At 36.6% G+C, this 461,373-nt stretch carries 454 protein-coding genes, 1 other RNA gene, 7 pseudogenes, 6 riboswitches and 1 other annotated feature (2 of these 469 running past the window's edge); of the genes and pseudogenes, 342 read left to right on the forward strand and 120 right to left on the reverse strand.

The window, feature by feature from the left end; translation table 11 throughout:
* Positions 1–564, forward strand: the 3' portion of a protein-coding gene (locus ACFSUL_RS13875) for a class I SAM-dependent methyltransferase (protein ID WP_071411961.1). Its footprint begins 33 nt before the window's first position; only the last 564 of its 597 coding nucleotides appear in the window; its start codon lies off the left edge, out of view; the stop codon is at positions 562–564.
* Positions 565–686: 122 nt separating this feature from the next.
* On the opposite strand, the gene ACFSUL_RS13880 is transcribed toward ACFSUL_RS13875, so the two are convergent.
* A complete protein-coding gene (locus tag ACFSUL_RS13880) occupies positions 687–1,502 on the reverse strand; it encodes a DUF6612 family protein (protein WP_377936357.1) in 816 nt (271 codons plus the stop codon).
* 263 nt (positions 1,503–1,765) lie between these two features.
* Here ACFSUL_RS13880 and ACFSUL_RS13885 point away from each other — a divergent pair, with 263 nt between their 5' ends.
* The 4 genes from ACFSUL_RS13885 (at position 1,766) to ACFSUL_RS13900 (ending at position 3,951) form a co-directional block, all read left to right on the forward strand.
* Positions 1,766–2,317, forward strand: coding sequence for a DUF3267 domain-containing protein (locus ACFSUL_RS13885; protein ID WP_377936359.1), 552 nt, complete (start codon positions 1,766–1,768; stop codon positions 2,315–2,317).
* A gap of 218 nt (positions 2,318–2,535) precedes the next feature.
* On the forward strand, positions 2,536–2,730 hold the full coding sequence (locus tag ACFSUL_RS13890) for a hypothetical protein (protein ID WP_071411968.1): 195 nt from the start codon (positions 2,536–2,538) through the stop codon (positions 2,728–2,730).
* 211 nt (positions 2,731–2,941) lie between these two features.
* Positions 2,942–3,523 carry a DUF4256 domain-containing protein gene (locus ACFSUL_RS13895; RefSeq protein ID WP_377936361.1) on the forward strand — a complete coding sequence of 194 codons (582 nt, stop codon included), beginning with the start codon at positions 2,942–2,944 and terminating at the stop codon, positions 3,521–3,523.
* Between the two features lie 167 nt (positions 3,524–3,690).
* Complete coding sequence (locus ACFSUL_RS13900; protein ID WP_377936363.1) at positions 3,691–3,951, forward strand: hypothetical protein; 261 nt, start codon at positions 3,691–3,693, stop codon at positions 3,949–3,951.
* Between the two features lie 365 nt (positions 3,952–4,316).
* Here ACFSUL_RS13900 and ACFSUL_RS13905 read toward each other — a convergent pair whose 3' ends face one another.
* Complete coding sequence (locus ACFSUL_RS13905; RefSeq protein WP_071411973.1) at positions 4,317–4,658, reverse strand: YqzG/YhdC family protein; 342 nt, start codon at positions 4,656–4,658, stop codon at positions 4,317–4,319.
* Positions 4,659–4,930: 272 nt separating this feature from the next.
* On the opposite strand from ACFSUL_RS13905, the gene ACFSUL_RS13910 reads away from it, so the two are divergent.
* From ACFSUL_RS13910 to ACFSUL_RS13925, 4 genes are all read left to right on the forward strand, one after another.
* A complete protein-coding gene (locus tag ACFSUL_RS13910) occupies positions 4,931–5,392 on the forward strand; it encodes a hypothetical protein (protein WP_377936366.1) in 462 nt (153 codons plus the stop codon).
* Between the two features lie 527 nt (positions 5,393–5,919).
* A complete protein-coding gene (locus tag ACFSUL_RS13915; RefSeq protein ID WP_377936368.1) occupies positions 5,920–8,673 on the forward strand; it encodes a hypothetical protein in 2,754 nt (917 codons plus the stop codon).
* 939 nt (positions 8,674–9,612) lie between these two features.
* Complete coding sequence (locus tag ACFSUL_RS13920) at positions 9,613–10,137, forward strand: GNAT family N-acetyltransferase (protein ID WP_377936370.1); 525 nt, start codon at positions 9,613–9,615, stop codon at positions 10,135–10,137.
* 312 nt (positions 10,138–10,449) lie between these two features.
* Complete coding sequence (locus tag ACFSUL_RS13925) at positions 10,450–10,965, forward strand: GrpB family protein (protein WP_071411977.1); 516 nt, start codon at positions 10,450–10,452, stop codon at positions 10,963–10,965.
* Positions 10,966–11,746: 781 nt separating this feature from the next.
* Here the strand turns inward: ACFSUL_RS13925 and ACFSUL_RS13930 are convergent.
* The 3 genes from ACFSUL_RS13930 to ACFSUL_RS13940 all read right to left on the reverse strand — a co-directional run bounded on the left by ACFSUL_RS13930 (position 11,747) and on the right by ACFSUL_RS13940 (position 16,454).
* A complete protein-coding gene (locus tag ACFSUL_RS13930; RefSeq protein ID WP_377936372.1) occupies positions 11,747–12,856 on the reverse strand; it encodes a flavin monoamine oxidase family protein in 1,110 nt (369 codons plus the stop codon).
* Positions 12,857–12,947: 91 nt separating this feature from the next.
* Positions 12,948–14,336 (reverse strand): aminotransferase-like domain-containing protein, encoded by a 1,389-nt coding sequence (locus ACFSUL_RS13935; protein WP_377936374.1) that lies wholly within the window; start codon positions 14,334–14,336, stop codon positions 12,948–12,950.
* Positions 14,337–14,744: 408 nt separating this feature from the next.
* The gene (locus ACFSUL_RS13940; protein ID WP_377936376.1) at positions 14,745–16,454 is read right to left on the reverse strand and encodes an ABC transporter ATP-binding protein; all 1,710 of its coding nucleotides are present in this window, start codon (positions 16,452–16,454) and stop codon (positions 14,745–14,747) included.
* Positions 16,455–16,791: 337 nt separating this feature from the next.
* Here ACFSUL_RS13940 and ACFSUL_RS13945 point away from each other — a divergent pair, with 337 nt between their 5' ends.
* A complete protein-coding gene (locus ACFSUL_RS13945; protein WP_071411981.1) occupies positions 16,792–17,208 on the forward strand; it encodes a DUF1284 domain-containing protein in 417 nt (138 codons plus the stop codon).
* 566 nt (positions 17,209–17,774) lie between these two features.
* Here the strand turns inward: ACFSUL_RS13945 and ACFSUL_RS13950 are convergent.
* A complete protein-coding gene (locus tag ACFSUL_RS13950) occupies positions 17,775–18,506 on the reverse strand; it encodes a YwaF family protein (RefSeq protein WP_377936378.1) in 732 nt (243 codons plus the stop codon).
* 381 nt (positions 18,507–18,887) lie between these two features.
* On the opposite strand from ACFSUL_RS13950, the gene ACFSUL_RS13955 reads away from it, so the two are divergent.
* Genes ACFSUL_RS13955 through ACFSUL_RS13970 form a run of 4 tightly spaced genes read left to right on the forward strand, consistent with a single transcriptional unit; the run spans position 18,888 to position 21,592 of the window.
* Positions 18,888–19,688, forward strand: a complete 801-nt coding sequence (locus tag ACFSUL_RS13955) for a hypothetical protein (protein ID WP_377936380.1) — start codon at positions 18,888–18,890, stop codon at positions 19,686–19,688.
* Complete coding sequence (locus ACFSUL_RS13960) at positions 19,685–20,011, forward strand: replicative helicase loader/inhibitor (protein ID WP_071411984.1); 327 nt, start codon at positions 19,685–19,687, stop codon at positions 20,009–20,011. Before ACFSUL_RS13955 ends, ACFSUL_RS13960 begins: the two co-directional genes overlap by 4 nt.
* Entirely contained in the window at positions 19,950–21,293 is a 1,344-nt protein-coding gene (locus ACFSUL_RS13965; protein WP_377936382.1) for a replicative DNA helicase, read from the forward strand. The genes ACFSUL_RS13960 and ACFSUL_RS13965 overlap by 62 nt, the downstream gene beginning before the upstream one ends.
* A gap of 2 nt (positions 21,294–21,295) precedes the next feature.
* Positions 21,296–21,592 (forward strand): hypothetical protein, encoded by a 297-nt coding sequence (locus ACFSUL_RS13970; protein WP_377936384.1) that lies wholly within the window; start codon positions 21,296–21,298, stop codon positions 21,590–21,592.
* Positions 21,593–21,671: 79 nt separating this feature from the next.
* On the opposite strand, the gene ACFSUL_RS13975 is transcribed toward ACFSUL_RS13970, so the two are convergent.
* Positions 21,672–23,159, reverse strand: a complete 1,488-nt coding sequence (locus ACFSUL_RS13975) for a glycine betaine uptake BCCT transporter (RefSeq protein ID WP_377936386.1) — start codon at positions 23,157–23,159, stop codon at positions 21,672–21,674.
* Positions 23,160–23,537: 378 nt separating this feature from the next.
* On the opposite strand from ACFSUL_RS13975, the gene ACFSUL_RS13980 reads away from it, so the two are divergent.
* The 17 genes from ACFSUL_RS13980 (at position 23,538) to ACFSUL_RS14060 (ending at position 37,656) form a co-directional block, all read left to right on the forward strand.
* Positions 23,538–24,092: a TetR/AcrR family transcriptional regulator gene (locus tag ACFSUL_RS13980; protein ID WP_377936388.1), complete on the forward strand. Its 555-nt coding sequence runs from the start codon at positions 23,538–23,540 to the stop codon at positions 24,090–24,092.
* 474 nt (positions 24,093–24,566) lie between these two features.
* Positions 24,567–25,160, forward strand: coding sequence for a TetR/AcrR family transcriptional regulator (locus ACFSUL_RS13985; RefSeq protein ID WP_377936390.1), 594 nt, complete (start codon positions 24,567–24,569; stop codon positions 25,158–25,160).
* Between the two features lie 2 nt (positions 25,161–25,162).
* Entirely contained in the window at positions 25,163–26,614 is a 1,452-nt protein-coding gene (locus tag ACFSUL_RS13990; RefSeq protein ID WP_377936392.1) for a DHA2 family efflux MFS transporter permease subunit, read from the forward strand.
* 789 nt (positions 26,615–27,403) lie between these two features.
* The gene (gene vanR, locus ACFSUL_RS13995) at positions 27,404–28,102 is read left to right on the forward strand and encodes a vancomycin resistance response regulator transcription factor, VanR-F/VanR-M family (RefSeq protein ID WP_377936394.1); all 699 of its coding nucleotides are present in this window, start codon (positions 27,404–27,406) and stop codon (positions 28,100–28,102) included.
* Between the two features lies 1 nt (position 28,103).
* Entirely contained in the window at positions 28,104–29,213 is a 1,110-nt protein-coding gene (locus tag ACFSUL_RS14000; RefSeq protein ID WP_377937713.1) for a HAMP domain-containing sensor histidine kinase, read from the forward strand.
* Positions 29,214–29,314: 101 nt separating this feature from the next.
* Positions 29,315–30,193, forward strand: coding sequence for a VanY-A/VanY-F/VanY-M family D-Ala-D-Ala carboxypeptidase (vanY, locus tag ACFSUL_RS14005; protein ID WP_377936395.1), 879 nt, complete (start codon positions 29,315–29,317; stop codon positions 30,191–30,193).
* A 201-nt stretch (positions 30,194–30,394) separates the two neighbouring features.
* Positions 30,395–30,781: a YidH family protein gene (locus ACFSUL_RS14010; protein WP_377936397.1), complete on the forward strand. Its 387-nt coding sequence runs from the start codon at positions 30,395–30,397 to the stop codon at positions 30,779–30,781.
* A 338-nt stretch (positions 30,782–31,119) separates the two neighbouring features.
* Positions 31,120–31,419 carry a rhodanese-like domain-containing protein gene (locus tag ACFSUL_RS14015; protein ID WP_377936399.1) on the forward strand — a complete coding sequence of 100 codons (300 nt, stop codon included), beginning with the start codon at positions 31,120–31,122 and terminating at the stop codon, positions 31,417–31,419.
* Between the two features lie 12 nt (positions 31,420–31,431).
* Positions 31,432–32,004, forward strand: a complete 573-nt coding sequence (locus tag ACFSUL_RS14020; protein ID WP_377936401.1) for a sulfurtransferase TusA family protein — start codon at positions 31,432–31,434, stop codon at positions 32,002–32,004.
* Between the two features lie 19 nt (positions 32,005–32,023).
* Positions 32,024–32,422 (forward strand): DsrE/DsrF/DrsH-like family protein, encoded by a 399-nt coding sequence (locus tag ACFSUL_RS14025; RefSeq protein WP_071411993.1) that lies wholly within the window; start codon positions 32,024–32,026, stop codon positions 32,420–32,422.
* Positions 32,423–32,493: 71 nt separating this feature from the next.
* Entirely contained in the window at positions 32,494–33,627 is a 1,134-nt protein-coding gene (locus ACFSUL_RS14030) for an MBL fold metallo-hydrolase (protein ID WP_377936403.1), read from the forward strand.
* Complete coding sequence (locus ACFSUL_RS14035) at positions 33,627–33,866, forward strand: hypothetical protein (RefSeq protein ID WP_377936405.1); 240 nt, start codon at positions 33,627–33,629, stop codon at positions 33,864–33,866. The genes ACFSUL_RS14030 and ACFSUL_RS14035 overlap by 1 nt, the downstream gene beginning before the upstream one ends.
* Positions 33,867–33,884: 18 nt before the next feature.
* Positions 33,885–34,544 (forward strand): hypothetical protein, encoded by a 660-nt coding sequence (locus ACFSUL_RS14040; protein ID WP_377936407.1) that lies wholly within the window; start codon positions 33,885–33,887, stop codon positions 34,542–34,544.
* Entirely contained in the window at positions 34,541–35,284 is a 744-nt protein-coding gene (locus ACFSUL_RS14045; protein ID WP_377936409.1) for a cytochrome c biogenesis CcdA family protein, read from the forward strand. Before ACFSUL_RS14040 ends, ACFSUL_RS14045 begins: the two co-directional genes overlap by 4 nt.
* Before the next feature lie 16 nt (positions 35,285–35,300).
* Entirely contained in the window at positions 35,301–35,891 is a 591-nt protein-coding gene (locus ACFSUL_RS14050; protein WP_377936411.1) for a redoxin domain-containing protein, read from the forward strand.
* A 15-nt stretch (positions 35,892–35,906) separates the two neighbouring features.
* Positions 35,907–36,587 carry a response regulator transcription factor gene (locus ACFSUL_RS14055; RefSeq protein WP_071411999.1) on the forward strand — a complete coding sequence of 227 codons (681 nt, stop codon included), beginning with the start codon at positions 35,907–35,909 and terminating at the stop codon, positions 36,585–36,587.
* On the forward strand, positions 36,577–37,656 hold the full coding sequence (locus tag ACFSUL_RS14060) for a sensor histidine kinase (protein WP_377936414.1): 1,080 nt from the start codon (positions 36,577–36,579) through the stop codon (positions 37,654–37,656). Before ACFSUL_RS14055 ends, ACFSUL_RS14060 begins: the two co-directional genes overlap by 11 nt.
* 549 nt (positions 37,657–38,205) lie before the next feature.
* Here ACFSUL_RS14060 and ACFSUL_RS14065 read toward each other — a convergent pair.
* On the reverse strand, positions 38,206–38,607 hold the full coding sequence (locus ACFSUL_RS14065; protein ID WP_377936416.1) for an OsmC family protein: 402 nt from the start codon (positions 38,605–38,607) through the stop codon (positions 38,206–38,208).
* Between the two features lie 268 nt (positions 38,608–38,875).
* On the opposite strand from ACFSUL_RS14065, the gene ACFSUL_RS14070 reads away from it, so the two are divergent.
* A complete protein-coding gene (locus tag ACFSUL_RS14070) occupies positions 38,876–39,472 on the forward strand; it encodes a cupin domain-containing protein (RefSeq protein WP_377936418.1) in 597 nt (198 codons plus the stop codon).
* Positions 39,473–39,592: 120 nt separating this feature from the next.
* Here the strand turns inward: ACFSUL_RS14070 and ACFSUL_RS14075 are convergent, their stop codons facing one another.
* Positions 39,593–40,537 (reverse strand): DMT family transporter, encoded by a 945-nt coding sequence (locus ACFSUL_RS14075; RefSeq protein ID WP_377936420.1) that lies wholly within the window; start codon positions 40,535–40,537, stop codon positions 39,593–39,595.
* Positions 40,538–40,662: 125 nt separating this feature from the next.
* Between ACFSUL_RS14075 and ACFSUL_RS14080 the strand changes: the two genes are divergently transcribed.
* Positions 40,663–41,562, forward strand: coding sequence for an AraC family transcriptional regulator (locus ACFSUL_RS14080; RefSeq protein WP_377936422.1), 900 nt, complete (start codon positions 40,663–40,665; stop codon positions 41,560–41,562).
* Between the two features lie 369 nt (positions 41,563–41,931).
* On the opposite strand, the gene ACFSUL_RS14085 is transcribed toward ACFSUL_RS14080, so the two are convergent.
* Positions 41,932–42,462, reverse strand: coding sequence for a GNAT family N-acetyltransferase (locus tag ACFSUL_RS14085; protein ID WP_377936424.1), 531 nt, complete (start codon positions 42,460–42,462; stop codon positions 41,932–41,934).
* A 330-nt stretch (positions 42,463–42,792) separates the two neighbouring features.
* Here ACFSUL_RS14085 and ACFSUL_RS14090 point away from each other — a divergent pair.
* From ACFSUL_RS14090 to ACFSUL_RS14105, 4 genes and pseudogenes are all read left to right on the forward strand, one after another.
* Positions 42,793–43,634: pseudogene (locus tag ACFSUL_RS14090) on the forward strand (tyrosine-type recombinase/integrase).
* Positions 43,635–43,827: 193 nt separating this feature from the next.
* Positions 43,828–44,442: a YdhK family protein gene (locus ACFSUL_RS14095; protein ID WP_377936426.1), complete on the forward strand. Its 615-nt coding sequence runs from the start codon at positions 43,828–43,830 to the stop codon at positions 44,440–44,442.
* 316 nt (positions 44,443–44,758) lie between these two features.
* Positions 44,759–45,586, forward strand: coding sequence for a glycerophosphodiester phosphodiesterase (locus tag ACFSUL_RS14100; RefSeq protein ID WP_377936428.1), 828 nt, complete (start codon positions 44,759–44,761; stop codon positions 45,584–45,586).
* Between the two features lie 888 nt (positions 45,587–46,474).
* A complete protein-coding gene (locus ACFSUL_RS14105) occupies positions 46,475–47,461 on the forward strand; it encodes a hypothetical protein (RefSeq protein ID WP_377936430.1) in 987 nt (328 codons plus the stop codon).
* 315 nt (positions 47,462–47,776) lie between these two features.
* Here the strand turns inward: ACFSUL_RS14105 and ACFSUL_RS14110 are convergent, their stop codons facing one another.
* From ACFSUL_RS14110 to ACFSUL_RS14120, 3 genes are read right to left on the reverse strand one after another with little or no spacing between them, the layout of a single operon-like run.
* Positions 47,777–48,058, reverse strand: a complete 282-nt coding sequence (locus ACFSUL_RS14110; RefSeq protein ID WP_377936432.1) for a hypothetical protein — start codon at positions 48,056–48,058, stop codon at positions 47,777–47,779.
* A 9-nt stretch (positions 48,059–48,067) separates the two neighbouring features.
* Entirely contained in the window at positions 48,068–48,460 is a 393-nt protein-coding gene (locus ACFSUL_RS14115) for an SHOCT-like domain-containing protein (RefSeq protein ID WP_377936434.1), read from the reverse strand.
* Between the two features lie 13 nt (positions 48,461–48,473).
* A complete protein-coding gene (locus tag ACFSUL_RS14120) occupies positions 48,474–48,839 on the reverse strand; it encodes a DUF2089 domain-containing protein (protein ID WP_377936436.1) in 366 nt (121 codons plus the stop codon).
* Between the two features lie 254 nt (positions 48,840–49,093).
* On the opposite strand from ACFSUL_RS14120, the gene ACFSUL_RS14125 reads away from it, so the two are divergent.
* From ACFSUL_RS14125 to ACFSUL_RS14140, 4 genes are all read left to right on the forward strand, one after another.
* Entirely contained in the window at positions 49,094–49,882 is a 789-nt protein-coding gene (locus ACFSUL_RS14125) for a DUF2935 domain-containing protein (protein WP_377936437.1), read from the forward strand.
* Between the two features lie 267 nt (positions 49,883–50,149).
* Positions 50,150–50,518 carry a hypothetical protein gene (locus ACFSUL_RS14130; RefSeq protein WP_377936439.1) on the forward strand — a complete coding sequence of 123 codons (369 nt, stop codon included), beginning with the start codon at positions 50,150–50,152 and terminating at the stop codon, positions 50,516–50,518.
* Positions 50,519–50,702: 184 nt separating this feature from the next.
* On the forward strand, positions 50,703–51,155 hold the full coding sequence (locus tag ACFSUL_RS14135) for an NUDIX hydrolase (protein ID WP_377936441.1): 453 nt from the start codon (positions 50,703–50,705) through the stop codon (positions 51,153–51,155).
* Between the two features lie 592 nt (positions 51,156–51,747).
* Positions 51,748–52,404 carry a lysozyme inhibitor LprI family protein gene (locus ACFSUL_RS14140; RefSeq protein WP_377936443.1) on the forward strand — a complete coding sequence of 219 codons (657 nt, stop codon included), beginning with the start codon at positions 51,748–51,750 and terminating at the stop codon, positions 52,402–52,404.
* A gap of 130 nt (positions 52,405–52,534) precedes the next feature.
* On the opposite strand, the gene ACFSUL_RS14145 is transcribed toward ACFSUL_RS14140, so the two are convergent.
* Positions 52,535–52,870, reverse strand: a complete 336-nt coding sequence (locus tag ACFSUL_RS14145; RefSeq protein WP_377936445.1) for a winged helix-turn-helix transcriptional regulator — start codon at positions 52,868–52,870, stop codon at positions 52,535–52,537.
* A 144-nt stretch (positions 52,871–53,014) separates the two neighbouring features.
* On the opposite strand from ACFSUL_RS14145, the gene ACFSUL_RS14150 reads away from it, so the two are divergent.
* The 4 genes from ACFSUL_RS14150 to ACFSUL_RS14165 all read left to right on the forward strand — a co-directional run bounded on the left by ACFSUL_RS14150 (position 53,015) and on the right by ACFSUL_RS14165 (position 56,023).
* Positions 53,015–53,410, forward strand: coding sequence for a DoxX family protein (locus ACFSUL_RS14150; RefSeq protein WP_377936447.1), 396 nt, complete (start codon positions 53,015–53,017; stop codon positions 53,408–53,410).
* 25 nt (positions 53,411–53,435) lie between these two features.
* Positions 53,436–54,287 carry a VOC family protein gene (locus tag ACFSUL_RS14155; RefSeq protein ID WP_377936449.1) on the forward strand — a complete coding sequence of 284 codons (852 nt, stop codon included), beginning with the start codon at positions 53,436–53,438 and terminating at the stop codon, positions 54,285–54,287.
* A 147-nt stretch (positions 54,288–54,434) separates the two neighbouring features.
* Positions 54,435–55,034 (forward strand): NADPH-dependent FMN reductase, encoded by a 600-nt coding sequence (locus ACFSUL_RS14160; RefSeq protein ID WP_377936451.1) that lies wholly within the window; start codon positions 54,435–54,437, stop codon positions 55,032–55,034.
* Between the two features lie 551 nt (positions 55,035–55,585).
* Positions 55,586–56,023, forward strand: coding sequence for a hypothetical protein (locus ACFSUL_RS14165; protein ID WP_377936453.1), 438 nt, complete (start codon positions 55,586–55,588; stop codon positions 56,021–56,023).
* A 285-nt stretch (positions 56,024–56,308) separates the two neighbouring features.
* Here ACFSUL_RS14165 and ACFSUL_RS14170 read toward each other — a convergent pair whose 3' ends face one another.
* Positions 56,309–56,455: a hypothetical protein gene (locus ACFSUL_RS14170; protein WP_377936455.1), complete on the reverse strand. Its 147-nt coding sequence runs from the start codon at positions 56,453–56,455 to the stop codon at positions 56,309–56,311.
* A gap of 324 nt (positions 56,456–56,779) precedes the next feature.
* On the opposite strand from ACFSUL_RS14170, the gene ACFSUL_RS14175 reads away from it, so the two are divergent.
* The gene (locus ACFSUL_RS14175) at positions 56,780–57,109 is read left to right on the forward strand and encodes a hypothetical protein (protein ID WP_377936457.1); all 330 of its coding nucleotides are present in this window, start codon (positions 56,780–56,782) and stop codon (positions 57,107–57,109) included.
* A 302-nt stretch (positions 57,110–57,411) separates the two neighbouring features.
* Here the strand turns inward: ACFSUL_RS14175 and ACFSUL_RS14180 are convergent, their stop codons facing one another.
* Positions 57,412–58,218 carry a DUF6612 family protein gene (locus ACFSUL_RS14180; RefSeq protein ID WP_377936459.1) on the reverse strand — a complete coding sequence of 269 codons (807 nt, stop codon included), beginning with the start codon at positions 58,216–58,218 and terminating at the stop codon, positions 57,412–57,414.
* Between the two features lie 489 nt (positions 58,219–58,707).
* Here ACFSUL_RS14180 and ACFSUL_RS14185 point away from each other — a divergent pair, with 489 nt between their 5' ends.
* From ACFSUL_RS14185 to ACFSUL_RS14240, 12 genes are all read left to right on the forward strand, one after another.
* The gene (locus ACFSUL_RS14185) at positions 58,708–58,902 is read left to right on the forward strand and encodes a DUF6440 family protein (RefSeq protein ID WP_377936461.1); all 195 of its coding nucleotides are present in this window, start codon (positions 58,708–58,710) and stop codon (positions 58,900–58,902) included.
* 177 nt (positions 58,903–59,079) lie between these two features.
* A complete protein-coding gene (locus ACFSUL_RS14190) occupies positions 59,080–59,589 on the forward strand; it encodes a DUF4367 domain-containing protein (protein WP_377936463.1) in 510 nt (169 codons plus the stop codon).
* A gap of 149 nt (positions 59,590–59,738) precedes the next feature.
* Positions 59,739–60,134, forward strand: coding sequence for a hypothetical protein (locus tag ACFSUL_RS14195; protein ID WP_377936465.1), 396 nt, complete (start codon positions 59,739–59,741; stop codon positions 60,132–60,134).
* Between the two features lie 136 nt (positions 60,135–60,270).
* On the forward strand, positions 60,271–60,852 hold the full coding sequence (locus ACFSUL_RS14200) for a GNAT family N-acetyltransferase (protein ID WP_377936467.1): 582 nt from the start codon (positions 60,271–60,273) through the stop codon (positions 60,850–60,852).
* Positions 60,853–61,066: 214 nt separating this feature from the next.
* On the forward strand, positions 61,067–62,320 hold the full coding sequence (locus tag ACFSUL_RS14205) for an aminopeptidase (protein ID WP_377936470.1): 1,254 nt from the start codon (positions 61,067–61,069) through the stop codon (positions 62,318–62,320).
* 467 nt (positions 62,321–62,787) lie between these two features.
* Positions 62,788–63,108, forward strand: coding sequence for an ArsR/SmtB family transcription factor (locus tag ACFSUL_RS14210; RefSeq protein WP_377936472.1), 321 nt, complete (start codon positions 62,788–62,790; stop codon positions 63,106–63,108).
* A gap of 112 nt (positions 63,109–63,220) precedes the next feature.
* Positions 63,221–63,811, forward strand: coding sequence for a YdeI/OmpD-associated family protein (locus tag ACFSUL_RS14215; RefSeq protein ID WP_377936474.1), 591 nt, complete (start codon positions 63,221–63,223; stop codon positions 63,809–63,811).
* A 29-nt stretch (positions 63,812–63,840) separates the two neighbouring features.
* The gene (locus ACFSUL_RS14220; protein ID WP_377936476.1) at positions 63,841–64,236 is read left to right on the forward strand and encodes an SRPBCC family protein; all 396 of its coding nucleotides are present in this window, start codon (positions 63,841–63,843) and stop codon (positions 64,234–64,236) included.
* A gap of 339 nt (positions 64,237–64,575) precedes the next feature.
* A complete protein-coding gene (locus tag ACFSUL_RS14225) occupies positions 64,576–65,430 on the forward strand; it encodes an MBL fold metallo-hydrolase (protein ID WP_377936478.1) in 855 nt (284 codons plus the stop codon).
* A 175-nt stretch (positions 65,431–65,605) separates the two neighbouring features.
* Positions 65,606–66,349: a GNAT family N-acetyltransferase gene (locus ACFSUL_RS14230; protein WP_071412028.1), complete on the forward strand. Its 744-nt coding sequence runs from the start codon at positions 65,606–65,608 to the stop codon at positions 66,347–66,349.
* 147 nt (positions 66,350–66,496) lie between these two features.
* Entirely contained in the window at positions 66,497–67,027 is a 531-nt protein-coding gene (locus ACFSUL_RS14235) for a GNAT family N-acetyltransferase (RefSeq protein WP_377936481.1), read from the forward strand.
* A 194-nt stretch (positions 67,028–67,221) separates the two neighbouring features.
* Positions 67,222–67,683, forward strand: coding sequence for a GNAT family N-acetyltransferase (locus ACFSUL_RS14240; protein WP_377936483.1), 462 nt, complete (start codon positions 67,222–67,224; stop codon positions 67,681–67,683).
* Positions 67,684–68,301: 618 nt separating this feature from the next.
* On the opposite strand, the gene ACFSUL_RS14245 is transcribed toward ACFSUL_RS14240, so the two are convergent.
* Both ACFSUL_RS14245 and ACFSUL_RS14250 read right to left on the reverse strand, forming a co-directional pair.
* Entirely contained in the window at positions 68,302–69,033 is a 732-nt protein-coding gene (locus tag ACFSUL_RS14245; protein WP_377936485.1) for an SDR family oxidoreductase, read from the reverse strand.
* Positions 69,033–69,302: an Atu4866 domain-containing protein gene (locus tag ACFSUL_RS14250; protein ID WP_071412032.1), complete on the reverse strand. Its 270-nt coding sequence runs from the start codon at positions 69,300–69,302 to the stop codon at positions 69,033–69,035. The genes ACFSUL_RS14245 and ACFSUL_RS14250 overlap by 1 nt, the downstream gene beginning before the upstream one ends.
* A 268-nt stretch (positions 69,303–69,570) precedes the next feature.
* Here ACFSUL_RS14250 and ACFSUL_RS14255 point away from each other — a divergent pair, with 268 nt between their 5' ends.
* Entirely contained in the window at positions 69,571–70,452 is an 882-nt protein-coding gene (locus ACFSUL_RS14255; protein ID WP_377936488.1) for an AraC family transcriptional regulator, read from the forward strand.
* A gap of 341 nt (positions 70,453–70,793) precedes the next feature.
* Here ACFSUL_RS14255 and ACFSUL_RS14260 read toward each other — a convergent pair whose 3' ends face one another.
* Positions 70,794–71,579 carry a TrmB family transcriptional regulator gene (locus ACFSUL_RS14260; protein ID WP_377936490.1) on the reverse strand — a complete coding sequence of 262 codons (786 nt, stop codon included), beginning with the start codon at positions 71,577–71,579 and terminating at the stop codon, positions 70,794–70,796.
* A 102-nt stretch (positions 71,580–71,681) separates the two neighbouring features.
* Between ACFSUL_RS14260 and ACFSUL_RS14265 the strand changes: the two genes are divergently transcribed.
* From ACFSUL_RS14265 to ACFSUL_RS14290, 6 genes are all read left to right on the forward strand, one after another.
* A complete protein-coding gene (locus ACFSUL_RS14265; RefSeq protein ID WP_377936492.1) occupies positions 71,682–72,176 on the forward strand; it encodes a GNAT family N-acetyltransferase in 495 nt (164 codons plus the stop codon).
* 1 nt (position 72,177) lies between these two features.
* Complete coding sequence (locus tag ACFSUL_RS14270) at positions 72,178–72,555, forward strand: RidA family protein (RefSeq protein WP_377936494.1); 378 nt, start codon at positions 72,178–72,180, stop codon at positions 72,553–72,555.
* A gap of 14 nt (positions 72,556–72,569) precedes the next feature.
* Positions 72,570–73,667, forward strand: a complete 1,098-nt coding sequence (gene thrC / locus ACFSUL_RS14275) for a threonine synthase (RefSeq protein ID WP_377936496.1) — start codon at positions 72,570–72,572, stop codon at positions 73,665–73,667.
* Positions 73,668–73,984: 317 nt separating this feature from the next.
* Positions 73,985–74,227 (forward strand) — a binding site (T-box leader).
* A gap of 40 nt (positions 74,228–74,267) precedes the next feature.
* Entirely contained in the window at positions 74,268–74,813 is a 546-nt protein-coding gene (locus ACFSUL_RS14280) for a GNAT family N-acetyltransferase (RefSeq protein WP_377936498.1), read from the forward strand.
* 563 nt (positions 74,814–75,376) lie between these two features.
* Positions 75,377–77,173, forward strand: coding sequence for a M3 family oligoendopeptidase (locus ACFSUL_RS14285; protein WP_377936500.1), 1,797 nt, complete (start codon positions 75,377–75,379; stop codon positions 77,171–77,173).
* Positions 77,174–77,195: 22 nt separating this feature from the next.
* A complete protein-coding gene (locus tag ACFSUL_RS14290) occupies positions 77,196–77,426 on the forward strand; it encodes a hypothetical protein (RefSeq protein ID WP_377936502.1) in 231 nt (76 codons plus the stop codon).
* Between the two features lie 564 nt (positions 77,427–77,990).
* Here ACFSUL_RS14290 and bla read toward each other — a convergent pair.
* Entirely contained in the window at positions 77,991–78,914 is a 924-nt protein-coding gene (gene bla / locus ACFSUL_RS14295; protein WP_377937715.1) for a class A beta-lactamase, read from the reverse strand.
* A 463-nt stretch (positions 78,915–79,377) separates the two neighbouring features.
* Here bla and ACFSUL_RS14300 point away from each other — a divergent pair, with 463 nt between their 5' ends.
* The 3 genes from ACFSUL_RS14300 to ACFSUL_RS14310 all read left to right on the forward strand — a co-directional run bounded on the left by ACFSUL_RS14300 (position 79,378) and on the right by ACFSUL_RS14310 (position 82,345).
* Complete coding sequence (locus ACFSUL_RS14300) at positions 79,378–81,141, forward strand: BlaR1 family beta-lactam sensor/signal transducer (protein ID WP_377936504.1); 1,764 nt, start codon at positions 79,378–79,380, stop codon at positions 81,139–81,141.
* A gap of 47 nt (positions 81,142–81,188) precedes the next feature.
* Entirely contained in the window at positions 81,189–81,578 is a 390-nt protein-coding gene (gene blaI / locus ACFSUL_RS14305) for a penicillinase repressor BlaI (protein WP_071412037.1), read from the forward strand.
* Positions 81,579–81,904: 326 nt separating this feature from the next.
* Entirely contained in the window at positions 81,905–82,345 is a 441-nt protein-coding gene (locus ACFSUL_RS14310) for an NUDIX domain-containing protein (RefSeq protein ID WP_071412038.1), read from the forward strand.
* 369 nt (positions 82,346–82,714) lie between these two features.
* Here ACFSUL_RS14310 and ACFSUL_RS14315 read toward each other — a convergent pair whose 3' ends face one another.
* Together ACFSUL_RS14315 and ACFSUL_RS14320 are read right to left on the reverse strand one after the other, a co-directional pair.
* The gene (locus ACFSUL_RS14315; RefSeq protein ID WP_377936507.1) at positions 82,715–83,632 is read right to left on the reverse strand and encodes a class I SAM-dependent methyltransferase; all 918 of its coding nucleotides are present in this window, start codon (positions 83,630–83,632) and stop codon (positions 82,715–82,717) included.
* Positions 83,633–83,791: 159 nt separating this feature from the next.
* On the reverse strand, positions 83,792–84,322 hold the full coding sequence (locus tag ACFSUL_RS14320; protein ID WP_377936509.1) for a GNAT family N-acetyltransferase: 531 nt from the start codon (positions 84,320–84,322) through the stop codon (positions 83,792–83,794).
* A 346-nt stretch (positions 84,323–84,668) separates the two neighbouring features.
* Here ACFSUL_RS14320 and ACFSUL_RS14325 point away from each other — a divergent pair, with 346 nt between their 5' ends.
* The 7 genes from ACFSUL_RS14325 (at position 84,669) to ACFSUL_RS14355 (ending at position 89,424) form a co-directional block, all read left to right on the forward strand.
* Entirely contained in the window at positions 84,669–85,247 is a 579-nt protein-coding gene (locus ACFSUL_RS14325) for a 2'-5' RNA ligase family protein (protein WP_377936511.1), read from the forward strand.
* 380 nt (positions 85,248–85,627) lie between these two features.
* Positions 85,628–86,110 carry an RNA polymerase sigma factor gene (locus tag ACFSUL_RS14330; protein ID WP_071412043.1) on the forward strand — a complete coding sequence of 161 codons (483 nt, stop codon included), beginning with the start codon at positions 85,628–85,630 and terminating at the stop codon, positions 86,108–86,110.
* Between the two features lie 4 nt (positions 86,111–86,114).
* Complete coding sequence (locus ACFSUL_RS14335) at positions 86,115–86,777, forward strand: zf-HC2 domain-containing protein (protein WP_071412044.1); 663 nt, start codon at positions 86,115–86,117, stop codon at positions 86,775–86,777.
* Between the two features lie 104 nt (positions 86,778–86,881).
* Positions 86,882–87,007, forward strand: a complete 126-nt coding sequence (locus tag ACFSUL_RS14340; protein WP_377936514.1) for a hypothetical protein — start codon at positions 86,882–86,884, stop codon at positions 87,005–87,007.
* A gap of 405 nt (positions 87,008–87,412) precedes the next feature.
* Positions 87,413–88,111 (forward strand): class I SAM-dependent methyltransferase, encoded by a 699-nt coding sequence (locus ACFSUL_RS14345; RefSeq protein ID WP_377936516.1) that lies wholly within the window; start codon positions 87,413–87,415, stop codon positions 88,109–88,111.
* A gap of 74 nt (positions 88,112–88,185) precedes the next feature.
* Entirely contained in the window at positions 88,186–88,947 is a 762-nt protein-coding gene (locus ACFSUL_RS14350; protein WP_377936518.1) for a class I SAM-dependent methyltransferase, read from the forward strand.
* Positions 88,948–89,079: 132 nt separating this feature from the next.
* Positions 89,080–89,424, forward strand: a complete 345-nt coding sequence (locus ACFSUL_RS14355; protein WP_071413917.1) for a DUF6176 family protein — start codon at positions 89,080–89,082, stop codon at positions 89,422–89,424.
* A 287-nt stretch (positions 89,425–89,711) separates the two neighbouring features.
* Here ACFSUL_RS14355 and ACFSUL_RS14360 read toward each other — a convergent pair whose 3' ends face one another.
* Positions 89,712–89,858, reverse strand: a complete 147-nt coding sequence (locus ACFSUL_RS14360) for a hypothetical protein (RefSeq protein ID WP_377936520.1) — start codon at positions 89,856–89,858, stop codon at positions 89,712–89,714.
* A gap of 365 nt (positions 89,859–90,223) precedes the next feature.
* Positions 90,224–90,370: a hypothetical protein gene (locus ACFSUL_RS14365; RefSeq protein WP_377936522.1), complete on the reverse strand. Its 147-nt coding sequence runs from the start codon at positions 90,368–90,370 to the stop codon at positions 90,224–90,226.
* A 245-nt stretch (positions 90,371–90,615) separates the two neighbouring features.
* Between ACFSUL_RS14365 and ACFSUL_RS14370 the strand changes: the two genes are divergently transcribed.
* Together ACFSUL_RS14370 and ACFSUL_RS14375 are read left to right on the forward strand one after the other, a co-directional pair.
* Positions 90,616–91,047 (forward strand): GNAT family N-acetyltransferase, encoded by a 432-nt coding sequence (locus ACFSUL_RS14370; RefSeq protein ID WP_071412048.1) that lies wholly within the window; start codon positions 90,616–90,618, stop codon positions 91,045–91,047.
* A 648-nt stretch (positions 91,048–91,695) separates the two neighbouring features.
* A complete protein-coding gene (locus ACFSUL_RS14375; protein ID WP_377936524.1) occupies positions 91,696–92,571 on the forward strand; it encodes a sialate O-acetylesterase in 876 nt (291 codons plus the stop codon).
* A gap of 92 nt (positions 92,572–92,663) precedes the next feature.
* Here ACFSUL_RS14375 and ACFSUL_RS14380 read toward each other — a convergent pair whose 3' ends face one another.
* Positions 92,664–93,530: an AraC family transcriptional regulator gene (locus ACFSUL_RS14380; protein ID WP_377936526.1), complete on the reverse strand. Its 867-nt coding sequence runs from the start codon at positions 93,528–93,530 to the stop codon at positions 92,664–92,666.
* Positions 93,531–94,105: 575 nt separating this feature from the next.
* Here ACFSUL_RS14380 and tnpA point away from each other — a divergent pair.
* The 9 genes from tnpA (at position 94,106) to ACFSUL_RS14425 (ending at position 103,308) form a co-directional block, all read left to right on the forward strand.
* On the forward strand, positions 94,106–94,504 hold the full coding sequence (gene tnpA, locus ACFSUL_RS14385; RefSeq protein WP_377936528.1) for an IS200/IS605 family transposase: 399 nt from the start codon (positions 94,106–94,108) through the stop codon (positions 94,502–94,504).
* A 16-nt stretch (positions 94,505–94,520) separates the two neighbouring features.
* Entirely contained in the window at positions 94,521–96,005 is a 1,485-nt protein-coding gene (locus ACFSUL_RS14390) for an RNA-guided endonuclease TnpB family protein (RefSeq protein ID WP_377936530.1), read from the forward strand.
* Positions 96,006–96,260: 255 nt separating this feature from the next.
* Positions 96,261–96,608, forward strand: a complete 348-nt coding sequence (locus ACFSUL_RS14395; RefSeq protein WP_377936532.1) for a hypothetical protein — start codon at positions 96,261–96,263, stop codon at positions 96,606–96,608.
* A 90-nt stretch (positions 96,609–96,698) separates the two neighbouring features.
* Positions 96,699–97,247 carry an NADPH-dependent FMN reductase gene (locus ACFSUL_RS14400; protein WP_377936534.1) on the forward strand — a complete coding sequence of 183 codons (549 nt, stop codon included), beginning with the start codon at positions 96,699–96,701 and terminating at the stop codon, positions 97,245–97,247.
* A gap of 699 nt (positions 97,248–97,946) precedes the next feature.
* On the forward strand, positions 97,947–98,483 hold the full coding sequence (locus ACFSUL_RS14405) for a sigma-70 family RNA polymerase sigma factor (RefSeq protein ID WP_377936536.1): 537 nt from the start codon (positions 97,947–97,949) through the stop codon (positions 98,481–98,483).
* Entirely contained in the window at positions 98,483–98,890 is a 408-nt protein-coding gene (locus ACFSUL_RS14410; protein ID WP_377936538.1) for a PadR family transcriptional regulator, read from the forward strand. Before ACFSUL_RS14405 ends, ACFSUL_RS14410 begins: the two co-directional genes overlap by 1 nt.
* Before the next feature lie 3 nt (positions 98,891–98,893).
* Positions 98,894–100,180 carry an FtsW/RodA/SpoVE family cell cycle protein gene (locus ACFSUL_RS14415; protein WP_377936540.1) on the forward strand — a complete coding sequence of 429 codons (1,287 nt, stop codon included), beginning with the start codon at positions 98,894–98,896 and terminating at the stop codon, positions 100,178–100,180.
* A gap of 384 nt (positions 100,181–100,564) precedes the next feature.
* Positions 100,565–101,131, forward strand: a complete 567-nt coding sequence (locus tag ACFSUL_RS14420; protein WP_377936542.1) for a DUF5067 domain-containing protein — start codon at positions 100,565–100,567, stop codon at positions 101,129–101,131.
* 434 nt (positions 101,132–101,565) lie between these two features.
* Positions 101,566–103,308, forward strand: a complete 1,743-nt coding sequence (locus tag ACFSUL_RS14425; RefSeq protein WP_377937718.1) for a cation:proton antiporter — start codon at positions 101,566–101,568, stop codon at positions 103,306–103,308.
* 228 nt (positions 103,309–103,536) lie between these two features.
* Here ACFSUL_RS14425 and ACFSUL_RS14430 read toward each other — a convergent pair whose 3' ends face one another.
* Positions 103,537–103,683, reverse strand: a complete 147-nt coding sequence (locus ACFSUL_RS14430) for a hypothetical protein (protein ID WP_377936544.1) — start codon at positions 103,681–103,683, stop codon at positions 103,537–103,539.
* A 641-nt stretch (positions 103,684–104,324) separates the two neighbouring features.
* Here ACFSUL_RS14430 and dptF point away from each other — a divergent pair.
* The 7 genes from dptF (at position 104,325) to ACFSUL_RS14465 (ending at position 118,335) form a co-directional block, all read left to right on the forward strand.
* Entirely contained in the window at positions 104,325–106,583 is a 2,259-nt protein-coding gene (gene dptF, locus ACFSUL_RS14435; protein ID WP_377936546.1) for a DNA phosphorothioation-dependent restriction protein DptF, read from the forward strand.
* 6 nt (positions 106,584–106,589) lie between these two features.
* Complete coding sequence (gene dptG, locus ACFSUL_RS14440; protein WP_377936548.1) at positions 106,590–107,957, forward strand: DNA phosphorothioation-dependent restriction protein DptG; 1,368 nt, start codon at positions 106,590–106,592, stop codon at positions 107,955–107,957.
* Positions 107,938–113,190: a DNA phosphorothioation-dependent restriction protein DptH gene (gene dptH / locus ACFSUL_RS14445; protein WP_377936551.1), complete on the forward strand. Its 5,253-nt coding sequence runs from the start codon at positions 107,938–107,940 to the stop codon at positions 113,188–113,190. The genes dptG and dptH overlap by 20 nt, the downstream gene beginning before the upstream one ends.
* A gap of 285 nt (positions 113,191–113,475) precedes the next feature.
* On the forward strand, positions 113,476–115,332 hold the full coding sequence (locus tag ACFSUL_RS14450; protein WP_377936553.1) for a PDDEXK-like family protein: 1,857 nt from the start codon (positions 113,476–113,478) through the stop codon (positions 115,330–115,332).
* A 294-nt stretch (positions 115,333–115,626) separates the two neighbouring features.
* On the forward strand, positions 115,627–116,772 hold the full coding sequence (locus tag ACFSUL_RS14455; protein WP_377936555.1) for an HNH endonuclease: 1,146 nt from the start codon (positions 115,627–115,629) through the stop codon (positions 116,770–116,772).
* Between the two features lie 204 nt (positions 116,773–116,976).
* Complete coding sequence (locus ACFSUL_RS14460; protein WP_377936557.1) at positions 116,977–117,300, forward strand: phosphoribosyl-ATP pyrophosphohydrolase; 324 nt, start codon at positions 116,977–116,979, stop codon at positions 117,298–117,300.
* Between the two features lie 33 nt (positions 117,301–117,333).
* Positions 117,334–118,335 (forward strand): HNH endonuclease, encoded by a 1,002-nt coding sequence (locus ACFSUL_RS14465; protein WP_377936559.1) that lies wholly within the window; start codon positions 117,334–117,336, stop codon positions 118,333–118,335.
* Positions 118,336–118,644: 309 nt separating this feature from the next.
* On the opposite strand, the gene ACFSUL_RS14470 is transcribed toward ACFSUL_RS14465, so the two are convergent.
* Positions 118,645–119,343, reverse strand: coding sequence for a hypothetical protein (locus ACFSUL_RS14470; RefSeq protein ID WP_377936561.1), 699 nt, complete (start codon positions 119,341–119,343; stop codon positions 118,645–118,647).
* A 792-nt stretch (positions 119,344–120,135) separates the two neighbouring features.
* Here ACFSUL_RS14470 and ACFSUL_RS14475 point away from each other — a divergent pair.
* Positions 120,136–122,439, forward strand: coding sequence for a HelD family protein (locus tag ACFSUL_RS14475; protein WP_377936563.1), 2,304 nt, complete (start codon positions 120,136–120,138; stop codon positions 122,437–122,439).
* Between the two features lie 349 nt (positions 122,440–122,788).
* On the opposite strand, the gene dcm is transcribed toward ACFSUL_RS14475, so the two are convergent.
* Positions 122,789–124,081 carry a DNA (cytosine-5-)-methyltransferase gene (dcm, locus tag ACFSUL_RS14480; protein ID WP_377936565.1) on the reverse strand — a complete coding sequence of 431 codons (1,293 nt, stop codon included), beginning with the start codon at positions 124,079–124,081 and terminating at the stop codon, positions 122,789–122,791.
* A gap of 118 nt (positions 124,082–124,199) precedes the next feature.
* Here dcm and ACFSUL_RS14485 point away from each other — a divergent pair.
* The 7 genes and pseudogenes from ACFSUL_RS14485 to ACFSUL_RS14515 form a co-directional block, all read left to right on the forward strand.
* Positions 124,200–124,292, forward strand: a pseudogene (locus ACFSUL_RS14485) (MutH/Sau3AI family endonuclease); the annotation flags it as partial.
* Between the two features lie 59 nt (positions 124,293–124,351).
* On the forward strand, positions 124,352–125,731 hold the full coding sequence (locus tag ACFSUL_RS14490; protein WP_377936567.1) for a Sau3AI family type II restriction endonuclease: 1,380 nt from the start codon (positions 124,352–124,354) through the stop codon (positions 125,729–125,731).
* Between the two features lie 607 nt (positions 125,732–126,338).
* A complete protein-coding gene (locus tag ACFSUL_RS14495) occupies positions 126,339–129,425 on the forward strand; it encodes a UvrD-helicase domain-containing protein (RefSeq protein ID WP_377936569.1) in 3,087 nt (1,028 codons plus the stop codon).
* Positions 129,415–132,105, forward strand: coding sequence for a hypothetical protein (locus ACFSUL_RS14500; RefSeq protein ID WP_377936571.1), 2,691 nt, complete (start codon positions 129,415–129,417; stop codon positions 132,103–132,105). The genes ACFSUL_RS14495 and ACFSUL_RS14500 overlap by 11 nt, the downstream gene beginning before the upstream one ends.
* 11 nt (positions 132,106–132,116) lie before the next feature.
* Positions 132,117–132,311 (forward strand): hypothetical protein, encoded by a 195-nt coding sequence (locus tag ACFSUL_RS14505; RefSeq protein ID WP_377936573.1) that lies wholly within the window; start codon positions 132,117–132,119, stop codon positions 132,309–132,311.
* 14 nt (positions 132,312–132,325) lie between these two features.
* Positions 132,326–133,738, forward strand: a complete 1,413-nt coding sequence (locus ACFSUL_RS14510; protein WP_377936575.1) for a UvrD-helicase domain-containing protein — start codon at positions 132,326–132,328, stop codon at positions 133,736–133,738.
* A 253-nt stretch (positions 133,739–133,991) separates the two neighbouring features.
* Complete coding sequence (locus tag ACFSUL_RS14515) at positions 133,992–135,125, forward strand: HNH endonuclease (protein WP_377936577.1); 1,134 nt, start codon at positions 133,992–133,994, stop codon at positions 135,123–135,125.
* Between the two features lie 226 nt (positions 135,126–135,351).
* Here ACFSUL_RS14515 and ACFSUL_RS14520 read toward each other — a convergent pair whose 3' ends face one another.
* The gene (locus tag ACFSUL_RS14520) at positions 135,352–135,501 is read right to left on the reverse strand and encodes a YvrJ family protein (protein ID WP_377937722.1); all 150 of its coding nucleotides are present in this window, start codon (positions 135,499–135,501) and stop codon (positions 135,352–135,354) included.
* 404 nt (positions 135,502–135,905) lie between these two features.
* On the opposite strand from ACFSUL_RS14520, the gene ACFSUL_RS14525 reads away from it, so the two are divergent.
* Positions 135,906–136,229: a hypothetical protein gene (locus ACFSUL_RS14525; RefSeq protein ID WP_377936579.1), complete on the forward strand. Its 324-nt coding sequence runs from the start codon at positions 135,906–135,908 to the stop codon at positions 136,227–136,229.
* Between the two features lie 111 nt (positions 136,230–136,340).
* Here the strand turns inward: ACFSUL_RS14525 and ACFSUL_RS14530 are convergent, their stop codons facing one another.
* The 3 genes from ACFSUL_RS14530 to ACFSUL_RS14540 form a co-directional block, all read right to left on the reverse strand.
* Positions 136,341–136,451, reverse strand: coding sequence for a YvrJ family protein (locus ACFSUL_RS14530; protein ID WP_377936581.1), 111 nt, complete (start codon positions 136,449–136,451; stop codon positions 136,341–136,343).
* A gap of 71 nt (positions 136,452–136,522) precedes the next feature.
* A complete protein-coding gene (locus ACFSUL_RS14535; protein WP_071412084.1) occupies positions 136,523–136,744 on the reverse strand; it encodes a DUF2922 domain-containing protein in 222 nt (73 codons plus the stop codon).
* Positions 136,745–136,779: 35 nt separating this feature from the next.
* A complete protein-coding gene (locus tag ACFSUL_RS14540) occupies positions 136,780–136,998 on the reverse strand; it encodes a DUF1659 domain-containing protein (RefSeq protein WP_377936584.1) in 219 nt (72 codons plus the stop codon).
* Between the two features lie 247 nt (positions 136,999–137,245).
* On the opposite strand from ACFSUL_RS14540, the gene ACFSUL_RS14545 reads away from it, so the two are divergent.
* Together ACFSUL_RS14545 and ACFSUL_RS14550 are read left to right on the forward strand one after the other, a co-directional pair.
* Positions 137,246–137,665, forward strand: a complete 420-nt coding sequence (locus ACFSUL_RS14545) for a VOC family protein (RefSeq protein ID WP_377936586.1) — start codon at positions 137,246–137,248, stop codon at positions 137,663–137,665.
* A gap of 1,211 nt (positions 137,666–138,876) precedes the next feature.
* Positions 138,877–139,800: an HNH endonuclease gene (locus tag ACFSUL_RS14550; RefSeq protein ID WP_377936588.1), complete on the forward strand. Its 924-nt coding sequence runs from the start codon at positions 138,877–138,879 to the stop codon at positions 139,798–139,800.
* Positions 139,801–139,819: 19 nt separating this feature from the next.
* Here the strand turns inward: ACFSUL_RS14550 and ACFSUL_RS14555 are convergent, their stop codons facing one another.
* Positions 139,820–140,215, reverse strand: a complete 396-nt coding sequence (locus ACFSUL_RS14555; RefSeq protein WP_377936590.1) for a (deoxy)nucleoside triphosphate pyrophosphohydrolase — start codon at positions 140,213–140,215, stop codon at positions 139,820–139,822.
* Positions 140,216–140,470: 255 nt separating this feature from the next.
* Between ACFSUL_RS14555 and ACFSUL_RS14560 the strand changes: the two genes are divergently transcribed.
* Positions 140,471–140,677 carry a hypothetical protein gene (locus tag ACFSUL_RS14560; protein WP_071412082.1) on the forward strand — a complete coding sequence of 69 codons (207 nt, stop codon included), beginning with the start codon at positions 140,471–140,473 and terminating at the stop codon, positions 140,675–140,677.
* Positions 140,678–140,743: 66 nt separating this feature from the next.
* On the opposite strand, the gene ACFSUL_RS14565 is transcribed toward ACFSUL_RS14560, so the two are convergent.
* The 4 genes from ACFSUL_RS14565 to ACFSUL_RS14580 form a co-directional block, all read right to left on the reverse strand.
* The gene (locus ACFSUL_RS14565) at positions 140,744–140,881 is read right to left on the reverse strand and encodes a YvrJ family protein (RefSeq protein WP_071412083.1); all 138 of its coding nucleotides are present in this window, start codon (positions 140,879–140,881) and stop codon (positions 140,744–140,746) included.
* Between the two features lie 167 nt (positions 140,882–141,048).
* Positions 141,049–141,270, reverse strand: a complete 222-nt coding sequence (locus tag ACFSUL_RS14570) for a DUF2922 domain-containing protein (RefSeq protein ID WP_071412084.1) — start codon at positions 141,268–141,270, stop codon at positions 141,049–141,051.
* 37 nt (positions 141,271–141,307) lie between these two features.
* Positions 141,308–141,526 carry a DUF1659 domain-containing protein gene (locus ACFSUL_RS14575; protein WP_071412085.1) on the reverse strand — a complete coding sequence of 73 codons (219 nt, stop codon included), beginning with the start codon at positions 141,524–141,526 and terminating at the stop codon, positions 141,308–141,310.
* A 208-nt stretch (positions 141,527–141,734) separates the two neighbouring features.
* Complete coding sequence (locus tag ACFSUL_RS14580) at positions 141,735–142,454, reverse strand: CBO0543 family protein (RefSeq protein ID WP_377936593.1); 720 nt, start codon at positions 142,452–142,454, stop codon at positions 141,735–141,737.
* On the opposite strand from ACFSUL_RS14580, the gene ACFSUL_RS14585 reads away from it, so the two are divergent.
* Positions 142,372–143,376 (forward strand): DUF3231 family protein, encoded by a 1,005-nt coding sequence (locus tag ACFSUL_RS14585; protein WP_377936595.1) that lies wholly within the window; start codon positions 142,372–142,374, stop codon positions 143,374–143,376. The genes ACFSUL_RS14580 and ACFSUL_RS14585 overlap by 83 nt on opposite strands.
* Positions 143,377–143,775: 399 nt before the next feature.
* Here the strand turns inward: ACFSUL_RS14585 and ACFSUL_RS14590 are convergent, their stop codons facing one another.
* The 4 genes from ACFSUL_RS14590 to ACFSUL_RS14605 all read right to left on the reverse strand — a co-directional run bounded on the left by ACFSUL_RS14590 (position 143,776) and on the right by ACFSUL_RS14605 (position 147,188).
* Positions 143,776–144,573 (reverse strand): LysM peptidoglycan-binding domain-containing protein, encoded by a 798-nt coding sequence (locus ACFSUL_RS14590; RefSeq protein ID WP_377936597.1) that lies wholly within the window; start codon positions 144,571–144,573, stop codon positions 143,776–143,778.
* A gap of 259 nt (positions 144,574–144,832) precedes the next feature.
* On the reverse strand, positions 144,833–145,477 hold the full coding sequence (locus ACFSUL_RS14595; RefSeq protein ID WP_071412088.1) for a cupin domain-containing protein: 645 nt from the start codon (positions 145,475–145,477) through the stop codon (positions 144,833–144,835).
* Positions 145,478–145,646: 169 nt separating this feature from the next.
* Positions 145,647–146,111 (reverse strand): hypothetical protein, encoded by a 465-nt coding sequence (locus ACFSUL_RS14600; protein ID WP_377936600.1) that lies wholly within the window; start codon positions 146,109–146,111, stop codon positions 145,647–145,649.
* Positions 146,112–146,129: 18 nt separating this feature from the next.
* On the reverse strand, positions 146,130–147,188 hold the full coding sequence (locus ACFSUL_RS14605; RefSeq protein ID WP_377936602.1) for a DUF3231 family protein: 1,059 nt from the start codon (positions 147,186–147,188) through the stop codon (positions 146,130–146,132).
* A gap of 398 nt (positions 147,189–147,586) precedes the next feature.
* On the opposite strand from ACFSUL_RS14605, the gene ACFSUL_RS14610 reads away from it, so the two are divergent.
* Positions 147,587–148,474, forward strand: coding sequence for an HAD family hydrolase (locus ACFSUL_RS14610; protein WP_377936604.1), 888 nt, complete (start codon positions 147,587–147,589; stop codon positions 148,472–148,474).
* 268 nt (positions 148,475–148,742) lie between these two features.
* On the opposite strand, the gene ACFSUL_RS14615 is transcribed toward ACFSUL_RS14610, so the two are convergent.
* Positions 148,743–149,642: an EamA family transporter gene (locus ACFSUL_RS14615; protein ID WP_071412091.1), complete on the reverse strand. Its 900-nt coding sequence runs from the start codon at positions 149,640–149,642 to the stop codon at positions 148,743–148,745.
* Between the two features lie 203 nt (positions 149,643–149,845).
* Positions 149,846–151,003, reverse strand: coding sequence for an MFS transporter (locus ACFSUL_RS14620; protein ID WP_071412092.1), 1,158 nt, complete (start codon positions 151,001–151,003; stop codon positions 149,846–149,848).
* A gap of 354 nt (positions 151,004–151,357) precedes the next feature.
* Here ACFSUL_RS14620 and ACFSUL_RS14625 point away from each other — a divergent pair, with 354 nt between their 5' ends.
* The 4 genes from ACFSUL_RS14625 to ACFSUL_RS14640 all read left to right on the forward strand — a co-directional run bounded on the left by ACFSUL_RS14625 (position 151,358) and on the right by ACFSUL_RS14640 (position 157,009).
* Entirely contained in the window at positions 151,358–152,878 is a 1,521-nt protein-coding gene (locus tag ACFSUL_RS14625; protein WP_377936607.1) for a glycine betaine uptake BCCT transporter, read from the forward strand.
* A 413-nt stretch (positions 152,879–153,291) separates the two neighbouring features.
* Positions 153,292–155,490, forward strand: coding sequence for a YhgE/Pip domain-containing protein (locus tag ACFSUL_RS14630; protein WP_377936609.1), 2,199 nt, complete (start codon positions 153,292–153,294; stop codon positions 155,488–155,490).
* A gap of 285 nt (positions 155,491–155,775) precedes the next feature.
* Positions 155,776–155,922: riboswitch (cyclic di-AMP (ydaO/yuaA leader) on the forward strand.
* A gap of 116 nt (positions 155,923–156,038) precedes the next feature.
* Positions 156,039–156,695 (forward strand): potassium channel family protein, encoded by a 657-nt coding sequence (locus ACFSUL_RS14635; RefSeq protein WP_071412094.1) that lies wholly within the window; start codon positions 156,039–156,041, stop codon positions 156,693–156,695.
* A gap of 155 nt (positions 156,696–156,850) precedes the next feature.
* Complete coding sequence (locus tag ACFSUL_RS14640; RefSeq protein WP_377936612.1) at positions 156,851–157,009, forward strand: hypothetical protein; 159 nt, start codon at positions 156,851–156,853, stop codon at positions 157,007–157,009.
* 130 nt (positions 157,010–157,139) lie between these two features.
* Here ACFSUL_RS14640 and ACFSUL_RS14645 read toward each other — a convergent pair whose 3' ends face one another.
* On the reverse strand, positions 157,140–157,325 hold the full coding sequence (locus ACFSUL_RS14645) for a hypothetical protein (RefSeq protein WP_377936614.1): 186 nt from the start codon (positions 157,323–157,325) through the stop codon (positions 157,140–157,142).
* A 57-nt stretch (positions 157,326–157,382) separates the two neighbouring features.
* Between ACFSUL_RS14645 and ACFSUL_RS14650 the strand changes: the two are divergent.
* The 10 genes and pseudogenes from ACFSUL_RS14650 to ACFSUL_RS14695 form a co-directional block, all read left to right on the forward strand.
* A pseudogene (locus ACFSUL_RS14650) lies at positions 157,383–157,523 on the forward strand (IS1595 family transposase); the annotation flags it as partial.
* 79 nt (positions 157,524–157,602) lie between these two features.
* The gene (locus ACFSUL_RS14655) at positions 157,603–157,887 is read left to right on the forward strand and encodes a hypothetical protein (protein WP_377936616.1); all 285 of its coding nucleotides are present in this window, start codon (positions 157,603–157,605) and stop codon (positions 157,885–157,887) included.
* A gap of 610 nt (positions 157,888–158,497) precedes the next feature.
* A complete protein-coding gene (locus ACFSUL_RS14660; protein WP_377936618.1) occupies positions 158,498–158,887 on the forward strand; it encodes a DoxX family membrane protein in 390 nt (129 codons plus the stop codon).
* A 208-nt stretch (positions 158,888–159,095) separates the two neighbouring features.
* Complete coding sequence (locus ACFSUL_RS14665) at positions 159,096–159,539, forward strand: cell wall hydrolase (RefSeq protein WP_377936620.1); 444 nt, start codon at positions 159,096–159,098, stop codon at positions 159,537–159,539.
* 255 nt (positions 159,540–159,794) lie between these two features.
* Entirely contained in the window at positions 159,795–160,673 is an 879-nt protein-coding gene (locus tag ACFSUL_RS14670) for an alpha/beta fold hydrolase (RefSeq protein ID WP_377936622.1), read from the forward strand.
* Between the two features lie 107 nt (positions 160,674–160,780).
* On the forward strand, positions 160,781–161,464 hold the full coding sequence (locus tag ACFSUL_RS14675) for a VOC family protein (protein WP_377936624.1): 684 nt from the start codon (positions 160,781–160,783) through the stop codon (positions 161,462–161,464).
* A 92-nt stretch (positions 161,465–161,556) separates the two neighbouring features.
* Positions 161,557–161,715 (forward strand): hypothetical protein, encoded by a 159-nt coding sequence (locus tag ACFSUL_RS14680; protein ID WP_377936626.1) that lies wholly within the window; start codon positions 161,557–161,559, stop codon positions 161,713–161,715.
* 411 nt (positions 161,716–162,126) lie between these two features.
* The gene (locus ACFSUL_RS14685) at positions 162,127–162,609 is read left to right on the forward strand and encodes a DUF2798 domain-containing protein (protein ID WP_071412100.1); all 483 of its coding nucleotides are present in this window, start codon (positions 162,127–162,129) and stop codon (positions 162,607–162,609) included.
* Positions 162,610–162,890: 281 nt separating this feature from the next.
* Complete coding sequence (locus ACFSUL_RS14690; RefSeq protein WP_071412101.1) at positions 162,891–163,802, forward strand: 1,4-dihydroxy-2-naphthoate polyprenyltransferase; 912 nt, start codon at positions 162,891–162,893, stop codon at positions 163,800–163,802.
* Between the two features lie 604 nt (positions 163,803–164,406).
* Positions 164,407–165,411: a DUF3231 family protein gene (locus tag ACFSUL_RS14695; protein WP_377936629.1), complete on the forward strand. Its 1,005-nt coding sequence runs from the start codon at positions 164,407–164,409 to the stop codon at positions 165,409–165,411.
* A gap of 284 nt (positions 165,412–165,695) precedes the next feature.
* Here the strand turns inward: ACFSUL_RS14695 and ACFSUL_RS14700 are convergent, their stop codons facing one another.
* The 3 genes from ACFSUL_RS14700 to ACFSUL_RS14710 form a co-directional block, all read right to left on the reverse strand.
* The gene (locus tag ACFSUL_RS14700) at positions 165,696–167,024 is read right to left on the reverse strand and encodes an IS3 family transposase (RefSeq protein WP_377936631.1); all 1,329 of its coding nucleotides are present in this window, start codon (positions 167,022–167,024) and stop codon (positions 165,696–165,698) included.
* 307 nt (positions 167,025–167,331) lie between these two features.
* The gene (locus tag ACFSUL_RS14705) at positions 167,332–167,595 is read right to left on the reverse strand and encodes a DUF3006 family protein (RefSeq protein ID WP_071412103.1); all 264 of its coding nucleotides are present in this window, start codon (positions 167,593–167,595) and stop codon (positions 167,332–167,334) included.
* A gap of 4 nt (positions 167,596–167,599) precedes the next feature.
* Positions 167,600–168,850: an MBL fold metallo-hydrolase gene (locus tag ACFSUL_RS14710; RefSeq protein WP_377936634.1), complete on the reverse strand. Its 1,251-nt coding sequence runs from the start codon at positions 168,848–168,850 to the stop codon at positions 167,600–167,602.
* A 237-nt stretch (positions 168,851–169,087) separates the two neighbouring features.
* On the opposite strand from ACFSUL_RS14710, the gene ACFSUL_RS14715 reads away from it, so the two are divergent.
* Positions 169,088–169,294, forward strand: coding sequence for a hypothetical protein (locus ACFSUL_RS14715; protein WP_377936636.1), 207 nt, complete (start codon positions 169,088–169,090; stop codon positions 169,292–169,294).
* Between the two features lie 269 nt (positions 169,295–169,563).
* On the opposite strand, the gene ACFSUL_RS14720 is transcribed toward ACFSUL_RS14715, so the two are convergent.
* Positions 169,564–170,013: a DUF5946 family protein gene (locus ACFSUL_RS14720; RefSeq protein ID WP_377936638.1), complete on the reverse strand. Its 450-nt coding sequence runs from the start codon at positions 170,011–170,013 to the stop codon at positions 169,564–169,566.
* Positions 170,014–170,918: 905 nt separating this feature from the next.
* On the opposite strand from ACFSUL_RS14720, the gene ACFSUL_RS14725 reads away from it, so the two are divergent.
* The 5 genes from ACFSUL_RS14725 (at position 170,919) to ACFSUL_RS14745 (ending at position 177,354) form a co-directional block, all read left to right on the forward strand.
* The gene (locus tag ACFSUL_RS14725; RefSeq protein ID WP_377936640.1) at positions 170,919–171,818 is read left to right on the forward strand and encodes a 3-hydroxyacyl-CoA dehydrogenase; all 900 of its coding nucleotides are present in this window, start codon (positions 170,919–170,921) and stop codon (positions 171,816–171,818) included.
* A 245-nt stretch (positions 171,819–172,063) separates the two neighbouring features.
* A complete protein-coding gene (locus tag ACFSUL_RS14730) occupies positions 172,064–172,747 on the forward strand; it encodes a response regulator transcription factor (protein WP_377936642.1) in 684 nt (227 codons plus the stop codon).
* Between the two features lies 1 nt (position 172,748).
* Positions 172,749–173,753 carry a HAMP domain-containing sensor histidine kinase gene (locus ACFSUL_RS14735; protein WP_377936644.1) on the forward strand — a complete coding sequence of 335 codons (1,005 nt, stop codon included), beginning with the start codon at positions 172,749–172,751 and terminating at the stop codon, positions 173,751–173,753.
* A gap of 335 nt (positions 173,754–174,088) precedes the next feature.
* Positions 174,089–174,772, forward strand: a complete 684-nt coding sequence (locus tag ACFSUL_RS14740; protein ID WP_071412109.1) for an ABC transporter ATP-binding protein — start codon at positions 174,089–174,091, stop codon at positions 174,770–174,772.
* The gene (locus ACFSUL_RS14745) at positions 174,769–177,354 is read left to right on the forward strand and encodes an ABC transporter permease (protein WP_377936646.1); all 2,586 of its coding nucleotides are present in this window, start codon (positions 174,769–174,771) and stop codon (positions 177,352–177,354) included. Before ACFSUL_RS14740 ends, ACFSUL_RS14745 begins: the two co-directional genes overlap by 4 nt.
* A 723-nt stretch (positions 177,355–178,077) precedes the next feature.
* On the opposite strand, the gene ACFSUL_RS14750 is transcribed toward ACFSUL_RS14745, so the two are convergent.
* Positions 178,078–178,518, reverse strand: coding sequence for a YaiI/YqxD family protein (locus ACFSUL_RS14750; protein WP_377936648.1), 441 nt, complete (start codon positions 178,516–178,518; stop codon positions 178,078–178,080).
* 332 nt (positions 178,519–178,850) lie between these two features.
* On the opposite strand from ACFSUL_RS14750, the gene ACFSUL_RS14755 reads away from it, so the two are divergent.
* Together ACFSUL_RS14755 and ACFSUL_RS14760 are read left to right on the forward strand one after the other, a co-directional pair.
* Positions 178,851–179,213, forward strand: coding sequence for a PadR family transcriptional regulator (locus ACFSUL_RS14755; protein WP_377936650.1), 363 nt, complete (start codon positions 178,851–178,853; stop codon positions 179,211–179,213).
* Positions 179,200–180,201 carry an HAAS signaling domain-containing protein gene (locus tag ACFSUL_RS14760; protein WP_377936652.1) on the forward strand — a complete coding sequence of 334 codons (1,002 nt, stop codon included), beginning with the start codon at positions 179,200–179,202 and terminating at the stop codon, positions 180,199–180,201. Before ACFSUL_RS14755 ends, ACFSUL_RS14760 begins: the two co-directional genes overlap by 14 nt.
* 1,278 nt (positions 180,202–181,479) lie before the next feature.
* On the opposite strand, the gene ACFSUL_RS14765 is transcribed toward ACFSUL_RS14760, so the two are convergent.
* The gene (locus tag ACFSUL_RS14765; protein WP_377936654.1) at positions 181,480–182,388 is read right to left on the reverse strand and encodes a DMT family transporter; all 909 of its coding nucleotides are present in this window, start codon (positions 182,386–182,388) and stop codon (positions 181,480–181,482) included.
* A gap of 448 nt (positions 182,389–182,836) precedes the next feature.
* On the opposite strand from ACFSUL_RS14765, the gene ACFSUL_RS14770 reads away from it, so the two are divergent.
* The 4 genes from ACFSUL_RS14770 to ACFSUL_RS14785 all read left to right on the forward strand — a co-directional run bounded on the left by ACFSUL_RS14770 (position 182,837) and on the right by ACFSUL_RS14785 (position 187,981).
* Positions 182,837–183,343 carry a competence protein ComK gene (locus tag ACFSUL_RS14770; RefSeq protein WP_377936656.1) on the forward strand — a complete coding sequence of 169 codons (507 nt, stop codon included), beginning with the start codon at positions 182,837–182,839 and terminating at the stop codon, positions 183,341–183,343.
* A 501-nt stretch (positions 183,344–183,844) separates the two neighbouring features.
* Entirely contained in the window at positions 183,845–184,264 is a 420-nt protein-coding gene (locus tag ACFSUL_RS14775) for a hypothetical protein (protein ID WP_377936658.1), read from the forward strand.
* A 346-nt stretch (positions 184,265–184,610) separates the two neighbouring features.
* Positions 184,611–187,412, forward strand: coding sequence for a bifunctional diguanylate cyclase/phosphodiesterase (locus tag ACFSUL_RS14780; RefSeq protein ID WP_377936660.1), 2,802 nt, complete (start codon positions 184,611–184,613; stop codon positions 187,410–187,412).
* Positions 187,413–187,795: 383 nt separating this feature from the next.
* The gene (locus ACFSUL_RS14785; protein WP_071412120.1) at positions 187,796–187,981 is read left to right on the forward strand and encodes a hypothetical protein; all 186 of its coding nucleotides are present in this window, start codon (positions 187,796–187,798) and stop codon (positions 187,979–187,981) included.
* Between the two features lie 132 nt (positions 187,982–188,113).
* On the opposite strand, the gene ACFSUL_RS14790 is transcribed toward ACFSUL_RS14785, so the two are convergent.
* The 3 genes from ACFSUL_RS14790 to ACFSUL_RS14800 form a co-directional block, all read right to left on the reverse strand.
* Complete coding sequence (locus tag ACFSUL_RS14790) at positions 188,114–188,251, reverse strand: hypothetical protein (protein ID WP_377936663.1); 138 nt, start codon at positions 188,249–188,251, stop codon at positions 188,114–188,116.
* 513 nt (positions 188,252–188,764) lie between these two features.
* Positions 188,765–189,712, reverse strand: a complete 948-nt coding sequence (locus ACFSUL_RS14795) for a superoxide dismutase (protein WP_071412122.1) — start codon at positions 189,710–189,712, stop codon at positions 188,765–188,767.
* A 337-nt stretch (positions 189,713–190,049) separates the two neighbouring features.
* Positions 190,050–191,651: an FMN-binding glutamate synthase family protein gene (locus ACFSUL_RS14800; protein ID WP_377936665.1), complete on the reverse strand. Its 1,602-nt coding sequence runs from the start codon at positions 191,649–191,651 to the stop codon at positions 190,050–190,052.
* 215 nt (positions 191,652–191,866) lie between these two features.
* On the opposite strand from ACFSUL_RS14800, the gene ACFSUL_RS14805 reads away from it, so the two are divergent.
* Complete coding sequence (locus ACFSUL_RS14805) at positions 191,867–192,889, forward strand: DUF3231 family protein (protein ID WP_377936667.1); 1,023 nt, start codon at positions 191,867–191,869, stop codon at positions 192,887–192,889.
* 217 nt (positions 192,890–193,106) lie between these two features.
* On the opposite strand, the gene ACFSUL_RS14810 is transcribed toward ACFSUL_RS14805, so the two are convergent.
* Together ACFSUL_RS14810 and ACFSUL_RS14815 are read right to left on the reverse strand one after the other, a co-directional pair.
* A complete protein-coding gene (locus tag ACFSUL_RS14810) occupies positions 193,107–193,415 on the reverse strand; it encodes a hypothetical protein (protein ID WP_377936669.1) in 309 nt (102 codons plus the stop codon).
* 98 nt (positions 193,416–193,513) lie between these two features.
* Positions 193,514–194,101, reverse strand: a complete 588-nt coding sequence (locus ACFSUL_RS14815; protein WP_377936671.1) for a helix-turn-helix domain-containing protein — start codon at positions 194,099–194,101, stop codon at positions 193,514–193,516.
* A gap of 292 nt (positions 194,102–194,393) precedes the next feature.
* Here ACFSUL_RS14815 and ACFSUL_RS14820 point away from each other — a divergent pair, with 292 nt between their 5' ends.
* Positions 194,394–194,948: a spore coat protein gene (locus tag ACFSUL_RS14820; RefSeq protein ID WP_377936673.1), complete on the forward strand. Its 555-nt coding sequence runs from the start codon at positions 194,394–194,396 to the stop codon at positions 194,946–194,948.
* A 49-nt stretch (positions 194,949–194,997) separates the two neighbouring features.
* On the opposite strand, the gene ACFSUL_RS14825 is transcribed toward ACFSUL_RS14820, so the two are convergent.
* The 3 genes from ACFSUL_RS14825 to ACFSUL_RS14835 form a co-directional block, all read right to left on the reverse strand.
* On the reverse strand, positions 194,998–195,123 hold the full coding sequence (locus tag ACFSUL_RS14825; protein WP_377936675.1) for a hypothetical protein: 126 nt from the start codon (positions 195,121–195,123) through the stop codon (positions 194,998–195,000).
* Positions 195,124–195,377: 254 nt separating this feature from the next.
* Positions 195,378–195,803 (reverse strand): SET domain-containing protein, encoded by a 426-nt coding sequence (locus ACFSUL_RS14830; protein ID WP_377937724.1) that lies wholly within the window; start codon positions 195,801–195,803, stop codon positions 195,378–195,380.
* 198 nt (positions 195,804–196,001) lie between these two features.
* Positions 196,002–196,373, reverse strand: a complete 372-nt coding sequence (locus ACFSUL_RS14835) for a winged helix-turn-helix transcriptional regulator (RefSeq protein WP_377936677.1) — start codon at positions 196,371–196,373, stop codon at positions 196,002–196,004.
* Positions 196,374–196,497: 124 nt separating this feature from the next.
* Here ACFSUL_RS14835 and ACFSUL_RS14840 point away from each other — a divergent pair, with 124 nt between their 5' ends.
* Positions 196,498–197,127: a nitroreductase family protein gene (locus tag ACFSUL_RS14840; protein WP_377936679.1), complete on the forward strand. Its 630-nt coding sequence runs from the start codon at positions 196,498–196,500 to the stop codon at positions 197,125–197,127.
* Positions 197,128–197,236: 109 nt separating this feature from the next.
* Here ACFSUL_RS14840 and ACFSUL_RS14845 read toward each other — a convergent pair whose 3' ends face one another.
* Entirely contained in the window at positions 197,237–197,407 is a 171-nt protein-coding gene (locus ACFSUL_RS14845) for a hypothetical protein (RefSeq protein ID WP_377936681.1), read from the reverse strand.
* Between the two features lie 181 nt (positions 197,408–197,588).
* On the opposite strand from ACFSUL_RS14845, the pseudogene ACFSUL_RS14850 reads away from it, so the two are divergent.
* Positions 197,589–197,786, forward strand: a pseudogene (locus tag ACFSUL_RS14850) (sugar phosphate isomerase/epimerase); the annotation flags it as partial.
* Positions 197,787–197,828: 42 nt separating this feature from the next.
* Here ACFSUL_RS14850 and ACFSUL_RS14855 read toward each other — a convergent pair.
* Both ACFSUL_RS14855 and mce read right to left on the reverse strand, forming a co-directional pair.
* Entirely contained in the window at positions 197,829–198,161 is a 333-nt protein-coding gene (locus ACFSUL_RS14855) for a thioredoxin family protein (RefSeq protein ID WP_377936683.1), read from the reverse strand.
* Positions 198,162–198,513: 352 nt separating this feature from the next.
* Complete coding sequence (gene mce / locus ACFSUL_RS14860) at positions 198,514–198,939, reverse strand: methylmalonyl-CoA epimerase (RefSeq protein WP_377936685.1); 426 nt, start codon at positions 198,937–198,939, stop codon at positions 198,514–198,516.
* A 681-nt stretch (positions 198,940–199,620) separates the two neighbouring features.
* On the opposite strand from mce, the gene hflX reads away from it, so the two are divergent.
* The 5 genes from hflX to ACFSUL_RS14885 all read left to right on the forward strand — a co-directional run bounded on the left by hflX (position 199,621) and on the right by ACFSUL_RS14885 (position 206,412).
* The gene (gene hflX / locus ACFSUL_RS14865) at positions 199,621–200,880 is read left to right on the forward strand and encodes a GTPase HflX (protein ID WP_377936687.1); all 1,260 of its coding nucleotides are present in this window, start codon (positions 199,621–199,623) and stop codon (positions 200,878–200,880) included.
* Between the two features lie 29 nt (positions 200,881–200,909).
* Positions 200,910–201,815, forward strand: a complete 906-nt coding sequence (locus ACFSUL_RS14870; protein WP_377936689.1) for a macrolide 2'-phosphotransferase — start codon at positions 200,910–200,912, stop codon at positions 201,813–201,815.
* Between the two features lie 378 nt (positions 201,816–202,193).
* Positions 202,194–204,617, forward strand: a complete 2,424-nt coding sequence (locus ACFSUL_RS14875; RefSeq protein WP_377936691.1) for a PAS domain S-box protein — start codon at positions 202,194–202,196, stop codon at positions 204,615–204,617.
* Positions 204,618–204,883: 266 nt separating this feature from the next.
* Complete coding sequence (locus tag ACFSUL_RS14880) at positions 204,884–205,159, forward strand: hypothetical protein (RefSeq protein WP_377936693.1); 276 nt, start codon at positions 204,884–204,886, stop codon at positions 205,157–205,159.
* A gap of 266 nt (positions 205,160–205,425) precedes the next feature.
* Positions 205,426–206,412 (forward strand): glycerophosphodiester phosphodiesterase family protein, encoded by a 987-nt coding sequence (locus ACFSUL_RS14885; RefSeq protein WP_377936695.1) that lies wholly within the window; start codon positions 205,426–205,428, stop codon positions 206,410–206,412.
* A gap of 167 nt (positions 206,413–206,579) precedes the next feature.
* Here ACFSUL_RS14885 and ACFSUL_RS14890 read toward each other — a convergent pair whose 3' ends face one another.
* Positions 206,580–207,791: a M14 family zinc carboxypeptidase gene (locus ACFSUL_RS14890; RefSeq protein WP_377936697.1), complete on the reverse strand. Its 1,212-nt coding sequence runs from the start codon at positions 207,789–207,791 to the stop codon at positions 206,580–206,582.
* A 54-nt stretch (positions 207,792–207,845) separates the two neighbouring features.
* Complete coding sequence (locus ACFSUL_RS14895) at positions 207,846–209,219, reverse strand: M28 family peptidase (RefSeq protein ID WP_377936699.1); 1,374 nt, start codon at positions 209,217–209,219, stop codon at positions 207,846–207,848.
* Between the two features lie 315 nt (positions 209,220–209,534).
* On the opposite strand from ACFSUL_RS14895, the gene ACFSUL_RS14900 reads away from it, so the two are divergent.
* Positions 209,535–209,915, forward strand: a complete 381-nt coding sequence (locus ACFSUL_RS14900; RefSeq protein WP_377936701.1) for a hypothetical protein — start codon at positions 209,535–209,537, stop codon at positions 209,913–209,915.
* Positions 209,916–209,944: 29 nt separating this feature from the next.
* On the opposite strand, the gene ACFSUL_RS14905 is transcribed toward ACFSUL_RS14900, so the two are convergent.
* The gene (locus ACFSUL_RS14905) at positions 209,945–210,517 is read right to left on the reverse strand and encodes a DUF6434 domain-containing protein (protein WP_377936703.1); all 573 of its coding nucleotides are present in this window, start codon (positions 210,515–210,517) and stop codon (positions 209,945–209,947) included.
* 894 nt (positions 210,518–211,411) lie between these two features.
* Between ACFSUL_RS14905 and ACFSUL_RS14910 the strand changes: the two genes are divergently transcribed.
* From ACFSUL_RS14910 to ACFSUL_RS14925, 4 genes are read left to right on the forward strand one after another with little or no spacing between them, the layout of a single operon-like run.
* Positions 211,412–212,257: an ATP-binding cassette domain-containing protein gene (locus ACFSUL_RS14910; protein WP_377936705.1), complete on the forward strand. Its 846-nt coding sequence runs from the start codon at positions 211,412–211,414 to the stop codon at positions 212,255–212,257.
* Between the two features lie 4 nt (positions 212,258–212,261).
* Positions 212,262–212,966, forward strand: a complete 705-nt coding sequence (locus tag ACFSUL_RS14915; protein WP_377936707.1) for a hypothetical protein — start codon at positions 212,262–212,264, stop codon at positions 212,964–212,966.
* A gap of 21 nt (positions 212,967–212,987) precedes the next feature.
* The gene (locus tag ACFSUL_RS14920; RefSeq protein ID WP_377936709.1) at positions 212,988–213,206 is read left to right on the forward strand and encodes a hypothetical protein; all 219 of its coding nucleotides are present in this window, start codon (positions 212,988–212,990) and stop codon (positions 213,204–213,206) included.
* A 41-nt stretch (positions 213,207–213,247) separates the two neighbouring features.
* Positions 213,248–213,910: an HAD hydrolase-like protein gene (locus tag ACFSUL_RS14925; RefSeq protein WP_377936711.1), complete on the forward strand. Its 663-nt coding sequence runs from the start codon at positions 213,248–213,250 to the stop codon at positions 213,908–213,910.
* A 72-nt stretch (positions 213,911–213,982) separates the two neighbouring features.
* On the opposite strand, the gene ACFSUL_RS14930 is transcribed toward ACFSUL_RS14925, so the two are convergent.
* Complete coding sequence (locus ACFSUL_RS14930) at positions 213,983–215,326, reverse strand: MATE family efflux transporter (protein WP_377936713.1); 1,344 nt, start codon at positions 215,324–215,326, stop codon at positions 213,983–213,985.
* A gap of 235 nt (positions 215,327–215,561) precedes the next feature.
* On the opposite strand from ACFSUL_RS14930, the gene ACFSUL_RS14935 reads away from it, so the two are divergent.
* The 17 genes and pseudogenes from ACFSUL_RS14935 to ACFSUL_RS15015 all read left to right on the forward strand — a co-directional run bounded on the left by ACFSUL_RS14935 (position 215,562) and on the right by ACFSUL_RS15015 (position 228,519).
* Positions 215,562–216,128, forward strand: coding sequence for a hypothetical protein (locus ACFSUL_RS14935; RefSeq protein ID WP_377936715.1), 567 nt, complete (start codon positions 215,562–215,564; stop codon positions 216,126–216,128).
* A gap of 145 nt (positions 216,129–216,273) precedes the next feature.
* Positions 216,274–216,579, forward strand: coding sequence for a hypothetical protein (locus ACFSUL_RS14940; RefSeq protein WP_377936717.1), 306 nt, complete (start codon positions 216,274–216,276; stop codon positions 216,577–216,579).
* Positions 216,551–217,000, forward strand: a complete 450-nt coding sequence (locus ACFSUL_RS14945) for a hypothetical protein (protein ID WP_377936719.1) — start codon at positions 216,551–216,553, stop codon at positions 216,998–217,000. The genes ACFSUL_RS14940 and ACFSUL_RS14945 overlap by 29 nt, the downstream gene beginning before the upstream one ends.
* 150 nt (positions 217,001–217,150) lie before the next feature.
* Complete coding sequence (locus ACFSUL_RS14950; protein WP_377936721.1) at positions 217,151–218,320, forward strand: TraB/GumN family protein; 1,170 nt, start codon at positions 217,151–217,153, stop codon at positions 218,318–218,320.
* 208 nt (positions 218,321–218,528) lie between these two features.
* Complete coding sequence (locus ACFSUL_RS14955; RefSeq protein WP_377936723.1) at positions 218,529–218,981, forward strand: DUF3888 domain-containing protein; 453 nt, start codon at positions 218,529–218,531, stop codon at positions 218,979–218,981.
* Between the two features lie 106 nt (positions 218,982–219,087).
* The gene (locus ACFSUL_RS14960) at positions 219,088–219,582 is read left to right on the forward strand and encodes a DinB family protein (protein WP_377936725.1); all 495 of its coding nucleotides are present in this window, start codon (positions 219,088–219,090) and stop codon (positions 219,580–219,582) included.
* A 170-nt stretch (positions 219,583–219,752) separates the two neighbouring features.
* Complete coding sequence (locus tag ACFSUL_RS14965) at positions 219,753–220,310, forward strand: GNAT family N-acetyltransferase (protein WP_377936727.1); 558 nt, start codon at positions 219,753–219,755, stop codon at positions 220,308–220,310.
* A 66-nt stretch (positions 220,311–220,376) separates the two neighbouring features.
* The gene (locus tag ACFSUL_RS14970) at positions 220,377–220,880 is read left to right on the forward strand and encodes a GNAT family N-acetyltransferase (protein WP_377936729.1); all 504 of its coding nucleotides are present in this window, start codon (positions 220,377–220,379) and stop codon (positions 220,878–220,880) included.
* Between the two features lie 29 nt (positions 220,881–220,909).
* Positions 220,910–221,562, forward strand: a pseudogene (locus ACFSUL_RS14975) (class I SAM-dependent methyltransferase).
* 325 nt (positions 221,563–221,887) lie between these two features.
* Positions 221,888–222,427 (forward strand): RNA polymerase sigma factor, encoded by a 540-nt coding sequence (locus tag ACFSUL_RS14980; RefSeq protein ID WP_377936731.1) that lies wholly within the window; start codon positions 221,888–221,890, stop codon positions 222,425–222,427.
* The gene (gene spoIIP / locus ACFSUL_RS14985) at positions 222,417–223,337 is read left to right on the forward strand and encodes a stage II sporulation protein P (protein ID WP_377936733.1); all 921 of its coding nucleotides are present in this window, start codon (positions 222,417–222,419) and stop codon (positions 223,335–223,337) included. Before ACFSUL_RS14980 ends, spoIIP begins: the two co-directional genes overlap by 11 nt.
* A 323-nt stretch (positions 223,338–223,660) precedes the next feature.
* Entirely contained in the window at positions 223,661–224,320 is a 660-nt protein-coding gene (locus tag ACFSUL_RS14990; RefSeq protein WP_377936735.1) for a DUF4937 domain-containing protein, read from the forward strand.
* Positions 224,317–225,387: a M50 family metallopeptidase gene (locus tag ACFSUL_RS14995; RefSeq protein ID WP_377936737.1), complete on the forward strand. Its 1,071-nt coding sequence runs from the start codon at positions 224,317–224,319 to the stop codon at positions 225,385–225,387. The genes ACFSUL_RS14990 and ACFSUL_RS14995 overlap by 4 nt, the downstream gene beginning before the upstream one ends.
* Positions 225,388–225,580: 193 nt before the next feature.
* The gene (locus ACFSUL_RS15000) at positions 225,581–226,114 is read left to right on the forward strand and encodes a histidine phosphatase family protein (protein ID WP_377936739.1); all 534 of its coding nucleotides are present in this window, start codon (positions 225,581–225,583) and stop codon (positions 226,112–226,114) included.
* A gap of 124 nt (positions 226,115–226,238) precedes the next feature.
* Positions 226,239–227,003 (forward strand): ABC transporter permease, encoded by a 765-nt coding sequence (locus ACFSUL_RS15005; RefSeq protein ID WP_377936741.1) that lies wholly within the window; start codon positions 226,239–226,241, stop codon positions 227,001–227,003.
* 32 nt (positions 227,004–227,035) lie between these two features.
* Positions 227,036–227,575: a DUF1648 domain-containing protein gene (locus tag ACFSUL_RS15010; protein ID WP_377936743.1), complete on the forward strand. Its 540-nt coding sequence runs from the start codon at positions 227,036–227,038 to the stop codon at positions 227,573–227,575.
* Between the two features lie 131 nt (positions 227,576–227,706).
* On the forward strand, positions 227,707–228,519 hold the full coding sequence (locus tag ACFSUL_RS15015; RefSeq protein WP_071412160.1) for an EcsC family protein: 813 nt from the start codon (positions 227,707–227,709) through the stop codon (positions 228,517–228,519).
* 303 nt (positions 228,520–228,822) lie between these two features.
* Here the strand turns inward: ACFSUL_RS15015 and ACFSUL_RS15020 are convergent, their stop codons facing one another.
* Complete coding sequence (locus ACFSUL_RS15020) at positions 228,823–229,269, reverse strand: DUF2512 family protein (RefSeq protein ID WP_377936745.1); 447 nt, start codon at positions 229,267–229,269, stop codon at positions 228,823–228,825.
* Between the two features lie 614 nt (positions 229,270–229,883).
* On the opposite strand from ACFSUL_RS15020, the gene ACFSUL_RS15025 reads away from it, so the two are divergent.
* The 3 genes from ACFSUL_RS15025 (at position 229,884) to ACFSUL_RS15035 (ending at position 233,034) form a co-directional block, all read left to right on the forward strand.
* Positions 229,884–230,813, forward strand: a complete 930-nt coding sequence (locus tag ACFSUL_RS15025) for a manganese-dependent inorganic pyrophosphatase (RefSeq protein ID WP_071412162.1) — start codon at positions 229,884–229,886, stop codon at positions 230,811–230,813.
* A 254-nt stretch (positions 230,814–231,067) separates the two neighbouring features.
* A complete protein-coding gene (gene cls, locus ACFSUL_RS15030; protein ID WP_377936748.1) occupies positions 231,068–232,573 on the forward strand; it encodes a cardiolipin synthase in 1,506 nt (501 codons plus the stop codon).
* 233 nt (positions 232,574–232,806) lie between these two features.
* Positions 232,807–233,034, forward strand: coding sequence for a hypothetical protein (locus ACFSUL_RS15035; protein WP_377936750.1), 228 nt, complete (start codon positions 232,807–232,809; stop codon positions 233,032–233,034).
* Positions 233,035–233,238: 204 nt separating this feature from the next.
* Here ACFSUL_RS15035 and ACFSUL_RS15040 read toward each other — a convergent pair whose 3' ends face one another.
* Positions 233,239–233,553 carry a DUF2178 domain-containing protein gene (locus ACFSUL_RS15040; RefSeq protein WP_377936752.1) on the reverse strand — a complete coding sequence of 105 codons (315 nt, stop codon included), beginning with the start codon at positions 233,551–233,553 and terminating at the stop codon, positions 233,239–233,241.
* Entirely contained in the window at positions 233,546–233,755 is a 210-nt protein-coding gene (locus ACFSUL_RS15045) for a helix-turn-helix transcriptional regulator (protein WP_377936754.1), read from the reverse strand. The genes ACFSUL_RS15040 and ACFSUL_RS15045 overlap by 8 nt, the downstream gene beginning before the upstream one ends.
* Positions 233,756–234,597: 842 nt before the next feature.
* Here ACFSUL_RS15045 and ACFSUL_RS15050 point away from each other — a divergent pair.
* The 11 genes from ACFSUL_RS15050 to ACFSUL_RS15100 all read left to right on the forward strand — a co-directional run bounded on the left by ACFSUL_RS15050 (position 234,598) and on the right by ACFSUL_RS15100 (position 245,315).
* A complete protein-coding gene (locus tag ACFSUL_RS15050) occupies positions 234,598–235,092 on the forward strand; it encodes a hypothetical protein (RefSeq protein WP_377936756.1) in 495 nt (164 codons plus the stop codon).
* A 74-nt stretch (positions 235,093–235,166) separates the two neighbouring features.
* A complete protein-coding gene (locus tag ACFSUL_RS15055; RefSeq protein ID WP_377936758.1) occupies positions 235,167–236,423 on the forward strand; it encodes a hypothetical protein in 1,257 nt (418 codons plus the stop codon).
* 37 nt (positions 236,424–236,460) lie between these two features.
* A complete protein-coding gene (locus ACFSUL_RS15060; RefSeq protein ID WP_377936760.1) occupies positions 236,461–236,625 on the forward strand; it encodes a hypothetical protein in 165 nt (54 codons plus the stop codon).
* A complete protein-coding gene (locus ACFSUL_RS15065) occupies positions 236,618–237,970 on the forward strand; it encodes an arsenic transporter (protein WP_377936762.1) in 1,353 nt (450 codons plus the stop codon). Before ACFSUL_RS15060 ends, ACFSUL_RS15065 begins: the two co-directional genes overlap by 8 nt.
* A gap of 15 nt (positions 237,971–237,985) precedes the next feature.
* A complete protein-coding gene (locus ACFSUL_RS15070; RefSeq protein ID WP_377936764.1) occupies positions 237,986–238,654 on the forward strand; it encodes a DUF2642 domain-containing protein in 669 nt (222 codons plus the stop codon).
* A gap of 131 nt (positions 238,655–238,785) precedes the next feature.
* A complete protein-coding gene (gene shc / locus ACFSUL_RS15075; RefSeq protein WP_377936766.1) occupies positions 238,786–240,663 on the forward strand; it encodes a squalene--hopene cyclase in 1,878 nt (625 codons plus the stop codon).
* Between the two features lie 340 nt (positions 240,664–241,003).
* Positions 241,004–241,555 carry a GNAT family N-acetyltransferase gene (locus ACFSUL_RS15080; RefSeq protein WP_377936768.1) on the forward strand — a complete coding sequence of 184 codons (552 nt, stop codon included), beginning with the start codon at positions 241,004–241,006 and terminating at the stop codon, positions 241,553–241,555.
* A gap of 39 nt (positions 241,556–241,594) precedes the next feature.
* Positions 241,595–242,173: a histidine phosphatase family protein gene (locus ACFSUL_RS15085; protein ID WP_377936770.1), complete on the forward strand. Its 579-nt coding sequence runs from the start codon at positions 241,595–241,597 to the stop codon at positions 242,171–242,173.
* A gap of 206 nt (positions 242,174–242,379) precedes the next feature.
* Positions 242,380–243,513 (forward strand): zinc-dependent alcohol dehydrogenase, encoded by a 1,134-nt coding sequence (locus ACFSUL_RS15090; protein WP_071412172.1) that lies wholly within the window; start codon positions 242,380–242,382, stop codon positions 243,511–243,513.
* Between the two features lie 536 nt (positions 243,514–244,049).
* A complete protein-coding gene (locus ACFSUL_RS15095; RefSeq protein ID WP_377936772.1) occupies positions 244,050–244,895 on the forward strand; it encodes an STAS domain-containing protein in 846 nt (281 codons plus the stop codon).
* 27 nt (positions 244,896–244,922) lie between these two features.
* Positions 244,923–245,315 carry a thiol-disulfide oxidoreductase DCC family protein gene (locus ACFSUL_RS15100; protein ID WP_377936774.1) on the forward strand — a complete coding sequence of 131 codons (393 nt, stop codon included), beginning with the start codon at positions 244,923–244,925 and terminating at the stop codon, positions 245,313–245,315.
* Positions 245,316–245,362: 47 nt separating this feature from the next.
* Here ACFSUL_RS15100 and ACFSUL_RS15105 read toward each other — a convergent pair whose 3' ends face one another.
* A complete protein-coding gene (locus tag ACFSUL_RS15105; protein ID WP_377936776.1) occupies positions 245,363–245,767 on the reverse strand; it encodes a secondary thiamine-phosphate synthase enzyme YjbQ in 405 nt (134 codons plus the stop codon).
* A gap of 109 nt (positions 245,768–245,876) precedes the next feature.
* Here ACFSUL_RS15105 and ACFSUL_RS15110 point away from each other — a divergent pair, with 109 nt between their 5' ends.
* Positions 245,877–246,302, forward strand: a complete 426-nt coding sequence (locus tag ACFSUL_RS15110) for a GNAT family N-acetyltransferase (RefSeq protein WP_071412177.1) — start codon at positions 245,877–245,879, stop codon at positions 246,300–246,302.
* Between the two features lie 79 nt (positions 246,303–246,381).
* Here ACFSUL_RS15110 and ACFSUL_RS15115 read toward each other — a convergent pair whose 3' ends face one another.
* From ACFSUL_RS15115 to ACFSUL_RS15125, 3 genes are all read right to left on the reverse strand, one after another.
* Positions 246,382–246,516, reverse strand: coding sequence for a hypothetical protein (locus ACFSUL_RS15115; RefSeq protein ID WP_377936779.1), 135 nt, complete (start codon positions 246,514–246,516; stop codon positions 246,382–246,384).
* 89 nt (positions 246,517–246,605) lie between these two features.
* Complete coding sequence (locus ACFSUL_RS15120; RefSeq protein ID WP_377936781.1) at positions 246,606–246,944, reverse strand: ArsR/SmtB family transcription factor; 339 nt, start codon at positions 246,942–246,944, stop codon at positions 246,606–246,608.
* A 29-nt stretch (positions 246,945–246,973) separates the two neighbouring features.
* On the reverse strand, positions 246,974–248,737 hold the full coding sequence (locus ACFSUL_RS15125; protein WP_377936783.1) for a SulP family inorganic anion transporter: 1,764 nt from the start codon (positions 248,735–248,737) through the stop codon (positions 246,974–246,976).
* Positions 248,738–249,018: 281 nt separating this feature from the next.
* Here ACFSUL_RS15125 and ACFSUL_RS15130 point away from each other — a divergent pair, with 281 nt between their 5' ends.
* From ACFSUL_RS15130 to ACFSUL_RS15140, 3 genes are all read left to right on the forward strand, one after another.
* The gene (locus tag ACFSUL_RS15130; protein WP_377936785.1) at positions 249,019–249,495 is read left to right on the forward strand and encodes a DNA mismatch repair protein; all 477 of its coding nucleotides are present in this window, start codon (positions 249,019–249,021) and stop codon (positions 249,493–249,495) included.
* Positions 249,496–249,640: 145 nt separating this feature from the next.
* Positions 249,641–250,894, forward strand: coding sequence for a DHH family phosphoesterase (locus tag ACFSUL_RS15135; RefSeq protein WP_377936786.1), 1,254 nt, complete (start codon positions 249,641–249,643; stop codon positions 250,892–250,894).
* 156 nt (positions 250,895–251,050) lie between these two features.
* Positions 251,051–251,443 carry an acyl-CoA thioesterase gene (locus ACFSUL_RS15140; RefSeq protein WP_377936788.1) on the forward strand — a complete coding sequence of 131 codons (393 nt, stop codon included), beginning with the start codon at positions 251,051–251,053 and terminating at the stop codon, positions 251,441–251,443.
* A gap of 73 nt (positions 251,444–251,516) precedes the next feature.
* On the opposite strand, the gene ACFSUL_RS15145 is transcribed toward ACFSUL_RS15140, so the two are convergent.
* Complete coding sequence (locus tag ACFSUL_RS15145) at positions 251,517–252,584, reverse strand: hypothetical protein (RefSeq protein ID WP_377936790.1); 1,068 nt, start codon at positions 252,582–252,584, stop codon at positions 251,517–251,519.
* A 522-nt stretch (positions 252,585–253,106) separates the two neighbouring features.
* Between ACFSUL_RS15145 and ACFSUL_RS15150 the strand changes: the two genes are divergently transcribed.
* On the forward strand, positions 253,107–253,601 hold the full coding sequence (locus ACFSUL_RS15150; protein ID WP_377936792.1) for an NUDIX hydrolase: 495 nt from the start codon (positions 253,107–253,109) through the stop codon (positions 253,599–253,601).
* Here the strand turns inward: ACFSUL_RS15150 and ACFSUL_RS15155 are convergent.
* Both ACFSUL_RS15155 and ACFSUL_RS15160 read right to left on the reverse strand, forming a co-directional pair.
* Complete coding sequence (locus ACFSUL_RS15155) at positions 253,591–253,788, reverse strand: hypothetical protein (protein WP_377936794.1); 198 nt, start codon at positions 253,786–253,788, stop codon at positions 253,591–253,593. The two genes, ACFSUL_RS15150 and ACFSUL_RS15155, sit on opposite strands and share 11 nt — an antisense overlap.
* 306 nt (positions 253,789–254,094) lie before the next feature.
* A complete protein-coding gene (locus tag ACFSUL_RS15160; protein WP_377936795.1) occupies positions 254,095–254,943 on the reverse strand; it encodes a GNAT family N-acetyltransferase in 849 nt (282 codons plus the stop codon).
* A 534-nt stretch (positions 254,944–255,477) separates the two neighbouring features.
* Here ACFSUL_RS15160 and ACFSUL_RS15165 point away from each other — a divergent pair.
* Both ACFSUL_RS15165 and ACFSUL_RS15170 read left to right on the forward strand, forming a co-directional pair.
* On the forward strand, positions 255,478–256,158 hold the full coding sequence (locus tag ACFSUL_RS15165; protein WP_377936796.1) for a response regulator transcription factor: 681 nt from the start codon (positions 255,478–255,480) through the stop codon (positions 256,156–256,158).
* Positions 256,155–257,564, forward strand: a complete 1,410-nt coding sequence (locus ACFSUL_RS15170) for a sensor histidine kinase (protein ID WP_377936797.1) — start codon at positions 256,155–256,157, stop codon at positions 257,562–257,564. Before ACFSUL_RS15165 ends, ACFSUL_RS15170 begins: the two co-directional genes overlap by 4 nt.
* 328 nt (positions 257,565–257,892) lie before the next feature.
* On the opposite strand, the gene ACFSUL_RS15175 is transcribed toward ACFSUL_RS15170, so the two are convergent.
* Complete coding sequence (locus ACFSUL_RS15175) at positions 257,893–258,414, reverse strand: Hsp20/alpha crystallin family protein (protein WP_377936798.1); 522 nt, start codon at positions 258,412–258,414, stop codon at positions 257,893–257,895.
* A gap of 542 nt (positions 258,415–258,956) precedes the next feature.
* On the opposite strand from ACFSUL_RS15175, the gene ACFSUL_RS15180 reads away from it, so the two are divergent.
* Complete coding sequence (locus tag ACFSUL_RS15180; protein WP_377936799.1) at positions 258,957–259,202, forward strand: hypothetical protein; 246 nt, start codon at positions 258,957–258,959, stop codon at positions 259,200–259,202.
* A 13-nt stretch (positions 259,203–259,215) separates the two neighbouring features.
* Positions 259,216–259,437 carry a hypothetical protein gene (locus ACFSUL_RS15185; protein ID WP_071412191.1) on the forward strand — a complete coding sequence of 74 codons (222 nt, stop codon included), beginning with the start codon at positions 259,216–259,218 and terminating at the stop codon, positions 259,435–259,437.
* Between the two features lie 28 nt (positions 259,438–259,465).
* On the opposite strand, the gene ACFSUL_RS15190 is transcribed toward ACFSUL_RS15185, so the two are convergent.
* The 4 genes from ACFSUL_RS15190 to ACFSUL_RS15205 are packed head-to-tail and all read right to left on the reverse strand — an operon-like array spanning position 259,466 to position 260,751.
* Positions 259,466–259,750: a hypothetical protein gene (locus ACFSUL_RS15190; RefSeq protein WP_071412192.1), complete on the reverse strand. Its 285-nt coding sequence runs from the start codon at positions 259,748–259,750 to the stop codon at positions 259,466–259,468.
* Position 259,751: 1 nt separating this feature from the next.
* A complete protein-coding gene (locus ACFSUL_RS15195) occupies positions 259,752–260,108 on the reverse strand; it encodes a hypothetical protein (RefSeq protein ID WP_377936800.1) in 357 nt (118 codons plus the stop codon).
* A 5-nt stretch (positions 260,109–260,113) separates the two neighbouring features.
* A complete protein-coding gene (locus tag ACFSUL_RS15200) occupies positions 260,114–260,323 on the reverse strand; it encodes a hypothetical protein (RefSeq protein WP_377936801.1) in 210 nt (69 codons plus the stop codon).
* A complete protein-coding gene (locus ACFSUL_RS15205; protein WP_377936802.1) occupies positions 260,320–260,751 on the reverse strand; it encodes an Hsp20/alpha crystallin family protein in 432 nt (143 codons plus the stop codon). The genes ACFSUL_RS15200 and ACFSUL_RS15205 overlap by 4 nt, the downstream gene beginning before the upstream one ends.
* Positions 260,752–261,280: 529 nt before the next feature.
* Here ACFSUL_RS15205 and ACFSUL_RS15210 point away from each other — a divergent pair.
* A complete protein-coding gene (locus tag ACFSUL_RS15210) occupies positions 261,281–264,124 on the forward strand; it encodes a 2-oxoglutarate dehydrogenase E1 component (RefSeq protein WP_377936803.1) in 2,844 nt (947 codons plus the stop codon).
* Positions 264,125–264,142: 18 nt separating this feature from the next.
* Positions 264,143–265,375: a 2-oxoglutarate dehydrogenase complex dihydrolipoyllysine-residue succinyltransferase gene (gene odhB, locus ACFSUL_RS15215; protein WP_071412197.1), complete on the forward strand. Its 1,233-nt coding sequence runs from the start codon at positions 264,143–264,145 to the stop codon at positions 265,373–265,375.
* Between the two features lie 570 nt (positions 265,376–265,945).
* On the opposite strand, the gene sda is transcribed toward odhB, so the two are convergent.
* A complete protein-coding gene (gene sda, locus ACFSUL_RS15220; RefSeq protein WP_071412198.1) occupies positions 265,946–266,080 on the reverse strand; it encodes a sporulation histidine kinase inhibitor Sda in 135 nt (44 codons plus the stop codon).
* A 273-nt stretch (positions 266,081–266,353) separates the two neighbouring features.
* Between sda and ACFSUL_RS15225 the strand changes: the two genes are divergently transcribed.
* The 5 genes from ACFSUL_RS15225 (at position 266,354) to ACFSUL_RS15245 (ending at position 271,577) form a co-directional block, all read left to right on the forward strand.
* Positions 266,354–267,175: an aminoglycoside N(3)-acetyltransferase gene (locus tag ACFSUL_RS15225; RefSeq protein ID WP_377936804.1), complete on the forward strand. Its 822-nt coding sequence runs from the start codon at positions 266,354–266,356 to the stop codon at positions 267,173–267,175.
* A 252-nt stretch (positions 267,176–267,427) separates the two neighbouring features.
* Positions 267,428–269,068, forward strand: a complete 1,641-nt coding sequence (locus tag ACFSUL_RS15230) for an AMP-binding protein (RefSeq protein WP_377937726.1) — start codon at positions 267,428–267,430, stop codon at positions 269,066–269,068.
* Between the two features lie 177 nt (positions 269,069–269,245).
* Entirely contained in the window at positions 269,246–270,118 is an 873-nt protein-coding gene (locus ACFSUL_RS15235; RefSeq protein WP_377936805.1) for a gamma-glutamylcyclotransferase, read from the forward strand.
* Positions 270,119–270,140: 22 nt separating this feature from the next.
* Entirely contained in the window at positions 270,141–270,923 is a 783-nt protein-coding gene (locus ACFSUL_RS15240; RefSeq protein WP_377936806.1) for a GNAT family N-acetyltransferase, read from the forward strand.
* A gap of 36 nt (positions 270,924–270,959) precedes the next feature.
* Positions 270,960–271,577 (forward strand): DedA family protein, encoded by a 618-nt coding sequence (locus ACFSUL_RS15245; protein ID WP_377936807.1) that lies wholly within the window; start codon positions 270,960–270,962, stop codon positions 271,575–271,577.
* 6 nt (positions 271,578–271,583) lie between these two features.
* On the opposite strand, the gene ACFSUL_RS15250 is transcribed toward ACFSUL_RS15245, so the two are convergent.
* Positions 271,584–271,937, reverse strand: coding sequence for a hypothetical protein (locus ACFSUL_RS15250; protein ID WP_377936808.1), 354 nt, complete (start codon positions 271,935–271,937; stop codon positions 271,584–271,586).
* 89 nt (positions 271,938–272,026) lie between these two features.
* Between ACFSUL_RS15250 and ACFSUL_RS15255 the strand changes: the two genes are divergently transcribed.
* The 6 genes from ACFSUL_RS15255 to ACFSUL_RS15280 all read left to right on the forward strand — a co-directional run bounded on the left by ACFSUL_RS15255 (position 272,027) and on the right by ACFSUL_RS15280 (position 279,750).
* Positions 272,027–272,482: a GNAT family N-acetyltransferase gene (locus ACFSUL_RS15255; RefSeq protein WP_377936809.1), complete on the forward strand. Its 456-nt coding sequence runs from the start codon at positions 272,027–272,029 to the stop codon at positions 272,480–272,482.
* A 98-nt stretch (positions 272,483–272,580) separates the two neighbouring features.
* Positions 272,581–272,790, forward strand: a complete 210-nt coding sequence (locus ACFSUL_RS15260) for a DUF6501 family protein (protein ID WP_071412203.1) — start codon at positions 272,581–272,583, stop codon at positions 272,788–272,790.
* Between the two features lie 244 nt (positions 272,791–273,034).
* Positions 273,035–273,916 (forward strand): ATP-binding protein, encoded by an 882-nt coding sequence (locus tag ACFSUL_RS15265; RefSeq protein WP_377936810.1) that lies wholly within the window; start codon positions 273,035–273,037, stop codon positions 273,914–273,916.
* 10 nt (positions 273,917–273,926) lie between these two features.
* On the forward strand, positions 273,927–275,852 hold the full coding sequence (locus ACFSUL_RS15270; RefSeq protein WP_377936811.1) for a vWA domain-containing protein: 1,926 nt from the start codon (positions 273,927–273,929) through the stop codon (positions 275,850–275,852).
* Positions 275,853–276,332: 480 nt separating this feature from the next.
* A complete protein-coding gene (locus ACFSUL_RS15275) occupies positions 276,333–278,030 on the forward strand; it encodes an ABC-ATPase domain-containing protein (protein WP_377936812.1) in 1,698 nt (565 codons plus the stop codon).
* Positions 278,031–278,175: 145 nt separating this feature from the next.
* Complete coding sequence (locus ACFSUL_RS15280) at positions 278,176–279,750, forward strand: cation:proton antiporter (protein ID WP_377936813.1); 1,575 nt, start codon at positions 278,176–278,178, stop codon at positions 279,748–279,750.
* A gap of 60 nt (positions 279,751–279,810) precedes the next feature.
* Here ACFSUL_RS15280 and ACFSUL_RS15285 read toward each other — a convergent pair whose 3' ends face one another.
* Together ACFSUL_RS15285 and ACFSUL_RS15290 are read right to left on the reverse strand one after the other, a co-directional pair.
* Complete coding sequence (locus ACFSUL_RS15285; protein ID WP_377936814.1) at positions 279,811–280,941, reverse strand: toxic anion resistance protein; 1,131 nt, start codon at positions 280,939–280,941, stop codon at positions 279,811–279,813.
* A gap of 16 nt (positions 280,942–280,957) precedes the next feature.
* The gene (locus ACFSUL_RS15290) at positions 280,958–281,578 is read right to left on the reverse strand and encodes a 5-bromo-4-chloroindolyl phosphate hydrolysis family protein (RefSeq protein WP_377936815.1); all 621 of its coding nucleotides are present in this window, start codon (positions 281,576–281,578) and stop codon (positions 280,958–280,960) included.
* A gap of 199 nt (positions 281,579–281,777) precedes the next feature.
* Between ACFSUL_RS15290 and ACFSUL_RS15295 the strand changes: the two genes are divergently transcribed.
* On the forward strand, positions 281,778–282,950 hold the full coding sequence (locus ACFSUL_RS15295; protein WP_377936816.1) for a D-alanyl-D-alanine carboxypeptidase family protein: 1,173 nt from the start codon (positions 281,778–281,780) through the stop codon (positions 282,948–282,950).
* 68 nt (positions 282,951–283,018) lie between these two features.
* Here ACFSUL_RS15295 and yidC read toward each other — a convergent pair whose 3' ends face one another.
* Both yidC and ACFSUL_RS15305 read right to left on the reverse strand, forming a co-directional pair.
* Positions 283,019–283,792 carry a membrane protein insertase YidC gene (gene yidC, locus ACFSUL_RS15300; protein WP_377936817.1) on the reverse strand — a complete coding sequence of 258 codons (774 nt, stop codon included), beginning with the start codon at positions 283,790–283,792 and terminating at the stop codon, positions 283,019–283,021.
* Positions 283,793–283,819: 27 nt separating this feature from the next.
* Positions 283,820–284,107: a hypothetical protein gene (locus tag ACFSUL_RS15305; RefSeq protein WP_377936818.1), complete on the reverse strand. Its 288-nt coding sequence runs from the start codon at positions 284,105–284,107 to the stop codon at positions 283,820–283,822.
* A 120-nt stretch (positions 284,108–284,227) separates the two neighbouring features.
* Between ACFSUL_RS15305 and ACFSUL_RS15310 the strand changes: the two genes are divergently transcribed.
* Both ACFSUL_RS15310 and ACFSUL_RS15315 read left to right on the forward strand, forming a co-directional pair.
* On the forward strand, positions 284,228–284,608 hold the full coding sequence (locus ACFSUL_RS15310) for a fluoride efflux transporter FluC (RefSeq protein ID WP_377936819.1): 381 nt from the start codon (positions 284,228–284,230) through the stop codon (positions 284,606–284,608).
* A complete protein-coding gene (locus ACFSUL_RS15315) occupies positions 284,602–284,958 on the forward strand; it encodes a fluoride efflux transporter FluC (protein WP_377936820.1) in 357 nt (118 codons plus the stop codon). The genes ACFSUL_RS15310 and ACFSUL_RS15315 overlap by 7 nt, the downstream gene beginning before the upstream one ends.
* Before the next feature lie 102 nt (positions 284,959–285,060).
* On the opposite strand, the gene ACFSUL_RS15320 is transcribed toward ACFSUL_RS15315, so the two are convergent.
* Positions 285,061–285,516 (reverse strand): cupredoxin domain-containing protein, encoded by a 456-nt coding sequence (locus ACFSUL_RS15320; RefSeq protein ID WP_377936821.1) that lies wholly within the window; start codon positions 285,514–285,516, stop codon positions 285,061–285,063.
* A gap of 197 nt (positions 285,517–285,713) precedes the next feature.
* Here ACFSUL_RS15320 and ACFSUL_RS15325 point away from each other — a divergent pair, with 197 nt between their 5' ends.
* From ACFSUL_RS15325 to recQ, 5 genes are all read left to right on the forward strand, one after another.
* Entirely contained in the window at positions 285,714–286,064 is a 351-nt protein-coding gene (locus ACFSUL_RS15325; protein WP_377936822.1) for a DUF1033 family protein, read from the forward strand.
* 141 nt (positions 286,065–286,205) lie between these two features.
* Positions 286,206–286,337 (forward strand): YuzL family protein, encoded by a 132-nt coding sequence (locus ACFSUL_RS15330; protein ID WP_084778333.1) that lies wholly within the window; start codon positions 286,206–286,208, stop codon positions 286,335–286,337.
* A gap of 286 nt (positions 286,338–286,623) precedes the next feature.
* Entirely contained in the window at positions 286,624–286,839 is a 216-nt protein-coding gene (locus tag ACFSUL_RS15335; protein ID WP_071412217.1) for a cold-inducible protein YdjO-related protein, read from the forward strand.
* Positions 286,840–287,042: 203 nt separating this feature from the next.
* On the forward strand, positions 287,043–287,201 hold the full coding sequence (locus ACFSUL_RS15340; RefSeq protein WP_377936823.1) for a hypothetical protein: 159 nt from the start codon (positions 287,043–287,045) through the stop codon (positions 287,199–287,201).
* 137 nt (positions 287,202–287,338) lie between these two features.
* Positions 287,339–289,486, forward strand: a complete 2,148-nt coding sequence (recQ, locus tag ACFSUL_RS15345; RefSeq protein ID WP_377936824.1) for a DNA helicase RecQ — start codon at positions 287,339–287,341, stop codon at positions 289,484–289,486.
* Positions 289,487–289,565: 79 nt separating this feature from the next.
* Here recQ and ACFSUL_RS15350 read toward each other — a convergent pair whose 3' ends face one another.
* Entirely contained in the window at positions 289,566–291,167 is a 1,602-nt protein-coding gene (locus tag ACFSUL_RS15350; RefSeq protein WP_377936825.1) for an ABC-F family ATP-binding cassette domain-containing protein, read from the reverse strand.
* A 182-nt stretch (positions 291,168–291,349) separates the two neighbouring features.
* On the opposite strand from ACFSUL_RS15350, the gene ACFSUL_RS15355 reads away from it, so the two are divergent.
* The 4 genes from ACFSUL_RS15355 to ACFSUL_RS15370 all read left to right on the forward strand — a co-directional run bounded on the left by ACFSUL_RS15355 (position 291,350) and on the right by ACFSUL_RS15370 (position 295,532).
* Positions 291,350–291,631 (forward strand): YkvA family protein, encoded by a 282-nt coding sequence (locus ACFSUL_RS15355; protein ID WP_377936826.1) that lies wholly within the window; start codon positions 291,350–291,352, stop codon positions 291,629–291,631.
* Between the two features lie 459 nt (positions 291,632–292,090).
* Complete coding sequence (locus ACFSUL_RS15360) at positions 292,091–292,729, forward strand: YhcN/YlaJ family sporulation lipoprotein (protein WP_377936827.1); 639 nt, start codon at positions 292,091–292,093, stop codon at positions 292,727–292,729.
* Positions 292,730–292,860: 131 nt separating this feature from the next.
* Positions 292,861–294,117 (forward strand): ATP-binding protein, encoded by a 1,257-nt coding sequence (locus ACFSUL_RS15365; protein ID WP_377936828.1) that lies wholly within the window; start codon positions 292,861–292,863, stop codon positions 294,115–294,117.
* 215 nt (positions 294,118–294,332) lie between these two features.
* Positions 294,333–295,532 carry an MFS transporter gene (locus ACFSUL_RS15370; protein WP_377937728.1) on the forward strand — a complete coding sequence of 400 codons (1,200 nt, stop codon included), beginning with the start codon at positions 294,333–294,335 and terminating at the stop codon, positions 295,530–295,532.
* A gap of 56 nt (positions 295,533–295,588) precedes the next feature.
* Here the strand turns inward: ACFSUL_RS15370 and ACFSUL_RS15375 are convergent, their stop codons facing one another.
* Positions 295,589–296,881 carry an NCS2 family permease gene (locus tag ACFSUL_RS15375; protein WP_377936829.1) on the reverse strand — a complete coding sequence of 431 codons (1,293 nt, stop codon included), beginning with the start codon at positions 296,879–296,881 and terminating at the stop codon, positions 295,589–295,591.
* A gap of 117 nt (positions 296,882–296,998) precedes the next feature.
* A riboswitch (purine riboswitch) is annotated at positions 296,999–297,099 on the reverse strand.
* 271 nt (positions 297,100–297,370) lie between these two features.
* Between ACFSUL_RS15375 and ACFSUL_RS15380 the strand changes: the two genes are divergently transcribed.
* The 6 genes and pseudogenes from ACFSUL_RS15380 to ACFSUL_RS15405 all read left to right on the forward strand — a co-directional run bounded on the left by ACFSUL_RS15380 (position 297,371) and on the right by ACFSUL_RS15405 (position 302,038).
* Positions 297,371–298,228 carry a CvfB family protein gene (locus ACFSUL_RS15380; protein WP_377936830.1) on the forward strand — a complete coding sequence of 286 codons (858 nt, stop codon included), beginning with the start codon at positions 297,371–297,373 and terminating at the stop codon, positions 298,226–298,228.
* Between the two features lie 623 nt (positions 298,229–298,851).
* Positions 298,852–298,923 (forward strand): annotated as a pseudogene (locus ACFSUL_RS15385) (YjcZ family sporulation protein); the annotation flags it as partial.
* Between the two features lie 263 nt (positions 298,924–299,186).
* Positions 299,187–299,717 carry a GNAT family N-acetyltransferase gene (locus ACFSUL_RS15390; protein ID WP_377936831.1) on the forward strand — a complete coding sequence of 177 codons (531 nt, stop codon included), beginning with the start codon at positions 299,187–299,189 and terminating at the stop codon, positions 299,715–299,717.
* A gap of 210 nt (positions 299,718–299,927) precedes the next feature.
* Positions 299,928–300,554, forward strand: coding sequence for an IS607 family transposase (locus ACFSUL_RS15395; RefSeq protein ID WP_377936832.1), 627 nt, complete (start codon positions 299,928–299,930; stop codon positions 300,552–300,554).
* Positions 300,532–301,642 (forward strand): annotated as a pseudogene (locus tag ACFSUL_RS15400) (RNA-guided endonuclease InsQ/TnpB family protein). Before ACFSUL_RS15395 ends, ACFSUL_RS15400 begins: the two are co-directional and overlap by 23 nt.
* Before the next feature lie 144 nt (positions 301,643–301,786).
* Positions 301,787–302,038, forward strand: a complete 252-nt coding sequence (locus ACFSUL_RS15405; RefSeq protein WP_377936833.1) for a hypothetical protein — start codon at positions 301,787–301,789, stop codon at positions 302,036–302,038.
* Between the two features lie 49 nt (positions 302,039–302,087).
* Here the strand turns inward: ACFSUL_RS15405 and ACFSUL_RS15410 are convergent, their stop codons facing one another.
* The 3 genes from ACFSUL_RS15410 to msrA form a co-directional block, all read right to left on the reverse strand.
* Positions 302,088–303,203, reverse strand: coding sequence for a glycosyltransferase family 2 protein (locus tag ACFSUL_RS15410; protein WP_377936834.1), 1,116 nt, complete (start codon positions 303,201–303,203; stop codon positions 302,088–302,090).
* 194 nt (positions 303,204–303,397) lie between these two features.
* Positions 303,398–303,592 (reverse strand): hypothetical protein, encoded by a 195-nt coding sequence (locus ACFSUL_RS15415; RefSeq protein WP_377936835.1) that lies wholly within the window; start codon positions 303,590–303,592, stop codon positions 303,398–303,400.
* Between the two features lie 120 nt (positions 303,593–303,712).
* The gene (gene msrA / locus ACFSUL_RS15420) at positions 303,713–304,243 is read right to left on the reverse strand and encodes a peptide-methionine (S)-S-oxide reductase MsrA (RefSeq protein ID WP_377936836.1); all 531 of its coding nucleotides are present in this window, start codon (positions 304,241–304,243) and stop codon (positions 303,713–303,715) included.
* A 171-nt stretch (positions 304,244–304,414) separates the two neighbouring features.
* Positions 304,415–304,516, forward strand: a riboswitch (guanidine-I (ykkC/yxkD leader).
* Between the two features lie 64 nt (positions 304,517–304,580).
* On the opposite strand from msrA, the gene ACFSUL_RS15425 reads away from it, so the two are divergent.
* The 18 genes from ACFSUL_RS15425 (at position 304,581) to ACFSUL_RS15510 (ending at position 320,558) form a co-directional block, all read left to right on the forward strand.
* Complete coding sequence (locus ACFSUL_RS15425; RefSeq protein ID WP_377936837.1) at positions 304,581–304,922, forward strand: DMT family transporter; 342 nt, start codon at positions 304,581–304,583, stop codon at positions 304,920–304,922.
* Positions 304,922–305,236 (forward strand): DMT family transporter, encoded by a 315-nt coding sequence (locus ACFSUL_RS15430; RefSeq protein ID WP_377936838.1) that lies wholly within the window; start codon positions 304,922–304,924, stop codon positions 305,234–305,236. The genes ACFSUL_RS15425 and ACFSUL_RS15430 overlap by 1 nt, the downstream gene beginning before the upstream one ends.
* Positions 305,237–305,302: 66 nt before the next feature.
* A riboswitch (cobalamin riboswitch) is annotated at positions 305,303–305,491 on the forward strand.
* Positions 305,492–305,622: 131 nt separating this feature from the next.
* On the forward strand, positions 305,623–306,603 hold the full coding sequence (locus ACFSUL_RS15435) for an ABC transporter substrate-binding protein (RefSeq protein ID WP_377936839.1): 981 nt from the start codon (positions 305,623–305,625) through the stop codon (positions 306,601–306,603).
* Positions 306,566–307,618, forward strand: coding sequence for a FecCD family ABC transporter permease (locus tag ACFSUL_RS15440; RefSeq protein ID WP_377936840.1), 1,053 nt, complete (start codon positions 306,566–306,568; stop codon positions 307,616–307,618). The genes ACFSUL_RS15435 and ACFSUL_RS15440 overlap by 38 nt, the downstream gene beginning before the upstream one ends.
* Complete coding sequence (locus ACFSUL_RS15445; protein WP_377936841.1) at positions 307,619–309,091, forward strand: adenosylcobinamide amidohydrolase; 1,473 nt, start codon at positions 307,619–307,621, stop codon at positions 309,089–309,091.
* Positions 309,088–310,050, forward strand: a complete 963-nt coding sequence (cbiB, locus tag ACFSUL_RS15450; protein ID WP_377936842.1) for an adenosylcobinamide-phosphate synthase CbiB — start codon at positions 309,088–309,090, stop codon at positions 310,048–310,050. Before ACFSUL_RS15445 ends, cbiB begins: the two co-directional genes overlap by 4 nt.
* Positions 310,025–311,092 carry a threonine-phosphate decarboxylase CobD gene (cobD, locus tag ACFSUL_RS15455; protein ID WP_377936843.1) on the forward strand — a complete coding sequence of 356 codons (1,068 nt, stop codon included), beginning with the start codon at positions 310,025–310,027 and terminating at the stop codon, positions 311,090–311,092. The genes cbiB and cobD overlap by 26 nt, the downstream gene beginning before the upstream one ends.
* Positions 311,074–311,619 carry a bifunctional adenosylcobinamide kinase/adenosylcobinamide-phosphate guanylyltransferase gene (locus tag ACFSUL_RS15460; protein ID WP_377936844.1) on the forward strand — a complete coding sequence of 182 codons (546 nt, stop codon included), beginning with the start codon at positions 311,074–311,076 and terminating at the stop codon, positions 311,617–311,619. The genes cobD and ACFSUL_RS15460 overlap by 19 nt, the downstream gene beginning before the upstream one ends.
* Positions 311,620–311,642: 23 nt before the next feature.
* The gene (gene cobS, locus ACFSUL_RS15465) at positions 311,643–312,437 is read left to right on the forward strand and encodes an adenosylcobinamide-GDP ribazoletransferase (protein ID WP_377936845.1); all 795 of its coding nucleotides are present in this window, start codon (positions 311,643–311,645) and stop codon (positions 312,435–312,437) included.
* A complete protein-coding gene (locus ACFSUL_RS15470) occupies positions 312,386–312,994 on the forward strand; it encodes a histidine phosphatase family protein (RefSeq protein ID WP_377936846.1) in 609 nt (202 codons plus the stop codon). Before cobS ends, ACFSUL_RS15470 begins: the two co-directional genes overlap by 52 nt.
* Positions 312,982–313,431, forward strand: coding sequence for a bifunctional adenosylcobinamide kinase/adenosylcobinamide-phosphate guanylyltransferase (locus tag ACFSUL_RS15475; protein WP_377936847.1), 450 nt, complete (start codon positions 312,982–312,984; stop codon positions 313,429–313,431). Before ACFSUL_RS15470 ends, ACFSUL_RS15475 begins: the two co-directional genes overlap by 13 nt.
* Positions 313,432–313,453: 22 nt before the next feature.
* Complete coding sequence (locus ACFSUL_RS15480) at positions 313,454–314,053, forward strand: cob(I)yrinic acid a,c-diamide adenosyltransferase (RefSeq protein WP_071412240.1); 600 nt, start codon at positions 313,454–313,456, stop codon at positions 314,051–314,053.
* Positions 314,043–314,528 (forward strand): ECF transporter S component, encoded by a 486-nt coding sequence (locus ACFSUL_RS15485; RefSeq protein ID WP_071412241.1) that lies wholly within the window; start codon positions 314,043–314,045, stop codon positions 314,526–314,528. The genes ACFSUL_RS15480 and ACFSUL_RS15485 overlap by 11 nt, the downstream gene beginning before the upstream one ends.
* Complete coding sequence (locus ACFSUL_RS15490) at positions 314,521–315,228, forward strand: ATP-binding protein (protein ID WP_377936848.1); 708 nt, start codon at positions 314,521–314,523, stop codon at positions 315,226–315,228. Before ACFSUL_RS15485 ends, ACFSUL_RS15490 begins: the two co-directional genes overlap by 8 nt.
* A 552-nt stretch (positions 315,229–315,780) precedes the next feature.
* Positions 315,781–316,734: an LCP family protein gene (locus ACFSUL_RS15495; protein ID WP_377936849.1), complete on the forward strand. Its 954-nt coding sequence runs from the start codon at positions 315,781–315,783 to the stop codon at positions 316,732–316,734.
* Between the two features lie 401 nt (positions 316,735–317,135).
* Positions 317,136–317,978, forward strand: coding sequence for a pyrroline-5-carboxylate reductase (gene proC, locus ACFSUL_RS15500; protein ID WP_071412244.1), 843 nt, complete (start codon positions 317,136–317,138; stop codon positions 317,976–317,978).
* 92 nt (positions 317,979–318,070) lie between these two features.
* Entirely contained in the window at positions 318,071–319,186 is a 1,116-nt protein-coding gene (gene proB, locus ACFSUL_RS15505; RefSeq protein ID WP_377936850.1) for a glutamate 5-kinase, read from the forward strand.
* A gap of 109 nt (positions 319,187–319,295) precedes the next feature.
* The gene (locus ACFSUL_RS15510; RefSeq protein ID WP_377936851.1) at positions 319,296–320,558 is read left to right on the forward strand and encodes a glutamate-5-semialdehyde dehydrogenase; all 1,263 of its coding nucleotides are present in this window, start codon (positions 319,296–319,298) and stop codon (positions 320,556–320,558) included.
* Between the two features lie 83 nt (positions 320,559–320,641).
* Here the strand turns inward: ACFSUL_RS15510 and ACFSUL_RS15515 are convergent, their stop codons facing one another.
* The 3 genes from ACFSUL_RS15515 to ACFSUL_RS15525 all read right to left on the reverse strand — a co-directional run bounded on the left by ACFSUL_RS15515 (position 320,642) and on the right by ACFSUL_RS15525 (position 323,963).
* Positions 320,642–321,376, reverse strand: coding sequence for a 3'-5' exonuclease (locus tag ACFSUL_RS15515; protein WP_377936852.1), 735 nt, complete (start codon positions 321,374–321,376; stop codon positions 320,642–320,644).
* 4 nt (positions 321,377–321,380) lie between these two features.
* A complete protein-coding gene (locus ACFSUL_RS15520) occupies positions 321,381–323,294 on the reverse strand; it encodes a DUF294 nucleotidyltransferase-like domain-containing protein (protein WP_377936853.1) in 1,914 nt (637 codons plus the stop codon).
* Between the two features lie 132 nt (positions 323,295–323,426).
* On the reverse strand, positions 323,427–323,963 hold the full coding sequence (locus ACFSUL_RS15525) for a D-glycero-alpha-D-manno-heptose-1,7-bisphosphate 7-phosphatase (RefSeq protein ID WP_071412249.1): 537 nt from the start codon (positions 323,961–323,963) through the stop codon (positions 323,427–323,429).
* Between the two features lie 490 nt (positions 323,964–324,453).
* Between ACFSUL_RS15525 and ACFSUL_RS15530 the strand changes: the two genes are divergently transcribed.
* The gene (locus ACFSUL_RS15530; protein WP_377936854.1) at positions 324,454–325,701 is read left to right on the forward strand and encodes an MFS transporter; all 1,248 of its coding nucleotides are present in this window, start codon (positions 324,454–324,456) and stop codon (positions 325,699–325,701) included.
* Complete coding sequence (locus tag ACFSUL_RS15535; protein ID WP_377936855.1) at positions 325,673–326,293, forward strand: TetR/AcrR family transcriptional regulator; 621 nt, start codon at positions 325,673–325,675, stop codon at positions 326,291–326,293. The genes ACFSUL_RS15530 and ACFSUL_RS15535 overlap by 29 nt, the downstream gene beginning before the upstream one ends.
* Before the next feature lie 65 nt (positions 326,294–326,358).
* Here ACFSUL_RS15535 and ACFSUL_RS15540 read toward each other — a convergent pair whose 3' ends face one another.
* Both ACFSUL_RS15540 and ACFSUL_RS15545 read right to left on the reverse strand, forming a co-directional pair.
* The gene (locus ACFSUL_RS15540) at positions 326,359–327,552 is read right to left on the reverse strand and encodes a class I SAM-dependent rRNA methyltransferase (protein WP_377936856.1); all 1,194 of its coding nucleotides are present in this window, start codon (positions 327,550–327,552) and stop codon (positions 326,359–326,361) included.
* Between the two features lie 132 nt (positions 327,553–327,684).
* Entirely contained in the window at positions 327,685–328,530 is an 846-nt protein-coding gene (locus tag ACFSUL_RS15545) for an alpha/beta hydrolase (RefSeq protein ID WP_377936857.1), read from the reverse strand.
* Positions 328,531–328,908: 378 nt separating this feature from the next.
* Between ACFSUL_RS15545 and ACFSUL_RS15550 the strand changes: the two genes are divergently transcribed.
* Positions 328,909–329,571 (forward strand): DUF421 domain-containing protein, encoded by a 663-nt coding sequence (locus ACFSUL_RS15550; RefSeq protein ID WP_377936858.1) that lies wholly within the window; start codon positions 328,909–328,911, stop codon positions 329,569–329,571.
* 188 nt (positions 329,572–329,759) lie between these two features.
* Positions 329,760–330,779, forward strand: coding sequence for a threonine aldolase family protein (locus ACFSUL_RS15555; protein ID WP_377936859.1), 1,020 nt, complete (start codon positions 329,760–329,762; stop codon positions 330,777–330,779).
* Positions 330,780–330,835: 56 nt separating this feature from the next.
* On the opposite strand, the gene ACFSUL_RS15560 is transcribed toward ACFSUL_RS15555, so the two are convergent.
* Entirely contained in the window at positions 330,836–331,168 is a 333-nt protein-coding gene (locus ACFSUL_RS15560) for a YckD family protein (RefSeq protein ID WP_377936860.1), read from the reverse strand.
* Positions 331,169–331,390: 222 nt separating this feature from the next.
* On the opposite strand from ACFSUL_RS15560, the gene ACFSUL_RS15565 reads away from it, so the two are divergent.
* From ACFSUL_RS15565 to metH, 11 genes are all read left to right on the forward strand, one after another.
* Positions 331,391–331,801 carry a sporulation protein gene (locus tag ACFSUL_RS15565; protein WP_071412257.1) on the forward strand — a complete coding sequence of 137 codons (411 nt, stop codon included), beginning with the start codon at positions 331,391–331,393 and terminating at the stop codon, positions 331,799–331,801.
* Positions 331,802–331,943: 142 nt separating this feature from the next.
* Positions 331,944–333,683: a carbon starvation CstA family protein gene (locus ACFSUL_RS15570; protein ID WP_377936861.1), complete on the forward strand. Its 1,740-nt coding sequence runs from the start codon at positions 331,944–331,946 to the stop codon at positions 333,681–333,683.
* A gap of 145 nt (positions 333,684–333,828) precedes the next feature.
* Positions 333,829–334,101: a cory-CC-star protein gene (locus tag ACFSUL_RS15575; RefSeq protein ID WP_377936862.1), complete on the forward strand. Its 273-nt coding sequence runs from the start codon at positions 333,829–333,831 to the stop codon at positions 334,099–334,101.
* Positions 334,102–334,126: 25 nt separating this feature from the next.
* Positions 334,127–335,083 (forward strand): ArsA family ATPase, encoded by a 957-nt coding sequence (locus ACFSUL_RS15580; RefSeq protein ID WP_377936863.1) that lies wholly within the window; start codon positions 334,127–334,129, stop codon positions 335,081–335,083.
* Positions 335,080–336,075, forward strand: coding sequence for a zinc-binding dehydrogenase (locus tag ACFSUL_RS15585; protein ID WP_377936864.1), 996 nt, complete (start codon positions 335,080–335,082; stop codon positions 336,073–336,075). The genes ACFSUL_RS15580 and ACFSUL_RS15585 overlap by 4 nt, the downstream gene beginning before the upstream one ends.
* 254 nt (positions 336,076–336,329) lie before the next feature.
* Complete coding sequence (locus tag ACFSUL_RS15590) at positions 336,330–337,265, forward strand: DUF1002 domain-containing protein (RefSeq protein ID WP_377936865.1); 936 nt, start codon at positions 336,330–336,332, stop codon at positions 337,263–337,265.
* A 291-nt stretch (positions 337,266–337,556) separates the two neighbouring features.
* Complete coding sequence (locus ACFSUL_RS15595) at positions 337,557–338,000, forward strand: hypothetical protein (protein ID WP_377936866.1); 444 nt, start codon at positions 337,557–337,559, stop codon at positions 337,998–338,000.
* A 244-nt stretch (positions 338,001–338,244) separates the two neighbouring features.
* Positions 338,245–338,356: riboswitch (SAM riboswitch) on the forward strand.
* A 93-nt stretch (positions 338,357–338,449) separates the two neighbouring features.
* Positions 338,450–339,571, forward strand: a complete 1,122-nt coding sequence (locus ACFSUL_RS15600) for a methionine biosynthesis PLP-dependent protein (protein ID WP_377936867.1) — start codon at positions 338,450–338,452, stop codon at positions 339,569–339,571.
* Positions 339,564–340,745, forward strand: coding sequence for a cystathionine beta-lyase (gene metC / locus ACFSUL_RS15605; RefSeq protein WP_377936868.1), 1,182 nt, complete (start codon positions 339,564–339,566; stop codon positions 340,743–340,745). Before ACFSUL_RS15600 ends, metC begins: the two co-directional genes overlap by 8 nt.
* A 13-nt stretch (positions 340,746–340,758) precedes the next feature.
* Positions 340,759–342,621 carry a bifunctional homocysteine S-methyltransferase/methylenetetrahydrofolate reductase gene (locus tag ACFSUL_RS15610; protein WP_377936869.1) on the forward strand — a complete coding sequence of 621 codons (1,863 nt, stop codon included), beginning with the start codon at positions 340,759–340,761 and terminating at the stop codon, positions 342,619–342,621.
* On the forward strand, positions 342,602–346,057 hold the full coding sequence (gene metH, locus ACFSUL_RS15615; protein ID WP_377936870.1) for a methionine synthase: 3,456 nt from the start codon (positions 342,602–342,604) through the stop codon (positions 346,055–346,057). Before ACFSUL_RS15610 ends, metH begins: the two co-directional genes overlap by 20 nt.
* A gap of 130 nt (positions 346,058–346,187) precedes the next feature.
* Here the strand turns inward: metH and ACFSUL_RS15620 are convergent, their stop codons facing one another.
* The 3 genes from ACFSUL_RS15620 to ACFSUL_RS15630 all read right to left on the reverse strand — a co-directional run bounded on the left by ACFSUL_RS15620 (position 346,188) and on the right by ACFSUL_RS15630 (position 347,582).
* The gene (locus ACFSUL_RS15620; protein WP_071412267.1) at positions 346,188–346,817 is read right to left on the reverse strand and encodes a LysE family transporter; all 630 of its coding nucleotides are present in this window, start codon (positions 346,815–346,817) and stop codon (positions 346,188–346,190) included.
* Positions 346,818–346,944: 127 nt separating this feature from the next.
* Positions 346,945–347,187 carry a hypothetical protein gene (locus tag ACFSUL_RS15625; protein WP_071412268.1) on the reverse strand — a complete coding sequence of 81 codons (243 nt, stop codon included), beginning with the start codon at positions 347,185–347,187 and terminating at the stop codon, positions 346,945–346,947.
* A 125-nt stretch (positions 347,188–347,312) separates the two neighbouring features.
* Entirely contained in the window at positions 347,313–347,582 is a 270-nt protein-coding gene (locus ACFSUL_RS15630; RefSeq protein WP_377936871.1) for a hypothetical protein, read from the reverse strand.
* A gap of 191 nt (positions 347,583–347,773) precedes the next feature.
* On the opposite strand from ACFSUL_RS15630, the gene ACFSUL_RS15635 reads away from it, so the two are divergent.
* The 7 genes from ACFSUL_RS15635 to ACFSUL_RS15665 all read left to right on the forward strand — a co-directional run bounded on the left by ACFSUL_RS15635 (position 347,774) and on the right by ACFSUL_RS15665 (position 353,631).
* On the forward strand, positions 347,774–347,917 hold the full coding sequence (locus ACFSUL_RS15635) for a hypothetical protein (RefSeq protein ID WP_377936872.1): 144 nt from the start codon (positions 347,774–347,776) through the stop codon (positions 347,915–347,917).
* Positions 347,918–348,028: 111 nt separating this feature from the next.
* Entirely contained in the window at positions 348,029–348,898 is an 870-nt protein-coding gene (locus ACFSUL_RS15640) for an NAD(P)-dependent oxidoreductase (protein WP_377936873.1), read from the forward strand.
* A gap of 109 nt (positions 348,899–349,007) precedes the next feature.
* Entirely contained in the window at positions 349,008–349,532 is a 525-nt protein-coding gene (locus ACFSUL_RS15645; protein ID WP_377936874.1) for a type 1 glutamine amidotransferase domain-containing protein, read from the forward strand.
* Positions 349,533–349,548: 16 nt separating this feature from the next.
* Positions 349,549–350,520 (forward strand): ring-cleaving dioxygenase, encoded by a 972-nt coding sequence (locus ACFSUL_RS15650; protein WP_377936875.1) that lies wholly within the window; start codon positions 349,549–349,551, stop codon positions 350,518–350,520.
* A 251-nt stretch (positions 350,521–350,771) separates the two neighbouring features.
* Positions 350,772–351,209: a peptidylprolyl isomerase gene (locus ACFSUL_RS15655; RefSeq protein WP_377936876.1), complete on the forward strand. Its 438-nt coding sequence runs from the start codon at positions 350,772–350,774 to the stop codon at positions 351,207–351,209.
* Between the two features lie 146 nt (positions 351,210–351,355).
* The gene (locus ACFSUL_RS15660; protein ID WP_377936877.1) at positions 351,356–352,132 is read left to right on the forward strand and encodes a DeoR/GlpR family DNA-binding transcription regulator; all 777 of its coding nucleotides are present in this window, start codon (positions 351,356–351,358) and stop codon (positions 352,130–352,132) included.
* Positions 352,133–352,362: 230 nt separating this feature from the next.
* The gene (locus ACFSUL_RS15665; RefSeq protein ID WP_377936878.1) at positions 352,363–353,631 is read left to right on the forward strand and encodes a glycoside hydrolase family 18 protein; all 1,269 of its coding nucleotides are present in this window, start codon (positions 352,363–352,365) and stop codon (positions 353,629–353,631) included.
* A 152-nt stretch (positions 353,632–353,783) separates the two neighbouring features.
* On the opposite strand, the gene ACFSUL_RS15670 is transcribed toward ACFSUL_RS15665, so the two are convergent.
* Positions 353,784–354,233 carry a S1 domain-containing RNA-binding protein gene (locus ACFSUL_RS15670; RefSeq protein ID WP_071412274.1) on the reverse strand — a complete coding sequence of 150 codons (450 nt, stop codon included), beginning with the start codon at positions 354,231–354,233 and terminating at the stop codon, positions 353,784–353,786.
* 182 nt (positions 354,234–354,415) lie between these two features.
* Positions 354,416–354,625: a heavy-metal-associated domain-containing protein gene (locus ACFSUL_RS15675; protein WP_377936879.1), complete on the reverse strand. Its 210-nt coding sequence runs from the start codon at positions 354,623–354,625 to the stop codon at positions 354,416–354,418.
* Between the two features lie 134 nt (positions 354,626–354,759).
* Here ACFSUL_RS15675 and ACFSUL_RS15680 point away from each other — a divergent pair, with 134 nt between their 5' ends.
* The 12 genes from ACFSUL_RS15680 (at position 354,760) to ACFSUL_RS15735 (ending at position 364,877) form a co-directional block, all read left to right on the forward strand.
* Positions 354,760–355,833 (forward strand): NAD(P)H-dependent flavin oxidoreductase, encoded by a 1,074-nt coding sequence (locus ACFSUL_RS15680; protein ID WP_377936880.1) that lies wholly within the window; start codon positions 354,760–354,762, stop codon positions 355,831–355,833.
* A 237-nt stretch (positions 355,834–356,070) separates the two neighbouring features.
* Positions 356,071–356,175: riboswitch (SAM riboswitch) on the forward strand.
* Positions 356,176–356,248: 73 nt separating this feature from the next.
* Positions 356,249–356,389: a YezD family protein gene (locus ACFSUL_RS15685; RefSeq protein ID WP_071412277.1), complete on the forward strand. Its 141-nt coding sequence runs from the start codon at positions 356,249–356,251 to the stop codon at positions 356,387–356,389.
* Between the two features lie 187 nt (positions 356,390–356,576).
* Complete coding sequence (locus ACFSUL_RS15690; protein ID WP_377936881.1) at positions 356,577–357,293, forward strand: phosphoadenylyl-sulfate reductase; 717 nt, start codon at positions 356,577–356,579, stop codon at positions 357,291–357,293.
* Positions 357,283–358,335 carry an inorganic phosphate transporter gene (locus ACFSUL_RS15695; RefSeq protein WP_377936882.1) on the forward strand — a complete coding sequence of 351 codons (1,053 nt, stop codon included), beginning with the start codon at positions 357,283–357,285 and terminating at the stop codon, positions 358,333–358,335. Before ACFSUL_RS15690 ends, ACFSUL_RS15695 begins: the two co-directional genes overlap by 11 nt.
* Positions 358,336–358,357: 22 nt before the next feature.
* On the forward strand, positions 358,358–359,506 hold the full coding sequence (gene sat / locus ACFSUL_RS15700) for a sulfate adenylyltransferase (protein WP_377936883.1): 1,149 nt from the start codon (positions 358,358–358,360) through the stop codon (positions 359,504–359,506).
* Positions 359,493–360,092 carry an adenylyl-sulfate kinase gene (gene cysC / locus ACFSUL_RS15705; RefSeq protein ID WP_377936884.1) on the forward strand — a complete coding sequence of 200 codons (600 nt, stop codon included), beginning with the start codon at positions 359,493–359,495 and terminating at the stop codon, positions 360,090–360,092. The genes sat and cysC overlap by 14 nt, the downstream gene beginning before the upstream one ends.
* Positions 360,093–360,468: 376 nt before the next feature.
* The gene (gene cobA / locus ACFSUL_RS15710) at positions 360,469–361,245 is read left to right on the forward strand and encodes a uroporphyrinogen-III C-methyltransferase (RefSeq protein ID WP_377936885.1); all 777 of its coding nucleotides are present in this window, start codon (positions 360,469–360,471) and stop codon (positions 361,243–361,245) included.
* A complete protein-coding gene (locus ACFSUL_RS15715) occupies positions 361,242–361,988 on the forward strand; it encodes a sirohydrochlorin chelatase (protein ID WP_377936886.1) in 747 nt (248 codons plus the stop codon). Before cobA ends, ACFSUL_RS15715 begins: the two co-directional genes overlap by 4 nt.
* Positions 361,985–362,488 carry an NAD(P)-dependent oxidoreductase gene (locus tag ACFSUL_RS15720; protein ID WP_377936887.1) on the forward strand — a complete coding sequence of 168 codons (504 nt, stop codon included), beginning with the start codon at positions 361,985–361,987 and terminating at the stop codon, positions 362,486–362,488. The genes ACFSUL_RS15715 and ACFSUL_RS15720 overlap by 4 nt, the downstream gene beginning before the upstream one ends.
* Positions 362,489–362,807: 319 nt before the next feature.
* Complete coding sequence (gene trhO, locus ACFSUL_RS15725) at positions 362,808–363,773, forward strand: oxygen-dependent tRNA uridine(34) hydroxylase TrhO (protein WP_377936888.1); 966 nt, start codon at positions 362,808–362,810, stop codon at positions 363,771–363,773.
* A gap of 174 nt (positions 363,774–363,947) precedes the next feature.
* Positions 363,948–364,181: a YbxH family protein gene (locus tag ACFSUL_RS15730; RefSeq protein WP_071412286.1), complete on the forward strand. Its 234-nt coding sequence runs from the start codon at positions 363,948–363,950 to the stop codon at positions 364,179–364,181.
* Positions 364,182–364,223: 42 nt separating this feature from the next.
* Complete coding sequence (locus ACFSUL_RS15735) at positions 364,224–364,877, forward strand: hypothetical protein (protein WP_377936889.1); 654 nt, start codon at positions 364,224–364,226, stop codon at positions 364,875–364,877.
* A gap of 84 nt (positions 364,878–364,961) precedes the next feature.
* Here the strand turns inward: ACFSUL_RS15735 and ACFSUL_RS15740 are convergent, their stop codons facing one another.
* Positions 364,962–365,117, reverse strand: coding sequence for a hypothetical protein (locus tag ACFSUL_RS15740; protein ID WP_377936890.1), 156 nt, complete (start codon positions 365,115–365,117; stop codon positions 364,962–364,964).
* Positions 365,118–365,260: 143 nt separating this feature from the next.
* On the opposite strand from ACFSUL_RS15740, the gene ACFSUL_RS15745 reads away from it, so the two are divergent.
* The 4 genes from ACFSUL_RS15745 (at position 365,261) to ssrS (ending at position 368,634) form a co-directional block, all read left to right on the forward strand.
* The gene (locus tag ACFSUL_RS15745; RefSeq protein ID WP_377936891.1) at positions 365,261–366,937 is read left to right on the forward strand and encodes a DUF6044 family protein; all 1,677 of its coding nucleotides are present in this window, start codon (positions 365,261–365,263) and stop codon (positions 366,935–366,937) included.
* A gap of 20 nt (positions 366,938–366,957) precedes the next feature.
* Entirely contained in the window at positions 366,958–367,995 is a 1,038-nt protein-coding gene (locus tag ACFSUL_RS15750) for a glycosyltransferase family 2 protein (protein WP_377936892.1), read from the forward strand.
* Positions 367,949–368,389 (forward strand): GtrA family protein, encoded by a 441-nt coding sequence (locus ACFSUL_RS15755; RefSeq protein ID WP_377936893.1) that lies wholly within the window; start codon positions 367,949–367,951, stop codon positions 368,387–368,389. The genes ACFSUL_RS15750 and ACFSUL_RS15755 overlap by 47 nt, the downstream gene beginning before the upstream one ends.
* Before the next feature lie 54 nt (positions 368,390–368,443).
* Positions 368,444–368,634: non-coding RNA, 6S RNA (gene ssrS / locus ACFSUL_RS15760), on the forward strand.
* A 103-nt stretch (positions 368,635–368,737) separates the two neighbouring features.
* On the opposite strand, the gene ACFSUL_RS15765 is transcribed toward ssrS, so the two are convergent.
* The gene (locus tag ACFSUL_RS15765) at positions 368,738–369,034 is read right to left on the reverse strand and encodes a DUF948 domain-containing protein (protein ID WP_377936894.1); all 297 of its coding nucleotides are present in this window, start codon (positions 369,032–369,034) and stop codon (positions 368,738–368,740) included.
* A gap of 190 nt (positions 369,035–369,224) precedes the next feature.
* On the opposite strand from ACFSUL_RS15765, the gene ACFSUL_RS15770 reads away from it, so the two are divergent.
* Entirely contained in the window at positions 369,225–370,007 is a 783-nt protein-coding gene (locus tag ACFSUL_RS15770) for an HAD family hydrolase (RefSeq protein ID WP_377936895.1), read from the forward strand.
* A gap of 87 nt (positions 370,008–370,094) precedes the next feature.
* Here the strand turns inward: ACFSUL_RS15770 and ACFSUL_RS15775 are convergent, their stop codons facing one another.
* Complete coding sequence (locus tag ACFSUL_RS15775) at positions 370,095–370,802, reverse strand: SGNH/GDSL hydrolase family protein (RefSeq protein ID WP_377936896.1); 708 nt, start codon at positions 370,800–370,802, stop codon at positions 370,095–370,097.
* Positions 370,803–371,216: 414 nt separating this feature from the next.
* Here ACFSUL_RS15775 and ACFSUL_RS15780 point away from each other — a divergent pair, with 414 nt between their 5' ends.
* From ACFSUL_RS15780 to ACFSUL_RS15830, 11 genes are all read left to right on the forward strand, one after another.
* Positions 371,217–372,107: a nitrilase-related carbon-nitrogen hydrolase gene (locus ACFSUL_RS15780; protein ID WP_377936897.1), complete on the forward strand. Its 891-nt coding sequence runs from the start codon at positions 371,217–371,219 to the stop codon at positions 372,105–372,107.
* Positions 372,108–372,772: 665 nt separating this feature from the next.
* Positions 372,773–374,119: an NAD(P)-dependent oxidoreductase gene (locus ACFSUL_RS15785; protein WP_377936898.1), complete on the forward strand. Its 1,347-nt coding sequence runs from the start codon at positions 372,773–372,775 to the stop codon at positions 374,117–374,119.
* Positions 374,120–374,522: 403 nt separating this feature from the next.
* The gene (preA, locus tag ACFSUL_RS15790) at positions 374,523–375,809 is read left to right on the forward strand and encodes an NAD-dependent dihydropyrimidine dehydrogenase subunit PreA (protein WP_377936899.1); all 1,287 of its coding nucleotides are present in this window, start codon (positions 374,523–374,525) and stop codon (positions 375,807–375,809) included.
* 16 nt (positions 375,810–375,825) lie between these two features.
* Positions 375,826–377,247: a dihydropyrimidinase gene (gene hydA, locus ACFSUL_RS15795; protein ID WP_377936900.1), complete on the forward strand. Its 1,422-nt coding sequence runs from the start codon at positions 375,826–375,828 to the stop codon at positions 377,245–377,247.
* Positions 377,248–377,430: 183 nt separating this feature from the next.
* Positions 377,431–378,903, forward strand: a complete 1,473-nt coding sequence (locus tag ACFSUL_RS15800; protein ID WP_377936901.1) for an NCS1 family transporter — start codon at positions 377,431–377,433, stop codon at positions 378,901–378,903.
* 21 nt (positions 378,904–378,924) lie between these two features.
* The gene (locus tag ACFSUL_RS15805) at positions 378,925–379,131 is read left to right on the forward strand and encodes a hypothetical protein (RefSeq protein ID WP_377936902.1); all 207 of its coding nucleotides are present in this window, start codon (positions 378,925–378,927) and stop codon (positions 379,129–379,131) included.
* 33 nt (positions 379,132–379,164) lie between these two features.
* Complete coding sequence (locus tag ACFSUL_RS15810; RefSeq protein WP_377936903.1) at positions 379,165–379,362, forward strand: hypothetical protein; 198 nt, start codon at positions 379,165–379,167, stop codon at positions 379,360–379,362.
* Positions 379,363–379,503: 141 nt separating this feature from the next.
* The gene (locus ACFSUL_RS15815; RefSeq protein WP_377936904.1) at positions 379,504–381,111 is read left to right on the forward strand and encodes a PucR family transcriptional regulator; all 1,608 of its coding nucleotides are present in this window, start codon (positions 379,504–379,506) and stop codon (positions 381,109–381,111) included.
* Positions 381,112–381,268: 157 nt separating this feature from the next.
* Positions 381,269–382,735 (forward strand): CoA-acylating methylmalonate-semialdehyde dehydrogenase, encoded by a 1,467-nt coding sequence (locus ACFSUL_RS15820; RefSeq protein WP_377936905.1) that lies wholly within the window; start codon positions 381,269–381,271, stop codon positions 382,733–382,735.
* Positions 382,736–382,782: 47 nt separating this feature from the next.
* The gene (locus ACFSUL_RS15825; RefSeq protein WP_377936906.1) at positions 382,783–384,135 is read left to right on the forward strand and encodes an aspartate aminotransferase family protein; all 1,353 of its coding nucleotides are present in this window, start codon (positions 382,783–382,785) and stop codon (positions 384,133–384,135) included.
* A gap of 133 nt (positions 384,136–384,268) precedes the next feature.
* Positions 384,269–384,409, forward strand: coding sequence for a hypothetical protein (locus ACFSUL_RS15830; protein WP_377936907.1), 141 nt, complete (start codon positions 384,269–384,271; stop codon positions 384,407–384,409).
* 80 nt (positions 384,410–384,489) lie between these two features.
* Here the strand turns inward: ACFSUL_RS15830 and ACFSUL_RS15835 are convergent, their stop codons facing one another.
* Positions 384,490–384,972, reverse strand: coding sequence for a DinB family protein (locus tag ACFSUL_RS15835; protein WP_377936908.1), 483 nt, complete (start codon positions 384,970–384,972; stop codon positions 384,490–384,492).
* Between the two features lie 285 nt (positions 384,973–385,257).
* On the opposite strand from ACFSUL_RS15835, the gene speD reads away from it, so the two are divergent.
* Entirely contained in the window at positions 385,258–386,064 is an 807-nt protein-coding gene (gene speD, locus ACFSUL_RS15840; RefSeq protein WP_377936909.1) for an adenosylmethionine decarboxylase, read from the forward strand.
* A 265-nt stretch (positions 386,065–386,329) separates the two neighbouring features.
* A complete protein-coding gene (locus tag ACFSUL_RS15845) occupies positions 386,330–388,906 on the forward strand; it encodes a helicase-related protein (RefSeq protein ID WP_377936910.1) in 2,577 nt (858 codons plus the stop codon).
* 79 nt (positions 388,907–388,985) lie between these two features.
* Here ACFSUL_RS15845 and ACFSUL_RS15850 read toward each other — a convergent pair whose 3' ends face one another.
* Positions 388,986–389,180, reverse strand: a complete 195-nt coding sequence (locus ACFSUL_RS15850; RefSeq protein ID WP_071412307.1) for a small, acid-soluble spore protein, alpha/beta type — start codon at positions 389,178–389,180, stop codon at positions 388,986–388,988.
* A 279-nt stretch (positions 389,181–389,459) separates the two neighbouring features.
* Between ACFSUL_RS15850 and ACFSUL_RS15855 the strand changes: the two genes are divergently transcribed.
* The 27 genes from ACFSUL_RS15855 (at position 389,460) to ACFSUL_RS15985 (ending at position 418,177) form a co-directional block, all read left to right on the forward strand.
* Positions 389,460–390,254 carry a TIGR00266 family protein gene (locus tag ACFSUL_RS15855; protein WP_377936911.1) on the forward strand — a complete coding sequence of 265 codons (795 nt, stop codon included), beginning with the start codon at positions 389,460–389,462 and terminating at the stop codon, positions 390,252–390,254.
* Between the two features lie 240 nt (positions 390,255–390,494).
* Positions 390,495–391,223 (forward strand): DsbA family oxidoreductase, encoded by a 729-nt coding sequence (locus ACFSUL_RS15860; protein WP_377936912.1) that lies wholly within the window; start codon positions 390,495–390,497, stop codon positions 391,221–391,223.
* A 238-nt stretch (positions 391,224–391,461) separates the two neighbouring features.
* Positions 391,462–392,667 carry an acyl-CoA dehydrogenase family protein gene (locus tag ACFSUL_RS15865; protein WP_377936913.1) on the forward strand — a complete coding sequence of 402 codons (1,206 nt, stop codon included), beginning with the start codon at positions 391,462–391,464 and terminating at the stop codon, positions 392,665–392,667.
* Between the two features lie 133 nt (positions 392,668–392,800).
* A complete protein-coding gene (locus tag ACFSUL_RS15870; RefSeq protein ID WP_377936914.1) occupies positions 392,801–393,718 on the forward strand; it encodes a ketopantoate reductase family protein in 918 nt (305 codons plus the stop codon).
* The gene (locus tag ACFSUL_RS15875) at positions 393,715–395,388 is read left to right on the forward strand and encodes a sigma-54 interaction domain-containing protein (protein ID WP_377936915.1); all 1,674 of its coding nucleotides are present in this window, start codon (positions 393,715–393,717) and stop codon (positions 395,386–395,388) included. The genes ACFSUL_RS15870 and ACFSUL_RS15875 overlap by 4 nt, the downstream gene beginning before the upstream one ends.
* Positions 395,389–395,699: 311 nt before the next feature.
* Positions 395,700–397,289 (forward strand): long-chain-fatty-acid--CoA ligase, encoded by a 1,590-nt coding sequence (locus ACFSUL_RS15880; protein ID WP_377936916.1) that lies wholly within the window; start codon positions 395,700–395,702, stop codon positions 397,287–397,289.
* Between the two features lie 98 nt (positions 397,290–397,387).
* Entirely contained in the window at positions 397,388–398,251 is an 864-nt protein-coding gene (locus tag ACFSUL_RS15885; protein WP_377936917.1) for a branched-chain amino acid ABC transporter permease, read from the forward strand.
* The gene (locus tag ACFSUL_RS15890; protein ID WP_377936918.1) at positions 398,251–399,255 is read left to right on the forward strand and encodes a branched-chain amino acid ABC transporter permease; all 1,005 of its coding nucleotides are present in this window, start codon (positions 398,251–398,253) and stop codon (positions 399,253–399,255) included. The genes ACFSUL_RS15885 and ACFSUL_RS15890 overlap by 1 nt, the downstream gene beginning before the upstream one ends.
* Positions 399,255–400,028, forward strand: coding sequence for an ABC transporter ATP-binding protein (locus ACFSUL_RS15895; protein WP_377936919.1), 774 nt, complete (start codon positions 399,255–399,257; stop codon positions 400,026–400,028). The genes ACFSUL_RS15890 and ACFSUL_RS15895 overlap by 1 nt, the downstream gene beginning before the upstream one ends.
* A complete protein-coding gene (locus ACFSUL_RS15900; RefSeq protein ID WP_377936920.1) occupies positions 400,012–400,719 on the forward strand; it encodes an ABC transporter ATP-binding protein in 708 nt (235 codons plus the stop codon). The genes ACFSUL_RS15895 and ACFSUL_RS15900 overlap by 17 nt, the downstream gene beginning before the upstream one ends.
* Positions 400,720–400,799: 80 nt before the next feature.
* Complete coding sequence (locus tag ACFSUL_RS15905; RefSeq protein ID WP_377936921.1) at positions 400,800–401,975, forward strand: ABC transporter substrate-binding protein; 1,176 nt, start codon at positions 400,800–400,802, stop codon at positions 401,973–401,975.
* Between the two features lie 214 nt (positions 401,976–402,189).
* Complete coding sequence (locus ACFSUL_RS15910) at positions 402,190–402,630, forward strand: PaaI family thioesterase (RefSeq protein ID WP_377936922.1); 441 nt, start codon at positions 402,190–402,192, stop codon at positions 402,628–402,630.
* 171 nt (positions 402,631–402,801) lie between these two features.
* Positions 402,802–403,965 (forward strand): thiolase family protein, encoded by a 1,164-nt coding sequence (locus ACFSUL_RS15915; RefSeq protein ID WP_377936923.1) that lies wholly within the window; start codon positions 402,802–402,804, stop codon positions 403,963–403,965.
* A gap of 36 nt (positions 403,966–404,001) precedes the next feature.
* Positions 404,002–405,150, forward strand: a complete 1,149-nt coding sequence (locus ACFSUL_RS15920; protein WP_377936924.1) for an acyl-CoA dehydrogenase family protein — start codon at positions 404,002–404,004, stop codon at positions 405,148–405,150.
* A gap of 33 nt (positions 405,151–405,183) precedes the next feature.
* The gene (locus ACFSUL_RS15925) at positions 405,184–406,368 is read left to right on the forward strand and encodes a thiolase family protein (protein ID WP_377936925.1); all 1,185 of its coding nucleotides are present in this window, start codon (positions 405,184–405,186) and stop codon (positions 406,366–406,368) included.
* Between the two features lie 311 nt (positions 406,369–406,679).
* Positions 406,680–407,855, forward strand: coding sequence for an acyl-CoA dehydrogenase family protein (locus tag ACFSUL_RS15930; protein WP_377936926.1), 1,176 nt, complete (start codon positions 406,680–406,682; stop codon positions 407,853–407,855).
* A gap of 144 nt (positions 407,856–407,999) precedes the next feature.
* The gene (gene fabG / locus ACFSUL_RS15935) at positions 408,000–408,764 is read left to right on the forward strand and encodes a 3-oxoacyl-ACP reductase FabG (RefSeq protein ID WP_377936927.1); all 765 of its coding nucleotides are present in this window, start codon (positions 408,000–408,002) and stop codon (positions 408,762–408,764) included.
* Positions 408,765–408,781: 17 nt separating this feature from the next.
* Positions 408,782–409,231 carry a MaoC family dehydratase N-terminal domain-containing protein gene (locus tag ACFSUL_RS15940; RefSeq protein WP_377936928.1) on the forward strand — a complete coding sequence of 150 codons (450 nt, stop codon included), beginning with the start codon at positions 408,782–408,784 and terminating at the stop codon, positions 409,229–409,231.
* Complete coding sequence (locus tag ACFSUL_RS15945; RefSeq protein ID WP_377936929.1) at positions 409,228–409,635, forward strand: MaoC/PaaZ C-terminal domain-containing protein; 408 nt, start codon at positions 409,228–409,230, stop codon at positions 409,633–409,635. The genes ACFSUL_RS15940 and ACFSUL_RS15945 overlap by 4 nt, the downstream gene beginning before the upstream one ends.
* 122 nt (positions 409,636–409,757) lie before the next feature.
* The gene (locus ACFSUL_RS15950; protein WP_377936930.1) at positions 409,758–410,711 is read left to right on the forward strand and encodes an alpha/beta hydrolase; all 954 of its coding nucleotides are present in this window, start codon (positions 409,758–409,760) and stop codon (positions 410,709–410,711) included.
* A 152-nt stretch (positions 410,712–410,863) separates the two neighbouring features.
* Entirely contained in the window at positions 410,864–411,259 is a 396-nt protein-coding gene (locus tag ACFSUL_RS15955; protein ID WP_377936931.1) for an acyl-CoA thioesterase, read from the forward strand.
* 204 nt (positions 411,260–411,463) lie between these two features.
* The gene (helD, locus tag ACFSUL_RS15960) at positions 411,464–413,818 is read left to right on the forward strand and encodes an RNA polymerase recycling motor HelD (protein ID WP_377936932.1); all 2,355 of its coding nucleotides are present in this window, start codon (positions 411,464–411,466) and stop codon (positions 413,816–413,818) included.
* 261 nt (positions 413,819–414,079) lie between these two features.
* Positions 414,080–415,489, forward strand: coding sequence for a DEAD/DEAH box helicase (locus tag ACFSUL_RS15965; RefSeq protein WP_377936933.1), 1,410 nt, complete (start codon positions 414,080–414,082; stop codon positions 415,487–415,489).
* Between the two features lie 149 nt (positions 415,490–415,638).
* Positions 415,639–416,394, forward strand: coding sequence for an exodeoxyribonuclease III (locus ACFSUL_RS15970; protein WP_377936934.1), 756 nt, complete (start codon positions 415,639–415,641; stop codon positions 416,392–416,394).
* 87 nt (positions 416,395–416,481) lie between these two features.
* Positions 416,482–417,087 (forward strand): branched-chain amino acid aminotransferase, encoded by a 606-nt coding sequence (locus ACFSUL_RS15975; RefSeq protein WP_377936935.1) that lies wholly within the window; start codon positions 416,482–416,484, stop codon positions 417,085–417,087.
* Positions 417,088–417,198: 111 nt separating this feature from the next.
* Complete coding sequence (locus tag ACFSUL_RS15980) at positions 417,199–417,699, forward strand: mismatch-specific DNA-glycosylase (RefSeq protein WP_377936936.1); 501 nt, start codon at positions 417,199–417,201, stop codon at positions 417,697–417,699.
* Positions 417,700–417,907: 208 nt separating this feature from the next.
* On the forward strand, positions 417,908–418,177 hold the full coding sequence (locus ACFSUL_RS15985; RefSeq protein ID WP_377936937.1) for a DUF1292 domain-containing protein: 270 nt from the start codon (positions 417,908–417,910) through the stop codon (positions 418,175–418,177).
* 47 nt (positions 418,178–418,224) lie between these two features.
* On the opposite strand, the gene ACFSUL_RS15990 is transcribed toward ACFSUL_RS15985, so the two are convergent.
* Positions 418,225–419,118, reverse strand: a complete 894-nt coding sequence (locus tag ACFSUL_RS15990; protein WP_377936938.1) for an MBL fold metallo-hydrolase — start codon at positions 419,116–419,118, stop codon at positions 418,225–418,227.
* 208 nt (positions 419,119–419,326) lie between these two features.
* Between ACFSUL_RS15990 and ACFSUL_RS15995 the strand changes: the two genes are divergently transcribed.
* The gene (locus ACFSUL_RS15995) at positions 419,327–420,118 is read left to right on the forward strand and encodes a S1C family serine protease (protein WP_377936939.1); all 792 of its coding nucleotides are present in this window, start codon (positions 419,327–419,329) and stop codon (positions 420,116–420,118) included.
* A 47-nt stretch (positions 420,119–420,165) separates the two neighbouring features.
* Here the strand turns inward: ACFSUL_RS15995 and ACFSUL_RS16000 are convergent, their stop codons facing one another.
* On the reverse strand, positions 420,166–420,474 hold the full coding sequence (locus tag ACFSUL_RS16000) for a hypothetical protein (protein ID WP_377936940.1): 309 nt from the start codon (positions 420,472–420,474) through the stop codon (positions 420,166–420,168).
* A gap of 233 nt (positions 420,475–420,707) precedes the next feature.
* Between ACFSUL_RS16000 and ACFSUL_RS16005 the strand changes: the two genes are divergently transcribed.
* The gene (locus tag ACFSUL_RS16005) at positions 420,708–420,986 is read left to right on the forward strand and encodes a DUF6509 family protein (protein WP_377936941.1); all 279 of its coding nucleotides are present in this window, start codon (positions 420,708–420,710) and stop codon (positions 420,984–420,986) included.
* Positions 420,987–421,096: 110 nt separating this feature from the next.
* Here ACFSUL_RS16005 and ACFSUL_RS16010 read toward each other — a convergent pair whose 3' ends face one another.
* On the reverse strand, positions 421,097–421,264 hold the full coding sequence (locus ACFSUL_RS16010) for an SE1832 family protein (RefSeq protein ID WP_377936942.1): 168 nt from the start codon (positions 421,262–421,264) through the stop codon (positions 421,097–421,099).
* A 178-nt stretch (positions 421,265–421,442) separates the two neighbouring features.
* On the opposite strand from ACFSUL_RS16010, the gene ACFSUL_RS16015 reads away from it, so the two are divergent.
* From ACFSUL_RS16015 to ACFSUL_RS16075, 13 genes are all read left to right on the forward strand, one after another.
* Positions 421,443–422,465, forward strand: a complete 1,023-nt coding sequence (locus ACFSUL_RS16015; RefSeq protein WP_377936943.1) for a DUF3231 family protein — start codon at positions 421,443–421,445, stop codon at positions 422,463–422,465.
* A 117-nt stretch (positions 422,466–422,582) separates the two neighbouring features.
* On the forward strand, positions 422,583–424,082 hold the full coding sequence (locus ACFSUL_RS16020; protein WP_377936944.1) for a nitrate/nitrite transporter: 1,500 nt from the start codon (positions 422,583–422,585) through the stop codon (positions 424,080–424,082).
* 144 nt (positions 424,083–424,226) lie between these two features.
* Positions 424,227–424,634, forward strand: a complete 408-nt coding sequence (locus tag ACFSUL_RS16025) for a hemerythrin domain-containing protein (RefSeq protein ID WP_377936945.1) — start codon at positions 424,227–424,229, stop codon at positions 424,632–424,634.
* Between the two features lie 51 nt (positions 424,635–424,685).
* Positions 424,686–424,997 carry a hypothetical protein gene (locus ACFSUL_RS16030; protein ID WP_377936946.1) on the forward strand — a complete coding sequence of 104 codons (312 nt, stop codon included), beginning with the start codon at positions 424,686–424,688 and terminating at the stop codon, positions 424,995–424,997.
* A 16-nt stretch (positions 424,998–425,013) separates the two neighbouring features.
* Entirely contained in the window at positions 425,014–425,310 is a 297-nt protein-coding gene (locus ACFSUL_RS16035) for a hypothetical protein (protein ID WP_377936947.1), read from the forward strand.
* Positions 425,291–428,974 (forward strand): nitrate reductase subunit alpha, encoded by a 3,684-nt coding sequence (locus ACFSUL_RS16040; RefSeq protein ID WP_377936948.1) that lies wholly within the window; start codon positions 425,291–425,293, stop codon positions 428,972–428,974. The genes ACFSUL_RS16035 and ACFSUL_RS16040 overlap by 20 nt, the downstream gene beginning before the upstream one ends.
* Entirely contained in the window at positions 428,964–430,469 is a 1,506-nt protein-coding gene (narH, locus tag ACFSUL_RS16045; protein WP_377936949.1) for a nitrate reductase subunit beta, read from the forward strand. Before ACFSUL_RS16040 ends, narH begins: the two co-directional genes overlap by 11 nt.
* Positions 430,466–431,071 (forward strand): nitrate reductase molybdenum cofactor assembly chaperone, encoded by a 606-nt coding sequence (narJ, locus tag ACFSUL_RS16050; protein WP_377936950.1) that lies wholly within the window; start codon positions 430,466–430,468, stop codon positions 431,069–431,071. The genes narH and narJ overlap by 4 nt, the downstream gene beginning before the upstream one ends.
* A gap of 90 nt (positions 431,072–431,161) precedes the next feature.
* Positions 431,162–431,848 carry a respiratory nitrate reductase subunit gamma gene (gene narI / locus ACFSUL_RS16055; protein ID WP_377936951.1) on the forward strand — a complete coding sequence of 229 codons (687 nt, stop codon included), beginning with the start codon at positions 431,162–431,164 and terminating at the stop codon, positions 431,846–431,848.
* A gap of 328 nt (positions 431,849–432,176) precedes the next feature.
* Positions 432,177–433,115 carry a LysM peptidoglycan-binding domain-containing protein gene (locus ACFSUL_RS16060; RefSeq protein WP_377936952.1) on the forward strand — a complete coding sequence of 313 codons (939 nt, stop codon included), beginning with the start codon at positions 432,177–432,179 and terminating at the stop codon, positions 433,113–433,115.
* Positions 433,116–433,128: 13 nt separating this feature from the next.
* Complete coding sequence (locus ACFSUL_RS16065; RefSeq protein ID WP_377936953.1) at positions 433,129–433,752, forward strand: CAP domain-containing protein; 624 nt, start codon at positions 433,129–433,131, stop codon at positions 433,750–433,752.
* A gap of 377 nt (positions 433,753–434,129) precedes the next feature.
* Positions 434,130–435,017, forward strand: a complete 888-nt coding sequence (locus ACFSUL_RS16070) for a R2-like ligand-binding oxidase (RefSeq protein ID WP_377936954.1) — start codon at positions 434,130–434,132, stop codon at positions 435,015–435,017.
* A gap of 79 nt (positions 435,018–435,096) precedes the next feature.
* On the forward strand, positions 435,097–436,659 hold the full coding sequence (locus ACFSUL_RS16075) for a fatty acid--CoA ligase (RefSeq protein ID WP_377936955.1): 1,563 nt from the start codon (positions 435,097–435,099) through the stop codon (positions 436,657–436,659).
* Positions 436,660–436,716: 57 nt separating this feature from the next.
* Here ACFSUL_RS16075 and ACFSUL_RS16080 read toward each other — a convergent pair whose 3' ends face one another.
* Positions 436,717–437,670 carry a C40 family peptidase gene (locus ACFSUL_RS16080; RefSeq protein WP_377936956.1) on the reverse strand — a complete coding sequence of 318 codons (954 nt, stop codon included), beginning with the start codon at positions 437,668–437,670 and terminating at the stop codon, positions 436,717–436,719.
* 321 nt (positions 437,671–437,991) lie between these two features.
* On the opposite strand from ACFSUL_RS16080, the gene ACFSUL_RS16085 reads away from it, so the two are divergent.
* Positions 437,992–438,270 carry a MutS N-terminal domain-containing protein gene (locus ACFSUL_RS16085; RefSeq protein WP_377936957.1) on the forward strand — a complete coding sequence of 93 codons (279 nt, stop codon included), beginning with the start codon at positions 437,992–437,994 and terminating at the stop codon, positions 438,268–438,270.
* A gap of 2 nt (positions 438,271–438,272) precedes the next feature.
* On the opposite strand, the gene ACFSUL_RS16090 is transcribed toward ACFSUL_RS16085, so the two are convergent.
* The 3 genes from ACFSUL_RS16090 to ACFSUL_RS16100 all read right to left on the reverse strand — a co-directional run bounded on the left by ACFSUL_RS16090 (position 438,273) and on the right by ACFSUL_RS16100 (position 440,830).
* Entirely contained in the window at positions 438,273–438,734 is a 462-nt protein-coding gene (locus ACFSUL_RS16090) for a CBO0543 family protein (RefSeq protein ID WP_377936958.1), read from the reverse strand.
* The gene (locus ACFSUL_RS16095; RefSeq protein WP_377937730.1) at positions 438,661–439,740 is read right to left on the reverse strand and encodes a DUF2515 domain-containing protein; all 1,080 of its coding nucleotides are present in this window, start codon (positions 439,738–439,740) and stop codon (positions 438,661–438,663) included. The genes ACFSUL_RS16090 and ACFSUL_RS16095 overlap by 74 nt, the downstream gene beginning before the upstream one ends.
* A gap of 319 nt (positions 439,741–440,059) precedes the next feature.
* On the reverse strand, positions 440,060–440,830 hold the full coding sequence (locus ACFSUL_RS16100) for a hypothetical protein (protein WP_377936959.1): 771 nt from the start codon (positions 440,828–440,830) through the stop codon (positions 440,060–440,062).
* Positions 440,831–441,009: 179 nt separating this feature from the next.
* Here ACFSUL_RS16100 and pepF point away from each other — a divergent pair, with 179 nt between their 5' ends.
* Positions 441,010–442,797: an oligoendopeptidase F gene (gene pepF / locus ACFSUL_RS16105; protein WP_377936960.1), complete on the forward strand. Its 1,788-nt coding sequence runs from the start codon at positions 441,010–441,012 to the stop codon at positions 442,795–442,797.
* A gap of 223 nt (positions 442,798–443,020) precedes the next feature.
* Positions 443,021–443,674, forward strand: coding sequence for an NUDIX hydrolase (locus ACFSUL_RS16110; RefSeq protein ID WP_377936961.1), 654 nt, complete (start codon positions 443,021–443,023; stop codon positions 443,672–443,674).
* A 15-nt stretch (positions 443,675–443,689) separates the two neighbouring features.
* Here the strand turns inward: ACFSUL_RS16110 and ACFSUL_RS16115 are convergent, their stop codons facing one another.
* Positions 443,690–444,529, reverse strand: a complete 840-nt coding sequence (locus ACFSUL_RS16115; protein WP_377936962.1) for an MBL fold metallo-hydrolase — start codon at positions 444,527–444,529, stop codon at positions 443,690–443,692.
* A 216-nt stretch (positions 444,530–444,745) separates the two neighbouring features.
* A complete protein-coding gene (locus tag ACFSUL_RS16120; protein ID WP_377936963.1) occupies positions 444,746–445,903 on the reverse strand; it encodes a glycoside hydrolase family 18 protein in 1,158 nt (385 codons plus the stop codon).
* A 256-nt stretch (positions 445,904–446,159) separates the two neighbouring features.
* Here ACFSUL_RS16120 and ACFSUL_RS16125 point away from each other — a divergent pair, with 256 nt between their 5' ends.
* On the forward strand, positions 446,160–446,495 hold the full coding sequence (locus tag ACFSUL_RS16125) for a rhodanese-like domain-containing protein (RefSeq protein WP_377936964.1): 336 nt from the start codon (positions 446,160–446,162) through the stop codon (positions 446,493–446,495).
* A gap of 156 nt (positions 446,496–446,651) precedes the next feature.
* Here the strand turns inward: ACFSUL_RS16125 and ACFSUL_RS16130 are convergent, their stop codons facing one another.
* Complete coding sequence (locus tag ACFSUL_RS16130; RefSeq protein WP_377936965.1) at positions 446,652–448,280, reverse strand: glycosyl hydrolase family 18 protein; 1,629 nt, start codon at positions 448,278–448,280, stop codon at positions 446,652–446,654.
* 26 nt (positions 448,281–448,306) lie between these two features.
* Positions 448,307–449,059, reverse strand: a complete 753-nt coding sequence (locus ACFSUL_RS16135) for a hypothetical protein (protein ID WP_377936966.1) — start codon at positions 449,057–449,059, stop codon at positions 448,307–448,309.
* A gap of 216 nt (positions 449,060–449,275) precedes the next feature.
* On the opposite strand from ACFSUL_RS16135, the gene ACFSUL_RS16140 reads away from it, so the two are divergent.
* The 7 genes from ACFSUL_RS16140 (at position 449,276) to ACFSUL_RS16170 (ending at position 456,742) form a co-directional block, all read left to right on the forward strand.
* Positions 449,276–450,526 carry a M20 family metallo-hydrolase gene (locus ACFSUL_RS16140; RefSeq protein ID WP_377936967.1) on the forward strand — a complete coding sequence of 417 codons (1,251 nt, stop codon included), beginning with the start codon at positions 449,276–449,278 and terminating at the stop codon, positions 450,524–450,526.
* 126 nt (positions 450,527–450,652) lie between these two features.
* Complete coding sequence (locus tag ACFSUL_RS16145) at positions 450,653–450,874, forward strand: DUF3311 domain-containing protein (RefSeq protein WP_071412359.1); 222 nt, start codon at positions 450,653–450,655, stop codon at positions 450,872–450,874.
* Complete coding sequence (locus tag ACFSUL_RS16150) at positions 450,874–452,337, forward strand: sodium:solute symporter family protein (RefSeq protein ID WP_377936968.1); 1,464 nt, start codon at positions 450,874–450,876, stop codon at positions 452,335–452,337. Before ACFSUL_RS16145 ends, ACFSUL_RS16150 begins: the two co-directional genes overlap by 1 nt.
* Before the next feature lie 132 nt (positions 452,338–452,469).
* Positions 452,470–454,128 carry an amidohydrolase gene (locus ACFSUL_RS16155; RefSeq protein WP_377936969.1) on the forward strand — a complete coding sequence of 553 codons (1,659 nt, stop codon included), beginning with the start codon at positions 452,470–452,472 and terminating at the stop codon, positions 454,126–454,128.
* Between the two features lie 418 nt (positions 454,129–454,546).
* A complete protein-coding gene (locus tag ACFSUL_RS16160) occupies positions 454,547–454,669 on the forward strand; it encodes a hypothetical protein (protein ID WP_377936970.1) in 123 nt (40 codons plus the stop codon).
* Positions 454,670–454,685: 16 nt separating this feature from the next.
* Positions 454,686–456,245: a sodium/proline symporter gene (locus tag ACFSUL_RS16165; RefSeq protein ID WP_377936971.1), complete on the forward strand. Its 1,560-nt coding sequence runs from the start codon at positions 454,686–454,688 to the stop codon at positions 456,243–456,245.
* Between the two features lie 8 nt (positions 456,246–456,253).
* Entirely contained in the window at positions 456,254–456,742 is a 489-nt protein-coding gene (locus tag ACFSUL_RS16170) for a hypothetical protein (RefSeq protein WP_377936972.1), read from the forward strand.
* 198 nt (positions 456,743–456,940) lie between these two features.
* Here the strand turns inward: ACFSUL_RS16170 and ACFSUL_RS16175 are convergent, their stop codons facing one another.
* Complete coding sequence (locus tag ACFSUL_RS16175) at positions 456,941–457,843, reverse strand: LysR family transcriptional regulator (RefSeq protein WP_377936973.1); 903 nt, start codon at positions 457,841–457,843, stop codon at positions 456,941–456,943.
* A 206-nt stretch (positions 457,844–458,049) separates the two neighbouring features.
* On the opposite strand from ACFSUL_RS16175, the gene gltB reads away from it, so the two are divergent.
* A protein-coding gene (gene gltB / locus ACFSUL_RS16180) for a glutamate synthase large subunit (protein WP_377936974.1) crosses the window boundary here: on the forward strand, positions 458,050–461,373 show its 5' portion. Its footprint extends 1,236 nt past the window's final position; only the first 3,324 of its 4,560 coding nucleotides appear in the window; it begins with the start codon at positions 458,050–458,052; its stop codon lies beyond the right edge, outside the window.

The raw sequence follows: 461,373 nt of genomic DNA on the forward strand, positions 1-461,373 counted from the left end.
AGATATGATACAGAAGAAAGAATGGAATTAGCTAAAGTTATCGTTAAAGAAGTAAGGACAGAATTACAAAATAATAAATCAGATTCTTTACTAGACTATGGGAGTGGTACTGGTCTCGTTAGTTTAGAATTAGCGGACTTAGTAGATTCTCTTTTGTTGGTAGACTCATCAGAACAAATGTTAGAGGTTGCAAAAGCCAAGATTTCGCACAGAGGAATTACCAATTCAAAAGTACATTACTCCGATTTCACTCAAGAAACGCCTGAACTTAAGGCAGATGTCGTTTTAATGTCACTAGTCCTTCTTCATATTCCCGATACTAAAAAAATTTTACAAGAATTGTTTAACATTTTAAATGATGGTGGCAAGCTAATTATTATTGATTTTGACAAAAACGATAAAATAAATCATCCGAAAGTTCATAACGGCTTTTCGCATGAAGAACTGAAAAAAAGCTTATCCGAAGTTGGGTTTACATCAGTGGAAATGAAGACATTTTATCATGGACATCGTATTTTTATGAATCAAGATGCTTCAATGTTTATATCCAGTAGTATAAAGTGATTTTTTGTTTCTTAGTTTAGACAATCTCGAAATAGGGATGAATAACTGCTTGCCCAACTAACGGAAGAAATAGCTGAAAATCACTAAGTTGATTTTCAGCTATTGTTTTATCTTTTTATTTGCTAGTTTGCTTTTTCACCTGCTTTATTATCAAGAGCGTTTTCTATAACCTCATCAGGAATCACAATACGTTCTAATTCATCATATTTCGAAATTTTTTCCTCGATGGTGATCTCGGTTTCCAATCGATCCTCCATGTCGGTCAAATCCATTTCAAGATTTGCTCGAATCAATGATTTCGTAAAGTGAAAACTCTCTTTATCTATATAAATAGTATAGGTAAATCCATTATTTTGAAGGTTTTCTCCCCAATCAGTATCTATAAAAGCTGGCATAGATATATCCAAGAAATAAACGGATAGTTCATGAAAGGAATCTCCTTCCCCTGTTAATGTTAAAATATAGTGTTCTTCTTTTTCTTCTAACTTCAACTTTTCAGAATGTTTTTGGAAGTCTTCCAACCGTTTTGATAAATCCATATACTCTTTCGCTTCATCTAATGAAGGGTGATAGCCTGTATCTTTCCCTTTCCACCAATTTTCTTTTTCATAATTTGAATCAATAGTATATACATCCCCATCTGCAAAATAGAGTTGTGCCCCTACTTTATTGACGTTATCTATCTTTGTGTTTTGGGTGATGTGAAGGCCTAACGGATCTTTCACATAATCCATAGTGAGCTCGTTAGTTTGTTTGCTACCAGGTGGGAATAAATCTATGTCTTGTTCTATTTTTACTTCAGTGCGATAACTGTTGGTTTGCTCCATAGCTTGAATGGAGGATTCCAATACCTCTTCTGGCGTATTTGGTTTGTTATCACATGCTGCTAAACTGAGAGTGACACTAAGGCACCCGCAAAACATCAGTAATTTCTTCATTTTACCCCCTATGTATGATTTTGATTTACTTTAAGGGTACTCTAGTGTAGTCTTTCAATCAATGATAACTCTTGAAATTAGTAGCGCGGGTTTACTATTACTTAAAGTCTTTAACGCACTAAATATAAGTGTGAAATTAACTTCAATTTTCAGCTTAACTCCAATAAATTATTCCATTATGGGGGCCTTTCATCAAAGTTACCTTTTCGATAGTAAAGGCTCGTTTACCAAAAATGATATTCAGCATTCGGGAGGGAAGAGTCATGTATCCGAACTACGAAGAATTTAAGTCACTGGAATGGGAAGAAATCAAAATTCCCCCAATTATAAATATAGGTGTAGTTAGTCTTATGGTTATTAGTATCCTAATAGGTCAATATTTTGTTTCACTCATTGAATTGTTTAATTTAATAAAACAAATACCTTTGTTGATACTTGCAATCCCTCTAGTAGTATTTGTGTATATCGTGTTACACGAATTTATACATGGAGTTTTGATGAAATATTATAGTGGAATAAGCCCACAGTATGGCTTTAGTGGACCTTTTATATTTGCTAAAAGTGAAGCGATTTTTAATAAAAATGCTTACATAATAATTACCTTGGCACCAATGATTATTTTGGGAGTTATCTCTGCGGTGCTAATTTTTATCATTTCAGGTACGGGAGTGTGGTTTGCCTTATTTGTGTGGGTAATTAATCTTTATGCTTCAAGAGGTGACTTACAAGCAGTACTAGTATTAAAGGGTCTTCCAAATACCTATAGCATAAAAGATGAAGGGGATTCTCTTCAACTATATAAACAAATAAAATGATTCGTTAAAATTTTATGCAAGATAAATAGAATGTGAAGTTTTACACTTAAACTATTTGGTGCTTGAAGGATAGAAGGAGTTGTCGTGGCAGTAACTCTTATTGTTTATTGAGCTATAGAGCAGCATTCCTGTAATGAAGAAAATCCTCAACTCCAACAATTATTAATGATATAATTCCACTTATAAATAATTATTTTTGTATCATTCGAGGTTATTCAATGAAGTTATATAAACTAAAAAGGCAATTTAATGGATATAAAAAAGGAACACAGTTTTACTTGATTGCTGAATCAGAATTTATAGGGGTCAAAGAATTTGTATTAAGAACGAAAGATTTAACGAAAAGGATATCAATCAATGAAAGTGAATTTACTAAGAATTTTTCTATCATCAAAGTATCTATTAACGAATAAAAGCCCCATTTGGGTTATTCTAAACGATTTTATGATGCTTAAAAATACTTTTTTTCATACAAACAGCCTTATAAAAAGAAAGGATATTTTAGTTTTTAAGTAGAAGGCAACTTTTATAGTGGAAGGATGCTAGAGTGAAAATCTGGAATAAAATAAATGGATATTCATACATAAACCACTATGAGTAAAAACAAGTGAGGAGAGAATGAACATGACAGAGAAAAATAAAATCAGCACTAAAAAGGAATTGTCACCAGAACAAAGTGAAAAATTACTTAGCGTATTGAAAGCCCGTTTTGAGAAAAACATGAACCGCCATAAAGATTTTGAATGGGACAAAGTACAAGCAAAGCTGGACGCTAACACGGAAAAACTGTGGTCGCTTCATGAAATGGAGATAACGGGTGGAGAACCAGATGTTATCGGTTATGATAAAAGTGAGGATGAGTACATTTTTTGTGATTGTTCACCAGAAAGTCCCAAAGGTCGCCGAAGTGTTTGTTACGACCGTGAAGCATTAGAGTCAAGAAAAAAACATAAACCTGAAAATAGCGCTATTGATATGGCAACTGCCATGGGCATAGAAATTTTGACTGAGGAACAATATCGGGCACTGCAGAAACTTGAAAACTTCGACAAGAAAACGTCGAGTTGGGTGCAAACTCCTACTGATATTAGAGAACTCGGTGGTGCCCTTTTCTGTGACTACCGCTTCGGTCACGTCTTCGTGTATCACAATGGAGCAGAATCTTACTATGCTGCAAGAGGGTTTCGTGGCTCGCTAAGGGTCTAAATTTGAATTTGAGAACGGATCAGCTAGTGAAAGTTTTAACGAATGGTTGTATAGCATGAATAGATAATCTTTTGTTCGTTATTCGACCAACAGAACAAAATAATTCAAGAAGGATATTGATCCTTCGATAACATATAGGTATTAGGGTATAGTTGGGAGTGGATTAGGTGATTGCAGACTTATTTGGTAGTGTATTACAAGGAATACCGTCTAAAAAAAATAGTTTAATCAAGAAAAAAATTAATCTATTAAGTCAAGAAGAGTGGTATAAGGCATTTGTAAATAGATATGGAAATTTAATTGTATTTAATAACGCCTTTAGAAACTTTATTTACCAAAAGGATATCGAAACTATCTTAAAAGACAAAGAAAAATTAGAAGCCTTTCAAGAACAACTTAGACAACTAGTTATTAAAGAAAACCTATAAGTTACTGTCTTAGGCTATTAGGTAATTTGTTGAATTCGTTTTTCGAAACAGTTAGATAAAATGAGACTTGGTTCTAAATAAAGGAGAACCGAGTCTTTTTCTTTTGAAATTCTAAAAGAACAGACACTTTAGTATATAAAATAGCAACGTGAGAATGTCTAGTATCAATCCATTAATTATTTTGTAGGATAATGTACTTGTTAAATTATTAGAAAACCTTAAATATCAACACAAATGAGGGGACGATACCATGTGCGATTTCGTACCCCATTTGTGTTGATATTTATAGTTTTGTACCGGAAAAGGGAACCCGTTATACAATAAGCAGATACGCTTTTTTTACTAAGAGAGAAATCTGTTGCAGATTATCTCATTGATTCCGTATAGTTAATGTCCATAATTTGTTCCGTTTCATTGTGGAATGTTATATCAACCAATACACCAAATTCTTTACTGTCCTCTTTTAACCATAGTTTAAATTTTTCTGTTGAATGTTCCGTTCCTTTTTCCTTACCGATGTGAAGATAGTCAACAATATCTGCTTGGGGATATTTCTCTTTTGTCTTTTTTAGGGCTATTTGTCCCCATTTAGCATAGGGAGGTACTTCTTGTTGTGCTTTTATAACATTATTAAGATTAAAGAATGGTAAATCTCCAAATAAGCATAAGCCATATATCAACTGAACGGATAGTAGTATTTTTATCATGTTAAAACCTTCTTTTTTATCTTAGTCTTTTCGTGTTTGCAAAAGGTTATGCGTCAAATTCTTCTTCGACCATTGGGTGTGAAAGTTAAACAAGGTGATCATTAAATTTGATCGCTTTTTTCTTTTCTGAAACTGAGATTTTATATTTAGAATAGTGTGTTAGTAAGGAAGTGATGACATATTGAGCTAACGAGCTATCGCTTTCTTTATAGAGGGAGGGTAGTTTATAGGAGTAAGGGTGCGTAACCCGATAAAAGAGGGGGGACAAATCGATGAAAAAAATTAGTATCCTATTGGGTGTGGTCATTCTAATCGTCATATTGGCAAATATAACGGATATAGTGGCTCATACTAAACTGTATTCATTCAACAATAATAAAAAAGTTACAACCGAAACAAAAGTCATAACTTTTGAAGAAATATACCAGACTTTGCGTCAACAAAGAGGATTGGCTCAAGAATTAGAGGATTCTATAAAATATTCATTGATAGGTGATGAAGTAAGAAAGGGTCTTGATGATGCTTCTAATTACGAAGTATTTTTTAGGATGCACCCTCAAATCAATTCAATCAAAGTTGAACTGCCAATAATCACATACAAAGACGACGATAGGACAATTAAATTTATATCAGGAAAAGGTAAAGTTTTAGAAATAGCAGAAAACGGTCAATGGAAAGAATTTAATGGTTCTTGGGATGATTTACTTGAAAAGTATAACCAAGATGTTAATTAACATCGAAAATTGTCCAACTTAGTTGTGCTATCGGGGGGCAATAGTGGAACAGGGAGTTGTTGATAGACGGCAGCTCCTATTTATATGGCTCTTTTCTCATAGATTGTTGTTTTTACTTATAAATTCAGCCCGTTGATTAAACGTAGTTTTTCGTTAAAAAGCAACAAACTTCACGAAAACAGCCATTTATATTGATATAAAAACCGCACGAAAATTAGGGGATAAAATAAAAGGAGTGTTCAAGAGGGAAATCCCAATAGTTACAGAGTGGCTAAAGGGGAAAAACCTTACTGAAAATGAAACTGGCTTCCTTCTTATACCAACAATAACATATCTGCAAAAAAGTCCAGATAAAAAAAACTCTCCCAATGAAACACTTCTAATATATCTATGAACATTCGTTTACCAAGGAATCCTGGCTCATGAGAACAGCCCATCATTTTTGGCATATGATGGGGTGAATGCACGAGTAAAGGGATGATTTCATGAGCAAGAGAAAAAAGAAAAAAGTAATATGTGAGGTTGAGATGCCGCCTCAGGGGTGTCCGGATCTCTTTCCTCATGAAGAGTGCGAGAATCCAACAATCCACTTGTATGAGGTAGGGAGTATAAGTTGTGAGGGTGTCATTAGCGGAAGGGTTTTATGTGATTACAGACCGGTACCAGGTGTTGTCGTCAATTTAACCAGTACTTTCTCCGGGTTGGTGTTTAGTGATGCTATGCCCGTCACTGACAGTACTGGTCGATTTAGCACAACGGTAACGGTTCCCGAGGGGACACCCATTACACCGGGAGTGAGGATCACCGCCTCTGCTGTAGTAAACGGTATAGCCATTAGTGATACGCTTTATGTGAGGGTTGATTGCCTTTATTGTAAAAACCCAATCTTAACGTTGAATCCGATTTCGGGAGTTGTTGGATGTAAAGGAACGAAGCTTTCTGGAAGGCTTGTCTGTGACGGGAGTGTTATTGCGAATGCAGCGATAGCGTTCACCATCACTTCTTCATCGAATTTAGTTAAGGTCACGCCGAACCCAGCAATTACTCAGAGAGATGGAACGTATTCCGCCACACTGCTTCCTTTTACGGGAATCAACGAAACCATCACCGTCACCGCGTCGGTAAAAATTGGCGGGAAAGAAGTCTTTTCGGAAACTCAGCAAATAACAGTGCAATGCATTAAATGTAAAAATCCTAAAATTACTGTAAAAAATCTTAAGAAAATAGATTGCCGTGCATTTATTTATGGCAGGTTAACGTGTGATGGTCTACCACTGGCTAATGTGCCAGTCAAATTATCCGGTTCTCCGATTCTCGAATTCAATCCGGAGAATCCTGTGACGGATGAGAATGGAGAGTTCACAAGTGTCGTGACGGTGGAAGAGGGTACTTCGCTACAGAAGGCTTTTTATACAGCAGAAGCCGTTGTGGATGGAAAGACAGTTTCGGTAACGGATAAGGTGAAAGCAGGATGCGTTAAATGTACGGACCCTAAGATTACCGTCAAAAACGTGAAAAAAATAGATTGCCGCGCATTTATTTATGGCAGATTAACCTGTGATGGACGACCGTTGAACAATGTTTTAGTTAACTTGTCCGGTTCCTCGATTCTCGAGTTCCATCCGGAGAATTCCGTGACGGATCAGAATGGAGGATTCACAAGTGTCGTGACGGTGGAAGAAGGTACTCCGCTACAGGAGGCTTTTTATACAGCGGAGGCAGTTGTGGATGGAAAGACAGTTTCGGTAACGGATAAGGTAAAAGCAGGGTGCGTTAAATGTACGAATCCTAAGATTACCGTCAAAAACGTGAAAAAAATAGATTGCCGCGCCGTAATTAATGGCAGGTTAACCTGTGATGGTCTGCCGTTGGCTAATGTTCCAGTCAAATTAGCAGGATCCTCCATTTTAGCGTTCCATCCGGAGAACCCCGTGACGGATGAGAATGGAGAATTTACAAGTGCCGTGACGGTGGAAGAAGGTACTCCGCTACAGGAGGCTTTTTATACAGCAGAAGCCGTTGTAGATGGAAGGACAGTTTCGGTAACGAATAAGGTGAAAGCAGGATGCGTTATATGCAAAAAACCGGAATTGTCGTTGAAAGTTCCAAAAAATATTGGCTGTGAAGGAGCTAAGCTGACCGGTTGCTTAACGTGTGACGGTGTGCCAGTTCCGAACGCCGAAATCTTCTTTGATATTGAAGCATCGTCACCCACAGCTATCCACGCAGTGCCGAATCCGGCAATTACAAAAGAGGATGGGACCTATTCAACACATCTTTTGCCTAGTTCAGGGGTAACGGAAACCATCACTGTCAAAGCCTTCGCAAATATCAAAGAGGCAGAAGTTTCATCGGAAATAAAGAAAATTAAGGTGGATTGTTCGTGTAAGAAACCAGTAATAGAAGTAGATAATCCAGATAAAATAATCTGCGCTGGAAAAATGACCGGATGTGTACTTTGCGATGGGAAACCTGTCCCGAATAGCGAAGTCAAATTTAGTAGTGACCTATTAAATTTTGAAGTACCGGTTGTCGTAACAAATGAAGACGGTAGCTTTTCAAATAAAGTGACCATTTCGCCAGGTACACCGTTTGAAAAGGTTTCCTATACGGTTCATGCAGTTGTTAATGGGATTCCAGTATCGCAAACAGAATATGTGTGGGCAGGATGCCATCCGGATAAAGAATGTGCACTAACGCTAGAAGGGCCAAAATTGGTGAAATGCAAAGAAGAGAAAGTAAGGGGCTGTTTAACGTGTGACGATAAGCCAGTAGAGAACGCGTATATTTACTGTATTGTCGAGTCCCCATCCCTAGAGGCAGTCAAAATTACTCCGAACCCCGCGATCATGAAAGAGGACGGCACATACAAATTTTCAATTCATCCGGAATTTGGTGCGGACGAAACAATCAAGATAAGGACTGTTGCGATGATCGAGGGAGAAATCGTATCATCTAAGCTGGCCCTCATGAAAATTGATTGTCCATGTAAGAAACCGGAGATAAAGCTGGAAAAACCAAAGAAGATTAAGTGTTGTGAAAAGATACAGGGCTGTGTCTTATGTGATGATGGTACGCCTCTTCCGAATGTAGAAGTCACCTTAAGCAGTCCGCTGCTCACATTTGATCCTATGATTCTGATGACAGATGAGAATGGAGAGTTCACAAGTAAAGCTTCCGTACCGCCACATACACCATTCGAAGAAACTAGATTTACAGCAAGTGCTGTAATAAATGGGAAGACTATATCCAAAACAGTACATGTCCGTGTCAGCTGTTAGTCGATCCAATTATTTATCATTTTCCAAAAGAAGACTCCCTCTTCAATCGTGAGTAGAACGGGTAAGGGGAGGCTTCTTTCGGTTGGCACTAGTCAAAATATCCCTAATCCAGTTTAGTAAGCTAGCTGGTGTTTAAGTTAAACAAGATGATCGTCAAACGTGGCGATCTTTTTTATTTTGGATTTTTAAAAAAAAGGTTGGGATTTTATGTTAAAATTTCAAGTAGTTAGGGTATTCTTTCGACAAGAGTTGGAGCGCTTCTCCTTTTCTCCAAGATAAAAGGAAATGGTTGTTACCATTAAATTAGAGCAAAAGCATTTGTCGACTAATGTAAGTAGTTACTTCGAAAAGAATGTTAGTTTAGTTTGGAGAGGAAAGGATGTAATAATGAAGTTATTTAAGAATATGTCTGAAACAGAATTAGGTAACTGGAATAAAGGGGCCATACTTGGCTTTTATACCTATATGTTTCTTTTATTCATAGACCAAACTTATAGTCTATTATTCGCAAGTAATTTCTTTTCTTCTTCTGTCATTTTTTGGGCTGGATTAATAGTAGCTTTTGGGTTTGAGTTTATTTTGCATCTGAGGACTAAAGTGAAATTAAATAAATGACATTCAAAAGATTTTTTTATTCCACTAGTGGTTGCGTCTACTCAACAGGGCGAGTGGCTTCTTGTACGAACGGGGCAGGTAGTTTAATAAGCTAATGAATTTTAAAGGAGAATAGAGGTTTACTATGAATCAATTATTAGGGCTTTTTTCTAGAAGACGGTTGCTTTTAACAATACTTGAAAACACAGAGTAGATTGGAGCGAAAGGCACTGGACTCCCGCGGGATACAGAGGAAAAGTCGAGACTCCGCAGACGGCCCATTACCGACAAACAACAAATTTCACGAAAATATTCTTAAAAAAAGAGAAAGAAGGAGTTAGTATAGTGATAAAAGGAAGATTGGTATACTTAAGGCCTATTGAAGATAACGATATGGAAAGTATTTATAAGTCTTGTCAGGATGAAGAGTTTTTATATATGACTGGCACTCGTAAGTCGTTTACAATGGATGAAATTATTAAAAGTTATAGACAGTTTAGCAAAGATCCTACACGTTATGATTTTGCCATTTGTTTATTAGATAATAATAAACTAATAGGTGATTTAGCCATCTTAGACGTTGATGAAGATAATAAAAAGGCAGGGTTTAGAATATCGCTACATAGTAAAAATAGTTTAAACAAAGGTTACGGTACGGAAGCGACTCAACTTGCACAAAAATTTACTTTTGAGGAGCTTAAACTAAATCGTTTGGAGTTAGAGGTATTTTCTCATAACATTCGTGGTATAAAAGCATATGAAAAAGCAGGGTTTAAAAAAGAAGGAATACTAAGACAATCCCTTTATATGAATAATAAATACTCTGATGAAGTCCTTATGGGAATGCTTCAAGAAGACTACTATAAATAAAAATGTATTCACAACTCCTGTGGTATATTACGTAGGAAGTTCCTACATGATCATGGGCACTATTCGAATCATCGGGGCCGTTTCCTAGTACGCTACAGGAAACTTAGGGAAGGGTTATTCCATCATCTAACTATCAAGTTACAGAAGACTCCGAAATCCTATTAATTAAAAGTAAGGAGTTGACTTCATCATCAATAAAAAGTGAAAGTTGGATTCCAGTCTCGAGAATATAAATTAATAATGTGGTAGATAGTGAGCTGTTTCGGCAGCTCTTTTTATTAGACTAATTATTACCGATTGGTGGGGGAAGGAATGACAAAGCTACTGGTTAATGTAAGTGAGTACAGCGAAGAATGGGAAAACCAATTTGAATATGAGAGAAAGCGAATTATGGATGTTATTGGTGATAAAGTAGCGAGGATTGAGCATATTGGAAGTACGGCAATAAAGGGATTAAAAGCTAAGGCGATCATTGACATTATGGTAGGCGTAGAGGAGTTAAGTACGGTACCTACTTTTGTTGCTCCTCTAAGTGAAATTGAATTTGAGTATGTTCCAAAACCAGAAGTAACGGATAGAAGGTTTTTCAGAAAGGGTTTATGGGGAAAAGGAACTTGTCATTTGCATATTTGTGAAGTGCATGGCAGAGAATGGATGGAGAAACTACTATTTCGTGATTATCTTAGAAAACATCCTCAAGTCGCTAAAGAGTATGCTTTGCTTAAAAGTGAACTTGCTTCTAAATATAAGTACGATAGACCAACCTATACCCAACAAAAAGAACCGTTCATTAAGGACATTATCGAAAAAGCTAGAGAGAATTTTTAAGTCGATTTTTAGTTGCAAGGTCGGATGCTTTCCTTGGATAAGGAATGGTACCATATGTTTTTTAGGTTGTTTGTATGGAAAAAAGTATTTTGAAGCATCGTGAAATCATTTAGGATAACCAAAATGAATTGATTCTGCACCACTTTGGCACTAAATTTGCTTTTTTATAGTAGATGGTGGAGGCTTTGTTTCAGCCGCCATGGGAGTTTTTCGTAAAGTTTGTTGCTTTTCAACTACAAACTAAGTTTACCCAACTGAGTTGCTTGGAACGGAGGGCACTTGACTCCTGCGGGAAGAGAGGGAAGGGAGAGACCCCGCAGGCGAAGCTGAGGAGGCTCTCATTCCTCCCCGCGGAAAGCAAGTGCCCGTAGTGGAAAGCAACGGACATAATTTATAAGTAAAAACAACAATCTATGAGAAAAGAGTCTTTTTTTAACTATATTTCATTAAAACGTTCTTATAAGAAAAACAGAGAATTAGTATAAAATGTGGAGTATGTAAATAAGTAGTACAAATAGCCACAAAACGGGACGCATGGATTAAAAAAATCCATACGTCCCGTTTTGTTAGTGCCTTATTGAACGAAAGAACCTGTTATTTTGAGCGAAATAGTTCACAATCTGGTAGTAAGGAAGTTTGGAGTAACGATAAGAGTTATAGGATGCTGTGATCATAAGAATTTTTCGCTTTACTCGTTCCTTATTAAATACCTAAAAGGACTTATAACAGGAATAAAAAATCAATATCTGTTAGTTTTCACGTAAGATACTTATTTATCATGTTATAAAGGCTTGTTGTTTAAATTAATGATTTCAAAAACAGCCTGTTCAGCTGACTGAAGTGCACCTTCCAGATGTCCACTATATTGTGAATTTGTCTCTGTACCAGCAAAAATAATTTTCTTTTTCCATACACCTTCCACTGGTGGTTGACCATAACTCTGGTAATTTTTTAGAGGACTAAAATCTTCTTCGACAGCCGTCTCAGCATCTCTAGACCAATCTTTATAAAAAATATCCTGTACGTTTTCGGCTTCACTTCCAAAGAGCTTAACTAACTGGTCAACAACCAATTTTAAAATTTTGTCTTGTCCCATTTTTTTACGTGTATCTGCAGGTAATCCGAAGAAACCAAATAATGCGCCAGATCCTTTATTAGGAGAAGCATCATATATTTCTTGTAAGGGACCAACGGCACTCAATGCATATCCAGAAAGTCCTAATTCTCTCCAGAAGGGACGATCATAGACTGCAACAACCTTGGCCTGTTCCGCCATCCACGTAGGTTTTTTTCCGATATCAGTAATAAGATTTGGAGGTAGGAAAGGAGAAAATTCAATGTGATTCGCTACAAGACGAGGTGGCAATGCTAAAATAACAGCATCTGCAAGAATCTTTTTTCTCTTTCCATCAGCAAGGTCTGCTTCAACCGTAATATCACCAGCTTCATTCAGCTGGATTTTCTTAACTCGTGTTTCTAGCTCAACTATTTCTGAGGGGATAGTCTCTGCTAGAGCATCAATAAGAGACTGCACACCTCCAGTCAATCGAAGCCACTTTTCATCAGAACTTTCTTGCAGCACACAACGCTCTGGTGGTTTGATTTGGAATCGTTCTAAAAGAATATCCCCTTCGTTATATTGGACAAAAGTTTCTAAATTTAGTTCTTTAACAAGATTAACAATATGGCTCTCAGACTGTGGCCAAAACCACGTCGGGCCAAGGTCAAATTTGCCAAGGTCAGGTCTGTTTGGAACAGAAGTGCTCAAAATCCTGCCTCCAATTCTATCTCTAGCCTCTAGGACCCTACATTCAATGCCTTGTTTAGTAAGTAGTGACGCAGCGCGTAGGCCACTTAAACCCGCACCAACAATGATTACAGGATTGTTCATATTTTCTCCTCCTTTTGACTGTGTTTTAGTTTGAATTATCGTAACACGCACAAAAAAGCCATACAATATTATAATTGTATGGCGAACAATATTAGGTAAGGCTATTTAGCAAACGTTTAAGGATAATCAGTCCTTGCTCGAGTTCTTCTAATGTTCTTGGTGCACAGACAGAAATCCTTACAGCCCTATCCGGACAACTATTTCCAACTACAAAACGCTCAGCAGCATACACTTGTACTCCCTGCTTTGCAGCTAACGCTTCAAATTCAGCACCTGTAATCTTGCCTGGTAACAGCAGCCAGCGAAAGATGCCCGTTTCCACGCCTAGACACGTATAGTCTGCCAAATATCGATTGACGACTTGGTTTCTGAGAATGGTTTGTTCCTGATGCCCCTCAATTAAGGATTCAAATTGATTCGATACAATCATACGTGCTGTCAGTTCTGCTAATAATGGGGAAACGGTTATATTTAAATTATAAAGTGCCTTTGAAATAGGCTCCTTGAATTGACTTGGCACAGCTACATAGGCTAATCGTAACCCTGGTGCAAATGATTTAGATAAACTTGCAATATAGATAACCTGTTCAGGTGCAAATGATGCGACTGCTGGAAGTGGTTTATTATGGAGGAGATGGTATGAGCCATCTTCAATAATAAACTGATTATACTTTTTGGCAATTGCTGCTATCCTTTTTCGATTCTCAATAGATATAAATGAAGCTGTTGGATTATGGTAATCAGGAATTACGTAAATGCCTTTAATGTTATAATTTTTACACGCATTTTCAAAGGATGTTGGGCTCATTGCGTAATTCTCTGATTTTATCGGTACTATTTGCACACTAAGCATGGATGCAACAGTTTTTAAACCGGGATATGTATGTTGGTCAACACCAATACGATCTCCAGGCTTACAAAGACTTGCTAATGTAGCAGCAATCGCATTTTGCCCCCCATTGGCAAATAAAATATGATCAACGGTTGTTTCAAGTCCACCTCTTTGGATTAGCTTTACAGCAGCATCCTTTTGCCAAAGGCTTTCACCTGGTCGACCATAACCAAACCACCTATCATAATCTGTCTCTTGTAACATACTTTTTAGTTGGAGTAGCAGTGGCTCGTAAGAAGCATTATCTGGTAGTGTTGCTCCCATTTCTATCAAATGAACAGGCTTTGTATCTTCAAGCAAGTAGGCATTTGATAACGCATCATACGATACAAATGTCCCACTTCCAACCGATGCACTTAGCAATCCTTTTTCTTCACATACTTTAAAAGCCTTTGAAATGGTACTAAGGTTTAAATCCAAATAATCAGCTAGTTCTCGCTGTGGAGGGAGTTTGGTTCCAGGTAGTAAATCTCCGTTTAATATATCCTGTTCCAATTGCCCTGCGAGTGTTTGATAAATTGGTTTTTCCGTTTTGTCAATCGATGGCTTCCAGCTCATCGGATAATTTTCAAAAGAATTAATTGGCATGGTATGCATCCTTTTCACATTCAACTAAATGATTGTGCTTTTTTAAAAACAATTATAATTGTTATCCTATTTGTGAGTATAGTAGTAGAGACTTTTTTTCTTCACTTTTTTTCAAAAGGAAGGGAAGGGGTGGGCATTGAAAAATGAGAAATACAGTGAAAAGAAAGGTCTGTTGTCATTAGTGAGGGCCTTGAAAGTAATAAAATGCAGTTCCTAATCGCCGTACATGAGTACATAATTGTACGGCAATCAGACACTATAGTTGGTATTTTATCCCGCATTAACGGACAGTAAGCCCCCCATCTCAAGGCTTAAGAGGATTGGAGAAGCGAAACTGTCCGTAAACGCCCGGTTGGTTCAACTAACAATCAATGGGGATGGGAGGCCCCCACTGATTGAAGTTTCCCTTTATTGAAGCGCATGGAGTCTAGCAAAAATACCTTCTTCTTTGGCACTAAGCTCCTGATGGGTACCGTCTTCCGCAATTCCTTCTTCCGTAATAACGAGAATACGGTCCGCCTTTTTGATTGTTCCCAATCGGTGGGCGATAATCAGTGTTGTACGGTCTTTAGAAAGACTATTCAACGCTTCTTGTATGATGGCTTCTGTTTCTGTATCGAGTGCGGATGTTGCCTCATCGAGAATTAAAATTGGTGGGTTTTTCAAAAACATTCTTGCGATTGCTATTCGTTGTTTCTGACCACCAGAAAGCTTTAATCCTCTTTCGCCGACTTGCGTCTCATACCCATCTGGAAGCGAAGCGATAAGTTCGGTTAAATGTGCTTTACTAGCTGCTTCTTCAATCTCCTCTTGCGTTGCATTCAATCTGCCATAGGCAATATTCTCTCTTAAGGTTCCGGTAAATAAAAAGACATCCTGTTGAACGATTCCGATGTTAGAGCGTAACGATTCTTTTGTCATATTTCGGATATCGATGCCATCTATCGTAATTTCTCCACCTAAAACATCATAAAAGCGAGGGATTAACGAGCAAATCGTCGTTTTTCCAGCACCAGAGGGACCTACAAATGCGACTGTTTTTCCTGCCTCAATCGAAAAGGTTAGATTGTTTAAAATACTGCGATTACCCTCATATCCAAAGGTAACATGCTGAAAATGAATATCTCCTTTTAAAGCCGGAACCTCAACGGCATCGGGAAGGTTTTTAATATCTGGTTCCGTATCAATCAATTCGATAAAACGCTTAAAGCCTGCCATCCCTTTTGGATAAAGTTCGAGTAGGGCACTAATCTTTTCAATCGGTTTAAATAAAATATTTAGATAGAGAATAAAAGCAACTAACTCTCCGTACGACAATGATCCTGAAAAGCTAAGCCAAGCACCGTATACTAAAATAGTGACGGTCATGAGCCGAGTTGTAACGTAAATTCCGGAAAGGTTTGTACTCATCACTTTATAAGCCTCTAGTTTTGTTTTACGAAAAAACTGATTATTTTTATTAAAGCGATCTTTTTCGTACTGCTCATTAGTAAAAGATTGTACAACCCGTACACCTGATACACTGTCTTCTACCTGTGAATTTACATCAGCAATATTACCGAACATTCGTGTCCATGCTTTATTCATTTTAATATTCGAGTAGGAAATGAGCCAGACAAGAAATGGAACAATGATGATAGCAACTAGAGCTAGTTTTACATTAATCGTAAGCATGATCCAGAACGCACCGATAAATGTCATTACTGCAATAAAGAAGTCTTCTGGTCCATGATGGGCAAGCTCCCCTATATCCATTAAATCATTTGTAATACGGCTCATAATATTGCCTGTTTTGGTATTATCAAAAAAGCGGAAGGATTGCCGTTGCACGTGGTTGAATAGCTCACGTCTCATGTCAGTCTCAATATTTATCCCTAATTTATGGCCCCAATAATTCACGACAAACTGCATGCAGGAGCTCATAAGGTAAAGGACTAAAAGACCGATACTTACAGAAGTAATCGTACTCCAATTCCCTTCTGGAAGGAGATCGTCAATGAACCAAGAAACGGCAAGAGGAAATCCTAGTTCTAACACCCCTACGAATACAGCACAAAAAAAGTCAATAAAAAAAAGCCTTCGATGTGGCCGGTAATAGCCAAAGAAACGCTTTATCATCGTAGTAAAACACCTCACTTTTGAATATGATTCTCAATTAGATGTTAATACATTACCACAAATTAGTTATTTGCGCTATATAAATCTTGTAGGAAGGGGGAGTTACTTCCTATCTATCATTCTCAAACTATATGGACAATGATTATCATTGTAAATGAGGAGTGTGATTATTTTTTACTTGCTGTTCGGATGATTGTATCAATTCTTGTGTGTGTTTTAGGTGGAGGTTACGAATAACCCTACTACTCTTATTGGATTAAAAAGTTCCTAATTGATCAAGTATGATATGTTAGGATAAATGATATAAGTTAACCGAACCATGAATTGGGGGCTAATTATGTATAAGCTGCGAGGTCATCATCTTTTTTGCCTTTTGGGCTATCGGGGAATGGGCTATTCTCAAGAATACGTGGAAAATATGACGCATATGCATCAAACCTTAAGAAACGACCCCAAGACGTTAATCCAGCTTGTAAAGGGGCCAGATCACTTGTGTGAAAAGTACCCAAACTCAGGTGAATATCACTGCCAAAACGACAACATCTATGAGAGAGATGCTGCTATTTTAGAGAAAATGGAGCTTGAGATCGGACAAATTCTGAAGTGGGAGGACATGGAGTCCCGTATTCGTAAGCATGTCACCGCCTCCGATATTCAAGTTGTATGTGAAACGTGTTCTTGGCGTTCTTATGGGGTTTGTGAAGAAGGTATTCAAGAAATTCTTGAAGGGAAGGGCTTAAGGGAAGTTAATTAAACGAGGTTGGGACATAACTAACATACTATCCCCTAAAGACGAATAATATCAGATTAAATTATTTCGTAATCGCTGTTACACACCGCTGTTGATTTCCGTGTCAAGACTTCGCTTTCCGCGGGCGGTCGGTGAGCCTCCGGGAAAAGCGGAAGTGGCTTGGTCAGCTCGTGAAGAAAATAGGGAAATACCCAAAAGGCGCTTTTTGCCTTTAGGGGATTTCATCTTTTTCACAGCGAGTTAGCCGCTGGAGCTAAACATGCGCTGCGCTCTTGCGGGGTCTCACCTGTTCCGCTTTTCCCGCAGGAGTCTTCGTCTTGCACTCCAATCAACAGCTAGAACAAGTTAAAAAGAACAACAAGTTTTATGAAGACTTATAAAAAAATCCGAACTAATTTCCCTTCAAATGAAAGAATTAGTTCGAATTTTTATTCACCTAGAGCACATTTGTCCCAGCCTCATTTTTTTAGGGTGCACTTACGGGAAGTACCACCCCACTGATTGAAGTTTCATTTTATGTTATTATTTTGTAACTATTTTTTGGATTCCACTTAGGGCCTCGACCATCCTTAATGAGTATGTGAACGTTCTCCTTGGCTTTTATCCCATTTTCGAAAAATGAGCCAGGCGATTAAGCTAAAAACGACTAATAAACTTTCCAAAGAAAAAATATACCAAGGATAGGGACCTAGCAAGTCAAATAAACTTGGGCTTTCAGGTTTATGGCGCAAAAACCAATAGTTTCCGTTCGCTCGCTTATTAACGAACAAGATAACAGGCAAAAGTAGATTAATAAAAACAATCAGTTTTATGGCAGTTCGGAATGTTGGGGAATATCCTTTTACCCACGTAAAATATAAGGTTACCCATACAACCATCATATGTGCATAGAAAAAGTGTAAAAATCGAAAGTGGGGAAAATCGTATGTTAAGGCAGGGGTAACGATAGCTTGGGTTGCACCCAATATGGCAATGAAAAACAATAGTTCAAAGACTACTTTTTTTCTTGTCAATAGTAAAATAACAGATAATATGAGGCCGATATTACACAATTCCAACGGCATAGATTGACCAACTTTCCAGACATCATTCACGTACATCCATACCTGGTTCGTAATCTCAAACAAAATCAAAGAAAAAGCTACTGTAATTTCTGTTCTTCTCCCTTTCTCATCAGCCAACTTTTTTCGATTCAGAAAAATCATAATTGATATAAGAAAAAAGACAGATAATATGACAACATGACTTCGAGAAAACATCTCAAACTCAAAAGCCTTATTACTGTGGCCAAACCAATCCATTATTTCCAACTCCTAGTTCATGATTGTACAAACATAAGATGTGCCCCAAACTTGAGAAAATCTAAACACCGAACAAAATTCATTGAATAAGCATTTTTATTATTTCCGTAAAATTCCCGATTATTTCTAGTAGAGGAGTTTTTTCTAGAAAATATAGCATGTAGTACAATAAGTCTGAACTAGATAACAAAACCTATGTAGATGAATGAAAGTAGATTGGCAGTTCCATTTTCGATAGCATTTTTCCTCTTCCAACAGTCAAAATCTATTCTCTTTGTAAAAACTTTTCGATACGCTCGAGAAGTTTTTTTATTTTAGGGTGTCCTTTTTTCTTTCGTTTTCCTATTTAGAGTATGAAGAAAATTTTAGGAGGTATTTGCGATGAGTAATGGATGGGTGAAAATGGAGAAGGAATTAGTAAGGAGTGAAATTTGGCATGATTTTATTGGACTTCGTTTGTATCTTTGGTTAGTACTAAATGCAACGAATCAAGACAATGTGAAAGTTCGAGAAATTACGCTGAAAAAAGGGCAATACATTCGTTCCCTTTCTAGTTTACAGGATGATCTTAGTTACGTCGTTGGGAGAGGGTTAAAGAAAGTTCCAGTAATGACTATTAGTAGAGCTATTAAATATTTAGAATCTCTAGGATATATCCAAACCAAAGTAACGAGATATGGTTTTTTATTTACGATTCTTCCTACCCATAAGGAAGCCTACTTTTCTGATGAAAGAATAGACAGAACAAAGGTGTTACAAAACAGGGATGAATTCGATACAAAGGTGGTAACAGACAAAGAAAGAAAGATAGAAAGAAAAGAAGATGATGATGAGAAGACAGCCGAGCAGCAAAAATTAGCTAAACAACAAGCGATCGCCACAAGCTTTATTGAACTTCGCAACAAAGGAACATATCTGACAGAAGCAGATTGCGAAAGCATTAGGCGAATCAGCGAGTTACCACATTCGAGTCAGGAACTAGCATCGATGATGAAGCGGGTCTTTACAAATTATCAGGAGAAAAACCCGACGGAAACGATTAACAGTCCGAAGTACATGGAAAAGGCATTGCAACGACTAGGTTTTACAACGAAGAAACAAGAGGAACCTGATTTAACAGGTCTTGAAAGTGCATTCGCAAATTTAGAAAAGAAGCTTGCGGCAAAGGGGGAACTCTCGTGATAGTGGAAGAGTTGAAACAATTACTAACGAAAATATCTACTGCCTATCCAGGTGTGAAGTTCTCCGATGCCAAGGCCGAGTTATGGTATGAAGCATTGAAAGACTGTGATTGTTTTCTAGTGGAGAAAAAATTTAGCTCGTACATTCAGCAAAACTTTTATCCACCTAAAATAGCGGACTTGTATGTCAACACGGATGAAAATCCAGCACCGTCGATACTAGAGAAAATAAATCAATGGGAAAGGGAAGGAGAGCAGAGAATTGAAGAGAAGCGAGACAAAAAGCGAAGAGAGAATGCCCCAAATTGGATTAGCAGAAAGTAAGTTAAATGAACTGTTAGAAGCGGAAAGTATGGTATTAGGTGCGATTCTTCTAGAGCCGAGTGTTATGTACGAGTTAACGACGGACATCATTCATTTTACCCAGGAGAAAAATAAACTTATTTTTAGCTGCATGAAAAAATTACAGGAAGATGGAATGGAGATCAACCCAGTGACACTTGTAGAGGAGCTCGGTGATCAAATTGAGTATATTGGTGGTGTGCATTACATAACAGAGCTTGCCATACATTGTCCGACAGTCCACAATATAAAAAATTTTGAAGAGGTTATGCTGAAAACGTATGAGCGCAATCGAATCAAACAAGCTGCGCAGGAATTTCTTTATTATGGTGATGATGAGGCAGCAAATAACCTCTATAAAACCCTGATTGAAATTAATACGGATAGTGGAACGGAAGAAGAGGAAAAGGAAGATATACTACGAGAATTATTTGAATCATTGTATGAGGAAAACACCGAACAATTTGGGATTTCCTCTGGCTTTCAAGACTTAAACTCGATGACTGGCGGCTGGAAAAAAGGCGAATTAATCATTTTAGCAGCAAGACCTTCCATGGGAAAAACGGCATTAGCCTTACAACTCGCATGGGAGGGATGTAAAAATAATGCCTTTTCCCTGCTTTTTTCTCTAGAGATGGGATCAAAGCAAATTTATCAGCGGCTTATTTGTAATTTAACCGAGACAGACATGTTGAAATGGAACAACCCTTATAAGTACATGAACACAAGTGAATCCGAAAAGATAACGAGTGCACTCGGAACGATTTCAAACGCTGATATCGATATCGTCCAACAAGGGATTGTAACAATACCTGATATCCGAAAAAAGATCATGAATATTAAGCGTGATTTTCCAGAGCAGCCACTTTTAGTCGTTATTGATTACCTTCAACTTATTACAGTAAAAGAAAAATTCGAACGGCATGATCTTTCCATCGGTTCAATTACAAAGCAGTTAAAAGCAATGGCAAGAGAATTTAATATTCCCATTATCTTGTTATCGCAATTATCAAGAAGTGTAGAATCAAGGGCAGACAAACGACCAATGCTGTCGGACTTAAGAGACTCTGGAAATATTGAGCAAGATGCAGATATCGTCATGTTTATTTACCGCGATGACTACTATGATCAAAAAAGCATTTATGCCAACCAAGTTGAAATTAAAATTGCCAAAAATCGAAACGGACCAGTAGGCTCGCTTCATCTTGGATTTAAAAAAGAGTGCGGGCGATTTGAGACACTAACGAAAAAGAAAGCGGTGTAATCATGACTCCTTATTATGAATACTTACCACAAAAGCTAAGCAAAGATGCAATCTGGAAGTATCCCAATGCGGTGAAACTATATATCTATTTAAAACAAAGAGCGGAAGTATCGATGTATACGTTCGAAGAGAAACAAGTGTTTACAATATGTAGCTATGAAACAATAGCTAGCGACATTAGTGAAAACGGAAAAAGGATATCGAAAAGTACCATTAAGAGAAACGTGGAGAGGTTAGTAAAGCAAGGGTTACTAAAAGTGGAGGGGGTTTCATATGGGACGAGGTTTATTATTCTGTAAGGATGTTTTTCGATAGAAAGAGATTAATTTTAGTAGAAGGAATGCCCATTAAAAGCATTCCTTCTACTTTTCTTCTATATTAATAGTTCTGCTTTTGAAAATCTTCTTTCAACGCTTTATTTAGTGAAACAATCATAATTAGTAAAATAAATAGGAAAGGGAATGCCGATACAATAGAGGCAGTCTGCAAAGCTCCGAGTCCTCCAGATGCTAGGAGGACAGAGGCTGTAGCTGCTTGGATCACACCCCAACTAAGTTTTACCGCATTAGGCGGATTGAGACTACCGTTTGTTGTCTGCATTCCTAAAACGAAGGTAGCTGAATCGGCCGACGTGATAAAAAAGGTACCGATTAGGAATACTGCTAGGATTGTAGCCATGGTACCGAACGGAAGGGAGGAGAACATCCCAAACATAGCTTCTTCCTGCGCTAATTCAGTCAACCCTGTATTTATACCTTGAAGTTCTTGAAATAGACTTCCTCCGCCAAATACAGCAAACCATACCATACAGAATAAAGTAGGTATAAACAGGACGCCAACAACGAATTCTCGAATGGTACGACCTTTAGAAACTCTCGCGATGAATGTTCCAACGAATGGAGACCAAGCGATAAACCACGCCCAATAAAATATCGTCCAATCTTTGTTCCATTGACTATACTCTGAATCTAAAGGAGCAACCCGAAAGCTATCTTGTGGAAGATGCTTCAAATAAGAAAGGGTTGTCGATAAAAACGTTTCAAATATATACCCTGTTGGTCCAATTACTATTGTTAATAAAAGCAGAGCGACTGCCAAAATAATGTTAGTGTTACTCAAATATTTAATTCCTCGACTAACTCCAGACCAAGCGGATATCATAAATAGCACGGTCACAATGAGAATGATAATGAACTTAGTTGTCATCGTATTTTCAATGTCTGTAATAAATGCGAGGCCACCACCAATTTGAGATGCACCAAGCCCAAGCGAAGTCGCTACACCGAATATTGTGGCGAAAACAGCTAGGATATCAATTAATTTACCAATGACTCCATTTACTTTATCGCCTAAGAGCGGTTGGAAAGTGGCACTAATAACTCCTGGAACCCCTCTTCTGAATTTGAAATAGGCAATGGCAAGAGCAATGACAGTGTAAATGCCCCATGTTTGGAGACCCCAATGAAATACAGAATACCTTAGAGCTTTTGTAGCGGCCTCTACCGTTTCAGGTTCTGCCTCGGGGGGAGAAGAAAAATGGACAAGCGGCTCTGCAGCTCCCCAAAAAATAATTCCAATCCCCATTCCAGCACTAAATAACATAGCAAACCATGTTAAACGGTTGTATTCAGGTTGGTCATCTTGTTTGCCTAGCTTCATTTTTCCATACGGACTAAAGATTAGATAAATAGAATAAATAAGGAATACAGATACAGCTAAAATGTATAACCAACCAAACTTGTCAGTTAAAAATGATTGAATGCCAGATGAAACGTCGCCAAGATTCTGCGGAGCCAATGCACCCCAAATGACAAAAACAATAGAGATGAATAAAGAAATCCAAAAAACACTTGTTACTTTTTTCATGATAAAACCCTTTCTAAAATTTGTTTAATACACAAATGCTTCTATCAACAAAACGGAAATATAGCTAATCTATTAAATTTTTATAGATTCATATTCCTGTTGTGAGAGAATCCCTCCCTTATAGAGAGTATTTCATTTTTATATAGAACGACCTTTCTATTTTTAACATAAAATGATGGACGTAAGCAACCATAAAGTTTGAAAGTTGGTTAAGAAATTGAGGAAGTGGATAAAAGAATAGCCACTATTGATACAACCTAAACAAGGAAGGATTAGCTTAGAAGATCCCTTCAACGAAAGTGATTGACCACAGAAGTAGCAATTGATAGTCTAAAGATAAAGAGATTGTTCTATCTAGTTAAAGGAGAAATGGATCATATGAGTCGATCTTCAAAAAAAGATACATTACTTAAAGTAGCTGAACGATTATTTTATGAGCATGGATTTCGAGGAGTAGGATTGAAGCAAATTATCAGTGAAGCCAACATAGCAACGATGACGCTTTATAATCATTTTTCTTCCAAGGACAATTTGGTTGAAGAAGTACTAAGGCAGCGGGAAGCACGCTATTGGTCCTATTTAGATTCACATGTAGAAAAGGATTCAGATTCCCCATTTATCCTTGCTGTTGAAGCTCATGGCCGTTGGTTAAAAGAGCAATCGTATAAAGGCGATATGTTTTTAAGAGCGATAGAAGATTATGCAGGAACGGATAATGAGATTGAAAACATTGCAAGAGGACACAAATCCAAATTGCTCAAATATTTTCAGGAATTAGCTCAAAGAAAAGGGAAAGATAACGAACGAGATTTAGCCAATCAATTAACGTTGCTGCTTGAAGGAACTACTTCCATGACGACATTGATTGGTGCAGAAAAAGCAACGGAATATTCTATTGCGATGGCGAGGACGATTGTCCAACATACATCCTGATATTCCCATAGCTAAAGCAGTGGGGTTCTAAATCCCTTGTTTCATCTCGAGCGGCAGTCTTTGTTGGATTGCTGTTGATGTGTAGCGCTTTGAATTAACGAGGAAAACAGGAGAAAGCGAATAATAAATCAATTCAGGAACAGGCTTTAGCATAGTTCTTTCTGAAGTAGTAGCGATTTTATTAACATAGACTTGGAGATTGATGTATTCAATCTATGCTATCTTGACATTCCGGATATTGATTCGGAAAATCAGAACGAATTCAATGTTTCAAAAAGCTGTTTTCATATAGTAGGAAAACAGTGAAAAATAAGTTATTTTAGGCAGGATATCTTTCCTGTCTTTTAATTTGTGTGAAAAAGAAAAAACGAACTTAAATGATCGTATCATCACAAAAGCAAAATGATTGACTCATAAATAAGGTTCGGATACTATATTCTAGACCGGTTGCTATAATTTTGAGGTGAATATCATATGAAGAAAAAGCAAAGCACAAGGGATATCATTTTGCAAAGTGCGACTCGCTTGTTTCAACGGCAAGGCTATAACGGAACTGGGCTTAACCAAATTATCGAGGAAAGTGGTGCTCCAAAAGGTTCTATTTATTATCATTTTCCAAATGGAAAGGAAGAGATTGCGTTAGAAGCAGTTTCTTTGATGAGAAAGCTTGTGTTGGAGGAAGCCGAGAAAGATTTAAGAGGGAAAAATTCAGCTGCAGAAGCATTTGAATTTTATGTCAATAACGTAGCTACTGTTTTTGATACGAGGGATTGTGTGGAGGGATTATCAATTGGATTAATTGCATCCGAAACAGCCTTAACACATGAGAATATTCGTTACACGTGTGAAATGGTTTTTAAAGATTTCCAATCCTTACACGCTGACATACTTGAACAGTATGGATTTAAAAAAGAGAGGGCGGAAGAATTAGGGCTTACAATCACGGCAATGATAGAAGGTGCGTGCATTTTATCCATTACCTATCAAAATGGAAATCCTTTACGGATAATGGCGAAGCAGTTGGTGTTACTATTAAAAAATAATAGAGAGATAGAGGAGACAAAATAAAAATGGGAAATACACAAGTGAAAACGGGAGATATGGCAGCTAGCGATTTGCGTGTTGTTCCAATTATCATCTCATTTGTTGTTGCTGGTTTTATCGGCTTGTTTAGTGAAACAGCCCTTAATATGGCTTTAACAAATTTAATCGAAAGTTTTGGTATTCATGAAACTACCGCACAGTGGCTAACAACAGGTTATTTACTTACACTTGGTATATTAGTACCTGTATCAGGACTTATTATGCAGTGGTTTACAACAAGACAATTATTTAATACAGCCATTGTTGCCTCAATTATTGGAACATTTATAGCAGCGATTGCTCCAAGCTTTATGGTTTTAATGATTGCACGTATTGTGCAGGCGGTAGGGACAGCATTATTGCTTCCGTTAATGTTTAACACGATTCTAATAATCGTTCCACCTCATAAGCGTGGAAGGGTTATGGGAATCATTGGTCTTGTCATTATGTTTGCACCAGCAGTAGGTCCAACAATTTCAGGGCTTATTCTTAATAATTTAACATGGCACTGGATTTTCTGGATTTCGCTCCCATTATTAATTGGAGCTCTTATTTTTGGCTTGTTCTTTATGCAAAATGTTACAACGCCAACTAAACCTAAAATCGATGTTCTTTCCATTTTATTATCCACTGTTGGATTTGGCGGAATTGTGTTTGGATTTAGTAGTGCTGGAGAAGGAGGCGGCTGGGGAAGTCCGACTGTAATTGCTTCTATTATTGTCGGTGCAGTTGCTTTAGTTCTCTTTTCAATCAGACAAATAAAAATGCAGCAGCCTATGCTTAATTTACGTGCATTTAAATATCCAATGTTTACTATAGGTCTGCTTTTAATTCTTGTCTGTATGATGGTTATGCTTTCTACAATGATTCTTTTACCGCTTTACTTACAAACATCACTTGCTTTGACTACTTTTGCTGCAGGACTTCTTCTCTTACCGGGTGGAGTAATTAATGGTATTCTTTCACCAGTCATGGGTGGATTGTTTGATAAGTTCGGTCCAAAATGGTTAGTTATGATTGGAATTGCGATTGTAACAGGAGCGATGATCGGGTTCTCGACGATTACAATTGAAACTAGCTCGGCGTTTATTATAGCTTTACACATCATTACGATGGTGGGAATATCAATGGTTATGATGCCTGCGCAAACAAATGGTCTAAACCAATTGCCACCTGAGTTATATCCAGATGGAACAGCAATTATGAATACATTACAACAAGTTGCTGGAGCAATCGGAACGGCAATTGCCATTTCCATTTTATCTTCTGGTTCAGAAAGTTTTATGACTACTGTGGAAGATAAAGCAGATCCTTTAAACCCACTTCTCGCATTCACTGCAGGAGTGCAGGATGCATTTTTATTTGCAATTGTCATGGCAATTATTGGTTTCGTGATTTCGCTATTTATTAAACGTGTAAAAGTAGAGCATCAAATGTAATTTCTAAAACAGCGCTATTATCAAGTTTAGTTAAAAAGCACCCTAAACGTTAGACAACATTTCTAACATTTGGAGGTGCTTTTTTATGCTTAAATGTAGGGTCACTCTTTGAAAAAAGAGTAAGATGGACAAGGGGGAGCTATTAGAGAATAGGAAAAACAAGTTAGTAAGTATATGGAGAAGAGAAGTCATGAAAGCAATGAAATATACAATCATACAAGGTGTTTTCCCCTTTATTTCTTTCCTTCCGATTCTCCTCGTAGCTGAACACCTCAATTGGCAAAAACGGTCTTCGGTATCTATCCCGCCCCGCATGAACGAGCAGTAATCCCCACTCATAGAAATTTCCCGTTATTGAGATAGTAACGTTTAGAAGAATCTATCAAGCAACATGTAAATGGGCATTATTAGTAGCACGACGACAATAGAGAATGCCAAATTGTTTACGAGTATACTAGAACACCTAGTTCTTCCCCTATGAAAGTAGGTTTGATTTTTGTTGTAAAATGTACACCGTGTTTTGTGCTAAAATAGAAACGTTATTCTGTCAAAGGACTATATTTTAATGAAAAAGAAAAGGACGAGAAACTACTAGGTTAGTTATTTTCTATGCCAGCTCTCGTCATGCTAGTGATGGATACGAAAAGCAAGTGCCCGTAGCGGAAATCAACGGGAAAAATTCATAACTGAAAACAACAATCTATGAGAAAAGAGCTATTCTCAAAACAATAACAACCTTCATAAATAAATCATACTCACTGAATGTTAATGTATATAGAGGTGGAAAGAATGAAAAATATATCAATTTTAGTAGCGGAAGATGAGGAAGAGATTGCAGATCTCATTGCAATCCATTTAGAAAAAGAGGGCTTTCATGTTATTAAAGTACCTGATGGACAAGAAGCTATTCGGGTTGTGCAGACGCAGCCAATTGATCTGATGATTTTAGATATTATGATGCCTAAAATGGATGGATATGAAGTAACTCGTCAAATTCGAGATCAATACAATATGCCTATCATTTTTGTAAGTGCGAAAACGTCTGACTTCGATAAAGTACATGGACTTGTGATTGGGGCAGATGATTATATGACGAAACCATTCACCCCCATTGAATTAGTTGCTCGTGTGAATGCTCACCTGAGGCGTTATATAAAGTTAAATCAATCTGCGAAAACGGAGGAACACGCACTTTTAGAATTTGGTGGCTTAGTTATTTCACCTGATGAGCGAAAAGTGATGCTTTATGGGAATGATATCGACCTAACACCGAAAGAATTTGACATTCTGTATTTACTAGCTAGTCATCCAAAGAAAGTATACAGTGTGGAAAATATTTTTCAGCAGGTATGGGACGAAGCATATTTTGAAGGTGGTAATACGGTGATGGTTCATATTCGTACATTGCGGAAAAAGCTTGAAGAAGATAAAAGGAAAAATAAATTAATTAAGACTGTTTGGGGCGTAGGATATGCATTCAACGGTTAAAATGGTACAAAGTTTCCGTGCGAAAATGATTGTCCTATTCGGATTAAGCATGATTCTTTCTGGGATTATTACTTATCTAATCTTTAAGGTACTTCAATACTATTATCATAGCGAGGTTCAGTATGGAGATTCCCTGGCTTATGTTCGATCCGTCATAAGGAATATTGGAGATATCAATGTTTTTTTGCTCTTTTTCATTCCTCTTTCCATTCTGTTTTTCTTTTTGCTTACGAAGCGGTACTCTACTTACTTTAATGAGATATCGAAGGGAATTCACTACCTCGCTCGTGGTGAGTTTCATCATCAGGTTGAAATTTTTTCAAATGATGAGTTTAAGGTGATTGCCCAGGATATAAATGTAGCAAGTGAGAAATTAAAGGAAGCTATTGAAAGAGGAGACTTTTCCGAGAGCAGTAAGGATCAATTGATCGTAAATCTCGCTCATGATTTGCGGACGCCGCTAACTTCCGTTTTAGGTTATTTGGACTTAATTCTGAAAGATAAGCAATTGACGGAGGAACAAAAGCAACATTTCTTAACGATTGCTTTTACTAAATCCCAGCGTTTGGAAAGGTTAATTGATGAATTATTTGAAATAACAAGAATGAACTATGGCATGTTAAAAGTAGAGAAAAGACAAATTAATTTAAGTGACTTGCTCATTCAATTAAAGGAAGAAATGTATCCTGTATTCGAGAAAAATCAGTTGGTAGCAAGAATGAATGTGACGGCTCATTTACCTATATTCGGTGATGGTGATCTGTTAGCGCGTGTGTTTGAGAATTTGTTGAGCAATGCTAATCGATATGGGTATGATGGTCAGTTTATAGATATAAACGGCTATGTTGATTCAGAAGAAGTGGTCGTTCAAGTTGTGAATTATGGCGATAGCATTCCCGAGCAAGAACTGCCTCATCTCTTTGATATGTTTTACAAGGGTGATAAAGTACGTACCCATCAAGAAGATAGTACAGGCCTTGGCTTGTTTATCGCAAAGAATATTGTAGAACAACATAATGGAACGATTACGGTCGAAAGTAGTTTAATCCGTACGATATTTGAAGTTCGTCTGCCACAGGATAGTGTACTGGATGATCCTATTTCAACATAAACGATAAAACTTAAGAAAAATTTAAACTTTACCCTACTCTTTTTTTAAATAATTTTTCCTATTCTATATACAAGATAAGATAGAAAAGGGAGGAAATAAAAATGAAGAAGTGGGGATTTTTATTCTTTTTTGCATTATGCCTGGCTTTTGTAGCCGTTAATCTAGCTAAAGCACCATTCTTTCAAGATATACAAGAGGGTCCTATTATGAAAGTAGAGGTAGAGGATGGAGGAGATTCTAGGAAAGGCGGTGAAGAAAGGGAGATTGCCAGTGACCAGGTTTATCAAGGAAATTTACTATTAGTGAACAGTGAATACCCTGTTTATCAGGAAAGTGTGAAATCGGATATTGTAAACTTGTACAAGCATAAAGAACGAACGAAGGGATATGAGCTACTTGACACAGAAGTTGAATTGTCCGTAGCGGTGGCAAAAGAATTTTCAAAAATGGTAAATGCCGCGGAAAAAGAAGGAGTTCATAATTTTGTTATGAACAGTGGCTTTCGAGGCTTTGATGAACAAAGCATTCTCTATGAAGATATGGGGCCAGCGTATGCACTGCCCGCAGGTTATAGCGAGCATAATCTAGGGCTATCACTCGATGTTGGATCTACCGAGGCGAAGATGGAAGACGCACCGGAAGGAAAGTGGATAGAAAGAAATGCCTGGAAATATGGGTTCATCCTCCGTTACCCTAAGGATAAGACGGACGTGACAGGAATTCAATATGAGCCATGGCATATCCGCTATGTTGGGCTGCCTCATAGTGCCATTATGCAGGAAAAGAATTTCGCGTTAGAAGAATATTTAGATTACCTAAAAGAAGAAAAAAATGTATCTGTCACAGTGAATAATAAACACTACACGGTTTCTTATTACGCTTTCTCTGAAGGGATGACGATTACACTGCCTGAGAATAACCAATATGAGATTTCAGGGGATAATATGGATGGAATTATTGTGACGGTGAACAAGGAATAGGGAGAAAGGGATTTTGTTTCGTAAAAATATTTTTTGTATAGCTATTAGGAGCGGGAAAGAAGCGCAATAACGCTATAATTCACTATATTTCAATATTTTTAGGTAATTGTATATGGGTGCTTAAAACAAAAGGATATGTTTAATAAACATAATGGTTATCATATGAATAATGAATAATGGATAAAGAAGAGATGACTACTTATGACCAAAGCAAAGTATCAAAATGGGCCAACAAAAGATTCGAAATATATTCAACAACATATGGCCAATGAACGTACATTATTAGCTTGGATTAGAACAGCGATTGCTATTATTGGTGTTGGATTCCTTGTTACTAATTTACATTTCACAATGAAGTCTAGCCTAACTCAGCTTGGGGACTTTTTAGCAAATACTATCGGGATGGCTTCTGTAGTATTAGGGATAGCTACAATTATTATAGCAATGGTTTCTTATATGAGAAAAATTGATGCTATTAATAATCAATCGTTTTATGCGCCGAAATTTACCATTATCTTACTTGGCTTATTCGTCATCATTATTGCAGTGGTATTTGGTATTTACTTTTCTATTCTTTTACTATCTTAAGAACAGAATGTTTAAAAAAGGCTATTTTCGTAAAGATTGTTGCTTTTTGACGGAAAACTAAGTTTACCCCACTGAGTTGATTGGAGCGGAGGGCACTTGACTCCTGTGGGAAGAGAGGGAAGTGGGAGACCCCACAGGCGAAGCCGAGGAGGCTCCCATTCCTCCCCACGGAAAGCAAGTGCCTGTAGCGGAAATCAACGGGCAGAATTCATAAGCAAAAACAACAATCTATGAGAAAAGAGCCTGAAAAATAATACCTATACTGGTATATATATTTTGGCTAATAATTTAAAAATAATAGGGAGAAAATATTAGTGAACTCTATAGGGGGGATAGCTATGAAAGAAATATCAGCAAAAGAATTAGCGGAAAAAGTAAAAGCAGGGGAAAAGTTAAGTATTATTGATGTTCGCGAAGAGGAAGAGGTTGCACAAGGGAAAATTCCAGGTGCTAAACATATACCTTTAGGTGAAGTCCGAGAAAGATTAGAGGAAATTGATAAAAATGAACATCATTATATGGTGTGTCGATCGGGAGGTAGAAGTGGGAAAGCATGTGGTTTCTTGGAGAATGAAGGTTATGACGTTACGAATATGGAAGGTGGCATGTTGAGCTGGGAAGATGAAGTTGAGAAATAAGGAGGAATACTGGTGAGCATTACAGCAAATGAAGTGCTAGATGCAAAAGGTTTAGCCTGCCCAATGCCTATTGTTAAAACAAAAAAGGCGATTACAAATTTAGAAGCAGGTCAGGTCATAGAAGTGCAAGCAACAGATAAAGGATCAACGGCTGATATCAAAGCATGGGCAGGAAGTACAGGGCATCAATATCTTGGAACAGTAGAAGATGGCGATGTATTAAAACATTATTTACGAAAAGCAAGCGAAGAGGAAACAAAAGGAGAGACGAAACACGAGGACGTTTTAGATCTAGAGGAGCTTCGTAACAAAGTAGAAGGGGAAGAAGCTGTTTCTATTCTTGATGTTCGTGAACCTGCCGAGTATGCCTTTGGTCATATCCCTGGTGCTGTGAATATACCTCTAGGTGAACTGGAAGAACGCTTTGAAGAGCTTAACAAAGACCAAGATATACATGTTATTTGCCGAACAGGTAGTAGAAGTGATTTGGCTGCACAAAAGCTTACAGAAAAAGGTTTTAAAAGTGTGAAAAATGTAGTACCAGGCATGTCAAAATGGGAAGGCCCAACAAAGGGGAATCAATAATAGTAGGAGGAATATTGAAATGGCAAACACAAAAGTAGCAATTATTGCGGCTAATGGATCGCTTTTTGATGCATACAAAGTATTTAATATCGCAAGTGCTGCAGCAGCATCAGATGCAGAGGTTGGTATTTTCTTTACGTTTGAAGGGTTAAATTTAATTCATAAGGAAGCACACAAAAATTTACCACTTCCAGAAGGAAAAGAACATTTCCAGGAAGGATTTAAAAAAGCAAATGTACCATCCATTGAAGAACTTGTAGGTATTGCTCAAGAAATGGACGTGAAATTAATTGCCTGTCAAATGACAATGGATGTAATGAGTCTAGAAAAAGATGCATTCGTCGAAGGCATTGAAGTTGGTGGGGCTGCTTCATTTATTGATTTTGCTAAAGATGCTAATATATCCCTTACATTTTAGTTAGCACAAGGAATGCTTTTACAGCAATACATCGAACTGAGAAAAGTGTTTTTAGTTCAAGGAGGCTCAGGATGACAACACCAATAACAACCAAAGAGTTAGCAAAAAAAGTTGTGAATCATGAAAAGACACTAATCTTAGACGTCCGAAATACAGATGAATTTGATAATTGGAAGATTGAAGGCGGAAATGTAGAAGTTATCAATGAACCGTACTTTAATTTACTAGATGGAATTGATCCTGTTACGGAAAAATTAGATAAAGACCAAGAAGTGATTGTTTTATGTGCCAAGGGTGGTTCATCTCAAATGGTTGCCGAATTACTAGAAGAGGAAGGCGGATTTAGTAAGGTCTTAAATCTAGAAGGAGGCATGAAAGCATGGAGTGAACATTTAGAGCCCGTTAAGATTGGTAATTTAAAGGAAGGTGGAAGTCTATATCAATTTGTTCGTTTAGGTAAAGGGTGCTTATCTTATATGGTAGAATCTGATGGTGAAGCAGCTATTATTGATACGAATCGTATGATTGACACTTACGAATCATTTGCCAAAGAAAAAGGGGTACAAATTAAACATTTAATTGATACCCACTTGCACGCTGACCACATTTCTGGTGGTCGTGCTTTAGCGGAAAAAGTAGGCGGAACATATCACTTACCACCAAAAGATGCAACAGAAGTGACCTATGATTTTACGGCATTAGAAGAAGGAAATGACATCGTTGTGGGGAACACAAAGGTGAAAGTACAACCGATTTATTCTCCAGGACACACAATCGGAAGCACATCATTAGTCATTGATGATCAGTACCTTTTAACTGGCGACATTCTATTTGTAAAATCCATCGGCCGACCAGACTTAGCTGGCAAAGCGGAGGATTGGGTTGGAGACCTTCGCAACAGTCTTTACAAACGATACAAAGAATTGTCCGAAGATTTAATTGTTTTACCTGCACACTATTCGTTTGCAGAAGAACTTGGTAAAGGCGGAAGTGTGTCTGCACGCTTAGGTGATCTTTATCAACGCAATGAAGGACTACAAGTAGACGATGAAGGTGTCTTTAGAAAAATGGTGACAGAAAATCTGCCGCCTCAACCAAATGCGTACCAAGAGATTCGTGAAACAAACATGGGGAAAATTACACCTGAAGAGGAAAAACAAAGAGAAATGGAAACTGGACCAAACCGTTGTGCGGTTCACGGTTAATGAGGAAGGACAATGGAATCAACCTAGGTTTACCTAGACCAACCGCTTCAATTGAAGTGGTTAATGATGAATTTCTTCAGGAGTTTGCAAAAGATAGTGAAAATAGACGTATTGCATGTATTGATCAAAGTGTTTCCTTTGCATCATTACTTCATTCAAACGGTAGAGGTATTGTAATTACCTTTATCGTTTTTTTTGTTATATTCATGAAACTTTCACATTACTTTTTTATTCTTTAAAAGAAGGAGGTATGGTATATGCCATCTGCTTGGTTGATTGGACCTCTCATGATTAAAAGTGAACTAGTCATACTGATGGGGAGCTTCCTTGTGGGGTTTCTTTTCTTTCGGCTTATGAGTCCCTATTCAAAACCTGAAACAAAAAAACGGATGGATGAAGTCGGGAATCTGTTCATTGTATTTGTAGTATCTTTGTGGATTGGAAAAATTTTCACTAACTTCACTACATTTATACAGGACCCACTACCTATATTAGCCTATCCTAGTGATTCAAAAGCGTTTTATATTGCTGTCGGTTTATCCGCTATTTATGGAAAATTTAAGATAGCTAATGGAGATAGGGGAGTAATTGATTTACTGTTTGCATGGTTAATGGTGTTTTTTACCGCTTCCTTTACGTATGGGTTTATCCAAATGATTGTTGGTACAGCGGTATTTTCGTGGCAGTACTTAGGATTACTCGTTCTATTAATAATCCTCTATATCCTCCAACAAGACAGGCTGTCTAAAGAAACGCTGGTGTTTTTCGGTATAGGATGTTGGAGTCTCGGACAATGGCTTTTGTCGATTTTTTCTCATACAACCATTTTTCAATTTAATCTAAGTCATTGGTTTTATGGTGTGATTTTTATTGCTAGTGTTGTTTTCATTATTTTCAGAAAGAAGGTGAAGCAATGAGTGGGGCTACGGATATTACAATATGGCTTGCTTTAGGTGCAGGGATTCTTTCTTTTCTTTCACCTTGTACACTCCCTATTTTTCCGGCTTATTTATCGTATATTACAGGAATGACTGTGAAAGAAATCCAAGGTTCACAAGAAATAAAGGTACGTAGTAAATTGCTGATACATGCAGGACTCTTTTTAATCGGAGTTTCCATGATTTTTATAGGATTAGGAGTAGGGGTCTCTATTCTAGGGCAATGGGTTCAAAATTTGTTATCAGGGCGATCTGGTCTCTTCCTACAGCGAATTGCTGGTATTTTTATTATCATCATGGGGTTGTTTGTTGCAGGTTGGATTCAATGGAAAGGGCTAATGAAAGAGAAAAGGTTTCATTTTAATAGAAAGCCTATAGGATATTTGGGAACTATATTTGTAGGAATGGGTTTTGCGGCAGGGTGGACTCCTTGCATTGGTCCGATTTTTGCATCGATTCTTGTCATTGCAGGAAGTAATCCGACCCAAGGGGCTATCTATACCATCATGTATGTTATCGGTTTTGCGATACCGTTTCTTATACTGACCTTCTTCATCGGATCTACGAGATGGCTCGTTCGTTATAGCCAAAAGATTATGAAATTTGGCGGAGGAATTATGGTTATCATGGGATTCTTGTTGTTCACAGGTCAATTAGCTAAAATTTCTAATTTCTTATTAAAACTGGTGCAAGATAGCTGGTTAGCTAATTTAGGATGATAGGGGGATTAATAAAATGAAAAAAATAATCATTACTGTTGTACTATTAGCGATGTTTGGCTATGCTGTATTTGATTTAGCAAAGGATGAAGAGAATCCTATTTCAAAAATAAATACAAAAGAGATAATGAAGGATAAAGAGAACAATGCTACAACGGGTAAGGGCAATCCTGCAGATGGTGTGGTAGGGTTAGAAGTGGGGAACGTAGCACCAGATTTTCAACTACAGACCTTAGCTGGTGAAACGGTAAAACTATCAGACTATAAAGGGCAACGGGTTATGCTTAATTTCTGGGCTACTTGGTGTCCTCCGTGCCGCGCAGAAATGCCTGATATGGAAAAGTTTTATCAAAAGAAGGGCGTTGCGATTTTAGCTGTTAATTTAACGGAAACAGAGGCTACTATGCAGGATATACATGATTTTGTAGATGAGTTTGGGGTAACATTTCCTATTTTATTAGATAAAAAAATAGAAGTGGCAACAACCTATCAAATAGGTCCAATTCCAACTTCCTACATGATTGATTCAGATGGTATAATCCGATATAAAACGCTTGGTGCACTAAATTATGAAATGATGGTAGCAGAATTCGAAAAGATGAAATAAAAAACAGGTGATTCAATGAAACAAACTATTCTAGTAGTAGAAGATGACAAAATGATCCGAGAACTTATTACTATTTATTTAACGAAGGCTGGTTATGATGTAAAAGAAGCTGAAGATGGGGAAGTAGCAAAAGAGGCTTTTTTAACGTACCGCCCATGTCTGATCATCCTCGACTTAATGCTTCCAAAATTAAGTGGAGAGGAATTTTGTATGTGGGTAAGAGGGAAAGAACGAAATGAGGTTTCTATTATTATGCTGTCCGCCAAGACGCGAACAGCAGATAAAATAAGTGGATTGAAATTAGGGGCTGATGGTTATTTAACAAAGCCATTTGACCCAGAGGAACTTGTTGCTCATGTGGAGGCTGTTCTTAGGCGAACGGGGGTATTCTGTCAAAAGATTACTTCTAATGGATTGTGTATTAAACCAAGAAAAGGAGAAGTTATCCTTTATGATAAACAAGTCTATTTAACGAAGCATGAATTTAATCTCCTCTATTATTTGATGGAAAACGCCAATATCGTCTTATCAAGAGAGCAATTAGTCAATCAATTATATCCCAATGCGGATCGAGCTATCTTAGATCGGACGATAGATGCTCATATTAAAAAGCTAAGAGAGAAAGTAGAAGATAACCCAGCATCACCTGAACGAATTCAAACGGTAAGAGGGATGGGGTATAAATTTGTTCAGTAAAAAAAGAGATTGGTTGCCTAAAAAGTTTATATTGAGACTAACGTTACTAAATACAATAGTTGTAACCACGTTCATCTTAGTGACTGGCTGGGCAATCTACAACACTGCCTGCTTTTTGGTTGAGGGTATGGTAATGGAAGTGGAAAGACAAGACCAATTTAAATCGACGCTATTTGAGTATTTATTGTTAGTTAGTCTTTTTGCAGTAGTAGTCGGGAGCGTGCTTCATTTCTATTTAACGAATAAACTAATTGGGCCATTAAAAGAATTAATTAAATCTACTCAAAAAATGAAAGAAGGTTTTTATCCTGACCCAATTCAAATTCATGCATCAGATGAAATGGCTCAATTAATCGACCATTTTAATCAATTAGTTGAACAGTTAAAAGTGAACGAACAACAACGCCAGAGGATTGTGTCTGACTTATCCCATGAATTTCGCACGCCGCTATCCAACTTAAATGGGTATCTAAATGCTTTGAAAAACGGTGTGATAGAAGGCGACCCAAAACTGTATCAATCGCTTTTGAATGAATCGAAGCGAATAACAAAATTGGTTGAACAAATGGCTCAATTAAAACAATGGGATGTTGAATCAGGACAACTTTTATCTCAAAAGGAACACATAAATATAGCAATTTTGCTTGAACAATCAGCTGAAATGTTTCGTTGGTTATGGAATAAAGAAGGCATTCGTTGTGACATTCAAGCAGATAGTCAACATGTTCACGTCAATATCGGTGGAATTTCTCAAGTGATTAGTAATCTAGTGGATAACGCAATACGGTACTACAAAGGAAAAAATCCAGTTACTATCAAAGGCGAGTCCCTTAATCAAGTATATAAAGTATCTATTACTGGTGAAGGCCAACCTATTCCGCAGGCAGAACAAGAGAAAATATTTGATCGATTTCATCGTGTAGATAACTCTAGAAGTCGTGATCTAGGAGGAAGTGGGCTTGGATTAGCTATTTCAAAGGAAATTATTGAAAGACATAACGGAAAAATAGGTTTGATTTCTGATGGAAGTAACCATACATTTTGGTTCACTGTTCCTATTAAAGACTAGCTATCAACAGAGAGGGACAAGTTGATAGATGGTCCTTTCTTATTTTATCTTCGTGTAATCGTCCGTAAGACTCCGACTTCAAAACATAAAGTAAATCAAAGATGTTTAAGTAGGAGTTAACGGACGCTAGCAATCAGCGGGGAGGGAAGCAAACCCTCCTGCCTGAAGTTTCACTTTATCATCTTCCGACAGAATACCCCTTCCTCAAGGAATGTGGAGGGCGGTAGCCCAATGAGTAGGGAGGGGATGAATGTCGGTTGGCGTTAGCCAAAGTTGTTGAGTTGAACAACAAGAACATATGTGCTATAATTTTCCTGTACAAGTTGTTCTTTGAAAACTGAAGATATAGGGTTGTTGCAGGAAAAACGTCTGCAACGTAAAATCTTCAACGTTCCGTCGTCCCACACTCACCGAAGTAGCGAAAACCAAGCAAAAGTAGGGAGTGTGGAGAATTCAACGTACAAGATATTGAGTAATAACCGCAGGAGCTGCGGGGTTAGCCTGCTAAAAAACTGGTGGATACACTAGTGTTCGCAGGAATCCCCCACTTCAAGCGTTAGCTAAGTGGGGGTAGTTCAACTCAAATGATTCCGTAATTTTAATACTGTCTTGGACAGATTGAATCATGGCGCAATTTTTCCTTGTTATGGCTAAAGCCTTTTCCACTTTCTTAGGAGAGATATCCTTCCCTGAAATGGTGAATAGTAAATCAATGGACTCAATACGGTTAGCTATTTCAGGGTTTCTGCCTACTGTTGTTGAAATAGTAATATCGTCAAACGGAATGCGCATTTTCTTCAATATGCTCCTTAACCACCCACCACTACATACTGCAACGGATGAAACCAATAGTTGATATGGTCTAAATCCATATTCCTCCTGACTAGAAACCTTTAGTTCACCAAAGCCTACATTCGTTTGGAAACCGTGTTCGTTCATATAAAACTTCATTTTAATTAGCTCCTTCCTATTTTGAACTTACCTTTGAAAAGGTTTGGAAATGAAATACGAGAGGTGTGATGGCATGTTGTTTTATTAAGAAAACAACTCTATATAGTCTCAGTATGGATTCGCTATAACAATATATAACACTAGTATGAAAGTTTAATGAAAGGAGGGACAATCGTTGAAATTTGGTTAAGAAAATGAATGGAAGATACGTACATTCCCAAAATGTATACATAGGATAATGAGAGAAATGATGAAGGAGTGGAGAAAAATGTATTATGTTCCTCGCATGTATCCATATCCCATTAATTATAATGCCCCGATATATCATGACAGAAGGCAGTCAACTCAATGGCAATACGCAAACCACCCTGCTTTTCCATCTCTCTATGGTGATGGAAGGGTAGCGTTAACCGATTATGGGCCACGACCATTTGTAATTAATATTAATGAAGCAACAAAACAAAATAACACGTTTCGTACCGCTCTATGGACAGGGTCACAATTTCAAGTCACTTTAATGAGTATTGATGTTGGGGAAGATATTGGTTTGGAAATGCATCCTGATGTGGATCAGTTCTTACGCATTGAACAAGGCCAGGGGATTGTTCGAATGGGGAAGAGGCGAGATAATGTAACTTTTGAAAGGAACGTCTATGATGATTCTGCAATCATCATCCCTGCTGGTACATGGCATAATTTAATCAATACCGGTACTGTTCCACTCAAACTTTATTCGATTTATGCCCCACCGAACCATCCATTTGGTACCGTTCATGCTACGAAAGCAGACGCAATAGCTGCGGAAGAAGGTCATGGCAATGGACATACACACCAGATGAATGGATACAGCACACCAAATGGTTAGTAAAAGAGGGATTAGAGGATGTTAAGGAAAATCTCTCTATTGTCGAAATTAACAGGCAGAATGTATAAGTCAAAACAACAATCTATGAGAAAAGAGCCTTCTTAATAAAGCCCCTCTAGTCTAACTGACTCTGAGGGGCTCTTTATTTTTTGGTGGTGTACTCGTTGTTGAAACAGACTTTTTATTCAAAGCCAACAATAAAATCATTCCTATGATACAAGCCGTACCCATCCATTGGAAAAAACCAAAAGGTTCTTTTAACCAAAAGACCGTTGTTAAAACCGCAGCTAATGGCTCGATGCTTCCTAGCAGACTGGATTCTTTTGGCAACAGACTTTGTAAACTCTCTATATAGAACCAAAATGCAATCATCGTACCAAATATAATCACGAAGATTAAGTATAATGAAGCTTCTAGAGGTAAGCTGTTAAAGTCTATTTGCCAAGGTGGATGGATAAAACTTAATGCAGAGCCACCGATAATCATAGCCCATCCGACAATCACAAGTGAATCGTATTGTTTCAGTAAAGGAACGGCATAGAGAGTATAAAATGCTAAAGCTATACCAGATAAAACACCCCAAACAATGGCAAGTGCTGGCACAGATAGTTGAGAGATGGATCCGTTTGTTAATAAGAAAAAGCAGCCAACCAAAGCGAGGGAAACGGTCAACAAATCCCGTCGAGTTAGCACCGTTTTTTTACGGAAAATTAAGTATACGATAATCATAACAGGCGCTAAATATTGTAACAGTGTTGCTACAGCAGCATTTCCATACTTAATGGATGCCATATATGTATATTGAACGCCAAGCATTCCGAGTAACCCGAAGAGTATCAGTTGAATAGCTGTCTTTCGAGTTTTCCAAACACCAAGTATTTGGGAGCGGTCTTTTCTAAAAAATTGAACTGCTAAGAGTAAAATACCGGCTATAAGCAATCGGGTCGTTACCAGCCAATCTACATCCATTTCAAACTGTTGAAATAGCTTTTGTGCAACAGTACCACCAATCCCCCAAAAAGCTGCTCCTGTGATAACAAGAAATATTCCTTTTTGTCTATTCATGATTAATTCTCCACCTTCAAATATAAAGATAGTGTTATAATAATTAAAATGATAAGGGGAAAACCTTTGAATTAATACTTAAATCGAATGAAAAAATGTAAGTATATTGAGGTGGTTGTGAGAATATGCAAATTAAAGACTTTGTGGTTGACCAAAGTTTAAAAGAATTAACGGAACATCGTACTGTTGTGTTACCAATTGCATGTTACGAAACAACCATTAACCAAAACATAAATGGCTATATACCACTTCATTGGCATGATGAATTTCAGTTTGTTCTCGTTATAAAAGGAGAAGCGGTTTTTCAAATAAATGAAGAAAATATTTTTATTCAGGAAGGCGAAGGGCTATTTATAAATAGTGGTTGTCTGCACATGGCAACAGATAAGAACGATACGGGCTGTACCTATATTTGTTTAAATGTTTCTCCGCATTTTGTTTTATCACAAGAACTCTACACAAACTATGTGGATCCCTTTATTCAAGCGACTAATTTATCTTATTTACACTTGAATACAGACGAGAGTTGGGCGAGAAATATTTTAGAAGCTATTTTAAAAATTTATCAAATGATACAACAAAAGCCAACTTACTATGAAATTGACATCAACATCCAGTTAACTGTAATGTGGAAAAACTTAATTACAAATGGTTTTCCATTAGAGTACGAGCAGCTTGACATGTTAAAAAGTCATCGAATAAAGAAAATGTTAAATTGGATACACACACATTATGCTAGGAAAATCCTTTTAGACGATATTGCACGAGCTGGTCAATTGAGCCGGTCTGAATGTTGTAGATATTTCAAACGAATGTTAAAGAAAACACCATGGAATTATGTAACCGAGTATCGAATTCAAAAAAGCTTACTCTTACTACAACAACCAGAATCCACTGTCACGGACGTTGCCTATCAAGTAGGTTTTAATAGCACAAGCTATTTTATTGGACAGTTTAAAAAGTCAATGAACATGACACCATTAGCATACAAGAGAATAAAAAGAACGGATTCCCTGAAAAGGTAGTTCATGTCAATTTTTTCGTAAAAAATAGGAATGAAGTGGAGTAGGAGAGTGGGACTCTTTGCATATCGTCTCTTCTATTATTTCAGAGAAAGAAGTAATCTTTTGTTTACGATAGTTAGTAAACTATCAATGTTTCTAAAAAGCTTGTAGAGGGTTTGGTGCCTAATCTACAAGCTTTTGTAGTTTGGAAGAAATAACGGAACGTATACACTACAGTGATTTGTCTAGCTCTTTCACTTCCTCTTTAGTAAAACCTGTGACTTTAGTGATAAACTCGACGGGGGATCTTCCTTTTTTCTATGTTTAATGATTATAGTTTATTTTGAAAATACTAGTCATGCTATTCAACTTCAAGTATAGGCAGACAATTTAATCTGTTACTAACAACGAATATAGATTGAGATCAATAAAGCGTCCTTTTGATCTTTCCACTTTTCTCATTGTTCCTTCAAAGAGGAAATTTAATTTTTTAAGGACTTTAATTGAGTTAATATTTTCAGGTTCTACTTTTGCTTCTATTCGGTTAAGTTTTAAATCGTTAAAAGCATGCTTTATTAAACAAGTAATAGCTTCAGGAGCATATCCTTTGCCCCAATAATGTTTATTAATTTCGTAACCAATTTCGGTTTTTGCATTTTCGAAATCTAAAATATTATAACCACAAGAGCCAATAATTTTATTTGATTCTAACTCAATTATTGAGTAACGAATTGCAGTGTTCTCTTTAGATAGTTCATCAAATAATAAAATCATTTCTTTTGCTTGTTTTTTATCAGTGAACCTATCAATATTCATAAATCTAGCTACTTCTGAATTAGACCAAATTTGAAACAAGCTATCCGAGTCTGATAGCTGCATTTTTTCTAACATTAATCTTTTTGTGCTTAGGTCTGTAATCAATATTTTTACCTCCATTATGTTTTTATTTTGGGGTCAAGATATTGATATCTGCGCATAGTTCAGTCCTTTCATATAAAGATAATAAAATTATACAAGCTTTCTGCTATATTTAAAATATTTATTAGACGCTGTTGCACAGTACGATTATACTATTCAATAAAAAGGATATTCCACAATAAAGCGCCTTCCTTGAGTATAGAAAGTGTTCTCATGGTTCGGTAAATTTGTTATTGTCTGCAATTTCGGAATAACCTACGTATGAATAAGGCTCTCCTTGAACATAATAGAATCTAGATTAATTGATTTAAACAGTAGGAGAGTGAAAGAATAATGTTATTATCAGAAGCGTGGGAAAAGTATCAACAAGATAAAAAAATTGAGGGATATTTGCCACTTACATTAAAAACATATTGCTTTCAATATAACCTTTTATTACGATTTTTCGGCGATATTGACATAAGTAAGTTTACTACTGAGAAACTAAAAGAATATCTAGTACAGGCAGGAGGTCATTTAAAGCTATCTAGTTTAGGACACAGGGTTCGCTGCGTTAAATCACTATTCAAATGGACACATGAAGAAGGCTATATTCCGAAACATCCGGCGGCGACATTAAAAGGGCCGAAATTAGGTAAAAGAATCCGAAAATTCTTATGTGAACTAGAGATTGAACATCTTAGAGAAGCTTGTCATACAACGATGGAGAATGCGCTATTTGAGTTTATGTATTCGACAGGCTGCCGTATAGGAAGAGTTGTAAAATTAAATCGAGACGATATTAATTTTCGGACGAATTCAGTCATTGTACATGGTAAAGGTGATAAAGAAAGGGAAGTATATTTTAATACCCGTTGTTCTATTTGGTTAAAAAGGTATTTAGATGAACGAGATGATGTAGAGGCTTGTTTATTTATTACGGGTGTTGGCCAAAAAGGCGTATGAGCATTGATAATCTGAGATATATAATCAAACGAATATCAAATCGAGCTGGGGCAAAAAAGAGTATTCATCCCTATCAACTACGACACAGCTATGCCACACATATGATTGATAACGGTGCGTCACTTAAAGTGATCCAAAGCTTACTTGGTCATGAGAAGAGTGAGACCACAAAAATATATGCTCAGCTAAGTGGCAAATTGAGATACGATTTTTATAGTAAATATTTTTAAAGGCTATACAAATTAAACTTAATCGAAACTTGTGCGCGCATTTAAAAAGGCGTGTCTTTTTGCTATTGAGCCATTTAGTTGAATAAAGGTTTTTAAACTTGTCTAAACTTTGTTACAATACCGTATATGGGTATATTTCAAGAGAATTGGATAGTAAGAAAAATTATAAAATATTCGAGTGGAGGTTGTAACGATGGAAAAAAGGCAATTAATAATAGGGTTGCTTGCTTTACTTACAACTATGTTTTTAGGAGCTTGTGGTGGAAATGAACAATCGGATCCAAATGATGATACCAATACGGAGACTAAATCTCACGAAAATATGGAGATGAATGAAGAAGATTCTAATACCCATTCAAGTCAAGAAGAAATGAATCATTCAGGTTCAAGTGATGTCCCAGAAGGCTTAGAAGAAGCAGAAAGTCCTACCTATACAGTTGGAAGCCAAGCCATTATCAATGCAGAACATATGTCTGGAATGAATGGTGCTGAAGCTACAATATCTGGTGCCTTTGATACGACAGTTTATACTGTTACATATACTCCAACAACTGGTGGTGAACCAGTTGAGGATCATAAATGGGTGATTCACGAAGAAATTGAAAATGCTGGTGATGAACCGTTTCAACCCGGTGATGAGGTAGTATTAAACGCTGAACATATGGAAGGTATGGATGGTGCTACGGCTGTCATTGATACAGCAGAACAAACAACTGTATATATGGTAGATTACACAGATACTGAAACAGGAGAAAAGGTAATGTATCATAAATGGGTAACAGAAAGTGAACTTTCTCCAGTTGAATGAATACAAATTATGTTAAATAAATTGTTCCAGAAAAGGGCGCTTTAATGGAGCAACGAAAAAATCCTAATTTCTCAATATAAATGTTGAGAAATTAGGATTTTTAATATGGGAATTTCCTTAACGTTGTAAATCCGTATTTTCTTGACACTACCCCTTCTAGTTCATATAAAAAGTAGAATTGTAAATAAAATTAAGCTAAAATGCCTAACTTCATTTACAAAATCATTATTTAGATGTAAACCTAACTACATAATGACTCAACATTTCTTTTCTATAATTATAGTCGTACTACTATTTTAGATTGGAGATGGAGAACATGAACAAAAAATTATTAGCAGGTACTGGGATAGCGTTTACGTTATTATTCAGTCCTCTAAGCACAGCTTTTGCAACAGAAACAACAGGAGATTTAAGACAGGTTGACAATGTTGCACATCGTGGTGCATCAGCATATGCACCTGAAAATACGATTGCAGCTTTTGATAAAGCAGTGGAGATGAAGGCAGATTATATTGAAATTGACGTTCAAAGAAGCATGGATGGAGAATTAGTACTTATCCATGATACGACAGTTGATCGTACAACGGATGGATCTGGAAGAGTTGGTGATTTCACGTTTGAAGAACTAAGAAGCCTTGATGCAGGCAGCTGGAAAGGTGAGCAATTTGCAGGTGAACATATCCCAACATTTGATGAGATACTTGATCGTTACCACGGGAAAATTGGAATATTAATAGAATTAAAGGCTCCAGAGCTTTATCCTGGGATTGAAGAAAGTGTAGCAGAAGAATTAAAAGAACGAAATCTTGATAAACCACAAAATGAAAAGATCATTATCCAATCATTTAACCATAAATCAATGGAAAAAATGAATGATCTCGTTCCTAAAGTTCCAATCGGTGTATTAACATCTTCGAGAGCACACATAACAGAACAAGCTTTACAGGGATTTTCAACATATGCCGATTATTTTAACCCAAGCTATGGAATTGTTACTGAAGAACTGGTGAATCAAGTTCACTCTCTTGATATGCAAATTGGATCATGGACAGTACGTAGTCAAGAGGCGGCGGATTTCCTATTAAATATGGGGGTTGACGCAATTATAACGGATTATCCGGATTATGTAGATCCGAGAAACTAATAATATTACATAAAGTAAGATACTTTCAATCTTAAACAATTAGGCGTGATTGTGGGTGCGAAATGTTTCTGACTCAAATGAAATGTGGTTACACAATTTCGGTAAAGGTCAGGCAGTTTTAGATTTCTAAAACTGAAGGGGTATGTCGAGGAGGCGAATGAGGAGGTAACGCTCTGGAAGTCTCCCCCTGCGTCGAATAGCACGCTGTTGAGTAAGGAAAATCGCGTTATAAGCTCAGCTAATAGGCGCGAGAATTTACCGTAACAGTCCAGCTGACGAAACCCTACCCGATGGGGTGGTGTAAATCATGGTGCTTGGGTTGAATAGATATGGTGAGAATGCAATGTAAAAACAACATAGGTAGAAAATATTTCAAAGCTACATATTGACGTTACGAAACTAGTAAGCTACTAGGGATTTTAGGTGTTAGATTATCTTATTGTTAACGCTAGTACCGACTTCTGTAGCCTTAAAGGAAAGGTATATAATCTAATATTTGAAGAGGCTGGGACAAAACTTACTTCTGAAATGAAAAAGCCGGTGAAATTTTACGACGAGTAAAATTTCACCGGCTTTGATTATTTTTACAATAAAATAAGGACAACTTCTGATAAAATTAATAGAATAAGTTTGTATTCTTCAACAAAAGGACCAGATTGTGGAGTAACTCTTGTATTGCGTAGTAGACCTATACTACGCAGCAATTTGGTTAATTGATAAATCTATATAAAATATTCGCAAGTATGATAAACGTTGACAAAAATCTTCAAAAAACGTCGTATAATAAAAATGTAAGTCGACAATACGACATTTATGGTTTATATATAAAAGGTTAATATTGGTTATTATCACAAAAAATTGCCGTAACTTAGGAGGTATCAGCCACATATGGAAGTGGAGAAGGAGAGGGCTGTAAATAACCAGAAACAGGTATTTCAAAGATATTTGTTTCTTATTACAATTATTTTATCAATACTAATATCAGGTTTAAGCGGATATACAGCTAGTCAAATAGTTGTCAACAATAGTGTTGGTGACCCAAAAGAGATTAATACTACAACAGAATATACTGCTATGAAAAACCAAGTAAATGAGGCAAGAAATAATTCGTTAAAAGTAATAGATACAGAACTACCTAAAATAATTAGCGATCTAGAAAAATACAATCAGGATATAAATTTATTAGTTGAAAATGTTGAGTGGCTAAAGGATAATTTAGCTCTTATAAGGGATTCTATCGGCAAAATTGACTCAGCATTTACCGTCGTTAAAGGAGTCAACACTTTTGTTGATCTTCCTATTGTAGGTAACATAGGTGATAACTTAAGTATTAAAATAAGTACTAATTTAGCTTTAACAAAGATTCAACTTGATGAAATTAATAGTATATTACTTGATTTGGAGAACTTAACAGGTATAAAAAAAGAAATGAGTGATTCTCATAAAAAGTTAAATATTTTATTTGAAAAATATCAAAAAGAAAAAAACATTGAAGAGTTATTTCAAATTGAACAAGAGCTTAACTCTAACTTAATTTATCAGATTGATGAATTAAGGAATTCTACTATAGAGGCTCGTAAAGTTTTTGAACTATCTTCAAGTGTTTTAATTACAGTAGATAAAACTGGATCACTTTTTAATTCAATACAGGAAATGGGAGAAAATACGCTAGATGCAATTCAGTTTTGGAAAGAAAATGAGATTCAAGTAGAAACAAACAAAAGTTTAGAAAAAGATTTAGTTGCTTCCATGGAAAAGATTCAAGAGTTACCTAATCAATTGGCTACACGATCCAAGAGTAGCATTTCGTCAATAAGCACTGTTCAAAGAGAGCTACAGACTATAAAGATAGCACAAATGATCATTACTGAGTGAAAGGGGGAACCCCCTTTTTTTCGTATATAGACAGGTTACGGTTAACCATATTCATGTAAGGTAATAGAAGTTTCAAGCTATCGAGTGTTACTCTGATAAAGTTATTGATTGTTGCGCAGTACAACGATACTATTCAATAGAAAAAGATCTTCCACAATCCGGCGCTTTTATGAAGTAGCCAAAGTCTAATTTCTTTGTATTGTAAGCGAGACATTAGACTTTTTTTAATTAGGCCTTTCTTAACGAAGCAAACGTGGTTTCCTGATCGTGAATTAAATAAAAAAGCCAGTTCGTAATCGGTGTAATTTCAATTAATTATAGTCTAATCTTTACCTCCGTACCGTCTTTAGCTTTGACATCCACCAGCAGGAGCCCTTTTTGGTTTTTCAGTTCTTGCACGATTGGTTTTAGTGCTTTTTTGTCTATCGGTGGAAGAGTAAAGTCCAGTTTTTTTCTTTCGAAATGTTCTTTTGTCCATTTGTTGGCATGGTGATGGACAAGTTTTGAAGACAAAATGGAAATACCAATGTTTAAAATGGCATATGGGATTGGAATGGTGAACCGAACGTCTTTTGCTTTCACTTTTATATGTAGCATAACAGATCACTATTCAATGATGACAGAAACGGTATCACCGTTTGCCGACTTAACATCAACAATTTGGCCATCCAATTCGTTTTCAATTGCTTCCATAATAAGGTTTATGTCAATATCTTTTACATATTTTTCAGATTGGGGAATACTTGCTGCGATGCTGTGTCCAGCCATTAATACTACCTTGACAAGTTTTATGGGCAAATTAACTGTGACGTTATCATTTTCAGCTGATACAACACGAATTTTTAATGTTTTGTCTAAATACTTAGTCGGTTGTTCTAGTTGCTTACTGCCTGTTTCTTCTTCCTTTTCTTTTAATACTTGGATGAGTTCTGATCCCTTATCTGCATCAATTTTCCCTTCTTGCACCATTGTTAACACTCTCGTAATTTCCTCTTTCATAATAAATCCCTCCTTAGTCCTCTTTTAATAGCTTAATGGCTTCTTCTGGAGTGATTTCGCCATTTTCCAACATGGTGACAACCTTTTTTTCGTCGACTTCCTTTTTTTGCTTCTGCACATATCCAAGGGATGAAATAATGTCTGTTAGCTTGCCTCGAACCGTCGGATACGATATCCCCAGTTCTTTTTCAACTTCTTTGATATTTCCTCTACATGTTAAAAATACTTCCACAAAATGAAGTTGATCCTTTGATAATGACGCTAGCTTAGATAATTCAAATTCATTTTCAATCGTTGTGTGACAATGAGAGCACTGCAACTTCGTAATCTTCAATGTTTTGCTGCAGACAGGACAATTTGTTATTACTTTATAAGCCATTTTGAAATCCCTTCCTTTAACTTGAATTGATTATATATCAATTATTTTAAAATGTAAATAAGTAAATTTAATACTTAATTAATTAAAATCAATAATAATTAATTAAAAAATAAATATTATTGATTTTCGCTAAAATGATTCAAGTTCTTTTGTTACTCCATATATAAATAAGTTACATTAGGTTAATAGGTAATTAGGATTAACATTCATTCATATATATAGGATAGAAGTGTATCTAACAAAGGAGGGGCAGCATGGCAGTAAATCCGATTGTTGCTAGATCACTAGACGAAATTAAATTTTGGTCTAGGATTATGAAAGAGCATGCCTTATTTTTAAGCTTAGGATTCACATATGAACAGCAGCAACTTATTGATGAAGCTCGGCAGTTTATCTCGTTGTTTGAGAGGATTGAGGAAAAGTTATCAAAATTTACGGTGAATTCAGATTTACGCCAAGTCCAAGCTTTCAATACCGAGGTTTACCAAGCTGCAGCTTCAATATGGGGTTATAAAAGAAAGGTTTTAGGCTTAACCCTACGCTGCGAAATCCGTGGCAGCAACAATTTTCCTCTATTAGTTGACCATATTAGCAGAGAAGCTGCATACTTTGCTAATCGTTTAAAAGAACTAAATGAAGGGAAATTAGCCCCAACCTCTGATACCATCATAGAAGAAAATGTATTCTTCTTAAAAATTATGGCGGATCATGCAAAGTTTATCGGACATCTTCTTGATCCATCAGAAAGAAAATTAGTTGACCAGGCGAGAGAGTTTAGTCATGATTTTGACCAACTTCTTTTTCAGGCAGTTGATTTGGAATCAATGCGACCCCAATCTGAAACGAAACCCATTCTAACTCAATTCTTAAATCAAAATAAAGTTTCTGTCTCCTCCTTAAGGGACTTCAAGAAGACTGCAAGGGAATTAATAGAAGCTTGTCGTATTAAGAGCAATATTCATCCCCTTTTGGCTGATCATACATTCAGAGAAGCTGAAAGGTTCTTGGAAATAATAGATTCATTCGAAGCTAGTCTGAATTGAAATAAGAATTTAACTGGAGAATATGTACCATTATTACTCCACTAAAGGGCACTTTCCTAACAGCAAGGAGAGTGTCTTTTTTCTTGTACTTAAAGGATCCACATAGAATAAGATTCCCGAACAAAATTGGATATGCATATTAACGTTAATGTGGCGTTTGTGACGGATTATTCTTAAATGGAAGTTTAGTAGAATAACGAATATTTTGAAACTTTTTACAACCTTGTTCGTACTTATAATTAGAAGAAATTTTAGAGAGGTGGGAATGTGGAGCTTAATTATAAGACATCACCTAATTATAAAATCGTTTCAACGAAACAATATACAGCTAGAACTGTATTAAACATTATGGGAATTGTTATTTTTGGAGGGGTATTGTTACAGAGTATCACAATTCCAATTTCTTTAAATAGTAGTGGAGAGTTGTTCCAGATGGAAGAAATCAAAATGAGTGCAAGGGAGTTCTTGGAATATGCCCTATTCACTTTAGGATGTGGAATGGTCTATTACTTCCTAGTTAATAGTTATTTTGTGGGCAAAAAATGGAGAAAGATATTCTTCATAACCATTACTCTATTAGGTTTTTTCAGTATCTATATGGTTTTTTACTTAGTGCAACATCATCCATTGCACTAATCATAAGCTTATTCTATTAACGGGGTCGATGCTTTAATAATTCGGAGCACCTAAGAAAGAAATCACAAAAGATATGGAGGGATTTTAAAAAGGCTATTTTCGTAAAGGTTGTTGTTTTTAACGGAAATCAACGGGAAGAGTTTAGAAGTAAAACAACAATCTATGAAAAAGAGTCTTGAAAAATATGGATTATGTTAAAGAGTTAAGAAAACTAGTTGGTCATAGACCATTAATACTAACAGGCTCTGTCGTTTTAATAGTAAATGATCGTAACGAATTATTATTACAACACAGAACGGACGGTGGTTGGGGATTGCCTGGTGGTCTCATGGAATTAGGGGAAAGTTTGGAAGATACTGCACGAAGAGAAGTGAAAGAGGAAACGGGACTTGATGTAGGGGAACTGAAGCTATTAGGCGTTTTTTCGGGTCAAGATTATTATGTTAAAGTATCGAATGGTGATGAATTGTATTCAGTAACTGCTGTTTATGTAACAAAGGAAGTAAAAGGAAATATAAAAATTGATAAACAAGAATCTATTGCTATACAGTATGTTAATCTTAATAATTTACCCAAAGGGTTAACTGACGAATATCGTAGTTACATAAATCCATACATAAAACAATTAACCAAATAGATTTCTTTCTTCTACAAAGGGGTGCAAGAGTTAACCAAGGTGATCGTGGAATTTGATCGCCTTTTTCTTTGCTAATAATTCGATAATTCGGTTTCATATTTGGCATATTATGTTAGTATTGAAGTGGTAAGATATGGAGCTAAAGGTGTAGAGGAGTGTAGGAGATAGGAACCTCATTAAATATTTCAGCATACAGTTAATTGTATTTGGTGTCATTGCCTTAACTCGTTTTTACTTATTTAGTTATATTAGTAAGCCATTCACTTCTACTGATTTAACAGCAACAATTATTGCTATTGCCGTACCTATTGTTGTTTTGACCTTTGAGAATAAGTGTAAAAAAAGTCTAAAACCTATTAGTACATTTAATAAGGTTTTTCTTTCTGTATGAGTAAGTGTATGTTAGTGCAATCATTGTTATAGGGGTTTGAATTGGAGAAATTCCATTTAAAATAACGGCTATTGCTTGCTGAAGATACATAAAGCAATAATCCTCGACTTTATCAGTACGCAATAAACGGGCAGAGTTGCTGAAAAACGATAAAGAATATACTAGAAAACCAGATTACAAACGAAGAAAGGGAGTAGTGTTATGAAAAATAATCATAGAGTTTTAATGGGGATGTTAATAATAGTATTAGTTATATTAGCTGCTTGTGGGAACTCACCTGATGAGTCTAGTACTCCGGCGGACAATGATTCAGAAAATAATAACGTCACTCAAGACACAAAAGAAGAAGCTTCTAATTCAGATTCAAAAGAGAATGCTTCCAATACAGACAACACTAATACAGATGTCAGTGATCAAGAAAATAAGGATACAAACAAAAAAGTGGATACATCAGACAATGTACCTGCAAAAGAAGAAGCCCCGTCTACTAATCATACTGAAGGCAATCTGAAGGAAGAATATCTCCAAAAATTAAAGGATGCTAAAAAAGAAACGGAAGAATTGGAAGCAACCGATTCCTCGACATACGCTTTGAAAAAAGTCGAAAACGATCGCTGGGAGATTTGGGATGAATTGTTGAATGAAATTTATGGAAAATTAAAGGAACAACTGCCACCAGAAGAGATGGACGAGTTAAGAGAAGAACAACGGAAATGGATAGAGTATAGAGATGATAATGCATTGAAAGCATCGCTAAAATATAAAGGTGGTACACAGGAACACTTAGAATATGTGGCTGTGCTAGCAAATCTGACAGAAGAAAGATGCTTTGAATTAGTTGAAGAGTATATGAAATAAGTTTTACTAACGAGTTATGGATCTGATTTCTAAAAGATCGTTGCGATAGTAAATCCTTTTCTAATAAAAAAAGACATTAACAAAGGTACTCCAATACTTTGTTAATGTCTTTTTTTAGTTTTTACTCCCTCTAATTATTTTCAGATGAACCGGCTTCCAATTTAATCCAATCCTGAGACCATTTCTCGATTGTTTTTAAAATAGGTTCCATGGAATGTCCTTTTTCTGTTAAAGAATATTCAATGATGACGGGGGTTTCGGGTATAACCTCCCGTTTTACGACCCCTTGGAGCTCCAAATCCTTTAAACGCTCTGATAATACCTTTCCACTTATACCAATAGAAGATTGAATTTCATTAAACCTTTGTGGTCCCAATAATAATTGGTAGATAACTAATGCGGTCCATCTCTGACTTAATAACGAAATGGCCTTTTCAAATTTTGGGCAAATGGTAGGTTGTTTCATTTTTACATACACCTCTTTTCATTTCTATTGTACCACAAAAAAAGATATTTAATTACAAATTGAAAATTATTTACTTGACATTATTAAATTATATAAATATACTTACTTACATAAAGTAACTTAATGAGAAAAGGAGAGGGTAAAATGGATAAAAACGAAATTGGAAAAGTTATATTAAGGGTAGTAGTAGGTCTCACATTTTTTATTCATGGATTATCAAAGTTCCAAGGTGGAATTTCAAATACAGTTGGCTTTTTTGATAGTCTTGGGCTTCCAGGGTTTACAGCATATGTTGTTGCGCTAGTTGAATTAGTAGGGGGGATTGCATTAATTCTAGGACTTGGAACACGAATTGTAACCTTGTTATTTGCACTAATCATGTTAGGAGCTATTTTTACGGCAAAACTTTCCGCTGGTTTTCTTGGTAATGGCCAAATGGCAGGATACGAACTTGACCTTGTTTTATTAGCGGCATCGATTTATTTCGTTTTTGCAGATGGATCGCAACTATCATTGGATCAAAAGTTTTTAAAATCATAAAAAGGATAACTCTAGGAGGCTGATTATGGGATTTCATACAAAGCCCACTACATTCGTGGGACATGTCAAAATTAAAGTGGAACAGCTAGAACGTTCCTTACCATTTTATAAGGAGATACTTGGTTTCGATATTTTAGAGCAAACAGCTTCAACAGCAAAGCTAACAACCGATGGAAAAACGAGTATTTTATCGCTGGAACAACCTGAAAATGTTACACCAAAACAGGGGAGAACAACTGGTTTATATCATTTTGCCATTCTATTACCAGAGCAATCGGATTTAGCCAATATTGTCGTTCATTTGGTGAATAAAGGAATTCGCTTTGGGTCTTCTGATCACCTTGTCAGTGAAGCATTGTACTTACACGATCCAGATGGAAATGAGATTGAAATTTATATTGATCGTGATCCTTCTAAATGGAATTGGAATGGCGATGAGGTAGCTATGGCGGTTGATCCATTAGATTTTGAAAAGTTGCTTACGTTCGCTACACCGGATCACCCTTGGCAAAAAATGCCTGCTGAAACGGTAATGGGGCATATTCATTTACACGTGTCAGAACTGAATAAGACAGAAGAATTTTATGTAAAGGGACTGGGAATGGACGTAGTCAATCGATTTGGGGCGCAGGCTTTATTCCTTTCTTACGGGAAATATCACCATCATGTGGGGGTCAATACGTGGAATGGTGTAGGTGCTCCGGCCCCGTCTGATAATAGTGTAGGTCTCGAATCGTTTACGCTCATTTTTGATAATGAAGAGACTCGTAAACAAGCAGTTACGAATTTGAAGCAGATTGGTGCAGAGGTAGTAGAAAAAGATAATCATTTTATCACGTTTGATCCTTCTGGAAATGCAATAGAGTTAGCTGTATAAGACGGGATAAATCCGATCTTGGACAGTTAGATATAGGTGGTCAATCGTATAAGAATGTAGTAAAAGGTAGTGCATGGCTAGCAGTGGGAATTGCTCTAATTATTCAAAGCGAAATAGATAAATAAATTTTTGTAGGCGGTGTGAGAATTGGGTTTTATTGAAAAATTATTTGGAAAACAAATGAAGGAGGAAACTACAATGACAACAGAAAAATTAAACATTGGAATTATTTTAGGAAGTACTCGCGAGGGACGTGTAAGCCCACAAGTAGGTGAATGGGTGAAGGGAATTGCTGACAAACGTGAAGATGCAAATTATGAAATAGTAGATATCGCTGACTTTAACCTTCCGTTTTTAGGAACAACAGATGGAACGGAACCTGGTATTGCGGATTGGAATGAGAAGCTGGCAAGCCTTGATGGATTTGTCTTCATCGTTCAAGAATACAATCACAGTATTACAGGTGCACTAAAAAATGCTATCGATTTTGCCCGTGAAGCATGGTACAACAAAGCAGCTGGTATCGTAAGTTATGGTTCAACAGGTGGGGCGCGTGCTGCTGAGCATTTACGAGGTATTTTAGGGGAAATAAAAGTAGCAGATGTTCGCACACATCCAACCCTTTCCCTTTTCACAGATTTCGAGAATATGAGTGAATTCAAACCACAAGAATTACATCTTGATAATGTAAATGCGATGCTTGATGAAGTTACTGCTTGGAGCGGAGCGTTAAAAACTTTACGGTAAATAGGAATCTTATAAATAAAGATGATGCGAATATCAGACGCGATTTAGGTGTCTGATATTCTTTTTAACGTACTTCCAAAAGAAGTCTTTCTCTTTTCTCTTTCAAGCGCCTAGTCCTCTTGAAATCAAATAACTTGTGACAAGAGAAGTTAAAGAGGGCGTACAGTCCAGAAAATGCAGATTTACAACATAAATTAAGACACCCATGTATAAAGGTAACGGGTTTACTTCAGAGGTGCAAACAAGTAAATATCAAAGTAAAACGCACTGGATTTCGCAATGGAATTCACAGTGCGTTTTTAATTGTTATAGCTGCTTTCATTTGAGTTTCGATAGTTTAATCTTATGCGAAATCACATCCAAATTCACAAGGGGGTAAATAATTTTTGGTGGGACTGTGAATTTAGTGAGATTTACTGCGAGATTTTGTAGGGTAAGACCAAAGGTTAATAAGATATATGTTAAAATAAAGATATGACGGACAATTATAAATATTCAATTAAAGGGAAGGTTAATGGAATAACCCCTACCCCTTAGAATAGGAGGTAAAAATGAAAAGTATTAGAAAACTTCTTTTGTTTGTATTTATCTTATTTACAATGTTAGCTACTGGCTGCTCTAATGACATATCAAACGAGGAACAAAATATAGAGGTGCAAGAACGTACATATCCTGATACAAATGAGTATAGGAACCTTAATGAAATAAGTAATAACGAACAGGTCCGACAGGTTAGGGAAATATTAAATGATGCAAAGTGGGAAGAGAAAGTAGTGGATATGGCAAGGTTAGCTGATTTTCGATTTACGTTTCAATTTAAAGACCCTGATATTGAAGCAAAACCTGTAATATACGAACTTTGGATTAGTCCCGCCTTGGAAACAGTAGAAATCATAAAAGGACAAAGTGAGTATACTCATATAAATGAAAAAAACTCAGTCATCTTATATGAAGTGTTAACTGGAGAAAAATTGTCTGAGTTAGAATAGGCAATCTTCAATTAACGGGGGCGCTTCCTGAAAATATCAGCCACCCCTAGTCATTACACTAAAGGAGAAAAAACTTGGAATTGAAAGTACCAAGCCATGCATAATTAGGAAATCGAATGGAAACGGTGGTTGGTCCATATCCAGGAAACCTACAACCATATGATATGAATTTGTAACCAAGGATAGTATCATCCATGGCTTTTTATCTTTAAATGTTTTCTGAATAACAAGGGAACTGTTGTTAGTAATTTGGCGTGCTATGAAAAATAAACCGATATACTACTGTTAAAGATTATCTGTATTGATTCTTGGGTATTCTGGTTCAAAAGCTGCTGCTGTCCTAGCATTATCATTGTGCCGATCGTTTTTATATCCATTATCTACTGTACTGTATTTTTCTATGTCTTTGGAAGTTTTCTTTTTGTTAGCCACCTTATTTATCACCTCCTACCGATAATATGTCCAATTTTTACTTTGAAAATTAAAATGGTTGAAAGTATATTAATATTTCTTAATGTTGTTCAACAAACAGGTGCTATTGCTTCAATAAGGAAGGATCACCTCCTTATCGAAGTAATGGAGCAGAAAGCTTAATAAGAATTATTATTTGAATATTAAAATATTTATAGTGGCCATTCATAAATATAAGTAAAGTAAACAGGTTAAAGGAGGGAGATTTAAATTAAAAGATTTTTATTTAATTTCGTTTCTACAGTAGTTATTGGATCTATTTTTTATCTAGGAATGAAGTATGAAGTGAGGTTAAAAGAAGAATCGCGTAATTCATTTAATATGATGCCTTTTATAATATTTGCTACTATATTTCCTATTTTTATCGGATTGTTATTACGATTCCCTAAATTGGTTATAGAGATTAAAGAAAAAAAGCAATGGTCGTTTGATTGGATTAAGGTTGCCGCAGTTGGAATACCATCTTTATATATAGCAGTGTTACCAGTTTTGTCCATTTCCTTTGGGGTGAAATTGTTATTCGCAAAAGAGTTTATTCTGTTAGGAAATACTACGTTAACAACAACTGCTGGAATTGTATCTGGTTATGTTTTATTAGACAGTTTAAAAAAATAACAGTTCTTCAGGTACGGGTGCGTTTCTTCAAGTGGAAGATCGCACCTGTGGTATTGAAGTAAAGGAGCAGGTTAGTGAACAGGTAAATGGAGTAAGCCCTATAAATAAAAACTATTTTGTTTATTTTTAATCGGTGCTATTTTTTAAAGCAAAGCAAGGCGAATATGTATTATTATCTCTTTGCTAACTTGCGTTTTTTTGCATCTTAGCTCTCCTAATCATTTTTATCAAATTTTAAACCAAATACAAATGAAGAAGAAAATTATTAGTTGATATATTGGATGAGATAGGGTATTAGATTGTTAGTCTTCAGAACTTGTATAGTCTATATGATTTTCACTTACCTCATCAGGAAGGACAATAGGTTCGACTTCGTTGAAATTTGAATAGCTTTCTTCGATTGTTTGAATAGTTTCTATCGAATTGTAACCTTCATCAACCGTCATTTCCAAATCAGTAGTGATAATGGTGTTTACTGGTCTGAGACTTTCTTTATCAATGAATACGTTGTAGGTTAATGAGTTTGTCACGAGATCATCTACAAACTGTGATGAATATGATGCCGGCCTAGTGATGTCCAATAAGTATTCAGTGAAATTTTTAAAGGTATTTCCTGAACCTGAAAGCGTCAGAACATACTGTTCGTCCTTTTCTTCCATTTGTATCTTATCAGAATGTGAATGTAGCCATTGCAACTCATATGTTACACTAAGATGCTTTCTAGTAGCTTCTAGAGAAGGATGAACCCCTGCATCTGTGCCTTTGGTCCACCTAGAAAGAACATCGGTTGCATACACATCACCTTCAACGAGATATAATTCTCCTTTGAAGTTCTGATAACCGTCACTAAGACTAAGGTGAGTCGTTTGATATAATGCTTCCGGTTCTTTTATATAATCCATCGTAATGGTAGACGCATCTTTTGAAGGTGTTTCAGCATAAGTAGTATCCTGGTTAACCTCAATTACTGAACGAAAGCTGTTTACTTCCCCCATTGCTTTTATCGAAGCACTTAGTACATCTTTTGGAGTCTCTGGTTTGTTTGAACAAGCTGCGGCTACTAATGATAATGTAAAAGTACATAAAAAAAGTAATAGTAGTTTCTTCATTTTTCCCCCTATAGAGTATGACTATTTATTAGGTTACATTTATACAAAAGAAGATTCAATGATAAGGGAAAATAATTATAAAAAAGTTGAAAATAGAAGCAGCATTAGAAGAAAGATTTCCAGCAATTATTCAATAGGGAATACAATCCTTATAACGAAGTAAGACAATGAAACTTTCCGTTCTGGCAACCCCTGAATCAGCTGAACAATAAGATCAAATTTCGCTTTAATTCATACAGAAGGTAAGTGTCACTATTATTGGAAAACCAACTTCATTGATTAGGAGAATGAATACTTCCGTAATTTTTATCTCGTTTCTATTAAGTGGACTGGAAAGATCCGGGGGAAGGACTGGAACGAATGTCCCCATGCCTCCAAAAATTGTTCTTAAACTAACGAGCAGTAGAGTTTCAGAAGGACATTGGTTTGTTAAGATAAAAACTAAAGATACACGTTTTGAACATCAACAGTACATGGAGGTTTTAAGATATGTTTGGTAAAAGTTCAAATAATAGGCTTAAGGTTATATATAAAGAAAAAATAGGAGCACTCTCAGGTTGTAAAGTGTTGGTGGACAAAGAAACTGGAGTTCATTATTTATTTAGCTGGTATGGAGAAGCTGGAGGAATAACACCTTTATTAGATAAGGAAGGAAAGCCAGTTATCAACTCGGATGATGAATGACTTTCAATTATTAGTGAATAAGATTTTTGTTTATTCAATTAACGGGTACAAGAGTTAAAGATCCAGCTACCAATTTGGTGGCTTTTTCTTATTCGACTAGCGAGCAGTTTAATTTAATAAAAAAGGGACACTTGGAGATACTACTATCAAAAATTTCATTAAAATTGAGGTAGTAAAATGGTATATCCTATTCGTTTTGTCATTGTTCTAATTCTGTTAGTTAGTAACCCTATGATTATTACAGCTAAAGAAATGAAGTATAATGACAACAGCATTACAGTTCAAGAAATAAAGAAAAAAGTTGACTTTAAGGTAGTCACTCCAAACAAAGTTCCAAATGACTGGACTTTAGAAATTAAAACATATTCGTGGGAAGGAAAAGGGGATTTCAACCAAATCGGTTTACATTATATGAATAGTACGGATACAAAGCTAATGGTTGCTATTGGCCAAAGTAAGGAGGACTCATCTTATGGGGTTCCCAAAAGCACACTTACACAGCAGGTAGATATTAATGGTATCAAGGGTTATTTTTCTGAATGGGGAAATAGTGGTGAATTAGACCATAAGGGAGAAGATATTTTAGGTGGACTACTCTGCTGGAAAAAAGATGGAACATATATACAAATGGAAAGTTCAAGAATATCAAAAAAACAAATGATAGATATTGCAAGGTTAATGAAATGACCTTGTTAAGCTACCGGATGCGTTAATCTAGAAAGGATTAACGCTTTTTTAGATTAACAAGTACAGGATAATTAAACAGTAATTTCCATCTTTCGTGATAATTTATGTTATAATCTGAATATTAAATATAGTATTTGGGAGAGATTTTTTTGGAATTTACTGTTACAGGACATGAGTTAAATACAATACACGATATGAAAAAGCTATCAATTGTGGTAACACAGGCTGTATTGGATGAATTACAGGAAGCTACTAAACATAAAAGGAAGATTAGGATCGTAACCTCCAATTCTTTTATCGTTGCGGATAAAATTAGTACGCAAGAGCCAGACAAAGATAATATGCCGTTGTTAGACCGTGCACTACTTGAGTCGGAAGAAACCACTTTTAGAATAATGGAAAATGGAAATATAGTTAATGTTTACGCAATGATTATTTTACATAATGTGAAAATTGTTCCGTTTGCTAATCCTGATAAACCGATTGAATCCGAAAGTTTTGCAATCTTCACTGACCATATTATGGGTATAACGTTAACAGATTAAATATTTTAGCAGAGGGTGCGTTGACCAAAAAGGTTTCACGCACTTTCTTATTGGAGTAAAGGCGCAGTATAATTCAAGAAGATAAAATATGGTAAGGTGTTATTGCATAGATAAAAAAAAGGGAGAATTTTTCATTATGCCTGAAATAATTGGAGAAAAAGTCGTGTTAAAAGAGGCAACAAAAGAAGATATTGATGAGTTATATTTTTGGAAATATGAAGAAAAGGAACAAGCAGCAAAGAAGTGGAACGGACCTTATATTCCTGAAGAGAAGATAAGCAAAGAAGAATACCGAAAACAATGGGTGCAAGAAATTTTTTCAGCCATTCCTGCTTCGCTAATTATAAAAGGTAATGGTAAAGTCATTGGATACGTTGGTTCATATTGGGTGGATAAAAACACGAACTGGCTTGAAACGGGTATTGTTATTTATGACAAAAAATTTTGGAACGGTGGATATGGTTCCGAAGCCTATAAATTATGGATTGATTTTCTTTTTACATCTACTGATTTGCATAGGTTAGGTATGTCTACTTGGTCAGGGAATAGAAGAATGATGAAGGTAGCAGAAAGAATTGGAATGAAAGAGGAAGCACGAATAAGAAATGCAAGAACAGTAGATGGTGAGTATTTTGATGCAATTAAAATGGGGATTTTACGGGAAGAATGGGGTACAGGGACAGATCCCTTGTCCCAATCCTCAAAATACAAAAAATAGCGACCGTGTAATTTTATAAATAAAGATTGACTATAACCCCTGCGTTAATATGCAGGGGTTTTCTTGTTCCATAAACAGGCCTTTTTCTCGTATAAAGCGATTGCTCAAGTTACGGAATTTTGAAATAATTGTGATGGAGTTAAAGGGCGAGTAGGTTAAGTAGGTCAGGGGTCTGGAGTAAAATTATACAAGAACATCACAGGAGAGATAGTAAATGATTAAAGGAATATATGAATATATAAGGGAAGCACAGTTAAAAAAGTATGCAGAACTTGCTGTAGGAGCTGGGGTAAATCTGCAAAAAAATCAATTATTGATTATTCATAGTGATATACAAAATGCTACGTTTGCACGTCTAATCCAAACGGTAGCCTACGAGGCAGGAGCTTCAAATGTATTTATAGATTGGACAGATGAACAGTCTACCAAAGAATTTTACTTAAATGCAGCAGATAGTGTCATCGATCACTTTCCTGATTGGCAGGCTGCCCGTTTTAAGGAGTGGGACGATGCAGATGCTGCTTACATCCATATTATTTCTGAAAACTTAGATGTCTTTAAGGAGGTTTCTACAGAAAGGATAAGTCGTTTCCAAAAAGCTTCTCGTACCAAATTGGGGGAGTATTATGCGAAAATTAGATCCCACGAGGTACGCTGGTGTCTTCTAGCTGTCCCGTACGTTGGATGGGCAACGAAAGTATTTCCCAACCTAAGTAAAGAAGAAGCTTTACGATCATTATGGAAATTAATTTTAAAAGGATCTCGGGCAGATGGGGAAAATCCTATAAAAGATTGGGAGAGTCACAATAGAGCCTTCGAGTCTCGGAAAAAAATCCTAAACGAGAGCCAATTTGAAGCCCTGCATTTTACAAATAGCCGTGGAACTGATTTATTCGTTGGTCTACCTAAACATCATCTCTATATCGGTGGGGGTGTCATAGATAAAAATGGAATACCTTTCTTTCCGAACATTCCTACAGAAGAAATATTTACTGCTCCCCATAAAAATAAGGTGAATGGCAAATTAGTAGGTACTAAACCTCTTATCTATGGGGGAAGTGTCATCGATGAATTTTATCTAATTTTTAAAGATGGACGGATTACCGACTATTATGCCGCAAAGGGACAAGAAGTGTTACAAAATCTCATCGAAACAGACGACGGTTCACATTATCTAGGTGAAATTGCCTTAGTCTCTAATAAATCTCCTCTTGCTCAGGCAGATACTCTTTTTTACAATACCTTGTTTGATGAAAATACGGCCTGTCATATTGGAATCGGAAATGCCTCTCCCTCCAATATTCAAAATGGCATGGACCAATCTGAGGAAGAGTTGAAGGCAGCGGGTCTGAATACTTCACTTTTATTAGTCAATGTGACCTTTGGTACCGAAGATATGAAAGTAGTGGGCATTAAAGAAGACGGAATGGAAGTCCTGCTAATGAAGGACGGGGATTTCCAATTCTAAATCGTCTACAGCTTAAAAACAGAGAAAACTGATTTCTGGTGGATTATACTTAGTGCTAGTTATAGTGAAAACAAACTGGGCAGCATTCCTGTAAAAACTAAAGATCATGGGGGATGTTTGTGAAAGAATGTACTTAAACAAACGGAGGCAAGAGTTGAATGACGGGCTGCCTAAATAAAGCCGTTTTATTGCCTCTGTTCGGCTATAGGAATGAAAAATTTAATTTGATTGGATATTTTACACACCTGTATGGAGTTATCAAGTAATCCCCGGGGTGCTAATTGGTATTCTAGTGGCTCGGTTTGCAAATGTAACTCTAAAATAAATATTTCCAATCTCGGATTTTTAAATTTCATCCCGGATTTGATCCGAAATAATTCGAGAAAATAATATTGACTAGACACTTATTGGTGTCCTATAATAAGGGCACCAATAAGTGTCCTATTTTTAATGAAGGAGAGAAAATCTTGAACAATACTGACCAAAAGCATGATGTTTTTGTAGCTATTGCAGATCCAACAAGACGAAAATTAATACGCTTGTTGGCAGGTACTGAAGAATTGCCTCTACATGAATTAACTCCTCATTTTCAAATGGGTCGTACTGCTGTGTCGAAACATTTGACTATCCTAAAAGAAGCAGATTTAGTAACCAACCGTAAAATTGGTAGAGAAACAAGGTATCGACTAAATACAGCTCCCTTACAGGAAGTAAAAGATTGGTTATCCTTTTATGAAAAGTTTTGGAATGAAAAAGCGTTATTATTAAAGAATTTATTGGAGGAATAGATAAAGACAGATTTACCAGCAGATTTTTCAACAGTAACGAAATGACTGCGAGAAATTAAGGTTGATTGTTCTTAACTGTGACTTCGAAAAATGGAAGGAAGGTGTTTCTGCAATGACAAATAGTGCAAGTCGTAAGGTTGATGGTTTTCTAAAAAAAGAGAAAAAGTGGAAGAATGAATTTGAAAAGTTAAGACAAATAGTTTTAAGTTGTGGGCTAACAGAAGATTTTAAGTGGATGCATCCATGTTACACGTTAGATGGAAAGAATATTGTTTTAATTCACGGCTTTAAAGAATATTGTGCCCTTTTGTTTCACAAAGGCGTCTTGTTAAAAGATCCTAATAATATACTCATCCAACAAACGGAGAATACGCAGTCCGCACGCCAAATTCGATTCACCAATGTGCAAGAAATAATAGACATGGAAAGCATACTGAAAAACTATATTCATAATGCTGTTGAGGTAGAAAAAGCTGGTTTGGAAGTAGAATTCAAAGAAACTTCAGCCTATACCGTTCCTGAAGAATTACAAGCTAAATTCGATGAAATGCCTACATTGAAAACGGCATTTGAATCGTTGACACCTGGACGACAAAGAGCATATCTTTTTTATTTCTCTGGAGCCAAACAATCCAAAACCCGAAATGCAAGAGTTGAAAAATATATGCAGAAAATTTTAGATGGAAAAGGATTAAAAGATTAGAATTTTATTATCATGTGGAGGAATAGATAATGGCAGATATATCATTAGATTTTCAATTTAAGAGTCCAATCAGTAAAGTGTGGGAAGCCTTAACAAATTCAGATACGCTTGCACAATGGGTAATGGAAAATAATTTTAAACCCATTGTCGGATACAAATGTCAGTTTCGTAATGAGGAAATAGATTTAATTGTAGATAGTGAAGTATTAGTAGTGGATGAGCCTCATAAGTTATCATACACCTGGATAGGTGGTCCGATAAAAACGATCGTCACATGGACATTGAAGGAAGAGGATGGAACAACATATCTACATCTCGACCATACAGGCTTTGACAAGGAAGATCAAGCATTCAACGGTGCGAAATATGGTTGGGCGTATAAGATTGAAGAGCTTAAAAAAATGTTAAAGGAAATAGAAGCGTAAACCTTTTGAAGTTTTAAGAAACATGAATTTTAATGTCGCATCGGCTCTCACTAAAAATAGTACAAACTCTCAACTTACTGGTGGCATGATGTAATGATTGCTAAAACCCTTGATGAATAAGAGCGTTAAAGCGATTTTCAACAAAATGATAACAGCAGGTATATAAAAGAGGATTCTCATTAGTTGATTAAACTTTTGAGAATCCTTTTTCTTTTGCTTATATCTCAACGATTATTGGATGATAGCATCTAAAATAGCGTGCAAAATGGCAATCTATATAACACAATAACTACAATTATGTTAAACTATGGAAAAAATAGTTAAGGGGGATTGTTCGAATTGAAAATTGAATTTCTTGGGACTGGTGGTGCCATAACAATACCACGACCACTGTGCCATTGTGATGTTTGTTTAGAAGCAAGAAATAAAGGGGTGCCATTTAGTAGAATGGGTCCAAGTATATTTGTACATGGTCCGAATTTATTGATAGATACACCAGAAGATATTTACCATCAAATCAACCGCTCTACTATTAGTGATGTCAAGGGTGTTATCTATTCTCATTGGCACCCGGACCATGTAATGGGAAGAAGAATTATTGAATCTTTAAGTGCGGACTGGATTCACCATCCCCCTCAAAATAAGAAAATAGACGTTTATCTTCCAGAACAAGTAGACATAGATTTCAAAACATTCCTTGGTAGTAGTGACCATTTAAACTTTTTTGAATCACAAGGGTATGCGAACATAAATCAACTAAAAGATGGAGAGAGTTTATTTTTAAATAATACAAAAATTTTTCCGTTTAGATTGGCGGAGGATTATGTTTATGCTTTTATCATTGAAAACGATAATAAAAAAGTGCTTATTGCTACGGACGAATTGAATAATTGGAAGCCACATAAGGATGTTATAGGTGTTGACCTCGCAATTCTACCAGTAGGTATATTTGAATTCCACCCATTAAACGGTGAAAGATTATTACCCGAAGATCACCCTGTTTTTAAGGAAGAAGCCACTTTTACTGAAACATTAGAAATTGTCAAAGCTCTTAATGCTAAACATGTAATCTTAACACACATCGAAGAAGTTAATGGATTAAGTTTTAATGAATTTAAAGAGCTGGAAAAGAAGTTGAAAAGTTCTGGCATAAATGTGGAATTTGCTTATGACACTCAATTGGTTAATGTGTAACTATTTTCGGTAATAGTAAGCTAACAGGTACAAGAGTTAAAAAAGGCAATCATCAAAATAGATCGTCTTTAAAAGTAATTATTTGTTTGCTAGAAGCATAATCGAATAAGTAAGGAACGGGTGGGGGCGTATTTTTGGTCCCACTTTTCTATTTATGCTGAAGGGATTGAACGGCATGGGAATAAAAGATACACAACACAATTCTGGATTGCTAGAAAAGGTGAAAATTGTAAAAGGAGATAGTTTTGTAACAATTGAAGATACAAAAAATCTAACAAATCAAGAACTGATGGAACTTATAACATATTTAATGGGACAGTCGTTCATAAAAAATACTAAACATGTAAATTTCCTTGTAGATAGTAAAGTTAGCAAGGAGATAGAATCTCTTTTAATAGACTATGGCTTTAAGATGCACGATGAAAATATTACTGTTCACAAGGCTTTAAATGGAAGTAACACAACATATGGCTTTTCCCTAAAAAATCTAGATATTATTTCAACAAAAGAATTCAAAAGTGTTTGGGAAGAATCTATGAAAGGGTCATTAAATGCACCATCTTCACTAAATATTGATGAACAAATGCGAAGTGTAGAGGTGGAATTAGGTCCGAACTATAAGAAGTCTTGCATTATTGCTTATGATAAAGGAAATCCAATTGGAGTAATTATGCCTCATATTGAACCTGGGACTTTAGAAGAAGGAAGGCTATTTTATTTTGGAATCATACCAAGTGAAAGAGGGAAGGGAAAAAGCAAACTTCTTCATCAACAAGCACTAGAGATATTAAAAAGCGACTTTAAGGCTACTTATTATATTGGCTGTACAGGTCATAACAACCTTCCAATGCTAAAAACATTCCAGAATAATGGATGTACTGTTATAGAGCGGAATAAAGTTTTCAAAAGGAAAAACTAAAACAGAGGGAAGCGATGTACCTAAAGTAACGGTTGCTTATCTTGAGTAAGAATTGCGTCCTTTCTTTGTGTATAGGGCTATTTAAAAAAGGATTGCCTGAATGTGATGAAGAATAAGTACTTTAGTATGTTGTAAAGGTGGGAAAGCATGGTAGCAAAACAAGACGACAAAGCTATGATTCGGACGGCTCGAATAGAAGATGCTGAAACAGTACTTGATATTCAACGTGAGGTTATTAAAGAAAAGGACTATTTTATAGCGGTTTCAGAAGAGTTTAATAAAACGGTGGAAGAGCACCAAGAATGGATAAAAAAGATCATCGAGCATGAAAGAGAAACGATGTTTGTTGCAGAAATGAATGGAAAAGTGGTAGGTTGGATCGTGTTCTTGTCACAAGATAGAAAAAGAATGGAACACACAGGATCCATCGCCATTATGCTTCAGAAAGACTATCGAAATAAGGGGATTGGTAAGCTTTTAATCAGTGAGATCCTCTCATGGGCATCGCAGCATCCAGTAATTGAAAAGGTTTCGTTAGGCACGTTTTCCACGAACTCAAGAGCCATAGAGTTATATAACAAGCTAGGGTTTGTCGAGGAAGGGCGCAAAATAAAAGAGTTCAAGTTTAGCGATGATGAATATGTAGACGACGTCTTAATGTATAAGTTGGTGAAATAGGTAATAATGATAGCTTTGAGATGGAAAAGTTGGTTCGTGTGATGTAGTTGTGACTATAAGAGTCAATTTTTTATAGCAGCTTACGATGGATACAAGAAAAATACGCCTATAGAAACTACCCAATTATTCCATAATAGGTGCTAATCCAGAATAAGGAATTGCACCCTTGTTCTACTAGCGAAGGAGGGAGTTAATTGGAAACAGAAATAAGGTTTAGACTTGCTACTGAAAAAGATTTAGATAGTATTGTTGCGATGCTTGCAGATGATGTTTTGGGAAGTAAACGTGAGCGGTATGAGCATCCACTTCCTAATAGTTACATAAAAGCATTTGAGGCTATTACATCTGACCCTAATAACGAGTTAATAGTGGCTTGTGACGGCAATGAAGTGGTTGGGGTACAGCAAGTTACTTTTACCCCTTATATAACACATCAAGGTGGATGGAGAGCTACTATCGAAGGAGTAAGAACATCCGCTTCGGTAAGAGGAAAGGGTGTAGGTACTAAACTAATAAAATGGGCAATTCAACGTGCAGAAGAACGTAGTTGTCATTTAGTACAATTGACAACGGATAAAAAAAGACCAGATGCATTAAGGTTTTATGAACGGTTAGGTTTTAAAGCAACGCATGAAGGTTTAAAGCTAAAACTTTAATAATTTTTTATTGAACGATAGGTGCGTTAGTGAAAGATGATATTATATGGAAATGCTAAAGGCCGACTCCGTTAAGTCGGTCTTCTTTTTAATCTAAAAGGGGAATTTTCCCACCATCATATATTCATAGCAATTATTCGATAGGAAATATAATCCTTATAAGGAGTGAGACAATGAACCTTTCTCCTATTCTTTTCTCCGTTTTGGCAATCCCTAAATCGGTTGAACAATAAGATCAAGTTTCGCTTTAATTCATACAGAAGGTAAAGTGTTACTACTATCGTAAAAACAACTTCATAGATTAGAAGAATGGATACTTCCGTGATTTTCATCTCGTTTCTATTAAACAGACTGGAAAAATCCAGGGGAAGTGCTGGAACGAACTGTCCCATGTCTTCGTTTTTAAACTAATAGGCCAGATTATTGAGTACGAAGTATCCTTAGGAAAAAGGAGTACCCTCAAGTCCCTATCGTGTGAGAATTTGAGGGTATTTTACTACATACAATTCTTCTTTGTGATGATATGGAGTCAGAAAAACGATGAATCCTCAGGAATTAATTCGTGAACGGAGAAAGCTATCTTTTTCTATTTGCATTCCTTCTATCACTTTGTTTCATTTACATTGCAGGTTTAATGACCATTTCACTTACATCGACATGAACAGGTTGTTCAAGTGCATAGACGATCGCACGGGCAATAGCCGTAGCTGGCAGAGCGTTATGTCGGTATTCCTTCATGAATTCTCTAGCCTGGTTGTCGGTAATGCTCTCAGCTAGTTCTGATTCCGTTACTCCTGGCGATACAAGGGTCACACGGATCCCTTGACCTATAGTCTCTTGCCGCAAGCCATCCGTTATTGCACGTACGGCATATTTAGTCGCGCAGTAGACAGCTGCCGTCGGGGTTACTTCGTAGGCGCCGATAGATGCGATGTTGATGAAATGTCCAAAACCTTGTTTTTTCATGACCGGAAGACCTGTGGCAATGCCATGGAGGACACCGCGTATGTTGACATCAATCATCCGGTTCCATTCCTCAATTTTTAATGCTTCCAGCGAAGAGAGCGGCATCACCCCTGCATTGTTAATAATGGCGTCAACTCTGCCAAAACGACTTTGGGCTGCATCTATAATTGCCTGCATCTGTTCTAGTTCTGTCACGTCGAGCTGTTGAATGACTACAGAACCGCCATTTCCCTGAATGTCAGATGCCAATGATTCTAGTCTTTCCATACGTCTTGCTCCGATCACAACATGAGCACCCAGGCTTGCGAGTAGTCGGGCTGTTGTTTCACCAATTCCGCTGCTTGCCCCTGTAATCACAACCACTTTTCCATTAAGTACAGACATTATTCCTTGCTCCCTTCTTCTAGATATAGCACCATACCTGCATGGTAAAGAACCCCGTTGATAAAATCACCATTGGCAGTAAAACCTGTATCATCAACATATTCGATATGATTGTCTTTGACGATATAGCTACCTTGATAGGCGCTTTCGCGGTTGCCGCGGGCTTCATCGTATCGGCCGTTTGGAAGCAGCTCGTGCCGAATATAGCCGTCCGCGGTCACCCACATCCCCACATAGGGATGAGAATTTTTTATAAGTTCTTTTTTCATTTTATAATCTCCTCTCCTATTTAAAAAATGGAAGGCACTCAAATATTGGCAGGATTGAACTGCAAATAAAGTAATCCAAAGAACGTAACAGAAACTTGATCAAATCCATGCCATCTAATTGAAGTGTCTGACCATAAACTCATTATGAACTTTTGCGCCACAGAGGAGGTAGTCGGAAAATATACAATTGTTGCCTAATACTCCAATAAATTGTAGTATAGTGAGCAAGAGGTCCATAAATGTAACTGGAAAGGCGGTGGAATAGTTCATGGAGCGAATTAAGGAGTTAGCGGAGTTGATCGAGAGAAATGTAGCGGTGGATGGAACGTCTGACACGTCTATATCAGGATTGCGATTTGTTCGTGCCACCCAGATTTCTGAACCCGTTTACTCTGTTTATGAACCTTCCCTATGTGTTGTGGCCCAGGGAGCAAAATTGGTCATGCTTGGGGAAGAAAGCTATCAGTACGATTCTGCCAGCTATCTGACTGCTTCCGTTCATTTGCCGATTACGGGACAGGTCATAAAGGCTTCACCCGAAAACCCTTATTTATGCGTGAATTTGCAGCTTGATATGAACCAGATTTTCGAAGTCGTTCAGTCATCAAGTCAAGTAATTTCTAATGACTCCCCGGGACGTGGTCTGGTAATCAGCCTAATAAATGACTCGCTCCTTGAAGCGGTATTACGGCTTATTAGACTACTGGAGACTCCACAGGATATACCAATCCTTGCCGATGGGATTAAACGTGAAATCATTTACCGAATTCTACAGAATGACCGGAATGATTCCTTGAAGTATTTTGCACTTGTAGGGAGTCAGGCCCAACGGATTGCAAAGGTGATCAGGGTGTTAAACCGTGAATTTGCGCAGCCCTTAAAGGTAAACGAATTGGCGAAAGAAGCCAGAATGAGCCCTTCATCCTTTTACAATCATTTCAAGGAAGTCACGGGCATGAGCCCAATCCAGTTTCAGAAACAGCTTCGGTTGCAGGAAGCACGCCGATTGCTTTTAACGGAAAACCTGGAAGCGGCTGAGGCAGCGTTTCAGGTAGGTTATGAAAGTCCATCGCATTTCAGTCGGGAATACAGCCGTAAATTTGGCCTGTCCCCAATGAAAGACATACGACGTCTGCGGGAAATGTTGTAATAAAAGAAGCATGGGACGCAGGGACAGGTCCCTTGTCCCACTTACTGATTACACTGTTATTTAATGTGTGATGATGGTTGCTAATTGGTCTGTTTTTTCTATCGTTTTTTCGCATTTTCTCCACGTTATCGGAACTACTTAATGTATAAAGGCATGTCTTCGTTTTTAAACTAATAGGCCAGGTTATTGAGTAAGAAGTTATTTAAAAAGATGGTATGGAATTTGTATTTCCATACCATCTTTTTAAAATTCTCTATATGATAAAAGGAAAAATCTTTCTAATATTCGTTAAGTATAAAAAGTACAGGAATTTCTACATCGTGAAGCTACCCTTTTTCATTTCAATCTTCTAAAAAGAATTGTTTTCTTCCGGAAGTAATCCATTGTTCTAAATTTTCGTCTGATTGTTTCACAAGTCTGTTTACTAGTACATCATGCCAAATGTAATCCTCTAATAAGCGTATATGAATTGGATCATCCGTATAAAAGGCAATTTCACGTTCAGATAAAGACGGTCCATAAATCATTTCTTTTGAATCAATGGAGAGAACAAACCAATGGTCACTGTTAGCTGATTCTGTATAAGGTGTAATGCGATGCTTTTCTAAATTTGCAATCGGAGCATCCACATGGAAGGTAATACCTTGTATTTTTACAGGATGATCAATTTGTTTCAGCTCATTTTCTAACATATTGTACATATCTGACCAAAAGGAAATGACAATTCTTTTTTCTGCCTTTTTGATAAGCTCCTTACAATAATTTAGAATGGCAGACTGATTTTTCATCGTAAAAACCTTATTATCCTCAACATTTTGTTGTTTAAGCTCCAAATCTTTTAGCCCCTTATCAATAGTACGGAACGTATCTTCCCACTCTGACTGTGTCTTTTGTAGAAAAATTTCAACTGGTAACGGTGAATAAACTGCCGATTTTTTATAGTCTTCTTTTAACACGATTCCCTTTTCAACTAGACTTTCTAATGTATCATAAATACGAGCACGTGGGATACCCGAAATTTTACTAACTTGATAAGCAGTTGATGTTCCATTTTGTACGAGCGTTGTATAGCTTTTTGATTCGTATTCATTAAAACCTAGCTTTTTTAATTGATGAATTATTTCCATATTAATTCCTCCAAATATTCATTACTTTAAGCTTAACGAATATATTTACATTTTACAATTCGTTAGATACTATTATAGTAGTAACTAATTTTGGGGGTATTTATGTTTAGGTTAGCAACGGAATCAGATTTACCAAAAATTATGGGGATTGTGAAGCAAATTGTAGTTGAAATGTCGACATCTAATAATCGTCAATGGGATGAAACGTATCCTTTACCAGATGATTTTCTTCAAGACATTAATACCAAGTCATTATATGTTTTAGAGGAAGATGCACAATTGAAAGGATTTATTTCAATTAATGGAGATTACCCTCAAGAATATAATGAGCTGAATTGGAAAGCTGAAGACTTTCTTGTTATTCATCGGTTAGCTGTAAATCTAGCAAATCGTAAAGAAGGTGTTGCGACGACCTTAATGCAATTTGCTGAACAACTTGCAAAAGAACGAGGAATCAAGTTTCTTAAATCCGATACATCTGAATTAAATATTGGAATGAACCGATTATTTCACAAACTTCAGTATGTGAAAGTTGGACAAATTGAGTTAGGTGAAAAGGAATTTAGATTTAATGGTTATGAAAAGGAGATTGATTAACATGAAAAGCTTATTTGAAGTTGGCAATTTAAAATCAAATGGTCACTATGCTTTGGCGACAATTCATCAAGGAAACGTGTATGTTTCAGGACAATTTGCTGTTGATCCCGAAACAGGTGAAAAGAAATTTGGAACGATTGAAGAAGAAACGTTGCAAGCGTTGAAAAATGTCGAATCCATATTAACTGCAGCTGGAAGTAAAAAAGAACAAATACTACGCATGACATTATACATTCCAGATGTAGCGCTTTGGAATCAAGTAAATGATGTTTATGAACAATTCTTTGGCCCACATAAGCCAGCAAGAACGGTTGTACCAACGAAAGATTTACATTTTGGTTTTAAAATTGAAATTGAAGCAATTGCTTATATTGAATAATGGAGACGATGAAAATGACCAATTATATTTGTTCAGTATGTAATGAAACGTATCCGATTCAAGAAACTCGTTGGAAATGTGAATGTGGTGGGCTACTGAATCTAGTAAAATCAAAAGCAGACTCACAAAACAAATGGACAAGTCACCCATCGATTTGGAGATATGCGTCTTCAATGGATGCTGGAGAAGACTTAAAAGGCTGGCCTTCCGTTACCCTCGGTGAAGGGCAAACGCCTTTGCTTGTATTAGATGAAACAGAGTCAAATACATTTGTTAAAGTAGAATTTATGATGCCTACACTTTCATTTAAAGATCGTGGCGTTGCAGTATTAGTAACTCTGGCGAAACAACTAGGCGTGGAAAAAATGATTGCTGATAGTAGTGGGAATGCAGGAACGGCAATTGCTGCTTATAGTGCAAGAGCTGGAATTGACTGTGATGTCTATGTGAGGGCAGATACTTCACCAAAAAAACTGGCACAAATTGAAGCGCATGGAGCAAAGGTTAAAGCCGTTAAAGGGACAAGAGAAGATGTGGCAGCTGCGGCCCAATTAGCTGTTGAAGAAGAACAAGTTTTTTATGCCAGTCATGTCTATAATCCATATTTTTATGAAGGAACAAAAACATACGCTTTTGAAATTTTTGAGCAGTTAAAGAAAGCACCGGATACAGTGATTGTTCCAGTAGGAAACGGAACATTAGTATTAGGTGTATATTATGGTTTCAAGGAGCTTTTAGAGGCAAATAGAATTGACCGTATGCCAAAAATTGTAGCAATTCAAGCTGAAAAGTGCGCCCCACTTGCCAAAGCATTTGAAAATCAAGAGATAATAGCAAAGCCAGTTAGGAATGAAGGGACTTTAGCAGAGGGGATTGCCATTGCAGCGCCAGCAAGATCGAAACAAATATTAGAAGCAATTCGAGAAACTAAAGGCACGATTATCACAATCGGCGAAGAAGCAATCACAGAAGCTCGTAGAAAACTTGCAGCCAAAGGATTCTATGTAGAAATTACTTCTGCCATTAATTATGCAGGGTACTTAAAGTATTCAAAATCTAAAGATGAAGTAATTATAATTCCCTTATGTGGAGCTGGAATTAAGTCGAATTAGAATATAGGTGGGAAGCAGGGACAGGTCCCCTGTCCCAATCCATCTTTGCTGTTTCATTTAAAAAATTCCTTTACTTGAAAAAACTTTTAAAATAAAGATTGATTATAACCCCTGCGTTAAGATGCAGGGGTTTTTTGTTGCACAAACGGAAAGCTCAATTAAAAAACAACGTTATTAAAAATCGGAAATAAATGATTGTTGTTAAGCTAAAAGGCGTTTGGAATGTGAAATTACTTACTAGTTTTTGAGTGATTATTCAAAATATTATTGAATTAGCCTATAGAAAAATATATAGTAGTAATTAACAAATATTTCTATTAATTTCGTTGATGAGAACAAGTAAGTGAATAAGTTGTGCCACAGAGAGTTGGTGTAATGCTGAGAGCCAATGTACACTTATCCCTGAATATCCTCTCGGAGAAGGAAAGCTGAAAATGATAGTAAGCTTTCTCGTAAAGCCTACGTTATAAGGCTCGCGTATTATAGTACGTCGATTAAGAGCAAGAAAGTTATATTTTCTTGAAATTTGGGTGGTATCGCGGGTTAAACTCGTCCTTATTAGTGGGACGGGTTTTTTATTTTTTATTTGGAGGGATGAGTATGTTTAGGTTCAAAGTAAATGAACAACTTAATTTAGGCTTATTACAACCTCACGACGCAGAAGAGGTCTATAAGTTAGTAGATGGTAACAGGGACCACTTAAAAGAATGGCTTGGATGGGTAAATAACATTAAATCTGCTGACGATTATCGCGAAACAATTATCCCTATTTGGTTAAAGCAATTTGCAGATAATAATGGATTTAATGCAGGAATATATTTTCAGGGGAATTTGGTTGGGATGATTTCGTTTCATTATATAAATTGGAAAACAAAACATACTAGCATAGGTTATTACCTTGGGAAGGAATTCGAAGGAAAAGGAATTATCATTAGCTGTGTTAAAGCATTAATGGATTACGCGTTTGAAGATCTAAAACTTAACAAGGTTGAAATACAATGTGCTGAAGCTAATACAAAAAGTAGAAAGATACCGGAACGTATTGGGTTTAAACATGAGGGGATAAGTCGTGATGCGGAATTTATAAATGACCACTATAATGACATTGTTACTTATAGTATGCTGAGAAGCGAATGGAAAAAATAATATAAATTTATTCAGCAATATATGGACTTTAACGGAATTAATAAGTATAAACTCACCAAATACAAAATGTTGCAATTTGGCAAGGATGATAGGAGTGAACATCTTTCTTTTTGTTATCGCTCATATATTTATAGGATTAGCATTAGTTTAGTTTTATGGAAAATTACCTAAAAGCACTTACTGTATTTGCATCTGTGTTTTTAACTATGAGTTTTCTTTATTCGGGAACAGTTATTATTAATTCGTTGTTGAACTAAACGGGGGCAATAACTAAAGATCAGATAATTGATCACCGGCTATTGCCCTTCTTCGATTGGGCAGGATTGTGGAGTAGCTTTTATATTGCACAGTAGACTAAATACTGTGCAACAAAGAACTTCACTTTTAGGTGACTTTGAGAATAGATGTACTTTAGCTAACGATTCTGTTTAATAATTTAACAAGAGACATTAATATTACATAAAAATTTTTCTTATTAAGATAGGAATTATTTTCCTTTATAATATGCTATGGTGAGAATGTACGTTCGTGTTCAGTGAAACATACTTATTAGGGAGGAACAAATGGAGAAACTAAGCTATTCAAAAGTATGGAATCTAGAGACGGTTTTTATGGGGGGGAGAAAATCAAGTCAATTTTTAGATCATGTCAATCGATTAGAAGCTCTTGTATATGAACTAGAAGGTAGTATTAGAACATTAATTACTCCACTTTCAAAAAATGAAATAATTAAAGTGGTCCAGTTAATAGAGAATATCGGAAACATTGGCTTGTACTTATCCCAAGCTAATTCGTTTATCACTTGTCTCCTTGCAGAAAATCCAAAGGATCACGAGGCTGCGGTTTTACGAGGAGAAGTTGCTCGAAAGGAATCCCGCTTTGAAAAAGAATTATCGAAAGTAAAGAAGATATTAATTAGCATAAAGGAAGAGGTTTGGGAAGGCATACTAGCAACCAAAGAATTACAAGAATATAGATTTATTCTAAACGAATGGCGAAAAAGTGGAGATAATATTTTGTCTGAAGAAGAGCAAAATTTAATTTCAGATCTTATGGTCGATGGGTATCATGCATGGGGAGAATTCTATAAAGATTTAGTAAGTAGTATTAACGTAAAAATTATGATTAATGGTAAAGAAGAAAATCTATCAGTTGGACAAGCCATTAATTTACGGTCGCACCATAATGAAGAGGTGCGCAAGGAAGCACATTATATATTAGAATCTAAATGGAAAGAGAAAGAAGAGTTATTTGCTAAAATAATAAATCACATTACTGGCTTTCGTTTACAAGTAAATAACAAACGTGGGGTAAAAAGTGCAATTGAAGATCCTTTGAAAAAGAACAGAATGAAGGAACAAACACTGAATACAATGTGGAGAGTAATCAGTAAATATAAACAACCTTTCTCTAATTACTTGAAGCGAAAAGCCGAAATGATAGGCGGATCTAATATGAAAGCTTATAACTTCTGGGCTCCAAGTATAAAAAGTAATAAAGAAATAAAATTTGATGATGCTGCTAACCTTATTGCAGAACATTTTAGTCAATTTGGAACAGAATTAGAAGGCTTCGCTAAACAAGCATTCTTAGAAGGCTGGATTGAAGCAGAAGACCGACCAAATAAGTCCGCTATTCCGTTTTGTGCTAGTTTTCCACTCACAGGTGAATCAAGAGTTTTTATGACATTTAGCGGTACTTTTTTAAATGTGTTAACTCTTGTTCATGAGTTGGGGCATGCTTTTCATAATCACGCTATGAAAACTGTTAATGGATTGAATAAGCGTTATCCGTTAAGTATTGCTGAAACTGCTTCAACCTTCTCCGAAATGATTATTTTTGATGCTGCAATGAAAAAGGCAAATTCAAAAGAAGAAAAATTGTTTATACTTGATGAAAAGTTAAAGCGTAGCGTTATGAACTTTATGAATATGCATTCGAGATTCATCTTTGAGCAGAGATTATACGAGGAACGTAGTAGAGGGATTATTTCACCCAATCAAATAAATCAGCTAATGGAAGACTCAATAAATGAAGCATATGCTGGTTCCCTTAAAGAACCTTCCATTTATTCTTGGGTTTGGACACCACACTACTATATTACTCAATCGCCTTTTTATAATTTCCCATATACTTTTGGGTATTTATTTGCGTTAGGTATTTATGCAAAGGCAAAAGAGAAAGGAAAAGATTTTGAGAAAGATTATTTGAACTTACTTCGCGATTCAGGAAGTATGACTGTAGAAGATTTAGTTATGAAGCATTTAGGAGAAGATATTACTTCAGAGGATTTCTGGGAAAAAGGAATGGAATTATGCGTGAAAGATGCAGAAGAATTTATTAGATTAACTTCTTGTTAACTTATATAAAAGGAGTGTAAAGGTGGACCTATTACTTTGGATAACTATTGGTTTCATAATAATTGGATTTGTTGTTCTCACTTCTATGAAAAAAGATATGGAAAGCAAGGTCACTTTTATAAAAGCAAATATGGAAGACGAGGAAAATTCATCAAAAGCTAAATCCGTAATTTGGTGGATATGGAGTACCATTGCTTGGGGGATAGTAAGTATGTTTCTTGTTGTTTGGTGTTTTCATGACCACTTTGGATAACTGTTGACTTCAAATGTGCTTAAAAAAACAGGTACTTTTGTATTAATTGTCTGAAGTATACTGTAATGTCTATTCTTGAATAATAACTATATACATTATAAATTCAATAAACGTGCCCAAATGAAAGGTTGGAAAGAAATCGAAATCCGAGAAATGCTGTTAAACCAGTATTTCTTGGATTTTCCTTTGAATATTGTCTATACAGCTTTTTATGCAAATATATAAACAGGGCTACGATAGTACTTTTCAAAATTATTCAGAGTGTGTTTCTGAATAAAGACCTGTATATTTGACGCTTTAAACCTGCTTTTTTTATCGTTTCTATACTTCAATTACAGGGATTTTAGTTGAAAAACGCTCTTCAACAATCGGTCCAGGTTCTTGAATAATTGATGAGGCACCTAATTGAAAAACCCAGCTAATCTTCATAAGAAGGTAGCTGGGTTTTTACAATTAGTTGTACATAATAACACCTAAATGAAACAAAAAGTTAGGTAAATTAAGATAAGGCTATCCACAATAACAATCGATACGAGTTTCGATGGATTTTGCCATATCTGTTTATTATTTTAAAGCGTTTATTACGATTTCCGCGGCCTCTGCAATAAGAGCATCGTCATACGCTGCGTCCTCCGTAGTGCGGTCAGATAGAATGGCAATGACAATTGGGGCATGGTCAGGTGGCCAAACGATGGCAATGTCATTTCGTGTTCCGTAACTTCCTGCCCCGCTTTTATCACCAACGACCCATCCTTCGGGTACACCAGCACGGATTAGTGTATCTCCAGTGGTGCTGCCAACTAGCCAGTTGGTCATGCGTTCGCGCTTTTCCGAAGAAAGCAAGTCACTAACCACAAATGCTTGTAGACTTTGGGCAAGTGCTTTAGGTGTACTTGTGTCACGGGAGTCTTCCGGAACCGTTAAGTTCAAATCAGGTTCGAGACGATCAGACTTTGTAACCTTATCGCCAATCTCCCTTAATACGGTTTCAAATCCTGCAGGACCTGCTAGTTCATTGAATAGTAGGTTTCCTGCTGTATTGTCGCTGTAACGGATAGCCGCATCGGCGATATCTTTCAATGACATTCCGGTATCTACATGTTTCTCTGTAATCGGTGAATAGGGGACCAAGTCATCCTCCGTATAAGTGATGATTTCGTCAAGGTCATTTAAGGATTTTTGCTTGAGCATTGCACCTGCAGCTAGCGCTTTGTAAGTGGAAGCGAAAGCGAACCGCTCATCTGCTCGGAAGGCGATACTCTTTTCCGTTTCAGTATCGATTGCATAAACTCCGAGTCGGGCGTCAAACTCGTTCTCAAGCTGGGTAAATGCCTTTTCTGTAGAAGTTCCTTCTGCCTCATTGGTTTCCGGTTCGGACGTGGAAGTAGGAGAAGTGGCTGCGTTCGTACAACCAGCCAGCATAATCAGAATGAGTAATGATAGAAGGGGAGTTCCCTTAGAATTATGTAGTCTGGGTAACGTACTCATTAATTTTTTCAAAATGATAACCTCTTTTCTATTAAATAATCTATCAAACTATATTCGTTGTTGTTTTGCTGTCTCGAATTGATTGGACCGCCACCTTTCTGCTTAATGGATTACACGTGTAATATGATACTACAACTGTAATCTGGATTGGTCAACCTTTTTTTTAAAAGCTATTTTCGTAAAGGTTGTTGCTTTTCAACTACAAACTAGGTTTCACCAACTGAGTTGATTTCCGCTACGGGCAGAAGGTAGAAGTAAAAACAACAATCTAGGAGAAAAGAACCTTTTAAAAGGAACCAAAATATCCAAGAACCATAGATTCATTCTAGAAAGGGGGAGTTTGATAAACTACAAATCGCATGCTATTATTTGAATATTACATTTGTAATTCTAGGGAGAGGGTTATATTTATGAAAAAGTTTCTATTAGACTCTGGATTCTACTTTCCCCGTCAGGTAGAGACATGATTATATACTTCATCATCTGTTTTATGGTGTCTTCTTTAACCATTACAGGGATTATGCTAATTCGTAGATTATTCCGAAACCAATTATCTGCGAAAGGGCAATATCGGTTATGGTATTTATTGTTGATTGCGTTGATCCTGCCGTTTATCCCCGTTCAATTTCTTCCTTTTGAAGATTCCTATATTGCTTTGGATGTCAGCCAAAGTAACGGAATAAGTCCTTCGTTTAAGAGTATAGCGGAAGTGCAAAGCTCGAATTGGATACAGGACTATTCCATATCTGTCAACCGGTCTAATCTAGAATATTTGAACATCATAACAACCTGTATATGGATTGCAGGGGTGCTTGTCATGACGGTTCTGGCAGTAAAGGCATGGCTCGAAGTAAAGAGGATTAAGAGAACGACATACCGTTTGGAAAATAAAGACGTGCAGTTTTTGTTTGAACAGTGCAAAAAGCAATTGAATGTATCGGGACATTTAGTTGTAGGGGAATCACCGCATGTCAAATCTCCGATAACATTTGGCCTTTTTAGAAATTATGTCGTGTTGCCAATTAATTTTGACGAATGGCTATCTTTGGATGAAATCAACTATATATTTTTGCATGAGCTTCATCACTATAAATCGAAAGATATCGCTTCGAATTACCTGATCGTTATTTTTCAAATCATTTACTGGTTTAATCCACTAGTTTGGATTGCTTTTCGGAAAATGCGACTAGATCGTGAAATTGCCTGTGATTATGCAGTGTTAGGTTCCTTAGATGAGAATTGTCATAGAGAATATGGGATGACAATCATCAATTTTATCGATCAAGTTTCACGACAAAAAAACTTTATTTTAGCTAATCAATTTAATGGCTCCAAAAAGCAAATCAAAAGCCGCATAGAGCGTATTGCTTCCTATACAAAAGAATCAAAACTTTTGAAGATGAAAAGTATAGTGATTTTCACCATGTTAGGGGTACTGGTTGCTAGTCAGGTTCCACTAATTTCTGCCATGGCCAATGATTACAGTCATTATGATTTTAAAGGGGAAAAGGCTCTTTATTTGGATTTAAGTGAGCATTTTACTGGCTATGATGGAAGCTTCGTCTTATATGATATTCAAGCTGATCAATACCAAATATATAATAAAGATAAAAGCACTTTGAGAGTGTCACCGAATTCTACTTACAAGATTTATAGTGCATTGTTTGGGCTCGAGTCCAATCTAATATCTAGTGAACATTCTACGATAAAATGGAATGGCACACAGTACCCCTTTGATTCTTGGAATTCAGACCAAAATTTAACGACGGCGATGAAAAATTCAGTGACTTGGTATTTTCAGGAGTTAGATAAAAGAAACCAGGCTGGGATTATCCATTCTTATCTGAAGCGAATCAATTACGGTAATTCCGATATGTCTGGGGGAATCAATCAATTTTGGCTAGAATCATCATTAAAGATTTCCCCAATAGAACAGGTGAAATTATTAGCTGATTTGTATACCAATCAGTTAGGGTTTAAAAAGAAAAACATCCAAACCGTTAAAGAGGCTATCAAACTCGAGGAAAAAGATGATGAGATTCTATCAGGAAAAACGGGTACAGGCACCGTCAATGGCAAAGAAATAAATGGTTGGTTCATTGGATATGTAGAGAACGAGGACAATACGTTTTTCTTTGCAACCAATATACAGAATAAAGAAAATGCCTCTGGGAAAAAGGCGGCAGAAATAACCTTATCCATTTTGAAGGAAAAGGGGATATATTAAGTAAGCTTTGCTAAAAGATCTTTTTTATCAAAAGGAGGTGCAACTGTGTGTCTAAAAAAATTCCCAATATCTCAGAATCTGAATGGGAAATTATGACGGTACTTTGGGAAGAGTCCCCACTTACTGCCAATGATGTGATTTCCAATCTACAGGAACGAACGGATTGGAAACCCAAAACCGTACGTACTCTCTTGGATCGTCTTGTCAAAAAAAATGTAGTTGGTGTGAATAAAGAACAAAGGCTTTATACTTTCTTCCCACTATATTCGCAGGATGAATGTCAGCATGCGGAGGCGGAATCTTTTGTTAAACGAATTTATGGCGGCGCTCTGAAGTCGATGTTGGTCCATTTTATCCAGGAAGACTCCTTATCTGAAGAGGATATTCAGGAATTACGTTCCATGTTGGATCCAAAGCAGAAAAAACGAACTCATTAAATGGGACGCAGGGACAGGTCTCTTGTCCCATGAAGCTTGAAGTTATTCAATGAACGATAGCAGGTTCGTGCAAGAACACCTTTAATTTTTCCATTATTAGTTGTAAAATAGGAAATGTACTAGAAAATTATAATCTTTGTTTATAAACTAGAAAATTGTAGATAGGGTTCCGCTATTTAGATAGGTCTGTGACCGAGGTCTACATCTTTTACACATGTAAAAGGCACCTATTGACATAAAAGGTCCGAGGGGAAAGGTTTAGCGTATTTGTTATGCGTTGAAACCTTTCCCTTCGGACTTTTTTAATTTTTAAAGGAGGTTTTTGTATGAAGAGAATTGATGAATTAAAAGCTGGTGTTGCTGTAATTATTTTAAATGAAGCGAATCAAGTTTTGTTACAGAAAAGAGCAGATGTAGGGCTATGGGGTATTCCTTCAGGACATATAGAAATAGGGGAAACCGTTGCTGAAGCAGCGATCAGGGAAGTAAAAGAAGAAACGAATTTAGAAATAAGAATTAAAAAACTGATTGGTGTTTATTCTGACCCTAATTCACAAGTATTTGCCTATCCAAATGGGAAAGTAGTCCATTTTATAACAACGTGTTTCCTTGCTGAAATTACAGGTGGAGAACTTAGATGTAACTCAGATGAATCGCTTGACATTAAATTTTTTGGACAACAAAACCTACCACAAGACTTATTGAACATGCATCCTCGATGGTTAAACGATGCCCTTGAAAAAAGAGAAATGGCGTTCATTCGTTAAAGTGAAATCCTTATGGAAGGGTGATTTAGGAAGGGACGCAGGGACAGCTTCCTTGTCCCAAACCATCTTCGCTGTTTCATTAAAAAACTCTTTTACTCAAAATACAAAAAATGGTGACCGTGTAGTTTTATAAAAATGATTGATTATAAACCCTGCGTTAATATGCAGGGTTTATTTTGGTGCACAAACGAGCCATTGTATGGAACAACACCTAGATATCTAAGTGAAAATTTTAGGGGAGGTTGTGAAACTTTGTACTTAAAGTAACGGCGCAGCAAAGTTCAATAAGAGATATAATCTGATATGTCACATCTAATAATGGAAAACCGCTCAATCACCCTAAGGATTGAGCGGCATGTAAATAGATAATTATTTCTTTACAGCATGGATATAATGAATCGTTTCAAATGCAGTCAAATAATCTGACCGATCGCTAAAGAAACGTTCATTGATTGTCGTTGGAGATAAATGTTCATAAATGAGTAAACCTGCTTTTTCTAACATATTCTCCATTTCATCATAAGAGAAACACGATTGCATCCTTTCTCCACCAGCTGAAGCCATTTTCAGCATATTTTCAACTCGATTAGACATTCCCTTTTCTTCAAAGAGTGTTTCGTCTGCATAATCAAAAACGATCGAGCTTCCTGGTGGGACGTTGGCGAATAAATGATTGAATAAGCTTGAAAGTTCCTTTTTCGTTAAATAATAAGAAACACCCAAAAGGCAAAAGAATGTTTTTTTGTTATTATCAAATCCTTCATCTAGGAGGCTTTGATCGGAAAACGTATTCGTGAAGTCCATCGGAACAAAATGAAGATGGCTAGGAGTTTGAAAATTTGCATCCGCTAATCTTTTCCTTTTAAATTTTTGTGTAGCTGGATGATCGATTTCAAATATTTCTAGTCTGTTTTCTAGTTCGGGATGTCTGAAGCAAAAAGTATCTAAGCCAGCTCCGAGAATCACGTACTGTTTTACTCCCAACATCACCTCATTAAGCAATACTTTTTCACAAAATGCAGCACGGGCTAAGGGTGTTGGAGAAAGTTGTACTTGTGTAATCCATTTTAACATTTCATTTGGATGATCTTGAAACTTTTGAGCAATCTCTTGGTTGAAAAACGATATGCCTTGAATCATATTCTCTCTGATTCTTGAAAACTCTTCTGGAGAAATGAGATCTTTCGCGATAAAATCGTCGAAAATCTTTGGTGTATCATATTGACTATGATAGGCCCGAGCGAAAGCGGATACTAAGGAAGTTACACTGGATTCATTTTGCTTCATTCCATTACCCCTCCGTATAAAAAAATAAGATTCCCCTGGCCAGGAGAATCTTATTATACATATAAATATTTTAATTGTAAATTATAGCATAAATATATTTTTTTGTCAAGTTATTCGTTTGTGTTTTATAGTGTGGAAATTTTGATCATATTCTCTGGTTTAATCTGTTGCTAACAACGAATATAGATTGAGATCAATAAAGCGTCCTTTTGATCTTTCCACTTTTCTCATGGTTCCTTCAAAGAGGAAATTTAATTTTCTAAGAACTTTAATTGAGTTAATATTTTCAGGTTCTACTTTTGCTTCTATTCGGTTAAGTTTTAAATCGTTAAAAGCATGCTTTATTAAACAAGTAATAGCTTCAGGAGCATATCCTTTGCCCCAATAATGTTTATTAATTTCGTAACCAATTTCGGTTTTTGCATTTTCGAAATCTAAAATATTATAACCACAAGAGCCAATAATTTTATTTGATTCTAACTCAATTATCGAGTAACGAATTGCAGTGTCTCCTTTAGATAGTTCATCAAATAATAAAATCATTTCTTTTGCTTGTTTTTCATCAGTGAACCTATCAATACTCATAAATCTAGTTACTTCTGGGTTAGACCAAATTTGAAATAAGCTATCCGAGTCTGATAGCTGCATTTTTCTTAACATTAATCTTTTCGTGCTTAGGTCTGTAATCAATATTTTCCCTCCATTATGTTGTTATTTTGGGGTCAAGATATTGATATCTGCGCATAGTTCAGTCCTTCCATATAAAGATAACAAAATTATACAAGCTTTCTGCTATATTTAAAAGATTTATTAGGCCTGCTGCACAGTACAAGGGTATTATTCAATAGAAAAGATATTCCACAAATGGGTGCTATCCTCGAATAAGATGGCGTTCTTTTTTGTATGTGGTAATTTTCTTGATATAAAGGGTTTTAGGTATCCTAAATAGAAAAAAGTTAGTACATCAATTAAAAGGCAGTAATGTGGAGTAAGGATTTAATGGTAAAACTTTATGACTAGTAGAGGAATGAGAATAATGAAATTCGAGTATTTTATTGGAATTGTCCCGCCAGAAGAATATTTGGAACAGATTGAGCATTTTCAAAGAAGATGGGTAAACCATTTAGGTGTAGAGCCACATATAACTTTGAAAGCACAAGGGGGATTAACCCCAGATAAAAAGTGGATAGACAAAGTACAAAAAGTTTGTGAAAAATTTCAACCCTTTCAAGTATCATTAGATAAACCAATGTATTTTGGAGATAACATTTTATATTTGAGTGTTAACTCAAAAGAATTACACAACTTACATCAAAAAATAGTACAAGAAATTTCGCCATCAGACGACTTAATAAAGAAGTATTTTGAGCTTGATGACTTTGTACCCCACTTAACATTGGGAAAAGAACATGACGGTGTTAGCATTTCTTCTGGGCTATCAAAGCAAGAACTAAAAGATATGGAAAAATTAGCAGAAAAAGAATTGACACCTTTTCCTAATTTTCAAGTGAATTTTATTAGAATTTATGAACTAAACATTGAAAAGCTCAGATATGATAGGTATTTAGATATCCCTTTGAGTAATTACTCTCTTAAAACTGAGGCTTTTTTATAGACTTCTCCATTTTAAAGTAAAAGAGGAATGTTATTGAACAAAACCAGCTATGGTGGGACTAGGGACAGGTCCCTAGTCCCAATTCATCTTCGCTGTTTCATTTAAAAAAGTCCTTTACTTGAAAAAACTCTTTGACTCAAAATACAAAAAATGGTGACCGTGTAGTTTTATAAAAATGATTGATCATTTAAAATAAAGATAGATTATAAACTCTGCGTTAATATGCAGGGTTTTTCTTGCTCCATAAACGGGCCGTTTAATTGCATAAGTGGATATCTGCATCTGTTACAAAGATGCAGTTTTTTTATTAAATTGTTGTAACAAAATCAATAATTTTGTGATACATAGGTGAATGGCCAGACGGAAGAGGGAGGGTGGCAGTGAATAAGGACAATATATACCAAGATTATGGGGATTTTATTTTTAAATACTTGTTAACTTTGACAAACAACCTTGATTTAGCAGAGGAGTTAACTCAAGAAACATTTTATCAAGCGATTAAATCCATTAATAACTTTAACGATAATGGTAAAGCCAAATTTTCCACGTGGCTTTGTGCAATTGCTAAAAATGTTTGGCTACAAGAATTAAACCAAAAAAATAAAAAACAACAATTGAAGGACTCACTAAAAAGTGAAAACACAGCATATTACGATTTGGAAGAGGAGTATATAAAAAACGAAGATAAAGTTATGTTTTTTAAAAAGGCTCATCAACTAAGTGGGGATAAACGAGAAATACTTTATTTAAGATTGCTGGGTGATTTATCGTTCAAAGAAATTGGTTCAATCTTTGAAAGGACAGAAAACTGGGCAAGGGTGACTTTTTATAGAGCAAAACTTGAACTCAGAAAGGGTGAGTAAGGTTATGAGGCATAGTGTATTTAAGGATTTGGCTCCTGCTTATATTGATAAATTAACAAGTGAAGAAACAAACGAACAGATAGAAAAACATATGGATCAATGTGAAGAATGCCGAGACTATTTAAACAAAATGAAGGGAGATTTATTTTCAGAAGATGAAAATGAGAGAAGAAAGGATAAAAGGAACATTGATTATTTCAAAAAGGTACGCTCCAAAAATAGAAAAAAGATCTTAGTTATCGTATCATCACTACTAGTAATGTTTCTTGTTCTGATAATTGCTTATTACTTCGTTTTTGTAAACATGTGGTTAACAAATTCCAGTAATGTTGAAACAAAGATTCAGAACCAAGGCACGATGACCACACTCTTATTCAAAGCAAAAAAGGACAATCATTATATAATTTTAACAGATGCAAAAACAGAGGAAGGATATACAGATACTATATTCGTGTATGAAAAAAGGAACGATTTCTCTACCCCAGCAAAACTCCTAAAAGATGGGAGTGGCATTTCCTTTACATTTGCAGATGAAAACACATTATTACTGTATAATGGAAAGAAAAAGAAACTAACCGATGAAGATAAGGTGACTATACAGTATAAAGATAAAACTGATGTAATCCCTATAAAAAATTTATATAATAAAAATAACGATGCTGAATGATTTAGAAATAGGATAGAAGTTATACCGCAAACGGACGCTTATCCCTAATATGAACTGCACCCCCATTGTTGGACACAATCTAACAATTGGAGGTGTAGTTTTTTATGGCTAAATTTTCTATAGAAGAGAAGCTAGCGGTAATTAGGCGATATAAAGAAGGTACGGAAAGTTATCTTACGATTGGAAGAGCCATTGGTACATCAGATAGTGTTCCAATTAACTGGGCTTGAGTTTAATAAAAGTACAAGATTTTTAGGAAAGGGGCTTGGTTATTCAAGTTCCTTTTTGTATTAATTCAAATGTTACATTCTCGTTGTTTATCCCTAAATGTTTACTTGTAACCTTTTTGTAACCTTTGTAATAAAGTAACGTGATAAATAAAAAAGTGATATCTTTTAAACGGTTTCTAACTGAGTGCAGGAAGGTTTTATGGTGAGGATGTATAAACGATATTAAAGGTACGGTAGCAGCTCTTAAACGCGTAATAAAAGATGTTGAAGTGTGGTTTTTGTACGTGTTTATGGGATTTAACCAATCGACATGTAATTTGTTTTTAATGGTGACTTAACAAAGGGGATTGTAATATTTAGTAAAATAGAATAGTGGAAAAAAATTACTGAAAGAGGTTGCTGTTTATGAGAGAAGTTATCGCTAATTATGAGGATTTAATGGAAATGTTAGATTCGCTATTCCGTGAACCAACTGGTTTCTGGGATGATTTTTATTCTGAACGTGAAAAGAGAGTCCCCTTTTTTGCAAACGTACCTGATGAAAATTTAGTTAGCTATTTTGATTGCAATCTAGTAAGACCAGGAAGAGTTCTTGAATTAGGGTGTGGTCCTGGTCGAAACGCTATCTATTTTGCTAAGCAAGGTTGCAAAGTAGATGCAATTGATCTATCACAAGAGTCCCTTGATTGGGCAAAGGAACGAGGATCTGAAGAAAATGTAGAAATTAACTTCAAAAAAGAAAATATCTTTAAGCTAGAAGTGGAACCAGATTCCTATGACATTGTTTATGACTCTGGTTGCTTACACCATATTCCTCCCCATAGAAGAATAAGTTATATTAATTTAGTGGAAAAAGCATTAAAGCCAGGTGGTTATTTTGGTTTAACGTGTTTTTTACCTGGTGGGGAATTAGGCGGAGCAAATATTACGGATTTGGAAGTTTATAAACAACAAAGTCTAAAAGGTGGACTAGGATACTCGGAGGATATGTTACGTTCAATTTTCAAGGATTTTAAAGCAATAGAAATTCGTAATATGAAGGAAGTCACGCAACCTAATGTTTTTGGTGTAGCAGGTTTATTAACTGCATTATTTCAAAAATAGAAGTTCAGAAGATAAGGTACATTGAAGGGAGTTATCGATCCCTGTGTATTCATTAAATGAAAAAAGGAGTTATTATGGCAAACCTTTTTGATAATGTAGCAAAAGATTTTAGTAAATACCGAACAGGTTATCCTAAGAAATTTTATGAAATATTAGAGAGTTCATATGGGGTAGGTTTACCAAATCAGAAGATACTCGATATAGCCACGTCTAACGGCTTAGTTGCAAGAGATTTGGCGGCGAAAAATTGTATTGTAACAGGCATTGATAATTCCTGTGAATTGATTAATGAAGCAAAATCTACTGGGAATATGGGTCGTGAAATAGAATACATATTAGGAGATGTTACCGAATTACCATTTACAAATGAATATTTTGATAATGTAATGGCAGTTCATTGCTGGAATGTACTTCCAACCTTACAAACATCACGTGAGGTGATTCGTGTGCTAAAAAAAGGTGGAAAATTTGTTGTTGCCCATTTTGAACATTTTCCCATGAAGGATGATGTTGTCACACAAACCAAAAGTCTAGTTGCAAAGCATAATAAGGGTAAGAGCACTTTATCCAGTCAACGGTTATATCCCGACTGGATAGATGAATTATATCATGTTGGCTTCCGCAATATTGAAACGTTTACTTTTGACACAATAAACAGTATGAAGCATGAAGAGTGGAGAGGTCGTATGAGAACGGAAGCCGAAGTTGGTGGAAGTCTTTCATTTGAAGAAGTGCAGAAATTTGATAAGGAATTAGACTGTCTATTAAAGAAGAATTATGAAGGACAAAGAATAAAGGTTCACCAACGTATGTTTTCTATTATTTGTGTGAAATGAGGGTTTGTTAATCTTCCACTAAAGGGGGCAATAACAGAAGATCAGCTAATTGACCACCAGCTATTGCCCATTTTTAATTATTGGACAGTTTACTTGAAGAAGCTAATAAAGAAAGGATTTGAGTTTGTGGCGATAAATGTTGAGTTATCTAAGTTTAAAGTTAAAAAGGGTAAAACAGAAGTAGTTGATGAATGGATGAATTTTTTAAATCAACATATGGAACAGGTACTCTTAACTTTAAAAGATGAAAAAATGTATGTAGAGTCCATTTTTCGAGAAAAGGATGCAGAAAATGAGTATCTATACTGGTTTTCAGTCCAAGATGAAGGTGGAAATAATGTTGAGGAATCGCGCCACGAAGTAGATAAGAAACATCTTGAATACTGGTATGAATGTATTGATGAAGAAATCCCACACGTTGACTTAGAAACAAAAGTAGTTATGATACCAGATACCATTCGTAATGTAATGGAATAAGCAAGACGTTCTTCAACAAACGGGCGCGATAATTTAATATCGCGCTTTTTTGCTGAAAAAATCATTGTAAGGGCTATTACTTTTTGAAATAATTGGTATTAAGTTAAAGGCAGCTAAATGGAATATTTCTTAACCCATATTATTAAGGAGTTTTATTAGAATGAAAAAGGGGAGAGATTAGATGAAATATCTTTTTGATTTTCTTCTGGCAATATCGTTGAATGGTTTTTCTTATTACATAGCCAGTTTAATTCTTAGAAATGGATTGCCTTTTTGGCAAGCGTTAATTATTGGCTTTTCTGTTGTTTCGCTAGGTGCTTTAACTGAAAAGTTGGGAAGTCCAATGTGGTTAATAGTATTAGTTCCATTTCCAGTAGGAATGCTTTTACTCTACTCATTCCTAAACGTTGCTGTTCCTCAATGGTTTCTGACATATATGGTTACTCTTGCAATATACACAATTATACATATACCTATGAGTTATTTTTTTAATTTCCATTCTCTAATTCCAGCTTGGAAACTTTCTTGAGTCATTACTCAATTAACGGGGGAGCTTCCTGAAAATATCAGTCACCCCTAGTCATTTAGACTAAAGGAGAAGAAACCTGGAATGGAAAGCACCGATCCGTGCATAATTAGGGAATCGAATGGAAATGGTGGTTGGTTCGTATCCAGGAAACCTACAGCCATATGATATGAATTTGTAACGAAGGAATAGTATCATCCATATTTTCTGAATAACAAGGGAACTGTTGTTAGTAATTTGGCTTGCTATGAAAAATAAACCGATATACTACTGTTAAAGGTTATCTGTATTGATTCTTGGGTATTCTGGTTCAAGAGCTGCTGCTGCCCTAGCATTATTATTGTGTCGATCGTTTTTATATCCATTATCTACTGTACTGTATTTTTCTGTGTCTTTGGAAGTTTTCTTTTTGTTAGCCACCTTATTTATCACCTCCTACCGATAATATGTCCAATTTTTACTATTAAAATGAAAATGGAAAATTAATTTAAAAAAGGTTGTGCAAAACTGTACTGAAAATAATAGGAGTAATACACTAGGCACATAAGTTGTCGTTTTGGCAACTCTAATCGGTATTGAATTAACGAGCACATTAATTCAAGAAGGTAATCACTATTTATTGGATGACTTAAATAAAAAAGCTTTTTATATAGGGGAGAGTTGAAATGGAAATTAGAGAAGCAACAATGAATGATATTGTTGAATTAACTAGACTAATGGAGCATCTTGGATACCCTACCACAATTGAAAATATGAAAAAACGTTTTATTAATATTGAATCCAATCCTGATTATAAAACTTTTTTAGCCGCATATGATGGCAAAATTGTTGGAATGATAGGTTTGGTTAAGGGATTTTATTATGAAATGGATGGCTTCTATGTTCGGATTGTAGCTCTTGTTGTAGATTCAAATTACCGTAATCAAGGAATCGGAAAAAAACTATTAGAAGAAGCAGAAATGTGGGCAAGAAAAATTGGTGCAAATGGGATTGGATTAAATAGTGGTAACCGATCAGAGAGAATTAATGCACATAATTTTTACAAGAATAGGGGTTATATAGAAAAAAGTATAGGATTCGCTAAAAGTATCATCTAAATTAAAACTGCGAAAAACTACACTTAAACTACTAGGTGCGTTAGTGAAAGATAATATTATATAGAAGTACTAAAGATCGCCTCCATTAAGTCGGTCTTCTTTCTTCCTGATTACCTTGCTATTTAATGTGTGATGATGGTTGCTAATTAGTTTGTTTTTCCTACCATTTTTTCGCATTTTCTCCACGTTATCGGAACTACTTAGTGTATAAAAGCATGTCTTTTTGTTATTGGCCCATTTCATAGAATAACTTCGTGTACAATTTATTTATATTTGATTCATCTAACGGGAATTTTCCCACCATCATATATGCATAGCGGTTATTCGCTAGGGAATCCAATCCTTATAACGAAGTAAGACAGTTCTGGCAACCCCTGAATCAGCTGAACGGCAAGGTAAAGTGTCACTATTATAGGAAAACCAACTTCATTGATTAGGAGAATGGATACTTCGTTTCTATTAAACAGATTGGAAAGATCCGGGGGAAGCGCTGGAACGAACCGTCCCCCATATTTTCGCTTTTCAACTAACCGACCAATTAGTTGAATAAAGACAAAATCGACTTGACAAAAAAAGTCTAATTAAGCTATAGTCTTAATCCTATTTAGTCTACTTAGACCGTTGCAAACAAAGAAAGAAGGTTTTTCTATGAAATCTATATTATTAATTGGACAATCAAATATGGCAGGCAGAGGATTTATTGAGGATGTACCGCCGATATATAATGAGCGCATAAACATGTTGCGAAACGGTAGATGGCAAATGATGGTGGAACCACTTAATTTTGATCGTCACGTGTCTGGTGTTGGGCCGGCAGCTTCTTTTGCCCAGGCTTGGACAGAGGATCATCCGGGGGAGTCCATTGGGATCATAGCATGTGCCGAGGGAGGAAGCTCTATTGATGAGTGGACAATGGATGGACTATTAACAAGACATGCGATTTCTGAAGCAAAATTTGCTATGGAAACAAGTGAAATAGTGGGAATTCTATGGCATCAAGGAGAAAGTGACAGTTATGGAGGATGTTATAAGACATATGAAGATAAACTGCTTTCATTATTTAAACATTTGAGAGAAAAATTGAATGCACCAGACATCCCCATTATTATCGGTGAGTTGGGACATTACCTTGGAGAGGTCGGATTTGGAAAAAGCGCTGTAGAATATAAACAAATAAACCAGATATTATCTAAGGTTGCTCATACCGAAAAAAATTGCTATTTTGTCACATCAAAAGGCTTAACAGCAAATCCAGATGGCATTCATATTGATGCTATCTCTCAACGAAAATTTGGGTTAAGATACTATGAAGCTTTTTCAAAACAAACGCATGTTTTAGATAGTTTGGACATAGAGCATGGATGGATTGAAAAGGAAGCAAAACGGGAACTAACTAAAAATGAACGTATATTTGTTCAAAGTATGAAGTTTGCCTTAGGACAATTGAGTTTTGAGGAGTTTTCTACTAATGTCTCTGATATTAATAATATGAAGAATTTAAAAAGAGATAAAACAAAGGAATGAGTATAAAGTTTCTTCAACTAAACGGGTGCAACAATCCAAAAAAAGCAACGCTGAATGATCAGCGTTGCTCTTCATAGATAATGATTTTCTGTCTATTTTTTCTTCCGAACAGGAATCCAAATTTCACTATAGGCATACCCCTTTTTATTCTCATCCATTTTAGTGAAAGAAAAGCTAGGAGCAGGGATTATTTCATAATCGGAAGTGGGAAGCCATTCTGAATATGTTTTGGCCATTGTTTCTTGTAGCGTAGATGGAAATGGTCCTTCATTTGGGAATATGGCCCACGTGCATGCTTCGACTGGTACTTTATCTAATTGATCACTTACTTGATTTTCAGTCGTTAAAACCCCTATTAAGTGAGTTAAATTCCCTTCTTCTTTTAGGAAATTTGCGTCAGCATTATAAGAAGCATTAACAATTTCATAAGGCTCAATATTTTGTAGAGAATGCATTTCTTTTCTTTGTTCTTCCGTTATGCTTTCTGCAAGCTTCACAATTTCATTATTTACCCCTTCAAATTGTATAGGGACACGTTTACTTACACCAACTAAATGAAAAGCTGGTTTGTCTTCAATTCTAAATTCCATAGAAATTCCTCCTTTTACAGTAATGACGAATGAAAGTTTAGGAAATGATTTGCTTATCCTTTTTTTGGTTACATCTGAGGGTAAAAAACCACACCATTTTTTAAATGCCCTTGTAAAACCGTCTACTGACTGATAACCATATTTAAAAGCAACATCCGTTACCTTTTCTCCACTTAATAAATCCTTATTTGCTTCAGACAGTTTCCTGTTTTTTACATACTCATTTAGTGTCATCCCGGAAAGATGAAAAAATACGGTTCTAAAGTGATAGTCGGAAACCCCAGCATAATCAGAAATGTTTTCAAGAGACAAGTCATCAGTTAAATGAACGTCAATATAGTCAATCACTTGGTTTAATTCTTTTAACACCATATCCCTCCTTTCATGAATCCATAATAGCAAAGCAAATATAAAAGTACTCGACATTTTTAATAGAAAAATATCGTATTGTTAAATAAGGTTATATGGAAATGCTAAAGGCCGACTCCATTAAGTCGGTCTTCTTTCTTATTGATTACACTGTTCTAGTAAATAGACTAGAAAATCCTGGTTAATCATCTCCATATCCCTTTAAATGTCTGAATATAAAGATTTTTATCGAAATTTCACTTTTGAGAAAGGGTTTAGTGTCTAAAAAAGAGAACTAACTAGTTAGTCTTCACTTTTGTCACGTATTTAAAACTATGCCATTTTAAAGAAGGAAGGTAAGTAATATGAATGGGAATTTTTTTGCAGACTATAAGGACTTTATTATTTACAGATTTTCCGAACGAGAAAGCCCATGCAGAGCGTTAGCCCGTCTTTAGACATGGGATGATAGTGAGGGGAAATGCGGAGTACCACGTAAAATCGCAAGGTTTGTGGTGCTTCAAACATTTGAAAGTATCACTATCTTTTTCGATTAAGTTATTACAATATTATTAATATACTGATAAAATGAAAATATGGAAGAATATAGACGAACAAAAACAACCGTGTCATTAATTAACTATCACTTCGTGTTTTGTCCTCAATACAGAAGAAAGATTTTTCTTGATACAAACGTAGAACAGAGGTTTAAGGAAATGGTGTATGAAGTATGTGAACCATTAGAGATCAACGTTGTCGCTTTAGAGTGTGACAAAGATCATGCACACATGTTTCTAAACGCACCGCCAACATTAAGCCCTGCCAACATTATGGAAAGAATTAAAGGAGTGACATCGAAACAATTGCGTGAAGAGTTTCCGCATCTACAACACTTGCCAAGTTTGTGGACGCTTTCTTATTTTGTATCCACTGTTGGCAATGTTTCTAGTGAAACGATAAAACAATACATTGAAAATCAGAAAAAGCGTAACTAGAAAGGAGATGATACCTATGGCAAGAAAGAGTACACCGACTTATACACTCGAACTTTCACTAAATATTCCTGTTTGGCAACAACACCGTTTGGAAAAGAAATTCAAGATTGCTCGGAACGTCTACAATTCTTGCCTAGGTGAGGCTCTCAAACGTCATAAGCGTGTAAAAGCGGATAAAGAGTATCGTGCTTTGCTTTGTGAACCGAAATCCAAAGAACGGAACAAACAGTTATCAGACATACGTTTAGCCTATGGCTTTTCTGAATATGGTTTGCACGATTTCGTCAAACCTGCTCAACGAAAATTTAAAGAAAGTATCGGTAGCTTTGAAGCACAAAAACTGGCTACAAGGGCTTTTCAAGCAGTGGAGAAACTACATTTTAGAAAAGCAAAAAAAGTGCATTTTAAGGCGTTTGGTGATGGTATTTCCGTTGAGAATAAATCAAATACTACGGGTTTGCGGTATGCGGATGGCAACATTCTTTGGGGCGACAAGCCAACAAGGAAGCGTCCAAACCCCAAGAACTGGCTTTGTATGTCGGTTGAACCAAAAGCCCATGATAAATATGCACACCTAGCCTTAATGGACAAGACAAAGTACATACGTATCATGAAGCGTGAAGTGCGTGGCAAGGTTCGCTACTTTGTCCAACTCATTCAAGAAGGATATCCGCCAACAAAACCAAATCGTAAGATAGCTGATGATGAAACGAAACGTGTAGGTATCGACATTGGTTCATCTACAATCGCAATTAGTAGTGATGAAACCGTACAACTTCAAGAACTAGCTCCAGAATGCAATGCGGATGAGAAGAAACTTCGTCGTATTCAGCGAGCGATGGACAGATCCAAGCGTGCCACCAACCCTCAAAACTATAATGAGAACGGTACTCCTAAAAAAGGTAGAAAGACGTGGATGTATTCCAACCGTTATAGCAAACTTCGCCATGAACGTAAAGAGCTATATCGTAAAATCGTTGTTAAACGAAAACAGTCGCATGAGAAGGTAGCCAACGAAATCTTAGCGCTTGGTTCTGATATTCGAGTGGAAACGATGCGATTTCAATCGCTACAAAAACGAGCGAAGAAAACGACCCGAAATAAGAAGAACGGTAAGATTAACCCTAAGAAACGGTTTGGTAAATCAATCGCTAATCATGCTCCTGCTATGCTACTAACGATTATTGACCGAAAACTTGGTTATCAAGGGCGGTCAATCAAGAAAATAGATACCTATGCTATAAAGGCTAGTCAGTTCAATCATCTGACTGGTAAATATACGAAGAAGCAGCTTTCAGAACGTTGGAATGATTTTGGAGAATTTTGTGTCCAACGTGATTTATATAGTGCTTTCTTAATCGGAAATACGACGAAAACGCTCCATTCCGTTGACGTGGATTTATGCAACGCTGGGTGGGACAATTTTGTTGAACTGCATAATCGTGAGATTGTACGTCTAAAACAATTGTCTAGTAAAACATTGCGTTGGTTTGTCGCATAAACACAAATCTGATTGGTCGTGACAACGCCCAAGAGAAGTCGGAGTGAAAAGCACACAAGGGGTGTCTAGCGCCTGCTTGGGGAAGTGCCTTGCTATACGCAATACGTCCGTTAATGTTCTAGGAGAATGTACACCAGTGCTTCGGTAGAAACTCTTTCGGCAAGGAAAGATAAGGGTACCTTGGAGAAGTGTACTAGGCAACAGTTTGCCATTATACCCTAGAACCCCACTGCTTTAGCTGTGGGAGTTGTCAGGTTGTCCCTGTACGATTCACGGATATCAAATTGGGAAGAAGCAATTAAATATGAGGTAGACATAGAAAAAAGTATTGAAAAGGTATTAGAAGAATTCAATCATACGCAGAAAGGAGTTTATCACCTTCAACTACTCGAACTCGAGGAAGATAAAACATATTTTGTGTTGTCCCTATCTTGTAAAACTAAAATTGAAAGTCAAAAAGCAAATGACAATATATCCTACATTATCAATAACATTATTACCAACCCTTTTTATGTTGGGGAATCCTGGTTCTTGCTTATTGGTGATAAAGGAAGGATTATTCGTAAGCTCTTCTGCTTTTCATTCAAAGAATATGCAGTATGAGCTATTCTAATGGAATAGCTGAGGAACAGTTAGTTGAACTGCAAAAGTTGATTTCAAAAATAATTAGCAATTCGTTAGGAGGAATACGTAATGAACATCGTTACTATTGTAGGAAGTGTAAGGAAAGAGTCTTATAATATGAAACTAGCTAAAACAATGCAAGAACGATATAAGGGAAAATTAAACATTAACATTGCCGACATCCGTTCTTTGCCTCATTTTGACCAAGATGAAGAAAACAACCCACCGCAGCCTGTAAAGGAATGGAAAGAGACGGTTTCACAGGCTGATGGGGTTATTATTATCACGCCAGAATATAATTGGTCTGTGCCTGGTGTTTTAAAGAACGCTTTAGATTGGGCTTCTAGGGTGGACAAAGTATTCATTGGGAAACCAGTAATGACTTTAGGCGCAACCCCTGGAATGCTCGGAACAGTCCGTGCTCAAATGCATTTGCGTGAAATTTTAGGGGCTCCCGGTATTCAGGCTAAGGTCCTTCCACCAGGAGGAAATGAAGTACTAATTGGTTTTGCCAATCAAAAATTCGATGAGCCAACAGGGCAGTTAGTCGATGAAGGAACGCTTAATTTCTTGGATAGTAAAGTAGATGCGTTTGTGGATTTTGTAAAATCAGTATAAATAAACAAGAGCTAATACGATCGAATCGAACATTGCTCTCCTATGATGCTGAACCTATGTTTTGCTGCTATGCTAGGTACATAAAGAATGGAAGAAAGGTGATGAAGCAAAAGGTGGATATGTTGAGAACCTTTGTGGGGAAGTGAAACATCTCCATAAGGAAAGTCTCTCGATTGCTGAAATCAATAAAAAGCTTTCCTCGAAAAAGTATCCGGTTATTGCGTTTTCCGGCGGAGAGTAGGATTCTTTGCATAGCGTCTCTTCCAGTATTTCAGGTGAAAAGCTTACTTAATTAGTTTGGAGAAAGAAGCAATTTTTCGTTCACGATAGTTAGTAAACTGCTAATGTTTCTAAAAAGTTTGTAGGGAGTGGTCTCGTTCTACAAGCTTTTTTGTATTTTAGGAAATCTGAAAAACTAGCAATGCTTTTACACTAACGTGATGGTTTTAGTTTTTCTATTTCTTTATAACTAATATTTGTAACTTTTGCGATATTTTTCTTTCATTTTTAGCCACTAACAAGCGCTAGGTAGTTGACTTATGTAGCTAGTGAGAATATCTTTTATTCTACGGGTACAAAGTGTGTTCCATTAGGATAACAATACTAGCTGTTTATAATGGATTCCATGTGGGATCCATTTTTTCGATGAATGAAAACTTTTCTGGAGGTACATCGTCTATAAGAATGGGAGGGAATAGAGTGGACGAAATAGCAGAATCAAAGATAAACACAATGGGTAGTGTTATGACAATTGAAGAAGTGATAGACCATTACGGGGAGGATGTGTGGAAGCTCGTATTCTCCTATGTCCGCAATGAGCAGGTCGCCGATGATCTCGCTCAGGAAATTTTTATAAAGATTTATAAAAAAATAGATACGTTTGCTGGCAATGCCTCGTTGCGCACATGGATATGGAGAGTGGCAATCAATCACTGCAAAGATTATTTAAAAAGCTGGTATAAGAGAACGGTCTTTCCTCAAGAGGAACGTAATTTTAATTGGATGAGTTCCGGCTGTTCCGTTGAAGGAGAGGTCATTCGGAAGGATGAAGACCGCGAGTTAGAAAAGGTCGTACTTGAACTGCCGCTAAAGTATCGTGAAGTCATTTATCTTTTTTATTATGAGGAATGCTCCATGAAAGAAATTGCTCTGTTTCTTGATCTGAGGGAAAACACCGTGAAAACAAGATTAAGAAGAGCAAAGCAATTGATAAAAGAAAGGTTAGTGATTGGGTGATGGAGGATCGTTTAAAAAGGTTGCGAAACGTAATGGATGAAGGAGCCTTTAAGGCAATGCCTTTTACAGAAGAAAAAAAGCAGATGCTTAAAAGAGGAATCGAGAGCTCTCAGGAAAAAAAGGAAGATCTTCTTGTACATATTCTTCAATTGCTTTTGAAGGAGAAAACCGGTCATGAACTGTTGAAACACCTGCGTGCTAGAGGAATCAAGAAATATGAAGAAAGACAAGGCTTTCTCTATTCCACCTTACATAAAATGGAGCAAGACAGGCTTCTAGAATCGTCTTGGATAAATGGAGCAAAGGTTTATAAGATTTCTAATCAAGGAAAGAAACTTCTTCAGCAGGTGGAAGACGGAAAACAGAGTAGGAAACATTACGTAAAAGCTTTGCTGGAGGGGAAGTGACCTATGAGTGAAAAGAGTGTTCATTATACGAATAAAGTAACAAGCTATGTACGTTCCAAAGAAGCGAAAAAATTTGTAGCGGAGGAACTTCATTATCATTTGGAGCAGGAAACAAAAGGGTTGAAAGACGCAGGTTTGTCGGAACAGGATGCCGAAGAAAAAGCGATACAACAAATGGGGAGTGCAGAACGGCTCGGCCAAGATATGAATAAGCTCCATCGTCCTAGAGTAGATTGGGTGATGATTGGCATGATTATGTTTATTTCTCTAATGGGGATTCTCCCTACATTGAATGTTAGTAATGAACTTTATAATAATGCCGATTATTTTACAAGAAAAATAATTTATCTTATTTTGGGAGCTACCATTACTATTGCTTTCATGTTTTTTGATTATAGAAGGCTGCGTTCTCTGAGGTGGGTGATCTTTGCTTTTACCACTTTTATTCTGCTCGCTTTAACGCTATTTCCAAATACGATACTCAATGGAGCTGCATACTTCAGGGTGGCGGGTTTAACAGTTGACAGCACAACTGCTGTGACCGCATTTGTTCTATGCTTGGTTATCTTTTTAGGAGATGCTAACGCTAAATTCTGGAGGATTCTTCCGGTTTTTGCGATTACTTTGTATGCATTAATGATCATTCCTGATATCACGGCTGTATTTGTGTATACAGTAACAGTCACCGTACTACTATGGTTTCGTTTTAAAAGGAAAAGAAAGTATATTTTGTGGGGGTACTTAGGAGCGGCACTTTTCATGGGGCTGATGGTGACAAACGCACAGCCATACCAACTCGAACGAATATATGCCTTTGTCAATCCTGAGAAATATAGTGACACGAGCGGCTATACCTATCTACGTAACGAGGAGCTGTTGGAGCAAGGAGGCTGGTTCGGTGAAAATGGCGGGACAGAGTCTATAATGGCACCGCACACCGACTTTGCTTTTACGACAATTACCTATAATTACGGTTGGGTAGCTGGCGGTTTATTAATAATAATAGGACTCTTCATTATGGTTCGGATGATCCGGAAAATCAAAACGATTAAGGATCCCTTTGGACAAGTGATCATAATAGGTGGGGTAACCCTGTTTTCCACACAATTCCTCTATAATATAGGAATGATGACAGGTCTTTTGCCAATCACAGGCATGTTCCTTCCTTTTATAAGCTACGGCTTAAACCCGACTTTACAAACGTCGATTATGATGGGGTTGTTTCTTAGCGTTTATAGGAGAAAAGATTTTGTTGCCTCTCGGGAAATAGGAGGATGGAATAAAATTTAATTTGTTGAAGAGCCTATGTTTGGATAAGTAGTTCCGCTTCCGTGGAGAAACTTACGAAATAGACTACTAATTAGCAGACCAAATCGCATATGATTTGGTCTTTTTTCCTTTCTTATATATCAAGAACTATAGGATTTTAACATATAAATCAGCATAAGAAACCTCAATAGCTTGTGAATTATTGTTTTTAAACGAAAGGGAGTTTACTTGAAAAAGGATTATGGGTTTATAGTCAACAATTGATAACCATAAAAACCTTTAGAGTGTGAAAAACGGTGACTAATAAATTAAAAGAGGTGGAAGGATATAGGGAGCATTAGGATTATATTCACAAAAAAAATTACACTAATAATAATCAAATTAAAACATAAGGAGGAACGTAGCATGATGAAAAAAACTTTAATATTAACTTCTGCACTATTACTATCTATAATTGTTGGTTGTGGTAATCAAGATGAAGGAACGAAAAATGATTCTGATTCTGCAAATAAAGAAGCAACTACAGAAAATACAAATGAAGAAAAAGAAACAAGTAATGAACTCTATTTCAAAGATAATGAAGCAAAATTAAATGACTTAAAAATTAAAATTACAGAAACTAAAGTTATTCAACCTGGTGAAAAGGGAAATGAATATGGTGAAAAACCTGTATTTGCAATTTGGTATGAAACAACTAATTTAAGTGATAAAGAAATCGACCCTATTACTGGATGGATGGCAGTATTTGAAGCAGTACAAGACAATGATCCTAATGCAATCAATACTCTTGAAGTTGGTGGACTTCCAGATGACCAATTTCTCGATTCTCAATTAGAAACAATAAAAAAAGATGGTACAGTTAAAAATGCAGTAGCTTATGAATTAGATGATTTAGAAACACCTGTAACATTAATTGCTACACAAGGTATTGGTGGCGATAAATTAGGTGAACAAACTTTTAATATTAAATAAACGTTTTAAATCTGTTTAAAAAGAGGCTGGGACAAATGTGTTCTAGGTGAATAAAAAACCGAACTAATTCTTTCATTTGAAGGCAAATTAGTTCGGTTTTTTTATACGTCTTCATAAAACGTGTTGCCCTTTTAAACTTGTTCTAGCTGTTGATTGGAGTGCAAGACGAAGACTCCTGCGGGAAAAGCGGAACTACTTAATGTTTGGAGCTGTTATTCATACAATTTTTCGGTGGGAAATCGGAATGACCATTTCTGGGTTATTAGTAACGCTTCAAGAAGGTTTTTCTTCAGAAATAACTTTTTACTATTTGGATAATCATAAACTTTCTTATTATATCCAATAGTGATAAACTATTCCTATTCAAAAAGAGGGTGATATATATTCAAGAAGAATTTGCTTTAATTAGTATTGTTATCGTCATCGCACTCGGGATGTTCTCCCAGTGGTTAGCCTGGCGGATTCAGTGGCCTTCTATTGTGATCATGACGATTGCCGGACTGTTGATTGGGCCGATACTAGGTTTAGTCAATCCACAGGAAGGACTAGGGGGACTTTATAGTCCGATTATTTCCCTTGCCGTTGCGTTGATTTTGTTTGAAGGAAGTACAAGCCTTGATATTCGCGAACTAAAAGGTATCTCCAAGTCAGTTTTTCGTATCGTGACCTTGGGTGCCTTTTTAGCTTGGATTGGAGGTTCATTAGCCGCCCATTTTATTGCGGGGCTTAGTCTCGAAATCTCTTTTATCATTGGTGGATTATTTGTTGTGACAGGTCCTACTGTCATTATCCCAATGCTTAGACAAGCAAAATTAAAACCCAGAGTCTCTTCGGTACTGAAATGGGAAGGTATTATTGTGGACCCAGTTGGTCCGTTACTAGCTTTATTCGCTTATGAGATTATTAAAATAACTTCAGCGGCATCGTTTCAATTCATTGATTTACTTCCATTTTTTATCGATTTCCTCTTAGCAATTATAGTCGGTTATGTGATTGGTATTCTTGTCAGTCTTTTAGTGAGTAAAGGACTGTTCCCAGAGTACCTGAAATCTCCCATTATCTTTTGCTTTGTCTTAATTTGTTTCGCGGTTGGTGAAGTCATCATGCATGAAACCGGTATGCTTGCTGTGACCATCATGGGACTCACATTAGCCCGCTCTAAGAAATATGTTCATTCCATTGGAAGTATTGGTCATTTCATGGAAAATATTTCGGTCATGCTTACATCAACCGTGTTTATTTTGCTTACCGCATCACTAACAAGAGAAACGATTATGGAGACTTTCACTTGGCCAATTATTTTATTTGTTATTGCTATGCTCTTCCTTGTCCGCCCGTTGTCTATTTGGTTATCAACGATTGGGACAGAACTGACTTTACAAGAAAAAACACTTGTCGGCTGGATTGCACCAAGAGGTATCGTTGCATTGACGGTTTCAGGGTATTTTGCCGAGATATTAATAGAAGATGGCTATCCAAATGCCTCCATTTTAACATCGCTTACGCTAGCTTTAGTTTTCATTACCGTTTGTGCTCATGGTTTTTCGATTGGTCCTATCGCTCGCAAGCTGGGGTTGGCCAACACCGACTCTTCAGGTGTCTTAATTGTGGGTGCCAGCAGTTTTTCCATTGCTTTTGCACAACATTTAAAACAAATGGGGACTTCGGTCCTTATTGCGGATACATCCGATGATCGTTTGTATCAGGCAAGAAAGTTGGGGATGGCAACTTACCATGGAGAAATTCTTTCGGAGCATAGTGATTTCGAAGTAGACATGACTCCTTACGAAACCATTTTAGCGATGAAGGGGGATGCGGCATATAATGCGCTTGTTTGCCAAACTTACATTCCTGAATTCGGTTATAACAACACATTTTCCTTACCTATTGGAGCGAGTCAAACGCAACACACAGAACTTCCGCATTCTATTAAATCCAATTTGTTATTTGGAGAAGGCGCAACATTTACGGAATTAAATAAAAAAGTCAACATTGGCTATATCATGAAAACAATTAAGGTGGAAAGTAAACAAACCATACTAAAAGAGCAACTAAAGGTAAACGGAACACCGTTATGTATTAAACGAAAAAACGGTAACCTTGTATTTGTGACATTTAAAGAAAAGCTCACACTCGACGTAGGGGATCACCTTGTGGTACTGGGGCTAGAAGAATAACGCTGCAGTCCTTTTGTTATGTTGACAATAAATATTATCACGAAACGATTTTAACGTACTATTCTCAGTGATGTTTTTACGTAGTAATCATTAATATAACAAGGATGATAGAAGCCCAAATCATGATGCGATTTGGGCTTCTACTCGATCTGTCCATTCTTATGTTTCTTTACAAAAGCGGAACTACTTACTAGAACGTTCCCTGGCTTTTTCCGAAGACGCTATCTTTTATTCATCATCTATCTCGCCGTCCCCAATTTCATCTTCTTCCACATCTTCAATTTCTTCTCCTTCATCTGGTTTTTCATCATTTCCACAACCCGCTACCGAAAAAAGAGAAAAGGCTAAGAGAAACAGTAGAAAGAACTTTTTCATTTAGGAAAACCTCCTTTTTTACTGCTTAGTTTTCCTAATCGCCATGGTAATATGTAGGGTAGTAGGGAAAAGGTGAAATTTAGTTGGGGGGGGGAGGGTTGAGTAGGTTTGTTCTAAGTATGTATAAAGATACTATATTTAGAGCGAATGTTCGTATTTATAATGCTGTATTCAGAAATGCAACTCAGACATTTTACTCTGTCTTTATTTAAGGTTGTTTTCATAAAGTTTATTGTTTTGGGAATAAACAATGGACCGTTCCTTTCCGCTACAGGTACTTGCTTTCCGCTCCAATCCACTCTGCATTTTCAACGTTGTAAAAACAACAACCTTTTAGGAAAACAATATTATTAAAAAACTCAAATGATTACTTTTGTGATAATTGTATCGTTTTCAAGGGAAGGGTACCAAAAATACTTTGGAGCTCTTCCTTTAATATTAAAAAAAATAACCCTCCCAAAAATTTAATTGCGTTATCTATTATGATAAAAGCAGAAACTATCATGGAACGAAATAGGTACATCATTTACGTAAAAAATACTGAAATGCAGTACACCTAAAAAAGTTAGTTAATTCAAGAAGAAATACCGATATGGTAAAATGAAATAGTAATCAACTAGTTTCCAAATGGAGATGATTTTATGACAAAGCAAGAGTATGCCTTGCAGTTCATTGAAAACTACAATGAAGAATGGGCGGAAATAGGAAAAGACTTCGAACGTTTCTTATTCGATGATATAGAAGCTTCATTAATAAAAGCAAGAAAATTAGGGGAATTGGTAGTTAGGGAAATATATTTGAAGGAGGAAATGGATTTTCCGGAGTTTGCGAACCAAGCGGAGAAAAATATGCTTCTTAAAAATGAAGGTGTCATTGATGATGTTATATTCAATGCGCTAGACCGAATTAGAAGAATGGGAAACTCTGCTGCTCATGCTAACAAGAAAATTCCTTTTTCAGATGCTCTAAAGGTACATAAAAATTTATTTGTGATTTGCAGATGGTTCATGGAATCTTATGTGATAAGTCCAGATAAAGAAATACCAGAGTATCAAGATCCACAATTTGAAAATTTAGATGAAAAAGTGAAAAAGTTACTAGTGGAGTATTTGCCAGATTATATAAATAGTAAAGAAGAGTCAAAAGAAGAGGCACCTACATATGTGGAGGACATAGAATTACCTACACTTCATAACTCTCATTTGCTCTATCAGCTTAGTAAGTTAAAAGAGTCATCTCAAGAGGCGGTAGAAGGCCATCAAAGTCTGAGCGATTTTAAAAAATACTTACATATAAAACGACCGATTGAAGACATGCTGGAGTCACATTTGAATGAAAGCTTAGAATCAACGGGAAGTAATTTAATATTTTTGTGTGGAAGTGTTGGGGATGGAAAATCTCATTTACTTGGATATCTTTCATCCACAAAACCAGAGTTAATGAAGCATTTCACCATCCATAACGATGCTACCGAGAGCTTTGATCCAAAAAAGAACTCACTGGATACGCTTGCGGAGGTTCTTGAACCATTTTCAGATGATTTGATTGAAAGTTCAAAGGAGAAATTGATACTCGCGATAAACCTTGGAGTGTTACATAACTTTATTGAATCTCGCTACGCAGAAGAAAAGTATCTAAAATTAAAGTCCTATATTGAAGAAGCAAGGTTATTTGATTCAGGGGATATTTCTTCTCCAGTAGAGCATGATACGTTCAAACTTGTGAACTTCTCCGATTATCATTCCTTCGAGTTAACGGAGGAAGGTCCGGTTTCTTCTTATATGACGAATCTTTTTGATAGGATAACAAGTCCTAATAGGGAAAACCCATTTTATTTAGCGTATGAAATGGATAAAGAAAAATACGGTTTAAACCCATTACTTATTAACTTTCAGATGTTTAGTTCAAGGTCAATGCAACAACAGATTATTCAATTAATCATAAAGACTATCATGAAAGATAAAATTTTGATTTCATCTCGTGAATTACTGAATTTTATTCATGATATACTCGTGCCGATATCTCTAAAGGATATGAAAACTGGAGATTTTGTAGACATGTTGCCGCACTTGCTCCCTAACCTATTATTTGAAGGTGGAGATAAATCAACCATGCTAAAGATGTTAGGGAATCAAGATCCAATTCACTATAGAACAAAGGAACTCGATGAAAAGTTAATATCGCTCCATAACTCAGGCAACTATTACGTCTATTATAGAGATATTATCTTTGATAGTTCCGCTCAGGAGTGGATAGGGTTATTGGAACCGATAGAGAATATAGCCTTCCTAGAGAAGGACACGAAGAGAGAATTAAGCGAACTATTAATCCGTTCTTCTTATCTATATGATTCCCATTTGAAGGACTCTTTTAAGGACAATGTATATTCCGATTATATGAAGTATTTATTTGCTTACAATACAAATAAAAAGCCGAGCCTTCAAAATCTTTATTTTGAGATAGAGAAGTCCATCTTTCTGTGGAAAGGAAGTCCTAAAAAAAATTACTTATATATAGATGATGAAGGACACAATATCAGGATTGCGGAACCATTACAATTAAAAAAATCTGCTATTAGTTTGGATAATAATGAGCAAGGGGTTATTCAGCGTTTTACAACAACGCTTTTCCTTGGTTTCAAATGCGAGCCATATGAGACTGTTCACAAGGTTGAAATGGATTTACCTCTTTATGAAATGGTGGTCAAAGTCCTAAAAGGATATCGTTTAAATAAAAAAGATCGAGAGGATTCCATTCAATTTATCGATTTTATTGAAAGGCTTCTTCCGTATGGGAAGCAACAACAAGAGATATTAATTAACGATATAGAAAATCAACTCATGTTCCGTCTTGATTATGAAGATGATTTTCAGGTTTATTCCTTTAGTAGGGAGAGGTGATTGAAAGTGAGTCCGTTAGATGAACTAAGGAAATCCTTGAATGTCAAGGTGAAAAATGGAAATAAAACATTAAAGCACACTATCAATAAAAGAGTAGCGTTATTACCGTTTAAAACAAGGAATCCAGAAAGGGCAAAATTTTCTAATGGTTTTGCTCCTATTCTAGGTGAATTTTTTAGAAAAATAGAAAATAAAAAGCTTATGGAAGATTTGAACGAAGTAGATTTTGTTAAAGACATAAGCAAGAATGTGCAAATGGAGGAAGAAGATCGTCCATACTTTGAATCGATCCTAAAATCGTTCTTATACAGCTCGAATACAATTCGGTTATTCCATCCAATGATGTTTAAATACATTCCGTTATCAGATAACAAGGAATCAACAGGAGAGACCGATATCGCCCATTACATTTATGAATCGTTATTAGGTGGGGGCAATGAAGATTTAGAAGAAACCTTGAAAATTAAAAAGAATGAACATGTACTGGTAGGGTTAGTCCATAAGTTTCTTCCTGAATTAGATAAAGGGAATACAAAACAAATGTACCCTCAAACGTTTCCCTTTATTAGAGAGGCCTTCATGGAAGATTTGCATACGTTGACTACCAATCGTGATTTCTTCATGAATCATATTGGGTTATTTTTAGCCTACTATTATTTCTTTGCTTCAACACAATTGACGTTAAAATTAAACCAATTTGAATCAATGGATGATAGTGCACCTACTCCTGTTTATTTCAATTTAGATTGGGAGGCTTCCAATCGGAACAGAAAGGCTAATTCCAATGGTTTCAAGCTCATTACGGAAGCGGCCAAAAAGCTTCTTATCCATATGAATACTCTGGAGCATGTCAACTTTATAATGGAAACAGAAAATCTTCACTATAAAGAATTGGTCGAAGTATTTGACGCTCTACCAGAAGAGGATAAAGACAGAGTACTAAGCGATTTATATACATGGACGTTGGAATACTCACAAATAGTCGTAAAATCTGATGAGGGAATTGAAAGGAAGCAAACGCTGGAAGAAGCATATAGGCAACTACAACAGCAGTTGTTTAGTGGTGTTTCAAAAGAAACCATTTCACGCTATGCATTATCCATCAATGAAGTTGGAAAAGTTTATTTTTTAAAGACAAGAGGTTCTCTAGGTTATACCTTGAATGTTACCCAGGATTTTCTCTTGCTATTAACAGCGATATCTGTAAAAAAAGAAAAGATTTCGCTTAAACAACTATTTGTGGAATTTGAAAAACGTGGCGTATTCTTTGATCGCTATTCTCGTGAAGAAATTGTAAAGCTATTTAATAAACTCAATCTAATTGAGAAAAAAAGTGACAGTGGTGATGCCCAATATGTTAAACCAATTTTATAAATATATGAGCGAGAAGTTAACAAAATTCTTGGAATCAGAACAATTAACAGGGGGAGAAAGATTCTATTTACAGTTTGACAACAAACAAAATGTCAAAGAATTCTACGACTCCCTTAAAGAAACGACTAAAGCGGAATCATTTGTCTATCAGCATGAGCATGGTTCTCCCTACGAGACGTTTTGCCTTGTAATCGACTCGATTAAAGTAGTGGTGGCTGCAACCATTGACGACGTTACACCAGATTACTTAGTCACTCTCCGTAATCAGGTAAGTGAGCAAGAGTCAGAGTGGAAAGACACTGCACTATTAAGTATTTGTCATGAGACACTTGATAGTATTCGTGGTGGAAGCAGTGATTTACAAAAAGAAGGCATGCCGTTCAACGTTGAAACCATTACTGATTATATTAAAGAAGAATTGGAGACGAATAAAAATCTGTCTCAATCGGAGAAAGAAATTATTCGTTTTCATTTAGACAAAAAGCTGGAGGATGTCGTTATACAGACATCTTTATGGGATTATGCCGATGTCATTTCATTAATTCAAAAAGGGAATATTGAGGAAAATGATTTCAAATCATTAAATTTATTTATGGATAATGAGTTGAAAAAAGATTCCTATATGAAACCTGCGGACATTCGAAGTAGGCTGGAAGAGAATTACCGTTTGTTCGAAAATGTTCAACGTATTCATGATTATGGTACCCATGATACAGAACTAGAAAAGTTTTTTGACGAAAAAATGATAACAAAATTAAAACGAGAAAACTGGTATGAAAATGATTTTTCTCCTGTTAAAAATTCTTATGACAATAACAAAGGTCGTTCTCTACAATACCTTTCTTCTGAGACGAAGAAGTTAAATAAAAAACTCGAGTTTTGGGAAAAGGCACATCTGGAGACAAAAGTTGGTCAACGGAAAAGACACATTATTGTGTTTAATGAAAACATGAGTGACTCGATAGATATGGTATTTGAGTTCGATGACTATTTAAAAAAACAATTCATTGATAAGAAAAGTGTTTCTCTTGCAGAGGTAAGTGGAAGGAAATTAAAGGTTAGTCTACCTGCAGAAGAGAATCAAGTAAAGTTTCATCAAGTGAAATACAAGCATAATAAAGAAACAAAATCGAGCTATGAGTTTAATTTCTTAATCGTTCCTTTTTCTTCTACCCAATTGGAAGGGATGGAATCAAAATACCAACTCTTAGTAAAAGGTGCGGACTCTCGAATTGTCTTGAAATACGAAGGAGATTCCACTTCTTTTGGAGCTGGAGATGCCGAAGTAGACTACCTTTTAGATGAGGGGTATGCTACTGTTCCCAAGTTAGAAAATGAGAAACTGATTGTCGAATTTGATAATACAGCTTGGGAGGATAATTCATTATTCTTCAATATACGTATCCATGACGCAATAATACCAATCGAAATAAAGGATACAGATACAAAGTCGACTCCAATTCAAGCTAGCCGCGTATGGAAACTAAAAAGAGAGAATCGGGAACATTTTACTTTTGAAGAAGAGAAACTAAAGCAAGGCACGTCCATTCACTATCCACATGAAGCCTTTAAAGAATTGTTATACAAGGAAGAAGAATGGGTGGAGAATGGCTATAAATTTGTCATAGATGGAGTAGATACGAGTACATTAACGTTGCCAGAAGAAGTAGCAAAAAGATATGAAGAGTATCTTGCCTATTTTAAGGAGAACAAGCTACTTCCTAGCTTAGCCTATATGGACTCTGCACTTAAAGAGTTAGCGCTAAACTACATAATGTCAGTAGATGAAGCTATCCGAATGATAGAAGAGGATACATTATTAAGCGATAAACAAAAAGGTTTATTCAAACTTGGTATCTTAAAAGATAAAGGGAAAACTTGGTTAACGCCTTTCCATCCATTAAATGTTGCCTATCAACTGTCTATTGAGGAAGAATTGCAGGACGAAAAAATGGAAAGAACGATTCTTAATCGTCTACATCCTAAAAACCTTTTACCGTACATCTATTCGGAAAAAGGGGAATTGTATCGTCCAACGATGGAGTTTGATTTTCCAGAATGGCACGAGTATGAAGATGAAGCATTTGTATCTGTCGGAACGGCAAATGAATTTTTGGCGAAAGTTGTAGAGGAGAAGATGAAACAATTTGTTCATCATTTTGATTATCTATTTTTAGAGAGTTCCAGTTCTCCTTTACTATTAAATGTTATCCAAATTCATAATGATAAAGAGGTAGTAAGGGGAATCTGCAATTTCCTGAAGAACCAATTAGATAAAAAGGGCCCTAAAGGAATGCTACCAATCGAAGTTGCCCTTTATCGAAGTGAGGAAGTTCAGAGTTCATTTGAAATATTCTCGTCAATGCAAACCGCATCAGAAGTGGAAGCTTATTTTAATCTTGATTTAAGATCAAAAGAGTTTGATCAAGTAGATGTTCTCCGTTTTATTCGTGAACATATTAATTATTACAAAATGAGTGTCACACATAATGTGGACTTCCAATATTCTCATATATCGTTCTTTAAGCTACCTACTCAAGATATGAACGCATCTCATCCTATGGATAAAATGGAATCGGGTATATCAATCGATGGACTTCTATCCTCGGTCGTATCAATTTCAAGTGAAAACGACTATCGTTCAGGATTTGGGTTAATGCATGCACCGAACAAGGTGACGCCATTAGTAAGTTTGGCTGGATCCTATAATGAGTTAGCATTCAATATGCAGAATGAAGGAAAGAATTCATACAGTAAAAATAAAGCAATCGTAAAAAGTACCTCAACAGAGGGGAAATCCTTGTTAGAAAAACTTTATAAGGCATCCGCATGGGTGACGTTTATTGACCCAGGAGTTGATTTGGACTTCTTCCAAGGCTCAAGCCCGAACCTTCTTGTCATCCATTATAACGATCAGCATACGTCATCGGATCGCTATGATGCTATTACAGTTACCGATAAATCGGGAGAGTATAAGCGGATTATTTCTGATTACTTAGCAACCAATAATTTTGACATATCCGAAGGAAACATTGACCTTGCCATTAAAGCATTCAATTCGATTAATGGTGAGTGGTTACTAAGCATTATTGGTAGCAAAGGGCACTTTGCAAGAGAAAAAATCAGTATTGTATCAGCGATGAAATATTTAGAGAGTTATCTAGCGCATCAGAATATCACCTGGATACCGATTTCATTAGAAGAAATATTACGTGTAGCGTCAGCGGTCAACTTAACGAAGAGTGATGGTATCTTTTCCACTACGAATCTTAAGTCATCAGGAAAACATAGTGATGATATCTTAATGATGGGGCTAGAAGAAGTGGAAGGAGAACTATTTATCCATTTCTACCCAGTGGAAGTGAAGATTGGTGGTCTCCAAACATCGAAAGCAAGTGTTCAAATTGAGAAGACAACCGAACTATTCAAAGAACACTTGATTGATTTAAACCATGAAAGTAGTTTTAAGAAAAAGTTTTATCGCAACTTTTTCGCTCAAATCCTTCTTGCGAATGCGAAAAAGCTTTATGCAAATGGATTATGGTCCGAGCAAGAGTTCCATGATGTACATGAATTGAAATCGAAGTTGTTAAATGATGAGTTTTTTGTTGGACAACATTTAAACCGTTATATAGGGAAAGGTGCCGTGTTAACCTTTAGAAAAGATCATGCTTTCCGTACAGTGGAAAGAAATGATGATATTATCAAATTGACTCTGTTAGAAGCGGATGCCTTTGCAGGTTTAACACAAAGTATTTCGGAAATAAAAGAAAAAATGGAAAAAGGCTATATGGACCTTGATCCAGACACGTTATTGATTAATCAATACGATTCTGACGAAATAGATGCCTCATTATATGAAAAAACGGAGCTACCGGATGAAGAGGTACCAGCGGATCAAAATGATGATACTCACTCTGATGAGACTAGTCTAGAGGAACCGCAGAACGAAGACTATACAGGTATCGATAATAAAGAAGAGGATACAGAAAGAAAAGTCGAAGAACAAGAAAGCACGGAGAAACCGGAAGTAGAAGATGCTGGAGAAAACGTTGGTATATCTGACCGTGTGGAACAAGAGGAACGTAGTGCTATTACTCCCTTAGAGAATATACGTATACCTATTGGGAATGTAAGTGGGTCAACGGGTATGGTTCATTGGGAATATGGAAACAAGAACCTTGCCAATCGCCATCTCTTCATCACCGGTCGTTCGGGACAAGGGAAGACATACTTCATTCAATGCCTTTTAATGGAGTTAGCCAACCAGGACATTTCTAGTATTATTATCGATTATACAGATGGCTTCAAGAGTTCCCAACTAGAAACAGAATTTAAAGACCAATTAGGAGATCGGTTGGAACAATTCGTTGTATTAGCAAAAAAGTTCCCAGTAAATCCTTTCAAACGTCATCAAAAAGAAATAGACGAGGGAATTACGATTACAGAAGATGATTCAGATGTTGCAGAAAGAATGAAAAACATCATTGGCTCAATCTACACTTCATTAGGGATACAACAATTAAATGCCATTTACCAAGCGGTTATGAAAGGTATGTCTTTATATGATGATAAGATGAACCTCATCCATTTACGTGACTTATTAGAAGAAGATGGTTCTGGCCCTGCAAAAACAGCAGTGTCACAAATGAACTTACTTATCGATAAAAATCCGTTTGATTATGAAAAAGACTTTGACTGGTCCTTCCTTGAGAAAGAAAAAGGCAAAGTGTTTGTCATTCAGCTAACAGGCTATTCGGAAGATGTGCAAAAGCTGATCACCGAATTTATCCTATGGGATTTATGGTATTATAAGCTCCAACATGGAAGTAAGAACCTTCCTTTCCCGGTCGTGTTGGATGAATCACAACGTCTTGATTTTAGCAGTCATTCACCGAGTGCAAAAATCCTAACGGAAGGAAGAAAGTTCGGCTGGTCTGGTTGGTTTGCTACCCAGTTCTTAAAGGGTGGTTTTTCCACTGATCAAGTAAGCCGTCTTCAAAATGCTGCTGTGAAAATATTTTTTGCTCCTACCGAGGGAGAAGTATCTTCTATAGCTGCCTCTATAAGCCAAGACGGAGTGGAAAGAAAAGAATGGGAACAAAAGCTGATGAATCTTAATAAGGGGCAATGTATTGTATACGGCCCAATAGTTGATAGGGAAGGGAAAATGTTGCCGAGTAAACCTTATTTAGTGGATATTCAGTCATTGAGTAAGAGACTACGTTCATAACAAAGAATAATGTCAGTCGTTATAGATGTTTTGCTCTGAAAATGAAGTGAATAATACGAAATCAGTGAAAAGGGATAGCGAAATACCACCTAGCTATCCCTTCTTCTTTACCTAACAAAGTAGTCGATTGGTAATAGGACCTACCTAACAAGGAAAACAACTATATCTACATATCATAATATAGTCCGTGATTGTCTAGCGGAAATCATTGAAGTAATAGGAAAGAATAATACTTATTTTATTGTTTTTAATAAGGTGTGAAAATTAGACTAGGAGTCGTTAAATATGACATATTCGCTCGAATCAATTGCATTATTAGACCATTCAAAAGAGTTTGCCCAGTTGCATCAAAAATTTCATCAATTTAATCCATTTAAAATTTTACGGGTCGATCAGTTTGAGATTCGCCATTCGAATGTACTTGCATGGTTATTGAATCCAAATGAAAATCATCAATTAGGTAGCTTTTTTGTGAAGAAGATACTATCCAGTCTTATTACCAAGACGGAGAATGAGGATAAATTAGAAGGAGTAGATTTTCTTTCTTATCTGTATGCTTCTTTTTCAGATACGGAGGTGTACAGGGAAGTAAAAACAGATACGAATCGATTTATTGATTTATTAGTAGTGGTACCTTCCCAGCAACTAGTGCTCGTTATTGAAAATAAATTTCATGCTGGAGAATCAGAAGGACAACTGGAGGATTATCTTCATTATGCACGGATGAAGTATAAAGACTATACAATTATACCGACCTTTTTGACGCTTGCCAGTGATGCACCATCATATGAGGACTATTTATTACTGGATTATAATGATGTTTTAGATATCATCACGTCTTATCTCAATCTACATAAAGAGGCAATTGCGGACAACGTATATGAGTTTTTAACTTATTATACTGCGATTTTACGGGAACAATTGGTGAAGGATGAAGAGGCCATTGAATTAGCTTTAGGTGTCTACCAGGATAACCAGACAGCAATTGACCTTTTATACCTTGCTCAACATCGTGAACTTAGAAAACAACCACGTTACAAGGAGTTATTCCAACAATTAGACGCGTTATCAACTAGCAATCAAGAGGCATTGAAACGAATCTATGAAAAAAGTAAACAAACAATCGATTATATTTATAAGATAGGTAGTAATGTTCTTCGGGAAGCATTTTTATCTTTTGTTCAACTAGAAGAAATACCAGAAGAAGTGTATAAAGCCCATGTTAGTGTGCCAAGTTTTATTCTACCTGAATGGGTAGATTTTATGGATGTGATTGGAGAGCCAGAACAGGGATATTGGCTTGGACATGGACTAGTTATTTGGTTTGAAAGAACGTGGGATGAACGTTTAAAGATTAATATAGAGGTAGGGCCTGTTCCTTTTGAGAAACGAATAAAGCTATTAACGGCTCTGGAAAATCAAGGGGTATCTTTCCGAGCATCTGCTAAATTAGAAGGAAAAAAATATACAAGAATATATACAGAAACAACTGAAGTTACTGATTGGGCCAATAAACAAGAGATTGTAGACGGAATGGAACGGTTATATCAACGTCCTAGCTTGAATGCTACCTTTAAAAAGATAGCGTTAGCGGTGGAAACGATGGAGGAAAAAGAAACGGAAGAAAAGAGAAAAGTTGAACGTGAGGCTTACCAACAGCAGCCACACCACCCAGTACTTCCAGCGGGGGCGTTTAGAAAGTTTACAGATAGTATTGAAATAAACACAGATATGTATCAAATACAAAGTCGAAACGGTTCATTCCTCCTCCCACTATTCCGAAATCTTGAACAAACGTATGGCGTCACAAGAGAAAAATGGTGGTGGCATGATAGTACATTCACCTATTGGTTTGAACGATTGAAAGATGATCGGTTAAAATTAACGCTTGAGCTTGGACCACTACAGCCAGAGAAACGTCTCACCATTATTGAAAAATTAGAGTCATCCGGAGTATCATTTGCGGAGCGGTCGAAGCAGTTATCCGCCAAATATACTCGTTTATTTTCAAAATCAAAGGTAATTTCTGATTGGGGAAATGAGGAAGAGGTATATAACGAAATGAAAGGCTTATATTTTGATTCACGGAATCAAGAAATCCTAGACAGAATAAAAGAATTAAAAGAACCAGAAAGAAAGTAGAGTAATGGTAAAGACTTGCTATCCAATACTTTAGCTATAATAGCTTGGATTAATCACTTTATCGTTATTCCAGTACGGTATACATGAAGTGAACATACTTATTTTTGAAGGTGAATGCGAATGAAACAAAGATGTCTTAAGTGCTATGTAATTAAAGATTCAAAAGAATTTTCTCCTGGCCAAAAGTTCTGTGCCTCCTGTTTAGGAACGAAAAAGAAAGAGGCAAAATGTTATCGGTGCAATACTTATAAACCTGTATCAAAGGTTAATGATATAGGAGTATGTATGGATTGTTTGAGCAAAAAGAAGGAGAAACCGAAAACGTCTATAAAGACAACGACGAAAAAAACAGCTAGTAAATCCGCACCAAAAACGCAGGTTAATGAAGAGAAAGACCTTCCTAATAAGAAAGATCTTGTTATTGAAGAGTTACTAATGTCTGTCGAGGAATTAAATATTACAACTCTTCGCAGTCTCGAGACGATCCATTTTGAAAAAGAAAACTATAAAACATTAAGAAGATTTAAAATGGATGAATTAGAGTTCATCCTGGAAGACATAAACGGAATAAAGGAAGATCTCGAAAATAAAGATTCTGATGGCGATCAAGAACTAATTAATCCACTTACAATTCTGGAGAAGTACAAGGATGGAAAGATTAAAGTAGACGATCTCGATGAGGAAGAAACGAATAATCAATGGCGCCAGTTTGTTCCAAGTTTTATGAAGCAGCGGATTCCTGGCTGGAGAAATAAAAGCCTAATGGATTTTTATAATGAAGCAAAAGCGCTTATGGATTCCCAAACAGGGGCTGCTTTAGAAAAAACAAGAGGTTATGTATCAGAGTTATCGCAAATCGTGTTTGAAGAAAAAAATGATAACAAAAACGAGGAAGATAACGAAGAGGAAAAATCAGATATCGAGGCTTCAATTTTATCCGTAGTGGAAATGATTATTCTGCCTCATTTAGAAGTGCTTAATAAAATAGAAGAACATAATGGGAAAATACTGTTTAGTGACATATGGAATAAGCCATTTGATGACAGTTTAAAAAAGGATGTCAAGGATAGAGATGGCTGGAGATGTGTTGTTTGCGAAAGCGATACAGATCTTCATGTCCATCATAAAATTCCAAGACGTCTAGGTGGAATAAACCATCAGCATAACCTTGTTACACTATGTGCATCTTGCCATAAAGCAATTGAAACAGCCGACGTTCAAAGAGCCTACAAAAAATGTTTGATTAACTATCGAAAGAATAGGGCTAGCGCTGACTTGAAAAGAGACTACTCTTCTCAGAATAAGGCACTGTTAAAACAAGAAGTGGAGGATATATTGGACAAAGTATTAATCACTCTAGGGAATAGGGAAGACGATCAGTTGGTTAGAGAAATCAGTTCTGTAATGGATCGGTTGGAGGTTATATTTTACGAAAACTAACCTTATGAATATCTTTCTTTATGTTTATAAGGTTTTACTGAAGTTGTGTAATAGTTAGGTGGTTACACAACTGGAGAATCTGAATGGAATATAAAAAACGTAATCGTTATTTTGGGATAGCAGAAAAAACATCCGGCTATCCCTTTTCAATTACACACCATTGTAGTAATTTGGTAATATAAACCACATGAATGGAGAGAGAATATGCCTACATACAATAAATTAGTCCGTGACCGTATACCAGAAATCATTGAAGCGACGGGGAAGAAGTTTTCGGCAAGTATATTAGATGAAGAACAATACATAAAAGAGTTAAAGAAAAAGAGCCTGGAAGAATTAGAAGAATATCATGAAGCAGAAACTAATGAAGATGCATTAGAAGAACTTGCTGATGTTCTGGAAATTATGCATGCATTAGCTAGCGTTCATGGATCTTCAATAGAAGAAGTGGAGAGAATTCGGAAAGGGAAGACAGAGAAGCGTGGGGGATTTGAAAACAAAGTGTTCCTTATAGAAGTTGAGGATTAAGTTTTTAAAGTAAAACAATAAAAAGGAGTAGTTATGAGCCATAAACTTCAATTTGGAGAAATGAAAGTAACTTATTTATCCGATAAAGAAATTTGGGGGCATTTTAACTTTATCTTTTCTCCTAAATCGAGAAACTCTACAACATATAAATTTGTAATGATAAAGGCTCTGTTAGAGAATTTATATAACGTGAATGAGAAATTGGAGCTAAATTACAATCAGATATTTAGCAGCTTTGCAAAAATCTACTGGAATTTAGTTATTCACCATAATTTAAATCAAATCAATATGATGGGAAAAAAAGCGGAAGTGCAGTCAATCCTTTTAAAAGTTCAGGAAAAATATCTAATTCCTAATACTTTAATCTTCGATAGAATATCAACGGAACTACAAATTGATATTATAAAAAAAGTTAAAAGTAAATGTAAGTTAAATGTAATGGGTGCTTTATATGGGGACGCAGGACATACAATTTACAATTTTGATAACAAAAAGGAATATATCCAATTTAATCCCTCTTTTTATTCCTTTATGCAGCGCTTCCAAAGAGTAATTACTTATTTGACCAATTATCAATTAGTTTTATTTTTAGAAAAGTTTAATGATAAAGAGGATACATACAATCTATTATACAAAGTTGAAAATGTGTCAAAACGTTCTTCACTGGATCACTTTTATTATATACTAGCCTCATTTTATGATGGAACTTGCTTCTATTGTGGAAAGGCAGTTAAAAAGAAGGACACTGCTCATGTAGACCATTTCATCCCTTGGAGTTATGTTCAAACGGACCAATTATGGAACCTAGTTATTTCTTGTAGTCAATGTAATTTAGCTAAGAATGATAAGCTAGCAAAAGTTGAATTTCTTGACAATCTAATTGACCGAAATAGTTACCTCTTGTCTAAACCAGAAATTCAAAAGAGAGAAGATATGGGGGTATATACAAGGAATAAGCTTAAAGAACTTTATGAGTATTCAATAGATAATGGCTATAATGACTTTTGGACTCCTAAAAGTAAGAGTGCTAATTGATCTATTAGAAACTATCGAAATGCCGATGTGACATTGTCCTTACTTGATTAATCACCAAATATGAAGAAGAATAAGAGGAAGAAATAGACTATTTTGGCAATTTATAAATCATGCACACTTCAACTAGAGACTAATGCTATTAACTTGCTAGACGAGGTCCCGTCAATAATACATATTCAAGACATGTCGAATGATGCTCACTACTTGCAAGGAAAGATTAATAAGGATGTAACAGTAAGTAAAAAGCCTTTCCAGATTTGGAAGGCTCTTTGTTTTTATTGAACACTATCTATAAGGGGGTTAAACACTTTAGTTAGAGTTATTATCAAATCTGTCTGCTACAAGCATAAACCTTGTTAGATAATCACCCTGCATTAATGGTCGTACTGTTCTGTTTTCAGCGTATTGATTAAAATGAGCCTTTTTTAACTCAACAGGAAAGTCGGCGTATTTCCCCCCGAAATCTGGTGTTTTTTTATTATAAATACTAGGTTTCCATGATTGGATAGCGTCAACGTTGTTCTGGGTAAAAATTATGTGTAAGAAGCCCATAATCATATCTCTAGGACGACTGCCTTTACTAGGGGGGAATGCCGTGAATTTTTGATAATTCTGGTCTCCCCAGTTTAATTCCTGTTCAAACATTAGAAGGGCAAGGGCTAGTAGAGCTTGTCTTTCATCATTATTTTGTCCAACAATCAAAGGATCTTGACCTTCCCAAATTTTTTCGCAGTTTGGTAGATTTGAATGTGCAAGCAAATCATTAAATGCTAAATAGTGGGTTACACCCACTTCTCCGTTTAATGGATATCTATTTCCTGTTAAGACGAGCACATCAAATAGACCTTGTTTTGGTCTTTTCCAGTGGGGTCTAGACGCCATTAATCCTGAATAGTTATTTCTATACCTAAATCCAAACGCATTCCCATCCGGAAAAGTTGTAAAGATAACATCTTCTTCAGGTAACTTTAATAACTCGTCAGCAAATTTTTCAAAGATATTTTTCATAATATATTCTCCTTTTTTTGTTATAAAATACATTATACATATTATAGTAAAAAAGGCTATTTATTATAGTTCTTTTGTACTTGTCAATTATACCTAATATAGAATGGTGGGTCATAAGTCACATCTAATTTATCTTGATAAATGGCTTAAGCTACGATTGATTTTCGGGAGTTTCCTGATTATATATCTTTAATGAAAGTTATCCCTTTAGTTCAGAGAATAAGGGGATAACTTTTTTGTATATGCCCTTACTAATAATAAAAAATAATTAGGGAAACTAAGTATATTGAACAAAGGAACTATTATATATTCATCAGATATTTTCCGATATTATTAAATAGTAATATTGTGTCAAACTGTGTAAAAAGAGAAGGAGCTTTTTGACAGACTTAATAAACTCAATCGTAGAAGAGTGCATACGTGATTAAATATTAATATTTTTCACACAACTGCGGGATTGTTGTATAAATGGACTTAAAATTATTACTGACGACTTAATTGGGCCTTTGATTAGTTATGTTTGCGAGTACTCATAATAAAATAGAAGAATTTGATTTAAGAAGTTCTGTCCATGTGACAGAGCTTCTTAAGTATAAAGTGGATTAAATACTAAATGAAGAAAATCTAAAGCAATTTCATATGCGAGACTCACTACTAGATAATAAAAAACTTACTAAAAATTTCAACCTTTTAGTTGCTTACATTTTCTAGTAGAATAGTATTATGACAATATCCTACAAAATTAACATTTAAACATAGAGTTTTATATCATCATTGGTTGAGGTGAAAATCATGGACAAAAATGAAGTGAAAAAAGAGCAGAGTCATTTAGAGGGCACCATTCAAAAGATTGAAGATTATTCTTATTTTATTTGGGAGTTATTAGATCGTAAACTGGAATTTAATAGTCAATCTAATTCCAATAATGACAAAATAGCTTATAAAACAGGGGGAAGTGACCAAGAGAAATTAAAGAAAGCTAAAGCTGAGCCCTACTTTGGAAGAATAGATATTAGAGAAGATGGTATTAACGATACTTTATATATAGGGAAACAAGGGGTCAGAGATAGCGATGAAAATTTAGTTGTAGTCGACTGGAGAATGCCGATGGCTTCTGTTTATTACAATTTTATGCCAGGTAAACCAAGACAGAGTTACACCGTAATGGATGAAAGGAATAATAAAAAGTTCAAAAACCATGTAGATGTTCAAATGAAAAGAGAGTTTACGATAAAGGATAAAAAAATAATTAAAATGCTACAACAAGTTGCTGAAACTAATAGTAATTTAAATGTTACGATGACAGATAAAGGGGAAGAATTAACGGTTACAGATGATTTTTTAAAAGAAATCTTAGAGAATAGTGATACAACCGGTTATTTAAAAGAAATCATCGCGACCATACAAAAAGAACAGGATCTGGCGATTCGACAACCTCTTGAATATAACGTATCAATTCAAGGTGTAGCGGGATCAGGAAAATCCTCTATAGCTCTTCATCGCTTGTCATATTTACTGTTTAATAATAAACACCTTAAACCAGAGGATTTGCTTATCTTAGGTCCTTCCAACCTTTTCATTAGTTCGTTTAAAGGGCTTTTACCTGATTTGAATCTAGATGGCATTCGTCAATCTACTTTCCAAAACCTCGTAATTGATTATCTAAAACCTTTTTTACCTAAAAGTTTTCAAACAAGCTATAGAGGTTATTTTGAAGATGTACTTTTTGTTGAGGGATATACCCAAGAGAAGGCCATAACAGAATTCAAAGGTTCAGAGGAGTTTGTGAGGGTTCTAGATATTTTTGTTGATCAGATTCAATCTGAATATGAAAACCTTTTTGTACCTTTACAAATGTTTGATGAATTGCTACAGGTATCTGACTTAGTAAAGATATATGAAGGATATTCTTACCTTCCGTTTGTCAAAAAAGTAGAGAAGTTTATCCAGCATGTTGAAAAACATTTCAAAGACCTTATAAATCAGAAAATTAAAGCTATAGAGGCTCAGGCTATATCTATAAACAAATTTCTTGAAAATGGTGGTCTACTGAACACTGAGAAAGAATCAATCAAAAAACAAGTAAATAAAGTTGGAGAATATAAAATAAAGAAATTAAAAACGGAATACAAAACCGAATTTACAAAATGGAAAAAATCTATGGAAATACCAAATCCTTATACTATCTATAAACAAATTCTTAAATTCGAAGTACTGGATATGTTTGAAAATGAAATCGGAAAAGAAGTTCCGAATCTCTTTAAGGGCTATAATTTAAAAGAAATTAATTATTTTGATATTGCTCCAATATTTTATATTTATCTATTGTTATATGATATGCCTGAGAAATTTGCACATATTGTCATTGATGAAGGTCAAGACTTAAGCTTCGTTCATTATGCTGTTCTAAAGAAAATGACAAAAACCGTTACTATTTTAGGAGATAGAGAGCAATCTATATTCTTGAATTATGGTCAGTATAATTGGAATAATCTAATGAAAACAATCTTCCATGATAGAAAATATATGTTGCTTTCATTAGGTACAAGTTATCGTTCTACTAAAGAAATTATTGATGTCGCAAATACTGTATTAACGAACCAACATGGCGATTCCTATTATCCTATTACTCCTTTAAACCGGAGTGGTCCGGATGTTTCGTTAAATAAAGTGATGTCAGGAAGAGATTTGCTAGAAAGTCTTGTTACGACTATTGATAGATGGAAACAGAAGTATAAAAGAATTGCTGTTATTCACAAGGATGAGAAGAAGGCTATAGGGTTAGCTGATTATCTCAGAAATCATTTTAATCAAGATGCTGTTTATGTAAACCCAAATCAAGAAGTTAAACAAGGTTATGTTTCTGTACTTTCTTCTTACTATAGTAAAGGTATGGAATTTGATGCGGTGATCATAGCTAATGCAAATGCAGAAAATTTCCCGAAGGATGAACTACATGCTAGGCTATTATATGTTCTACTAACTCGAGCGCAACAAGAAGTGAAAGTATTTTATCAAGATACTCCGTCGCCTTTATTTGATGGAATGGTTACCGAAAGACCTATAGTGACTTCAGAGTTTGATGATATACTCTAATTTGATTAGGGAGTTTTTCCATGTGATTATAAAGTACTAATCCTCTTGATTTTCGTGAGGAACTAAAGTTAATTCCTTGTATATAACGATTTAGTTATACTTATTCAGTGCTCTTTATAACAATCTATAAGCATGTTGTCGGAGAAATATGTTTTACTTCTTCCCAAGTTTCTCTAAACTCCGGTTCGTTTTCAACTATAGTTAGAACATTACGGTGTGAATAAATTTTGTATCTTATATAATACCTTTTTAACAGGGGATTATAGCATACATATGTTAAAGAAAGGAATATACTTTAAAACTTGAGCATAAGCAAAAGCAGCACTCAATCTGTGTGCTGCTTTTAGTCTTATAGAAAACTATGCTGCTCAAAACCTTCTTTTTGAAGCATTTCCTCTTCTAATTTATGAATTTCTTTAATACGTTTCCCCATTATTTCAATTAATCCAACAACAAGTGCGTTACCCATACAAAAGTATCTTGTCCTTTTAGGCATCCCTGTATCAGTCCAGCCGATTGGGAAGTCATTTAAAAGTTCACATTCCTCAGGTGATAAGTAACGTATTTTTTTTGTATACGGATCTTCAATGACATGTGAGCTACGATTTTTGGTTCCTTCACTTGTTAGCATAGTTCTACCAGGGGCATCTAGTGATTCTGGAAATGCCATTCCACCTTCTGAGTAGATGTATTTATGTCCTGTTTTAGAAGTCCGTTCAATTCTTTTAGAACCTTTTAGATACTCGAATTCTTCAAATTCGGTGCGTCCTTTTTTGTTTACTTTACTATTATCTAAATAAAGACTTTCATCTACCAATCCCATTTTGTCATGAACTTCCTGAACAACTTCACCTAATGTTTTAGCCTGTTTTTTTACAGGTATTAATTCATTAGTGGTTACACTGCCATTCCTCATGATACCTGAATTTCGATATGTTTTGCTGAATCCATCCGAAATTTCTACAATATCTTCAGGTAGTAGGAATGGCTCTGTATAGTGTTTGGATGAAGGAGTTTCCTCAACAGGGAAAGAAGGGGCAAAAAAGCCTTCTTGATGTAATAGTTTTTCATCACTTAGTTTTTTTTGTTGTTTTGCATAACGAGAGTCATTTTTATAGGCGAATATGAATACACGTCTTCTTCTTTGAGCGAACCCATAATCAGCCGCGTTTATGATACGCCATTCAACATCATAGCCAGCATCCCTAAAACTTGCTAGCATAACAGAGAAATCTCGACCTCGTTGGCTAGCGGGAGCTTTCAACAACCGGTCCACATTCTCTAACAGTACATACTTTGGCTTTCTATACATCACTACATTCATGATTTGCCAGAAAAGAACCCCTTTTTTTCCTTGTATTCCTAGCTCTCCTTGTAAGGAGCGTGCGACGGAATAATCTTGACAAGGAAAACCTCCCACCAATAAATCATGAAAAGGAGTGGTTGGCCATACTTCAGCAATATCTTCATTAGTAAAATTTTCGTTTTCACCAAGGTTATTAATATAGCAGTTATAAGCATGTTGCGTTTTTGTAGAAGGTTCCCATTGATTAGCCCATACTACTTCAAAATCTCTAGCACGATTAAGACCAACATGAAATCCACCGACTCCTGCAAAAAGTTCGACGACTTTAATATCCAAATGAGAACATCCTTTCGGTTAATTTAATTACTAAACTCTATTATAATAGAAATCAAACAAAAGATCAACTATGAAGTGAAATGAAATTATATGCAATTACCGTACGATAAACATAAGGACTCTATCCGCCAAAGAGCGTCTTGTTTTGAGTATGATTAATTATATGAATATTACTGGAGGAACATTTGAAACCAGCAGTTTTTGGAAGAAAAAATTATATTGATGCTATAGGCTTATTATATCAATGTGTTCATAATATGAGGTGGTTAAATGTCATATGTTTATTCTGAATCTTGGACTGAGCAACAAATATTCGATTTAGCAAAAGAGCTTGAAGGAAAAAAACTTGGAGACTTAGACAAATCTGGTTGGTTAAAAAGGAAAAAAGATAAAGGCAGCATAGGAAACATGATTCAATCTGATTATTTTGGAATTCCAGCAAACTCAATCAAAGGTGCCGATTTCGAACATCATCACATCGAATTAAAAGTAACACCTATTCTTAAGAAAAAAAGGGTTGGATATAGCTCAAAAGAGCGTCTTGTACTGGGAATGATTAACTATATGGAAGATTATCAAATTCCATTTGAAGAAAGTATTGTAAATAAAAAAGCGCAAAGCATGCTTTTAATTTTTTACATTCATGAAGAAAATAAACCGGTTGAGGAATTCAAGATAATTAAGACTATTCGTTTTGAGTTACCTAAATCTGATAAGCCACAAGTGCGATTAGATTATCAAACAATTGTTGATAAAATCCAGCAAGGTGAAGCTCATGAAATTAGTGAGAAACAACAGAAAATAATGGGAGCATGCACAAAAGGGCAAGGAAATGGAAAAGACTTGGTTAAACAACCATTTTCTATAGAAAAAGCAAAATCACGTGCATACTCTTATAAGGTTGGCTACATGTCTGCTTATTTTAGAAATCTAATGACACCTGAGCAAGTTGAACATATCCATGTTCCGCCTCAACAGAGCTTTCTCGATACGGTCACTGAAACTTTAAATAAATATGTCGGAAAAACTGATGAAGAAATCCAATTTGATTTACAAAAAGAAGTAAAAGGGAAGAGTAGTCTATTCAATTTAATTGGTTTTATGTTTGGTAGTAAAGGGGAAAATCTGAATCATACTGAGGAGTTCTTGAAAGAAGGATATTCAATAAAAACTGTTCGTGATAGATTGGATAGAAAAGACAATCAAGATATGTCATTTCCCAATATTGATTTTACTGAAATAGCAAATGACAAATTTGAGGAATCTACTTGGTATGGTTGGTTTGCAGAAACAAAATATTTACTAACAGTATGGGATGAATACGAAAAAAATAAAAACAGATTTGTAGGCTACACTATTTGGGTTCCTGATGATGAATTAATTATTACAGCATCTGAACTCTATTATCGAATAAAAAATATGCTTAATACGGGTTCCGTAAGAGTAGACATTGATGAAACAAAAGGAGAACATGGGAAATGGTCTGACAACTTACCCGGACGAAAAGCAGACTATCCACCATTTCAAATTCGTCCGAAAGGTTCAGGTAAAAGTGTATTTGTAACATTACCTAACGGATTAATATTAAAGAAAAAAAGTCTATTCATTAATAAAGAGTATATAAGGAAAATTGTCGGGTTAAATCAATAAGGTACATAAGCTAGCGATTAGATGAATTGTATCACGATATAGACAAAAGTAAGAGGGAAATATATAAAAGGCGGAGAGAAATTATAAGAGAAGAAATGGAAATGAAGTCAATAAAACAGTATACTTAATAACAAAACGCCACAGAAAAGATAACAAAGATATGTTATTTTTATGAAAAGTAGAGAGGATAATTACCGACTATTATGTAGGTAGGGTGTCGACTTTAACTCAGGTTTAGTTGTACTGAAATTCAATAAGCCAAATGTGTCCGAGTTAGCCATCACTAGGAAGTCTCGCAAAAGAAATGAGTATTAAGAGTCGTAAAGTCGACTCTTTTTTGTTGTACCTAATAAGTGAATTTTTATAGGTGAATTATATGAGAGCGTGGCTCAACTAACTAATGTCCTACTCTAGCTTAGAGATGTATTATTGAAAATTATTATTTCCACTACTGTTTTACAGTTATAGCATCGATTGAATCGACGAGTTCCTTTCAAATGCATTATATATCCACTAAGGTGTAATAGATTGTATCTTACTAACCATGACATCATACCTATTATCTGCTATAATTAGGTGACAAAATAGAAGATGGTGAGTTATTTTTATGGGACATTTTATTGAAACAAATACTGAGGGTCGACAGGGAGTTAGAGCGGAAAAACGGGTTTGGGATGTTATAAAATCAGTTTTTAATTCTACAGATACTCTTGGTTTCTGGCATTATCCTATTTTTTTGTCTAATGGTAGGCGTAACGAGCCAGATATACTCCTGTTTGATAAAGAACTTGGTACTATTGTCATAGAAGTGAAGGATTTAAACATAAATAACATTAAGTCTATAACTGGTCATCAGTGGAACTATCAGGGTTTTTATGAATCTGAAGGTAATCCGTATGAACAAGCAGAAACACAGTTGAATAACTTAATGAACTATATAGAGAAGGATCAAAAATTTAAAGGGAAAATCTCTAAAAGAGTTTTGGTTGCACTTCCTTCTATTACTAGGGATGAGTGGGAGAGTAGAACAGATTTACAAGGCCCGCATATTCCACCAATCCTTTTTAGGGATGACCTGCAAGAAGAAAGGTTACTTGAAAAAATATCTGAGACACAGATATACAAATCTAGAGGGGAATTAACAGATTCTGACTGGGATGCTTTACTAGAAATATTTTCGGTTGATTTAGATGAAAGTTTTCAAACTCCTTCCCTAGATGAAGTACAACCAAAGTACTCTATCCTGTTCATTCCATCCAGTGAAGATGATGTGAAACAGAACATTAAATTGTTTCATGATTACCTTTCTGTAGGGATAAAAATAATAATTTTATCAAAGTTTACGGAAGATTATCCAAAGGAATTTAATAAATTTAAAAAAATTCACTTGTTTCAATCAGAATCAACTCTATTTAATTATAAGCTTGAAAGGCCCATTGTGGTAGTTGATGGTGATTACCCATCAGAAGAAGTAATTAACAAGTGGTTTGTGAAGTTCCCTAAATTCAATGCTGGACAATATATTGTGGAACATGCGCCATTAAATTCAAACCTAGGTATAACTGCAGGTGCTGGTACAGGGAAAACAACTTCGATGGTGCAACGGATTTTATTTTTACTTGAGATGGATAAATCTGTCTCTTTGAAAGAAATTGCTATGATTACATTCACGAATGTATCTGCTGCTGAAATGCTACACCGTTTAAAGCAGGATTTAATGGACAGATTTAATGTCACAAAGCAAATTAAATATTTGCAGTATGCTGAAGACTTAAAAAACCTTCGCATTAGTACAATCCATTCATTTGCAAAATCTTTAATTAACGACCTTGGTTTTGTACTTGGTTTTGGGAAGGACCTTCGTTTACGCAGCTATAAATATAAACGGAAAGAAATTATAGAAGACGTAATTAATGATTATGTAGGTGCGAAAGAGCTAGAAAGCCTTGGTTTAGAAGACTTTAGACATTTTCAGTTGATACAAATTATTGAGTCATTCTGGGACGAGATGGAGAAAAAGGGTTTAAGTGAGACGGAAATTGCCAATCTTAAATGGGAAAAAGGGGACGAAGACAGTTTCGCTTTAAATCAGCTTTTTAAATATACTTTCCAAAAAGCAGAAAAGAGATTTGATACGTTAAAGAAAAGAGAAAATGCAATAACGATTGGGGACTTAGTTCGAAAGATTAGTCAAATTAGCATGGACCATGATGTGCTACCAGAAATTTCTCCTAGGGTAAAGTACTTATTCGTTGACGAGTTCCAAGATACCGATGATGTTCAAATACAAATGGTCGCAGAAATTCATAACAAATTATGTGCAAGTCTGTTTGTAGTTGGAGATATTAAACAATCCATCTATCGATTTAGAGGTGCAACGGAAACGGCCTTTGAGGAATTAGATAATAAATTAACGAGTAGATTGATTACACATTCATTGAAAATCAATTATAGGACGTCTGAATCATTATTAGAAGAGATGGGGAATAAATTTTCTGTCTGGGGAAGAAGTGGAGATTTAGTATATGAGGATCGGGATGCATTAACTAGTTTTGAACAAAAAGCTATTCCTGAAGAAACTGATGAGTATGTACGAGTGAAATATTCGAATGAATATGACCAAAAGGAAGAAATGCATCAACGGCTAAAGGAGTCCATAAAGTGGATTGAAGAAAACATTGATAAAAAGGAAAGTGTAAAAAAACGTCGCATTGGATTGCTAGTCCGTACCAACTTTCAAGCAAAGAAAGTCAAGGATTGGTGTGAAGAATGGGGGATAGATACGACCGTTAACATTGGTGGTACATTTTTTTCTAGTAATGCTGTAAGAGATTTTTTATTAGTAGTGGAAGGACTGCTATTTCCTAATAGTTCAAAAAGTGTATTGAATGCGTTAAGTACACCTTATTTTCCTATTCGTGTACCTTTTGATGAGTTAATTCCTTTTAACGGAGACAATAACATGATTTTAGTTTACCTAGCTAATAATCATCAATTAAAGGAAAACTTTACAAGGTACGTTGATTATTTGAGAATAAAGCCTGTTTTTGCTGTGATTCGAGATATTATAAATGATCACAACCTTTATCAACATATATTTAACCAGTTGTATGAGCACTATATCCAGGTGTGCGAAGGTGATAAAGTACTTGCAGAGGAAAAGGCGAATAACGATGTGATGCAATACAAAAGTAATTTGAATCATTTATTTAATATGTTACATCAACAATTTGATAGTAGTAATGCGTCACTATATACAATCTATTCTTGGCTAGATATTCAAATTAAAACTAATCGAAATGAAGACGAACCTTTCCATTTATCAGCGGCTGAGAAGACAGAACATGTTCCCATTGAAATTGTTACTGTCCACCGTTCTAAAGGACTAGAGTATCATACTGTAATCATACCTTTTACGAGTCGTCCATTTTATAAGGAACAAACAAATATCTTGTTTAGTGAAGATAGAGCGCAGGCGGGGTGGTTTGTAAATATTAATAATGGGTTTCAGAATAAGTATTATAATGACTTTATTGACATTGATAAAGAGGCAGTGAAAAAAGAGGAAACCAGATTATTGTATGTAGCAATGACGAGAACAAGGGAAAAATTAATTGTTTTCCAACCTTCTAATATTGTTGCTAACACATGGGCTAACCAATTAAAACAAGGGAGTCATAGCAATGTCGATTAAAGTTATTACTTATAATAATCCAAGACAATTAGAAGAGATTGAAGAGTTTGCACCATATAAAAAATGTTTACATATTTGTGCAACCAAAAACGTGCGGGATGGTGTATTTCAGAGATATCAGCAAAAAAAGACTGATGGAGATGTATCCTTTATCGAAGCACCAATCTTAGTCGCAGCATCCTTCATAGATGCTGTCATGGGCGCTTGGACGAATGCACAAACCGAACTGGAGCAGTACTTGTATTTAACGGAGTTGTTAAAGCGGGAGACAGTTCCTGAGGTTGATACAGATATTTATGAAGCTTTTCGTAGAAACCAATCAGAAGTACTTTCTACAATGAGAAAGTTTACCGAATTGGGGATTAGTCCAGTCCATATGGAGGGTACAGGGCCTACGCCAAAAGAGCATCTTTTTCGTGCCCTGTGGAACAGAATGGAAGAAATTTCAAGCTTTAAAACCCTTCGAGAATTTCTAAGTACAGGAATCTTTCACAAATATCAGCCAAGCAAAGCATTTGGCTTCTTATCCGAGTTGGTCGCAGAAACATATAAATCCGATTATGATAAATCTACCATTGAAAGAATTCGTAATAGGAAAGTAAACTATGAAAAGTCTACTTTAGTGTTACACGGATTTTATTTCATTACCCCAATTCAGCAACGTATATTTAAGCTACTACATCAATGTGGGTTTTCGATTGTATTTCTGAATTTGTATGACATGCGCTACCCTAATTCCTTTTCTTTTATTGAAAAGTTTATCAATGAGGAAAATGGCTGGATGTCTAGCGATAAATGGATAAAACAAGAAGGAAATCCATGTGAATTATCTATAGCAGATTATTTTATCAGTGCTTATGAAGGAAAAGCTTTGCCAGCTATTAAGAATGAGGCAAAACCTAAATTAATTAAGTATCATGACTTTTATGAATTTTTACCGGAATTTCAAAATAGCCCCAAAAAGACGTATATTGCTCCTAATGCAAAAGCTTTAAACGAGCGGATGTCTGAATATCATCCAGATTTGTTCCGACACAAGAAAAACTTTTTGTCATATCCTATTGGACAATTTTTCTATCATTTGCATGACATGTGGGATAGGAATGACCAACAATTAATCTTAACAGAAAAAGGCTTATTTGAAACGTTTGCCTCTGGTTGGTTATACGATAAAGAAAATGGTGAAAATGCACGAGATTATACAAATACATTGTATGATATCTTACCTTTTTTTAAGGGGTGTCATTCTTTACAGAGTTGGCATGAGCGTGCAACAAAGTTAAAAAGGATTAATGAGGAGATTCTTGTTGAATTTCGTAAAGAAGGGGATAATCGTTTCCACTCGATGATGGGAAGTCCATTTTCTATGTTTTCCCATTTTCAAGTTTCGCAAGCGGCAGTTGAACAGATTGTTTATTTTATTGAAGAATTGACAAGAATTGCTGAGGACTTGATCGGTAATGAACCAAGTAAAATAAGCCTATCCGAACATTTCGAGAAGTTAAAGAAAATTATTACTGAAACAAAGAACCAACTAGCTGCGGATGAAGAGGAGAAGGAATTAATTAAGAAATTAGAACATCGGTTACAAAGTGAACCTAGTATTGATAAATTCTGGGTAGAAGATATTAGTGCTGCGATTAAACTCTATCTAACAGGAAAACTCAAGAAGACAGACGAAATAGAAGACCCTGACTCAATTCGACCGTTTATTGAAGTGGATGGCGAAAGTTTTAAATCGTACGAGGAAGATGCTGTTACGCATGTTACGGGTCTTGATGAAAAAGGCTTACCATATTCTGAGTTTGAACTACCATGGCCGATTGGTGAAAAGACACTCGAACATTTGAGTAATCAGAATCTACCATTAAAATTTGATTTGGTTCGTAATGAAAATGTTAAGGAAATTACGCGATATCTTATCTATACGGTTCTGCAATTCTCTAAAGGGATAGAACTTTCGTGGATGACGGAATTTCAGGACAAAAAAGACTTAGAGCCAAGCATTTATGTTTCCCAGTTACATATTAAAGATGAACTTCCTCATAACCATGATATGAATTTGTCTTATCAACCAGCTAACGATGAGGATCTTGTGAGGGAAGCAAAAAGAAAAATGTCCGATTATCCGGACGATGCATTGGCAGAACTATTTTATTGTCCACGTCGCTTTTATTATAGCTTTTTGGCGGATAAACACGGATATTTCAGCAGTGAGTTTATTCATGAAAGTTTATTTATCCAGTTAGTTAAAACAGTGTTACGGTTTAGTACTGATGGTGAAGAAAACCTTGCAATAGAAAGTATAAAAGAGATTTTTCCTTATTGGACAGATTATAAAAAGACATTATTAACAAAAGAAGGAATAGAAAATCATAAAACAGCGTTTGCTCCTTCTATGATGAACTATGGTGTAAATGATAAATTCGTTAAAGAACGAATCCATTTTCAGTTTCCATATTTAAGGAGCACCAAGGTCAAAGAAGAAACACAACAAGTTTTCCAAGATATTAAGAAGTTTATTGACCATCCAGAAGTGTTAAATGAAGAAAAAAAAGAATTACTAGATGAGCAATTTAGTCATTATCCAATTAATATGCATGCTACTCCAGGGGAAAGGTGTCGTTATTGTCCACACAATAATTTTTGTCCAGCTGCAGAATTCCCTGTGGATGAATAAGGGAGAGTATTATGAATAATATTTGGAAAACCATCGCATCTAAATGGCGTGTGCAATTTAAGGAAGAAAAAGAAATAAAAACAAAGGTGGAAACAAATTTTACTCAAACCTTTGAAGCTATTAAGTCGGGGAAAAGCGTTCCTTCTGCAGAAGAAGACATTTTTGGTGATGGGGATGACTGGGACGACTTAGATGATGATATTTAGGGGAGGAGAAACGATTGGCAGTTGACCAGCTAGATCTTGCATTAACAGATAAGCAGAAAGAAGTAGTGGACTATAATGGTGAGGAGGTCTTAATCAAAGGAATTGCTGGAAGTGGTAAGACAACAGTTATCCTACGCCGAGCAAATAAGTTATTAAAAAAGAATCCTGATTTAAAAATTGGTATTTTTACCTATAATAAATCGTTGACTAGTTATTCAAAAGAAATGGCAAAGAAAATTGGTTCAGATAATTTAAAGGTCTATACTTTCCATGGTTGGGGTTCTTCCGTGCTTAAGGATCTGTTAAAAACATACAATTTAAACATCTTTTACGACAGTGATAAAAAGGAAGCTTTAAATAAATCGATTGCAAGCATCAAATCAAATCTTGATCATCGTTTTATAACGGAAGAGAAATATAAATCGTTTTTGCTTGATGAGATTTCCTGGATGAAGGGAAAAGGATTTACAACTCGAGAGGAGTATAAGCAGGCGGTTCGAAAAGGAAGAGGTGGAGAAGTTCGTGTAACGAAGCAAGATCGTGATCTTATTTATAGTCTGTTTGAAAGCTATGAATATGCCCGAGTTGGAAAAGGAAGGATAGGATTTGATGACTTTGCAAGAATCATTTATGACAAAAAAGATCAAATAAAGGACCATTTTAAATTTGATCATGTGATGGTGGATGAAGCGCAAGACTTGCAACAACTGCAACTACAGTTACTTCGTTTTATTACTAAAAAAGGTTTTGTTGTTGCGGCTGATAAAGGACAAAAAATCTATAAAACTTCTTTCTCATGGAAGGATATTGGTCTTAATATCCTAGGTGGACGTACGAAAATATTAAATAATTCGTTCCGTTCAACTAAACAAATAGTTGAAATGGCCAACAGCCTCCAGTTACACGATTCAGTCATTCATGACGATGAATATGTGAAGCCAGTCATGCCAGAGTATACAGGTCCTATTCCAGAGGTTTATCAATGCGCTAGTAGACAAGTTCAGGACCAAGCAATTGTCAATTCTATTAAGCAAATTGCAGAAGAATATCCTGGCGCAACAATTGGCGTTTTAGCGAGAGAGTGGCGTAGTGTAGGACGTATCTATCATAGTATTAAAGGAACCGAAATTGCTTATGAATATTTGAAAGATGGAAAAGGCAATCCTACTTCTCCTGGTGTTAAATTTTCTTCTTTCCATTCCGCAAAAGGTCTTGAATTTGATTTTGTTATTATTTTGGACTTGATTAATGATGAACGAGCGGATAATAAAGACATCCATGATGATGAGTATTATGATGTTGAACGACGCTTACTTTATGTTTCAATTACAAGGGCTAAAAAGCACTTACAAGTATTCTATTATAAAGAACCGTCAAGGTTGTTACTGGAAATTGATCCAAGTACTTATAAAAAAGATATATTCTAGAATTAATAAGAATTTTAAAGTCCTTGATTACAAGTTTAACTTTGGTAAAACACAGTGTAAGAAAGTGAAATGAAAATAAAGATTACTATTAGGTTATCCTTTGATTAAAGGATGACCTAATTTATTAGTGGCTAAAAATCAAATAGTTGATAGGCTAAGGTGACTATGTACCAATTCAAGTACATTGAAAACACATCAAACTTAACAGTGAGAAAGTAATTTATTATACCTGAAGTACAAGGGAGAGATAACTATGCGATTTAAATATGAAGAACTTAATTCCGCACCACTACTAGTAAATGCTATATACGAGGGGGGATCTAAAGGTAATCCTGCTGCGGACGATCCTTTAAATAAATTGTTTAGAATAGAAGGGTTTACTAAAAGTGTTGGTAATAGAGGAGGGTTTAGAAAATCGAATATAGAGAACAATGGGAAATCAACAAAAGAAATAGCATATGCAGTTATTTTTACTACTGGTAAAATTGAAGAGTGGCCGGATACGCTTGATAAGTCAAATGGGACTTTTATTTATTATGGAGATAATAGACAGCCAGGTAACTACTATTTAAATACTAAGCAACGAGGTAATGCCTTACTTAAGGATATTTTTGAAAAAGCTTATGAATCTACTGAGGCTAGAAAGTCTATTCCACCTTTGTTTGTATTTGAATCTACTGGAGTCGGAACAAATGTAGAATTCCTAGGAGTTGCTGTTCCAGGGATAATAGGAAAAACACTTGAAGATGCGTTAGAATTAGCAACATTTGGTGAGTCTCCAAATCTGTTTCAAAACTATAAAGCATATTTTACCATGATTAATATTGAACCCAGCGGTATAAGTAGAGAATGGTTGGCTCAGCTAAAGGGAACTAATGGTAACCCACTAAAATATGCACCCAGCGAATGGATTAATTTCGTTAATAATGGCCCAGGCAATGTAACCCCATTAAACATAAAACAAAAAGAAATCATTAATAATTCATCTGATGTAGTACTCCCAAGTGAAAGACAGTATCTCCGGAAAGTGCGAACAACTCAAGGTAAATTTCGAGAAAGTTTATTAAAGGCTGAACCTTCTTGTAAAGTATGCGGGATGGACATCTTAAATCTTTTAGTCGCTAGTCACATTAAACCATGGAAAGACTGTAATGACATAGAGAGAGTTGACTTTTTTAATGGCCTTTTGCTATGTCCAGCGCATAATGCTGCTTTTGATGGTGGATATATATCCTTTGATGATGAAGGTTCTATTGTGCTTTCACATGATTTAAGTAAGCAGAATAAAGAATTACTAAAACTAAATGATACTATAAAAATCAAACTTGAATCCAAACACATTCCGTATATGAATTGGCATACTAATAAGGTTTTTAGGCATAGATAAGTCGTATTTGTTAGCACGCACCTTACAAGGACACAGTAACACCACATTAGTGAAATATATGAAGAAAGAGGTAAGGTGATTAATATTATAAAAGTGAATACCTCAACAAGTTCACAAGCGATTGAGCATTAAAGCGCAGCATCCTCCATTACGATACATGATTAGTACGGTTACTATATAGAATAAGGAGAAGCTCATTACTGAACCTCTCCTTATTCTACTATTCTCACAATTTTTCCGACAGCGTTTGAATCGAAGTCATCATCGTATCCAGCTTTGTTTCAATACGATAAAGCAGATACAATGTAACGACGATTGGAAACCTTACTTCAGAGGTAAAAAGGAAGCACTTAATCCACTGAACCGAAACCCGAATAGGTCCATTTTTTAGTGTCTACTATTTAGGGTTCGATGGAGAGCTCATGTAGCTCTCTTTTTTATTTGTATTGAATTTACAAAAGATTCACATTTCTATTCTTTTACGTTATAATGGAATGTGTAGGGAGTATGAACTATAAAGCTCCACCTTTGTTATTACCAATTTACTGGGGTTGTTTTAAGTGTGCTTACATCATTTTTACAGCTGAAGGAGGAGGGGGGATTGAAACAAAATATAGCTAATTTCTACAAAGCGTCCCTTTGCAATTTGAAGAGATAAAGGTATGAGGTAAGTAAAATTACATAATCATTCTCAGCTTGTATAAGGAGTAGTTGAAACAGAAAATCATAAAAAATAAATTTCATTCATACATGATAGGAATGAACCTGGAGGAGAACCATATGTTTAATTTGCCAACACTTATTACGGAAGATTCTTTAATTAAATCGATGAATATCGAAGCATTAGTATTAAACCCAGTAGCAAAAGGAGTAGGATCATTAGTAGTTCTTTCTTCTGATAGTGCAACGGAGAAAATAGTTAAGATATACGCTGTTGAGGAAACTGGAAATGAAAACGAGTATATTGTTGGTTTTAAATTATTCGAAAGCGCTTTCGAAGATGAAAAATATGCACAGGAATTTATTGAATATCTACCGTCTATGTCTGCTATTGAATTATTATTTGTCACCTATGACTTAAGTAACGAATTTACTATGCATTGATTTCAGTGTAAACGAAAGTTTCTAAAAATGATGAGGGTGGTCCTTTTTTAACGAGACATAGTCTCACACTTTTTAATTAAATTATTATTCTCTCAATTTCTCAGGCAGTGTTTAAATCGACGTAACCACAACATCCAGATTCGCTTCAATCCGATAAAGCAGATACAATGTCACCAAAATCGGAAACCCTACTTCAGAAATAAAAGGAATCACTTCATCCACTATTTCTCACTTCTTTCCCTATAAAAAAGAACCGGAACTACAAGGTAATCCCTTCGTTCCAGTTCTTTTTTCTATGCTTCTATTTCATATTCTGTAACATTTCGCTCCACCACTCTCGCACCTTTAATCCCAACTAACGCACCGCTTGAACTTTGAAACACGTTATCGGCGATGATTGTTTCCATCACTGTTTTTACAGCAGCTGGATCCACAGGTTCGATTGGGTCATCCAGGTTAAGTTTTGCAACCTTCCCAAATTGTGTAGCAAATTGAAGTTCTAGTGTTTTTGCCATTAGGTTGTCACCTCCATATACTTATTTTTGTTTCGTTACGCATTAATATCGTAACTTTCGTTTTTCTCGACGTTGAGTAGTGTTTTAGATGATAGACTTCCTAATTGATGTGCCGACTGATAAATCGCATCCGGCGTCGCATTTAGGTTGATGTTGCTGTAGGATTTGTACTGGAATACGGGTTTTCCGTCTTCGTCAACGCCATCATTGTACATAAGACGAAGCTTCGAATCTTTTAAATCTGCACTTGCCATATTTAGCACCTCCTTTCGCTTTCTATATAGGGGAGAAAGGGAAAAAGAGACACCTTGTTTAAAGAATTTGTATAAAAGTAAACGAGGTTTGTCTTGGAGTACTAAATGTAAAATCAACAGGCGTATTTTTTCGTGTATAACATTGCACCTGAAAAAAATAATTTATGTAGGAAAATAGAAGGGAAAAGGCACATAAAAGGATAATATATCTACTTATGTTATCAAGTTATTAAAAGGAGCTGATAGAATGAATGAAAAGTTACTCAGGGTAGGAACTATTTATATTCCTGTTACGAATGTTGAACTTTCTTCAGAATGGTATGTAAACAAATTGGGGGCAGAGTTGAGCTATAAAGACGAAGACAAAGCAATTCTTAACTTTGCAAATCAAAGCATCTTTTTGGTTAAATCCCAAGATAACCAAAGCTTAAACTTTTATGATATTTACGGTGAAGAGCGTTTCTCTTTAACATTTGAAGTTAATGGTTTAACTGCACTAGAAGCACTCCATAGTGACTTTATAAAAAAAGAAATAAAAGTCGGAGAGATTGAAAATAGGGGACACACTGGGAAGAACTTTGTTTTTTATGATTTAGATGGTAATAAATTTGATGTTTGGAGTGAGTTAAGTCCAATATTCAAAGAAAAATATCTGATATCGGAATAAAAAAGTTTTGATTTTCAATAAACGGGCGTGATTGTTAAATATCGTTACAAATTAAAAATCCTAACTATACAAGTTCCTATTTCAATACCTTGTATGGTTGGGGTTATTTTTATGCAAAAGTTATACTGCCATTTCCTGCATGAATTAACTGCTAAATAAAGCTGTTGCCATGTGTAGCACCTTTTTTCGCCTTCTATATAGGGGAGAAAGTAGAAAAAGACACCTTCTTTCAAAAATTTGTATAAAAGTAAACAAGGTTTGTCTTGGAGCACTAAACGTAAAATTAACAGGCGTATCTTTTCGTATATAACATTGCGCTTGAAAAAGATAATCTATATAAGAAAACAGAAGGAGATCGGAGGGGATTAACTTTCGAAAATATGTTTTTCTTGACTAAGTACGAAAGTGAATTAAAGGGGCAATATTTGATTACTTGTTCCATTATAAATGAGCTAAGGTAGGGGAACTTAAGCAATGGGGAGAAATAATAAGGTCAATATTTACTTAAGGGGTTCTGTTATGTCAAAGAAAAACCAGATGTTATTCAATATCTCAATAATGATCGTGTCATGGCTTTTTATCCCTTTCTTGGGACGGGGAACGAACAAGAGATTTTTACCCTCGGCTATTCTTGCTGTAATATTATGTAGTTTAGATCTTCAAATTGGGAAACGTCGGAAATGGTGGGTTTTTTATAACAATCCTCATTCCACTTTAAAAAATGAAATCCCTTTTCTTGTTGGTCCTATGTTTCTGATGGCCATGGCAGTATTAAAATGGTCTTATGGGAATTTTAAAAAATTTATGTTACTAAATGCTATTGGTGGACTTTTCTTCACTTTCCCTGTGACGGAGATTTGTACAAAACTAAAAGTGTATAAACTGGTAAAAATAAACCACTTTCAATTCTTTCTTTATTTTTATTACAAAGCTTTTTTCTTATATGGATTTCAATATTTGTTTGAGAAATATCGTTTAAGAGTATAGTAACGGATGGCTATTCTTCAAGAAGGAGAATAGCTTTTTTATTGAAGTAAAGAAGCGGTTGAATAAGGGGCGGATTATCCCTAATGTATGTTAGTATCTAACGTTTATGTAGGGGAAAGAAAAATAAATGTAAAAGTTACGAAAAGGCATCAGAGTTAATTTAATGAATTATTTAAGGTAAAATAGAGAGAGCGAAACAAGTATACGGTTTAGGGGGAAGCGATTTGAATAATTTCATTGTCATGCAAGGTCAGACTTACCATGAAGATAAAGAACTGGGCATTATTTGGTCCACAAAATGGGATAGGGGAGGAAATATAAATCACTCATGGGAACGAATGACGGAAGTAAAAGAAGGAGACCGGGTGTTTCACTATGTCAAAGGGAACTTTGTTGCGATAAGCATTGCTAGTGAAGACTGTAAAGAAGCTAGCAAGCCATCTAGCAAGCCAAGTCATCATAGAGAGAAGGACGAAGGTTATTTAGTGAATTTAGAATACCATGAATTAGATGTACCCATTAATGTGCGTGATAAGTTTACGGAAATCTCCCCGCTGTTACCGATTAAATATTCTCCATTCCAGCAGGATGGGAATGGGAATCAAGGGTATTTGTATCCGTGCAATGAAGAACTTGCAATTAAATTGCTAGAACTAATTAGTGAGTCGAATATTTATCGAGTAAGTGAGGAGCAATTAGAGTTTGCGGTAGAGGATATCAGAAGAACGGAACACAATACATTAATACCCGTTATCGCGGAAACAGAATCCGAGGAAAAAACGAAAATCCGACTAGGTCAGCAAAAGTTCAGAAAAGGCTTGCTACCCCTATGGGAGGGGAAGTGCGCGCTATGTGGTATTGATTTACCAGAACTACTAAAAGCGACCCATTCGAAACCTTGGAAAGATAGCACAAATGAGGAACGTCTTGATCCATACAACGGCGTGCTGCTTTGCTGTAATCATGATGCCCTTTATACGAATGGGTTTATTGCATTTGATGGACAAGGACGTTTGCACATTTCTTCTTTAGTTTGTGAGGAAGACTATTTGAAATATGGGTTAAAACCGAGGACGAAGATAAAGATTCATTCTGAAAATAAAGTGTATTTTAAGTGGCATAAGAGGAATATTTTTAAAAAGGAATAGTCTTCGCTTCATGAGAAGACTATTTCCCCCGAATTAACTGCTCAACCGCTGGAATATCAGCAGGTGCCCATTTTAATGAATCAAGATTTTCTCTTTTCAACCAAATTAGCTTAGAATGTTCACTAGCAGTTGGGGTACCTTCGACTATTTTGCACTTGATGGATAATAGATTAATAATAAATGTTTCGTATTCATGCGTGTTATCATGAAACAATGCGGCCGTTTTAATTTTACAATCTAGTTCTTCCTCTATTTCTCTCACCAACGCGGAATGAATATCCTCATTTTTCTCCACTTTGCCACCGGGAAACTCCCACATATTCGGAATAGACATACTCGGAGAGCGCAATGCACATAAAATTTCATTTTGTTCATTTTCGATAATTGCAGCGACAACTTTTACTCGTTTTTTCAATGTAATCCTCCTATGAAATTCTTTATCGTAACCATCATACCATTTTCTGAACCTTGTTAGCAGAATGGAGAAGTGGCAATGGACTATAAAGGCTCCCAAAGTTATATATAAACAAATCATTACTATCAAGGTAATAGAGCTATTGATTTATATTATTGTAAAAATTAGGAACAGTATGATAATATTTCATTATACTGATCTTTATTTATACCATCGTTTCCACTATAAATTATAACGGAGAGGGATAAAATCAACATGGATATGAACTACAAAATGTATGCTTTAGCTCTGAATCAAAAATGGAGTGCTACCTTCACGGTTATAGGCTTTTTACGAGAGGGGAGTCAAGGCGAGATACATATGACGGTTAATAATGAACAGACATATATTTTTCGTGGGGATGATGAAAAAGAGGTATTGCAAGAGGCGAAAGCAATGTTGCGATTAATATGTGGTGAATAGTACATGAAAAGTGCCTGGCTTCTCCATTATCCAGGAGAAGCTCGGCACTTTTTGTTTTTCATTCTACTATTCTCTCAATTTCTCCGGCAAGGTTTGAATCGAAGTTACGACCGCATCTAGCTTCGTTTCAATGCGATAAAGCAGATACAATGTCACGACAATCGGAAACCCTACTTCAGAAATAAAAGGAATCACTTGATCCACGATTTTTTCACTCCCTTCTTTCTAAAAGGCTGTTTTTAAAAGGTTGTTGCATCTAACACCAATGGAAAGGGACGGTTCAGTGGCCTACAGATAACAAACTTTATGAAAACAGCTTTATAAAAAAAGAACTGGAACTAGGTGCTCCCTTCGTTCCAGTTCTCCTTTGGTTACGCCTCTATTTCATATTCCGTAACATTCCGCTCCACTACTCTTGCGCCTTTAATCCCAACTAACGCGCCACTCGAACTTTGGAAAACGTTATCGGCAATGATTGTCTCCATCACTGTTTTCACAGCAGCTGGATCCACAGGTTCGATTGGGTCATCAAGATTAAGTTTCGCCACTTTCCCAAATTGTGTAGCAAATTGAAGTTCTAGTGTTTTTGCCATGAGGTCGTCACCTCCATTTCCTTATTTTTTTGTCCAGTTACGCATTAATATCGTAACTTTCATTTTTCTCCACGTTGATTAGTGTCTTAGATGATAGACTTCCTAACTGGTGTGCGGATTGATGAATCGCATCCGGTGTCGCATTTAGGTTGATGTTGCTGTAGGTTTTGTACTGGAATACAGGTTTCCCGTCTTCATCGACGCCATCATTGTACATAAGACGAAGCTTAAGATCTTTTAAGTTTGCACTTGCCATGTGTAGCACCTCCTTTCGACCCTTATATAGGGATTGAAAGGGGAAAAGGACACCCTGTTTGAAAAAAGTTTTAAAAGGAGTTGTCGCTTTTTAACGGAAATCAACGGGCAGAATTTATAAGTAAAACAACCACCCATGAGAAAAGAGCCATTTTAGGATTCTTAAGATTTTCCTAGCTTAAGAAAAGACTTTCCCGCTAATAGATTCGTCAACATGATCTGTCTGTTTCTATATGAAGCTTTCTAGTTATGAACATAAAGAGGCGAACAAATAAAAAGGTTATAGCTAATGTAAGGTATGTAATCATCCAGTTCCAACTATTTTTATACTTGATAAGGTCTGTATATTTTTCCAAGATTACTTCTAAAATGGTCATGGGCATGCTATAAAGTAATGCTTGAAATATAGTAGTAATAGGCGTTGAAAAAAATGATGTTCGATTATAAAAACCACATAGTATTGGAAAAAGTAAATAGTCAAAAACAACATTTATTTTGAAAAACTTTGGCAAGAAGCGAATAGGATAAGAAATTTGCCTACCCTTTACTGCAAAATGACCAATAAAGCTTGTTATATAGCCTTTTACAAAGAATACTAAAAGCCATTCTTTTAAATTTTCTCTTTTAAAAGCAAATGGAATTAACAGTAGTCCCAAGCAACAAAAAAACTTAATAATTTTTTCTGCAAAAGCGATCACCTCCTTACTAGTATTTATAAAAAAATTGTACTTATTCCGTAGTGTTTTAAGACTTATGAAGAGGACATGGATAAAAGTGTCATAAGTATCTTTAAACTTATAATTTCCCTTGAGTTGTAAATAATTGTAATAATAAGGAGGTTTTGTTATGGAGCATAATCCTAAGTTGTCTTCAGCTGAATTAGCTAATTTATGGGGTTCATATATGTCAGATAGTATGAACATTTGCATTATGAATCATTTTTTATCAGTTGTGGAAGACAAAGAAATTGAAGAGATACTCAATCATTCAAAAAAGCTATCAGTGGGTCATTTAGATACTATTTCTACTATTTTTAAAGAGGAAAAAATACCACTTCCCCAAGGGTATACAAAATCTGATGTAGTTGAAAATTCCCCAAAATTATTTTCTGATTTATTTTACTTGCGTTTTCTACAACATATGGGAAGGCAAGGAGCGAATATTAATGGTATGGCATTAGGAACTTCTTATCGTGATGATATAAAGTCCTTTTACCTAGCTGCTTTGAATGAGAGTGCAGAACTATATAATAGGGTTGGAGATTTAATGAGTGTAAAGGGAATTTTAGTTCGATCTCCAAACATCGCTTATCCAGAGAAAGTGGAATTTATTCAAGATGAAAATTTTATGGCCGGATATTTAACATTACATAAAAGACCTCTGTTGGCAGTAGAAATTACCCATTTATCTAATAATATTGAAGCAAATTTAATTGGTGAAACATTAATACTAGGCTTTGCACAAGTTACCGAAAACGAAGAAGTTAAAAGCTATTGTCAAAAAGGAATTAGATTAAGTAGGGAAATTATTTCATCATTAAATGAAATTTTGTCAGATGATAAGATTAACGCACCATTTACTTGGGAGTCAGCTTTAACTAATAGTACAACGTCTCCTTTTTCAGATAAGTTGATAATGGGGCTTCTTTCTTCTTTAAATTCAATTTCTATTGGAAATATGGGATTAGGTATTGGGGCGAGCATGAGAAGTGACTTAGTCGCAGAATATACAAGTTTAACAGCACAAACTGTAAAATATGCAAATGCGGGAACGAAAATTTCCATTAAAAATGGGTGGATAGAAAAAGCCCCTCAACAATTAGATTTTAAAAAGTTACAAGGGAAAAGTTAGCGTAAAAATATAGAAGGAATTTAACTACCACATGTTTGCGGTAATTTTTTATTTAAAGTGTAGTAAAAGTGAGGGGGATTGGGACTTTACAAAAAAGTACATCGTATGGGGACAAGTGAAAGTGTTACAAACCGTGAGAGAAATAGGGAATACAGCCATACATAAGATCAAAGAACCGAAAAGGTCTGATTTGAGAAAGTATTAGATTTAATTTATTAGGTTCTTTTCTCATCGATTACTGTTTTTACTTATAAATGCTACCCGTTGATTCCGCTACGGGCACTTGCTTTTCTCTCTTCCGGTAGGAGTCAAGTGCCTTTCGCTCCAATCCACTTTATGTTTTCAACTGTTGTGAAAAGCAATAATCTTTTAGAAAACAACCTCTTTCTAAAAACTGTCTTAAAATAGTACAGGCAATGAAACGAAATCTTGAATACTTCCATCACGTGGGCTCCGTGTGTAGACCCATAATTCCCCTGATGGAGTAGTCGGTTGCTGATTGAATATGATGGAAGTGGAAAATGAGCCATATGCAGGGGCACCTGCTGTTGTTTGAATAGGCGATTCTTCTGTTACGATTCGATCGTTCTCATCCATAATACGATAGAGGATTGTTCCTTCAAATGCACGGGCAAATCCTCTAAGCTTTTGCCCTTCGCGAATGATTGTTCCTGGAAGCGGGTTAAAAACAACAATGTTCGTTGAAGTTGGAAGCGGGATAATGAGTTGATATCCAGGATAGACAACATCAGGTGAGATACCAGGGCGTTGGCGATTTGCTTCAAGTAAGGTCGATAATGAAATACCGAAGCGTTGAGCGATTTTGTTTAATGTGTCTCCTTGTTCGACTAAGTAAATAAGGGCAGGAACTTGAAGAACTTGATTTGGATAAAGGAGGTTAGGGTTAGTAATGGAAGGATTTATGCCTTGGAGCAACGAAACACTTGTTGAATACCGCCTGCTAATCTTATTCAGCGTATCTCCGGTGCTAACAATGTGATGAACTTGTCTGTTACCAGGTTTCGAAATAACTAATACTTGACCAGGAAAAATGAGATAGGGATCGGTAACAGGTGGGTAAACGGCGTTTGCTTCTACTAGGAGAGGAACGGTTCCTCCTATGTTCGAGGCAATGGAATACAATGTGTTTCCTTGTTGAACTGTGTAAACAAGAGAAGTACCATCAACGATAGGCATTACAATCACTCCTATGTTCGTTTTACTATCCCTATCCATGGTATTCGTCTACTTAAGGAGTGGTGATTAGGAATCCGGGTGCCAGGCACAAAAAGAGAGGAATAACCTTTCTAGCCAACAAAACAAGAAGGCACTAGTTGCAGTACTATTACTGTTACTAGTGCTTTTTTGTGGTTTATCTCCTTTTAGAATGCATTGTTGGAAAACAAGAGCTGTCCAAAAGGTCCTTTTCTCCCGACTTTTTAGGCAGTCCCCATAATTATACATAGTTAGTGGTTCTATATTGGGGATAGTAAGGTACGTATTGATGTGGAAAATGTGAGTGTTGGTTAGTTGGTAACGGTTGATTGTGATTTTTTGCGTTTTTTGATTTTGAGCAATTCTTATTTGGACCAATATACGTTGTAGGCTTAACAGGTGCGGTCACTTGTTTCCATTGATTTTCATCGATGCAATAAGTATGAGCCATAATAGTTGCAGGAGTGAATTTTAGGATATCAGAACCTAAAATTACTTCAGGAGTAGGCGCATCAAAAATGGCTAAAAGGTGCGTGTTATCGACGGAAGCAATTTCATAATGCCACCAACCTTGTGGGATATTTGCTACTTGCCCAGGAGTAATAGCGTAGTTAAGAATTTGCTTAGTAAAGGGATTTAGCATGGATACAACCGCTGCTCCGGAAATACAATACACGAGTTCAGCAGCATTTTGATGATAATGTGGTTCTACAATATTATTTTTGCTTAAGAAAATATCTAGCAATGATACATTCTCCAATGTATTTAGCTGATTGACGCCTAATACATTGATATAGTTTTTATTATCTTTTTTAAATAAAGGGCTTTTATTTACATCAAAAGCATATTGGGTTGATGGAGAAGTGTAATCCATATAAGAAACCATAAATTTGATCACCTTTTTATAGTAAAATATCAAACTTTCTAGGCATCTTATGCATATATGGGCATTTTGGTGTTAGAAGTGAATGGAGTGGAGCAGAATGGCAAAAAAGAATGCCAGTGTTCGTACTCCTCTTACATATAAATGGGAAGAGGAAGACGACTTTGCATTCTTATTGACGAAAGAGTAACAGTATTTTCCTGAGTAGTAACCCAATGACTACACCAGGTATGACAAATAGCATTGGTAAAAAAATAGGCCCCAACAATACACCAAAAATAGTGATTTTTGTAGAGAACATTATTCCTACCGTAACAAAATAAGCAGAAAAGACAAAGGGAAGAAATAAAAGGGGAGAAGTATCTCGGCCTTTATTTGCATCTTTGATGGCATCCCACATCGAAAAGAAATACAAGCACGGGTAGAATAGGAGCCACTGGAAATTCACTTGCTCAATAGAAGTGGAAATATCTCCAAGAAAACTTGAAAGGATTGCACTGTTAAAATTAGATTGAACATTCACTATAACTTCTAGAAAAATAAGAAATATCCCTTTTATATATTTACCGTTTAAAAGTTGTCCAAAACCAGGAAAGGCGATAGACCATACTAATTTTTCTAATGTATTTTTATTCACATTGTTGTCATCCTACTTTCATTTTAACGTTGTCCCCGGTGACGATTTTGCTAGTTCATTTCTGTCCGGTGCTGTAAAGGGCTCTTCAAACCAGCCGCGTTCAATCATCATATTTAAACCGTCGTTGTTATATTTACCTACTAAAGGAATTAACTTAATGAATTCTGCTGCTAGGTCGTGCCTTAACATTTGGGAAAGGGCAGCACCAAAGTTTTGTACAGCGATGTTTCCTGCTAATGATCCATGATACAGCATCAGTTTATCGGAAAAAGGGGGAGTAGTAGAATCCGTCACATGTGCATCCATTAATTTGGGAGCAGGAAGATCTTGACTTGTTAAATGCCGAGAGAAGCTCTCTATTTGATTTGAAGATAGTTGCGCTCCTTTTTGGAAATGCTTTCTGATTTTTGTTGAAGAAGCAACTTGGCTGAAACCTAACATTAAGGACTTCCCTAAAATATTTGTGTTGATATTATATTGTAAATGCTTGATTTCATTAGCGATAAGCGGTCTATCTCTTCCGGTAATAATAGAAATAAACGATTTTTTCTCAACAAAATCCACTTTTTTTGCATAAGGTATCGTCGGAGAACTAAGATCCATTCCTTTTGACAGTAATATATGTAATCCCCTTTCATAAGTTTCGGATGAATCATTGATACAGTTTCGAAAATAGTTCACGATATCTTGCCTAGTTGCAGAAGAGTAGGCACTTCCGTAAGTGAATAAGGAAGAGGTAGACATTTGAACAATATAAAAAGCCATGAACATATCACTGAAAAGGCGAGGAGCATCTTTTCGAAGATCCTGCTCTCCAAAACCGACGGGAATCGGAATATGTTCCATTGTAAAAATAGCTTCGATTTCTTTCACGTGCCTAGTAGAAAGTTCTAAAGCAAATTTAACATAATCTCTAATTTCTTCATCTTCTACGACTTGGAGATAGTGTTTAAACACACAACAAAATAAAGAATCCCCAAGGTAATTACTAAATAAATCAGCTAATTCAGCAGAATTTAACTGTTTGTTTTGTTGATGCTCTGCAGTTTGTTTCTCATTAAAGGTGTTTTTGTCCATCGTCATCCTCCAATGCTTGTAATACGCCTATTATTTGTTGTTGTATGTAAAAATATTAGTAAGAAAAAGAAAGATTTCCTATTTCTTGGGATGAATATTTGAAGGAGATAGCGGTGATGAAACGCTCCTTTACCACTAGAAATTCGTCATTCGATGGTATTCATGAGTTAATCTCTATAGGTATAGTAAAAAAGAAGCTATTTCTCTTGACATGGGAAAACGAATAGAGTAATTAGAAAAAGGCAGCCCTCTTGAAAGAGTGAAAATGTTGACTGATTCATGCTATAGAAATCTAGTTGTGATTATTGTAATTTCACTAGCTACTATTATTGAGGCTGGAAATAGTAAGGTGTATACTTGCTAAATAAACTTTTTTATAAAATAGGGGGAGAGAAGTAGTGGGATTTCAACCTAAGGCCATTTTTCTAGACATGGATGGTACAATATTAAATCACCAAAATAGGGTGAGTATGCGTACGAAAGAAATAATTGACGATTTACGAAATCAGGGGATGTTTGTTTTTATCGCTACTGGTAGATCGGTTGATGAAATAGAAGGAATCGTACCAAAAGGCTTTCAAGTAGATGGTGTCATTACGTCGAATGGAATGGCTGGGTATGTAGGAGAAGACGTTGTATTTGAGCATTCGCTCTCCGTGGAGTTGGTGGAAACTATTATTGAAAAAGCAAGAGAAAATAACGTGTATTATGAGCTTTTCCCATATGGAACATCCCGAGTTACATTAAAACAAGATAAGCAATACATGGAAGATGAAATTAGAGATCCTAAGCCAGATAGTGTTGGGGATAATGAGTGGTTGTCACGGAAGCAAGCAATCAAAGAAGAGATTGTGTGGAAGGATAGCATAGAGGAAAGTGCGTTTTCAAAGTTTTACTTTTTTGCTAGAAAAAAAGAATCTATCAACAGTTGGAAACATGAACTAGAAAAACTAAAGCAAGAAATAGATTTTACCACTTCTACATCTTCTGAGCACAATGTGGAAGTGATGGTGGCAAACGTAAACAAAGCAACAGGAATTAAACAAATGTTGGAGCATTTTCATTTATCTCAGGAAGAAACGCTGGCTATTGGTGACAGTAATAATGACTTGCAGATGTTTCAGTTTGTTCAGTACGCTGTAGCAATGAAAAATGCAGCCGATCCCATTAAAGAAGTAGTCGATGATATTACCGAATTCACTTGCGACGAAGACGGAGTATACCATTATCTTAAATCTAAGTATTCTAGTACTAATAAGCAAGATTTTATAAAAGAGACTAAATAATTTTCTACCATTTGGACGCTATTCTGTCATAAGAAAAGCGTCTTTTCTTATGCAGTTATTTGGGAGAGTAGCATGGATGAAAAATCGTAAGAAATGATTCACTTTTTTCCTATCTTAAGGTTATGTTTTGCAACCTTTTTTTCAATTATATAGAAAACAGTCACATTTTTGAAAAGCGAAAAGAGGTACGAATCGTATAATGATTCGTACCCATATTTTTGTTGATACACCATCGTTCTAAAATGTTCATTTACCAATGCTTGTGAACCTAATAATGATACTTACGGCGCTCTAAAAGGGTACTACCAAGTTCATTCAAGAAGATAGATGCTAAAATAATAGCCGTACCGACCCACTGAAGCGGCGTTACCGTTTCAGATAAAATTAAACTAGCCGATAGAATAGCAATGGGTAATTCAATGGAGGTTAAAATATTGGCGACTCCTCCTGAAACTAACGGGGCGCCCACCGCAAAGAATAATGGTGGAAGGACGGATCCAAATAACGAAACCCCAACCGCAGTCGTTACCAAATTTATCTCAAGCGGCATTATAGATGGGATATCCCGCATAAAGAGGACAAGTACTAAGATAGTTGAGCCTGTTACCATTAAGGAAGTTCGAACCCATGGATCCACATCTACAGCTACTTTTCCACTGAAAAAGATAAACCCGGCGTAAGTGAATGCCGATAGAATACCAAAAACGAATCCTTTAATAGGAAGACCTTGTATGTTTCCATTTGAAATATTCGAGGCAAAATAGACACCAACGATAATGAGAATAATCGACAATATTGTTATTGGTGTAGGCTTTATTTTGCTAAAAATCCACTCCAGTATGATCCCTATCCAAACGAATTGAAACATGAGAATGATAGAAAGGGAGGCTGGCAGATACTGCATCGATGCATAATAAAAAATAGTGGTTAACCCTACAAAACAACCAGTAATCATGATTTGAGGAATATTTTTCTTTGTAATCCCTTTGAAACTCGAGCGTTTTAAAAAGGTGAAAGACCATAATAACAAGAAAGCAATGATCATTTGGACAATAGTAATTTGGCCAAGTGAGTAGCCGTAGCTAAATCCCAGTTTGGCAAATATCGGTGTGAAACCAAAACAGGCACCACCTAATAAAACAAATAGAATCCCTTTATTCAGTTTCATAAATAGACCCTCCTAGCTGCCTGAAATATAACTATATTACTATATCATAAAAAGGCGGAAAGAGGGCGTTTAAGGCTTTTTGGATGAATTTAGAAATCTTCTAAAGGGTCTTTGCATTCTGCCCGTAGCGGAAATCAACTTAGTTTTCCGTTAAAAACAGCTGTATCATTCCTGTTTTCACAGCAAAGGCTAGATAGGCACGCTTAAATTAATGCTCTACTTCGTCTTCTTACCATGGAAATTAGCCCTGTGCCAAGAGCTACAATCGCAAACAATCCTCCAACAGTAGCGTTCTGTTCCACCGAAGCCAGTTCCGTTACAATCCCACCTACAAAAGAACCAAAGGCAATCCCAAGATGGACTGCTGAATTATTTAAGCTGATCTGAATATCCGATGTTTCTGGTGATGTTTTCATTAGGTAACTTTGCATCGGTGGTGTAACTGCCCAACTCATCATCCCCCATATAGCCAAAACGATTAAGAAAGCAGGTAAGGCAAAAGTAGTGTATGGAATCGAGAAAATAGCAAAGCCAAAGATGGTAATAGTGGCAAGAATCGTAGGCTTTGGACCTAACCAATCTGCTAATGTACCACCGACAACTCCACCACTTAGTGCAGCTAAACCGAAAATAAAGTAGATGGCACTTACCCATGTTCCTTCTAATCCCATTGTTGTTTTTACAAATGGTGTTAAATAAGCATATAGAGTTGTGTGCCCAGCGAGAAGGATAACTGTAGTCAGTTGGGCAAATAATATTTTGCGGTTCTTGAGTGCTGCCAGTTGCTTTTTAAGCGCTACTTCTTGTGATGTTGAAGCTACTCTGCCCATGAAAAAATAAATTCCTGTAATGGATAGTACAGTTAGCCCAGAGATAAATATAAATGGTGCTCTCCAACCAAACGTATTTCCAAGCATTAATCCAATTGGGATACCTAATACAAGGGAACCACTGACACCCATGTTCACAATTCCAATTGCTCGGCCGCGATATTTTGGCTCGACAATATTAGCAGCCATGACGACACATAAAACGATAAGCAAGGAACTACTGGCAGCGGAAATCATCCTGGAAAGAAATAGAATGGAATAGGTAGGACTAAAGACAGCTACAATGTTTCCAAATAGAAATACGAATAAAGTGACTAACGTCAAGCGTTTCCGTTCTATTTTCGCTGTTAAAACGGATAATATCGGAGCTGAAATGGCAAAGGTCACCGAAAAAATAGTAATTAATAACCCAGCCTGTCCAACACTAACTCCTAGATCTGTTGCCACTAAATCCAAGATGCCACCAATAATTAATTCAATCATCCCGACAACAAACGAGACAATCGTTAGTAAATATACACGTTTATCCATTTTCAGACACCTTTCATTATCGTAATCATTACTTAGTAATCGAATAAAACTAGCCTGTATCAAGCCTGTTTTTGCTACTTAGTTATTCTAAACTTAATAAAATGTAATGTATACAATTTCGTTCGGTTAGATGTAACCCATTGCTTTATGCTTTTTAAATCAGATTGCTTTCCTTCTATAAAAATAACCAAAAGGGCCCGGGTTTGAGAAAAGGTGAATAAAAGTAATAGTCCTAAAGATAATAATGTCATAGACCATTTTTTAAAACTCCCGGTCCCACCTTTTCAGCGATGTATTAATGTTTATGGGGAGGACAATTGTGTCATTTTCTAGCAGAAAGGAGTCCTTCATATAATGTTAAAAAAATTCACACCTGTATTCAAAATATCGGCAGGAATTGTGTTGGTTCTTGTTATTGTAGGTGTCTTGTGGCCGAAGGGGTTAGAGACAATTACAACGGATGTTCAAGCATTTATATCAAATAAATTGGGGTGGTACTACTTAATTGTGGTGACACTATTTGTCTTAGTATGTTTGGCATTTTTAATTACCCCAGTAGGAAGAATCAAACTCGGTAAGCCAGGAGAGGAGCCTGAATTCTCCAGGCCTACTTGGATTGCCATGTTGTTCAGTGCCGGAATGGGGATAGGGCTTGTGTTTTGGGGAACAGCTGAACCTATCAGTCATTATGCAATCAGCTCTCCTACGGGGGAAACAGGTACGGAACAAGCGATAAAAGATGCCATGAGATTTACCTATTTTCATTGGGGGATTCACGCATGGGCAATATACGGGATTGTGGCACTAGTATTAGCTTACTTTAATTTCAGACACGACAAAGCTGGACTAATTAGTGCCACCTTACATCCAATTATCGGAAAGAGTGCGGATGGGATTGTCGGGAAGGTTATTGATATTCTTGCTGTGATCGCTACCGTTATAGGGGTAGCTACAACACTTGGTTTCGGTGCTGTCCAAATCAATGGTGGATTATCCTTTTTGTTTGATATACCTGTTAACTTTATCATGCAATGTATTATTATAGCTATTGTTACCGTCCTCTTTATGTTTTCGGCTTGGACAGGCTTAGGTAAAGGAATTAAAATCTTAAGTAATACGAACATGGCTTTAGCTGTCTTATTGTTGGGGTTACTTTTTATTATTGGACCAACGTTATTTATATTAAATTTATTTACGAGTTCGATTGGAGCATACGTGCAGAATCTTCCAGCTATGAGTTTTCGGATAGCTCCACTTAATGAAGGGGTAAGAGAGTGGATTAATGCATGGACGATATTCTATTGGGCATGGTGGATTGCATGGTCGCCATTTGTAGGTATATTTATAGCTCGAGTTTCTAAGGGACGGAGCATAAGAGAGTTTGTCTTTATTGTTCTACTTGTTCCGTCAGTCGTTGGGTTCTTGTGGTTTGCAACTTTTGGAGGAACAGCAATTTCACTTGAACACAATGGGATTGATGTTATTTCCTCTCTTGCAACAGAAGAGTCATTATTCGGTGTTTTTTCTAATTACCCATTAGGCATGGTTGCTTCGATTGTCGCTATTACGCTTATTGGAACGTTTTTTATTACTTCTGCCGATTCAGGAACATTTGTTTTAGGGATGATGACTACTGGTGGGGCGCAAAACCCGGGTAATACCATTAAACTAACTTGGGGCATACTGCTCTCCGCTACAGCACTTGCTCTTCTATATACAGGGGGACTTCAAGCCTTGCAAAACACAATGATTATTGCTGCTTTACCTTTCTCTATTATCATGCTACTGATGACTATTAGTTTCATTAAAGCCATCTATAGGGAGGGGAAAGAACTAGGTATTGGTAAAATTAATTATCCTAAAAAGAACTCTTAAAAAGCAACTTTTAGGACCAAACCTCTTTTTAATTTTATAAGTACTTACGAGTTATTATGCTATGCCAAATAGTAGTGAGTTTTCTCCATAAATTAAAGCACTATCGTTATTTAAGAAAAGGGCGCTTTTTCCTTTAATTAGGATAAGCGTCTATTTTATAGTTGAAGTTTTTAATACCCCTATTTTCAACAGGTGAATCTATCAAAAGGTGCAGAAGGTGAAAATCATGACTTAGAGAATATCGTGATTTTCCCTCTAGAGATTGAACAAGAGTGGCTATTATAAACAACGGATCCCTATTTAACGTTATGGTAAACCATATCCTGTTAATAAGTGAGATCAAAAAATGCATACTAAATATTGAAGTAAAATGAGGGACATCTAGAATCTACCCTAAAGATAGGAAGGTTAGGATGAAACATATCTGGGGCATTTTTACAAAGGATGTAAAGAATATTGCTACCAATTGGGTTGCAGCGATACTCATTGGGGGCTTAACGTTATTGCCGTCTTTATATGCTTGGTTTAATATTGAGGCTTCCTGGGACCCCTATAGTCAGACGGATGAGCTTCCGGTAGGAATTGTTAATGAAGATAGGGGAGCTACAGTTCGTGATAAGGAAATACATATTGGAGATGAACTAGTTAAAGAACTGAAGAAGAACCATAAGCTGGATTGGCAGTTTGTTAATCGTGAGGAAGCGATGGATAAGGTGGAATACGGAGACTATTTTTCCGTCATCATTATTCCAAGAAATTTTTCTGAAAAGTTGGGTACAGTCATAAATGATCAACCGGAGAAGGCAAGTGTAGAATATTATGTTAATGAAAAAATCAATGCAATTGCACCTAAAATCACTGAATCAGGTGCAGGGGGGATTGTGGATCAAATTACGAGCAATTTTATTTCCACAGTCAATGGTACTATTTTTGATATGTTTAATAATCTAGGTCTTGAAATAGAAAAGGACCTTCCAGATATAAAGAAATTTGAAGCATATATTTTTCAAATGGAAAAAAAGTTTCCGGAGATTCATGATGTATTAAATGGATCTTTGTCAGATGTACAAAGTATTCAGGGGATTATTGATGATGCACAGGCACTGATTCCAAAAGCAAATCGAGTAACAAGTGATGGATTGCAGACCATAGATAACACGACGGAATTCTTAAAGAAAGCGGAGGATCGCTTGAATGCAATTGCTCCTCTAGTTCAACAGGATTTAGCACAGGTACAAGCTATGGCGAAAAAAGTGAATGATTTTATTAGTAATGTACAATCTTCTGATATTAATTTGAGTCAAGGAAAGCAAATTAGTGAACAGATTGATGGGCAAATAGTAAATTCCATGAAGAATTTAGAAGCAGTGGAGGCTGCACTAAAGCAACTTCAAAAGCAGAATAATAGGGAACAAGGGGAAGAAAGTACAGGTCAGCTTCAAGAGCAGAACCAAAATCAAGAACAAATCAATCAGGCTCTAGAACAATTAGCTGTTTTGAAGAAGGCAATGCAGACAATACAAGAAGATGGTCAAAAGATAACGGTTTTTCTTGCTGATAAACAACAGGAAGTGGATAGTTTTATCGCTCAATTGCAGGAAAAAGCGAATACGACAGCAACTGAAATCGATGCATTTGTCAAAGAGTATCAGGAAAATATTGAACCTACTGTCGAGCAAGAAGTAGCTAGTGCCAAGCAAACGTTGGGGGATGCTAGAGAAATCTTGATAGAGATACAATCTACTTTACCAGAAGTGGAAAAACTTCTCTCTAATACAGAAGGAAACCTAGGAGAAGGGAAAGAAATTCTCAAGCATATAACAGGTGAATTTCCATACGTCAACGAAAAAGTTAAGCAATTAGCTAAGCGTATTCGAGAAATCCAGGGGGAAACAGATATTGATGAGATAATCAAGCTACTGCAAAATGATCCAGATGCAGAGCAAGGATTTTTCGAGGAACCCGTTCAACTCAATAAAAATAGTTTATTTCCTATCGCTAACTACGGAACAGGCATGACTCCCTTTTATACAGTGCTTGCAATATGGGTCGGCGCCCTGCTACTAATATCCCTGTTAGCTACAGATGTAATAAATTCAGAAAGTTTAACTGATAAACAAATCTATTTTGGCAAACTTTTTACTTTCATTAGTATTGGGCTACTTCAAGCCCTTGTGGTAGCATCGGGAGATATCTTCATTATTGGGGTTGATATCGCGGAACGGTTATGGTTTATCTTATTTGGATTGCTTTGCGGTTTGGTGTTTATGTTGATTGTCTATACCCTCGTTTCCGTATTTGGGAATGTAGGAAAAGCGATGGCGATTGTGTTACTCGTTCTGCAAATTGCTGGAGCTGGAGGCACCTATCCTGTCGCTTTGCTACCTAAATTCTTCCAAACGATTCATCCATTCCTACCTTTCTCTTATGCGATTGATTTAATGAGAGAAGCGGTTGGAGGCATTGTTTGGGAAAGAGTTTATCGCGATCTCCTGTTTCTAATGATTTTTGGTTTCACTGCCTTGTTAGTCGGAACCGTCCTTAAAGGTCCAATAGGGAGGAAGGCTAAAACATTCATGGAAAAATCAAAAGAATCTGGATTGTTTCACTAACATATAGAAAAAGCTTTGTATCAACTCTGCAAGGCTTTTTCTATTCTCCCTTAATGTATACAAAGAAACATTTCGCTAGAGGACATAATTGATTTTTCCAGTACTTTTACCAATAGTATGAAGAAAGGTAGATTGTAAAATTAGTAAACGTTCTAGGAAAAAAGTAAGAGAAATTTATAATTTGCTATAATTTTACCTAAATTTCCCTGTTTATTAACTTATTTGACGTTTTTAATGTATTTACATTTAAAAAACACAAGCGTAATATATTCATTATCAATTCTATAATTTTTTTCGCTTAATCCTAATGGAGCGGGGGACCCAAATAGTAGAGACGTTTTCTACTCGGGGTGAATCCTTCAGGTAGAAGGTAGGGTTACTTCCATAACCCGAATCCGACAGCTAACCTCGTAAGCGTTTTGGGGGATACATACTTGTGTGACAAACCACAGGCTTCGTTCCTTGTGGTTTTTTTGTGTTCATTTTTTGCTAAGGAAGGTATGGAAGATAAGCAATAACTAGCGGGATATTTTACGGAGGAGATTAGCATGAAAAAACAGTTTGCAGTCATAGGCTTAGGCCGTTTCGGCGGGAATTTGGTAGAAGAATTAAGTACGCTTGGGATGGAAGTATTAGCGATTGATCGTAATGCAGAGGTAGTAGACAAATATATGGGGCGAGCGACACACGCAGTACAAGCCAATGCTATGGATGAAAGTGTTATTAAGCAACTTGGACTCCGAAATTTTGACCATGTTATTGTGTCATTTGGGGAAAATATTGAAGCGAGTGTACTAACTACTCTTTTACTCAAAGAATTAGGGATTAAAAAGGTTTGGGTCAAAGCTTCTAATCTCTATCACCAAAAGGTTTTAGACAGAATTGGTGCCGATAAGGTTATACATCCAGAGAAGGATATGGCTAGAAGAATTGCTCATCATATTACGTCGGATAAAATTATTGATTATATTGAATTATCGGAGGAGCACAGCATTGTGGAGGTATATGCTTCTAAAAAGGTAGCAAACAAAACAATACTGGATTTAGATGTACGAGCACGATATGGCTGCAATATTATAGCTATTCAAAGAGGAAAAGATGTTATTGTTTCCCCTGCGGCAGAGGAAGCTATTTTGCAGGAAGATATTTTAATTGTCATCGGCCATAACCGTGATATCAACCGTTTTGAAAAAGAAGGGGTCTAGGGGTGTCTTTTCGTTCAGTTAAAAGCTAGCTAACTATAACTTTATTATTAGTCATAAATTAATTATTAAAGGAGCATCGGCTTTTCAGTTCGCTCCTTTTCATATGTTATAATAATTCCATGAAAAACTTGAACTAGTAAAGGAGTTTTTGCCTTATGACAAACGAAAATGAAGGAGTAACGGTTTACTATAAAGACGAGCCTGATGAACATAGTGGTAGATGTGAGTGTGGCAACAATGTCTTTAAATCGAGAATGGAAGATGGTAAGTTTTATCGAAAATGTCAGGAATGTGGAAAGACGAAGATAGTATAATAGAAAGGCCCCCTTCCGTGTTGGAGGAGGGGTCTATCTTTATCATGAGGTTTAGCATTGTTGGTACATCATAAAAAAAGAGCCTGATAAGCTCCTTTCATTTTAATCATCTATCAACTGGAGAAGTGCACTATTTTAACTTTTCTGGATTTTTTACTTTTATGGAGACAACTTCCCCGCAATCCAAACAAACGGTGTAAATTTTCTCAGAACCAAACGCCATTTTTTTACCCAGTGGGCGAAGGTTTATAAAATCGGTTGCTTCTACAAAGGAATTTCCTCCACAACTTTGGCATTTCATTTCGGAAACATTCATTTATTCGATTCCTCCCTTATCTATTTTTATACGTTCTTCATGCGTAATCGGTTTCGTTATTTGAAATGTTTTCCGTTCCCCGACCACACCAGGTATCGCGCTAACGATGCAACGATCAGAAACATGATTATTGAAAGCGGCCTATTCTCAACGGATGTGACCTATGATAAACTTATGTTATCAAATTTTTCCAAATGAGTAATAAGGCGGATTTCATTAAGGGTAGATTGTTTAATAAGCAAAAAATCCATGTTTGATCATTTTTTGGAGGATGGTGGTGAATAACGACAAAGATCAAAGAGAAAAAAAGTCAACGAAAAAGGAAGATTCGAGATTAATAGTATCTTTCATGAAATTTTGTTATTATCTCTTCATTTGTTTTTGTTTTGCTGCACTGTTTGCTCTTTTTACCGTATTAGCTGGCGACTTAATAGTGGGCGAAGTCAATAATTTTCACGGGGAAGTGAAAGGGATTATCTTATCCATAACGGTGCTTTCCGTATTATTCCTTATAAATAAAGGCTATTTTCGTAAAGATTGTTGCTTTTTGACGGAAAACTAAGTTTACCCCACTGAGTTGATTGGAGCGGAGGGCACTTGACTCCTGTGGGAAGAGAGGGAAGTGGGAGACCCCACAGGCGAAGCCGAGGAGGCTCCCATTCCTCCCCACGGAAAGCAAGTGCCTGTAGCGGAAATCAACGGGCTGAATTCATAAGCCAAAACAACAATCTATGAGAAAAGAGCCTAAATAAAAAGTCGGTTATAAAAGGGTTTGAATATATTGCATTTAGTAAAGTCCGCGGGATCCCAATAGGTATAATGATTATCGGGATTTTTCTATTTACACTATTCGATTCGCTGCTACTTTTATTATTTAATGTCCGCGATAATACTTTTTTAAAAGTTGTCAATCTAGCTATTAGTATGATTATCTCCGTTCCACTATATGGTATTCTCTCATTCTGGTATTTTGAAAAGGCATATGAAAAATAGTGCGTTTTTTCAATTATTCAAGCTGCAAATAGAATGTTTAGTTCCCTCGTTAACATATATATATTTAAGGTATTCTTACTACTTATATAGAGGGGGACTTGACTGTAGTTCGAGCAACGGAATGCAGGACATAACGCACTTCCCTGATTTTTGAACGTACTTAGTAGGAGGTGTGCACTTTGACTCATATATTTATGCAACTATGCAGATTATTTTTAGGAGTAATTTTTTTAGTTGCAGGTGTCAACGGTTATTTTGTCTTCCTTGGATTGGAACCGTTTATAGAAACTAGCCCCGAAGCAATGGCATTATTTGAATTGGACTATTTATTAATTGCAGAAAAAACTTTAGAAATTATATGTGGAATTTTGCTCCTAATCAACCTGTTCGTCCCACTAGCCCTTGCATTATTGTCTCCCATTATAGCCAACATTTTTTTACTCCATTTGTTCTTGGACCCTTCGCTCCTTCTTTTAGCAGTAGTTCTTGTCATCACTTATGGTTATTTGTTGTTTTATTACAAAGATAGCTTTAAAGGTATTTTGGAGAAAAAACCTTCTCGTTTATAAATAATGCCTGTTTTCGGAAAGGTTGTTTGGACCGTTCCGTCTGTTCGGTCTCGACTTTTCCTCTGTATCCCGTGGGGGGCGAGTGTCTTCTGCTCCAATCCACTCTGCATTTTCAATTGTTGGTAAACGTAATAATATTTTAGAAAACAGCCTGAACATCAAACATTAATATAGGGTTTTTTTCATAGTATAGTTTGGAGGTGAAAAAATGCCAAGGGTAAATTACCGAAGTTCAGACGTTGCCTTAATGGCGAGGATGATGAGAGCGGAAGCCGAGGGTGAAGGAAAACAAGGAATGTTATATGTTGGTAATGTAATTGTTAATCGTCTTAAAGCAAATTGTTTAGATTTTAAAGATTTAAGAACCATTCCACACGTCATTTATCAAGTACAAGGAGGAAATTACTCTTTTGAAGCTGTCCAAAAAGGTAATGTGTTTTATCAAAGAGCGAGAACTGTTGATAAAAAATTAGCAGAAAAGAATTTGAAGTATTGGAGACAACACCCAGGGAAATATGCTCTTTGGTATTTTAATCCATATGCTCCATGCCCTCCAACTTGGTACGATCAACCTTTTGCTGGTCAATTTAAAAATCATTGTTATTATGAACCAAAAGCGGAAACATGTGATAGCGTTTATACCGGGGGTTAAGCTTACTCTTTGAGTGAGCTTTTTTACATATTTTACTAATACTTAATGTGCTTAGACGAATCAGTTAACAGAAACGTATTTCTTCCTGTATTAACGCTTCTTTTGTTGAAGTTTATTGTAGAAAGCAGGAGAGTTGAAGAAATTGTCGTAATTAGTAGTGTTAGGGTTGATTAGTATAATGAACCTTATAAATGTCTTATTGCTAATTTCTCTTGTTTTCTTTGTGAACGGCTTTACTAAAGACTGGGGGGCATTATGGGAAAAGAAACTATTTATAAAAGTGAAGAGGGAAAACGATTTATCACCCAACACTATGAACGGTATATAAAATCATTTACGTTTAATGTCGAACGAATTTATGTTGAGACAAGTTATGGAAAAACGCATCTTCTTGTATCAGGCCCACCAGAAGGGAAACCGATTTTTATATTTCAGGGTGGCAATTGTATCAATCCAATGACCTTATCGTGGTTCTCACCATTAATAGACAAGTATAGAATTTACGCACCAGATACAATTGGTCATCCAGGATACAGTGCGGAAAATAGAATTTCAGCGAAGGATAATAGCTTTGCTCAATGGATAGAAGAATTGATGAATTATTTTGCTATTGATAGTAGTGCATTCATTGGTCCGTCTTACGGTGCTGGAATCATTTTAAGATTAGCTACATTTATGCCAGATAAAATTGATTGTTCCATATTAGTATCACCAGCAGGAATAAGGTTAGGCTCTAAAATAAAAATGATGAAAGATATTTTACTTCCTTTAGTCCTTTTTCATGTTACGTCATCAGAAAAACACCTTAATAAAATCGCTGGCATTATGTCAGATTACAGTATGAAAGAAATGGATAAAAAAATTATCGGTGACGTATTTAAATACATAAAACTTGAACAAGAAATGCCTAAAACGTCTGAAAAGAAGGAATTGGTAAATTATACTTCACCCACTTTAATCATAGCGGGAAAAAAGGATATTTTTTTCCCTGAAAACAGATTGAATAAAGCGGCTAAAGAAATCATCCCAAACTTAACTGCGTTTCAAACCTATGATATGGGCCATTTCCCATCAGAGGAACATTTAATAAAAATAAACAAAGAGATTATAGAGTTTCTAAAAAACTATTACTAATTTATTAAGCAAACGGATGCCTATCTACAATAAGCAGATAAGTTTTTTACTAACGAAGTAAATGAGTGGAATGAGCAAAACAACTTTTCAATCAGGGGGGGATTGTTGTGTTGATAAATAAAGTTATTTTGTACAGCAATGATTTAACAGAAATGAAAAAATTTTATGTTGATATTTTAGGGTTTGAACAACTTAATTCTAATGAACTTGGCTTTGAAATTAAGGTAGGAGAAAGTATTTTGGAAATAAAGCAAAATAAGTTGAATAGTCTCCCGTTCTACCACTTTGCTTTTAATATCCCGACAAACGTATTTGGTGAGGCGAAAGAATGGGCAACTAAACGAGTAAAGTTGAATAAGGAAGAAGATGAGGATGAAGCTCACTTTGAGTATTCAAAGGCAGATGCGTTTTATTTTTATGATCCTTCGGGAAATATTGTAGAATTTATAGCAAGATATGCAGTGTCGCCAAAGTCTAAAAGCAAGACTTTTTCAGCGAAGAGCGTATTGAATATAAGTGAAATTAATATTACTACTAACGAAGTCGTTTCTGTTGCCAAAAAACTGATTCAATTCGGAATTCCAATAAGAAATAATGAAACGTTAGAAGAAGATAGTCTGAACTTTATGGGAGAAATGAAGGGCGGTTCTTTTCTACTTTTAGGTCCTACTCAACGACGATGGATTTTTTCAAATAAATATTCGGAAGTCCACCCTGTTTCAATAGAAGTTGACAACCATAAAGTTATTACCTTAGAAGGCGAGGAGTTGAGGGTTGAATTTCGAAAATAAATTCTTAGATATACCTACGTTTGAAATCAACTTCTGCCGGTAACGAATGCTTTTTTTAAAAATATAAAATGACTTTGAAAGAAGGGGACTTAATGGAGAAGATTATGTACCAAAGCAAAGAAATAAGTTCTTTACATTATATAGTTGTCACTTTGTTCTCTTTATTGACTTTAAGAAAAATAAACAAAGTAGAAAAAATTAGGGAGAAATTAAAAGAACAACAAGAAGCGGATGACCTTCACAAACTTTAAGGCTATTTTTTCTTTCGTTAACAGGTGCAAGAATTATAGAAAGTACTAGGTACCTTGAACATGTTTGGATGATTTTATTTTAGATATGCGATGTTCCACAACTATCTTTGATACCGATGAAGTCGAAGGAATAGACCTTACTATAGATAGCAAAAGTGGTTAAAAAGCCGCTAGTATAAAAAATAAGGTAAACCGTATCGTAAATAGATGCGGTTTTTTCGAATGTAATTAAAATGTGAGTAAAAAAGATAATAATTATAAACGGATAGACCGAGTAAGTCAACTATAAACTTGTTTATTACGTCAAGGAAACAGTATATTTTAAAATAAAAGTCACAAAAGTGTCACTTACATGAAAATTTTTGGGAATATATAATTACATTTATGCTCAAAAAGAAAGGATGTTTTTGTTTGCCTCGTAATAAAAAAGAAGGTATTATTTTTGGATTATTTATATGTTTTGGAATGGTTCTTATTATGACCGTTTACAACACAGCTTTACACGGATTTTCATCGTTTACAATAGGGAGTGCAATAATTCAATTTATCATAACATTTATTGTCGCTTTTATCGCAGAGTCGCTAGTTGAACCGCAAGCGCGTAAAATTGCATTATCACTACCTTATGATAAGTCGAAAGAAATTAATTTTATTATGGCAATTGCTTTTTGCATGGTCCCTATAATGGTTCTTATTATGTCCGTTTACGGGACTATCCTAACGGCGTTAATGGTAGGGATTGAAGGTTCCATTTTCACAACTTACCTTAAAACAGTAGGTCTAAACTTTATTGTGGCGCTTCCATCGCAGTTACTAATCGTTGGGCCAATCTCACGTCGACTATTAGCTAAATACATTAAATCATCAACACAAAAGCCGGAATTAAACGTATAAAAACGAGCAAGCTATTTTTCCGGTAGCTTGCTTGTTTTAGGTAAGTTTCCCAAAAGGGCTTCAATATCTTGCTCTTTTACTAAAACATCCGACAATAGTAAATTTTTACATTATGCCACTTTCAACAGCATTCTTCCATAAAAAATGCTCTTTTTTCGAAGGGTCCAAGGAGTCTGAATTTTAAAAGATAATAAAGTTTAAACTTTCATGTGTAGGAATTTGTTATAATTTATGAGTATAAAAATTTGGATGCATTAAAGTTAAGGGAGTTGAGTAGATTTATGGGGCATAAAGAAGAAATAAGTCCTGCAAAATTAATGTGGAAAATGACGCGCCCGCATACGCTAACAGCGACATTTGCTCCAGTCATTTTAGGAACAGTGATAGCCATACATGAAGGGGAGATCAACTGGCTTTTATTTATTGCCATGATGCTTGCGTGTTTAGCTTTGCAAATCGCGACGAATTTATTTAATGAATACTATGATTTTAAACGCGGATTAGATCAGGCGGACTCTGTTGGAATTGGTGGCGGTATTGTACGTCATGGTTTAAAGCCGAAAAACGTGTTAACAGTAGCAATTTTATTATATGTTTTAGCTGCCTTTATCGGTGTTTATATTTGTATGAATAGTAGTTGGTGGTTAATGGCAATTGGCTTATTTGGAATGGCTGTTGGCTACTTGTATACTGGTGGACCATTACCAATTGCGTATACTCCTTTTGGCGAGTTGTTCTCTGGTTTGTTAATGGGGACAGGCTTTGTATTAATTTCTTTATTTATTCAAACCAATACATTAACGGTTCAAAGCGTATTAATTTCTATTCCGATTGGGATTTTGGTTGGAGCGATTAACATGTCCAATAACATTCGGGATATTGAGGAAGATATTAAAGGTGGACGAAAAACGTTGGCCATTCTTCTTGGGAGAGAGAAGGGAATTCTTGCTTTAGCCGTCGCATTTGCAGTTTCTTATTTATGGATTGTGCTTCTCGTAGTGATAGGTTATATCAGTCCTTGGGCATTAGTGGTGTTCTTAACGGCCAAAAAACCAATCTCCGCGATTCAAGGATTCAAAAAAGGGGCTACCGAGCCACAATATATGCGAGTAGCGATGAAATCGACTGCTATGACTAATACGATTTTCGGATTCTTGTTATCTGCAGGGTTATTAATTAGTTATTTATTTTAAATGAAGGCTGTTTTCGTAAAGTTTATTGTTTGGGAAGGGACCGTTCCTTTCCGCTGCAGACACTAGACTCCTCCGGGAGGAAGTCGAGCCTCCGCGACGTTCTGTCAGGTCTCGACTTTTCCTCTGTGTCCCGCAGGAGTCAGGTGCCTTCCGCTTCAATCCACTCTATTTTAGAAAATAGTCTAAATGAAAAAGGATTCCTCCTGTTTCTGGAAATAGGAGGAATCCTTTTTTTACAGACAAATGGGTTATCATTCAATTATAGAAGGTAAACATTTAACAAATAACAATATCTCAAGATTGTTAATCAGGATTAGATTGATATAAAAAATGGAAACACTGCAAAAGCATTTCCGAATGGAGATATAATTTGATTCACCTTCCTTGAATTTTGCGTATGTCTTGCCGTTTAACTCTTATGAATAAATACCTATACTTAACAACATACTTTTATTAAAAGGTTGTTTTCGGAAAGTTTGTTTGTTGTTTGTCGGGAATAGACCGTTCCTTTCCAATTCACTCCACTCTAAGTTTTCGACGGTTATTAAAAGCAATACTATTTTAGAAAATAGCCTATTAAAAAAGAATGTGAAGGTGATTTATTTTGATACTAACCAATCCGATAAGTGGACCAGAGGTGGGAACACTATGGATTACATACAATGAAAAGACCCTTATCATGCGAATGTTGGAATATTTCATTGAGAAATCGGATGATCAACAAGCTAAGAATATTTTGGGCGGTTTGTGGCAAGAGTTGAATTTTTATGTTTTACAGATGGAAGAGATATTTAAAGACCAAGGAATGGCGAAACCTGCTGGGTACACAAACGAAGATGTTAATTTAGAAGCTCCTAAGTTATACGACAATGGCTTTGATATTATGTTTGTTCGTATCCTTAAGGAAGTGAGCATGGGGATGTATACCATTAATATGAACATGTCATATAATGATAAAATTATGCAGATTTATGAGGGACTTACGGTTGTTACGCAAAAGATATATAAGTTATCTACCCTTTATTTACTTGAAAAAGGAATTCTCACTCTTCCACCAAAAGTAACGATGCCAAAAACAACGGAGTTTATTAAAAGCAAAAGCTACATGAATGGATTTAATCTATTTGGTGATAAAAGGGCTTTAAATGACCTTGAACTTGGTATCCTTCATCATGGAATTGAGACAAATAACATTGGACTGCAACTGATAACTGGTTTTGCACAATGTGCACAGAATAAAGAAGTTAAACAATATTTTGTAAAGGGAAAAGAGCTTGCTAAAAAACAAATTAAAGTAATGCAAGAAATTCTTCTAGAGAGCGATGTCCAGTTCGCTGCTACTTCCGGAAGTACCGTAACTACCTCAACAGTAGCTCCATTTTCTGATAAACTCATGATGCATTGCGTTTATCTGCTCAATGGGTTTGGACTTGTAGGAAGCAGTTTTGGGACATTTTTTAGTTTAAGAAATGATATAGCTATGAAAGCAACATTACTTGCCAAAGATATCTATTTCTACGGAGAAGAAGGAATTAAAATTAAGATTAAAAACGGATGGTTTGAGGAACCACCACAAATGGAGGATCGGTCCCAAATTATAAAAGAATAATGGAATCAATTTATTTTTTAAGGTAACAATAAGCTTAGTGTTATTGTTAACACTAAACTTCTATGTGGAGGGATATAGTTTGAATACTTCACTTAAAAACTTATTATCAGCATTGCTTACTTTGTTGATTAAAGTTTCTTTCTTAATTGAAAATATAAACTTGTTATTAAGAAGACCAAGTTTAGCATAAAGTATTCTAGATGTATTGTCTAATTCCACATTGTTGAAAAAGTGAGCACGGTAACTAAACTGGCACCCATGTCAAGGACACTTTAAAAAAAGAGTTATGCAGATAGAAGATGATTCCTATATTGAATAGGGGTCATCTTTTTTAAATTCCACTGATAGCGGTAATTGTTATAGTAAACCATGTAATGATTGATTTTCGATTTTAATTCCTTTAAACTTCTTGCTGATTGATAATCCACCTCATCTTTTAGATGGCCAAAAAAAGACTCTTGAGGAGCGTTATCCCAACAGTTTCCTCTTCGTGACATAGACTGGCCCAAGCCATACTTTTTCAATAGCTTTTGGTATCGCGGGCTTGTGTAATGGCTTCCCTGGTCTGAGTGGATAAAGGCATCTTTATCGAGAGTGACTTTCTTGTTGTTGATCAATTTATGGATTGTTTGGGTTGCGATGTCCAAAGTGATGCGGTCAGATACATGATAAGCTAGGAGTTCATTGGTGGATGCATCTTTTATGGTCGACAAATAAGCCATATAATTCCCGTTATATGGCAAATAGGTGATGTCTGTCAATAACACCTTTCCAGGGACTCCTTGCTTAAATTCCCTGTTTAATTTGTTTGGGACAACCTGGTGCTCCTTTGTTGCCTTAGCGATTTGTTTATAAGGATTAGGTTTCCTGTGAGGGCAGACAATTCCATATTTTTTCATGATTCTTTGGATCTTTTTACGACTAAGAATAAGATTATACTCATTCTCCAGAATCATCTTAATGGAACGTGAACCTTTCTTGTATCCCCTGCGGTTAAATGCTTTTAAGATTATTTCCTTCATTTCCAAATCTAGCTGCTCCCTGGCCTCCCGGATGGTGGACGCCTTCAAGTAGCTGTAATATCCAGAACGCGAAACCCCTAAAAGATCACAAAAGTATCTAGTCATCCTCTTAAAATCATTTTGTTCAATTGTGTCTTGAATCAATTGATAAACTCTACTTGGATTTAGTTTTTCGCTTGTGTTTAGCAGCCTCCTTTCTGTCGCTTCTAGCTTTTTTAACAGCTCCACCTGTCCCTCCAGAAGTTGAATTCGTGCATTCTGCCTTTCGATTACTTCGGAAGGGGTAAGCTCCCGTTTTAAGGTTCTGCCAGATGCCGTTTGTCTCGAATCTGTAAGCCCAATCAACCCGTTCGTTTCATAAGCTTTTTTCCACCTACAAGCTGATTGTTCTATTCGCTTTATCCCTATAACGTCCACATCGAAGCCGTTCTCCATAAAAATCTGCCGGGGCAGTTTACCAGTTAGATATTCATCCATGAACTTGTTTTTATAAGCATCAGTATAGGTAATCGATTTCTCACTAACACGTTGTACATTTGGATTCTTTTGAAGTGCTTTTATCTCTTTAGCCGAAAATGTTATTTTACTCATGTTGTCTCCTAGTCTCCATATAGTGAAATTTAAGTATATAAAAAAATACCTGTAGATAAAACACTCTTTTTCAAGTGTCCTAACTACAGGTACCATATTAAACTGCGCTCACTTTTTTTAATGAAGTAACTGTCCTGTTATATTATTTTTGGCTGTTTTTGTAAAGTTTGTTGTTGGTGGGCAAGGGACTGTTTCTTTCCGCTTCAATCTACTCTATGTTTTCAACTATTGTTAAAAGCAACAATCTTTTAGAAAACAGCCTTATTTTTAAACTAGAAAACCTAAATAAATAGTGTTCTTTTCCATTCTACTTCTTTTTGAATTTGCTACCTTTGCTTTTAGAACGAAGCTTTTCCATTAAATTATCGACTTTTTTTTGTTCAAAAAAGGTTGTCTCCTCATCTAATGTAATGGAAGTGATTCGGTCGTTCTCGATCGTAAGGTCAAAGTAAGATTTTTCCGCACTTCCTTCTGGTAGTTCTTCTTTCGGTAGTACAAATTGCTTTTTCGTTTCTTCTACTAAGATAACCGCGTATTTATTATCATCAATTCTATCTAAATATCCTTTCATAATTTTACCCTCCTATGCAAGCAAGTCCTTGCGATTTAATATCATCGATTCTTGCTGGACCAATTCCACTTATTCGTGATAAATCATCTACTGAGGTGTAAGGTCTTAAGTTTAGTAAGTCTTCGGCGCGAGCTGGACCGATATGGATTATTTCTTGTACTTGTTCGAATGTTGCAGAATTCACATCAATACAACGATTACTGGGTTGTGATGATTTTTCTTGAGCGTCCTGCTTATTGTCAACATCACTGTTCGTTGTATTTTTGTTGCTTGTTGGTGAAATGGTGCCATCCTTTTTGGTTAGTACTTCGTAGTTCTCACCATCTGTTGAAACAATCACTGTTCCATGAACATCGGTGCCATAAAGTGTAATATCGGAACGTTGAATGAGATTTACAACTTCATTATGTGGATGCCCATAGTTATTGTCTACCCCAGCACTATAAATAGCAATAGACGGCTTCACTTCTTTTAAAAAAGTTGGATGTGTTGAAGTAGAAGAACCGTGATGTCCTAGCTGGAGAATATCTGCTTGTAAATCAAACCCGCTTTGCAGCATATTTAATTCATCACTTTTACTCGCATCACCTGTAAAGATGAATCGTACGTCACCATAGGTTATTTTTAATGAAATCGATTCTTTATTATCGTTTTCCGATATGGTTTTTGGATATAACACATCAATCTCTAGCGGACCTACTTCAAATTCGTCACCCATTCTCGGCTCGTAGTAATCTGCATCACTGGAATCAATCGCAGCTAATAGTCGTTGGAATGTTTGAGAAGTGCTCGTATTACCAGATAACCACACTTCGCCAACATCGAATTTGTTTAGCACTTTATCTAATTGACCAATATGATCTGCGTCTGGATGTGTACCAATTGCAATATCAATTTGCGATACATGTTGGGCGTTTAGGTAATTTATTACCTCGTTCGTATTCCAGTTACCTGCGTCAATAAGTATCGTAGTGCTTTCTCCGTCTTGAGAGTATTGTAGTAAGGTCGAGTCTGCTTGACCGACATCGATGTAATGAACTTTAAGACCGGACAAATTAGTAGAACCCTCTGTAGTCCCGTCCTTACTATTTTGGGTGGAAGAATCGGTTGTTTTTCCTTCAGATTTGCTTGCATCACTCGTTTCTTCTTGCGGGGGTGTATCTGTATTTTTTGGTTCAGTAGGTTCTTGTACACAGCCACTTAGAAGAAAAAAAGTGAAGAGACTAAAAAGAGTTAAAATGATACGTTTATGCATGTAATTCCCCTTTCCATCACTATAGCTTATCATAGTATCGTTTTAACACCTATCGATACTTTTAAGGTGATGAGAGAAGTGGTGCTTACATATGTATGTATACACGGAGGAATCAAACCATTGCGCTCTTGTAAACGTGGATTTTTTTCCATGTGATTAGCAGGAAGTTATTGGTGCGAACTATAATTAAATTAGGTATAACACCATACAAAAGAACGTAAGGGGAGGATATAAAAAATGAAAGAACACATGAAAATATATAGTCTAGCAATAAATAAAAAATGGAATGTTACATTTAAAATTATTGGTTTTGAAAAGAAGGGGGCCATGGGAGAGGTGTATGTGACAACAGATGACGGTGTGACAAGTATCTTCCGTGGGGACAACGAAAAGGAAGTATTACAAGAGGCGAGGGACATGTTGAGAATGTATAGAAATGAATAATGGAGAAAAGCCCCAAATACCTACCGTAAACAAACGAGCGTTTAGTTCAACAACACAATACTCATGTTGTTATGGTAAAGGAGGTCATTTGCGGTACAGGAAAGGATAGTTGAAGCAGATGGTATCCCTGCTTAGCTATCCTTTTCTTTGACTTTTAATAAAAGGTTGTTTTCTAAAAGTAAGTAATTCCGATAATGTGGAGAAAATGTCCAAGCGTTTTGTTTTTATATTGTATTGTTAAACTAAAGCCCCCGTTAAATATATACTTTTTATACTTTTAAATCTTTTCTAATTATTTCTTTCCACAAATTGATGTTGTTAATTGCATTATTCTCTCCACCGCTATAAATATTTTCAATTGTCATTGACCATCTTCTAAATATACGTTTTCTTTTATGGCTTGGTAGCGGATTTGTTATTTTACCAACATTTGAAACGAGTTCCTTGTTTTTCCTTAGTATATAATCGGTATCCCACTTATTATCATAAGCCTTTATAAATAAGTTTATCATGATATTATATCCATCTTTAGTATAGTTGGATGGATGTTGAATCATATAACAAGAAACAAGCCAAAAATGTAAATCGTATAATTTTGGATCGTTATGTTCCCAAACTAAGGGGAATTGAAACATCTCATAGCAGGAATATCCATCTATTTCACTTGCCCCACATTCAATGCATTTTCCAGATTTCATTACTGTATTGTTATCAACCATAGCAAACAAGCCCTCCACTTAAAAATAAGTATGCATTTATTTTACTCTTTTACGTAACGAAAAGGTCAATAGCTATTCTAATATCCTGCCTCGTTAATTTAAGGACAATCCTTCATAATCTCATTATTCATTTTAACATAAAATTACAATTATCCTTTTGGTTTATCAAAATCAACATAGCAAATAACACATTGACAACAGCTGTTGTCAATGTGTTATTTGGGTTGAGATTTAATATGCTAATTTATATATTAAAGACCGATAATCGTTGATACAACAAGGAATAAAAAGAGAGGATGGGACAAATGTGTTCTAGGTGAATAAAACGTGTTGTTTTTTAACTTGTTCTAGCTGTTGATTGGAGTGCAAGACGAAGACTCCTGCGGGAAAAGCGGAACAGGTGAGACCCCGCAAGAGCGCAGCGATGAGGAGGCTCACCGACCGCCCGCGGAAAGCGAAGTCTTGACACGGAAATCAACAGCGGTGTTTAACAGCTATTACTAAATGATTTAACCTGACATTGTTCGTCTTTAGGGTACAGTATTTTAGTTATGTCCCAGCCTTTTCTAATCACTATGCTATTTCATGTGTTTCTCCACAGAAACGGAACTACTTATTCTAAAAGATTGTTGCTTTTAACAGCATGGAAAACGCAGAGTGGATTGGAGCGGAGTTTAGTGCCTGTAGCGGAAAGGAACGGTCAACGCTCCATTACTTCTACCTGAAAAACAACAATCTCTACGAAATGAGCCTAATAAAAAAAGCTTGATTAGATAAGGGTGTATTCACTCCGTTATTCGACATTGGTAGGCAATTTCTTTCATCTTTTTTCATGAGAGGTGTATAATAAAAAGTAGATTTACAGTAATCCGAAATGGTATTTAAACGAAAAAAGGAGAATTGCTATGAATTATAAAAATATTACTGTTGCCGGTAGTGGCGTTTTAGGAAGTCAGATTGCCTACCAAACTGCTTTTAAAGGATTCGATGTAGTTGTATATGACATTAATGATGAAGCATTAAAACGTGCAAAAGATAGAATCATGAATTTGAAGCCACGTTATCAAGAAGATCTAGGGGCAAGTGAGGAAGAGGTCAACACGGCTTACAATCGTATTTCTTTCAGTTCTGATTTATCAAAAGCAGTTGTAAATGCTGACCTTGTAATTGAAGCAATTCCTGAAGTTGTTCAAATTAAAACTAATTTCTACAAGGAGTTAGGAGAAGTAGCTCCTAAAAAGACAACTTTTGTAACAAATTCTTCTACATTATTACCAAGCCAATTTGCAGAAGCAACAGGCCGACCAGAAAAGTTTCTAGCTTTACACTTTGCTAATGAAATTTGGAAAAACAACACGGCAGAAGTCATGAAACATTCTGGAACAGATATGACGGTATTTGATGAAGTGATTGAGTTTGCAAAAGCTATTGGAATGGTAGCATTACCTTTACATAAAGAGCAACCGGGCTATATTTTGAATTCTTTATTAGTTCCTTTGTTAGAAGCTGCTCAGATGCTGTTATTAAAAGAAGTTGCTGATCCAGAAACAATTGATAAAACGTGGATGATCGCAACAGGATCACCTAAAGGCCCGTTCGCTATTTTAGATGTTGTAGGAATTAATACCGCTTATAATATTGCACATGGAAAAGCGCAAGCAGGTGATCCAACATTTGAAAAGTTGGCGGAACTATTGAAAACAGAGTATATTGATAAAGGAAAACTTGGAACAGAAACAGGAGAAGGATTTTATACGTATCCTAATCCCAATTACATGAAACAGGACTTTTTAAAAAGCGAATAAATAGTTTTCTGTTATGAAAAAGAAACGTAAAATAGAATGTATTCTCAAGTGTTATACTGTGTACTAAATAAAGATTAGTGACAGTATGTATCTTTCCAAAAGCAGCTTTCTTCAAGAGAGGTGCTTTTTTCTTTGTCAGCAGTACTCTATCGTCCGTACTCGATATTTTGACGAAAGATAGTAAGATAAAATATGATAAGAAAACATACAGAATAGTAAATAAATGAAATGGTAGGGTGTAATAGATGAAACTATTATTGGTCGAAGATGATAAAGCAATTGCCTCCGGGCTAGAATATTCGTTACAAAAGGATGATTATGAGACAATTCTTTGTCACAGTGCCGAATCGGCGAAAAAGGTACTAACAGAACAATTAGAGGAAATCGATTTATGTTTGTTTGATTTATCGTTACCAGATGGAAGCGGCTATGATTTATGTGAGTTAGTAAAAAAACGCAGTGATAAGCCGGTTATTTTTCTAACAGCTTTTGATGATGAAGTGAATGTTGTTATGGGTCTTGATATGGGCGCGGATGATTATATCACAAAGCCTTTCCGTATTCGCGAGCTTCTTTCACGAATTAAGTCGGTTCTCCGTCGGTACAACAAGCAAATGCAGACGAAATCAATTATTGAAATAGACACTATTCGTATTAATACGTCAGAAGGAAAAGTGTATAAAAATCACGAGGAAGTGCTAGTGACGGCTTTAGAGTATCGATTATTACTAATATTCGCCAATCATATTGGCCAAGTATTAACGAGAAGCCAATTATTAGAACGAATTTGGGACGTAGCGGGTGATTTTGTCAATGATAATACGCTAACGGTTTACATAAAGAGATTAAGAGAAAAACTAGAGGATAATCCGCAAAGCCCAACAATTATTAAAACAGTGCGTGGTATGGGCTACAAGGTTGGTGATTAATTTGTTCCGCAATCGCGAAATCCAACTACTATTACTCACCCTATGCTGTATTAGTCTAGTTGCGAGTGGAATCGCTGCAGCCGCACTTTCTACCGAAGCAGCATTAATAGTCTTTCTAACTTCTGTTTTACTTATCAGTTGTAGCCTCCTTTTTACTGCTTGGCGCTACCGAGAAATAGAAAGGCTATCTCGTTATTTAAAGAAAATTAGTAGTGGCGATTATAGCTTAGATGTCCGTGATAACGATGAAGGAGAACTTAGTATTTTAAAAAATGATATTTACAAAGTAACGTTAATGCTTTCTGAACATAGCTCTCATTTACAACAAGATAAAGTAGCGTTAACCGATGCTATATCTGATATCTCCCACCAGTTAAAAACACCACTAACGTCGATGATGGTGATGGCTGATTTATTAAGTGATCCAAAGTTAGATGAGTCGAAAAGAGGAGAATTCACCCGTAATATTCGTGTTCAATTAGAAAGAATCGAGTGGCTTGTTTCCTCCTTATTAAAGTTATCGAAAATAGATGCAGGAACCATTCGGTTTAAAAAAGAGAAAGTAGTCGTCCCTAACATGATACAAAAAGCAGTAGCCCCTCTTGTCATTCCAATGGATATTAAACAACAATCACTGAAAATCACGGGAGACGAGAACGTATCATTTCTAGGTGACCTCAACTGGACGGTCGAAGCGCTGATTAACATCTTAAAAAATTGTGTCGAGCATACCGATGACGGTGGCATAATATCAATATCTATGTCCGAAAATACCCTGTTCACAGAAATAACGATAGAGGACAATGGAAAAGGGATTCCGAAAGAAGACCTTCCGTATATTTTTAAGCGTTTCTACAAAGGGAAGAATGCAAGAGAAGGCAGCGTCGGTATTGGCCTCGCGATGGCCTACAGCATTATTACAAGTCAAAATGGTGATATTGAAGTTACGAGTAAAAAAGGAAAAGGGACCCGGTTTCACATAAAGTTTTATAAACAGGTTATTTAAAAGGCTGTTTTTTAAAAGATTGTTGTTTTTTAGCTGTTTTTATTTTTTGGCTCTATTAATGGAATATCTTTATGATTGTAAGAGAATTTGCGAGACTCCTGCGGAAAAACGGGACAAGCAAGACCCCTGAAGCGTGACGAGGGGACTTGCCGGCAGGGAGTGGGTTCCCTTACAATCAAGCACCACCACTCACTAAACAGAGCCTTTGCTACTTAAATAGTAGGACGTTTTTGGAGCCTGGCAACCTTAGGTGACTAATTTGTCACTCAAGAGTCACCTTATAGTCATTTTAGGCAGATATACTAAAAGCAACATCAAATCTTGGAGGTTTTATAATGGATATTTTACAAATAAAAAATCTGTCTAAAGTATATGGTAAAGGCGAAACGGCGGTTAAGGCATTAGATGATGTTTCGTTCTCTGTGAAAAAGGGAGAGTTTGTTGTGATTATCGGGCCATCGGGCTCAGGGAAATCGACTTTATTGCACTTGTTAGGTGGTGTCGATCGACCAACAAGCGGTAATGTGCTCGTCGATAACACCGATATTTACGAACTCAATGAAACACAGCTAGCAATTTTTAGACGAAGACAAATCGGTTTAATCTACCAGTTTTATAACCTTATTCCGATTTTAACCGTAGAGGAAAATATTACGTTGCCGGTGCTGTTAGATGAACACAAGGTGGATCAGAAACAGTTTGATAATATTGTTGATATTTTAGGCCTTACTAATCGTTTAACCCATTTGCCGAATCAACTATCTGGGGGACAACAGCAACGGGTATCCATTGGTAGAGCATTAATTAGCAATCCAGCAATTATGCTAGCGGACGAGCCAACAGGAAACTTGGATAGTAAAAATAGTGGCGAGATTATGGAGCTGCTAAAGATGTTTAACAAAACGTATAATCAAACGCTTATTGTCATTACCCATGATGAACGGATCGCCCTGCAAGCAGATCGCGTGATTGCGATTGAAGATGGAAGGATTGCCAAGGACGAGGTGATTCGTCCATGAACATCGTCAATAAACTGACTTTACGACATTTGAAAGAAAACAAAAGAAGAACACTTGTTACAATTATTGGCGTCATCATTTCTGTCGCGATGGTAACAGCCGTTGCAACGCTTAGTATATCTTTTTTAGACTTACTAAAAAGACAAACGATTGCAACGGATGGGGAATGGCATGTTCAATACAAGAATGTGAATCCAAATCAAATTGCAGCAATCGAAAAGGACGACGCAACAAAAGAATTGGTCCTCTCGAACGATCTTGGCTATGCCAACCTAGAAGGGTCCGAGAATGAAAATAAGCCCTATCTGTTTATTAAGCAATATAATGAGCAGGGCTTGAAGGACTTTCCTATCGAAATAAGCGAGGGACGTCTTCCCGAGAAAGAAAATGAAATTGTCATTTCAGAGGAGATTGCCGATAATGCTAATGTAGAGTACGAAATTGGCGATCAACTAACACTCGAGATTGGCAACCGGTATCTAGCAGGGGAAGAGAGGCCATTATTGCAGATGGACCCACTGCAACGGAATCAGAAGGACACCACCGAAGATTTGCAAATAGAAAGCACTGAGACATTGACAATTGTTGGCACAATCGAGCGGCCAACATGGGAACCTGCATGGTCACCGGGCTATACGGTGGTAGGCTATGTGGATCAACATCTATTAGACAAAAATAAGGATACCGTTGATGCGCTTGTCGTGTTAAACAAATTGAATAGATCACTATATGAACATGCAGAAAAAAACGCAGATCAACTCAATATTGAAAAAGTTAATTTTCATGATGACCTGCTTCGTTTATATGGTCTATCGGACAATAATAACTTAAACAAAACAATGTTTTGGTTAACAGCGATTATTATGTTTGTTATTATTATTGGTTCTGTTGCGTTAATCTATAACGCTTTTGCGATCAGTGTGTCGGAACGATCCCGTCATTTAGGGATGCTTTCAAGTGTAGGGGCTACGAAAAAGCAAAAGCGAAACTCGGTTTTCTTTGAAGGAATCGTTATTGGAGCGATGAGTATCCCGCTTGGAGTGCTAGCAGGTATTGGCGGAATAGCTGCCACTTTCGCGTTTATTAATACCTTTTTAGAAGGGGCACTTGGTGTCTCGGAAGACCTAGAGGTTGTTGTTACCGCAATGTCCATTCTAGCTTCATGCATCATTTCGATTGTTACAATTTTCATTTCCACTTATCTTCCAGCACGAAAGGCATCGAAGGTTTCTGCAATTGATGCCATTCGTCAAACACAAGATGTAAAGCTGTCTAGGAAAGCAGTAAAAACATCGAAGCTGATTAGAAAGGTATTTGGAATCGAAGCGGAAATAGGCCTGAAAAACTTAAAAAGAAATAAACGAAGATACCAAGCCACTGTATTTTCTCTAGTAATAAGCATTGTCTTATTTTTAACCGTCTCTTATTTTACAGACAATTTGAAGAAGTCATTAGAATTGTCTCAAGCAAATATTAATTATGATATTCAAGTACTAGGTAATAGTGGAAATAGGGAGACCTTAGAATCGTTAACAAAACTAAAACATGTGACGGAATCTAGTTTTATTGAGAGGTTGGACTTGAATACGTGGATCGATCAGTCTGATATCACAAAAAAATTGCAAGAAAACGTGAAGAAGGATAAAAGTATCCTTAAAGACGGAAAATATCCTTATTCCGTTGTTTTGCATGGACTGGATGAACAAAATTTTGCAGCATATGCTAAAAAGGTAGGGGCAGATGTAGAGAAACTACAAAATCCCGAACACCCATCTGCAATTGTCATTGATAAGATTTCCTATCAAGATTATGAAACTGGGAAATTTATCGAAGCAAAGACAATACACACCAAGCCAGGAAAGGTTCTCGACTTGTATTCAATGAATTACGAAACAGGAGAAGAGACGTTTTTCAATAAAGTGGAGATTGGTGCGTTAACAGAAGAAGTTCCGATGGGGATAAACACGGCGGGACCTGGAAGAATTGATGTCATTGTCTCGGAAGAAACGATGCACCAACTAGCTAATGAAAAAGAGGAAGTCGAGGTACAACCTTACTTGTACATGAATAGCTCCGACCCAATGGCAACGCAAGAAGCAATTGAAGACGTGAAACAATCCGATATGCATGTGTATAATGTGTACCAACGAAAACAAGAAGAAGAGCAGCTTATCATGCTTATGTCTGTCTTTACGTACGGGTTCATCGTATTGATTTCAGCGATATCAATCGCGAATATTTTCAATACGATTTCAACAAGTATCTCCCTTCGAAAACGCGAATTCGCAATGTTGAAATCTGTTGGGATGACACCAAAAGGATTTAATAAAATGATCAATTATGAGAGCATTTTCTATGGCGTAAAGGCTCTTGTTTACGGTCTGCCAATTAGTATCGGCATTATGTACCTTATTTACATGTCTTTACAAAGCACCTTTGGCTATAGTTTCACTCTCCCGTGGATGAGCATCTTGTATGTCATCGTAGCAATCTTTGTTATCGTAAGTTCCGCCATGCTTTATTCGATTAAAAAAGTCAAAAAAGAAAACATTATCGACGGATTAAAACAGGAGAATATATAAGAGAGTTTAACAGGAAGATGAGTTGCTACTGAGGTGGCGCTCATCTTTTTTTATTATTCAACAGGAGAAATAATGCTGATATTCAACTGTTAAAATAATCCCTATATTCAACAGGAGAAATAATGCTGATATTCAACTGTTAAAATAATCCCTATATTCAACAGGAGAAATAATGCAGGTATTCAACTGTTAAAATAATCTTTATATTCAACAGGAGAAATAATGCAGGTATTCAACTGTTAAAATAATCCCTATATTCAACAGGAGAAATAATGCTGAGATTCAACTGTTGAAATAATCTTTATATTCAACAGGAGAAATAATGCAGGTATTCAACTGTTAAAATAATCTCTATATTCAACAGGAGAAATAATACTGAGATTCAACTGTTGAAATAATCTCTATATTCAACAAGAGAAATAATGCAGGTATTCAACTGTTAAAATAATCCCTATATTCAACAGGAGAAATAATACTGAGATTCAACTGTTGAAATAATCTCTATATTCAACAAGAGAAATAATGCAGGTATTCAACTGTTAAAATAATCCCTATATTCAACAGGAGAAATAATGCAGGTATTCAACTGTTAAAATAATCTCTATATTCAACAGGAGAAATTATACTGAGATTCAACTGTTAAAATAATCTCTATATTCAACAGTTGAATCTTCCAGTTGAACCATCCCCGCATGTTAAATTCCCCCTCCGTCAAACCCCTTTTCACCGTAAAATCTCTCTCTTAAAAACCTCTCTAAATTTCTTCTTATCCTCTGATGTAAATGGTTTCGGCCCCTTTGTACGCTTCCCGCTTTTTCGAGCCATTGCACTTAAATAACGTGTTTGTAATAATTGATCAATGTTTTCATTTGTGTAGAGGGTGCCTTTATGGTGAAGGACTTTACATCCTTTTGCTAACCCTAACGAAGCAAGACCATAATCTTGCGTAACGATGGTATCTCCTTTTTCTGCTAATTTCATAATTCGATAATCCGCAGCTTCTGCTCCAGAGTCAACATAAATGGTTTCTACTCCTGATGGTTGTTCCGCATTAGAAAAATGAGAAAAACTAGTAACAAGGATAACAGGAATTTCCGCATTTGTACCTTCAGAGATAATAATGTCTTTTACCGGACAAGCATCTGCATCAACATAAATTTTCACCTTTAACACTCCCCTAAATAAACTCCAATTGATATTGACAATAATGACAGATTCAGCTTTTGTCAAATGAGACAGCTGTTTTCTAAAGGTGGTTGTTTTGACCTAAAATTGATAAAAGGAAACAGTTGAGAAAGAAGTTGATTGGAGTAGAAGGCACGAGACTCCTCGGGAATAGGAGGCTCTTTGCCTGCCCCGCGGAAATCAACCACGACTTTCTTTGCTTAAACAGTCAATGGTAAGGGTACCTTACCTAAAATGATTTAATAACTATATTAATGTTCACTTTACAATAGTGTGCGTCATACACTATAATAAATACAGGAGTTGATAAGATGGGCGATGCAAATGAACATATGGATAAATTAATGCAAGAATTACGACGTGGGACGATTACGATTGGCGCACTGAGTCAGCTTTCCGAGCCTCAATACGGATATTCACTTGTTACGATGCTAGCTGATAAAGGAATTCATGTAGAGCCAGGAACATTGTATCCACTGCTTAGAAGATTGGAAAAGCAAGGGTTGTTAGATAGTAAATGGGACACAAATGAATCAAGGCCACGGAAGTATTATGTATTAAGTGAAACGGGGAAAGAAGTGTTTGACCTATTAGTAGTTGAATGGAGAAGTATTGTTGAGAGTTTGAATCATGTGATTGAACGTGAAGGGAGTGAAACAGATGGAGATGATTAATCGGTATATTTACGCGGTTACACAAAAGTTGCCGCAAGCACAACGGGAGGATATCGCCGAAGAACTTCGTGGTCTGATTGAAGATATGTTGGAGGAGCGCATTCAAGACGGAAAAGCGACGAATAGAGATGTAGAAGAAGTTTTAATGGAATTAGGGAATCCCAAGCATTTAGCACAAAAATATCGTGGAACAAAAAAATATTTAATTGGACCAGAATTTTTTGATGCGTACATTTTAGTGGTAAAGATTGTGTTGATTTCTACCGCAGTAGCCATAGGGGTCGGGTTTGTTATTCAGATTATTCTCGATCCCATTTCCATTCTTGATCATTTTATAGACTTTATTGTATCCTTTGTTACCGCCATTCCAATGGCATTTGGTTGGACCACATTTGGATTTGCAATAGGAGAGTATTTTCATAACATTAATCCAAAGAGTTTACAAATGGATAAGGAATGGAAAGTCTCTGATTTAGCACCAGTTCCAGATGAAAAAAGACAAATAAAACGTGGCGAAACGATTACAGGGATTGTGTTTTACGTTTTGTTCATCGTGATTATGGCCTTTTCGAGTGAATATTTTGGTATATGGATTTTTCATGAAGAATTTTCCGGTGTTGTTCCCTTTTTAAATGAAGAGACATATGGTTCTTATCTGTTCTTTGTTATTCTGATATTAGGATTCGGAATTATCAAGGAATGCTTAAAGCTCCTTTTTGGGAAATGGACGATGAAGCTTGTCATCTATACGTTCATCGTTAATTTAATTTCCTTAGTAGCAATCTTGTTTATGATGAATGGGCCAGCATTTTGGAATCCGAATTTTCTATTAGAATTAACGGAGGCAGGCTTCGTTACCGAAGGCAGTGAGGCATTTGAAACGGTTAGCATCGTTTGGGAACAAGCAACGTTTTGGATTCTAATTCTACTAGTACTCGGATTGATTTGGGATGCGATTGATGGATTTATAAGGGTTTATAAAAAATAATAAAAAAGGCGGTAGTGATTAGTGTTAAAAATCACTACCGCCTTTTTTTATGAAAAGTGCCCTGTCAATCTAAGCTTAGAACAAAGATAATGAAAATAAAAATTGAGAAATTAGCGGAGGTGTCGAATTGTAACAGGTTATTTTCTACTCTCATAGAATAGCTATAAGCCAAGCCTTTGAAAAGGAAGGGGATGCCTCATGCCCCGTTCTAAAGATAATACCATTATATGCAGACCGGAATTTCCACCTAGAAGCTGCCCAGCTATTTTTCCTCCCAAGCCCCCCCTAAAACGTTCAAAACAAAAAAAGTAGTAACAGATGAAATTTGCGGGAATATTGAGCAAAATATTACGTTAGAACAATATTCATTTTATGTCCACCACTAAATATTTCGATAGAGGATATATGTACAAAAAATATAAAACAAGCTACCAAAGAAAGTTTTCAAAGCAAGCAGAATTTTAAATTTTTCTTCAGAAGGTAAAGAAAACATACTTCATAATAAAAGGCTGTTTTCCATAAGATTGTTGCTTCTAACAACAATTGAAAACTCAGAGTGTATTGAAGCGGAAAGGAAACGGTCCCTTGCCCACAAACAACAAACTTTACGAAAACAGGGCTTAAAAAAAGGGGAAACAGGCCTTCAGGTTATACTACAAATTAAAGCATTGGTTTAAATAGAAAGGCTGTTTGTATGAAAAAAGTATTTTTAAGCATTGTAAAATCATTTAGGATAACCAAAATGAATCGATTCTATACCACTTTGGCATCAAATTTGCTTTTTTTATAGTAGATGGTGGCGGCTTGGTTTCAGCCGCCATGTGAGTTTTTCGTAAAGTTTGTTGTTTTTAAATTACACACTAAGTTTACCCCACTGAGTTGATTCTTGCTGCGGGCACTTGACTCCTGCGGGAAGAGAGGGAAGTGGGAGACCCCACAGGCGAAGCCGATGTCTAGCTCCAGCAGCTAACTCGCTGTGAAAAATAGGAAAATTCCCAAAAGGCAAAGGACGCCTTTTGGGAATTTTCCTATTTTCTTCACGAGCTGGGCAAGCCGCTTCCACTTTTCTCGGAGGCTCCCATTCCTCCCCGAGGAGTCTAGTGCCCGTAGCGGAAGTAAACGGGCTGAATTTATAAGGAAAAACAACAATCTATGAGAAAAGAGCCAATAGAAAAACCTAACCGCTACATCTTACTGGTGTAGCGGTCAGGCTGTAATTATTAAATATAGATTAAGTGCTTACTAGTAAAAAGATCTGTTACCGAACCTCCTACTATATCACCCTTTCATTTCCGCAGTTGCTGTGCCTATATTTTTTCGCTTTCGGTTAGAATTGGTTAAATAAACCCCAATAAAAACAAGAAATCCTCCTACAATCTGTACAAGCGTAATCGTTTCACCTAATAAAAAGCTAAGAATGGCGGTGAAAATCGTAATTAAGTACATATAAATACCCGCTTTGCTTGCGTCCAAATGGCGAAGCGATATATTCCAGAATATAAACGAGCCAACAGACGGAAAAAGGGCAATATAGACAACGCCAATGACAGCTTCTTTGCTTAATGGATACTGAATACCAGAAACAAGTACAAATGGAAGAAGGGTAACTAATCCGAATAAAGCAGATACTGCCGTAGCCGAAATAGGAGGGATGCTTTTGAGCTTTCTCCCAAAGATAGAATAGAAGGTCCAAACAAGAATGGCCAGCAGCATAATGAGATCGCCTAGATTATAATCAATTTGAAAAACTTGCAGCAGCTGTCCCTTTGTTAAGACTAATAGAACGCCAAGAAACGAAATAATAAGACCGAGACCTTTGCTAAGAGACACCTTCTCCTTCAAAATTAGGGCAGAAAAAAGAAAAATGAGGGCAGGATTCATCGAATTTACTAGTGCCGCATTCATCGAAGTTGTGTATTGAAGTGCTTCGTACAAGAGAAAATTGTAGCCGATGATGCCGAATATCCCCATCACGAATAGCGTCTTCCATTCTCGCCACACTCGCTTCCAATTCGGTCGTTCAATAAAATGAGCAAGTGGGAACAAGAGAAACAATGCCAGTAGCCACCGTGAAAATGTCAATTGAAGAGGAGACAATTCAGCGACTACATATTTTCCAAACACATAGTTTCCCGCCCAAAACAAGTTAGCTAAGATAAGAAACAAAAATACGTAGTGCTTTTTCATGATAAAAACCCACCTTCTAACCGAATGACTTTCACTTTCTATATTTGTTATATTTTACTAATATAACAAATTCCGAAAATTTAATCAATTTGAAATAACAAGGCAAGACCCTATAGAAGTAGCAATAACTGAAAATATTTTCACCAGTGTATTAAGGAGAATTGAACATGTAAAAGGTTCAAAAAAGAGATATTCATACTTAGAACGTGATGGTTTTAGCCTTAAACGTAGAGACACTCGAAAGTTGGCTTTTTTGTGAAGAAAGTACCACTTCCCATTTCAACATTCGTCAAAAACACTAAATGATAACTAGTAATTTGTAAAACCTTGTCAAAAAATAGTGGTAATTTTCTAGAAAACATGTATTATTAATATGTAGTGTGAATTTTGAGAAAACGAAAAAATTCACGATTCAAATTATTTTATATAAATAGGGAAGGTGTTTTTATTGAGTGTAGTAGAGAATTTTATTAAGAAAAGCACGATGGCCATTTTACCCGCTTGTTATGAAATGTATCGTACGGTAATACTAGATCAATCGGGTGAAAAGATTTATAGCTATAAATCAACAAAGGAAATCTTGGAAGAAGCTTGTATTGCGTATGGAGCAGACTATGATGGAAGAATTAAGGCAGTTCGATACGCACTGAAATATAACAGAAAAACACCACTTATGATTTGTCCACTAGAAATCATCTATGCGTTTCCTACTATGTCCCCGGATAATTTTGATTGTATTTGGTTATTCAACCGCCATATTGACTCCTTTTTTAAAGATAATGGTCAATCGTACGTCCATTTTAAAAATGGTGAAAAAATTGCTGTTAATTGCTCTTTGGATGTCCTAACAAGGCAACGACAACGAACAGCAGTCACGATGATGCACTTTTCCCAACCACCATTTGTTACCATCACAGTGAATGCACGAGGAAAAGAGGCATTTACGAAGGAATAGAGAGTAAAAAAGGTTCTTTTTTAGCTGGCTTTTCATTTTCATGTTTATAATAAAATGATTATTTCTACGGATAAGAATTGTATAGGATTGCGAAAGAAAAGGTTGACCAAATGAGAAAATTGGTCAACCTTTTCTTGTCTAAAAAGCTAAAAAACCAATCTGAATTATCCCAATCCATTTTTGAAAAACAATATATACTGCATCCCTTACTCAAATTAGAATGCGCGTGGAACTTCTCAACTCTCTACATATTATGTGAAAACTTGTTAAGACTAGCTAAGTGAAGTGTGTCATGTCGCCTAGATTAGTGAAACGAACGTTGAAAGGTTCGGTAAATTCATCGATTCGTTCATCTATACAGTAAAGCCAAATGACTTTAAAACATCAGACAAGGACAATAATTCTATTATTCATGCATTAAGAGATAAAGTGGTTGATGGAATCGTGGAAGTAGAACGTGCATGTAGTGTTATGGATGGATCCTAGTAAAGGGGGCGGAATATGTTTTCGTTACGCGGAGACGCTCATAAAATTTATCTTCACTTAAAAAAAGCAGCAAATGATGGTCGATCCTTCAAACAAATGAAGGAATTAATAGAAGTCAAAAAAATTCAGGCGTTTTATCAATCGATAGATAGTGATACGTTAAAAATCATTTATTACCGTATGATCAAAGAAAAAAATGGATCCGGTATTATCCCTATATTTGTAACCGCTGTACCATGGTTTTTATTTTTGTTCTCCAATCAATTGCAACAATTACTTTTTAAAGAGGGGAGTAAACTTTGGGTTGTCTTTGGCATTGTTTACATGCTCATTCTTACGACCACTGTCGTCCTTCATTTTCGTGAAAAAGCATGGGCTGCTTTTCATATAAAAATAATTCAGGACACGTTAGACGAAAGAAAAAGACAAGACTGATCGGGATATTTGACAACTTAATGTTCCTATCTGCTTCTTGGATGGAGGAGTAGGTCTGTTTGTGTTACAAGCAGGCCTTTTTTGATATAAGTAAGGGTCAAATAAAATTTAGTCTATTTTTGTAGAAATTTGTAGAATTTTACGTTGTGATTCAATATAATAACAACTGATACAACTAGTAAGATAGGATGACTTTTCTAACAAAATGTCAGACTATTTGGCTAGAATAAGTAAATGTATTAGCCAAAAGTACTAGACTCGGGCATGTAAAGAAAAATTAAGTGATTATTTATCTAAAGTGACCTCGAGCCCTTAGCCACAGGAGTTGAAAAAAAGGGGGGATCGAATGAATAAAGCAGCGTGGAAATCCCGGATATTTTGGAGAATATTCATGGTTTCATTTGTAGCAATAATCTCGCTCATTGCTTTTGTTTTTATTTCATCAAAGCTTATTCTTCCAAAAATTTCTCAAGAGCAGTTTAAGCAAATGACAGATATAGCAGTGAATCGTTTAACGAGACAGGTTGACATGGTAGAGGATAGTATGGAATCTATTTCTAAAGCAAGTCAACAAAATAAAGAGTTGCTGCTAGATGATGTAAATAAAGTAAACGACGAGTTAAATAAATTAGTGGATATGTCTACCTTTTTTGATGGAGGTACGATTACCGACGAAAATGGAAGTGTATTAGCCTCAAGATCATTGAATTTGGAAGAATATCAAAATGTTAGTTACCTTCAGTATTCGATGGCATTTAGAGAAGAGAAAAAAACGTATTTAAGTAATGTGTTGACACAACGAAATAATCCAACAAAATCTCTCATTCTTTTGTCCATTCCTGTTTATGACGACTATCATCAATTGGCACGTGTTGTTCACTTATCCATTCATCTAAATAAAACGGGTCTTTTTCAATCGATTTTTCAAGAGCTGAATATTGGAATGGATAGTTACGCATACATTGTCGATTCTAAAGGAACCTTAATCGCCCATCCCAAGCGAGCTATGTTGGGGGTAAACGTTCGAGATAATCCGGCAGTAAAGGCGTTATTAAATAAAAAATCAGGTTATATGAAGTTAGTCAATCAATTTGATGCAGAAATGTATTCGTCTTATCAATATGTTCCAGGACTAAAATGGGGGATTGTTGCCCAAGTTCCGGTTGAGACAACCTACTTAGGTATGGAAAAGTTTCATAAGTTTTTATTGATGGCTTCGATTATCATTGTTATTTTACTAACCATGTTGACAGCTTATCATTCTATGAGGACTATCAAGCCATTGAGAAAACTATATGAAGCAGTCGATCATGTTGCAAAGGGAGATTACCAAGCGTCAATAGAGAATATTTCCGAAAAAGATGAAATTGGCATTCTCTCGAGACGATTTAATGAAATGATTTCTTCCTTAAAAGTAATGCGAATAGAGTTAGAATTAAAGGAAAAATCCTTACAGGTCCAAAAAGAGTTTTTACGGAAGATTATTGATAACAGTCCATCCGCGATTTATATAATGGATTGGGAGGGACGCTACACATTAGCAAACAAAGCGTTTGCAGATTTACTTGGGATGACTCCTCGAGATATTATTGGAAAAAAAGAGGATGACTTTAATCCAAATCAAGAAGAAGTAGATTTTTACCTTTCTATCAATCGTGAAGTTATCAAAACAAAAGAAGAGAGGTTCATACCGGAAGCAACGATTTTTGATAGCGAAGGAAATCAACATTGGATGCAGGTGGTAAAGGTTCCTATTTTAGAAGAAGCAGGGAGATCTCATTCTGTTTTATGTTTTGCAACGAATATTACAGAAAGAATTAAAAATGAGGAAAAAATAAAATTCCATGCTTCTCATGACAACTTAACGAAATTACCGAATCGATTCCTGTTCAAGCAATGTATCGAGCAAGAAATGGAATTAGCTAAAGTAGAGCAATCGCAATTTGCGGTGTTGTTTATGGACTTAGATCGTTTTAAATACGTCAATGATCATTTCGGTCATAGTATGGGAGACAAATTATTACAAGCTGTCACTGCTCGGTTAAAAGAAAATCTACATGAACGAGATACAATTGCGAGATTAGGTGGCGATGAGTTTACAGTAATCCTTCCAACTATCGATGATAAGCAGCAAATTAGCAGTATTGCTTCGAAATTAATTCAGGCACTTGCTGAGCCGTACCAAATTGATGGCCAGTCCTTTGTTACAACAACAAGTATTGGTGTGGGTGTGTATCCAAATGATGGGGAAGATGTAGAGACATTAATAAAAAATGCTGACACTGCGATGTATCAAGCCAAAAATCAAGGCAAAAACACGTATCGCTTTTTCCACCATGAAATGCAATCCATGCTATCCAATAAGTTTAAACTTGAGTCCTCTATGCGAGGTGCTCTAGAGCGCAATGAATTTCACCTACATTATCAACCAAAGATGGATACGAAGACAGGGAAACTTTCCGGGATGGAAGCATTACTTCGCTGGGAACAAAAGGAACTGGGGATGGTGTCACCCGCGGAATTTATTCCGATAGCAGAAGAAACGGGAATGATCATCCCAATAGGAGAATGGGTATTAAAGACGGCCTGCCTACAAAATAAACAGTGGCAGGAGGCAGGGCATGCCCCAAAAAAGATAGCAGTGAATTTGTCAGTAAAACAAATGGAACACAACAATATTGTACGGACAGTCAGGAAGGTATTGAAGGAAACGGAACTTGACCCTATTTGGTTAGAGCTTGAAATAACCGAAACCGCTATTATGGAAAACAAAAACACGATTATTCGTACGTTATCACAACTAAAAAGGCTCGGTGTATCGATTGCTATTGACGATTTTGGTACAGGATATTCCTCGCTTAATTATTTAAAGCGATTCCCTGCTGACACGCTAAAAATAGATCGCTCTTTCATTCAAGATTTGTTGTCAGGAAAAAATGACACAGTCATTGCTACAGCCGTCATTTCAATGGCAACGGAATTAGGATTAAATATCGTCGCAGAAGGGGTAGAAACCGAAGAACAACTTCAATACTTATATGAACAAGCATGTAATGAAGTACAAGGATTTCTTATAAGTCCACCCGTATCAACAGATAAAATGGAAAAACTTCTAACGAAAGAACAATTGTACGATTATCCGCAATAAGAATAAGCGACCGACCTTATATTTAATATGCTCCCTCTAAGGTAGACAGAGTAAAAAGATCTGCTTCTTAGAGGGAGCTTTTCTATATCTACTTCATTTTGTTTCTGCAGAGTTTAAGGAGAAAGTACTGCTTGCGTACAAAAATAGGGATTACTAGTGATGGTTTTTCTTATATAAAAGTTTTTTTCGTAAAGGTTGTTGTTTTGAACGGAAATAAACGGGTTGAATTTATAAGTAAAAACAACAATCTACAATAAAACAGTCTATATAAAAACGAAATTTATGGTCTGATAAGGAAAATAGTTAATAGAATAGATAGTAGAGTTTACGAAAAAATGGACTTTTAAAAAAGTTGGAATAAAGAAGAAACTGGAGGGAAATCGATGAACAAGGAAAAAGAGGAGCAACCATTATCAAGGACGAATTCGAATAAGAGCAAAACGGATGTGAGTGTACATAACAACTTTAATTTTACTATTAATTTAGGTGATTCTTTGAGTTTAGTAGCGTTGATTGCAGGCGTTTATGTAATAAAGAGAGTGGCTACGAAACAAAAAACAAGTACATGAATGAGTAAATAGGATAGCTTGGACGACGTGGCGACTATTTCTATCCTTCTACTTTCTGGTTAGCTGCTAATCCTAAGACATGTAGTAGTGTTGACCGAGTACTGACCATACTCGGTCTTTTTCCTTTTTAACTTAATATTCGATTTCCTCATAATCTTTAGGCTGAGGTTGAGGCTGCTCATTGTCTCTGTAAGAAAAGCTAGTAGGGTTTTGAAGTTCCTCCTGTCTTTTTTCTGTAATCTTATCATTTCGCTTTCCTCGTTTTTCCATTGTGGGATTACTCCTTTCAACTATTCTATCCTTAATATGTACTGTTTTGACGGTTTCAACCATGTAGCTGAAAAATTATAATTAGAAGGGGATAATTTAATTAGGCTCTTTTCTCAGTAGTTCTAACTTAGTTTTCAGCTAAAAAGCAACAACCTTTACGAAAAATTCACATGGCGGCTGAAACCAAACCGCCAACATCTACTATAAAAAAGAAAATTGGATGCCAAAGTGTTATAGAGCCGATTCATTTTGATTATCCTAAACGATTTTACGATGCTTAAAAAATACTTTTTTCATACAAACAGCCTTTCATTAAAATAATTAATATGCGTCGGTCAATAGCCAGCTCTATTTGTTTTAAGAAATAGGCCGCCTGACACAGTGTTTGTTTTAGTTTAGCTCCACTAGGAGGGCCGAGGTCATAAGTCAAGCAGCCCAAAAAGGCAAAAAGCGCCTTTCTGGTCTGCTAGCCTTATGCTTGTCGGGGCTGTTCAAGGCGCTTTCGCTTTTGGGTTAGAAGGGTTTCCACTTGAGTTTTTCGGCTTCTTTAAATCGGTTTTCTACGGATTTCCAGTCGACAACATTCCACCAGTTGTCTACATATCGTTTGCGCTCGTTCTTATATTGTAGGTAATACGCGTGTTCCCATACATCAAGGACAAGCAACGGAACAACGTCCCATTGACTTAAATTTTGGTGTTTTTCTGCCTGTAAAATTTCCAGTCGATGCGACCGTGGAGACCAGACTAGAATTGCCCAGCCAACCGCTTCTACGTTTTTAGCCGCTTCAGAAAAATGTTTCTTAAACTTTTCAAAGCTACCAAAAGTTTGATTGATAGCATCTTTCGTTTTCCCTATTGGTTTTCCTCCACCTTGTGGACTCATAACATCCCAAAAGATTGTATGCAAATAATGTCCGGCTCCATTAAATGCAGCTTCTCTTTCCCAATGTTTAATGAGAGTAAAATCGCCAGAATTTCTCGCTTTTTGCATTTCTTTTTCGGCTTTATTTAACCCATCCACATACCCCTGATGATGTTTTGTATGGTGAAGCCTCATGATTTCTCGATCAATATATGGTTCAAGGGCATCATACGAATACGGCAGGGGAGGGAGTTGATGTGCGCCAATTGGCACTCCTCCATTGTTAACTACGGAGGACCGATCGTCTGCGTTTTCTTCCTTCTGTTGGTTATGTTCTTCTACGTTACCCTCATCATTTAGCATGTATAAACGTTCCCATTGCATATACAAGTCCTGTGCCTTATCATACAATTCGTTAAAAGACTTCTTCTCTGTTGAATTCGCAATTGTCGTTTTGAATTGCTCCATTTCATCTTCCCATGCTTCTATCGCTTCGACATTTAATTGTCTATTATTTGATTGAAGTTGTTTGGAATGCTCATACAAATCACTACACCAATTCAACAGGTCAGTCAAATAATTTTCATGCTGTTCCACAGATAGCAACCTCCTCCTATATGCTGCTTTTACTATATGTTTTGGCAACAAAAATGTTCAAATAAAGTGGTTAAAAAAGGGGAGAAGAGGTTACATACCAATGAACTAGTTGAATAGGGGGAGGTAACGAGTTAAAAACCTGATGGTAGTGGGAAGGTGGAACAGAAGTGAATTTTTATAAAACGGAAAGGAATAGTCCATTGCGCAAAAACAGCCTAAGCTTTTGAACTCCACGGTAGTATGCGTAGCGCAAGCCGTGGAGTTCTGGATTATGCTTGAAATGAATAGCCGGACAGAACGAAGATTTTCGCTCTTAATAACAACTGAAACAATCTTATTACCCCAGTTTTTCTGGTTGAACAATGGATTGATAAATATCGTCGAGAGACCAAACTTTTCCTTTTTCATCTTTATAAACGACGTGTTCCCGATTAAAGTGCACAGGGGAATCTAACCCTGCCGCAGCAGCTACCCGATATAAACCTTTGCGCATCGTAATGACATAATTAGCAGTACGCCATTTCTTTTCATCAATGACGAGTCCTTTTTGTAGCTCAGGATCTGTTGTTGCGACACCGACGGGACAACCATTGGAGTGGCATTGTAAGGCTTGGATGCAGCCTACCGTAATCATAAACCCTCGTGCTATATTAATAAGGTCGGCCCCCATTGCTAGGGCAATGGCAATTCGATCTGGTGAAAACAGCTTCCCGGAGGCAATAATTTTCACGCTATCACGGACGCCATATTTCCTTAAGGCATTATCTACTAAAGGTAACGCAGATCGAATCGGCAAACCTACCGTATCAGCCAATTCTTGATAGGAAGCTCCTGTACCACCTTCACCACCGTCTACGGTGATAAAGTCAGGTCCTTTTCCGGTATCTTTTATATGTTTAGCTAATTCGTCCGCTTCATGACCACTTCCAATTACAACTTTCATTCCGACAGGTTTACCAGTATGTTCCCGGATACCTTCCATAAAATCAAACAGTGAAGGCAAGTCACTAAATTCCCGAAAACGGTTCGGACTATCAATCGACTTAAACGGTTCTACCATACGTATTTTGGCAATTTCCTCTGTCACCTTTTCCCCGTCAATATGACCGCCGCGTGTTTTCGCCCCTTGCGCAAGTTTAATTTCAAATGCTTTTACTTCCGGTATTTCGCTTTTTTCCTTTAATGCTTCCCAACTAAAATTACCCTCTTTGTCTCGAACCCCAAATAAACCAGGGCCTATTTGCATGATAATATCGACGCCACCCTTTAAATGGTACTCAGAAATTCCGCCTTCACCCGTATTCATCCAAGTCCCTTTGGCAATTCCTAATCCTTCCGAGAGTGCAGTAATGGCGCGATCACCTAGAGAACCATAACTCATGGCAGACATGCCAATTTGTCCCTTAACAACAAAGGGGTTTTTTAGGTTTTTCCCAATCACAATAGCATCATCGTCATCTAGTAAATAGACAGGTGACTCATTCTTCTCTAAATGTTCTTTTCTCTGTCCAAATAAAGGTTCATTTACTAATAGATATCGATCTGTTGTTACTTTCGTTTCGTAATCCATTTTTAACTCTTCGGTTAATTTTGGAAACATGGAATTTCTAATATAAAAACCTTCTTGCTCAAAATCTCTTTGTGACCCAAAACCGACGACATCACGTTTATATTTTGCTTTTTTGACAATATGCTGATAGTCATTTCGTGAAAAGGGTTTCCCTTCTCGGTCATTATTAAACAAATACTGACGAAGCTCAGGTCCAATGGTTTCTAGGAAGTATCTAGCTCGTCCAATTACTGGGTAATTACGAAGAATTGGATGTTGCTTTTGTGCACGGTCTACGAAAAATAAATATAGACCAACTATTATAAGTACTAGAATAATAAGAGCAAGAATAAAAAAGCCAATGATTGTCAATATATTTGCTATATTCATTATTGATTCCTCCTACTAAGACAACATGGTTAGTATCATTTTGCAATCGTCACTATCGTTATATTTTCCAAATGGTGAGAAACTATCCAATGGGTTTTGAAATGTATTATTAGTACAAATGTAAATAGTAGGAAAGGAGTGCCTCGTTAAATACGAATATAAGCTTGTTTTTCTGTAAATACTTAAGTATATGATGTAACTGGAGGAAATGGAATATGACAGAAAAGCATACGCAATTAACGTCTGCTGAGATAGCTTGTATTTGGACTAGCTATATGAACGATAGTATGGCTACTTGTATTCTTAGCTATTTTTTACAACATATAGAAGAGGAAGAAATTAAACCTATTGTCCAGTTTGCTTATGATATTTCAGCTGCTCATTTAGAAAAGATAACAAACATTTTTCAAGAAGAGAAGATCCCAATGCCTACAGGTTTTACGATTGAAGATGATGTGAATTTACATGCTCCCCGTCTATATACAGATACGTTTATGCTTACCTACATTAACCATATGGCAAAGGTTGGATTACTTGCTTATAGTGGATTTATTGCGATGAGTGCTAGGAAAGATATACGAGAGCAGTTTATAAAAGGACTTCAAGAAACAACGGAGTTATATGATAGTAGTTCAGATGTTTCTCTTTTAAAAGGCTTATTTGTGAGGGCTCCTTATATTCCTTACCCGAAAAAAACGGATTATGTAGACAGTAAAAAATATTTAAGTGGTTTTTCGCTTTTCAGTAAACAACGCCCGTTAAATACGGTGGAAATATCTCATTTATTTACGAACATTCAAACGAACATAATGGGAACGAAATTGTCACTTAGTTTTGCTCAAGTATCACCAAGAGAAAATATTCAAAAATGGATGTATAGAGGAAGTGACATTTCCAAAAAGCATGTGCAAGTGTTTACAAAGGCACTTCTCAATAACAATATACAGCCACCTGTTTCCGCTGATATCGCTATTACTGATTCAACAACGCCACCATTTTCAGATAAATTAATGATGTTCCATATGTCCTTATTAAGCGGGGCTGGTACAGGGAACTATGCAACAGCAGCTGCGGCAAGTCAAAGAAGTGACCTTGTGTTGAATTATGAACGATTATCGCTTGAAATTGCGCAATACGCTAAGGATGGAGCCGATATTATGATTAAGAACGAATGGCTCGAACAACCACCTGGAACAATAGATAAACAAAAACTTATAAAGACAAAGGATACCGAGTGATGTAGGTACCTACATAGAGACGTTTGATATAGAATTACCATTATCACGCTAAATACGGCGTATTCTTCACTATTTTTCATAAAAATAGACCTCCTTATGGTTGGCTACATAGGGAGGCTATTGTAGGTAGGGTTGCTTGACGTGTCACGATAATTACTACTGCTCCTACAAAATAAGAGCTAGCAAATGCCAGCGCCATGTTGTAACATATCTTTTTTTATAGTGGAACTTGTCCTTCCTTTTCCTTCTCAGCTTCTTGGTCCTTCACATGACTTAAATCACTTTTAGAAGCAACACGGAAAATTAGGTTTAATGTTATGTCTTGTTCATTAATTCCATGTGCCTCGCAAATACATTCTTGAAATTTTTTGTTATGCTTAAGCATCATTAATAAATCATTAATATCTGCAAGCCCAAATACATCCTTTATTGTATTTCCATATTTTATTTGTGTGCCAGTTGCTAATTTAGTGATACCATCCTCAGGATTTTCTAAATAATAAATCGTTTCTTCATGTAATTCCAACCGTAACATCCTTTCACATAAGTTAGTTATCATTGCTATTAATCGCCCGATTGGTTCAGGCTAACCATCCTCGAAAAGAGCGTTCCGGGATGGAAGGTTCACTGTATCCCTTGTCCAGATTGAATATGCGGGCTGGAATAATAGATGGACATATTAAATTCGCATATATCTTCATTGAGGTTTTGATAAACTTGATAAACATCAGTAGAGAAGGAAATTGCGTCTCCCTTACTTAGGGTATGATAATTATCCTTACCTATTTCAATGAATAAATTACCAGAATGGACTGTAATGGATTTTAATGCGCCTATTCCAGTCGGGGCAGAGTGATGCTTACATCCGGGTAACATACGAATTCGATAAATTTCTAATGGTATACCAGGAGAAGCAAACGTATTATATGTTTCAAATAAATCATTATCTTCTTTAAAGAAAGGCTGATGTTCTTCTTTAAGCATCTTGATAGAGGGATCCTTAACAAGGAAAGAAGCAAATGGAATCTGTAATCCTGCAGCTATTTTCCAAAGGATCGCAACCGTTGGATTAGAAGTTCCTCGTTCAATTTGTCCAAGCATTGGCTTACTGACATTAGTAAGTTCAGCAAGTTCCTCCAAGGATAATTGACGCTGTTGTCGGTAAAAACGTAACCGTTCTCCAATTTGACTAGATAAGCTATTTTTATCCATATATGACTCCTAAAATTGTATGTTATATTATTCCTCAAGAAATAGTATATCATATATTCAATATCTTGGTTTACTGGAAATCTTTTATAAATTTTTTTGACTATTTCGTTATAACGCTTGGTAGTTCCAAATTACTTCTTATCTGCTGGTTGAAAAATGCTATAACATACAAATGAGGTATACACTATTTCCACAAAACAACATAATGCAAATGAAGTATTAAGGTGTTAATTTGATTATCGTGAGCAAAATAAGAAAGGTGTTTTAGAAGTATACAAAGGGAGGAATATAGATGCAATTAGCTTCTCATGAACTGCATGATTTAACAGAATTAGCAATGGGGTGTTACAACACGATTGGGTGTATGGCAGGTTTTATAAATCAGGCACAAGACCCTGAATTAAAGGAGATTCTCACTAGACAATTTCCTTTTCATGTAGCGGATTATAATTTAAAAGTAGAGTTTATTCAAAGTCAAACAACACCTGATGTGAATAAATTCCAGCCGGATCAACAAGTTAGAAAGCTTCCAGGTTTCACAAATGGAACTGTTCCGCTTCAAACAGGGAAACCAAGAACGGAAGTACAAACACATACGGATAGGGAAATCGCAACGGCATACTTGTTAAATCAAAAAAGTTCCGCTAAAAATTATGGAGCTGCTTCTGTCGAATGTGCAAATCCCGATTTACGTCATTTCTTAGAAAACGCGTTTTTAAACAGTAATCGCCATGCTTATGAAATGTGGCAGTATATGGTGAAAAAAGGATATTATCCACTGATGCCTGCACCACAAGAAAGCACACAGGCTATTGCTGAATTTTTTCAACCAGTACCGGTGCAATAGCAACAAACAGAAAAAACAGGAACTGCTTGAAAGCAGTTCCTGTTTTTTCTTATTTCTTTCTATCCTTTTTCGTAATCTCACTACGAATATTAACGTCTTTTGAAAACTCTGCGTCCGTATTCTTATTGTTCGGGTATTTGTTGCGACGTTCACGGTTATCGTTTTTGTTTGTCATCGTTCGGCTCCTTTCGTTTTTAGTACAAATCTATTTTGTGCAAATGATTAGATTTTATCCCGTATTAACGGGGGAAAGGGCCGATCGATTGAATTTTTACTTTATCATAGGTTATTTTATAGAAAAATCAGGCGCCTTCATTTTTATAAAGGTGGCGCCTGATTTTTTATTCAATAGTTGAATGAAGAGTAGTTGCTAGCTAGCTTTTATACCAGCTCAGACAAAATAAAGAGTTTATTTTGAAGCAATAATCATTAATCTTCCTTATCCTCTTGATTTTCTTCCTCTTTTTCATTATCCATTTTGTCTTTGTTAAACCATAGTGGCTCTTTATCATCAACATCGCCATTATAGTTGATTAGTATTTCTTCGCCTGCTTTTATATCTTTGTAGGCATAGTATTTAAATGTGTGAGTTGAGAAATGGATATCATAAGTGGCGTTAGGCTCATATGAGTGGTTAAATAGCATACCATATCCTAAAACGACAGCACTATGATTTATCCCATACTCATACACGTAATCAGCAAGTACTGTATGCTCAATCAACATATGCTCCTCATTTGGGTAGGGAACGACTGGCGCTTCGTGTATTAATTCACCTTTTGCAATATCGCGTGTCGCAAATACCCCTCTATTAAACTCACCATCGCTGAGTGTGGATGTTTTTACTTCAATCATGTTCGTCACCTGCGCAATCTTTTCTGTTAAGTTCTTATCTTCATAGCTTGACAGTTGTTAAGGAGGAAAGCAACTGTTTTTTTAAATTTCCATAACCCCCTAATAATGACAACTAACAATGCTAAATTAGCTCATTATGGAAGTAGTTGATTAGTAAATGATGGTGAATCGCTTGATAGTAGAAGCGAGTACAATTAATTATTTATGCTCGTTTCTACTGTTGGAGTGTGCATTAATCCATTTCATAATGGCTATTATTACACTTTCTAATTCTTTACCAATAGGTGTTAATTCATATCGGACCTTTCTAGAAGAAGATTCTAATGTTTGTTTTACTACTAACCCCTCATGTTCTAGATCACGTAATCTTTCTGTCAAAAGCCGGTCTGAAATTCCTGGGATTTCAGCTAAAATCTCATGGTATCTTTTTGGTCCTTTTAGCAGCGTGTATATAATAACTCCCATCCATCGTTTACCGATAAATTCGATTGTGTCATGAAAATTATCACACACACTAGCAATGTCTTTATCTTTATTTTTGCAGCAATCAGATATTTCTCGCTCACTCATTATTATAACCTCGACTTTTTAATTCATATTCTACCATAAAATAATTTGACAAAACAAACTTACTAATAGTAAGCTTGTTTCTGTACTTACTTAAAGTAAGTAAAAAGCAAGGGAGGAAAAATTAATGTCAACAACAACGATGCAAAGCCTATCCGAAGTAATTCGTGAACGTCATTCTGTTAGAAAATATGACCCTAATTATAAAATTTCAAGAGATGAAATAGAAGCGATTTTAGATGAAGCGATTCTTGCGCCTTCATCTAGTAATCTTCAACCATGGAGTTTTATTGTTATAGATGATGAAGAAACAAAAAAAGAACTTAGATTAATAGCAAATAATCAAGAACAGGTTGAAACTGCTTCTGCTGTTATTGCAGTTTTAGGTGATACAGAAATGTATAAAAATGTAGAAAGAGTCTACGAAAGTAGCCATCAAGCAGGATTTATTGATGAACAAAGCATGAAACGCGTCATCGAAAGTACTAATAATACCTATCCCCATGCTTCTTTTGAGACAAGAGCCAATATCGCTTCATTTGACGCTGGGCTTGTTTCTATGCAGCTTATGTTAATTGCAAAAGCAAAAGGGTATGACACTGTCACTATGGGAGGTTTTGACAAGCAGAAATTTGCGGAGAAATTTAATATTTCCAAAAGAAATATTCCTATCGTTTTAATTGCTATAGGAAAAGCCGCTACACCAGCATATAAAACAACTCGCTTACCATTAAAAGAAAAGATTGAGTTTATTTAAATAGAATTTTACATGCTGTAATGAACAATAGTAGGTAATGGAAAAATCGCTCCATTTAACAAAAGAAAATCCCTCGCTTTAGTAAAAGCGGGGGATGGCTATGTATATCTTAAGAAGTACTTTTATCGACTGCACTATCCCAATCAGGAAAATAATGTAACGCACTTCTCATCAATTCTGGATGAGATTTTTTTAATTTTTTCTTGTTTAATACAACACCGTTTTCATTTAACTGCTGAATCTCTGCCATCACATCATTTTGACTCATATTGACTTCCATCGTTCCATCACCTTTCATTTGGAATTATCCACAGTATTGCCTTTTTTTCTTTTAAAAATACCTTATTGCTTCACTTATGAAATGAACAAGCCTTTGAAGAATTTTGACGTAATAGAGAGAAATATATTAACAAATGTAAAACCCTATATTTTCAACAAAGGAATAAAGGAGTTTTTCCTTTGTACCCACACCAGACCTATTTAAGGGAAGGGGAATGATGGGGGACGGGGTTATCGAATTAAGAAAAATTCGAAATGCCGTCGAACAATCCGGCTATAGAGGTCCCATTGAAGTCGAAATAATTAATGAAGAAATATGGAACATGGCAGGAGACAAGTCACTCTCCTTGATAAAAGAAAGATACTTAAGTGATGTCTAATAATTTTACAAACCACAACACGTCATTTGTGTTGTGGTTTATTCATTGTGTTAGCTCATAAATTTTATTTATCTTGCTTTCATATTCTTCTAAATGCACAAATCGAGCTTCTCTCAATACTTCTTTTCCTTCGACAAATAAAAGGAGTACAGGGACGGTAAAGATGGAAAAGTGTCCCGCTATTTCTTCCACTTGATCTGCATTAATATGGCCTAGTTGGATAAGAGGGAAAGGAGTCATTAACTTTTGTATCTGTGGCAATAAAGCATGACAAACACTACAATTTGTCCTTGATATGTATAAAAAGCTTAATGAGTGTTTTCCTATAAAATTATCTACCATTTCTAGCGAAGTAAGTTTTTCTAGTTCTCTCATTCTTTGACCTCCAATTATTAATGCTACGCTTATTCTGGATAGTTGCATGTAATTATCTACGAAAAGTGGAAGGGTTAAGGAAGTTACGATTAACTACTGACACGAGAAAAATTGGATAACGATTTATCATATAGCGTTAGTTTAATCTTAATTTCCTCTAGTTATAACGAGATTTTGTTTTTACAGAAAGAGTGTTTGTATGAAAAAAAGTATTTTTAAGCATTGTAAAATCATTTAGGATAACCAAAATGAATCGATTCTATACCACTTTGGCACTAAATTTGCTTTTTTTATAGTAGATGGTGGCGGCTTGGTTTCAGCCGCCATGGGAGTTTTTCGTAAAAATCTGCCTTTACAAATCCTTTTTCACTGGGTAATCACAGTATTCAATAATCGTTCCTTCCGTATCAGCAGGGTTTAAGTAGATTAATCTTCTACCGTGTTTGTTTATGCGCAAACTATCTTTTAATGTACGAATACCTTGTTGTTCTAGTTCTTCTAAAGCAGCATCCAAGTCATCAACACGATAGGCGATATGATGGACGCCTTTCCCTTTTTGCTTTATAAAACGAGCGATTGGAGAGGTAGTATTATTTGTTGGTGCCAGTAACTCTGTTCGGGCGCCATCTACTTCCATAATCGCAATTTCACTCTCCACACCTTTTGCGTCACTTCTATACTGGTCTATTAGTTTCGCACCGAGCACATTTTTATAAAATTGAATTGTATCTTCTAAGTTTCGAACAGCCACGCCTATATGGTCTATTGTTTTCTTCATCGTCATTCTCCTAAACTAATTTGTGCATTTATCTTAACACAATTTTTTTAGGAGATGCTTTTTTTAGCTCGAGGCAATTTTTCTAGAGAAAATGAATCTAGTTTGTCATTGGAACATTATCGAAGGAAGAAAGCGACTATCTTTTACTCCTCTTCACTTTAGTGAATTTCTTCTGTGTATAGTTACTACCAATGAAAACGATACAAATTTCCTCTAAAACCATTGCTTTTCTTATTGGAAAATGTTAGTATTTACTTAACTTTAGAGAAATGGAGGGTTTCCTTGTGGCATCTATTAGACTACGATTTCAACCATTGAACCGTTAATTGAATAACGTTCAAGACTCTGCCTGTTGTGCAGAGTAAATGGGATTGGTCTGTCTATTTTTAAGGAAATTCTTCATTTTACGTATTGTAAAAAGGAGGGGACGAGTCTACCCTCTTTTTTTGTGTCTTTAAAAATATTATAAATATGAAATGTCTCTTTCTTCTTCATCTTATCGCATATTAATTCAAATGCTAGGAGAGGTGTCAGGTCATATTTCACTCAGAATTCCAAAAGTAAGCTGGTAAGTGTATCCTTTACCGGGTTATTTCCGTATACCTTTATCCATTTACTCCAAAACGCAGGCAGAGCCTGTGTTTTTTTATTTAGTTTTTATTAGAAAATGGAGGAATGGAAATGAAGGAAAAACAAAAAGCAATCGTTGTTGGTGTAAATATAAATAACCAGCTTAACTTCTCCTATTCAATGGAGGAGTTAGCGAACTTAGCTTCCGCTTGTGCTATAGAAGTTGTTGGGGAAGTTACTCAGAATTTAAGTCGAGTCAACAAAGCGCATTATATTGGTAAAGGTAAACTAGAAGAAGTGTTGGAGCTGCTTCATGAGTCTGATGCTGATTTTGTGATTTTTAATGATGAGTTATCCCCTACGCAACTTCGCAATCTTGAGGAAGAGCTTGAGAGAAAAATTATAGATCGAACGATGTTAATTTTAGATATATTTGCAGAGCGTGCGAAAACAAGAGAAGCACAGCTCCAAGTCGAAGTAGCCAACCTTAAGTATATGCTTCCGAGGTTAATTGGCGGGCGTGAAGATTTAGGTCGACAAGGTGGCGGATCTGGGTTAAAAAATAGGGGTGCGGGTGAAACAAAATTAGAACTTGATCGAAGAAGAATTGAGGCGAAGATAGCTTCTTTGAATAAGGAATTAGAAGAGCTAATTACCCAGCGTGAAACACAACGGAATCAGCGCAGGAAGAGTGGCGTCCCGATTGTTTCCTTAGTAGGATATACGAACGCAGGAAAATCAACGATTATGAATGCAATGGTGAAACAGTTTAATCCATCAGCCGAGAAACAAGTTTTGGAAAAAGATATGTTATTTGCGACACTAGATACGTCCATTAGGAAAATCAAGCTCCCATATAACAAATCATTTTTGCTGACAGATACGGTAGGGTTCGTAGATAAATTGCCACATCATTTAGTAAAAGCTTTTCGCTCGACCTTAGAAGAAGTGGCAGAAGCGGATCTGTTACTTCATGTTGTCGATTATTCTAATGTTCATCATAGCAATCATATTAGCGTAACCAATAATGTCTTAAAGGACATCGGGATAGACGATATTCCAACGATTACTGTATATAATAAATCGGATTTATGCGATGTTGAAATCCCTATGGTGGAAGGAGAAAACATCTATCTTTCTGCAAAACAAGAAGTGGGAATGACGGAATTAATCGAAGCGATTAGCAATCAAATTTTTAAAGAAAATATAACGTGTGAGATGTTAATTCCTTTCGAGGAAGGTCAACTAGTTTCTTATTTTAATGAGAATGCGAATGTACGAACGACCACTTATGAACATAACGGTACAAAGTTAATAGTGGAATGTACTAACAGTGATTATGAAAAATATCAAAAATATGTGATGAAGTAAATCGTAAATTTGAAGAAGGATGTGTACAAATGATGAAAACAAATGAAGAAATAGTACAGTTGGCTAAACAACATGGTCTTGATATAAAAGAGGATTCGCTACAACGAAACGATTCTGGCCTGGATTTTCATGTTGTTTTTGCAACTGATTTAGAAGGGGAAGACTGGGTGCTGCGCATCCCTCGTCGCAGCGATGTAGTAAAACGATCAAGTAAAGAAAAACAAATTTTAGATCTCGTAGGACGAAACCTTTCTGTTCAGGCACCAAAATGGAAAATTTATTCAGAAGAGCTTATTGCGTACCCATTACTTCAGGGAGTTCCGGCTGGTACGATTGATATGGAAGCGAAAGCGTATGTTTGGGAGATTGATGAGAAGAATCTACCTGATACCTTTGTCGAGACACTAGCTAAGGCAATGGTTGAACTGCATAGCATCAATCACAGTGATGCGAAAAATGCTGGACTTTTCATTCATACACCGGAAGAATTACGCCATGTAATGAAGGAGCGTATGGACAAGGTGAAAGCGGAATTTGGCGTTAGCGCTGAACTTTGGAAACGGTGGGAAACTTGGCTTCAAAATGATTCGCTATGGCCAGAGCAAACAGCACTTGTACATGGGGATCTTCATGCTGGTCATATTTTAGTTGATAAGGAATCTCGTGTTACGGGAATGATAGATTGGACGGAAGCGAGCGTTACGGATCCTGCTAACGACTTTGTATCTTATCACGCTACCTTTGGAGAAGCAGCATTGGAGAAATTGATTCACGCGTATGAACAAGCTGGTGGCCATGTATGGGAAAAGATGTTCGACCACATCGTAGAACTCGCAGCGGCTTACCCTGTCGCAATTGCTGAGTTCGCTCTTTCCTCAGGACTTGAAGAATATGAGGAAATGGCGAAACAGGCACTTGGCGTAAAAACTAATTAAGCTATTTACTAGTTTAAGGATTCCATAATGAGTGGACAAAAGGAGCTGTATGTAGCAGCTCTTTTTGTTATGAATTAAATAGGGTAGGACAGCTACATAATACCTATTGTTCTTTGCTGAATGTGGTATTATTGAAGAGAAGAGAAGAAGAAAATTGTCGAAAAAAGTATTTTATTTTTAGATGGAAACACAGTTGTAATAACTGGTTATGGAGTTTTCGTTACGAACCATTTATTAAATACCAAGACTAGAAAGACTTTGTCACTAGTAGAGATGAAAAAATCACTAATAATATGATTGGATAGTAACAAAATCTAGAAATGATAGTTAAGTGGACTCCATTTACTATTTCTCTTACCGATAGGAAGGGGCAAGTGTATGCAGCACTTTTTAGATAAAATAGGTCATAATATTTTTGCAATGAAAAGTATTTTTGATTCTATCAAAGATTTGATTTTTTTAATGGAGAAAGATGGAGACTCTTTTCGATATGTATATATAAATCAATCAGCATTAAAGGTTCTAGGTTTTAAAGAAGCAGTTGTAGGTAGGCGGATAGAAGATGTAATGCCAAAGGAACGGGTAGATACATTGATAAGCCAATATCACGATGTCGTATCCACGCAAAAATCGCTGAATTTTGAAGAAAAGATTGATACTATTCATGGAGAATTTATAGGAGAAACGTCTCTTAACCCTATTTCAACAGAAAAAGGTACTTGTAACTTTGTACTAGGCATCGTTAGGGATGTTACAGATAGACGACGTAAAGAGAAAGAGCTTACAGAGACGAAACGACATTTAGAAAGCAATCAAGAAAGACTGCATTCCCTTGTCAAACATAATAGGGATGCTGTATTTGAGTTGGATTTACAAGGGAATTTTATCAATATGAATGAAAGGACTTGTGAAATTACAGGTTACGAAGCTAGTGAGCTAATCAATACATCTTTTGAGCCACTTATAGTAGGAGGGAATATTAAAGAAACAAATGCTTATTTTAAAAACGCTTTAAAAGGAAAGACGGAAGAGTATGAGGTTTGCATTCAAAAACGTAATGGTCAACAGGTTCTTTTGCATGTTAAAAACATCCCAATTGTCGTAGACGGAATCGTTGTTGGCCTATATGGAATTGCCAAAGATATTACAGAGGAAAGTAAATTGGAACAGCTTTTAAAAGAGAGTGAACAGCGGTATAAATCTTTATTTGAGAATCATCCGGATGCGATTTTTTCCATTGACCTTGATGGAAACTATACAAGTGGAAATCCTGCTGCTGAAAAAATTTCTGGTTATTCCATGGAGAATTTGAAAGGAAAGCCTTTTTGGCATTCAGTAATACAAGAAGATAGAGACTATGCTTTCGATCGATTTAAACAGGTAATAGAGCAAAAGAAGCCAGAAAGTTATCATATTAGGATGAAACATGGGGTGGGTCATCAAATTGACGTATTTGTGATGTGTATTCCAATATTTGTGGACAACCAAATTGTTGGACTGTACGGAGTTTCGAGAGACATAACCGAACAAAAACGTGCTCAAGCGGCTTTAGTGGAAACAAAAGAGGAACTAGAAACGTTTTGGAATTATTCCGTTGACCCTGTGTTTTTCTTCTCCTCCGATGGAAAAATCCTAAAAGTGAATCCTGCTTTTGAAAAAATGTTTGGTTTTAGTGAAGCAGAGGTTTTGGAAAACATGAGCCTGATTGTTCCCTCTAGTATGGAGGACGATGCAAAAGGGATAAATGAAAGAATACGTAATGGAGAAACAATTACCTACCATGAAACAAAACGAATGACGAAAAGTGGAGAGATTTTAGATATTATTGCCTCATATACGCCTGTACAGAATGAGAAGGGCAAGGTAGTAGGAGCCACCTCCTTTTATAAAGATGTTACAGGTGTCAAAAAGGCAGAAAAGGAACTGCAAAAAAGCGAAGAGAAATTTCGTTTAATAACAGAAAACGCTTTTGATGTAATTAAATTGGTTAGCCCATCTGGCATGGTAGAGTATGTTTCTCCAGCAAATGAAAGAATTCTTGGTTACGCTTATTCCGAGTATATCGGGAAGCCATTTACGACATATATTCATCCAGATGACATACCATTAGTGGAAAAAGGATTTGAAGATATCCTTAATAGAAAAAAGCCGTCTCCAGTTGAAACTCGGGTTCTTCATAAAAAAGGACATTGGATCTGGTTAGAGGTTACAATAACCCCCATTATAGAGGATGGGAAAGTGAGACAATTGGTATTAATTTCTCGGAATATTACCGAACGAAAAAGGCATCGAGATGCACTGACGAAAATGGCTTTTTATGATTACTTAACAGGGTTGCCGAATCGGCGGACTTTTGATGACAGACTAGAGATGGCAATCCATCAAGCCAATCGTTCAAAAAAGAAGGTAGCAGTTATGATGTTAGATGGTCGTAAGTTTAAACAGATAAACGATACGTACGGCCATGATGCAGGAGATGCCGTGATTAAAGAGCTTGGGAAACGAATTCAACAATCCCTACGTAAAACAGATACGGTGTCACGATTGGGTGGTGATGAAATGGGGGTTATCTTAACGGAACTTGAATCGACGGAATTTGCAGAAGTAGTCGCAAAACGCATCTTGCATTCCCTTGATAAACCATTACACTTTAATAATAATGAAATAACGCTAGAAGCGGGAATCGGTATTGCTTTTTATCCAGATCATTCCGTAGATAAAAGACAGCTAATAAAACATGCTGATGAAGCTTTATATATTGCGAAAAAATCTAATCAAAATGAGTATAGGATTTATCAGTAATCCACAACAGCTTATTTGATTATCTGTGTACAGTTATTTGGAAAACGAGAGGAAGGATACGAAAGGAGCTGTTGCGGCAGCTCCTTTTGTGATAGGAAAAATGGCGTGATTTAGACAAAATAAGTATAGCTGTTATTAGGGTTACCAATATCATTTCTACTATTATGGAAGAAAAAGGGATGATCGTAAGTTTTGTAGAATACTATTTAACAGAAGAAATAATAGAGAAATCAGGATTCTCTATAGTGTAAGAAGAGGTGAATTGTTTGAGTGCATTGTTTACTAGTGAATTATTAGTTACATGTCTCTACTTGATAGGCATTATTTTTTGGATTGGAATTTACGGCAGAAAAATGATTAAAAGAAGTGCTGCTTATTCCTTTCCAATTATCCTTTTTGTTAGTGGAACAGCGATGTTAATTCTTGGAATGACTTATGTAAGAGGGTGGGCTGCAGCGGGATTCTTTACGTACGGCTTAGGAATTTTCCTGTCAAGTTTAGTTGTTTTTCTTTCCCTTGAGGTTCAAGAACGGAGAGGTTGAGTAATAAACATAATTGGGTTGACCACATTCTTGGTTGACCATTTTTGCTTTTCATGGTCTTATTATACAGTAACTAGTGAATTGTTTGTCATAAATAAAGGCTGTATCCGTAAAAATTGTGGCTTTTTAACGGAAAACGAAGTTGAACCTATTGAGTTGATTTCTACTACGGGCAAAATTTATAAATGAGAACAATAATCTATGAGAAAAGCTCCTAAATAAAAGAATGACTAGATTGTATAAGATTAGTAGCGGAGGACGCCAAGATGAAATTCAAAAAACTATTAAAAAGACTAGCAATATTCCTTCTCCTGCTAGGTATATTTATGTTCCTAAATAACACAACCCTTTTTACAAAGGATCGTAGTGGAGACCCTTTGTTACTTGCTCATCGCGGGCTTGGACAAACCTTTAGTATGGAAGGAATTGAAGGAGATACATGCACAGCCGAACGTATATTTGAACCGGAGCATCCGTACATAGAAAATACCATCCCTTCAATGGAAGCGGCATTTGATGCAGGTGCTGATATCGTGGAATTAGATATTAAGCCTACGAAAGATGGACAATTTGCTGTTTTTCATGATTGGACATTGGATTGTCGAACAGATGTAGAGGGAACAACGCAAGACTATACAATGCAAGAATTGAAAAAAGTGGACATAGGTTATGGCTACACCGCAGATAATGGCAAAACATTTCCTTTCCGTGGCAAAGGTGTAGGGTTAATGCCTTCCCTTGACGAAGTCTTATCCGATTTTCCAGAAGGGGAATTCTTAATTCATATAAAAAGTGATGATCCCGAAGAGGGAAAACAACTAGCACATTACCTTTCAAAATTATCGGAAAAGAGGTTAAGTCAATTAACTGTTTACGGAGGAGACCGACCAGTTGCTTCGTTAAAAAATCAACTTCCAGATCTTCGGGTTATGTCCAGAGCTACATTGAAAAGTTGCTTGATTCCTTATTTGGCAGGGGGATGGACAGGGCATGTTCCAGCTGCGTGCGAAAAAACGCAATTACATATTCCAGAGAAGTTTGCACGATTGATGTGGGGGTGGCCAGATAAGTTCCTCAACCGAATGGATGCTGTTGATACACGGGTAATCGTAGTAGGAGGAAACGGAAAATGGTCAGAAGGGTTTGACACCGTTGACGATATAAAACAACTTCCGGATGAGTATACTGGTGGTATTTGGACAAATCGAATTGATAGGATTGCACCGTTGTATAAAAGAGAAGGAACAGAGTGAGGGCATTGAAAAAGTCCGTTTACAGAGAAAAAGAAGGCAATGGCCTACTGCATATAGGTGTTTGCCTTCTTTAATTTTCTATATATTGATGGAAGTCTTCTGTGTTTTTAAAACGTTATTTTTTCAGCAGCCTAGGGATTAGCATCTCTCCTGTTTTTTGCTATCTTCTATATCCCTGGTGAATAAGCTGTTCTAGGAATTTCTTCATATCTCTCAGCATCCAGATTTTCAACAGAATCATCCGCTACTCCTTCAATAATACCGTTTAATCCTGTTTCAACTGCTTTAACCAGCATACCTTTTTTCTTTTGTCCCATGCTATGTGTTTGACCAGTTACTTCGAATAATACTGTACCACTACCATTTAAAGCGAAGGAACCCAATGCAGTCCCAGGGAGATCGAGCCCTTGACTGTAAAGCGTAATATTATCGAATGGTGAGTTACCCATGGATTGAATTGCATCATAAGCAGCTAAATTAAGTTGACGTGAAAAGTCATAGTTATAGTTATCGGCATATTCTGCGTATTTTTCACCTTCCACACTATTCGGATTCGGTACAAATTGCCCTGATAAGGAAAGGGTAACCGGATTATCTGTACCTTCTACATAATAAAGTCCTTGATGGTGTAAATCTACAAAAACATCCACATTGCCAAATTCCGCTTGTAAGTTTTTGTACACATCACGAACTGTCTGTGCTTCTGGAGTAATATACCAACCAGGTTGGTCAGAGGAGCCAGGAATATCTTCTGGACTAGGAATGTAATCCAGGTTTGGATTAAAGTCACGATTTACGTCAAATCCTGGTTGCGTCGTGTAATCATCGCCTTGTATGTTAGGACGGTTTTCAGCGTAGTAATAGTTCCATGATGGCTTAGCCGCATCCGCCAGTTGTGGAAAATCTTCGACGACTTCATCCCATGTCATATCGTTTCCTCTTCGGTCTAATTCCGATGCATCAGGGTTCATTTTCGGTAATACGACAAGTGTTATTTCTTCGCGGATTTCTTTGGCACTTGGCGAATTACTAGAGCCCAAATGTTGAAGAATATTCAGTAGAGCCTCTGTTCCAGTTTTTTCATTTCCATGGATTTCGCTTTCAATCAAAATTACTTTCTCTCCTGTTCCAACTCTTGCTTGATAAATATCTCGTCCTTGATTGGACTTGCCAACAACCTCAACTTCTACTCGACCTTGACTGTTTTTCTCAATTTGTTCTAGTTTATTTTGCAACTGGGCATAATCAGTAAATCCAACACTTGAGTATGTTTGTTGTTCAGGTGTGCCAGGGTGATTTCCAGCCGCAAACGTTGGAATAGCAAGGCTTGTACTGAGTGCAAGCGAACTTAGAATTGTAAGGAACTTTTTCTTTTCCATGTGACCACTCTCCATTTAATGAAAGATTAATAGATTTTAAAAATAAAAATTGTATTATAATGGACGATCATCATACTCGTAATCAACAGGACCAGGGGCAACTCGTGCATTTTCCAACGCAGGGGTATCCGGTCGTGCAATTTGATAAACTGCTGCTCCGACAATTTCAGCCACTTCTTGCAATTTTTCCTTGCTAATTTTATCTAGAGTATCATCAGGGCTATGATACCAAGGTTCAAGTGGAGCATGGATGAATAGCGCTGCAGGAATTCCTCGTTCAAAGAAAGGAACATGGTCACTGCGACCTAATTGTCCGTATTCGACAACCTCTGAAATTCTTGCACCAGCAGCTGCACCAAAGTCAGTTACTAAGTTCTTTTCGCCATCTGGTGTAAACATAATTAAGTCACCAGCATCTCGGCTACCGATCATATCTAATTGGAAATGGGCAACGGTTTTTTCGACTTCTTCTTCACTCAATGTGCTTGCATAATGGTAAGAGCCAACCAATCCTTTTTCTTCGGCACCGAATGTAACAAATCGAAGCTCTGTATCCGTAGGTGTTTTCGCCATTATTCTCGCTAATTCAAGTACTGCCGACACGCCTGATGCGTCATCGTTTGCGCCTGGTCCTCCGTGAACAGAATCATGATGTGCGCCAATCATTGTAATTTGACCAGTATCCTTATTTGGATGTGGTTTCTTTTTCGCAATAACATTGTAGGAAGTCTTATCGACATTCCCAGCATTTTCGACGTTAACAGTTGCGGTAACATTTTCGTTTTCTAAACGGTTTACTAGTTTAAGCCCATCTTCTCGTGAAATGGCAACAGCCGGGATATCTTGTCCTTCATAGGCAGAGCCGAATTGATAGCCAGTATTTCCATCGCCATTAAACATAATGACACCGACTGCCCCTTTATCTAACACATGTTGAATTTTATCGTAAAAGGAATAGGATCCCCTTTCGATTAAAGCAATTTTTCCTTCAACATCATTGCTGACTTCTTCAGTAGAACCGAGTCCAACGTATACGAGAGGTGCGGTTACATTTCCATTAACAGAACCGCTAAATGTGTGTACACCGCCATCGAACACTTGGTCATTCAATAGAATGGAAGAATCTCCACCATCCCACTCTGGAAACGTAAACGGCTGTAATTCTGTTTCGTAGCCAAGCTGCTCAAATTGGCTCTTTATGTACTGGACGGCATTGTACTCTCCTTCCGTACCTGCTTCACGGGGCTGTGCTGATAACTTAGCGATGTTATTGTACATATTGTCTACGTTGATCTTTTTAATTACTTTGTTGTCAAAAGCATGTGCTGATGGATTATCGGTTGGTTTGTTGCCCGCCTCGGCCGGTAACCCACTGGAGCTTAAAGCAAGTCCAGCAACTAATAATGCTGTAAATGTTTTACGGTACAAATAAAATTCCTCCTTCTGAGTTTTTATTAAGTCCATGCTATTATTACATTAATAGAATATTCAGTAAATTTACAATTTCCTACAAAAAACGAGTTGCCGAAGCGACAACCCAACCTATTAACCTACAAATCATTGCAAAAGGTGTCGAAATCCTATAGAAGGCGCGGAAAAATAAGGATATTTTACTGTTTTCGGTAATGGGATTTTGTAGGTGTTAGGTAGGGAGTTAGCATAAGTTAATAAAATTAATTTAATCTCAAAATGGTTTATGTGTTCGTTTTTTTGGAATACTATAAAAAAATGAAAGGGATGTTTATGACAATAATTTCTATTGAAGCAGATGGGTTTGAAGTAGAGATTCGGAAAGAAAAGAACCTTCACATGGAAGGGAAATATATCATTATTGAGTTTGAGGATGGATATCAATCTAGTTTAATGGACCAGTACGGATGGAGCAGGGAGGAGGCTGAAAATAATGTGGATAAAGTAATAGAAAAGAAGCTCAAAGAAAATGGGGGCAGTTGTGAAGTTCATTGGGAGGATAGAGAACTATTTCTTATTGAAAACCCAACCTTTTCTGTTAGCGAAGTGGCTAAGATATTCGTTACAATCTTTCCGAATTCAACAATAATGAGTAGCCAATCCAAGGGAATCATCTCAACAATCTTAAAAAAGCTGAGACGAAGTAAGGATTGATTGAAACCTATTCCATAGTACCGTTGAAGTTAATTATTGGGCGTATATTTATTACTTCCAGGAAGCTTCTTGATCGTGTTCCATGCTTTAATTGCTTCTTCACGTTTTTTTCCTTGATTTTTTGGATCAGCAAAAAAGTCACGGATAAATTGATTATATTCAAATGGAGGGGCAATTTTTTTCTTATAGGATGGGTCTTTTTTTCGCTCTTCTTCTTTATACCAAGCATCTACAACATCACGATATGTTTTTCCTACATTGTTTTTTAAATAGTTTTGAATATGGGTAGAAAAATGGAATTTAGGGCTAATCACTTCCTTAAAAAAAGCTCTTACATCTTGACTGCAACGATGGTTTTCCGTAATCACTGTATCAAGACTTAGTTTATCCTGTGTTTGTCGTTTCACATTAGCCTTTGAATTTCTAAGTGGTTTTTTTACCTCTCCTGTTCGAAGAAACGTTTCAATTCTATCTGAAATCTCTATTTTAGAACCAGATGCACTTATACCATTTTCTCTACAAAATAATTGCAATTCTTCTTTCAACCAATAAAAATTTTTAAAATCTTGAACATTACTATCTTTTGTGAGATTAGGCCTCACTGGTAACACCTCCATATATGTTTAGTTATATTTTAGAACAAACGTTCCTATTAATCAATCTAATTATATACAAATATAACCTTATCTTCCATATTTTCTAACTAGCTATAGAAATAAAGTGTGGAAGGCAAAGGCAATAGGTGAAAGGAACGGTCCCTTGTACACAACCAACCAACAAACTTTACAAAAATAGCTAAGGTTTATATGTTAGCCTTTTTGTATTTATGGTAAAATTAACCTGTAAAGTATTGGTTGTGCAAACATGGAAAGGTTGAAATGTTTAATGCTAAAGAAATTATTGGATAACAAAATTTGGTTTTGGCTCATAACAATTTCATTTTTAATCAGTATTTTGAACTTAGTAGAGTCAATTTTTTATAGCAATATCAATGTTAAAACAGTTCTCTATTTTGTAGTATCAGGGTTTTATTTTTTCATACTAGTGGATCATCGAAGAATGGAAAAGGGTGTGCAGTCTTGGAGATAACAAATTTTTGATGAATTGAACTACCCCCACTTAGCTAACGCTTGAAGTGGGGGATTCCTGCGAACACTAGTGTATCTACCAGTTTTTTAGCAGGTTAACCCCGCAGCTCCTGCGGTTATTACTCACTATCTTGTACGTTGGATTCTCCACACTCCCTACTTTTGCTTGGTTTTCGCTACTTCGGTGAGTGTGGGACGACGGAACGTTGAAGATTTTACGTTGCAGACGTTTTTCCTGCAACAACCCTATATCTTTAGTTTTCAAAGAACAACCTGCACAAGAAAATTATAGCACATACGTTCTTGTTGTTCGACAACTTTGGCTAACGTCAACTGACATTCATCCCCTCCCTACTCATTGGGCTACCGCCTTTCACATTCCTTGAGGAAGGGGGATTCTGTCGGAAGATGATAAAGAAATTGAAAGGTTTGAGCACTATTATCTTATTTGAGTCTGTTAATGCCACAAAAAAAGTTGGAAGAATACCTATTTTAGAAAACATTGATCTAGTAATACGCAGAGGAGAAAATGTAGCGATTGTTGGAGAGAATGGCTCGGGTAAAAGCAGTCTATTGAAATTAATTGCTGGCATTTATGAGCCTACAATAGGAAAAGTAAACAGAAGTACTAGAAAGATAGCTTACGTTCCTGAACATTTTCCCACAAATATCCGATTTAAAATGATGGAGTACCTACTTCTAGTTGGAGAAATGAGTGGAAGAAAAAGAAGCGATCTTATTGGCCAGATTAAGGAGTATTCAGAAATTTTCCATGTAGAAAATTACCTTGAAATGCCTTTAAAGAGTTGTTCAAAAGGGACAAAACAGAAAGTTGGTATTATACAAGCTTTAATGGCGGCTCCCGATTTAATGGTATTGGATGAGCCTTTGACGGGGCTAGATTTCTCTTCTCAACAGAAGCTATTGCATCAGCTGGAGTTGGAAAGCAACAGTACAATTGTTTTCACTGCTCACGAAAATTTACTAATAGATGGAATTGCACATCAAGTTTTCGGTTTAGAGAATGGAAAAATTACGAGGAAACAAAAGCAAAAAAGCCAACAGAAAATAATGTTAATCAAGGCATATGCTAAAAAAGCAAAGAAACATTTAGATAATAAAAACATAATCCATGCTTATTGGGAAGGCGATCACACCGTCTTCATCACAGTCGAGTCAGTATTTTCTGATACGTTACTTATACATTTAATAGAAAAAGGATTTTCTATTCATGAAGTAAAAGAAAAGAGGTAATGGATTGATTGGATTCATTAAGTATCAATTTATTAGTTACATAAGATCCTACCGGTTTATTGCTCCTGTAGCTAGTTATATAGCATGGGTTATCCTTACTTATACATATAGTGGTGTACCCATTTTAAGCAGTTACGCCACCACAAGCTTGGCGTTATTTATTATCATGACGTGGGTTAGTGTGACCGTATTTTCTTTAGAAGAAATAAGTGAAAAACATATTCTATATACTAAATTAAACCGAAAACAAACGTACATAAGAGGAAAAATTGTTATCTGTATGCTCATTACTTTCTGTTTGTTTTTGTTTGGACTTTTGTACCCACTAATAATGCAAAGCTTTGCTAGGGAAATGAATAGTGCTCATTACGGATTATCCTTCTACAGTCATGTTAGTTTAGGGGGCTTTGGTGTAGTAGTAGGGGCTTTTATTTCTGCAACCCACCTTAGTGCAAGTCGCTACTCCTGGTTACTATCTGCATTAGTTGTCACTGTTTCTATTGCTCACAATGGAATTGTAGACAAGATACCTTTATTAAAATGGGTTTTGTTAATATTCCCGCCTGTCACAAATGTACTTACCTACTTAAATGCTGGAGATCAACTCACTATTGGGGGAGCACTTTGGTTCAGTGTTTTAGGAGTATTAACTTACCTGATTGTAAGTTTCATTGTAATTGAAAAGCTGTTTATGAAATTAGAAAAATGAGTTCAAATGGAGGGATGGCTAATGGAAAAAGACACAGAAGAACAAATACTAGATGAATTAAAAAATATCAATCAATCTTTACAGTCCATCAACACGAAATTGGAGGAGAGCGAGGAAAACTCGAACCAGACTTTTTTCGGACCATTGAAATCACTTTTATTTGGGCTCTTTATTGTTGGACCTGCAATTGCTGTAGTATGGGGAATTCTTCTATTACTTGATGGTTGGGTGTTAAACTAAGTCGATGAAATTTAATTTTTGTATAGTAGGAGAGAGGTTTAATGGCAATGGCAGTAATCTTTGATATGGACGGCACATTATTTCAAACAAATAAAATATTAGAAATGGCACTGGAAGAAACGTTTACTAATTTAAGAGACAAAGGCTTGTGGAAAGAAGAGACCCCAATAGAGAACTATCGAGAAATAATGGGAGTACCTTTAAAGACAGTTTGGGAAATATTATTACCACACCATTCCGATGAAATTCGTTTTATGGCAAATGACTTCTTCCAAGATAAACTAATAGAAAATATTAAGGCAGGAAACGGGGAGCTATATCCAAATGTTCAGCAGGTACTTATGTTTTTAAAAGAGAACAATTATGCTTTATTCATTGCAAGCAACGGGCAAAAAGACTATCTAACTGCAATCACAGAGCACTATGAATTAAACAATTGGATTACGGAAACATTTAGTATCGAACAAATTCATTCGCAAAATAAAGCCGATTTAGTGAGAGAAATTTTACAAAAATATAATCTTGAAAAGGGAGCGGTAATTGGTGACAGATTATCCGATATCGATGCTGCGAAATCAAATGGTTTGGTTGCCATTGGGTGTGATTTTGACTTCGCACAAGCAAGGGAGATGAAAGAGGCTGACGTTGTAATAGAAGATTTGAATGAATTAAAAGCTATTATCTCTGACTTAAATGGCTTTTAACGTTTTGTTTTTTCGTATAGGAATGAAGTAGCCCCCTGCTTGAACGAAGAAAAGCAGGGGGCTATCTTTCGATTATTCCTTTTCACCCTCAAATAACACCTTCTGATTCCATTTCCCATACCGATAATATAAAAAGGCGATAACACTGCTAATTACAAAGCTAACACCCATTCCGTAAGCAATGCCGTTGTCACCAAACAATTTTGCAAATAAATAAGTCAGCGGATAACGGAGTACCCAGAACGAAATGATGTTCAATACTAATACTTGTATCATTGCTCCCGCTGCTCGAACGATTCCGTTTAACACGAAGTTAATGCCTAGAAACGGGTAGAAAAAGGCAATTGTTTGTAAATACTGTGTACCGAATTCGACTGCATTCTCGTCTTGGATGAAAAGTTTTACACCAAATTGCGCAAACAGTACGATAAGTAATGCAATAACAAGCATAATTGCTAAGTTATAAAACGTCGCGTAAAAAGCGATTTTGTGGACACGATTCATTTGCTTTGCACCAATGTTTTGTCCAGCCATACTGTTGACGGCAGTTCCGAGTGCCATCGCCGGAAGCATAATGACACTATCAAGACGCTGGGCAGCACCGAATCCTGCGACAACTCCTTCGCCAAACGATGTAACAACACTCATGATTGCCATCACGCCCCCAGATATTGCCATCATTTGCAAACCGGCAGGAATTCCAAGCTTTAAAATTAACAACACTTCTTCCGATTTTGGAACGGAAGGCTTTGTTAGTGGAATCAGTTTTTTGCGGATAATTAAAAACATACCGTAAAGAAATGCGGCACCTTGTGAAATAATTGTTGCATAGGCAGCGCCTTCGACTCCAAGTCCAAATGTATGAATGAACAGAGGATCCAGAATCGTGTTTAACATTACTGCTAGTAGCACAAATCGAAGCGGTGTTCGGCTGTCGCCAAGTGCTCTAAGAACAGTTCCAATAAAATTATAGCCAAATAAAAACAGGATGCCGATAAAATTAATTTGCAAGTAAGAATTTGCTTCCTGCAGCATTTCAGAAGGTGTCCCAAGTAACACTAAAATACTCTCTGAGAAAAAGAAGCCTATTAAACCAAGCCCAATCGACATGCATGTTAGTAGCACAACAAATGCATTTAAGAACGACTTTAATCCGGCTTTATCCTCCATCCCTTTTTGCTGAGAAAGAATCGTCAATGTGGCATTATTAATTCCGATAATAAAGGATAAAACTGTAAAAATGACGGTGCTAGATACAGCGATTGCACCTAAACCCGTTGCACCTAACAAATTCCCAACCCAAAGACTGTCAATGAATTGGTAGGATACTTGCAAAAGATTCGTTAATAAAATCGGGGTCGAAAATAGAAACAACTGTTTCCAAATGCTCCCCTGTGTGAAGTCTTGTTGCGACATAGAAAATCTCCTTCTCCAAACGTTTCATTTTTTTAATTTTAGCATAGTAGCAGCTAATTCTTATAGAAGATGCTCATGGAAGGGGCGATCTTTTAATCCATCTCAATTTAGATTACTTCTTGTATTTTTTCTATAATTTTACTAATCTAGGGGTATTGCTTTCTGCTAATAATTAGGTTGTCTAAAAATAATTGTTCAACGAGAGCAAGTAGTTTTAGCAGTGAAGGAGGTTTGTATGGCAAATTTTTTGGATTTTAACCTCATTGGGATGGTACTTCAATTACTGTCATGGGGGTTAATAGCATTTTTATTTTTTAGCATTTATCGAAAGGGCGAGGAGAAACCAATTATCTGGAAGGCTATCATAATTGTATTGGTCGGTTTATTTTCCTTTACATTCGGCTTTACTCTATGGGATACACCAGTAAAACTCCCGATTTTGCCGTTAGGGGTGTGGATACTTTGTTGGTGGTTTAAAAGAAAAGGGCGTTGGCAAGTTTATCGTACGTTTGCCTGGCTTGGCTTTTGGGCAAATTTTATTTTTTTGACTGCCACATTCATAACCATCCCTTTACATAATGTTTTTTATCCAAAAGATCACGTTTCTACTTATGTAAATAATATAGAAAGAAGCAGTGTTTCTGTTACGCATCGATCAGCAACAAAAGTGTTGTTAGATAAAAACAAATTAAAAACAGAAATCCCCAACATGAAAAGGAAAAGTTTTGAAGCATGGCTTGGCATCGAGAGGCTACGTTGCCTGACGGAACAAAGAAAGAGGAACGATTTCCTTTTTATCTGAGTGATACAGATCCAAAGTTTGGAAGCGGACTTTCCCCACTCATTTTTGTGGAAAAAGACGGAAAAGGATTATTAATTTCTTCAGAAGGGAAGCAATATTATTTTCGGAGTAACGAGTCATTTCTAAAGGACAAGGGGGTGGGGGAATGAGTAAACGAAAGCCGTTCCTTATAATCTTCGTGTGCTTTTTAGTATTGCTGTCTGGTCTTGTATATTGGTTCTATTACAAAGACCCAAAACCATTTCTAAAGGACAAAGCTCTTTCAAAAGAGATTACTAGTAGGATGGGACGGGTTCAGGTGAAGACGATTCAGGATAAAGTCTTTTTGGATGAGCGGCATGTTTTTGTTCCCTATGTTACCAAGAATAATAAATATGGAATGAGCTATTGGGAATGGAAAAATAACAAATGGAGATTGCTTCATGGATCGTCAACTCGGGGACCTCGATAAACCATCTATCTATCATTTTGCTTGGAATATTCATCCTAGTGATAAACTGGAATCCATCAATTTTTATTTACTAAAAGAAAGAAATTATCATATTTCAAACGGGAATCACCTATACCAACCAGGGATATTGTTAAAGCATAGCGTGGAACTTAGTGATAAAACATATGGTGTCTTGAAACTACCAGAGGAGTGGGCAAGTTATCTAGTTACTTCTAATTCATCCGAAAAAAGTACTCATCCTGACTCCATTTTGGGACGTTTTATTCCAACTCCAACGAATTACTTTGGGTGGATGCCCTCTAATGTGAATGGAAGAGAGAAGTCTTTAGACCATACATTAAATGGAAGTAGTTTTACTAGCGATGAAGTAGTGGAGCATATTATGTTTTTGAGTGAGCGGGATTTGGAAAGATACCAGTAGATTAAAAATACTCCTTTTTTAGAATGTATTAGAAAAGATTGTAACAATTTTGGGATAACTTGGACAAAACTAGCAGACTTTTTAAGCGTAACCGTGATAAACTGTTCTATAGGAATATCACGTACATCTTTTTATAAGGAAGGTCAGTTTATGTCGGAAGAAAACATTACAAGAATAACCTTAGATGAGAAAGAGCTTATTCTTATTGGCACAGCGCATGTATCTAAGCGAAGTGCTGAACAAGTAAAGGAACTTATTGAATTAGAAAGACCAGACACTGTTTGTATTGAATTAGACGAACCAAGGTATCAATCTATTGTAGAAGGTACTAGTTGGAAGGAAATGGACATCTTTAAGGTTATTAAAGAAAAGAAAGCAACACTTCTTTTAATGAATCTTATTATCTCTTCTTTTCAAAAACGATTAGCAAAACAATTTGGTATTAATCCTGGCCAAGAAATGATTCAAGGGATTGAGTCAGCGAAAGAAATAGAGGCAAATCTAGTATTAGCTGATCGGAATATCCAAGTGACTTTTGCGCGCATTTGGCATGGTGTCGGACTTGGGGGAAGAGCCAAGCTTCTAATGCAAATTATCTATAGTATTTTCGATAAAGAGGATATTACAGAAGAAGAACTGGAAAAAATGAAAAAGCAGGATATGCTTGACGCTATGCTGCAGGAATTTACGGAATCTTTTCCTAAATTAAAGGTTCCGTTGATCGATGAACGGGATCAGTATTTAGCTCAGAAAATTAAAGAAGCTCCAGGAGATAAGGTTGTTGCTGTATTAGGAGCTGCACATGTTCCTGGGATTACAAAAGAAATTAAAAAAGACCATGATTTAAAAGCATTATCTCAACGACCTGCGAAATCGAAAGCTCCTAAAATAATTGGATGGATGATCCCAATACTTATTCTTGGAATTATCGGCTATACCTTTTACGCAAACCCGGATGTTGGGGTTAATCTCACGATGAGCTGGATATTATGGAATGGAATACTCTCAGCTATTGGAGCTGCGATTGCATTTGGACACCCGCTCACGATTGTAACAGCGTTTGTTGCTGCTCCCATCACTTCGCTTTATCCGCTGATGGCTTCGGGGTGGGTAGCAGGTGTTGTCGAAGCGTTTATCCGCCGACCGAAAGTGCGGGACTTTGAAAACCTGTCAGATGCTGTTATTTCCATTAAAGGTTTATGGAGCAATAAAGTAACCCGTATCCTACTCGTTGTCGTCTTGAGCAATATAGGAAGTAGCCTAGGAACATTCCTTGGCGGAGCCGACGTTGTCCGTATGTTCATCCAAAAGATATTTTAATGCTTCACCGTAATGAGGGACGGACCTCTGAATATGCAAATCACAACAAAGAAATAGCATGGTTATTCGTATAGAAGTAACCATGCTATTTCTTTGTCTATATTCATATTAATTATTCAATCTTCATTATGCTTTCATTCATTATTTACCACACATGAATCAATTATTTTCAAGAAAGATAAGAGTAAAAGCTTTAGGAGAGATTGATTTGAAGAAAACAGTGATTATCCTCTGTCTGATGATTGTGTTCGTCCATTTTCCCTCCTATGCAAAGACAAATAACAACCCACCAGAAAAGTCGACGGAAGAATTGTATAGCGATATTTTTGTGTCGTTGCTAATGCCTCATATTGAAAAAGAAATTCATGAATTTTACTCCAATTCTCTAACAGAGCAACCAATGATTTATCCTTATATGATCGACATTGTAAAAATAAAAAGAATCGGAGAATATCGATCATTTGATTTTCTTCTATCACTCCGACTACACCCAGTGATAGGTCCACATATCACAGTAGGAGAAGATGTCATCGTTTTTCGAGTAAAGGGAGGAGGAAATGTTGAACTAAAAGAATATAAACACATAAAGGACCACAAGCTACCAAATCACTGGAAGCATATTTTAAAAGAAAATAGAAAGGAATTTAACACTTCACCGTAACGAGGGACGGACCTCTAAGTGGACCTCTGAACTTCTAGCAATGCTTTTCGTTCGCATTATTCTGTTATTTTGATAAGATGAAATTATAAAAGGGGAGGCGAAAACATTGGAAGAATACGTAGAGCATAATAAAGCGGTAAGAGCAGAACTATTAGAAAGTGTAAACGGTTTGACGGATGAGCAGCTGAACAAAGAAGTGGAAGACGGACGCTGGACAATCATGCAAGTACTTGAACACCTTTATTTAATGGAAAGAAGTATAACAAAAGCCATCCAGGGAACATTGGAAAAAGGAGAAGTTTGCCCTGTTGATGCGAAGCCGATTCATCTTTCTGTTGACCGCTCTAAAAAAGTTAACGCACCATCGTTCGTTGATCCTTCCAAAGAATCGATTACATTAGATGAAATGAAAGAGAAATTAATAGAATCCCGTAATGGACTTCTTCAAGTAGTCGGAAACACGACGAAACACGACTTAGCACAAAAATCGTATCCTCATCCTGTATTTGGGTTAGTAAGTCTTGAACAATGGGTACCGTTTATCGGTTATCACGAAAAAAGACATTTAGCTCAAATAGAAGAATTAAAAGCGAAACTATAAAACGTACGAATGCCCTGTATCTGTAACAAGAGCAGGGTGTTTTTTAGTTTAATCGGTCATTCTCGCCTGAACTTTTTTGTTCGTAAAAGATTTCAAAGCTTTTATAAAGGAAAATGTAATAGAATAAGTTAAATTATGTTAATATTTAGTCAAAAGAAGGTGGGGATAAAATGAACAACAACCTTGTTGGTAAAAAAATATACTTAAGAGAATTTGCTGAGCAAGATTGGGTAGATGTTCATCAGTATGCTTCTCAAGAAAAGGTGTCTAAATATCAGCCTTGGGGACCTAATACAGAGGAAGCTTCACAAGCCTTCGTCAATCAAGTTTTACTAGATGCAGAAGTGACTCCTCGAACTAGATTTGTTTATGCAATCATGGAAAAACTAAATGAGAAATTAATAGGTGCCGTTGAACTGAATATAAGGGACGCAGCTAATAGAAATGGTGAAATTGGTTATATCGTTCATCCTGATTTCTGGGGACTGGGAGTAGCAACAGAAGCTGCGAAACTAACGATTGAATTTGGCTTTACTACACTTCGTCTCCATCGAATATATGCGACATGTGATCCAAGAAATAGTGCCTCCTCTAAAATTTTAGAAAAACTCGGTATGACAAAAGAAGGGAAAATGCGTGAAAACCTTTTAATCAAAGATGGCTGGAGAGATTCATATTTATATAGTGTTTTAGATAGAGAGTGGGATCTTACACAGGAATATAGTTAAAAATACTGTTAGAAAAGTCGAATAGCTCTTATTTTTCTATTTATCAAAATAAAAAGGGGACGGACAATGCAAATAAGAATCTTAACGTCAAACGATGCAGAAAATTATTGGAATTTACGATTAGAAGCACTTAAAAACAACCCAGAAGCATTCGCCGCAAGTTATGAAGAGGCAATTCAACGGGAAAATCCTATAGAACAAACTGCCAATAGTCTTCATGAGGGAGACAGTTATACCTTTGGAGCCTTTAGCGGGGAAAGTTTAGTTGGAGTTGTAACATTGGTCCAAGAGAAAAAGATGAAATTGCGTCACATAGCCAATATTTTTGCCATGTATGTTACACCTAGTGCAAGAGGAACGGGAGTAGCGAAGAAATTAGTAGTAGCAGCCATTAATCAAGCCCGTGAACTAGGAGATATAGAAAAAATAAACCTATCCGTCGTATCTACTAATGAAACAGCGAAAAAACTATATGCTAGTGCTGGTTTCAAAGCATTTGGCGTAGAGGAAAAAGCGTTAAAAATTAATGAAACTTATTATGACGAAGAGCATATGGTGTTGTTTTTGTAGAGAATTTTGAATCAAGGGGCGGGGTGAGGATGAATAATTTTTGGAACAAGATTATCTACAAAGGATGGTCTCCAGTATACGATAAATTTTTTAATACGAGGAGTTTTTTACAAGCTCGAAAACAACTCTTCGAAAATATTAAATTTGCACCTGAAGAAAGTGTTCTGTTTGTTGGCGTAGGAACCGGTGCAGATTTAGAACAGGTCCAATTTAGCAGGTCTTCACTGAAAATCAAGGCAATTGATTTTTCACCCGAGATGCTTGAAATGGCAAAAAAAAGTTTCCTAATTCAATTATTGACTTTTTAGAAATGGATGCTCAACAAATGGATTTTAAGGAGAATTTCTTTGATTTCGTTGTTGCTAGTTTAATTTTATCCGTTGTTCCAGATCCAAATGCCTGCTTCCAAGAAAGTGTTCGTGTTACAAAGCTCGGTGGGAAAATAATTATTTTTGATAAATTCATCCCAAAAGGTAAAAAACTATCTCCTGCTAAAAAATTGCTACGACCTATTGTTTCCTTTTGGGGAACAGATATTGGTTTAAGCTTTGAAACCATTTTTCAAAATTATAGGCATTGCTTGATAATAGAAGAAGACGAGCCGGTTATGATGAATGGAATGTACCGAAGAATAGTTATTAGGAAAGTCGGCGAAGGGGATAAACTAAGTCCCTGTGAATGATCTTTAAAAGATATTCGTTTCTAAAAGAGGATAAAGTTCAAAATCATCATTCACATTTTGAGTAGTGACTGTTACTTGGCTGACAGTCACTACTGGCTATTTTGATGAATGTTACCAACGTATAACTATTACCTCAAATTCTGCAAACCCTTGTCTCCCATTAACAAGTCCTCCACCTTGTGATTTTCCACAAACTTATTTTTATAAAAAGATTCCAAGGAGCTGGTACGGAATACCTGGTTAGGAACCTTTTCTTAAAAAATATTTGTAACTAATTCCTACCTCAAACGATTAATCCTATGAAGCAAAAGGGGGGAGTGGTCATTTGGATAATCCAATTGCAGATGAAAAATTAATCGGCCAGATTTATGACAAGCACTTCAAAGATGTATACCAATTTTTAATTTATTTTACGGGGAAAGTAGAAGATGCCGAAGATCTAACACAGGAAGTTTTTTTACGAGTTTTAAAGTCCTATTCACACTATAATGGACAATCTACTTTGAAGACTTGGGTTTTTTCCATCGCGAAACATGTGGCGTTAGACTATCATCGCAAAAAGAAGTACTACTCTATTTTCAAAGATGGATTCTTTAAAAAGTTAGCTTCAAATGATTTAGAGCCAGCAGAAGTTGCAGAAAACAACGAGAAGAAGAGATTAGTTCGAGAGGCTATGACTACGTTAAAACCAGCATACAGAACGGTCATTATTCTTAGAGGGCTAAATGGATTATCGATCAAACAAACGGCTGAAGTTCTTGGATGTAGTGAAGAAAAAGTAAAGGTTGACTATCACCGAGCAATTAAGAAATTAAAAACGAAATTTAATATTTCTACATGGGAGGTATTAAACAATGCAAACTGAAGACAAACAAATATTCGATTTAATTAAATCTTCCTTTAATACGTCTCCCACGGAAAAATTTGAGAAAAGCACAAAATCCTTTCTTTTGCGTGAAGCTAAAAAGAGACAAAAGAAGGCACGAAATAGAAAAATGTTATTAGTGACTGCATTTTGCCTTTCTTCCATTTCACTAGCTATGTGGTTAGTTTTTTTCAATGGAGTAGATACAGTAGTAAATAAAACTTCCCAACTTTCTGCTGCTATCACAGACAACGACCCATCGGAGATAACTATTATGGAGACAGGCCCGACAATCTACTTATACCACACCCACTCTCGCGAATCATTTTTAGAAACCGTTGGTACAGACAACCCTAATTCAGCTCATCATAGAACAAGAAATATTTCCATAGTCGGTGAGCAGCTGCTGAATGAATTACAGAAAAGAGATATTAAAGCGGTTCATGAGGAAAAGGACTATATTGGACTGCTAAAGGAAAGAGGACTAGAATATTCTGATGCATATACTGTATCTAGAGCAGATGTATCAAAAGCGGTTAAAAAATACCCTGCATTAAAAATAATAGTAGACATTCACAGAGGCTCTCAGCCAAGGGATGTAACTACAATTAACATAAACGGAGAGGGCTATAGTAAAGTTGAATTCTTTGTTTCCAAGACTTCCCCTTCGTATCAAAAAACGGAAAAATTTGCAAATCTCCTTCATTCGAAACTAGAAGAGAGGCAAAAGGGAATATCAAGAGGTGTATTTATTAAAGATAGCCCAAATAACAGCACATATAATCAAGATGTATTTCCTAACTCTGTATCTATTAATATTGGTGGAGTCGGAAATACACTAGAAGAAGAAAAAAGAACTGTGGAAATATTAGCGAGTGTTTTCGAGGAAGTACTTGAAGAAATGGAATAATTTTTAGAAGAAGCCTGCATTGAATTTTGTAGGCTTTTTTCAATATACATAATTTTCATAACGGTTATATGTTATAATTTCCATAAAATAACCACCTATAAAACAACTCCCTATACTACATAAAGGGATTTAAATGAAACCAAAATGAAAGCCATTATTGGACTTCTTTCCTGCATCTCACTTGTCGCACTTTGCTCTGTTAGGTTAATAGGAGACGAACTAGATTCCAAATTTTTAGCAGTTCTACTTTTGTTTACAAGTGCTATAGGGGTTATTACCTTTTCCATCAAGTTAAAATCGTTTCGTTGAATTGGAGGAATATAATGATTATTAAAGTAATAGATTGCCATGTTCCAACTGACAAGAGGGGGCGATTTTCACATGCTCAAGAGCAGTGGAAGTCTTTAAAAACGATCGATGGTTTTTACGGTCAAATTGGAGGGTGGGATATATATAATTCAAACCGATCCATTATTATTGCTTTTTGGCGGGATCATGACTCTTATAAGGCCTTTATGGAAAATGACCACGATTTAATAACTACTCAAAATCAGCAGGATAAGACTTACAATAGTATTTCGGTGAAACTTTTTGATAAACTCCTAGATATTCAGCATCAAGATATAAAACAAGTTTTAAAAAATGGAAATGTACTCCGAATGGCAGAATGTTTTGTCCAACCAAGTAGGGAAGAGCATTTTGTTCGTATGCAAAAAGAGGTTTGGAACCCCAAAATGGCGGAATCTACTGGCATGCTCGGAGGTATATTTGCGAAGGGGGGTTCCGAACTTTACCAGTATTTAGTAGTTACACTTTGGGACGAATTATCGAGTCATCATACATATAAAACAAATGATGTTCCTTGGCTTATCGAAAAAAGCCAAGTAAAAAAAGATACACGGGAGATTTACGGTGGACTTGTCTTACTTGAAATGAAATGGAAAGTTGATACCTCACCATTTAAAGGAGAAACGAATATATGAGTATTTTAAAAAGACCATTATCCATTTGTACTATTGCCATTATTGGTTCCTTCGTATTAATAGCACTTTTTCAAGAAACAGAGAAAATAATATTATCTACATGGCTGATCTTGCTGTCATGGTTTATAGCCGTCACTATGCATGAGTTGGGACATGTTGTATTTGGGATTCTTAACGGATTAACCTTTCAATTTGTAGCTGTTGGTCCTTTCACAATTAGCAAAGAAAAGAATAAACTGCGCTTCACTGAAAACAAGCAATGGATGTATGCGGGGGGTGTGACTCTATTTACTCCGCCATCGCTACATACTCCAAACTTGGCTAAAAAATGGGGAATGCTCGTATTAGGGGGCCCTTTCGTTAGTTTCATTAGTTTTTTACTTTCTTTTGGAGTTTATCAATTTATCGACATCGCATTTTTGCAGTTCCTTGTTGTGTTTCATTTGCTTATATTCATTATGACTAGTATTCCATTGAAAATGGGGACCATGAACACTGACGGACTCACGATGCTTACCTTATGGAAAAATGATGAAAAATCCAGAACGTTACTACACAATATTTTCGTGAATCGAGAATTGTTTAGTGAGGAGAGACCTAGAAATTGGAGCACGGAATTGACAGACATAAGTAGAAGCAATATTAGCAAAGTAAGGAATAATGCTAGTTTCGATACAATGTTTCTTTTTTATGCGGAAAGTGATAAATATGGAAGGAAGCATGCAGCGAAATATTTAGAGCCAATGCTGAAGGTAGTTCCGAAAAAAGAAGAAAAGTATATGATTGGAGCTTTTCATAGTTTATATTTACTCCATCAGTTTTTAGATAACGAAGAAAATAATAAGGAGAGGCTAATTTACCATCTTCCTTATATAACGAGACTTGATTTATTTTCCTATTATAGATCTGTGGCGATTGTAAAATATTTAGAAGGCCAGGAAATAGAAAGCCAAAAATATTTGGCGAAAGCGGAAAAGGAAATAAAAAATCCAAATCAATCACTTGGTTTTTTACAGTTAGAAAGGGAATGGTTTGAAGAGTTAAAAGCACGGATGGCCTCTGCTTGAAATCGTAATATACATAATATAATTATTGCAAACTCTAAAAATGAAACTTGCTTCTTTCTCTTTCGTAAATAGAATAGAAATACTATCCGTCCCTAGAAAAACACTAAATAAGCAATAACCTTTATCGGGGTAAAGCGTTAAAATGGTGAGGGACGGACCTAAAAAGCGAATGGTTCGAAAGAGGTGGACGAAAGTGAAAGTTGGACTTATCAGGCATTTCAAAGTAACAAGAGGATATCCTAATAAATTAGTTGCAGGGGATGAACTGATGAAGTGGGTGAAAGAATACGATGGATCGAGTGTAGAAGAAACTGATATTGAACTGCACGATATAGAATGGAAAAGGTGTTTCTCCAGTGACTTGTCGAGAGCCAAAACGACAGCAGAAAAAGCATTTCATGGGAAAATCATTTATACGGAGGATCTAAGAGAAATGGCGATTATACCATTATTTCGTGAGAGCATCCGATTGCCACTTTTTTTGCATTTACTGATGGTCAGAGTAGCATGGCTATTTAATCACCCATCACAACCAGAAAGTAAAAAGGAAGTACTCGAGCGAATTAACAAAACGCTAGATAATATACTAGAATCAGACGAAGATGTTCTTATTGTCGGGCATGGTGGTATCATGATTTTTATGAGAAAAGCGTTACGGAAAAGGGGATTTAAAGGGCCTAAATTTAGAAGACCGGAAAATGCAAAACTTTATATTTTTGAGAATTAATCCAGATTCATCTAAGTTAGAAGAGAGAACTTCGTACAACGCTATAGTCCTCCAAAAATGCTAATGATAAAATAAAAACTGTGTAATTTTACTCAGAAAATAAACGACGATGAAGGGACACCTTATGAATACATACTACAACTTAATACACAATGAACTAGAAAAACAATTTTCCAAAACAAGAATCTGGATTTTTCTCGGTCTGATTTTACTTATTAATTTTCTTGGTTCCTTAGCAGTTTATTTACTGTTTAACGATATTTCATTTAATTACTGGGAATTCCTCCACATAACATCTAATTTTCTTGTCGTCACACAAATGTTTGCGGTTATTGTTGCTAGTGATATCATATCTAATGAATTTTCTTCAGGAACGATCAAACTTTTACTTATACGTCCGGTAAGCAGAATAAAAGTCTTACTGTCTAAATATAGTGCGGTTCTTTTACTAGTAACATTTTTCACTTTTATTTCTTTTGCGTTTACAGCAATTATTGGCATGTTCTTTTATTTTGAATCAATCTTTGGATTTAATCAAAATATGGTGCCGATGGTCGTGAGTTATTTCTGCAAATGGGTGGAAATAGTAATTTACTGCTCTTTAGGTTTCGGAATATCTGTCGTAACGAGGCACAGCTCCATCTCAATGGCTATTACGCTTTTTTTGACTTTTTCATCGAGTACATTGCTCATCGTAATGGAGGAAATGAACATAACGTGGGGAAAGTATCTTTTTATTGCCAACGCTAACTTAAATCAATATTTTTTTGAGCAACCTCCTTTTGAAGGAATGACTTTTAGTTCTTCTGTGTACAATTTATTAATGCATTTCGTACTGTTTTTGGGTGTAACAGTGTATTCTTTCAAACACAGGGATATTGAGGTTTAATATAAGCGGCATTTCTAGGTGAAATGAAATCATTGTCGTTTCCAAACAACAATAAAGAAAGCGAGGGGATAAAAATCGATAACTTTAAGCGTCCGGTATTAAAAATACCGAAAACAAAGTTAGAAATAGTATTAACGACTATTTCCTTGCTATTACTGATTGCGAATTTCATTTATTTATGTGTCGAGTGGTCATCGATTCCCGATAAGATTCCAATGCATTTTAACGTAGCAGGTGAGGTGGACCGCTGGGGAGGGAAGGGTGGTGTCATCGTCCTTCCATTTATAGCAACATTCTTATGGGTACTATTAACCGCTCTAGAAAAGTATCCTCACACCTACAATTACATCAAGTTATCAGAAGACAACGTAGAAAGACAGTATAAAAATGCCCGTATGATGATGAATGTAATGAAAGCTATCATTGTCAGCTATATGGTCTATTTGAGTTGGCAAACCGTTCAAGTAGCATACGGCAACCAAGTCGGACTAGGTGTATGGGAACTCCCGATTTTCCTACTACTCCTCTTCGGTTCCATGGCTTTCTTTATGATAAGGTCCATCAAGCTCTAGGCAAAGGTCCGTCCCTCACCACATTAACAAGTTAAAGCGGTGAGGGACGGACCTTCGAAAAGTTATTATTAGCATTAGGAACCGAAAATTTGTACAATTAACAGTAATCTAATTGGAAAGTGGAGATGTTATTGGAATCAAAACAAGAATTGCAAAATGAATTACAAAAGATTAAAGAATGGGAAAAAGATATAAGCGGGTTATGGTTCTGGGAAAAATTAACCCGTCTGCCGTTTAAAGTATTGGACAAGCTAACACCAGCCTTTGTCCATAAAAAAATCGGTGTTTTGTTGGATGAATTAGGAAGCTATATTCAGACAGGCGGCAAATATTTAACAAGTGAAAAACAGATGTATAAAAGCATTCACAAGCATACCGGAACGCCAGTCGAATCTTATGAAGATATTACGGCACTTGATGTAAAGGATATGAATGAAATTAGTCAAAAGTTGATAACGCGTCGGTCGAAAGTTGCATCTGTCCAAGGAGCTACAACAGGCATAGGCGGCATTTTTACCTTAGCGATTGATATACCAGCACTACTAGGAATGTCCCTTAAAACACTACAAGAGCTAGCAATAATACACGGCTATGATCCGAATGATAAAAATGAACGTGTGTTTATTGTAAAATGTTTGCAGTTTTCCTCAGCGGATGTTGTTGGTAAAAAAGCTATCCTATCTGAATTAGCAACCTACTATAATCGAGAGGAACATTCGAAAGAAATGATGTCTCAGCTCCAAGGCTGGCGGGAAGTCGTTTACACCTATCGTGATAATTTTGGCTGGAAAAAGTTATTTCAAATGATACCGGTGGCAGGATTAATTTTTGGTGCTTTTACCAACCGCTCGATGATTAACGATGTTGGAGAAGCTGGAAGGATGCTGTATCAAAAGCGTAGAATTGTAGAAAGACTGGAGAAATATGACGAGGTAGCTGAGTAAATAAGTAATTAATACTAACCGTACATTAGCGGGCAACAACCATAATTATAAACAATAGGAGTGAATAGAGGAAGCGGTAATGGACCCGTTTCCTTCTCTTTTTATGGCAAGAACTAATTATCATCAACTTCTGGGCTTTCTTCTGCTTCTACATTTTCAACTAACGGAAATTCCAGTTGTTCCATCAATTCGAAAGCTTCATCTTGTAGTCGGCCTTTTTTCTCCTTCATTTAACAATTCACATCCTTTTTTTTAACAGAATAAGTGCAGAGTTGAATCTCTGCACTTTTGTTTCTTCCCTTATTATTTCTTTCCCTCATTCTTCATTAATTCTTCTGATAACTCCGTACTATAGGCTTCTCTGAGTTGTTTTGGTGATTTCTCGATACGGTCGTAGTTATTACTAGTATTGTTAGTTATTAACATACGATGAATAAAGTATTCTCCAATGGCAATTCCAGCAGCTGTTAGCAACGAAGAAGTAATAATTGGGAAGTTGGGATTTTCAATAAGCGTATTGAGAAATAATAGGAGTAATAGAAAACTTAATCCAAAATCCGCAAGTGTCGCCATCATATTATTCGTTCTAGGTAAAATCAATCTGTCACCTGCAACATAAGAAATAATCGTGATAGCAGCAGAAACAAGTAGGACACTAGCTATATTTACATTGTAAAAGAAACTTAATATAACAACCGAAATAGCAGCTATTACTAAAAATTTAATTAATAATGCTTTAGTCGCCTGCATAAAGTTAACCTCCTAATTAACATCCAGCGGTTAACCCCTCAAGGTTAAATGTCGCTCCCACTAGGAGGTATAAAGCAAACCTTTAGGTGAGGTCGCCATTTACTTTTCGGGGCTGAATAAGCCGCTTTCACTATTCACTTGCTACATTATTTTTTGTTAAAAATCATCATGCTATTCGACTAGATTTTGTCAACAATGCCTTTTTGTTCAAATTAGGAATAAAAAAACTACTTAAAATGATATTATCTCTAAAACTTTTTTCATTAATTACGTCACAAATATTTTTAATTTAGTCAAGCTATTGTAAAATAGGGGATGGGAAAATATTCATTCTTTTTTAGAAGGCTATTTTCGTAAAGAAGTGTTGCTTTTGAAAACTATTTGAAATCGATAGTGGAATGGAGCGGAAGACACTTGACTCCTGCGGGAGGTAGAGGAAAGGCTGAGACCCCGCAGGCGAAGCCGCGGAGGCTCAGCTTCCTCCCCGCGGAAAGCAAGTGTCTGGAGCGCAATGGAACGAACCAGTTCTTTACGTTTAACTGCATTAAAAACAACAAAGTATGCGAAAACAGCCTTTTAGAATGAGTCATCATTTAACAGTAAGGAGTAGAAGTATGGAAAAAGTATTAATTTTTGGACATAAGAACCCAGACACAGATACGATCTGTTCAGCTATTGCGTATGCTGAGTTAAAAACAAAATTAGGTATGGATGCAGAGCCTGTTCGTTTAGGAAATGTGAATGGAGAAACACAATTTGCACTTGATCAATTTGGTATTGAGGCTCCTCGATTAGTAGAAAAGGTTGCCGAAGAGGTTAATCAAGTAATTTTAGTTGACCACAATGAGCGTCAACAAAGTGCTGATGACTTAAACGATGTTCGTGTTTTAGAAGTTATCGATCATCACCGTATTGCAAATTTTGAAACAAGCGATCCTTTGTATTACCGCGCAGAGCCAGTAGGGTGCACAGCAACAATTTTAAATAAACTATATAAAGAAAATAATATCGAAATTAGAAAAGAAATTGCTGGATTAATGTTATCTGCAATTATTTCTGATTCGTTACTCTTCAAATCTCCAACATGCACAGAGGAAGATGTAGCTGCAGCAAAAGAATTAGCAGAAATTGCTGGTGTTGATGCAGATAGCTACGGCTTGGAAATGCTGAAAGCTGGAGCAGATTTAAGTGATAAAACAATCGAAGAGTTAATCAGTCTAGATACAAAAGAATTTACAATGGGGAATGCGAAAGTGGAAATTTCTCAAGTAAATGCTGTTGACACTAACGAAGTTCTTGCACACCAAGCTGAGTTAGAAAAAGCAATCAATGCAAGAATCGACGAAAAGGAATTAGATCTTTTCTTGTTTGTCGTAACGGACATTCTGGAGAACAATTCCATCGGCCTAGCTTTAGGAAAAGAAACAGCTGCTGTAGAAAAAGCATATAACGTTTCACTTGTTGACAATAAAGCAACACTTGCTGGCGTTGTTTCACGCAAAAAACAAATTGTACCTGTTTTAACAGACGCATTAACTAAATAATAACAGATAGCGATTCCTATCATAGGGGTCGCTTTCTTTTTTGCTAAAACACAATGAAATGGAAAAATATGCTATGATGAAAGAGGCAAACGTATACAAAGATTATTCATTCGTTTATAAATACTGAATAACGGGAAGTACAAAGTAATATAATTGTCTATCTAAAGAAATGGACACATTATAAAGTGAAACTTCATTTGCTCCCCGTTAATGTGGGAGAACTAAACAACTGATTTATGTCTGGAGAATGTGGAATGAAAAAACGCCGAATGGAATTTCTTTTTGTAATCGTTTTAATGCTTTCAATTTACGTTGTTTTTTTTAGCGGATTCGGACAATTTGTTAAGCTAGTGTTCATCAGTGTGTACGGATTCATTATCTTTGTGAGCATTTTTTCGTTAATGCTTGAAAATCGCTCTGCACAGCATACATTGTTATGGATGTACGTACTATTGTTTTTTCCAGTGTTTGGGTATATTTTTTATCTTTACTCAGGTCAGTTGTATTTAAAAGGGTATTTGTTTAAAAGTAAGCGGAAAAATGATCGGGAAGAATGGAGAAAATTATTGAAAAGCGAGGAGTCACCAGATTTATCGTTTTTACAAGATAATCAGCGTGCTTTTGCAGAGTTTTCTAGTCATATTTCTGTAACAAAAATAAGTACAAACTCTACTACAAAAATTTTAAAAAATGGAGCAGAGACCTTTTCCGAGATAAAACAAAGATTAAAAAAGGCAAAACGCTATATACATATGGAGTATTATATTTTTCGTTCAGATCGCTTAGGAAAAGAAATTATAGATATTCTAATAAATAAAGCGAGAGAAGGAGTAGAGGTACTATTTCTCTTTGATGCCGTCGGAAGTCTACAGCTAGCTTCTGATGATATAAAGTTGCTTGAGAGAGCAGGAGTGAAGGTACAGTCCTTTCTTCCATTAAAATATGGGTTTTTCAATCAGAAATTCAATTTCCGGAATCATCGTAAAATTATCGTTATTGATGGAGAAGTTGGTTTTGTTGGTGGTTTAAATGTCGGAATTGAGTACCTTGGTGAAAGTGATAAATTTGGATTTTGGCGAGATACACATATGCTTTTGGAAGGGGAAGCCGTTCATACCCTTCATACCGTCTTTCTTCTTGATTGGGAGTATGTTAGCAGAAAAATGATGTTGGAAGAATATCCAAGTGCGGAATATGGATCAAATCAAGTGGATGGTGCCGTGCATGTCGTTGCGAGCGGTCCTGATACCGGGCAAGATATTATGGGGGATCTTTATTATTCGATGATGGCGAGTGCGACGAAATCAATATGGATTGCCACTCCTTATTTTGTACCAAGTGAACCAATTCGAACGGCTTTACGTGTTGCAGCGAGGAGAGGACTAGAAGTAAGGATAATGGTCCCAGAGAAAAATGACGGTTTTCTTACTCAGTATGCGACCCGTTCCTATTTTCCAGAGCTTCTCCGTTGTGGAGTCGAAATTTATTCCTATAAAAAAGGATTTCTACATCAAAAAATATTAATTGTCGATGGCAATATGGCTTCCATTGGTACAGCGAATATGGATATGAGAAGCTTTCACCTGAATTTTGAAGTAAATGTTTTTTTAATTGGGTCGAGTTCCATACGGGATCTTATTGTACACTATGAAGAGGATATAAAAGACAGTGTGAAGTTAAGTCCAGTTGAATTTTATAAAAGGGGTATCGTAAAGCGAACAAAAGAATCATTTGCACGGTTGTTTTCAGGTGTACTTTAAAGGAGTGCTTATAAAGGAATATACATTATCTGGATGATAAAAAAACGAAGGCTCTTTTCTCATAGCTTGTTGTTTTTACTTATAAATTCTGCCCGTTGATTTCTACTATGGGCACTAGCCATACGCTTCACCTATGGGGGAAGCGTAGTTTTTCGTTAAAAAACAGCCAAAACTAAAAATAATGGCAACTATTGGATAGTATCCTAATATGCTTAAAGGGGAGGTGTGATTCGATGGAACCGGATTACGGTATGGGCGTATTTTTCGGTTTGTTTGGTTTACTTTACGTTGCTGTTGCTCTATTTTTAATTGTTTTGTCCGTTGTGTTTATGTTTAAAGCGATGAGTTTTATGAAAAACAAAACAGAAAATGACCGCAGATTGCTCCAAGCAATAGAAAGGTTAGATAATAAAAATACAACTTTCACAAACCCAAAAGATGAAGGAGGGAAATTCAGCTAAGCAAAAAATGTATCCCGCATTAATGGGAAGTAACGCCCCACTGATTGAAGTTTCACTTTATATTTGTTCAGTGGAATGAATGCAAGAAGAACGATTGGATAATGTAGCTTTTATGGCTGACTAATAAGGGCATGTTACTTATTGTCAGCCTTGTTTTGTATAGTTATTTTACATAAAAGGTTAAAGTGTACTAGTTTATTTTTGTTAATTTCTATTCGCGTAATAAATAGAAGTTATCATTAACCCTATACAATTTGCCACATGTAACCCAGTGAAAAGGAAGAATGTAAACGAGATGCCATCAACAAGTATCACAATCCCCCATGCGATCATTATGAGAAAAAGTGTAATATTCCATGCAGCGGCTCGTGACTTTGTGCTAACATGCTGCTGTCGCTCATCGTATAATCTCTTTTTATTCCCAATTCGACGTGCTATATAAGAAATTACTAGCATTAAAACGATACCTGCCACTAACCCTGATACACCAATTAATCCATTTGCAAGTGTTTCACTCAATGTTTTCATCCCCTTCAAATATGAAAATATCTTCAATCCTACACCCGAATAGCTGTGCAAGTTTATGAGCTAGGATGAGTGATGGTTTATACTTGCCTTTTTCTAGTGAAATAATCGTTTGCCTAGAAACTTCCACCACTTTAGACAAATCCTCCTGCGTCATCCCAAGTTTTTCTCGCTTCGCTCTTATCCTATTTTTCATAAGACTAACCACCTGAAAGTAAAGTCAACTTTACGTAAAGTATACTTTACCTTATGCGAAAGTTCTTTATAAATTGTCAAAAAATTATAAAAGGGGTGAATGCACAATTAGCAGTATGACCAATTTAGGATTCCCTGAATTTTCAAGGAAAAAAGTAAAAATGCTTCGCATAAACTTGTTAAAAGACAGAAAGAGGGGGAATTGTATGTGGATGAGGTTTTATGACAAACTTACATTAAAACAAAAACGATTTATGCTTTGGTGCTTGATTGTTCTTCTGTTGATTGGAATTTTATTATTGTTGTTATAAATTGATTAACGTATGACTCTAGTGGAGCTAGAGGAAGAATATTTTATGTAGGCTGTTTTCTAAAAGATCGTTGCCTTTAACAGCATGGAAAACGCAGAGTGGATTGGAGCGGAAAGGAACACTCCATTACTTCTGCCTGAAAAACAACAATCTCTACGAAATGAGAATTACCTATAAACGAATGTTTTATAACTTTCTAGACGAAAACAAAGAAAGTTGTCAAGTATCCATTTCCTGAAAGGTATCATTTGTTGACCTGTAATTGCGGTTAACGAAATGATGCCTATTTTTAATTGCTTAGCGCCACGTTCGGAAATCTTATCTCCATGAACGGGGAACAAAATCCCCACTGATTGAAGTTCCATCCATATTCCATAGAATAATAGACTCTTTCCCTAGTATATATGCCTACTTCTACTAGTCTTATTCTATGCCTATTTTCATAAACGGGCATTAAATGGTAGTACATTGTCACCCCGTGATACATATATATAAAGTGAAAATGCCATATCTAATTAGGAGGAAAGGATATATGAATAAGGAAATGCTACAAACTCTAGTCGGTAAAGTCATGAAGGTTGATAGAGGGGGGCCAGAATCTAGAATTGGGAAACTACTTCATGTTGCAGAGGATTTCTTTACAGTTCTAACAGAAGATGATGGAGTTGTCTATTATCGAACACAACATGTTAAGAGTTTAACGGAAAATTCCAAAAGTGGTCTCCAGTTCGATGTGGAAGTACCGGAAGTGTTTAATTATATAACTGGTGAGAATTTTGATGCTTTAATGGGAAATTTACAATATCAATGGGTCAATATAAATCGAGGGGGACCGGAGAAACTAGATGGGGTGCTTCATAGTATTAACGATGACTATTTAACGATTGTGAAAAATGAAGAAGTCATTCGCTTAGCTACCTATCATGTTAAGAACATTAGCTATGGATTAAAAATAGAAAAACCTGAAGAAATGTCTAATGAAAATGAAGACAATAAATCAAAGGGGAAAAGTAAAAAGGATAAATAAGATAAATAAGTATAGATGAATATTGTCATATTATTCGTGACAATATTCATCTATTAAAAGGAGATGACTTCACTATGCGTCAAAATCTTTCACAATCCTTAAGTGAACTTATTGGATTTACCATAGGAATTCACACCAATAATTCTACCTATGTTGAAGGAACACTTGTTCAGGTCGAAAATGATTATCTTGTTATTAAAAACGATTACGATGAGGATATGTTCTTTAACTTAGCAGGAATCCAGGCAATAATGAAAAATACAAAACACTTCCAAGCTAAAGAAATCGAAGCTGGAAAATTAAATGCAGCTAAGTTATCTAACTTACTAGCGGAATATAAATACGAGTGGATAACGATTAATTGTAAAAATAATCTCTCATTCAGTGGTATTTTGAGTGCGATTTCAGACGATTATATAGTCCTCTTAGTTCAGGAAGAGAGTTTATTTATTCAAAAAAGCCACATAACAAATTTTCATAAACAATTAACAGAAGACGAGACAGAACAGGAAAGCAATGATCAAGAGGAAGCTTCTACTACTGAAAATGAAATAGACTCAACGACTAATTCGAATGAGAATGAGACAAAACCAAAAGTAGAGGAAGAACCAAAAGCAGAAGAAGAACCAAAAGCAGAAGAAGAACTAAAAGCAGAAGAAGAACTAAAGGCAGAGGAAGAACCAAAAGCAGAGGAAGAACCAAAGGCAGAGGAAGAACCAAAAGCAGAAGAAGAACCAAAGGCAGAGGAAGAACCAAAAGCAGAGAAAGAACCAAAACTAGAAGAAAAAACAAAGATAGAACCAGAAACTAAAACAACAACAACGACTGAAGGAACGTCTAAAAAGGAAAAATTAACAGAAAAAGATAATTCTACAAAACTACATTCTGAGATTGTTGCAGAACTAGCGGATAGTATACAACCAAAACCAAAGAATGAAATGCCAACAACCAAAAATAACATGCCGATACAAAAAGAGAATAATACGGCCAAAGGCATAGAGAACGTAACAAAAAGTCCCAATCCAAAAGAGAACCGTACCAAAATGGAAACAGAAAAGTGTGCAACGAAGACACCTAAAATAGAAGCGACATCTGAAACGAAAGCAAATAAAGTCCCAACGAACCAAAATAAAGCAAAACAAAGTAGTAAGACGAAGCAAAAAAATAATATAAGTAGTTCATTAGCAGATGAAATAAAATCCATATTGTCCGTTTATATAAAACCAGTAGAAGCTACTGCAGCGAACATAGTAAATGCTAAAAAAGAAAATAAAACTACTGCTACTAAATCAAGTTCCAAAAAGAAATCAAGTAATAGGCGACATGGCTAAGATTGTTGTCAAAACATTTTAAGGAAGGAGGAAAGTTATGTTAATAGCAATATACTTCTTTCTAATTGGTGCGATATTTTACAAAATGTTTATACAACTTTCTAGGCATGAAAATCAAAAAAGGGTAGACATAAACCTAAATAGTATAGAGCATACACCTGTAGTGTTGAATAAGGATAAGGCGGCGAAAAATAATGCCTAGCACACAACTTGTTTTAATGCTAATAATATTTTCCCTTACCATTTTAGTTATGTTATGGAGACCGTTTAATATAAATGAAAGTGTTCCTACAACAATAGGTGCAGCAACTGTTCTTTTATTAGGTATTGTGCCATTAACTGACGTATTTGATATATTTGAAATTGTAAGTGGCGCTTCTTTAACGATTCTATCCACCATTATGATGTCAATCGTACTAGAAAGTATCGGATTTTTTAAGTGGGTTGCGAGAAATATCGTTTCAAAGTCTAATGGATCTGGAGTAAGACTCTTTGTTTATACTAATCTTTTATGTTTCTTAATGACAATGTTTTTTAATAATGACGGCAGTATTTTAATAACGACCCCAATAATTATACACATTGTTCTTATTTTAAAACTTAAACCTCGCCAAATGTTCCCTTATTTAATCTCCGGGGCGCTCATAGCTACTGCTGCAAGTGCACCGATAGCCGTAAGTAATATTTCGAATTTAATTGCTCTTGAAATTGTGGGACTTACATTAAATGATTACATTAAAATGATGTTTGTCCCTTCCATGATTGGGATCCTATTCATGGCATACTTCCTATATAAGTATTTTAAAAAAGATATCCCCAAAAGAATTTTGACTATTCCTATTAAATGGGATGAAGAGAAGTCTAAATATGCGTATAGTCATCCCCTTGAGACGGAAAATCATTCTAATCAATATGATTGGTGGATGTTCAAAGTATGTTTTTTAGTGGTGATCATTACGCGAGCATGTTTTTTTATTCTTACCCCGCTTGGAATACCGCTAGAATGGATTGGGTTAACTGGTGCACTAGTGTTGATTCTCATTAGGAAAATAAAAATGGGAACGGGCGCCCTCGATATCGTAAAGAAAACACCGTGGCATATTTTGTTGTTTGCCTTCAATATGTATGTACTAGTCTACGGTTTGAAAAATGTAGGGTTAAATGATTATATTGTCAGCCTATTAACTAGTTATATCGAGGATAGTCCTTTTTATGCAAGTATGATAATGGGAAGTGCCTTGACTGTTTTTTCAAATCTTTTCAACAACCTTCCTGCAGTGATGATAGGAACACTATCTCTTACTGAAATGGGACTTAGTGATCATATTTTGCAAATTGCTTACCTTGCCAATGTTATCGGAAGTGATATAGGTGCACTTCTTACCCCAGTCGGAACGCTTGCTACACTTATTTGGATGTTTTTAGTGAAAAAACATTCTATTAAAATTACTTGGGGAGATTATATTAAAGTAACGATTATCATTATTCCAATAACACTACTCATAAGTTTATTAAGTCTATATTTATGGTCAACACTTTTTTACTAGAAGGGAGGTCCATTTTTGAAAAAGTTACTTTTAAACTATATGGGTGAGAATATCAAGTTGGAGATTTCTGGTGGAAAAATACTAACAGGGATACTAGTGGAGGTAGGCAGTGATATTGTCATCATTTACAACGGAAAGGATTTCCAGTATGTTCCGATTGTACATGTCCATCATATAAGATTTCCCAGCGAAAGTGAACAAGAAATACAACAGCCGGTTGATCCACCCATTATTGATTATGAGCAAGAATTATCAGTAAGGAAAATATTAACTTCTGCAAAAGGAATGTTTACAGAAATATATGTAACTAGTAATCAGCCTATTCATGGGTATATAACTAGTATCATGAATAACTATTTTGTCTTCCATTCGCCAGTTCATAAAACGATGTTCATATCATTAAATCATTTAAAGTGGTTAATACCTTACGATAATGATCAAAGTCCCTATAGTTTGCCAAGACAAGACCTCCCACTAAGGCCAGTAAATATTTCTCTTGCAAGAAGTTTTGAAATTCAAATGGAGAAACAAGTTGGGAAACTTGTCATTTTTAATATAGGGGAAAATCCTAATACGATTGGTAAACTGCAGGGAATAAGAGATAATATTTTAGAACTCGTTACTGCAAGAGGCGAGTGTTTATATTTAAACGTGAATCATATAAAAACGATGCATTTTACCTAAAATGCATCGTTTTTATAGTACTGATGCTTTTGCGTAGCGCGAAGCATCACATTAAAAGATAAGGGAACATATTTTTATGGTATCCTATTTTTCTTTTTCCTGAATATGTTCTATTAAGGGAGGGATGCAACTTGAAGCGAAGACTACAGAGTGCTCAGTCCACTTTAATAGGTCATCTGCAAAAGCTCCAAAAAGACGACGGTTCTTGGAACTTTTGCTTTGAAAATAGCCTAATGACAGATGCGAATATGATTATTTTATTATCGTCATTAGGAGTAAATGACAAGGAGCTTATTGGTCGCTTAAATTCGCGAGTACTAAACCTTCAAACAGAAGAAGGGGCATGGAAACTTTTTTCTGATGAAAAAGACGGAAACTTATCAGCAACAGTAGAAGCTTACTTTGCCTTGGCTTATAGTAAAGCACTTGATATGAATGATCCGAGAATGATAAAAGCGAGAAGATTTATTAAGAATAATGGTGGGATCGACAATGCTCATTCACTAACAAAATTTATGCTTGCAGCAAACGGGCAATATGATTGGGATAGATTTTTCCCGGTTCCCATCGAACTTTTGCTTCTTCCGAAAAGTTTCATTGTGAACTTTTGGGATTTTAGCGGTCATGCAAGAGTCCATATGACACCATTAATGATCTTGAAAAATAGGAAATATAAGCGAATAAAGCGGAACACCCCAAACATAAGGGATTTATTAGTCAGGCAATCAACTGCTGATGTTCCAACGATTGAAACCCGATCATTAATTTCTACCATTAAACAAGGAATCCAATCATTATATCAACTTCCACAGTATCTTGAGAATGAAGCGATACATACAGCTCATCACTATATGCTGCAAAGAATCGAGAAGGATGGAACGTACTATAGCTACTTTAGCTCAACATTCTTCATGATTTATGCCCTCCTCGCTCTCGGCTATAAAAAAACAGATCCCATCATTATAAAAGCAATTTCTGCATTGAAAAAAATGATCTGTCAAACAGAAGAGGGTTCGCATATCCAAAACTCAACATCAACTATATGGGACACAGCACTCATTACCCATAGTCTTCAAAATGCTGGTGTTAGCTATAAAGATGAAACAATAAAAAAAGCTGTTCACTTTCTATTAAAAAATCAACAGATGCGATATGGAGATTGGGCGATGGAAGTACCTAAAATAGCCCCTGGAGGATGGGGATTCTCTCATAACAATACAATGAACCCTGATGTCGATGATACGACAGCTGCATTAAGAGCTATCACATCAACAGCAGCGAGTGAACCTACTTCAAGACACGCCTGGAATAAAGGTGTAGAATGGTTATGGAAAATGCAAAATCGTGATGGTGGCTGGCCGGCATTTGAACCAAATAAAACAAAAGAGATTCTTTCCTCGTTTCCGATTGATGGTGCAGAAGCTGTCAGTATTGACCCATCAACAGCAGATTTAACCGGGAGAACGCTTGAATTTCTAGGGAAAAAAGCAGGAGTGACGGGAGACCATCCATCGATTAGTAGGGCAATACAATGGTTAAAAGGTCACCAAGAGGAAGAGGGTTCCTGGTACGGTAGATGGGGAATATGTTATATATATGGAACATGGGCAGCGGTAACAGGAATGAGAGCTGTTGGAGTACCTGCTAACGATAAATCCTTGCAGAAAGCAAAACAGTGGCTCATTTCGATTCAAAACCGTGACGGTGGATGGGGAGAGTCGTGTTACAGTGATCAAAAGAAAAAATATATACCATTACAGCACAGTACACCTTCGCAAACAGCATGGGCACTTGATGCACTAATCTCTCTTTCCGATAAGCCGAACCATGTAATTAATAAAGGAATAGAATCATTACTTGGGCAACTCGAGAAAAAGGATTGGACATCGACTTACCCAACAGGAGCCGGTTTACCAGGTAACTTTTACATCCATTATCATAGTTATCGATGGATTTGGCCACTGCTTACTATTAGCCATTACAACGCGAAATATAAACCAAATACTTGAGGTGGGTCAGACCCTCAGGTGTCAGACCCGAAACGTTTTAATTGGGTCAGACCCCAAGGTGTCAGACCCAAAACACTTTAATTGGGTCAGACCCCAAGGTGTCAGACCCGAAACGTTTTAATTGGGTCAGACCCTAAGGTGTAAGACCCTCAACGTTTTAATTGGGTCAGACCCCAAGGTGCCAGCCCCGAAATACTTTAATTGGGTCAGACCCCAAAGTGCCACACACAAACCAAACAATAATCACTAAAAAACAAAATTTCCTTCCCCACCAGGAAGGAATTCTTTACTTTTAATGGAATTATTATTATATCCATATAGAAAAGAAGGGGGCGAAACTATGTTTACATATAAAATCGATGAAGAATTACAATTAAAATTGGTGGAGTCAAAAGATGCAAAAGCACTTTTTAAATTAACGAACGAATCCCGTGAATATTTAAGTGAATGGTTGGGTTGGCTAGATTCTACAAAAAAAGTCGAAGATACGAAGGCATTCATTGAAATGAGCAGAAAGAATTATGCAGAAAACAAATCACTAAGTACCTTAATTTTATATAAAGGTGAGATCGTCGGCACAGCTGGTTATAACTCTATTGATTGGACAAATAAAATTGCCTACATCGGGTATTGGCTAGGGGAGGAGTATCAAGGGAATGGCATTATGACAAGAGTAGCAAAAGCATTAACAGACTACGCATTTTATGAGCTACAATTAAACCGTGTCGATATTCGCGTTGCAGTGGAAAATAAAAAAAGTAGAGCAATTCCAGAAAGACTCGGCTTCCAAAACGAAGGAACCATTCGCCAAGCAGAGTGGCTCTACAATCACTACGTCGACCACATTATCTACGGCATGCTCAAATCAAACTGGACCACTTCAGCGCAGTGAGGGACGAACCTTTAAAAATACATAATAAGGATGAGAAAAATGACACAAATATGTCTTGTCCGTCATGGGCAAACAGATTGGAATGTACAAAGAAAATTGCAAGGAAAAACAGATATTCCATTAAATAGAGTGGGAAGAAAACAAGCAAGGGAATGCTGTAATCATTTGAAGGAATCCGCGTGGGATGTGCTTATTTCAAGCCCGCTTGTTCGTGCAAAAGAAACAGCGGAGATTATTAATGAGGAAATTCATCTGCCTATTGAGGAGATGGAAGAGTTTATGGAAAGGTCCTTTGGTGATGCGGAGGGCTTAACGATGGAAGAAAGAGACCGCCTTTATTCTTATAATCAGTATCCAAACCAAGAAGAGGTAGAGGATTTTAAAGCACGAATAGTAGCAGGACTAAAAAAAATTAATGAACGTTTTCCAACCGAAAAAGTGCTATTAGTTTGTCACGGTGCCGTGATCCGTATGATTTTGTCAATTTTTAGTGGAGAAGAACAGGAGGTAACGTTACCCCGCTTGGAAAATGGTTGCTTAAATACGATTCACTTTGAAGAGGGGGACTGGAAAATAAAAGAATATAATCTTGTCGGTCATCTGTCAGAGCATAACTAATAATCGAAGGGGGACTAGTGAAAGGTTAGTCCTCCATTTTTTTATGAAAATTATCAATCAAAAATGACTTCCCAGCTAATAGAAATTTTCTTCACCAGTGCTCCTTCTATACAATTTTTGGAAAGGTAATGAATTCTAAGCTATGTACATATTATTTTCATCTCCTCTCATAATAAGGAATACATTACTGAACAGAGGGTGAGAGAATGAAAGCTGTGACCTATCAAGGGAAATACGCTATTGCTGTAAAAGAAGTGAAAGCACCGGAAATACAGGACCCAGAAGATATTATTATACGCGTAACATCCACTGCCATTTGTGGTTCGGATCTACATCTATATCAAGGGAATTTCCCACTCCCAATCGGCTATATCATTGGACATGAACCAATGGGGATTGTTGAAGAAGTCGGACCTGACGTCACGAAAGTAAAAAAAGGGGACAGAGTCGTCATTCCTTTTACTGTAGCTTGCGGAAGATGCCCTTATTGTGAAAATCACCACGAGAGCCAATGTGACAATGCGAACCCTCATTATGACTCCGGAGGATACTTAGGATACTCTGAGAAGTTTGGAAATTATCCTGGTGGGCAAGCGGAATATTTACGTGTTCCGTTCGGAAATTACACGCCCTTTGTCATTCCACAGGATGCGGAACTTGAAGATGAAGAGGTTTTGTTTTTATCTGATGTCCTTCCTACAGCCTATTGGAGTGTAGAGAATGCAGGAGTGAAAAAAGACGATACCGTTATCGTTCTCGGTTGTGGTCCTGTTGGTCATTTTGCCCAAAAATTCGCTTGGATGAAAGGAGCGAAAAGGGTTATAGCTGTTGATTATATCCCTTATCGATTAGAACAGGCAAAAAAACACAATAAAGTTGAAACATTTGATTTTACACAATATGATGACATGGGCGAAACATTGAAAGAACTAACATCAGGGGGAGCAGATGTTGTCATTGATTGTGTAGGAATGGACGGGAAAAAGTCACCGTTAGAATTTATCGAACAAAAGTTAAAATTACAAGGTGGTACAATTGGACCGATTCAAATTGCTACAAAAGCGGTGAAAAAATGTGGTACTTATCAAATAACCGGAGTATACGGTGGATTGTACAATATGTTTCCACTCGGTGCATTTTTTTCAAGAAATATCGATATAAAAACGGGTCAGGCACATGCAAGGTCTTTCATGCCTCAGCTTTATAACTTAATTAAAGAGAAGAAATTTAATCCAAAGACAATCATAACTCATACTTTACCTTTAGAAAAAGCCAGTGAGGGTTATCAAAAGTTTAATGATAAAACAGATGATTGTTTGAAAGTTATTTTAAAACCGTAATAAACTTTGTAAAAGAGGATTTTCATTCATTTGGGGATTCTCTTTTTTTATTGGCTGTTTTTTACAGATTGTTGCCTTTAACAACAGTGGAAATCGACGGAGAAAATCTATAAAAAAACAACAATCGATGAGAAAAGAGCCTTATTTGAAGAAAAACGTTTATCTTCACTCTATTCGGGTCATTATTAAGAAGTCTAGCAATTAATGGATTCATTATCTGTTTCTAATCAAATTTTAATGTTGATCGTGTACACTGATCATAATAGGTAGGTGAGAAGGATGACAATTATTTTTTGGATAAGCTTACTATCATGCTTAACTCTTTCATTTTTCTATCATTTTGGAAAAAACAAGCGGTTACGTCGAATAAGAAGTTTAACATCTTATAAGATGACTATTAGTGCAAGTTTTTTAGTCGTTTTAATTACAGGTGTTATGATGAATTCTTAATTAAATGGAACTTTTTTATTAGAATAATCCCTTCCTTTGTTTTACACTAGATAATAGGTAGATAACGGGGGAGGCGAACGTCAAAAATGAAAAATGCATTATACCAATTTTTATTAGACAACAAAGCAGAAATTATTGAAGAATGGATGAATAGACGAAAAAACGATGTGGATTCTTTCTTCTCAGCACAAGCACCAAAATATGTAGAAACAGAATTGAAAGAGGAAGCAGAGGAACTTGTGCTTACCATTTCAAGAGTGTTTGTGGAGGAAGATATTGCCTATCAAAAATTTTTACTAGATTGGGCGGTGAAAATTGGGGAGGAACGTGCTCAAAATGACACAACCTTACAAGAAGTTATTTTTCAATTTAAAGTATTTAAGCAAATTTACTTAAACTATGTTAACGAGTTTATTTTGAAAACCGAAACTGTTTCTATTGAAAATGTGGTGGAGTGGAATAGTCAGTTAAATCTAGCTTTTGATAATGTTATCGAAGTATTTACAAGCCATTATAGAGAAGCGAATAAGCAACTACTTCAATCGCAACAGGAAATAATAAACGAATTAAGTAGCCCGATTATTCCAATTACTGAAACGATAGCTGTTTTACCACTGATTGGGGATATTGATACGACAAGAGCAAAAATCATTCAAGAATCCTCACTTAGTCAGTGTGCAGAAAGAGGTGTGGAAATACTATTTATAGATCTTTCGGGTGTTCCAATTGTTGATACAATGGTGGCACAGCAAATTTTTCACGTAGTATCATCTCTTCAATTGATTGGTGTCAAAAGTGTGTTGTCAGGAATAAGACCGGAAGTGGCACAAACAGCGATTCAGCTCGGAATCGATTTTTCTACTATTAGGATAGAACCTAATTTATCACAGGCATTAAAGCAAATAGATTTCTTAAGCAGTGCAGGAAGGTAATAATACACACTTGCTAGAGGTGGAATAATGACAAGAGCAATTATTTTGTTTGATGGGATATGCAACCTCTGTAATCATAGCGTTCAATTTATTATTAAGCGTGATCCCACTGCATATTTTCAATTTGCTTCATTACAAAGTGACGTAGGTGTCAGCTTGAGGGAAACCTATGGCTTGCCTACGCGTATCGATAGTGTTGTTCTTATAGAAAATAATAAAGTTTTTGTGAAATCAAATGCAGCATTACATATTTGCAAACATCTCAAAGGAATGTGGAAACTGCTTTTCGTATTGAAACTTCTTCCACCGTTTATTCGCGATGGACTATATGAGGTAGTAGCGAAAAATAGATATAAATGGTTTGGAAAAAGGGATCAGTGCATGCTTCCAGATCAGAATAGAAAAGATCGGTTTTTATAATGGAAAAGGAAGTCTAACTTGAAGACTTCCTTTTTGAGTGAGAAGATTTAGCTTTCGATTAGTTTCACCGCGTATTTCCGATTAGCACGAGGTCCATCCCACTCACAGAAATAAATGCCCTGCCAGGTTCCTAATAATAACTCGCCATTTTGAATAATTACCGTTTGAGAATGGCCTACCGTACTTGTCTTCAAATGAGCAGCCGTATTGCCCTCTCCATGCAAATCCTTTACATGATTCCAAGGATATACTTCATCCATTCTTCTTATAAAGTCTGTTTTTACATCGGGATCCGCATTTTCATTCACGGTGATTCCAGCTGTTGTATGCATGGATTGGATAATTACTATTCCATTCGTTACACCTGTTTCCCTAACCCATTCTTCGACACTAGCTGTAATCTCAATCATTTGATCGCGTTTATTGGTAGATAGTTGGAACTGTTTGAACATCGTAAAATCATCCTTTCTTTTACTATTGAAGGAAAAATAACCTGTTGTGTCAAATAATATGAAAACATCATTTTTATATTAGTCTAACTAGAAAGGGAGAGAAACGGCAATGAAAATAATAGAATTAGATAGTGAAGCTGATTGGAAAGAGGCATTTCAAGTAGTAAAAGAGCTGCGCACCCATCTATCCTACGAAAAATATATGAGTATGCTCGAAGCAATGAAACCAAACGGATATAGAGGGTTTTTATTGAAGGAAGGAGATACACCTGTCGCATACACCGGTATAACAGAACGAGTGAATTTTTATGATGGGCATCATCTATTTGTATATGAATTAGTAACGAAAGAAAGCGAGCGATCTAAAGGGTACGGAGAAGCGTTACTAACTTTTATAGAAAATTTAGCAAAAGATATCGGCTGTGAAAAAATGCATCTGGATTCTGGTCTTCAGCGCACAGATGCACATCGGTTTTATGAAGAAAAAATGGGGATGAGTAAAAAGAGTTATGCATTTAAAAAAGTGTTAGATTAAATGAAGAGAAAACACCCCATCTTATTTAGCCATTACAGCAATAGAGATGGGGTGAAACATCATTATTTTTTCCTTTTTCTCATTCGTCCAGTGCCGTTACATATCCGACACTTCCATTTAATAAAAGGGATTTTTGTTTTTCTTTTCCCTTTGCAACGATTACATACCATGAAAATCGCCATTTCCATTCCTTCTTTATTTTTTTATCCCGCATTAACGGGCAGTAACACTCCCGTCTCAAGATTGGAGGAATTAGAGGAGCATAGGTATGGGAAAGGGCCCCCCACTGGTTGAAATTTTACTTTATTCCTCGTTTCCTGTATCAGTAAATTTATCTAACATGGTGATTGTATCAACAAGGTGATTATTGAAAATTTGTCGAGCCACAGTAAGCAACTCAATAATCATGGGATCTCTCAATGAATAGACGACTCGATTACCATCTTTCGTGCCTGTAACGATATTTTTTGCTCTTAATACTTGTAATTGCTGCGATACTGCGGAGCCTTCACTCCCTACAAGACTTTGAATTTCATTTACATTTTTGTCCCCTTCAGCTAATAGTTCAAGAATTCTTATCCTAAGAGGATGAGCCAGCGCTTTGAAAAATTCTGCTTTAAATTTTTGCATTTCAAGGTTCAATATTTTCACCTTTCTTTCTATTATTCCTATTATGAAGTTGTTGTAAGTATTTCTCTTTTCTCTTCGGCGGTATTAGGTGTGCCAGATAGGACGGAACATTCTTTAAAAGCGAAATGTTTGCACCCAAGGCATTTGTCTTTATTTAGATTTACTAGCGCAACGTTTATTGCGTCTCCAGTATGTTCAAAGAAATGGTCTTCCCCTATAGCATGATATAATTTTGTTTTTCTCAATACACTTTTTGGTTGATGTTTCATTCCAGAGATTAACACAATCCCCGTTTTTGAAAAATCCTTGACAATACTTGAAAAATAAGATTCGCCAGTTGTATCCATGAAAGGAACTTTTCCCATTCTTACTATCAATACTTTTGGTTTGTAGTTAATTGTGTTCATTATTGTTTGTTCGAAAGTTTGAGCAGCTCCGAAAAATAAAGGACCTTCGACATTAACTATACATATTTGAGGGCAGTCATGGGCTTCTGTCACCATTTTGGAGTCGACTTTTTCATTCTTATTGTTTAGATTCGGAAGTGCTTTCGCTGTTATTAAAGAGTCGCTCATTTGTTTTGTGAAAATAATGATAGCTAATAGAAGACCAACTTCAACGGCAACTGTTAGATTAACAAACACCGTTAATAAAAACGTAACAACAAGAACAAGTGAGTCTGTTGTTTTCGTTTTTAATAGATGACAAAACACATGTCTTTCACTCATATTCCAAGCGACAACCATTAAAATAGGGGCCATACTAGCTAATGGAATACTAGAAGCGTAAGGAGCAAACAGAAATAATATTAACAAAACAATGATACCATGGATTATCCCTGAGACTGGAGAAACTGCTCCATTTTTTATATTAGTAGCTGTTCGTGCAATAGCTCCTGTAGCTGGGATTCCACCAAATAAAGGTGTCACCATATTTGCAATCCCTTGCCCAACCAGTTCTCGGTTACTATTATGTTTACTATTTGTCATTCCGTCGGCCACTACTGCCGATAATAAAGATTCAATACCGCCTAATATCGCAATGACGAAGGCTGGTCTAATTAATTCTAGTATCCGTTCAAACGTTATCTCCGGAAACTGAAAATGAGGCAAAGTATTTGGAATATCACCAAAAGTGGAGCCAATCGTCGCTACTTGGTTAGGATAAAAAATACTGGCTACTACTGTGGAAAACAGTAATCCAATAAGCGGACCTGGAACCTTTGGGACAAGTTTAGGTGTTAATATCACAGTAACTAGACATACCCCAGCGGTAAAAACACTGAAAAAATTAATCGTGTGAATGTGCATGATTATTTCTTTCATATTAGCATAAAATGTTTCATGTTTTTTTACACCAGATAGCCCTAGAAAATTAGCAATTTGCCCAACGAAAATGATTACTGCAATTCCAGAGGTAAAGCCAATCGTCACTGGTTTCGGAATAAATTTAATCAACGAACCAAGTCTAAAGATTCCCATCAATAATAGTATAATACCTGCCAAAAAACCTGCTATTAGTAGATTTTCATATCCATACGTCATGACAACCCCGAATAAAATCGGGATAAATGCTCCTGTAGGTCCACCAATCTGGAATTTTGACCCGCCGAACAGGGCAATTAAAATACCTGCAATAATGGTTGTATAAATTCCATACTCAGGCTTAACCCCAGAAGCAATGGCAAATGCCATGCCTAAAGGAATGGCAATTACACCAATCACTAAACCAGATAAAAGGTCTTTGTAGAAACTTTGCATAGAATACCCATCAAATCTTCCACTAAAAAATAATTTCCTTTGCATATCAACCCTTCTTCAATTAAAATATTTTATAATAGTATATCTGATTATTTGAATATACTATTATATGAATTTACAATTCTTTCTTATTAATGTCAAAAGAATTTTTAAACGTAAAATTTTGAGAATAAGAGAAAATGCTATTTATATTGGCGATCTTTATAACATTCCTACGTCATTGGATACGATGAGACATATAACCATTAAGTGAATTTAGTGGATACTAGTAATAATCTAAAGGCTTGGAATTGCGCTTTTGTGAAAAAATACAAGGGAGTGTTTGGATGAATATAGAAATCAAAAGAGAAGAAATGATTCAGCATGGAACACAGGTGTTTCAATTAGTTGGAGCGGATAAGATATGTAAGGTGTGTATTAAAAGTGGAAACTCCTGTTGTATAGGGTGTGATTTTTTAAAAGAAGGAGTAGGTTGCCAAAAAAGAAACACGAGTTGTACAGCTTGGTTGTGCGGCTTACAAAAATATTTTTTTGATAAAATTGGATTATTAGATGAGTGGGAAAATATGTGGGAGCAAATTCCTGGAAAAGAATTTCGTGAAGATAGTACGCCAGAAACGGTAAAGATAAAATCGTTCATTGATCTTGAACAGTTGGATAGTAAAGCAGGGAAATTGTTTGCGGAAGCGTTAGAGGTGTTAGAAGAACAGGGCGACGATATAGGTAAGTTAGAAAGACAGTTAAGTATCGATTTTGAGCTTCGAAAACCAGAGATTATTCAGTTTTTATTTCGAGAAACATAATAAAATAAGAATAAGTGGGAAAGCAGCACGAGGTGACTCCGTTCAAACTGCCTCGATTAAAAAAAAGTTTTTACTTCATTACTCCGAATAGTAAAATTCCATGTTACGAACACTACTAGTAGTTCATTCATATGGAGGAAAGTATATGTATCATCTTAAAACACATACCGATTTAGATGGCGTCTCCTGCGGAATACTGGCAAAATTGGCATATGGAGAAGGGGTTCGTGTTCGTTATCATTCTGTTTCAAGTATTCATGGTCAAGTTGAACGTTTTTTGAGTAAGCCGCCTAAAAAAACGAAATTAGTTATCACGGATTTGTCTGTGAACGAAGAAGTTGCAGAAAAACTCGACACTTATCATCGCAAAGGTGGGGATGTATTTTTACTAGATCACCACAGCTCTGCACTGCATTTTAATGAGTATGCATGGGGGAAAGTAGTAGTGGAATATGATAATGGTCATCTTACGTCTGCAGCATCGCTACTATATGATTATCTCATTGAACAAGAGCATATTACAAAAACGAATGCCTTGGATGAATTTGTCGAGTTGGTCCGATTGTATGATACATGGGAATGGGAGAGAAAAAAGGTAACGGATGCTAAGCGATTAAATGATTTACTTTATTCAGGTTCGATTGATGACTTTGAAGAAAAAATGGTGGAGCGGTTACAGGAAAATAAAGATCATTTTTTCTTTGATGAGTTCGAGAAACGATATCTTGATGTGGAAGAAGGAAAAATAGAACGCTATATTGACCGGAAGAAAAGAGAGACGATTCAAACGACGGTTGGTGACTATTGTGTTGGTATCGTGTACGCGGAAAACTATCATTCGGAACTAGGGAATCAGCTTGGGAAGGATTTTCCTCACTTTGACTATATCGCACTTGTGAACGTTGGATCGAGACGAATCGCACTTCGAACGATACATGACAATATCGATGTTAGCGAAATTGCCCAAATGTTTGAAGGCGGGGGACACCAAAAAGCTGCGGGGTGCTTGTTGACACCTGAAGCGTACGAATTATTTGTCACTATTCCATTTAGTCTCGAACACGTACAGGAAGATGCTAAACGTAATAGATATAACTTAAAAGAATCGCTAACAGGTTCTTTATACGAAAACCGACAAGAGGACCAATTATTTATTTTCCCGAAAGGACAAGAGCAATGGGTAATAGAGTATAATGGAGTACATGAAGAAGAACTGAAGACATTCCAAGAAGCAGAACGATATGTAAAGCGAAACTACTCAGCCTGGCTTGCAAGAGATGATATTTTCATTGAATATCTCGCCCAGCAACATATCGAGCAAAAAGTATTAGCGGGCAGCGTTAACGCCAACAACGAACTAATGAAAGAAATCGAACGCAGCAAACAACTATTCAATTAAAGGTCCGTCCCTGACTACAGCAACGCGTTAAAACAGTCGGGGACGGACCTTTAATAATTGTAACTTGCAGTTTTTTACCAATTTGTTAACAAAATATTGTATGATAAATGTAGCAGTTTGAATTTTTAAATTGTTTAAGTGAGGGGAGGAGAGCGGTTGACTTATTCTCAATTGCAGATTACTGCAGAATCAAGTAAAGGTCACGTGAGTAATGTGAAACTTTTTGATTATTTGGATCAGGCACGCAGGGAATGGTATCACTATTGCACTTTATATGATGTGGAAGCGGTGGTAGTACATATTGATATAGATTATAAAATAGAAGTGTTTCATAATGAAAAGCTGTTCATCCGTACTTGGATTGATCGTGTCGGCAATACGAGCTTTACCATTAAGCAAACAATGATGAATAATCGAGAGGAGCTTGTTGTTTCTGCTGCAGTTATCCTTACAACAATTAATCGTCAAACAAGGAAAAAAATCACTGTACCTGATGGGGTCCGCAGCTTGCTGATGAATGATTCAATGTTGAATGCTAAAGTTAAGTGAGTGTTAGAAAAGTGGAGTTGCTATAGCAATTCCACTTTTTTAGTATATCGATCATTCTAGCTTACAATAAAATTTAGTCGCTTCGCTTTTTCTGTAAAGCTTCTATAAAGGCGTTTGGGTTATCGACACGAATATGAATCTGCTCGACTTTTTTCTTGAAACCATATAAATAGTTTGCCTGTAGAGGCTCTTCTAAATGAATCTCAAACTGAGGCTTTTCCTGTAGCATATCGGGCACCATGGCAATGAACGTAACTTTTTCTATATCTTTAGGCAATTTTTCCGGTCCGTTATAAACTTCAATACTTTTGATGGAATGATAAGGAACTTTTATTTTTTTCAATATGCCCACTTGAATGAACATATGTTGTTTTTCTAAAAGTAGTGGACAGAGACGGATGGCTTGAATTTCTGCTAGAAAGAAAATAATGCTGTATATATTCAATATAAGGAGAATCCACGATAAAACAGGGTTGAAATCATGAAGAAAGTAATGAAACCCGATTGTTTCAATAGCAATAGCGTGAATCAGCATGACATAAAACGCGATAACACTTGTTTTCTCATGTAATGTAAAACTTGGTACATCCGTCGCTGTTTTCTTTTTCCAAGAAAACAACGAATAATGAAATAGAGTAAACTCCGATATATAGACTTTTGTCATAAAATTTGGCTTTAAGGATGTGTGTACCGCTCTCTCTAAACGTTCGTGCCAATAGGGATGTCCAGTTGTTTTTGCGGCCTTCCAATGTCGATAAATGGACGGGAATTTTGAAACTATTTTGAAGCCAATGTACAACTCCAATAATATAAATACCCCTTCACCGATAAAAATAATGTATTTAAAAAAAGGAACTGCACGTAAATGTTCATTGGGGATCATCCACCATGCAAACAAATAGCCAGCGGCAATAACAAATGATAATACTTTAAACGAATACCGCTTTCGGATAATAAGGAAGTAAGTAAGAAGCGGAATAATGAGAAGCAAGTCAAACAATGAACCATACACCATTCCCTCTGGTACGGAAAAGCCTATGTCAATATGGTAAACAGCAGTATTGCTTAACAGGATGAGAGAGGTTAGGGTAAGGAACCAAATAAGCTTTTTACGGGATAATGGGGAGTATTGTTTTTCCATAGAAACGCTCCTTTTTTAGGGTTTTGGAGTGGACTTCAAACGCAAAGGAATTTCACGTTTAGTTACTACTTATTATCATTATATCCGAAACTAAAGAGCTGGTTTAATGGATATGTGAAATATTTATGAAAGGGCTTTCGTGATTTCTCATCAAATTTTAATCTTATTTTCATTCCGATTTCCTTTTCAAGCTTTATGCTAAGAATAGCTCACCAATCGTAGTTCTAATCACCCCTCTTTATGTAATAAAGTAAACCTGTCAAATCTATTTGATTAGAACTACGAGATTAAACACCCATTTTAATTTCTTTCTTTCCCGTTTGAAGCAGTAAAGTTATGTAGGACTTTACTGCTTCTTTTTTTGTCTTTAAATAGGTTTCCATTTGAATGACCTATAAAGGAGCACGTCTGATGGAGGGGAAATGGGAAGCTTGTACTTGAAAAAGGAAAATGTATCATAGAAGGAGAATATTAGTTTAAAAGATATTGATTACTTTTTAATCAAAAGAGGTGTAATAAATAATGGATATTGTATTTAAAGAAGGGCAGTCCGTTTTTAATTATCGTGTAGCTGCCGTATGGCTACATGAGGATCATATTTTACTGCATCGGGATGTAAATGCGAAAGATTGGTCACTTCCCGGTGGTAGAGTGGCGTTTGGTGAAGAGAGTATTGATAGTTTGAAACGGGAAATGAAAGAAGAATTAAACGTGGTAGTCAATGTGGAACGGCTTTTATTTGTTAATGAGAACTTTTTTCCTTTCCAAAACCATCAGTTTCATGAAATCGGTTTTTATTATTTAGTATCCTTAAACAACAATCATTTATTTCAGCAAGGTCCTTTCTATGGAGAAGAAGGGGAACGTTTGATTTATCAATGGGTACCACTTTCTAGAATAGAAAATATAACGCTTTATCCTGAAAAACTTAAGTCCTTGTTGAACAAACTCCCGGATAATGTTGAGCATATTGTAACGCGGCAATCCGATTTTCACTCATCTATTCCTAGGAGTTAGACGAAGCCTTTTTTCGAAAGTTTATCTTTTTCCAAAGCTTAATAAAAAATTCTTTTAAATGTTGTAGCTCTTCCTTGGGTGAATAGCTTTGATCCTTTACATATTTTTTTGCAAAGTAATTAATGCCTTCTTCGATGATGGCAAGTGCTGCGATAAAACCGAAAACAATAGCTAGTATCGTCCACATTTTTATTGCTCCTTTGCATTTTGTTATTTCTATGTATATGGCTGTATTTACCATTACATGAGAAAAATAAAACGCGTTTTATCATCGGGAAGTAGGGGGGGCATGTTAAAAACGTACTGTTTTGTTTGGAGGGGGCTTTGCTAGATAAACACCCTTTATTTCTACCATTTAGAATATCGTATAAGAACGACTTTTGAAAGAATGGAAGATTAATAGAATGAACGACCTTTCAGGGTATAATAGATATGGCAAACTATACGAAAAAGCTGTAACAACTGTTAATACGTGTTACAGCTTTTTCACCATTTAAATGTTACGACCGTTGCTTTTTTGTTTTAACCAATGTCTGATTCCTTTTCCTGCATACGGCTCATCATTGAATCTTGGAATGACATGAAGATGTGCATGAGGAATATGCTGTCCGCCAGTTGAACCAACATTCCATCCGACATTATAACCATCTGGAGTAAAAGTGGTATCCAAGTAACTTTTTACATTATGTAGTAGTTCATATGTTGCTTGCCACTCCTGTTCTGTAAGATCAAACACTGTTTTGCGATGGGCTTTTGGAACGATTACACCGGACCCAACTAACACTTCCTGTGGTAATTGTAAAAATGCACAAAGTTCATTTTCTAGAACAATTTTTTGTTGCTTTTCTAGTTCAAAATGGCAAAAAACACAATTGGAATACAAGGGAAGCTCCATTTTACTAAAAGGATATTCACTCCCATTTGTCGACTGCATAAATGATTCCGTTTCCTTAAAACCGAGTTTTTTATAAACTTTAATGGCCCTTTCGTTAAATGTTGCAACGGAAAGACAAAACCCATCAGGATTAAAATAGCTTTGCCCAAAATCCAAACCAGCTTTAATAAATGTTGCTCCATTTCCTTGTCCAGTATAAAGAGGGCTCATTCCAAGCCCAATTTCCACAAAATTGCCGTCCGTTCTTTGATAACAGAAAAAACCGGCTAACTCATCTTCCTTGAAAACAGCAAAATAGTTTTCGCTTCGTAATGCTGGATCAATAAACTCTTTGTAATCTTCTTCATCAGCCGTCATATCATAAAAGGCAAATATCCCGTCATATTTCCATGATGCAATCACTTCGGCTTGTTGTTGTGTCATTTTTTTGAAAGTAAAATTCATCATATAAACTCCTTCCTCGTTTCATATAAAGTTTAATATAAAAATATTATGTAAATAACTATAATTTTAAGAATATAGTAACGAATCACGAAAGGATATAAGGCTATTTTCTAAAGGCTGTTTTCGTAAAGTTTGTTGTTTCTGGGCAAGGGAGCGGCCCCCTTACAATCATGCATCAACACGAAGTTAAACAGAGCTTTTTATACTCAAATAAATAGCAACAATGTTTACAAAACAGCCTTTCTAAAAGATTGTTGCTTCTAACAATAATGGAGCACTCAGAGTGGATTGGAGCAGAAAGGAACGGTCTAGTGTCCACCAATAAACAGCTTAATATAATGAAAAAACGCAGGAAAAGGGAAAATGATAACGATGGATCTCTCTGTTTAAAAGGTGTTTCGTCTTTAATCTTTTACGATATTCTCATTTATTTTTAATGTTGCTATGTGATGATAGTAGGACTATAGGTAAATATGTTTTATTTTTCTAATACTTATTCTAAAATAAGAGCTAACTAGTAGTAAAGAAGGTGGAATGATGAAAAGGGTTCTCGTAATAGAAGACGAAAAAAACTTATCCAGGTTTATTGAGCTGGAATTAAAATATGAAGGTTATGAAATTGGTGTTGCATACAATGGCAGAGATGGCTTGAAGATGGCACTAGAGGAAGAGTGGGATGTGATTTTGCTAGATTTAATGCTGCCAGGTTTAAATGGATTAGAAGTATGCAGACGAGTACGACAATCCAAGAATATTCCTGTACTTATGATTACAGCAAGAGACAGTGTGATGGATAGAGTATCAGGGCTTGATAGTGGGGCGGATGATTATATCGTAAAGCCATTCGCTATTGAAGAACTTCTTGCTAGGCTTCGTGCAGTATTTAGAAGGACTGCTAACGAGGAAGAGAGGGCTTCCATTACTACATATAAATTTAGAGATGTAGTTGTTGAAAAGGAGTCAAGACGTGTACTAAAAAATGGAGAAGAAATCGAATTAACGAAAAAGGAATATGATTTGTTGACGACTTTTCTAGATAATATGAATATTGTTTTAACGAGAGAAGTTCTACTTAATAAAGTATGGGGTTATGAAACAGAAGTGGAAACAAATGTTGTCGATGTATATGTGCGCTACTTACGGAACAAGATAGACTCTCCAGAAGAAGATAGTTATATCCAAACTATTAGAGGAACTGGCTATGTGATGAGGAAATGAACGTAATTGCATCGAAATTCAAACCAACTTCCCTCAAAATGAAATGGGCAATTGCTGCAGCTACAGCAATATTTATGGCATTTTTTTTATTTAGCTTATTTCAATATAAAGCAATTAGTACGTTTATCTTAGATGAGGAAGAAAGAAGCTTTCGGAGGGTGTTAGATGAAATGGGCGAATTTTTTCAACAAAGAGGCCCTGATATAAGAATTCAGGATATTTACGAAGGACGAGAGTTAATGAAGCAAATTGTTGAAAAAGATCAGTCCGTCCGCATCCTTGCTAGAAGCGGTGAATCGATTCTTGAAATTAGAAGCGAAACGCAAGATACATATACGCTTCCTTTCGTGCCTGTCCAACAGAAGAAAATTGCGATTGTCGAAGCAAATAATATGAAAACATTAATTGGGCGCAGTCCTATTAATTCTAGACAGTTTAATGGGTATATAGAAATTGTTCAGCCGCTCAACCGATATGAGAATATCATGCAAAATGCCTTTTGGATGATGATATTTTCTGGTGCTGTTGCTCTTGTCTTAAGTGCCGTGCTTGGTTACTTTATGGCCAAAAAATTTGTTCAACCATTGAAAAAACTTTCTACAACGATGAAGTCGATTCAGGAAAAAGGGTTTCAGGAGAGAATGGATGAAATTGATTCGCATGATGAAATAAGTGAGCTTTCAAAGATTTTTAATAAGATGATGGATCAGATTGAACGCTCTTTTTCTCAGCAACAGCAATTTGTAGAGGACGCTTCTCATGAATTAAGGACCCCCGTTCAAATTCTTGAAGGCCATTTATCGCTTTTAAATCGTTGGGGGAAAGATGATCCTGAGGTGTTGGAAGAATCGTTGGGCGTATCGCTTCATGAACTGCAGCGAATGAAAAAACTTGTAAATGAATTACTTCAGCTATCCCGATCAGACCATGAACAAACTAATACCGAAGAACAAAGATCCGACGCGGTAGGAATCGTAAGGAAAGTAGTAAAAGATTTCACTTTTCTACATAAGGATTATCTATTTACGTTAAATACTCCCGAGGATGAATCACTTTGGGCAAAAATAATACCTAGACATTTAGAACAGGTAGTTATTATTTTAATGGATAATGCCGTAAAATATTCTGAAAAAGGTTCATCCGTTTCTGTAGAAGTAGTGGAAAGTAAAAATAATATACAGTTCATAATAAAAGATGAAGGAATTGGTATACCTGAAGAAGATCTGCCGAAAATATTTGATCGTTTTTATCGCGTAGATAAAGCACGAAGCAGGGAGCGTGGTGGAAACGGCTTAGGATTAGCAATCGCAAATAAAATTGTAGTGAATAATGGTGGAGAAATGAAAGCGGAAAGTACCGTGAATGAAGGGACAACGGTTACATTTACAGTAGAAAAATTAAAGTAAGGATAAAGGAAGTTTGAATAATGAATCTGGTTTATTAAAGTATGAGCGGCTAAGCAAGCCAAGCCGCTGCCGCTTTTCGGATTGTCTAGCTCCAGCGGCTAACTCGCTGTGAAAAAGATGATTTCCCTCTAAAGGCAAAAAGCGCCTTTTGAGGGAAATCCCTATTTTCTTCGCGAGCTGTTCAAGCCGCTTGCGCTTTTCGGATTGTCCAGTTCCAGCGGCTAGAGGCTCGAGTCATAAGCCGAGTAGCCCAAAAAGGCAAAGAGCGCCTTTCTGTGCTACTCGGCTTATGCTTGTCGCCTCTGTTCAAGCCGCCTGCGCTTTTCTTTTAATATCTTTCTGCTATGTCGACTTCGGTGTATTGAAGGTCGACGCTGCGAGGAATTTTCATTTCAAGTATGCCTTCTTTGTATTGGCAGCTGGCACCTTTTCTTTTAACTAGTGAAGGGAGTGTTATTACCTGACGATCGCCTATTTCTGGTATGTTTTCAAAGATTGCTTGATTAGAAGTGTGAAATACTTTTAATTGATTAATCCATTCATCCTCGGGGAGTTTCATGCGGATATAGACATCTTCAAATGTTTCAAAAACATTCGTCTGGATTGGTTGTTGGGAATGAGAGGTATGCTGTGATTCTGATTCGGGTTGTTGGTTTCCCTGATTTCCCTGATTTCCAAACCCTGCAGCTTGCTTCATCATCTCCTGTGGATTCATCATTCCCTGCCAATCCTCCGGAAACGTTTGTTTCATCATATTCTGAACATAGTTTTGTATATCATCAGGATTCATGCCATTCATCATATTTTTCCCATTCTTAAGGAAAGGGGAAAACATGTTCCACGGAAACATTTTTCAACCTCATTTCTGGCGAAGCATCGCAATTTTCTTTATCATCAATCACTTTATTCAATCTTACCGAGCAGTAACACTCCTCTAATAAACTGTAGATAACAAAGGATGAGAAAGCTTATTAATAGAAGTTTCACTTTATGATATGCACCTACTTTTAAGAAGGTTCTTTTCTTTGCTTGTCGCTTCTATTTAAGCCGCTAGCGCTTTTCGAATTGTCCAGCTTCAGCCGCTAGCTCGCTGTGAAAAAGATGATTTCTCTCTAAAGGCAAAGAGCACCTTTTGAGGGAAATCCCTGTTTTCTTCGCGAGCTGTTCGAGCGGCCTCCGCTTTTCGAATTGTCCGGCTCCGGCGGCTAGAGGCTCAAGTCATAAGCCAAGTAGCCGAAAAGGCAAAGAGCGCCTTTCTGTGCTACTCGTGTTATGCTTGTCGTCTCTATTCAAGCCGCCCCTGCTTTTCTTTCTCACAAAAGGAATGACTTGTGAATAGGCTGATGGTATACGTAGGAGATGAAGAAGTATAGCAGAAAAGGGGTAGGAAAAATGCCGGTGTCGATTGTTTTTAACCAGGTAAATGTCAATAGTGTTCAAAATGGTTCCACTATAAGTACCGGCCAAAATAACTTGGAAGATTGGAATACTCAAGGAAAGTGTAATTTCGGTTATGGACTTAGTACCGGTATCATAACTAATGCAGGAATTTCAAATGTTATTATTGACCCAGACGGTATTGATGGAACAATAACTCAACCAGAAATGATAAACCCGCAGCCTAATATTCAATTCTAGAAGGTGAAGTATTATGAAAGATGACCAATTAAACATAACCTTTGATGGTTTGTCAGTTAATCAAGTTACGTTTAATTCATCTATCCTTGTTGGAGAAAATATCCAAGTGAAAAACAGTGTAAAACAGAAAAATAATATGGGATTTGGAGAAATGACCGGCTGGAATGTGTTTGTATATGGAGGAGTTTCTGTTGTTTATGATCCTGATATGATTGATGGGGTATTTAAAAGTTGATTCCAATTTACAAAAAAATACTCCTACATTAAGGAGTATCACGAAGTTTTTCGTGTAAAATAGTTTTTAACCATTCAGGTATCTCTTGACCGTTATCAAAGGTAAGCGAGTCTATCGCTTTAGAATCATAGAGCATACTTTTCGTTTGATCTAAATGATGTTGATTTCCAGAAACATTTCCAAATCCTTGGTTATGTTTCTTTTTGCTTTGGAAATTAGTTGGATAGTTGTTTCCCATATTCAAGCACGAAGCACCTTCTATAACACCAATTTGAATATTTCCGATAACAAAGTTTGGAGAAAAGGCAGACAAATTATGTGACCTCCTTATCGTCTTCGTCATAGCGAAAAGAGAAACCTTTTGCATTCGGTGTGAATGGTGATTTCGTTTGTGATGCAGTATTAGACGAATTTTGTTTCGATTTCGATTTCGATTTTGTTACCAAGTCAACTCCAAAATTGTTTCCGAGATTAAGAGATCCGCTTAATGTATCAATATCAATTTTATCTAGTTCATACGTTAAGTTTTCTGTTAGTGGACCTTCTACGTTCAAATGGTGAACATGTATTTCAATTTTGTCTTTTTCCATTAAGTTTTCTAGTAACCTTTCTATCCGTTCGACTTTTTTGGAAAGTACATCATCCTTTTTCCGTTTTTGAAACCAATTCATCCACATTACTCTTCATATTGAACATTTTGACCTTGTTCCTGATCAACAACAACGGATTTGTTTCTATTTACTATACAGTTCGATCCTAAAACTTTTCCAAAACCCTCATGCTGAAATCGTTCATCATCAAACATACTTGAACTGTTATGCCCTTTTTTTATATGAGAGGCTCTTCGTACTGCACCGACATGTATTCTTTTTAAGTCAATATTCATAAAGAAGCTCCTTTCATATGGAATTTAATCGTATTATCTTTTATTTCTTTTTCAAACTTGACTATAAATAAGCCATTTTCATAGGTTGCTTGAATACTATCGCTCTTAAAGCTAAACGGCAACGTAACCGCTCTTTTAAAACGACCAAAAGCCCTTTCCTGCTGGAGAAGATGTTCCTTTGCAACTGGATAAGTGTAGGGGATTACAATTTCAATAAGAAGTTTAGAGCCCTTTATTTGTAGGTGAGCATCCTTCTGACTGGTGATACCTGGGGCTTCTATAACGACAAATCCTTCTTTATGGGTTTCAAATACGTCGATTAAGGGAAATCTTCTTGGTAGCACCTTTTGCATATCATCCCAGAATGAATCTCCTAAAACTTTTTGCATATTTTCCTGTAATTGATCCCAATTTGGTTGTTGGCCCATAAAAATCACCTGCTTAGTGGTTTCGTATTCATTATATGAGAGTATTTGAGAATTATTAATAGTAGGGGATTAGAAACCGAATGGTGTAGTCAATCTTTGAGGTTATTTTGCAAATTCATTAAAAAGTTGAATAAATCTGAGAAAATAACAAAAAGTATTTGGATTTTACAGGTAACAGTAGTATTATGGTTATTGAAAAAAGTACTCTGTTTTCAAGATATAAGAAGGTGAAGAGGAAAAAATTTAATAAAATACTATTTCAGAATAATCCGTAATTTATAAAGCCTCTTTAAATAAATTATGGAAATAAAATGAAAAATAAGAGGCAAATCTGTATATACAAAAATTTAAAAAAATTGCCATTAAAGGCTTTATCTTGTTGCTTTACAGTGGTAAAATGTTACTGTAAGCGTTTTAATCAAACTATATTTTACTATTCTTACATAGTGTTTCCAAAAAGATGCACTGAAAGAATATATGAAACCCAAAAATATTATTAATCGGGCAAAACGGTTGGAGGTTTTTCATAATGAAGAAGCAATCAACAAACATTGAGGAGCCGTGGAAAGATTTTTACGGACCTAACCTCGGCTATGTTATGGAGGTTTACGAACAATTTTTAACTGATCCAAGTGAGGTGGATCCAGAACTACGAAAACTATTTGAAGAGTGGGGACCACCAACAGTAGAAGACATGAATACTGTGGCAAGTGCTGGCCAAGGCGATTCATCTTTCCAACTACCAGCTCAAGCAACTCCTTTAAGTAAAGTAGTAGCAGCAGTTAAATTGGCTGATAACATTCGTACATACGGTCATTTAGCAGCAGATATTGATCCTCTAAATGACAAACATAGGGATACTCGCAGAATTGAACTTTCAGAGTTTAATTTAACAGAAGCAGATTTAAAAGCTGTTCCAGTAGATTTTCTATGTCCAAATGCACCATCTCATATAAAAGATGGCTTGCAAGCTATTAACCATTTAAAAGCTGTGTATACGAAAAAACTTGCATTTGAATATGCGCATGTTCACGAGTTAGAGGAAAAGAACTGGTTGAGAGAGAAAATTGAATCAGAAACTTACTTTGAAGTATTAACAAAAGAACAAAAAGTTTCCTTGTTAAAGCGTCTTGCGGAAGTAGATGGATTTGAGAAATTCATTCATCGTACATTTGTCGGACAAAAAAGATTCTCTATTGAAGGCCTAGATACGATGGTTCCTTTATTAGATGAATTGATTCGTTATTCTGTTGACTATGGTGCAAAAACAGTTAATATCGGAATGGCTCACCGTGGTCGCCTAAACGTGCTTGCCCATGTAATTGGTAAACCATATGAAATGATTTTTGCAGAATTCCAGCATGCTCCAAGTAAAGATTTAATTCCTTCCGAAGGTTCAATTGGAATAACTTATGGATGGACTGGAGATGTAAAATATCATTTAGGTGCGGACCGTGAAATTTCAAAAGGTGAATCAAAACGTGCAAGAGTAACACTAGCTAACAACCCGAGTCACCTTGAGGTAGTCAGTCCCATTGTAGCTGGATACACAAGAGCAGCTCAGGAAGAACGGGAACAAAAGGGCTACCCTAGCCAATCTCCAGAAACTTCTTATGCTGTAATGATCCATGGGGATGCGGCGTTCCCAGGTCAAGGGGTTGTTGCAGAAACATTTAACATGAGCCAATTAAAAGGCTACGGAACAGGTGGATCAATCCATCTAATTGCAAACAATATGATTGGTTTTACAACAGATTCCTATGACTCTCGTTCAACTAAGTATGCTTCAGATACTGCAAAAGGATTCGAAGTACCAATTGTTCATGTTAATGCCGATGATCCGGAAGCTTGTTTAGCAGCAGCAGTACTTGCCTATGAATATCGTAAAACATTTGGTAAAGATTTTGTGATCGATTTAATCGGTTATCGTCGTTTCGGTCATAACGAAATGGACGAACCTATGGTTACAAATCCTTTAATGTATAAAGTAATCAATGAGCATCCAAATGTTAAAAACATGTATGCTGATAAGCTAATACAAGAAGGTCTTGTAACGAAAGACGACGTTGCAAAAATGGATAAGGAAATAGAAGAAAAACTAAAAGCTGCTTATGAAAAAGTGCCATCCAAAGATGATGATCCGGATACAGTACTTGCACCTCCAGCATATGTAGCAAATGGTTTGCCTGATATCGACACGTCCGTTGACTATGAAAAGTTACAAGGTATTAATGAAGAATTGCTTCAATGGCCAGATGGTTTTAACGTATTTAAGAAGCTTGAAAAAATTCTAAAACGTAGAAACTTAGCTTTTGAAGGCAAAGGTAAAATTGACTGGGCGCATGCAGAAACGCTTGCATTTGCTTCGATTGTTAAAGATGGAACACCAATTCGTTTAACGGGTCAAGATTCGCAGCGTGGAACATTTGCCCAGCGTCATCTCGTATTACATGATGTGCAATCAGGAGAAGAGTATGTTCCGTTGCACCATATCAAAGAAGGAAATGCATCCTTTGTTGTACATAATAGCCCACTTACAGAAGCGTCTGTTGTTGGCTATGAGTACGGATACAATGTATTTGCTCCAGAGACACTCGTATTGTGGGAAGCACAGTTCGGTGATTTCTCTAACATGGCTCAAGTGATGTTTGATCAATTTATCGCATCAGGACGAGCTAAATGGGGGCAAAAAACTGGTTTGGTTATGTTGTTACCTCATGGATATGAAGGGCAAGGACCTGAACATTCAAGCGCAAGATTAGAAAGATACTTACAGCTTGCAGGGGAGCATAACTGGACAGTCGCTAACTGTTCAACAGCAAGCCAATACTTCCATATTCTTAGACGACAAGCAGCAATTCTTCAAAAAGAAGAAGTTCGACCGCTTGTCATCATGACACCGAAGAGTCTTTTACGTAATCAATTTGCAGCAGCTACAGCTGAAGAGTTGTCAAGTGGACAGTTCCACTCTGTACTTGAGCAGAAGGGACTTGGAGAAAACCTTGATGCAGTGGAGCGCGTAGTACTTTGCAGTGGGAAAATCGGTATTGATATAGAAGAGAAGCTACAAGAAATCGAAGACAAAGATTGGCTTCACGTTCTACGTGTTGAAGAAATATATCCATTCCCTAAAGGGGAAATAGCAGAAATTTTTAATAGGTATAGCAATTTAAAAGAAGTTATTTGGGTTCAAGAAGAGCCTAAAAATATGGGTGCATGGACATTTGCAGAACCAAGGCTTCGTGAAGTTGCGAAAGATGGGGTAGAAGTACACTATGTCGGTCGACGCAGACGATCTAGCCCATCAGAAGGGGAACCAACTGTGCACAAAAAAGAGCAATCCCGAATTATTAAAGAAGCTATTACACGATAAATAGAGGAGGACTTCATCATGGCAGAAATCAAAGTTCCGGAGTTGGCAGAATCAATTACAGAAGGTACCATTGCACAATGGTTAAAACAACCTGGGGATCATGTAGACAAAGGCGAGTATATTGTTGAACTAGAAACGGATAAAGTAAATGTAGAAGTTATCTCAGAAGAAGCGGGTACAATACAAGAATTGAAAGCAGGAGAAGGCGATACGGTAGAAGTTGGCCAAGTAATCGCTATTGTTGGAGAAGGTGCGGTAGCAACACCAGAAGCTTCGGAAACAAAAGAAGAAGCAGCTGCTCCTAAGGAAGAACCAGTACAAGAACAACAAACGGAACAACCTGCGGAAGATAAAAAGGATCGTCCAATTGCTTCACCAGCAGCGCGTAAATTAGCTCGTGAAAAAGGCATTGATCTATCTCAAGTGCAAACAACAGATCCACTAGGTAGAGTGCGTAAACAGGACATCGAAAATCATCAAAACAAGCCTGCAGCGCAAGCAGCACCAGCTGCAGAAACAAAAGCTCCTGCACCGAAAAAAGACGATGGCAAACCTGTTGTACGTGAAAAAATGTCACGCCGTAGACAAACGATTGCAAAACGTCTTGTAGAAGTTAAACAAACAACTGCAATGTTGACTACATTCAATGAAATTGACATGACAGCTGTTATGGATCTTCGTAAACGTAAAAAAGAAAAATTCTTTGATGATCATGATGTGCGTTTAGGCTTTATGTCATTCTTTACAAAAGCAGTCGTAGCTGCTCTAAAGAAATATCCATATGTAAATGCAGAAATCGACGGAAACGAAGTTATTTTGAAACAATACTTTGATGTTGGTGTAGCTGTTTCTACTGATGATGGATTAGTAGTACCTGTCGTTCGTGACTGTGACCGTAAAAACTTTGCAGAAATCGAAGGGGACATTATGGAGCTTGCAACGAAAGCACGTAATAACAAGCTATCTCTAAGCGATCTGCAAGGTGGATCATTTACCATTACAAATGGTGGTGTATTCGGTTCATTATTATCTACGCCAATTTTAAACGGACCTCAAGTAGGTATACTAGGAATGCATACAATCCAATGGCGTCCAGTTGCAATCGACAAGGACACAATGGAAAATCGTCCAATGATGTATATCGCGATGTCTTATGACCACCGTATTATTGATGGTAAAGAGGCTGTTGGTTTCCTAGTAACAGTAAAAGAACTTCTAGAAAACCCTGAAGATTTATTGTTAGAAGGTTAATAAAGATATTAAAAGAGGCTAGGACAAATATGTTCTAGGTGAATAAAAATCCGAACTAATTCGAATTCGAATTAGTTCGGATTTCTTTATAGGTCTTCATAAAACGTGTTGTTCTTTTTAACTGGTTCTAGCTGTTGATTGGAGTGCAAGGTAAAGACTCCTGGGGGAAAAGAGGGCAGTGGAAGACCCCAAGGCAAAAAGCGCCTTTTGGGTATTTCCCTATTTTCTTCACGAGCAAAACGAGCTGCTTCCGCTTTTCGAATTGTCTAGCTCCAGCGGCTAGCTCGCTATGAAAAAGAGGAAATCCCCTAAAGGCAAAAAGCGCCTTTTGGGTATTTCTCTATTTTCTTCACGAGCTGATCAAGCCGCTTCCACTTTTCAAGGAGTTATGCCATTTTTTACTTTTTTCCTATATCTAGAATTATTTACGAAAATAGTGAAATCAGATTGAGTACCACTAGGCAGGAAGGAGTATGTAATCATATGCAAATCAAAATAGGACAGACCCGATAATAAAAAACATTTATTATGGGTCTGTCTTTTCATTTAAGAGAATAAGCTTCTAATTTTTTACGATTTCCTAAACGGTCTTAATCCACGACTTGTTAGTTCTTTTTTCAACATTTGAATCCAATCTTGATTAGAACCTTGCTTCTCAGCATCACGATAGGCTGCCACCAACTGTTCATTACTCATTATCTTCATGACATACCTCCTAGGATTAATTTAGCTTACCCGAGTGAGTCATATCCTCAGAATAAACTGTTTTACATCTCTGTTAGGAAATGCATATAATATATAATATTCTATATTTTCTATTTATTCTACATATGTTCGATTGAAATGAAAAGGGGATTTTTTTATTTTCCTCCAAAAGTAGGAATTTGCAATTTTTTATCGAATTTAGTTTAAAGATTAGGAGAATTGTCTAAACAAATAGTTTCTGTAGTTTTTACACTACAATGAAAGGAGTTCATAATGATAGTAACGAATCAAGTAGACGCATCCAAATCGTTTATGACAAAAGAAAAGATTATGAATCAACTAAAACAGAACGGTGTAAAGGAAGGAATGACAATTATTGTACATTCGTCCTTGAGCTCATTAGGTTGGGTTTGCGGTGGAGAGGTCGCAGTTGTAAAAGCATTAAAAGAAACAATTTCAAAGTCTGGAACAATCGTTATGCCAACACAAACAACTGATAATTCTGATCCATGTAACTGGGAAAATCCTGCTGTACCAAAAGAATGGTGGGAGGATATTCGTCAAAACATGCCAGCATATGATCCAGTCACAACCCCTTCATACGGCATGGGGAAAATCGTCGAGAATTTTCGAGTACACCCTGATGTTGTTCGGAGTTCCCACCCGACTGTATCCTTCGCTGCGTGGGGGAAACATGCGGAGGAAATTACGTCGAATCACTCGCTTGACTTTCCATTTGGTGAGCATTCTCCACTAGCGAGATTATACGAAAGAGAGAGCTATGTTCTACTTCTTGGTGTTGATTATGACAGCTGTACAGCGATGCATTTGGCTGAGAATCGATTACCACATACGCTATCTTTTACTAAAGGTACCGCAATGTTTGAAAATGGAAAAAGGGTATGGCGGGAATTTTTTGATATAGACGGGGATTCTGACCGTTTCCCAGAGATAGCAAAAGGCTTTGAATTAGAATATGGCATCCAATCTTTTCAAATAGGTGATGCTAAGTGCAGATTAGTTCCAGTGAAAGAACTAGTAGACTTCACTTATCGTTGGTTTGAACAAGAGGTTGAAATGTTTGACGATAAATAACGTTTATTCGGTATTAACTGTCGGTAAACATACACTGAAGGAAATCGCATTAGATAGGAATATACTACTCTGGTGAATTTTCAAATATGCAGTTGTTTATTTGAAAATTCCCATTTTTGTGATAATATTAAATACATAGTGGGTTGCTTTTAGAACAACAGACATTCTCCTTATGCCAAGACATCAGGCATTCAACACACCCCTCTATAGGCGTTCATCTGAACAAGAATGGGGGAATTTAGTTTGACAGAAATTTTAGAAGTTACTATTGGTCAATTATTAGAAGAAAAAGCAAAAACACAACCAAAACATGAAGCAGTAGTGTACCATGATCGTGACTTAAGATGGAATTATGATGAATTCAATAATATTTGCCGAAAAGCAGCGAAAGGCTTTATGAAACTAGGGATTAACAAAGGGGAGCATATGGCGATTTGGGCTTCGAATACTCCAGAGTGGCTTGTGAGTCAATTTTCTTCTGGGAAAATGGGGGCAGTCCTTGTTACGGTTAATACAAATTATCAAGCGGCTGAACTGGAATTTCTATTGAAACAATCGAATAGCCAAACAATTATTTTGATGGAACAGTATAAAGGTACATCATATATTGATACGCTATTTGAAATTTGTCCTGAATTACATGAATGTAATCCAGGAGAGTTGAAGAGCAAGAAGCTTCCTTCCCTTCAAAATGTAATCGTTTTAGGCGAGAAAAAATACCCTGGTACATATAGCTGGAATGATGTATTGGAATTGTCAGAAGGGGTATCGGATAACGAGTTAAACAATAGGTTAGAAAGCTTACAACCTGAGGATGTCATTAATATGCAGTACACTTCTGGAACGACAGGTTTTCCAAAAGGGGTAATGCTAACCCACATAAATATTGTAAATAATGCTTATAATGTTGCAAAATGTATGCGCTTAACTAAAGAAGATAGACTATGTATTCCTGTTCCATTTTTCCATTGTTTTGGGTGTGTAATGGGGACGCTTGCTTCTGTTTCTGTCGGAGCAACGATGATTCCGATTCAAGAATTCAGTCCTGAAGAGGTTCTTCAAACGGTAGAAGCGGAAAAGTGTACTGCGTTACATGGTGTTCCTACGATGTTTATTGCGGAGCTTAACCATCCAGAATTTGCAAAATATGATTTAACTCATTTGCGTACTGGGATTATGGCTGGCAGTAATTGCCCAATTGAAGTAATGAAGGGTGTTATGGAGAAAATGGGTGCCGATGAGGTGACAATTGCTTATGGACAAACAGAATCGTCTCCAGTGATAACCCAAACTAGAACACATGATCCAATTGAGTTGAAAGTGGAGACAGTAGGACGAGCACTTCCAAATGTAGAGGTGAAAATCGTTGAACCTGGCTCATCTATAGAAGTTCCTACTGGAAGGCAAGGTGAGTTATGTACAAGGGGTTACCATGTAATGAAAGGCTATTATCAAAATGAGTCTGCCACAGAGGCAGCTATCGATGAAGAAGGTTGGCTTCACACTGGAGATTTAGCGGTAATGGACGAACATGGATATTGCCGGATTACAGGGCGTTTAAAGGACATGATCATCAGGGGTGGAGAGAATATTTACCCGCGAGAAATTGAAGAATTTTTATATTCCCACCCAAAAGTATTAGATGTTCAAGTGATTGGAATTCCTGATGAAGTGTATGGGGAAGAGGTAATGGCGTGGCTTATCTTGAAAGAAGGACAAAGCTGCTCATTAGAAGAAATCAAAGATTATTGCAAAGGAAAGATATCTCATCATAAAATCCCACGCTATATTGAATTTACTGATTCCTACCCGATGACAGCTTCCGGAAAAATACAAAAGTTCAAGCTTAAAGAACAAGCACAGGATCTTGTATTGGATAAGAAGATAAAGTAGAAGCAACTTTTTTATCGATTCACTTTACTAGTGAATCGTATTTTTTTGCATTATAAGCCATCTATTGCTGTCTAAAATGTTTTAAAAATAAGTAAACTAAATTTTAACACAATTCATGTATACATAACGTAGATTTTGTTAGAATAGATTAAATAGATTGAAGGGGGAAGCAGGAAAATGAAAGTATTTGTTTATGGAAGTTTAAGAAGACACGAGAAATACCATCATTTTTTAGAAGACTCAATGCGATTATATGAACAGGCATGGATAAAAGGAGAATTATTTGATACGAAAAAAGGATATCCTGTTTTACATAATGGGGACAATTTAGTATACGGGGAGATCTACGAGGTCTCATCAGAGACGCTTAAAAAGCTCGATGGTTTAGAGGATTATCAAGAAGGAAGAGAAGTGAATTTATTCGTACGAAAAGAACAAGAGGTAAACACAGATACAGGGAGTGTAAAAGCACTCGTTTACTATGGGGTCAATCAAGCTCTTTTCCAAGAAATAATACCGTCCGGAGACTGGAAAGTACATCAGTTTATAAAAAATCATCCTGAAAATGTGTTGTATTTTGCTTATGGTTCGTGTATGGACCAAGAACGTTTCCAATTAGCAGGTGTTGATCAGTTCTTTCAGCGTAACTTAGGAGCCGGTCATTTAAAAGGTTATACGATGAAGTACAATTTTGTTGTTCACGATGGTGGAAGGGGAGATATTGTAGAAGATGGTGGAGAAATGGAGGGGGTAGTCTACGATGTACCGAAAGAAGCGGTAGATTACTTGTTTAAAAGAGAAGGAGTTGTCCCTGGTTGGTATAGGGCTGCTTTTGTCGATGTGGAAATAGGTAATATTTTACATGAAGATGTTCTTACATTCATCGTTATTGGGAAAAAAGCGGAAATCTGTCCACCTCTTCACTACGCCCGTGAAATTTTGAGAGGGAGCCTGCCGTATGTAAGCGAGAATTATCATAAGAAGCTTAAGGAACAATTAGTATTTTTAGGGATTTCGGAAGACCAGATAGTGGAAATGTTGAAGGAATAGATTTCTGTGAGAGGTGTGGGGGATGAAAGACTTGTTAACTTATATTGAATCTCATCATTGGGATTATCAGAATAAATTGGTACCGAAGACTGTGGAAACAATTCATAACGATGGTTTAATAGCTATAAAGAATACTTCCATTAAAAATGTGTTTGCAAATAAGGTCGTTCTATTTAACACAGAATCGGAAGAAGATTACAAACAAAAATGGGCGAGAGTAGAAGAGTTTTTTGGAAATCGACCTTTTAGCCTATGGGTGCGGGAGCCTTTGCCATTATATATCCAACAAGGACTGTTAAGAAATAATTGTTTATTAGAAGATTTCTATGAAGGTGTATTCATTAACCTAGAAAATGTTCCTTTTAGTGAGGATAATGAATGTTCTGTTGCTATTGTAGAGAATGATACTCAAATCCAAGACTTAGTAAATGTAAGTTCGATTATATGGGGCTACAGTGAACAAGAGAAGCCGAATCTTTTCAGGCAGAGGAAGGATTTTGTGAATGTATTTAATGGTGACGGTGGGTTTGTTGTTGCATATAGCGAGGAAGGGAAGCCTGTTGGATACGGAAATTACCGCTATAGTACAGATGGTCATGCTCTATACTTGAATGGAAGTGGGGTTTTGCCAACCTATAGAAATAAAGGTATTTATAAAAGTTTAGTACGTTTCCGTTTACATATGGCAAAAGAAAAAGGGTGTAAGTTAGCTACATGTCAGGCAAGAGGAAACTACTCTGCACCTATTTTAAAAAAGTTAAGTTTTCAACAAGCATCACAATATCAATACTGGGTAACGAAGTAAAAAGGACTTTTTTATTGAAAAGTTGAGGTGCTGCATATGGATTTCTTATGGCAGTTAGTTGACCAATTTGGATATATTTCCATGTTTTTATTCAGCTGGATTGTTTTGTTAGGATTTCCTGTCCCCAATGAAGTTATTGCAGCCCTCACCGGTTATTTAGTAGAACGAAGGGGCTTTAATCCGTATCTATCCTTTTTTTCGATGTATGCAGGATTAATTAGTTATGGACTATTCGGCTTTGGAATCGGAAGCGTATTTGGAACAAAGATATTATATCGTTTTTTTCACCATAAAAGAGTTAACAATATTGTGCAGAAAGGGGAAAGTTGGATCGCCAAATTTGGTCCATTAGCAATTTCGTTTAGCTACTTCATACCAGGTGTCCGGTTATTTTTACCTTATGTGGCAGGCGCTTCTATGAAAATACCACTATGGAAATTTATCTTATTTGGTTTTCCAGCAGCTTTCCTGTGGGGACTCCTCTATTTTCAAATAGGGCGATTATTCCCTTCTAGTTTTCTGCCTATTTTAAAAGGCATGTCATGGAAACTGGCGATTGTGTTCGGTGTACTATTTATTCTATTAACAATTTATCACATATATAAACGAAAGTCAGCGAGCATCAAAAGGCGGAAGGTACGTCTTCGAAAATAAGATGATTTATTCCTTTCTCTCTGAAGCTTCCTCTTTTGAAATTGTGTAATAGTGTCCGAACAGACCGATCGCTTTTAGCTTCAGTTGCTTACCTGATTGGTCTTCATATGTTTTACCGACTGTATTAAAAATTAAATATCCTTTTTTAATAGTTGATCCCGTTTCAATTAGAGTAGACACGTCGTGATTTTCATTTAATTCCATTGTACATGTCACCGTCCCATTGCAAGAAATATGGTGTTGTTCCTTTAACCATGTATAAAATTGATCCTCTGTAGGGCGTTGGGTGGTCATATATACGAGTAACAGAATAAATAGCAGGAAACCTATTCTTTTTATCGTTTTTCTCAAGTGTAACACCGACCTTAACATCCTTTAGTTACAATATATCACATTTTCGGGTTTCGTTTGATGGTTTAGTGTATATTTCAAATTGTGGAGAGATAACTATGATAAAAAAACTAAGTATGCAACAAACATCTATTGCTAAAGAGGTTTTAATTATTCAAAAACAAGCATACAAAAAAGAAGCAGAATGGCTTGAGGTAAAGGAATTTCCACCATTAACGCAAACAGTTCATGATCTTATCGCCTCAGATGACACGTTTTGGGGTTATTACAAAAAAGGCCTGTTAGTAGGTGTTATTTCTATTGAAGACCATCGCAATCATATTCAGATTTCCAGAGTAGTTGTTCATCCAGACTATTTTGGCAGACGTATTGGTAGTCAGCTTATGGAGTTTATCATTGACCGTTACAGTGAAAAGAAAATCCTTGTAACTACAGGTAAAAAGAATGAACCAGCATTAAAACTGTATAAAAAATATAGTTTTTCTATAGAGAAGGAATGGGACGTGGAAAAGGAACTCACCTTAGTACAGCTTGTTCGTCAATGTGTAAATTAATTGAGTACATAATCGAAATCATTTTTTTATAAAGCTTGAAGTTGATGGTTTGGACGAATATACTAAAAATATCTTATCGGTTGAAAGGGGGAGAATAAATGATTCATTTAAATTGGGCTGAACGTCCAACTGTTAAAACAGTTAAATGTGTACATACAAATGCAGAAAAATATATGGTAGAAAATGTTTTGACGGCGGGAAAAACATACGATGTGAAAAACGAATCAGAAGAATTCTATTTTGTATTGGATGACAGCGGTAAAATGGGCGGATTCTATAAAGATTATTTTGAAGAAGTAAACGCCTAACGTTTAAAAATGGGTTGACCAATAAGTGTTGCATAGCACTTAAGGTCAACCCATTTTTTATTGCGCTCTTTAAAATAAAATTGCTGAAGCAAGGGAGGCATGTATACTAAAAGTAGTTTGGAATTGAAACAATAAATAGAATGAAGATTTGAAAAAAGACAAAATCCGACTCTAATCTTTGCAGTGCAAGCGTTTTTACATGTAGAATGTTTCTAGCTACATGAACTCAGAAAGGATGTAATGTATGAATTTAGAACAAACGTTGCCACAATCAATCGTGGAAATTATTAATAAACGAAAAAACTTTTTTGAAAACGATAATGAGACAAATCTAATTGGAGAAGGCGGCTACACAGCAAGTGATGACACAATTATGATCGACAGTGTCATTGCGCTTAGCATGGGGAAAAATGTGCTTTTAAAAGGACCTACTGGATCCGGGAAAACAAAACTTGCTGATACGCTTTCTTCCTTGTTTACACAACCGATGCACAGTATTAACTGTTCCGTTGATTTAGATGCTGAAAGCTTGCTTGGTTATAAAACAATTGCGGAAAAAGACGGAAAAAATACGATCGAATTTGTTGAAGGTCCTGTCATTAAAGCAATGAAGGAAGGGCATTTGCTTTATATTGATGAAATTAATATGGCAAAGCCGGAGACACTGCCTATTTTAAACGGTGTTCTTGATTACCGCAGAATGATTACGAACCCTTTTACTGGGGAAGTAGTTAAAGCAGCAGATTCATTTGGCGTTGTAGCAGCAATTAATGAGGGGTATGTTGGAACAGTTCCATTAAATGAAGCGTTGAAAAACCGCTTTGTTGTTATAGATGTTCCTTATATTGAAGGAGAAACATTAAAAACAGTTATCGAGTCACAAAGTACACTACGAGACAACAAGGTAATTGACCAATTTGTATCGCTATCGTCTGACCTAATGGTACAAGTGCAAAATGGTCAAGTCTCGGAAGAAGCAGCATCGATTCGAGCATTGCTTGATGCATGTGATCTAGCTGTTTATTTACCGCCAAAACGTGCAATCCAACGTGGAATAATCGATAAATTAGAAGATGAACGTGAAAAAGCTGCAATTAAAAATATAGCTGAAACGCTTTTTGAATAAGGAAGATTTTATGCAAAAATTTATTCAGTTTAATGATGAGAAAATTGACTCTTTTTTATTTATGGAAATGGCCGATTTGGCGAAAACACTTTCAAAAAATGGCGACATGGATCTAAAATATGGTCCTCATTCCTATTTAGACGTAAGTGATGCTACCGTTTATATTAGTCACTTCTGGGATCATCGAACAAAAGAGGAAGAGCTACATGGATTAAAAAGTGATATCTTTTTAAGAAGCATTGGAAGTCTACATCACACAGATTTTGATGAAGTAGTAAACTATATTAAAAAAGTAAAAAAAACGTCAGTTCCAAGCTTTGCAAAACAATTGTTTATGTTAGCTGAAGATATACGACTAGAAGAACTATGCAAATCAAAGCGACCTGGAACGAAAAAAGTGTTTGCAACGAGAAGAAATATTTATCGTAAATATTTTCAAGCACAACTTAATGTTAATAAGGTGAAAAGTGTTTTTATTGATGCTTTATTTAACAGTATTTATTTACTGCTGAATGCGCAATCACCGTTAGAAGATCCTGCAATGATAAATGAAGACATTGATATGGCGATGCCCTTTATTCACCGACAACTTACTCGTTTTTTTGAAGTGAGTTCAACGAAGGAAGTCGTAGCTATTTGCTTACAAATTGTCGAAGTTGTGGAAGAAATCGTAGAAAAGGATATGTTAAATGAGTATTTCCATCTTCCTGAAAATGTGTACGATAAAAAAGAGTCCGATAGAGGACAAACGTTTGACGATTTAAAAAGACAAGACCCGTTAGCAAACGATGATATTTTAGAGGAAGAAAGTACAGGGGAAGAAGAGGTTATCGACGAGGAATTCCGGACATGGCATCGGGAAACGAGCGATAAAGGAGAATCGTTTTTACAATTTGATTTAGACCAGGGCTCCCAGTCGGATATTTTAGGAGACGGTGTAAGAGAAGGCGATGAAGGGGACCAAGCGATGGCAATGGTGCAAGGTTCCTCACAGGAAACAAAGAATAATGATTACAATAGCCTTGAAGCTGCCCAAAAAGAGAAAGAAGAAATGGACGGCGGAAGCGAAGCCGATTATGGAAAAGAAAATAAGTTTGCTTATCCAATTTTCCTCTCTCCAGAAATTCCGACTAGTGATGACAAAAGAGAATATTTTTCAAATAAAACCCTAGTTACAACACAGCAGAAAAAGCTAAAAAAAATGATTGAAAAAACATTAGAGCATAAAAAGATCCAACCAAGATCCGATTTGCATTTTGGGCGATTAAATAATAAATTACTAAGATTTATTACCGATGAAAATCCACGATTATTTTACAAAAAACAAAATCCGTCAACAGAAATTGACGCAGTTTTCTCTTTGCTCGTTGATTGCTCTGCAAGTATGTATGACAAGATGGATGAAACAAAACTCGGGATCACCTTATTTCATGAATCATTAAAATCCGTTCGTGTTCCTCATGAAGTCGTCGGTTTTTGGGAAGATACAAATGAAGCAACAGTGAAAAAGCAACCCAATTACTTGAAGCCAGTTCTAGATTTTCGTTCTTCTTTAAAACCGAATAGCGGACCGGAAATCATGCAACTTCAACCAGAGGAAGATAATCGCGATGGATTCGCCATTCGCTTAATGACGGAGCGAATATTAAAAAGAAGTGAAAAACAGAAGTTCTTATTAGTGTTTTCTGATGGTGAACCGGCTGCGATGGGATATGAACAAAACGGAATTGTTGATACACATGAAGCAGTGCTAGATGCAAGAAAACAAGGAATTGAAGTGATCAACGTGTTCCTTTCTAATGGGGAAATTGACGAAGGACAACGAAGAACAATTCAAAATATATATGGGAATTTCAGCATCCTTGTTTCCAATGTGGAAGAATTACCTGATGTGTTATTCCCGTTACTTCGAAAATTACTTTATAAGAGTATATGATATGCAATAAAAGACACAAGCAGAGTTCATCTGCTTGTGTCTTTTATTTTGGCTCATTTCATATCGTTTGTAGCTAATTGGTCCGCCTCTTCCCGCAGGAGCCAAGTGCCCGCAGCGAGAATCAACGCAGTAGGGTAAACTTAGTTTTCCATTAAAATACAACAACCTTTACGAAAAACTCACATGGCGTCTGAAACCAAGTCGCCACCATCTAGTATAAAAAGTCAAATTTGATGCCAAGGTGGTATAGAATCGATTCATTTTGGTTATCCTAAATGATTTTACGATGCTTAAAAATACTTTTTTTCATACAAACAGCCTTATTTTTGCATTAACTTTAACTTTAAAATTATCAAGTGAAAATGAACAATGAATGTTTCAAATGCCGTCTTCATTGATAATACAAAAAGGTTTCGATACGATGGGAATAAAGGCTTGCTGAACTAGCCAGTGCCAATACAGAAAGAGGAGGCAATCAATTTGAATAAATTACAAGAAAAACTAATGTACATAGATGGGAAAGGGTATAAAGCATATAAAGATATTAGAGGAATCTATACATACTCGGAATTTCAATTATCAGTAGACTATGTGCAAGGAGATCCATTTGCATCTCCATCAAAAATACGTATACTCATCGATACAAATCTATTGCCGCTTGAGGAAAGTTGGATAGAAAATGAACAACAAGTTTGTTACTGCGAAGATCTTATTGCTAGAAAAGTAGGCAACATCCTAGCAGACCAAATATCTAAATCGAGAGGCACAGGGAAAAGCGGTAATATTGCTATTGACCGACCAGGGCAGGAAGTGTTGAAAAGGTCAGCGGTCACCGTTACATCAAAAGTGACAACGATTTGTTTATCCGTTGGTCTCCCAGCTGCAGGGCGGAGGATTCTTGGAAAACAAGCAGAAAAGATGTTTTTGCAAGAGATTCCAACACTCATCAGAAAGTCCGCTTTGGCAATAACGGGTGCGGATTTTGAACAAGTTGTAAAACTTTGTGATCAGCAGCAAGCTATTCGACAGTATCTAGATAAGAATGATTTAATCGCATTCATAGCGAATGAAAGTATTTTACCACGTGAAAATGGGATTAGTAATCGACCATTACAAAAAGGGAAAGTGGTGCCGTTTCATTCACCTGCATCTTTAGAGATAGAAATAGACATCCCTCATGCAAAAGAAACAATAAAAGGGCTGGGGATAAAAAAGGGAATCACATTAATTGTTGGAGGCGGCTTTCATGGAAAAAGCACCTTACTGCATGCGTTAGAAAGAGGTGTTTACAATCATATTCGCGGTGACGGAAGGGAGTTTGTCCTAACAAATCAAAATGCAGTAAAAATTCGTTCTGAGGATGGTAGAAGTGTAAATGGCGTCAATATTTCTCCATTTATTAATAATCTTCCTTATCAGCAGGATACTACGCATTTCACTAGTGAAAATGCCAGCGGAAGTACGTCACAAGCTGCAAATATTATGGAGGCAATAGAAGCTGGGGCTCAAGCTCTTCTTATTGATGAAGACACGAGTGCTACAAACTTTATGATTCGTGATGCCCGTATGCAAGCACTTGTCTCTGCAGAAACCGAACCAATTACGCCCTTTGTTGACAAGATAGGGCAACTTTTAGAAGAACAAGCTATTTCCACTACTCTTGTGATGGGAGGCTCGGGTGACTACTTTTCTATTGCAGATACAATCATTAAAATGGAAAACTATCTTCCATACGATGTAACACAAGAAGCCCAAGACATTGCGGAACGAATTAAAATCGAACGTAATCAAGAGGGGGGTAACCAATTTGGATCTTTTCAACCTAGAATTCCACATAATCGAAGTTTGAATAGTCGTAAAGGGAAAAAAAGTAAAATTGCTTCTAGGGGGAAAAATAGTATTCAGTTTGGAATGACTACGATTGATCTCCATCATGTAGAACAGCTAGTGGATGAAAGCCAAACAAGAATGATAGCGGAAATATTATATTATTGGGAACGAAAGGGTACGTTAAACAATAAGAGTATAAGCGAATTACTTGATGAAATAGAAGAAATTCAAAAGCAAGGGTTCCATAGAGTTTCCTCTCACTCCGGTCACCCTGGAGAGCTGGCGGTTGTTCGTAGATTTGAATTAGCTGCTGCCTTAAATCGAATGCGTTCTTTGCAAATAAAGTGAAAAAATTTAATACGAACCGAATTAGTTGCAGCTGCTAGAGGTTTTATGAGGAAGGAAGGCAAGTGAATTTTCTTCTAGTCAATTAATCGCTAGAAGATGGCAGGTTAAAGTAGAGGAATCCAGTAGCGAGAAGGGAGAAATGGTTATGCATGATCTTGATTTACATCATATTTTTGAATTAGGTTTATTTCTTGTTATGATTGCTGCTGGGATTACGGCCATTGCAAAAAAATTCAAGCAGCCATATCCTATTGCATTAGTTATTGTTGGTGCATTAATCGGGTTATTAAATATCCCGATTTTGGAACCACTTAAACTTTTTATTACAGAGGGGGAAATTTTTAATTTTGTTATTATAACTCTCTTTTTACCTGCACTTTTAGGAGAGGCTGCTATAAAGCTTCCTTTTTCACATTTGAATAATAATAAAAAACCAATTTTATCTCTTGCATTTGGCGGAACGTTTATTTCAAGCCTTATCATTGGATTTTCTACTTATTACCTCTTTGACTTTCCCATTCCCGCTGCATTTGTGTTTGGTGCATTAATGAGTGCTACTGATCCGGTTAGTGTGTTGTCTATCTTTAAAAGTGTCGGGGTGCAACAGCGGCTTGCAACAGTCATTGAAGGAGAGAGTTTATTTAATGATGGGTTAGCTGTTGTATTATTTAATATTTCTGCCTTTTATCTGCTTTCTTACATTGATGCAGGTTGGGTAGGGGTTGGAAGCGGCTTATGGGAGTTTGTTCGCGTTGTATCACTTGGATTAATCATTGGTGGAGCCCTTGGTTACGGTTTTTCTATCTTAACAAAATACTTTGACGATTATCCATTAGAAATTATTTTTAGTATTATCTTATTTTATGGGTCCTTTCTTTTAGCTGAAAGTGTTCATGCTTCAGGAGTAATCGCCGTTGTGGTTGCTGCGCTAATTTTTGGGAATTTCGGCGGTAAAATAGGGATGAGTCCGACAACAAAATTGAATATCCATAACTTTTGGGATGTCGCGGCATTACTTGCTAATTCGTTAGTATTTTTAATGGTCGGATTAGAAATTACCAGAATTAACTTTGTGGAAAAATGGTTACTTATTCTTGCGGCAATTCTGCTTGTTTTAGTTGCAAGAAGCATTGCAGTATATACAAGCCTGTCACTAATCAAAAGCTTTCCTTTGAAGTGGAAACATATATTAAACTGGGGAGGATTAAAAGGGTCTTTATCAATTGCATTAGTTTTAAGTCTCCCAAGGGATTTTCCTGTTAGGGAAGATATACTTATCCTTACGTTTAGTGTTGTGTTATTTTCATTAGTCGTGCAGGGTCTTACAATTAAGCCGCTCATCAATCTATTAGGAATTAAACCGAAAGAACAAGGAAGAGAGAACTATGAAAAACTGCTAGCTCAGCTTCATATGTATGAAATGGCAATAGCAGAAATTCATCGTGTAAAACAAAAACTATATATTACAGATTCTATTTCAGAAGAAGTAATCGAAACATATAAGAAAAGAATTAATATGCTACAAGCTCAATTAAATGAACTATTTGATGAAAATCCAGAACTCAAAGAGAATCAACTTTTTGTACTGAAGAAGCATGCGTTATATGCGGAATATGATGCAATATCTACGCTGGAAAAAGAAGATATTATTACATCGGAAATTGCCGAAAAAGCATACGACACTATTACAGATAGTATCGTCCATATTGAAAAGGAATAGAAAGAGGGATGACCTAGTTGCTGTTCAGCAACGTTAGGTCATCCCTCTTAGTTATGGAACCTAGGATCTAAGTTCTAATAATTTATCTTTTAACTGCTGTTCCATTGTCACCATTTCTTGTTCAGCTTGTTTACGTTTTTGGCGACCTTCCGCTTGGATGGAAAGCGTTTCTTCAATTGTAGAGATGAGGTTTTCCTGTGTTTTCTTTAATGTCTCAATATCAATGATTCCCCGCTCATTTTCTTTTGCTGTTTCAATACTATTTGATTTAAGCATTTGCGAATTTTTTAGTAATAGTTCATTGGTTGTTTGTGAAACTTGTTTCTGTGCTTCTACTGCTTTTCTTTGATGTAACAGCGTGAGTGCAATCGCAATTTGGTTTTTCCAAAGAGGGATTGCAGTCAAAACAGATGCTTGTATTTTCTCCGCTAAAGCCTGGTTTGTATTTTGAATTAAACGGATTTGTGGTGCTGATTGAATCGTCATTTGACGACTGAGCTTCAAGTCATATATCCGCTTATCTAGTCTGTCCATAAATTGCATCGTATCATTTACCTCTTGATACACCATATCATCCCCAGATTCCTCCGCTTTTTTGCGAAGAGAGGGAAGAATTTCCTTCTCGAGTTCTTCTCGTTTTAGTTCTGCTGCAGCAATATACACATTTAGTGCTTTAAAATAATCTTTATTCTTATCATACAGCGTTTCAAGCATGCGGTTATCTTCAATGAGCGTACCTTTTGATTGTTCTAGCTTGACGGTAATTCTATCAATTTGTGAACCAATTTTTTGGTATTTAGATAGTACCTCTTGTACAGATGCACTGAGTTTACGGAACATTTTCTTGAAAATCCCTTTTTTCTCGGACTGAAGTTCTTCCGGATTCATCTGTTCAAGCTTTCTCATAAGATCTGTTAATATATCACCAACGGGTCCAATATCTCTTTTTTGAACATGATCGAGCATCGAATGAGAAAATGTCGACAGTTGTGTTTGGGCAGAAGTTCCATATTTTAAAACCGCTTCATAGTCTTTGTAATCAAGTTGAGTTGCTAATTCCTTTGCTTTTTCTTTTTGTTCAGGTGGTAAAGTTTCTAGTAAAGAAGGGGCTGTTTCTTGTTTTTTTACTGGCATTTCTTCTGGAAAAGAATCGGAAATTAGATCTTCCCAGCTTGCGTTTTTTTGTTCCATTTCTAATCCTCCAATTCTATTTTTTGTTTGATAAATGGTGTTCGGCAAACTTCAATTCATATTGCAATGTATCCATATCTTCAGAAAGAACAGCGTGTAAATCTTTCTCTAAGGAGTCAATCAAGTCATCGAGTGTGCTTCTTGTTTGTTGCAGGGAAAGAAAGACTTCCTTGTTTTTTCCTGGCTGTGCTGCTAGGAAAGTGTATTTTTCTGAAAGCTCGACAACTGAATCAAGATGATAAAAGAAGAAAGACTCTGCCAAATAGAATCGCTTCGGTTGTTTTTGAACGATAGTGAAAATTCTACGTGTTAACCTGTTCAGTTCAAAGACTTGTTTAAACGCTCCAAGTGATCGAACTTTCAATTGTTGCTTTTGTAATCGTTTGATTTTTTCCTTTGCTTCTTTTAAATTCTTCTTAATATATCGAAAATCCTTTACCGTTAATGCTTGTTTTTTTAGCCACCAGCGAAATTGTAGTTGTTTTATAACAAAATAAGTAACAACTCCTGTTCCAATACTAAGGAGAAAGGAAGAAGGGAAGCTAAAATCTACTCCGATTAAATAAATGAAAAATCCGGTAAAGCTGATAAAAGACGACAGCAAGACCCGTAATCCAGTTTGACCAAACGTATTCATAGTCATCTACTCCTAAAATTAATATCCTTAATAAGTAATACGTAGTAAATGTCGAAAGGTTTCATTTTCTTAACCCAATTTTTCAAATGAGTGGTACTTACATTATTTCATTTCCTTAACAATTACTCAAATAGTGGAATAGAATAAAGCATTTTTGTTAGAATGTTTTAATAGATTGTCTAGATAGGTGTGTAGGTATATGAAAAAAATAATGTTTATCGTGCTTATTTTAAGCTTTTCTTTTTCAGTAGCGTCAGCAGAAGAGATTCAGGTGAAAAAACCATCATCTCTGTTTAGTAAATCGGCTATTGTAATAGATTCTAAAACAAGAAGTATACTGTACTCAAAAAAAGCAAATCGGAAAATGAATCCAGCAAGCATTACAAAAATCGCAACGGCAATTTATGCATTAGAGAATGGCGACTTGGACGATACCGTTACGATTAGTAAAAACGCGGCTTCTACAGAAGGCTCTTCCGTGTATCTGATGGAAGGAGAGAAAATGAGTTTAAAGCAATTACTCCAAGGAATGATGGTGAACTCAGGGAATGATGCAGCAGTTGCAATTGCGGAACATCTAGAGGGTTCGGTCGAAAATTTTTCTGACCATGTAAATACATTTTTACAAGAAAAAATTGGCGTTCAACAGACACATTTTGTTAATCCTCATGGTTTATATAATAAAAATCATTACACTACGGCGTATGATATGGCTATTATAACGAGCTATGCCTTGAATAATGCCAAGTTCAAAAGTCTTTTTGGAACAGAAGAGGTAGACTGGAAAGCGGAAGGATGGGAGACGAAACTTATTACCCATCATAAAATGGTTAAGGGGGAGCTTCCATATCCTGAAGTAACCGGAGGGAAAAATGGGTTTGTTGATGAAGCGATGCATACACTCGTTACTTCCGCAGAAAACAAAGATTTATCTGTCGTTGTTGTTACACTTAAAGCACAGTCTAAAAATGCTATTTATCGTGATACGAAAGCGTTATTAGATTATAGTTTAAACGGATTTGTACGAAATACAATTCCGAAAGAAACAATATTTCAACTTGAGGATCAAAGTTATAAGTTAAATAAAGACGTAGAATATACACATGCAATAAATGAGAGGATAAAGGAAAGGTTATCTCCAGACGGCATGCTGACACTGTTTAATGAAGATCATTCGAAAAACTTGACTGTACAATTAACAAAGAAGAAAAAAGAAACGGCACTTCAAGAAAATAATTCTTTAGCGAGTGCTCATGGTTCTATCTTTAGCAGTGATCCGAGACAATTATTACTTTATCCAATGATGGTGTATATAATTATGCTGGCAATAGCGGGAGTATCCATTTTTCGGTATAAGCAATCGAATATGTAAGAACATATATCAAAAAGGCTTATCCTTTCACGTCAGGCATGAAGGGATGAGCCTTTTTCTGTTGTTGTCTAGTTTTTAACTAATTCTTCATTAGTTATTGTCTTTTTGGATTGATAAAGCTTTTTGGATACATATGTTTGAACGATTAAAAATATCCCGCCAGCAGCCCAGTATAAAGGCAGGGCAGAAGGTGCATTAAAAGAAAAAATGAGAATCATAAGAGGTGATAGATAACTCACTATTTTCATTTGAGACTGCTGCGTTTCCGGCATTCCGATAAGTGCAACACGAGATTGCAAGAAGTACACCAATCCAGCAATAATCGCCATTACGTAGTCTACTTCACCTAGGTTAAACCAGAGAAAGGAATGAGAAGCGATCTCGGTTGATGTTCGAATAGCGTAATATAGGCCAATTAAGATTGGAGTTTGAATAATTAACGGCAAACATCCCATATTCAATGGATTAACACCATGCTTTTGATAGAGCCCCATCATTTCTTGTTGTAACTTTTGCTTTTCTTCTGGATTATTCGTTTGCTTCATTTTCTTTTGGATCGCTTCCAGTTCAGGTTTGAAAACTTCCATTTTTTCTTTCATCACTTGTTGATTTTTGTACGTTTTTAACATAAAAGGTAGCAAAAGCAATCGAACAAGAACGGTAATCAAAATGAGAGCTAGTCCAAAGTTACCGTCTAAAAGTGTTCCTATTTCATGAAGGGCCCACGAAAAAGGGCGTATTAGGTAATCATGAAAAAGACTTCCATCGGTTGTTGCTGCCTGACAACCAGACAATAAACTGATAATGAATAAAGTTAATGAAATAAAGCTTAATTTTTTCAACTAAAGTTCCTCCTCAATAGTAAATCTCTAAATAGAATAAGAATTTACTATTGAAGAACCTTCCTCCTCATCAGGTGGGTACAATTGTTTTTTTACAGATAACAAAATTTGAGAATAAATATCGTCACATCGAGATTTATCCATCGGCTTTATTGTTAGTAAAGCTCTATAGATAGTACGCGGAAAAAAATGTGAGAAATTGCTAGGTACTCTAAATTGTACCCAAAGAAATGCGACTGTTATCGAAACAATCATGCTAATATAAATAGGAGACATATATAATTCGAATGCATCGTATAGAAATATTTCAGCCAATAGAATGCCTCCTTTACTTGTGCGCTGTTTTTTAGAATTTTACTATATTCTATAAGTATATACGATTTCTAGACGGAAATGGTTTCATTTAAATAGATTTTTTACAAGTGAGGGAAACAAATGTTGGGAAAATATATAATTGTAGGAACTGGAGGAGCAGTTGGTAGTCTTCTACGCTGGGGAATTAGTCTTTCTTTTATTCGATTGGGAATGACGGGATTTCCGTTTGCAACGTTACTCGTTAATTTACTAGGAGCGTTCATTATTGCGTTTCTTTACAGCAAAATATCCGTAAAAAGACAAAAAGTATTATGGTTTTTTGCGACAGGCCTTATTGGGTCATTTACAACCTTTTCTACTTTTAGTGTAGAGCTTCTAGAATTAGTAACAGGAATGAAATTTATGATGGCTTTTACTTATTTCATTATTAGCCTCTTTGGAGGGCTTATTTTTATTCGATTAGGTAGTATGGCAGGGAAGAGAGGGACAGAGAAATGTTAATGGCTCTTAGCGTAGCGCTTGGTGGTTTTTGCGGTGCTGTTTCTCGTTTCGCGGTTAGTGGGTGGACAAAGGATCGATTTTCAACATCCTTTCCGGTGGCGACATTCATTGTAAATAGTATCGGTTCATTTTTGTTGGGGTATTTTGTCAGCTTTGGATTAGAGGGGAATCTTTATGCTTTTTTAGGAATTGGATTTTGCGGAGCTTTTACAACCTTTTCTACTTTTAAGTGGGAAAGTAATGGACTCCTAAAAAATGGACTTTCTGTTATGTTTTATACGTACACTATATTAACTTATACCGTTGGGTTTATTGCTGCGCTGTTAGGTTTTTTTCTTGGAAACAGCTAAAAATAAGCTTAGGGCATTTCACGCACCAGCGATTGTGAAATGCCTTTAAGCTTATCCCGCATTAACAGGCAGTAAATCCCCACTGATTGAAGTTTCACTTTATTAATCAACGATAATATGGGCAACCATTGGACCGTGATTTTCGATAGAATGATGAGTTTCGCAAACAAGTCGATACGTACCTTCTTCATCAAACTTAACGTTAACGACTGTTTCCTCCCCTTTTTTCACTGTTCCTTTTACATCGGTCCCTTCAATATAAAAGGGATGCTCCATTCCGTTTACACCATATAGCCGAAGCTCGACTTCTTTTCCCTTCTCTATATTAATTGTTCCAGGGTCCCACCTATACATTTCAATTTCTTTTCCATCATCTGTCTTTGAGGAGTATTCAACTGTTACCAATTGATACGATGGAATAGTCTCTTTCTGACCAGTCATTGATACAGTAGGATAACTATTTTTTTCTGTTAATACCCATACTGCTCCAATAGTAATAATCATAAAAGTAACGATAACTGCGATAATCGAACCTTTCTTTAACACAACAAACTTCACAAACATCCCCCCTTGTACATATCTCTACTACACTATGCTTGTACGAGGTGGAACTTGTCTAAATTTTTTAATTCCTGTTATTTTTCTCTTGTTTGGGAATTTTTGAGAATGCTAAAGGAGAGATAATGTTGCAAATCATTTTCCATTCCAACGAATTTTTTGTACAATTTTGGAGTATGTAAGGAGGGAGTAGCACTATGGAAAACAACTGGAAAGTGATAATAACGAAAAGTGATGTGGAACCATGGTGGTTTTTTGAGAACTGGGAAGAAGATATAGAAAAGCAATGGACATGCCCAACAAAAGAAGAAGCGGTAGAAAAATTTATCGAGGAATTAAAAATATGTAAAGAAAAGTATCCATCAATAAAACATAAAAACTTTACTACTGTTGCCTTTTGGAACCCGGAAGAAATAGAGTTTTGCGTGGCATGTGATGATGATTTGCAGATTTATCACGGTCTAATCTTAATGGAAAACGAAAAGCCTTTACTGATAGAAGGAGAAAACTCCTTGCTTCTGGAAATACAAAAGTTATTAAAAGGGTAAAAACAACTGTAAAATGTCCCTTCCTCTGAGTTGCGTGTTTCAAGGAATCAAAAGGGAAGGGCTTTTCCATACTTAACCAATTCCGTTATATAAACATAAAGACTTCCTTAATTGGAAAAGCTATAAGCGGAGGTGATTAGTATGGCAAAAAGAAAACAAGACCCATCAAAAGCTGGATTAAGTTCTCCTGACGTGGAAGGACAAGGAACAACGAATAAAGAGTTAAAGGGTGGTGTCCAAGCAGACTCATCCAGAAAGAAAAATAAAATATAACTTGAACTAATATGCCCATAAGTCTGTTTCATATTCATTAAATAGAACTCATATACTCTTGAAGTGAATTATGTTATAATTGAGTAATAGGATATTTTTGCTAAACATATTCCACACTTATTTGCACATATCGAATCAGCAAACATAACAAAGAAATCCTACTTTTTAGAATTCAAGTGAAGCGTGGTATAGGGGGGATCTGGTGAACACCAGTTCAAATGCTATTGTTTTACAATGCACTCACCTTAAATCCAGCTGCTGAAACTTACCAAGGAGGACATTTATAATGGCTTTTGGACGTAGAAATCAAGTTGAGGAAGAAATTAAGACAGAAGAAACAAAAATTTGGGTTTGTTCTGATGAAGATTGCAAAGGTTGGATGAGAGATAATTTTAAGAGTGAAAGTACGCCTACTTGCCCACTCTGTCATAGTGAAATGGAACTTTCAACAAAAGAACTCCAAGTTCTCGATAATCCACACCCAACATTAAAATCATCCTAATAGTAAATATGCACGAGACTATTCCTTATGGAGGGAATGGTCTTTTTTTATGTGCCAGAGTTCAAAAAATATTTATTTGAGGATAACGTAATCGCAGTTTATGTTCAGCTTTTCCCTTGCCCAAATTACAAAAATTCTAAACGCTTTTCCTTTGCCTGAATAGACTGTAATGTGAATGGTCTAGGTTAAAGGAGGGAAGAACGTTGGCAAAGAAAAGCAGGGAAAAAGCTTCTGCAGAACAACCTATTGAAACTGATGTCAAAGTAACCATATGGGACAACTTTTGGAATTTAGAGAAAGCGGAAAGAGACGAGGAAGTAGAAGACACTACGGAAGAGAAAAAGGAGTTCCGTTGGTTCTAATGAATAGCAATCAAGGTGGTTTTCTCAAATGGGAGACCATCTTTTTTTAGTAAAGATGTATATCTGTAATTGGCTTCAGTTGAAAAGTGCATTACAATGGAAGAAATGAATACTGAAAAAGGAGGTCGACTTTAGCTTTGAGTACACCGAATCATATATTAAAGCATTATTTTGGTTACGATACATTTCGTAACGGTCAAAAAGAATTAATTGATAATATTTTGAATGGGGAGCATTCAGTTGGAATTATGCCGACTGGTGGAGGGAAATCCATTTGTTATCAAGTACCAGCCATCCTTTTAGAAGGGGTTACAGTCGTTATATCACCGCTTATTTCATTAATGAAGGATCAAGTTGACGCGTTAACAGGGGCAGGAATACCAGCAACATTTATTAATAGTACATTATCTTTTCGTGAACTAGAGGAACGGATGGAAGAAGCAAGGCGAGGAGATTATAAACTTCTTTATATTGCACCAGAAAGACTAGAACATACTAGCTTTCTCGAGTTTTTAAAAAGCTTGCCAATCCCTCTCGTTGCAGTCGATGAAGCACATTGCTTATCGCAGTGGGGACATGATTTTAGACCAAGTTATTTAAATATATATAACTGTGTGAATGAGCTTCCATCAAACCCAACAATCTTAGCCCTAACAGCAACTGCAACTCCGCAAGTGCAAAATGATATCCTTCATCATTTACATATTCCCTCTGAAAATAAAGTAATAACGGGCTTTAAACGGGACAATTTATCGTTTTCGGTAATGAAAGGCGTCGATCGAAAAAAATGGGTGTCAGACTATGTGCAAACGCATGAAGAGGAGTCTGGAATTATTTATGCAGCAACAAGAAAAGAAGTAGATAATCTTTACACAACATTAGAAAGAAAAGGAATTGCTGTTGGACGATACCATGCAGGACTTTCTGATTCGATAAGAAAGCAGCAACAAGATGAATTTTTAAATGATGAAATACGAGTGATTGTAGCGACAAACGCGTTCGGTATGGGAATTAATAAATCAAATGTCCGCTATGTCATTCATTATCAGCTTCCTAAAAACATGGAAGGTTACTACCAAGAAGCGGGACGAGCTGGAAGAGATGGACTTGATAGTGAGTGTCTCTTGCTGTTTTCTCCCCAGGATATTCAGACACAACGGTATATCATTGAGATGAACGCCACGGATCCTACCTTTCAACACCAAGAGCTACTTAAGTTGCGAGAGATGACCGATTATGTTCATACCGAATCCTGCTTGCAAAACTATATTCTTGAGTACTTTGATGATGACGTTAACGAGCCGTGTGGAAAGTGTAGTAATTGTTTGGATAATCGAGATTCGGTTGATGTCACAAAGGAAGCTCAAATGGTGTTATCCTGTATAATCCGAATGGGGGAGCGTTTTGGAACTTCGATGGTAAGTCAAGTACTAACAGGTTCAAAGGTAAAGAAAATCCTCCAATTCGGCTTTCAAAACCTTTCTACGTATGGTTTATTAAAAACAAAAAATCAAAAAGATGTTGGCTTATTTATTGATTACCTAATTGCGGAAGGATTCATTAATGTTTCTGGTGGTAGCTATCCAACGTTGCAAGTTTCTCAAGATGGTAAAGAAGTCCTAACAGGGAACAAAACAGTTTCTCGAAAACAACCTGCAAAAGAGCAAAAGGTTTTAGTAAAAGAAGATGGTTTATTCCAAGCATTAAAACTAGTACGCAAAACGATTGCCGAGGAAGAGGGAGTTCCACCATTTATCATCTTTTCCGATGCCTCATTACAGGACATGTGCATAAAGCTTCCGACAACAGAAGAAAGCTTCTTAACTGTGAAGGGAGTAGGAGAAAACAAACTCAATCGCTACGGGAAGCCGTTTATAGAAGGAATAGTAGAATACCTACAGGATAACCCTGACCATGCACCAATAGTGGAAAAAGTAGAGGAACGTCAAGGAACCCATCAAACAGTGAATAATTCTGATCAGCCTTCTTATTTAATTAGTTTTGACATGTATCGTGAAGGGCTTGATTTTTCGGAGATAGCTAAAAGCAGAGGAATGAGTAAAACAACAATAGAAAATCATATTATTCGTTCAATAGAAGAAGGTCAAGAAATTGATTGGAGCGAAATACTTACTTTAGAGGAAGAAGAACTAATCTCCGAAGCTGTAAAAGAGGTCGGAACACAGTTTTTAAGGCCAATCAAGGAAAAAACAGCGGACAGCATTTCTTACTTTCAAATAAAAGCCTTTTTATTAAAAAATCGAAATACAATGAATGCGGGATAGTGAAAGGAAAATAATTTATAAAAATAACACTAAAAGAAGACACCTCTGCAATTGCAGAGGTGTCTTCTTAATGATAGAACTACGCTTTCTGCGCTTCTTTTAGTTCTAAATATTCATCATAAGTGGTCTGTTTATCAATTAGGCCATCTTCTGTTAGTTCGATGACTCGATTTGCAATTGTTTGAACAAATTGATGGTCATGTGATGCGAACATCATAGAGCCTTTAAAGTTGATTAGACCATTATTTAAAGCAGTGATAGATTCAAGGTCTAAATGGTTTGTTGGTTCATCCAATAATAGAACATTAGCGCCACTTAGCATCATTTTAGAAAGCATGCAGCGAACCTTTTCTCCACCAGAAAGAACGCTTGGTTTTTTTAATACTTCTTCTCCAGAGAAAAGCATGCGACCTAAAAATCCACGAAGGAATGTTTCCGTTTCGTCTTCTGGTGAATATTGACGAAGCCAATCAACCAATGTAGATTCCGAACCTTCAAAATACTTGGAGTTATCTTTAGGGAAATAGCTTTGAGATGTCGTTACACCCCATTTGAATGATCCGCTATCAGGCTCCAGTTCACCAGCCAAAATTCTAAATAACGTTGTTTTGGCGATTTCATTATCTCCAACAAGTGCAACTTTATCGTCCTTATTCATGATAAAGCTAACATTATTTAATACTTTTACTCCATCAATTGTTTTTGAGATACCTTCTACACGAAGAAGGTCATTTCCGATTTCACGCTCTGGTTTAAAGTGAACATAAGGATATTTACGTGAACTTGGTTTGATGTCATCTAAAGAAATTTTTTCTAAAGATTTTTTACGTGAAGTTGCTTGTTTTGATTTCGATGCATTCGCACTAAATCTGGCAACAAAGGCTTGCAATTCTTTTATTTTTTCTTCTTTTTTCTTATTTTGTTCTTGAGCCATTTTCAATGCCAATTGACTTGATTCATACCAGAAGTCATAGTTACCGACATATATTTGAATTTTACCGAAATCCAAGTCTGCAATATGTGTACATACTTTATTTAAGAAATGACGGTCATGTGAGACAACAATAACGGTATTTTCAAAATTGATAAGGAATTCCTCTAACCATTGAATCGCTTTTAAGTCCAAGTGGTTGGTAGGCTCATCTAGTAATAGTACATCTGGTTTTCCAAATAATGCTTGAGCAAGTAAGACTTTTACTTTGTCTCCACCAGTTAGCTCCGCCATTTTTTTCGTATGAAGATCTTCTGAAATACCTAAACCTTTTAAAAGGATAGCAGCTTCTGGTTCAGCTTCCCATCCGTTTAGTTCTGCGAATTCCCCTTCAAGCTCGGCTGCTTTCATACCGTCTTCATCGGAAAAATCTTCTTTCATATAAATAGCATCTTTTTCTTGCATTACTTCATACAAACGTGCATGCCCCATAATAACTACTTTTAATACTTCATGTTCTTCATATTCAAAGTGGTTCTGCTTTAGTACTGCTAAACGTTCTCCTGGTGTCATGGAAACATTACCTGTTTGTGCTTCAATTTCACCAGAAAGAATTTTTAAGAAAGTAGACTTTCCAGCACCGTTCGCTCCAATTAATCCATAACAGTTTCCTGGAGTGAACTTTATGTTAACATCTTCAAATAATTTTCGATCGCCGTAGCGTAAACTTACGTCTGATACTTGAATCATACTTTTAACCTCCTAATGAACAATACTAAAAATTATAACATGAGGATATCCCAAAAAGATAGAGAATTAACGGTTTTGCGTTCGTTTTCCACGGGAATTTCTTTTCTGATTGAATTTTTTGTGCTACTTTTACAGTAGAATAAGGTCATTAAGAAGACGAAGAAGAAATTAGAGGCGATATAATGGCAAAGTTTTTAAGAAGGTTCAAATTTTTGTTTAATGTCCGTAAATCGATTCCGTTTTTAGTTGCTTTTTTTACATCAAAAAATGTTTCCGTTGTAAAAAAAGTGCTTTCTATTGGAATAATTGTCGGTTATTTTTTTCTGCCGCTTGATTTAATCCCAGATTTTCTTGTTGTTTTTGGAATAGTGGATGATATTGCCGTGTTTTCGCTTGTATTACAATCAATCGTAAAAATGGCTCCACAAGAGTTAAAAGACCAGTATGACATAAAAAAATTGTGAAAAATGTTAAATTGTAATTGCTAAACAGGGACGAGGCTGGGACATAACTAAAGTACTATCCCCTAAAGACGAACAATGTCAGGTTAAATTGTTTAGTAATCACTGTTACACACCGCTGTTGATTTCCGTGTCAAGACTTCGCTTTCCGCGGGCGGTCGGTGAGCCTCCTCATCGCTGCGCTCTTGCGGGGTCTCACCTGTTCCGCTTTTCCCGCAGGAGTCTTCGTCTTGCACTCCAATCAACAGCTAGAACCAGTTAAAAAGAACAACAAGTTTTATGAAGACTTATAAAAAAAACGAACTAATTCGCCTTCAAATGAAAGAATTAGTTCGTTTTTTTATTCACCTAGAGCACATTTGTCCCAGCCTCGTCCCTCATTACTGTAGAGGGATAAAGTGTTTGCATAGGATTTTTTGTAGGGGGAAGAATAAGCGGGACTAAGTTAAGGAGGTATACAAAATGAAAAAGGTATTTTCGATATCTACTTTAGGTCTCGTGTTTGCTTTGACTTTAACTGGATGTGGCATGGCTAACAATGGTAATGAAGTGGGGCAAGAAGGTAATAACAACAATCGAGATAATTTGGGTCTCCAAGATGTCAACTATACTGATCGAGATGAACTAAGACGAAACAATGATAACTTCGATAATGTCGGAGTTAATAACGGTAAACCAGATGCGGATAACTTGAATAATGTCGGAGTCAATAACGATAGGCAAAATACAAATAATGTAAATAATGCAAATAATGCAGGGCGAGATAAAAACAATGAAAACTATTCTACGAATGAAGAAGCAGCCAAAAAAGTCGAGAGTATAAAAGGTGTAGAAGATGCATACGTACTAACAACAGAGAATAATGCATATGTGGCTGTTGACATTGGAAATAATGATCAAGATAAAAAACTTGAAAGAAAAATTTCTGACCAAGTAAAAGCGATGAATAAAGAAATCGAACATGTATATGTTTCAACAAATCCTGGATTTTTCAAGAGCGTTAGAGAATATGGAGAAAAAGCTGAAAATGGAAAACCCGTAGAAGGACTTGGAGAAGAAATGGCTAATACGATTAAAAGAGTGTTTCCTGACCGTAAATAGTTGAATTTTAGAAAGCGAGGCTATCTCCAATTTTTCACTTGGTGTAGCCTTGCTTTTTTTATGAAAATTAATTCACATCGCAACAAAAAAGTGTATAGTAGTGGTAGTAAATTGTATAATGAGGTTTTTGAATGACAAAAGAGATAGTCCTAAATTTTTTATTAATGATTTCACCAGTAGTACTATTCCAATTATTAAATGTAAAATTAACAAACTTAGAACAAAAGAGTAATTGGCTAAGTGGAACTATTTTTGGAATATCATCATTATTGTGCATGACGTACCCTATTCATGTGGAAAGTGGTTTCAATTTGGACCTGCGCTGGATGCCGTTTGTTGCATCCATTTTATATGGAGGATTTTACAGTAGTATTCTGCCAATGATTATGATGGTTGCGTACCGCTTTTATTTAGGTGGAGAAGCAATCGCTCCCATAGCAGTATTCGTAGAATCGGTGCTCTTATTGTTGTTTTATATGACAATAAAGAAAAGATATCACTTAGCAACACTATCAAGAAAATTTGTATTGGCAACGGTTTCTACCATTATTGCTTTTTTTCTCATGCTACTTTGCCTATTTATTTATAGTAAGTTAATAGATGAAGTGGATTTTTTATTTTCTATTCTACCTTCTTTAGTTTCTTATATAACACTTTCAATTATTGCTCTAAATATTATTATTTTAGTAATAGAAAGGTTGATTACGAATCAAAGAGCACAAGAAGAATTGCATTTAGCGGAAAAAAGACATTTAGTCTCCGATTTAGCAGCTTCCATTGCACATGAAATAAGAAACCCATTAACCGTTGTAAAAGGATTTATTCAACTAACAAGTGAAAATATAGAGGAACCTTACCGAGGCTATATGGATACTTCTTATAAAGAATTAAATAGGGCGGAAAAAATAATCAGTGATTACTTGACCTTTGCTAAACCGCAAACACGGCAAAGGGAAAGAATATCAATCAAACAAGAATTAGAAAATGCAATTGGAATAATCCAAAGCTTTGCCCATTTCCACAATATTTCCATTGAAAAGGAACTTGAATCCGAATTATATATCGTTGGGGATAAGCTTCATTTTCATCAAATATTTTTGAATCTTTTTCGAAACAGCATTGAAGCTACGAAAAATGGAAGTAGCATTGAAGTAACAGCATGTAGAACAAAGAAAAAGGTACAAATCTATATAAAGGATTATGGAGAAGGAATGACGAAGGACCAAGTTAGTAGGTTAGGTAGTCCGTTTTACTCTACTAAAGAGAAAGGAACCGGACTCGGCTTAATGGTCACCTTTCGTTTGGTAGAAAATATGCACGGTAACATACATTTCTCAAGTGAAAAAGGGAAAGGTACAACGACAATACTTACATTTCCAAAAGTATAAGAAGAGGTAGTAAGTTATTTTTATACCGTGGGATTCAGTATTAATAGAGACATATTTTTCTAACCTCTAAGGAAAAATATAGAAATCCTTTTGCACTTTCGTTATACTATTTAGAGTAGCGAAATAATGGGCTTACGGGGATGCTTCCCTATGCACGGCTAACGGAAGGAGTAATAGCCTTGGCGCAAACATTAGCTCAACCAAACACGAAGCAAATGCCAACAATCTATGGGATATTATTTGCGATCAGCTCTGGTCATTTTATCAATGATATTTTACAAGCTGTTGTACCTGCGATGTTTCCTATTATTGAGAAATCCTTGCAGCTTTCTTATACACAGATTGGTTGGATTGCTTTCGCACTGAATATGACATCCTCTTTATTACAACCTGTTTTTGGCTATTATGCAGATGTCCGTTCTCGTCCGTATTTACTGCCTTTAGGAATGCTTTCGAGCTTAATTGGATTAATTGGTTTTGCTCTTTCGAATAATTTTATATGGATAGTATGTTCTGTCCTCTTTATTGGGTTCGGTTCAGCAATTTTTCATCCAGAAGGCTCCCGCGTTGCTTACATGGCTGCAGGAAATAAACGGGGATTAGCACAATCGATATACCAAGTTGGAGGGAACTCAGGGCAATCCTTGGCACCAATTATTACGGCATTTATTTTTGTTCCATTTGGTCAGAAAGGGGCACTTTGGTTTACGATCGTTGCCTTATTAGGAGTTTTCATCCTTTATAATGTATCAACTTGGTACAGCAGTCAGTTGAAGAAAAAGAAACAACAAATAAACGTCGGGAAGTTAAGTAAAACAAACGCTCCAACTTCCATCCATTCCAAAATTAAATGGGCAATGGGAATAGTCGTTTTTCTTGTTTTTGCCCGTTCTTGGTATATTGCAGGAATCTCTAACTACTATCAATTTTACTTAATTGAAGATTATGGTCTTTCCATAAAAGGAGCACAGCTATATATTTTTATCTTTATGATTGCGGGCGTACTGGGAACATTTTTCGGTGGTCCGCTTGCAGATAGATTCGGTAAAAGGAATATCATTTTTCTCTCGATGGTAGGGGCGGCACCTTTAACCGTTTTATTACCTTTTTTACCGTTAGCATTCGTTATTCCTCTTTTCTTTTGCATCGGTTTTATATTGTCTTCGAGCTTTAGTGTTACAGTTGTCTATGCACAAGAACTATTGCCGAGCAAAATTGGCATGGTGTCTGGATTAACAGTAGGCTTAGCTTTTGGAATGGGGGCAGTCGGTTCGGTACTATTTGGAGGTCTTGCCGATCTTTATAGCATCCGATTTGTCATGATTCTTTGTAGCTTGTTGCCGCTGGTAGGTTTAATTACCTTCCTGTTGCCTAAAGATGAGAAAATTAGTGAATATAATAATATGGTAAACTAACTAACCTGCTGAAAAGAAAAAACTCGGATCCCTTTATTATAGGGTCCGAGTTTTCTTCATACTAATAGAAAATATAAGATAAATAGGATGGCTAATACATACATGATCGGATGTACTTCTTTTGCTTTTCTTTGTGCGATCATCGCAAAAGGATATAAAATAAATCCAAGAGCAATACCGGTAGCAACACTAGATGTAAGAGGCATCATGATAATCGTGATAAAAGCAGGAATCACAACTTCGAGTTTTTTCCAGTCTATGTTGCTAACTTCCGTCGCCATCAATGCCCCGACAATGATTAAAGCAGGAGCCGTTACTTCTGGTGTTATAACAGAAAGGATAGGAGAGAAGAATAAAGCAATAAAGAAACAAACAGAAATAATGATGGACGTGAATCCAGTTCGACCTCCAACTGCCACTCCTGCTGATGACTCAACAAAAGATGCTGTTGTAGACGTTCCTAAAATAGCCCCTACAACTCCAGAAGTCGAATCCGCTAGAAGTGCTCTTCCCGCATTAGGTAATTCATTATTCTTCATAATGCCCGCCTGACTCGCGACAGCAATTAATGCACCAGCAGTGTCAAAGAAAGCAACAAATAAGAAAGTAAAGATGACCGTAAGCACTTCCGGTGTAAAAATATCATCTAAATGTTGAAATACAACCCCAAATGTTGGTTCAAGACTAGGGACCTTGCCAACAATAGAACCCGGAATTTCAACGGCTCCAACAATCATTCCAATGATTGTCGTGATAACCATTCCGTAGAATATACCGCCTTTAACACCTCGTACAAGCATCATTAATGTTAATACAAAACCGACTGCCGCTAGTGCTGTTCCGCGTGAAGTTAAATCGCCAATGGAAACGAATGTATCTGGATTTGGAATAACAAGTCCGGAATTTTTAAAGCCGATAAATGCAACAAAAAAGCCAATACCACCGGCAATCGCATGCTTTAAATCTTGTGGAATAACGTTAATAATCTTTTCACGGATTTTTAGTAAACTTAAAATCATAAAAATAATACCTGCGATAAAGACCCCAGTTAACGCAATTGGCCAGTCAATCCCCATTCCAATACAAACTGAGAAAGTAAAAAAGGAATTCAATCCCATGCTAGGGGCAATACCAACAGGATAATTGGCTAAAATACCGATTAACAATGAGCCGATAATTGCAGACAATGCAGTAGCAGTAAAGAGAGCGCCTTTATCCATGCCCGCTTGACTTAAGATAATTGGATTAACCACTAATATGTAAGCCATCGACAAAAATGTTGTTACCCCCGCCAATGTTTCCTTACGATAAGTGGTACCTCTTTCTTCAAATTGAAAGAAATTTTTCATGTTGTATGAACCCTCCGTAGAAAACTGCTTGTATAAGAAACAACTGTTAATCTAAATAAAAAAACTTTGGCGTTTTACCATTAACCGCCAAAGTTAGTCATGTGTAGAAATAAAGAAAAATATTCCTTTATTCCCTGTAGACAAGCTCTTTAAGGCAGCTGGTAGAAACGTCCAAGCCATATTCTTGGACTTATACAAGGAGAATCTGTAATTGTTAAAATGAATAATAGAACGAATCATAACAACAATTGTAAAACCGGTCAATAAAAAATAGGAATGTTCATGAATTCGCTATTTTCTAAAAAAACTCATTTATTTCATAATTTTATTAATACTATACATGATAAGGGAAAAGGGATATATTAAAGGAATACAATCATTCATATTACAAAAAATAATACTTACTACTAAGCACGTGAAAACCATACCCCAAGAATACATAGAAGTATTAATTGATAAACAAGCATAAAATAGGAGGAATCAGTAAATATGTCTTCATTAAAACCTGGTACAGTGGTTTCTTTAACCGTTGATCATGAGGTGCCTTATGGTTTCTTTTTAACAAATGAAATAGACAGGGTACTATTGCATCACTCGGAGATTACCGATGATATTGTGGAAGGAGATACGGTAAAAGTATTTCTTTACCATGATAAAGATGTTCGCTTGACTGCAACAATGCGTATACCAAAAGTGCAAGTAGGAGCATACGGTTGGGTAGAAGTAGTCGATAAAAAAGAGGATCTTGGTGTCTTCGTTAATATCGGGTTACCTAAAGATATACTAGTTTCAGCAGATGACCTACCGAAATTCGAATCACTTTGGCCGAATCCTGGCGATCAGTTATTTATGACGTTGAACCGCGATAAGCAGGACCGTTTATATGGAAAATTAGCAACAGAGAATATTATTGCACAAGTTTCTAGAAAAGCTCCAAAAGAATTGTTAAAAGCAAAGGTGAAAGGGCGAGTTTACCGTTTGCTAAGAGTTGGAACTTTCTTTTTATCTGAGCAAGGCTATCGTTGTTTTGTTCATGAGAGCGAACGGAAAGCAGAGCCACGTTTAGGAGAATTAGTGGAAGGTCGCGTCATTGATGTAAAAGAAGACGGAAATCTCAATGTTTCTTTCTTGCCATTAAAACAAGATAAAATGGGCGACGATGCTGAATCCATCTTGCAATACCTTTCCATGAGAAACGGGAGCATGCCTATCTGGGATAAAAGCCAACCAGACGAAATTAAAGAAAAATTGAATATGAGCAAAGCTGCTTTTAAACGTGCACTTGGCAAACTAATGAAAGAAAACATCGTGTATCAAGAAGAAGGTTGGACCCACTTGAAAAAGTAGGGGAGGGAATACGAAAAGTGGAAGCATCTTTTTCCTAGCGAGCTAGCCGCTAGAACTAGGCAAGAGGCGGGGACAAATGTGTTCTAGGTGAACAAAAATCTGAACTAATTCTTTCATTTGAATTAGTTCAGATTTTTTTATAAGTCTTCATAAAACTTTTTGTTCTTTTTAACTGGTTCTAGCTGTTGATTGGAGTGCAAGACAGAGACTCCTGCGGGGAAAGCGAAGTCTTGACACGGAAATCAACAGCGGTGTTTAACAGCGATTACTAAATGATTTAACCTGACATTGTTCGTCTTTAGAGGATAGTATTTTAGTTATGTCCCAGCCCCTTAGTATTCCATTAATCTCCATGTCTTTTTGGACGTTTTTAATCGAAAGCATCGTACCCATTAAGGCGACAACTGCGCATCTAATAAAATATTTGCATAGTCACTCACAGCAATGGTCGACAATACCCCAAAGATAAGTAAATCCAGTGAAAAAAGATAACCTAGCACCAAATCTATTAGCAAAAATCCCTGTTGATCCTTCTCTAATATAGTCCTGGACTTGTTTGGTGCCTACACAAAAATCTTTTCGAAGAATACTGTAAAGAGAGTAGAAAGAAGGGAGGTTGTAATATGAGTGGTGGATACACAGGTGGTTTTGCATTGATTGTAGTGCTGTTTATCCTATTAATAATCGTTGGTGCTGGCGGCTTCAGCGGCGGTGGCTACGGCGGTTACGGCGGCTATGGCTACGGTTGGTAATAGGTAATATTATAGGTGATTGGGTCTTAGGAACCTAATCATCTTTTTTTATGTAGAGATATTGATTTTCTCCCGCATTAACTAACAGGCAGGAAAATCTCCACTGATCGAAGTTTCACTTATCTGCCTCTTTTTTATTAGAAGGTTGCCAATAAAAAGAAAATAGGTGAAAATTATGTTAAGTTGAAAAAAGGGGGAAGGATTACGTGAAATTAAAGGTTGGAGAAGATTGTTATACAATTGTGAAAGCGGATGTAAGTGATATAAACACAGTTTTAAAGTTATTAGTCCATGCGGCAAAGTGGCTGCAAACCAAAAATACTTCTCAATGGGATTATTATCTTACTGATTTAGAAGGTAATACAGAAGAGGTAAGAGAGTCTATAATGGAAGAAAATACTTTTTTAATATATTGTGAGGAACAGGCTATTGCTACAATAACGTTAGAAGGAACCCCGAACGAATGGGATAGAGACATTTGGCAAGATGAGGTGGAGGAACAAAATGTTATGTATATTCACCGAATTGTTGTTCACAGGGATTATTCAGGGAAAGGGATTGGTTCCAATTTATTAAAATGGGCAGAAGATAAGGCAAGGGTTGCAGGGAAAAAGAAAGTGCGATTCGATTGTTTACATAATAATAAGAACCTAAATAATTATTATAAGCAATATTACTCGTTAAAAGGGATAGCACGGATATACGGAAAGCACAGTAAGTTTGAAAAAATACTATAAGAAAGCCGAGAAGGATCTGTGATTGTTGGCTTCTCTAGTTGTGGAGGACCTTCTCGACCTTATTCAATAACATATACAAAAGATGTCATTCTATTCGATTATTTTTGATAATCAAAAAAATAATGGGGGGAGAAAACAGTTAGATAAAATGTATGAATATTTTTAATTATTTTATAATTAAAATGGTATAATTCTGTTGAGATGATATGTTTGAAATATTACTCAATAGGAGAGTTCGCTAAGCAAATGGGAAAGACCCCACAGACTTTAAGAAATTGGGATAAATCGAATATACTAAAACCTTCTCATTTGACAAAAGGTGGAACTAGGTATTATTCTCAAGAACAACTTCATCATTTTTTAGGGCTTAAAACTGTAACTACTAAATCCAAAAAGATAATTGGCTATTGTAGAGTGAGTTCACCTAAACAAAAAGGTGATCTAAAAAGACAGATTCATAACGTCAGTAGTTATATGATTGCAAAAGGCTATCAATACGAAATCATCCAAGATGTTGGAAGTGGAACGAACTACAATAACAAAGGGTTGAATCAACTAGTGGATTTGATAACCAATTCAGAAGTTGAAAAAGTTGTTATCCTCTATAAAGATAGACTAGTTCTATTTGGCTTTGAATGGATTGAAAATCTTTGTAATAAATTTGGTACAGTCATTAAAGTCATTGACAACACCGAAAGAACCGAAGAACAAGAACTTGTAGAAGATTTCATTCAAATCGTTACGGTTTTTAGTTGCAGATTACAAGGAAAAAGAGCACATAAAGCTAAGAAGATGATGAAGGAGTTGGTAGAGGATGATACTAGCGAAAAAAGTTAGATTACTACCTACTAAAGAACAAGAGCAACAGTTATGGAAATCTGTTGGTACAGCAAGGTGGGCCTTTGAATAAGCAGCAGGAAAACTACAAACAAGGCGGTTCATTCCTTTCGAATTTTGAATTACGAAAAGAATTGACGGTCTTAAAGCAAACAGAAGAGTTTAAATGGCTATATGAAGTATCAAACAACATTACAAAACAAGCCATCAAAGATGCATGTGATGCTTATAAGAAATTTTTTAAAGGTCAATCAAAACTGCCTAAATTTAAAAGTAGACGAAAATCAAAAGCGTCCTTCTACAATGACACAGAAAAATTAAAAGTAAAGAAAAAGCTTGTTTTAATTGAAAAGGTCGGTTGGATAAAAATAAAAGAACAACTCCCCATGGGTGTGAAGTACACAAATCCACGAGTTAGTTTCGATAAAAAGTACTGGTATATTTCCGTTGGGATTGAAACAGAACTTGATCGAGTTGAACTAACAGATAAGGTCATAGGAATCGATGTTGGAATTAAAGAGTTAGCTGTTTGTTCTAGTAGTCAAAAGTTTAAAAACATTAATAAAACGAAAGAAGTAAGAAAAGTTGAGAAACGTTTACGTCGGTTGCAACGAAGCGTATCTCGAAAATATGAAATGAATAAGGAGGAAAACCATTTTGTCAAAACAAGCAATATTATAAAAATTGAAAAGAAAGTGCAACACCTACACAGACGATTAACCAACATTAGAACCAACCATATTCACCAAGCTACGAACGCTATCGTGAAAACCAAGCCTAGCAAAGTAGTGATGGAGGATTTGAATGTAAGTGGAATGATGAAAAATCGTCATTTGTCCAAGGCTATAGCGAACCAAAAACTATATGAATTCATTCGCCAAATAAAATACAAATGCGAGAAATATGGCATTGAATTCATGCAAGTTGACCGTTTTTATCCATCTTCTAAAATTTGTTCGTCATGTGGGGAAATCAAGAAAGGTTTAAAACTCTCCGATCGTACTTATTCATGTGATTGTGGTTTAAAGATTGATCGTGACTTGAATGCAGCTATCAATCTAGCTAACTTTGGAAAATTGACAGTTTAGCCACTTCCAAGACACTGTTAATATGTACGGTTCGTTGTACCGGAATTTACGCTTGTGGACTGTCACAACAAACGAGAGTAGCTTCGGCAAAATCGGACAGGTGGAAACAAGAAATAAACAAAACTTATAGATTTTTATAGGTTTTTGGCAACGGACTATACTCATGTCGTTCATTTACATCACATCGAAGATTCGTCGGAAAAATATATTTGGACACCAGTACATCCATCAAACGAAAAACACATTGAACCTAGCTCTATAAAAGATTATATTAGAGAATTTGGTTCACAGGAGAATACAAAACTAATATTAGAACACACACCTCATCGAGTACCATCGAAACATTTTGTTTTAGAGGGAATTAATTGGATAAAAGATACCTTAGATAACAAATAAAGGGTCTCCGAAATAGAGACCCTCTCGACCACATAAGAAAGTACGAAAATCATTTCAACTTTTCATCTTCCCCTTTTTGAACAACCACATATTTTCCTTTTCGATCCGCTTTTAGCGCAATAAACGATTTAACAATGGAGTAACCGAGAATGACTACGCAGATTAACAAGTGAATAGGGAATAATAGAGTATCTTGGAGATGGAAATTACCGGTTCTATTCGCAATATAGAGAAGCAGTAAAGCTAATAGGACATACATGCCACATAAATAAAGTGGGGAAGACCACATCAACTGAACACCTTCTACAATAAAGAAAGCGAGTGAACCGAGCCAAGCCATTGTAAAAAAGAACGGAACAATATTCATCAACTGTGCTCTGTTTGCAAAACTGCTAGCCCAGCCGTCCATAAGTTTTGCGAATCCATTAGGATACATTCGCATAGAAATTGCCCGGTAACCGCTTTTCGCTTCTATAAAAACACCGCTTTTTCTTGCGTGCTTAGAAAGGGAGAGATGTGCTGCCATTGAACCTTTTGTTGTTTCATGACCACCCAAAACAAAATAATCTTGTTTTGCACATATAAAGCATTGTTCAAATCCTCCAGCGGGACCTGAAATCTTCGAAAATACATTTGTGACACCAGATGCAGCAAGAATAATCATATGAAGTAGCATGGAGAGTGTTTCATACCAATGTTTTACATAATGATATGGATGAATGGTTAAAACACCTCTATTTTGCTGTTTCTTGTATGCTTCTGCTATTCGGAGCAATCCTCTTTTATCAAACCATGTATTACTATCAACGAATAGAAAAATGTCTCCATCAGCCTGTTGCGCTCCAGTCCAGTAGGCCCAATTTTTTGCTTGCCAGCCGGCAGGGAGTGGGGGCATAGCAATTACTCTAGCTCCCAATTGTCCCGCTATGTCTTTTGTTTTGTCCTCTGAATGATCATCAACAACAATAACTTCTAAAGGAGATACGATTTGTTCATTAATGCTTTTTAAAAAGGAGGTAATGTTTTTTTCTGCATTTTTTGCATGAATAATAATGGAGAATTTTTTCACAAGGTAATTATTTTGTAGTTGGACTCTTTTTTTTAAGACAGGTAATCTCATAAACAGGAAGATCGTAAGCGATATAGCAACTATCCACGAAATCATATAAATTCCCTTCCTTTTATACTGATATTATATTGTTGCCATTATATCCACTTTTCGAGGAAGTAATACGTTTTTTTCTTGGGAAGGGTCCTGGTTTAATTTTTTCCCTTACTAATTTTGATTTCAAGAACTGAGTTTAGGCAAATTAAAAGAAGGTGAGCTTAGTGCTCCCCCTCTTCCCTTTATTCATTACCTTATAAATTTTCATTTTGTTGCCCAATTTCCCCTTCAGCTAAGTAGTTATTGGCATCTTCCTGCTTTTTATGCTCGGCAACAGAGTCGCCAGGGTATGGGTCCTCTAGGTTAACATATTGAGAAGGACCGGGCTCCACTGATACTTCATCTTGGTTTGGTAATTTTATTGATGTTACGCTCTTTTGCTTATCCATTGTAAAACTCCTTTCCATTCTTAACGTTTAGTACAAGTATAGGCAGATAGAATTTAAGCTACTTGCACAGTTGTTATTTCTAGTATGGATGAAGGAGGCCTCTACTATTCTTCTAACGCTTTATTTTCCCCAATTGTCTTTGATAAACTCATCACGACCGGACTGAGCACGATCGGTTTTATATTCGTCAGGGCTTTTCTTGTAAAAGTCCTGATGATAATCTTCGGCAGGATAAAACTTTTCAGCATTAAGGATTTTTGTAACAATTGGTTTCTTGAACCGACCACTTTTGCTAATTTCATCTCTAGTTTCCTCAGCAAGACGTTTTTGCTCTTCATTATGATAAAAAATGGCTGTCCGATATTGGGGTCCACGGTCTTGAAATTGACCTTCATCATCTGTAGGGTCTATTTGTGGCCAATATAATTCAAGCAACTTTTCATACGGGAAAAGTTCTGGGTTAAATGTAATTTGAACCACCTCGTAGTGACCAGTTTCTCCAGTTTTCACTTGCTCATATGTAGGGTTATCGACATGTCCGCCTGTATAACCCGAAACAATACTTATTATTCCTGGCAATTCATCGAAAGGCTTTACCATACACCAAAAACATCCACCGGCGAATGTAGCCAATTGTTTATTCTCACTCATAATATATCCCCCTAAAAACAAAGATTCAAAAAATCTTCCACTTAGTCATATTTCAGCTAAAATTCAGATATTTCAACTGATTTTACCACTATCCTAGGATACATGACAACTAAATGGTATTAAAATTTTTATTGAGAAAACAGCCGATTTATTATAAAATAGCAATTAACTAAAAAAGTTTTCTAGGGTTCCGTAATCTCAAATGATTAGTCTGGTCCGAGAGAAAACGCACAGATTTTATCTGTGACACGGAGGGATAAAAGCCCGGGAGATGTATCTACTTGATATGTCTCTCGGGCTTTTCCGTTGTTATAAGGTGAGGAATGGAGGACTTAAAATGAATAAAAATTGGATTATCGTATTTTTTGCCGCTTTTTTTGAGGTGTTTTGGGTAGTTGGATTAAAGCATGCCAACTCACTTTTAGAATGGGCGGGAACGGTTATCTCAATAGTCATTAGCTTTTACGTGTTGATTATCGCTGGTCGTAAATTGCCTGTCGGTACAGTGTATGCGGTTTTTGTTGGATTAGGGACGGCAGGAACCGTTTTAACAGAAATGCTTTTCTTTGGTGAACCGTTGAAAATTGGAAAAATCGTTTTGATTTCCGTACTACTTATTGGCGTAATTGGCTTAAAATTAGTTACTGATGATCCTGTTGAGGAAGGGGAAAACGTATAATGGCTTGGATTTCTTTAATAGTTGCCGGTCTCTGTGAAATGACCGGTGTGGCGATGATTAATAAATGGAATAATGATCATAAATGGCATTCACTAGTGTTCTTAGTGGTTGGATTCGGTGTTAGTTTTCTTTGTCTTACTTTTGCGATGGAAACATTACCAATGGGAACAGCCTATGCGATTTGGACAGGAATAGGAGCAGCGGGCGGGGCGGTACTCGGAATGGTCTTATATGGAGAATCGACCGATTGGAAAAGAATCTTTTTTATTGCACTGATACTTTCATCAGCAATTGGATTAAAGCTAATAGGTTAGAAGTTTTTCTGAAAAAGTGATTCCATTCGACGAGAATCTCATGTATAATCCAATTGACGGAAAATTTTATAGCATATGGAAATAGGTGAAGCAGTCCAGCAATATCTGCTTCACAATAGGGAAGTTGGTGAAAATCCAACACGGTCCCGCCACTGTAAATGGGAGCAAGCTGTGAATCCACTGTACAAAAAGTATGGGAAGGAGCAGCAAGCAATGACCATAAGTCAGGAGACCTGCCTGTTTCTTTTTTAGCACCAGTACTACGAGGATAGGAAGGTGTAATTTGCATACATACAGATAAGGGCTGAAACGCTTGCATGCATCTTACACAACATCTCCATTTACTGGAGATGTTTTTTATTTCATTCAAATTGGGGGATTAACAAATGAAAAAGTTTTACTCGTTATTTTTGACTTTATTGTTAGTTTTAGGTGTGCTCGCTGGTTGCGGTCAATCAGAGGATGGGACAAAAGATACTGGAACAAGTGGAGAAAAAACGGAACAAGCTGATGGAAACAAAGAATCTGCATTTCCTCTAACGATAACGGATGCGGTTGACGAAGAGGTCGTTATTGAAAAACAACCCGAGAAAATTATCTCCCTTGTTCCTAGCAATACAGAAATTGCTTATGAATTAGGTTTAGGAGAGAAGATTGTTGGAGTTTCTGATAATGATAACTATCCGGAAGAAGTAACGGAAAAAGAAAAAGTTGGCGGAATGGAATTTAATGTTGAAAAAGTTATTAGCCTGTCACCAGATTTGGTACTAGCACATGAGTCTGGTGTATCCTATGCAAAAGAAGGGTTTAAGCAATTACGTGAAGCGGGCATCCCAGTATTTGTAGTCAAAGAAGCTACAAACTTTGATGAAACTTTCGAAACGATTGAAACAATAGGCAAAATAACTGGTACAACGAAAGATGCTGAAGAAATTGTCACAACAATGAAGGAAGATTTAGATGCAATAAAAGAAAAAGTTGCTTCTGTTACAGAAAAGAAAAAAGTATATGTTGAAGTTTCTCCCGCTCCGGAAATTTTTACAACAGGGAAAAACACTTTCATGGATCAAATGCTGACAACTATTAACGCAGAAAATGCCGTTTCAGATCAAGAGGGATGGGTACAGATGGACCAAGAGGCAGTCATTGCACTTAATCCAGATGTTATTATTACAACGTATGGTTTCTATACTGAAAACCCGAAACAACAAATCATGAGCCGTGACGGATGGCAGGATATGAAAGCTCTTAAAGAAGAACAAATATATGATGTTCATTCTGATTTAGTAACAAGAACAGGTCCTAGGCTTATCGAAGGAGTAGAGGAGATTGCCAAAGCAGTTTATCCAGAAGTTTTTGCAGAATAAAAAATGGATAACATATGGATTAGCTTTAGTCTTTCTCGTACTATCACTATTAGCTGGGATCTCTATTGGAACCATTTCCGTTCCATTTCGTGATACAATTGTTATCATTGGTGCAAAAATATTCCGTTTTGACCTTCCTGAATCAATTGATACGATGTACACTAATATCGTTTACGCGATTCGATTACCTCGTGTATTATTGGCCTTTATTGTAGGGGGCTCTTTGGCAATTGCCGGAGCTTCCTTCCAAGGGCTTCTAAGAAATCCGCTAGCTGATCCATATACTTTAGGTGTTTCTTCCGGAGCTTCTGTTGGAGCAGTTTTAACACTGTTTTTTCAAATAAGCCTTCCGGTTATCGGAATGTTTACACTTCCATTTTTAAGTATTGTTACATCTATTATTACTATTTTTCTCGTATTATTTTTTGCACAAAAAGTAGAAAGATCGATGAAAATTGAGACGATCATTTTAACTGGTATTATATTTAGTTCATTTTTAGGATCATTCATTTCGTTAATGATTGCGTTAACTGGAGAAGAGTTGCGGCAAATTATCGGCTGGCTACTCGGAAGTGTTTCAATGCGTGGTTGGGATTATGTAATTATTATTATCCCATTCTTTATTATCGGTGTTATTATTTTATTGATGAATACAAAAGAGCTAAATGGAATGAGTTTTGGAGAGGAACATGCACATCATCTCGGAATTTCCGTTGAAAAAAGAAAACTTGTCATTTTGCTTGCTGGCTCGATTTTAACCGGGGCAGCTGTTGCTGTTTCAGGAACGATTGGGTTTGTGGGTCTTGTTGTTCCACATTTTATTAGAATACTAGTCGGCCATGACCATCGTCATCTACTGCCATTGTCAATTATCACGGGCGGTGGGTTTTTAGTACTAGCAGACCTTATTTCGCGTACAGTTATTGCACCTACAGAGCTTCCAATCGGAGTTATTACAGCATTAATCGGGGCTCCTATTTTCGGATATATTTTAATAAAGAAGAGAGGTGCCTAAATGATATCTGTTCAACAGTTAACAGCAGGGTATGAGAATAAAAAAATACTTAAAAATATAAGTTTTACCGTCCAAGCTGGAGAATTTTTCGGTATTTTAGGTCCGAATGGAAGCGGGAAAACAACTCTTCTCAAAGTATTATCCGGACTACTTCCAACCGATAATGGAAGTGTTACTATTCAAGGGAAAGACATATCCTTTTATTCGTCGAAAGAACTTGCGAAAACAATTGCTGTTTTACCACAAATTACTTCTAACTCCTTCTCGTACCGTGTAAAAGAAACCGTTATGCTTGGGCGATATGCACATCAAAAAGGTTTGTTCAAAGGTATTCAACCGGAAGATGAGCAAGTGGTGGAAGAAGTAATGAAGCAAATAGGTGTATGGGAATTACAAGATCGAGTGCTTGACGAATTGTCTGGTGGAGAAAGGCAACGAGTTTTCCTTGCGCAGAGCTTGGTACAACAACCGAAAATATTAATATTGGACGAGCCTACCAATCACTTGGATCTTTCTTTTCAAAAGAATTTACTTGATTTATTGAAACACCGATCGAAGCAAGATAATTTGACTATCATCAGTATTTTTCATGATCTGAATCTTGCTAGTCTTTATTGCGACCGGTTGCTACTATTACATGAAGGAAAAGAAAAGCTTGTGGATCACCCAGAAAATGTACTAAGTGTAAAGAATATAGAAGAGGTCTATCATACGAAAGTAGAAAAACGACCTCACCCAAAAGTGCCAAAACCACAAATGGTAATTATTCCTGAAGCAGATGAAGCTGATTTGGAAGATGTTATTCTTGGTGAGCAATACATTGGTGAGTCAGATGATTACATTAGCTATCATTCACCAATCCCGCTAAAAAGCATGTCATCAGGTGTGATTGGTTCTGGTCTCGGGTGGTATCAACATTTTATAAATAGACATGTACCAAAGGATTATGATATTTCCAATTATTATGAAGATATGAAACAATACCTTTATGATCACGGTTTCGATCCCAGTTTTACGGTAGGGATGATGACAGCCGTTATCCTTGAGGATGTCACCTATAAAAAGTTCAAATTAGGTGATTGTAGTATTTTTGTCGTTGTAACAGCTGGAGTCGGAAATGCCGTTGATGTCTCCAATAGCTATCAATTTGATTTAGAACCTTCACCGGGGACAATAAACACTTGGGTATTCATTAATGGAAACTTATCCGATGAGGCATTTATTCAAGCTATTGTTACAGCTACAGAAGCGAAAGTAAAAGCAATGAGAGATTTGGATATCCTTGATCCAAAAACAGGTACTTTTGCCACGGGTACTTCTACAGACAGTATTATGATAGCTGCTACTCAGCGAGGGAAGAAACATACTTTTGCAGGCTCGATAACGTCACTTGGAAAATTAATTGGTCAAGGAGTCCATGAATGTACAAAAGAAGCAATACAAAAATCTGTTAAAAGGCGATCCAAACTATGATTAGTCACCTTTTATCAATTATTTTGGCCTTATTCATTGACCGAATTGCAGGGGATCCTAACCATTGGCCTCATCCAGTCCGCTGGATAGGTCGGTTAATTTCGTTTTTAGAGGTACGTTGGAATAGAGGGAAATATCGAAAGTGGAAAGGCACGCTGTTATCTTTCACTGTTTTATTGACGGTATTTTTCTTGTCATTGTTTATCACTGTTGCTTCGTATTCTATACATACTGTAGTTGGAATCATTATTGAATCCATTTTAATTTATACTTCAATCTCACAACGTAGCTTGAAAGAGGCCGCACTGGAAGTTTACGAGCCATTAATAGCTAACAATATGAAGCTTGCAAGGAAAAAGCTTTCCTATATTGTAGGAAGAGATACAGACAACTTGGAAGAAAGTGAAATTGTACGGGGAGCAGTCGAAACGGTAGCGGAGAATACCTCGGATGGAATTACGGCACCACTGTTTTGGGCATTTTTAGGCGGTGCTCCATTAGCAATGGTGTACAGGGCTGTAAACACATGTGACTCGATGGTAGCATATAAGAATGATAGGTTTTTAGAGTTTGGATGGGCGTCGGCCTGGATTGATGACGGCTTTAATTGGATACCGAGTAGGTTAACAGGTATTATGATGGTAGTATGTTCTCCTCCAAAATTTAGAACACGCAAAGAGTCATTTGCGATTTTATTTCGGGATGCAAAAAAACACCCTAGTCCCAATAGCGGTTGGGGAGAAGCAGCCGTTGCAGCAGTACTTGGTGTTCAGCTTGGAGGATTAAACTATTATGGCGGTGAAGTTTCTTTAAGAGCAGTGATGGGAGATTCGGAGACTTCATTACGTTCCCACCATATAACAGATTCTATCCGTATTATGAATAGAACAGTGCACGTTTTTACATTACTATTAATTGGAGGAGGAATTCTGTATGAATTGGCCAAAGCATGGTTCTAATCCTCAATTTCTTTATAGGGCGTTAAATCAAGAATACCCTTCTAATTTTATTGATTTTAGTACGAATATAAACCCTCTCGGAATGCCGGAGGAAATTCGAAACGAATTAATAATTGGCATAGACGAATTAGAACACTATCCAGATTCGACTGGTATAGAACTGAAAAATGAGATTGCCAAAAAAGAAAATATAGCTACAGAAGGGGTATTGCTTGGTAACGGTGCAGCAGAGATCATTACTATTATTGGTCGTTGGCTACAGGGGGAACAGGTTCTAATCTGTCAGCCTACTTTTTCAGAGTATGAAGCAAGCTGCCTACAGAATCAATGTTTAGTAGAATATATCTCATTGGATGAATTAGAGACACCCTCCAATGTATTCGAGCGTTTTCATTCCGTTAGAGCAATTTTTTTATGCAATCCGAATAATCCAACAGGAGAAGTTCTTGAAAAAGACATTATTTTAAACTTATTAAGGGAAGCAAAAAAGACAAGTACCTATGTCATTATAGATGAAGCATTCTATGATTTTTTAGAAGATGAGCATACATATAGTATTTATTTACATGAATATAGTAACCTTATTATTTTAAGGTCTCTGACAAAAATGTATGCGATTGCAGGGCTGAGGCTGGGCTATGCTTTAATGGAAGGAAATTTACAAGAAAAGCTGTCTGCTTTCTTGCCACATTGGAATGTCAATAGCCTTGCATTGAGAACAGGGAGAATTGCACTTACTCTAGATGAATTTACAGAAGAAACAAGGAAACATATCCTAAAAGAGAAAAAACGATTATTTTATTACTTTGATCAAAATGGCTATCAGTACAGTTTGTCACGGGTGAACTATTATCTATTAAGGGACCCCTCTATGGATGAACAAACAGAGTTATTAAACTATTTAACGGCGCAAGGAATTGTGCCACGTCATACATTTAATTTTCCAGGGTTGAATGGAAGATGGTTGCGATTCGCTATTAAAACGGAAAGCGAAAATAACCGCTTAATGGAGGTGCTTCAGACGTGGAAAGACAGAAGATGATTTTTATTACCGGTGGAGCACGAAGCGGAAAAAGTAGCTTTGCCGAAAAGCTTGCGATAGATTATGCAGGCACTACTAATAGTAGAAATCTTTACTATGTAGCATGTGGTTTAGCTAGTGATAGCGAAATGAAAGAGAGAATAGTTTATCACAAACAAGATAGAGAAGCGAGTACTATTCCATGGCAAACAATAGAATGTCCTTACGATTTAGGTAAAGTGGATATTCCAAACGGTTCGGTTGTTTTGCTTGATTGTGTCACAACACTACTTTCCAATGAAATGTATGCAAATGATAAGGAAAGCGATGAGAAGTTAGTAGATGACATTATAAAAGACATTCAATCTATACATGCACAATCAACACTACTTGTTGTTGTCAGCAATGAATTACAAAGCGGTGTACCAATAGAAAATGAGTTTGTTTTTCACTACCAATATAAGCTGGGGAGGCTTCATCAAGCATTGGTGAAGTATTCAAGCGAAGCTGTTTTAATGGAGGCGGGCTTACCTATTCACCAAAAATAAGGATTACATATAAGGAGAGAAACATGACATCTTATTGGAATGCTTTCTTATTATCACTTCAGTTTTTCAGCTCAATTCCAATAAGAAAAGAGCTGAAGATGGAGAAAGACGATATTAGAAAAATGATCAGGCTATTTCCATTTTTTGGATTTGTTTTTGGCTTGATTTGGCTAGGGGTTTTTGTAGTAGTTGATGCCTTCACACCTCTAAGTTCACTTGCACTAGCTTTTATTATTTGGCTTCTCCCCATTATGTTAACTGGGGGAATTCATCTAGACGGGTGGATGGACGTAAGTGATGCCTATTTTTCCTATCAAGATAAGGAGAAAAGACTAGAAATCATGAAAGACCCACGTGTAGGTGCTTTCGCAACGTTATCAATCTTCGTATTGCTTTCTAGCAAGTTCCTTTTTATATACGAAAGTCTTTCTCATGACAAAGAAATAATTTATTTTACCTTGTTGTTTATTCCTTTAATAAGTAGAAGTTTTATTGGGGCTATGCTGATTAATATGAAAACGGCAAGACGTGAAGGAATGGCCTTCTTTTTCCGGCAACATTTATCAGAAAGAGAGAATGGTTGGATCCTCTTTTTTCTCGTTATTGCAGGAGTAGTGTTACTAAGTGTAAACAGCATTATTTTCACGATGTTTTCCGTGTTCATCCTCATTACGGTTATTTATTATTGGTTTGCAAACAAAAAAACGATTACATGGTTTGGTGGAATGACAGGAGATACAATTGGAGCTTCGATGGAGGGACTTGAATGTATTCTTTGGATGACAGTCTGGTTGTGGCAATACTGCGTCATGGCTTGACATTCGAAAATCAACAGAAAAAATATATTGGATGGAGCGACCCCTCGCTTTCTAATATTGGTCGAGAAGAGCTTAGGAAAATCAAAGAAAATTATAACATGGATTATGATTTTGTTCTTTGCAGCGATTTAAAAAGAAGTGTAGAGACAGCGACAATTCTTTTTCCTTCTACCAAAATTGTTACTTGTACACTATGGAGAGAAATGCACTTTGGAGACTGGGAAGGAATGGGGTATGAGGAATTGAAAGATGATTTACATTATCGTAAATGGGTAAATGATCCTTATCTTTCACCACCACAAGGCGAGAGTTTGGGCCTACTGGAAAAACGTATGGAAACCGCTTGGAAAGAGTTACGTTCACTCGTGAAAGAACAACAAGCAAAAAGAGTTGCGGTTATTACACATGGTGGCGCTATTCGAACATTGCTTTCAAACGTAGTTCCTCTAAATCAAAGAAAATCTTTTTGGGAATGGGATATTCCATACGGAAAAGGGTATGAATTAACATGGAAATCTCGCAAAGACTGGGAGGAGGAAAAGCCGTGTACTTTGTGACAGGGGGGGCCTTTAATGGAAAAGCCGAGTGGGTAAAGGGAGAACTGCTTCGTCCTGATGACATTTCTTTTCAGTGGCATTCACATTTTAGACCAGAAGATGTTTTATTATATCCTGGATTAGATACAAATCAAGATATTATCGTATTTGAAGGCTTGGAATATAGTATTTTACACCGATTAATGGATAAAACAACGAATGGCGAACAATTAAGGAAAGAGTTTACCAATCTTTTTCTAGCATGGATGAAATGGGAACAAGAAAAAGACAAAAGACTCGTTATTTGGATAGGCTCTGACATAACGAAAGGAATTGTTCCACTAGAAGAAAAAAATCGTCTTTGGAGAGATATTAGTGGCTGGGTTTACCAAGACCTTGCAAAGATTTCCGAAAATGTCGTTAGTATCTGGTATGGAATCCCAACTACTTTAAAATAATGAAAAAATAGGAGGATGAAAAATGCAATTATATACAAAAACAGGGGATAAAGGACAAACAAGTTTAATCGGAGGCCGAGTAGATAAGGATAATAGTAGGGTAGAAGCTTACGGAACAGTTGATGAAGTGAATTCATTTGTCGGACAAGCGATCACACAGCTTCAAGAATCTCGTGCAACATTCGAAGATATTATTGAAGAATTAGAGAAAATACAACATGAACTTTTTGACTGCGGCGGGGACTTAGCAAACGTTACAAAGAAGAGACAATATAAATTACAAGCGGAGGCTGTAAGCTTTTTAGAAGATAGAATTGATGCGTATGTTGAAGAAGCACCTCCATTAGAAAAATTTATTTTACCAGGAGGGTCTGCTCCATCGGCAACATTGCATATTGCAAGAACGATTACAAGAAGAGCGGAGCGGACAGTTGTATCGTTGGTAAAAATGGAAGAAGATGTCCCAGCTGTAGCTCAACAGTACTTAAATAGATTGTCTGACTACTTTTTTGCGATTGCAAGGGTAGTGAATGCAAGATTAAAAATTAACGATGTAGAATATATTCGCAGTGCTAATGTGTTTTCAGGCGGAAAAAAGAAGGAAAAAAAGGATGACAAATAAGTACTATAAACTTACTTTCCTTTCCTTATTTATTGCCTTATCTGCTGCCTTCGGGGCAATAAAAATACCAGCTGTTATTGGAACTGTAGCTTTAGATGCATTACCAGCACTGCTAGCGGCATCCCTTTTTACAGGTGGAATGGGGGCAATTATTGCTTTTTTTGGACATATTTTATCATCGCTATACGCTGGTTTTCCACTCGGACCGTTACATTTGGTGATTGCGCTAGAAATGGCCCTTTTTGTTTGGTTATTTGGAACTGTGTTTCATAAAGGAAAAAAAGTGATAGCAGCAGGAATTTTCTTTATTGGAAATTCTATTATCGCTGCGATCCCTTTTATATTTATTATTGGGGGTTCCTTTTATATTTCGATTTTGCCGTCTCTTTTAATTGGTTCCTTTTTAAATTTAACGATTGCCCATTTTGCATACCCACCACTTCGAAACTGGCTAGGGGCTCGAGTTCATGAATAGGGATATTATCACTATCCCTTTTCCGAACCCTGGAAGCATTATCGTTAGTACAGATACAAGTGGAGGAATTGGAAATAAGCCAGGGGATCTAGTCCAGACAGACCCTGAAATGGTTGCTTACTATTGTTTTAGAGTTGCAGTGATGGAATGTATGAGTGGTGGGGGAATACCCTTTTCTGTTATTATCCAGAACTTCACAGGAGATTCCGTATGGGACAACTATGTCAAGGGAGTTGAAAGGGGTCTTCGGGAACTTGAGCTGAACGAAATGGAAGTAACAGGTAGTACAGAAACTAATTTTCATTTGAATCAGTCTGCCATTGGGGTAACGATTTTAGGAAGAAAGAGAAACTTTTCAGAAAAAACGAACTCTAAGTTACGATATGCCGTGATCGGTAAACCATTAGTTGGAAATGAAGTATTGAATTTTCCACAAAATGTAGCTCCATTATCTACCTTTCGATGGTGCTGCGAGGAGGAAGCGATTTCTTCCGTTTTACCAGTAGGTTCAAAGGGGATCTTTTATGAATTTTCCTTATTACATGGTGAGAAGGTATCTCCTAATAAAATTGAATGTGAGCTAGATTTAAATAAAACAAGTGGTCCATCAACGTGTTTTATCATCTCTTATTTAGAAAAAGAAGAAAAAAGGATTCATGAGAAACTTGGAAGTCTCTTTTATCCTATTCGTTTAACGTAACCAATTTTCTCATTTTATCTGTGTCTAGGATTTTTGAAAGTATATATAACATAATAGTATTATGTAAACTTTAGACAAATGGTAAAAGAATCTTCTTACGAAAGTAAAAGTTATATACTATTAGAAAATAGTATAATGAAATAATACGGAAGAGTCGGTTGATTACTGGCTCTTTTTCCTATTTTACTCTAATTTAACATACAGAACATTATTCTCAGCTGAGAATAAACAGTAACTATTTCTTGTAGATAAAAATGATATGTAGCGAACTGGATGTAGTTTTATCAAGTATAGCCTACTAATGGCTGGATAGAATGCATCTACCAAATTAATATTTCCTAGTAGATTGAATGGAAAATCTTTATTTCTGTATTGTCAAATTGCAATCCTTACTATAAAATTTCATAGTAGCTTCATCATATGCGTTAATTCCTAAAAATAAAAATGCCAGCACCTCAAGGGACTAGGGGTCAGAGTAAAGTGTAGACAGCTCCCATGGAAAGCGGATATTTTAAAACCTCATATACAATAGGGAAATAAGAAGGTGAATGAATGGAATCACGAGTACGTTTAAAAAAGAAAAAGAAAAAACGGGGCAGAAAAATAGTTTTACTACTATTATTAATAATAGTTGGGTTGTTAGGGTACTCAGGCTATCAATATTATCAAGGTCTCCAACTTGCTGATGATGATCAAGACATGGAAGATTATGAGTTTAATGGAGTAAAAGATGAAAACGGACGAATAAATGTCCTTTTACTAGGTGTTGACAGTAGAGGGGAAGAAAAATCTAGAACAGATACGATGATGCTTGCACAAGTCGATCCGAAAACAAATGAGACAAAACTCGTTTCATTTATGCGGGATATTTATACGGAAATACCAGAACATCAAAACTACAAGTTAAATACCGCCTTTTATCTAGGTGGTCCTGAATTATTGAGACAAACAATAAAAGAAAATTTCGGTATTGATATTCAATACTTTATGGTTGTAGACTTTAAAGGATTTGAACAATCTGTTGATGTTCTTGCTCCGGAAGGAATTGAAATAGATGTAGAAAAAGTAATGTCCGAAAATATTGGTGTACAGCTTGAACCAGGCGTGCAAAATTTAAATGGGAAAGAATTACTTGGGTATGCACGATTTCGTCATGATGCAGAAGGAGACTTCGGTCGTGTAAAAAGGCAACAAAAAGTAATAACTGCTTTAAAAGAAGAAGCTTTAACACTAGATGGAGTAGCAAAACTTCCAAAGTTGATTGGATCAATTCAGCCTTATATTGAAACAAACATGAATAAACTTGACCAAATCTCCATTTTAAAAGACATATTACTAAGTAATAATGATAGCATTAATAAATTAACAATCCCTAACAATGATATTGGGGCATATGAACAAACAAGCTATCCTGGGGTAGGATCGGTTCTAGATATTGACTTCTCCGTTTATGAACGAGAATTAAAATCGTTTTTAAATAGTGAACACTCTAGTGAGCAAGAGTAACGAGTGGTTATCCGTCGCTAGATAACGACGAAAAGCAATCTTTTGTGTATAAAACACAAAGGATTGCTTTTTTATTTAGCATAATAATGATAAAGATAAAACTAGTTATTGTAATTATATGGTAAATTTAATGCCGAGAAGTGGTCGGAAAAATCTTTATATTACGGCTTTAGCAGTGATTATTTGTTCTTAGGGCGTCTCTCAACGGTTCAAATGTAAATGTTAGCGCTTTCACTGACTATTTCGTCCATATACTGACGACTTCCCGTTTAACCCTTGATATCATATCTCAGCATGTTACGCTTATTAACGTTGTGACAAACGAACGCCAAAAAGGGGCGCCACACAACGTTTTCAATTGTTTAAAGGCGAGCCCAAAAATTAATTAGGAGTGGATATGATTGTTGAAAAATAAAACGATTGCTTTTTTAGGTGCAGGAAATATGGCAGAAGCAATGATTTCTGGTACGGTGGCAAGTGGAAAAATTCCTGCAGAACAAATTATCGTTTCCAATCGTAGCAATCAAGGAAGACTTCATGAGATAAATGTTAAGTATGGTGTAACTGTAACACCAAAAGATCAACTAAATTTTAATGAACTTGATATTTTGATTCTTGCAATGAAACCAAAAGATATTGATAAAGTATTAGATTCGATTAAAGATCGTGTAAATAAAGATACGGTTATTATGTCCGTCTTAGCTGGTATTACAACAGAACATATGGAAGAACAGCTACCAAAAGGGCAATCAGTAATTAGAGTTATGCCGAACACATCAAGTATGTTAAAAGAATCTGCTACTGCGATAAGTGCGGGTAGCTTCACTTCCGACGAAGAGATGGAAGAAGCAAAAGAACTTTTAACCTGTATCGGTGAAGTTTATATTATTGATGAAGAGGAAATGGATATTTTCACAGGAATCGCAGGTAGCGGACCAGCTTACTTCTATTATTTAATGGAGCATATTGAAAAAGCTGGTGTTGAAGGTGGTTTAACCCCAAAACTAGCCCGTGAAATAGGTTCTCAAACAATTCTTGGTGCAGCAAAAATGATGTTAGAACGTCAAGAAACACCAACAGAACTGAGAGAAAATGTTACTTCTCCAAATGGTACAACAGCTGCTGGGCTCGAAGCATTAGCTGAATATGGTGGAGGCAAAGCGATTTCCGAAGCAGTAAAAGGAGCAGAAAAAAAATCAAAAGAAATCAGCTCGAAGCTTAAAAAACAACTTGTTACTAACTAACCAAACGAAAACAATAATTTATTGAAAGGTGCGTCCCCGACCGTGGTAATGCGGTGAAGGGGAGAGGGATGCGTCTTTATAGGAGTGATTCAATGTCCCCCGATAGTACGAAGAAGCGTATCGTGATAAAAATAGGAAGTAGCTCATTGACTAGTTTGCATGGTGAAATGAGTCGTAGAAAATTAGAGCGTTTAGTAGATGAAGTTGTTCGCTTAAAGGACGACGGTCATGAAGTCTTATTAGTTTCATCAGGTGCCGTGGCAGCAGGTTATAGAAAACTTGGATGCTTAGAAAGACCAAGCTCTCTACCAGAAAAACAAGCAGCAGCTGCCATTGGCCAAGGATTACTAATTGAAGCGTATTCTGATCTATTTTTATCTCATGGTTACGTTGCTTCACAGATTTTAATAACAAGAAGCGATTTTTCTGATGAACATCGCTACAATAATGCACGCAACACTATAAATGTCCTTTTAGAAAGAGGAATTATTCCGATTGTAAATGAAAATGATACCGTAACAATAGATCGCCTTAAGTTCGGGGACAACGATACACTCTCAGCAAAGGTTTCCGCATTAGTCGATGCAGATCAATTAATCATTCTTTCCGATATTGACGGACTTTATGATTCTGATCCTCGGAAGAACCCTAATGCAAAACTTCTTGACCAAGTAGAGGAAATTACAGAGGATATCGAAGAAATGGCCGGTGAACCTGGCAGCTCTGTTGGAACTGGGGGCATGCGTTCTAAAATTGATGCATTTAAGATTACGATGGCTTCTGGTATTCCAGCATTCCTTGGTAAGTCAGGTGAAGCAAATATCATTTATGATGCTGTTCAAAAGAAAGCAAAAGGAACTTACTTTGAATCAGAAGATGATGCTAACCTTAATAGAAAGAAACAATGGATTGCCTTTAACTCAGGTCCAGAAGGGGATATCACGATTAATGATGGAGCAAAAGAACTTGTGCTCGAACAAAAAGATAGCCTTCAATTATCGGATATTGCTGCTGTAAAAGGGCGATTCAAAGCTGGCTCTGTTGTCAGAATACGTGCAATGGACAATGAAGAAATTGGATTAGGTATCGTGAATTTCTCAGCAGAGCAATTGAAAAAGCCTCAAGAAACCATTCGGATAGAGGATGTTGCAGTGGTAATTGAACACTTAGTTTGCCATATTGAGGTACCAATTCCCGTTGGTGTCTAAGTAAACTTTCGGGTTGGCCCACATCGTTGGGTTAACTCGCCTCATAAAAATTCTTATTTTTCATGCAAATGCAAATTCATGTTAGAAAAAAATACAGTGGAGGTATTCGATGACACAAATTATAGAAAAGACAGATGTAAAGCTACAAGCAAAGCAAGCACAAAAGGCAGCAAAAACGTTAGCAATGCTCACAACAGAGGAAAAGAATAAAGCATTACTAACACTTGCTGATCATTTAGACAATAGTGTTGAAACTATTTTAAAAGCTAATAAAATAGACTTAGAGCGTGGACAAGAAAAAGGCTTTGATGAAGCGTTTATGGATCGTTTATCACTTTCTAAAGAAAGAATTGCGGATTTCGCAAACGGTTTGCGTCAAGTTGCAGAACTAGAAGATCCTACTGGTGAAATTCAATCAGATTGGACATTAGAAAACGACCTTCAAGTTCAAAAGATTACGGTTCCATTAGGTGTCATCGGAATGATTTACGAAGCACGTCCAAATGTAACAGTAGATGCTACAGGACTTGCACTTAAATCAGGAAACGCTATCGTGTTAAAGGGTGGTTCTAACGCCATCACGTCTAATAAAGCAATTGTAGATGTCATGCATGAGGCTCTTTGTGAAACAGCAATTCCGAAAGAAGCTGTCCAGTTCATTAATACGACAGACCGTGAAGCGACACAGCAACTTTTCACGATGAAAGAGCATATTGATGTACTAATTCCACGCGGTGGTGGAGCATTAATTAATGCAGTTGTAAACAATGCCACTGTTCCGGTACTAGAAACAGGAGTAGGGAATTGTCATATTTATATTGACAAGGAAGCCGATGTAGAAAAAGCATTAACTATTTTAATTAATGCTAAAACAGATCGCCCAGCAGTATGTAATGCGGCCGAAACTGTTATTATTCATGAGCAATGGTTTGAAAACCATAAAGACCAGTTAATTTCTCGCTTGCAGGAACATAATGTTGCTGTTCATGGCGATGAAACAGTAATTAATGCTGTAAAGGATGCGGAAAAAGCCGGTGAAGCCGATTGGGCAAATGAATATTTAAGTCTTGATATTGCGGTTAAGATTGTTGCAAACCTTGAAGAAGCGGTTGATCATATTGATCGCTATGGGACAAAGCATTCAGAAGCGATTATTACGGAAGATAGTGCAACAGCAAATAAATTTATGATGTTAGTGGATGCTGCAGCACTATATCATAATGCATCCACTCGATTTACTGACGGCGGGGCATTAGGTTTTGGTGCGGAAATTGGTATTTCTACGCAAAAATTACATGCAAGAGGACCTATGGGCCTTCCAGCACTTACGACAATAAAATATCTAATGCATGGAAACGGACAAATCCGCTAAGATACTACTGATTGTCTATCAGTCTAAGTTTTAGTAACGTAAAAAAGAACCCCATTTTAAAAAGTGGGGTTCTTTTTTACGTTTTACGCCAACTGTTCTTTTAAATCATGTATTGTTTTTATAGGTGTAGCTTTTGATTCTTGTAGTAGCTTAATAAAAACTTCTGCAGTCATAATCGCATCATTTAGTGCGTGGTGGCGCTTACGTGAGTTAATTCGATAACGTTCTACTAATTTATCTAAATAGCTATCTGTGCAATCTAGCAGTTCATTAGCCAGGCCAAATGAATCAATATACTCCGGATCAAAAGAAGGTAACCGCCACTTTTGCATTCTTGATTGTAAAAAATTAATATCAAAGGAGGCAGGGTGTGCAACCAAAATAGTACCTTTACTAAATTCTAAGAACTTTTCTAAACCGACAGGAAACGTTACTCCACTTAGAAAATCTTTTCTTCTTAGTCCAGTAAACATCTTTGTTTCTTTTGATACCGTTTGGAGAGGATTGATTACTTGATAAAAGCTATCTTCATAATTCACCTGTTGATCTTTCACCTTCACCGCACCAATAGAAATTATTTCATCGCCAATTTCTGGAAAAAAACCCGTGGTTTCAAGGTCAAAAATTGTAAAAGTGCAGTCGGAAAGCGGTTTTTTCTGGAATGTTGGTTTATCTTTTTCAAATTCTTTCATCGTTAATGTAAGTTTGTCATAGGAGGGGCTTTCCTTCGCCTTTTTTACTTGATAGTGGAAGAAAAACTGTTGCCATATATAATATTTTATTATTCGAAAACCTACATTAATACCTATATCATTCATTTAATTAAACCACCCGGTTTCTATTGAAGCTAATCTCCATCACTTGTTGCATTTTATGAGCTATTTGAATAGCTTCCTTTAATTTTCTTCTATCTTCTTTTGATAGAAGTGTTAAGTTTATCTCATTAGACAGTGCTTTTCCTTCTGTAAGCTCCTGTAAGTTTTGCTGTAGTCGAAAAGAAAGCAGAATATGAAGAGCCGTTTTTGCATTTTCAACATCACGTGGATGAAATGCTTGTGATGTTTTTAATGCTTGTAATCGCTTCACTGTGTTGACTTCTTTCACACCGTATTTAACGGAATGTATACGAATCATATTAACTAATTGCATAAGGCCAGATTTTTTAATATTAAATGATTTCGTTTTTGGTTTTATATTCACTCTGCCTAAAGGACCTACAGGAAGTCGAAAGCGGAGGGCGTCTTTACGCAAAAGTTGCTGCATGCTAAGCGATTTTTTTGCCCGTTCAGATAAATAATTACGAATATCTTCTGCTAAGCTATAATCCCCAAAAATAGGACGGAAATCATAAAACATCGTGAAATTCTGAACCTCTTGTGCATCAATTTCGTGTAGCCATTCATCGATAGCAGCTTTCCATTCAGAAAAGGATCTTTTCCATTTTGGTTCTTTCGCCATGATCCCACCTGTACATTCAGGTAAACCAATTTCTACTAACTTACTATTTAATTTTTCGGTAAACACTTGGAAATATCCTTCAATATTTTTTTTGTTTTCTAAATGTTTATAGTCATCGAGTATGATTCCGTTGTCTTGGTCAGTATGAAAGCTTTGTTCACTTCTTCCTTGACTTCCCATAACAATAAAGCAGTAATCAATAGGAGGGGAACCAAACCCTGCTTGGCGCATTTCTTTTTCTGTTAACGCAATAATTTTTCGGTGAAGATGATCATTATAGTTAGATATAACTTCACAAATATCATAAGCAAAACTGTCTTGCTGTAGAAGATCTTGAATGAACTGATGAAAAGTTGCATTTTTTACTGCTGCAAGCTGTACTAAGTCGCTCGTACTCATGGCAGCTTGAATTTTATAAGATAAATCAAGATAGTTAGAATCTTGAATATTAAGAAATGAGGTGCTAGTTAACACTCCCACCACTTTGTCGTTTCTTACGACTGGAACAAATTCTGCATCTTCATGTTTAAAGAAGGAAAGTGCTTCATATGCAAACGATTCATCACGAATCCAAAATGGCTTTGGCTCCATCCAGTCTTTTACTTTTTCTGATACTTTTGGTTGAGTTATATACTGTATAACTTCTCGCTGTGTTAAGACACCTTTCATTTGATTATCCGAGTCGACAACAACTAGACCGTATGTGTCTTCGTTTTGCATTTTTTCTGCGGCCGCTAAAATTGTATTCTCACTATTGATAAAGACAGGAGAATCCATTAATGCTTGCACCTTTGTCTTAAATAAAGTAATATTTTCATCTTCATCTTGAGAGGATTTGTTTTTTATTTCATCATAAAGAGTTTTCATTCGTTCACCGATACTATCGAAAACAATTTTAGAAAAGTTGTTATTCTTTGACATCACGTCAAAAAATAAAGATTTTTGAAATCGGAAAACGCCGCATTTTTCCATCGCACGAACAGAAAATGTCATCTCACCGCTTGTTAGCATAATCATTAGACCAACTAAATCTCCTGGATAGTAAAAGCGAAGCGAAAATTGTTTCCCACTTGAACGGTGTAAAATATTTTTTGCAAGTCCGGAAACAAGAAAGTAAATATCCATCTCCTCAACTGTTTCATCTTCATGGAATAGAAACTCGCCTTTATCAAAGGTAGTAAATTTCGCTCCAGAAATAATATATTGAAGTTGTTCTTCTGTTAACACATCAAAAGGATATTGGTTTTTTATAATTTCGAGCAGTTCTTCATGATTCATTTTCTTTAACCTCCCAGCCATCCTGCGGTAATTCCTTAGTACCATATCATAATTTTCCACTGTATGAAAACAATTAAGTTTAACTAAAATTCACTTAAAAAAGAAAAAGGGAAGAGTAGAAACTTACCTTGATTATTTACCGCTTTTTGTTATGAATGTTGCTGCCTCATATAAACTTGGATAAATAAAATCAACTTCGAAATCTACTCTAGGACGGTTGGATATTAAAACTGTTTGACACCCGGCTTTTTTTCCAGCTTCAATATCCATTACACGATCACCAATCATGTAGGATTTTGCAATATCAATCGCATACTTCTTTGCCAAGTCGTTAATCATGCCTGGTTCTGGCTTTCGACAAGTACAGCCTTCATGCGGTTTATGAATACAGCAAGCAACCTCCTCGATTTCTACTCCTGTGAGTCGTTGTATTTCATTCATCATATAATCATGTATCTTACCAAGTTCCTGTTTTGATAAATACCCAAGCCCGACACCACCTTGATTTGTAACAACAAATAGTTTGAAACCAGATTGGTCTAACAGTTTCAACGCTTCTGGTACCTTTTCTAAAAAATGAAATTGATCTGGGTGGTTAACGAATTTAACTCTTTTTGTTTTAACTTCATTAATTACGCCATCTCTATCAAGAAAAACCGCTTTATTCATCAAAAACTCTCCTTTTTCGAGTTAGGTTATAGTATTTTGTCTCAATTTGCGCTTTCCAAGGAAATTATTTTCACTAGGGTTAGTATTCCTTGTTAAGTGGAATTATTTATTCTACATTACTCCAAGTAAGAAACCACCTTGAAGAAAGGGAAGGTGGTAGGGGGAGACTCAAGGCTGTTTTGTAAAGGTTGTTGTTTGTAGGGAATGGATCGTTCCTTTCCGTTGTTGTTAAAAGCAAAATCTTAGAGAAAACAGCCAACCTCAATAGTAGAAGTCTCACCTTATACTCATTCATACAATGAAAGGAATCTAAAACATTCCCCAGATAATAGTATTATCTTATCCAAAAATGGTTCCCCTAACTTGAATCATATAGGAAACAAGCCCATTTTTATAAAAAATTAAAATGCCCATTGTATAACGACACGGATGTCGTTATAATAAAACCATATTAGCGACATATGTGTCGTTTTAAAGGGGATGGAGAAATATGACAAAGGGGCTCATGAAAAACAAAGGGTATATGACATTAATGACAGCACAAGCAATATCAAGTATGGGAGACTGGCTTAGTATTATCGCTGTCATTACATTGGTTGGATTGAAATGGGAAGGAACACCATTACAGATGTCGATGATTATTCTTTCATTAGCGTTACCAATGGCCTTATTCGGTCCATTTTCGGGTGCTGTTGCAGATCGTTTGGAAAGAAAAACGTTGATGATTATATCGGATGTATTCAGGGGAGTATTAATTTTACTATTGACGATTGCAAATACTGTATGGCTTGTTTACATCACTTTATTTTTAGTCGGAATATTCTCTTCTGTGTTTGTCCCAGCTAAGAACGGGAAACTGAAAGAGCTTGTTGGGGAGGGTTCGATTAAAGGTGCGATGTCCTTCACATCAATGATTGACTCCAGTACCAAAATAATTGGTCCATTATTGAGTGGAATACTCGTTACTTCTTTTGGTGCTTATCAAGTGTTTATTATTGATTCCGCATCTTTTTTTCTTTCTGCTATACTGATATTATTTCTTCCAAAAGGCGAAAGAGCTAACAAAAATGTTTCTACTACAACCGAATCATCATTTAGAAAAGAGTTGGCCGAAGGATTTCAATTTATCAAAAGTAGTGCATTTTTGCTTTCAGGTCTATTCCTATTAACAATCAGCCTACTAATTGTTCAATTGACGGACTCTCAAATAATTGTATTGCTTAGGGAACTAACAAGTGCGTCCCCAGACTTGTTTGGTTACGCTGTTACATGCTCTGGATTGGGAATGCTCTTAACAGGTATCGTATTAACAAAGAAGACAGACTACAACTCATTTGTTTACATGGTTATAGGGGTATTTGGTATCGGTTTTAGTTTTGGAAGTTTGGCTGTATTCACTTATTATGATGTCGAATTAAATATTTTATGGGTTCCATTTTTTGCATTGATTGCTGGTTTGGCATCTGGTTTAGGTTTTATACCATTCCAAGCTGCGGTTCAAACGGAAACGCCTGTTCATATGACTGGTCGGGTTTTTGGTGTCATTAATAGTATGACCACCATTGCGACGATTGCAGGTCCACTTCTTGGAGGGCTTTTAGCAACCCTAATTGGTGTTATCGAAGCATTTATTATTACCAGTTCGTTTTTAATCGTGCTTTCCTTGATTGCCTTTTTGTTAAAAAATAAACTAGAACGGAGGGGTCCAGTTGTCACCGAAAGTAAGCAAAGAGCATAAGGAACAACGACGAGCCAGCATTTTAGCTGCAGCTAAGACAGTATTCATTCGCTTAGGCTATGAAAAAACAACAATAAAAGATGTAATGGAGGAGGCTTCCGTAAGTAGAGGAGGTTTATACCAATACTTTTCTAATAAAGAAGATTTATATGAAGCAATTTTAAGTGAAAATCTTCAGCAGGCGATAACCGCTATTAATGAAACATTGTCAAAAGAACATAGCTCCTACTGGAATATGTTAGTAAGTTTAATACTTGGTGAGGACATGGAAGCAAATGATGAAATGGATCCATTGGCACCAGTTAATTTAGAATTTTTTATCACTGGAAAAAATGATCCACGCCGTAGAGAATATGCGATAGATAGATATTCTGAAGGAATTAAACTTTATGAAAAAATAATTTTAAAAGGGGAAAAAGCAGGGGAGTTCCAGTTAAAAATGCCAGCAGATATTATTTCGCAATCCATTAATACCTTTATTGACGGGCTTGCATTAGGGCATGTACTACTCCCAGAGCAGCAAATCCGTTTAAAAGAACAAACGCAATTGTTAATGGAGTACTTACGGTGGGTTCTTGGGGTGGAAAGTTGAATCAAGCAATTCATAGATAATTTGTAAAATAAGTAAACGTCATCCGATTTTCGGATGACGTTTACTTATTTTATCTTTTTAATGAATACTACCTTTAAATAGTCTCCTTGTTTAAACTGATTAATCGTTTTAAAATCCTCTGGAAGAGAGAATTCTTCCATTAATTTATAACGACCATTGGATTCTTTAAATGCAGTATCAATAAAACCTTTGAATTTTTTCATGTCAAACGTACTGCAATTTGTGGAAGCAACAATGACACCGTTATCTTCTGTAATGGCAATCGTATCCTTCAGTAAATCTTTATAATCTTTTGCTGCACTAAATGTATGTTTTTTCGAACGAGCAAAACTTGGGGGATCTAGTACAACCATATCAAATTTCAATTCTTTTTTGCGGGCAAATTTAAAGTAATTAAATACGTCTTCCACGATAATATCTTGTGCTTCATAATCAATGCCGTTAATACTAAAGTTTTCTATCGTCTTGCTTAAACTTCTATTGGCTAAATCGACACTTGTTGTGTGACTTGCTCCGCCACTAGCTGCAAATACGGAAAATGCTCCTGTATAAGAAAATGTATTAAGTACACGTTTCCCATTGGCATATTTATCACGGATTAATTTTCTAACCTCACGTTGATCAAGAAAGACTCCTACCATCGCACCTTCGTTTAAGTATATAGCAAATTGCACGCCATTTTCTTTTACTAAAAGGGGGAATTCTGCCTTCTTTCCTGCTACAAAATCATCTTCTTCCACATATTTTCCCTCTTGAGCAAATCTTTTTTTCTGATAAATACCTTTGTAGTCAACAAGTTTTTTTAAAGAAGCAATTATTTCTTCTTTAAATTGATAGATTCCTTTGCTGTACCATTGAATAAGGTAATACCCGTTAAAATAATCAATTGTAAATCCACCAAAACCATCACCTTCACCATTAAACACTCTAAACGCAGTAGTATCTTCTGATTGATAAAAATGTAGACGCTGTTGTATGGCAGCTTTTAGTTTCCGTTCAATAAACGCTTGATTGATGGTTTCTTTTTCCTTCCAGCTTACGACCCAACCAATCCCCTTATTTTGCTTACCATAATACCCACGAGCAACAAATTGTTTTTGTTGATCTGTTAGTCTAAGGATTGTGCCTTCTTCCAAGTTCCCCATCTTTGTTACACTATCTTTCATTAAGAGGGGATAACCTTTTTTAATTTTACCGAGTACTTTTGAATTTAATGTGACATTCACTTCTTTACCCATTGTTTCATCCTATCTGAAAATTTTAGTAATCGTGGATAAGTATAGACTTTGTAAGGAGAATTCGCAAACGAGAAATATAAGATTTACGAAAAAAAGACTATGCGCTTATTTTCCTGCGCATAGTCCTATAACTTATTTTATTTTCCATAAAAATTCACCAATTAAATGGTCAACTAGTACTGATTCATGTAAACCGCTATGAGAAGCATGCGGATCATATATGATTTCTTGCTGATAATTTTCTCTCGGAAACAACTTTTGAATTGCTGTTGCACTCTTTACGGAGACAACTTGATCCCCAGTGCTTGCAATCGCAAATACTTTAATATCGTTGGGAAGAGCCCCACGATTTTTATATAGATTATTCAGTACTTTAGAATTAGGCATGAGATCTTTAACAGCTGCTCCGGTATTTATTTGACGATAAGATTGCTTAGTAACCCCAAGAAAAGGGCTGCCAATGGTAATGAACTTATGAGGTTTTGGAACCTCTACTATGTTTTTACTATTTTGTAAATAAAGCGTCGAGACTAGTCCTCCCATTGAATGTCCGACAATATTAATGTCTCGAACTTCATAAAAGTCATATAAAAATTTCATGACATTTTCTAACCATTGTGTTGTATCAGGTATAGATGCCCGATTGCTTTCAAAAACGACTTGAATTAAAGGGGGAGAGGAAGGGTTCTTAGGAAGATCTCCACTATACGTGATAATTCCCTTTTCTGAGACAAAAAGGGTTAATGTTTTTTGCCCCCAGCCATGTTGATTTTCAAATCGGTCCATCATGGTTTTAAACGAATTATAGGTCCCTTTAAAACCATGAACAAACACTGTTGGTATCTTTTCTTCTTTCGAAAGCGTTTTTTCGCTTGATTCTACATTATCTGTTCGCGGTAGTAAGTATAGTGTAAAAAAAGAAATAATAAGTAAACTACCGAAAACTAGTCTTTTTCTATTTTTTTTCACCCAAGCCATCGTCATACGCTCCTTCATGATGCTACAAAAACACTTCATTATGCATTAATTTTTTGTCATATAATTATTGTAAGCCATTATTGTCGTATTGAATATGACACAAAAGAAATTTCTTTGTCATAATAGAGGGAATTTATACATCCCCTGGATATAATATGTAACTAATTTAAAATATGTAAAATAATTTCCCGTCTTAAGACTTAGAAGATATGAAACCCGACACTGATTAAAGATGTACATTATGACGTTTGCGATTGGGATAGACTTCTCGCAAAAATTTGATGATTATTATTCCCGAATTTTTAACAACCTTTAAAGAGAATATATTTTTTCCTTATTGAAAAGATAAAAGAAGAGAAAGAGAAGGAAGTGAAGTATATGGATTTAGACTTATTATGGAAGTCGGTGCTTATTGTATTAGGAGGCACCCTATTATTAAGGATAGCAGGTAGAAAATCCATTTCTCAAATGACATTGGCTCAGGTAGTAATTATGGTTGGAATTGGGTCATTACTTGTTCAACCGATTGTTGGAAAAAGCGTGTGGTCAACGCTTTTTGTAGGTCTTTTATTAGTTTGTACGCTTGTCGTAATCGAATATAGTCAAATTAAGTTTGACTTTATGGAGAAATTTATAACAGGGCAGTCAAAGGCACTTATTATAAACGGTCAAATTCAAAAACAAACATTAAAGAAGTTGCGACTAACGGTAGATCAATTGGAAATGAAGTTAAGACAATCACAAGTAGGCTCTATAAGTGATGTCAAAGAAGCAACACTTGAGCCAAATGGGCAATTGGGGTTTGTTCTAAAGCAAAATAAACAAAATGTAACAAAAGAGGATATACAAGCACTTAACCAAGAGATACAGTCACTAAAGCAAATGTTTAATATTGCTTTGACAGGTTTGCAACCAAATTTCACTCCACAAAAACCATCTCCTATGCAGAGCAATTTAACTGCTTCAACGATGGAGAATAATATTTTTGATGAAGTCTCCAGCCAGTCACATACAGTGGAACCCCCAGGCGAATTACAATAGAACAAAGGATGAAATCTGTAACGGGATTTCATCCTTTGTTTTATTAGTGAAATTTTTTCGATAGTCCTTATTAAGTCAAAGGAATGAAAAGTCTCCTATAGAGACTAGAATATAAGTGAGTTTATTGCCCTAATAGTAAAAAGATTTGATATAATGACTCAATATATAGGAACTATTGGAGGGAAATCATGATTGACTTAAGAAGTGATACCGTTACGAAACCAACCGATGAAATGAGAAAAGCTTCATTTGAAGCAGTAGTGGGCGACGATGTGTATGGGGAGGATCCCACTGTACGAAGACTTGAAGAAACTGCCGCAAAGTTACTAGGAAAGGAAGAGGCACTCTTTGTAACGAGTGGTACGCAAGGAAACCAAATTGCTGTATTAACTCATACGCAACCTGGGAATGAAATACTGTTAGAAGCTGAATCGCATATATTTTATTATGAGTCTGGTGCTGTAGCAGCTTTTGCTGGCGTACAAACAAGAACGATTCCCGGCGAAAACGGTGCAATGGATCCTGTTTTAGTAGAAAATGCGATAAGAGGAGAAGATCAGCATTTCCCAGAAACAGGATTAATATGTGTGGAAAATACTCATAACCGAGCAGGAGGAGCAATTGTTTCACCTGAAAATATGGAAGCTATCTATAAAGTTGCTCAAAAGCATTCGGTTCCTGTCCATGTTGATGGAGCACGGTTATTTAATGCTGTTGCTGCAAGTAAACTGCCAATCACAGCATTTACAAACCATTGTGACACCGTGCAAATTTGCTTATCAAAAGGGTTAGGGGCGCCTGTCGGGTCGGTGATTGCTGGCAGTAAGGACTTTATTAAACGAGCAAGAAAATGGAGAAAACGACTTGGTGGAGGTCTTCGCCAGGTGGGGATTATTGCCGCACCAGGTCTTGTCGCATTGGAAACAATGAGAGAGAGACTAGTGGAGGACCATGATAAGGCTCAATCACTGAAAGAAATACTTACTAGTGTACAAGGTATTAAGGTGATAAATAGTGTTGACACTAACATCGTTGTAGCGGATGTGAAAAAGCTCGGCTTAACTTCTGATCAATTTGTACAAACCTTAGAAGAAAATGGGATATTAGCTGGCGGATTCGGTCCGACATTGGTTCGTTTTACAACCCATTATGATGTTAGTTCCCAACAGATAAACGAAGTGGCAGCTATTTTGAAGAAAGTTTTTTAATCCAACTGTAAAGGGCGTGACAACAAGTGATGTCACGTCCTAATTTAATGCAAGTTTTACCGTAGATGTCTTTCTTTCATTTTGTGATAATGATGCCATCTCATCATATAATTATTTTCTTTTAACTTACTATATCGTTCCTCTAATTTCTCTATCATCGCTTTTCCTTGCTCTTCTGTGAAAACTCCATATTCCACATACTTATTAATTAATTCTTTCTTTTTTACATGAAGATCTTCATGAATCTTGCCTAATTCCGCCTTTTGCTCATCCGTTAATTTAACCTGTGGTCGTTCATCCTTACTTTGTACACCTTCAGCTCCTGCACTTTGGGCAAAACCAAAAGTGAACAGAAAGATTGTGAATATTGCTAGTAGCACACGTTTCATTCTTTTCACTCCTTTTTTATTTTCAATAATATTCTTTGCTTGTTTTAGTAAAATATGTATAACTAGTGAAAACCTTGTTATTATGGAATGGGAGAGATTTTGAATAAAAGAGAAATTTGCAAACTGACAGACTTTTTGCCAGGGACAGGAATCCGGCGTTGTAGCTTCAATCTAATTACCTAAAGATAATAGTAAAATTAAATTTTAGAAAGGGTGTAACGAATGATTTGGAAACAATTTTTATCCAGTATAGGAATTGGACATGTAAAGGTAGATACGCTCGTGCGTAATGCAACGCTTTCTCCAGGAGAAACGATTGAAGGGGAAGTAGTAATTGAAGGGGGAATGGCAGATCAACCGATAACGGAGATCACACTTCTCCTTGTTTTAAAGTATGAAGAAGATAAAGAAGACAGTGACTTTCCCTATCATGAAAAAGATATTGAGGTAATAACGCTAAATAATATTGGGACAATTCAATCTGAAGAGAAGAAAAGAATTCCTTTCTCCTTTTTATTGTCTAAGAATCATCCGATTAGTACTGAAAAACAAGAAACGTTTTTACGCACAACTATTGATATTCCTCAAGCTGTAAATCCGACAGATGAAGACAGTATTATCGTAAAAAAATAGGATTAGAACCTGCTCCTACTATTAAGTGAAATTTCACTATTGAGTTCCTTTAATTCCCATTGTATACTTTAGTAAGCGGAAACATTTCTAAATTTTCTGTAAAATTATCAATCCGCTAAAAAGTATGTATAGGAGGGGTTAGATGGGAGCAATATGGTTGGCTGTTATTGGGGGATTTGTGCTTTTTCTTGGGTACAAGTACTACTCAAAACTTATTTCAGAACGGATTTTCAAGTTGGATCCAAATTATGTAACACCGGCTCACCAATACAAGGATGGAGTTGATTTCGTTCCAACGAATCGATTTGTGTTATGGGGACATCATTTTACTTCAGTTGCGGGGGCAGCACCCATTCTCGGACCTGCTATCGCTGTATATTGGGGATGGCTACCAGCATTCTTATGGGTAATATTAGGAACGGTGTTTGCTGCTGGAGTTCATGATTTTGGGACACTTGTTCTTTCTGTCCGAAACAAAGGACAATCAGTTGGTACACTAGCAAACAAGTTTATTGGAAGTCGAGGAAAAGTACTGTTCTTATTCATCATTTTAATATTAGTACTTATGGTAAACGCGGTGTTTGCATGGGTTATTGCGAACTTGTTTATATCATTCCCTTCAAGTGTTCTTTCCGTGTTTATCCAAATACCATTAGCAGTATGGATCGGGTATACCGTCTATAAAAAGAATGGAAAAATGCTACTTCCATCTGTTGTGGCATTGGCTGTTATGTATATAGCTGCAATTATTGCGAGCAGAGTGGAGTTTCTACAAATCGACCTTGTCAAATATTTCGGTGGAGAAGGAGCAGCATCACTCTTCGGTTTAAGTGCAACAAGCATGGCTTTCTTTGTTTGGATTATTATTTTAATGGTCTACGTCTATATAGCGTCAACACTACCGGTTTGGAAACTATTGCAGCCACGTGACTATATTAACTCTCATCAGTTGATTGTTGGTCTTGGATTATTATATTTAGGACTATTTTTTACAAATCCAGAAATTACCGCTCCTGTGACAAATTCTTCTGCAGATGTTTCGTGGTTTCCATTACTGTTTATTACAGTAGCTTGTGGTGCTATTTCAGGCTTCCATGGACTGGTTTCCTCAGGGACATCTTCTAAACAATTAAATAAAGAGACAGATGCTCGGTTTGTAGGATACCTTGGAGCAGTCGGTGAAGGCGCCCTAGCACTAGTGGCGATTATCGCCGTTATTACGTTTTTCCCAAATGTGGAAGAATTTAAAGCTACTTACAGTGGATTTACTGCTGCAAGTGGAGCAGGACTTGGTGTATTTATCGAGGGAGCAGGACAATTAGCAACGGGACTTGGAATTCCAGCTGACATTGCTGCAACAATTGTTTCTGTTATTATCGTCAGTTTTGCTGCAACAACTTTGGATTCTTCTGTTCGTTTAATGCGCTATATAATCGCTGAACTTGGAAGTGAATATAATGTAAAACCATTGACAAAAACACATGTTGCTACGACGGTTGCGGTTGTTTCAAGTGCTGCCTTAACACTACTTCCAGAAGGACCAAAAGGATTCGGCTCAGGCGGATACCTGTTATGGCCTCTATTTGGTACATCTAACCAACTGTTAGCCGGAATAAGCTTACTTCTTATATCAATTTGGTTAAAACGGCAAGGTAGAAACTATATGGCAACGTTAATTCCAATGGTTTTCCTCATGTTCATGACACTCTGGGCAATGATTGACCAAGTGATTTTTGAATGGTCTGGGTATGGGGAGGCCGAGGGGAATATGCTACTGTTCATCTTTGGAAGTATCATACTCGTCTTTACGCTTTGGATATTAATTACAGCGATTTCTTCCTTATCAAAAAAAGACAACGATAACATTGATATTTCTGCCTAAAGGTATATTCTGGCTACATTTACGCTTATACATGTCAGAGGGGAAAGGGATCAGTTCACCTGATCCTTTTTCCATTCAATGAGTAGCAGGAAAGTCAAATACCACCTACAATTGCCGTAACATAACTAAACAAAGGATGAGGACTATGACCGAACATCAATTAATGAAGTCATTAAAGAAGATTATTTCACTATATGATGAAATAATTAGCCTACCACATAAAACAGAGATTGCACGTGAATTTAGGGATGAGGATGATCTTTTCATGTTGCTTTTATATTCTGAAACGCTAGGTATCCCAAATCCAGTTTTTTATTACACACTTGAACTTTATCCATATATACTTGACAAGTTTCATGACTGGCATTTACGAATGGGGATGGAACATTCACCACTCGACGGGATAAGATGTTGTTAACTTTTATAAAAAGGAGTGTTTTTACATGAATGAATTATGGCAGCAATCAATACTTTTTGTAGGAGGGAAAGGAGGAGTGGGAAAATCCACCTCTGCTGCAGCGTTATCACTTGTATTTGCGAAAAAAGGCTGGAAAACACTAATTGTTTCAACAGATCCAGCACATAATTTAGGTGATATTTTTCACAAAAAGGTGAAGGATACAAAAACATATTTGTTAAACAACCTATGGGGAATGGAAATTAATCCACAAATAGAATCAGATAAATACATAGACTCAGTAAAAATGAATGTAAAAGGTTTAGTAAAAGCGAGCATGATTGAGGAGGTTCACCGACAAATTGATATGGCTTCCTCTGCACCGGGAGCGGAAGAAGCAGCACTTTTCGATCGTATTGTTTCAATTATATTGGAAGAAAAAGAGGAGTTCGATAAGATTATTTTCGACACAGCTCCAACAGGGCATACGATCCGCCTTCTTTCTCTTCCTGAATTAATGGGAGTCTGGATGGATGGGATGCTAGAAAGAAGGAAAAAGACAAATGACAATTATACGCAGCTTCTCAATGATGGTGAACCTGTAGAAGATCCAATTTACGATGTTTTACAGCAGCGACGCAGTAAATTTGCAAAAGTCAGAAGTGTGTTATTAAATACAAGTGTGACTGGATTTCTTTTCGTTTTAATTCCAGAAAGACTACCAATACTTGAAACAGAAAAGGCAGTCGAATTAATGGGGAAGCATGGCTTAGAAATTAATGGGCTTATCATTAATAAAATTATTCCCGATGAAGCGGACGGACAATTTTTACAAAAAAGAAAGCGACAAGAGAAGGAATATTTACGGTTAATAGAGAAGAAGTTTACTAGTCAGAGGTTTTATAAGATACCTTTGTTCGAAGAAGATATTCATAGTTTAGAAAGGCTAGAAGCATTTTCTCAAGATTTTAGGCAACAAGTAGAAGGAGGAACAAAAAAATGAAAGCTGTAGTACATGAAGGACAAGCAGGTATTAATGGACTGTCCTATAGAGAAATGGAAGAGCCAAAAGTTGGTGAAACAGAAGTAAAAGTAAAATTAAAAGCAGCAGGGCTTAATCGCCGCGATATCATGGTGCTTACTCGACATAAAGAAGATCAACCTCCATTAATTGTTGGGTCGGATGGAGCAGGCATTATCGAAGAAGTTGGTAGTGGTGTAAGTAACTTCAATGTTGGAGATGAGGTGATCATCAATCCTTCGCTTGGATGGAAAGAAAAAAGTGCTGTACCGCCTAAAGGTTTTGAAATCGTTGGGTTGCCAGATCACGGAACATTCGCAGAAAAAATTGTTTTACCGGTTGATAATGTGGAGAAAAAACCTGCACACTTATCATGGGAAGAAGCAAGTGTCTTATCATTAGCAGCTATTACAGCTTATCGTGTATTATTTACACGAGGAAATGTAACAGCAGACGATACGGTAATGATCCCTGGAATTGGGAGTGGAGTAGCGACATTCTTACTGCTTTTTGCTAAAAAAGTTGGAGCACGAGTAATCGTTACTTCTAGAAGTAAAGAAAAACAGAAAAAAGCACTAGAACTCGGAGCAGACCTTGCTATTGATACATATTCAGATTGGAATAAAGAGTTAAAGGATGAAAAAGTAAGCCTTCTTATTGAAAGTATCGGAAGAGCAACGTTTAATAAATCGATTAATATTATAGAACGCGGTGGAACAATTGTAACATTCGGTGCTACTACCGAAGATGAGGTCAATATCGATATGCGTCATTTTTTCTACGGACAATACAATTTATTAGGATCTACAATGGGTAGTAGAGAAGAAATGCATGAAATGTTAGCTTTTATTGAAAAACATGAAATCAAGCCTATTGTCGATAAGACGTTTCTACCAGAAGATTTTGAAGAAGCATTTCACTATTTAAAAGAAAGTCAAAACTTTGGTAAAGTCACTTTCTCTTTTACTAGCTAAATTACTTTTACAGTAGAACGAAGAATGCCTTGTACTTCTATAGAAAATAAAGACCTTGACGTCTACATTTTTTATGGAATGCAGGGCATTTTTCGATGGAGGAATAAATAAAGGCAGAAATAATGAAACTTTTTAAACGAAAAAACGTCCTATTAAAAGAAGATACGACCATAGCCGTATGAGTTTTAACTAGAAAACATGTATAATAACGTTGGTTCATTCTTCATCTTTAGAAATGATAAAGGAGAAAATTTATGAAACGTATTACTGCAATACTATTGACACTAGTCGTTTTAGTTGGCTTTAGTGGGATACAGTCCGTTAAGGCTGCTGATAATGAAACAGAGAGTATCAATGAAAAGTTCGGTTTACCTATTGTCGTATATGGCGAAACACTTACGACTGAACAAAAACAAGAGGTTCAAAAGCTCCTTGAGGTAAAGGATACAAGTCAAGTGGAAGAAATTATAGCTACAGGAGAAGACCTTGTTAACTACATTGAAGGAGAAGATAGAAATGCCCGTATGTTTTCCTCTGCTAAAATTACCCGTAAGGAAAAAGGAGAAGGGCTTAAGGTTGATATTGTTACTCCAGCAAATATAACAGAAGTAACGAACTCCATGTATGCAAATGCATTACTAACTGCAGGTATTGAAAACGCGACAGTGCAAGTTGCTTCCCCGATAAAAGTGAGTGGTCATTCTGCCCTTGTTGGAATTTATAAGGCATATGACGAAGGCGGAGAAAAGTTAGACACGGTTAGAATGGAAGTAGCTAACGAAGAATTAAACGTAGCAACAGAGCTTGCTAAAGAAGAAGGCATGAATCAAGAGAAAGTAAGTGAACTCCTTACAGAAATTAAAAAGGAAATGGCTGATCAAAATCCCGCAACGAAAGAGGAAGTAGAGAAAATCGTAGAAGAAAAATTAAAATCCTTAAATATTGAATTAAGTCCTGAGGATCGACAGTTACTTATCGATTTGTTCGAAAAGATGCGTGCCATTAATATTGACTTCGATAACGTAAAGCAACAATTAGAAGATTTGACATCTGAAATTCAATCAACTATTAAAGATTTCGTAAAAGATGAGGGATTTGGTGAAAAGGTTTCAAATTTTTTCAGCAGCGTGATTCAAGCAATTTCGGACTTTTTTACATCGGTAGCTAATTTCTTTAAAAATTTAATTTGATTTAATTTAATAAAAAGGGCTGACCATATGGAGAATTTCTCTTTAATGGTCAGCTTTTTTGTTTCTCATTTAGTGTATGGCGATTCTTACGCTAGTATCAATGGCACTTGTACTATATTATTGTAATCAACTATTTTTATAACGAATCGGTAGGAGGACAGCAGCTACCAGTGGTTTTTTTCAAGATAATATTTATTTTTCCAAAACAAGGACAAAAGCCCTTCCCAAAAAATACTGCTTAAATAGGCTAATAAAGAAGTCAGATTTAAAATGGAGGGGAGCAATTTGCTCATGCTCAGAAACGAAAAGATATCGCCAATTAGAAGCCCTTGGGGAAATGGACAAATCGGTGGTGGCCTAGGTAACGGATTTGGTCAAGGATACGACCCAGGTTACGGTGGTTTCGGTTCAGGTTATGGAAGCTTTGGAGGATACGGCGGCTTCGGTCCAGGCTATGGAAACCCTGGAGGACATGGCGGCTTCGGTCCAGGCTATGGAAATCCTGGAGGATACGGCGGCTTCGGTTCAGGTTATGGAAGCTTTGGAGGATACGGCGGCTTCGGTCCAGGCTATGGAAACCCTGGAGGATATGGTGGTTTCGGTCCAGGCTATGGAAATCCTGGAGGATATGGCGGAGGGTATGGATTAAACCCTACTCTTGGTGCCGGATTATTAGGACTAGGGTTAGGGTACCTCGGTGGAGAAATAATTGATAATGACAAAAGATATTATTAACTTTAAATAAACGTTGCATAACAGGAATGACTATTTTGCGTATTTGGTTATTCCTGTTGTTTTTTATCCTGCAATGGCGAATAGTTCCTATCGCTTAAAGCTCTATTTTATATTTTTAAAATTACAATCATAATTAAGATAACGATAAATATAATAAAATATTAGAAAAATTCCGCTTTTTCAATTGACATTAGCCCCATGTTCATGTAAATTATGGGAAAGTTCAATTTAATTTCATAAAGCAATCTTATCAAGAGAGGTTGAGGGACTGGCCCGTCGATACCTCAGCAACCAGCCGAAATATGGGTATGGTGCTAATTCCAGCAAGTTGGTGAAGCCAACTTGGAAGATAAGAGGGAGAATATACACATTCTGAGCCTTCTTATTGAAGGCTCTTTTTTATTCCCTCTTCTTCTCTGATAATAGAACAACGAAAAGGAGAGAGAGCAGTGACGTATCGATTGGAAACGAATATAGCTCAAATTGGAAATAGAAGTGAGAAGGAAACAGGTACTGTGAGTACACCTATTTATCTCTCAACCGCTTACCGTCATGAAGGATTGGGGAAATCTACTGGCTTTGATTACTCTAGAACATCAAATCCGACAAGGGAAATAGTAGAATCTTCCTTGGCAGACCTTGAAAAAGGGGATGAAGCGTTTGCTTTCAGCTCAGGTATGGCTGCCATTCAATGTATCCTTTCTTTATTTCAATCAGGCGACGAACTTATCGTGTCAGAAGACATTTACGGGGGAACTTATAGGTTATTTCAGCATTACGAACACCAATACGAGATAACTTTTCACTATGTTGACACAAGCAACAAGGAACTAGTCGGAAAGAAAATTAATGAAAACACAAAGGCAATATTTGTTGAAACTCCTACAAATCCATTAATGAAAGAAACAGATTTAAAAGAAATAGCAAAACTGACCGAACAAAACAACCTGTTACTACTAGTTGATAACACGTTTTATACTCCGATTATTCAGCAGCCAATTAGTGAAGGTGCTGATATAGTCATTCATAGTGCTACTAAGTATTTAGGTGGGCATAATGACGTTTTAGCGGGAGCAGTCATTGCTGTTGGAGAGGAAATATGTAACAAGCTTCGTGACTATCAAAATGCGGCCGGGGCAGTCCTTTCTCCGTTTGACTGTTGGCTTTTAATCAGAGGAATAAAAACATTAACATTAAGAGTTAGAGAACAAGAAAAAAATGCAAAGCAAATTGCTCAATTTTTACGAGAGCATCCACTCATTACAGATGTTTTTTATCCAAATAAAGGAGGAATGCTTTCCTTTCGAATTCAAAAAGAAGAATGGATTGCGCCTTTTCTTGAAAAATTACAACTTATTACATTTGCTGAAAGCTTAGGGGGAGTAGAAAGTTTTATTACGTATCCTGCCACTCAGACACATGCAGACATCCCTGAATCTATTCGTATAGAGAAAGGGATATGCAATCGATTACTGCGATTTTCTGTTGGAATTGAGCATATTGATGACTTATTGGAGGAATTAAAAGCCGTTTTATCCAAAGTGGAAGAGGAGGTTATTACGTATGAGTAGAGAGCCTTATTCATTTCAAACAAAATTACTTCATAATGCTTTTAAGACAGATAAAGAGACTGGTGGGGTAAGTGTCCCGATTCATCATTCTTCAACTTTTCATCAATTCGAATTTGATCAATTTGGAAAATATGATTATAGTCGGTCGGGTAATCCAACTCGCGAAGCATTGGAGGAAACAATTGCAGAACTTGAAGGCGGTACTAGGGGATTTGCTTTTTCATCCGGGATGGCTGCCATCTCTACAGCCTTTATGCTACTTCAACAGGGAGATCATGTGCTCATCTCAGAGGACGTTTATGGGGGAACATACCGAATGGTAACAGAAGTGCTTTCTCGTTTCGGTGTAGAGTATACGTTCGTTGATATGACGGACCTTAACGAGGTAGCTACTTCGATAAAGAATAATACGCGAGTCATCTATATGGAAACACCATCAAACCCTTTGCTGAAAATTACTGACATTGAAGCTGTCGTAAAACTTGCGAAAGCAAATGGTTGTTATACGTTTTTAGATAATACGTTTATGACGCCGTTATTGCAAAAGCCACTTGAACTAGGTGTAGACGTTGTTTTGCACAGTGCTACAAAGTTTCTTGCTGGACACAGTGATGTTGTTGCAGGGCTAGCAATCGTCAAAAGAAAAGACCTTGCGGAAAAACTTGCATTTCTACAAAATTCATTTGGTTCTATTTTAGGTGTTCAAGACTGTTGGCTTGTATTAAGAGGTTTGAAGACACTTCATGTCCGTCTAAAAGAAGCATCGGAGTCAGCCTATAAAATCGCCAGTTTTTTAAAAAGTCAAAAATTAGTAGAAGATGTGTACTATCCCGGTTTTACATTCCATAACGGATATTCCACTCAAGTTCGACAAGCAGAAGGTCCAGGGGCCGTTCTTTCTTTCAAACTAAAAAATGAAGATGCGGTACGACAACTGATTCAACACACGAAAATTCCTGTATTTGCTGTCAGTCTTGGTGCAGTCGAAACGATATTATCCTACCCAGCTAAAATGTCACATGCATCAATGCCGAAAAAAGAGCGGGAAAAAAGGGGAATCTCAGATGGACTATTACGCTTATCTGTCGGGTTAGAAAATGCAACAGATCTTATTGAGGACCTTGGGCAAGCAATAAATAAAATACAATTAGCGTCAAATAAAATTACTGGATAAGGAGAGAAAAAATTTGAAGACATTAAAGGATGCACTGCAAGAAAACGTCCTTATTGGCGATGGTGCAATGGGGACTCTCCTTTACTCTTATGGAATCGATCGCTGTTTTGAGGAATTAAACTTGTCTCATCCTGACGAAGTACACCGAGTTCATGAAGCATATCTTAAAGCGGGGGCTAATGTTATTCAAACAAATACTTACGGAGCAAACTACGAAAAACTCACGCGGTATGGGTTAGAGGACTCTGTAAGGGAAATAAATACGAAGGCTGTTCAACTTGCAAAAAAAGCAGTAAATAAGAAAGACAACTATGTTCTAGGTACAATCGGTGGGATAAGGGGAATAAAAAAGAATGCAGTTACGCTAGAGGAAATAAAACGAAGCTTCCGTGAGCAGCTCTATTGTCTTCTTTTGGAAGGAGTTGATGGAATTCTTCTTGAGACGTATTATGATCTTGAAGAATTATCGACTGTGTTGACGATTGCCAAAAAAGAGACGTCTATTCCAGTAATCTCGCAAGTTTCTTCCCATGAACCGGGGGTGCTGCAGGATGGAACAAAAATTTCGACAGCCCTTAAACAATTGGAATTGCAAGGTGCGGATGTTGTTGGGATAAACTGCCGGCTTGGTCCTTATCACATGATATCCTCACTAGAGGAAGTGGCCTTGCCAAAGACTAGTTTTTTATCTGTTTATCCAAATGCCAGTTTGCCAAATTACCAGGATGGCAGATTTTACTATACAGACGAACCAGACTATTTTGGTCGTTATGCCGAGGAATTTAGAAAACAAGGGGCTAGATTAATTGGGGGATGTTGCGGAACAACCCCAGGGCATATTGAAGCAATGGTAAAAGGATTAAAAAATAGACAGCCTGTAACGGAAAAAGAAGTAAAACTGCGGAAGGAAGTAGTAGAAGTAGCAGATCACAAGCCCCTAGAACCACATCTTCATGAAACAGTAAAAGAGAAAAAAACCATCATTGTCGAACTTGATCCACCGAAACATTTGAACACCGATTTATTTTTTCAAGGGGCAAAAGCATTAAAAGAAGCAGGAGTGGACGCTATAACATTAGCAGATAATCCGCTTGCCTCGCCGAGAATTAGCAACGCTGCAATTGGTTCCATCATTCAATCTCAATATAATGTAAGGCCCTTAGTCCACATAACATGCAGAGATCGTAATTTAATAGGGCTTCAATCACATTTAATGGGGCTACATACACTAGGAATTAACCAATTATTAGCGATAACCGGCGACCCAGCTAAAATTGGCGATTTCCCTGGAGCGGCTTCCGTTTATGACCTTTCATCAATGGAGTTGATTCAATTAATAAAGCAAAATAATCAAGGAATTTCTTTTTCCGGGCAATCTCTTCGTGAAAAGACAAATTTCTCTGTTGGCGGAGCATTCAATCCAAATTTCCGACATTTAAATGCGTCAGTAAAACGACTGGAGAAGAAAATTTCATCTGGTGTAGATTATTTTATAAGTCAGCCTATATATGGTGACCAACAGCTTGTAGATATATATGAGGCTACCAAACATTTAGAAACACCGATATTTATTGGAATTATGCCATTAACTAGTTCAAAGAACGCTGAGTTTCTCCATCATGAAGTACCGGGAATAAAGATACCAGATAAAGTAAGAGAATTAATGGCGCGTGCTAGCGGGAAAAACGCAGCACATGCAAAAGCGGAAGGAATGCGAATAGCAAAATCCTTATTAGATGTTGCATTGGAATTATTTAATGGAGTCTATCTTATTACACCTTTTACGAGGTACGATGTGAGCATTGAACTTGTACGATATATTCAACTGAAGACAGGAAAAGAAAGGAGGGTTCTATATGGGCAGCACTTTATTTGAGCAACAATTGCAAAAGAAAATACTTGTATTAGACGGGGCAATGGGTACGATGCTCCAACAGGCAAATCTTACACCTAAAGACTTTGGAGGAGAAGAGTTGGAAGGCTGTAACGAAAACCTTGTGTTAACAGCACCTAACGTAATCGAAACGATACATGATGCTTATTTAGAAGCTGGGGCTGACATTATTGAAACAAATACATTCGGTGCAACGAGTGTCGTTCTAGACGAGTATGAACTAGGTAAACATGCTTTTAAAATCAACAAAACAGCAGTTGAAATCGCCAAAAAATCGGTATCAAAATACAGTACAGATAAGTGGCCGCGATTTATCGCAGGGGCGATGGGACCGACGACAAAAACATTGTCTGTTACAGGCGGTATTTCCTTTGATGAGCTAAAAAATGCTTATCAAGAACAAGCAGAAGGTCTACTTGCAGGTGGAGTTGATATTCTACTAGTAGAAACATGCCAAGATGCCTTAAATGTGAAAGCCGCCTACTTAGGTATACAAGGAGCTTTTACAAAAACTAATTCAGAAGTTCCTATCATGATATCCGGAACAATTGAACCGATGGGAACAACATTGGCAGGGCAAAGTATCGAAGCATTTTACCTTTCTCTTGAGCATATGAAACCAGCTGTTATCGGGCTGAATTGTGCGACAGGACCAGAATTTATGCGAGATCATCTCCGATCACTTTCAAACATTAGTACTTCTGCTGTAAGCTGTTATCCAAACGCTGGCCTTCCGGATGAAGAAGGAAACTATGATGAAACGCCACAATCACTAGCAACAAAAATTTCGGGATTTGCTGAGAAAGGCTGGTTGAACTTAGTAGGTGGCTGCTGCGGAACAACACCAGAACATATTAAAGAAATAGTGAAAGCTGTAGAATATATAAAACCAAGAATTCCAGAAGAAGATCATCCTCATGCCGTATCTGGAATTGAACCTTTTATTTATGATGATCCTGCAAATAGACCCATTTTAGTAGGGGAAAGGTCAAATGTAATTGGATCACGGAAATTTAAACGGCTAATAGCAGAAAGTAAAATGGAAGAAGCCTCAGAAGTGGCAAGGGCACAGGTGAAAAACGGTGCGCAAGTTATCGATATATGTCTTGCAGACCCTGATCGAGATGAAGTACAGGATATGGAAGTATTCATTCAGGAAGTAGTGAAAAAGGTCAAAACTCCGCTTGTTATTGATTCAACGGACGAAAAAGTATTAGAAAAGGCACTCTCCTATTCACAAGGGAAGGTAATTATAAACTCCGTCAATCTTGAAGATGGAGAGGAACGCTTCGAAAAAATAGCTCCACTTATAAAACGTTACGGTGCAGCAATAGTGGTGGGGACAATTGATGAAAAAGGAATGGCAGTGACAGCAGATAGAAAGTTAGAAGTTGCCAAACGTTCATTCAAACTTCTTACAGAAAAATACCATGTCTCTCCAACTGATATTATTTTCGATCCCCTTGTCTTTCCAGTCGGTACAGGAGATGAACAATATATTGGATCAGCAAATGAGACAATTGAAGGAATTCGATTGATAAAAAAAGCGCTTCCCAATTGCCCTACTATACTAGGTGTTAGTAACGTTTCCTTTGGGCTGCCTCCTGTCGGAAGGGAAGTTTTGAATGCTGTCTATTTGTATCATTGCACGAAAGCTGGGTTAGATTATGCAATAGTCAATACAGAGAAGCTTGAACGATTCGCTTCTATTCCCAAAGAAGAAATCACACTAGCAGAGGATCTATTGTTTACTACAACGGACGATACACTGGCGACGTTTACAGAATTTTATCGAGGGAAAAAGAAGGAGTCAAAAGTACCTGTACAAACGCTAACATTATCGGAACGGCTCGCACATTATGTTGTGGAAGGAACGAAGGAAGGCTTAATCGCTGACCTTGAGATAGCTTTAAAAGAATATCCTTCGCCACTCGAGATAATAAATGGTCCACTAATGGATGGGATGGCGGAAGTAGGAAAGCTTTTCAACGATAATCAACTGATTGTTGCGGAAGTTCTACAAAGTGCAGAAGTAATGAAAGCATCCGTTTCCTTTTTAGAACCGTTTATGGAACAAACAACTACATCTTCATCGTCTAAAGGGAAAGTGTTACTAGCAACAGTAAAAGGGGACGTACATGACATCGGCAAAAATTTAGTGGATATTATATTGAGTAATAATGGTTATGATGTCATTGATCTCGGAATAAAGGTCGCACCTACAGAGTTAATTCAAGCAGCACAGACAGAAAAACCGGATATTATAGGCTTATCCGGACTACTTGTAAAATCTGCTCAACAAATGGTAATAACCGCCCAAGACCTTCGTCAATCTGCTATTGATGTTCCACTTATTGTTGGAGGTGCCGCATTAACAAGGAAATTCACTTCAACGAAGATTGCAGGGGAATACAGGGGTGTAGTGGCATACGCAAAGGATGCAATGGACGGATTAAGCTTGATTAATAGAATGCAATCGAAGGAAGAAAGGGAGTCCCTCTTTTCTGAAATAAAGGAAAAGCAAGTAAAAGCGAATAAATTCGATCAAACAAGAATGGAAAGCGTTGCTACTGGTCCTGTTGCGGTTAAAACCAGATCCAAGGTGTCTACAGATGTTCCGGTGATGGTACCACCAGACTTAAAACCGCATAGTATTCAAGACTTTTCTGTTTCCCATATAGAACCATATATCAACCAACAAATGCTGTTAGGTCACCATTTAGGCTTGAAAGGGAAAGTAGCTCGTTTAATTGCGGAGAAGGACTCGAGGGCAATAGAATTAAAAGCAGTAGTAGATTCACTACTAACACGTGCCAAAAAGGAAGGGTTGATCCAAACTGCTGCACTTTATCAGTTCTTTCCTGCACAGTCAGACGGGGAAGATGTCATTATTTATGACCCGGAAAATTATTCAAAAGAAAAAGCACGTTTTACTTTTCCGCGTCAAAAGAAAGACCCTTTTTTATGCTTAGCAGATTATGTTAAACCTAAATCAAGTGGAATGATGGACTACGTTGGGTTTTTTAGTGTAACAGCTGGCCGTAAAATCCGGGAATTAGCACAAGTTATGAAAGAAGAGGGAAGATACTTGGAGAGTCATGCATTACAAGCACTTGCATTAGAAACAGCAGAAGGTCTTGCTGAAAGAGTTCATGAAGTAATGAGGAGCCGCTGGGGATTTCCTGATCCAGTAGATATGACGATGCAGGAACGGTTTTCAACGAAATATCAAGGGCAACGGTTTTCATTCGGATATCCAGCCTGCCCTGATTTAGAGGATCAAAAAATATTATTCGAATTGCTTCAACCAGAAAAAATTGGAGTTCATTTAACGGATGGGTATATGATGGAGCCGGAAGCATCTGTTTCTGCAATGGTTTTCTCGCATCCGGAAGCACGGTATTTTAATGTGTATTGATTTAATTTTACAGTAGATTACATAAGAAACAGCCACAGGCTAGGGCTGTTTCTTTTCTATATCCAATTATCTCTATTAGTGAATGGAGCAGTTTACTAATTAGTAATAGCTTATGCCTAAGAGAACTTTTTCACAAGTGAAATAGTATTTTTATCGCCTGCCATCCAAAATAGACACCAAATCCAATTAGTGAAAACCCTGATAGTAATGAAATGAAAATCAACAGTTTATTAGTTAAAAATCGACGAAAGCTACTTGATAATGCAGCCATCGAAACGTCCCATACGAGAAGACCGGCAAACATAGTAGCACTATAAATAATCAAATGCTTATGGTCATAAGCGTTTACTGTTTCCGCGAGCACAGAGCCATAAATCCCTAACCAAAATAGAATTGTTAATGGGCTTGAAATGGACATCAAAAATCCTGTAAGGAACGTTTTTAAATAGGAGGCATCTTTACTGTCTCTTACTTGTTGAATTTTCCCCGAGTTTAATAGGCTTTCAATTCCGGTATAAAGTAAAATAAATGCTCCGAATATCCATAAAAAAGTTTTCATAAATGGGGTATGTAGAAAGTTAACAACACCTAAATACACGACAAGCATATAAATAAAGTCAGCCACTATTGATCCGATTCCAATTAACCAGGAGTGTAAAAATCCATTTTTAATCCCTTTATCAATTTGTGCAGCATTGATTGGTCCTATTGGTGCGGCTAACGATATCCCAAGAACAAAGTAGCTAAATAGAACGCTCAAAAAAATTCCCCTTCCCCTTCATAAGCTTGTATCATACTATTCAGGGAAAGGGCGTTTTATCACAAAATTTGGACAATCTCTTGCTTTACACCTTAACGTTTAACTGTTGAACGGATATAATCCTTCTTTACTGAATAGATTGGTCGATTTCCTCTAGTTGCCTAAGCATATCTTGTGAGCGGATCAAAAGTTTTTTTTCATCCTCCGTTACGGGGCGAGTAGTATTCATTAATTGTTGTGCATACTTTATTTGTTGGTCTGCACGCTGAAAATGTTGCGGGTCATTATACCCTTGAGCATCTAACATTGATTTTTTTGCTAACTCTAATTGTTCGAGAGCTTCTTGGAAATTACCGTTATATTCTGCCAAAGCCGTTTACCTCCTTAAAAATGTTGAATTAGTTATAACATGCGCAGAAAAGTATAAAAAAAACAAAAAAGTTGATTCTGCCAAATTTAGCAGAATCAACTTTTGAATGGGGGTTTTTATTGATTTTATTGCAGTTTACCTTGTTTCCTCTTGTTGAAATATTGAACAGCAGTCATTGCCCCTTCACTAACCATTTTATTATCTTCTATATTTTGCGGGTTTAGCTGATTGCTTTTATTTCTTTTTTTATCCTCTCTTTTTAATTTTGTAATTTTTGTTCTTAGTCCTTCTTTCCAATTATGAATATGTGAACGATTTTCTTTAGAAGTTAACCAAAGACCAAGAGAGCTTGCAGCAATAGTAGTACTCACTAGTAATGTTTTATTCATTTTCATTCAAATCTCCTCCATTTTTAAGATGTTTATATGGTTTACTTGCTATTTTCCCATATCACAGGAAAATAAACTTTTAAAATGTTGAAGGGACAAAAAAATTATCTTTTGTAAAACATATTCACTCAATAAAGGTAAACAATAGTATTAAACTAGTTACCAAAAAGCTTTTATTGAATTGGAGGAATAGTGGTATGAAAAAACAGGAAGAAGCAAAAGTTGCACCTGGAATGGATGATAAAGAAGAGCTTGAACAGGATGCTACTAGAAATGAAATTGAAAAAGGAGAATATACTAGTGTAACTACTTTATCCTATGATGAAGTTGATCCTAGTTAATACCTGTTAATTTCAGAGACTGTTTACGCACAGTCTCTTTTTTCATTAAAAGTTTTTAATGGACAAACATATACAATTAACAGAAAATAGAGAAAGAAAGGGGAGAGTATATTGTCTAAATCTAAAGTTATTGGTTTTATTGGAACAGGCGTGATGGGGAAAAGCATGGCAGCACATATACTGAAAGCAGGTTATTCATTAATCGTTTATAACCGCACAAAAGATAAAGCAGAAGAATTAATCAGCCAAGGAGCTATTTGGAGTGATAGTCCTGCAGAAGTTGCCCGTCAAGCAGACGTTATTATAACTATTGTCGGTTATCCAAGTGATGTAGAATCTGTTTATTTAGGTGAAAATGGAATCTTACAACATGCAAAAGAAAATGCCATTGTAATTGATATGACTACCTCTTCACCTGTCTTGGCGAAGAAAATTTATGCGGAAGCTAGGGCTAAGGGAATTGATTCGTTCGATGCACCTGTTTCTGGTGGAGATATAGGAGCTAAAAATGCAAAGTTATCAATAATGGTAGGCGGGAATAAAACAGCTTTTCCAACTATTAAACCATTATTGGAATTGATGGGAACAAATATTGTGTATCAAGGGGAGGCAGGAGCGGGTCAGCATACGAAAATGTGTAATCAGATTGCCATTGCTTCTAATATGATGGGAGTTAGTGAAGCATTAGCATATGCTGAAAAAGCAGGACTAAATCCAGATACAGTTCTCGAAAGTATTACTTCTGGTGCAGCAGGTAGTTGGTCTTTAAGTAATTTGGTTCCTCGAATGATCAAGGAAGACTATTCTCCTGGTTTTTTTATCAAACATTTTATTAAAGATTTAACGATTGCTCTAGACTCAGCAAAGCAAATGGAGCTCAGAACTCCTGGACTTGAATTAGCTCTATCACTTTATGAGGAATTAGCAGAAAACGGTGAAGAAAATAGTGGTACACAAGCATTGATTAAGTATTATCGGTAGAATAGTATACAGGTAGGAGAAATCCTATAAAGATTCAGTATAGTTGCATTCCATATTGTTTCCGTTGACAATATAATTTGTTTAAACTTTTGGTGAAGGAGGCAAAAAAATGAAATTACAGGGAAAGAAAATAATTCAACTTGTTAGTGATGATTTTGAAGATTTGGAACTTTGGTATCCCGTTTTAAGGTTAAGAGAAGAAGGGGCAACAGTACATATTGTTGGTGAAGAAGCAAGCAAGAAATATATAGGGAAATACGGGGTGCCAATCGAATCAGATATTGCTTTTTCAGAGGTAACTATAGATGATTACGATGCTATTTTAGTACCTGGTGGATGGTCCCCAGATAAATTAAGAAGATACGAAGAAGTTTTACAGATGGTTCGTGTTATGAATGAAAAACAAAAGCCAATTGGGCAAATATGCCATGCCGGCTGGGTATTAATTTCTGCGGATGTTTTAAAAGGGCGAAAAGTTACAAGTACACCAGGAATTAAAGATGATATGACAAACGCTGGAGCAAAATGGGTAAATGAACCAGTTGTTGTTGACGGTCATCTCGTATCAAGCCGTAGACCACCAGATCTTCCTGACTATATGAGGGAATTTATTGACGTTATGTCTAAAAAATAATGTGAGGGATGTAAAAATGCAAGTAAAGCCATTAAAGGGGCAGCATCATGTTTCAGCCCTTACCGCTAATGCAAAAAGTAATTACGAGTTTTACACAAAAGTGTTAGGTCTTAGGCTAGTAAAGAAAACGGTCAATCAAGATGACACATCCGTATATCACTTGTTCTATGCAGATGAAAGAGGAAACCCAGGGACGGATTTAACTTTTTTTGAAATACCAAATGCAGGTAGAACCTATTATGGGACAAACAGTATTTCTGGAACTTCTCTACGTGTCCCATCTGATAAATCCCTCTCTTATTGGGAAAAGCGTTTTAAAGAGTTCGATGTTGAGCATGATGAAATATCCCATGAATCAGGAAGAGCAACATTGCATTTTCGTGATGCTGAAGGACAACGGTTGATCCTTGTCTCAGATGAGCAAAACAGTGGTGTAGCTGGTGGTAAGCCATGGAAAAAGAGCCCAATTCCTGCTGAATATGCTATCTATGGATTAGGACCGATTCATTTAACAGTGTCTCAAACCAATCATACAACCACGATTCTCACGGACGTTTTAGGATTTAAAGAGAAAAGAAGATATACTTCCACAAATGCTGAAGTGATCGTGTATGAAACGGGAGAAGGTGGAACTGGAGGAGAAGTGCATCTTGAAACACGCTCCGATCTTCCAAAAGAGCGACCAGGACGTGGAAGTGTTCATCATGTTGCATTCCGTGTTGAAAATGAAGAAGAATTGATGAAATGGGTGCAAAAGCTTAAACAACTCCGAATTCCAAACTCTGGTTTTGTAGAACGATATTATTTTAAATCGTTGTATTTTAGAGAACCGAATGGAATATTATTTGAACTTGCTACAGATGGACCTGGTTTTGAGGGGGACGAACCGTTTGAAACATTAGGAGAAAGTCTTGCTCTTCCTCCTTATTTAGAAGACAAACGGGAGAGTATTGAAGCAAGGTTAAAACCTTTAGATACGAAGGAATAAGCTTCTATAACTAAGAATGAAAAAACGGATGGAAAGCGATAAGCTCCATCCGTATCATTTATACGATAAGGTGTCCCTTCCGATCCGTACAGTGGTTAAGTGTCCCGCAACAAGCGAAAAGTTCGGAAGGGACCTTACTATCTTATCATATGCATAGCTTATTAGTAAAATGCACAAGGCTTTCACTTTGTTATTCGCGTTATTAATGGTATTATAGACAGTGATTTGTTAATAATAAGGAGATGAGTGTTATGGCGAAAAAAGGATACATAGTAATGCAAGGCGGAGAAAAAATTGAGTTTGAACTTTATCCAAATGAAGCTCCAGGAACAGTAGCTAATTTTGAGAAATTGGCTAATGAAGGTTTTTATAATGGAGTTACATTCCATCGAGTAATCCCAGGCTTTGTAAGTCAAGGAGGAGATCCTACAGGAACTGGAGCAGGCGGTCCTGGTTACACAATTAAATGTGAAACAGAGGGTAACCCACATAAGCATGAGGCTGGATCATTATCAATGGCACACGCTGGTAAAGATACTGGTGGAAGCCAATTTTTCATTGTTCATGAGCCTCAACCACATTTAAATGGTGTCCATACTGTATTCGGAAAAGTTACATCTGGTTTAGATACCGCGCTTGCAATGAAAAACGGTGATGTAATGGAAAAGGTAGAAGTATTTGATGCCTAATAGCCTCACACAAAAGAAGAACTGGTGATACCGGTTCTTTTTTTGTGCACTTTTTACTTAATTTACTTAAATTCACTTGAAAAAAATAAAAAATAAATTATAATTACTTATATAACCTTACAAATGATTAAAGTAGGTAGATACAGATGTACCAAGAAGAACGATTGGTTTCCATCATCAATTATTTAAAAAAGAACAGCCGAATTTCAGTTGAAGAGATCTGTCATTTATTCGGTGTGTCACGGGATACTGCTCGTCGCGATCTTGTCAAGCTTGAGGAACAAAAAGCAATTATCCGGACAAGGGGAGGAGCGATTTTTCCATCGGCACATAACGAAATAAAGGATTATACTAAACGTTTAAAAACGGTCTCTAAAGAAAAGCGAATGATTGGAAAGAAAGCAGCATCGATTATCAATTCCGGTGACCGGATTATTTTAGATGCCTCTACAACTGTTCAAGCTTGTGCGGAGCAAATAGAATCAGAAGAATGCACGATTATAACGAACTCCATTAATCAAGCAGAAGCATTGTCTGTCAAACCTGGAGTCAAAATACATCTACTCGGCGGTGAGTTACATAAAGAGCACCGTTTCTTATATGGGTCTTCTGTGATTGAAAAGCTATCTCATTATTATGTTGATAAAGTATTTATTGGTGTAGTAGGCATCTCTGAGCATGGTTTAACCATTGCACACGAAGAAGATGGGATGGTTAAACGTAAAATGATGGAAAGAGCCAAACGAGTTATTGTACTTGCCGATCATACGAAAATTGGTGTTACTGATTTTTACCAATTTGCCGAAATTCACGACATCGATTTATGTATTACAGATAAAACACCATCAAAACAATTCAGAGAATTGCTAGCTAACAATAATGTAGACCTACTCATTGTGAATGAATTGGAAGATATGGAGTAAGTTAATCGTCTTGTAATTTGTGGACACAGTATCATAAAAAAATCGGCGTAACACTTTTGGTGGCGTGACGATACTTTTTACTGATACTTTTTAAATAATAAGTAAGAGTGAAAAAGCCAAGCTGTCCTCTTGGCTTTTTTGCTTTGCACTATAATAAATCTGCTTTTCTGTACTAACTTCCTTTGTTCTTCCCATAAAATGATAGAAAGAAGAGAAAAGGTGTGGAGAAAATGGCAATTCATATTGTGCAAAGAGGGGAAACGCTTTGGAATATATCTCAAATTTATGGTGCTCCCGTTGAAACAATTCGTGCAGTGAATGGTTTACCAACTATAGACCGACTTACCCCAGGCCTTAGTCTTTATATACCCGATCAACATCTTTCAATGAGATATTATAAAATTAAAGCGGGTGACACTATTAATAAGTTAGCTCAACAATTTAATACATCCCCATTTCAACTATACGATGCGAACCCAGGACTAAATCCGTCCCAACTTACAGTAGGCAGTGTACTAGTCATTCCATCTCCAAATAAAAATGTATTGAAAACACTCGGTTTTATCGTTCCGAATCCAGGCGTATCGTATACTTCAACCCTTGAGGGAATAGCTAATAATCTAACGTATATTGCAGTTGCAGCCTATTCATTCACAGAAGAGGGATACGTCTACATACAAACTGATGACGATAATATTCTTTCAGCAAGTAAACAATGGGATGTTACACCGCTGCTCATGGTTAGAAATTACACGGATGAAGATTTTAATCCAGAATTAATTGGTAATGTGCTAAAGGAACCCGTATTTAGACGTAATTTTATTGATAGTCTCTTACATTTTATTATGGAGAAGGGGTATGGTGGCGTCAGTATTGATTTTGAATTTATTCCACCTCTACAAAGAGCAAACTTTGTTGTTTTCTTATATGAATTAAAACAACGATTAGGTTCATTACTTCTTCATGTTAATGTTCATGCTAAGACAGAAGACATACCTTCAAACCCAATTATTGGTGCTTATGACTATGAAGAAATTGGGAACGTCGCTGACATAGTCGCTGTTATGACAATTGATTATGGCTATCCTACTGGTCCTCCAAACCCGATTTCACCAATCTGGTGGATGGAACAAGTAATAAGGTTTGCTACAAGCTTAATTGATCCTAACAAACTACAAGTTTCTTTCCCTCTGTACGGGTATGATTGGAAGGTACCAGAAAATACAACGTCTGCTCGCTCTGTATTAAATGCGCAAAATTTAGCTATTCAATCGGGAAGCATTATTCAATACGATACTAATGCTGCTTCACCTTTTTATCACTATTGGAAAGCAGGTGAAAACCATATCGTCTGGTTTGAAGACATTCGAAGTTTTCAAGAAAAATACAAGTTACTAGATATATATAACCTACTTGGAACCACCTATTGGCAAATAAGTTTACCTTTTCCGCAAAATTGGCGGTTTGTCTCAGAGAATCTTATTATCAGTAAAGAATAATGACAAAGGGTCTCATCTTTTGGTAGGAGAGGTAGGGGCATTTCCATCCTTTTAAAACGGTCTTTTTGTTATTTTAATCACAACAAAAAGGAAAGCCGAATTACTCAAGGCTTTCCTTTGTCTATTTTATAAAATATAAAAAATGCAACAGCTTATCCGCGTCTTCCGCCTCTACCGCCTCGTTTTGTTTCAGTACTACGTTTGAGAGTAGATAAATTTTCTTCACTAGTTTTTAAGAAACGAGCCATTTTATCTTCAAAACTTTCCTTTGGTTTGAAATTACTTTTTGAACGGAAGTCCTTGGAATTTCTAGTATCTCTTCCCTGACGTTGCGGGCGTTGAGAATAAGAAGAGGTTCGTCCTTCAGGTTTATCTATAGCTTTTTTAATGGACAAGGCCGTTTTTCCGTCTTTCTCACTAATCACTTTTACTTCAATTTGATCTCCGATTTTGAGATGGTCATTGACGTCTTTTACATAGCTGTCCGCTACTTCACTAATATGCACAAGACCTGTTGTGCCTCCAGGTAATTCTACGAATGCTCCAAAATTAGTGATGCCTGTTACTTTACCTTGTACCTTACTGCCTACTTCGATTGACAAAAAAAGTTCCCCCTAAAGTATTGTTAAAAACAACTCATTATAACAAATAAAAAAAACAATATCAATTGGAGTGTGTTAACACTACATATTAAAGTATCGACTACTTTCAGTCCTTTTTTCATCAGCATCTAAACGCATACTCAATAGTCGAGCGCTAACGATATGAGTATGTTACATGTTTGCTATTCTCTAACATGTAATCCATGCTGAGAAATTTTTGCTTTTAACTCATCGAGCGTAACTTGGGAGGAATGAAAGTCGATTTTTACCTCCCCATCCTCTACATCGACGAGTGCGCGGTCTACCCCATCTATTCCAGATAGAATCGTTTCTAATGTCCTTATACATTCTTCATTAGTAGCTTCCTTTACATAGAACGTTGTATTATCCAAAAACTTTTCCTCCTTTTAAGTAACATAACTACCATTATTAATACCCTCTAGACAAAAAGTTATCCTAATGTAGAGGATTTTTTTGGTATTTGGAGAATAGGAATGTAAACACATCTTACAGGAGGTTTTTTCGATTGTGGAAAAAAGAATTAACAAATATATTAGGCATTCAATATCCCATTCTTCAAGCACCAATGGCAGGGGGGATAACAACTTCAGAACTAGTTTCAGCTGTATCGGATAATGGAGGGCTAGGGATGGTTGGAGCTGGTTATATGACGCCTTCACAGCTCCAGAATCAAATAAAAGACATCAAGAAACGAACACAACGAAAATTTGCCGTAAACCTGTTCGTTCCAAATGAGTTTTACTGTACAGAAAAGGAGATGCTAGATGGTTACAAGTTATTAGAACCTTATCGCTCATTATTTTCATTAGAAACATATAACCCTGAGGTTATGCCTGGAGAAAAGGCAAGAAAAATGTTTCATGATCAAATCAATGTTCTTATTGAAGAGAGAGTTTCTATCGTTTCTTTTACTTTCGGACTTCCACCCAAAGAAATTCTCACCTTATTAAAAGAACAGGGAATAACGATTATTGGCACTGCTACAACCGTACAAGAGGCTGTATTTAATGAAAAAATGGGTGTCGATGCTATTGTTGCGCAAGGAAGTGAAGCTGGAGGTCATCGCGGGAGTTTTCAGGAAAATGAGGATAGTGGAATGATTGGTTTAATGTCTTTAATTCCACAAATAGCTGACAGTGTGACTATTCCAGTAATTGCAGCAGGCGGAATAATGGATGGAAGGGGAATAGCTGCTTCTGTATGTTTAGGTGCAGAGGGCGTACAGATGGGGACAGCTTTTTTAACTTGTCATGAAAGTGGTGCTCATCCCATCCACAAAGAAGCAATTCTAAATTCATCGGAAGAAAACACAACGATGACGAAAGCATTTTCAGGAAAATGGGCAAGAGGAATTAATAATAAATTTATAAAAGACTTTCAAGACAAACAGCATTTCTTGCCGCCGTTTCCTGTTCAAAATACGTTAACAAAAGAAATAAGGAGTGCTTCCAAAGCAAGAAATAATCCAGAGTATATGTCGCTTTGGTCTGGACAAAGTCCTCAGCTTGCTAAAAAACTTTCCGTTCCAGAATTGATGGAAGAATTAATTCGTGAGTCAGAAAAGTTGTTAAATAAGTAAAAAAGGTAGTAGCCGTGTAAGTGGGAAATACTTATACGACTACTATTTTTTTGTCTGCTCCAAGTACTCTGAACGCAGAGTTATGATGCTTATATACCCACTTTTATCCATTAGCACATTGTGAAAACCCTTCCAAAATAGTAAAATAGAACCTTTTTTAAAATATTTAATTCCTATCGAAAAACTCGGGTTGACTTTTTACTGAATTGTGTGTAAAATTTGGAAACATAACAGTCATACTTATCCAGAGAGGCGGAGGGAACTGGCCCTGCGAAGCCCGGCAACCTGCTAAAAGCAAGGTGCTACATCCAGCAAAATGGTAACCATTTTGGAAGATAAGTTAGGAATATTTTATCCTACAGTCTTTCCAAATGGGAAGGTTTTTTTATTTTACATGGTTAGGAGGACTGCAGGAATGACTGACAACAACTTCCAGGAAGCAATTGACAGACTAGAAAAGATGCTCGAGCCAATGAAATACGGATCTATCACGCTCGTTATCCAAGATGGAAAGATTATTCAACTAGAAAAGAATGAAAAATTACGTTTAAAGTAACTTGCTGACTAGAGAAACTAGAGGCGGTTTTAATCGAAGGAGATAGTACTCTTTCGTTTAAAACTGCCTCTTTTTTATTGTCTAGTTCCATCGGCTAGAGGCAAGCCACTTTCACATTTCGGTTTGTCTAGTGCTATTGGCTAGAGGCCTTTGCTGAAAAAAGGAAGTAGGAAGGAGGTTCTGGGGTATGATTACCTATCAATCAAGCGATATTGAAAAAAACTTTTTAACAGATAACGAAACGAAGGGTGCTCTTGACGTTTTAGAATGGGCCTACTCTTCGTATAAATCAGAAGATATTATTTATGCATGTAGTTTTGGAATAGAGGGAATCGTTTTAATCGATTTAATTTCTCGTGTCAAACAGGATGCATCGATATTTTTCTTAGATACCAATGTTCATTTTCAAGAAACGTACGATGTTATTGAAAAAGTAAAAAAACGATATCCAACATTATCGATTAAATTAGTAGAACCAAAGATTTCTCTGCAAGAACAAGAAAAACAATACGGAAAAGAATTATGGAAAAGTGATCCGAATCAATGCTGTCACCTTCGAAAAGTAGTTCCATTACAGGACATTTTATCAACCAAAGAAGCATGGATTTCTGGATTAAGAAGAGAACAATCTCCAACAAGACAAAATACTAATTTTGTTAATCGGGACCATAAGTTCAAAAATATAAAAATTTGCCCACTTATTCACTGGACATGGAAAGATATTTGGCGCTATGCGCATCGTAAAGACCTTGATTATAACGTCTTGCATGATAAAGGATATCCAAGTATTGGATGTTCCCATTGCACGGTTCCTGCCATTAAAGAAGATGATTTTAGATCCGGTAGATGGCAAGGTCAAAGCAAGCTAGAATGCGGATTACATGAAGATGTAAGTGGCAGATAGTATGGTGTGGCTTGCGATTATCATTAGCTGTTTTTTTGCCATTAATATTGGGGCAAGCGGAGCAGCCGCCGCTATTGGCATTGCCTATGGGTCTGGAGCAATAAAAAAAGCTCGAGTCGCATTAATTGTTTGTGCTATAGCCATTTTTCTCGGTGCAACAATAGGCGGCGGAGAAGTAATAAAAACAATCGGAAAAGGAATCATTTCTACCGATTTACTGTCCATAAAAATTGTTGTCATTATATTACTTTCTTCTACTCTGTCACTGTTTTTGGCAAATCTTTTAGGTATTCCTTTATCAACTAGTGAAGTAACCGTCGGGGCAGTGGTCGGTGTAGGAGTTTCACTACAGAGCTTATATGTGCTGCAGTTGCTTCAAATTATTTCATTTTGGTTTATTGTTCCGGTTATTGCCTTTACTTTTGCTTATCTATTTAAAAGATTTTTCAAGAAATATGAACGACGGAAAAGCCATTGGGAAAAATCGGGATGGATAATGTGGCTTCTTGTTATTGCAGGATTTATTGAAGCATTTTCTGCAGGGATGAATAATGTAGCAAATGCTGTAGGGCCAATAGTTGGAGCGGGATACTGGTCCATTGAAGAAGGAAAATGGATAGGAGGAATATTTGTTGCTGTTGGGGTCCTCCTTCTTGGTTGGAGAGTACTCGAGACAAACGGTAAAAAAATAGTTTCTTTAAGTAAGATAGACGGTTTAATGATTTCTAGTACTGGTGGGGCTCTAGTAATTGTCTGTTCCATAGTTGGAGTACCGATACCAATGACACAAGTTACGACTTCTTCCATTCTAGGTGTCGGCCTAGCCAAAGACGGTACGACTGTTTTTAAAAAGAAAATTGTTCACCAAATTTTGCGGGTATGGCTCGTTTCACCATTTTTTTCTTTTCTATTGTCTCTGTTACTGGTGCAGGCATGGGTCTTTTCGAATTCACTAATGTGGGCAATCCTGCTTGCCGTGGCAGTGGCATCTATTTACAGACTGTTTCCATCAAAACAGAAAAAAGTTTATCAAGCTAAATAAAAATGAGAGAGGAGAAATATTTATGTCATTAAAACCACACGGAGGTATTTTAGTCAATCGTTTTAACCCAAGTGAAACAATTCAAGAAAACTGGAATTCTATTGAGTTAGATTCAATTGCATTAAGCGATCTTGAAATGATAGGAATAGGGGCGTTCAGTCCCCTAATAGGATTTTTAACGGAAAGTGACTACCGTTCTGTTGTTCAAAATATGAAACTAGCAGATGGAACGATCTGGTCGATTCCGGTTACATTGCCGATTGCAGAGGATCAAGCAGCTTCCATTCAAATCGGTGACAAGGTTAAATTAACAAATAAAGGAACAACATACGGCTTTATTGAAGTCGCAGACAAATTCACCCCTGACAAAGAGAAAGAAGCAGTTTCCGTTTATCAGACGGATGAGTGGGCACATCCCGGAGTCAAAAAACTTTTTGAACGAGGAGAAGTTTACTTAGGAGGTCCGATTACTCTTACAAAGAAAACAGAAAAACCGTTTCCGGCAGAATATTTAGAACCATCTGAGTCACGAGAATTTTTTGCAGAGAAAGGTTGGAAAACAATTGTTGGCTTCCAAACTAGAAACCCTGTTCATCGTGCACATGAATATATTCAAAAAACGGCATTAGAGACAGTTGATGGATTATTTCTGCACCCGCTCGTTGGGGAAACGAAAAAAGATGATATACCGGCACCAATTCGTATGAAAAGCTATAAAGTACTGCTTGATCACTATTATCCAAAAGATAGAGTAAGACTTGGTGTTTTTCCAGCTGCGATGCGATATGCTGGTCCGAAAGAAGCAGTTTTTCATGCGATTGTCCGTAAAAATTATGGTTGTACCCATATTATTATCGGTAGAGACCATGCCGGTGTAGGAAACTATTACGGTACATATGATGCACAGAAAATATTTAGCAACTTTCTTCCTGAAGAATTAGGGATTAAACCATTATTCTTTGAACACAGTTTTTATTGCAGTAAGTGTGAAAACATGGCATCGAAGAAGACTTGCCCACACGACGCAGCTGATCATGTCATTTTAAGTGGAACAAAAGTGAGGGAAAAGTTGAGAAATGGTGACCCGCTTCCTTCTACATTCAGCAGACCAGAAGTTGTAGATGTCCTTGTTGAAGGACTAAAACAGAAAGTAGGTGATGGAATTGGCTGAAAATATTATATGGCATGATGCATCCGTTTCAAAAATAGAAAGACGTCAGAAAAATAAACATCATAGCTTTGTTCTTTGGTTTACAGGATTGTCCGGTTCAGGGAAATCAACTGTTGCTAATGCAGTCGCAACAGAATTATATAATCGAAACACCGCTAATTATGTGTTGGATGGCGATAACATTCGTCATGGACTCAACAATGACTTAGGGTTTTCAGAAGAAGATCGCAAGGAAAATATTCGACGAATTGGAGAAGTTGCAAAATTATTTGTTGATTCTGGAACGATTGTTCTCACTGCATTTATTTCACCCTTTAAAGAAGATCGAAACACAGTCCGTCATCTACTGGAAAAAGAGGAATTTATAGAGGTGTATGTGGATTGCTCGTTAAAAGAATGTGAAAACAGGGATCCTAAAGGGCTTTATAAAAAAGCTCGAAATGGAGAAATTAAACAATTCACCGGTATTGACTCTCCATATGAGCAGCCAGTGAATCCGGAAATCACTATTAATACGGAGACTAGTAATTTACAAGAATGTGTGACTAGTATTTTGGAACATTTGGAGAAGAAGAATTGGATATAACGGAAAACGAGTTAGAAACAGACCAATTTAATGGAATACAGATTTAACTTTTGTTATATTTTGAATATATTAAATACTTAGTTTGTTGAAAGAATCAAATTAAAGAAATTTCTGTTTCCTTCAGAATAGGAAGACACGATATTAGATGAAGGGTCTTTTCGTAAAGAGTGTTACTTTTTAGCTGAAAACTAAATTGGACCTCTTGAATTTATTGGAGATACGGGCACTTGACTCCCCGCGGAAAGTAAGTGCTCGTAGCAGAAATCAATGGGGAAAATTTATAAGTGAAAATAACAATCTATGAGAAAAGAGCCTGGATAAAAAAATCAGAAAAGGAGCAGGATTTGTCCTTACTGAATAAAAAGGAGAAATTAAGATGGGAAAAGTTTATATAGTTGGGGCAGGTCCTGGTGATCCTGACCTTTTAACGATTAAAGCAATGAAATGTATTCAAGCATCGGATGTCATTCTTTATGACCGACTTATCAATAAGGAAATTTTACAATATGCAAGCCCTGGAACGGATCTTGTCTACTGTGGGAAACTTCCTAATTACCACACAATGAAACAAGAGACAATTAATAAATTTTTGGTAAAGTACGCGCAGCAAGGGAAGGCTGTTACGCGTCTAAAAGGAGGAGATCCTTTTTTATTTGGGCGAGGGGCAGAAGAGGCAGAAAACTTAGTAAAAGCAGGTATTTCATTTGAAATTATCCCTGGAATAACGTCAGGAATTGCAGCGCCTGCCTATGCTGGTATCCCTGTTACACATCGAGACGTAAGTTCAAGTTGTGCCTTTTTAACAGGCCACTTTAAAGATGATTCCAAGGATGAGTTGAAATGGAAGCACCTTGCTCAATCTGTTGATACCTTGGCTATTTATATGGGGGTTAGAAACCTGCCAGATATAACGGAAAAACTAATAGAAGCTGGAAAGCCTGCTTCCACACCTGTCGCCCTAATTGAATGGGGTACATATGCGCACCAAAGAATTGTTACAGGGTCATTAAAAACTATTGTTGGGATAGCAGAGCAGGAAGCAGTTCAAAATCCAAGTATGATTGTCGTTGGGGAAGTAGTGAATTTCCATAAGCAGCTTGACTGGTTTACGACGTCAACAATGGAAGCATCCGCAAAGGAAGTACTTATATGAGTAAGGCCATTTTATTTATTGGGCACGGAAGCAGGTCAGCTGATGCAATCACTGAAACGTATTCTTTGGCTGAACAATGCAGAAGTGCCATCCCGATAGATGTTCAAGAAGTTGGATTTCTTGAAATCTCTACTCCTACCATTAAAACGGCATTTGAGACATGTGTTGCTAAGGGAGCGACAGAAATAATTGTCGTTCCGCTCCTTTTAATGGAAGCAGGTCATGCGAAAATAGACATACCAGAACAATTATCCGCTTATGTTACTGGTAACGACGAAAATATTACGATTAAATATGCAAAACCATTTGGTATTCATGACTTAATGGTAACTATAGTAGAAGATAGGGTAAGGTCATTGGATATACCAGAAAATGTGGATCGCTTGATTTTAATAGGAAGAGGGAGTTCAGATCCTCATTTAAGTAAAAATTTCAATAAACTTATCTCTCTAGTCGAGAAAAAAGAGCTAGCAAATAAAGTGGAAGTTTGTTACTTATATGGAACAGAGCCCTCTTTTAAGGACGTACAGTGGGAAGTTGAGAAGAGTAGTGAAACAGTCATTTTTCTTCCCTATCTGTTGTTTACCGGTTTGCTATATGAAGGTATTAAGCGAAATTTAGATAATAGAGATAAACGAATTCACAGAACCAATTATTTATTTCCACACCCAAATATAATTGAGATTATTAGTCTAAGAGTTGCAGAGGCTAAGGAAACCACTATTGCGGAGAAAATAAAATGATTGCATTGAATGTATCGTTAAAACAAAAACGCGTTGTAGTTGTCGGTGGGGGGAAAATAGCAGAAAGAAGAGTAAAGAAAATTCTCCATGAAGAAGCCGATCTGTTTGTTATTAGTCCGTCAGCAACAAACGAATTAAAATATTTTGCTGATACTGGAAAGCTTTTTTGGGTGAAGCGTGAATTTCAATCAGATGATGTAAAGGGAGCTTTTCTCATCATCGCGGCTACAAACGATGCAGAATTGAACAAAAGAATCGCCTCATTGGCAGACAACAATCAATTAACGAATATCGTTTCGGAATTTGAAAGAGGGAATGTTACTTTTCCTGCATCAGAGAAAAAAGGGCGTCTGGCAATTTCCGTAACAACAAATGGTGGTAGTCCGAAAATAGCTTCTGAACTATGTGAAAATTTTATAAATCAAGTAGATGAAATATTTATTGAAGACCTTAATAACCAGTATTATCAAAGAAAGATAAAGAAAAGTAACTCTAATTAGAAAAAACACTGCCTTTAGAAAACGGCAGTGTTTTTATATGGAAGGAAAAACATTCTGTTAAGCGGGGGTTGTTTTTGAAATAAGATGGAGTAATAATTTTGAAGTACTGAGTAATACGAATACCTGCAGAAAGTGAAGTGTGTTTGAGCTGCGGATTAATTAACAAGAATGTTTATAAAATGAGCTTAAACAAAAATCCCCCTTTATTTTTGTGATTATTTTTTGTTATAATGTTATATCGTAAGAATAAAGTGTATCAACATCAAACCTAAATACATTTGTATCTTGCAAATATAAATCGATAGGTGGTAGAAATATTATGGAAGATAAGCAATATCGAGTATTGTTGTATTACAAGTATGTAACAATTGAAAACCCTGAGGAATTTACAAAGGAACATAAAGAATTATGTAACAGTCTTGGATTAAAAGGAAGAATCCTGATTGCTACAGAAGGTATTAATGGAACTGTTTCCGGAACAGTTGAACAAACAAATCAGTATATGGATATAATGAAAAACGATGCACGTTTTGCTGATATGGTATTTAAAATTGATAAAGCAGATGAACATGCGTTTCCTAAAATGAAGGTTCGTCATCGTCCGGAACTTGTAACCTTAAGACTAGAAGATGACATAAACCCTAATGAGTTGACTGGAGAATATTTAGAACCTAAAGAATTTTATGAACGACTTCAAGATGAGGATACTATTGTACTAGACGCAAGAAATGATTATGAGTATGACCTTGGCCACTTCAGAGGAGCTATTAGACCAGATATCGAAAACTTCCGTGACCTGCCAAACTGGGTACGCGATAATAAAGATAAGCTATCCGGTAAAAAGATCATTACGTACTGTACAGGTGGAATTCGTTGTGAAAAATTCTCTGGTTGGCTTGTAAAAGAAGGTTTTGAAGATGTAGCACAGCTTCATGGAGGGATTGTCACTTATGGTCAAGACCCAGAGGTTCAAGGACAATTATGGGACGGTCAGCTTTATGTGTTTGATGAAAGAATTGGTGTCCCTGTAAATCAAAAAGAACATGTAGTTGTTGGTAAAGATTACTTTACTGGTGAACCATGTGAACGTTATGTGAACTGTGCAAATCCATTTTGCAATAAAAAGATTTTAGCTTCAGAAGAAAATGAACATAAATATATGCGTAGTTGTTCTCATGAGTGCCGTGTTCATCCAAACAACCGTTATATTGTAGAACATGAGTTAACAGAAGAAGATGTAGCTGAAAGATTAAAGCAAATTGAAGAAGAAGCAGTTAAAAATTAAGAATAGTACCCTTAGAGTGCCAACAAGTATAGTCTGTTGGCACTTTTTTTATGTTTGGATATGGCTGAATTTCCTATCAGACCAATATACGTCTAGATTCAGTGAATAATTAATTTGTGTTAAATAAATCTTTTCCGTTCATACTAAACAAAAATACAAAAAGGGTGTGAAATAATGGGTGCTATTGAACGGGATGGACTGCGCTTCGAGCCTGAGTTTAGTGTCATTGAACAGAATGGAGCAATCCATGTTTATCGCGAAGGGAAATTTATTGAAGAAATTAAATTTAATTTTTCTGGGAAATTCCCTGAACATGACCAGATTGAACAGTTAGTAGATAACTATTGTAATACAAATAAACCTTTAAAAAATTTGGATAACAATGGAATGATCAATACCATAAATTAGAGGAATACTAATTTTGAATTAGTAAGAGGAAGGAGAATTTCTATGTCTTTAGAATGGTTTGATAGGGTAAGTGGTGAACTGCAAGATCATCTCGAATCGATATGTGATAAATATGACAAACAAGGTCATATGTCTATTGATAAAGGGGCAAAACATCCAAGAATCGAATTTTTTGTTGAAACAGAAGACAATGACAGGGAATACTTTTGTACTTTATTTTTCGATCCGTACAATGAAGAATTCTATTTAAGCTCCTATGATTTGGACTTTGATTTAAGTTCTAAAACAATTCTTGATGACATAGAAGACATTGTGGATATTGTCCATGAAAGCTTCCATGGCTATATAAATGATGAAGAACTCGTTTTAGAAGAAGAGTACGCTGAAGATGAATTCTTTCTTGATGAAGAATACGATGAAGATGAACTAATTGCAGAAGTGGAGGTAGAATGGGAAACACCAGAAGTGACAGCTTTTATGGATGAAGATGAGGATCTAGAAGTAACATACAAGTTTGGCATCCTAACGGAAACAGGTGATGGCATTCTACAACGAGTTAATCGGTTGCGGACATCAGAAGATGAAATAATAAAAGATGAGTATAATTTTATTTTTAGTAAAGATGAAGCAAGTACAATAATTGCGATGATTGCAAGCCATATGGACTCCTTACAAAGCCTTGAAGGAGAGTATTAGAAAAACAAAAAATAGGTCTAAAGGTAATAGGCGCCTTAGACCTATTTTCTGGTTTAAGTGATCCTCCTATTTGATTTCTAATTCTTAGTCAGAACGTAAGAAGCGTTGTTTAACCGACTCTATTTGATTTCTACAAAAATAAAGAAAAAAATATCCTCCCATTACTGTAACTCCTAACAGATAGATAAGCAGCGCATACCCCACTAAAAGATAAACTAAATAAAAAAATACTAGTTCCACGATACCCGCCTCCCTTCTATTACAAAATATGATGGTTTGTATCATTTTGTAAGCGTTATCAAATAAAATGAGACATTTCTTGGAATATATTTCTTCATGAAGGTAAAAGTTAAGAAACGAGTTCAATATTCGAGGTGTACATTGTGGAAATTATTCAAAACAAGAAAGAAAAGAGACTTATAACTTTTGCACTTATTATTATTACAGTCTATTTAGCACCATTATTTATATTAGGTGACAATGCACATATTAGAGTGCATGATAATCTCGACTCCAATCTTGCGTGGTATAAAGTTTTGGTTAACAGCGGGGAGCTTTTTGGGTCTATTCATTCGACCATTCCTCAAGTGATTAATGGGTTACCGAGAAATGCTTTAGGTACAGAATTCAGCGGGATTGTTTGGCTTCATGCTTTGTTACCTACAATGGTGGCATATGCTGTAAGTCAGGCATTAACACGATATATCGCCTTTTTAGGGATGTACTTGCTTCTAAAAAAGCATTTTATTAAAGGAAAACACGCTCCATTGATTATCACAGGAGCCGCGTTAACCTTCGCGTTAACGCCTTTTTGGCCATCGGGAATGTTGAGTACACTAGGAATGCCGCTTGCTCTTTGGGCATTTTTAAACATACGAAACGGGGAAAATGATTGGAAAAATTACCTTGTCCTCGGATTGCTTCCGCTTTATTCAAGCTTTGTATTAGGATTCTTTTTCTTTTTAACAGCGATGGGGATTTTTTGGATAACAGATGGTGTTAGGGGCAAAGGGTGGAATATTCATTTTTTCCTTGCCATTGTATTTATGACGCTTATTTTTTTCCTAGTTGAATATCGGCTTGTTAGTTCATTTATTTTAATAGATGAACCGAACAGTAGAGATGAATATTTCCATGCCCGACTGACATTTTGGCATTGCGTACGATTAACATTCAAAAATTTTGTATTGGGGCACACACATGTGATGACGGTACATGGCTTGATTATACTTCCTGTCACGTTAATTGCTTTAGGTGTAGTGATAGCCAAAAGGTTATGGAAACGTGAAAGTGTCTTTTTCTTTTTGTTTATTTTAAACTTTTCTTTATCGGCATGGTATGCGTTTTGGTTTTATAAAGGATGGTTGCCTCTTACGGAAAAGTTTCATTTTATGGACACCTTTAACTTTGCACGGTTCCACTTTCTACGTCCTTTAATTATTTACGTATCCTTTGCACTTGGGTTAAAAATCATCCTTGATCACGTTAAGTATGGCAGTAAAGCGATAAAGGTTTTGATTATCGCGCAAACTATTATTTTATTAGGGGCTAATGAAGAAATTGTTCATAGAAAGAAACCATCTGTGAAGGAATTTTATGCGGAGAAATTATTTCAGGATATTGAGGAGTATATTAACTTGCCGCAAGAAGATTATCGAGTGGCGAGTATCGGGATACACCCAGCGATAGCACAATATAATGGATTTTACACTCTAGATACATATAATAATTTTTATCCATTGCGTTATAAGTACCAATTTCGACAAATAATTGAAAATGAATTAGCCAAAAATAAAACCATCAAAAAGTATTTTGATGAATGGGGCGGACGCTGCTATCTTTTTACAGACCAACTTGGAAAGCACTATATGTTTAAGAAAACCTCTTCAAAGAAATTAAAAGACCTAGAATTAAATATGAATCCTTTTAAAGAAATGGGAGGGAGGTTTATTTTTTCAGCGTTGCCGATTGACGAGCCACAAAAAAATGGTCTTACATTAGAGAAAGTGTTTGTATCAGAAAACTCAGCTTGGAAAATACATTTATATCAAGTGATGTAGCTAAAAGGAGGATGCAACCTATGAAGAAACCCACACTAACCATTGTCGTTCCTTGCTACAATGAAGAAGAGATCCTTCCTTATGCATTTAAAGAGTTAACGACATTCTTGCAGCAACTTATTGAAGAAAGTTGTGTATCGGAAGAAAGTAAAATTTTATTTGTTGATGATGGGAGCAAAGATAAAACATGGGCAATGATCTACCATGAAACACTAAAAAAGGAATTAATTCGTGGAGTAAAATTGGCGCGAAATGTAGGCCACCAAAATGCATTGCTTGCTGGTTTATTCACAGCAAAAGACAGTTCTGATTGTTTAGTGTCCATTGATGCGGATCTTCAGGATGATATAGAGGTGATTAGAGGGTTTATCGATAGATTTAATGAAGGGTACGATGTTGTGTATGGTGTAAGGAATAAACGGATCACAGATACGTTTTTTAAGAGAAACACAGCTCAATTGTTTTATCGACTAATGAAGAAAATGGGAGTTGACCTTGTTTATAATCACGCCGATTACCGACTTATGAGTAAAAGAGCTGTAGAAGAATTAACAGGATTTCAAGAAGTAAATCTCTTTTTACGCGGAATAGTTCCGTTAATCGGATTTCCCTCCACCTCGGTAGAATATGAACGGAAGGAAAGGCTTGCTGGTGATACGAAATATCCTTTAAAAAAAATGCTATCATTCGCTTTTGATGGAATTACCTCTTTTTCTGTAACACCAATTCGTTTTGTGTTAACAATAGGGTTATTATCTTTTTTTGTCAGCATGCTCTTTGGTAGTTATTTTTTGTTTTTAAAATTTTATGGGAACACTGAATTGGGCTGGACGTCTCTTATTACTTCCATTTGGCTTATTGGAGGTTTGCAATTAATCGCTATTGGATTGATTGGAGAATATATTGGAAAAGTATACAAAGAAACGAAAAAGCGCCCAAAATACATTATTGATATTGACTCCTACAATCTTCCGCTACCTAAACACTTGCTTAATAAGGAGATGGTAGAAGATGAGTCTGCTAAGTTGGCCTTTGGAAAGTTATCGGAAACGAATTAATCCTTTTGTGAAGTTTTTGCTTGTTGGCTTGGTGAATACCTTTGTCGGCTTATCCGTTATTTTTATTCTTCTTACTTTACTCGAACAGAGTTATTGGTTATCTACATTTTCCGGAAATGGGGTAGGGGCCTTTGTGAGTTATCTTTTAAACAGAAAATTTACATTTGAAAGCAATGTACCACACGTAAAAGGTGGATTGCGGTTTATACTGATTGTTTTTAGCTCTTACGTCATTTCTTATTATACTAGCTTTGTGCTTGCAAGTTGGTTTACAGAACTGTTTTCTTTTACATTCTTCCTAACACAAAAGGAATTGGCTGTAGTCGGCGGAACCGTACTTTATACTGTTACGAATTTTTTAGGGCAAAAATATATTGTATTTAAAGAAAACTAACTATCTGGGGAATATTTACATTGAAATACTACTATGAACGGTGTAGTATATAACTACAGGCTACGTTGTTCGTAATAATAATTAAGTTTTAACCTTTAAGCTGTAATAGGGAGTTTTACATCGAAACCCGAATGCCAGGCCTCCACTTTGTGACGAGGAAGGCAGGAATGTTTTTGCGAACACCCACTTTGAGGAGTGTGGTTTAAAACTTTCTTACTCAATATTACGGCAAATGTGGCTGTTACATATTTTATCAAACCAGTTTCCGTAGGGAGACTGGTTTTTTATTTAATTAAAAAACCAACCTATAAGCGTGTCACTTTGCTTATAGGTTGGTAATTATGCAGATTAGCCTTTTACAACATTCAATAAGGATTTTACATTTTCAATAACTTCTTTTGCATTTTCGATTGTCTCTATTATGATACCTTTTTTAAATTGAATGTCTTCTTGAATAGCTGTTTGCGTTTTTTGAAGCTGATTTGTCTCAGTTGTAATCTGATCAACATGTGACTGAATTTTTTCAACAATAGTATTTAAACCATCTACGACAGGACGTGTTTTTTTTAGTATTTTCACTAGTTCTATCCCTAAGTAGACGAAAGCGGCCACAAATAAGCCGATACTTGCATATACAATCCACATCGCATTCTCCACTCCTTCTATTAGAACCTCTTTCCTTTGTTTTTCCCTTCTTGTAAAAAAACTAACATTAAAACAGATTTTTATTTACTATTCAGTCAATACCTAATAAGCTTATAATAAGAGAAACTTTAATTATCGGAATGGGTTTTGTTCGTTCTTGTAAGAAAACAAACGGTTAGAGGGGATTTTTATGATGAAAGCCATTTTTTTTGATTTAGATGATACACTTCTTTGGGACCAAAAAAGTGTAAGTGAAGCATTCGCCTTAACGTGTAGGTATGCAAGTGAAAAAGTGAAGGTTGATCCTGAAAAACTGGAAAAAGCAGTACGTAATGCTGCAAAAGAATTATATTCTTCCTATGATACATATGCATTTACTCAGAAAATAGGCATAAATCCTTTTGAAGGTTTATGGGGGGATTTTTTAGATGAAGACGATAACTTCGTAAAGCTAAAGGAGATTGTTCCTTCTTATCGTAAAGAAGCTTGGACGAAAGGTTTACTTAATCTTGGTATAGACAATATTCCATTAGGAGAAGAACTTGCTGAGAGATTCCCCGAAGAGCGGAGAAAAAGTCCGTTCATTTACGATGAAACGTTTCGTGTGCTAGAAAAATTGAAAGGGAGATATAAACTTCTGTTATTAACAAATGGTTCGCCAGACCTACAGAATACTAAGCTAACGATTACACCTGAAATCTCTCCTTACTTCGATGAAATCATCATCTCTGGAGCTTTTGGAGTAGGAAAGCCAGATATCTCCATTTTTCAACATGCCTTAGAAAGAATGTCTGTTTCTAAAGAAGAAGCAATCATGGTAGGAGATAATCTGATGACAGACATTTTAGGCGCTACAAGAGCGGAAATAACATCAGTTTGGGTTAATAGACATGGGAAAAAGAGTGGGGATGTCCAACCTGATTTTGAAATAAATAAACTTGATGAGTTATTTTCCATTCTAGAAAAGGTATAGTCGCTAAAAGAAACCTAAAGGAATTTATCGCTCGTTAATTCGGGATACATAGGGCCGATTTATTTACAAATAAAACAGACACACCACTCAGCATGGTTGTGTCTGTTTTCCGACTTCAATATTTGCAAATGATTGATAAATCTCTGTACCTAGTATCTTATATCCTTCCGATGTAAGGTGGATACCATCGTCACTAATTAGGTATAACAAATCACCTGCTTGTTTTAGTGCTGTTCTAACATCAACTTTCCTTACACCCAATTCGTTTATTAGATTGTTTAAATGACGGTTGTACAATCCATGCCAATGTTCGATTCCGCCAACTTTGGAAATCCAGTGACTAATGGAATTACTATACCGGCTTGATATGTTTTTATAATAGCGAACGGGATCTAATGGCGGTAGGTTCAAAATAACAGGAGTTATACCTGTATTTTGTATAGTAGAAATAATGATTTTGACGTTTTCTACATAGCGCTCAAGTGGTACAATGGCTTGATGTTCTTTCTCAGGATGTTCGGCAACATTGCTCCAATCAAAATTACAATCATTTCCACCAATCCCGATAATGGCATAATCCGGTTTTTCATTTATAACATCTTTTTCTAACCTCGATAGCAATAAATCGGAATTATCATTAAATACTCCTTTGTTAATAACGGAAACATCCGCTTCTTTATTCTGAGAAAATAACTCTTGTAAAAATGATGGATAGTTCTCTTTCAGTATTCTTAAACGTCCTTTAACTATTGATACACCTCTTGTTAAACTGTCACCGAAACATATTATTTTCATTTATATTACCTTCTTACTAATTAGTGTTATCTCTATATTACAATAATTAAAAGACATGTTCAAAAAATGGAACCGTAAAAATCTCTTTCTTTTAGGGAAAAAAGAAATTGTATTTTGTCGATAAAAAATAAATGAAGAGTACTTTGGTACCCGATATTCCAACAAAAACTGCAACTTTGCTATGATAAATTATTAACTGTTCTAACTATACTTGTACCTTTCTACATAATGTCTAATGAGAAAGGAAATTCATTTAACACTTTGTATAATGAATTCTAAAATAGTACAAGTTAGAATAATAGTATGAATATTCAAATAATAATTTGAAACCCACTTTTCTGCGTTGTGGTACAAGAGAGAAATGAAAGCGTTTACTTTAATTGTTTTTCGTGAAAATTTCAAGGGGGAATTAGGATGTCTGACAAAGTAAATATTGGGCTGATCCAAGCTAAGCACGATGTAGATGGAAATGAACCAGTAGATGTTCATAAAGAAAAAGCCATTGAAAAGCATATTAAACTTGTGAAAGACGCCGCGAACAAAGGAGCACAAATCATTTGTTTACAAGAAATTTTCTATGGTCCTTATTTTTGTTCGGAACAAAACCCAAAATGGTATGACTCTGCAGAAGAAATACCGAACGGGCCTACAACAAAACGTTTTCAGGAACTAGCAAAAGAACTTGGAGTGGTAATTGTTTTACCTATTTACGAAAGAGAGGGTATTGCTACTTATTATAATACTGCAGCTGTTATTGATGCAGATGGTTCCTACCTAGGAAAATATCGTAAACAGCATATCCCTCATGTTGGAGTTGGTAATGAGGGGTATGGATTCTGGGAAAAGTTTTATTTTAAACCAGGGAATCTTGGATATCCTGTTTTTGACACAGCGTTTGCAAAAGTAGGAGTCTATATTTGCTATGACCGTCATTTTCCTGAAGGGGCACGTTTATTAGGTTTAAAAGGGGCAGAAGTTGTATTCAACCCATCCGCAACAGTTGCGGGTCTTTCAGAGTACCTATGGAAGCTTGAACAGCCTGCGCATGCAGTCGCTAATGGCTATTATCTCGGCGCTATTAACCGTGTCGGTTTTGAAGGTCCGTGGAATATGGGAGAGTTTTACGGACAGTCGTATTTAGTTGACCCAAAAGGAAACCGTGTTGTGACTGCTAGTAGGGATAAAGATGAAGTGGTTATCGGAGAGATGAATAAAAAGTTGATTAGGGAAGTTCGTGATACTTGGCAGTTTTATCGAGATAGAAGACCAGAGACTTATGATGATATGACAGCATTGCTGCCTTAGACTACTACTTTTTCACAAAAAATATTTGTGGAAAGGTTTCTGACAAGGAGATTTCATTTGGAATTTCCTTGTTTTAGAATGCTATTTAATAGAATAAGTACTTCACCGTAATTCCACCAAGATTAAATTGGCTTTCACTTTTCATGATGTCTAGTTCCAGCGGCTAGCCCCTCGAGGTCATAAGCCAATCCTCCCCAAAAGGCAAAAAGCGCCTTTCCGGGATGCTTGTCTTATGCTTGTCGGGGCTAATCAAGCCGCTTTCACTTTTCATGATGTCTAGTTCCAGCGGCTAGCCCCTCGAGATCATAAGCCAATCCTCCCCAAAAGGCAAAAAGCGCCTTTCCGGGATGCTTGTCTTATGCTTGTCGGGGCTAATCAAGCCGCTTTCACTTTTCATGATGTCTAGTTCCAGCGGCTAGCCCCTCGAGGTCATAAGCCAATCCTCCCCAAAAGGCAAAGAACGCCTTTCCGGGATGCTCGTCTTATGCTTGTCGGGGCTAATCAAGCCGCTTTCACTTTTCATGATGTCTAGTTCCAGCGGCTAGCCCCTCGAGATCATAAGCCAATCCTCCCCAAAAGGCAAAGAACGCCTTTCCGGGATGCTCGTCTTATGCTTGTCGGGGCTAATCAAGCCGCTTTCACTTTTCTAGTAAGGGGGAATCGATTTGTCAAGTTCTTTATCGTTATTAGATTTAGAGAGGAATTTTCAAGAAGCACACGATGGTTTAACGAACAGGGAAGCTGTCGAAGAAGCAAATCGATGTTTGTATTGCTATGATGCACCATGTATCCAAGCATGTCCTACAGGCATTGATATTCCATCCTTCATTAAAAAGATTGCTAGCGGAAACCTTAAAGGATCTGCTAAAACAATCATGACCGCAAATCCAGTTGGTGCCAGTTGTGCAAGAGTTTGTCCAACTGAAGAACTTTGTGAAGGGGCATGTGTATTAAATCATTCTACTAAGCCGATTATGATTGGTGACCTCCAACGTTTTGCAACAGATTGGGCAAGACATAATGATGCAGTACTTTTCTCACAGGGAAAACCGAATGGCAAAAAGGTTGCCATTATTGGGGGAGGACCTGCTGGATTATCCGCTGCTAGGGAACTAGCTATTTTCGGATACGACGTTACGATTTATGAAGCTGAAAAAGAAGCAGGTGGATTAAATACGTATGGAATCGTCTCGTTCCGATTACCTCAAGACATCTCCTTTTGGGAAGTAAATCAAGTAAAATCTTTAAATGTAAAAATCAAAACAAACACTCGTGTTGGCAAAGATATTTCTGCAGAAGAACTACTTGAGTCCTACGACTCTATTATTTTAGCTGCAGGAATGTCTCATGTACCTAATTTGAATATTGAAGGGGAGGAACTTGATGGTGTATATGATGCCATTGAATTCGTAAAATCAACAAAGGGGCAAAAGCTATCAAAAGATTTGATTGGTAAAAATGTTGTTGTTATTGGTGCTGGAAATACAGCAATTGATGGGGCGACATGTTCTGTAAGGTTGGGTGCTGACAATGTGAAAATTTTGTATAGAAGAACAGCGGAAGAAATGACTGCGTATGACTTTGAATACGAATTTGCTAAGCAGGATGGGGTTGAGTTTAGATGGCTTACGGCACCAACCAAAATCATTGGAGACGAGCAGGGAAAGGTGAGAGCAATAGAGTGTATCAAGATGGAGCTGGGTGAAGCTGGAGAAGATGGCCGGAGGCGCCCTGTTCCTGTACCTGGTTCTGAATTCACGTTAAAAGTAGATGCCGTAATCAAGGCTATTGGGCAGACTCGCCACCTTAGTTTGATAGAGCAATTTGGGTTAAAGCATGACAGTGGGGTTGTAGAAGTGAACAAGGAAACCTATGAAACTTCCAATCCAAAAATACTTGCTTGTGGAGATATTATTTTTGGCAAAGGGGTTGGAGAAGCCATGGTTGTGACGGCTGCACAACAAGGAAAGCTCGTGGCACATAGTCTCCATCAAAGGCTATTGGTTGTCTAGTTCGAGCGGCTAGAGGCTCGAGGTCTTTTTCGAAAAAACAGATGAGGGTAAAATGCACCCTCTTCTGTTTTGCCGAAAAAGCTTTTCGCCTCTGGGCAAGCCACTTTCGCTTTTCGTTTTGTCTAGTTCGAGCGGCTAGCCCCTCGAGGTCATAAGTCAATCATCCCCAAAAGGCAAAAAACGCCTTTTCGGGATGCTCGTCTTATGCTTGTCGGGGCTGACCGAGCCGCTTCCACTTTTTGTATTGTCTAGTTCGAGCGGCTAACTCGCTGTGAAAAAGATGACTTTCCTCTAAAAGCAAAGGGCGGATTTGGAGGAAAATCCCTATTTTCTTCGCGAGTTGACCGAGCCGTCTTCACTTTTCGAATTACACTAATTTTTTTAATAGAGGGGGAATGATTGGATGGCGGATTTACGTACAAATCTTGCAGGAATTAAATCACCCAATCCATTTTGGTTAGCTTCTGCACCACCGACTAACTCGGGCTATCAAGTTCAACGTGCTTTTGAAGCAGGATGGGGAGGCGCAGTGTGGAAGACACTAGGGGATCCGATTATTAATGTTTCTTCCCGTTTTGCAGCGGTAGGGTTTAACGGGCAGAAGGTAGCGGGATTCAATAATATTGAATTAATAACCGATCGTCCACTTGAAGTGAATTTAAAAGAGATTTATGAAACAAAAAAAAGGTTTCCTAATCATGCAATTATTGCTTCTCTAATGGTGGAGCCACAACAGGAGAAATGGCATGAAATTGTCAAAAAGGTAGAGGCTGTTGGCGTCGATGGATTGGAATTGAATTTTGGTTGTCCACACGGAATGGCGGAACGAGGGATGGGTTCTGCATCAGGTCAGGTACCAGAGCTCGTTGAAAAACAAACTTATTGGGTGAAGGAAGTAGCACAGACACCCGTAATCGTTAAACTTACACCTAATATTACAGATATTACCGTTACAGCTGAATCTGCGGTAAAAGGTGGCGCCGATGCTGTTAGTATGATTAACACTATTAACAGTTTAGCGGGTGTAGATTTGGACACGTGGAATACTATCCCGCACGTAGGGGGGAAAGGAGCTCACGGTGGATACTGTGGACCAGCAGTTAAACCAATTGCATTAAATATGGTTGCAGATTGTGCTCGTAATCCTCACATAAACGTACCGATATCTGGTATGGGCGGTGTATCTAGCTGGCAGGATGCAGTGGAATTTATGCTAATGGGGGCAACAGGTGTTCAGGTTTGTACAGCCGCGATGCACCACGGATTTAGAATTGTAGAAGATTTCAAAGAGGGGTTAAATAATTATTTAGACGAAAAAGGGTTGGATTCAGTACAAGACATTATTGGGAAAAGTGTTCCGAAATATTCCGATTGGGGCAACCTTGACTTAAATTATCATGTCGTAGCAAAAATTAATAATGATGTCTGCATCAACTGCAACAAATGTCATATCGCATGTGAAGATACGTCCCATCAATGTATTGATATGTTGAAGGATCCTAAAGGAAATCCTTATTTAAAAGTTCGCGAAGAAGATTGTGTCGGCTGTAACCTATGTTCCATTGTCTGCCCTGTAGATGGTGCAATTGATATGATTGAAGTTCCGAGTGGGCATATGCCAATGACATGGAACCAACGTCAAGCAGCAGTAGGATCTATTGGTGGCAATACGGTTGATACAACAAAATAAATTAGGAGGGATTTGAATGAAGAAAATTATTAAAAACGGAGTAATCGTTACCGCAACAGACACGTATGAAGCAGATCTGCTAATAGAAAATGGAAAAATAGCTGCTATTGGAACAAATTTCGATACAAATGGCGTTGAAGTAGTTGACGCTGAAGGAAATTATGTATTCCCTGGAGGAATTGATCCCCACACCCATTTAGAAATGCCATTTGGCGGTACTGTCTCCAAAGATGATTTTGAAACAGGAACAATTGCTGCTGCTTTTGGAGGGACTACCACTGTTATTGATTTTTGTCTCACAAATAAAGGGGAGCCGTTGCAAAACTCTATTGACACTTGGCATGCTAAGTCAAAAGATAAAGCCGTTATCGATTACAGTTTTCATTTAATGATTGGTGAAATTAATGAAAAGGTTCTAAAACAACTACCTGAAGTGATTGAAAAAGAAGGAATAACATCCTTCAAAGTATTTATGGCATATAAAAACGTTTTCCAAGCAGATGATGAAACACTTTTCCGTACATTAGTAACAGCAAAAGAGTTAGGTGCTCTTGTTATGGTTCATGCCGAAAACGGCGATGTCATCGAATACTTGACGGAGAAAGCATTGAAGGAAGGGAACACGGAACCTATTTATCATGCCTTAACAAGACCTCCTGAGCTTGAGGGAGAAGCTACAGGTCGTGCTGCTAGATTGACAGGACTTGCAGATTCACAGCTTTATGTTGTACATGTGTCTTGCTCAGATGCAGCCGAACAAATCGCACAGGCAAGAAGTAAAGGATTAAATGTATGGGGGGAAACATGCCCTCAATACTTAGTTCTTGACCAATCATACTTAGAGAGGCCGAACTTTGAAGGAGCAAAATACGTATGGTCACCGCCTCTTCGCGAAAAGTGGAATCAAGAAATTCTTTGGAATGCGTTAAAAAGCGGACAATTACAAACACTTGGGTCTGATCAATGCTCCTTTGATTTCAAAGGACAAAAGGATCTTGGTAAAGGGAATTTTACGAAAATTCCTAATGGTGGGCCAATTATCGAGGATAGAGTCTCTATCTTATATTCTGAAGGGGTAAATAAAGGTAGAATTACCCTTAATCAGTTTGTTGATATCATGTCTACCCGAAGCGCCAAGTTATTTGGATTGTACCCACAAAAAGGTACGATTGCAGTAGGTTCTGATGCAGATATTGTCATTTTTAATCCTAACAAAGAAAGAGTTATATCTGCTGAAACACACCATATGGCTGTCGATTACAATGCGTTCGAGGGGATGAACGTGACTGGTGAAGTTGTCTCCGTTTTCTCTCGTGGAGACTATGTTGTAAAAGACAAAAAATTTGTCGGTGAAATTGGAAAAGGTAAATACTTGAAGAGAGCAAAATACGGTTCAGAGCTTTCTTCAAAAGAGAGGGAGACACTTCAATCATCTTAACACCATGCGTACTCCATACTAAACTTTCTTGAACTACTCCTTGAGGCCGATTACAAAAAAGTGCTTATTTCTCACTAGTATAATAGAGAGTACTTTTTAATCGGCCTCCTCTCTCTAGTGTTTGGGTTAACTGTAAGGTTTGTCTTAAGAAGAAAACCATACCAAACAAAAGGAGTGTTCCATTTGAAAAAAAGTTATTTAAAATCACCTGATTTATTACCGATTAATGGAAAAGGTAGAAAGATTACAAATTTAGGATTCTCGTTTATGTGGGTTGGCATGGTCGTTGTTCTTGCTACATTTGCTATTGGTGGAGCTGGTATTATGAGCTTGCCTCTTCCTCTCGTAATATTGGCGACAATTATTGGATCCCTTGCAATAGGTCTATGTATTACTTTAACCGGTGATATCGGTATTGAGCATGGATTATCCTTCCCTGTTTATATGAGAGCCCCGTTTGGAACATTAGGTACTCATATACCATCACTAGCACGTGGGCTAACCGCATCAATGTGGTTTGGAATTAACACATACTTTGGGTCCACTGCGATGAATGGAATCTTAAACATATTATTTGAATTTGATAATTGGTTTGTATGTTTCCTGATTTTTGCAGCACTCCAACTAGTTAATACCGCATTAGGAATAAAAGCTGTAGAAAGATTTGCTGACCTAGCAGCCCCAATTATTATCTTAATTTCCATTTGGATGTATTCTTCCTTATCCGACTCCGCTGCAGCACAAGGAAGAGATATTTGGAGCTGGGTAGAAAATCCCGTGACAGGAGGGGCAGCAGTTACTGCATTTCTTGTTGTTATTTTTAGTAATATGGGGTTTTGGGCAACGTTAGCAGCTGATATTCCTACCATTTCCCGTTTTATTAAGGCACCGAAAAATGAAAAAAATTGGTTTAAGCGAAACAAAAGTGCGATTATAGGAAATCTTATCACCATGCCTATTGTTCAATCCTTTATGGTGGCGATTGGAGCAATTTCCTATGTAGCAGTTTTAAACTATGATCCAGTTATCGCCCTACAGGAGGCAGCGAGTGGACTTATTCTTGGAATTCTACTTCTAATGATTGTGCTTGCCCAGTGGTCAACGAACATAGCAGCGAATATTGTACCTGCTGCAACAATCTTTTCCAATGTTGGTGGACCAAAATTTCCATTTTGGGCAGGAGTTATCACGGCTGGAATTGTCGGTATTGTTGTTCAACCTTGGAATTTATTCGGCATCATTACGGCAGTTCTGTTGTTTGTAGGTGGTATTTTATCTGCCATTGTAGGCATACTCGTTGCCGATTATTATTTTATCCGTAAAAGAAGGGTAAATGTTCCTGATCTTTATGAAGAAAATGGTCAATTTCAATATAGGAATGGAATCAACTATGCAGGTCTAATATCCTGGATTATTGGTGGGGCAGCATCGTATTTTGTTCCAAGTTTTTCTTTCTTAGTTGGCTTTGGAGTAGGTGCACTATGCTATTACATTCTCGCTAAATTTTGGTGGTTTAAAAAATATGAACAAGCGGAACTAGTTAATCCAAGTGATGAGAAATATCTTGGGATTTCTGTCGGACGTGAATGGGATATAGCTTTACAAGAGAAACCTGCTATTCTCGAAGAAGTCTCTGAGTCTACAAATCTTTCGTGATTTCATAAGGATGGTGAAGATATGTCTGAGTATCAAGAGTTTTTAACGGAAAGAGATAAAATCGATGTTCTGATTCAACAAGGTTTTCGTATTATAAAGGTAACCGAAAATTTAAGTGGAGCATTTGTCCTGTTTAAACACAAACAAAATAATAGAAGTGTCACCCTGCATGTCAAAACAGCAAATGCGAGAAAGTACTTTTCTAATTTACTTGTTAACGGACAATAGATGTAGCTACTTATGGAAGGAGGGGAATGAAGTATGTCAAGCTGTAGAATTAATAAAACTCAGTCAAAACCAAAAACAAACAACAATTCTACTTTACCTATTTGTTTTAAAAATACAGAAGAACTAATAGAAGCTACGATAGATATACTGACTTCATCCGGAAAGAATGAAGAAGACTTTTCTAATGCAATGAATAGGGAAGTGCTTGTTTATTTCCCCCTTTTCCATTAATTAAGAGTAACGCCTTCTATAAGTGAGAATTTTCCGTTCTCTTGTCCAATAGTTTCCCTCAAGAAGGTGATTTGTTCCTTTAGAGGGAAATCTCTTTTTAACAGCGAGCTACCCGCTAGTACTAAAACAAGGAGTACAAAGATGAAACAAAACTTCCATTTAACCGTTAAAGATATACTAAGTCGTAAAAATTTTGAGCATGCAAGAATAATCGCAGGAAATAAAGGTGTAAATCGTCCTGTCAAATGGGTACATGTAGTGGAAGTAACAACAATAAAAAATTTACTGAATGGAAATGAACTTATCCTCTCAACAGGTGTTGCCTGGAAGAAGGAAGAGACATTTCTATCCCTTTTCAAGCAGCTAATAGACTGCGGCGCAGCAGGGCTATGTATTGAGATCAGAACTAACATAACCACAATTCCCGATAGCATAATAGAGCTTGCCGAGAAGCATTCCTTTCCTATTATCGTTTTTGAACAAGAAGTTCCCTTTGTCTGCATTACACAAGACATACACGCATCATTAATTAACCAACAATATGAAATGATTTCAAACTTAGAACGCTATGGGCAATCACTAAATAAGAAACTGCTTCATATTGAAAACTACAAAGATATTTTACGTTATCTACATGAAGAGCTTAATGTAACTGTTCTTTTTCAACTAAAAGATCATTCCCTAGAAGTTGTTCCGGGAGTCACCGGAAAAAACAAGAAATTACTCTCAGAGTTAAAAGAAGAAAAAAGCAAGCAAATTGCATCATCGAAAGTCGTTCTCTTCGGTCAAGAATATGCTGAAGTTTTCATGTATCATCCCGACTATTCATTTGGTGAATACGAATTATTGCTGTTGGATAGAACATCAACGGCACTTGCTCAATATTTATTGCGGGAGTTATATGTAAGCGAGAAAAAAAGGGCAGAGAATTCAAAGTGGCTTAGTTCTTGGCTGCAAGGAAAACAGACAGCGGAAACAATCTCAACATATCTATCTAAAATAAACTCAGCATCCTCAATTAATGGTGGGGTTGTATGTATTTGTTCGCACGAGATATTAACTGAAAGCGAAAACCTTGATTTAACTTATTTTATTCTTGTATCAAGAAATATATTTGAACAACAAGGGTTCGTCGTATTAACAGAAAACCAGAAAGATAGACTCACTTATATTTTATTGAATATTCGCCGCACTTCCGATTGGAAAGAGCGATTAACAGCTGCTTTTGAAAGAATAAAAGAATCAGAACTTCTAAAAAGCAAGACTAGCCCTGCGATCTTTTTTTCAGCTGGTACTTTTCAAAACGACCTTATGAGAATACACCAGAGTTACGAAACGGCGGAACAAACGTTTTCTCTCTACAAAAAATTAAATAAGGAAGAAACCTATTATTTTTATGAAGATTTACATTTGTACCGTTTTATTTCCTTACTCGACAGTCAAGTCGATATGCAAGAAACCGCAGAAAATTTTTTCTCCTCACTTATTCAATATGACCAACAAACGAGCGGTCATCTATTCGAAACATTAGAAGTTTACCTTAATTGTCACGGTTCAAAAAAAGAAACGGCCAAAAAATTATTTATTGTAAGGCAGACACTGTATCACCGCTTGAAAAAAATTGAAGAACTATTAGGTGAGGATTTCATGTCACCTGAAAAAAGGGTAACCATTGAGTTTTTGTTGTTCGCATATAAATATTTACAAAACCCAAACGACGTGAAAGAGTATCAAACTAGAAAAGCATAAAAGATGTTAAACGAAACAAGCTCGATTATTTACATTATGTCTAATGAAAGATATACATTCATCTTTCATAATAGGCAGTAGAGTAACTAATGAAGAATGCGGCTAGTAAAACTAAAACTCTTCGCCGCTTGAATTTTAGGAGGAGGATCAATCACTTATGACTATAACAAAAAAAGAAATTGTTGTTCTAAAAAATTATATTAATGGCAAATGGGTAGAATCAACAAGTTCCAAAACGTTAGAAGTGTTAAATCCTGCAACAAATGAAGTATTGGCAAGTGTCCCGATTTCTACAAAAGAAGATCTAGAACAGGCCGTACTTGCTGGTAAAGAAGCGGCAAAAACATGGAGAAAGGTACCAGTTCCTAAACGAGCCCGCATTTTATTTAAATATCACACACTCCTATCAGAAAACCATGAAGAATTAGCTAGACTGGTTGTTCAAGAGAATGGAAAAGCCTATAAAGAAGCGTATGGCGAAGTGCAGCGAGGTATAGAGTGTGTTGAGTTTGCTTCAGGTGCACCTACTTTAATGATGGGAGAAAATTTAAGTGGTATTGCAGAGGAAATCGATTCCGAGATGTTCCGTTATCCATTAGGTGTTGTAGGAGGGATAACACCATTCAACTTTCCAATGATGGTTCCACTCTGGATGTTCCCAATGGCGATTGCATGCGGAAACTCTTTTGTCTTAAAGCCTTCTGAACGCACTCCAATATTAGCAAATCGTTTAGCAGAGTTATTTACAGAAGCGGGTGCACCAGATGGAGTATTAAATGTTGTCCATGGTGCACATGATGTTGTAAATGGATTATTAGAACACAAAGATATTGCTGCAATTTCCTTTGTGGGATCGCAACCTGTCGCAAAATATGTATATGAACGAGCTGCAGCAGAAGGAAAGCGAGTACAGGCCCTTTCTGGAGCAAAAAACCATCATGTCGTAATGCCAGATGCAGACCTTAATAAAGCAGCAGACCACGTTATTAGTTCTACATTTGGTAGTGCAGGTCAGCGTTGTATGGCATGTAGTGCAGTAGTTGTTGTTGGAAATAATGAGAAGTTTATTGAAATATTAAAACAAAAGGCAAACGAATTAGTTATCGGAAACGGAATGGATGATGAAGTACTACTTACACCGGTTATCCGAAAAGAGCAGCGTGAAAGAGCTATTGGATATATTCGCAAGGGACTAGAAGAAGGTGCAACACTCATTCGCGACGGACGTAAAGAAATGGATGAGCTAGAAGATGGAAATTTTCTAGGTGCAACGATTTTCGATCATGTTACACCAGATATGACAATTGCGAAGGAAGAAATTTTTGCTCCAGTTCTAAGCTTACTACGCGCGAAGGACTTAGATGAAGGGCTCGATTATATCCGCCAATCTCGATTTGGTAATGGAGCAACACTTTATTCAAAAGACGCGAAAGCTGTACGCCAGTTTAGGGAGGAAGCAGACGCGGGGATGATTGGAATAAATGTAGGCGTCCCAGCTACAATGGCATTCTTCCCGTTTTCTGGATGGAAAGACTCTTTTTATGGTGACATGCACGTAAACGGGAAAGACGGAGTCAATTTCTATACTCGTAAAAAAATGATTACTTCCCGTTTTGATTTTTAAGGTGTCACATAAATTAGATAATAGGCTTACCAAAAGGAGGGGTTTTAATGGTTAAAGCAGAACAGTCTCAAGATGTAGTGCTAGCGCAAGACGAGCAATTCATTTGGCACTCCATGAAGCCGTACAATCCTAATGCTACAATGGTTGTGACAGAGTCAAACGGATCATGGGTTACAGATACAAATGGAAAGAAATATTTAGATGCTATGGCTGGCCTTTGGTGTGTAAACGTTGGCTATGGGCGCCAAGAATTAGCGGAAGCTGCTTATGAACAATTAAAAAAGATGGCATATTTTCCATTAACACAAAGTCATGAACCGGCCATCAAGCTTGCACAGAAGTTAAATGAATTACTTCAGGACGATTATGTTATCTTTTTTTCCAACAGCGGCTCTGAAGCAAATGAAACTGCTTTTAAAATTGCCCGTCAATACCATCAGCAAAAAGGGGAGCATAACCGTTATAAAATCGTTTCACGATATCGTTCCTATCACGGAAATTCAGCTGGGGCATTAGCAGCAACTGGGCAAGCTCAGCGAAAATATAAATACGAACCATTAGCTCCAGGATTTATCCATGTTGCACCGCCAGATAGCTATCGGGATGAGGATGCGGTAGACCCACATGAGCTATCCTCCGTTAAAGAAATTGACCGCGTCATGACGTGGGAACTAAGCGAAACGGTCGCAGCGATGATCATGGAACCTATTATTACTGGCGGAGGTGTACTTGTTCCACCAGAAGGGTATATGAAAGCTGCAAAAAAGGTATGTGAAAAGCATGGTGCCCTCCTAATCGTCGATGAAGTTATTTGTGGATTTGGAAGAACTGGAAAACCATTTGGATTCATGAATTATGACGTGAAACCAGATATTATTACAATGGCAAAAGGGGTTACTAGTGCGTATTTGCCGCTTTCTGCAACTGCCGTAAAACGAGAGATTTATGAAGCGTTTAAAGGGACAGAGGAATACGATTACTTCCGTCACATCAATACCTTTGGCGGCAACCCTGCTGCATGTGCATTAGCGTTGAAGAACATTGAAATCATGGAAAACGAAAGTCTTTTTGAACGTTCCAGAGAATTAGGCGAAAAAATGTTAAATCAATTAAAAACTAGTCTTCAAAACGTTCCGTACGTTGGAGATGTGAGAGGAAAAGGGTTGTTGATTGGCATCGAACTAGTAGAAAATAAGGAAACAAAAGTACCTCTTCAAGTAGAGAAGGTAAATGAGGTAATCGCCTATTGTAAAAAACAAGGCATCATTATCGGTAAAAATGGTGCTACTGTCGCTGGATACAACAACGTACTAACACTCTCGCCACCTTTAACAACAGAAATAGAAGACTTGAATTTTATTGCAAAGGTAGTTGCAGAAGGTATTAAAAAATTAAATTAGATTAAGGAAAAAGGCGGACTAATGCAGTTCGTCTTTTTTAGGGAGTTAGTACCAATTTACTAACATACTTATTTTTTATAAAAAACAAGCAAAAATAAGGGGGTAAAAAATTATTTTACAAAGGGGTTTTTTTGTGACAAAGAATAAGCAAACGCCTTCACCAGAAGTCGATCAAAGAAAATTACTTAACGATAAAGTCAAAGCTCTTCGAGAAAACAATTTTGAAGATGGACATGTGCGAAGAGTTACTCAGAATGGTGCACAAGGTCAATAAAAACATCCTTCTTAATTAGGTAAAAGCGATTCTTTCATAAAGAATCGCTTTTACTATGTAATTTATTTATTCCATTCAGCTTACATCTGTTCCCATTCTTCTTGGGATGGTCCGTATAAGCCTGGAACTGTTAGTCCCGCTTGACGCATTAAAACAGTCATTTGACCACGATGATGTGTTTGATGCTGTAGAAGAACTAATAATACAGCTCCTAAAGGAAGTTTCTGTCCAAAGAAATCAACCATGCTTGTCATTTTCTCGTCATTCCACTCTTCTTTAACTGCATTTTGGAAACCTTTTGTCATTTGTCGATAACCGTCTGAAATCTCTTCTACTGAGAGGTCTTCATTGTTTTGTCTTTCAGCATGTTCTACATTTAAACCAATGGACGTCATCATATGGGGCACTGCTTCGACGAGATGCCAAGCAAGCTCCCCTAAACTTCTGTGATTTTCAGCAACCTTCTGTGAAAGCGATTCTTCTGATAGGTTATCAAGTACCCTCTGAGTTGAAGCTGCTTCAAGCTCCCAATTTTGTATAAAATCATTCAAATTTCGAAACATATTTTTTCCTCCCGATGCGAAATAATTATTTTCAAATACTCCATTTAGGATTTGATTACATGCCTTTTAAAAATAACGCTAATTTTACAAAAATACAAATGAACAACTCGTTCATAAAGCTTTTATGATTTATTAATTGCACGTAAAAAGGCAATCGTTGACCTTTGATTGTTGAATGAAGAATTTTTGTTTTTTTCCCCTCTTAAATGGGTAACATAAAAATATTTACAGCAGCATTGTCAAATGAGGACATCTAGAAAATAGCTAAAGAAGGGGGATGAAATCATGAAACTGACATCTGAACAACGTATCCAGTTGCACGAATTCAATAATTTAACAAAAACGCTTAGCTTTAATATGTATGATATATGCTATACAAAAACAAGAGAAGAACGCGAAGCTTATATTGAGTATATTGATGAAGAATACAGTGCAGAAAGGCTAACTAAAATACTTAATAATGTTTCTGATATCATTGGTGCCCATGTATTAAACATCGCAAAACAAGACTATGTACCACAAGGAGCAAGTGTGACGATATTGGTGTCTGAAGGGCCGGTGGTAGAAGTACCGAATGAGTCTTACGAAGAGTCACCGGGACCGCTTCCGGATTCGGTTGTCATGCAATTAGATAAAAGCCATATTACCGTTCATACATATCCGGAATATCATCCAAATGAGGGGATTAGTACGTTTCGCGCTGATATAGATGTGTCTACTTGCGGGGAGATTTCCCCACTTAAAGCACTTAATTATCTTATTCATTCTTTTGATACTGATATTATGACAATGGATTATCGTGTCCGTGGTTTCACGCGCGATATTAATGGAGAAAAGTTGTTTATTGACCATGACATTAATTCCATACAAAATTATATTCCTGACAATGTGAAGGACTCTTACGATATGATTGATGTTAACGTGTATCCACAAAATATTTTCCATACAAAGTGCAAATTAAAAGAATTTGATCTAAACAACTACCTTTTTGGCTATACAAAGGATAAGCTCGATGCTGTGGAGAGAAAAGAAATTACGGATAGACTAACAAGAGAAATGAATGAAATTTTTTATGGGAAAAATATGAAATAACTATGGTGTAAAAAGCGGTTCTTGTAATGGAGAATCGTTTTTTTCATTTAATGTATTAGATATGAGTCATTAATTAGACTGTTAACGCGAAAACTATTAGTATTATTACAGAAAAGCAATATTCTACTTGCTAAAACTGAAAAGGCTCAATTAGGGGCAACAAGCTTTTTTAATAAAATAGAGGAGGTCGCTCTTTGATTTTAACTATTTTGTTAAAAAAGTTCTCAAGTCCCTAGCCGTTAGAACTAGATAAAGGGGATTTATAATGAAAAGGCTAGAAATTCTGCACGATGAAGCAGTGCAACAGACGAAACAAAAAGCAATGGATGACCTAGACCGTTTTCTCGGATCAAAAGATACATGTCCTTCTTATGAAGAATATATTACCAATAGACGTCATTATCTTGAACAGCTATGGGTTAATATTTGGCTTAATAAGGTAACAAATGATGTCCCAAGAAAAGAGAAAAAAGAATTTTTACGCGAAAAAGATTATGAGGTAGAAGGGGTGGATAAAAAACTAATTAATAAGGTTTTTCGTAATGAAATGCGAACCTATCAGTCTTTCCCGCTATTAGAATGGCTTGACAGTGAAATTGCCCCTGATAAAAGTGACTGGAATGAGCGCTATGTGCAAGCAAAAGAATTGTTCATTCAACGCGAAGAAGAAAAAAAACAGCAGGAATTGGAGAAAGATGTTACAGAACGCTTGAGGAAAGAAATTGATCATCTTGTCAATCAACACCGAATGACAGCGTATTTATACATAAGACATCGTATTGCATTAATCCTTATGGATGATTTTAAAAATGGGGTAAAATATAAAACCATTGACACTTTTAGATTGGAAGAAAAATTAGAAGAACAAGGGAGTTTTATCCCGGAAGATTATTCCATGATAAGTGATTTTTTTCAAGAACTAACAGGAGAAATTCATAAAACGACACATTGGGATAGAGGTTACTGGGAATATGAAATTTATTTTGACAAATATGAGCAAATAGTATTCGATCTAACTTCTAAAATAATTCCAGAACTAGTGCTAAACAACCTTTCAGTCAATCTTCTTCATCAATACGAAGTTGTTTACAATGACAAACTTACTTATAAAGATTTGAAAAAAATGTTAGCTGAACCTATCTATAGTTTTGGCGATTATTATATTGACATTATTCAAGAAGAGTTTGTAGCAGATCTTGTAAACTTAGCAGAAATTCCTTTTGATGAAAGTGTTCATTTGGAAGTATATGAAAGAGATCTTGCTAACCGAGAAATAAGAAAGGCGGAAGAAAAAGCAGCGTTAGAACAAAAAAAACAAAAAGAAAAACAAATGCTGCAAGATATTTTTGGTAGAGAGTATAGTCCATCGCTATCCGAAAATATACAATATATTCTCCATATCGGCGAAACGAATACAGGAAAAACCCATCATGCATTACGAGCAATGAAAGAGGCTAAAAGCGGTTTATATCTCTCTCCATTACGGTTACTAGCCCTTGAAGTTTTCGATAAACTTAACGAGGAAGGGATTCCATGTAACTTAAAAACAGGAGAGGAAGAAAAAGAGATGCCTGGGGCAAAACATATCTCCTGTACTGTTGAAATGTTTTATGAAAAGGATATATTTGATGTGGTCGTAATCGATGAAGCACAAATGCTGGCAGATAAAGATAGAGGGTTTTCTTGGTATAAAGCAATTACGCAGGCAAATGCAAAGGAAGTGCACATTATTGGAAGCAGAAATGTGGAACCGATGCTTCTTGAGCTTTTAGGTGATAGTAATATTGAAGTTCATGATTATACTCGCGATATTCCACTTCAAGTGGAATCAAAAGAATTCTCGCTAAAGGATGCCCGAAAAGGAGATGCCATCGTTTGTTTTTCTAGAAGAAAGGTACTCGAAACAGCATCAAGACTTCAAAGTAATGGACATTCTGTCAGTATGATTTATGGAAGTATGCCCCCAGAGACTAGAAAAAAGCAGATGCATCGTTTTAGTAAGGGGGAAACAAATATCATTGTCGCAACAGACGCCATTGGGATGGGGTTAAATTTACCGATTCGTAGAATAGTTTTTCTTGAAACAGAAAAGTTTGATGGAACGAGAAGAAGAAGGTTAAATTCCCAAGAAGTAAAGCAAATTGCAGGACGTGCTGGACGAAAAGGAATCTATAATATAGGAAAAGTCGCTTTTTCAAAAGATATAAAAATAATGAGGAAGTTATTAGAACAGCAAGATGAACCAGTTCAATCATTTGCAATTGGACCGACAAACAATGTATTTGAACGTTTCCAAAAATATTATCATGATCTTGGGAACTTTTTCGACCTGTGGGAAAAATTTGAAAGTCCTTATGGTACAAAAAAGGCAAGTCTTTTTGAGGAGAGAGAGTTGTATGAACTAGTACGCGATACGGAAATAGAAGCAAAGCTCAATATGATGGACCTTTACGGATTTCTACATCTTCCGTTTTCAAAAAAAGAGCAAGAACTTACAGAACAATGGCTACACACAATGTTTGCAATCGTTGATGGGACGGAATTGCCAGAACCAGTTATTAAAACGAAGAATCTTGAGCAACAAGAAGTTTCTTATAAAGCGGTTGGACTTCATTTGTTGTTCCTTTACAGACTTGAGAGGAAAACGGAAGCCATCTATTGGGAACGAGTAAGAGAGGAAATAGCGGACGGGGTACATGAAAGTCTGAATACGGAAATATCAACAATGACGAAAACATGTCAACGTTGCGGAAGGGCACTCCCATCTGACTTCAAATTTGTTGTTTGTGATAGTTGCCATTTCTCTCGAATCCGGAAGAAAAGAAAACGATATTATCGATAAATGTAAAAAACACTGACCTATAAGTATTAATCGCTTATAGGTCAGTATTAGAGAGAATCCTTACTGTCTAACAGTGAACTTATTGATTTTGTTGATTTGTTAATGATTGCTCTGCAATGGCGATTAGACGTTTTGTCATTTCTCCGCCGACAGAGCCGTTTGCTCGAGCGGTCGTATCTGCACCAAGTGTGACTCCAAACTCACTTGCTATCTCTTCCTTCATTTGGTTGAGAACATTTTCTGCACCAGGAACAACAAGTTTGTTTCTTGCCATGATACATCACTCCCGACGATTATTTGAGCAAAAGCCATTGCTCTTTATTAATTTTCCCCCAAAAAAGATTATTTTATTGAAAAAGGTCAGGTCAATCTTTTCCAAAGTTAACTTACTCCAGATGTACTAACAATTTTTTATATAAATTCCCGTTAATTGTTGAACATATTTTTAATTGAATATAAAATTCAGTAGGAATAATATTGTTACAAGTAGAATATAGAATTGTTTGAGCTGAAAAAACGAAGAGGCATTAATTAGAAAGGGGAGGAATTGTTAATGAATTCACATGAAATAGAATACATGCTTCATGGGGACGACATGCAATTTGTTGAAATCGAATTAGACCCAAGTGAAAGTGCTATAGCTGAAGCCGGTGGAATGATGATGATGGAAGATGGCATTGAAATGGAAACAATATTTGGGGATGGAGCACAAGGCGGGAAATCAGGATTTTTAGGCAAACTCGTCGGTGCTGGAAAACGCGTTTTGACGGGGGAAAGCTTGTTTATGACAGTTTTTACTAACAATGGGGTAGGAAAGAAGCATGTTTCGTTTGCGGCACCTTATCCTGGTAAAATTATCCCTGTTGATTTAAGTGAGTTAGGTGGAAAAGTAATTTGTCAAAAGGATGCCTTTTTATGTGCAGCAAAGGGTGTTTCCGTTGGAGTTGATTTTCAGAAAAAATTAGGAACTGGATTCTTTGGGGGCGAAGGGTTTATTATGCAAAAACTAGAAGGAGATGGATTAGCATTTCTTCATGCTGGAGGAACAATCCAAAGAAGAGAGCTACAGCCAGGTGAAACATTGCGAATTGATACTGGCTGTCTAGTAGCGATGACAAAAGAGGTTGATTATAATATTGAGTACGTTGGTAAAATAAAATCTGCCTTTTTTGGAGGCGAAGGTCTATTTTACGCTACCGTTCGTGGTCCAGGTACAGTTTGGATTCAATCCCTTCCGTTTAGTCGTTTAGCTGATCGTATTTTTGCAAGTGCGCCTAAAAATGGTGGTAGAACAGGTGAAGGAAGTATTTTAGGGGGATTAGGTGATCTTCTGAATGGTGATGATTAACAGATTGTAGTATATATAATTTACCTTCCCTACAAGACGTGTTTTAAAAGCATGTCTTGTTTTTATTAGAAGCTCAATGGTGTTCAATAGCTCCGAGCGAATATATAGATAGTATAAGAACGAATGCTAATAGTTATTTAACATCACGATAATAGTAATTGGATTCGATGAGCAAAATATACGTAAGTTCCCATCAAAATATGCTATTCTTTTTACACTATCAACTAAAGAGGTGTAATGATGAAAATAGAAGTATGGTCTGATTTTGTTTGTCCGTTTTGTTATATAGGTAAACGTAGATTAGAGGAAGCGTTAGAACAGTTTCCTCATAAAGAAGACGTGGAAGTAATATTCAAGAGCTTTGAGCTTGATCCTAATTCGGAACGTAATTCAGGTAAAACAATTCATGAAGCATTGGCAAGTAAATATGGAACATCTATTGAACAAGCAAAGAAGATGAACGAAAATATGGGGCAACAGGCAGCAACAGTTGGGCTAGATTTTCAATTTGATAATATGATTCCAACAAACACATTCGATGCTCATCGGTTAGCAAAATACGCTAAAAACGCTGGGAAGGCACCTGAAATGACAGAACGCTTGCTAAAAGCATATTTTACACAATCTCAACATATTGGCAGTCATGAAACATTACTAAAACTAGCTGAAGAAGTTGGGCTAGATCGTAATGAATCTGAGGCTGTTCTAAGAAGTAGCGATTTTGAAAATGAAGTGCGTGCTGATGAAGAAGAAGCACGAAACATTGGGGTTCAAGGTGTTCCATTTTTTGTTTTAAATCGAAAATATGCAATTTCTGGCGCACAACCCCTTGAAGTATTTACAAATGCTCTCCAAAAGGTATGGGAAGAAGAAAATGCACAACCAAGTTTGCAAACATTAACGTCTGAAGGTTCGGACGGAATGACTTGTAGTGACGATGGCTGTGAAATTCCAAACGAAAAAAATTAACTAGTCCTAGCCGTGCTCTTAAAAAGCACGGTTTTTATTTTGATTTCGATTAAATAGAATAGTGCCGTACCAAGTACATACAAGTTCTAAAAATAAAATAATAAAAGAAAAAAGGGAATAACAGGGATAATGATGAATATAACAATTAAGGTATAAAATCAGTATTTTCGAAAGGCAAAAGAAAACACACCTATGAACACATACTAGACTTTATGTAAATAATAGGAGGAAGAGTAATATGGACTTTCATTTTTCAGAAGAACAAGAAATGGTAAGAAAGCTAGTTAGATCCTTTGTAGACAAAGAAATTAACCCTTACATTGCTGAATGGGATCGTCAAGGTATTTTCGAAACAGCCATAATGGACAGGCTTGGAGAATTGAATTTAATGGGAGTATGTATACCAGAAGAATATGGCGGTTCCGGAATGGATTATAATACGCTTGCGATTGTTTGTGAAGAATTAGAGCGAGGAGATACTGCATTTAGGACTGCCGTTTCGGTGCATACAGGGCTTAATAGTTTGACCTTGCTTCAATGGGGGAATGAATTTCAAAAGAAAAAATATCTGACCCCACAAGCAAAAGGAGAAAAAATTGGTGCTTTCGGTTTAACAGAACCTAACGCTGGGTCTGATGTTGCTTCGCTAGCCACTACTGCTGTAAAAGATGGTAATCATTATATTTTAAATGGACAAAAAACATGGATTTCCTTATGCGATGTCGCTGATCATTTTCTCGTATTTGCTTATACAGACAAGAGTAAAAAACATAAAGGAATTTCCGCTTTTATCGTAGAAAGAACTACACCTGGGTTCTCCTCAAAAGCTATTAAAGGCAAGCTTGGAATTCGGGCTGGAAATACAGGTGAATTATTCTTTGATAATGTAAGAGTCCCAGCCGAAAACTTATTAGGTGAAGAAGGAGAAGGCTTTAAAATTGCGATGTCTGCACTAGATAATGGTAGATTTACCGTTGCTGCTGGAGCTTGCGGACTGACTGAAGCCTGTCTAGAAGCAAGCGTAAAATATTGTCATGAACGAAGTACATTTGGTAAGGAGATTGGAAGACACCAGCTTGTTCAACAAATGATTGCTAAAATGGAAGCTGGATTACAAATGTCTCGATTACTCGTCTACCGAGCAGGTTGCTTAAAAAATGAAGGAAAAAGAAATACGAGAGAAACATCACTCGCTAAGTGGCAAGCGTGTGACATAGCGAATGAAGCAGCAAATGATGCAGTTCAAATCCATGGTGCCTACGGGTATTCCGATGAATATCCTGTGGAAAGATATTTACGAAATTCAAAAGCACCTGTTATTTACGAAGGAACAAGGGAGATTCATACGATTATGCAGGCGGAATACGTGCTAGGATTTAGAGAAGATAAGCCGTTAAGTAAGCCTGTACCTTCATGGCCATTTGAAGATTTATCGGTAAAGTGAAACTTGTAAGCAAGCGATTGGGCTATTAATGCACATAAAATAGTTTGACTATTTAAAATTCTCCACATTCTATTAGTAATAGTTATGGAGAATTTTTTAGCGAGTGTATTGTAGATGTTCAAGGGGGAATAGCATGAAAATAGCTGTTATTGGAGCTGGAGCTGTTGGAGGTTTCATCGGGGGATTACTTCATAGAGCGGGTGAAAATGTTACTTTTATTGCGAGAGGAAAGCATTTGCAAGTAATGAAAACATCAGGATTGAAGATAACATCAAAAATCGACACCTTTACCGTCTATGCACCGTTTCATGAAAGCATAGAAATGATAGAGGAAGCAGACCTTATCCTTTTTACGGTAAAATCTACTGAAACGAGCAATATAATAAAACAAATAAAACCCTATGTAAAAAGAGATGCAGTCATTCTTACACTGCAAAATGGTGTTGATAATGAAGAGGTGTTGATCGAACATTTTGGTATAGAAAAAGTATTAGCGGGGTCCGCTTATCTTACCTCTGAAATTAAGAATGCGGGGCATATTTTACAACAGGGGAAGCATTCCATTGTTTTAGGTTCATTAACGGAAGAAAGCAAGGGAGTCGCAGCAAAGGTTAAAGAGATATTTGTACGTTCTAATATTCACACTAGCCTTTCTGATAATATTATTAATGCCAAATGGGAGAAATTATTGTGGAATGTTACATTTAATCCATTATCTGCTGTTTCAGAAGCAACCGTTAAAAGTATTTTAGAAAATCATCACTTAAAGACTATTGCGGAGCAAGTATTGAATGAAGCGTTAGAGATTTCTAAGAAAGTTGGCATTGTTTTACCAAATAATATTGTCGAACGAATTTTTATGAAAGCAAGTTATGCACGAGATCATCAAACATCAATGCTTCAGGATAAATTAAACGGAAAGCCAATGGAAATCGAATCATTATGTGGCTTTTTTGTTCGTAAAGGTAAAGAATTACAAGTAAATGTTTCAATTCTTCAGACACTGTATTCATTATTATCCTTTATGGATCGTAAGGAGTTGAGAGTGTGATACAAGAGAAAGTAACATTCACTTTTTTTAATTCAATTATAACAGATATAAACGGGGTTATTCAGTCATATCATTTAGAAAAAGATGAGGTACTTGCTCATTCTCTCTCAAATTCTCGCACCATCCATAATAGTTTTGATCACTGGAATGAAAAAGAAAATAATTTAGTGCTAGCAACAAAAAATAAAAGTAAATATCTACTTTTTTATAATGAATATAAGGAAGATGAAAAAACATTTAAAATTTTTGTTGTCGCAAATGGTACGGAATTTTTCGACCTACTTGAACGTGTAAAAGATTTGGATAAGTCTAAAGACGAACTAGATGCGATTATTGAGTGTTCGTATGATGGCATCTATATTACGGACAAATATGGAAATACATTAAACACAAACTCAGCCATTGAGAGAATAACAGGCATCCCTAAACACTACTATATTGGTAAAAATACAACCCATTTAATAAAAAGAGGTATTTTAGAAGAATCAGTAACACAAAAGGTAATGGAAAAAAGAGGTACAGTTTCTGTTGTACAAAAAAATTTCAATCAAAAAGAGACGTTAATGACAGGGAGTCCAATTTTTAATGAAGATGGAGAAATAGAAAAAATCGTAACGAACATCCGTGATCTTTCTGAATTAAATGACTTAAACAGTGAACTAAAGAAGGCACAGCAATTGAATGAAAAGTATAAGGAAGAATTGAATCTATTAAAAGCGTCTACAATCATTGACTCCGATGTCATAATAAAAAGTGACAAAATGATAGAAATATTTAATATGGTTGGGCGACTATCTAGTTTTGATACAACGATTTTAATACTAGGTGAAACGGGTGTTGGAAAGGACGTATTAGTTCGTCACCTATATAGAACGAGTTCACGTTTTAAAGAAGGACAACTAGTAAAAGTGAATTGTGGTGCCATTCCAAAAGAACTATTAGAATCCGAATTATTTGGATATGAAGGCGGTGCTTTCTCGGGGGCAAGTAAGAACGGAAAAGCTGGAATGTTTGAGCTCTCCCATAAGGGAATACTATTTTTAGATGAGGTCGGAGAACTTCCATTTGATTTACAGGTAAAACTACTCCGTGTCCTTCAAGAAAAAGAGATTATGCGAGTGGGCGGGACAAAAACTAAAAAAGTAGATGTTCGGTTAATAGCAGCTACAAATAGAGACTTAAAGGAAATGGTGAAAAATGGACATTTTCGAGAAGATTTGTATTATCGTTTGAATGTTGTTCCCGTATCCATACCGCCGTTACGACTTAGACAGGATGACATTTTACCATTAATCCATTATTACCTTAATAGATATAATCAAAAATACAGTGAATCGAAGATACTAGATAAAGATTTGAACAACTTCTTTTACCATTATGAATGGCCTGGTAATGTGAGGGAACTTTCGAATTTAATCGAGCGTCTTGTTTTAACAATTCCGAATACCACAATAACAGTATCTGATCTTCCTGAGGAGTATAAAAAGAAAAATGATATGAATATAAATTCAACAGAAGGTCTATCTCTTAAAGAAACGGTTGAACTTGCGGAACGCACGGTATTAAAATCAGCTTTAGTACAATATAAAACTACATATGAAATTGCAGAAGCACTAAAAACAAGTCAGGCAACAATTGTAAGAAAGTTACAAAAGTATAACTTATCCTGAATTAATTTTGAATTAAATGAAAGTTTATTTCTTTCAATGGAAGGCTATATTCTATAGAATAATTGAATTTAAATTCAAAAGTGGATTAACGATTCAATAATAAATCAAAGCAAAAGTCCGATTTTTCAGAAAAGATAAAAAATTATAATTCATAATTGAATTAAGCGAGAAAACCAATAATGAATATCATTGGTTTTCTCGCTTATTTTTATTGGCATGTTTTTTGCATTCTAGTTAGTAAGGAAGTCGCATACATAATCACTCAATTTTTATTATGTGAGTGTACGAACCAAATGAGGAGGGGGATAGAAATGGAAAAGCCATGGTATAAGCATGTAGTTGAAGGTAACCCAAAAGAGATTAGTATACCCGAGATTTCATTAAGTCAATTGTTTGAACAATCTGTGGAGAAATTTGAAAATCACACGGCAATTACGTTTGAAAACCAAAGTATGACGTATGGTGAACTGGATCAAAAAATCAAGAAACTCGCAGGATCCTTATATAGGCTGGGACTAGAAAAAGGTGACAGGGTGGCAATAATGCTTCCGAATTGCCCACAATATTCTATAAGTTACTATGCAGCATTGAGGTGTGGAGCAACAATTGTCCAAATCAATCCGATGTATAAATCGTCTGAACTGCTACATGTATTAAACGATTCAAAAGCGAAAGTGTTAATCGTACTCGACAGACTTCTTCCCGTTGTTAAAAGTATTGCGGATAAAACATTTATTTCTGATATTATCTCTGTTTCATTCAAAAAGGAAAGTGCTTTCTCTCAACTTCTTCAAAGCGGAGATACGGTTGTGCCAGATGTACCAATTAATGCAAAAGAAGATGTTGCAGTTTTGCAATACACTGGTGGAACAACCGGAAGATCTAAAGGTGCTATGTTAACACACTATAATTTAGTCGCAAATACTTTACAAAGTGCTGCAACAGCACTTGTTAAAACTCGTCTAGGTGAGGAAAAAGTCTTAACGATTTCCCCATTGTTTCATGTTTACGGCATGACAAGTGCGATGAATTTAACTTTTTACAACGGCGGAAATTTAATTTTAGTAGCTAGTTTTGATGTGGAAAAGGTTGTGAAAATAATTGAAACGCAAAAACCTACCGCCTTTCCTGGCGTTCCCACAATGTATATTGCCTTGTTGAATTATTACAAAACATACAAGTTCGATCTTAGCTGTCTTACAACTTGTAGTAGTGGATCAGCACCGCTTCCTGTTGAAGTTATTAATCGCTTTAATGAAGTTAGCGGAACATCTGTTGCAGAAGGTTATGGCCTGTCTGAGGCTTCACCTGTCACACATAGAAATCCTATATCGGGTTTACAAAAACGAGGAAGTATAGGTATCCCACTTCCAAATACCGATGCCAAAATAGTCGATATCGCTACAGGAGAAGAGGAATTGGCGGCAGGTGAAGTAGGAGAACTAGTCATTAGTGGCCCACAAATAATGAAAGGCTACTGGGGCATGCCAGAAGAGACAGCTCAAACGATTCGAAATGGATGGCTATTTACTGGCGACTTAGCCATGATGGATACAGATGGATTCTTTTACATTGTTGGGCGTAAAAAGGAAATGATTCTTGCAAGTGGCTATAATGTTTACCCTATTGAAATTGAAGACGTCATCTATAGCCATCCGAAAGTACTTGAAGCAGCTGTAATTGGTGAACCAGATGAATATCGCGGTGAAACAGTACGAGCCATTGTCGTACTAAAAGAAAACGAGGAACTAAGTGAAAAGGAACTAATTGAATTTTGCAGAGAACGCCTTGCAGCCTATAAAGCTCCTAGTATTGTTACATTCGTGGAAGAACTGCCAAAAACAGCAGTAGGAAAAATTCTAAAGAGAAAATTAAAAGAATTATACACCGTTAAACAATAACTTTTTACAAGTAATAGTTTATTCAAACATCACTGCATTATTACTAAGTTGTCATCTAAAATAAATAAACATTTTCGTGTGAACGGAGGAGGTAAGAGATGGATATTTTACTACAGCAACTTTTTAATGGACTTACTATCGGAAGCGTTTACAGTTTGGTAGCATTAGGACTTACATTGGTATATGGAATATTGCATATACCAAACTTTGCTCATGGCGCATTATATATGGTCGGTGGTTACGTAACATTAATTGTGATGGAAAGCTTTGGTATCCATTATTGGATTGCTATGGCTGTATCCGTATTAGTTGTTGGAGGTTTAGCCGTTTTAATGGAAAGAATCGTTTTTCATCCGTTACGACATGCACCACCAATTCATGACAAAATCGCTGCCATTGGGATCTTGTTATTTCTTGAAGCACTAGTACAGTTGGTTTGGGGAGCAGAGTATCGTAGAATGCTTTCTCCTTACGGAAATGCGGTAGAATTTCTTGGTATGACTGTAACAACTCAAAGACTATTAATTGTATTTGCTGCGATTGTCGTAATGGTACTTCTTCATTTATTTTTGAAAAAGACAATGATTGGCTCTGCTATCATTGCAATGTCGCAAAATCGAGAAGGCGCTTTTTTAGTTGGTATTAACGCAAACAAAATTGCAATGATAACGTTCTTCATCTCTGGTGCTCTCGCTGCAATTGCCTCATCAATTGCGTCCCCTATTAATCTAGTATTTCCAGGAATGGGGCATCTAGTAATATTAAAAGCCTTTGTCATCATCATTATTGGTGGGATGGGGAGTATCCCTGGTGCGATTATTGGTGGGTATATTATCGGATTTTCAGAAAGTTTAGGTGCTACATTTGTGTCAAACGACTATAAAGATTTAATTGCTTTTCTGTTATTAGTTGTCATTCTGACAATTAAACCAAAAGGATTGTTTGCGAAGGGGGTTCAATAATGTCACAACTTTTGAACCGAAAGAGTGCAGTAGTGCTCTTGATTGTAGCTGCAATTCTTTTCCCGTTTGTCTTTAATAATGAATACTATTTACACATATTATCGCTGGCTTTTATTTGGAGCATTGGAGTATACGGATTAAATATAATTGGAGGGTACACTGGGCAGCTTTCTTTAGCACATGCTGGATTCTTTGCAATTGGAGCTTACTCTTTGGGGGTCCTTACTGTTAAAGTTGGGCTTGGCTTTTGGCTTTCCTTTCTTTTATCCATTATTATTACAACATTTATTGGGTTCCTTGTTGGGCTTATTGCATTACGTACAAAAGAACATTTTTTTGCGATTTATACCCTATGTGTAGGATATATCATCTATTTAATCATCTATAAATGGGAAGCGGTTACAGAAGGGGTTAGAGGTCTTATTGGTATACCGGCACCGACTCCTATTGGTCCCATTACATTTGATACACCGGTTTCACAATACTATTTAATGCTTTTCTTTTTAATAGTTGTCATTTTTCTATTTAAAAGAATTGTTAATTCATTGATAGGGAGAACTTATGTAGCAATTAGAAATAGTGAAGAGCTTGCGCAAACGATTGGAATACAGACAATGAAACAAAAGCTAATTTCTTTTGTGTTATCTACTTTCTTTGCAGGGATAGCTGGGGGACTATATGCTGCTTTCATTCGATTTATCGGCCCTGATATTTCCTATATCAATGTAACATTCGATATGCTCATGTATTTATTAGTTGGTGGAATAGGCACACTTTCGGGTCCTTTGGTCGGAACACTCCTTGTTGTGGGAGTTTCGCAATATCTTCAATTTCTTCAAGACTACCGTATGATTATATTCGGCCCGATTCTTGTCATATTGATTATCTTCTACCCGACTGGAATTGTAGGAGGTATTCAGAATTGGATGGCGAACCGAGTTAAAAAGGCTAAAATGAGCTTAACTAAAAAAGTAGAGGCAGCAGCGGCAAAGGAGGAGAAATGATGCTAGTACAAGTTAATGGATTAACAAAACAGTTTGGTGGATTAACAGCAGTCAATAATGTTGATTTTGAAATTGAGAAAGGGAAAATTACAGCTATTATCGGTCCTAATGGTGCTGGGAAATCGACCTTCTTCAATTTAATTAGTGGTTTTCATCAGCCAACGTCTGGTTCTGTTATTTATGATGGTAATGATATTACCCCATTAAAAGCGAATCAAATTGCAAAACTAGGAATCGCAAGAACCTTTCAAACTACGAATTTATTTGAGCAATCTACAGTCTTAGACAACGTAATCATTGGACACCGATTAAGAACGAAGTCAGGTCTGTTTGATGCCATATTTCGTACACCACGTATCAAAAGAGAAGAGAACGAATGCAAAGAGAAGGCATATGAGGTTCTAGAGTTTGTCGGACTTACCGATATTGCAAATAAGCCGGTTTCTGAAATTTCCCAAGAAGCAAAAAAAAGAACAGCATTTGCATTAGCCCTTGCGACTGACCCATCTATTGTGTTTTTAGATGAACCAGCTGCAGGTGTTAACCCTGACGAAACGGATGGCCTCGCAGAACTAATTAAAAAAATGGCAAATAACGGCATTACCATCTGCTTGATAGAACACAAAATGCAAATGATTATGAGTCTTGCAGATAAAATTATGGTCTTAAACTATGGTAAAAAAATTGCGGAAGGAACGCCTGAAGAAATTAAGCAAAATGATGTTGTAATTGAAGCTTACTTGGGGGGTGAAGCAGTTGCTCAAACTAACTAACGTTTCTGTCCATTATGGACCATATCAAGCATTATATGACATAAATCTCGAAGTAAATAGTGGGGAGTTAGTTGTTCTGTTGGGAGCTAATGGTGCGGGGAAAAGTACCATTTTTCGTACGATTAGTGGGCTCAGCAAACCAACGTCAGGTAGCATTCAATTAAATGATAGTAATATCGGAGGACTTTCACCTGATCGGCTTGTTAAAGAAGGAATAGTCCAATGTGCAGAAGGGAGAAAGTTATTTCCGCAAATGTCTGTTTATGAAAATCTTATGTTGGGAGGATATGTTCTTGGCAGAGATAAGGACAAAAGAAAAAAGGCTTTAGACAATGTGTATGAGTTATTTCCCATTTTGAAAGAAAAAAAGGATTCTCCTTCCGGTTCGTTAAGCGGTGGTCAGCAACAAATGGTAGCAATTGGAAGGGCATTGATGGCCAACCCTCGTGTTGTCTTATTTGACGAACCATCTATCGGACTTGCTCCGCTAATTGTTGAACAAGTATTTGATGTCATAAAACAAATAAATAAAAATGGTACAACTGTTGTTCTTGCTGAACAAAACGCCAACGCTGCACTTAGAATTGCAGATCGTGGCTATGTTTTAGAAACAGGGAAGATTGTCTTAGAAGGAACAAGTAACGATTTATTTGAAAATGATGATATTAGAAAAGCTTATATTGGTGCCTAAGAAAACCCACTCGGAAGGGGGTGTAACTAATTTTTCAGTAAGTTATTTTATCCTAATAATCGAATAAAGGGGGAAATGGGATGTTGCAGTTTAAAAAAGTATTTCTTTATAGCGTACTCATGTTAACACTTGTTTTATCAGCATGTAGTAGCAGTAGTTCTTCATCGGGTGGAGAAGATGGGGTTGTAAACATCGGTTTCACTGGCCCGCTAAGTGGTCCTGCAGCTTACTACGGGGAGAATGCACTAAGTGGGCTCGAGATGGCAGTGGAAGAAATCAATGAAAACGGTGGGTTTGAAGTAGATGGGAAAAAACATACGCTTAATCTAGTTTCATTGGATGACAAATACCTGCCAAATGAAGCAGGATCAAATGCAAAAAGATTAGTACAAGAAAATGATACGCCAATTGTCTACGTTCCTCATAGTGGCGGTATCTTTGCAACGCAAGTGTTTAACCAACAAGATAAATTTATTATCGGTGCATATTCTAGTGAACCTGCGATTACAGAACAGGGAAATCCATTAACGTTACGCATACCACCAAAATATAGTTCTTATATTGAACCATTCTCTAAATATCAAATGGAACGGTTCGGTAAAAAGATCGCTATGCTTCCTACAGCAACTCAGTACGGAAAAGACTGGGCAGCACTGTTAGAACCTGGATGGAAAGAATTAGGTGGAGAGGTAGTCTACAAAGGATCCATCGATTTCAGTAAAGACACTGACTATTTCACAATTGTAACCAATGCTTTAAAGAAAAATCCTGATGTATTATTTGTTGGTGGGCCTTCTGAACCAACTGCATTAGTTATGAAACAAGCAAGAGACTTAGGGTTCGAAGGCGGATTCCTAATTATGGATCAAGCAAAACTTGATGAAATTCAAGCTGTTTTAGGAGGAGCTGAATTAACTGAAGGTTCTGTTGGAGTATTGCCACTCATAAATTCGAAATATGAAGGAAATGAGAAATTTATTAATGATTATATAGAAAAACATGAAAAAAATCCTGGTTCTGAAGCCGGTTATCATTATCTCTCCGTATACTTATTTGTAGAAGCAATGAAGGCGGCTGGAACAGTCGATGATGTCGACAAGATAATGGCACATGTACAGGAAGGGTTAGATAATGTACCGGACGATAAGAAAATTTATGATATTACGGAAATAGATAAACAAGGTGGTTTAGAAACTTATCTTCGCATGGGTGTTGTAGAAGATGGAGAAATTGTTGAGAAATCAGTTGAAGAGTAAAAGAGGTTAGCCTGCAGTTAGTGCAGGACAATTTTTAAGATTAATATATTCTAAGATGGTCTCTGTCTATTCGTGACCATCTATTTTTTTCCTATCTTTTTTATCAAAAAGTGGTATCGGTTCATCCTAGGCTGACAAACATTACAAGGACAAAAGGAAGGTTGCTTTTTACCTCAAAACCAAAGGTACTGGTACTACACAAGGGAGAGTATGTATGGATATAAATTCCGAGAAAAAATTAATTGATAATAGCCGATTTTCTCAACTTTTAGATGTGAAAACCATTCAATATGAAAAAGGAGAAGTTGTCCTTCAATTGACCGTTGACGAACATCATAAAAATGCTATCCAAACCGTTCACGGGGGTGTTCTTGCTACATTGATTGATAATGTAATTGGGGCCACTATTACTTCCATTACTAATTTACCATCTACTACAATCAATTTAAACATACAATACTTAAAACCTGCTCAAGCTGGAATTCTTACAGTAAAAGCAAATATTTTACACTTAGGTTATCGTATTATAACTGGTGAAGGCATTGTTACAGACCAAGAAAATAATACGATCGCCAAAGGTGCTGGGACATTTAAACTATTACGGCCTAAAAAGGAAAGTTCTCTTAATTCAAATCTGAATCAATCGATTCAATAATAAATTAATTGTAGATATGCATAATACAAGTTGTTTAATTCATTTTTGAATTATTTTTAGCATACTAGAGGAAGAAACCCTTAATGTAATGAATTTTAAATATTGGCATAATTCTTGCAAAATAATGAGTAGAAAGATATATAAGTAAAAACAGGAAAGGATGGACTATACATGACAGAAGCCGTTATTGTTTCTGCAGTTAGAACTCCAATAGCGAAAAAAGGGGGAGCTTTAGCAACTCTAGATCCTTCCATATATGGAGCAGCCGTAATGAAGGAAGCTTTACAACGTGCAAATGTCCAAGGCCGGGATGTGGATGATGTAATTTTTGGAAATTGTCTAGCAGGTGGCGGTAATATTGCTCGTCTAACATTACTGGAAGCAGGATTGCCAACTTCCACTCCAGGACTAACAATCGATCGTCAATGCGGATCTGGAATAAACAGTGTCGCATTAGCGGCAGAAGCTATTGTTGCTAGCAAAGCCTCCATCGTTATTTCAGGGGGAACAGAAAGTATGTCCCGAGCTCCATATTTATTGGCACCGCAAGAGAAAGCATACAATCGTATGCCTCCATCCTTTGTAAACCCGTCACTATCACCAGAAACAATCGGTGACCCTCCTATGGGAATAACAGCAGAGAATCTGGTAGAGAAATATTCTATTTCTAGAGAAGAACAAGATGAATTTTCGTATAGAAGCCAACAAAAAATGGCAGAGGCAATGGAAAACAAGCTATTTCAGGATCAAATAGTGCCTATTTCTTTACAAACCAAAAAAGGAGAATTTCTTTTTTCAGAAGATGAGCATCCCCGTCCGTCTGTTACAATCGATAAACTTGCGAAACTTCCACCAGCATTTAAGCAAGATGGTAGCGTAACGGCAGGTAATTCTTCAGGGCTTAATGATGGTGCATCTGCTCTTGTTCTTATGTCCCGAGAAGAAGCGGAAGCTAGAGGGTTAGAACCATTAGCATATGTTACTGATTGGGCTGTAGCTGGTGTTGACCCCAATATAATGGGAATTGGTCCAGTTCCAGCTATCCAAAAATTGTTGAAACAAACAGGTGGCAGCTTGAATGACTTTGATTTAATTGAAATTAATGAAGCATTTGCCGCGCAAGTGTTGGCATGCGGTAGAGAACTTTCTTTTGACATGGAAAAAGTGAATGTTCTTGGCGGAGCAATTGCACATGGTCATCCTATCGCTGCCACCGGCGGAATACTAGTCACAAAACTTGCATATGAAATGAAGCGACGAAACGTCCAAAAAGGTTTGGTAACCGCGTGTATCGGCGGAGGACAAGGAATTGCTTTAGCACTGGAAAGAAAATAAACAATCCGAAATTAGAAACTAGTAAGGAGGGAGAAAGTGAACTTTCAATTAGATGAGGACATTCTTTCTTTAAAAAATAATATAAAAGATTTTATCAAACATGAAGTCGATCCATATGGTATGAAGATAGAAGATGACGATGAAATCCCTGATGAGATTATTGAAAAATCAAAAGAAATGGGTTTGTTTAGCTTAAGTATCCCTGAAGAATATGGGGGACTTGGCATTGGGATGGTTGGTAAATGTGCCCTTTATGAAGAGATTGGAAAAACCCATAATGGCTACACAACACTGATCGGAGCACACACAGGGATTGGAACGATCGGAATTGTAGAAATGGGCAACGAATACTTAAAAGAAAAATACTTACCAGATATGGCTAGAGGAGATTGTCTCGGTGCTTTTGCATTAACGGAACCTTCCGCTGGATCCCATGCAACAAATCTGAAAACAACTGCAGTAAAAAAAGGAAATAAATATATATTAAATGGTACAAAGCATTATATTACAAATGCGACCGTAGCGGATGTCTTTACTGTAATGGCTGTTACAGATCCGGCTAAAGGTGCAAAGGGCATCACTTCGTTTGTTGTAGAAAAGGGATTTCCAGGCTTTACAATTGGAACAGTAGAGAGAAAAATGGGACTACGAGGATCTCACTCTGCTGAACTTATTTTTGAGGATTGCGAAGTGCCTGAAGAAAACGTACTTGGTGAAGTAGGTCAAGGGTATGTAAATGCATTGAAAATATTAGCAAATGGAAGAGCGGGATTGGCTGCTCGCAACCTTGGTTCTTCCCAAAAACTTTTAGACATGTCAATGGCTTACGTACAAGAAAGGGAACAATTTAATGTACCGATTATCGAGCATCAAGCAGTAGCGCATATGCTCGCTGAAATGGCATTGGAGATTGAAGCACTTCGATCTTTCACCTATAGAGTAGCTTGGATGGTTGACAGTAAAGAAAAAGTGATTAAAGAAGCCGCAATGTTAAAGCTCTATGGATCTGAAGTGTATAACCGTGTTGCAGACAAAGCGGTACAAATACACGGTGGAATCGGCTATATAAAAGATTTCCCTGTTGAGCGCTACTATAGGGATGCAAGAATTACAAGAATATATGAAGGAACATCAGAAATACAAAAAAATATTATAGTTGGACAATTAAAAAAAGAGTATAGCTAACTAGAAAACAACTAATTTTCTAGGAGGGGCAATGTGAAAGATGAAATTGTAATTATAAGTGCTGCCAGGACACCAATCGGACGTTTTGGCGGATCACTTAAGAGTATTAGCTCGGGACATTTAGGAGCCATCGTAATTGAGGAAGCAATCAAAAGAGCTGGTATCACTCCTGAAATAGTAGATGAAGTGATTTTAGGAGAAGTAAGGCAAACAACAGAGTCTTCCAACGTTGCACGAGTTTCTGCATTACGGGCAGGTATACCGGAAACGTCACCTGCCTTTACTGTTAACCGGTTATGTGCTTCCGGAATGCAAGCCATTACATCCGGAATTCAAGAAATTCAATCAGGGCAAGCGGAAATCATCGTTGCTGGGGGAACGGAAAATTTAAGTAGGGCACCGATATACTTACGAAATTCTAGGTTTGGCGAGGGGGTCCCTACTTTAATAGATTCTAATTTAGAAAATGGGCAACAACCTATTGAATTATACGGAAGTCAACTCGGAATGGGGGTAACCGCTGAAAACGTTGCGGAAAAATATAATATTTTAAGAAGTGATCAAGACCAATTTGCTTTTGATAGCCAGCAAAAAGCTGCAAACGCCATCAAAAAGGGGATTTTTACAGATGAGATAGTACCCGTGGAGGTCAAAGAAAAAAAACAAACCTCTCTTTTTGAAGAAGATGAACATCCTAGACCGCAAACAACATTAAATGCTCTTGAGCGACTTAAACCTGTATTTAAACAATCCGGTACTGTTACAGCAGGAAATGCTTGCGGTAGAAACGATGGATCTGCGGCGATGGTAATTATGTCGTTAGCAAAAGCAAAATCTCTTGGTCTAACTCCTTTAGCAAAAATAGTAAACTGGTCAAGTTGCGGTGTATCACCAGAATACATGGGAATAGGTCCGGTACCTGCTATACAAACATTGCTTCAACGTACAAATAAAAAGCTTTCAGAAGTAGGGTTAATAGAGTTGAATGAGGCGTTTGCTTCCCAAAGCTTGGCAGTTATACGAGAAGCGAACTTAGATGCTGAGAGGGTGAATGTTAATGGTGGAGCAATTGCACTTGGACACCCTTTAGGAGCTACAGGCTGCAGAATTATGACAACGCTTTTATATGAAATGAAAAGACGAGAAGAACGTCTTGGTATCGCATCCCTTTGTGTTGGCGGTGGCCAAGGAATGGCTATAATGCTTGAATTAGTTTAATAGAAAAATTAATTGATTCCGATTATTTTCAGGGTGTGGTGAAGTTAGAAATATTCTTGCTACATATGCTTGGATACTTGAACCAATTTCGCAACAGTGAACGCTGGGGACTTGTAATGACTTAGAGTAAATGCAATTGCACCCGGTCCAGTAAGAGAACACCAGTGGAGCAGAACGAATATTTGGGAATGAAGAAGCATCGTTTATTAACGGTGGACGGAGGACAATGACTAGATAGCCGGTTCCTTTGAAGGTATAATAATTTGATTTTTTGGAAATTTCAATTAAAATATAGGATGGAGTGTTTCCATATGCATTTACGATTAACAGATGAACAGAAAATGGTACAACAAACAATTCGAAAATTCGTTGAAAAGGAATTAATTCCGCTTGAAAATGATGTGTTACGAAATGAAAGAGAGGGAAAACCAAGTCTTCCAGCTGGCAAGTTGAAAGAACTTCAATTAAAAGCAAAAGAAGCCGGGTTCTGGGGGATTAACACACCTGAGAAATATGGCGGTGCAGACTTAGGACAAATGATGCTTGCCATAGTCATGATGGAAGTTTCTAAAACGTTTGTTCCTTTCCAATTCGGAGGATCGGCGGATAATATTCTCTATTATGCGAACGAAGAGCAAAAAAAGAAATACTTAATTCCTACAATCAATGGAGAAAAGAAATCTTGTTTTGCCATGACAGAACCGGGTGCAGGCTCCGATACACGAAACATTAAGATGACAGCTGTAAAAGATGGAAATGAATGGGTGTTGAATGGGGAAAAGACATTTATTACAGGTGGGAATGAAGCGGATTTTGTTATGGCTATCGCGATTACAGACAAAGAAAAACATCAAGCTACTGGCAGGGATGGTGTTACCTGCTTTATCGTTGATAGAGATATGGGATGGAAATCGGAATATATCCATACAATGGGGGAATGGGGACCGGCAGGGTTAGTATTTGATAATGTGCGTGTTCCAGAAGAAAATATTTTAGGTGAAGTGGATGGCGGTTACAATTTAGGGCTAGAATGGATCGGCTTTGCTCGTTGGATTGTAGGAGCTCGTGCAGTCGGTGCAGCAGAAAGACTATTACAAATGGCACTTGATTATTCAAAAGAACGAGAAACTTTTGGAAAGCCAATCGCAGATCGACAAGCAATCCAATGGCAAATCGCAGATTCTGCAGTAGAACTTGAGGCAGCTAGGTGGTTAGTTTTAAATGCTGCATTCACATTGGACTACGGTGAAGATAACCGTCATTTAGCATCAATGGCAAAGTTATATGGAGCTAATATGGGGAATAACGTTGTGGACCGTGTATTGCAAATTCATGGAGGTATGGGGTATACAAGGGAACTTCCAATTGAACGTTGGTATCGTGAAGCAAGACTTTGGAGAATCTACGATGGAACTGACGAAATTCAACGCCTCATTATTTCTAGAAATCTATTAAAAGGACATGTTAAGGTAGGTCAGTTTGTCTAATCTAGTAAGCTAAATATTTTTATCCTACATTAATGAGTGGGAATCCTCCATCACAGGACTTCAGAAAATTGGAAACTTTGGGGTGGGGGGGATGAAAAATTATTAACTAAGTTTTATTTTATACGAACAAGGAGGAGAATTGTTATGACGGGAAGATTTACAGACAAGGTCGCATTCGTTACTGGTGGTAGCCGTGGGATCGGGAGAGGGATTGTTGAACAGTTTGCAGAAGAAGGTGCTAAGGTAGCTATTATTGATGTTAACGAAGAAGTATTAAGTCAAGCAACACATGAACTAAGAGAAAAAGGATATGAAGTATTTTCGAAGGTTGCAAATGTTGTTGACGCTGAACAAGTAGAAAAAGCAATGGAAGAGGCTCATAATGCCTTTGGTTCAATTGATATTCTTGTAAACAATGCCGGTGTCATTCGTGATAATATGCTTTTCAAAATGACAGACGATGATTGGCAAACAGTAATGGATGTTCACTTGAAAGGGTCTTTCAATGCTGCTCGTGCTGCGCAAAAATATATGGTCAAAAAGCAATATGGAAGAATCATCAATATTTCTTCAACATCCGCGTTGGGTAACCGAGGTCAAGCCAACTATGCTACAGCTAAGGCTGGATTACAAGGATTGACGAAAACATTAGCTATTGAGTTAGGGAAGTACGGAATAACAGCCAATGCCGTAGCTCCAGGTTTCATTGAAACGGAAATGACCAAAAACACAGCAAATAGAATTGGAATTTCATTTGAAGAGTTAATCCAAGCTAGTGTTGCAAAGATTCCGGTTGCTAGAAGTGGGAAACCAAGCGATATTGCCAATGCAGTAGCATTCTTTGCTGATGAAAAGTCTTCATTTGTAAGCGGTCAAGTAATCTATGTAGCAGGTGGACCAAAGAACTAAAATGTGAGGTGATAGATATGTTTAGCGAAGTTATTGGAAAACGATCAGAAAAAGTGAAAAATATAGTTGAGCGAGGTGCTGTGAAAAAATTCGCCGAAGCAATTGGTGACGCTCATCCTATTTTTATTGATGAGGAAACTGGCAGACTATCACGTTACAAAAACAATATCGCTCCTCCTACTTTCCCAAGGGTTTTTGACTATGGAGTAATTAATGAATTGAAGTTGCCCAACAAAGGGTTAATCCATGGGAAGCAAACCTACCATTATGAACGCCCTCTTGTTGTTGGGGAAGAAATTTTCTGCTATCAAGAGGTGAACGATTATTTTGAAAAAAAAGGTAAATCTGGTGAAATGGGATTTCTTGTTCTAAAAAGATATGGAGTAACACAAGAAGGTAAAATAATTTTTACGGCTGAACAAGTTGTCATTATTAGTGAGGCGGTTAGAAAGGTGTTGAAAGTATGAGTACCCTAACAAAAGTCCAAGTCGGTGACTCTATTGGTAATGTTCAGTTAGATCCAGTTTCTAGACTGGATTTGATTAAATATGCTGGAGCATCCGGTGACTATAACCCAATTCATACAATTGATGAAGAAGCTAAGAATGCTGGTCTGCCAGGGATTATTGCTCACGGAATGTGGACGATGGGTAATTTGTCGAAGCTATTCACTCCTTTTTACGAAGAAGGTTTTATCCAGGATTACTCTATCCAGTTCAAAGGCATGGTATTTTTGCATGATGTTATTACGTTAAAAGCTGTATTAAAGGAAGAACAAGGAGATACCTTGCATTTTGATGTAGCAGCGGTTAACGGACAGGACAAAGAAGTGATAAAGGGTAAAGTGACTTTTCTAAAATATGCACAATAATAAATTCTAGTTATCTAGTATTTCCAGTAACAGTACCTGATTGACCCGGGGAATAAAGATAAACAGCAGGTAAGCACTATCTTACCTGCTGTTTATCTATAGAAAAATGGAGGAGGATTCGTATGAGTCTACACCCGCAAGCCGTGGCATTATTAGAAATGTTCAAAGCTAGAAATTTACCACCTGTGGAGGAACAGGATTTACATGAAGCACGAAATGCCTTTATCGAATCAAGTAAAGTATTGAATAAACAGGAAGAAATTTATAAAGTAGAAGACAGAAATATCAACGGTTATAAAAATGAAATTGCGATAAGAATCTATACACCAAATGATTCAGCGTCACTACCAGCATTAGTATATTTTCATGGTGGGGGATGGGTAATTGGAAATATCGAAAGCCATGATGCGTTGTGTCGTACTTTTGCAAACGAAGCACAATGTAAAGTGATATCTGTAGATTATAGCCTTGCACCCGAAGCAAAATTCCCTGTTGCAGTGGAAGATGCTTATCTTTCTGTGAAATGGGTCGCTGACAATACCAAAGAGCTTGGCATTGATCCTCATTCTATTGCAGTAGGCGGGGATAGTGCAGGTGGGAATTTGGCTGCTGTTGTATGCTATTTAGCAAATCAACGAAAAGCACCAGAAATTGATTATCAAGTTTTATTTTACCCATCAACAGGTTTTGAACCTACTGACTCTTATGATAAGTACGGTGAAGGTTACTATTTAACAAAAGCGACCATGAAGTGGTTCGGTGATCAGTATTTTAATCAACCAAGTGAGACGCAAAGCCCATTAGCAGCACCAATGTTAATTCCTGATGACGAAGCCGCCCATTTACCTCCTGCGTTAATTATCACTGCAGAATATGATCCACTTTGTGATGGTGGAGAAAATTATGCTAAAAAGCTTTCCGCTGCAGGTGTAAACACGACATATTTATGTTATAAAGGAATGATTCATGGATTTGTCAGCATGACAACTGCTCTAGAAGATGGCAATAAAGCTATTAAAGAAGCTGCGAATTATTTAAAAAATCATAATAGTAATAAAGTGAATCATAAGAGCTAAACTAGAACACCCAAGGATGGACGATTCGTTCACGCTTGGGTGTTCTAGCTTTATTAATTTCTAACTTTATTTTCACAAAGTGAATCGATCTAACTAATTACATATATATGAAATCAATAACAAAAACAAACTAATTAGAAGGTAGGAGGCATATGTACAAAAAAATTATAGATCCGCGAGTTTCTGAAACAGATGGTGTAGGTCATATTAACAACACAACGGTACCAATATGGTTTGAAGCTGGGAGAAATGAGATTTTTAAATTGTTTACACCTGACAGCTCTTTTCAACATTGGAAGATGATTATTTTAAATATGAATGTTGATTACGTGAAACAAATTTATTTTGGTAAAAACGTTGAAATCCATACATGGGTGAAAAAAATCGGAAATACTAGCTTGGAGCTATATGAAGAAATCCTCCAAGAAGGGGAGGTATGTGCAAAAGGAACAGTTGTTTATGTGAATTTTAACCTGAACACCCAAAAAACAGAACCCATTCCTAAGAATATAAGAGAGGTATTGGAAGGTCATATGATTCCAAAATAATAATAAACCAAAAGGCACCGACCCCATTTACATTAGAGTTGGTGCCTTTCCTATTTTTTATTGCCTTTTCTTTAACTTAATGGTAAGATTAAATCTACTTTATATATATCACTTAAATTAAAACACTAGTGTACAATTATATTATACATGTCATTGTGCACTTTGTCAAACATTTTATCCTACAATTATTAAAGGAGTGTTTTGATGCTTACCAATAAAGAGTGGAATGAGGAACAGCAACGAGTTGATTTGGTTAAACAGGAGATTACAAATAAAAGGGAAAAACTCCAAAATAATACGATTGATTTAAAAGAAGGAGTTATGGAAATTCGTAAAACCTTTTTCGATGACATTCGATTAAATTTTGATGATCCAAAAGAAAGGGTGGAAACCGAGGCTGCTATTAGACAGCAACAAGAACTTCTATCAGAACGGGAAAGAAGCCACGGGATCCTTCATAAACAAATTAACGTATTAGATAGGATGAAAAATTCTCCGTACTTCGGACGTATTGATTTTCATGAAAATGGAGAAGAGCAGACGGACACGCTATATATCGGAATCGCTTCAGTGATGGACAGTGATGAAGAGAATTTTCTAGTCTATGACTGGCGAGCGCCAATCTCTAGTCTTTATTATGATTACTCTCCAGGACCGGCAGAATATAAAACGATGGTAGGAACGATAGAGGGGGAATTGGAGTTAAAACGACAGTTTATTATACGTGATGGGACCATTAAAGCAATGTTTGATACTGGTGTAACTATTGGTGATGAATTATTACAAGAGGTTCTCGGTAATAATGCTAATACGCAAATGAAAAGCATTGTGGCAACTATTCAAAAGGAACAAAACAAAATTATTCGAAATGAAAAAAGCCGCTTCTTAGTCGTCCAAGGGGTTGCTGGAAGTGGAAAAACATCAGCCGCATTACAGCGAGTCGCATATTTACTGTATCGTTACCGTGATACGCTTAGCTCGGATAATATCATGCTTCTTTCTCCTAATCCGTTGTTTAATAGCTATGTCGCTACCGTTCTTCCTGAACTTGGTGAAGATAATATGGAACAAGAGACATTACAGGGCTTTATCGAAAAGCAATTAGAGTCAGATATTGTTTTAGAAGGACCGGCAGAACAAATGGAATATTACTTAACTGCCCCAAAAGAAAATGGTTTTAATGAACTACTTTCAGGGGTTCAATTTAAATCTACGCTAGAGTATAAGAAATTAATAGATCGGTATGTAGCGGTATTAAATACGGAAGGAATCGCCTTTACCAACATTATCTTCCGAGGAAAAAGCCTTCTTTCCTCCAAAGCAATCGAAGACCATTTTTACTCACTCGACACCACCTTGTCCATCCCTAATCGGATGGAATTAACGGCAGAGTGGATTTTAAAACAGCTAGCAAAAAAAGAGGTTAAGGAACGGGAAAAAGAATGGGTAACAGAGAAAATACAGTTATTAAGTAAAGATGAATATGCAGCCGTTCATAAAAAACTACAAGAAATGAAAAAGAAGGAAGAAGATAGTTTCGATGATATAGAACTAGAAGAGGTTCTATTAAGAAAAGCAATTGTAAGAAAACGATTCCGTTCATTGAGGAAAAAAGTAAAACAGTTAAGGTTTATTAACATAAGGCAAAACTATCTCAACTTATTTAAGCGGTGGTATAACGGTATAGAGTTTGATATACAACTGCCAAGTGACTGGGGAATTATTTGTCAACAAACGATGGGTAACCTTGAAAAAAACAAACTATCTTGGGAAGATGCGACGCCTTACCTATACCTAAAATACCTTCTCAAAGGTAGGAATGCTAACTATAGAAAAATACGACATGTTTTTATCGATGAAGCGCAGGATTATTCGCCATTTCAGTTTGCATATTTAAAAGAAATTTTCCCTTATAGTAAAATGACGATTTTAGGAGATTTTAATCAGGCAATTTATGCTCATACTGCTGGTAAACCGACATTGTTATCCAATACCTTTTATGAAAGTGAAAACTTTGAAAAAATCACGCTAACGCGAAGTTATCGTTCTACACAACAAATTGTCGAGTTTACAAAAGATCTTGTTGAAAACGGTGAATTAATAGAACCGTTTAATCGCGAGGGGTCAAAGCCAGAAGTATTTGAGGTTCATAATAAGAATTCCTTGCATGAATACATCACAGCTAAAGTAAATGCATTTCAATCAGAAGGCCACCAGTCAATAGCGATAATCTGCAAAACGATGGAAGAATGTCAGAGTGCATACAAGAATCTCCAATCAACCATTCAAGTAGAATGGATGAATGATGAGACATATTCCTTTAAAAAGGGGGTATTAATTATTCCTGTTTATCTTGCAAAAGGAATTGAATTTGATGCTGTTATTATTTATAACGCTTCTAATGAACAATACAATAGTGAACAAGAAAGAAATTTATTTTACACCGCATGCACAAGGGCTATGCATAAGTTAGCGATTTACGCAGTAGGGAAGAAAAGTTTCTTCTTAGAACATGTTTCGAGTGATAAGTATGAACTTTCAACTCTCAAAACAAAATAGTACGGATATAAGCTCCCTCCATTTATCCCGCATTAACGGGCAGTAATACCTCACCTCAAGGTTTAGAGGAGTCAGCGAAGCCTAGGCGGAAGATAACAGCTGCGTTAGTGTCACTAGGGACTAAAATTAGCGGGGGAGTTTGTTTTTCATAAGCATTTGTTCACACACATATTTTTGAAAACAATTTGCTATTTTTTCATTAAACATTCAATATTAATAAGTATTCACGAACGATCCGTAAAAAGAAAGTAGGGGTTTAATTTGCAAGACTTTTTATCATTAGGCATATCGGAAACATTACAAGCAAAACTACACGATTATGGTGTTGACACTCCGACACCTATTCAACAACAATCTATTCCTTCTGTCTTGGCTAGTAGAGATATTATTGCGCAAGCTCAAACTGGGACAGGGAAGACATTTGCATTTATCTTGCCAATTCTTGAAAAAATCAATCCGAACGCAGAACATATCCAAGCATTGATCGTAACTCCAACAAGAGAACTAGCTCTACAAATAACTAGTGAAGTGGAAAAATTGGTTCAAGATATAGAGGGAATCGATGTGTTAGCTGTTTATGGTGGACAGGATGTGGAGAAGCAATTAAGAAAATTGAAGAGAAATATCGGTATTGTTGTTGGGACACCAGGTCGTTTATTAGACCACATTCGAAGAGGAACAATAGATTTGTCACAATTATCCTCGCTTGTTCTCGATGAAGCAGATCAAATGCTCCACATCGGTTTTTTACATGAAGTTGAAGATATTATAAGAGAAACTCCTTCAAGTAGGCAGACGATGTTGTTTTCCGCCACGATACCCACTGAGGTACGAAAGTTAGCAAAGAATCACATGCATGAACCACAATACATACAAGTAGAGAAAACACAAGGTCCTGCTGATAATGTGGAGCAGCTTGCGATTCATATGACGGATAGAGAGAAACAGACTACTCTTATTCAGTTAGTAGAAGAGGAACGACCATTTTTAGCTGTTATTTTCTGTAGAACGAAAAGAAGAGTAAGTAAACTATATGGAGTGCTTAAGAGTAATGGTTTCCTTTGTGATGAACTGCATGGGGATTTGTCGCAAGCTAAACGAGAGAAAGCAATGAAACGATTTAGAGATGCGAAAACACAGCTGCTGATTGCGACTGATGTTGCGGCAAGAGGTCTTGATGTCGAAGGTATTACGCATGTATTTAACTACGATATACCACTGGATTCTGAAAGCTTTGTCCATCGAATTGGGAGAACAGGACGAGCGGGAACAACTGGAAAGGCGATCACATTCTATTCTTCCGATGATCGTCCATTACTTGCTGCTATTGAAAAAGAGTTGAACATTTCTATCCAAAAGCAAAACCTAGGAAATGGAATAGAAGACAGCAAGAAAGATAACCCAAATCAGAAAAACATCCGGAGCAAGGAACATGGAAAAGAGAAAAAATCAAGTTCTACTCCCAAAAGAAACCAGTCGAATACCAAGGAGAGAAAGCAAGAAAGAAAGTCGCCTATGTCTAAAGATTCAAGGAGTAAACGAAGAACGTCAAAAGACGAAGAAAGAAGTAATCGAAAACCATTCAAATCAAAAAGAAGGACGAGTAATAGCTCCAACACTACCTCTACTAGCACTGCTTCTAAATTAGGAAGAACAAGACGTGAAAAATAACGAAACAGATGTGGTAATCCCAAAGCATGTACTCCCTAATCGGTACATGTTTTTCTTTTTACGAAAGCTAATCAATCGAACTATAACTCATAATAGTATAGTATTGTTAAGGTTGAGTATATCAGAAGCAAGGAGTAGGTTATCGTTTTATGAAATTAGTATCTTGGAATGTTAATGGTATAAGAGCATGTGTACGAAAAGGATTTTTAGATTATTTTAATGAAGTAGATGCAGATATATTTTGCTTACAAGAAACAAAACTGCAAGAAGGACAAATAACACTAGATTTAAAAGGGTACAATCAATATTGGAATTATGCTGAGAGAAAAGGTTATTCTGGGACAGCGATATTCACAAAAGAAAAACCGCTTTCTGTTTCATATGGGGTAGGGAATAGCAACGAAGAACCCGAAGGAAGAATTATTACATTGGAATTTGTAGACTTTTACTTTGTAACGGTTTATACCCCGAACTCCAAAAGAGATTTGTCTCGGCTTGAATATAGACTAGAGTGGGAAGATGCTATACGGGAATACCTTAAGGAGTTGGATACCATTAAGCCAGTCATTCTATGCGGCGACCTTAATGTGGCACATAAAGAAATCGACCTAAAAAATTCAAAATCAAATAAGGGAAATTCAGGCTTCACAGAAGAAGAAAGAGGAAAAATGACGGCACTTCTCCACACGGGATTTGTAGATAGTTTTAGATATTTATATCCCGAAAAAGAAGGAGCATATACATGGTGGTCATATATGAGTAAAGTCCGAGAAAGAAATATTGGATGGAGAATTGATTATTTTCTATTATCGGAAAGGTTAGCAAATTTGTTGGAAGATGCACAAATTCACTCAGATATATTGGGCAGTGATCATTGTCCGGTATATATGGAGATTAACATCTAAGTCATTTTGAAAAGGTAGAAAAACGTCTAGTTATTTAGGTTATACTGCTAATATGATTGTGGGAATTTTACATAGGAGGTTAGGAAAATGTTAAAAGATTCAATGAAACACTATCTATCACAAGCATTAGAAGAAAAAAAGGACTCGCAAATTAGTTTATTTAAAGAGGAAGTAGATTATATAGAAAGGAACCAATTAATGGAAGAGGGGAATATCAACCTGACAGAAAGTAAATCAAATTCCCGTTTCTTAGAAGCTTATGTTGAAAGGTGTAACAAAGAAACAGAAGAAGTGATTGCAGAAGAAGAAGCGACATTCCTGGACCACCCACTTGACTATCTTCAAAAGCATAAAAATGAATTTATTTATCTAGAATCTAAGTGGTTTGAATTAGTTGGAGTCGATGCTGTTTCTTTAGAAGTGGATGATGTGTTCGATACATACAGTGTATTGCTAGGGTTGAAGCTTCAGAAGAAATTTCAAAGCGTTTTGAAGGAACAATTATCGGAACAATTACATAGGGAAGAGGCATCTTTTAGCTTAATGTTTAATCAAAACGATGGCTTATGGGATTTGAATTTTGCGTTGAATTATGTTGATGGGTTCCAGGAGAATTTGTCAATTGGAGAAGCATACCAATTGGTGTATGGATTCATCTTTACATTACTAGAAGCGGTGGAGGAAAATCAGTAAAAATATAAAGTTGGAAGGGGAATAATCCGCTTCTTTTCAATAAACCTAAAAGGACTTTAGCTTCTTTTTTACTTTATAGTCCAACAAGGCCGTTGCCAAGGAGGTTTTAGAATGGACACACTTCCAGACCATTTAGCAAATAATCTTAAAATTGTTTTTATCGGTTTTAATCCTAGTTTAATGTCTGGAGAAACAGGCCATCACTTCGCAAATCCAAGGAACCGTTTTTGGAGAATTCTCTTTCAATCAGGGTTAACCCCAAGACTTTATCGTATGGATGAAGATGGAGACTTATTGAATTTAGGGTTTGGTTTAACCAATATTGTAGAAAGACCGACAAAGGATGCTTCCGAAATTTTGAAAGAAGAATACGAGGAAGGAAGAGTTATTTTAAAGGAAAAACTGAAAAGGCATCGTCCTACTATCGCCTGTTATGTTGGCAAAGGTGTCTATCAGCAATTGTCAAAAAAACGAAAAGTTTCGTGGGGAGTTCAACCGGATTCTGTTGTTGATGGGGTAATTGATTTTGTTGCACCATCCTCTAGTGGACTTGTTCGTATGAAGATGGAAGAGATTGTGGGAATTTATAAAGAATTAAAGGAATTAATATAGAAGGAAGAATTAATTTTCGCTTGCATTTCTTAGCATTATTTAGCGTTTTAATGGAAAAATAAAGTGAAACTTCAATCAGTAGGGGATAGAAGACCCCGCTGATTGTTCGTCCCGTTCTACTGACGCTAAAGCCCCGCTTTTTAAGTGGGTATTTACTGCTCTTTAATGCGGGATAAACATGTTCAATAACATTATTAAGGGGGATATTATGAATAAAATAGAAGCAGGGGAAATTTTTACTATTAGTGAAGATGGCGAGCAGGAACAAGAAGTTGAGGTATTAGGAACACTAGATGTAGAAGGCTCAACATATGCCGCAGTTGGTTTTGTAGAAGATATAAAAAACCAAACGGATGGAGACATTGATATTTTCTTGTTAAAAGTAGATGCGGATGGTGATTTGGCAGCAATCGAGAGTGATGAGGAATTTGAAAAAGTATCAGCGGCGTTTGATAAAATGATTGATAATCAAGAGTGATAAGGGGAAGGGAGGAGTAGTTAAAATCCTCCCTAATCTATCTATTTCTATCGTACTGCACTTAATAGTACAATATCGTTGTTCTGTACAGTGTAACCTAGACGTTGTAGATGTTTTCGAATCCCACTTCTTTCCCACGTTTTTAGAATAGTATTGGTTAACGTTTTTTTGGGATAAAAAATACCCAAATTCGTTAGTTCTTCAAAGTTAAGTCCTTGTCGCACGTATTTATCAATCAATTCGTCTCGTTTATCAATAATGGCAAGGTATTTTTCCATCTCTTGTTTAAATTCCGCCTTGGAAAAAAGGCCTTTTTGATGTCCAGTAATATACGTGTGAACATCTAGATTTAACAACCGCTTTCCTGACTCTATAAAAGCATCAATATCACCATCTGTGCCGTTATACCACGGACCGAATGATGACATATCATAGTCACCTACAAATACCACACCTAGTTCTGGAAAGTAGGGACATGCGAGTCCTTCCGTATGACCAGGAGTATGTAAAAAGTGAACTTTTACGTCTCCGAATAAATACTCTTCCTCATATTTATATGTTCCAGATATTTCACCTAGAGACTCCATCCATTCTTGTGGTACGGATTGTTTCCACTTTTCCACACCCTCTGTTCCCCACTCTTGATAGACCCCATTAATAGTTGCGATGCCTTCCACTGTAAGCGAGGAGCCGTATTCTATTGGATTAATCCATTTCTCTGCATTTGAAAATAGATAGTTATGACGAGTGTGATCTGGATGATAATGTGTGTTCACGACTAGATCAATTCCGTATCGTTGCTGAATACTTAGCAAGCTTTTCGGATCTGCACCAGTATCTATTAATACTTTTTTCGAACTGTTGATGAATAGACTTCTCGAAAAAGGCACCTTACTTTTGTTAGGGCCTTCGATAATTTCTAAAGGACCGAAATTATTCATCTTTTCTCACCTCTGCTTTTCTTTTTTATTAGTTAATGCACACGATATGAATGAGTATTCATTCATTATACCATAAATCACCATCCATTAAAATGGTTAAATACACTAGAGAAGAATGAGCGATTTATTTAATCACTCATCCTTCCAGATAGAAGCTTACTCGTGTACTATATACATATACATTCTCTTAGTAAAGGGGGAGCTAGTGATGGAGAATGAACAAAATAATTTAAACGATGATACTACTCCGAATGAAGATAACATAGAAGAGCCACCATTAGAAGCCTTTTTGTTTGATGAAGAAGAGAATGAAAAGAATGCAAGGAAAAAGAAGCAACGTGCATTCTTTGGGAAAATAACTGCTTTTACTATTGCAATAGCGATGTTGCTAACTGTGCTTGGTGTGTGGGTGCAGGTGTTCAATCTTCCTTCTTTCTCCTTCCTTAAAAAATCAAATGAACTTTCTCAAGTGGAAAATATCCAGAATTATAAGAAGGCAGTTGTGACAATAGAAGGAGGCAATAGTAAAGGAACTGGATTTAATATAGACTCAAATGGACGGATCATCACAAACCACCATGTTATTGATGGTATGTCTTCTATCCTTGTCGTATTTCCCGATGGCGAATTTTACAAAGCAGAAAAGAAAGAAACATATGAAAAATTAGATATTGCACTTCTAGAAATTGACGGAAAAGATTTACCGCATTTAGATATCCAACAGGAGCGAAATTGGAAAACGGGTGGAAATATATTTGTTATTGGAAACCCGCTTGCATACAGTCAAATTGTCATGGAAGGAAACATAACTGCGAGCGGTGATTTATTGAAAATTTCTGCACCGATTGAGAAAGGGAATAGTGGGAGCCCTGTAATTGACAACAAAGGAAAGGTAATTGGCGTCGTGTATGCAAAGACACTCCCTAAGCTTGGTAGCGGAGAAGAGTCAGAAGGCCTTGCAGTTCCAGTAGATAAAATTCCTGAGCTAACACAGGAGTAGCAAAAACTTGATGGCTGGGTTGCACATCAAGTTTTTGCTACATATATTTACCGTTTTTTCTTATTTATTTTCTGCATTTCCTCACTAACGACAAAAGCAAGGTCTTCATTTCCAAACAACGATAACACGCCTAAAAGTGTTTGGTCAGAAATTTCACCTGCTTCCTCTTTAGGAACTGTTAAACCAATTGCATCTTTTAATGCTTGATTAGAAGCCTGAGTAGGGTAGGCCTGCGTGTACAACTCTTCCGGGTCAAGATCATGATTAATGCACCACTGAGAAAATACAAGAATCATCATCTTCTCGTCTTTTTGATAATTTGCGATTATTTGTTCTTCTACATTTTTTTGATTCATGTGAGTTCTCCTTGTCTAGTTTTAGCAAGCTGTTCGAGCCGCTTCCACTTTTCACTTTTGTTTTCCTATCTTATTATAAAGAAAACAGACTGCTTTTTCATTTATTATAAGATGACAGCTTAAATTTCTACTATAAATTAAAGAAGCATTAACAAAAATAAAAGAAAGTGTATAATAAGCAAGTACTTATAAAAAATTAATCTGTAGTAAAAGGTGAAAGGACGAATAAATTTATGGATATTACAAGACATAGTGTGGAGAAGTTGGAGGATCCAACGGGAATACTAGCAGGAGACCGTTATGAATTTTTTCTAACTATCGAGGTTCCAGAAGAGGATGAATTGTACTCTGAAAAAGGGTTGCTTTTAAGAGTTATTTATTTAATAGATGAAAATGACTCGCGTATCGTTCAATATCAATTTATGGAAGAAGCGACGGAGGAAATACTTGATTTTGAACTGGAAGACGATGAAGAAGCATTGGTGAGGGAATATTGTAAAGACAATATATAATAATTAGAATGAAAAACAGGCTGTCGAATTTTATCGACAGCCTGAAATAATAGAGTAGAACCTTTTTCATTTAAATCTAGTACCAATACTAAAAAATACTTTATTCACTATTATTTCATCGAATTATAATGCTGCAACTCCTTCTCAATCTCCTTCAGTTTTACTTCTTGTTTTTCTACTGACCGCCCAAACGATTCAAGCTTCTCCATATCATCTTGTAATCGCATATACTCCATTTTCAACTCTGCAATTTTAGCTTCAATTTCCTTACTACTCATTTCATCCACCGCTTTCTTATCATTAGATATGTATAGACTAAGTGTAGCGAATAAACTTATGTTCTACAAATAAAATGAAGCTTTAAATCTACATATAAAAACATTCCTTCCGTAAATTCTTATATTCTGTATAAAAATAGAGATACTATCCTTAAGCAATTTTGTTGGGGGGACATATATGGCAACTACACATGAAACGACATTAACAGCATCAGAAATCTCTAATCTTTGGACATCTTATCAAAACGATTCCATGGCGATTTGTGCGATTAACTATTTTTTAGCAAATAGTGCGGATAAGGATATTCAGTCAATATTAAAATATGCTCTTGATATTTCTGAACAACATGTGAAAAAGGTAACAGAAATCCTAAAAAAAGAGGGGTATCCAATTCCAATTGGTTTTACGAATCAAGATGTGAATGTGGATGCACCTCGGTTATTTACAGATAAATTATATTTATTATACATCCTAAACATGGGGAAATTCGGGCTGAATTCGTATGGGTTGGCATTATCACTGGTAACTCGGGATGACATTATCAAGTATTACACAGAATGTTTGGAGGAAACGAAAAAATTACATAATGATGCGAAAGAGTTAGCACTGCAGAAGGGGATCTTAATTCGCCCACCTGTTATTCCAAAACCAAAAGATGTAGACTTTGTAAAAAAACAGAGTTTTTTAACAGGCTACTTCGGTAATCGGCGGCCATTACTTGCAGTGGAAATTGCCAATCTCCATTATAATGCCGAACGAAATGCACTAGGATTAGCGGTCATAATAGGATTTAGTCAAGTAGCAAAAGAAAAGGATGTTCGAAAATACTTTGAAAGAGGTCGAGATATTTCAAAAAAACATTTTGAATTATTTAATTCCATATTACATGAAGATTTTGTGAATGGGATGGTGAATTTAGCACAGGAAGTAACAGATTCTACTGTACCTCCGTTTTCCGATAAATTGATGATGTACCATATTTCTTCGCTAACTGCTTCCGGTATAGGACAATATGGTATCTCGATGTCGACCAGTCCAAGACATGATTTAGGCGTAACCTATTCTCGATTAATGGGGGAGATTATTCATTTTTCCGAAGATGGTGCCAATATAATGATTAATCATGGTTGGATGGAACAACCACCAGAAGCTCGAAATCGAAAAGAGTTAGCAAAGGGTTCTCATAGGGACGAGTATTAAAAACTTGAAATGATATGGATTATGATAAATCCAAGGAATAAAACATGTATTATTACTGAAAACTATGAGGAACTTATTCTTTTTACGTGACAATGCTAAAATGAGGAGCGGTGAAAAATGAAATCTCAAAAATTACAATTACCTCTTCAAACATTAAGCCTTGTTATTGGGTTTATGGTTTGGGTGATGATCTCTTCCTTAATTCCAAATATAAAAGAGGATATCCCATTAACCGATAATGAGGTTGCATTGGTTACAGCCGTTCCTGTTATACTAGGTTCATTGATGCGTATCCTTTTAGGTTATTGGACAAACCGTTTTGGTGCACGAACTCTATTTATGATTAGTTTTCTACTATTACTTTTTCCTGTTTTTTATATTAGCATTTCAGATTCCCTTGTTGATTTAATTATTGGTGGATTACTTCTTGGGATAGGAGGGGCAACCTTTTCCATCGGTGTCACGTCACTTCCAAAATATTATCCTAAGGAACGACATGGGTTTGTAAATGGAATATATGGGGCGGGAAATATTGGAACGGCTATCACATCCTTTGCTGCACCTATGCTGGCAAATTCCATTGGTTGGGTTAATACGGTTAGATTATTTTTAATTCCTCTACTTATTTTTGCTGTTCTAAACTTTTTGTTTGGGGATCGACAGGAGAAAAAAGTAAAAGTTTCATTAGTGAGCCAAATCCAATCAGTCTATCAAGATGAAAAGCTTTGGTTTTTAAGTTTGTTCTACTTTATTACATTTGGCTCATTTGTTGCCTTTACTGTCTACCTTCCCAATTTTTTAGTTTCAAATTTTCAATTAACTCCTGTAGATGCAGGTATACGAACAGCTGGTTTTATTGCTTTAGCCACCTTTTTACGTCCAGTAGGAGGTTGGTTGGGAGATAAGTTTAATCCGTTTATGATTTTATTATTAGTTTTTGCAGGGCTGACATTTTCCGGTGTAATTTTGTCTTTCTCCCCAACCCTTACTTTGTACACGGTTGGATGTTTGACTGTTGCGTTTTGTGCGGGAATTGGGAATGGTACTGTATTTAAACTTGTGCCTTATTATTTTTCAAAACAAGCTGGAATTGTAAATGGAATTGTTTCCGCAATGGGAGGGTTAGGAGGATTTTTCCCACCAATTGTTCTTTCCTTAGTTTTTAATATAACAGGGCATTACGCTATCGGGTTTATGGCATTATCCGAATTTGCCCTTGCAAGCTTTGTTATTGTTGTTTGGATGTATTATCAAGACAAATTGAGTTTAGAAGCGAAAATTGTTGAAAATGTTGCCCAAGGGATGATGGTTACCAATGCAAAAGGAGTTATCGAGAAGGTAAATCCAGCTTTTACCCGCTTAACAGGTTATGAGCCGGAAGAAGCAATCGGAAATACTCCTAATATTTTACGTTCTGGGAAGCACGATCAACATTTTTATCATCAAATGTGGGACTCTATACGAAATAATGGATTTTGGCAAGGTGAAATTTGGAATAAACGAAAGAATCAAGAAATTTATTTAGAATGGTTAACAATTAGTGAAGTGAAGAACGAAGCAGAAGAGGTAAAGTACTACGTTGGAGTATTCAATGATATAACAAACGAAAAAAAATAAACAGAGGATGACTCATAAACGAAACAACATTATGAGTTGTCCTTTTTTTGTTAAAAACATTTCATTGACGTTTATCAAGTAGGATTACGGTTAGACTTTATTAATATATTTCAAAATAATGGGATAGAAGGATGTGAGAAGAAGTTGTCAGGACCTAGTTTAAGCAAACAAGATGCTCATTCATCTATTCATGAAGCAGCATTAAATGAAGCGCGGGATTTGAGAGACTTATTTCGCAATTGCATAGAAAAAGATAAAGAAAAAGCTCTGCAAGTCGCGGAAATAACGATTGAACATTGGGAATTACGAACGTTACAGCATGCAGAAGCAGAGGAAAAAGGATTATATAAAGATCTTGTTGAGAAGAATCCAGCTTTAAGCGACACCGTTATACAACTCACACGAGATCATGATTTAATGCGCCGAGTTGTTGGGAAAATGAAAGAAATGCTCCTATCAGACGAGGCAAACGAGCAGATGTTAAAACTAATAGATTCTCTTATTATTATTGATGAAATCCACAATGAAGATGAAATGACAAAACTTCTCTAAATTGGGGAATAATTACAGGCGTATAAGGAAGTATATAGGAGGAATGGCAAGGTGAGTGAAATTCAAAATGGGAAGCAAAAATCATTACGAATTGCAGCACCAGCTTTGTATGACAAAATGGTTGAAGTATTTGAGCAGCATAATATCCATCCATATGACACACGAGGTACTGTCATGGAAACAAAGGCAGGTATGGATGTAACCATAGCATTTGCTAGCACCTTTACACAATCGGTCGTAGGGCGTTTCAGTCATAAACAAGTAAAACAACCAGATGCGGAAATAACTGAGTTTTTTGAAAAAGCTGCCAAAGAATGTAAAACCCATTTAATTACGGATTACTACAAAATGGTAAAGCCATAGAAAGGAATGAATGCTAATGTTGCCAATTGAATCTGATGCACAATTAGTTAATGATCGAGAAGATTTAATTGCTGTATTACGAATGAGATTCGGAGATATTCCGGGTGAAATGATTGAACAAATTTATGAAATTAGTGATATGAACACGCTACAACGACTTATTTTAGCGGCAGCAAATGCGAGTAGTTGGAATGTCTTTCTAGATGAAATGCAAGCGGGTGAAGATTCTTTTCGATTAGTAGGAGAAGACTTTAATCCAATGAAAGAACTCCTGAATGGAAAGGAAGGCACAAATGGAGAAAAAGAAAAATAATTTCGTACAAGCACTGAAACACTTAAAACGTGGTGCACGCATCAATGATGGTTGGACAGAAGAAAGTCCACGTCCTCGTGAATCAGAAGATCTTTATCGCAGACGGTGGCAATACGATAAAATTGTTCGTTCGACACATGGTGTCAACTGTACGGGGTCCTGTAGTTGGAGAATTCATGTAAAAGACGGGATTATTGCCTATGAAACACAGCAAACTGATTACCCTTCAACAGGTGACAATTTTCCAGATTATGAACCAAGAGGGTGTCCACGTGGTGCGAGCTTTTCATGGTATACATATAGCCCAACTCGTGTAAAGCATCCTTATGTTCGCGGTGATCTTTACGAATTATGGAAGAAGGAATTGGAAAAGGCTGATGACCCAGTGAAGGCATGGGGAAACATCGTAACGGACCCACAAAAGCGTGCACAATACGTGAAAGCACGTGGAAAAGGCGGGTTTGTTCGTGGGAATTGGAAAGATGTTTGTCAAATGATCGCTGCTTCTACTATTTATACGATAAAAAAGTATGGACCTGACCGCGTTGTTGGTTTCAGTCCAATACCGGCGATGTCGATGGTTAGTTATTCAGGTGGAACAAGGTTTTTGTCCTTAATTGGAGGAACCATCCTTAGTTTTTATGACTGGTATGCAGACCTCCCTCCAGCTTCTCCACAGGTTTGGGGAGATCAGACAGATGTACCGGAAAGTGGTGACTGGTACAACACAAAGTATTTTATTATCTGGGGCACAAACATTCCGCAAACAAGAACACCTGATGCTCATTTTATGGTGGAATCTCGTTATAACGGAACTAAAGTCGTCGGGGTTAGTCCAGATTATGCAGAATATGAAAAGTTTGCTGATATTTGGCTACCTGCAAAGGCAGGAACGGACGGGGCACTTGCGATGGCGATGACGCATGTAATTTTAAAAGAATTTTATGTTGACAAAGAAACACCATATTTTATCGATTATGCAAAACAATATACGGATTTGCCTTATCTCGTTATGTTAGATAAAAAGAATGGAAGTTATCGTTCTGACCGGTTTTTAAGAGCGTCTGATGTTTCTAAAAATCATGAACTGGGTGAATGGAAGACCGTCGTTTGGGATGACAATACGAGTAAACTAGCGACTCCGAATGGAAGTCAGGGATTCCGTTGGGATAACGGGAATAAGTGGAATTTGGATATGAAAAATGAAAATGGTGAGCAAATTAACCCTAGACTTAGCTTTCTCCGTGATGCCGATGAAATTGCGATGGTAGACTTTCCTTATTTTGCGGAAAAAGAAGGCGGGAAGGTTGAACGTGGCGTTCCAATTAAACGTATGAGGGATCAAAATGGCAATGAAATAGTGGTTACAACTGTTTATGATTTGATGCTTGCGCATACAGGGATTGACCGTGGACTTGGTGGCCATTATCCAAGTGACTATAATGATCCAAATAAACCGTACACACCTGCATGGCAAGAAAGTATTACAGGTGTTAACAAAAATCATGTGATTCAAGTTGCACGAGAATTTGCTGATAATGCTGCTCGTACAAACGGAAAATCAATGATTGCCATGGGAGGTGGAACAAACCATTGGTTCCATAGTGACCAAATTTATCGCGCTATCCTCAACCTCGTATTATTAACGGGTTCTCAAGGTGTGAATGGTGGCGGTTGGGCTCACTATGTGGGACAAGAAAAGGTGCGTCCATTAGAAGGATTTTCTCAAATTGCCTTTGCGAATGATTGGGTAAAAGCTCCGAGATTTATGAATGGCACATCATTCTTTTACTTCGCAACGGAACAATATCGTTATGAATATCAAGCCAACGATGAACAGAATGAATGGGGGAGTACATACAATCAAATGCATCCAGCTGATTTTAACGCGATGTCAGCACGTTTAGGCTGGTTGCCCAGTTTTCCACAAATGTCGCAAAATTCATTGGATGTCATGAAAGAAGCGAGGGACCATCATCCAGACAATGATGAAGCACTTGTGGAGCATATTGGAAATAAATTGGCTGACGGATCATTGGATTGGGCGATTGAGAATCCAAACGATCCACGAAATTTCCCGCGTGTCTTTTTTAACTGGCGTTCAAATTTACTTGGGGATAGTGGAAAAGGACATGAATATTTTGTTAAACACTTGATTGGTTCTGACGATTCTGTTCTGACCGATACGGATCATTCTTGGCAGCCAAAGGATGTCAAAATTGATGACAAGGCACCTGAAGGAAAAACGGATTTATTTGTCAGTATGGATTTCCGAATGACAAGTTCTGGTCTTTTCTCTGATATTATCCTTCCGGCCGCTACTTGGTATGAAAAGCAAGATATTAGCACAACGGATCTTCACCCATTTATTCATCCGTTTAATGCCGCTATTTCTCCTCCATGGGAGACGAGAAGCGATTGGGATAGTTTTCGGGAAATCGCAAAAGTCTTTTCAGAGCTTGCCAAAGAACATTTGCCGGCTCAAGAAGATTTGGTGATGTCACCGCTTGCACATGACACAATCAATGAAATTGCACAACCATTTGGAAAGGTAAAAGATTGGAGAAAAGATGAAACGGAAGCGATTCCGGGTAAAACGATGCCAAATTTCAATATTGTCAAACGAGATTATCCAAATGTTTATGATATGTGGACAACAGTTGGCCCAAATATTAAAAATGGTTATGGAACAAAAGGAGTAAAGATCCCAGGAGAACGAGTGTATCAAGATTTGCTTAGTCGCTTAGGCGTTTCGAAGCGGGAAGGAATAGGAAAAGGCTATCCTAGTTTATATAGTGACAAGCAAGCGATCAACGCTATTCTTCTTATGTCTGGTGCTACAAACGGAAAACGGGCGGTTGAAGGTTGGAAATCGATGGAGGAGAAAACTGGGAAAGAGTTAGGGCATATTTCTAAAGAGCGGGAAGAAGAAGATTTTACATTGGATGCCTTAACAATTCAGCCACGACAAACGATTTCTACGCCTGTTTGGAGTGGGTTAGAAAATGATAATCGTCGCTATTCACCATTTACGGTCAATAAGGAATATCATATTCCTTGGCACACGCTTACAGGTCGACAAAGCTTTTATATTGACCATGAAGTAATGTTGGATTATGGAGAAGGACTTCCTTTATATTTGCCACCGATTTCAAAAGGGCCATTTATTAAAGGAGAAAAAGAAGTAGACAACCCAGGAAAATCGCTCACGCTTCGTTATTTAACTCCACATCAAAAGTGGGGAATCCATACGATGTTCACGGATACGAATCATATGACACAGTTGTTCCGTGGATGGCAAACCGTTTGGTTAAATGAAAAAGATGCTGCATCCATTGGTATTAAAGATAATGATTGGATTGAAGTGTACAACCGAAACGGAGCAGTAGCAGCAAGGGCGGTTACAACGTACCGCATTCCTAAAGGACTTGCCTATATGCATCATGCGCAGGACCGCGTCATGGGGGTACCTGGAAATAACATTAATAAAAAGCGTGGAGGAACCCATAACAGTGTTACTCGAATCTATCCGAAAGCGACACATATGATTGGTGGGTATTCACAATTAAGTTATGGATTCAATTACTATGGACCAACGGGAAGTCAGCGAGACACGATGACAATTATCCGACCACTAAAGGAGGTCGATTGGCTTGAGGATTAAAGCACAAGTTGCAATGGTGATGCATCTTGATAAATGTATTGGTTGCCATACTTGCTCCGTTACTTGTAAAAACACATGGACAAACCGCCCTGGGATGGAGTACGTATGGTATAACAATGTCGAAACTCGACCAGGGGCAGGGTATCCTAAAAAATGGGAAGATACAGACAAATACAAAGGCGGGTGGACATTAAAAAATGGAAACCTACATTTAAAAGCTGGAGGACCTGTCTCAAAACTAGCGAATATTTTTTATAATCCGAATATGGCTAAAATCGATGAATTTTATGAACCATGGACACATGACTTTCAACATCTTCACAAAAGTCCAAAGAAAAAAAACATACCTGTCGCACGACCAAAATCAATGATCACGGGCAAATATATCGATAAACCAGAATGGGGATCCAACTGGGATGATGATCTAGCAGGTGGAAGTGAAGTTGTTCCGATGGACCCGAACGTCCAAAAGCTTCAAGAACATATTTCAATGGAATATGAGAAGACATTTATGATGTACTTGCCAAGAATTTGTGAACATTGCCTAAATCCATCGTGTGTAGCATCTTGTCCGACAGGTGCTCTATATAAACGCGATGAAGATGGAATTGTTTTAGTTGATCAAGATGCATGCCGTGGCTGGCGCTTTTGTATGAATGGGTGTCCTTATCACAAAGTTTATTACAATTGGAATACGCATAAAGCGGAGAAATGCAATTTCTGTTATCCAAGAACAGAAGCAGGATTGCCAACGGTTTGCTCAGAAACATGTGTTGGACGGATTCGGTATATCGGGGTTGTCTTGTATGATGCAGATAAAGTAAAAGAAGCGGCATCAGTTGAAGATCCAAAAGAGCTGTATGAATCGCAGCTTTCGGTATTTTTAGATCCGTTTGATCCTGAGGTTATTGAAAAAGCAAAAGAACAAGGTATTAACAATAGTTGGATTGAAAGTGCGCAACAGTCACCGGTTTACAAAATGGCAATAAAGTGGAAAATAGCGTTGCCGCTTCATCCAGAATATAGAACATTGCCAATGGTATGGTATGTGCCACCGTTAAGTCCAATTATGAATCATATTACAAACGAAAATGAGCTAAATGTTGATGGCTATATTCCTGCTGTTGACCAAATGAGAATTCCAATGCAATATCTTGCATCAATTTTATCGGCAGATGACACGAGTGTAATTCGTAGAGTGTTATTGAAAATGGCAGCAATGCGTGTTCATATGCGCTCAAAAACTGTTGGGGGAATTGATGATGTGAAGAAAAGTAAACTGTTGCAAGAAGCGGGGACTACAATGGAAGAGTTAGAAGACATGAATCGTTTACTTGGCGTTGCAAAATACAATGAACGCTTTGTTATTCCAACAGCGAGACGTGAAATGGATGAAAATTTACATTATAAACAAGGGGCATGTAGTATTGAAAATTTAGCACCTCCTGAAGGAATGGTGACATACCCTTATGAAAGAAGTAGTGATGCGCAGTGACAAACGATACAGCAGCAATTCTAATCATGGTGTCGAAAATGTTGGACTATCCAAATGAGGATTTTCATCAGGAGTATCCGGCGATTCAATCCTTTGCAAAAGAACATATTTCATCAGAAGAAGTATTGAAAGAGATTGAAGAGAAGCTACAACCACTTATAGACATGTCTATTCAGGAACTTCAAGAACTATATGTTGACACATTTGATTATAAAGAGAAAACAGGACTCTATTTGACAGCTCACGAACTTGGAGATAGCCGCAAGCGCGGGAATGCTTTAATTAAATTACAGAAATTAATTCACGAATCTGGCTATGAGTCCACTAGTAAAGAGTTAGTTGATTATATTCCGATGTTATTAGAGTTTCTAGCGGTAGCACCGGAGGAGGAAAAGGAAGTAGCATTCCTTTCGCTGCGCTTATCGTATGCAATTCATCGGGTATTGCAACACCTTCCAACTAGTAATCCGTATCATGAAGTAGTTAATTTATTGATGACATTTGTATTTGAACCACCGAGGTCAGAAGAAATTGCGAAGTTGGAAAATGAACGGGAAGAAGCGGATTTAGATCCGTTGCCGTATCCTGTCATGTATCAGTAAGAAAACGAAGAGGGCATGCTCGTCCGCACCATGCCTTCTTCGAAAGATAGTATCCTAGTACTGAAAATCGTTTTGCATAGGAGGACAGAAATGGAATCATTATTTTGGTGGGTAGTCTTTCCATACATCACGGGTACAATCCTCATTGTAGCTTCCATTTATCGGATTGTTTTTCGAAAACAAAGTGTTTATGCACCATCAACGGAAATTTTCGAGAAAAAGTGGTTGAAGGTTGGGTCTTTATTTTTCCACTGGGGTATTTTGTTTGCACTTGGTGGCCATATAATGGGTGTTTTGATTCCAAAAAGTGTATATGACGCTATGGGGGTTTCTGATCATACCTATCATATCTTTGCTATAGCTGGTGGTGGAGTGGCAGGATTGATGGTTTTGATTGGTTTAGTTGTGATGTTAATTCGCAAACTTAGCAATACAAGAGTTCGAGTGCATGCTACGTTTAGTGATTATTTCACGATAGTATTATTATTAATTGTCGCAGGACTCGGTACGTATATGACCCTTGTTTATAATACAACCGTTGTAGCCTATGAATATCGCTTATCAATTGGACCATGGTTCCGTAGTTTGTTTACATTCCAACCCGACTACCAGTTAATGATAGGAGTCCCAACTCTTTTTCAAATCCATATCATCCTATCATTCATCTTATTTGCGTCCATTCCGTTTACCCAACTCATTCACATGTTTAGCTTTCCTGGACGTTATCCAACACGAGCTCCTCAACAGTATCGAGCTCGAGACAATTATAAAAACTAGTCCGCAGTCAAGAATAATGAATGAGTAGAGGAGGACGCCACCTCTATTTTCGTAGGATGATACTCAAATAAGATATTTTCACAATACTGTAAGTAGAAGTGTAAATAATCAAATAGAAAAAACATATTAATTTGAAAACAACTCAAATTAATATGTTTTTTTGTTTGCATATGAAAAGGTCGGTACGTTTCACTTTATCCTAACTGCCAAACTTTAGTACTAAATGGTGGAAGGCTATCAAGGTAACTCATTCCTAAGTGTAATAATTTCTCTCCCCTGAAGGAAACTACAATTAGCCTGAAGCTTTTTGTAAAGGAGATATGATGGAATGGAGTTTTATCAAAAATATGAGATTAGAAAGAGTAATGTTCAAAGTGATGAATTTACCTTAATTTTATACTTAGATGACTATTTAACAGAGTTTGCAGACGAATTAGGAACAGTACCACGTGCAAGGAAAGATATAGTAACAACAGCAAGGAAAATTTTACAAAAACGATACCCGGACATTAAGGTAACGATGGTGAAAGTAATCCTTGGTGGGATGGTTGTGACATCTATTCCACTAATCTTAGGGGAATCATCAGCACAAGCGGCAGAAACAACTGCAACTCCAATAGGACAAGAAAGTTCTATTTATTACTATGTTTCACCAGGTGATACCCTTTGGATTTTATCTATGAGGTTTAACACTTCCGTTGATACTATTAAGAAAGCCAATAATCTTTCATCCAATGTATTGCAGTTAAATCAGCGTTTAATAATCCCAAAAGCCATCCATACAGTCGTAGCAGGAGATTATTTAACCGTTCTTGCGAAGAAGTATGGAACGACTGTTGATGCTATAAAAGAGGCAAATAAACTAACGACTGATGAAACAAACCTTGGACAAACATTAATTATTCCAGCACTAGTTGGAGATAACATAACACAGGGAAACACGCCAGTGACACCACCAGCAACGAAAACGAATGTTTCGTCTTACACCGTTGTGTCAGGAGACAGTTTATCAGTTATTGCGAAACGGTTCGGAATATCCACGGAGGCTTTACGTAGTGCAAACAAGTTAACGTCCGATTTGTTGCGAGTTGGGCAAACCTTAACGATTCCTACTTCCGGAGCTGAAGTCGCACCTTCAGATATTACTTCTCCGACAAAAACAACTTCGTACACCGTTGTGTCAGGAGACAGTTTATCAGTTATTGCGAAACGGTTCGGAATATCTACGGAGGTTTTACGTAGTGCAAACAAGTTAACAACCTATTAAGTGGAGGTTTATGATGATAAGAAAAATAATGATATTTGTTTTTGCTTTGTTTGTTACCTTTCCTATAGCGTCTCATGCACAAATTAAAATGTTTAAAGAACCACCATTTGAATTCTACAAGGTATCAAAAGGGGATTCCTTTTGGTTTATTGCAAAGCGTTATGGGTTAGATTATAAAAAATTAATGGAATTAAACCCTAATGTAGCACCAAGGAATATGCAAGTTGGAGAAATAATTAGATTAAAACCATCTGCTTCAAGTCCTAGCAGCTTTGAAGAACAGGTTGTCAAATTAGTCAATGCGGAAAGAGCTAAACAAGGATTATCCCCTTTGACTCATCGAGCAGATGTAAAAAATGTTGCTGAAAAAAAGGCACAAGATATGATTAATTCTAACTATTTCTCCCATACAAGTCCAAACTATGGATCACCATTTGACATGTTAAAAACATTTGGAATTAGTTATCAATCAGCTGGAGAAAATATTGCTAAAGGGCAAAAGACGCCAGAAGAAGTGATGAACGCATGGATGAACTCTCCTGGTCATAGAGCAAATATTTTAAAACCTGAATATGATTCCATCGGTGTAGGGTTTTATCAAAGTGCATGGGTGCAAATGTTCATTAAAGCAAAATAAATAAAACTTTAGACAAGGCGTTAAACCAGGCTCTACACATAATAGAGCCTGGTTTGTTATTTTTAAAACAATTCTCAACGTGAATCAAATAATTATCAACAGTATTAATTTGGAACGTTTCGGACGGTGAGATAACGTAATATACTTCGCTATTGAAATTCCTAAGGTGCAACAATTATTTTTCAATTGTAAAAATAGCCTGTAATGCCTCATCATTTTTCTATCAACGTATTTTAGTGATTATTCGACAAATTTCCTCCCTACATTTTTAGTACTGTGTTTTCTCATTCCTTTGGCCTACAATAAGTTGTAAGCATTTACATTCGATGTTCCTCATCTTGATAGCGGGCTAATACGGTTAGTGGAGGGTAAAGAGAATGGAAAAACGAACAATTTTAACTACGAGTAGTCGAGGTTTACAGGAGGATTCCCTGCCATTTAAACTTTTTCAAAAAGCAAAGCGGTTTGGTGTTTGGAATCCAACTGATTTTGATTTTACGCAAGATGTACAGGATTGGAAAACATTCACGAGTGAGCAAAAAAAACAAATATTAAGATTGATTTCACAATTTCAGGGTGGAGAGGAAGCGGTGACTAGAGATCTTTTACCATTGATGATGGTAATTGCAAAAGAAGGACGCCTTGAAGAAGAAATGTTTTTAACTACCTTCTTATTTGAAGAAGCAAAGCATACTGAATTTTTTAGGTTGGTTTTAAACGCACTTGGAGAAAAAGGAGATTTATCGCATTATCATACAGAAACCTATAATACTATTTTTAACGATGTTCTACCTACAGCAATGGCGCGCCTTGAGCATGACCATTCACCAGAGGCCTTAGCAGAAGCATCAACGGTATATAATATGTTCGTAGAAGGGGTGCTTGCTGAAACTGGTTATTTTAGTTTCTATCAATCGTTAGAGAAGACAGGTACTATGCCCGGATTGTTAAAAGGAGTTGGATATTTGAAAAAAGATGAATCACGGCATATTGCATACGGAACATTTTTATTACAGCGCTTAATTAGCGAACACCCGCATATTTTTGAAATTGTTTCGAATAAAATGGAACAATTAACGCCACTTGCTATCCAGTTGAATCAAGAGGGAATGGATAATGCATTGGCTTTTGATAGTGATTATGAAGCGACGATGAACTTTACGATGAAACAATTGTCCGTTCGAATGGAAATACTTGCAAGATCTAAAGGGAAAAGAATAGAAGAGATCTACAAGCAAAAAGAAAGTGATTATGGAGTTGTGTAAAAGCAACGTTATATAGTACTGTTTATAAATCATAAGATACTCATAGGATTTAAGGTTTTTTAGAAAAGGGGGAAGGGCATTGTACTTAACGATTGGTAGGTTATTTGAACAAACAGTTGAAAAATTCGGTAATAAGGAAGCGCTCGTGGATCGATCGAAAGGCGAACGCTTAACATATAATGAGTGGAACGGGGAAGTGAACCAACTGGCTAATGCATTAATTGCTTCTGGTGTAAGAAAGGGTGATCGTGTTTCAACATTTTTATTTAACTCCTATGAATTAGGAATCGTTTATTTTGCTGCTGCGAAGATTGGTGCTATTTTAAATCCGATTAATTTTCGGTTAAAATCAGACGAAGTCGCTTATATTCTAAAGGATGCAGAACCAAAGGTTGTTTTATTCGAACAAGCTTTAGAGCCTCACATTACAAAAATACATGAACAATTTTCTTCCATTTCCTTTTGGTCCATCGATGAATCCCCACCTTCCTATGCTGTTTATTTTCATGATCGAGTCAAAACATCACCATCTACGCCTCCAATGGTAGAAGTATCAGAAAACGATACGTATGCGATTATGTATACAAGCGGAACAACTGGACGTCCAAAAGGCGTCATGCATCGGCACCGTGATATGATAGAGCAAAGTTTAATCTGTATTGGCGCCATGAATATTACGTCAACAGACATTGGTCTTGTTACCGCTCCAATGTTCCATTGCGCTGAGCTTCATTGTTCGTTTTTACCTCGTGTCCATGCGGGTGCATCTAATGTAGTTATCCATCATTTTGATGCAGTAAACGTCTTAAATACGATTCAAGAAGAGAAGATTACAACGCTTTTTGCTGCCCCAACAATGTGGAATATGCTTCTTCAGGAAAATTTAGATCATTATGATTTATCGTCATTCCGATTTGGCCTTTATGGTGCTGCTCCAATGGCACCTACATTAGTTAGGGCATGTAAGGAGAAATTAGGTGTTGAACTCGTACAGGCTTATGGGATGACGGAGATGGGACCGGCAATATCGTTTTTAGGAAAAGAGGAGCAATTATCAAAAGCAGGATCTGCTGGCAAAGCTTGCTTTAATCACGAGATTAGAATTGTTAAGCCCAATGAAAATGGACCATCTGAACCTGATGATATTTTACCACCAGGCGAGGTTGGAGAAATAATTGTAAAAGGTCCTTGTATGATGGTCGGGTATTATAACCGGAAAGATGCAAGCGAAGAATCCCTGTACAAAGGCTGGTATCATTCGGGTGACCTCGGATACTTAGATGAGGACGGCTATTTATTTGTAGCAGACCGTGTGGATGATATGATCATTAGTGGTGGTGAAAATGTGTACCCTCGTGAGGTTGAAGATATTCTGTATGAGCATGAAGGTGTTCTAGATGTCGCTGTTCTCGGAGAACCGGATGAACTTTGGGGTGAAAAAGTTATTGCTGTAGTCGTGAAAAAAGATGCAAATTTATCCGTGGAAGGGCTAGAAAACTTTTGTAAGAACTCTGAGAAGCTAGCACCATATAAACGGCCAAGACGTTATCTATTCGTTGATGAATTACCACGGAATGCCAGTGGGAAAATTCAAAAGTTTTTATTGCGTGAGGCATTGGCTACTAAGAAGATTAATAAATAGAATATTTTTGCACACAAAAAGCTACCCAGTCCTATTGGGTAGCTTTTTGTGTGCTTCTTATTTTACTGATTTTGCTCCTAAATAGCGAGGTTTCCAGTACGAATTGTTCATATCTGTAATGGTTACACCTGTGGAAGATCCAGCATGAATGAATTTATTATCACCAATGTAGATCCCGGCATGTGAAGCACCAGCAGCATAGGTTGTAAAGAAGACGATGTCTCCTTTTTGTGGATTAGCGACAGCTGTTGTTTGATTCCAAATAGTTGCAACCGTTCTAGGAATCGTTATCCCTTGCTTGTTATAAACATAATGTAAAAATCCAGAACAATCAAATCCTGATGGCGTTGTACCACCCCATACATATGGAACACCGATATGTTTTTTTGCTTCTGCAATTAACGCATCTGCGTTAAGAGATGATTTTGCTTCTGGAGTAGGGGCAGTTACACCTTCAGATGTTAAGGTAAGTAATTGTCCTACGTAAATTGCATCACTAGTTAAATTGTTGTATGCCTTTAATTGAGAGAGGGATAAATTGTTCGTTGTCGCAATTTTCCATAGGGAGTCGCCTGACTGAACAGTGTACGTCTTTGATGGCGTTACAGGTTGTCCTGTTGTTTCACTAGGAACCTTTAAAACTTGTCCGATTTTAATGATATCTGAAGTTAATTGATTAGTAGATTTTAATTCTGAAACAGTTGTGTTATATTTTTTAGCTATTAAAGAAAGACTATCACCTGACTTCACCACATACGTAGATGTTTGCGGTGCCGTTTCATGTGAGTGTGGAGCGATTAAGGATAGTTCCTGACCAACATAAATAGTAGAGGAAGACAAGCTATTGTATTGGATTAATTCTTGAACGGAGCGATTATTATTCGTTGCAATTTTCCATAAAGAATCACCAGCTTGTACCTTAACTTTAAGTTCATGTGCATCTGCTTGAGTGGAGAAACCAGCAGTAACAATTCCTAATGCAGCAACAACAGTGATAAGTTGTTTTTTCAATGAACAACACACTCCTCATGGTAGTTTTTGTCTCGTATAAAATGTGTGTTTTGTATTACGAGATAATAATACCCTGTTTAGCGTGTGTCTGGAATCCACAAATTAATGGGTGACATACGTTATTTTTCCAGCTTTTTCGTTAAAACTAGAGCACAATTAAGAAATTCAGAACATTATTCACTTATGTCCTCAACAAAACATTATGATAGAGGACAAAAAATAAAAAAATAAAACAAGCATTCAAGGAAATTTGATCTGAGACCCTACGTATTGATTCTCTCTTTAAAAAAAGAAAGATATTATGAAAAGGATGATAAAAATATGCATACAGGTGATGAGGTTTATGTTACTAGAACAGGTAAATTCTATCACTACTTTGATGATGATTGTCCGACAACTTCCCGGATTTTAAAGGGGAAAACTTCGGCAAAAAAAGTGAAAGAAGAAGATGCTATCAAAATGGGGTATACTTTATGTAAACATTGTTCAAAAGAATATGCAGAAGATTTAGCTGAACGAAAAGGTTGTGGTGCAGCAGCGTTTTTCTTTTTAACAACAGGTATTAGTGCAAGCTTTATGTTGCTCTTTTTTGGCACCTAACTCTAGAATAAAGTCCGTTTTGACCAATGAAAAAAAGTATAGATAACAGACAAATAAATGATATATCCGTAAAAGGAATAAAGATGCTTCCATCCATCAACATGGACAAACAATCCAACTGCTTCCGCTAGTTTCTCAACAACAGCCATCAAAAGACTGAAAATAATAATTAGCCCTACTTTTTGCAAAAAATTTATTTTATTACAAACATAAAGAAAAACACCGATTACTAGTGGAAGACCAATCAGAGTAAAAGCAATATTAATTGAGAATATCGACGACATTGGCCTTATAGGAAAGGAATACAGCCCCTTTCCTATAAAAAATAGGTCAAGATAGGTTCCTAGCAGTGATGCAAGAAGAAGGGAAGGAATTAGATTTACCATATTTTTAATCCAGTATGGAGATTGCTTTTTTGGCAATCGCTGCGAGCTCGAGTCTTTCAAGTGTTTTACAATAGTCATTTTCAATCTCTCCATCTACTTTTTCTTTTGTATCATTTAAATAATGAATTACATTCCAATCGTTATACCAATCAGCCGGTTCTGCCCTTTCCTGTTTTTTATCTTTCCACGCGAATTGAAGTTTAGGACTATAAATTCGGGAAGAACCAGGGACTAACTGACATGACTTTATTCTAGGTTTAAAGATCCTTCCAGGAACACCTTCATCGACATCATTAAAAATATGTGGCCAGTAATCTTTTCTAGAACCTGAATGGGGATTTGCGCTTGCCCACTTCTCCGTCATCTTTAATCGATTGCGATTACCAAAGAGAACGGTATACAATCGTTTTCCTAACAAAATACGCGAATGTAAGCTCTCAAAGTGATGCAACGTTTGCCCAATTAGCTCTATCTTTCCATTCTTCGCGTATGGAAAGAGGATGTGATTCATAGAAAGAAAATCTTGTAATTTAAATTCCAATGTGTGTAAAACTCCCTTTTTAAAAGCGGAGTTTTTTAACACTCGAGATTCTAAGTAGCTTTGCTCATTTATAATCAAAGCAACGGTAAGAGTATAGGAGTCAGGATCTTCCCAAAATTGACACCAGAGTGTTTCCATAAAAATTGATACACCGAGATGTTGCAGCAAATAAAATAAATTTTGTCGTCTTTTACAGCTTTCTTCATAGACCAAAAATTGCGGGAATGCATCTTGGAAAATCAACCAATTTCCCCGTTCTAAAAATGTAAAAAAAGAAACACGTTCCTTCTCTGTTAGAAGCCTTGATAGTAGTCCGCCTTTTAAATCCGTCATATTCCATCCACCATTACGCGAAACCATATGTCCTAAAAAAGCCCAATGAATTTCAGGATGACGATGATAAAAATCAAGATATGCTTTCGTTCTTGTTACATTATTTTTATTCCATCTACTCGTCGTATCTTTTATTTTTTGAACAAGCAATTTTTCTTCTCGGGTAAGGATTTTTTTCGGGTAGTTTTTTTTGCTTTTTTCTTTTAACATTTTCTTTATTTTGACAAGAGACTCAGGAAGCGAACTTTTTTTCTGATGCAAGAGCTTGCACAAGATGACAATAACCTCCTCATGAGACAACTCTTGTTACAGATTAAATAAATATGGGAAATGAATAGGGATATAGAAACCATGGTTGGAATGATGACTCAATTAAAAGTGTGGTAAGCTTGCGTCTTATATGACCATTTTATTAGGGGCATCAAAAATTCATGATAAAGACTGTATATTTTATTGGTGGTGCTGTTTCATTATTATTTTGTGGGGTAAGGAGAAGGGAAGAAAAGCTAAAAGAACTAAACACGTTCTTTTAGCTTTTCTTTAGCTTAGACGGATTATTGATTTTGTACAAAACAGGAACATCTACAACAAATTCTTCTTCTGCATCTTTTGCTTTAGGTAGTTTTTTCTTCACAATTTTCCCATCAAATTCTAGGGTTTCTCCTGGTACAAGTTCAAATTTCTTTAACGTTTTTGAGTGGGAGCACCAAGCAAGTCCTACTTCAATTGGATTTTCTTGGTCGACTACAACGTTTTCAAGTATAACTACTTCATCATTTTCTTCTTTGAAATTATTCCAACTTAAACCAAACTGTTTGACTGATGCCGTAAAATGGACCTTTTCTTCCGGTAAGTCTAGCTTTTTGGTTTTTTCTTTTTTCTCTACCGATTTTTTCTGAACAGCAGCTGGTTTAGAAGAGCTTTTTTTAGCTTTTTGAACACGTGAGGACGAAGATTTCACTTCTGTGTCAGAAGCAATTGCCTTACCAAAACTTGGTGACTGCATTTCCTTTAAATAGGCTGGATGAATACAACTTAAATTTCCGTCTTGAAATTCGATAATAACCGTGTTGTGTTCGGTAGCTGCACCATACACTTCATACCCTTTGATAGTCACTAGACGTTGGTGGGTGCTTTCTTTATACCAAAATTCCTTTTTTACCTCTTTGGTTGTTGATAATCCCCATTCCCTAACCTTTTCTTCATAGTGAGAGTCATCCACAAAGGTTTCATAATCTCCCTTAGGCGGAAGATAGATTGTGTTTTCTGCATCTTCAATATGTGGTAAATTGATAGCCATGATTTCCACTTCCTTTCTTGATTATTGTACACTATAACAATGACAGTTTTATAATGGAAAGAACTATTAACAATAGTCTAAATCAAATTTCTTTTTTCCACATATGTTTTGAAGGTTTTAAGGGAAGAGTATTAGAATATATTTAGTATGATGGAAAAATGAAGAAAGGGAGTCTTTTAATGACGACGTATAGCAACAGAAAGGAAGTACCAATTCAGGAAAAGTGGAAGCTAGAAGACATCTATTCTGATATTAGCAAATGGGAAGAAGATTATCAGCTTATTGAAAAAATGGCAAAGAAACTCAAGGGATTTGATGGTGAAATTCATGATGGGAAATCATTGTATCAATACCTGAAACAAAGTGAAGAGCTATCATTTCGCTTTAACAAAATTTATGCTTATGCAATGTTGAGTGTAGATGAAGATACTAGAGAAACAAAACCTCAATCCTTTTTAGATCGAGCAAAACAATTAAGTGTGAAAGTTAGCGCTTCCACATCCTTTTTTATGCCATATTTACTTAGCTTAGAGGAAGAGACATTAAAAGGATACATAGCTGCAGAAGAAGGGTTAAAGTACTTTGAAGAAGACTTATTAGAATCGTTCCGTTATAAAGCACATGTGTTAAGTAAAGAGCAAGAAGAAGTCCTATCACAATTAGGGGAAGCACTCTCGGCTCCAAGTAATACATTCGGCATGATGAATAATGCCGATATTAAGTTTGGAGAAGTTACAGATGACAATGGGGAACGTATCGAACTGACTAGGGGTATGTACTCTAAATTGATTGAAGATGAAGATCGTGCTAAGCGAAAGGAAGCCTATAAAGCGTATTATCAGCCATATGTACAATTAAAGAATTCCATCGCCTCTACACTTTCAGCAGCAATTAAAAACAATGTTACAACAGCTAGAATCCGTCACTACCCTTCTGCATTAGAAAAAGGATTATTCGGTGATATGGTTCCAAAAGAAGTATATGAAAATCTCATCAATACAACGAAAAACAATATTGCTCCACTTCATGAATACTCTCGAATTCGCAAAGAAAAATTGAATTTGGAGGAACTTCGACAATATGACTTGAATGTCCCATTAGTAAGTGGAGTAAAACAGGTAATTTCGTATGAAGAGGCTTATGAAACAATGTGTAAAGCATTATCACCTCTAGGAGAAGAGTATATAAACATCCTAAAAGAATTTAAAGAATCACGCTATATTGATGTAAGGGAAACGCCTGGTAAACGCTCAGGTGCATACAATCTCGGAGTATATGGCGTTCACCCATTTATCCTGTTAAATCATCAGGATGATTTGGACAGTTTATTTACATTAGCCCACGAATGTGGTCATGGCGTCCATAGCAAGCTCAGTGCTCAACATCAACCACAAATAACAGCGCGTTATAGTATTTTTGTGGCGGAAGTGGCATCAACCGTCAATGAAGTACTGTTAATTAATTATTTATTAAAGAATGAAAAAGACGAAAAAATGCGAAAACATTTACTCAACCATTTCATTGATCAGTTCAAGGGTACATTCTTTACACAAGTGATGTTCGCGGAATTTGAAAAGAAGACCCACGAAATGGCGGAACAGGGGCAGCCGCTCAATGTCGAAGTATTTAGCCAAACGTACGAAACATTGTTCAGAGAATACTATGGAGAAGAAATTGTATTCGATGACGAAGTAAAATATGGATGGTCACGAATTCCTCACTTTTATCGACCATTTTACGTTTACAAATATGCGACTGGTTTTGCTTCCGCGATCCATATAGCAACACAGATTCTTGACGGCAATCAAGAAACACTACAATCTTATTTGGAATTCTTAAAGAGTGGAAGTTCGGACTACCCGCTCGAGTTGTTAAAAAAGACCGGAGTGGACTTAACAACACCAGAACCGATAGAAAACTCTTTAAAACGTTTTAGTGAATTGGTAGAGGAATTCTCAAAGCTATAGCGAGAAGGTTGCTTTATGAAAAACATCCTCCGAAAAAGAAAAAGTGCTTTTTCTTTTTCGGGGCTTGCTGAATTACCATCCCACCATGCAAAAAAGAAAAAACTTTTTAAGCAAAGAAAATTCTAAATAGTAGATTGAATATTGAATATAATAGAAAACTATTAATAAGTGAGAATACTTTCGATTAAACATAATATGATGAAAAGTAAAAGGAGAGACTGCCGTGACCGTCATTCCGAAGCTTGCATCAACCGTAGTGTTAATGGATGACTTTTCTAGAGTCTATTTGACAAAAAGACCAAAAACGATGAAATTTCTAGGTGGATTTTATGTTTTTCCGGGTGGATCAGTAGAAGTAGAAGATAATGTGATAGATAGTAAGTATATTAAAAATGGAAGTTTAAATGAGTCCTTTAGTCAGGCTCATTATGTAGCTGCTGCAAGAGAATTATTTGAAGAAGTTGGTATTCTACTCTGCAGTAGAGACGACGGTTCAACTGCTCAATTTACTAACAAAACAGAATTAGAATATCGCCGCCTACTGTTAAATGAGGAAATCTCATTTTTACAACTATTAGAGCAGGAGAAACTTTTTCTTAATCTTGAAAATATAACGTATTTTGGAAATCGAATAACACCAGAAAAGAACCCTATTCGATTTGATACTCGATTTTTTCTCGCTAAGCTTCCCGAAGGTCAATCTCCAAACCCTGATGCACATGAAATTGATGAAGCTTTCTGGATTACTCCAGAGGAAGCAATATCGGCTTACAAAAGTGGAAAAATGCCCATGGTTTCACCAACAATTACTTCCCTTCGTACGATAATGAATTACCAAAAAGGTGCTCCGTTGATGATGCCTGAAAGACAAAAATAAAAATCCATTACCGCTTCAAAACGAAGGTTTCATTGAATAAACGGAATCCTTTTGTAAAACGAACCCCTCTTGTATTAGTTTTATAAGATGAGCTTCCGTTGTTCTTTTTGCAACATCAAAAATGCTTGGGTGAATCGTATTTTCATAGATCATTTTCGTCAAGCTTGTAGATGTTAAATACCTGTGCTCTTTAAGCAGAGACTTAATTTGATTTTCCCGGTATATTCTTCGGTTTAAGACGAATTCAATTTGTTCATAAGGATTTACAACCCACTCACCATGCCCCGGTCCAATTTTTCTTAATGGTAATTGTTTTAAGCGATGTAATGTATGAATATAGTCACTCATGTCTCCATCTGGAGGACCAATCCATGTTGTTCCTTCTCCTACAATATTATCGCCAGCAATGAGTACCTGTTTGGACGGGATATAAAGATTTAATTGACCCTTAGTATGCCCAGGGCAATGCATGACAGTAATTTCTACATTAGATACTTTTATTATTTCCCCGTTATGTAGAGTATTTACCTCATTTACCGGAGCAATAGCGGCCTTTATTGCTTCTAGTTCATTTATATGGCAATAAACAGTAGGGGACCAGTCCACTAATCGTCGAACCCCTGGGGCATGGTCTCGGTGGGAGTGAGTAAGAATAATAGATTTTGGTTTTGCTACATTGTTCTCTAATAGAGCTTTCTTTAATTGTTGTTTTGTTTCTTGTTGATCATAGCCTGCATCAACTAATATACTTTCTTGCTCGTTTCCTATTAAATAACAATTCGTTGTTGTATTTGGCCACAATGTTGGGGTAGGAATAGGGACACGAATTATTTTTATTTCATTGTTTCTTTGCACCGAACTCATCCTTTCAATAATATGGAAATAATTTTATCATTATATAAGCTATTCATCACTGCGTACCAAACTCCTTCTATAATATATAGATTACGATTTAAATCACTCGTTTTGCAGCAAAAAATAAGAGGAATAAAAGGCTTTTTAAAAAAGGAGAGAAGACGGAAATATGTAAAAAGCGAGGGGTTGAAAATTCCCTCGCTTTCTTGCTTCTTATTATCTCTCGTTAAGAACATATTGACTAGCTCTATCCAATGTCTCCGAAATAACCGCTGTCAAACTATGTGTTCCACTCGCATCATGTCCTGCTTCCCACAACATCATTCCACCGAAACCATTGTTAAGCGCTAATTTTGTTTTCTTTTCAACGGTATTTTCTCCATTATAATGATAGGTTGTTCCGTTCATGTTAACTGTATCACGTTCTGCATTTTCTGGATTACTTTTGATGATTGCCGCATAGGATAATTGCTTACTATCTTGATTTTCCGGTTGAGCATAAAAAGGAACGCCGAGTATAAGTTTTTCTTTTGAAAGTTTATGCGTATCGAACAAGCTAGTCCAATAGTTTACAATGTCTTCTGCGTACGAATAAGGAGACAAATTGGCTGCATTGTATCCACCATCCCACTGCCCATCATAAGCCATGATGTTTACATGGTCGACATGTTTGAACAGCGATGGTTCATACACAACATTAGTAATTTCAGTACCTGCAACACTATGAACTTTTGCATTAACTGCTATCGATAATTCTTTATTTTTTTGGTGCAACGTTTCACTTAATGCCTTCGTAAACATAGCAAGATTTTGAGCATCTTCCTTTGAGCGAGGGTGTTCAAAATCAATATCAATCCCATCTAAGTTTTCTTGATTTGTTATATTCACAAGCTCATTCACAAGCTTTGTTCGCGAGGTAGAATTAGTAATTGCTTGCTTAAAGTACTCATAAGATTCTCCACCTTTGATGTGATACCACCCACCTATGGCTAATATTACTTTTGTATTCTGCTTATGAGCTTTTGCCACCATTTCCCGTAAGTTACGCTTAGCAGTTTCACCATTAAACAAAAGATCACCTTCCTTTGTCGGATGAGCAAACGAGAAAATAATATGGGTCAAATTGTCATAATCGACCGTTTCTGGATCACGAAAATCCTGAACATAGCCGATCAATGCTTTTGATTGCTCCGATTCCCACTTTGGTTTTTCTTTCAGGCTAGGGCTTTTGGCTGAAAGCGGTGCTTGTTTTACATGTTTTATTTGTTCTGCGTTTTCTTGCTGGCTATTAGTAGAAACGAACATTCCTGCAAAAAAACCTCCCGTAAAGGTAAGGACCATTACCAGTGCAAGGAGGAGTTTATAGTTTTTCATAGATGTATTCCTCCTAAAATTCTTGAACATAAAAATTGTATCAAAATAGGAGATTAGTAGGCGATGGTAATATCAAGCATATTCGTTTTAGAGTAGGGAATAGTGGGATGCAGGAGCAAGCTTTATTCCTCGAAATTTGAGATAACTATAAAATTCAAAAGGGCCATTTACTAATTACTTTTTGTTTATCCGCGGTACTATATTGTGTACTATATTTGTATAAAGAAATATTTTTTAAAGGGAGCCTATTTTTATTATGAAAACAATCTTACCAAAAGAATTAAGAGAAAAAGTAGAAGCAAATGATGAAATCTGTATTCTCGATGTTCGTGCGGAAGAAAAATATGAAAACGAGCATATTGAAGGGGGAGATATTCAAAGTATCAACATTCCAAAGTCACATATTTTTAACTTAGATGACAATAATGCTAATATCATTTCTACTTTACCAAAAAACAAAGAAATTATTGTTACGTGTACAACTGGTAATTCAGCAAGAAAATGCGCTGCTATCTTATCAGAAAAAAACTATAATGTTACCTTGCTAGAAGGCGGTATTACTGCCTGGAAGGAACACTTAACCGAAAAATGATTAGAGTCGACAAAGCGAGAATACATAGGAAACGTTTTTTATCCATATCGTACTAACACGCTTGATTTTACAATTAAAAGGGGCAGAACCAATAACTATTGGTTCTGCCCCTTTTAAAAATTTGTTGATGATGAACAAGCCAGTTTATTGTAACGTTTACTCATTCCGTTCTCTAACAAAATCCGCTGACATTCTTTCCATTAAAGCCGCCATTTGGGCCCTTGTCGAGTTCGCTCCTGGGCGAAATGTTCCGTCTTTATATCCTGTTATATGTCCCTGTTGATAGATTGCGACGATTGGTTGATACGACCAATGCCCAGTAGGAACATCATCAAAAGGACTTGATGCGGTTTCCTTTGTAGAGTAGTCGAATATGTTATAAAGAATTTTTGCCAGTTGTGCTCGAGTTAGAGGAGCATTGGGATCAAAGAAACCTGGTTTTTTCCCATCTAGGTATCCAAGTTCCCTAGCGATTTCAATTTCCTTTTGAGCCCAATGGCCACGTATATCCTTAAACCGAAATTCCTTTGGTTCCATTTCTTCGTTTCCAAGTGCCCTTACAAGAATAACAGCTCCTTGTGCTCTTGTTAAGGTTGTATTCGGCGAGAAAGTCGTACTAGTGTTTCCAAGCATCCAGCCTTTTTGAGACACTAAATGAATACTAGGCTCTGCCCAATAATCCGAAGGGACATCTACAAAATAACTGCCATTTAACCATAAAGAATAATAATCCCACGTATTAGGAGTTTCGTGATAGAGCGACCATGAGCCGGTTCCTTTTATTCCATATTTCGTCGGAAGCCGCAATTTTGCTTTTATAGACCGCTCGTTTTCATACCAAATGATATATTCTCCTTCTGTTAATTTTGTACTCCCAACAAAAGCCGATTCACCCCTTGGAATCGTAAACGTTGCATAGGATGATTGTGTTTTTTCATCAAACTGGATTTTCCCATTAAATTTTGTAACGAGAGGATCCACTCTTGTGCTTGATAAACCCATCCCTGTAATCGAGCGGTTTTCTAAAGTAGGCCCATCTAACTTCCACATTCGTCCGTAAAAAGGGAGACCGTAAACAATCTTTTCTTTCGGCACTTCTTGATTAATAGCATATTGAATAGACCGTTCGGAAAATGAGATACTTGCCACTGGTCCAATCGGGCTATCTGGAGACTCCCAACTTTCGTCATATGCCATGATCATCAGATAATCAGCATAGTCTGATATTCTTTTGTAATCGTAAAAGCCATGCCAACCCGTTTTCCAGCCGTTTGGGTTTGCAGCAACCGATACAGACACCTCTTTTTGACGTGGAACATACTGCCGGAGTAGTCGAATAAAGTCTGTATGAACATCCTTATAGGCAGACCCGATTCCTTCAATATCCACATTAACACCATCTAAATGATACTTTTCAATTGCTGAAGCAACCTCTTTTGCAAGTTGCTCACGATTTTCCAATCCAGTTGTACCTGCTGTATAATTCCAGTGATTCGATAAAAATGGCACGACTTTGATTCCGCGTTTATGCATTTCATTAATAAAAGAAGTTTGTAATGTCCAGGTAACACTTAACCTACCTTCCTTTGTAATGTCAAAATAGCTAGGGGAAACCACATCTAAGCTCCCTTTTGTCGCATTAACTTGATTAAGGTAACTATTCGGTCCTCCAAAAAATATATACGACATATTAAATAAATTTGTTTGGGCATGAGAGGGAGTGGTACCATTCACTATCATAATAAGAACAAGGAGTAATCCGATGACTTTTTTTAAACTATTCATAACTGCAATCCTTTCATTTTAAAAAACTAATCGTTAGGATAAGAGGCTTCAAACATGTAACCAGTATCCGTAGGAATTACCTTGTATTGAATTCCCTCGTGGGTAAGTGTATTTTCCTTCACATCTTCTAAATTCGCGTTAGGTGCTACACCGAGTTCATGAAATAGAGTATCAATATGATGCGGAGCGAATGCAGGATTTAGCATATAAAAAACTTGGCTCCATCCTGTTAACATCGAAAGAACATCGGCATGTGTTCGTCCTTCACCAATTATTTGTAATCGTTGGACGGTTTGATCTGTAGTAAATACGCGTAATTTTGTACGATTGTGAAAAGGAGCCCTGTAAAAAGTAACGCCTTCTTCTGTTACCCTTTCAAAAGATGAGATAATTAAGTTTGACCCTTGTTCATTCGAAATAGCGTTCCATCGTTCCTTAAAATCTTGAAAAGGGAGTCGGACTACATGCCTTTTTTGCTCTGAATCTGTGTCTGTTAACTTCTGCACATCTTGTTGTTGACTAGGGGGTTCTTGTGGGATTCCATAACCTAGGTCTTTTGGTTCATCCTGACTGTTTGTTATGTTGTTTGGTGCATTGCTTTTTGACTGATTTTCTTCCTTTCCTTCTAGCTGACTGTCCTTCGTGGAAAGCGGAATGAATCGCTCTTTTTCTGATGAATTCTCCATAAACTTTTCATCTAAAGATGGTTGATCCGTGTGATTACACGCAACAAGAAGAAAAATGAAAACGAATCCAATTCGGTTTAGGTGTTTATACATGAAGACACTCCTTTTTCTCCTGTTTTTCGTAGTGTTCTTCAAAGCAAGATTATTAATCATAAAAAATTAGTTCCTATGTAAAGGGGTAAGTTTACTTTTAACAAAATGTAACGATACAGCAACATTTATTTAACACTAGGTAAAATGATATCGGGAGGCTTCTCCTATATAATTAATACTGAATATTCTGTATAATTATATAGGAGGAGGGATTTTATGGCAGTTTCATCTTTAACAATAAACAAAAAACGATTAGAAGAAAGAATTACTAGTCTATCGCAAATAGGTAAAATTGGAGAGACAGGCGTTTGTCGACTTGCTTTGTCAGATGAGGACAGGCAGGCGGTGGAAACAGTAAAAACGTGGATGGAGGAAGCTGGATTAACCGCACGCATTGATGATTTTGGAAATTTGATTGGTCGTCTGGAAGGGCAAAATCCAGAAGCACCCATTTTGATGCTCGGCTCCCATATCGATTCTCAACCTTATGGTGGAAGGTTTGATGGGGTAATTGGGGTACTAGGTGCACTAGAAGTAGTTCAAACAATGAAAGAGCAAAAATTAACCCCGAGCATGCCAATTGAAGTGGTAGCATTTTCAGATGAAGAAGGGTGTCGCTTTAATAAGGGCTTGTTTGGGGCGAGAGGAATACTCGGAAAACTAGAAGATGGTGAATTAGAACGAACGGATAAAAACGGTATCACTAGGAAAGAGGCTTTAATTCAATTCGGCTGCAACCCAGATAACTTCAAAGATTCAGAATACCCAGAAGGTAGTATTTCTGCATTTATGGAAATGCATATTGAACAAGGTCCAATTCTAGAAGCGAAGGATACACCCATTGGTATTGTTTCTGGTATTTCAGGACCATTATGGTTGACAGTTGAATTAGAAGGGTTCGCCGGTCACGCCGGCTCAGTACCGATGTATATGCGACAGGATGCGCTAGTAGGTGCTTCCGAAATCATCGTTGCACTTAATGAACTAGCAAATCAAGACCCAGAAGCACCAACCGTTGGGACAGTTGGAAGTATAAATACTTTCCCAGACTCCCGTAATATCATACCAGAAAAGGTGAGCTTCACTGTTGATTTAAGAGATATCGATATCGAAAGACGCAATAGAATCGAAGAGCAATTAAGAAAGAGAATACATGACATAACAGAAAAGCACGAATTAACCTATAAAATCTCCGAAGATACAAACAGTGAACCTCGCTATTGTTCCAACAAAATAATGAAAGTAATGGAGAATGAAAGTAGGGAAATAGGGTTGCATCCAATTGAATTAATGAGTGGTCCTTTTCACGATTCTTTAGCTATGTCTTATGCATGCGAGTACGGAATGATATTTGTTCGATGTAAGGACGGTATCAGCCATAACCCGAAAGAGTTTGCATCGTTTGAAGATATCAGTTTAGGAACAGAACTGTTGTATCGGACCACTACTAAAATGGCAAGCAATTAAATGGTTATTTGAGGAATCCTGTCAGTCTTACTCAATGATTCCTCAAATAACCAATAACATGATAGGTTTTATTTTATTTATTGGATACCTACCGCACTAAATATATGTTATGTAAGGAGTTGGAGAATGAGCCGAAAAAAGTTTAACACCCTATACGTGATTATTGGACTGATTCCGTTTTTAATGCTAGTTTTTCCCTTATTTGAAATCGGCAATCGTGCTACCCCCATTGTTTTCGGATTACCATTTTCATTCTTTTGGGTCATATTATGGATTGTCATTACTTTTTTAGCGTTACTAGTTTTGTATTTCCTTGACCCCGAAAAAGACGAAGAGGGGGATGTATAATGCCAAACTGGCAAATAGCTCTTATTATGATGATTGGGTACTTGGTAGTTGCTCTTATCATAGGAGTACTAGCGGGTAGAGGAAGAGATGGCGGTTCGCTTGAGGAATTTGCAGTAGCAGGTGGAAAACTAGGATTATTTGTTATGTGGTTTTTAATGGGGGGAGCTGTGTTTAGTGCCTTTTCCTTTCTAGGTGCTCCAGGGTGGGCATATTCAAAAGGGGCTCCAGCTCTCTATATTATTACTTATACCGCATTTGCTATTTTACCTTGGTATATTATTGGACCGAAGATTGGGAAGATTGGGAAAAAATATCAACTCTATACCGTTTCCGCTTTTCTAAAAGGACGATTTAATAGTCCGATTTTAGCTATTCTAGTTGGTTTAATTGCACTTTTTGCATCGATTCAATATTTAGCAACACAGATGACCGGGATGGCTCATATCTTTAACATCATGACAGAGGGACGTATACCATTTTGGCTCGGAGCACTTGCATCTTATGGCATTGTTGTTATTTACGTTGCAACGGGCGGATTACGTGCTGCAGCTTGGTCAGATGTGTTTCAAGGAATGCTAATGATAATTATTTCATGGGTTGTTGGGCTGGCAATCGTCAATCAATTACACGGTGGCACCACGGAAATGTTTACAAATATCATAAAAGACCAACCTGAGTTTTTACAGATAGGAAAAGATGGATCAACGATGGGGACAACCGCTTATTCAACAACGATCTTAGTCTCCGTTATAGGGTTTTTAATGTGGCCGCACTTGTTCTCAAAATCCTATGCATCTAACACTAAAACAATGAAGAAGACGGTGCTTGCTTACCCCATTTTCGCTTTATTTCTTGTTCCGCTTTTATTAGTAGGATTTGCGGCAAAGGGAATGATTGATTCAGGTCAACTTGAAAACGCTGATCAAATTTTGCCTTATTTAATTACAACCGTTATGAATTTACCTGGATGGGTGTACGGACTTGTAGGTGCAGGAGCTCTTGCAGCAGCAATGTCGACCGCCGACGCCATTACTCACAGCGCTTCACTAGAGGTTACAGACGGGGTTATAAAAAACATTTGGAAAGACCTTTCCGATAAAAAGACGCTCCTACTTATGCGTATTGGTGTTTTTGTAATTGGCGCTTTAGCTTATTATATTACCGTTTTTGGCGGTCAAGGCTTAATTGCTTTATTACTAGGGGCTTATGGATCGATTGTACAGTTCGCTCCAGGAGTGTACAGTGCATTATTTTGGAAACGGGCAACGGCCAAAGGAGTCATTGCCGGTCTTATTGTCGGAACAATAGTGAACTATTATTTTCAACTTGTTGCAAGCTCCACACCGTTCGACATTCATGCAGGTATACTAGGGTTAATTGCGAATATCATCGTCATGGTTCCCGTTTGCTATTTTACAAAACCTCAAGAGGACGGTGCTAATAAATATGTTGATGTAGCTTAAGGAGCTCAAGGTGCGTAGCTATTTCATTCGCTATCTTTTGAAAAACTATCGTCGGTTACCGTCTATTTTTATAGAATGCCGACGATTATTTTTTAAAAGAAATATTTTCGGAGTTAACAGAGAGGAGAAAATATGAAAGCAGATAGTGTATTCATTAATGGAGAGGTTGTTACTGTTGATCAAAATAATAGAGTAGTAGAGGCGGTAGCAATTAAAGAGAACCGTATTATCGCTGTTGGTTCAAACAAAGAAGTCGAGGAATATCGTACAGACGAAACAGTTGTTATCGATCTTGGTGGAAAAGCACTTCTTCCAGGCTTTATCGACGCACATTTACATCTTACTATTTACGGGACAAATCTATTAGGAGTAAGCTGTGTTGCCCCACACATTCAATCTCTTCAAGATATATTTGCTGATCTGCGAAAAAAGGCACAAGAGACACCTAAGGGGCAGTGGGTTCGGGCTTGGGGGTTCAATGAGACAAAGTTGAAAGAAAACCGTTTTCCCACGAAAGAAGAGCTAGATGAAATTTCTACTGATCATCCAATTGTCGTAATTCGAACATGTAACCACACTTCTATAGCCAATAGCAAAGCATTAGAAATCGCAAATTTTTCAGAAAGCACCCCAGATCCTGATGGAGGAATTATCGAACGTAATCAAAGCGGAAATCTTACAGGGAAATTGTTAGAAAATGCTCATATGCAACTATTTAAATACGCAAGTTACTCTAAAGAGGAATTAAGAAAAGGAATGAAACTTGCTTCTGATGAATTCATTCAAGCTGGTATAACAAGCGTTCATGATGCAGGCGCATACGGAGATGGCTCCCAAACACTTCAGATTATGCAGCAAGCTATTAAATCGAATGAAATTAATGTGCGGGTGTATGCAATAATAGGTTCTTTAACAAATTCTCATGATTTTGTTCATAAAATGGTTGAGGCAGGTCCCATTACAGGTCTAGGTGATGATTGGTTTAAAATCGGTCCAGCCAAATTGTTTACAGACGGTAGTAGTGTAGGACCAACTATCGCAACACGTCAACCATATTCACATGCGCAGGATGATTATGGAATTATTTATTACAGTCAAGACGAATTAAACCGCATATTAGGAGAAGCACATAAAAAAGGCTTTCAGATTACCGCCCATGCCCAAGGAGACAGAGCGATTGAAATGCTTTTAAATTGTATTGAAAAGGCGTTATTGGAACACCCACGCATTGACCACCGTCACAGAATTGAACATGCTGGAATCGCTTCTCGAGATTTACAAGAAAGAATGAAAAAGCTTGGTGTCGTCGCTATTCCTAATCCAGTATTTATGTTTGCAAACGGGGACAGGTATCTCGAGTTTTACGGGGAACGTGTAAAGGTCATGTATCCTGCTCGCGATTACGCTGATCGAGGAATTATTGCTGCATTTGGATCGGATGCACCCGTTTCGTTTCTCGATCCATTACTTGGTATCCACGCAGCAGTCAACAGAAGGTCATGGAAAGGACAAGCAGTAGGAGAAAACCAATGTATTGATATCATGGAAGCTATTCGTGCATATACCTGGAATGGTGCATATGCAAGTTTTGAAGAAAAATCTAAAGGCAGCATCGAAGTTGGTAAATTAGCTGATCTTGTTGTGTTAAACGATAGCATTTTACATGTTGATAAAACAAAGATAAAAGATGTCAAAGTTGAACTCACAATGGTGGATGGTGAGGTTTTATATGATCCAACCTATCTTCTTACGAGTAATAACAAAAAAAGAAAAAAGCATATCAAGCTATAAAAACATGCACCTAGAATATAGCCACAAAGCTAAAATGAGACGATTGGTGGAAGAAAAAGGATTGTCCAAACCAAACATTAGTCAACATAATTATTTTACTGAACCCACCATGGTTCGCAATGCGAGCCATGGTGGGTTTTTAATTTGTTAGAAGAAAACAATACGAATTAGTTTTACAATGAAAATCTGTATTCTTTTTGTCATAAAACCATTTTCAAAAAGTGATAGCTACTAGCTTTAGACTACATCCTTTCGTTATCCATTAAGTTTGCTATTTCTTTTATTACTCCGTTAACAAAGTGTCAAGAATACTTTAAAAATAAATTACACTTTGTCTAATGAAAAAGGACAAATTCTCCTCTACTATCATAATATGAAACCGCTTTCAAAACATAATGAGATGATTAGAGGTGATTTAATGTTTAATCTTCCGCTTGAAACATTTCTGTGGTTTATTCCATGGCCTTTTATATGGGTAGGTATTGCTTTAGTCATTTATTTTAAAATGAAAAAAGATGATGAACTAGAAAATGAGAAATAGGGGGGACACTTAGCCAATGAAATCTGATGCACTAATTTTTATCGTTTACTTACTCATTTTATTAGGTGTAGGTATTTGGTTCACAAGAAAGGCTTCTAAATCAATAGATAATTATTTACTGGGTGGTAGAAGTTTGGGTCCCGCTGTTACGGCTCTAACGATGCAAAGCAGCTCCATGAGTGGTTATATGTTCATGGGGGGACCAGCACTTGCGTTTCAACAAGGATGGTATGCACTGTGGTATGCCATTGGTGATGCTGGAGGATCCATCATAAACCTATCCGTATTAGGGAAAAGGATGCGCAGACTTTCAGAGTTACTAGGAGCTCTTTCCCCAATCGAATATTTAGAAAAGCGCTTTGAAAGTCCAGCAGTCCGAATCGTTGGCTCTATTATTTCAATCATTTTTTTAATGGCATATGTATTTGCCCAATTTATTGCTTCTGGAAAAGCATTAACGATGCTGACAGGCTTATCTTATGAAACCTGTCTAATAATAGGGGTTAGTGTTATTATCACTTATACGGTCGCAGGGGGATACCTAGCAGTTGTATGGACGGACTTCGTGCAAGGTATCATTATGGTATTAGGCGTTCTTGGAATAGGAATTATGGCGATGTTTCATATTGGTGGTTTGTCTGGTCTAAATAAAGCTCTTTCTGGTATTGACCCAACCTATTTAAGTATTTGGGGAAAAGATTTAGCCTACTATGGCCAGTGGGGCGTCGTACTTGGCGCTATTCTTATCTATAGTGTCGGCTACATGGGGCTTCCACATGTTGTTGTACGGCATATGTCTATGAAAAGTACAAAAACCGTAAAAGGAGCAATTCTATTTTCAGCAACATGGAATCAAATTTTTATCTTTACTCCTTATCTATTGGGTCTTGTTGGAATTGTGATGCTTCCCACACTAGGAGATCCCGAAATGGTAATACCTGAGCTTGCTTACACGTTTTTCCCAGGCTTTTTTGCAGCTATCTTACTATCTGCAATTATGGCTGCCATCATGTCAACATCTGATTCATGCTTAATGCAAGCAGGAACTATTTTATCACGGGACGTATACCAACGCTTTATTAATAAAAAGGCAAGTCCTACAAAAATGGTACTAGTCTCACGTTTGTGTATACTTATTGGTGGAATAGTTGGGGTTGTCGTTGCCATTTTTGAACCGCCTTCCGTTTTTACACTTGTTGTCTTTGCGTTTGGAGTACTAGGTAATAGCTTCTTAGTTCCATATGTAGCTTCTGTTTATATGAAAAAGGCGACAAATGTAGGAGTTTTAACTTCGATGATAAGCGGTGGTATTACAAATGTTTTATGGACAGTTGGGGATTTAGAAGCCTACACAGCTATCCATCCATTTTTAGCTGGATTGGTCGTTTCCATCATCGGCATATTTATTGGAAACAATTTCGGGCGTACACCTTCTCAAAAAGTTATCGGTGCATTTGAAGCGGCGAAAGGACCTCGTAAATTATCGCAGTCTATTGAAAAAAATATTTCAAAAGATTTATCACCGGAAGCAAAAAACATTTCGGAATTCTATACAGAAAAACCAAATCCTTTGTAGGTGAGACAATGAATGCATTAACACTTTCCATTTCAATCGAACCCGAAAAAATTAGTAACCACTTGAAAAATCTCGATACGAAAGCAAACTACCAATTAGACAAACTTGTTTATTACCCTTACTATTTCTTTAAATATAAGACAAAAGCAAAGGGTTTACTAAAAATGGATGGGTACCTGGGCTGTACCATTGATAGCATTAGTACGCGTGGAGCGGTTATTGACCACTCCCCATCATTTGTAGAAGAAAATATTCAGGCCAATGAATGCTTACCTTACACATTAACACCCCAAGATGCAAAAAAGGCGGCGGAAGAGTACCTACACCATACAGCATCACTGAAACTAAAATTTTTCAGCATGCCAAAAATGTTATTGGAACAGCAAGAGCTATTTTTTAGACCTTACTGGATTATGGCAGATCAAAAAAATCGTAGAAACTACCCTCCCATTATCATCGATGCTGTTTCGGGAAAGTACCATCCTTTGAATGTTTAATAGTAAGGCTAGAGGAGAAAGCTGTGTTTTAGCAGCTTTCTTTTATTTAAGGTTTCAACTTGGATTACCGCGTTTCAAATGGTTAAGGTCAACCATTTGAAATATATAGTAAATTAGTAGAAATCTATCACGAACCATTGATTCAACTACACTACATTCAGTAGAGGGATGGGAGACTCCCAGCTAAGTATTTTAGTTTCACTGATACTGCTCAAGCACAGTAAAAAATTCTTTCGTAAACTCATAGAATACTTTTTCGGTTGGTGCCAGATTTCTGTGCTTTGGAATAATAATACCAACTGTGCGTTTCACCCTTGGTGCATCAATGGGAATTTTTACAGTTAGAATAGGCGGTGCTCCAGAAAACGTACTATCTGGTAAGAGACTGACGCCAATTCCCGCTGAGACAAGACCTTTAATGGCATCCATATCCTCCCCTTCTGATGTAATGTTTGGTACAAAGCCTGCTTGCTTACATGCATCAACGGCAATTTTTTGAAGAACATACCCTTTGGGGAATAATACGAAGTCTTCATTTCGCAAATCGCTAAGATGTATGCTTTTTCTATCCGCTAGAGGATGATTCATCGATACGATTGCAGAAATGCTTTCCATAAATAAGATATGGGCATCAATGTTAGGATCTTTCGTAGGAACCGGCCCAAGAAAGGCAATATTGATTTCCCCACTTTTAACAGCCTCTATTAGATGCGAATAAGAACCTTGACGCATATGAAAGGTAACATCCGGATACTTTTTTCGAAAAGCAGAAATGACAGTAGGGAGCAAATGGCTTGCAAGGCTAGTTGGGTAGCCAATGTTAATCGTGCCCTGCTTTGGGTCCAAGTACTCATCTACCTTTTCCTTTGCATAATCAATTGCTTTTATTGCCGTTTTTGCATGAGTTAAAAATATTTGTCCAATAGACGTTAACTTCACATTTCTTCCTACTCGTTCAAATAAAGCAACCCCAAGCTCCGCTTCCAGTTTTGTGATTTGCAAACTAACGGCTGATTGCGCAACATGAAGATGTTCTGCCGCTTCTGTCATATGTTCACGTTCGGCAACTTCCATAAAATATCGTAATTGACGTACCTCCATATTTCTCCTCCTTTATACTCTCAGCTACTCCAAATTAGAGGTCCTTCTTCCCTCTAATTAAATCGTTTCCACCTTTCGTTTTTAAATCGATATTAAAAAGAGATTGTTTTAATCTAAATTATATATTGTATATATTGATATGAAAACCTAAAATTAAGTATATACGAAACTTTCAGATAAAAGAAACATGAACGGGGGAGATAAATATGACTTATAACCGCATACCAAAAGCACAAGGTCTCTACCGTCCTGAATTTGAACATGATGCATGTGGTATTGGCTTATATGCTCACATAAAGGGACTAGCAACACATGATATTGTTAAAAAAGGACTAGAGATGCTCTGCCAATTAGATCATCGCGCTGGTCAGGGCAGTGACTCACTCACAGGAGACGGCGCTGGCTTAATGATACAAATTCCTGATGCTTTTTTCCGTGAGTCATGTCCGGAATTGAATTTACCTGCAAAAGGTCGTTACGGTGTAGGAATGGTCTTTTTTTCAAAAGATGATGTAAAGCAAGAAAGTATTGAGAAACGTATTAATTCACTAGTTAAGCAAGAGGGACAGACGGTACTCGGATGGAGAACTGTGCCTCTAAACACGGACAATATTGGAACAGCTGCAAAAGAAACAACCCCTTTTGTTCGTCAAATCTTTATCGGAGCTGACGAAAACATTAATGATGATTTAGTCTTCGAACGTAAATTATATATTATTCGAAAACAAGCAGAAAAATGGGCGAAAGAGCAAGAAAAGCATATGTACTTTGCTAGTTTATCAAGTAGAACAATCGTCTATAAGGGTCTGTTAACTCCTGAGCAGGTAGATTCTTTTTATGTAGAACTCCAAAATGAAAAAGTTGTTTCAGCCTTCTCTTTAGTACATTCCCGCTTTAGCACAAACACTTTCCCAAGCTGGGAACGAGCACATCCAAATCGTTACCTTATTCATAATGGAGAAATTAATACACTACGGGGAAATATTAACTGGATGAAAGCACGAGAAAGACATTTACTATCCGAAGCATTTGGAGAAGACTTACCAAAAGTACTCCCAATATTAGACACCGATGGAAGTGATTCATCTGTTCTAGATAACGCATTAGAATTTTTTGTGCTGTCTGGTCGTAAACCAGCTCACGCAGCAATGATGCTTATTCCCGAACCATGGACAGAAAATCCACATATGTCGAAAGAAAAGAAAGCATTTTACGAGTTTCATAGCACGATGATGGAACCGTGGGACGGTCCAACCTCTATTTCATTCACAGACGGAAAGCAGATTGGTGCGATATTAGATCGAAATGGTCTACGTCCAGCACGCTACTACGTAACAAAAGATGATTATATTATTTACTCGTCTGAAGTTGGTGTCATTGATGTTGATCCTGACAACGTGCTATATAAAGATCGTTTAAGTCCAGGGAAAATGTTACTCATTGATATAGAAGAAGGGCGAATTATTTCGGATGACGAAATTAAATCAGAAATGGCACAGAGTCAACCTTATCAAAAATGGCTTGATGACAATTTAGTTAAAATAAATGCCAATATCTCCGTAACAGAAGAAGAGACATTGCCAGATATCATTACTCGTCAAAAAGCCTTTGGCTATACGTATGAAGACATCCATAAATATTTAATTCCTATTGTTACTGAAGGGAAGGACCCGCTTGGTTCGATGGGGAACGACATGCCACTTGCTGTGTTATCTGATCGACCGCAATCATTATTCCATTATTTCAAGCAATTATTTGCACAAGTAACCAATCCGCCAATTGATTCTATTCGTGAAAAGGTTGTCACCTCAACTGTTACTTTTTTAGGAGCAGAAGGCAATTTACTACATCCAAACGAAGACAATAGTCGACGTATTCAAATAAATTCACCTATTTTATCGAATATGCAACTAGCTCAATTGAAAACGAATATGCAACGAGAGTTTAGAAGTAAGACAATCGATACTTTATTTTCAGATGATTTAGAGTCCTCTCTTGATAATATTTGCCGTGAAGCGGACAAAGCGATAGCAAATGGGATTAGTCTTCTCATCTTATCGGATCGCAATATGAATGAAAAGCGAGCACCTATTCCAACGTTATTAGCAGCAAGCGCCCTTCACCAGCACCTTGTTCGTCAAGGAACTCGCACGAAGGCAAGCATTATTATGGAAACAGGTGAAGCAAGAGAAGTTCATCATTTTGCTACATTAATCGGTTATGGCGTCAATGCGATCAACCCTTATCTTGCGTTTGAAACGTATAAACAAGCTATTTCAGAAGGTAGCCTTTCCCTCTCATATGAAGAGGCAGTGTTGAAATACGTAAGAGGAGTAACTACTGGTGTTGTAAAAGTTATGTCAAAAATGGGGATTTCCACTGTGCAAAGCTATCGTGGTGCCCAAATATTTGAAGCAGTAGGAATCAGTTCAAAGGTAATCGATAAATACTTCAGTGGAACAGCTTCACAGCTAGGTGGAATTGAATTAGAAACCATTGCAGAAGAAGCATTACTCCTCCACAAACAAGCATACAGCGATTCCCTTGATAACACCCTCGAGTCAGGAAGCGACTTTCAATGGAGAAAGACAGGGGAGCACCACGCGTTTAATCCAAAGACTATTCATACACTACAATGGGCATGCCGTAAGGGTGATTATGAATTATTCAAAAAATACTCAGTACTAGCAAATGAAGAGAGAATTGGTTTTCTTCGGAATTTGTTTTCGTTTGACGAAGCGCGTCCGGCAATCCCAATTGAAGAAGTCGAATCTGTAGATTCCATTGTAAAACGCTTTAAAACGGGGGCAATGTCATTTGGATCATTAAGTAAAGAAGCACATGAAGCATTAGCTATCGCAATGAATCGTTTAGGTGGTAAAAGTAACAGCGGAGAAGGTGGAGAAGACCCTAACCGGTATGTTCCCGATGTAAATGGCGACAGTAGAAAGAGCGCGATAAAACAAATCGCTTCTGGTCGCTTCGGTGTAAAGAGCCATTATCTTGTCCATGCCGATGAGCTACAAATCAAAGTAGCGCAAGGTGCAAAACCAGGAGAAGGTGGCCAGCTTCCAGGGAAGAAAGTATATCCATGGGTTGCGGACGTTCGCGGTTCAACACCAGGGGTCGGGCTCATTTCCCCTCCACCACATCATGACATATATTCTATTGAAGATTTAGCGCAGCTTATCCATGATTTAAAAAACGCTAATCGTTCCGCACGAATTAGTGTAAAGTTAGTTGCTAAAGCTGGAGTTGGTACAATTGCAGCAGGTGTAGCAAAAGGTGCTGCTGATGTGATCGTTATTAGTGGTTATGACGGTGGTACAGGGGCTTCTCCGAAAACAAGTATTAAACATACGGGATTACCTTGGGAGCTTGGACTAGCGGAGGCACATCAAACGTTGATGTTAAACGGATTACGTGACCGCGTTGTGTTAGAAACAGACGGGAAACTAATGACAGGTAAAGATGTTGTGATGGCAGCACTACTAGGTGCCGAAGAATTTGGCTTTGCAACAGCACCACTC

Source organism: Bacillus seohaeanensis (assembly GCF_042684945.1).
GTDB lineage: Bacteria > Bacillota > Bacilli > Bacillales > Bacillaceae_B > Rossellomorea > Rossellomorea seohaeanensis.

Coding starts and splice junctions, on each gene's coding strand:
- ACFSUL_RS13880 (WP_377936357.1), bottom strand. CDS start 1,502: ATGAAGAAATTACTGATGTTTTGCGGGTGCCTTAGTGTCACTCTCAGT.
- ACFSUL_RS13885 (WP_377936359.1), top strand. CDS start 1,766: ATGTATCCGAACTACGAAGAATTTAAGTCACTGGAATGGGAAGAAATC.
- ACFSUL_RS13890 (WP_071411968.1), top strand. CDS start 2,536: ATGAAGTTATATAAACTAAAAAGGCAATTTAATGGATATAAAAAAGGA.
- ACFSUL_RS13895 (WP_377936361.1), top strand. CDS start 2,942: ATGACAGAGAAAAATAAAATCAGCACTAAAAAGGAATTGTCACCAGAA.
- ACFSUL_RS13905 (WP_071411973.1), bottom strand. CDS start 4,658: ATGATAAAAATACTACTATCCGTTCAGTTGATATATGGCTTATGCTTA.
- ACFSUL_RS13910 (WP_377936366.1), top strand. CDS start 4,931: ATGAAAAAAATTAGTATCCTATTGGGTGTGGTCATTCTAATCGTCATA.
- ACFSUL_RS13915 (WP_377936368.1), top strand. CDS start 5,920: ATGCCGCCTCAGGGGTGTCCGGATCTCTTTCCTCATGAAGAGTGCGAG.
- ACFSUL_RS13925 (WP_071411977.1), top strand. CDS start 10,450: ATGACAAAGCTACTGGTTAATGTAAGTGAGTACAGCGAAGAATGGGAA.
- ACFSUL_RS13930 (WP_377936372.1), bottom strand. CDS start 12,856: ATGAACAATCCTGTAATCATTGTTGGTGCGGGTTTAAGTGGCCTACGC.
- ACFSUL_RS13935 (WP_377936374.1), bottom strand. CDS start 14,336: ATGCCAATTAATTCTTTTGAAAATTATCCGATGAGCTGGAAGCCATCG.
- ACFSUL_RS13940 (WP_377936376.1), bottom strand. CDS start 16,454: ATGATAAAGCGTTTCTTTGGCTATTACCGGCCACATCGAAGGCTTTTT.
- ACFSUL_RS13945 (WP_071411981.1), top strand. CDS start 16,792: ATGTATAAGCTGCGAGGTCATCATCTTTTTTGCCTTTTGGGCTATCGG.
- ACFSUL_RS13950 (WP_377936378.1), bottom strand. CDS start 18,506: ATGGATTGGTTTGGCCACAGTAATAAGGCTTTTGAGTTTGAGATGTTT.
- ACFSUL_RS13955 (WP_377936380.1), top strand. CDS start 18,888: ATGAGTAATGGATGGGTGAAAATGGAGAAGGAATTAGTAAGGAGTGAA.
- ACFSUL_RS13970 (WP_377936384.1), top strand. CDS start 21,296: ATGACTCCTTATTATGAATACTTACCACAAAAGCTAAGCAAAGATGCA.
- ACFSUL_RS13975 (WP_377936386.1), bottom strand. CDS start 23,159: ATGAAAAAAGTAACAAGTGTTTTTTGGATTTCTTTATTCATCTCTATT.
- ACFSUL_RS13980 (WP_377936388.1), top strand. CDS start 23,538: ATGAGTCGATCTTCAAAAAAAGATACATTACTTAAAGTAGCTGAACGA.
- ACFSUL_RS13985 (WP_377936390.1), top strand. CDS start 24,567: ATGAAGAAAAAGCAAAGCACAAGGGATATCATTTTGCAAAGTGCGACT.
- ACFSUL_RS13990 (WP_377936392.1), top strand. CDS start 25,163: ATGGGAAATACACAAGTGAAAACGGGAGATATGGCAGCTAGCGATTTG.
- vanR (WP_377936394.1), top strand. CDS start 27,404: ATGAAAAATATATCAATTTTAGTAGCGGAAGATGAGGAAGAGATTGCA.
- ACFSUL_RS14000 (WP_377937713.1), top strand. CDS start 28,104: ATGGTACAAAGTTTCCGTGCGAAAATGATTGTCCTATTCGGATTAAGC.
- vanY (WP_377936395.1), top strand. CDS start 29,315: ATGAAGAAGTGGGGATTTTTATTCTTTTTTGCATTATGCCTGGCTTTT.
- ACFSUL_RS14010 (WP_377936397.1), top strand. CDS start 30,395: ATGACCAAAGCAAAGTATCAAAATGGGCCAACAAAAGATTCGAAATAT.
- ACFSUL_RS14015 (WP_377936399.1), top strand. CDS start 31,120: ATGAAAGAAATATCAGCAAAAGAATTAGCGGAAAAAGTAAAAGCAGGG.
- ACFSUL_RS14025 (WP_071411993.1), top strand. CDS start 32,024: ATGGCAAACACAAAAGTAGCAATTATTGCGGCTAATGGATCGCTTTTT.
- ACFSUL_RS14030 (WP_377936403.1), top strand. CDS start 32,494: ATGACAACACCAATAACAACCAAAGAGTTAGCAAAAAAAGTTGTGAAT.
- ACFSUL_RS14035 (WP_377936405.1), top strand. CDS start 33,627: ATGAGGAAGGACAATGGAATCAACCTAGGTTTACCTAGACCAACCGCT.
- ACFSUL_RS14040 (WP_377936407.1), top strand. CDS start 33,885: ATGCCATCTGCTTGGTTGATTGGACCTCTCATGATTAAAAGTGAACTA.
- ACFSUL_RS14045 (WP_377936409.1), top strand. CDS start 34,541: ATGAGTGGGGCTACGGATATTACAATATGGCTTGCTTTAGGTGCAGGG.
- ACFSUL_RS14050 (WP_377936411.1), top strand. CDS start 35,301: ATGAAAAAAATAATCATTACTGTTGTACTATTAGCGATGTTTGGCTAT.
- ACFSUL_RS14055 (WP_071411999.1), top strand. CDS start 35,907: ATGAAACAAACTATTCTAGTAGTAGAAGATGACAAAATGATCCGAGAA.
- ACFSUL_RS14065 (WP_377936416.1), bottom strand. CDS start 38,607: ATGAAGTTTTATATGAACGAACACGGTTTCCAAACGAATGTAGGCTTT.
- ACFSUL_RS14070 (WP_377936418.1), top strand. CDS start 38,876: ATGTATTATGTTCCTCGCATGTATCCATATCCCATTAATTATAATGCC.
- ACFSUL_RS14075 (WP_377936420.1), bottom strand. CDS start 40,537: ATGAATAGACAAAAAGGAATATTTCTTGTTATCACAGGAGCAGCTTTT.
- ACFSUL_RS14080 (WP_377936422.1), top strand. CDS start 40,663: ATGCAAATTAAAGACTTTGTGGTTGACCAAAGTTTAAAAGAATTAACG.
- ACFSUL_RS14095 (WP_377936426.1), top strand. CDS start 43,828: ATGGAAAAAAGGCAATTAATAATAGGGTTGCTTGCTTTACTTACAACT.
- ACFSUL_RS14100 (WP_377936428.1), top strand. CDS start 44,759: ATGAACAAAAAATTATTAGCAGGTACTGGGATAGCGTTTACGTTATTA.
- ACFSUL_RS14105 (WP_377936430.1), top strand. CDS start 46,475: ATGGAAGTGGAGAAGGAGAGGGCTGTAAATAACCAGAAACAGGTATTT.
- ACFSUL_RS14110 (WP_377936432.1), bottom strand. CDS start 48,058: ATGCTACATATAAAAGTGAAAGCAAAAGACGTTCGGTTCACCATTCCA.
- ACFSUL_RS14115 (WP_377936434.1), bottom strand. CDS start 48,460: ATGAAAGAGGAAATTACGAGAGTGTTAACAATGGTGCAAGAAGGGAAA.
- ACFSUL_RS14120 (WP_377936436.1), bottom strand. CDS start 48,839: ATGGCTTATAAAGTAATAACAAATTGTCCTGTCTGCAGCAAAACATTG.
- ACFSUL_RS14125 (WP_377936437.1), top strand. CDS start 49,094: ATGGCAGTAAATCCGATTGTTGCTAGATCACTAGACGAAATTAAATTT.
- ACFSUL_RS14135 (WP_377936441.1), top strand. CDS start 50,703: ATGGATTATGTTAAAGAGTTAAGAAAACTAGTTGGTCATAGACCATTA.
- ACFSUL_RS14140 (WP_377936443.1), top strand. CDS start 51,748: ATGAAAAATAATCATAGAGTTTTAATGGGGATGTTAATAATAGTATTA.
- ACFSUL_RS14145 (WP_377936445.1), bottom strand. CDS start 52,870: ATGAAACAACCTACCATTTGCCCAAAATTTGAAAAGGCCATTTCGTTA.
- ACFSUL_RS14150 (WP_377936447.1), top strand. CDS start 53,015: ATGGATAAAAACGAAATTGGAAAAGTTATATTAAGGGTAGTAGTAGGT.
- ACFSUL_RS14155 (WP_377936449.1), top strand. CDS start 53,436: ATGGGATTTCATACAAAGCCCACTACATTCGTGGGACATGTCAAAATT.
- ACFSUL_RS14165 (WP_377936453.1), top strand. CDS start 55,586: ATGAAAAGTATTAGAAAACTTCTTTTGTTTGTATTTATCTTATTTACA.
- ACFSUL_RS14180 (WP_377936459.1), bottom strand. CDS start 58,218: ATGAAGAAACTACTATTACTTTTTTTATGTACTTTTACATTATCATTA.
- ACFSUL_RS14185 (WP_377936461.1), top strand. CDS start 58,708: ATGTTTGGTAAAAGTTCAAATAATAGGCTTAAGGTTATATATAAAGAA.
- ACFSUL_RS14190 (WP_377936463.1), top strand. CDS start 59,080: ATGGTATATCCTATTCGTTTTGTCATTGTTCTAATTCTGTTAGTTAGT.
- ACFSUL_RS14200 (WP_377936467.1), top strand. CDS start 60,271: ATGCCTGAAATAATTGGAGAAAAAGTCGTGTTAAAAGAGGCAACAAAA.
- ACFSUL_RS14205 (WP_377936470.1), top strand. CDS start 61,067: ATGATTAAAGGAATATATGAATATATAAGGGAAGCACAGTTAAAAAAG.
- ACFSUL_RS14215 (WP_377936474.1), top strand. CDS start 63,221: ATGACAAATAGTGCAAGTCGTAAGGTTGATGGTTTTCTAAAAAAAGAG.
- ACFSUL_RS14220 (WP_377936476.1), top strand. CDS start 63,841: ATGGCAGATATATCATTAGATTTTCAATTTAAGAGTCCAATCAGTAAA.
- ACFSUL_RS14230 (WP_071412028.1), top strand. CDS start 65,606: ATGGGAATAAAAGATACACAACACAATTCTGGATTGCTAGAAAAGGTG.
- ACFSUL_RS14235 (WP_377936481.1), top strand. CDS start 66,497: ATGGTAGCAAAACAAGACGACAAAGCTATGATTCGGACGGCTCGAATA.
- ACFSUL_RS14245 (WP_377936485.1), bottom strand. CDS start 69,033: ATGTCTGTACTTAATGGAAAAGTGGTTGTGATTACAGGGGCAAGCAGC.
- ACFSUL_RS14250 (WP_071412032.1), bottom strand. CDS start 69,302: ATGAAAAAAGAACTTATAAAAAATTCTCATCCCTATGTGGGGATGTGG.
- ACFSUL_RS14255 (WP_377936488.1), top strand. CDS start 69,571: ATGGAGCGAATTAAGGAGTTAGCGGAGTTGATCGAGAGAAATGTAGCG.
- ACFSUL_RS14260 (WP_377936490.1), bottom strand. CDS start 71,579: ATGGAAATAATTCATCAATTAAAAAAGCTAGGTTTTAATGAATACGAA.
- ACFSUL_RS14265 (WP_377936492.1), top strand. CDS start 71,682: ATGTTTAGGTTAGCAACGGAATCAGATTTACCAAAAATTATGGGGATT.
- ACFSUL_RS14270 (WP_377936494.1), top strand. CDS start 72,178: ATGAAAAGCTTATTTGAAGTTGGCAATTTAAAATCAAATGGTCACTAT.
- thrC (WP_377936496.1), top strand. CDS start 72,570: ATGACCAATTATATTTGTTCAGTATGTAATGAAACGTATCCGATTCAA.
- ACFSUL_RS14280 (WP_377936498.1), top strand. CDS start 74,268: ATGTTTAGGTTCAAAGTAAATGAACAACTTAATTTAGGCTTATTACAA.
- ACFSUL_RS14285 (WP_377936500.1), top strand. CDS start 75,377: ATGGAGAAACTAAGCTATTCAAAAGTATGGAATCTAGAGACGGTTTTT.
- bla (WP_377937715.1), bottom strand. CDS start 78,914: ATGAGTACGTTACCCAGACTACATAATTCTAAGGGAACTCCCCTTCTA.
- ACFSUL_RS14300 (WP_377936504.1), top strand. CDS start 79,378: ATGATTATATACTTCATCATCTGTTTTATGGTGTCTTCTTTAACCATT.
- ACFSUL_RS14310 (WP_071412038.1), top strand. CDS start 81,905: ATGAAGAGAATTGATGAATTAAAAGCTGGTGTTGCTGTAATTATTTTA.
- ACFSUL_RS14315 (WP_377936507.1), bottom strand. CDS start 83,632: ATGAAGCAAAATGAATCCAGTGTAACTTCCTTAGTATCCGCTTTCGCT.
- ACFSUL_RS14325 (WP_377936511.1), top strand. CDS start 84,669: ATGAAATTCGAGTATTTTATTGGAATTGTCCCGCCAGAAGAATATTTG.
- ACFSUL_RS14335 (WP_071412044.1), top strand. CDS start 86,115: ATGAGGCATAGTGTATTTAAGGATTTGGCTCCTGCTTATATTGATAAA.
- ACFSUL_RS14340 (WP_377936514.1), top strand. CDS start 86,882: ATGGCTAAATTTTCTATAGAAGAGAAGCTAGCGGTAATTAGGCGATAT.
- ACFSUL_RS14345 (WP_377936516.1), top strand. CDS start 87,413: ATGAGAGAAGTTATCGCTAATTATGAGGATTTAATGGAAATGTTAGAT.
- ACFSUL_RS14350 (WP_377936518.1), top strand. CDS start 88,186: ATGGCAAACCTTTTTGATAATGTAGCAAAAGATTTTAGTAAATACCGA.
- ACFSUL_RS14360 (WP_377936520.1), bottom strand. CDS start 89,858: ATGTCAGAAACCATTGAGGAACAGCAACGTTTAGGAATGAGTAGAGTA.
- ACFSUL_RS14370 (WP_071412048.1), top strand. CDS start 90,616: ATGGAAATTAGAGAAGCAACAATGAATGATATTGTTGAATTAACTAGA.
- ACFSUL_RS14375 (WP_377936524.1), top strand. CDS start 91,696: ATGAAATCTATATTATTAATTGGACAATCAAATATGGCAGGCAGAGGA.
- tnpA (WP_377936528.1), top strand. CDS start 94,106: ATGGAAGAATATAGACGAACAAAAACAACCGTGTCATTAATTAACTAT.
- ACFSUL_RS14390 (WP_377936530.1), top strand. CDS start 94,521: ATGGCAAGAAAGAGTACACCGACTTATACACTCGAACTTTCACTAAAT.
- ACFSUL_RS14400 (WP_377936534.1), top strand. CDS start 96,699: ATGAACATCGTTACTATTGTAGGAAGTGTAAGGAAAGAGTCTTATAAT.
- ACFSUL_RS14410 (WP_377936538.1), top strand. CDS start 98,483: ATGGAGGATCGTTTAAAAAGGTTGCGAAACGTAATGGATGAAGGAGCC.
- ACFSUL_RS14415 (WP_377936540.1), top strand. CDS start 98,894: ATGAGTGAAAAGAGTGTTCATTATACGAATAAAGTAACAAGCTATGTA.
- ACFSUL_RS14420 (WP_377936542.1), top strand. CDS start 100,565: ATGATGAAAAAAACTTTAATATTAACTTCTGCACTATTACTATCTATA.
- ACFSUL_RS14425 (WP_377937718.1), top strand. CDS start 101,566: ATGTTCTCCCAGTGGTTAGCCTGGCGGATTCAGTGGCCTTCTATTGTG.
- ACFSUL_RS14430 (WP_377936544.1), bottom strand. CDS start 103,683: ATGAAAAAGTTCTTTCTACTGTTTCTCTTAGCCTTTTCTCTTTTTTCG.
- dptF (WP_377936546.1), top strand. CDS start 104,325: ATGACAAAGCAAGAGTATGCCTTGCAGTTCATTGAAAACTACAATGAA.
- dptH (WP_377936551.1), top strand. CDS start 107,938: ATGTTAAACCAATTTTATAAATATATGAGCGAGAAGTTAACAAAATTC.
- ACFSUL_RS14450 (WP_377936553.1), top strand. CDS start 113,476: ATGACATATTCGCTCGAATCAATTGCATTATTAGACCATTCAAAAGAG.
- ACFSUL_RS14460 (WP_377936557.1), top strand. CDS start 116,977: ATGCCTACATACAATAAATTAGTCCGTGACCGTATACCAGAAATCATT.
- ACFSUL_RS14465 (WP_377936559.1), top strand. CDS start 117,334: ATGAGCCATAAACTTCAATTTGGAGAAATGAAAGTAACTTATTTATCC.
- ACFSUL_RS14470 (WP_377936561.1), bottom strand. CDS start 119,343: ATGAAAAATATCTTTGAAAAATTTGCTGACGAGTTATTAAAGTTACCT.
- ACFSUL_RS14475 (WP_377936563.1), top strand. CDS start 120,136: ATGGACAAAAATGAAGTGAAAAAAGAGCAGAGTCATTTAGAGGGCACC.
- ACFSUL_RS14490 (WP_377936567.1), top strand. CDS start 124,352: ATGTCATATGTTTATTCTGAATCTTGGACTGAGCAACAAATATTCGAT.
- ACFSUL_RS14495 (WP_377936569.1), top strand. CDS start 126,339: ATGGGACATTTTATTGAAACAAATACTGAGGGTCGACAGGGAGTTAGA.
- ACFSUL_RS14500 (WP_377936571.1), top strand. CDS start 129,415: ATGTCGATTAAAGTTATTACTTATAATAATCCAAGACAATTAGAAGAG.
- ACFSUL_RS14505 (WP_377936573.1), top strand. CDS start 132,117: ATGAATAATATTTGGAAAACCATCGCATCTAAATGGCGTGTGCAATTT.
- ACFSUL_RS14515 (WP_377936577.1), top strand. CDS start 133,992: ATGCGATTTAAATATGAAGAACTTAATTCCGCACCACTACTAGTAAAT.
- ACFSUL_RS14525 (WP_377936579.1), top strand. CDS start 135,906: ATGTTTAATTTGCCAACACTTATTACGGAAGATTCTTTAATTAAATCG.
- ACFSUL_RS14535 (WP_071412084.1), bottom strand. CDS start 136,744: ATGGCAAAAACACTAGAACTTCAATTTGCTACACAATTTGGGAAGGTT.
- ACFSUL_RS14540 (WP_377936584.1), bottom strand. CDS start 136,998: ATGGCAAGTGCAGATTTAAAAGATTCGAAGCTTCGTCTTATGTACAAT.
- ACFSUL_RS14545 (WP_377936586.1), top strand. CDS start 137,246: ATGAATGAAAAGTTACTCAGGGTAGGAACTATTTATATTCCTGTTACG.
- ACFSUL_RS14560 (WP_071412082.1), top strand. CDS start 140,471: ATGGATATGAACTACAAAATGTATGCTTTAGCTCTGAATCAAAAATGG.
- ACFSUL_RS14570 (WP_071412084.1), bottom strand. CDS start 141,270: ATGGCAAAAACACTAGAACTTCAATTTGCTACACAATTTGGGAAAGTG.
- ACFSUL_RS14575 (WP_071412085.1), bottom strand. CDS start 141,526: ATGGCAAGTGCAAACTTAAAAGATCTTAAGCTTCGTCTTATGTACAAT.
- ACFSUL_RS14585 (WP_377936595.1), top strand. CDS start 142,372: ATGGAGCATAATCCTAAGTTGTCTTCAGCTGAATTAGCTAATTTATGG.
- ACFSUL_RS14580 (WP_377936593.1), bottom strand. CDS start 142,454: ATGCAAATGTTCATACTATCTGACATATATGAACCCCATAAATTAGCT.
- ACFSUL_RS14590 (WP_377936597.1), bottom strand. CDS start 144,573: ATGCCTATCGTTGATGGTACTTCTCTTGTTTACACAGTTCAACAAGGA.
- ACFSUL_RS14595 (WP_071412088.1), bottom strand. CDS start 145,477: ATGGTTTCTTATATGGATTACACTTCTCCATCAACCCAATATGCTTTT.
- ACFSUL_RS14605 (WP_377936602.1), bottom strand. CDS start 147,188: ATGGACAAAAACACCTTTAATGAGAAACAAACTGCAGAGCATCAACAA.
- ACFSUL_RS14615 (WP_071412091.1), bottom strand. CDS start 149,642: ATGAAACTGAATAAAGGGATTCTATTTGTTTTATTAGGTGGTGCCTGT.
- ACFSUL_RS14620 (WP_071412092.1), bottom strand. CDS start 151,003: ATGGATAAACGTGTATATTTACTAACGATTGTCTCGTTTGTTGTCGGG.
- ACFSUL_RS14625 (WP_377936607.1), top strand. CDS start 151,358: ATGTTAAAAAAATTCACACCTGTATTCAAAATATCGGCAGGAATTGTG.
- ACFSUL_RS14630 (WP_377936609.1), top strand. CDS start 153,292: ATGAAACATATCTGGGGCATTTTTACAAAGGATGTAAAGAATATTGCT.
- ACFSUL_RS14635 (WP_071412094.1), top strand. CDS start 156,039: ATGAAAAAACAGTTTGCAGTCATAGGCTTAGGCCGTTTCGGCGGGAAT.
- ACFSUL_RS14640 (WP_377936612.1), top strand. CDS start 156,851: ATGACAAACGAAAATGAAGGAGTAACGGTTTACTATAAAGACGAGCCT.
- ACFSUL_RS14645 (WP_377936614.1), bottom strand. CDS start 157,325: ATGAATGTTTCCGAAATGAAATGCCAAAGTTGTGGAGGAAATTCCTTT.
- ACFSUL_RS14665 (WP_377936620.1), top strand. CDS start 159,096: ATGCCAAGGGTAAATTACCGAAGTTCAGACGTTGCCTTAATGGCGAGG.
- ACFSUL_RS14670 (WP_377936622.1), top strand. CDS start 159,795: ATGGGAAAAGAAACTATTTATAAAAGTGAAGAGGGAAAACGATTTATC.
- ACFSUL_RS14680 (WP_377936626.1), top strand. CDS start 161,557: ATGGAGAAGATTATGTACCAAAGCAAAGAAATAAGTTCTTTACATTAT.
- ACFSUL_RS14690 (WP_071412101.1), top strand. CDS start 162,891: ATGGGGCATAAAGAAGAAATAAGTCCTGCAAAATTAATGTGGAAAATG.
- ACFSUL_RS14700 (WP_377936631.1), bottom strand. CDS start 167,024: ATGAGTAAAATAACATTTTCGGCTAAAGAGATAAAAGCACTTCAAAAG.
- ACFSUL_RS14705 (WP_071412103.1), bottom strand. CDS start 167,595: ATGAAAGGATATTTAGATAGAATTGATGATAATAAATACGCGGTTATC.
- ACFSUL_RS14710 (WP_377936634.1), bottom strand. CDS start 168,850: ATGCATAAACGTATCATTTTAACTCTTTTTAGTCTCTTCACTTTTTTT.
- ACFSUL_RS14715 (WP_377936636.1), top strand. CDS start 169,088: ATGAAAGAACACATGAAAATATATAGTCTAGCAATAAATAAAAAATGG.
- ACFSUL_RS14720 (WP_377936638.1), bottom strand. CDS start 170,013: ATGGTTGATAACAATACAGTAATGAAATCTGGAAAATGCATTGAATGT.
- ACFSUL_RS14725 (WP_377936640.1), top strand. CDS start 170,919: ATGAATTATAAAAATATTACTGTTGCCGGTAGTGGCGTTTTAGGAAGT.
- ACFSUL_RS14730 (WP_377936642.1), top strand. CDS start 172,064: ATGAAACTATTATTGGTCGAAGATGATAAAGCAATTGCCTCCGGGCTA.
- ACFSUL_RS14740 (WP_071412109.1), top strand. CDS start 174,089: ATGGATATTTTACAAATAAAAAATCTGTCTAAAGTATATGGTAAAGGC.
- ACFSUL_RS14745 (WP_377936646.1), top strand. CDS start 174,769: ATGAACATCGTCAATAAACTGACTTTACGACATTTGAAAGAAAACAAA.
- ACFSUL_RS14755 (WP_377936650.1), top strand. CDS start 178,851: ATGGGCGATGCAAATGAACATATGGATAAATTAATGCAAGAATTACGA.
- ACFSUL_RS14760 (WP_377936652.1), top strand. CDS start 179,200: ATGGAGATGATTAATCGGTATATTTACGCGGTTACACAAAAGTTGCCG.
- ACFSUL_RS14765 (WP_377936654.1), bottom strand. CDS start 182,388: ATGAAAAAGCACTACGTATTTTTGTTTCTTATCTTAGCTAACTTGTTT.
- ACFSUL_RS14775 (WP_377936658.1), top strand. CDS start 183,845: ATGTTTTCGTTACGCGGAGACGCTCATAAAATTTATCTTCACTTAAAA.
- ACFSUL_RS14780 (WP_377936660.1), top strand. CDS start 184,611: ATGAATAAAGCAGCGTGGAAATCCCGGATATTTTGGAGAATATTCATG.
- ACFSUL_RS14785 (WP_071412120.1), top strand. CDS start 187,796: ATGAACAAGGAAAAAGAGGAGCAACCATTATCAAGGACGAATTCGAAT.
- ACFSUL_RS14790 (WP_377936663.1), bottom strand. CDS start 188,251: ATGGAAAAACGAGGAAAGCGAAATGATAAGATTACAGAAAAAAGACAG.
- ACFSUL_RS14800 (WP_377936665.1), bottom strand. CDS start 191,651: ATGAATATAGCAAATATATTGACAATCATTGGCTTTTTTATTCTTGCT.
- ACFSUL_RS14805 (WP_377936667.1), top strand. CDS start 191,867: ATGACAGAAAAGCATACGCAATTAACGTCTGCTGAGATAGCTTGTATT.
- ACFSUL_RS14815 (WP_377936671.1), bottom strand. CDS start 194,101: ATGGATAAAAATAGCTTATCTAGTCAAATTGGAGAACGGTTACGTTTT.
- ACFSUL_RS14820 (WP_377936673.1), top strand. CDS start 194,394: ATGCAATTAGCTTCTCATGAACTGCATGATTTAACAGAATTAGCAATG.
- ACFSUL_RS14825 (WP_377936675.1), bottom strand. CDS start 195,123: ATGACAAACAAAAACGATAACCGTGAACGTCGCAACAAATACCCGAAC.
- ACFSUL_RS14830 (WP_377937724.1), bottom strand. CDS start 195,803: ATGATTGAAGTAAAAACATCCACACTCAGCGATGGTGAGTTTAATAGA.
- ACFSUL_RS14835 (WP_377936677.1), bottom strand. CDS start 196,373: ATGAGTGAGCGAGAAATATCTGATTGCTGCAAAAATAAAGATAAAGAC.
- ACFSUL_RS14840 (WP_377936679.1), top strand. CDS start 196,498: ATGTCAACAACAACGATGCAAAGCCTATCCGAAGTAATTCGTGAACGT.
- ACFSUL_RS14845 (WP_377936681.1), bottom strand. CDS start 197,407: ATGGAAGTCAATATGAGTCAAAATGATGTGATGGCAGAGATTCAGCAG.
- ACFSUL_RS14855 (WP_377936683.1), bottom strand. CDS start 198,161: ATGAGAGAACTAGAAAAACTTACTTCGCTAGAAATGGTAGATAATTTT.
- mce (WP_377936685.1), bottom strand. CDS start 198,939: ATGAAGAAAACAATAGACCATATAGGCGTGGCTGTTCGAAACTTAGAA.
- hflX (WP_377936687.1), top strand. CDS start 199,621: ATGAAGGAAAAACAAAAAGCAATCGTTGTTGGTGTAAATATAAATAAC.
- ACFSUL_RS14870 (WP_377936689.1), top strand. CDS start 200,910: ATGATGAAAACAAATGAAGAAATAGTACAGTTGGCTAAACAACATGGT.
- ACFSUL_RS14875 (WP_377936691.1), top strand. CDS start 202,194: ATGCAGCACTTTTTAGATAAAATAGGTCATAATATTTTTGCAATGAAA.
- ACFSUL_RS14885 (WP_377936695.1), top strand. CDS start 205,426: ATGAAATTCAAAAAACTATTAAAAAGACTAGCAATATTCCTTCTCCTG.
- ACFSUL_RS14890 (WP_377936697.1), bottom strand. CDS start 207,791: ATGGAAAAGAAAAAGTTCCTTACAATTCTAAGTTCGCTTGCACTCAGT.
- ACFSUL_RS14900 (WP_377936701.1), top strand. CDS start 209,535: ATGACAATAATTTCTATTGAAGCAGATGGGTTTGAAGTAGAGATTCGG.
- ACFSUL_RS14910 (WP_377936705.1), top strand. CDS start 211,412: ATGATAAAGAAATTGAAAGGTTTGAGCACTATTATCTTATTTGAGTCT.
- ACFSUL_RS14920 (WP_377936709.1), top strand. CDS start 212,988: ATGGAAAAAGACACAGAAGAACAAATACTAGATGAATTAAAAAATATC.
- ACFSUL_RS14925 (WP_377936711.1), top strand. CDS start 213,248: ATGGCAATGGCAGTAATCTTTGATATGGACGGCACATTATTTCAAACA.
- ACFSUL_RS14930 (WP_377936713.1), bottom strand. CDS start 215,326: ATGTCGCAACAAGACTTCACACAGGGGAGCATTTGGAAACAGTTGTTT.
- ACFSUL_RS14935 (WP_377936715.1), top strand. CDS start 215,562: ATGGCAAATTTTTTGGATTTTAACCTCATTGGGATGGTACTTCAATTA.
- ACFSUL_RS14940 (WP_377936717.1), top strand. CDS start 216,274: ATGAGTAAACGAAAGCCGTTCCTTATAATCTTCGTGTGCTTTTTAGTA.
- ACFSUL_RS14945 (WP_377936719.1), top strand. CDS start 216,551: ATGGATCGTCAACTCGGGGACCTCGATAAACCATCTATCTATCATTTT.
- ACFSUL_RS14950 (WP_377936721.1), top strand. CDS start 217,151: ATGTCGGAAGAAAACATTACAAGAATAACCTTAGATGAGAAAGAGCTT.
- ACFSUL_RS14965 (WP_377936727.1), top strand. CDS start 219,753: ATGAACAACAACCTTGTTGGTAAAAAAATATACTTAAGAGAATTTGCT.
- ACFSUL_RS14970 (WP_377936729.1), top strand. CDS start 220,377: ATGCAAATAAGAATCTTAACGTCAAACGATGCAGAAAATTATTGGAAT.
- spoIIP (WP_377936733.1), top strand. CDS start 222,417: ATGCAAACTGAAGACAAACAAATATTCGATTTAATTAAATCTTCCTTT.
- ACFSUL_RS14990 (WP_377936735.1), top strand. CDS start 223,661: ATGATTATTAAAGTAATAGATTGCCATGTTCCAACTGACAAGAGGGGG.
- ACFSUL_RS14995 (WP_377936737.1), top strand. CDS start 224,317: ATGAGTATTTTAAAAAGACCATTATCCATTTGTACTATTGCCATTATT.
- ACFSUL_RS15005 (WP_377936741.1), top strand. CDS start 226,239: ATGAATACATACTACAACTTAATACACAATGAACTAGAAAAACAATTT.
- ACFSUL_RS15020 (WP_377936745.1), bottom strand. CDS start 229,269: ATGCAGGCGACTAAAGCATTATTAATTAAATTTTTAGTAATAGCTGCT.
- ACFSUL_RS15025 (WP_071412162.1), top strand. CDS start 229,884: ATGGAAAAAGTATTAATTTTTGGACATAAGAACCCAGACACAGATACG.
- cls (WP_377936748.1), top strand. CDS start 231,068: ATGAAAAAACGCCGAATGGAATTTCTTTTTGTAATCGTTTTAATGCTT.
- ACFSUL_RS15035 (WP_377936750.1), top strand. CDS start 232,807: ATGGAACCGGATTACGGTATGGGCGTATTTTTCGGTTTGTTTGGTTTA.
- ACFSUL_RS15045 (WP_377936754.1), bottom strand. CDS start 233,755: ATGAAAAATAGGATAAGAGCGAAGCGAGAAAAACTTGGGATGACGCAG.
- ACFSUL_RS15050 (WP_377936756.1), top strand. CDS start 234,598: ATGAATAAGGAAATGCTACAAACTCTAGTCGGTAAAGTCATGAAGGTT.
- ACFSUL_RS15055 (WP_377936758.1), top strand. CDS start 235,167: ATGCGTCAAAATCTTTCACAATCCTTAAGTGAACTTATTGGATTTACC.
- ACFSUL_RS15060 (WP_377936760.1), top strand. CDS start 236,461: ATGTTAATAGCAATATACTTCTTTCTAATTGGTGCGATATTTTACAAA.
- ACFSUL_RS15065 (WP_377936762.1), top strand. CDS start 236,618: ATGCCTAGCACACAACTTGTTTTAATGCTAATAATATTTTCCCTTACC.
- ACFSUL_RS15080 (WP_377936768.1), top strand. CDS start 241,004: ATGTTTACATATAAAATCGATGAAGAATTACAATTAAAATTGGTGGAG.
- ACFSUL_RS15085 (WP_377936770.1), top strand. CDS start 241,595: ATGACACAAATATGTCTTGTCCGTCATGGGCAAACAGATTGGAATGTA.
- ACFSUL_RS15090 (WP_071412172.1), top strand. CDS start 242,380: ATGAAAGCTGTGACCTATCAAGGGAAATACGCTATTGCTGTAAAAGAA.
- ACFSUL_RS15095 (WP_377936772.1), top strand. CDS start 244,050: ATGAAAAATGCATTATACCAATTTTTATTAGACAACAAAGCAGAAATT.
- ACFSUL_RS15100 (WP_377936774.1), top strand. CDS start 244,923: ATGACAAGAGCAATTATTTTGTTTGATGGGATATGCAACCTCTGTAAT.
- ACFSUL_RS15105 (WP_377936776.1), bottom strand. CDS start 245,767: ATGTTCAAACAGTTCCAACTATCTACCAATAAACGCGATCAAATGATT.
- ACFSUL_RS15110 (WP_071412177.1), top strand. CDS start 245,877: ATGAAAATAATAGAATTAGATAGTGAAGCTGATTGGAAAGAGGCATTT.
- ACFSUL_RS15115 (WP_377936779.1), bottom strand. CDS start 246,516: ATGCGGGATAAAAAAATAAAGAAGGAATGGAAATGGCGATTTTCATGG.
- ACFSUL_RS15125 (WP_377936783.1), bottom strand. CDS start 248,737: ATGCAAAGGAAATTATTTTTTAGTGGAAGATTTGATGGGTATTCTATG.
- ACFSUL_RS15130 (WP_377936785.1), top strand. CDS start 249,019: ATGAATATAGAAATCAAAAGAGAAGAAATGATTCAGCATGGAACACAG.
- ACFSUL_RS15135 (WP_377936786.1), top strand. CDS start 249,641: ATGTATCATCTTAAAACACATACCGATTTAGATGGCGTCTCCTGCGGA.
- ACFSUL_RS15145 (WP_377936790.1), bottom strand. CDS start 252,584: ATGGAAAAACAATACTCCCCATTATCCCGTAAAAAGCTTATTTGGTTC.
- ACFSUL_RS15150 (WP_377936792.1), top strand. CDS start 253,107: ATGGATATTGTATTTAAAGAAGGGCAGTCCGTTTTTAATTATCGTGTA.
- ACFSUL_RS15155 (WP_377936794.1), bottom strand. CDS start 253,788: ATGTGGACGATACTAGCTATTGTTTTCGGTTTTATCGCAGCACTTGCC.
- ACFSUL_RS15160 (WP_377936795.1), bottom strand. CDS start 254,943: ATGATGAATTTTACTTTCAAAAAAATGACACAACAACAAGCCGAAGTG.
- ACFSUL_RS15165 (WP_377936796.1), top strand. CDS start 255,478: ATGAAAAGGGTTCTCGTAATAGAAGACGAAAAAAACTTATCCAGGTTT.
- ACFSUL_RS15170 (WP_377936797.1), top strand. CDS start 256,155: ATGAACGTAATTGCATCGAAATTCAAACCAACTTCCCTCAAAATGAAA.
- ACFSUL_RS15175 (WP_377936798.1), bottom strand. CDS start 258,414: ATGTTTCCGTGGAACATGTTTTCCCCTTTCCTTAAGAATGGGAAAAAT.
- ACFSUL_RS15180 (WP_377936799.1), top strand. CDS start 258,957: ATGCCGGTGTCGATTGTTTTTAACCAGGTAAATGTCAATAGTGTTCAA.
- ACFSUL_RS15185 (WP_071412191.1), top strand. CDS start 259,216: ATGAAAGATGACCAATTAAACATAACCTTTGATGGTTTGTCAGTTAAT.
- ACFSUL_RS15195 (WP_377936800.1), bottom strand. CDS start 260,108: ATGAATTGGTTTCAAAAACGGAAAAAGGATGATGTACTTTCCAAAAAA.
- ACFSUL_RS15200 (WP_377936801.1), bottom strand. CDS start 260,323: ATGAATATTGACTTAAAAAGAATACATGTCGGTGCAGTACGAAGAGCC.
- ACFSUL_RS15205 (WP_377936802.1), bottom strand. CDS start 260,751: ATGGGCCAACAACCAAATTGGGATCAATTACAGGAAAATATGCAAAAA.
- ACFSUL_RS15210 (WP_377936803.1), top strand. CDS start 261,281: ATGAAGAAGCAATCAACAAACATTGAGGAGCCGTGGAAAGATTTTTAC.
- odhB (WP_071412197.1), top strand. CDS start 264,143: ATGGCAGAAATCAAAGTTCCGGAGTTGGCAGAATCAATTACAGAAGGT.
- sda (WP_071412198.1), bottom strand. CDS start 266,080: ATGAAGATAATGAGTAATGAACAGTTGGTGGCAGCCTATCGTGATGCT.
- ACFSUL_RS15225 (WP_377936804.1), top strand. CDS start 266,354: ATGATAGTAACGAATCAAGTAGACGCATCCAAATCGTTTATGACAAAA.
- ACFSUL_RS15235 (WP_377936805.1), top strand. CDS start 269,246: ATGAAAGTATTTGTTTATGGAAGTTTAAGAAGACACGAGAAATACCAT.
- ACFSUL_RS15240 (WP_377936806.1), top strand. CDS start 270,141: ATGAAAGACTTGTTAACTTATATTGAATCTCATCATTGGGATTATCAG.
- ACFSUL_RS15245 (WP_377936807.1), top strand. CDS start 270,960: ATGGATTTCTTATGGCAGTTAGTTGACCAATTTGGATATATTTCCATG.
- ACFSUL_RS15255 (WP_377936809.1), top strand. CDS start 272,027: ATGATAAAAAAACTAAGTATGCAACAAACATCTATTGCTAAAGAGGTT.
- ACFSUL_RS15260 (WP_071412203.1), top strand. CDS start 272,581: ATGATTCATTTAAATTGGGCTGAACGTCCAACTGTTAAAACAGTTAAA.
- ACFSUL_RS15265 (WP_377936810.1), top strand. CDS start 273,035: ATGAATTTAGAACAAACGTTGCCACAATCAATCGTGGAAATTATTAAT.
- ACFSUL_RS15270 (WP_377936811.1), top strand. CDS start 273,927: ATGCAAAAATTTATTCAGTTTAATGATGAGAAAATTGACTCTTTTTTA.
- ACFSUL_RS15280 (WP_377936813.1), top strand. CDS start 278,176: ATGCATGATCTTGATTTACATCATATTTTTGAATTAGGTTTATTTCTT.
- ACFSUL_RS15285 (WP_377936814.1), bottom strand. CDS start 280,941: ATGGAACAAAAAAACGCAAGCTGGGAAGATCTAATTTCCGATTCTTTT.
- ACFSUL_RS15290 (WP_377936815.1), bottom strand. CDS start 281,578: ATGAATACGTTTGGTCAAACTGGATTACGGGTCTTGCTGTCGTCTTTT.
- ACFSUL_RS15295 (WP_377936816.1), top strand. CDS start 281,778: ATGAAAAAAATAATGTTTATCGTGCTTATTTTAAGCTTTTCTTTTTCA.
- ACFSUL_RS15310 (WP_377936819.1), top strand. CDS start 284,228: ATGTTGGGAAAATATATAATTGTAGGAACTGGAGGAGCAGTTGGTAGT.
- ACFSUL_RS15315 (WP_377936820.1), top strand. CDS start 284,602: ATGTTAATGGCTCTTAGCGTAGCGCTTGGTGGTTTTTGCGGTGCTGTT.
- ACFSUL_RS15325 (WP_377936822.1), top strand. CDS start 285,714: ATGGAAAACAACTGGAAAGTGATAATAACGAAAAGTGATGTGGAACCA.
- ACFSUL_RS15330 (WP_084778333.1), top strand. CDS start 286,206: ATGGCAAAAAGAAAACAAGACCCATCAAAAGCTGGATTAAGTTCTCCT.
- ACFSUL_RS15335 (WP_071412217.1), top strand. CDS start 286,624: ATGGCTTTTGGACGTAGAAATCAAGTTGAGGAAGAAATTAAGACAGAA.
- ACFSUL_RS15350 (WP_377936825.1), bottom strand. CDS start 291,167: ATGATTCAAGTATCAGACGTAAGTTTACGCTACGGCGATCGAAAATTA.
- ACFSUL_RS15355 (WP_377936826.1), top strand. CDS start 291,350: ATGGCAAAGTTTTTAAGAAGGTTCAAATTTTTGTTTAATGTCCGTAAA.
- ACFSUL_RS15360 (WP_377936827.1), top strand. CDS start 292,091: ATGAAAAAGGTATTTTCGATATCTACTTTAGGTCTCGTGTTTGCTTTG.
- ACFSUL_RS15365 (WP_377936828.1), top strand. CDS start 292,861: ATGACAAAAGAGATAGTCCTAAATTTTTTATTAATGATTTCACCAGTA.
- ACFSUL_RS15370 (WP_377937728.1), top strand. CDS start 294,333: ATGCCAACAATCTATGGGATATTATTTGCGATCAGCTCTGGTCATTTT.
- ACFSUL_RS15375 (WP_377936829.1), bottom strand. CDS start 296,881: ATGAAAAATTTCTTTCAATTTGAAGAAAGAGGTACCACTTATCGTAAG.
- ACFSUL_RS15380 (WP_377936830.1), top strand. CDS start 297,371: ATGTCTTCATTAAAACCTGGTACAGTGGTTTCTTTAACCGTTGATCAT.
- ACFSUL_RS15410 (WP_377936834.1), bottom strand. CDS start 303,203: ATGATTTCGTGGATAGTTGCTATATCGCTTACGATCTTCCTGTTTATG.
- ACFSUL_RS15415 (WP_377936835.1), bottom strand. CDS start 303,592: ATGGATAAGCAAAAGAGCGTAACATCAATAAAATTACCAAACCAAGAT.
- msrA (WP_377936836.1), bottom strand. CDS start 304,243: ATGAGTGAGAATAAACAATTGGCTACATTCGCCGGTGGATGTTTTTGG.
- ACFSUL_RS15425 (WP_377936837.1), top strand. CDS start 304,581: ATGAATAAAAATTGGATTATCGTATTTTTTGCCGCTTTTTTTGAGGTG.
- ACFSUL_RS15430 (WP_377936838.1), top strand. CDS start 304,922: ATGGCTTGGATTTCTTTAATAGTTGCCGGTCTCTGTGAAATGACCGGT.
- ACFSUL_RS15435 (WP_377936839.1), top strand. CDS start 305,623: ATGAAAAAGTTTTACTCGTTATTTTTGACTTTATTGTTAGTTTTAGGT.
- ACFSUL_RS15445 (WP_377936841.1), top strand. CDS start 307,619: ATGATATCTGTTCAACAGTTAACAGCAGGGTATGAGAATAAAAAAATA.
- cbiB (WP_377936842.1), top strand. CDS start 309,088: ATGATTAGTCACCTTTTATCAATTATTTTGGCCTTATTCATTGACCGA.
- cobD (WP_377936843.1), top strand. CDS start 310,025: ATGAATTGGCCAAAGCATGGTTCTAATCCTCAATTTCTTTATAGGGCG.
- cobS (WP_377936845.1), top strand. CDS start 311,643: ATGACATCTTATTGGAATGCTTTCTTATTATCACTTCAGTTTTTCAGC.
- ACFSUL_RS15470 (WP_377936846.1), top strand. CDS start 312,386: ATGTATTCTTTGGATGACAGTCTGGTTGTGGCAATACTGCGTCATGGC.
- ACFSUL_RS15480 (WP_071412240.1), top strand. CDS start 313,454: ATGCAATTATATACAAAAACAGGGGATAAAGGACAAACAAGTTTAATC.
- ACFSUL_RS15485 (WP_071412241.1), top strand. CDS start 314,043: ATGACAAATAAGTACTATAAACTTACTTTCCTTTCCTTATTTATTGCC.
- ACFSUL_RS15490 (WP_377936848.1), top strand. CDS start 314,521: ATGAATAGGGATATTATCACTATCCCTTTTCCGAACCCTGGAAGCATT.
- ACFSUL_RS15495 (WP_377936849.1), top strand. CDS start 315,781: ATGGAATCACGAGTACGTTTAAAAAAGAAAAAGAAAAAACGGGGCAGA.
- proB (WP_377936850.1), top strand. CDS start 318,071: ATGTCCCCCGATAGTACGAAGAAGCGTATCGTGATAAAAATAGGAAGT.
- ACFSUL_RS15510 (WP_377936851.1), top strand. CDS start 319,296: ATGACACAAATTATAGAAAAGACAGATGTAAAGCTACAAGCAAAGCAA.
- ACFSUL_RS15515 (WP_377936852.1), bottom strand. CDS start 321,376: ATGAATGATATAGGTATTAATGTAGGTTTTCGAATAATAAAATATTAT.
- ACFSUL_RS15520 (WP_377936853.1), bottom strand. CDS start 323,294: ATGAATCATGAAGAACTGCTCGAAATTATAAAAAACCAATATCCTTTT.
- ACFSUL_RS15525 (WP_071412249.1), bottom strand. CDS start 323,963: ATGAATAAAGCGGTTTTTCTTGATAGAGATGGCGTAATTAATGAAGTT.
- ACFSUL_RS15530 (WP_377936854.1), top strand. CDS start 324,454: ATGACAAAGGGGCTCATGAAAAACAAAGGGTATATGACATTAATGACA.
- ACFSUL_RS15540 (WP_377936856.1), bottom strand. CDS start 327,552: ATGGGTAAAGAAGTGAATGTCACATTAAATTCAAAAGTACTCGGTAAA.
- ACFSUL_RS15545 (WP_377936857.1), bottom strand. CDS start 328,530: ATGGCTTGGGTGAAAAAAAATAGAAAAAGACTAGTTTTCGGTAGTTTA.
- ACFSUL_RS15550 (WP_377936858.1), top strand. CDS start 328,909: ATGGATTTAGACTTATTATGGAAGTCGGTGCTTATTGTATTAGGAGGC.
- ACFSUL_RS15555 (WP_377936859.1), top strand. CDS start 329,760: ATGATTGACTTAAGAAGTGATACCGTTACGAAACCAACCGATGAAATG.
- ACFSUL_RS15560 (WP_377936860.1), bottom strand. CDS start 331,168: ATGAAACGTGTGCTACTAGCAATATTCACAATCTTTCTGTTCACTTTT.
- ACFSUL_RS15565 (WP_071412257.1), top strand. CDS start 331,391: ATGATTTGGAAACAATTTTTATCCAGTATAGGAATTGGACATGTAAAG.
- ACFSUL_RS15570 (WP_377936861.1), top strand. CDS start 331,944: ATGGGAGCAATATGGTTGGCTGTTATTGGGGGATTTGTGCTTTTTCTT.
- ACFSUL_RS15575 (WP_377936862.1), top strand. CDS start 333,829: ATGACCGAACATCAATTAATGAAGTCATTAAAGAAGATTATTTCACTA.
- ACFSUL_RS15580 (WP_377936863.1), top strand. CDS start 334,127: ATGAATGAATTATGGCAGCAATCAATACTTTTTGTAGGAGGGAAAGGA.
- ACFSUL_RS15585 (WP_377936864.1), top strand. CDS start 335,080: ATGAAAGCTGTAGTACATGAAGGACAAGCAGGTATTAATGGACTGTCC.
- ACFSUL_RS15590 (WP_377936865.1), top strand. CDS start 336,330: ATGAAACGTATTACTGCAATACTATTGACACTAGTCGTTTTAGTTGGC.
- ACFSUL_RS15595 (WP_377936866.1), top strand. CDS start 337,557: ATGCTCAGAAACGAAAAGATATCGCCAATTAGAAGCCCTTGGGGAAAT.
- metC (WP_377936868.1), top strand. CDS start 339,564: ATGAGTAGAGAGCCTTATTCATTTCAAACAAAATTACTTCATAATGCT.
- metH (WP_377936870.1), top strand. CDS start 342,602: ATGGGCAGCACTTTATTTGAGCAACAATTGCAAAAGAAAATACTTGTA.
- ACFSUL_RS15630 (WP_377936871.1), bottom strand. CDS start 347,582: ATGAAAATGAATAAAACATTACTAGTGAGTACTACTATTGCTGCAAGC.
- ACFSUL_RS15635 (WP_377936872.1), top strand. CDS start 347,774: ATGAAAAAACAGGAAGAAGCAAAAGTTGCACCTGGAATGGATGATAAA.
- ACFSUL_RS15645 (WP_377936874.1), top strand. CDS start 349,008: ATGAAATTACAGGGAAAGAAAATAATTCAACTTGTTAGTGATGATTTT.
- ACFSUL_RS15650 (WP_377936875.1), top strand. CDS start 349,549: ATGCAAGTAAAGCCATTAAAGGGGCAGCATCATGTTTCAGCCCTTACC.
- ACFSUL_RS15655 (WP_377936876.1), top strand. CDS start 350,772: ATGGCGAAAAAAGGATACATAGTAATGCAAGGCGGAGAAAAAATTGAG.
- ACFSUL_RS15660 (WP_377936877.1), top strand. CDS start 351,356: ATGTACCAAGAAGAACGATTGGTTTCCATCATCAATTATTTAAAAAAG.
- ACFSUL_RS15665 (WP_377936878.1), top strand. CDS start 352,363: ATGGCAATTCATATTGTGCAAAGAGGGGAAACGCTTTGGAATATATCT.
- ACFSUL_RS15685 (WP_071412277.1), top strand. CDS start 356,249: ATGACTGACAACAACTTCCAGGAAGCAATTGACAGACTAGAAAAGATG.
- ACFSUL_RS15690 (WP_377936881.1), top strand. CDS start 356,577: ATGATTACCTATCAATCAAGCGATATTGAAAAAAACTTTTTAACAGAT.
- sat (WP_377936883.1), top strand. CDS start 358,358: ATGTCATTAAAACCACACGGAGGTATTTTAGTCAATCGTTTTAACCCA.
- cysC (WP_377936884.1), top strand. CDS start 359,493: ATGGAATTGGCTGAAAATATTATATGGCATGATGCATCCGTTTCAAAA.
- cobA (WP_377936885.1), top strand. CDS start 360,469: ATGGGAAAAGTTTATATAGTTGGGGCAGGTCCTGGTGATCCTGACCTT.
- ACFSUL_RS15715 (WP_377936886.1), top strand. CDS start 361,242: ATGAGTAAGGCCATTTTATTTATTGGGCACGGAAGCAGGTCAGCTGAT.
- ACFSUL_RS15720 (WP_377936887.1), top strand. CDS start 361,985: ATGATTGCATTGAATGTATCGTTAAAACAAAAACGCGTTGTAGTTGTC.
- trhO (WP_377936888.1), top strand. CDS start 362,808: ATGGAAGATAAGCAATATCGAGTATTGTTGTATTACAAGTATGTAACA.
- ACFSUL_RS15730 (WP_071412286.1), top strand. CDS start 363,948: ATGGGTGCTATTGAACGGGATGGACTGCGCTTCGAGCCTGAGTTTAGT.
- ACFSUL_RS15735 (WP_377936889.1), top strand. CDS start 364,224: ATGTCTTTAGAATGGTTTGATAGGGTAAGTGGTGAACTGCAAGATCAT.
- ACFSUL_RS15750 (WP_377936892.1), top strand. CDS start 366,958: ATGAAGAAACCCACACTAACCATTGTCGTTCCTTGCTACAATGAAGAA.
- ACFSUL_RS15755 (WP_377936893.1), top strand. CDS start 367,949: ATGAGTCTGCTAAGTTGGCCTTTGGAAAGTTATCGGAAACGAATTAAT.
- ACFSUL_RS15765 (WP_377936894.1), bottom strand. CDS start 369,034: ATGTGGATTGTATATGCAAGTATCGGCTTATTTGTGGCCGCTTTCGTC.
- ACFSUL_RS15770 (WP_377936895.1), top strand. CDS start 369,225: ATGATGAAAGCCATTTTTTTTGATTTAGATGATACACTTCTTTGGGAC.
- ACFSUL_RS15775 (WP_377936896.1), bottom strand. CDS start 370,802: ATGAAAATAATATGTTTCGGTGACAGTTTAACAAGAGGTGTATCAATA.
- ACFSUL_RS15780 (WP_377936897.1), top strand. CDS start 371,217: ATGTCTGACAAAGTAAATATTGGGCTGATCCAAGCTAAGCACGATGTA.
- preA (WP_377936899.1), top strand. CDS start 374,523: ATGGCGGATTTACGTACAAATCTTGCAGGAATTAAATCACCCAATCCA.
- hydA (WP_377936900.1), top strand. CDS start 375,826: ATGAAGAAAATTATTAAAAACGGAGTAATCGTTACCGCAACAGACACG.
- ACFSUL_RS15805 (WP_377936902.1), top strand. CDS start 378,925: ATGTCTGAGTATCAAGAGTTTTTAACGGAAAGAGATAAAATCGATGTT.
- ACFSUL_RS15810 (WP_377936903.1), top strand. CDS start 379,165: ATGTCAAGCTGTAGAATTAATAAAACTCAGTCAAAACCAAAAACAAAC.
- ACFSUL_RS15815 (WP_377936904.1), top strand. CDS start 379,504: ATGAAACAAAACTTCCATTTAACCGTTAAAGATATACTAAGTCGTAAA.
- ACFSUL_RS15820 (WP_377936905.1), top strand. CDS start 381,269: ATGACTATAACAAAAAAAGAAATTGTTGTTCTAAAAAATTATATTAAT.
- ACFSUL_RS15825 (WP_377936906.1), top strand. CDS start 382,783: ATGGTTAAAGCAGAACAGTCTCAAGATGTAGTGCTAGCGCAAGACGAG.
- ACFSUL_RS15835 (WP_377936908.1), bottom strand. CDS start 384,972: ATGTTTCGAAATTTGAATGATTTTATACAAAATTGGGAGCTTGAAGCA.
- speD (WP_377936909.1), top strand. CDS start 385,258: ATGAAACTGACATCTGAACAACGTATCCAGTTGCACGAATTCAATAAT.
- ACFSUL_RS15845 (WP_377936910.1), top strand. CDS start 386,330: ATGAAAAGGCTAGAAATTCTGCACGATGAAGCAGTGCAACAGACGAAA.
- ACFSUL_RS15850 (WP_071412307.1), bottom strand. CDS start 389,180: ATGGCAAGAAACAAACTTGTTGTTCCTGGTGCAGAAAATGTTCTCAAC.
- ACFSUL_RS15855 (WP_377936911.1), top strand. CDS start 389,460: ATGAATTCACATGAAATAGAATACATGCTTCATGGGGACGACATGCAA.
- ACFSUL_RS15860 (WP_377936912.1), top strand. CDS start 390,495: ATGAAAATAGAAGTATGGTCTGATTTTGTTTGTCCGTTTTGTTATATA.
- ACFSUL_RS15865 (WP_377936913.1), top strand. CDS start 391,462: ATGGACTTTCATTTTTCAGAAGAACAAGAAATGGTAAGAAAGCTAGTT.
- ACFSUL_RS15870 (WP_377936914.1), top strand. CDS start 392,801: ATGAAAATAGCTGTTATTGGAGCTGGAGCTGTTGGAGGTTTCATCGGG.
- ACFSUL_RS15880 (WP_377936916.1), top strand. CDS start 395,700: ATGGAAAAGCCATGGTATAAGCATGTAGTTGAAGGTAACCCAAAAGAG.
- ACFSUL_RS15885 (WP_377936917.1), top strand. CDS start 397,388: ATGGATATTTTACTACAGCAACTTTTTAATGGACTTACTATCGGAAGC.
- ACFSUL_RS15890 (WP_377936918.1), top strand. CDS start 398,251: ATGTCACAACTTTTGAACCGAAAGAGTGCAGTAGTGCTCTTGATTGTA.
- ACFSUL_RS15895 (WP_377936919.1), top strand. CDS start 399,255: ATGCTAGTACAAGTTAATGGATTAACAAAACAGTTTGGTGGATTAACA.
- ACFSUL_RS15905 (WP_377936921.1), top strand. CDS start 400,800: ATGTTGCAGTTTAAAAAAGTATTTCTTTATAGCGTACTCATGTTAACA.
- ACFSUL_RS15910 (WP_377936922.1), top strand. CDS start 402,190: ATGGATATAAATTCCGAGAAAAAATTAATTGATAATAGCCGATTTTCT.
- ACFSUL_RS15915 (WP_377936923.1), top strand. CDS start 402,802: ATGACAGAAGCCGTTATTGTTTCTGCAGTTAGAACTCCAATAGCGAAA.
- ACFSUL_RS15930 (WP_377936926.1), top strand. CDS start 406,680: ATGCATTTACGATTAACAGATGAACAGAAAATGGTACAACAAACAATT.
- fabG (WP_377936927.1), top strand. CDS start 408,000: ATGACGGGAAGATTTACAGACAAGGTCGCATTCGTTACTGGTGGTAGC.
- ACFSUL_RS15940 (WP_377936928.1), top strand. CDS start 408,782: ATGTTTAGCGAAGTTATTGGAAAACGATCAGAAAAAGTGAAAAATATA.
- ACFSUL_RS15945 (WP_377936929.1), top strand. CDS start 409,228: ATGAGTACCCTAACAAAAGTCCAAGTCGGTGACTCTATTGGTAATGTT.
- ACFSUL_RS15950 (WP_377936930.1), top strand. CDS start 409,758: ATGAGTCTACACCCGCAAGCCGTGGCATTATTAGAAATGTTCAAAGCT.
- ACFSUL_RS15955 (WP_377936931.1), top strand. CDS start 410,864: ATGTACAAAAAAATTATAGATCCGCGAGTTTCTGAAACAGATGGTGTA.
- helD (WP_377936932.1), top strand. CDS start 411,464: ATGCTTACCAATAAAGAGTGGAATGAGGAACAGCAACGAGTTGATTTG.
- ACFSUL_RS15970 (WP_377936934.1), top strand. CDS start 415,639: ATGAAATTAGTATCTTGGAATGTTAATGGTATAAGAGCATGTGTACGA.
- ACFSUL_RS15975 (WP_377936935.1), top strand. CDS start 416,482: ATGTTAAAAGATTCAATGAAACACTATCTATCACAAGCATTAGAAGAA.
- ACFSUL_RS15980 (WP_377936936.1), top strand. CDS start 417,199: ATGGACACACTTCCAGACCATTTAGCAAATAATCTTAAAATTGTTTTT.
- ACFSUL_RS15985 (WP_377936937.1), top strand. CDS start 417,908: ATGAATAAAATAGAAGCAGGGGAAATTTTTACTATTAGTGAAGATGGC.
- ACFSUL_RS15990 (WP_377936938.1), bottom strand. CDS start 419,118: ATGAATAATTTCGGTCCTTTAGAAATTATCGAAGGCCCTAACAAAAGT.
- ACFSUL_RS15995 (WP_377936939.1), top strand. CDS start 419,327: ATGGAGAATGAACAAAATAATTTAAACGATGATACTACTCCGAATGAA.
- ACFSUL_RS16000 (WP_377936940.1), bottom strand. CDS start 420,474: ATGAATCAAAAAAATGTAGAAGAACAAATAATCGCAAATTATCAAAAA.
- ACFSUL_RS16005 (WP_377936941.1), top strand. CDS start 420,708: ATGGATATTACAAGACATAGTGTGGAGAAGTTGGAGGATCCAACGGGA.
- ACFSUL_RS16010 (WP_377936942.1), bottom strand. CDS start 421,264: ATGAGTAGTAAGGAAATTGAAGCTAAAATTGCAGAGTTGAAAATGGAG.
- ACFSUL_RS16015 (WP_377936943.1), top strand. CDS start 421,443: ATGGCAACTACACATGAAACGACATTAACAGCATCAGAAATCTCTAAT.
- ACFSUL_RS16020 (WP_377936944.1), top strand. CDS start 422,583: ATGAAATCTCAAAAATTACAATTACCTCTTCAAACATTAAGCCTTGTT.
- ACFSUL_RS16035 (WP_377936947.1), top strand. CDS start 425,014: ATGTTGCCAATTGAATCTGATGCACAATTAGTTAATGATCGAGAAGAT.
- ACFSUL_RS16040 (WP_377936948.1), top strand. CDS start 425,291: ATGGAGAAAAAGAAAAATAATTTCGTACAAGCACTGAAACACTTAAAA.
- narI (WP_377936951.1), top strand. CDS start 431,162: ATGGAATCATTATTTTGGTGGGTAGTCTTTCCATACATCACGGGTACA.
- ACFSUL_RS16060 (WP_377936952.1), top strand. CDS start 432,177: ATGGAGTTTTATCAAAAATATGAGATTAGAAAGAGTAATGTTCAAAGT.
- ACFSUL_RS16065 (WP_377936953.1), top strand. CDS start 433,129: ATGATAAGAAAAATAATGATATTTGTTTTTGCTTTGTTTGTTACCTTT.
- ACFSUL_RS16070 (WP_377936954.1), top strand. CDS start 434,130: ATGGAAAAACGAACAATTTTAACTACGAGTAGTCGAGGTTTACAGGAG.
- ACFSUL_RS16085 (WP_377936957.1), top strand. CDS start 437,992: ATGCATACAGGTGATGAGGTTTATGTTACTAGAACAGGTAAATTCTAT.
- ACFSUL_RS16090 (WP_377936958.1), bottom strand. CDS start 438,734: ATGACTATTGTAAAACACTTGAAAGACTCGAGCTCGCAGCGATTGCCA.
- ACFSUL_RS16095 (WP_377937730.1), bottom strand. CDS start 439,740: ATGTTAAAAGAAAAAAGCAAAAAAAACTACCCGAAAAAAATCCTTACC.
- ACFSUL_RS16100 (WP_377936959.1), bottom strand. CDS start 440,830: ATGGCTATCAATTTACCACATATTGAAGATGCAGAAAACACAATCTAT.
- pepF (WP_377936960.1), top strand. CDS start 441,010: ATGACGACGTATAGCAACAGAAAGGAAGTACCAATTCAGGAAAAGTGG.
- ACFSUL_RS16120 (WP_377936963.1), bottom strand. CDS start 445,903: ATGAAAAACTATAAACTCCTCCTTGCACTGGTAATGGTCCTTACCTTT.
- ACFSUL_RS16125 (WP_377936964.1), top strand. CDS start 446,160: ATGAAAACAATCTTACCAAAAGAATTAAGAGAAAAAGTAGAAGCAAAT.
- ACFSUL_RS16130 (WP_377936965.1), bottom strand. CDS start 448,280: ATGAATAGTTTAAAAAAAGTCATCGGATTACTCCTTGTTCTTATTATG.
- ACFSUL_RS16135 (WP_377936966.1), bottom strand. CDS start 449,059: ATGTATAAACACCTAAACCGAATTGGATTCGTTTTCATTTTTCTTCTT.
- ACFSUL_RS16140 (WP_377936967.1), top strand. CDS start 449,276: ATGGCAGTTTCATCTTTAACAATAAACAAAAAACGATTAGAAGAAAGA.
- ACFSUL_RS16145 (WP_071412359.1), top strand. CDS start 450,653: ATGAGCCGAAAAAAGTTTAACACCCTATACGTGATTATTGGACTGATT.
- ACFSUL_RS16150 (WP_377936968.1), top strand. CDS start 450,874: ATGCCAAACTGGCAAATAGCTCTTATTATGATGATTGGGTACTTGGTA.
- ACFSUL_RS16155 (WP_377936969.1), top strand. CDS start 452,470: ATGAAAGCAGATAGTGTATTCATTAATGGAGAGGTTGTTACTGTTGAT.
- ACFSUL_RS16160 (WP_377936970.1), top strand. CDS start 454,547: ATGTTTAATCTTCCGCTTGAAACATTTCTGTGGTTTATTCCATGGCCT.
- ACFSUL_RS16165 (WP_377936971.1), top strand. CDS start 454,686: ATGAAATCTGATGCACTAATTTTTATCGTTTACTTACTCATTTTATTA.
- ACFSUL_RS16170 (WP_377936972.1), top strand. CDS start 456,254: ATGAATGCATTAACACTTTCCATTTCAATCGAACCCGAAAAAATTAGT.
- ACFSUL_RS16175 (WP_377936973.1), bottom strand. CDS start 457,843: ATGGAGGTACGTCAATTACGATATTTTATGGAAGTTGCCGAACGTGAA.